The organism is Succinispira mobilis DSM 6222 (assembly GCF_000384135.1).
GTDB lineage: Bacteria > Bacillota > Negativicutes > Acidaminococcales > Succinispiraceae > Succinispira > Succinispira mobilis.
Genome location: NZ_KB913028.1, coordinates 767,022 through 1,228,394 on the forward strand (window position 1 = coordinate 767,022; position 461,373 = coordinate 1,228,394).

The 461,373-nt window shown below is 35.3% G+C and carries 434 protein-coding genes, 5 tRNA genes, 2 pseudogenes, 7 riboswitches and 6 other annotated features (2 of these 454 running past the window's edge); of the genes and pseudogenes, 358 read left to right on the forward strand and 83 right to left on the reverse strand.

The genetic code is table 11. The features are described 5' to 3' along the window. From SUCMO_RS0103635 to rpmA, 23 genes are all read left to right on the forward strand, one after another. Positions 1–1,453: the 3' portion of an MBL fold metallo-hydrolase RNA specificity domain-containing protein gene (locus SUCMO_RS0103635; protein ID WP_019879128.1), read on the forward strand. The gene continues 155 nt to the left of window position 1, outside the view; the window shows 1,453 of its 1,608 coding nt (coding positions 156–1,608); the start codon falls outside the window, past its left edge; its stop codon occupies positions 1,451–1,453. A 121-nt stretch (positions 1,454–1,574) separates the two neighbouring features. Next, positions 1,575–3,377, forward strand: a complete 1,803-nt coding sequence (typA, locus tag SUCMO_RS0103640; RefSeq protein WP_019879129.1) for a translational GTPase TypA — start codon at positions 1,575–1,577, stop codon at positions 3,375–3,377. A gap of 92 nt (positions 3,378–3,469) precedes the next feature. After that, positions 3,470–3,874: a cell division protein SepF gene (gene sepF, locus SUCMO_RS0103645; protein WP_019879130.1), complete on the forward strand. Its 405-nt coding sequence runs from the start codon at positions 3,470–3,472 to the stop codon at positions 3,872–3,874. Between the two features lie 279 nt (positions 3,875–4,153). Continuing rightward, positions 4,154–5,737 carry a sodium:proton antiporter gene (locus SUCMO_RS0103650; RefSeq protein ID WP_019879132.1) on the forward strand — a complete coding sequence of 528 codons (1,584 nt, stop codon included), beginning with the start codon at positions 4,154–4,156 and terminating at the stop codon, positions 5,735–5,737. A gap of 117 nt (positions 5,738–5,854) precedes the next feature. Continuing rightward, positions 5,855–6,346, forward strand: coding sequence for a hypothetical protein (locus SUCMO_RS0103655; RefSeq protein ID WP_019879133.1), 492 nt, complete (start codon positions 5,855–5,857; stop codon positions 6,344–6,346). A gap of 15 nt (positions 6,347–6,361) precedes the next feature. Continuing rightward, a complete protein-coding gene (locus SUCMO_RS0103660; protein WP_019879135.1) occupies positions 6,362–6,646 on the forward strand; it encodes a hypothetical protein in 285 nt (94 codons plus the stop codon). 28 nt (positions 6,647–6,674) lie between these two features. Continuing rightward, positions 6,675–7,049, forward strand: coding sequence for a SoxR reducing system RseC family protein (locus SUCMO_RS0103665; RefSeq protein ID WP_019879137.1), 375 nt, complete (start codon positions 6,675–6,677; stop codon positions 7,047–7,049). Between the two features lie 14 nt (positions 7,050–7,063). Continuing rightward, entirely contained in the window at positions 7,064–7,642 is a 579-nt protein-coding gene (locus tag SUCMO_RS0103670) for a Maf family protein (protein ID WP_019879138.1), read from the forward strand. 21 nt (positions 7,643–7,663) lie between these two features. After that, positions 7,664–8,347: a RadC family protein gene (gene radC / locus SUCMO_RS0103675; RefSeq protein WP_019879139.1), complete on the forward strand. Its 684-nt coding sequence runs from the start codon at positions 7,664–7,666 to the stop codon at positions 8,345–8,347. 13 nt (positions 8,348–8,360) lie between these two features. Continuing rightward, positions 8,361–9,404, forward strand: coding sequence for a rod shape-determining protein (locus SUCMO_RS0103680; protein WP_019879140.1), 1,044 nt, complete (start codon positions 8,361–8,363; stop codon positions 9,402–9,404). Between the two features lie 8 nt (positions 9,405–9,412). Next, positions 9,413–10,285 (forward strand): rod shape-determining protein MreC, encoded by an 873-nt coding sequence (mreC, locus tag SUCMO_RS0103685; protein ID WP_019879141.1) that lies wholly within the window; start codon positions 9,413–9,415, stop codon positions 10,283–10,285. Continuing rightward, the gene (gene mreD / locus SUCMO_RS0103690; RefSeq protein WP_019879142.1) at positions 10,282–10,773 is read left to right on the forward strand and encodes a rod shape-determining protein MreD; all 492 of its coding nucleotides are present in this window, start codon (positions 10,282–10,284) and stop codon (positions 10,771–10,773) included. Before mreC ends, mreD begins: the two co-directional genes overlap by 4 nt. A 29-nt stretch (positions 10,774–10,802) precedes the next feature. Next, the gene (gene mrdA, locus SUCMO_RS0103695) at positions 10,803–12,587 is read left to right on the forward strand and encodes a penicillin-binding protein 2 (RefSeq protein ID WP_019879143.1); all 1,785 of its coding nucleotides are present in this window, start codon (positions 10,803–10,805) and stop codon (positions 12,585–12,587) included. A gap of 5 nt (positions 12,588–12,592) precedes the next feature. Further along, positions 12,593–13,279, forward strand: coding sequence for a septum site-determining protein MinC (gene minC, locus SUCMO_RS10940; protein WP_019879144.1), 687 nt, complete (start codon positions 12,593–12,595; stop codon positions 13,277–13,279). Positions 13,280–13,323: 44 nt separating this feature from the next. Next, positions 13,324–14,115: a septum site-determining protein MinD gene (minD, locus tag SUCMO_RS0103705; RefSeq protein ID WP_019879145.1), complete on the forward strand. Its 792-nt coding sequence runs from the start codon at positions 13,324–13,326 to the stop codon at positions 14,113–14,115. A 21-nt stretch (positions 14,116–14,136) separates the two neighbouring features. Continuing rightward, the gene (gene minE, locus SUCMO_RS0103710) at positions 14,137–14,406 is read left to right on the forward strand and encodes a cell division topological specificity factor MinE (RefSeq protein WP_019879146.1); all 270 of its coding nucleotides are present in this window, start codon (positions 14,137–14,139) and stop codon (positions 14,404–14,406) included. Between the two features lie 14 nt (positions 14,407–14,420). Further along, positions 14,421–15,527: a rod shape-determining protein RodA gene (rodA, locus tag SUCMO_RS0103715; protein ID WP_019879147.1), complete on the forward strand. Its 1,107-nt coding sequence runs from the start codon at positions 14,421–14,423 to the stop codon at positions 15,525–15,527. Between the two features lie 10 nt (positions 15,528–15,537). After that, on the forward strand, positions 15,538–17,415 hold the full coding sequence (locus SUCMO_RS0103720; RefSeq protein WP_019879148.1) for a TIGR03960 family B12-binding radical SAM protein: 1,878 nt from the start codon (positions 15,538–15,540) through the stop codon (positions 17,413–17,415). Next, a complete protein-coding gene (locus SUCMO_RS0103725; RefSeq protein WP_019879149.1) occupies positions 17,405–18,106 on the forward strand; it encodes a TIGR03936 family radical SAM-associated protein in 702 nt (233 codons plus the stop codon). The genes SUCMO_RS0103720 and SUCMO_RS0103725 overlap by 11 nt, the downstream gene beginning before the upstream one ends. A 10-nt stretch (positions 18,107–18,116) precedes the next feature. Continuing rightward, entirely contained in the window at positions 18,117–19,523 is a 1,407-nt protein-coding gene (locus SUCMO_RS0103730; protein ID WP_019879152.1) for an Rne/Rng family ribonuclease, read from the forward strand. Positions 19,524–19,671: 148 nt separating this feature from the next. Further along, complete coding sequence (rplU, locus tag SUCMO_RS0103735) at positions 19,672–19,983, forward strand: 50S ribosomal protein L21 (RefSeq protein WP_019879153.1); 312 nt, start codon at positions 19,672–19,674, stop codon at positions 19,981–19,983. Then, positions 19,983–20,306 carry a ribosomal-processing cysteine protease Prp gene (locus tag SUCMO_RS0103740; RefSeq protein WP_019879154.1) on the forward strand — a complete coding sequence of 108 codons (324 nt, stop codon included), beginning with the start codon at positions 19,983–19,985 and terminating at the stop codon, positions 20,304–20,306. The genes rplU and SUCMO_RS0103740 overlap by 1 nt, the downstream gene beginning before the upstream one ends. A 6-nt stretch (positions 20,307–20,312) precedes the next feature. After that, entirely contained in the window at positions 20,313–20,603 is a 291-nt protein-coding gene (gene rpmA / locus SUCMO_RS0103745) for a 50S ribosomal protein L27 (protein ID WP_019879155.1), read from the forward strand. Positions 20,604–20,694: 91 nt separating this feature from the next. On the opposite strand, the gene SUCMO_RS0103750 is transcribed toward rpmA, so the two are convergent. Beyond that, positions 20,695–21,747: a nicotinate phosphoribosyltransferase gene (locus SUCMO_RS0103750; RefSeq protein ID WP_019879156.1), complete on the reverse strand. Its 1,053-nt coding sequence runs from the start codon at positions 21,745–21,747 to the stop codon at positions 20,695–20,697. A 132-nt stretch (positions 21,748–21,879) separates the two neighbouring features. Between SUCMO_RS0103750 and SUCMO_RS0103755 the strand changes: the two genes are divergently transcribed. The 67 genes from SUCMO_RS0103755 to htpX all read left to right on the forward strand — a co-directional run bounded on the left by SUCMO_RS0103755 (position 21,880) and on the right by htpX (position 85,286). Beyond that, complete coding sequence (locus SUCMO_RS0103755) at positions 21,880–22,980, forward strand: MGDG synthase family glycosyltransferase (RefSeq protein ID WP_019879158.1); 1,101 nt, start codon at positions 21,880–21,882, stop codon at positions 22,978–22,980. Between the two features lie 82 nt (positions 22,981–23,062). Beyond that, the gene (gene dprA / locus SUCMO_RS0103760) at positions 23,063–24,205 is read left to right on the forward strand and encodes a DNA-processing protein DprA (RefSeq protein ID WP_019879159.1); all 1,143 of its coding nucleotides are present in this window, start codon (positions 23,063–23,065) and stop codon (positions 24,203–24,205) included. 14 nt (positions 24,206–24,219) lie between these two features. Continuing rightward, positions 24,220–26,295: a type I DNA topoisomerase gene (gene topA, locus SUCMO_RS10305; protein WP_019879161.1), complete on the forward strand. Its 2,076-nt coding sequence runs from the start codon at positions 24,220–24,222 to the stop codon at positions 26,293–26,295. Beyond that, positions 26,292–27,614 carry a methylenetetrahydrofolate--tRNA-(uracil(54)-C(5))-methyltransferase (FADH(2)-oxidizing) TrmFO gene (trmFO, locus tag SUCMO_RS0103770; RefSeq protein ID WP_019879162.1) on the forward strand — a complete coding sequence of 441 codons (1,323 nt, stop codon included), beginning with the start codon at positions 26,292–26,294 and terminating at the stop codon, positions 27,612–27,614. The genes topA and trmFO overlap by 4 nt, the downstream gene beginning before the upstream one ends. A 268-nt stretch (positions 27,615–27,882) precedes the next feature. After that, positions 27,883–28,656, forward strand: coding sequence for a GTP-sensing pleiotropic transcriptional regulator CodY (codY, locus tag SUCMO_RS0103775; RefSeq protein ID WP_019879164.1), 774 nt, complete (start codon positions 27,883–27,885; stop codon positions 28,654–28,656). Positions 28,657–28,854: 198 nt separating this feature from the next. Further along, the gene (flgB, locus tag SUCMO_RS0103780) at positions 28,855–29,307 is read left to right on the forward strand and encodes a flagellar basal body rod protein FlgB (RefSeq protein WP_019879165.1); all 453 of its coding nucleotides are present in this window, start codon (positions 28,855–28,857) and stop codon (positions 29,305–29,307) included. Positions 29,308–29,309: 2 nt separating this feature from the next. After that, the gene (gene flgC / locus SUCMO_RS0103785; RefSeq protein WP_019879166.1) at positions 29,310–29,768 is read left to right on the forward strand and encodes a flagellar basal body rod protein FlgC; all 459 of its coding nucleotides are present in this window, start codon (positions 29,310–29,312) and stop codon (positions 29,766–29,768) included. Positions 29,769–29,782: 14 nt separating this feature from the next. Then, positions 29,783–30,079, forward strand: a complete 297-nt coding sequence (fliE, locus tag SUCMO_RS0103790) for a flagellar hook-basal body complex protein FliE (protein WP_019879168.1) — start codon at positions 29,783–29,785, stop codon at positions 30,077–30,079. Between the two features lie 46 nt (positions 30,080–30,125). Beyond that, positions 30,126–31,799: a flagellar basal-body MS-ring/collar protein FliF gene (gene fliF / locus SUCMO_RS0103795; protein ID WP_019879169.1), complete on the forward strand. Its 1,674-nt coding sequence runs from the start codon at positions 30,126–30,128 to the stop codon at positions 31,797–31,799. Between the two features lie 40 nt (positions 31,800–31,839). After that, the gene (gene fliG / locus SUCMO_RS0103800; RefSeq protein WP_019879170.1) at positions 31,840–32,856 is read left to right on the forward strand and encodes a flagellar motor switch protein FliG; all 1,017 of its coding nucleotides are present in this window, start codon (positions 31,840–31,842) and stop codon (positions 32,854–32,856) included. Further along, positions 32,849–33,814, forward strand: coding sequence for a FliH/SctL family protein (locus SUCMO_RS10945; protein WP_019879171.1), 966 nt, complete (start codon positions 32,849–32,851; stop codon positions 33,812–33,814). Before fliG ends, SUCMO_RS10945 begins: the two co-directional genes overlap by 8 nt. After that, entirely contained in the window at positions 33,807–35,114 is a 1,308-nt protein-coding gene (gene fliI, locus SUCMO_RS0103810; RefSeq protein ID WP_019879172.1) for a flagellar protein export ATPase FliI, read from the forward strand. The genes SUCMO_RS10945 and fliI overlap by 8 nt, the downstream gene beginning before the upstream one ends. 8 nt (positions 35,115–35,122) lie before the next feature. Then, the gene (gene fliJ / locus SUCMO_RS0103815) at positions 35,123–35,566 is read left to right on the forward strand and encodes a flagellar export protein FliJ (protein ID WP_019879173.1); all 444 of its coding nucleotides are present in this window, start codon (positions 35,123–35,125) and stop codon (positions 35,564–35,566) included. A gap of 12 nt (positions 35,567–35,578) precedes the next feature. Then, positions 35,579–36,103 (forward strand): lytic transglycosylase domain-containing protein, encoded by a 525-nt coding sequence (locus tag SUCMO_RS0103820; protein WP_019879175.1) that lies wholly within the window; start codon positions 35,579–35,581, stop codon positions 36,101–36,103. A gap of 52 nt (positions 36,104–36,155) precedes the next feature. Then, entirely contained in the window at positions 36,156–36,923 is a 768-nt protein-coding gene (locus SUCMO_RS0103825; RefSeq protein ID WP_211209225.1) for a MotE family protein, read from the forward strand. A gap of 27 nt (positions 36,924–36,950) precedes the next feature. Further along, on the forward strand, positions 36,951–38,561 hold the full coding sequence (locus SUCMO_RS0103830) for a flagellar hook-length control protein FliK (RefSeq protein WP_019879180.1): 1,611 nt from the start codon (positions 36,951–36,953) through the stop codon (positions 38,559–38,561). 13 nt (positions 38,562–38,574) lie between these two features. Beyond that, positions 38,575–39,003, forward strand: coding sequence for a flagellar hook assembly protein FlgD (gene flgD / locus SUCMO_RS0103835; RefSeq protein ID WP_019879181.1), 429 nt, complete (start codon positions 38,575–38,577; stop codon positions 39,001–39,003). A 12-nt stretch (positions 39,004–39,015) separates the two neighbouring features. Continuing rightward, the gene (locus tag SUCMO_RS0103840) at positions 39,016–39,405 is read left to right on the forward strand and encodes a TIGR02530 family flagellar biosynthesis protein (protein WP_019879182.1); all 390 of its coding nucleotides are present in this window, start codon (positions 39,016–39,018) and stop codon (positions 39,403–39,405) included. An 87-nt stretch (positions 39,406–39,492) separates the two neighbouring features. Next, a complete protein-coding gene (locus SUCMO_RS0103845) occupies positions 39,493–41,124 on the forward strand; it encodes a flagellar hook protein FlgE (protein WP_019879183.1) in 1,632 nt (543 codons plus the stop codon). Between the two features lie 125 nt (positions 41,125–41,249). After that, positions 41,250–41,447, forward strand: a complete 198-nt coding sequence (locus SUCMO_RS0103850; RefSeq protein ID WP_019879184.1) for a flagellar FlbD family protein — start codon at positions 41,250–41,252, stop codon at positions 41,445–41,447. 105 nt (positions 41,448–41,552) lie between these two features. Further along, positions 41,553–42,059: a flagellar basal body-associated FliL family protein gene (locus SUCMO_RS0103855; protein ID WP_019879185.1), complete on the forward strand. Its 507-nt coding sequence runs from the start codon at positions 41,553–41,555 to the stop codon at positions 42,057–42,059. Positions 42,060–42,092: 33 nt separating this feature from the next. Then, positions 42,093–43,097, forward strand: coding sequence for a flagellar motor switch protein FliM (gene fliM / locus SUCMO_RS0103860; protein WP_019879187.1), 1,005 nt, complete (start codon positions 42,093–42,095; stop codon positions 43,095–43,097). Next, positions 43,090–44,337 (forward strand): flagellar motor switch phosphatase FliY, encoded by a 1,248-nt coding sequence (fliY, locus tag SUCMO_RS0103865; RefSeq protein WP_019879188.1) that lies wholly within the window; start codon positions 43,090–43,092, stop codon positions 44,335–44,337. The genes fliM and fliY overlap by 8 nt, the downstream gene beginning before the upstream one ends. A gap of 36 nt (positions 44,338–44,373) precedes the next feature. Then, complete coding sequence (locus SUCMO_RS0103870) at positions 44,374–44,736, forward strand: response regulator (protein WP_019879190.1); 363 nt, start codon at positions 44,374–44,376, stop codon at positions 44,734–44,736. 3 nt (positions 44,737–44,739) lie between these two features. Further along, positions 44,740–45,267, forward strand: a complete 528-nt coding sequence (locus tag SUCMO_RS0103875) for a flagellar biosynthetic protein FliO (protein WP_019879191.1) — start codon at positions 44,740–44,742, stop codon at positions 45,265–45,267. 3 nt (positions 45,268–45,270) lie between these two features. Continuing rightward, positions 45,271–46,041: a flagellar type III secretion system pore protein FliP gene (fliP, locus tag SUCMO_RS0103880; RefSeq protein ID WP_019879193.1), complete on the forward strand. Its 771-nt coding sequence runs from the start codon at positions 45,271–45,273 to the stop codon at positions 46,039–46,041. A gap of 9 nt (positions 46,042–46,050) precedes the next feature. Further along, a complete protein-coding gene (gene fliQ, locus SUCMO_RS0103885) occupies positions 46,051–46,320 on the forward strand; it encodes a flagellar biosynthesis protein FliQ (protein ID WP_019879194.1) in 270 nt (89 codons plus the stop codon). A gap of 14 nt (positions 46,321–46,334) precedes the next feature. Then, the gene (gene fliR / locus SUCMO_RS0103890; protein ID WP_019879195.1) at positions 46,335–47,120 is read left to right on the forward strand and encodes a flagellar biosynthetic protein FliR; all 786 of its coding nucleotides are present in this window, start codon (positions 46,335–46,337) and stop codon (positions 47,118–47,120) included. Beyond that, complete coding sequence (flhB, locus tag SUCMO_RS0103895) at positions 47,089–48,201, forward strand: flagellar biosynthesis protein FlhB (protein WP_211209226.1); 1,113 nt, start codon at positions 47,089–47,091, stop codon at positions 48,199–48,201. Before fliR ends, flhB begins: the two co-directional genes overlap by 32 nt. Before the next feature lie 21 nt (positions 48,202–48,222). Continuing rightward, positions 48,223–50,292, forward strand: a complete 2,070-nt coding sequence (gene flhA / locus SUCMO_RS0103900) for a flagellar biosynthesis protein FlhA (RefSeq protein WP_019879197.1) — start codon at positions 48,223–48,225, stop codon at positions 50,290–50,292. 1 nt (position 50,293) lies between these two features. Further along, the gene (gene flhF / locus SUCMO_RS10315; protein WP_019879198.1) at positions 50,294–51,433 is read left to right on the forward strand and encodes a flagellar biosynthesis GTPase FlhF; all 1,140 of its coding nucleotides are present in this window, start codon (positions 50,294–50,296) and stop codon (positions 51,431–51,433) included. A 4-nt stretch (positions 51,434–51,437) separates the two neighbouring features. Beyond that, positions 51,438–52,301 carry a P-loop NTPase gene (locus SUCMO_RS10320; protein WP_019879199.1) on the forward strand — a complete coding sequence of 288 codons (864 nt, stop codon included), beginning with the start codon at positions 51,438–51,440 and terminating at the stop codon, positions 52,299–52,301. A gap of 23 nt (positions 52,302–52,324) precedes the next feature. After that, positions 52,325–52,987: a flagellar brake protein gene (locus tag SUCMO_RS0103915; protein WP_019879200.1), complete on the forward strand. Its 663-nt coding sequence runs from the start codon at positions 52,325–52,327 to the stop codon at positions 52,985–52,987. A gap of 12 nt (positions 52,988–52,999) precedes the next feature. Continuing rightward, positions 53,000–54,082, forward strand: a complete 1,083-nt coding sequence (locus SUCMO_RS0103920) for a protein-glutamate methylesterase/protein-glutamine glutaminase (protein ID WP_019879201.1) — start codon at positions 53,000–53,002, stop codon at positions 54,080–54,082. Positions 54,083–54,104: 22 nt separating this feature from the next. Further along, complete coding sequence (locus SUCMO_RS0103925; protein WP_019879203.1) at positions 54,105–56,165, forward strand: chemotaxis protein CheA; 2,061 nt, start codon at positions 54,105–54,107, stop codon at positions 56,163–56,165. Positions 56,166–56,183: 18 nt separating this feature from the next. After that, complete coding sequence (locus SUCMO_RS0103930) at positions 56,184–56,648, forward strand: chemotaxis protein CheW (protein ID WP_019879205.1); 465 nt, start codon at positions 56,184–56,186, stop codon at positions 56,646–56,648. 46 nt (positions 56,649–56,694) lie between these two features. Beyond that, on the forward strand, positions 56,695–57,333 hold the full coding sequence (locus SUCMO_RS0103935; RefSeq protein ID WP_019879207.1) for a chemotaxis protein CheC: 639 nt from the start codon (positions 56,695–56,697) through the stop codon (positions 57,331–57,333). Further along, positions 57,317–57,805: a chemotaxis protein CheD gene (locus SUCMO_RS0103940; protein WP_019879208.1), complete on the forward strand. Its 489-nt coding sequence runs from the start codon at positions 57,317–57,319 to the stop codon at positions 57,803–57,805. Before SUCMO_RS0103935 ends, SUCMO_RS0103940 begins: the two co-directional genes overlap by 17 nt. Position 57,806: 1 nt before the next feature. Continuing rightward, positions 57,807–58,169: a hypothetical protein gene (locus tag SUCMO_RS0103945; RefSeq protein WP_019879209.1), complete on the forward strand. Its 363-nt coding sequence runs from the start codon at positions 57,807–57,809 to the stop codon at positions 58,167–58,169. A gap of 21 nt (positions 58,170–58,190) precedes the next feature. Continuing rightward, positions 58,191–58,919: a FliA/WhiG family RNA polymerase sigma factor gene (locus SUCMO_RS0103950; protein WP_019879210.1), complete on the forward strand. Its 729-nt coding sequence runs from the start codon at positions 58,191–58,193 to the stop codon at positions 58,917–58,919. Between the two features lie 108 nt (positions 58,920–59,027). Then, entirely contained in the window at positions 59,028–60,632 is a 1,605-nt protein-coding gene (locus SUCMO_RS0103955; protein WP_019879211.1) for a flagellar assembly protein A, read from the forward strand. A 30-nt stretch (positions 60,633–60,662) separates the two neighbouring features. After that, positions 60,663–60,989, forward strand: a complete 327-nt coding sequence (locus tag SUCMO_RS0103960; protein WP_019879212.1) for a hypothetical protein — start codon at positions 60,663–60,665, stop codon at positions 60,987–60,989. 15 nt (positions 60,990–61,004) lie between these two features. Further along, entirely contained in the window at positions 61,005–61,544 is a 540-nt protein-coding gene (locus SUCMO_RS0103965; protein ID WP_019879213.1) for a hypothetical protein, read from the forward strand. A 150-nt stretch (positions 61,545–61,694) separates the two neighbouring features. After that, positions 61,695–62,417, forward strand: a complete 723-nt coding sequence (gene rpsB, locus SUCMO_RS0103970; RefSeq protein WP_019879214.1) for a 30S ribosomal protein S2 — start codon at positions 61,695–61,697, stop codon at positions 62,415–62,417. Between the two features lie 48 nt (positions 62,418–62,465). Then, positions 62,466–63,110: a translation elongation factor Ts gene (gene tsf, locus SUCMO_RS0103975; RefSeq protein ID WP_019879216.1), complete on the forward strand. Its 645-nt coding sequence runs from the start codon at positions 62,466–62,468 to the stop codon at positions 63,108–63,110. 112 nt (positions 63,111–63,222) lie between these two features. After that, positions 63,223–63,939, forward strand: a complete 717-nt coding sequence (gene pyrH, locus SUCMO_RS0103980) for a UMP kinase (RefSeq protein WP_019879217.1) — start codon at positions 63,223–63,225, stop codon at positions 63,937–63,939. Between the two features lies 1 nt (position 63,940). Then, positions 63,941–64,501, forward strand: coding sequence for a ribosome recycling factor (gene frr, locus SUCMO_RS0103985; RefSeq protein WP_019879218.1), 561 nt, complete (start codon positions 63,941–63,943; stop codon positions 64,499–64,501). Positions 64,502–64,504: 3 nt separating this feature from the next. Continuing rightward, a complete protein-coding gene (locus SUCMO_RS0103990) occupies positions 64,505–64,735 on the forward strand; it encodes a hypothetical protein (RefSeq protein WP_019879219.1) in 231 nt (76 codons plus the stop codon). Next, entirely contained in the window at positions 64,725–64,895 is a 171-nt protein-coding gene (locus SUCMO_RS0103995) for a DUF362 domain-containing protein (RefSeq protein WP_019879220.1), read from the forward strand. Before SUCMO_RS0103990 ends, SUCMO_RS0103995 begins: the two co-directional genes overlap by 11 nt. 76 nt (positions 64,896–64,971) lie before the next feature. Beyond that, entirely contained in the window at positions 64,972–65,772 is an 801-nt protein-coding gene (locus SUCMO_RS0104000; protein WP_019879221.1) for an undecaprenyl pyrophosphate synthase, read from the forward strand. A 23-nt stretch (positions 65,773–65,795) separates the two neighbouring features. Beyond that, entirely contained in the window at positions 65,796–66,614 is an 819-nt protein-coding gene (locus SUCMO_RS0104005) for a phosphatidate cytidylyltransferase (RefSeq protein ID WP_019879222.1), read from the forward strand. A 30-nt stretch (positions 66,615–66,644) separates the two neighbouring features. Beyond that, on the forward strand, positions 66,645–67,802 hold the full coding sequence (locus tag SUCMO_RS0104010; protein ID WP_019879223.1) for a 1-deoxy-D-xylulose-5-phosphate reductoisomerase: 1,158 nt from the start codon (positions 66,645–66,647) through the stop codon (positions 67,800–67,802). 13 nt (positions 67,803–67,815) lie between these two features. After that, complete coding sequence (gene rseP, locus SUCMO_RS0104015; RefSeq protein ID WP_019879224.1) at positions 67,816–68,850, forward strand: RIP metalloprotease RseP; 1,035 nt, start codon at positions 67,816–67,818, stop codon at positions 68,848–68,850. Between the two features lie 2 nt (positions 68,851–68,852). Beyond that, complete coding sequence (gene ispG / locus SUCMO_RS0104020) at positions 68,853–69,929, forward strand: flavodoxin-dependent (E)-4-hydroxy-3-methylbut-2-enyl-diphosphate synthase (RefSeq protein WP_033297094.1); 1,077 nt, start codon at positions 68,853–68,855, stop codon at positions 69,927–69,929. A gap of 5 nt (positions 69,930–69,934) precedes the next feature. After that, complete coding sequence (locus SUCMO_RS0104025; protein WP_019879226.1) at positions 69,935–71,638, forward strand: proline--tRNA ligase; 1,704 nt, start codon at positions 69,935–69,937, stop codon at positions 71,636–71,638. A gap of 291 nt (positions 71,639–71,929) precedes the next feature. Then, complete coding sequence (locus SUCMO_RS0104030; protein ID WP_019879227.1) at positions 71,930–72,466, forward strand: glutathione peroxidase; 537 nt, start codon at positions 71,930–71,932, stop codon at positions 72,464–72,466. Between the two features lie 14 nt (positions 72,467–72,480). Beyond that, the gene (locus SUCMO_RS0104035) at positions 72,481–73,422 is read left to right on the forward strand and encodes an NAD(P)/FAD-dependent oxidoreductase (RefSeq protein ID WP_019879228.1); all 942 of its coding nucleotides are present in this window, start codon (positions 72,481–72,483) and stop codon (positions 73,420–73,422) included. Between the two features lie 16 nt (positions 73,423–73,438). Continuing rightward, positions 73,439–73,666, forward strand: coding sequence for a glutaredoxin domain-containing protein (locus SUCMO_RS0104040; protein WP_019879229.1), 228 nt, complete (start codon positions 73,439–73,441; stop codon positions 73,664–73,666). A gap of 115 nt (positions 73,667–73,781) precedes the next feature. Continuing rightward, positions 73,782–75,113, forward strand: a complete 1,332-nt coding sequence (miaB, locus tag SUCMO_RS0104045; RefSeq protein WP_019879230.1) for a tRNA (N6-isopentenyl adenosine(37)-C2)-methylthiotransferase MiaB — start codon at positions 73,782–73,784, stop codon at positions 75,111–75,113. Beyond that, positions 75,107–77,680, forward strand: a complete 2,574-nt coding sequence (gene mutS, locus SUCMO_RS0104050) for a DNA mismatch repair protein MutS (RefSeq protein WP_019879231.1) — start codon at positions 75,107–75,109, stop codon at positions 77,678–77,680. The genes miaB and mutS overlap by 7 nt, the downstream gene beginning before the upstream one ends. Positions 77,681–77,712: 32 nt before the next feature. Next, on the forward strand, positions 77,713–79,707 hold the full coding sequence (gene mutL, locus SUCMO_RS0104055; RefSeq protein WP_019879232.1) for a DNA mismatch repair endonuclease MutL: 1,995 nt from the start codon (positions 77,713–77,715) through the stop codon (positions 79,705–79,707). A gap of 2 nt (positions 79,708–79,709) precedes the next feature. Continuing rightward, positions 79,710–80,480, forward strand: coding sequence for a class I SAM-dependent methyltransferase (locus SUCMO_RS0104060; RefSeq protein ID WP_019879233.1), 771 nt, complete (start codon positions 79,710–79,712; stop codon positions 80,478–80,480). A 3-nt stretch (positions 80,481–80,483) separates the two neighbouring features. Continuing rightward, positions 80,484–81,419, forward strand: coding sequence for a tRNA (adenosine(37)-N6)-dimethylallyltransferase MiaA (gene miaA / locus SUCMO_RS0104065; RefSeq protein ID WP_019879234.1), 936 nt, complete (start codon positions 80,484–80,486; stop codon positions 81,417–81,419). Continuing rightward, positions 81,406–82,587, forward strand: coding sequence for a divergent polysaccharide deacetylase family protein (locus tag SUCMO_RS10950; RefSeq protein WP_019879235.1), 1,182 nt, complete (start codon positions 81,406–81,408; stop codon positions 82,585–82,587). The genes miaA and SUCMO_RS10950 overlap by 14 nt, the downstream gene beginning before the upstream one ends. A gap of 23 nt (positions 82,588–82,610) precedes the next feature. Next, a complete protein-coding gene (locus SUCMO_RS0104075) occupies positions 82,611–83,852 on the forward strand; it encodes an aspartate aminotransferase family protein (RefSeq protein WP_019879236.1) in 1,242 nt (413 codons plus the stop codon). A 15-nt stretch (positions 83,853–83,867) separates the two neighbouring features. Then, positions 83,868–84,302, forward strand: a complete 435-nt coding sequence (locus SUCMO_RS0104080) for a type II toxin-antitoxin system RatA family toxin (RefSeq protein WP_019879237.1) — start codon at positions 83,868–83,870, stop codon at positions 84,300–84,302. A gap of 99 nt (positions 84,303–84,401) precedes the next feature. Then, the gene (gene htpX, locus SUCMO_RS0104085) at positions 84,402–85,286 is read left to right on the forward strand and encodes a zinc metalloprotease HtpX (RefSeq protein ID WP_019879238.1); all 885 of its coding nucleotides are present in this window, start codon (positions 84,402–84,404) and stop codon (positions 85,284–85,286) included. 75 nt (positions 85,287–85,361) lie between these two features. On the opposite strand, the gene fusA is transcribed toward htpX, so the two are convergent. Beyond that, the gene (gene fusA, locus SUCMO_RS0104090) at positions 85,362–87,425 is read right to left on the reverse strand and encodes an elongation factor G (RefSeq protein WP_019879240.1); all 2,064 of its coding nucleotides are present in this window, start codon (positions 87,423–87,425) and stop codon (positions 85,362–85,364) included. 178 nt (positions 87,426–87,603) lie between these two features. Between fusA and SUCMO_RS0104095 the strand changes: the two genes are divergently transcribed. The 23 genes from SUCMO_RS0104095 (at position 87,604) to SUCMO_RS0104210 (ending at position 117,989) form a co-directional block, all read left to right on the forward strand. Beyond that, complete coding sequence (locus SUCMO_RS0104095) at positions 87,604–88,641, forward strand: threonine aldolase family protein (protein WP_019879241.1); 1,038 nt, start codon at positions 87,604–87,606, stop codon at positions 88,639–88,641. A 13-nt stretch (positions 88,642–88,654) separates the two neighbouring features. Next, positions 88,655–90,004, forward strand: a complete 1,350-nt coding sequence (locus SUCMO_RS0104100) for a TrkH family potassium uptake protein (RefSeq protein ID WP_033297097.1) — start codon at positions 88,655–88,657, stop codon at positions 90,002–90,004. 11 nt (positions 90,005–90,015) lie between these two features. Next, complete coding sequence (locus SUCMO_RS0104105) at positions 90,016–90,675, forward strand: potassium channel family protein (RefSeq protein WP_019879243.1); 660 nt, start codon at positions 90,016–90,018, stop codon at positions 90,673–90,675. Then, on the forward strand, positions 90,672–91,466 hold the full coding sequence (locus tag SUCMO_RS0104110) for a TrmH family RNA methyltransferase (protein WP_019879244.1): 795 nt from the start codon (positions 90,672–90,674) through the stop codon (positions 91,464–91,466). Before SUCMO_RS0104105 ends, SUCMO_RS0104110 begins: the two co-directional genes overlap by 4 nt. Positions 91,467–91,657: 191 nt before the next feature. Further along, entirely contained in the window at positions 91,658–92,701 is a 1,044-nt protein-coding gene (pheS, locus tag SUCMO_RS0104115) for a phenylalanine--tRNA ligase subunit alpha (RefSeq protein WP_019879245.1), read from the forward strand. A gap of 2 nt (positions 92,702–92,703) precedes the next feature. Then, a complete protein-coding gene (pheT, locus tag SUCMO_RS0104120; protein ID WP_019879246.1) occupies positions 92,704–95,136 on the forward strand; it encodes a phenylalanine--tRNA ligase subunit beta in 2,433 nt (810 codons plus the stop codon). Between the two features lie 96 nt (positions 95,137–95,232). Further along, complete coding sequence (locus tag SUCMO_RS0104125; protein ID WP_019879247.1) at positions 95,233–96,366, forward strand: efflux RND transporter periplasmic adaptor subunit; 1,134 nt, start codon at positions 95,233–95,235, stop codon at positions 96,364–96,366. Positions 96,367–96,369: 3 nt separating this feature from the next. After that, complete coding sequence (locus SUCMO_RS0104130) at positions 96,370–99,423, forward strand: efflux RND transporter permease subunit (protein ID WP_019879248.1); 3,054 nt, start codon at positions 96,370–96,372, stop codon at positions 99,421–99,423. A gap of 22 nt (positions 99,424–99,445) precedes the next feature. Next, positions 99,446–100,261 (forward strand): ATP-dependent sacrificial sulfur transferase LarE, encoded by an 816-nt coding sequence (larE, locus tag SUCMO_RS0104135; RefSeq protein ID WP_019879251.1) that lies wholly within the window; start codon positions 99,446–99,448, stop codon positions 100,259–100,261. A gap of 5 nt (positions 100,262–100,266) precedes the next feature. After that, entirely contained in the window at positions 100,267–101,016 is a 750-nt protein-coding gene (gene larB, locus SUCMO_RS0104140) for a nickel pincer cofactor biosynthesis protein LarB (RefSeq protein ID WP_019879252.1), read from the forward strand. Positions 101,017–101,026: 10 nt separating this feature from the next. After that, the gene (gene larC, locus SUCMO_RS0104145; protein WP_019879253.1) at positions 101,027–102,331 is read left to right on the forward strand and encodes a nickel pincer cofactor biosynthesis protein LarC; all 1,305 of its coding nucleotides are present in this window, start codon (positions 101,027–101,029) and stop codon (positions 102,329–102,331) included. A gap of 107 nt (positions 102,332–102,438) precedes the next feature. Then, positions 102,439–102,867, forward strand: coding sequence for a universal stress protein (locus SUCMO_RS0104150; RefSeq protein ID WP_019879254.1), 429 nt, complete (start codon positions 102,439–102,441; stop codon positions 102,865–102,867). A gap of 296 nt (positions 102,868–103,163) precedes the next feature. Next, positions 103,164–104,819: a ribonuclease J gene (locus SUCMO_RS0104155; RefSeq protein ID WP_211209254.1), complete on the forward strand. Its 1,656-nt coding sequence runs from the start codon at positions 103,164–103,166 to the stop codon at positions 104,817–104,819. A gap of 170 nt (positions 104,820–104,989) precedes the next feature. After that, positions 104,990–105,766 carry a helix-turn-helix domain-containing protein gene (locus tag SUCMO_RS0104160; RefSeq protein WP_019879256.1) on the forward strand — a complete coding sequence of 259 codons (777 nt, stop codon included), beginning with the start codon at positions 104,990–104,992 and terminating at the stop codon, positions 105,764–105,766. A gap of 57 nt (positions 105,767–105,823) precedes the next feature. After that, on the forward strand, positions 105,824–107,692 hold the full coding sequence (locus SUCMO_RS0104165) for a YgiQ family radical SAM protein (RefSeq protein WP_019879257.1): 1,869 nt from the start codon (positions 105,824–105,826) through the stop codon (positions 107,690–107,692). 232 nt (positions 107,693–107,924) lie between these two features. Next, positions 107,925–109,274: a 30S ribosomal protein S12 methylthiotransferase RimO gene (gene rimO / locus SUCMO_RS0104170; protein ID WP_019879258.1), complete on the forward strand. Its 1,350-nt coding sequence runs from the start codon at positions 107,925–107,927 to the stop codon at positions 109,272–109,274. 14 nt (positions 109,275–109,288) lie between these two features. After that, the gene (locus tag SUCMO_RS0104175) at positions 109,289–110,536 is read left to right on the forward strand and encodes a competence/damage-inducible protein A (RefSeq protein ID WP_019879259.1); all 1,248 of its coding nucleotides are present in this window, start codon (positions 109,289–109,291) and stop codon (positions 110,534–110,536) included. 10 nt (positions 110,537–110,546) lie between these two features. After that, complete coding sequence (locus SUCMO_RS0104180; protein ID WP_019879260.1) at positions 110,547–112,136, forward strand: DEAD/DEAH box helicase; 1,590 nt, start codon at positions 110,547–110,549, stop codon at positions 112,134–112,136. 28 nt (positions 112,137–112,164) lie between these two features. Next, positions 112,165–113,976 carry a GTPase HflX gene (hflX, locus tag SUCMO_RS0104185; protein ID WP_019879262.1) on the forward strand — a complete coding sequence of 604 codons (1,812 nt, stop codon included), beginning with the start codon at positions 112,165–112,167 and terminating at the stop codon, positions 113,974–113,976. A 33-nt stretch (positions 113,977–114,009) separates the two neighbouring features. Continuing rightward, positions 114,010–115,233, forward strand: a complete 1,224-nt coding sequence (locus SUCMO_RS0104190; RefSeq protein ID WP_019879263.1) for a methionine gamma-lyase family protein — start codon at positions 114,010–114,012, stop codon at positions 115,231–115,233. 342 nt (positions 115,234–115,575) lie between these two features. Beyond that, positions 115,576–116,034, forward strand: coding sequence for a PRC-barrel domain-containing protein (locus tag SUCMO_RS0104200; protein WP_028953861.1), 459 nt, complete (start codon positions 115,576–115,578; stop codon positions 116,032–116,034). A 29-nt stretch (positions 116,035–116,063) separates the two neighbouring features. Continuing rightward, positions 116,064–116,981, forward strand: a complete 918-nt coding sequence (locus SUCMO_RS10955) for a PRC-barrel domain-containing protein (protein WP_019879268.1) — start codon at positions 116,064–116,066, stop codon at positions 116,979–116,981. Positions 116,982–116,984: 3 nt separating this feature from the next. Then, positions 116,985–117,989, forward strand: a complete 1,005-nt coding sequence (locus tag SUCMO_RS0104210) for a peptidoglycan binding domain-containing protein (protein ID WP_019879269.1) — start codon at positions 116,985–116,987, stop codon at positions 117,987–117,989. Here SUCMO_RS0104210 and pap read toward each other — a convergent pair whose 3' ends face one another. From pap to SUCMO_RS0104225, 3 genes are read right to left on the reverse strand one after another with little or no spacing between them, the layout of a single operon-like run. Beyond that, the gene (gene pap, locus SUCMO_RS0104215; RefSeq protein ID WP_019879271.1) at positions 117,990–119,483 is read right to left on the reverse strand and encodes a polyphosphate:AMP phosphotransferase; all 1,494 of its coding nucleotides are present in this window, start codon (positions 119,481–119,483) and stop codon (positions 117,990–117,992) included. A gap of 31 nt (positions 119,484–119,514) precedes the next feature. Next, on the reverse strand, positions 119,515–119,994 hold the full coding sequence (locus SUCMO_RS0104220) for a metallophosphoesterase family protein (protein WP_019879272.1): 480 nt from the start codon (positions 119,992–119,994) through the stop codon (positions 119,515–119,517). Further along, positions 119,972–120,580: an XTP/dITP diphosphatase gene (locus tag SUCMO_RS0104225; RefSeq protein WP_019879273.1), complete on the reverse strand. Its 609-nt coding sequence runs from the start codon at positions 120,578–120,580 to the stop codon at positions 119,972–119,974. Before SUCMO_RS0104225 ends, SUCMO_RS0104220 begins: the two co-directional genes overlap by 23 nt. 154 nt (positions 120,581–120,734) lie before the next feature. Between SUCMO_RS0104225 and SUCMO_RS0104230 the strand changes: the two genes are divergently transcribed. The 8 genes from SUCMO_RS0104230 to mnmA all read left to right on the forward strand — a co-directional run bounded on the left by SUCMO_RS0104230 (position 120,735) and on the right by mnmA (position 129,142). Further along, positions 120,735–121,964 (forward strand): mechanosensitive ion channel family protein, encoded by a 1,230-nt coding sequence (locus tag SUCMO_RS0104230; protein WP_019879274.1) that lies wholly within the window; start codon positions 120,735–120,737, stop codon positions 121,962–121,964. Positions 121,965–122,090: 126 nt separating this feature from the next. Continuing rightward, the gene (gene rpsO, locus SUCMO_RS0104235) at positions 122,091–122,357 is read left to right on the forward strand and encodes a 30S ribosomal protein S15 (RefSeq protein ID WP_019879275.1); all 267 of its coding nucleotides are present in this window, start codon (positions 122,091–122,093) and stop codon (positions 122,355–122,357) included. Between the two features lie 157 nt (positions 122,358–122,514). Then, positions 122,515–124,599, forward strand: coding sequence for a polyribonucleotide nucleotidyltransferase (gene pnp, locus SUCMO_RS0104240; RefSeq protein WP_019879276.1), 2,085 nt, complete (start codon positions 122,515–122,517; stop codon positions 124,597–124,599). Positions 124,600–124,604: 5 nt separating this feature from the next. Beyond that, positions 124,605–125,054: a dCTP deaminase/dUTPase family protein gene (locus SUCMO_RS0104245; RefSeq protein WP_028953864.1), complete on the forward strand. Its 450-nt coding sequence runs from the start codon at positions 124,605–124,607 to the stop codon at positions 125,052–125,054. Positions 125,055–125,127: 73 nt separating this feature from the next. Further along, positions 125,128–126,330 (forward strand): MFS transporter, encoded by a 1,203-nt coding sequence (locus SUCMO_RS0104250; RefSeq protein WP_019879278.1) that lies wholly within the window; start codon positions 125,128–125,130, stop codon positions 126,328–126,330. A 62-nt stretch (positions 126,331–126,392) separates the two neighbouring features. Continuing rightward, entirely contained in the window at positions 126,393–126,830 is a 438-nt protein-coding gene (locus tag SUCMO_RS0104255) for an RrF2 family transcriptional regulator (RefSeq protein ID WP_019879279.1), read from the forward strand. A gap of 301 nt (positions 126,831–127,131) precedes the next feature. Continuing rightward, positions 127,132–128,061: a cysteine synthase A gene (gene cysK, locus SUCMO_RS0104260; protein ID WP_019879280.1), complete on the forward strand. Its 930-nt coding sequence runs from the start codon at positions 127,132–127,134 to the stop codon at positions 128,059–128,061. A gap of 4 nt (positions 128,062–128,065) precedes the next feature. Continuing rightward, positions 128,066–129,142 (forward strand): tRNA 2-thiouridine(34) synthase MnmA, encoded by a 1,077-nt coding sequence (gene mnmA, locus SUCMO_RS0104265; RefSeq protein WP_019879282.1) that lies wholly within the window; start codon positions 128,066–128,068, stop codon positions 129,140–129,142. Between the two features lie 224 nt (positions 129,143–129,366). Here the strand turns inward: mnmA and SUCMO_RS0104270 are convergent, their stop codons facing one another. The 9 genes from SUCMO_RS0104270 to ppaX all read right to left on the reverse strand — a co-directional run bounded on the left by SUCMO_RS0104270 (position 129,367) and on the right by ppaX (position 138,008). After that, positions 129,367–130,158 (reverse strand): C39 family peptidase, encoded by a 792-nt coding sequence (locus SUCMO_RS0104270; protein ID WP_019879283.1) that lies wholly within the window; start codon positions 130,156–130,158, stop codon positions 129,367–129,369. 91 nt (positions 130,159–130,249) lie between these two features. Then, the gene (locus SUCMO_RS0104275; protein ID WP_019879284.1) at positions 130,250–131,716 is read right to left on the reverse strand and encodes a DNA recombination protein RmuC; all 1,467 of its coding nucleotides are present in this window, start codon (positions 131,714–131,716) and stop codon (positions 130,250–130,252) included. Positions 131,717–131,773: 57 nt separating this feature from the next. Beyond that, positions 131,774–132,220 carry a C-GCAxxG-C-C family protein gene (locus tag SUCMO_RS0104280; protein ID WP_019879285.1) on the reverse strand — a complete coding sequence of 149 codons (447 nt, stop codon included), beginning with the start codon at positions 132,218–132,220 and terminating at the stop codon, positions 131,774–131,776. Between the two features lie 26 nt (positions 132,221–132,246). Continuing rightward, positions 132,247–133,521, reverse strand: a complete 1,275-nt coding sequence (locus SUCMO_RS0104285; RefSeq protein ID WP_019879286.1) for an amidohydrolase — start codon at positions 133,519–133,521, stop codon at positions 132,247–132,249. A 3-nt stretch (positions 133,522–133,524) separates the two neighbouring features. Continuing rightward, complete coding sequence (locus SUCMO_RS0104290; RefSeq protein ID WP_019879287.1) at positions 133,525–134,175, reverse strand: class II aldolase/adducin family protein; 651 nt, start codon at positions 134,173–134,175, stop codon at positions 133,525–133,527. A 9-nt stretch (positions 134,176–134,184) separates the two neighbouring features. Next, positions 134,185–135,429: an adenosylhomocysteinase gene (locus SUCMO_RS0104295; RefSeq protein WP_019879288.1), complete on the reverse strand. Its 1,245-nt coding sequence runs from the start codon at positions 135,427–135,429 to the stop codon at positions 134,185–134,187. Positions 135,430–135,490: 61 nt separating this feature from the next. Then, positions 135,491–136,534, reverse strand: a complete 1,044-nt coding sequence (gene mtnA / locus SUCMO_RS0104300) for an S-methyl-5-thioribose-1-phosphate isomerase (protein ID WP_019879289.1) — start codon at positions 136,532–136,534, stop codon at positions 135,491–135,493. Beyond that, positions 136,534–137,325, reverse strand: a complete 792-nt coding sequence (mtnP, locus tag SUCMO_RS0104305) for an S-methyl-5'-thioadenosine phosphorylase (RefSeq protein WP_019879290.1) — start codon at positions 137,323–137,325, stop codon at positions 136,534–136,536. Before mtnP ends, mtnA begins: the two co-directional genes overlap by 1 nt. A 2-nt stretch (positions 137,326–137,327) precedes the next feature. Continuing rightward, the gene (ppaX, locus tag SUCMO_RS0104310; RefSeq protein WP_083938690.1) at positions 137,328–138,008 is read right to left on the reverse strand and encodes a pyrophosphatase PpaX; all 681 of its coding nucleotides are present in this window, start codon (positions 138,006–138,008) and stop codon (positions 137,328–137,330) included. 171 nt (positions 138,009–138,179) lie between these two features. On the opposite strand from ppaX, the gene SUCMO_RS0104315 reads away from it, so the two are divergent. From SUCMO_RS0104315 to thrB, 3 genes are read left to right on the forward strand one after another with little or no spacing between them, the layout of a single operon-like run. Further along, positions 138,180–138,623, forward strand: a complete 444-nt coding sequence (locus SUCMO_RS0104315; protein ID WP_019879292.1) for an ACT domain-containing protein — start codon at positions 138,180–138,182, stop codon at positions 138,621–138,623. 11 nt (positions 138,624–138,634) lie between these two features. Further along, a complete protein-coding gene (locus SUCMO_RS0104320; RefSeq protein ID WP_019879293.1) occupies positions 138,635–139,942 on the forward strand; it encodes a homoserine dehydrogenase in 1,308 nt (435 codons plus the stop codon). 5 nt (positions 139,943–139,947) lie between these two features. Continuing rightward, entirely contained in the window at positions 139,948–140,862 is a 915-nt protein-coding gene (thrB, locus tag SUCMO_RS0104325; protein ID WP_019879295.1) for a homoserine kinase, read from the forward strand. A gap of 130 nt (positions 140,863–140,992) precedes the next feature. On the opposite strand, the gene SUCMO_RS0104330 is transcribed toward thrB, so the two are convergent. The 3 genes from SUCMO_RS0104330 to SUCMO_RS0104340 form a co-directional block, all read right to left on the reverse strand. After that, a complete protein-coding gene (locus SUCMO_RS0104330) occupies positions 140,993–141,340 on the reverse strand; it encodes a DUF190 domain-containing protein (protein ID WP_019879296.1) in 348 nt (115 codons plus the stop codon). An 83-nt stretch (positions 141,341–141,423) separates the two neighbouring features. Then, entirely contained in the window at positions 141,424–142,341 is a 918-nt protein-coding gene (locus SUCMO_RS0104335) for a carbohydrate kinase family protein (RefSeq protein ID WP_019879297.1), read from the reverse strand. A gap of 21 nt (positions 142,342–142,362) precedes the next feature. Further along, entirely contained in the window at positions 142,363–142,857 is a 495-nt protein-coding gene (locus SUCMO_RS0104340) for a YajQ family cyclic di-GMP-binding protein (protein ID WP_019879298.1), read from the reverse strand. Between the two features lie 183 nt (positions 142,858–143,040). Between SUCMO_RS0104340 and SUCMO_RS0104345 the strand changes: the two genes are divergently transcribed. Genes SUCMO_RS0104345 through SUCMO_RS0104415 form a run of 15 tightly spaced genes read left to right on the forward strand, consistent with a single transcriptional unit; the run spans position 143,041 to position 156,020 of the window. Next, positions 143,041–143,661 carry a site-2 protease family protein gene (locus tag SUCMO_RS0104345; protein WP_019879299.1) on the forward strand — a complete coding sequence of 207 codons (621 nt, stop codon included), beginning with the start codon at positions 143,041–143,043 and terminating at the stop codon, positions 143,659–143,661. 35 nt (positions 143,662–143,696) lie between these two features. Beyond that, positions 143,697–144,680, forward strand: a complete 984-nt coding sequence (trpS, locus tag SUCMO_RS0104350; protein ID WP_019879301.1) for a tryptophan--tRNA ligase — start codon at positions 143,697–143,699, stop codon at positions 144,678–144,680. A 1-nt stretch (position 144,681) separates the two neighbouring features. Continuing rightward, positions 144,682–145,416, forward strand: a complete 735-nt coding sequence (locus SUCMO_RS0104355; protein ID WP_019879303.1) for a segregation and condensation protein A — start codon at positions 144,682–144,684, stop codon at positions 145,414–145,416. Beyond that, on the forward strand, positions 145,410–145,964 hold the full coding sequence (scpB, locus tag SUCMO_RS0104360; protein ID WP_019879304.1) for an SMC-Scp complex subunit ScpB: 555 nt from the start codon (positions 145,410–145,412) through the stop codon (positions 145,962–145,964). Before SUCMO_RS0104355 ends, scpB begins: the two co-directional genes overlap by 7 nt. Positions 145,965–146,016: 52 nt before the next feature. Next, positions 146,017–146,748: a pseudouridine synthase gene (locus SUCMO_RS0104365; RefSeq protein WP_019879306.1), complete on the forward strand. Its 732-nt coding sequence runs from the start codon at positions 146,017–146,019 to the stop codon at positions 146,746–146,748. Further along, a complete protein-coding gene (locus SUCMO_RS0104370) occupies positions 146,741–147,973 on the forward strand; it encodes a BaiN/RdsA family NAD(P)/FAD-dependent oxidoreductase (protein WP_019879307.1) in 1,233 nt (410 codons plus the stop codon). Before SUCMO_RS0104365 ends, SUCMO_RS0104370 begins: the two co-directional genes overlap by 8 nt. Before the next feature lie 40 nt (positions 147,974–148,013). Further along, entirely contained in the window at positions 148,014–148,691 is a 678-nt protein-coding gene (gene cmk, locus SUCMO_RS0104375) for a (d)CMP kinase (protein WP_019879308.1), read from the forward strand. After that, entirely contained in the window at positions 148,681–149,271 is a 591-nt protein-coding gene (locus tag SUCMO_RS0104380) for a lysophospholipid acyltransferase family protein (RefSeq protein WP_019879309.1), read from the forward strand. Before cmk ends, SUCMO_RS0104380 begins: the two co-directional genes overlap by 11 nt. A gap of 21 nt (positions 149,272–149,292) precedes the next feature. After that, positions 149,293–150,129: a 4-hydroxy-3-methylbut-2-enyl diphosphate reductase gene (gene ispH, locus SUCMO_RS0104385; protein WP_019879310.1), complete on the forward strand. Its 837-nt coding sequence runs from the start codon at positions 149,293–149,295 to the stop codon at positions 150,127–150,129. A 4-nt stretch (positions 150,130–150,133) separates the two neighbouring features. Beyond that, the gene (gene fni, locus SUCMO_RS0104390; RefSeq protein ID WP_019879311.1) at positions 150,134–151,210 is read left to right on the forward strand and encodes a type 2 isopentenyl-diphosphate Delta-isomerase; all 1,077 of its coding nucleotides are present in this window, start codon (positions 150,134–150,136) and stop codon (positions 151,208–151,210) included. Next, a complete protein-coding gene (locus SUCMO_RS0104395) occupies positions 151,198–152,511 on the forward strand; it encodes a DUF512 domain-containing protein (RefSeq protein WP_019879312.1) in 1,314 nt (437 codons plus the stop codon). The genes fni and SUCMO_RS0104395 overlap by 13 nt, the downstream gene beginning before the upstream one ends. 1 nt (position 152,512) lies before the next feature. Then, complete coding sequence (locus tag SUCMO_RS0104400) at positions 152,513–153,022, forward strand: cob(I)yrinic acid a,c-diamide adenosyltransferase (RefSeq protein ID WP_019879313.1); 510 nt, start codon at positions 152,513–152,515, stop codon at positions 153,020–153,022. Positions 153,023–153,054: 32 nt separating this feature from the next. Next, complete coding sequence (gene der, locus SUCMO_RS0104405; protein ID WP_019879314.1) at positions 153,055–154,383, forward strand: ribosome biogenesis GTPase Der; 1,329 nt, start codon at positions 153,055–153,057, stop codon at positions 154,381–154,383. 6 nt (positions 154,384–154,389) lie between these two features. Further along, on the forward strand, positions 154,390–154,998 hold the full coding sequence (gene plsY, locus SUCMO_RS0104410) for a glycerol-3-phosphate 1-O-acyltransferase PlsY (protein WP_019879315.1): 609 nt from the start codon (positions 154,390–154,392) through the stop codon (positions 154,996–154,998). A gap of 11 nt (positions 154,999–155,009) precedes the next feature. Continuing rightward, entirely contained in the window at positions 155,010–156,020 is a 1,011-nt protein-coding gene (locus tag SUCMO_RS0104415) for an NAD(P)H-dependent glycerol-3-phosphate dehydrogenase (RefSeq protein WP_019879316.1), read from the forward strand. Positions 156,021–156,090: 70 nt separating this feature from the next. Here SUCMO_RS0104415 and dapA read toward each other — a convergent pair whose 3' ends face one another. The 4 genes from dapA to dapB form a co-directional block, all read right to left on the reverse strand. After that, positions 156,091–156,975 (reverse strand): 4-hydroxy-tetrahydrodipicolinate synthase, encoded by an 885-nt coding sequence (gene dapA, locus SUCMO_RS0104420; protein ID WP_019879317.1) that lies wholly within the window; start codon positions 156,973–156,975, stop codon positions 156,091–156,093. Between the two features lie 34 nt (positions 156,976–157,009). Next, positions 157,010–158,230: an aspartate kinase gene (dapG, locus tag SUCMO_RS0104425; protein WP_028953871.1), complete on the reverse strand. Its 1,221-nt coding sequence runs from the start codon at positions 158,228–158,230 to the stop codon at positions 157,010–157,012. A gap of 95 nt (positions 158,231–158,325) precedes the next feature. After that, complete coding sequence (locus SUCMO_RS0104430) at positions 158,326–159,357, reverse strand: aspartate-semialdehyde dehydrogenase (RefSeq protein ID WP_019879320.1); 1,032 nt, start codon at positions 159,355–159,357, stop codon at positions 158,326–158,328. 27 nt (positions 159,358–159,384) lie between these two features. After that, entirely contained in the window at positions 159,385–160,176 is a 792-nt protein-coding gene (dapB, locus tag SUCMO_RS0104435; protein ID WP_019879321.1) for a 4-hydroxy-tetrahydrodipicolinate reductase, read from the reverse strand. An 88-nt stretch (positions 160,177–160,264) separates the two neighbouring features. Further along, a riboswitch (Lysine riboswitch) is annotated at positions 160,265–160,433 on the reverse strand. Between the two features lie 251 nt (positions 160,434–160,684). On the opposite strand from dapB, the gene SUCMO_RS0104440 reads away from it, so the two are divergent. Continuing rightward, positions 160,685–161,887 carry an MFS transporter gene (locus tag SUCMO_RS0104440; protein ID WP_156819244.1) on the forward strand — a complete coding sequence of 401 codons (1,203 nt, stop codon included), beginning with the start codon at positions 160,685–160,687 and terminating at the stop codon, positions 161,885–161,887. Between the two features lie 409 nt (positions 161,888–162,296). Here the strand turns inward: SUCMO_RS0104440 and ybaK are convergent, their stop codons facing one another. The 3 genes from ybaK to tkt all read right to left on the reverse strand — a co-directional run bounded on the left by ybaK (position 162,297) and on the right by tkt (position 165,849). Further along, positions 162,297–162,773, reverse strand: a complete 477-nt coding sequence (gene ybaK, locus SUCMO_RS0104445; RefSeq protein WP_019879323.1) for a Cys-tRNA(Pro) deacylase — start codon at positions 162,771–162,773, stop codon at positions 162,297–162,299. 11 nt (positions 162,774–162,784) lie between these two features. After that, positions 162,785–163,585, reverse strand: coding sequence for a bifunctional hydroxymethylpyrimidine kinase/phosphomethylpyrimidine kinase (gene thiD / locus SUCMO_RS0104450; RefSeq protein WP_019879324.1), 801 nt, complete (start codon positions 163,583–163,585; stop codon positions 162,785–162,787). 275 nt (positions 163,586–163,860) lie between these two features. Continuing rightward, entirely contained in the window at positions 163,861–165,849 is a 1,989-nt protein-coding gene (gene tkt, locus SUCMO_RS0104455; protein WP_019879326.1) for a transketolase, read from the reverse strand. Between the two features lie 219 nt (positions 165,850–166,068). Between tkt and SUCMO_RS10960 the strand changes: the two genes are divergently transcribed. Then, positions 166,069–166,998, forward strand: coding sequence for a copper amine oxidase N-terminal domain-containing protein (locus tag SUCMO_RS10960; RefSeq protein ID WP_019879327.1), 930 nt, complete (start codon positions 166,069–166,071; stop codon positions 166,996–166,998). A gap of 80 nt (positions 166,999–167,078) precedes the next feature. Here SUCMO_RS10960 and SUCMO_RS0104465 read toward each other — a convergent pair whose 3' ends face one another. Continuing rightward, positions 167,079–167,450 carry a CoA-binding protein gene (locus SUCMO_RS0104465; protein ID WP_019879328.1) on the reverse strand — a complete coding sequence of 124 codons (372 nt, stop codon included), beginning with the start codon at positions 167,448–167,450 and terminating at the stop codon, positions 167,079–167,081. A gap of 369 nt (positions 167,451–167,819) precedes the next feature. On the opposite strand from SUCMO_RS0104465, the gene SUCMO_RS0104470 reads away from it, so the two are divergent. Further along, positions 167,820–168,806, forward strand: coding sequence for a DUF3089 domain-containing protein (locus tag SUCMO_RS0104470; RefSeq protein WP_019879329.1), 987 nt, complete (start codon positions 167,820–167,822; stop codon positions 168,804–168,806). A 133-nt stretch (positions 168,807–168,939) separates the two neighbouring features. Here the strand turns inward: SUCMO_RS0104470 and nth are convergent, their stop codons facing one another. From nth to SUCMO_RS0104485, 3 genes are all read right to left on the reverse strand, one after another. Next, positions 168,940–169,578: an endonuclease III gene (gene nth, locus SUCMO_RS0104475; RefSeq protein WP_019879330.1), complete on the reverse strand. Its 639-nt coding sequence runs from the start codon at positions 169,576–169,578 to the stop codon at positions 168,940–168,942. Between the two features lie 2 nt (positions 169,579–169,580). After that, on the reverse strand, positions 169,581–170,945 hold the full coding sequence (locus SUCMO_RS0104480; RefSeq protein ID WP_019879331.1) for a PFL family protein: 1,365 nt from the start codon (positions 170,943–170,945) through the stop codon (positions 169,581–169,583). A gap of 131 nt (positions 170,946–171,076) precedes the next feature. Then, positions 171,077–171,346 (reverse strand): ACT domain-containing protein, encoded by a 270-nt coding sequence (locus SUCMO_RS0104485; RefSeq protein WP_019879332.1) that lies wholly within the window; start codon positions 171,344–171,346, stop codon positions 171,077–171,079. 352 nt (positions 171,347–171,698) lie between these two features. Between SUCMO_RS0104485 and SUCMO_RS0104490 the strand changes: the two genes are divergently transcribed. The 12 genes from SUCMO_RS0104490 (at position 171,699) to SUCMO_RS0104545 (ending at position 188,254) form a co-directional block, all read left to right on the forward strand. Beyond that, the gene (locus tag SUCMO_RS0104490; protein WP_019879333.1) at positions 171,699–172,478 is read left to right on the forward strand and encodes a ribonuclease HII; all 780 of its coding nucleotides are present in this window, start codon (positions 171,699–171,701) and stop codon (positions 172,476–172,478) included. Continuing rightward, positions 172,478–174,436 (forward strand): hypothetical protein, encoded by a 1,959-nt coding sequence (locus SUCMO_RS0104495; protein ID WP_019879334.1) that lies wholly within the window; start codon positions 172,478–172,480, stop codon positions 174,434–174,436. The genes SUCMO_RS0104490 and SUCMO_RS0104495 overlap by 1 nt, the downstream gene beginning before the upstream one ends. Before the next feature lie 5 nt (positions 174,437–174,441). Beyond that, a complete protein-coding gene (locus SUCMO_RS0104500) occupies positions 174,442–174,747 on the forward strand; it encodes an EscU/YscU/HrcU family type III secretion system export apparatus switch protein (RefSeq protein WP_019879335.1) in 306 nt (101 codons plus the stop codon). A gap of 5 nt (positions 174,748–174,752) precedes the next feature. After that, positions 174,753–175,115: a YraN family protein gene (locus SUCMO_RS0104505; protein WP_028953873.1), complete on the forward strand. Its 363-nt coding sequence runs from the start codon at positions 174,753–174,755 to the stop codon at positions 175,113–175,115. Positions 175,116–175,140: 25 nt separating this feature from the next. Then, positions 175,141–176,661, forward strand: a complete 1,521-nt coding sequence (locus SUCMO_RS0104510; RefSeq protein ID WP_019879337.1) for a YifB family Mg chelatase-like AAA ATPase — start codon at positions 175,141–175,143, stop codon at positions 176,659–176,661. A 28-nt stretch (positions 176,662–176,689) separates the two neighbouring features. Beyond that, the gene (locus SUCMO_RS0104515) at positions 176,690–179,620 is read left to right on the forward strand and encodes an insulinase family protein (protein ID WP_019879338.1); all 2,931 of its coding nucleotides are present in this window, start codon (positions 176,690–176,692) and stop codon (positions 179,618–179,620) included. Positions 179,621–179,659: 39 nt separating this feature from the next. Continuing rightward, complete coding sequence (locus tag SUCMO_RS0104520; protein ID WP_019879339.1) at positions 179,660–183,055, forward strand: DNA polymerase III subunit alpha; 3,396 nt, start codon at positions 179,660–179,662, stop codon at positions 183,053–183,055. Positions 183,056–183,141: 86 nt separating this feature from the next. Next, the gene (locus SUCMO_RS0104525) at positions 183,142–183,939 is read left to right on the forward strand and encodes an electron transfer flavoprotein subunit beta/FixA family protein (RefSeq protein WP_019879340.1); all 798 of its coding nucleotides are present in this window, start codon (positions 183,142–183,144) and stop codon (positions 183,937–183,939) included. A gap of 21 nt (positions 183,940–183,960) precedes the next feature. Next, the gene (locus tag SUCMO_RS0104530) at positions 183,961–185,169 is read left to right on the forward strand and encodes an electron transfer flavoprotein subunit alpha (RefSeq protein ID WP_019879342.1); all 1,209 of its coding nucleotides are present in this window, start codon (positions 183,961–183,963) and stop codon (positions 185,167–185,169) included. Positions 185,170–185,189: 20 nt separating this feature from the next. Further along, positions 185,190–185,390: a hypothetical protein gene (locus SUCMO_RS0104535; protein ID WP_019879343.1), complete on the forward strand. Its 201-nt coding sequence runs from the start codon at positions 185,190–185,192 to the stop codon at positions 185,388–185,390. A gap of 32 nt (positions 185,391–185,422) precedes the next feature. Then, positions 185,423–187,177 (forward strand): pyruvate kinase, encoded by a 1,755-nt coding sequence (gene pyk, locus SUCMO_RS0104540; RefSeq protein WP_019879344.1) that lies wholly within the window; start codon positions 185,423–185,425, stop codon positions 187,175–187,177. Positions 187,178–187,207: 30 nt separating this feature from the next. Further along, positions 187,208–188,254, forward strand: coding sequence for an ABC transporter substrate-binding protein (locus tag SUCMO_RS0104545; RefSeq protein WP_019879345.1), 1,047 nt, complete (start codon positions 187,208–187,210; stop codon positions 188,252–188,254). Positions 188,255–188,407: 153 nt separating this feature from the next. On the opposite strand, the gene SUCMO_RS0104550 is transcribed toward SUCMO_RS0104545, so the two are convergent. Further along, a complete protein-coding gene (locus tag SUCMO_RS0104550) occupies positions 188,408–189,580 on the reverse strand; it encodes a pyridoxal phosphate-dependent aminotransferase (protein WP_019879346.1) in 1,173 nt (390 codons plus the stop codon). A gap of 64 nt (positions 189,581–189,644) precedes the next feature. Continuing rightward, positions 189,645–189,843 (reverse strand) — a binding site (T-box leader). Between the two features lie 386 nt (positions 189,844–190,229). Between SUCMO_RS0104550 and SUCMO_RS0104555 the strand changes: the two genes are divergently transcribed. Further along, entirely contained in the window at positions 190,230–191,027 is a 798-nt protein-coding gene (locus SUCMO_RS0104555) for a metallophosphoesterase (RefSeq protein WP_169336615.1), read from the forward strand. Positions 191,028–191,104: 77 nt separating this feature from the next. Here SUCMO_RS0104555 and SUCMO_RS0104560 read toward each other — a convergent pair whose 3' ends face one another. Continuing rightward, positions 191,105–192,019, reverse strand: a complete 915-nt coding sequence (locus SUCMO_RS0104560) for a chemotaxis protein (protein WP_019879348.1) — start codon at positions 192,017–192,019, stop codon at positions 191,105–191,107. Positions 192,020–192,242: 223 nt separating this feature from the next. Here SUCMO_RS0104560 and guaB point away from each other — a divergent pair, with 223 nt between their 5' ends. From guaB to SUCMO_RS0104675, 23 genes are all read left to right on the forward strand, one after another. Further along, positions 192,243–193,706 carry an IMP dehydrogenase gene (guaB, locus tag SUCMO_RS0104565; protein ID WP_019879349.1) on the forward strand — a complete coding sequence of 488 codons (1,464 nt, stop codon included), beginning with the start codon at positions 192,243–192,245 and terminating at the stop codon, positions 193,704–193,706. A gap of 24 nt (positions 193,707–193,730) precedes the next feature. Continuing rightward, positions 193,731–194,510 carry an enoyl-CoA hydratase/isomerase family protein gene (locus SUCMO_RS0104570; RefSeq protein ID WP_019879351.1) on the forward strand — a complete coding sequence of 260 codons (780 nt, stop codon included), beginning with the start codon at positions 193,731–193,733 and terminating at the stop codon, positions 194,508–194,510. A 334-nt stretch (positions 194,511–194,844) separates the two neighbouring features. After that, positions 194,845–198,354 (forward strand): pyruvate:ferredoxin (flavodoxin) oxidoreductase, encoded by a 3,510-nt coding sequence (gene nifJ, locus SUCMO_RS0104575; protein WP_019879352.1) that lies wholly within the window; start codon positions 194,845–194,847, stop codon positions 198,352–198,354. Between the two features lie 152 nt (positions 198,355–198,506). Further along, a complete protein-coding gene (locus tag SUCMO_RS0104580) occupies positions 198,507–200,117 on the forward strand; it encodes a Na/Pi cotransporter family protein (protein WP_019879354.1) in 1,611 nt (536 codons plus the stop codon). A gap of 99 nt (positions 200,118–200,216) precedes the next feature. Beyond that, a complete protein-coding gene (gene tig / locus SUCMO_RS0104585; RefSeq protein ID WP_019879355.1) occupies positions 200,217–201,503 on the forward strand; it encodes a trigger factor in 1,287 nt (428 codons plus the stop codon). Between the two features lie 114 nt (positions 201,504–201,617). Next, complete coding sequence (gene clpP / locus SUCMO_RS0104590) at positions 201,618–202,220, forward strand: ATP-dependent Clp endopeptidase proteolytic subunit ClpP (RefSeq protein ID WP_019879356.1); 603 nt, start codon at positions 201,618–201,620, stop codon at positions 202,218–202,220. Positions 202,221–202,237: 17 nt separating this feature from the next. Then, positions 202,238–203,515 (forward strand): ATP-dependent Clp protease ATP-binding subunit ClpX, encoded by a 1,278-nt coding sequence (clpX, locus tag SUCMO_RS0104595; RefSeq protein WP_019879357.1) that lies wholly within the window; start codon positions 202,238–202,240, stop codon positions 203,513–203,515. Between the two features lie 101 nt (positions 203,516–203,616). Next, positions 203,617–205,941 (forward strand): endopeptidase La, encoded by a 2,325-nt coding sequence (gene lon / locus SUCMO_RS0104600; RefSeq protein ID WP_019879358.1) that lies wholly within the window; start codon positions 203,617–203,619, stop codon positions 205,939–205,941. Continuing rightward, a complete protein-coding gene (gene yihA / locus SUCMO_RS0104605) occupies positions 205,942–206,568 on the forward strand; it encodes a ribosome biogenesis GTP-binding protein YihA/YsxC (protein ID WP_019879359.1) in 627 nt (208 codons plus the stop codon). A gap of 20 nt (positions 206,569–206,588) precedes the next feature. Continuing rightward, positions 206,589–207,635: an AbrB family transcriptional regulator gene (locus tag SUCMO_RS0104610; RefSeq protein WP_019879360.1), complete on the forward strand. Its 1,047-nt coding sequence runs from the start codon at positions 206,589–206,591 to the stop codon at positions 207,633–207,635. 40 nt (positions 207,636–207,675) lie between these two features. Next, positions 207,676–207,901, forward strand: a binding site (T-box leader). 51 nt (positions 207,902–207,952) lie between these two features. Continuing rightward, positions 207,953–210,622, forward strand: coding sequence for a valine--tRNA ligase (locus SUCMO_RS0104615; protein WP_019879361.1), 2,670 nt, complete (start codon positions 207,953–207,955; stop codon positions 210,620–210,622). 78 nt (positions 210,623–210,700) lie between these two features. After that, positions 210,701–211,978: a bifunctional folylpolyglutamate synthase/dihydrofolate synthase gene (locus tag SUCMO_RS0104620; protein WP_019879362.1), complete on the forward strand. Its 1,278-nt coding sequence runs from the start codon at positions 210,701–210,703 to the stop codon at positions 211,976–211,978. 38 nt (positions 211,979–212,016) lie between these two features. Further along, positions 212,017–213,234: an O-antigen ligase family protein gene (locus tag SUCMO_RS0104625; protein ID WP_019879363.1), complete on the forward strand. Its 1,218-nt coding sequence runs from the start codon at positions 212,017–212,019 to the stop codon at positions 213,232–213,234. A gap of 51 nt (positions 213,235–213,285) precedes the next feature. After that, positions 213,286–213,654 carry a DRTGG domain-containing protein gene (locus SUCMO_RS0104630; RefSeq protein WP_019879364.1) on the forward strand — a complete coding sequence of 123 codons (369 nt, stop codon included), beginning with the start codon at positions 213,286–213,288 and terminating at the stop codon, positions 213,652–213,654. Continuing rightward, positions 213,651–214,079: an ATP-binding protein gene (locus SUCMO_RS0104635; protein WP_019879365.1), complete on the forward strand. Its 429-nt coding sequence runs from the start codon at positions 213,651–213,653 to the stop codon at positions 214,077–214,079. Before SUCMO_RS0104630 ends, SUCMO_RS0104635 begins: the two co-directional genes overlap by 4 nt. 21 nt (positions 214,080–214,100) lie before the next feature. After that, a complete protein-coding gene (locus SUCMO_RS0104640) occupies positions 214,101–215,420 on the forward strand; it encodes a [Fe-Fe] hydrogenase large subunit C-terminal domain-containing protein (RefSeq protein WP_019879366.1) in 1,320 nt (439 codons plus the stop codon). A gap of 6 nt (positions 215,421–215,426) precedes the next feature. After that, positions 215,427–215,774 carry a hypothetical protein gene (locus SUCMO_RS0104645; protein WP_019879367.1) on the forward strand — a complete coding sequence of 116 codons (348 nt, stop codon included), beginning with the start codon at positions 215,427–215,429 and terminating at the stop codon, positions 215,772–215,774. Continuing rightward, the gene (locus SUCMO_RS10340; protein WP_019879368.1) at positions 215,764–216,534 is read left to right on the forward strand and encodes a PHP domain-containing protein; all 771 of its coding nucleotides are present in this window, start codon (positions 215,764–215,766) and stop codon (positions 216,532–216,534) included. The genes SUCMO_RS0104645 and SUCMO_RS10340 overlap by 11 nt, the downstream gene beginning before the upstream one ends. A gap of 17 nt (positions 216,535–216,551) precedes the next feature. Further along, positions 216,552–217,046, forward strand: coding sequence for an NADH-quinone oxidoreductase subunit NuoE (gene nuoE / locus SUCMO_RS0104655; protein ID WP_019879369.1), 495 nt, complete (start codon positions 216,552–216,554; stop codon positions 217,044–217,046). A 4-nt stretch (positions 217,047–217,050) separates the two neighbouring features. After that, complete coding sequence (locus SUCMO_RS0104660; RefSeq protein ID WP_019879370.1) at positions 217,051–217,608, forward strand: ATP-binding protein; 558 nt, start codon at positions 217,051–217,053, stop codon at positions 217,606–217,608. Further along, complete coding sequence (locus SUCMO_RS0104665; protein ID WP_019879371.1) at positions 217,609–217,968, forward strand: (2Fe-2S) ferredoxin domain-containing protein; 360 nt, start codon at positions 217,609–217,611, stop codon at positions 217,966–217,968. It abuts the gene before it with no gap. Positions 217,969–217,990: 22 nt separating this feature from the next. Then, a complete protein-coding gene (gene nuoF / locus SUCMO_RS0104670) occupies positions 217,991–219,781 on the forward strand; it encodes an NADH-quinone oxidoreductase subunit NuoF (protein WP_019879373.1) in 1,791 nt (596 codons plus the stop codon). Between the two features lie 13 nt (positions 219,782–219,794). After that, the gene (locus tag SUCMO_RS0104675; RefSeq protein ID WP_019879374.1) at positions 219,795–221,519 is read left to right on the forward strand and encodes an NADH-dependent [FeFe] hydrogenase, group A6; all 1,725 of its coding nucleotides are present in this window, start codon (positions 219,795–219,797) and stop codon (positions 221,517–221,519) included. A gap of 87 nt (positions 221,520–221,606) precedes the next feature. Here the strand turns inward: SUCMO_RS0104675 and pckA are convergent, their stop codons facing one another. After that, positions 221,607–223,148 carry a phosphoenolpyruvate carboxykinase (ATP) gene (gene pckA, locus SUCMO_RS0104680; protein WP_019879376.1) on the reverse strand — a complete coding sequence of 514 codons (1,542 nt, stop codon included), beginning with the start codon at positions 223,146–223,148 and terminating at the stop codon, positions 221,607–221,609. Positions 223,149–223,331: 183 nt separating this feature from the next. Between pckA and SUCMO_RS0104685 the strand changes: the two genes are divergently transcribed. Together SUCMO_RS0104685 and SUCMO_RS0104690 are read left to right on the forward strand one after the other, a co-directional pair. Further along, complete coding sequence (locus SUCMO_RS0104685; RefSeq protein WP_019879377.1) at positions 223,332–224,534, forward strand: HD domain-containing protein; 1,203 nt, start codon at positions 223,332–223,334, stop codon at positions 224,532–224,534. Positions 224,535–224,728: 194 nt separating this feature from the next. Then, positions 224,729–225,964, forward strand: a complete 1,236-nt coding sequence (locus SUCMO_RS0104690) for a Glu/Leu/Phe/Val family dehydrogenase (RefSeq protein WP_019879378.1) — start codon at positions 224,729–224,731, stop codon at positions 225,962–225,964. Between the two features lie 58 nt (positions 225,965–226,022). Here SUCMO_RS0104690 and SUCMO_RS0104695 read toward each other — a convergent pair whose 3' ends face one another. After that, on the reverse strand, positions 226,023–226,223 hold the full coding sequence (locus SUCMO_RS0104695; protein WP_156819247.1) for an alpha/beta hydrolase: 201 nt from the start codon (positions 226,221–226,223) through the stop codon (positions 226,023–226,025). A 178-nt stretch (positions 226,224–226,401) separates the two neighbouring features. Continuing rightward, on the reverse strand, positions 226,402–226,611 hold the full coding sequence (locus tag SUCMO_RS0104700) for a PucR family transcriptional regulator ligand-binding domain-containing protein (RefSeq protein ID WP_019879381.1): 210 nt from the start codon (positions 226,609–226,611) through the stop codon (positions 226,402–226,404). A gap of 310 nt (positions 226,612–226,921) precedes the next feature. On the opposite strand from SUCMO_RS0104700, the gene SUCMO_RS0104710 reads away from it, so the two are divergent. The 7 genes from SUCMO_RS0104710 (at position 226,922) to SUCMO_RS0104745 (ending at position 234,507) form a co-directional block, all read left to right on the forward strand. After that, positions 226,922–227,611, forward strand: a complete 690-nt coding sequence (locus tag SUCMO_RS0104710) for an NAD(+)/NADH kinase (RefSeq protein WP_019879383.1) — start codon at positions 226,922–226,924, stop codon at positions 227,609–227,611. Between the two features lie 176 nt (positions 227,612–227,787). Next, positions 227,788–228,573 carry a (S)-ureidoglycine aminohydrolase gene (gene allE, locus SUCMO_RS0104715; protein ID WP_019879384.1) on the forward strand — a complete coding sequence of 262 codons (786 nt, stop codon included), beginning with the start codon at positions 227,788–227,790 and terminating at the stop codon, positions 228,571–228,573. 49 nt (positions 228,574–228,622) lie between these two features. After that, positions 228,623–229,564, forward strand: coding sequence for a carbamate kinase (gene arcC, locus SUCMO_RS0104720; RefSeq protein WP_019879385.1), 942 nt, complete (start codon positions 228,623–228,625; stop codon positions 229,562–229,564). Between the two features lie 60 nt (positions 229,565–229,624). Continuing rightward, a complete protein-coding gene (locus SUCMO_RS0104725; protein WP_019879386.1) occupies positions 229,625–230,857 on the forward strand; it encodes a pyridoxal-phosphate-dependent aminotransferase family protein in 1,233 nt (410 codons plus the stop codon). A 27-nt stretch (positions 230,858–230,884) separates the two neighbouring features. Beyond that, positions 230,885–231,721: a sulfide/dihydroorotate dehydrogenase-like FAD/NAD-binding protein gene (locus SUCMO_RS0104730; RefSeq protein WP_019879387.1), complete on the forward strand. Its 837-nt coding sequence runs from the start codon at positions 230,885–230,887 to the stop codon at positions 231,719–231,721. Position 231,722: 1 nt separating this feature from the next. After that, entirely contained in the window at positions 231,723–233,117 is a 1,395-nt protein-coding gene (gltA, locus tag SUCMO_RS0104735; RefSeq protein WP_019879388.1) for an NADPH-dependent glutamate synthase, read from the forward strand. Between the two features lie 245 nt (positions 233,118–233,362). Further along, positions 233,363–234,507, forward strand: a protein-coding gene (locus tag SUCMO_RS0104745; RefSeq protein ID WP_156819248.1) for an IS3 family transposase whose coding sequence is annotated in 2 segments (ribosomal slippage) — positions 233,363–233,630 and positions 233,630–234,507 — 1,146 coding nt in all. Because the reading frame shifts where the segments join, the coding sequence is not laid out codon by codon here. Between the two features lie 283 nt (positions 234,508–234,790). Here SUCMO_RS0104745 and SUCMO_RS0104750 read toward each other — a convergent pair. The 4 genes from SUCMO_RS0104750 to SUCMO_RS0104765 all read right to left on the reverse strand — a co-directional run bounded on the left by SUCMO_RS0104750 (position 234,791) and on the right by SUCMO_RS0104765 (position 241,252). Continuing rightward, the gene (locus tag SUCMO_RS0104750) at positions 234,791–235,243 is read right to left on the reverse strand and encodes a YbaK/EbsC family protein (RefSeq protein ID WP_019879391.1); all 453 of its coding nucleotides are present in this window, start codon (positions 235,241–235,243) and stop codon (positions 234,791–234,793) included. A gap of 71 nt (positions 235,244–235,314) precedes the next feature. Further along, on the reverse strand, positions 235,315–239,064 hold the full coding sequence (locus SUCMO_RS0104755) for a phosphoribosylformylglycinamidine synthase (RefSeq protein WP_019879392.1): 3,750 nt from the start codon (positions 239,062–239,064) through the stop codon (positions 235,315–235,317). 80 nt (positions 239,065–239,144) lie between these two features. Continuing rightward, a complete protein-coding gene (locus SUCMO_RS0104760) occupies positions 239,145–240,344 on the reverse strand; it encodes a GNAT family N-acetyltransferase (protein WP_019879393.1) in 1,200 nt (399 codons plus the stop codon). 2 nt (positions 240,345–240,346) lie between these two features. Continuing rightward, complete coding sequence (locus tag SUCMO_RS0104765) at positions 240,347–241,252, reverse strand: DUF2156 domain-containing protein (RefSeq protein ID WP_028953881.1); 906 nt, start codon at positions 241,250–241,252, stop codon at positions 240,347–240,349. Between the two features lie 307 nt (positions 241,253–241,559). Beyond that, positions 241,560–241,771 (forward strand) — a binding site (T-box leader). A gap of 74 nt (positions 241,772–241,845) precedes the next feature. Between SUCMO_RS0104765 and serA the strand changes: the two genes are divergently transcribed. The 23 genes from serA (at position 241,846) to SUCMO_RS0104880 (ending at position 267,619) form a co-directional block, all read left to right on the forward strand. Further along, positions 241,846–243,420, forward strand: coding sequence for a phosphoglycerate dehydrogenase (gene serA, locus SUCMO_RS0104770; RefSeq protein ID WP_019879395.1), 1,575 nt, complete (start codon positions 241,846–241,848; stop codon positions 243,418–243,420). A 21-nt stretch (positions 243,421–243,441) separates the two neighbouring features. After that, complete coding sequence (locus SUCMO_RS0104775; RefSeq protein ID WP_019879396.1) at positions 243,442–244,821, forward strand: NAD(P)/FAD-dependent oxidoreductase; 1,380 nt, start codon at positions 243,442–243,444, stop codon at positions 244,819–244,821. Positions 244,822–244,902: 81 nt separating this feature from the next. Beyond that, positions 244,903–246,000, forward strand: a complete 1,098-nt coding sequence (locus tag SUCMO_RS0104780) for a BMP family ABC transporter substrate-binding protein (protein WP_019879397.1) — start codon at positions 244,903–244,905, stop codon at positions 245,998–246,000. 45 nt (positions 246,001–246,045) lie between these two features. Beyond that, positions 246,046–247,140 carry a BMP family ABC transporter substrate-binding protein gene (locus tag SUCMO_RS0104785; RefSeq protein ID WP_019879398.1) on the forward strand — a complete coding sequence of 365 codons (1,095 nt, stop codon included), beginning with the start codon at positions 246,046–246,048 and terminating at the stop codon, positions 247,138–247,140. Positions 247,141–247,307: 167 nt separating this feature from the next. Beyond that, complete coding sequence (locus SUCMO_RS0104790; RefSeq protein WP_019879399.1) at positions 247,308–248,837, forward strand: ABC transporter ATP-binding protein; 1,530 nt, start codon at positions 247,308–247,310, stop codon at positions 248,835–248,837. Positions 248,838–248,839: 2 nt separating this feature from the next. After that, positions 248,840–249,919 carry an ABC transporter permease gene (locus SUCMO_RS0104795; protein WP_019879400.1) on the forward strand — a complete coding sequence of 360 codons (1,080 nt, stop codon included), beginning with the start codon at positions 248,840–248,842 and terminating at the stop codon, positions 249,917–249,919. Beyond that, positions 249,912–250,841: an ABC transporter permease gene (locus tag SUCMO_RS0104800; RefSeq protein ID WP_019879401.1), complete on the forward strand. Its 930-nt coding sequence runs from the start codon at positions 249,912–249,914 to the stop codon at positions 250,839–250,841. Before SUCMO_RS0104795 ends, SUCMO_RS0104800 begins: the two co-directional genes overlap by 8 nt. Positions 250,842–250,876: 35 nt before the next feature. Then, complete coding sequence (locus SUCMO_RS0104805) at positions 250,877–251,197, forward strand: hypothetical protein (protein WP_156819249.1); 321 nt, start codon at positions 250,877–250,879, stop codon at positions 251,195–251,197. A gap of 61 nt (positions 251,198–251,258) precedes the next feature. Beyond that, complete coding sequence (locus SUCMO_RS0104810) at positions 251,259–251,696, forward strand: universal stress protein (protein WP_019879403.1); 438 nt, start codon at positions 251,259–251,261, stop codon at positions 251,694–251,696. A 100-nt stretch (positions 251,697–251,796) separates the two neighbouring features. Beyond that, positions 251,797–251,993: a binding site (T-box leader), on the forward strand. A 55-nt stretch (positions 251,994–252,048) separates the two neighbouring features. Continuing rightward, positions 252,049–252,609: an acetolactate synthase small subunit gene (ilvN, locus tag SUCMO_RS0104815; protein ID WP_019879406.1), complete on the forward strand. Its 561-nt coding sequence runs from the start codon at positions 252,049–252,051 to the stop codon at positions 252,607–252,609. 42 nt (positions 252,610–252,651) lie between these two features. Beyond that, entirely contained in the window at positions 252,652–253,644 is a 993-nt protein-coding gene (gene ilvC, locus SUCMO_RS0104820) for a ketol-acid reductoisomerase (protein ID WP_019879407.1), read from the forward strand. Positions 253,645–253,769: 125 nt separating this feature from the next. Then, on the forward strand, positions 253,770–255,296 hold the full coding sequence (locus SUCMO_RS0104825) for a 2-isopropylmalate synthase (protein ID WP_019879408.1): 1,527 nt from the start codon (positions 253,770–253,772) through the stop codon (positions 255,294–255,296). A 16-nt stretch (positions 255,297–255,312) separates the two neighbouring features. Next, on the forward strand, positions 255,313–256,575 hold the full coding sequence (gene leuC / locus SUCMO_RS0104830) for a 3-isopropylmalate dehydratase large subunit (RefSeq protein WP_019879409.1): 1,263 nt from the start codon (positions 255,313–255,315) through the stop codon (positions 256,573–256,575). Position 256,576: 1 nt separating this feature from the next. After that, entirely contained in the window at positions 256,577–257,053 is a 477-nt protein-coding gene (locus tag SUCMO_RS0104835; RefSeq protein WP_019879410.1) for a 3-isopropylmalate dehydratase small subunit, read from the forward strand. Further along, on the forward strand, positions 257,053–258,132 hold the full coding sequence (leuB, locus tag SUCMO_RS0104840; RefSeq protein WP_019879411.1) for a 3-isopropylmalate dehydrogenase: 1,080 nt from the start codon (positions 257,053–257,055) through the stop codon (positions 258,130–258,132). The genes SUCMO_RS0104835 and leuB overlap by 1 nt, the downstream gene beginning before the upstream one ends. A 20-nt stretch (positions 258,133–258,152) precedes the next feature. Beyond that, on the forward strand, positions 258,153–259,796 hold the full coding sequence (gene ilvB / locus SUCMO_RS0104845) for a biosynthetic-type acetolactate synthase large subunit (RefSeq protein WP_019879412.1): 1,644 nt from the start codon (positions 258,153–258,155) through the stop codon (positions 259,794–259,796). A gap of 185 nt (positions 259,797–259,981) precedes the next feature. Continuing rightward, a complete protein-coding gene (locus SUCMO_RS0104850) occupies positions 259,982–261,022 on the forward strand; it encodes a DUF808 domain-containing protein (RefSeq protein WP_019879413.1) in 1,041 nt (346 codons plus the stop codon). Positions 261,023–261,168: 146 nt separating this feature from the next. Further along, positions 261,169–261,537 carry a NifB/NifX family molybdenum-iron cluster-binding protein gene (locus tag SUCMO_RS0104855; protein WP_019879415.1) on the forward strand — a complete coding sequence of 123 codons (369 nt, stop codon included), beginning with the start codon at positions 261,169–261,171 and terminating at the stop codon, positions 261,535–261,537. Between the two features lies 1 nt (position 261,538). Then, entirely contained in the window at positions 261,539–262,405 is an 867-nt protein-coding gene (locus tag SUCMO_RS0104860) for a 4Fe-4S binding protein (RefSeq protein WP_019879416.1), read from the forward strand. Continuing rightward, complete coding sequence (locus tag SUCMO_RS0104865; RefSeq protein ID WP_028953883.1) at positions 262,383–263,246, forward strand: nucleotide-binding protein; 864 nt, start codon at positions 262,383–262,385, stop codon at positions 263,244–263,246. The genes SUCMO_RS0104860 and SUCMO_RS0104865 overlap by 23 nt, the downstream gene beginning before the upstream one ends. Before the next feature lie 188 nt (positions 263,247–263,434). Next, positions 263,435–265,474, forward strand: coding sequence for a sensor domain-containing protein (locus SUCMO_RS0104870; RefSeq protein ID WP_019879418.1), 2,040 nt, complete (start codon positions 263,435–263,437; stop codon positions 265,472–265,474). 35 nt (positions 265,475–265,509) lie between these two features. After that, the gene (gene mscL, locus SUCMO_RS0104875) at positions 265,510–265,935 is read left to right on the forward strand and encodes a large conductance mechanosensitive channel protein MscL (protein ID WP_019879419.1); all 426 of its coding nucleotides are present in this window, start codon (positions 265,510–265,512) and stop codon (positions 265,933–265,935) included. A 130-nt stretch (positions 265,936–266,065) separates the two neighbouring features. Further along, complete coding sequence (locus tag SUCMO_RS0104880) at positions 266,066–267,619, forward strand: ClC family H(+)/Cl(-) exchange transporter (protein ID WP_019879420.1); 1,554 nt, start codon at positions 266,066–266,068, stop codon at positions 267,617–267,619. 297 nt (positions 267,620–267,916) lie between these two features. Here the strand turns inward: SUCMO_RS0104880 and panD are convergent, their stop codons facing one another. Genes panD through SUCMO_RS0104900 form a run of 4 tightly spaced genes read right to left on the reverse strand, consistent with a single transcriptional unit; the run spans position 267,917 to position 270,853 of the window. Beyond that, positions 267,917–268,300 (reverse strand): aspartate 1-decarboxylase, encoded by a 384-nt coding sequence (gene panD / locus SUCMO_RS0104885; RefSeq protein ID WP_019879421.1) that lies wholly within the window; start codon positions 268,298–268,300, stop codon positions 267,917–267,919. Position 268,301: 1 nt separating this feature from the next. After that, positions 268,302–269,153, reverse strand: a complete 852-nt coding sequence (panC, locus tag SUCMO_RS0104890) for a pantoate--beta-alanine ligase (protein ID WP_019879423.1) — start codon at positions 269,151–269,153, stop codon at positions 268,302–268,304. Positions 269,154–269,165: 12 nt separating this feature from the next. Next, complete coding sequence (panB, locus tag SUCMO_RS0104895) at positions 269,166–269,999, reverse strand: 3-methyl-2-oxobutanoate hydroxymethyltransferase (protein ID WP_019879424.1); 834 nt, start codon at positions 269,997–269,999, stop codon at positions 269,166–269,168. 11 nt (positions 270,000–270,010) lie between these two features. After that, on the reverse strand, positions 270,011–270,853 hold the full coding sequence (locus SUCMO_RS0104900) for a Rossmann-like and DUF2520 domain-containing protein (protein WP_019879425.1): 843 nt from the start codon (positions 270,851–270,853) through the stop codon (positions 270,011–270,013). A 356-nt stretch (positions 270,854–271,209) separates the two neighbouring features. Further along, positions 271,210–271,357, forward strand: a riboswitch (cobalamin riboswitch). A gap of 227 nt (positions 271,358–271,584) precedes the next feature. On the opposite strand from SUCMO_RS0104900, the gene SUCMO_RS0104905 reads away from it, so the two are divergent. Continuing rightward, a complete protein-coding gene (locus SUCMO_RS0104905) occupies positions 271,585–272,094 on the forward strand; it encodes a hypothetical protein (protein WP_019879426.1) in 510 nt (169 codons plus the stop codon). A 57-nt stretch (positions 272,095–272,151) separates the two neighbouring features. Here the strand turns inward: SUCMO_RS0104905 and SUCMO_RS0104910 are convergent, their stop codons facing one another. From SUCMO_RS0104910 to SUCMO_RS10345, 3 genes are all read right to left on the reverse strand, one after another. Further along, the gene (locus SUCMO_RS0104910) at positions 272,152–272,550 is read right to left on the reverse strand and encodes a hypothetical protein (RefSeq protein WP_019879427.1); all 399 of its coding nucleotides are present in this window, start codon (positions 272,548–272,550) and stop codon (positions 272,152–272,154) included. A gap of 66 nt (positions 272,551–272,616) precedes the next feature. Further along, entirely contained in the window at positions 272,617–273,804 is a 1,188-nt protein-coding gene (locus SUCMO_RS0104915; RefSeq protein ID WP_019879428.1) for an aminotransferase-like domain-containing protein, read from the reverse strand. An 80-nt stretch (positions 273,805–273,884) separates the two neighbouring features. Continuing rightward, positions 273,885–275,591, reverse strand: a complete 1,707-nt coding sequence (locus SUCMO_RS10345; protein WP_019879430.1) for a Na+/H+ antiporter NhaC family protein — start codon at positions 275,589–275,591, stop codon at positions 273,885–273,887. A gap of 149 nt (positions 275,592–275,740) precedes the next feature. Beyond that, positions 275,741–275,953: a binding site (T-box leader), on the forward strand. A gap of 60 nt (positions 275,954–276,013) precedes the next feature. Between SUCMO_RS10345 and leuS the strand changes: the two genes are divergently transcribed. Then, a complete protein-coding gene (gene leuS / locus SUCMO_RS0104925) occupies positions 276,014–278,500 on the forward strand; it encodes a leucine--tRNA ligase (protein ID WP_019879432.1) in 2,487 nt (828 codons plus the stop codon). 184 nt (positions 278,501–278,684) lie between these two features. Further along, entirely contained in the window at positions 278,685–279,113 is a 429-nt protein-coding gene (locus SUCMO_RS0104935) for a 2-thiouracil desulfurase family protein (protein WP_019879435.1), read from the forward strand. An 81-nt stretch (positions 279,114–279,194) separates the two neighbouring features. Here SUCMO_RS0104935 and rpsT read toward each other — a convergent pair whose 3' ends face one another. Further along, on the reverse strand, positions 279,195–279,461 hold the full coding sequence (rpsT, locus tag SUCMO_RS0104940) for a 30S ribosomal protein S20 (RefSeq protein WP_019879437.1): 267 nt from the start codon (positions 279,459–279,461) through the stop codon (positions 279,195–279,197). Between the two features lie 164 nt (positions 279,462–279,625). Here rpsT and SUCMO_RS0104945 point away from each other — a divergent pair, with 164 nt between their 5' ends. The 3 genes from SUCMO_RS0104945 to SUCMO_RS0104955 all read left to right on the forward strand — a co-directional run bounded on the left by SUCMO_RS0104945 (position 279,626) and on the right by SUCMO_RS0104955 (position 281,293). Beyond that, positions 279,626–280,324, forward strand: a complete 699-nt coding sequence (locus SUCMO_RS0104945; protein ID WP_019879439.1) for a metallophosphoesterase — start codon at positions 279,626–279,628, stop codon at positions 280,322–280,324. A gap of 29 nt (positions 280,325–280,353) precedes the next feature. Continuing rightward, positions 280,354–281,157 carry a prolipoprotein diacylglyceryl transferase gene (gene lgt, locus SUCMO_RS0104950; RefSeq protein WP_019879440.1) on the forward strand — a complete coding sequence of 268 codons (804 nt, stop codon included), beginning with the start codon at positions 280,354–280,356 and terminating at the stop codon, positions 281,155–281,157. Positions 281,158–281,216: 59 nt separating this feature from the next. Next, positions 281,217–281,293: transfer RNA gene (locus SUCMO_RS0104955), tRNA-Pro, on the forward strand. Positions 281,294–281,574: 281 nt separating this feature from the next. Here SUCMO_RS0104955 and SUCMO_RS0104960 read toward each other — a convergent pair. From SUCMO_RS0104960 to SUCMO_RS0104970, 3 genes are all read right to left on the reverse strand, one after another. After that, positions 281,575–282,006 (reverse strand): flavodoxin, encoded by a 432-nt coding sequence (locus SUCMO_RS0104960; protein WP_019879442.1) that lies wholly within the window; start codon positions 282,004–282,006, stop codon positions 281,575–281,577. Between the two features lie 16 nt (positions 282,007–282,022). After that, positions 282,023–282,580 carry a DUF3793 family protein gene (locus tag SUCMO_RS0104965; protein ID WP_019879444.1) on the reverse strand — a complete coding sequence of 186 codons (558 nt, stop codon included), beginning with the start codon at positions 282,578–282,580 and terminating at the stop codon, positions 282,023–282,025. A gap of 146 nt (positions 282,581–282,726) precedes the next feature. Continuing rightward, positions 282,727–283,107 carry a metal-dependent transcriptional regulator gene (locus SUCMO_RS0104970; RefSeq protein WP_019879445.1) on the reverse strand — a complete coding sequence of 127 codons (381 nt, stop codon included), beginning with the start codon at positions 283,105–283,107 and terminating at the stop codon, positions 282,727–282,729. A gap of 185 nt (positions 283,108–283,292) precedes the next feature. On the opposite strand from SUCMO_RS0104970, the gene SUCMO_RS0104975 reads away from it, so the two are divergent. The 5 genes from SUCMO_RS0104975 (at position 283,293) to SUCMO_RS0104995 (ending at position 286,460) form a co-directional block, all read left to right on the forward strand. Continuing rightward, positions 283,293–283,502, forward strand: a complete 210-nt coding sequence (locus SUCMO_RS0104975; RefSeq protein WP_019879446.1) for a FeoA family protein — start codon at positions 283,293–283,295, stop codon at positions 283,500–283,502. A gap of 11 nt (positions 283,503–283,513) precedes the next feature. Continuing rightward, positions 283,514–283,741 (forward strand): FeoA family protein, encoded by a 228-nt coding sequence (locus tag SUCMO_RS0104980; RefSeq protein WP_019879447.1) that lies wholly within the window; start codon positions 283,514–283,516, stop codon positions 283,739–283,741. Positions 283,742–283,819: 78 nt separating this feature from the next. Beyond that, entirely contained in the window at positions 283,820–285,964 is a 2,145-nt protein-coding gene (feoB, locus tag SUCMO_RS0104985; RefSeq protein WP_019879448.1) for a ferrous iron transport protein B, read from the forward strand. A gap of 16 nt (positions 285,965–285,980) precedes the next feature. Beyond that, a complete protein-coding gene (locus SUCMO_RS11180) occupies positions 285,981–286,121 on the forward strand; it encodes a FeoB-associated Cys-rich membrane protein (protein ID WP_019879449.1) in 141 nt (46 codons plus the stop codon). 6 nt (positions 286,122–286,127) lie between these two features. Next, positions 286,128–286,460 carry a DUF2325 domain-containing protein gene (locus SUCMO_RS0104995; RefSeq protein WP_019879450.1) on the forward strand — a complete coding sequence of 111 codons (333 nt, stop codon included), beginning with the start codon at positions 286,128–286,130 and terminating at the stop codon, positions 286,458–286,460. Positions 286,461–286,519: 59 nt separating this feature from the next. Here SUCMO_RS0104995 and SUCMO_RS0105000 read toward each other — a convergent pair whose 3' ends face one another. From SUCMO_RS0105000 to SUCMO_RS0105015, 4 genes are read right to left on the reverse strand one after another with little or no spacing between them, the layout of a single operon-like run. Beyond that, on the reverse strand, positions 286,520–287,644 hold the full coding sequence (locus SUCMO_RS0105000; RefSeq protein ID WP_019879451.1) for an ABC transporter permease: 1,125 nt from the start codon (positions 287,642–287,644) through the stop codon (positions 286,520–286,522). Continuing rightward, on the reverse strand, positions 287,637–288,539 hold the full coding sequence (locus SUCMO_RS0105005) for an ABC transporter ATP-binding protein (RefSeq protein ID WP_019879452.1): 903 nt from the start codon (positions 288,537–288,539) through the stop codon (positions 287,637–287,639). Before SUCMO_RS0105005 ends, SUCMO_RS0105000 begins: the two co-directional genes overlap by 8 nt. Continuing rightward, positions 288,539–289,447: an ABC transporter ATP-binding protein gene (locus tag SUCMO_RS0105010; protein ID WP_019879453.1), complete on the reverse strand. Its 909-nt coding sequence runs from the start codon at positions 289,445–289,447 to the stop codon at positions 288,539–288,541. Before SUCMO_RS0105010 ends, SUCMO_RS0105005 begins: the two co-directional genes overlap by 1 nt. Then, a complete protein-coding gene (locus tag SUCMO_RS0105015) occupies positions 289,444–290,322 on the reverse strand; it encodes an HlyD family secretion protein (protein ID WP_169336616.1) in 879 nt (292 codons plus the stop codon). Before SUCMO_RS0105015 ends, SUCMO_RS0105010 begins: the two co-directional genes overlap by 4 nt. Before the next feature lie 303 nt (positions 290,323–290,625). On the opposite strand from SUCMO_RS0105015, the gene SUCMO_RS10350 reads away from it, so the two are divergent. The 4 genes from SUCMO_RS10350 (at position 290,626) to thiC (ending at position 293,817) form a co-directional block, all read left to right on the forward strand. After that, positions 290,626–290,937, forward strand: a complete 312-nt coding sequence (locus SUCMO_RS10350) for a DUF1904 family protein (RefSeq protein ID WP_019879457.1) — start codon at positions 290,626–290,628, stop codon at positions 290,935–290,937. 33 nt (positions 290,938–290,970) lie between these two features. Beyond that, positions 290,971–291,795, forward strand: a complete 825-nt coding sequence (locus SUCMO_RS0105025) for a pyridoxamine kinase (RefSeq protein ID WP_028953886.1) — start codon at positions 290,971–290,973, stop codon at positions 291,793–291,795. A gap of 32 nt (positions 291,796–291,827) precedes the next feature. Next, positions 291,828–292,346 (forward strand): ECF transporter S component, encoded by a 519-nt coding sequence (locus SUCMO_RS0105030; protein ID WP_019879459.1) that lies wholly within the window; start codon positions 291,828–291,830, stop codon positions 292,344–292,346. Continuing rightward, positions 292,347–292,443, forward strand: a riboswitch (TPP riboswitch). 78 nt (positions 292,444–292,521) lie between these two features. Then, a complete protein-coding gene (thiC, locus tag SUCMO_RS0105035; RefSeq protein WP_019879460.1) occupies positions 292,522–293,817 on the forward strand; it encodes a phosphomethylpyrimidine synthase ThiC in 1,296 nt (431 codons plus the stop codon). Between the two features lie 72 nt (positions 293,818–293,889). Here thiC and SUCMO_RS10355 read toward each other — a convergent pair whose 3' ends face one another. After that, positions 293,890–295,554 carry an HD domain-containing phosphohydrolase gene (locus SUCMO_RS10355; protein WP_169336617.1) on the reverse strand — a complete coding sequence of 555 codons (1,665 nt, stop codon included), beginning with the start codon at positions 295,552–295,554 and terminating at the stop codon, positions 293,890–293,892. Between the two features lie 167 nt (positions 295,555–295,721). After that, on the reverse strand, positions 295,722–297,284 hold the full coding sequence (locus SUCMO_RS10360; protein ID WP_019879462.1) for a DUF4127 family protein: 1,563 nt from the start codon (positions 297,282–297,284) through the stop codon (positions 295,722–295,724). 208 nt (positions 297,285–297,492) lie between these two features. On the opposite strand from SUCMO_RS10360, the gene rpsU reads away from it, so the two are divergent. From rpsU to SUCMO_RS0105070, 5 genes are all read left to right on the forward strand, one after another. Then, positions 297,493–297,669, forward strand: a complete 177-nt coding sequence (gene rpsU / locus SUCMO_RS0105050; RefSeq protein WP_019879464.1) for a 30S ribosomal protein S21 — start codon at positions 297,493–297,495, stop codon at positions 297,667–297,669. A 21-nt stretch (positions 297,670–297,690) separates the two neighbouring features. Next, complete coding sequence (locus SUCMO_RS0105055; protein ID WP_019879465.1) at positions 297,691–298,140, forward strand: GatB/YqeY domain-containing protein; 450 nt, start codon at positions 297,691–297,693, stop codon at positions 298,138–298,140. A 152-nt stretch (positions 298,141–298,292) separates the two neighbouring features. Further along, positions 298,293–299,573, forward strand: coding sequence for an NfeD family protein (locus SUCMO_RS0105060; RefSeq protein ID WP_019879466.1), 1,281 nt, complete (start codon positions 298,293–298,295; stop codon positions 299,571–299,573). A 15-nt stretch (positions 299,574–299,588) separates the two neighbouring features. Beyond that, positions 299,589–300,578 carry a flotillin-like protein FloA gene (gene floA / locus SUCMO_RS10365; RefSeq protein WP_019879467.1) on the forward strand — a complete coding sequence of 330 codons (990 nt, stop codon included), beginning with the start codon at positions 299,589–299,591 and terminating at the stop codon, positions 300,576–300,578. Between the two features lie 12 nt (positions 300,579–300,590). After that, on the forward strand, positions 300,591–301,043 hold the full coding sequence (locus tag SUCMO_RS0105070) for a hypothetical protein (RefSeq protein WP_019879468.1): 453 nt from the start codon (positions 300,591–300,593) through the stop codon (positions 301,041–301,043). 98 nt (positions 301,044–301,141) lie between these two features. Here SUCMO_RS0105070 and SUCMO_RS0105075 read toward each other — a convergent pair whose 3' ends face one another. Then, on the reverse strand, positions 301,142–302,842 hold the full coding sequence (locus SUCMO_RS0105075; RefSeq protein WP_019879469.1) for a DUF4127 family protein: 1,701 nt from the start codon (positions 302,840–302,842) through the stop codon (positions 301,142–301,144). Between the two features lie 43 nt (positions 302,843–302,885). Between SUCMO_RS0105075 and rsmD the strand changes: the two genes are divergently transcribed. Genes rsmD through SUCMO_RS0105090 form a run of 3 tightly spaced genes read left to right on the forward strand, consistent with a single transcriptional unit; the run spans position 302,886 to position 304,529 of the window. Then, positions 302,886–303,449 carry a 16S rRNA (guanine(966)-N(2))-methyltransferase RsmD gene (rsmD, locus tag SUCMO_RS0105080; protein ID WP_019879471.1) on the forward strand — a complete coding sequence of 188 codons (564 nt, stop codon included), beginning with the start codon at positions 302,886–302,888 and terminating at the stop codon, positions 303,447–303,449. 4 nt (positions 303,450–303,453) lie between these two features. After that, entirely contained in the window at positions 303,454–303,945 is a 492-nt protein-coding gene (gene coaD, locus SUCMO_RS0105085; RefSeq protein ID WP_019879472.1) for a pantetheine-phosphate adenylyltransferase, read from the forward strand. A gap of 23 nt (positions 303,946–303,968) precedes the next feature. After that, on the forward strand, positions 303,969–304,529 hold the full coding sequence (locus tag SUCMO_RS0105090) for a hypothetical protein (protein ID WP_019879473.1): 561 nt from the start codon (positions 303,969–303,971) through the stop codon (positions 304,527–304,529). A 23-nt stretch (positions 304,530–304,552) separates the two neighbouring features. Here the strand turns inward: SUCMO_RS0105090 and SUCMO_RS0105095 are convergent, their stop codons facing one another. Further along, positions 304,553–305,758, reverse strand: a complete 1,206-nt coding sequence (locus SUCMO_RS0105095; RefSeq protein WP_019879474.1) for a tRNA(Met) cytidine acetate ligase — start codon at positions 305,756–305,758, stop codon at positions 304,553–304,555. A gap of 212 nt (positions 305,759–305,970) precedes the next feature. On the opposite strand from SUCMO_RS0105095, the gene SUCMO_RS0105100 reads away from it, so the two are divergent. From SUCMO_RS0105100 to SUCMO_RS0105240, 29 genes are all read left to right on the forward strand, one after another. Beyond that, positions 305,971–307,179, forward strand: a complete 1,209-nt coding sequence (locus SUCMO_RS0105100) for an acetate/propionate family kinase (RefSeq protein ID WP_019879475.1) — start codon at positions 305,971–305,973, stop codon at positions 307,177–307,179. Between the two features lie 76 nt (positions 307,180–307,255). Next, the gene (locus tag SUCMO_RS10965; RefSeq protein ID WP_019879476.1) at positions 307,256–307,756 is read left to right on the forward strand and encodes a YceD family protein; all 501 of its coding nucleotides are present in this window, start codon (positions 307,256–307,258) and stop codon (positions 307,754–307,756) included. A 38-nt stretch (positions 307,757–307,794) separates the two neighbouring features. After that, complete coding sequence (gene rpmF / locus SUCMO_RS0105110) at positions 307,795–307,974, forward strand: 50S ribosomal protein L32 (RefSeq protein WP_019879477.1); 180 nt, start codon at positions 307,795–307,797, stop codon at positions 307,972–307,974. Between the two features lie 129 nt (positions 307,975–308,103). Continuing rightward, positions 308,104–308,679: a transcription factor FapR gene (gene fapR / locus SUCMO_RS0105115; protein ID WP_019879478.1), complete on the forward strand. Its 576-nt coding sequence runs from the start codon at positions 308,104–308,106 to the stop codon at positions 308,677–308,679. Beyond that, on the forward strand, positions 308,676–309,686 hold the full coding sequence (gene plsX, locus SUCMO_RS0105120; RefSeq protein WP_019879479.1) for a phosphate acyltransferase PlsX: 1,011 nt from the start codon (positions 308,676–308,678) through the stop codon (positions 309,684–309,686). Before fapR ends, plsX begins: the two co-directional genes overlap by 4 nt. After that, on the forward strand, positions 309,686–310,684 hold the full coding sequence (locus SUCMO_RS0105125; protein WP_019879480.1) for a beta-ketoacyl-ACP synthase III: 999 nt from the start codon (positions 309,686–309,688) through the stop codon (positions 310,682–310,684). Before plsX ends, SUCMO_RS0105125 begins: the two co-directional genes overlap by 1 nt. Positions 310,685–310,695: 11 nt before the next feature. Next, on the forward strand, positions 310,696–311,643 hold the full coding sequence (gene fabK, locus SUCMO_RS0105130) for an enoyl-[acyl-carrier-protein] reductase FabK (protein ID WP_019879481.1): 948 nt from the start codon (positions 310,696–310,698) through the stop codon (positions 311,641–311,643). A gap of 21 nt (positions 311,644–311,664) precedes the next feature. Next, positions 311,665–312,603, forward strand: coding sequence for an ACP S-malonyltransferase (gene fabD / locus SUCMO_RS0105135; RefSeq protein ID WP_019879482.1), 939 nt, complete (start codon positions 311,665–311,667; stop codon positions 312,601–312,603). Positions 312,604–312,607: 4 nt separating this feature from the next. Further along, positions 312,608–313,348 (forward strand): 3-oxoacyl-[acyl-carrier-protein] reductase, encoded by a 741-nt coding sequence (gene fabG / locus SUCMO_RS0105140; RefSeq protein WP_028953887.1) that lies wholly within the window; start codon positions 312,608–312,610, stop codon positions 313,346–313,348. Between the two features lie 46 nt (positions 313,349–313,394). Then, a complete protein-coding gene (locus tag SUCMO_RS0105145; protein ID WP_028953888.1) occupies positions 313,395–313,628 on the forward strand; it encodes an acyl carrier protein in 234 nt (77 codons plus the stop codon). A gap of 80 nt (positions 313,629–313,708) precedes the next feature. Continuing rightward, positions 313,709–314,668: a nitronate monooxygenase gene (locus SUCMO_RS0105150; protein WP_019879485.1), complete on the forward strand. Its 960-nt coding sequence runs from the start codon at positions 313,709–313,711 to the stop codon at positions 314,666–314,668. A gap of 5 nt (positions 314,669–314,673) precedes the next feature. Beyond that, a complete protein-coding gene (fabF, locus tag SUCMO_RS0105155) occupies positions 314,674–315,915 on the forward strand; it encodes a beta-ketoacyl-ACP synthase II (protein ID WP_019879487.1) in 1,242 nt (413 codons plus the stop codon). 11 nt (positions 315,916–315,926) lie between these two features. Continuing rightward, positions 315,927–316,634: a ribonuclease III gene (rnc, locus tag SUCMO_RS0105160; RefSeq protein ID WP_019879488.1), complete on the forward strand. Its 708-nt coding sequence runs from the start codon at positions 315,927–315,929 to the stop codon at positions 316,632–316,634. Between the two features lie 93 nt (positions 316,635–316,727). Next, positions 316,728–317,738 (forward strand): elongator complex protein 3, encoded by a 1,011-nt coding sequence (locus tag SUCMO_RS0105165; protein ID WP_019879489.1) that lies wholly within the window; start codon positions 316,728–316,730, stop codon positions 317,736–317,738. Positions 317,739–317,810: 72 nt separating this feature from the next. After that, a complete protein-coding gene (smc, locus tag SUCMO_RS0105170) occupies positions 317,811–321,374 on the forward strand; it encodes a chromosome segregation protein SMC (protein ID WP_019879490.1) in 3,564 nt (1,187 codons plus the stop codon). Next, the gene (ftsY, locus tag SUCMO_RS0105175) at positions 321,371–322,282 is read left to right on the forward strand and encodes a signal recognition particle-docking protein FtsY (protein WP_019879491.1); all 912 of its coding nucleotides are present in this window, start codon (positions 321,371–321,373) and stop codon (positions 322,280–322,282) included. The genes smc and ftsY overlap by 4 nt, the downstream gene beginning before the upstream one ends. Positions 322,283–322,352: 70 nt before the next feature. After that, positions 322,353–322,697, forward strand: a complete 345-nt coding sequence (gene ylxM, locus SUCMO_RS0105180; RefSeq protein ID WP_019879492.1) for a YlxM family DNA-binding protein — start codon at positions 322,353–322,355, stop codon at positions 322,695–322,697. 1 nt (position 322,698) lies between these two features. Further along, positions 322,699–324,042 carry a signal recognition particle protein gene (gene ffh, locus SUCMO_RS0105185; RefSeq protein ID WP_019879493.1) on the forward strand — a complete coding sequence of 448 codons (1,344 nt, stop codon included), beginning with the start codon at positions 322,699–322,701 and terminating at the stop codon, positions 324,040–324,042. Positions 324,043–324,084: 42 nt separating this feature from the next. After that, complete coding sequence (rpsP, locus tag SUCMO_RS0105190; RefSeq protein ID WP_019879494.1) at positions 324,085–324,366, forward strand: 30S ribosomal protein S16; 282 nt, start codon at positions 324,085–324,087, stop codon at positions 324,364–324,366. Positions 324,367–324,370: 4 nt separating this feature from the next. Further along, complete coding sequence (locus tag SUCMO_RS0105195; protein ID WP_019879495.1) at positions 324,371–324,598, forward strand: KH domain-containing protein; 228 nt, start codon at positions 324,371–324,373, stop codon at positions 324,596–324,598. A gap of 19 nt (positions 324,599–324,617) precedes the next feature. Beyond that, positions 324,618–325,025 carry a YlqD family protein gene (locus SUCMO_RS0105200; RefSeq protein ID WP_019879496.1) on the forward strand — a complete coding sequence of 136 codons (408 nt, stop codon included), beginning with the start codon at positions 324,618–324,620 and terminating at the stop codon, positions 325,023–325,025. Between the two features lie 8 nt (positions 325,026–325,033). After that, positions 325,034–325,531, forward strand: coding sequence for a ribosome maturation factor RimM (gene rimM, locus SUCMO_RS0105205; RefSeq protein ID WP_019879497.1), 498 nt, complete (start codon positions 325,034–325,036; stop codon positions 325,529–325,531). 2 nt (positions 325,532–325,533) lie between these two features. Then, positions 325,534–326,283, forward strand: a complete 750-nt coding sequence (trmD, locus tag SUCMO_RS0105210; protein WP_028953889.1) for a tRNA (guanosine(37)-N1)-methyltransferase TrmD — start codon at positions 325,534–325,536, stop codon at positions 326,281–326,283. Beyond that, a complete protein-coding gene (locus tag SUCMO_RS0105215; protein ID WP_019879500.1) occupies positions 326,276–326,845 on the forward strand; it encodes an RNA methyltransferase in 570 nt (189 codons plus the stop codon). The genes trmD and SUCMO_RS0105215 overlap by 8 nt, the downstream gene beginning before the upstream one ends. A 104-nt stretch (positions 326,846–326,949) precedes the next feature. Next, the gene (rplS, locus tag SUCMO_RS0105220; protein WP_019879501.1) at positions 326,950–327,291 is read left to right on the forward strand and encodes a 50S ribosomal protein L19; all 342 of its coding nucleotides are present in this window, start codon (positions 326,950–326,952) and stop codon (positions 327,289–327,291) included. Positions 327,292–327,352: 61 nt separating this feature from the next. Then, the gene (gene lepB / locus SUCMO_RS0105225) at positions 327,353–327,895 is read left to right on the forward strand and encodes a signal peptidase I (protein WP_019879503.1); all 543 of its coding nucleotides are present in this window, start codon (positions 327,353–327,355) and stop codon (positions 327,893–327,895) included. 15 nt (positions 327,896–327,910) lie between these two features. Beyond that, a complete protein-coding gene (gene ylqF, locus SUCMO_RS0105230; protein ID WP_019879506.1) occupies positions 327,911–328,762 on the forward strand; it encodes a ribosome biogenesis GTPase YlqF in 852 nt (283 codons plus the stop codon). 237 nt (positions 328,763–328,999) lie between these two features. Continuing rightward, positions 329,000–330,220, forward strand: coding sequence for a [FeFe] hydrogenase H-cluster maturation GTPase HydF (gene hydF / locus SUCMO_RS0105235; protein ID WP_019879507.1), 1,221 nt, complete (start codon positions 329,000–329,002; stop codon positions 330,218–330,220). Continuing rightward, a complete protein-coding gene (locus SUCMO_RS0105240; RefSeq protein ID WP_019879508.1) occupies positions 330,220–331,239 on the forward strand; it encodes a glutamate cyclase domain-containing protein in 1,020 nt (339 codons plus the stop codon). Before hydF ends, SUCMO_RS0105240 begins: the two co-directional genes overlap by 1 nt. Before the next feature lie 64 nt (positions 331,240–331,303). Here SUCMO_RS0105240 and SUCMO_RS10375 read toward each other — a convergent pair whose 3' ends face one another. Beyond that, the gene (locus SUCMO_RS10375; protein ID WP_019879509.1) at positions 331,304–331,924 is read right to left on the reverse strand and encodes a DNA-3-methyladenine glycosylase family protein; all 621 of its coding nucleotides are present in this window, start codon (positions 331,922–331,924) and stop codon (positions 331,304–331,306) included. Between the two features lie 185 nt (positions 331,925–332,109). Between SUCMO_RS10375 and SUCMO_RS0105250 the strand changes: the two genes are divergently transcribed. The 25 genes from SUCMO_RS0105250 to SUCMO_RS0105375 all read left to right on the forward strand — a co-directional run bounded on the left by SUCMO_RS0105250 (position 332,110) and on the right by SUCMO_RS0105375 (position 353,446). After that, a complete protein-coding gene (locus SUCMO_RS0105250) occupies positions 332,110–333,192 on the forward strand; it encodes an efflux RND transporter periplasmic adaptor subunit (protein ID WP_019879510.1) in 1,083 nt (360 codons plus the stop codon). A gap of 11 nt (positions 333,193–333,203) precedes the next feature. Then, positions 333,204–333,878, forward strand: a complete 675-nt coding sequence (locus SUCMO_RS0105255; RefSeq protein WP_019879511.1) for an ABC transporter ATP-binding protein — start codon at positions 333,204–333,206, stop codon at positions 333,876–333,878. Between the two features lie 15 nt (positions 333,879–333,893). After that, positions 333,894–335,108: an ABC transporter permease gene (locus SUCMO_RS0105260; protein WP_019879512.1), complete on the forward strand. Its 1,215-nt coding sequence runs from the start codon at positions 333,894–333,896 to the stop codon at positions 335,106–335,108. A gap of 151 nt (positions 335,109–335,259) precedes the next feature. Then, positions 335,260–335,868: a nicotinate-nucleotide adenylyltransferase gene (nadD, locus tag SUCMO_RS0105270; RefSeq protein ID WP_019879514.1), complete on the forward strand. Its 609-nt coding sequence runs from the start codon at positions 335,260–335,262 to the stop codon at positions 335,866–335,868. Next, complete coding sequence (gene yqeK / locus SUCMO_RS0105275; RefSeq protein ID WP_019879517.1) at positions 335,865–336,452, forward strand: bis(5'-nucleosyl)-tetraphosphatase (symmetrical) YqeK; 588 nt, start codon at positions 335,865–335,867, stop codon at positions 336,450–336,452. Before nadD ends, yqeK begins: the two co-directional genes overlap by 4 nt. 17 nt (positions 336,453–336,469) lie before the next feature. Continuing rightward, positions 336,470–337,456 (forward strand): LCP family protein, encoded by a 987-nt coding sequence (locus tag SUCMO_RS0105280; protein WP_019879518.1) that lies wholly within the window; start codon positions 336,470–336,472, stop codon positions 337,454–337,456. 23 nt (positions 337,457–337,479) lie between these two features. Further along, positions 337,480–337,830, forward strand: a complete 351-nt coding sequence (gene rsfS / locus SUCMO_RS0105285; protein WP_019879519.1) for a ribosome silencing factor — start codon at positions 337,480–337,482, stop codon at positions 337,828–337,830. Between the two features lie 2 nt (positions 337,831–337,832). Beyond that, positions 337,833–338,699: a CvfB family protein gene (locus SUCMO_RS0105290; protein ID WP_019879520.1), complete on the forward strand. Its 867-nt coding sequence runs from the start codon at positions 337,833–337,835 to the stop codon at positions 338,697–338,699. Between the two features lie 30 nt (positions 338,700–338,729). Next, positions 338,730–338,805 (forward strand) — tRNA-Ala (locus SUCMO_RS0105295). Between the two features lie 178 nt (positions 338,806–338,983). Next, complete coding sequence (locus SUCMO_RS0105300; protein ID WP_019879521.1) at positions 338,984–340,690, forward strand: methyl-accepting chemotaxis protein; 1,707 nt, start codon at positions 338,984–338,986, stop codon at positions 340,688–340,690. A 270-nt stretch (positions 340,691–340,960) separates the two neighbouring features. Continuing rightward, positions 340,961–341,836 (forward strand): pyridoxal 5'-phosphate synthase lyase subunit PdxS, encoded by an 876-nt coding sequence (pdxS, locus tag SUCMO_RS0105305; protein ID WP_019879522.1) that lies wholly within the window; start codon positions 340,961–340,963, stop codon positions 341,834–341,836. Between the two features lies 1 nt (position 341,837). Next, positions 341,838–342,443: a pyridoxal 5'-phosphate synthase glutaminase subunit PdxT gene (pdxT, locus tag SUCMO_RS0105310; RefSeq protein ID WP_019879523.1), complete on the forward strand. Its 606-nt coding sequence runs from the start codon at positions 341,838–341,840 to the stop codon at positions 342,441–342,443. A 165-nt stretch (positions 342,444–342,608) separates the two neighbouring features. Next, complete coding sequence (locus SUCMO_RS0105315) at positions 342,609–343,532, forward strand: GntR family transcriptional regulator (protein WP_169336618.1); 924 nt, start codon at positions 342,609–342,611, stop codon at positions 343,530–343,532. An 18-nt stretch (positions 343,533–343,550) separates the two neighbouring features. After that, the gene (gene glmS / locus SUCMO_RS0105320) at positions 343,551–343,985 is read left to right on the forward strand and encodes a methylaspartate mutase subunit S (RefSeq protein ID WP_019879525.1); all 435 of its coding nucleotides are present in this window, start codon (positions 343,551–343,553) and stop codon (positions 343,983–343,985) included. Further along, positions 343,978–345,366 carry a methylaspartate mutase accessory protein GlmL gene (glmL, locus tag SUCMO_RS0105325; protein ID WP_019879526.1) on the forward strand — a complete coding sequence of 463 codons (1,389 nt, stop codon included), beginning with the start codon at positions 343,978–343,980 and terminating at the stop codon, positions 345,364–345,366. Before glmS ends, glmL begins: the two co-directional genes overlap by 8 nt. A gap of 32 nt (positions 345,367–345,398) precedes the next feature. Further along, entirely contained in the window at positions 345,399–346,850 is a 1,452-nt protein-coding gene (locus tag SUCMO_RS0105330) for a methylaspartate mutase subunit E (protein WP_019879527.1), read from the forward strand. A gap of 73 nt (positions 346,851–346,923) precedes the next feature. After that, a complete protein-coding gene (locus SUCMO_RS0105335) occupies positions 346,924–348,165 on the forward strand; it encodes a methylaspartate ammonia-lyase (RefSeq protein ID WP_019879528.1) in 1,242 nt (413 codons plus the stop codon). 1 nt (position 348,166) lies between these two features. Beyond that, positions 348,167–349,084: a hypothetical protein gene (locus tag SUCMO_RS0105340; RefSeq protein WP_019879529.1), complete on the forward strand. Its 918-nt coding sequence runs from the start codon at positions 348,167–348,169 to the stop codon at positions 349,082–349,084. A 52-nt stretch (positions 349,085–349,136) separates the two neighbouring features. Beyond that, entirely contained in the window at positions 349,137–350,141 is a 1,005-nt protein-coding gene (gene citC / locus SUCMO_RS10805) for a [citrate (pro-3S)-lyase] ligase (protein ID WP_019879531.1), read from the forward strand. 137 nt (positions 350,142–350,278) lie between these two features. Beyond that, positions 350,279–351,505 (forward strand): NAD(P)-dependent malic enzyme, encoded by a 1,227-nt coding sequence (locus tag SUCMO_RS0105350; protein ID WP_019879532.1) that lies wholly within the window; start codon positions 350,279–350,281, stop codon positions 351,503–351,505. A 78-nt stretch (positions 351,506–351,583) separates the two neighbouring features. Further along, positions 351,584–352,429: a fumarate hydratase gene (locus SUCMO_RS0105355; RefSeq protein ID WP_019879533.1), complete on the forward strand. Its 846-nt coding sequence runs from the start codon at positions 351,584–351,586 to the stop codon at positions 352,427–352,429. Positions 352,430–352,443: 14 nt separating this feature from the next. Next, on the forward strand, positions 352,444–353,004 hold the full coding sequence (locus tag SUCMO_RS0105360; protein WP_019879534.1) for a Fe-S-containing hydro-lyase: 561 nt from the start codon (positions 352,444–352,446) through the stop codon (positions 353,002–353,004). 188 nt (positions 353,005–353,192) lie between these two features. Continuing rightward, positions 353,193–353,269 (forward strand) — tRNA-Pro (locus SUCMO_RS0105365). A gap of 12 nt (positions 353,270–353,281) precedes the next feature. Beyond that, positions 353,282–353,355, forward strand: a tRNA-Gly gene (locus SUCMO_RS0105370). Positions 353,356–353,369: 14 nt separating this feature from the next. Then, positions 353,370–353,446 (forward strand) — tRNA-Arg (locus tag SUCMO_RS0105375). A 204-nt stretch (positions 353,447–353,650) separates the two neighbouring features. Here the strand turns inward: SUCMO_RS0105375 and SUCMO_RS11755 are convergent. Together SUCMO_RS11755 and SUCMO_RS10390 are read right to left on the reverse strand one after the other, a co-directional pair. Next, positions 353,651–353,929 (reverse strand): transposase, encoded by a 279-nt coding sequence (locus SUCMO_RS11755; protein ID WP_019879536.1) that lies wholly within the window; start codon positions 353,927–353,929, stop codon positions 353,651–353,653. Further along, positions 353,893–354,609: an ISL3 family transposase gene (locus tag SUCMO_RS10390; protein ID WP_019879537.1), complete on the reverse strand. Its 717-nt coding sequence runs from the start codon at positions 354,607–354,609 to the stop codon at positions 353,893–353,895. Before SUCMO_RS10390 ends, SUCMO_RS11755 begins: the two co-directional genes overlap by 37 nt. A gap of 179 nt (positions 354,610–354,788) precedes the next feature. On the opposite strand from SUCMO_RS10390, the gene SUCMO_RS10395 reads away from it, so the two are divergent. Then, on the forward strand, positions 354,789–356,522 hold the full coding sequence (locus SUCMO_RS10395; RefSeq protein ID WP_211209228.1) for an EAL domain-containing protein: 1,734 nt from the start codon (positions 354,789–354,791) through the stop codon (positions 356,520–356,522). 46 nt (positions 356,523–356,568) lie between these two features. Here the strand turns inward: SUCMO_RS10395 and SUCMO_RS0105400 are convergent, their stop codons facing one another. Beyond that, a complete protein-coding gene (locus tag SUCMO_RS0105400) occupies positions 356,569–356,898 on the reverse strand; it encodes a branched-chain amino acid transporter permease (RefSeq protein WP_019879539.1) in 330 nt (109 codons plus the stop codon). Next, on the reverse strand, positions 356,885–357,625 hold the full coding sequence (locus tag SUCMO_RS0105405) for an AzlC family ABC transporter permease (protein ID WP_019879540.1): 741 nt from the start codon (positions 357,623–357,625) through the stop codon (positions 356,885–356,887). Before SUCMO_RS0105405 ends, SUCMO_RS0105400 begins: the two co-directional genes overlap by 14 nt. A 125-nt stretch (positions 357,626–357,750) precedes the next feature. Here SUCMO_RS0105405 and SUCMO_RS0105410 point away from each other — a divergent pair, with 125 nt between their 5' ends. Continuing rightward, positions 357,751–359,148 (forward strand): aminotransferase-like domain-containing protein, encoded by a 1,398-nt coding sequence (locus tag SUCMO_RS0105410; RefSeq protein WP_019879541.1) that lies wholly within the window; start codon positions 357,751–357,753, stop codon positions 359,146–359,148. Positions 359,149–359,229: 81 nt separating this feature from the next. Here SUCMO_RS0105410 and SUCMO_RS0105415 read toward each other — a convergent pair whose 3' ends face one another. Further along, a complete protein-coding gene (locus SUCMO_RS0105415) occupies positions 359,230–361,386 on the reverse strand; it encodes a type IA DNA topoisomerase (RefSeq protein WP_019879542.1) in 2,157 nt (718 codons plus the stop codon). 560 nt (positions 361,387–361,946) lie between these two features. On the opposite strand from SUCMO_RS0105415, the gene SUCMO_RS0105420 reads away from it, so the two are divergent. The 3 genes from SUCMO_RS0105420 (at position 361,947) to SUCMO_RS10970 (ending at position 365,764) form a co-directional block, all read left to right on the forward strand. Then, positions 361,947–363,752, forward strand: a complete 1,806-nt coding sequence (locus SUCMO_RS0105420) for a methyl-accepting chemotaxis protein (protein WP_019879544.1) — start codon at positions 361,947–361,949, stop codon at positions 363,750–363,752. 192 nt (positions 363,753–363,944) lie between these two features. Further along, entirely contained in the window at positions 363,945–364,826 is an 882-nt protein-coding gene (locus SUCMO_RS10810) for a cache domain-containing protein (protein WP_019879545.1), read from the forward strand. Then, positions 364,814–365,764 (forward strand): GGDEF domain-containing protein, encoded by a 951-nt coding sequence (locus SUCMO_RS10970; protein ID WP_019879547.1) that lies wholly within the window; start codon positions 364,814–364,816, stop codon positions 365,762–365,764. Before SUCMO_RS10810 ends, SUCMO_RS10970 begins: the two co-directional genes overlap by 13 nt. Before the next feature lie 50 nt (positions 365,765–365,814). Here the strand turns inward: SUCMO_RS10970 and SUCMO_RS10405 are convergent, their stop codons facing one another. After that, positions 365,815–367,392, reverse strand: coding sequence for a sensor domain-containing diguanylate cyclase (locus SUCMO_RS10405; protein ID WP_019879548.1), 1,578 nt, complete (start codon positions 367,390–367,392; stop codon positions 365,815–365,817). Between the two features lie 106 nt (positions 367,393–367,498). Between SUCMO_RS10405 and SUCMO_RS0105440 the strand changes: the two genes are divergently transcribed. From SUCMO_RS0105440 to SUCMO_RS0105470, 7 genes and pseudogenes are all read left to right on the forward strand, one after another. Further along, positions 367,499–368,665, forward strand: a complete 1,167-nt coding sequence (locus SUCMO_RS0105440) for an iron-containing alcohol dehydrogenase (RefSeq protein ID WP_019879549.1) — start codon at positions 367,499–367,501, stop codon at positions 368,663–368,665. 125 nt (positions 368,666–368,790) lie between these two features. Next, positions 368,791–370,342: pseudogene (locus SUCMO_RS10815) on the forward strand (AbgT family transporter). A 57-nt stretch (positions 370,343–370,399) separates the two neighbouring features. Beyond that, positions 370,400–371,656, forward strand: a complete 1,257-nt coding sequence (gene pepT / locus SUCMO_RS0105450; protein WP_019879551.1) for a peptidase T — start codon at positions 370,400–370,402, stop codon at positions 371,654–371,656. Positions 371,657–371,752: 96 nt separating this feature from the next. After that, positions 371,753–371,953, forward strand: coding sequence for a hypothetical protein (locus SUCMO_RS0105455; protein WP_019879552.1), 201 nt, complete (start codon positions 371,753–371,755; stop codon positions 371,951–371,953). Positions 371,954–372,559: 606 nt separating this feature from the next. Next, positions 372,560–372,988: a helix-turn-helix domain-containing protein gene (locus SUCMO_RS0105460; protein ID WP_019879553.1), complete on the forward strand. Its 429-nt coding sequence runs from the start codon at positions 372,560–372,562 to the stop codon at positions 372,986–372,988. Positions 372,989–373,178: 190 nt separating this feature from the next. Further along, positions 373,179–373,865, forward strand: coding sequence for a replication initiation protein (locus tag SUCMO_RS0105465; RefSeq protein ID WP_019879554.1), 687 nt, complete (start codon positions 373,179–373,181; stop codon positions 373,863–373,865). A 26-nt stretch (positions 373,866–373,891) separates the two neighbouring features. Then, positions 373,892–375,421: a sodium:proton antiporter gene (locus tag SUCMO_RS0105470; RefSeq protein ID WP_019879555.1), complete on the forward strand. Its 1,530-nt coding sequence runs from the start codon at positions 373,892–373,894 to the stop codon at positions 375,419–375,421. A gap of 77 nt (positions 375,422–375,498) precedes the next feature. Here SUCMO_RS0105470 and SUCMO_RS10415 read toward each other — a convergent pair whose 3' ends face one another. From SUCMO_RS10415 to SUCMO_RS0105490, 4 genes are all read right to left on the reverse strand, one after another. Next, the gene (locus SUCMO_RS10415; RefSeq protein ID WP_156819252.1) at positions 375,499–376,170 is read right to left on the reverse strand and encodes an EAL domain-containing protein; all 672 of its coding nucleotides are present in this window, start codon (positions 376,168–376,170) and stop codon (positions 375,499–375,501) included. 6 nt (positions 376,171–376,176) lie between these two features. After that, on the reverse strand, positions 376,177–377,580 hold the full coding sequence (locus SUCMO_RS0105480) for a cache domain-containing protein (RefSeq protein ID WP_169336632.1): 1,404 nt from the start codon (positions 377,578–377,580) through the stop codon (positions 376,177–376,179). Between the two features lie 76 nt (positions 377,581–377,656). Then, positions 377,657–378,982, reverse strand: coding sequence for a nucleotide sugar dehydrogenase (locus tag SUCMO_RS0105485; RefSeq protein WP_019879558.1), 1,326 nt, complete (start codon positions 378,980–378,982; stop codon positions 377,657–377,659). A 156-nt stretch (positions 378,983–379,138) separates the two neighbouring features. Beyond that, positions 379,139–381,067 (reverse strand): TonB-dependent receptor plug domain-containing protein, encoded by a 1,929-nt coding sequence (locus SUCMO_RS0105490; RefSeq protein WP_019879559.1) that lies wholly within the window; start codon positions 381,065–381,067, stop codon positions 379,139–379,141. Positions 381,068–381,207: 140 nt separating this feature from the next. Beyond that, positions 381,208–381,347: riboswitch (cobalamin riboswitch) on the reverse strand. A gap of 82 nt (positions 381,348–381,429) precedes the next feature. On the opposite strand from SUCMO_RS0105490, the gene SUCMO_RS0105500 reads away from it, so the two are divergent. The 16 genes from SUCMO_RS0105500 to SUCMO_RS0105575 all read left to right on the forward strand — a co-directional run bounded on the left by SUCMO_RS0105500 (position 381,430) and on the right by SUCMO_RS0105575 (position 403,424). Then, positions 381,430–382,266 (forward strand): MerR family transcriptional regulator, encoded by an 837-nt coding sequence (locus SUCMO_RS0105500; protein WP_019879561.1) that lies wholly within the window; start codon positions 381,430–381,432, stop codon positions 382,264–382,266. Between the two features lie 81 nt (positions 382,267–382,347). Next, complete coding sequence (locus SUCMO_RS0105505; protein ID WP_019879563.1) at positions 382,348–382,677, forward strand: hypothetical protein; 330 nt, start codon at positions 382,348–382,350, stop codon at positions 382,675–382,677. Between the two features lie 28 nt (positions 382,678–382,705). Further along, positions 382,706–382,844: riboswitch (adenosylcobalamin (AdoCbl) riboswitch) on the forward strand. An 82-nt stretch (positions 382,845–382,926) separates the two neighbouring features. Then, positions 382,927–384,018, forward strand: a complete 1,092-nt coding sequence (locus tag SUCMO_RS0105510) for an adenosylcobinamide amidohydrolase (protein WP_019879565.1) — start codon at positions 382,927–382,929, stop codon at positions 384,016–384,018. Positions 384,019–384,032: 14 nt separating this feature from the next. Next, a complete protein-coding gene (gene cobN, locus SUCMO_RS0105515) occupies positions 384,033–387,746 on the forward strand; it encodes a cobaltochelatase subunit CobN (protein WP_019879566.1) in 3,714 nt (1,237 codons plus the stop codon). Further along, entirely contained in the window at positions 387,736–388,752 is a 1,017-nt protein-coding gene (locus tag SUCMO_RS0105520; protein WP_019879567.1) for an ABC transporter substrate-binding protein, read from the forward strand. The genes cobN and SUCMO_RS0105520 overlap by 11 nt, the downstream gene beginning before the upstream one ends. 76 nt (positions 388,753–388,828) lie before the next feature. After that, a riboswitch (cobalamin riboswitch) is annotated at positions 388,829–388,983 on the forward strand. Positions 388,984–389,149: 166 nt separating this feature from the next. After that, positions 389,150–391,093, forward strand: coding sequence for a TonB-dependent receptor plug domain-containing protein (locus tag SUCMO_RS0105525; protein WP_019879568.1), 1,944 nt, complete (start codon positions 389,150–389,152; stop codon positions 391,091–391,093). A gap of 102 nt (positions 391,094–391,195) precedes the next feature. Continuing rightward, positions 391,196–393,109 carry a TonB-dependent receptor plug domain-containing protein gene (locus SUCMO_RS0105530; protein WP_019879569.1) on the forward strand — a complete coding sequence of 638 codons (1,914 nt, stop codon included), beginning with the start codon at positions 391,196–391,198 and terminating at the stop codon, positions 393,107–393,109. A gap of 67 nt (positions 393,110–393,176) precedes the next feature. Further along, positions 393,177–393,959: a carbon-nitrogen hydrolase family protein gene (locus SUCMO_RS0105535; RefSeq protein WP_019879570.1), complete on the forward strand. Its 783-nt coding sequence runs from the start codon at positions 393,177–393,179 to the stop codon at positions 393,957–393,959. A 4-nt stretch (positions 393,960–393,963) separates the two neighbouring features. Next, positions 393,964–394,989, forward strand: a complete 1,026-nt coding sequence (locus SUCMO_RS0105540) for a magnesium chelatase ATPase subunit I (RefSeq protein ID WP_019879571.1) — start codon at positions 393,964–393,966, stop codon at positions 394,987–394,989. Between the two features lie 15 nt (positions 394,990–395,004). Continuing rightward, positions 395,005–396,951: a VWA domain-containing protein gene (locus SUCMO_RS0105545; protein WP_019879572.1), complete on the forward strand. Its 1,947-nt coding sequence runs from the start codon at positions 395,005–395,007 to the stop codon at positions 396,949–396,951. Between the two features lie 22 nt (positions 396,952–396,973). After that, positions 396,974–397,786, forward strand: a complete 813-nt coding sequence (nifH, locus tag SUCMO_RS0105550) for a nitrogenase iron protein (protein ID WP_019879573.1) — start codon at positions 396,974–396,976, stop codon at positions 397,784–397,786. Beyond that, complete coding sequence (locus tag SUCMO_RS0105555; RefSeq protein WP_019879574.1) at positions 397,776–399,074, forward strand: nitrogenase component 1; 1,299 nt, start codon at positions 397,776–397,778, stop codon at positions 399,072–399,074. Before nifH ends, SUCMO_RS0105555 begins: the two co-directional genes overlap by 11 nt. Next, positions 399,067–400,353, forward strand: a complete 1,287-nt coding sequence (locus SUCMO_RS0105560) for a nitrogenase component 1 (protein WP_019879576.1) — start codon at positions 399,067–399,069, stop codon at positions 400,351–400,353. The genes SUCMO_RS0105555 and SUCMO_RS0105560 overlap by 8 nt, the downstream gene beginning before the upstream one ends. A gap of 2 nt (positions 400,354–400,355) precedes the next feature. Next, positions 400,356–401,309, forward strand: coding sequence for an ABC transporter substrate-binding protein (locus tag SUCMO_RS0105565; protein WP_019879577.1), 954 nt, complete (start codon positions 400,356–400,358; stop codon positions 401,307–401,309). A gap of 15 nt (positions 401,310–401,324) precedes the next feature. Then, the gene (locus SUCMO_RS0105570) at positions 401,325–402,359 is read left to right on the forward strand and encodes a FecCD family ABC transporter permease (protein WP_019879578.1); all 1,035 of its coding nucleotides are present in this window, start codon (positions 401,325–401,327) and stop codon (positions 402,357–402,359) included. Between the two features lie 15 nt (positions 402,360–402,374). Continuing rightward, positions 402,375–403,424, forward strand: coding sequence for a radical SAM/SPASM domain-containing protein (locus tag SUCMO_RS0105575; RefSeq protein ID WP_019879579.1), 1,050 nt, complete (start codon positions 402,375–402,377; stop codon positions 403,422–403,424). A gap of 46 nt (positions 403,425–403,470) precedes the next feature. On the opposite strand, the gene SUCMO_RS0105580 is transcribed toward SUCMO_RS0105575, so the two are convergent. Together SUCMO_RS0105580 and SUCMO_RS0105585 are read right to left on the reverse strand one after the other, a co-directional pair. Next, positions 403,471–404,307: an ABC transporter ATP-binding protein gene (locus SUCMO_RS0105580; RefSeq protein ID WP_019879580.1), complete on the reverse strand. Its 837-nt coding sequence runs from the start codon at positions 404,305–404,307 to the stop codon at positions 403,471–403,473. Positions 404,308–404,323: 16 nt separating this feature from the next. Further along, positions 404,324–405,262 carry a TIM barrel protein gene (locus SUCMO_RS0105585; protein ID WP_019879581.1) on the reverse strand — a complete coding sequence of 313 codons (939 nt, stop codon included), beginning with the start codon at positions 405,260–405,262 and terminating at the stop codon, positions 404,324–404,326. Positions 405,263–405,633: 371 nt separating this feature from the next. Between SUCMO_RS0105585 and SUCMO_RS0105590 the strand changes: the two genes are divergently transcribed. After that, positions 405,634–406,860: an EAL and HDOD domain-containing protein gene (locus tag SUCMO_RS0105590; RefSeq protein ID WP_019879582.1), complete on the forward strand. Its 1,227-nt coding sequence runs from the start codon at positions 405,634–405,636 to the stop codon at positions 406,858–406,860. A 60-nt stretch (positions 406,861–406,920) separates the two neighbouring features. On the opposite strand, the gene SUCMO_RS0105595 is transcribed toward SUCMO_RS0105590, so the two are convergent. After that, entirely contained in the window at positions 406,921–407,187 is a 267-nt protein-coding gene (locus SUCMO_RS0105595; protein ID WP_019879583.1) for a hypothetical protein, read from the reverse strand. Positions 407,188–407,360: 173 nt separating this feature from the next. Beyond that, positions 407,361–407,535, forward strand: a riboswitch (cobalamin riboswitch). A gap of 180 nt (positions 407,536–407,715) precedes the next feature. Here SUCMO_RS0105595 and SUCMO_RS0105600 point away from each other — a divergent pair. Genes SUCMO_RS0105600 through SUCMO_RS0105640 form a run of 9 tightly spaced genes read left to right on the forward strand, consistent with a single transcriptional unit; the run spans position 407,716 to position 416,701 of the window. Further along, positions 407,716–408,336: a MotA/TolQ/ExbB proton channel family protein gene (locus SUCMO_RS0105600; protein WP_019879584.1), complete on the forward strand. Its 621-nt coding sequence runs from the start codon at positions 407,716–407,718 to the stop codon at positions 408,334–408,336. A 2-nt stretch (positions 408,337–408,338) separates the two neighbouring features. Beyond that, positions 408,339–408,746 (forward strand): ExbD/TolR family protein, encoded by a 408-nt coding sequence (locus SUCMO_RS0105605; RefSeq protein WP_019879586.1) that lies wholly within the window; start codon positions 408,339–408,341, stop codon positions 408,744–408,746. Positions 408,747–408,756: 10 nt separating this feature from the next. Then, positions 408,757–409,521 carry an energy transducer TonB gene (locus SUCMO_RS10975; RefSeq protein WP_019879587.1) on the forward strand — a complete coding sequence of 255 codons (765 nt, stop codon included), beginning with the start codon at positions 408,757–408,759 and terminating at the stop codon, positions 409,519–409,521. A gap of 13 nt (positions 409,522–409,534) precedes the next feature. Continuing rightward, complete coding sequence (locus tag SUCMO_RS0105615) at positions 409,535–410,374, forward strand: ABC transporter ATP-binding protein (protein WP_019879588.1); 840 nt, start codon at positions 409,535–409,537, stop codon at positions 410,372–410,374. Beyond that, positions 410,367–411,122 carry an ABC transporter permease gene (locus SUCMO_RS0105620; protein ID WP_019879589.1) on the forward strand — a complete coding sequence of 252 codons (756 nt, stop codon included), beginning with the start codon at positions 410,367–410,369 and terminating at the stop codon, positions 411,120–411,122. The genes SUCMO_RS0105615 and SUCMO_RS0105620 overlap by 8 nt, the downstream gene beginning before the upstream one ends. A 21-nt stretch (positions 411,123–411,143) precedes the next feature. Further along, entirely contained in the window at positions 411,144–412,787 is a 1,644-nt protein-coding gene (locus tag SUCMO_RS0105625; protein WP_019879590.1) for a hypothetical protein, read from the forward strand. Positions 412,788–412,792: 5 nt separating this feature from the next. Next, complete coding sequence (locus SUCMO_RS0105630) at positions 412,793–414,436, forward strand: ABC transporter ATP-binding protein (RefSeq protein ID WP_019879591.1); 1,644 nt, start codon at positions 412,793–412,795, stop codon at positions 414,434–414,436. Beyond that, positions 414,426–415,301: an energy-coupling factor transporter transmembrane component T family protein gene (locus SUCMO_RS0105635; protein ID WP_019879592.1), complete on the forward strand. Its 876-nt coding sequence runs from the start codon at positions 414,426–414,428 to the stop codon at positions 415,299–415,301. The genes SUCMO_RS0105630 and SUCMO_RS0105635 overlap by 11 nt, the downstream gene beginning before the upstream one ends. Beyond that, a complete protein-coding gene (locus SUCMO_RS0105640) occupies positions 415,298–416,701 on the forward strand; it encodes an outer membrane protein assembly factor BamB family protein (protein ID WP_156819254.1) in 1,404 nt (467 codons plus the stop codon). The genes SUCMO_RS0105635 and SUCMO_RS0105640 overlap by 4 nt, the downstream gene beginning before the upstream one ends. A 61-nt stretch (positions 416,702–416,762) precedes the next feature. Here SUCMO_RS0105640 and SUCMO_RS0105645 read toward each other — a convergent pair whose 3' ends face one another. Together SUCMO_RS0105645 and SUCMO_RS0105650 are read right to left on the reverse strand one after the other, a co-directional pair. Continuing rightward, the gene (locus SUCMO_RS0105645; RefSeq protein WP_019879594.1) at positions 416,763–418,142 is read right to left on the reverse strand and encodes an amidohydrolase family protein; all 1,380 of its coding nucleotides are present in this window, start codon (positions 418,140–418,142) and stop codon (positions 416,763–416,765) included. A gap of 74 nt (positions 418,143–418,216) precedes the next feature. Beyond that, positions 418,217–419,425, reverse strand: coding sequence for an exo-beta-N-acetylmuramidase NamZ family protein (locus SUCMO_RS0105650; protein ID WP_019879595.1), 1,209 nt, complete (start codon positions 419,423–419,425; stop codon positions 418,217–418,219). A 166-nt stretch (positions 419,426–419,591) separates the two neighbouring features. Here SUCMO_RS0105650 and SUCMO_RS0105655 point away from each other — a divergent pair, with 166 nt between their 5' ends. The 15 genes from SUCMO_RS0105655 (at position 419,592) to SUCMO_RS0105725 (ending at position 435,824) form a co-directional block, all read left to right on the forward strand. After that, positions 419,592–420,608, forward strand: a complete 1,017-nt coding sequence (locus SUCMO_RS0105655) for an ABC transporter ATP-binding protein (RefSeq protein ID WP_019879597.1) — start codon at positions 419,592–419,594, stop codon at positions 420,606–420,608. Next, entirely contained in the window at positions 420,605–421,462 is an 858-nt protein-coding gene (locus SUCMO_RS0105660; protein ID WP_019879598.1) for an ABC transporter permease, read from the forward strand. Before SUCMO_RS0105655 ends, SUCMO_RS0105660 begins: the two co-directional genes overlap by 4 nt. After that, the gene (locus SUCMO_RS0105665) at positions 421,443–422,243 is read left to right on the forward strand and encodes an ABC transporter permease (RefSeq protein ID WP_019879599.1); all 801 of its coding nucleotides are present in this window, start codon (positions 421,443–421,445) and stop codon (positions 422,241–422,243) included. The genes SUCMO_RS0105660 and SUCMO_RS0105665 overlap by 20 nt, the downstream gene beginning before the upstream one ends. A 60-nt stretch (positions 422,244–422,303) precedes the next feature. Further along, on the forward strand, positions 422,304–423,377 hold the full coding sequence (locus SUCMO_RS0105670; RefSeq protein ID WP_019879600.1) for an extracellular solute-binding protein: 1,074 nt from the start codon (positions 422,304–422,306) through the stop codon (positions 423,375–423,377). Between the two features lie 112 nt (positions 423,378–423,489). Beyond that, positions 423,490–424,155 (forward strand): MgtC/SapB family protein, encoded by a 666-nt coding sequence (locus SUCMO_RS0105675; protein WP_019879601.1) that lies wholly within the window; start codon positions 423,490–423,492, stop codon positions 424,153–424,155. 3 nt (positions 424,156–424,158) lie between these two features. Further along, entirely contained in the window at positions 424,159–427,830 is a 3,672-nt protein-coding gene (locus tag SUCMO_RS0105680) for a PolC-type DNA polymerase III (RefSeq protein WP_019879602.1), read from the forward strand. A 146-nt stretch (positions 427,831–427,976) separates the two neighbouring features. Next, positions 427,977–428,435, forward strand: coding sequence for a ribosome maturation factor RimP (locus tag SUCMO_RS0105685; RefSeq protein ID WP_028953902.1), 459 nt, complete (start codon positions 427,977–427,979; stop codon positions 428,433–428,435). 30 nt (positions 428,436–428,465) lie between these two features. Further along, positions 428,466–429,530 carry a transcription termination factor NusA gene (gene nusA / locus SUCMO_RS0105690; RefSeq protein ID WP_019879604.1) on the forward strand — a complete coding sequence of 355 codons (1,065 nt, stop codon included), beginning with the start codon at positions 428,466–428,468 and terminating at the stop codon, positions 429,528–429,530. Then, positions 429,520–429,798, forward strand: a complete 279-nt coding sequence (gene rnpM / locus SUCMO_RS0105695; protein ID WP_019879605.1) for an RNase P modulator RnpM — start codon at positions 429,520–429,522, stop codon at positions 429,796–429,798. Before nusA ends, rnpM begins: the two co-directional genes overlap by 11 nt. Further along, a complete protein-coding gene (locus SUCMO_RS0105700) occupies positions 429,785–430,093 on the forward strand; it encodes a L7Ae/L30e/S12e/Gadd45 family ribosomal protein (protein ID WP_019879608.1) in 309 nt (102 codons plus the stop codon). The genes rnpM and SUCMO_RS0105700 overlap by 14 nt, the downstream gene beginning before the upstream one ends. Positions 430,094–430,114: 21 nt before the next feature. Beyond that, complete coding sequence (infB, locus tag SUCMO_RS0105705) at positions 430,115–432,658, forward strand: translation initiation factor IF-2 (RefSeq protein WP_019879609.1); 2,544 nt, start codon at positions 430,115–430,117, stop codon at positions 432,656–432,658. A 22-nt stretch (positions 432,659–432,680) separates the two neighbouring features. After that, complete coding sequence (gene rbfA, locus SUCMO_RS0105710) at positions 432,681–433,034, forward strand: 30S ribosome-binding factor RbfA (RefSeq protein ID WP_019879610.1); 354 nt, start codon at positions 432,681–432,683, stop codon at positions 433,032–433,034. 1 nt (position 433,035) lies between these two features. Beyond that, on the forward strand, positions 433,036–434,001 hold the full coding sequence (locus SUCMO_RS0105715) for a DHH family phosphoesterase (protein WP_019879611.1): 966 nt from the start codon (positions 433,036–433,038) through the stop codon (positions 433,999–434,001). Further along, a complete protein-coding gene (gene truB / locus SUCMO_RS0105720; protein ID WP_019879612.1) occupies positions 433,994–434,881 on the forward strand; it encodes a tRNA pseudouridine(55) synthase TruB in 888 nt (295 codons plus the stop codon). The genes SUCMO_RS0105715 and truB overlap by 8 nt, the downstream gene beginning before the upstream one ends. Next, a complete protein-coding gene (locus SUCMO_RS0105725; protein WP_019879613.1) occupies positions 434,865–435,824 on the forward strand; it encodes a bifunctional riboflavin kinase/FAD synthetase in 960 nt (319 codons plus the stop codon). The genes truB and SUCMO_RS0105725 overlap by 17 nt, the downstream gene beginning before the upstream one ends. 57 nt (positions 435,825–435,881) lie before the next feature. On the opposite strand, the gene nrdD is transcribed toward SUCMO_RS0105725, so the two are convergent. The 4 genes from nrdD to SUCMO_RS0105745 form a co-directional block, all read right to left on the reverse strand. Then, a complete protein-coding gene (gene nrdD, locus SUCMO_RS11190) occupies positions 435,882–436,160 on the reverse strand; it encodes an anaerobic ribonucleoside-triphosphate reductase (RefSeq protein WP_019879614.1) in 279 nt (92 codons plus the stop codon). A 171-nt stretch (positions 436,161–436,331) separates the two neighbouring features. After that, the gene (locus SUCMO_RS0105735; protein WP_019879616.1) at positions 436,332–436,694 is read right to left on the reverse strand and encodes a hypothetical protein; all 363 of its coding nucleotides are present in this window, start codon (positions 436,692–436,694) and stop codon (positions 436,332–436,334) included. A 1-nt stretch (position 436,695) separates the two neighbouring features. Continuing rightward, positions 436,696–437,202 carry a hypothetical protein gene (locus SUCMO_RS0105740; protein WP_156819256.1) on the reverse strand — a complete coding sequence of 169 codons (507 nt, stop codon included), beginning with the start codon at positions 437,200–437,202 and terminating at the stop codon, positions 436,696–436,698. A gap of 110 nt (positions 437,203–437,312) precedes the next feature. After that, complete coding sequence (locus SUCMO_RS0105745) at positions 437,313–437,660, reverse strand: DnaA N-terminal domain-containing protein (RefSeq protein ID WP_019879619.1); 348 nt, start codon at positions 437,658–437,660, stop codon at positions 437,313–437,315. A gap of 195 nt (positions 437,661–437,855) precedes the next feature. On the opposite strand from SUCMO_RS0105745, the gene SUCMO_RS10425 reads away from it, so the two are divergent. The 7 genes and pseudogenes from SUCMO_RS10425 to SUCMO_RS0105780 all read left to right on the forward strand — a co-directional run bounded on the left by SUCMO_RS10425 (position 437,856) and on the right by SUCMO_RS0105780 (position 445,675). After that, the gene (locus tag SUCMO_RS10425) at positions 437,856–439,202 is read left to right on the forward strand and encodes a hemolysin family protein (protein ID WP_051084557.1); all 1,347 of its coding nucleotides are present in this window, start codon (positions 437,856–437,858) and stop codon (positions 439,200–439,202) included. Between the two features lie 8 nt (positions 439,203–439,210). Continuing rightward, positions 439,211–439,403, forward strand: a binding site (T-box leader). A 58-nt stretch (positions 439,404–439,461) separates the two neighbouring features. After that, a complete protein-coding gene (tyrS, locus tag SUCMO_RS0105755; RefSeq protein ID WP_019879621.1) occupies positions 439,462–440,682 on the forward strand; it encodes a tyrosine--tRNA ligase in 1,221 nt (406 codons plus the stop codon). 421 nt (positions 440,683–441,103) lie between these two features. Continuing rightward, positions 441,104–442,317 (forward strand): annotated as a pseudogene (locus SUCMO_RS11695) (NRAMP family divalent metal transporter). Positions 442,318–442,330: 13 nt separating this feature from the next. Continuing rightward, a complete protein-coding gene (locus SUCMO_RS0105765; RefSeq protein ID WP_019879624.1) occupies positions 442,331–443,119 on the forward strand; it encodes a putative hydro-lyase in 789 nt (262 codons plus the stop codon). A gap of 19 nt (positions 443,120–443,138) precedes the next feature. Next, positions 443,139–443,885, forward strand: coding sequence for a 5-oxoprolinase subunit PxpB (pxpB, locus tag SUCMO_RS0105770; protein WP_019879625.1), 747 nt, complete (start codon positions 443,139–443,141; stop codon positions 443,883–443,885). Next, positions 443,878–444,921 carry a 5-oxoprolinase subunit C family protein gene (locus SUCMO_RS0105775; protein WP_019879626.1) on the forward strand — a complete coding sequence of 348 codons (1,044 nt, stop codon included), beginning with the start codon at positions 443,878–443,880 and terminating at the stop codon, positions 444,919–444,921. Before pxpB ends, SUCMO_RS0105775 begins: the two co-directional genes overlap by 8 nt. Further along, a complete protein-coding gene (locus SUCMO_RS0105780) occupies positions 444,908–445,675 on the forward strand; it encodes a LamB/YcsF family protein (RefSeq protein ID WP_019879627.1) in 768 nt (255 codons plus the stop codon). The genes SUCMO_RS0105775 and SUCMO_RS0105780 overlap by 14 nt, the downstream gene beginning before the upstream one ends. Positions 445,676–445,796: 121 nt before the next feature. Here the strand turns inward: SUCMO_RS0105780 and SUCMO_RS10985 are convergent, their stop codons facing one another. Continuing rightward, entirely contained in the window at positions 445,797–446,873 is a 1,077-nt protein-coding gene (locus tag SUCMO_RS10985; protein ID WP_019879628.1) for an acyltransferase, read from the reverse strand. Positions 446,874–446,885: 12 nt separating this feature from the next. Further along, the gene (locus SUCMO_RS10440; RefSeq protein WP_169336619.1) at positions 446,886–448,190 is read right to left on the reverse strand and encodes a putative bifunctional diguanylate cyclase/phosphodiesterase; all 1,305 of its coding nucleotides are present in this window, start codon (positions 448,188–448,190) and stop codon (positions 446,886–446,888) included. A 372-nt stretch (positions 448,191–448,562) separates the two neighbouring features. Between SUCMO_RS10440 and dat the strand changes: the two genes are divergently transcribed. The 3 genes from dat to SUCMO_RS0105805 are packed head-to-tail and all read left to right on the forward strand — an operon-like array spanning position 448,563 to position 450,518. Beyond that, the gene (gene dat / locus SUCMO_RS0105795; protein WP_019879630.1) at positions 448,563–449,426 is read left to right on the forward strand and encodes a D-amino-acid transaminase; all 864 of its coding nucleotides are present in this window, start codon (positions 448,563–448,565) and stop codon (positions 449,424–449,426) included. Then, positions 449,392–449,943, forward strand: a complete 552-nt coding sequence (locus SUCMO_RS0105800) for a hypothetical protein (RefSeq protein WP_156819257.1) — start codon at positions 449,392–449,394, stop codon at positions 449,941–449,943. Before dat ends, SUCMO_RS0105800 begins: the two co-directional genes overlap by 35 nt. Before the next feature lie 20 nt (positions 449,944–449,963). Further along, positions 449,964–450,518 carry a gamma carbonic anhydrase family protein gene (locus SUCMO_RS0105805; protein ID WP_019879633.1) on the forward strand — a complete coding sequence of 185 codons (555 nt, stop codon included), beginning with the start codon at positions 449,964–449,966 and terminating at the stop codon, positions 450,516–450,518. Positions 450,519–450,597: 79 nt separating this feature from the next. On the opposite strand, the gene pduL is transcribed toward SUCMO_RS0105805, so the two are convergent. The 5 genes from pduL to SUCMO_RS0105830 form a co-directional block, all read right to left on the reverse strand. Beyond that, positions 450,598–451,173: a phosphate propanoyltransferase gene (gene pduL / locus SUCMO_RS0105810; protein ID WP_019879634.1), complete on the reverse strand. Its 576-nt coding sequence runs from the start codon at positions 451,171–451,173 to the stop codon at positions 450,598–450,600. A 237-nt stretch (positions 451,174–451,410) separates the two neighbouring features. Next, the gene (locus SUCMO_RS0105815) at positions 451,411–453,006 is read right to left on the reverse strand and encodes an ArnT family glycosyltransferase (protein ID WP_019879635.1); all 1,596 of its coding nucleotides are present in this window, start codon (positions 453,004–453,006) and stop codon (positions 451,411–451,413) included. Positions 453,007–453,011: 5 nt separating this feature from the next. Further along, a complete protein-coding gene (locus SUCMO_RS0105820) occupies positions 453,012–453,950 on the reverse strand; it encodes an NAD-dependent epimerase/dehydratase family protein (protein ID WP_019879636.1) in 939 nt (312 codons plus the stop codon). Further along, the gene (locus tag SUCMO_RS0105825) at positions 453,947–454,972 is read right to left on the reverse strand and encodes a lysylphosphatidylglycerol synthase transmembrane domain-containing protein (protein WP_019879637.1); all 1,026 of its coding nucleotides are present in this window, start codon (positions 454,970–454,972) and stop codon (positions 453,947–453,949) included. Before SUCMO_RS0105825 ends, SUCMO_RS0105820 begins: the two co-directional genes overlap by 4 nt. A gap of 2 nt (positions 454,973–454,974) precedes the next feature. Continuing rightward, positions 454,975–455,826, reverse strand: a complete 852-nt coding sequence (locus SUCMO_RS0105830; RefSeq protein WP_019879638.1) for a ChbG/HpnK family deacetylase — start codon at positions 455,824–455,826, stop codon at positions 454,975–454,977. A 196-nt stretch (positions 455,827–456,022) separates the two neighbouring features. Between SUCMO_RS0105830 and SUCMO_RS0105835 the strand changes: the two genes are divergently transcribed. The 8 genes from SUCMO_RS0105835 to SUCMO_RS0105870 all read left to right on the forward strand — a co-directional run. Next, entirely contained in the window at positions 456,023–456,391 is a 369-nt protein-coding gene (locus SUCMO_RS0105835; RefSeq protein ID WP_019879639.1) for a methylglyoxal synthase, read from the forward strand. A gap of 1 nt (position 456,392) precedes the next feature. Further along, complete coding sequence (gene lspA, locus SUCMO_RS0105840; protein ID WP_019879641.1) at positions 456,393–456,836, forward strand: signal peptidase II; 444 nt, start codon at positions 456,393–456,395, stop codon at positions 456,834–456,836. Further along, positions 456,809–457,765 (forward strand): RluA family pseudouridine synthase, encoded by a 957-nt coding sequence (locus SUCMO_RS0105845; protein WP_019879642.1) that lies wholly within the window; start codon positions 456,809–456,811, stop codon positions 457,763–457,765. Before lspA ends, SUCMO_RS0105845 begins: the two co-directional genes overlap by 28 nt. A gap of 14 nt (positions 457,766–457,779) precedes the next feature. Next, the gene (pyrR, locus tag SUCMO_RS0105850) at positions 457,780–458,319 is read left to right on the forward strand and encodes a bifunctional pyr operon transcriptional regulator/uracil phosphoribosyltransferase PyrR (protein ID WP_019879643.1); all 540 of its coding nucleotides are present in this window, start codon (positions 457,780–457,782) and stop codon (positions 458,317–458,319) included. A 55-nt stretch (positions 458,320–458,374) separates the two neighbouring features. Then, positions 458,375–459,139, forward strand: a complete 765-nt coding sequence (gene udp / locus SUCMO_RS0105855; protein ID WP_156819297.1) for a uridine phosphorylase — start codon at positions 458,375–458,377, stop codon at positions 459,137–459,139. 114 nt (positions 459,140–459,253) lie between these two features. Then, positions 459,254–459,514 carry a stage V sporulation protein S gene (locus tag SUCMO_RS0105860; protein WP_028953908.1) on the forward strand — a complete coding sequence of 87 codons (261 nt, stop codon included), beginning with the start codon at positions 459,254–459,256 and terminating at the stop codon, positions 459,512–459,514. Positions 459,515–459,594: 80 nt separating this feature from the next. After that, on the forward strand, positions 459,595–461,073 hold the full coding sequence (locus SUCMO_RS10445) for a leucyl aminopeptidase (protein WP_019879646.1): 1,479 nt from the start codon (positions 459,595–459,597) through the stop codon (positions 461,071–461,073). Next, positions 461,067–461,373: the 5' end (the start) of a PHP domain-containing protein gene (locus SUCMO_RS0105870; RefSeq protein ID WP_019879647.1), read on the forward strand. Its footprint extends 536 nt past the window's final position; the window shows 307 of its 843 coding nt (coding positions 1–307); the start codon lies at positions 461,067–461,069; its stop codon lies beyond the right edge, outside the window. Before SUCMO_RS10445 ends, SUCMO_RS0105870 begins: the two co-directional genes overlap by 7 nt.

The window sequence follows — 461,373 nt, forward strand, 5'->3', positions numbered from 1 at the left end:
TGAATTAACAGCTGTGATTTTAACTCACGCCCATATAGATCATAGTGGTTTAATACCTAAATTAATTAAAAATGGCTATAATGGCAAAGTGTTTTGTACTAAGGTTACAAAAGAACTTTGTGGAATTTTATTGCCGGATAGTGCGCATATTCAAGAGTCAGATGCGGAAATTGCCATGCGAAAAAATAAGCGTTCCGGCAAAGAAACACCACAGCCGCTATATACTATAGATGATGCCTATACAGCTTTAAAATATTTCCAAGAAGTCCCTTTGTATGACAAAATAAAAATTAGTGAAGATGTTGCGGTGCGTTATCGTTCGGCTGGACACATTATGGGGGCAGCGATGGTTGAAGTTTATGTTAAAGAGGCTGATAAAGAGATTAAACTCCTATTCTCTGGGGACTTAGGACAGCCGAAACAGCCGATCGTGCGCGAACCAGATGAAATTCGTAATACGGATTATTTGATAGTCGAGTCGACTTATGGGGACCGGGAGCATTTTGAATATGATAAGGAAGCTGAACTGGCTAAAATCATCAATGAAACATATGCGCGGGGGGGCAATCTAATAATCCCAGCTTTTGCGGTAGGCAGGACACAAACTTTATTATATTATTTTCAAAAACTCATCCAAGAAAATAAGATTCCGGAAATGCCGATTATTATTGATAGCCCTTTGGCAATCAAGGCTACGGATATAATTTTACGCAATCCGCAAGAATTTGATGAAGAAGCCTGTGATATTTATCGCAATCAAAATCAAAAACTGATTAATATTAAAACGTTAAGATTTGTTGAAACAAGTGAAGAATCGAAAGCTTTAAATAGTTTAGACACGCCGGCGATTATTATTTCGGCTAGTGGCATGGCAGATGCCGGTAGAATTTTACATCACTTGAAACACAATTTATGGCGGCCAGAGTGTAGTGTTTTATTTGCTGGATTCCAAGCTCGGGGTAGTTTGGGACGCTTGATTTTAGATGGTGCCAAAGTAGTTAAAATCATGGGGGAAAGAATCAGCGTAAAGGCTAAAATATATAATTTGCGTGGTTTTTCGGCACATGCTGATCGAGAACAAATTTTTGAATGGTTAGAAGGATTGGAATGTCGCCCGAGTGGTGTTTTTGTTGTACATGGCGAGTCAGATGTAGCAGATGTATTTGCTAATGATTTGCGTAAAGTTCTGGGGGCCGCTACTTATGTGCCACAATATGGTGATATAGCCTTAATTGATGGCTACAATTGGAAAATTAAGGAATCAGAAATCATTACTAAAGTACCGGCTATTCAAGAATTGCGCCAAGAATTACGGGGGATGGAAAAAAATTATTATGAATACAGAATGCGCTTAGAACAGTTGTTAAACCGCGATGAGAGCAAATTGAAAGAAATAAGACGGCGTTTGCAAAAAATAAATAAATATATGGAAGAAAATCTTAACGGTTTGTAAATATTTCTTTTGACATATGGAATATTAGAATATATAATATATGAACGTGAATGTATCTAGAAAAGGATGCACTATTTGGTGGCGTCCTTTTCTTTTGTTTAACTTAGGAGGAGAAATTTTAATGCAAAGAACAGACCTACGTAATATCGCTATAATCGCTCATGTTGACCACGGTAAGACCACTTTAGTAGATGCAATGTTAAGACAGAGCGGGGTTTTTCGTGCTAATGAAAACGTTGCGGAAAGAGTTATGGATTCTAATGATTTGGAGCGTGAAAGAGGTATTACGATTTTAGCTAAGAATACTTCAGTTATGTATAACGATGTTAAAATAAACATCTTAGACACTCCAGGTCATGCTGATTTTGGTGGTGAAGTTGAGCGTGTCTTAAATATGGTTGACGGGGTCGTGTTGTTAGTTGACGCCTTTGAAGGACCAATGCCGCAAACGAAGTATGTGTTGCGCAAAGCTTTAGAACAAAAGTTAAAACCAATAGTTGTTGTAAATAAAATTGATCGCCCAGATCAACGGGTGGAAGAAGTAGTTGATGAAGTTTTAGATTTGTTTATTGAGTTAGGTGCAAATGAGGAGCAAATTGAATTTCCAGTAGTTTATGCTTCAGCACGTAGCGGGATTGCTAAATTAAAAATGGAAGATGAAAGTACAGATATCAGTCCATTGTTTAAAGTTATTTTAGAACATATGCCTGCACCTCAAGGTGATGAAGAGGCACCACTGCAAATTATGGTTAATAATTTGGATTATGATGATTATGTAGGTAGAATTGTAATTGGTAGAATAATTAGAGGTACAATTAGTACTGGACAACAAGTAGCTGTAGTAGGCGAAGAACGCGAATATAAAACTAAAATTGGGAGATTATATACTTACCAAGGGTTAAAACGTGCAGAAACAGCTAACGCCAAATATGGTGAGATTGTTGCTTTAATTGGCTTATCAGACGTAAATATTGGCGATACTATTACACATCCGGATTTTCCCGAAGCTTTAGTCGGCACAAAAATTGATGAACCAACACTGTCAATGATTTTCAGTGTAAACAATAGTCCTTTTGCAGGCCGAGAAGGAGAATTTATTACCAGCAGACACTTACGCGATCGCTTATTTAAAGAAGTGAAAACTAATGTAAGTATGCGGTTAGAAGAAACTGAAAGTCCAGATTCCTTTATTGTTTCTGGTCGAGGCGAGTTACACTTATCGATTTTGATTGAGACTATGCGTCGTGAAGGTTATGAGCTACAAGTTGGTAAGCCAAAAGTAATTATGCATGACATCGATGGTGTTAAAAACGAACCAATGGAATATTTAACAATTGATGTACCACAAGAATTTATGGGTTCAGTTATGGAAGGGCTAGGCCTAAGAAGGGCTGAACTAGTTAATATGACAGAATTTGCAGGTTACTTAAGGATGGAATTTGTGGTTCCAGCAAGAGGCTTGATTGGTTTTAGAAATCAATTTTTGACAGATACGAAGGGTAACGGAACTATGCATCATGTATTCCATGGTTACGCTCCTTATAAAGGGGATATACCTGGTAGAACTCGTGGCGCCTTAGTTGCTTTTGAAAATGGCGAAACAACGCCTTATGGAATTAGTAATGTGCAAGAACGGGGCGTGGTGTTTGTATCTCCAGTTCAAGCTATTTACGAAGGACAAATTATTGGCGAAAATAGTCGCGAACAGGATATGGACGTAAATCCATGTAAAAAGAAGCATGTAACTAATATGCGTTCTAGTAGCGCAGATGATGCTGTAAGACTAGTGCCACCAAGACTACATTCTTTAGAGCAGGCCTTAGAGCATATTAATGAAGATGAACTAGTAGAAGTAACACCTAAAAGCATTAGAATGCGGAAAAAGATTCTTGATCGCGTACAAAGAAGTCGGATGCGTAAATAAATGTGCCAATGGTCCTGCCTTGCTGGGAACTAAAAAAATTGATATAATAATGTTAATATTATGTGGATAAACCTTTAGAAGGGGGTCTTAATGTGTTAGCTGAAATGGTATCAGCGGTGAAAAGCAAGTTTTTGACTGAGGAACATGATGAATTCGAGCAAGAAGATTTTCCAGAAATAATAAAAGAAGAAATTATTAAACCAACCCCCAAGGTTAGCAAGTTAGCAATTTTAACTGTTTGCCCAAGTGGTTTTGAAGAAGCAAAAGCTTTAGTTAAAGAGTTGGTTCAAGGAAAAGCGCTGTTGTTTTCTTTTAGTAAACTGAATAATGAAGACAAACAACGTACGTTTGATTTTCTAAATGGGGTGGCTTATGTAATAAACGCCAATGTGGAAAAGGTTACAAGAGAAACGATCCTTTATTCACCAGCGAATGCTAAGGTTGAACGTTTGACTAAGTTAAGCAGTTTAGAGAAAAAAGGTTTTCAAATAATTTAGATAAGAATAAAATAACCTATTGAAAGATAGGTTATTTTTATTTTATAATTAAAAGGATTTTCTAATTGTTTATAGAATATATAAAGTAATGGTATTGGCTATGTGCAGAAAAATTCAGAGGAAGATTAGAAAGAAGGTGACGATGTACTTAAAAGCAGTTTAAAAGTATCAAAATTAATGGATAGTTATTAGATAGTTATTAGACTTTCTAGTTTTTGCTGTCTCATAGGAAATTGGTTTCTGGTTTTATACCAAGGACGGTGTGGGAGGAATGCTGAAATGAAAAATAGGGTTTACAAGTTATTTAGTTTAGGTGGAAGCTGGGCAGTTCTAGCTTTGTTGGTGATAGTATTTTTTACTCCAAATAATGTTGAAGCTGCGGCAGAAACACATTCTTCATTTGTATTTCCTTTGTGGAGTGTAATACCTTTTGTAGGTATGCTATTGTCTATTGCGGTATGTCCGCTAGTAAATGCTCATTGGTGGGAAGAAAATATGGGCAAGGTTAGTTTGTTTTGGGCCGCTCTATTTACAATTCCTTCAGGGATCTTTTGGGGATTTGGTCAAGCTGCATACGAATTTATACATATTATGTTAGTTGATTACGTGCCGTTTTTAACCCTAGTTGCGGGCTTGTTTGTTGTGGCAGGTGGAATTAATGTTAGTGGACGTTTACCAAATACACCACTTTCTAATACAATAATGTTATTTATTGGCACTTTTTTAGCTAGTATTGTTGGAACTACGGGAGCTACAATGCTGGTTATTAGACCACTAATTAATGCTAATAGTGATAGACGTATGAAAATGCATACAATAATTTTCTTGATTTTCCTAGTAAGTAATATTGGCGGGGCCTTGACACCAGTCGGCGATCCTCCGCTATTTTTAGGGTTTTTACATGGGGTGCCTTTTTTTTGGACGTTAAAATTAATTGGCCCATGGTTAGTCAATATTTTCTTGCTGTTGACAGTATATTTTGCTTTAGATGCATTTTTTTATACACGACATAAATTACATATTAGTGAAGAAAGAGTTGCGGGTAGTGTAACTGGCCCAGCAAAATGGAATGAAATTACAGCTAAAGAACAAGTAGCGGAAATTTTTAGTGTACATGTACATAATGACGAGATGCATGGCGAAAAAACTATTCCCAAAATAAAAATTCTTGGACTACATAACTTGATTTTTTTAGCGGGCATTTTAGCAGCAGTTATTTTAAGTGGTACGCTGGCACATCATCCAATGTTTTATGATACTGCCAATAGTTGCTTAAAAGGTATAACTGTTATGCAGCATGCGGGACATGATTTTAATATAGCTTATATAAATATCGCAAGAGATGTAACAATTTTATTGATGGCATTGTGTTCTTTAAAGTTTACGTCGAAAGAAATTAGAACAAATAATAAATTTACTTGGATGCCAGTACAAGAGGTAGGCTTACTATTTGCCGGCATTTTCGCCACTATAGTTCCAGCTTTGCAAATTTTGCAAGTACGTGGTAATGAGCTTGGTGTTAATACTCCGGTAGAGTTTTTTTGGGCAACTGGAATACTTTCGAGTTTTCTTGATAATGCTCCTACTTATTTGGTGTTTACGAGTATGGCTGGGCAAATGGGTGCCACAACGGGTGTTATTACTGACTTGGGCATACTCAATGAACAGGTTTTAATGGCCATCTCCTGTGGAGCGGTGTTCATGGGTGCGAATACTTATATAGGCAATGCGCCTAATTTTATGACAAAGTCAATTGCTGAAGAAAATGGGATAAGGATGCCAAGCTTCTTTGGTTATATGCTTTGGTCGGGTGCGATTTTAATTCCGTTGTTTTTATTAAATACAGTATTGTTTTTCCGGTAGTTTTGTATAAAAAAGCTATTAATATTAAAGGAAATTTGCTATAATAAAGGTTGCGAAGAGGCAGAAAGTATCTTCTGCCTCTTTAAATTTATAAAAACTAGTATAGGAGGTTGTAATTTGGAAATTTATCGGGAAGTATCCAGAGAAGATTCGGAAAGAAACTTTTATCGCTATGGCGCTCTATTAGTAATATTAGCATTATTTGCCTGGGAAGCCTATCAGTCTAGTTTAGGGAAGATTAGTTTATTAGGCTGGTCTTATGCAACAATATTTTTAGGCTTATGGGTCTGGCGCTGTATATTTACATACACATATATACTTACAGATACAGAATTTATTGTATTAAGCCATGGATTAGGATTTACGCGTAAATATGTGAACAAATTAGAGCTTACAGAAAGTTATACTAATAAATATGTAAAAAGCTTTTTTAAGAAAACGAAGTTGCGACATTATATTCATCGCTATTCTTCAGTGGACGACGAAACAATGCGTTTGATTGTATTTAATGAAAATGGCTCGTTAAGAGGAGTTTTGTTTAAAGTAAGTGATAGATTTATCAAAGAATTGAGAAAAAAAATGCCTGAGAAATTTTTACCTTTAGAATAACTGGTGGAGGACTTTATGACAGACAGAGAAAGTATGGTTGTTTTAGAAAGATTAATTCAAATAATAGGTGTTTCTTTCGCGTATATTTATTTAGTTGCAAGACTTATTGGGCAAGAGAACAAAAACACCTGGTTTAAAAAAAGGACTCGCTCTAGTTTTTTTACAAGAAGAGGTTTTATGGGGGATTACATTAATTTTGGTTATCCAGTTAGTTGGCAAGGGATTTTGGTTTTTCTTGCCATATATGGTGCCATTTTTTCTTTTGGATACTGGTATTTGTTTGTTTTACCATTGATTTAAATAAGCAAGGAAATTGAGAGGGTTAATAGTGAAAGAGCAAATTGGGACAGTTATTGAAGTATATAGTACGCAAGCCAAGGTAAAAATGGGAGATAACCAACAACGAATAATTGATGCTTGGAATAGTGTGGGTGCTAAGGTTGGCAATAAAGTAAATGTAGAAGAGCGGGAAGTAAATATCCGCAAGTTGCAACTTATAACTTTTGGGTTGCCGATATTAGCGTTTTTAGCAGGATTTCTTTTTGGGGGGAATTTAGCAAATTATTTTGACCAAAATGTTTGGTTGGGCCGAGGAATTGGCGGTGTTGTTTGGTCAATTATTTCACTTTTTTACATAATTCCTTTAAGGAAAAATTTGAGTGGGAAAGATAATTATTGGATTGTCAGCAAAATAATTAATTAGCGAGGTGAATATATATGGAGTTTATTTTAGCTTCAGCCTCGCCTAGACGCAAAGACTTATTAGAGCAAATTGGTATTAAAGCACAAATACTTCCGAGTGAATTTCAAGAAGCTTCTAGCGGCGAAGACGTTTATCAGTTGTTGGAAACTAATACTTTAGGTAAACTAAACGATGTTGAGGGAAAAGTGTTGAATACTGATAAAGTTATCATTGCTGCGGATACGGTTGTGGTGCTTGATGGTAGAATTCTAGGGAAACCGGCTGATTTACATGAGGCAGTTAGTATGTTAGAATCTTTATCTGGCCGAGAACATAGTGTTTTGACTGGTTTGGCAATAAGTTACGCAGGTAAAAGAAACTATCAATTTCTAGAAACTAAGGTGAAATTTAAAACTTTAACTAAGGACGAAATTTATAGTTACGTGAACACTGGTGAAGGTTTGGATAAAGCGGGTGGCTATGCTGTTCAAGGGTTAGGGGCGGTTTTTGTTGAAAAGATTAAGGGGTGTTATAACAATGTTGTTGGTTTACCATTGAATTTATTATATTCAATGCTGAATTGTTGGCAAATTAAGACTCCAAAATTGAAGTAGACACTTTAAAGAGGTGTGGATATGGCTAATTATAAAATTAAAGATTTGCCTAATGAAGATCGGCCTCGTGAAAAATTATTGAAAAATGGGGCGCAGTATTTGACAGAGGTGGAATTATTAGCGATTTTAATTAGAAGTGGCACAAGAGAAAAATCTGCTTTAGATTTAGCTAAGGACTTACTGAAACAATTTGACAACATTGTTAATTTGGCAAAAGCTGATGTTTATGCTCTGGCTAAAACTAAAGGAATTGGTCTAGTAAAAGCCGTTAGTATTGAGGCAGCCTTAGAACTTGGTAAAAGAGTTATGGGCGCAAAAGTATTTCCGCTTGAAAGCATTACTTCACCGATAGATATAGCGAAAATACTTACGCCATTGTTAAGGTATGAAAATAAAGAGCAATTTTATGTATTACTCTTAAACATAAAAAATAAACTAATTGGTTTAGAAAAAGTTTCCGAAGGTACTTTAAATGCGACTATCGCTGAACCACGGGAGGTTTTTCTAAAAGCGATAACAAGAAATGCAGCTTCGATTATAGTAGCACACAATCATCCGTCTGGTGATAGCTATCCGAGTCAAGAGGATCGGAAAACGACAGAAAGAATGTGCACTGCAGGAGAAGTCTTGGGGATAAAGGTTTTGGATCATATTATTATAGGTAATGGCAATTACTATAGTTTTAAAGAGAAATCATTAATTTAGGGGGAAAAAAGGAATGTTTGGTTTGTTTAGCTCGCTGTCAAAGGATATGGGTATAGATTTGGGAACGGCAAATATTTTAGTGCATGTAAAAGGAAAAGGTATCGTTATTAATGAACCTTCAGTGGTAGCGATACAAAAAGATAATAACAAAGTTATGGCAGTGGGAGAAGAAGCTAAAAATATGTTAGGCAGAACTCCAGGTAATATTGTTGCAATTCGTCCTTTGAAAGATGGCGTTATTGCTGATTTTGATGTAACTCAAGAAATGTTGAAATATTTTATTCGTAAAGTTTTGGGTGGTAAGAGCTTGATACAACCTAGAATTGTTGTAGGTGTACCAGCAGGTGTAACTGAAGTTGAAAAAAGAGCTGTAATTGATGCTACAATGCAAGCAGGAGCACGGGAAGCGTTTATTATCGAAGAACCGATGGCTGCCGCTATTGGAGCTGGATTACCTGTGCATGAACCTACAGGCAGTATGATAGTTGATATTGGTGGCGGTACTACTGATGTGGCTGTAATTTCTTTGGGGGGCATAGTTAATAGCTGTTCTGTAAGAATTGGTGGCGATAAAATTGATGAAGCAATTGTGCAATATATTCGCAAACAATATAGCCTGCTAATTGGGGAACGTACTGCTGAAGAAATAAAAATTAATATTGGATCGGCAGTTGTAGTTGGTGCTGAAGAAGAATATAGTATTCGCGGTCGTGACTTATTAACAGGATTGCCTAAAAATATTAATGTAACTTCTAAACAAATTCAAGAAGCAATTAATGAACCGGTTACTGCAATAGTTGAAACAGTAAAAAGTACTTTAGAAAAAACTCCGCCAGAACTAGCCTCTGACATAATGGATAGAGGGATAATGTTAGCAGGTGGTGGAGCACTATTGAAAAATTTAGATAAATTAATTAGCAAAGAAACAGGGGTGCCTGTATTTATTGCAGATGAAGCGCTTTCTTGTGTTGCCATAGGCACAGGCAAAGTTGCTGAGAATGTGGATTTTCTAAAACAAGCAGAAATGGGTAGACGCAGAAGTAGCAGACTTAGGTGAGGTCAGATATGAGACTAATAGATAAGCATAAAAATTTTATATATGCACTAGTGATAATAGTGTTGTGTTTCTTTGTGGCGCGTAATGATTCTAGGTCGCTGTTAAATATTTTATTTTTAAACGTCTTAACACCAGTACAAGAAAAAGTTACTGATGGTGGAAGTTGGTTGGTTGGGCGCAAGGATTATTATTTTAATTTAGCCCATATTTATCAAGAAAATAATCGTTTAAAAAAAGAAGTTGAAGAATTACAAGCTGCTAATTATTCTACGGTAGAAGTTTGGGCAGAAAATAAGCGTTTACGGGAATTGCTCGCTTATCGGGAAGAAAATCGCCAGTTCACCTTAATTACTGCTAAGGTAATAGGGAGAGCTCCAGGCAGAATTAAAAACGAGTTTATTATTAACCGTGGTCGAGTTGATGGTATTAAAGAAAATATGCCAGTTGTTACCGCTGATGGTTTGATTGGTAGTATTGCTATGTTGTATGATAATTCAGCAAAAGTCAATCTGATTTCGCATCCCCAAAGTTCCGTGGGTGGACTAGTTCAACGAGTTGCTTCGAGAGCAGTGGGAATTGTTGGTGGGGAAGTAATAGATGGGCAGTATTTAAAAGTTAGTAAGTTATCGCGTGATGCAGATGTCATTGTCGGCGACAAAATTATTACTTCAGGTTTTGGTGGGATTTACCCAAAAGGCCTGCTGATAGGTGAAGTTTTGAAGGTGGAAAATGCAGATGGCGGTTTGCTAAAATATGCTATAATTAAACCGAGTGTTAATTATGATAAGTTAGAAGAGGTTATGATAATTACCAATGTTAATACTTTACCAGAAGTTGTAGGCAATAACTTGTTAAATAAGCCAATCGGAGAGAAAAAATGAAAAGAGAATTAGCCGTGTTATTTACGACAATACTAATTTTATTTATCCAAATAACTGTATGGCCGATGACTTTTTTTGCTAAAAGTGAAATTGTTTTGCCGTTGGTATATATTATAACTTTAAGTATGGTGTTTCCTTTAAAAACTAGCTTATTTAATGCTTTTATTGTTGGCGCAGTTCAAGATAACTTGTCTGGTGGGATGTTTGTTTTTCATTTGTTAACTACTTTAGTGTTGTCTTATATTATAATTCAAATTAGAGAAAAAACTTTCCGTGATAATGTTTATTTGTCTATCTTTTTAACTGCTGCTTTTTTGGTGGCATATAATGTGATTTATATAGTTTGGTCGTTGCTGGCTGGCTATGTTGTTTATAGTTGGATAAATATTTTAACTGATATGTTAGTTGGTGTGTTTGCTAGTTCAATAGTTGCTTATCCGTTACATATTCTGTGCAAAAAACTATATCAACAAACTGATTTCAGCTAAAGTCGATAGGTTGTTCTTGGAGGATACTTATGCTTAGTAAAAAATATACCTACAAATTTGAATTTATGGGTATGCTTATCGGAATTTTATTTCTAGTTTTAATCATGCGCTTAGTATATATGCAAGTTTTTGAAGGTGATTCATATAAACGGAAGGCTGATGGAAATAGAATTAGAATAACTTCAATTATGGCTCCAAGAGGTATTTTTTATGACCGCAAGGGAGATGTTTTGGCTACAAATCGGCCTGGATTTACAGTTTCCTTAGTGGTGACGAAAGGCAAAATCAATCAAGATAACTTAGGGAAATTAAGTAAAATACTTAATGTTTCAAGTGAAGAAATATTAAATAAAGTTTCTAAAAACACTGAGTTAAATCGAGTTGTTATAAAAACAGATGTTTCAGCAGAAATAGTTACAATGCTGGAAGAACGAAAGAGAGAATTTCCAGATGTTTTAATAGAAGTTCAACCTATAAGAATTTATTCACACAATCAATTGGCAGCACACATAATTGGTTATGTAGGTGATATAAATGAAACTGAGTTGGAAAAACTTAAGGAAAAAGGTTATGTAGCTGGTAGCGTATTAGGTAAGATGGGTTTAGAAAAAAAATATGATGAATATCTGCGTGGGAAAGATGGTGCTAACCGAGTCGAAGTTGATGTTTCCGGTAATGTGGTAGATAATCTAGGCAAAGAGGAACCAGTTCCAGGTTACAATGTTCAATTGACGATAGATGCAGAATTGCAAAAGGCTGCTGAGCAGGCTTTAGATGCGCAAATGGAATATTTACGCAAATATGGTGGTAGTCCTAATGCTTATGCAGGCGCATTAGTTGCTTTGGATCCGAACACTGGTGCAATTTTGGCTATGGTGAGTAGACCAACTTTTAATCCAAATTTGTTTTCTACGGGAATTTCCTATAAAGATTGGCGCGAGATAAATGAAAATCCATTCCATCCTATGGATAATAAGGCTATAAGTGGTGAATATCCGCCAGGGTCGACTTTTAAAATTGTTACTGCGGCAACTGCCTTAGAAACGGGAAAAGTAACGCCAGAAGAGTTATATTATGATCGTGGTTATCATCCGTTAGTTCCTGAAAAAGGCAATGATGAAGGCAAAGCTTTAGGCTCGATAAACTTAAAAACAGCGTTAGCTAAATCAGATAATGTATATTTTTATGAGATGGGTTTGCGGACAGGGATTGATAAGTTAGAGGAATATTCGAGGAAATTCGGCTTTGGTTCATTAACAGGAATAAATTTAGATGGCGAATCAGAAGGTTTAGTTGCTAGTCGTGATTATAAACGTCGAGTTTTTGATGAGGACTGGTATTTAGCAGAAACTTTTGATGCGACAATTGGACAAGGTTTCCAACTAGCCACGCCTATACAACTAGCCATAGCAACAGCAAGTGTTGCTAATGGCGGCATAAGATATCGTCCATACTTAATTGAGAAAATCTTAGATCAGAATGGAAAAGTAATTAAGGAATTTAAAAAAGAAAAAATAGCAGATATCGGTGTTAGTAAAAGTAATTTAGCCGCGATTAACTTAGGTTTGCGTGGTGTAGCTCAAGAAGGTGGTACTGGACAGCAGTTGAAAGATTTCCCAATACCAATAGCCGGGAAAACAGGAACAGCAGAAAACCCGCATGGCAAAAATCATGGTGTTTTTGTTGGCTATGCACCATTTGACAATCCTAGCATTGTTGTGGCAATTATTATTGATCAAGGTGGTTACGCAAGTATGTCCGTAGTACCAGTTGCTAGAAAAGTTTTTGCGGCAGCATTTGGGATAAAGGAGTAGATGTTATGCAGGAAAAATTGACTTTAAAGGGCAAAAAAAATGGTTTGGAACTGCATGTGCAAGATGACCTAGATTTTGAAGAATTATTAACTTTAGTTGAGAAAAAATTAAAAGCAACGGGAGATTTTTTGAAGAAGTCTCCTGTTGAAATGAATATTTCACTTATAGGTAAAGTGATTTTAAAAGATGAGCAAAAAGAAATACTAAAAGCTCTTATGGAAAAATATTCTTTAACATATGTTGAAACAGAACTTATTGCTAAACCAACAAAAATAACTTCGGAGAAAATGACAATTGATATTGAAGAAAATAAACAAAAAGTTTGTGAGAGCAATATTTCATTTGTAAATGGTGAAGTTGCAGAGGAACAGTGTTTGATAGTATATAAAACATTGCGTGGCGGGCAGCATGTTAGTTATTGTGGTTCCGTTGTAATAATTGGCGATGTGAATCCAGGTGCAACAGTATTGGCCGAAGGGAATATTACGATTAGTGGCGTGAGCCGAGGATTTTTACATGCAGGCGCTTTAGGTGATGCTGAGGCTGTAATTACAGCAAGCAAGATAATCGGTGGTCAATTACGTATTTCTGAATACATAGCTGTGGGCGGACAAGATATAACAAATAGCTCCAAAGTACTAGAGCGTGCAAAAGTGGTAGATGGTAATATAGTTATATACAATTTAGTATAAGCAATAAATTACAACAAAAATATTGAAGTAAGGAGCTAAAGCATATGGGTGAAGTTATTGTTATAACATCAGGTAAAGGTGGCGTAGGCAAGACTACTACTACAGCGAATCTAGGTGCAGGGTTAGCAATGCAAGATAAGAGTGTTGTGTTGATTGATACTGATATCGGTTTAAGAAACCTAGATGTGGTTATGGGTTTGGAAAACAGAATAGTTTTTGATTTAGTCGATGTGGTTGAAGGACGTTGTCAATTAAAAAAAGCATTAATAAAAGATCGCCGTTATGAAAAGTTGTTTTTGCTACCGGCATCACAAACAAAAGATAAAAATAGCGTAAACCCAGAGCAAATGGTAGAATTATGTGCTGAACTCAAAAAAGAATTTGACTATGTTTTGATTGATTGTCCAGCCGGGATTGAAAGTGGCTTTAAAAATGCGATTGCTGGAGCCGACAAGGCAATAATTGTAACAATGCCAGAAGTTTCGTCAGTACGGGATGCAGACCGCATAATTGGTCTATTAGAATCAGCTGGTTTGTCCAATCCACGGTTAATCGTAAATAGAATTAGGACTAATATGGTAAAACGGGGCGATATGCTAGATATTCGTGATATAGAAGATATTTTGGCGATAAAATTAATTGGCATGATTCCAGATGACGAACAGGTTATAATTTCTACTAATAAAGGTGAGCCAGTGGTAGTAGCAGAAGATTCAATAGCAGCAAGAGCTTATAACAACATTGTTGGTAGAATGTTGGGACAGGAAATTCCGTTTATAAACTTGAATCATCAAGAAAGTTTTTTTGAAAAGATTAAAAATATTTTTAGAAAATGAATTTAGGGATGGTGCTGTAACATGATGGATTTAATACAAAAGTTTTTCTCTTCTAATAGTCGTGATAAAGCTGGGTCTAAAAATATTGCGAAGGAAAGATTGCAATTTGTTTTAGTACAAGATAAATTAGAAATCTCACCAAGAAATCTTGAAAAAATAAAAGACGAATTAATTGCAGTACTTTCCAAGTATGTAGAAATAGATCGGGAATATATTGATATTACTTTGAATAAAATTGATACATCAACAGCTATAATTGCTAATATTCCTGTTAAAAAGAAAAAAGGTTAGTTTGTGGGGAAAAAATGATAAATAATAAGTTATTAAGAAACCTCGATTGTACTTTAATCGGGGTTACTGTTTTATTAAATATTATTAGCATAATAATGATTGGGAGCGCAACACACGTAAATAGCATTGCCGAGGATCGTTATTGGTATATGCAAAGACAAGGAATATTTTTTTTGGTTAATGTGCTAATTGTATTTTTTACTTTAAAATTTGATTACCGTAATTTGTTACAAGCTAGTAAAGTTATATATATTTTTAATTTATTGATGTTAGTAGCGGTGCTAGTTGTAGGTCATTCAGCTTTAGGGGCTCAAAGATGGATTCAAATTGGGCCAGTAAGTTTACAACCCAGTGAATTTTCTAAAATAATTATGATCGTTACCTTTGCCGCTTTTCTCGAAGAGCGCAAAGGCAAATTGAAAAAACTAGTAGATATAGCTCCAGTATTATTGTTTGTAATAATTCCAGCGATAATAGTGATGAAACAACCTGACTTAGGTACTTCGCTAGTTTTTTTTGCGATTATGTTAGGGATGGTTTATGTAGCCGGAATTAATACTAGGTTTTTATTGTCATCTATGGGGATTTGCGTACTGTTGTTACCTGTTTTTTGGCAAGTTTTAAAAGAATATCAAAAATCTAGAATAAAAGTTTTTTTAAATCCCGAAATGGATCCACTTGGCTCTGGGTACCATGTTATCCAATCAAAAATAGCAATTGGTTCAGGGTTAATTACAGGAAAAGGACTATTTCAAGGGACGCAAAGTCAATTAAGTTTTTTACCGGAAAACCATACAGACTTTATTTTTGCTGTAATAGGTGAAGAGTTAGGTTTAATTGGTTGTCTGTTTGTATTATTGCTGTATGCGATATTGATATATCGAGGTTTGAAAATTGCAATGAATGCTCAAGATGATTTTGGAGCCTTGATTGCAGTGGGAATTGTTTCAATGTTTATTTTTCATTTGTTTGTAAATATTGGGATGACAATTGGGATAATGCCAGTGACAGGAGTACCCCTGCCTTTTATGAGCTATGGGGTAAGTGCTTTGACAACTAACATGCTGTCAGTAGGATTGCTGTTGAATATAAATATGCGTAAACAAAAACTAATGTTCTAGGAGAAGTGTAATGAAAAAAAACAAAACGGCAATACCAGAAAAATTCTTGCACCAGGTTTTAAAACCAGCACGTTATACTGGGGGAGAATTTGGCAATATATATAAAGATGAACAAAATATACCAGTTAAGTTTGCTTTGGCTTTTCCTGATATTTATGATGTCGGAATGAGTTATTTAGGTTTTAAAATTTTGTATCATTTACTAAATCAACAGGAGTATATTTGGGCAGAAAGAGTTTATACGCCTTGGGTAGATATGCAAAAAATAATGCAGGCTGAGCAATTAACTCTAGGGAGTATAGAAAGTAAACGAGCTTTAAATGAGTTTGATTTTGTTGGTTTTACTTTGCAATATGAGATGTCTTATACTAATATTGTGAAAATGCTCCAGTTGGGTAAGATAGATTTATTAGCAAAAGAGCGAGATGAAAACCAACCGTTTATTGTGGGCGGCGGGCCTTGTGTTTATAATTGTGAACCACTAGCTGATTTTTTCGATATTTTTATTATTGGCGAAGGTGAAGAAGTGCTTATTGAACTTTGTGCAGCCTATAGAAATTGGAAATTAGCGGGGAAGGTTGGCGGCAAAAATGAATTTTTACGTTTAGCTGCCCAAATTTCAGGTATTTATATTCCGAATTTTTACGATATAACTTATCAAGCTGATGGGCAAATTGCAGCTGTAAAACCCAATATGCCAGAGGCACCAGCTATAGTTTATAAGCGTGTTGTTCAAGATTTAGATAAGGTTGATTATTTTACTAAACCAATTATTCCGTTTACAGACATTGTACATAATCGGATTATGTTGGAAATTTTCCGAGGGTGTACACGGGGTTGTAGGTTTTGTCATGCCGGCATGGTGTATCGCCCAGTAAGGGAACGCAGTAAGGAACGCTTAAAAGATTTGGCGAGAAAACTTGTTGCCAATACAGGTTACGATGAAATGTCGCTTGTATCTTTAAGTACAGCAGACTACTCATGTTTGCAGCCTTTAATTGAAGAATTTATTGAAGAATTTCGTTCGGAACAAGTAAGTGTTTCTTTGCCTTCTTTGCGCATTGATAGTTTTTCAGTTGATTTAGCAAAAAAAGTCCAAACAGTAAGGCGCAGTAGCTTGACTTTTGCACCAGAAGCTGGAAGTCAGCGGATGCGCGATGTTATTAACAAAGGTGTGACAAAAGAAGATCTTTTAAATGCTGTTAAAAGTGCCTTTGAATCAGGTTGGTCACATGTTAAATTATACTTTATGATTGGCTTACCTACGGAAACAGACGAAGATATAAAAGCTATAGCAGAACTTGCTTATAGTGTATTAGCATGTTATAAGGAAGTTACGGGTAAGGGGGGCGCGAAAGTTACGGTAAGTGTTTCTAATTTCGTGCCTAAACCACACACTCCTTTTCAATGGGTAGTACAAACTTCAGAAGAAGAATTAAAAAGAAAACAATACTTACTTAAAGAAATTTTGCAACAAAATAAAAATATTAATTTTCAATATCATGATAGTAAAGTTAGTAGATTAGAAGGAGTTTTTGCACGTGGGGATCGGCGCTTGGGCAAAGTACTTGCGAGAGCTGTAGCCTTAGGAGCGGAGTTTGATGGCTGGTCGGATAAATTTAATTATCAAGCTTGGGTGGAGGCTTTTGCTTTAGAGGGCGTGGATATGGCTTTTTATATTGATCGTCAACGTGATTTTTCAGAAGTTTTTCCATGGGATCATATTCAACCTGCGGTGCAAAAAAGCTTTTTAATAAGTGAGTACCAAAAAGCTTTGGCAGAACAATTAACAACAGATTGTCGTCGGGGAATTTGTACTGGCTGTGGAGTCTGTCCTAAATTAGGAGTTCATATCGTAGATGGGCAGGTGCAAGAGAATGAAAATTAGACTGTTAATTACTAAGGATCGAGAAATTTCATTTATTTCACATTTGGAATATGTGAAAACTATCGAAAGAGCAATAAAAAGAGCTAAAATTCCAGTGGCTTATTCCGAAGGATTTAATCCGCACATGAAGATTTCCTTAGCATCAGCTTTAGGGGTGGGGGTTAGTAGTAATTGTGAGGCTTGTGAAATTGAACTAAAACAGCTTGAGGCTCCAGAAGTATTAGTGAGTAGACTTAAAGATTGTTTGCCCAGAGGAATAAAAATAGTGGCAGTGGACATGGTGCCCAAAAAAACAGCGAAATTAATGGCTACGGCTCGAGCAGCAGATTATTTAGTGACTTTGCCGCTAGTGAAAGAGTTATCAATAACGGAATTGAATGCTATTGAACAAGCTTATGGAGATACGTTAGAGATAAAATTTCAAAAAAAATTGCCGAAAAACAAAGGTGTCAAAACAATAGATCTCAAAGATTTTGTAGGTGCAATTAGTTTGCAGCAAGAAAACCAAAATTTATTGATAAAGTTCAGTTGTTTAATAACGCCCACAGGAAGTCTAAAAGCTATGGAAATTTCCCAAGTGCTCGTTGAACACTTTGCATTACCTGTTTCCTTGGAAGATATTCATATTTTAAGAGAGCGACTATACACTTTTGATGAAATGGGTGTAGCAAAATCATTGATAGGCAATTGAGGATAATGCTATGCAAAAAAAAATTATAATTAGTGCTAATGCGGAGCAAACTTGTGTGGCTTTATGTGAAGATGATGTGCTGGTTGAATATACAATGGAAGGGACCTATTCCGAAAGTTTAGTAGGCTGTGTGTTTAAAGGTCAAATAAAACAAGTTAAACGTGGTATTAATGCTGCGTTCCTAGATATTGGTATTGGAAAAAATGTTTTTATGACGATGGAACCAAACTCACAGATAACAGAAGGGCAGATAATAATTGTACAAGTAGTTAAAGATGCTACGGGTGATAAAGGTGCTGTTGTTAGTCAAAAAATTTCTCTAGCAGGTAGATATGTTGTCTTAATGCCGTTAGTAAATTATATTGGCATATCTAAGAATATAACAGATAAAGAAAAACGCTTATCTTTGGAAAAATTGGCAAAAACAACAAGAACTTTAGATATAGGCTTAATAATGCGAACTAATTGTCAAGAGGCAAGTATGGAAGAAATAGCCTTGGATATTAAGCAAGCGATTTCTTTGTGGCAAGGAATACAAGCTAAATATAAAATTTTGCCAGTCGGTAGCATTTTATATCGAGAACTATCCTTACCAGTTAGAGTAATCAGAGATTATTTGCAAGTGGAAATTTCGGAAGTAATTGTTGATAATGAAGCCATATACCGTATTATTCAAGAATTGGCTAATGACATAGACCAGCAGCTAATAAAAAAAATAAAACTGTATCGCAATAAAATAGATATATTTAAGTTTTATGGTTTAAATCAAGAAATTAATAATTTACTAAATCGTAGGGTCGATTTGGCTAATGGTAGTTACTTAATTTTTGACTATACCGAAGCCCTAACGGTGGTAGATGTAAACAGTGGTAAATTTACTGGCCAAAATAAAATGGGCGACAGTTATTTGCAAGCAAATTTATTAGCAGCGCAAGAAATTGCTAGGCAAATAAGACTTAGAGATATTACGGGTATAATCATTATAGATTTTATTGATATGCAAAAGGAAAAAGAACGCGAACAAATTAGTCAGGTTTTGAAAAATAAATTTATCTTAGATAGGCGTAAGCCAAAAGTTATAGGCTTTACAGAATTAGGCTTGATGCAGATTACCAGAAAAAAGATGCGAAAAAATATGTATAACTTGTTGATGTCGGATTGTAATTATTGCCATGGTAGTGGTAAATTGAAATCAGTAGAGCATGTTTCCTTGGAAATTTATCGCAGCCTAATAAGTTTAAGTAAAGAAAAATTAAGCAACAGGAAAATAGTTTTGCAAGTTCATCCAATTTTAGGGGATTTTTTTAGTAAAAAATACTTGGCAAATGTAGAACATAACCTTAATTTAAAAATTAAGGTTAAACTAGTGGAGTCTATGCACCGGGAATTATTTTCGATTTTGTTGGATAAAGCTTAGCACAACTTGACAATAAGTATTACATATGATATCATTTCATAGATTAAAATTATATCTATAATTTTATCCCAAACCGCACGGAGAGGTTCAGGTTAAATTACGTAGGTAATACCGTATTCGGCGAGTAACATATGAGGGAGGTGTAATTATGTACGCAATTATTAAAACTGGTGGTAAACAATACCGTGTTAGCGAAGGAGATACTCTAGTTGTAGAAAAATTATTGGCTGGCGAAGGCGAGCAAGTAGTTTTTGAAGAGATTCTTTCAGTAGTTAATGGCGAAGATATGAAATTTGGTACTCCATTTGTAGCTAACGCTAAAGTAACAGCTAAAGTTGTTGAACATGGCAAAGGTGAAAAGATTTTAGTTTTCAAATACAAAGCTAAATCTAACTACCGTAAACGTCAAGGTCATCGTCAACCTTTTACAAAAGTTGTTATTGAGAAAATCGAAGCCTAATGACAAATATTGATATTGTACGTAATAAGCAGAAACGGATTATTGAGTTTTCTGTACAAGGACACTCAAATTATGCTAATTATGGCGAAGATATTGTTTGTGCTGGAATTTCAGCACTGACTCAGGCGGCCTTGTTGGGCTTGGTAGAGCATCTTAAACTCGCTGTAGTGCACGAGGTTAAACCGGGTCTTTTAAAGGTAACTTTGACGGAGCAACTGCTAGATGAACGCTCCGATGCAATATTAGAAACGATGGTGCTAGGTTTAAGGCAGATAGCACAAGCGTACAAAAAACATGTGCGCATTAAAGAGAGCGGGAGGTGAAATACTGTGTTTAAATTTAATTTACAATTATTTGCATCTAAAAAAGGTGTTGGTAGTACTAAAAATGGTCGTGATAGCCATTCAAAACGTTTAGGCGTGAAAAGACATTCTGGCGAAACTGTAACTGCAGGTAGCATTTTAGTTCGTCAACGTGGAACAAAATTTCACCCAGGTCATAATGTTGGCATAGGTAAAGATGATACATTATTTGCGAAAATACCTGGTCGCGTGGCTATAGAACGTAAAGGTCGCAGTGATCGTCAAATCAGTGTATATCCTGTAGAAGTGGCCATCTAAAACAATTAAATAAAAGCTGTTTCCTTTGCTTAGCTTAGGAAACAGCTTTTTTGCATAATAATTTATTTTAAAAGCAATTTATTGTGCCGATTTACTTAACTTGTTCCAAACGTGGATTAGGTAAAAATTTTCTACCCTGTTTAGAAGCTGGTTTACCATCAACCAAAACAATATCGGCAGTGAAATTTATATTTCCATCAAAGAAACTACTACCAATAGCGTAAGTGTCTACGGGAACTTTAGCTTGCTCGAATTCAGCTATTTTAGTAGCATTAAAGCCGCCAGAAACCATGATTTTTACATGCTTAAAGCCTTCTTGATCAAGTGCTTGGCGTACGTTGTGGACTAATTGCGGACAAACACCTGTCGGATTAAACATGCCCATGTTTTCTAATACAGATTTGTCTACCATATTCCCGGAGGTATCAAGACGAACTCCGAATAATTTATCGCCGAAACGTCTTGCAGCTTCGAGTGAAGTCTGAACACAATCATTATCGAAGTCAACTAGAGCAACACGTTTAATATCAGCGGGCATATATTTGTCAAAAGCTTCCGTTGCAGCAAGGGTATCTTTATTGTAAGTGGCAATTAGCGCATGGGGAATTGTACCCACACCTTGCAGGTTAATGTAGGCTCCGTTTGCATCAGTTGAAACTGCGTTTACACCACCGATGTAGGCTGCATAACCATCACGCTCTTGCACGCTATAGTGATCATAACGCGAAGAAAAGAAAAGAACTGGCTTGTTGTTAGCAGCTCGCACACAAGCATCAACATTAGTAGCGATGCGCGTTTGGCGTGCGAGTGCACCTAGGTAAATAGTCTCTAAATGAACAAAGTCTTGATAGCGCCCCTCAATGGTCATAACTGTTTCCCAGGGTTGCACGTGATCACCATCATATAAAGCGCTTATTTTTAAATTATCAGGATTATAGGCGCAACGTTTTAAAATAGCAATACTTTCTTCAATGCCACAAAGACAAACTTGATCGCGTTGAAAAACCTGCATTAGTACCTGGGGATTTTTATTATCTGAATTTAAAATATCAGCAGTGCGCAAAAAATATTTATCAGTATAAAATCCAGACTTGATTTTTTCCACTGGTAAATCGAAGGTGTTAATGTCTAATCTTTTTTTCATGATCTTCTCCTTAGTCATTAGCTTAAAATAATATTACATAAAAAAATTTCTTAGGGTAGTTACTTTAATGCTAATTATGATACAATAAATGACAGTGCTTTTGCAAGCATTTTAAGTAAAAGGATGATTATAATGCTGAAAAAACAAGAAAAATTTAAAATACTGTTATTAAGTTTACCAATTGGTAGTGGGCATACGATTGCGGCACAAGCTCTAGCTAAGGAGTTAGAAAAATATAATGTAGAGACTAAACATTTAAATGTTTTTGAGTATATCCCCAAGTTTTTAACAGCAATATTTATGCAAGCTTATTTATTAAGTTTGCGTATATCACCGCAAATTTATTCATTTCTCTATAAATGGGGCAATAAGGATAATAAAAGTACTTTTTCAAGAGACCTTCTTAATGCATATATTGCTAGGAGAGCTTATCGAGATATTTGTCACTGGCAACCGGATTTAATTATTGCTACGCATGCGACTGCGGCAGGGATTGTTGCACAAATGAAACAGCAACGACAACTAAAAGCTCCGCTTATTGGAGTGGTTACTGATTACACTATGCATAATTGGTGGTACTATCCAGAAGTGGCAGAGTATTATCTGCCCGATATTAACCTAGATAAAATAATGTTTTCAGAAAACCAACGAATTTTTAAGTTTGGAATTCCTTTGCGACAAGAATTCAGTCAGCCTGCTGCTAATAATAAAAAATTATTATTAGCTAAGTGGCAGATTAAAACTAACGATAAGCTCTGTTTGTTATTAGGCGGCGGCGAAGGATTATTGCCAATGTTGGAAATAATCAAGGCACTAAAAGCTAAGAAAAATTTAACTTTTATAGCCGTTACGGGAAATAACGAAACTTTATATCACCAAATACAGAATATAAAAGATGTAAAAATTTATAATTATCGCTTTGTGGAAAAAATTGTAGAGTTAATAGAGTTAGCAGATGTAGTAATTTCTAAAGCTGGTGGATTAAGCTCCACAGAGATAATAAGTAGACAAGTACCTTATATTATATATAAGCCCTTACCTGGACAAGAGAGAAAAAACGCTGAGTACTTACAAGAAATGTATGGTGCTGAGATTGTAGAACAAGAGGAAAATTTGAGTGAAAAAGTCAATTGCTTATTGTGCGGCGTACGGAGACAAGCCAAAAAAGAGTTGAATTTGACAAGTACTAGGCTTATTTGTAGCAAGATACTGCAACACTTTTGCAAAAACTAATTATAAAAACTTGTATTTCAAAGCTTTTTATAGTATCCTAAAAGCCGAATTGATAAAATCCTTGTTTTAGAGGTGAATTATCTTGGAAAAATATTATTTGGCTACATTGAAACTGGTAAAAGGCCTAGGTGATCGTAAAATTTTACGCTTATTGGAAATTTTTCAAACAGCAACAAGAATTTGGCAGTTATTGCCTAGAGAATTAGAACAAACGAAATTGTTGACTACAGTAGGCTTACAACATTTACAGCAATTGAAAAAGGAAAATATTCCAGAACGGTTACGTGAAATTTGCGTAAGGCAAAATATAAAAATCATCACATACCGAGAAACTGAATATCCAGAAAGCTTGCGACAACTCTGTGATTGTCCAATATTGTTGTATACAAAGGGGCAGGGTAATTTAACCGCTACTTATAACTTAGCTGTGGTTGGGCCGCGCGAAGCTAGTCTCTATGGTAAGCAGGTTGTGGAGTATTTATTGCAAGCGTTAAGTAAAACCACGCAACAAGTACAGATAATAAGTGGAGGCGCACGTGGTATTGACACCAAAGCACATCTTGGTGCTTTAGAATATGGTTTACCAACGATCGCTGTTTTTGGTTGTGGTTTAGATCAAGCCTATCCGCCAGAAAATAGCAGGTTATTTGAGCAGATTCAAACAACTGGGTTGATTGTATCTGAATATCCCCCGGGTAGTAAAGCTAGTAAATTCACTTTCCCAGCTCGAAATAGAATTATTTGTGGTTTGAGTCGTGGCGTGGTGCTAGCAGAAGCCCCAGAACGTAGTGGAGCTCTGATTACGGCAGAGCTAGCTTTGGAAAACGGACGCGAAGTTTATTGCGTGCCAGGTAGTATTTTTTCGAAAAATACTGTAGGGGTGCATAATTTAATAAAGCAAGGTGCTAAATTGATAACTAACATAGAGGATATTTTGATTGATTTTCAAGATGATTTTAAAGTTGGAAATAGACCTAAAAATATCTTTTCTGGTAGCGATCAATATCAACAAATATCATTAAAAGAAGCTACTAATGGCCTTGAATTAGACGAAAAGCAAAAAAATGTTTATAATAGCCTAGACTATCAGATCGAACTAAGTGCAGAAGACCTTTTATGTAAATTGCAAATTGAACTTAGCGAACTTAACTTAGTGCTGTTGCAGTTAGAGATGTATGGCTTAGCAGTGAGAAATGAATATAATAAAAAATACTTACGAAAATAGAGGAGTGTTGTGGTTTGGGAAAAACGTTATTAATTGTTGAATCCCCAGCAAAATCTAAAACTATAGAAAAATTTTTGGGTAAAAATTATGCAGTAGCAGCTTCGATGGGACATCTTCGAGATTTGCCGAAAAGTCAATTTGGTGTTGATGTAGAAAACGATTATACGCCTAAGTACATTAATATTCGTGGCAAAGGGGATTTGATAAAAAAATTGAAAACCCAAGCGAAACAAGCTGATAAAATTTTTCTAGCAACTGACCCTGATCGCGAAGGCGAGGCAATTGCGTGGCATTTAGCTCATATTTTTAACATTGATACTGAACAAATTTGTCGGGTGGAATTTAACGAAATTACCAAAAATGCTATTCAGCAAGCTATAAAACAACCTAAAAAAATAGATTTAGATAAAGTAAATGCTCAACAAACTAGAAGAATTTTAGATAGAATTGTAGGTTACAAATTAAGTCCACTGTTGTGGCGTAAAGTTAAAAGAGGACTAAGTGCGGGTCGCGTTCAGTCGGTGGCTGTTAAAATAATTTGTGAGCGCGAGCAAGAATATCTGAACTTCAAACCACAAGAATACTGGACTTTTACAGTTAGTTTGAGTAAAAATGATAAAAGTAAAGAGTTTACTGCGGAACTAGTTAAAATTAAAGATAAAAAGCTTCATATTGATAATCAAGGTGCAGCAGAAAAAATAGTTGCCGAATTAAAAAATATTGATAAATACCTTGTGGAAAATATTGAAAAAAAAGAAAAACGTAGGAAACCAGCGGCTCCTTTCACTACTAGTTCTTTGCAACAAGAGGCAGTTCGCAAACTAGGGTTTACTACTAAAAAAACTATGATGTTAGCGCAACAATTGTATGAAGGTTTGGCAATAGGGAAAAGTGGGCATATGGGTTTAATAACTTATATGCGTACTGATTCTACGCGCATTTCTTTACAAGCTCAAGCTGAAGCTAAAGAATATATTACTAGTGTTTTTGGAGCAGAGTACTATCCCTCAAAAGCTAATGTTTATGTGGGCAAGAGTGCCGCTCAAGATGCACACGAAGCAATACGTCCTAGTGATGTTACAAAAACACCAGATTTAATTGAAAACTATTTAACTAAAGACCAATATAAATTATATAAATTAATTTGGCAAAGATTTTTGGCAAGCCAAATGGCACCAGCTATATCGGATAGCACGGCTTTGACAATTAGAGCGCAAGATTATTTATTTAAAAGTAATGGTTCCAAACTTAAATTTATGGGATTTTTGGTATTAGATAGCAAACGTGATTTGGATAAGGATGTTATTTTGCCAGAACTAGAAGTGGAAGATTTATTGAAATTGCGCAGTGTGCCAGAACCAGTGCAACATTTTACCGAACCGCCACCTAGATACAACGAAGCAACACTGGTTAAAGAGTTAGAAGAATTGGGTGTAGGTAGGCCTAGTACGTATTCACCTACAATTCAAACAATTATAGATCGTGGGTATGTAAGACGTGAAGATAAAAAAATAGTACCAACTGAGTTGGGTATTTTGGTGATGGATCTATTGAAAACTTACTTTAAAGACATCGTGGATGTAAATTTTTCGGCTAAACTAGAGGAAAACCTAGATAATATTGCCGAAGGAAAAGCGGATTTAATTCATGTACTAGATGAGTTCTATCGCCCTTTTGCGGAAAAACTCGAATACGCTGAGCAAGAGATTGGCAAAGTTGAAATTCAACCAATTGTTTCGGATGTACAGTGTGAAAAATGTGGCAAGATGATGGTTGTTAAGCAAAGTCGCTATGGTTCTTTCTTAGCTTGTCCTGGTTATCCTGAGTGCAAGAATACCAAACCGATTATCAACTACATTGATGTTCCTTGTCCGTTGTGTCAAGAACGAGTTGGTGAATTTAAAACGAAAAAAGGACGAAGGTTTTACAAGTGTACTAGTCAAACAGGTTGTGAATTCATGAGTTGGAATAAACCAAGTGGGGAAAAGTGTCCAGATTGTGGTAGTTATATGACTGAAAAAATTGATAAAGCGCGGCGGACAGTAGTAGTCTGTGCTAATGATAAGTGTAATAAGGAGATTATTAAATGAATTTAGAAACAAATAGCCAGCCGGCTGTAAATGTAATAGGTGCTGGCTTAGCTGGTTGTGAGGCTACTTGGCAATTGATCAAGAGAAATATTCCTGTAAAGTTATATGAAATGCGACCGCTAAAAAACACTCCAGCACATCAAACCGCATATTTTGCAGAATTGGTTTGTAGTAATTCACTTCGGGCTGATAATGTAGAAAATGCAGTGGGCTTACTAAAAGAAGAAATGCGGTTGCTAGATTCGCTAATTATGAAATTTGCAAATTCACATAAACTACCGGCTGGCGGAGCTTTAGCCGTGGATCGGGAAGGATTTTCCAAAGCGATAACCGAGTTTCTTTACAAACATCCCCTAGTGCAAGTAATAAACGAAGAAATTAAAGATTTAAACAGTTTGGAAGGAATAGTAATTGTAGCCACTGGCCCATTAACTTCGGAAATATTAGCAAATAATATTAAGCAAATAACTGCTAGTGAGTACTTATATTTTTATGACGCAGCGGCACCAATAGTAACAGTAGATTCACTGGATATGAATAAAGTATTTCGCGCTTCGCGCTATGATAAAGGTGAAGCTGATTATCTAAATTGTCCGATGAGCGAAGCCGAATATAACAGATTTTGGCAGGAATTGGTAAAGGCAGAAGTTGTTAAACCCAAAGACTTTGAAAAAGAAATATTTTTTGAAGGTTGTATGCCCATTGAAGTTATGGCCGCGCGGGGTGAACACACTATGCGGTTTGGTCCATTAAAACCAGTAGGTCTAGTTGATCCTAGAACTAATGTTGAATCGTATGCAGTAGTCCAATTAAGGCAAGACAATGCCATTGCGACAATGTATAACTTAGTTGGTTTTCAGACACACTTGAAATGGCCTGAACAAAAACGAGTTTTTGGCTTGATTCCAGGCCTGGAAAATGCAGAATTTGTACGTTATGGGGTTATGCACCGTAATACTTTTATTAATTCGCCACAGTTACTTACTGATAAATTTTCCTTGCGCACGCAGCCTAATATTTTTTTTGCAGGACAAATTACTGGAGTTGAGGGTTATGTTGAATCGGCAGCATCTGGGTTGATGGTAGGCATAAATGCAGCCCGCTTGTATAATAACCAGCCTTTACTTGAATTTCCCCGAGAAAGTGCACATGGCTCTTTAGCGAATTATATTAGCTGTGCGGAACACAAGAATTTTCAACCGATGAATATAAACTTTTCTTTAATTCCTAGCTTACAAGAAAGAATTAAAAATAAGAAGTTGAAAAATGCCAAAATAGCAGAAATTGCCTTAAATAGCATTAAAAATATAGAATTGTGAAAAAACTTACTGGATTGAGATTTTTTACTATTGACTAAATAATAAAAAAATTATATTATAATATAGTATATAGCGTGTAAATATATCAAAGTTTTTGCTTAATTAAAAATGCTTTGAATATTACAAGCGCTAGCTTGTTAATGTATAATTTGCAGAAATGGACGTAGATGCTAACTATTCTTTAATATAATTTAAAGAGTAGTTAGTTGCTTTATTTAATTTATAAAAAAATTCAATACATTACAAAATTTTAGGATAGGAGAATTATATGACAGCATTATTAGAAAAAACACGTAAAATTAATCGTTTGTTACAAAAGTCTGAAAAAGTTGATTATGCAGAAGTTTCACACGTGATGAGTGAAGTAATGGGAGGCAATGTTTACATTGTATCTAGACAAGGCAAAATTTTAGGACATTCTCTATTAGACGATTTTGAATGTAAGTTAATGTTAGAAAAGGTAATAAAAAAAGAAGTTTTTCCTGAAAGATATGTAGAGTGGTTAATGCGAATTACGGAAACATACCCCAATGTGCTTTTAAAAGACCATATGTGTGCTTTTGAAGAGGGAACTAAATGCATTTTCTCTGGTAAATTCACGACGATTGTACCTGTTTATGGTAGTGGTGAACGAATTGGAACATTAATTTTAGCTAAATTTAGTTCAGAGTTCAATGATTCCGATTTATTATTGTCAGAATATGGTGCGACAGTAATCGGGATGGAGATCCTTCGTGACCGCACAGAAAAAATTGAAGAAGAGGCCCGTAAAAAAGCAACTGTGCAAATTGCTTTAGCGACTTTATCGTATTCAGAACTAGAAGCGATTGTACATATTTTGGGTGAGTTAAATGGGACTGAAGGCTTATTAGTTGCTAGTAAAATAGCAGATCGAGTAGGCATAACTCGGAGTGTTATCGTGAATGCGCTACGCAAATTTGAAAGTGCGGGAGTTATTGAATCTAAGTCTCTAGGCATGAAAGGTACTTATATCCGTATTTTAAATGACTTGTTGTTGGATGAATTGAAAAAATTAAGATAATAATAAAAATATGAAACTAGGATACTAGACTAATAATTAAAAATTAGCCTAGTATCTTTTTTTTATATCGACATAGCGCAAGTTTACAGACAAAAAGGCTTTTACAATATCAATTTATGTTATATAATATGTGTTATATAATGACAGATGTAAAAACAAAACCATGTAGTTTATAAAAATAGAGATAGGAGCGTATTTATGAATTTTTTAGACAAACAGAAAACTTTTGTTGTTCTTGATAAATCTCTGCAAGCCTCAGCATTAAGACATAAAGTTATTGCTAATAATATTGCGAATATAAATACACCGCTCTTTAAAAGAAGTGAAGTTAGTTTTGAAAATCAATTGGCAGAAGCCTTGGCTGAAGAAGCGCCTGTTGATTCTAAACACAAAAAAGAATTACCGTTGAAAACAACAAACCCCAAACATTTTACAAACATCAGTGCAACGAGACCGAAACTTACTTTAGATGAGGTAGTTGCTCAAAAAGTGGAAATTCCTGATGAAAGTATGCGTAATGACCAAAACAATGTAGATATTGACCGCGAAACTGCAGACATTGCAAAAAACAGTATTTATTATCAGGCTGTAGCCGCACGTTTGAGTAGCTATACGAGTACTTTAAAGCAAGTTATTGAAGGGAGAAAATAAGAATGGGTATGTTTAATGCTATTGATATCGCCGCTTCAGGAATGACAGCAGAGCGATTACGCTTAGATGTTGTTTCAAATAATTTGGCAAATGTAAATACAACAAGAACAGAAAATGGCACGCCTTATAGACGTCAAATAGTTGTGTTTGAACCGCGCGAAGATTTCGAAAGTGTGTTGCAAACTAATATAAATAAAGACAATAGCCAAGGGGCTAGAATTGATCAAGTTGGACAAGGGGTTCGAGCAAGGGCAATTATTGAAGATCAATCCCCGTTTAGAGCTGTTTACGAACCAGGACATCCAGATGCTGATGCGCAAGGTTACGTAATGATGCCGAATGTAAATGCAGTAGCCGAGATGATTGATATGCTTAGTGCTTCAAAAGCTTATGAGGCAAATGTAGCAGCTGTTAATGCGGCTAAAAGTATGGCTTTAAAAGCTCTAGATATCGGTAAATAAAGGAGCGGAAAAAAATGCGAATTAATGAAAATGTACAAACAATGCTAACTTCTGCTAGCAAAAGTGCCTTGACTCCAGAAAATGATAGTCCCGTTAATTTTTCTAATCTCTTAAAAGAAGCTGTTTATAAAGTGAATGAAACCCAGGTTCAATCGCAACAGGCGACCATGAAATTGGCTACGGGTGAAATTGAAGATATTTCTCAAGTCACAATTGCCGCGGAAAAAGCTGCAATTAACTTGCAACTAGCAATACAGGTGAGAAATAAGGCTTTGGATGCGTATCAAGAAATTATGAGGATGCAAATGTAGCAGGAGCGTTTTATCGTTCTGTTAGTTTATTGAAAGGATTGATAAGATGGCTGAATGGAAAGCGCAATTGCAGGCGGTTTGGCAAAAATTAAGCAAAACTCAACGATATGCAATTATGGGAGGAGCCTTAGCGGTATTTATAGCGATATTAGGTTGGAGCTATTGGTTAGGCGGTAAGGCGGAATATCAACCTCTGTACACAAATTTAGAAACAAAAGATGCAGGCGAAATAGTTAACAAGCTTAAAGAGCAAAAAGTTGACAATAAAATTAGTGATAACGGTAGTACGATTTTAGTGCCAGCGAAAGATGTTTATGCTTTGCGCCTATCTTTGGCAGCGCAAGGATTGCCTAGAGGCAAAAAAGGGTTTGAAGTCTTTGACCAAACAAAGTTTGGTACAACTGAATTTCAGAATAAAATGAATTATCTACAGGCTATGCAAGGTGAGATGGCCAGAACAATTGAAGAACTTAAAGAAGTTGAGTCCGCACGAGTGCACATAGTTATGCCTGAGGATAGTCTTTACAAAAAAAATGAAAAACCAGCAACTGCATCGATTATGTTAAAGTTGAAACCTGATGCTGAGTTGGATAAAAATCAAGTTAAAGGAATCGTTAATCTTGTAGCCCATAGTGTGCAAGGATTAAAACCAGAAAATATTACAGTAGTAGATAATTTTGCCAAAGTTCTAAATGTCTACGATGAAGAAGAGCAAAAAAATCAAGATAGCAAAAACAATAAGGCTTTTGCCTTAGATAAGTTTTTAATGACCAAAAAGATTCAAGATCAATTACAATATAACGTGCAATCATTATTAGATCAATCTTTAGGCCAAAATCGTGCAGCGGCACGAGTAACGGTGGAATTGGATTTTGATAAACGCTTAATAGATAAGCAAGTTTTTGCTCCAGTAGTAGAAGAAAAAGGTATTTTAAGAAGTTCACAAGATATTACCGAAAATTATCAGGGCACTGGCAAACCTCCGGCGGGTGGTCCAGCAGGCACAACTAGTAATATTCCAGGGTATCCAGCGGCGACAAACCAACAAACCCAGTCTAACTATGAGAAGAAAGATTCTACAAAAAATTATGAAATAAATGAAACCAAGGAAAAAATAGTCGTTGATCCAGGGGCAATTAAAAGGATTACCGTAGCGGTATTTATTGATGAAACTTTGACGCAAGCGCAACAAGAAGGTATTTCAAGAGTAGTTGCTTCTGCTTCAGGGATAAATCTTAATCGTGGTGACTTAGTTTCTGTAGAGCGAATTCCTTTCAATACTGATTTAGCGGAACAGAAAAAAGCTGAACAAGCTAAAGCTGAACAAGAACGCTATATTTACTATGGCTTAGGTGCGTTAGCGCTATTGATTGTTATTGTGGGAATGGTTATCTGGTATTTGCGTAAAAAGAGTGCCGAAGAAAGAGAACGTATTTTACAAGAACAAAGTTTCGCAGAACGGATGGAAAAAGAACGTTTGGCTACAGAGCGGATGATTGCTGAGAAGAAAATGTTAGCAGACTACGAAAAAGAACGTGCTGCGATGATTAGATCAGCTGAAGGTAAAGGTAGTGATGATGGTATGGATAGCTTTACCGGAGAAGAATTGAGCGAGGAAGAAAAATTCTTCAAAGAACAACAAGTTTTGGTGGAAAGTTTTGCTAAAGAAAATCCTGAAGAATTTGCTCAATTATTACAAGCTTGGTTGTCTGAGGAGTAATAGAATCGCGTTTTAAGAATAACAATTTTGAGGTGGTAAAATGTACGCATCATCGTCTTTATTAAGTGGAAAAAAGAAAGCGGCGATTTTATTAATAAGTTTAGGGCAAGAAACAGCTGCCAATATTTTTAAAAAATTAAAAGAAGAAGAATTAGAAGTTATAACTTTAGAAATAGCAAACCAAAAAAAAGTTACCCCCGAACAAAAACAGTTAGTAATATCTGAGTTTTACCAAATGTGTAAAGCGAAAGAATATATTAGCGAGGGTGGTTTAGACTATGCTCGTACAGTCCTAGAAAAAGCAGTAGGTCTAGAGAGTGCGCTTAGTGTTATCAATAAGCTAACTTCTAGCTTGCAAATCAGACCATTTGACTGTGTGCGCAATACTGATCCATCACAATTGTTAAATTTAATTCAAAATGAACATCCACAAACAATTGCGTTAGTTTTAGCTTATTTACGACCTGAACAGGCCGCAGCCATTTTATCGGCACTGCCTAATGATGTTCAGTATGATGTAGCAAGACGTATAGCTACTATGGATCGAACTTCGCCAGATATAATTCGTGATGTTGAAAAAGTTCTTGAACGTAAAATTAGTTCTTCTTTGGGAAATCAAGACTTCACTATTGCTGGTGGGGTAGAGGCAATTGTAGAGTTGTTAAACAGATCAGACAGAACTACAGAGCGCTCTATTATTGAAAATTTAGAATCACAAGATCCGGAATTGGCAGAAGAAATTCGCAAGTTGATGTTTGTATTTGAAGATATTATTCTCCTTGATGATCGCTCTCTACAAATGGTATTGCGTGAGGTAGAAAACAAAGATTTGAGTTTAGCTTTGAAGGGTGTGCCTAATGAAGTCGCTAATAAAATTTTCAAAAACATGTCCAAACGGGCAGCCGATATGTTGCGGGAAGAAATTGAATTTATGGGACCAGTTAGAATTCGTGATGTAGAAGAAGCGCAACAAAAAATTGTTAATATTATTCGCAAACTAGAAGATTCAGGCGAAATTATAGTTTCTCGTGGTAAAGGAGACGAAGTAATTGCGTAAGCTGATAAAATCTAACTGTACCCAAGAACAGCAACCTTTTTTGATAGTGCACAAACTGGATTCAGAATCTAAAGTTTTGTCTAAAACTAAACAGCAAGATTTAAAGGAAGAAAAAGAGAGTAATAATCAAGTTGCTAAGGATACTGAAGTTAGTCTAGAGGCTTTAGCAAAGCAGATAAGTGATAAACAACAGCTTTTGGAAAAACTAGAACAGGATTTAACAGATAAAGCAAATTGTAGTGAGGCTGTGTTAGAAAATGCACGGCGAGAAGCTGAAGAATTAATAGTTCAAGCTAAACTACAAGCTGGGGAGATTTTACTAGAAGCCAGAAAACAAAGCGACCAAATTGTCAAAGAATTTGAAGAGCAAGGGTTAGAGCAGGGAAAACTAACTGGCTATCAAGAAGGTTTTCAGCAAGGATTTGCCGAGGGGAAAGCCGAAGCACAACAAGAAGGCTTTAAACTAGGTTTAGAAGAAGGGCAGGCGCAAGGATTTATTGAAATTCAGACGCAAATGCAGACTACTTTGCTAGAAGCAGAAAACAAGGCGAAACAATTAGTAGCAGATGCTCAGACAGAAGCAGAGCAGACTATTACTGGCTGTGCCGATAAAGTTCAGACAACTATTTGGTTAGTGGCAGAGAAAATTTTGCATAAACAATTAACTTTAAAACCTGAATATGTTTTGGCCATAGTAAAGGCAGCCTTGGAAAAAGTTAGTAGCCAAGCGATGATAAAAATTTCGGTGGCACCGGTTAATAAAGAGTTAGTAGCGCAGCAAGTGCCGCAGTTAAAGCAATTATTTGAAGCGAACACTACCATGGAAGTTTTTGCTGATGAAAGCTTGAACAAGGCAGATGTTTTGATAGAAACTAATAATGGATTGGTAGATGCGAGGTTGGAAACACAAATGTCTCTTTTGAAAATGTGTGTTGAGGAGATTTTTACAAATGTTTGATGTGGACGCTTTGCAAGAAAAACTAAAACAATGTAATACAATTTTACTAAAGGGTAAAGTAACACAAGTAATTGGCTTGGTAATCGAATCTATTGGTCCAACGGTTATTTTGGGTGAATTGTGTTATATCAAAAGTCGCGAACAAAATATCATTAAAGCGGAAGTTGTAGGCTTTAAAGAAGGCAAAGTTTTGTTAATGCCATTAGGGGTTTTAGCTGGAATAGGACCAGGCTGTGAAGTTATTGCTTCCGAACAAACCTTATCGGTTAAAGTTGGCGAAAGTTTATTAGGCAGAATACTAGATGGTTTAGGAAATCCGATGGATGGTTTAGGTCCGCTTAATGAATCATTAAGTTATCCTTTAGAAAATATGCCCCCACCGCCTCTTACTAGAGCTAGAATTCGCGATAAACTTTCCGTAGGCGTAAGAGCTATTGATGGCTTGCTAACTTTTGGTTCAGGACAAAGGATAGGAATTATGGCTGGTAGTGGAGTAGGGAAAAGTACCTTACTTGGCATGATTGCTCGCAATACGGAGGCAGATATTAACGTCATTGCGCTAATTGGTGAGCGTGGTCGAGAAGTTCGGGAGTTTATTGAACGAGATTTAGGTGAAGAAGGGCTAAAAAGATCTGTAGTAGTAGTAGCAACTTCAGACCAACCAGCCTTAGTTCGTTTAAAAGGCGCACTTACGGCTACAGCAATTGCTGAATATTTTCGCGATCAAGGCAAACGAGTGGTATTGATGATGGACTCAGTTACACGTTTTGCTATGGCACAACGTGAAGTTGGCTTAACTGTAGGCGAACCGCCAGCAACTAGAGGATATACACCTTCTGTTTTTGCAATGCTACCTAAGTTACTAGAACGCACAGGTCCTAGCGACGTAGGCAGTATTACTGGTATTTACACGGTGCTAGTTGAAGGTGATGATATGAATGAGCCAATTGCGGATACAGTGCGGGGGATTCTTGATGGACACATTGTTTTATCGAGACATATCGCAGCGCAAAACCATTATCCAGCGATTGACATTTTAGCCAGCGTAAGTCGGGTAATGTTAGAAATTGTTGAAAAAAATCATTGGGATGCAGCTCAACAGTTGCGAAAAGTATTGGCGACTTATAAAGAAGCAGAAGACTTGATTAATATTGGTGCCTATGTAAATGGTAGTAATGCAAATATTGATATGGCCATTGCCAAAATTGAAAGTGCTAGAAAATTTTTGCAACAAGGCGTCTATGAAGTAGATAATTTTGACAGCACAATTACTCAACTATGTGCAGGATTTGCAAAGTAGGTTAGCTTATGAAAAAATTTGTTTTTAAACTAGAAGCTTTACTAAAGATTCGCAAACGGCAGGAAGATCAAGCACAGACAGAACTAACAAAAGAACGACGAATTTTGCAACAAGAAAAAATAAAGTTATTTGATTTGCAAGATTTGCGGGTAAATGCGCAAGCAGAATTTGAAGAACAAAAAAGTAAATATAAAATTTATATTCAAGATTTACTAATTTGGAATGAGTATCTTTCTCAAATTGATAAGCGTATTGAGCAGCAAACGGCCCTAATCAAAAATCAAGAGGATATCGTAAAAAAAGCGCTTAAAATATTAGAAGAAGCTATAAAGAAGCGTAAAGTTGTAGAAATGCTAAAAGAAAAGCGGTTGCAACAATATAATTTAGAACTTATTGCGCAAGAACAGATTGTTCTAGATGAGTTATCACTATCGATATTTACTAGAGCTTAAGTGGGGTGTACAATGAAGATAGGTAATGTTACGCAGGTTTTAAATAGAATAAATGAAATAGAAGCAAAATTTAACTTTAGCTCGGAAAACGACGATAAATCTTTTGAAAAGACTTTGCAAAAAGAGTTGCAACCAACAAAAGCAACTCAGAATCATGATAATAAAAAAACTCAAGATGTAAAAGCAATTTTGCAGGAAACTGCCCAAAGATATGGTGTTGACCCAACATTAGTGGATAATTTAGCCAAAACGGAATCCAACTACCAAACTGATGTTGTCTCAAGTGCAGGGGCTATTGGTGTGATGCAGTTAATGCCTGAAACTGCTCAAGAGTTGGGTGTGAAAAATGCTTATGACCCGCGCGAGAATATTGAAGGTGGCGTCAAGTACCTGAAAACGCTATTAAATAAATATAATAATACTGAACAGGCAATAGCAGCTTATAATGCGGGTATGGGTGCAGTAGATAAATATGGCGGAGTCCCGCCTTATGAAGAAACTAAAGAGTATGTTGCTAAAGTTTTAAATAAAAATTAGCGAGTAAAGCTTTGGGGAAGGATGTATAAATTTGCTTAATAAAATAAAAGAAATGTTTACCAGAAAAAAGGTAACAGCATCAGAAAACAAGCCGAATTCTGCTAAACAAGAAAATAAGCCTAATTTAAAGCAACGTGTTGCTGGCACCGGCTCAGCGTTCTTAAATTCAATGAAAAAAATTAGTATATACATCTTGTTATTGGCTGTTTTAGCTTTAGCAGCGACTTATGTATTATTAAAATATAAGTTGATAACACCTGAAGAGCTGGTGAAACTTACTAACATGCAAGATAATCCGAATGCTCAAATGGTAGTTGAAAAACTAGATGAGCACTTTAAACCAGTTGTCGAAGAGACTAAAGAAGAACCAAAGCCAGAAGATAAAAAAGATAGTAAAACCGAATTGAAGCCAGAAACAGCTGTAGTTGTTAAACCAACTGATGCTAAAGCTAAAGACAGTATTGATATAGCTGAAAAAAATAAAAAAATAATAGCTGAATTAGAAAAACAAGAGCAGGAACGACTATTAGAAGAGAAAAAGAGAATATCGAAGTTGGCGAGAATGTATGAAAGCCTGAAGCCCAAAGAGGCTGCAGATATTATAAATAAAATAGATGATAATACCGCGGTACAAATTCTTTTGAAAATGGAAGAAGAAACAGCCGCTAAAGTATTAGCTAACATGCCGTCCTTAAAAGCGGCAACCTTGTCTAAAGTTTTGATAAAGTATCGGGCAGAAAAACCGAAAACGATAACTTTACCAAACACTACTGATACTAATCAGCTAACAGCAAATGAACAAAATGCTGTTAGTAATTAGATATATTAAGAAAAAGGAGGTGAGTAAATGAGTGAAGCTTTAAATTTATTGGCGAAAAATACCCCAAAAACAGCTCCTGATAACTTCAAGTTAGAAAGTCGCAAAACTAATCGCGAGAGTAATTTTAGCTTAAAGAAAAACGAAAACACTTTTAGCAAGGTTTTATCAAGTAAATCCCAAAAAATTTCTGAATCAGAAGCTCTTCCAGAAGTTGATAATAGCAAAGCTTTAGAGCAACTTAATTTTTTGGCTAATTTAAATATGCATAAACAAGTTAGCGAAGACACTTCTACATCAGAACAGAATTTTGATGAGGAGAAAGCAGAATTACTAGCAACGTTTGCTGATATTGTGTTAGTTAAACCAGAAAAAATAGAAATTGCTCCGACGGAATCAATGCTAGCTATTCCGGGCGCACAGATGCCTAGTGTGAATAATCTGATGGCTGATGAAGTTGTGGATAATACTAAAGCCCTGCCAGAAAATTTGCCAATTAGCGTTATTAGCAGTGTAATTAGTGAAGATTTGCTACAAGAAATTGCACCAAAGGCAGTGCCCGCGAAGCAGGCAGTAGAGTCAACAGAAAACATGATTACGGTCGAACAGCGTTTAAACCTTGAAAAAACAATTACGACTGAAACTAGCAAACCTGAAACAACTGTAAATGATTTAAAGTTAGATACAGGTGTTGATTCTGTTGAAAAAACGAAAAACGGTTCTGGAATTACGAAGCTAGACGCTTCTATAGAAGATCCGGATACTGCTAAGTTAGACACAACAATCGTAAAGCCTAACTTGACCAAGGTTCCAAATCTAGCAGAAACCACAAAGGCAGACCTTGATAGCACCCAGAAATTGGAACAGGTGATTTTAAACAAGTTGGATACTACTACAAAACTTGCAATAAAGCCACCCGTAGATGCCAGTTTGCTACAACAAAAAATAATTTTAGAACAACAACCTGCAGAGTTTAAAGTGGCAGAATCCGAGACGGAATTGCCGCAAACAACTGCCGCACCAGTAGTTGAGACTTTAGCAATTGGGGCACAAACAGCTAATAACAATACCGGTTCTAATTTGGATTTTGCTCAAAGTAGTGTCGGTGGTACTATGGAAAAAAACACAGAAATTAGCAGTGCTACAAGCGATTTTAAAACTAGTCTAGAAACAGCACTTCCTAACAGTTCAGTAGAACTTACAGAAGATAAACTACGAACAGCAAGGCAGTTGGTAGAAAACGTACGTCTATTACAAAAAGCTGGAAACACAGAGATGATGATTAGGTTAAAACCAGAGCATTTAGGTGAAATGGTTTTAAAAATCAGTATTGTAAATGGTAGTGTTAATGCGAATTTCCATACTAACAACGCAGAAGCTCGGGGAATTCTAGAAGCCGCAATGCCACAACTGCGACAAGAATTAAGTCATAGTGGTTTTAAGGTGCATGATGTAGGTGTATATGCAGGTTTAGGTGAGTTTATGTCTAAAAAAGATGGACAAGATTCTTTAGCTTATAACCAAAAACAAAAACCAACTAACTTACAAAAAATCAATAATTCCAAACTAACCGAAACAGAGTTGCAGCAGTTGCAAGAACAAGGATTGACCGTTAATGAAGGGATTGACTATAAAATATAATGAGGTGTAAAAGATGGCAGTAACAAGTGTAGATAATAATTTAACCACGTATGAAAACAAAGTTACTGGAAAAACCAATACTGGCAGTACCATGGGGAAAGATCAGTTTTTAAAATTACTAGTAACGCAATTGCGCTATCAAGATCCAACTAATCCGATGGAAGACAAAGAGTTTGTTGCGCAAATGGCACAATTTTCTTCCTTAGAACAAATGCAAAACTTAAATAGTTCAATGCAGTTAAATCAAGCAATGTCCGTAATTGATAAAAAAATTACTTGGCAAGAGTCAGATGGGAACTACTATGCTGGGGTTGTAAGTTCTGTAAGAATGAAAGATAATAAACCATATTTAATGATTGATGATGTAGCGATTGATATGGAAAAAGTTGTGAAAATTGAACCGAAACCGGCAACAGCTACAGAAAACACAACGACTGATTAGTGTGATACAATAATGAACGATTTAAAATTAAACATTCTTTGTTCTCAAGTTGCTACAGTTGCTAATAAACAGAGTAATAACCAAAATACAAAAGCAACTTCTGTAGCTAAAGAACAAGTATTTAGTGAAGTTTTAAAAAATCAAATCCAGCAAGTTAAATTTTCCAATCATGCTACACAAAGAATGAATTACCGGAATATCAAGTTAGACGCAGCGCAAAATTTGCGGTTAGAAGAAGCGGTGTCAAAAGCAGCAGATAAGGGTCTGAAAGACAGCTTAATTTTGTTAGACAATAATGCTTTTATCGTAAATATCCCCAATAAGACAGTGGTGACGGTAGTAGATCAAACTAATCTAAAAGATAACGTATTTACTAATATTGATGGCGCAGTTATTATCTAGGCTGGACCTAATTAGGAAGCTTAAACTATTGAACGACAGAGATAGTTGCATAACTGCAAACCACATAAATTTTGGAGGTAATAAATTATGATGAGCTCACTTTTCTCGGCGGTGTCGGGGATGAAAAACCATCAAACACGGATGGACGTAATTGGTAATAACATTGCCAATGTTAATACATATGGATTTAAAGCAGGGCGGGTAACTTTTCAAGACCAGTTAAGTCAAACCTTGCAAGGGGCTTCAATGCCGCAAAATAATGGTCGTGGCGGAACAAACCCAATGCAAAAAGGTCTGGGTGTGGGTATTGCCAGTATTGATACCTTGTTTACGGACGGTAGTTACCAATCAACTGGTAAAGCCACAGATTTATCTATTCAAGGCGATGGCTTTTTTATCTTGAGTGATGGGGCCACGCAATACTATACGCGTGCTGGTAACTTTGACTTTGATACTGATGGCAACTATGTAGTGCCAGGTACAGGTCTTAAAGTAATGGGCTGGATGGCTGATGCTAATGGGGCGATTGCCTTAGCTTCAGAACCAGCTGCATTGAAGGTTCCGGTAGGTAAAATTACACCAGCACAAATTTCCACGAATATTGTGCATGCCAAGAATCTTTCGGCAGATTCTAAACCGGGAGCAACTAATTCAGCGAGCATTGATATTTATGATTCGCAAGGGATTGCCCATAAAGCAAAAACTACTTATAGCAAATTAAGTGATAACACCTGGCTGTCTTATACAGCAGTTTCAGATATTATGACAGATGCTGCACATGCGCCAACTGGTACTATGCAATTGATAACTTTTAATAGTGATGGTACATTGCAAAGCACAAAAACTGTTTTAGATGCAAGTATAACTGGTGCGGTAAATGCTACAATACCAGTAGATGCAGCTTTGGATACTGAAGTATATGGTTCAGCTGTGGCCATGGTTAATGGCATTCCTACAACTATTGGGATAAAAATGAAAAAAACAGCTATGGCAGATCCAGGGGATCCATTAGCTGTACCACCAGTTCCGCCTACCACGCCTAAATGGCAGATTGATTATACGGTAAATGGTAAGGCTGCGGCAGGTGGAGAAATAGAAGAAGGCAATGCGTTTCCAGCAGTTACGATTTCAGGAACTCCGCCTACTACAGTTACACTAACTGGTAATCTTAATGCAGGAGCCGCTGGATCAATAGCCTCAGTTGTTCCAACTTATTCTGTTAGTGCTAACTTAGATCCAATTAAATTTACCCCGCTTGGAGGGGTTCAAGCACCAATGAGTATCACTATCGATTTAAGCACGGTAAGTCAATTTGGTGGCGATACTTCTTTACAAGCCACAGACCAAGATGGTAACGCCGCTGGTTCCTTAAATGGAGTATCTATTGATACCAATGGGATGATAATTGGTAAGTTTACTAATGGAAAATCAGAAATTTTAGGACGAGTAGCTTTGGCAAACTTCAACAATCCTGCTGGGTTAGAAAAGGCTGGAACTAGCCTTTATGCTCGCTCTAACAACTCTGGAACACCACAAATTAATGGTGCTGGAATTGGTGGCTTAGGCATGTTGAATGCTAGCAATTTAGAAATGTCCAACGTAGATTTATCAGAAGAATTCAGTAATATGATTATTACGCAACGTGGTTTCCAATCTAATGCGCGGGTAATCACAACCTCTGATGAAATGTTGCAAGAATTGACCAACTTAAAACGTTAATTAAAGCTTATAGTCTAAAGGTGGGCGTTGTGCTCACCTTTAGCTTAAAGAAAATAAAATTATTTTACTTATAGATGGTAGCTTAACTACTTATAAGTAAAATAATTTTAGAAAGGAGTGGTAGAATGATTAAATTAACTAAATTTCAATCCAAAGGAGTGGAATTTATTTTAAATGCCGAACTAATCGAGACAATCGAGGAGACTCCAGATACAGTTATTACTTTAGTTAATGGTAAAAAAATCATCGTGGAAGAGAATATGCGTGAAATTGTCGCGCGCACCATGGAATATAAGAGAGCCTTAGGACGTTTTGTCAGATAGCAGTGAATAATTTTCATTGAAGTTAGTAAGTAAAATTTGTTATAATGAAGTGAAGAACTATTTTTAATTTAATAAATAAAATATTCGGATTGGGTGGTGTTGTAAATGGCAGATACTCCGGAAAATGAAATAGTAGAACAACCAGCTAAAAGTAATAAAAAATCAATGATTTTAATAGTAGTAGCAATTGTAGTTGGAGTCTTCATAGCGGCAGGGATGTCATATTTCGTAGCGATGCATTTTTTAGCTAATAGCCCTAAACAGTCAGAATCAACTGTGCGGCGCGTAAATGATGCACCAGGAACTTTTGTGAAAATTGGGGACCCCAAAGAAGGAATTATTGTAAATATTGGCGGACTAAATAGCGGAAGATATTTAAAAATTAACATGACAGTGGAGATTGAGCCAGCGAAAGAGAAAAGTAAAACTGCCGATCCGCAAGAAATAAGAATTCAAGATACTGTAGTTCAGTTTTTAAGAGCGAGAAAAATAGAAGAGTTTGATCCGACAAAACAAGATCAATTAAAAGCTGAGGTTAAAAAAGCTGTAGAAGCCGTAATTGGCGTAAATAAAGTTTATGATGTCTATATAACCAATTTCGTTTTACAATAAAATTCTGATAAAACCAAGTCAGGAGGGGATTTATTGGCCAGTGCAGATGTTTTATCACAATCAGAAATAGACGAATTACTTGCGGCACTGTCTACAGGCACGGTTTCAGCAGAAGAAATTGCTATAGAAGAAAGCAAAAAGAAAATTAAAACATATAATTTCAGACGTCCCGACAAATTTTCGAAAGATCAAATTCGGACTTTATATATGTTGCATGAAAATTTTGCCCGCCTGTTGAATACGTACTTATCTGCGCATTTGCGCACAATGGTGCACGTAAATGTTGTTTCCGTGGATCAGCTAACTTATGAAGAGTTTATCCGTTCAATGGCCTCACCCACAGTGATTAGTGTTTTTCAAATGCGACCTTTGCAAGGAAGTGCTTTGTTAGAAATTAATCATGAAATAGCTTTTGCAATCATTGATAGATTAGCGGGTGGTTCAGGTAGTCCTTTGAATAAAAATCGCGCTCTAACAGATATTGAGCAGACAATTATTTCACGAATAACCAATAAAGCTTTAGATAGTTTTAAAGAAGCGTGGAAACAAGTTATTGATATAACCCCGAAACTAGATACCATAGAAACTAATCCCCAATTTACTCAAATAGTGCCTCCTAATGATATGGTGGTTATTATTGCTTTTCAGGCCAAAATCATGAACACTGAAGGGACAATAACCTTTGCGATTCCTTATTTAGTTTTAGAGCCAATTATGTCGAAGCTGACAACTACTTTTTGGGTTTCAGCAGCAACTGGTAGACAAGAACGAATTCGTCAAGATGAACTTATTCAAAAGAGAATTGAGAGAACTAAAATTCCCCTTAGTGTAAACTTGGGCCATACCAACATCACGGTGCGTGAATTGATGGGACTAGTCGTTGGCGATGTCTTGGTTTTAGACAAAAAACATTCTAGCGATTTAGATATAGTAGTTGGCAAAAGAGAAAAATTCAAATGTAAACCAGGATTAGTAAATAACAAGCTTGCCGTACAAATTACATCAGTAGCAAGTGAAGAGGAGGATGGCAATGGCTGACGGGGTTCTATCCCAAGAGGAAATAAATGCATTATTAAACGGCAATTCTGGGGCTGATAATAGTGAGCAAACTGTAGATAATACGGAATTGGAATTCCAAGAAATACCCAATGTTTTGTCAGATTTGGAAAAAGATGTTTTAGGTGAAGTTGGGAACATCTGTATGGGAAACGCAGCGACAACCTTATCAATTTTATTGAATAATAAAGTTGATATAACGACACCGCGGGTAACTGTAGCTAATATTCAGCAGATAAAATCTGCTTACCCGATGCCGTATTTGGTAATCGAAGTAGCCTATACACATGGTCTTAATGGTACTAATATCTTAGCGATAAAAGAACATGAAGCTATGATTATTGCAGATTTAATGATGGGTGGTGATGGACTTAATCCGCCAACAGAAACTACAGAATTATATATGAGTGCTGTTTCTGAGGCGATGAACCAAATGATGGGAGCTATATCCACATCAATGTCGACAATGTTGGCAAAGAAAATTGATATTTCTCCACCTAAATGCGAAATTGTAGACTTTTCGCATACTGGGGAAATAACTAAATCTGTGGGAATGCAAGATCCGGTAGCTAAGATTTCTTTTAGTTTAAAAATTGGCGATTTGATTAATTCAGAGATTATGCAAATTGTAACAATTGATGTCGCTAAAGCAATGGTTGCAGATATGATGAACCCTACTGAGGCGACACCAGAACCCAAAAAAGAAACTGCACCTGTGATTCCACCCCAAACTCCCCCAACAAATATGCAACAACCTATGATGCAACAGCCCATGATGGATCAACAACAAATGATGCAACAACCGATGATGCAACAGCAAATGATGTATCAACAACCAATGATGCAGCAACCAATGATGTATCAACAACCCATGATGTATCAACAGCCGATGATGCAGCAACAAGCCGCGGTTCAACCAGTGCAATTTACTCCATTACAACCTCAATTTATGGGTGCTTTAGATGGAAATATGAATTTGCTAATGGATGTATCTTTGCAAGTAACGGTTGAATTAGGAAGAACAAAAAAACTGATTAAAGATGTTTTGGAGTTGTCGCCAGGTTCGATAATCGAGTTGGACAAATTGGCCGGTGAGCCTGTAGATGTATATATCAATACCAAACTTATTGCTAAAGGTGAAGTTGTAGTTATTGATGAGAATTTTGGTGTTCGGATTACCGAGATTGTTAATAAGACAGATCGGTTAAATACATTACAATAAAAAATAATTTTAAGTAGAAGAAAAGGAGAATTTTTAATGGGACGTATTTTAGTTGTTGACGATGCCGCTTTTATGAGAATGATGATCAAAGATATTTTGTCGAAAAATGGCTTTGAAGTAGTAGGTGAAGCTGAGAATGGACAAATTGCTGTAGAAAAATATAAAGAGTTGAAACCAGATTTAGTAACAATGGATATTACTATGCCAGAATTAGATGGCATTGGAGCAGTAAAAGAGATTAAGAAAATTAATCCAGCGGCAGTAATTGTGATGTGTAGTGCTATGGGACAGCAATCAATGGTTATTGAAGCTATTCAAGCTGGAGCGAGAGATTTTATTGTTAAACCTTTCCAAGCTGATCGGGTAGTTGAAGCTATAAAAAAAGCCTTAGGTCAGTAGTACATGAAAAGGTTTGTTTTTCTGACAAGTGCAATTTTGACCTTTGGCAGGCAAGCAGCGGTGATGGCTCAAGAAAAAACAGGCTATTTGCAATACAAAGAGCCATCACCGATAGTTTCTACCACAAGTACAGTTACAGTTATTGGTTATATAATTAGCTTGGTACTTGTATTGGTCGTAGTCGCTTATTTAGCGTTTTACGCTTCGAAATTACTGGGGAAGAACTATACTAAAAATAGAGTGTTAACCAGTGAAAAAATTATTGCCACATTGCCATTAGGCATAAATAAAAACTTATGTTTAGTGGAGTTAGGAAAGAAAGTTTTAGTTTTGTCTATTACCGAACAGAATATAAATTTTGTTAAAGAGATAACTGATTTACAAGAGATTGAAGACTTAAAGCAAGAATTTAAGAATTCGCAAGTAGCTGAATCAGTTTTTTTAAATGATGATATTCTCAAAGTACAACAAATAAAAGAAAAGCTTACTAAAAAACTGCTGGAGTTTAGAAATGGTAAAAGGGAGAAATAAGTTGTGAAGCATAGAAAAATTATTTTAGCTTGCTTGTTGTTTTTTACGAGTATTTTAGTTTTACAAACAGGCACAGTAAATGCGGCACCATTTATTCCTTTACCAGGTAGTGTGAATATTGATGTCAAGCAGGCGCAAACGCCAGAAGAGTTGGTTTTGAGTTTACAATTGTTAATAGGCTTAACAGTGTTTACTTTGGCGCCATCGATATTGATTTTAATGACATCTTTTACGCGAATTGTAGTTGTTTTGTCATTTTTGCGTAGCGCTATGGGAACTCAACAAATGCCGCCCACACAAGTTTTGCTTGGCTTGGCGATGTTTTTAACAGTGTTTACGATGAGTCCATATTTTAAAGAGATAAATAATTCTGCATTGCAGCCTTACTTAGAAAGTAAAATAACACAAGAACAAGCGTTAGATGCTGGAGTTAAGCCTCTAAGAGATTTTATGTTTAAGCAAACAAGAGAAAATGATTTAGCCTTATTTGTGGAGTTGTCACAAGATGCCCGCCCTAATTCACCAGAAGATGTTCCAACTTTTACACTAATTCCAGCTTTTGTAATTAGTGAATTAAAAACAGCCTTTCAAATTGGATTTTTGATATATGTGCCGTTTATTGTAATTGATATGGTTGTAGCGAGTACATTGATGTCTATGGGGATGATGATGGTACCTCCTGTGATGATTTCTTTACCGTTTAAACTATTATTATTTATTTTGGTTGATGGTTGGCATTTGATTATTCAATCTTTGGTAGCGAGCTTTAGATAGGAGTTTATTATGAATTCAGATTTAGCGATTGAAATTGGCAGAGACGCATTAGTTGTTTTAATGTTGGTTTCCGCACCAATGTTGTTGTTAGGCATGTTAGTTGGGGTAATCATGAGTATTTTTCAAGCTGCTACACAAATTCAAGAACAAACATTGGCTTTTGTACCTAAAATAATAGCTGTGTTTGTTTCTATAGTAGTTTTTGGTCCATGGATGCTAGGTATGTTGGTAACTTTTATTCATGACCTATTTAAGCAAATACCCTTGATGATACGTTAGCGAGAAGATGAATTATGCAAATGATTGAGTTTATGTACATTAATTTAGCGGTAGCTATTTTAATTTTTGCTCGAATAAATGGGATTTTTGTAACAGCCCCTTTTTTTGGGAGCAGAAATATTTCTGCTAAACTGAGAATTGGTTTGAGTTTGCTTTTGACGATATTAATCTTACCCAGTGTTTTAAAATTGAATATAGCTAGTAATTATCAAGAAGCAAATTTATTATATTTTTCACTAGTTGTAGGTGAATTTCTTGTTGGACTAATTATTGGGTTTGTAGCCAATATATTTTTTAGTGTAGCTCAAATGGCAGGACAGGTTCTAGATATGCAAATTGGTTTTGGGATGGTAAATGTTCTAGACCCTCAATCGGGACAACAGATGCCTGTAATTGGTAATTTTTTAAATATTTTAGCGGTGTTAGTTTTCCTAACTACGAATGCGCATCATTTTTTATTAATATCTTTAAATGATTCGTTTTCGGTAATTTCTCTAGGAGCACCGAATTTTCAAGCTGGTATCTTAGCTTTTGCTTTAGAAGTATTTAAAAAAACTTTTGTAATAGCATTTAAATTTTGTTTGCCGATTGCTACAGTAATTTTGTTAACGGATATTGCGTTAGGCATGTTGTCGAAAACTATGCCCCAGATGAATATATTTATTGTGGGAATGCCTGCAAAGATTATTTTGGGTATATTTATGCTCAGTGCTATATTACCTACGTATATTTACGTTTTAAAGGTTGGATTTGATGAAATATATAAAGATGTTCAGAACATCATACGTATTTTGGCCTAAAAAACAATTGAACACTTTTGATTTACAGTTGTTTAGTGGTGAAAAAACAGAAGAACCTACTTCTAAACGTCAAAGTGAAGCGAGAAAAAAAGGACAAGTTGCTAAAAGTGCAGAAGTAAATGCAGTATGTCTTTTCATAACGGCCTTTACTGTTTTGCAGGTATATGGTGCTAGCATATATAGCGAACTTGTTGGAATAATGCATTATATGTTCACGGAATTTTTTCGACAACCTTTTACGATAGAAGCCATACACGGACTGTTTTTGCTGCTGTGTATGGTTTTTTTAAAAACTTTAATGCCAGTTATGGCGGCTATTTTCGTAGTTATGATTGTTGTTAATGTTGCCCAAGTAGGTTGGGCTTTTAATACAGAAAGCTTGATGCCGAATTTTGAAAAACTAAACCCCATTAGTGGTATTCAAAAACTTTTATCGCCTAAGGTTTTGGTAGAATTATTGAAGGCAATAATAAAAGTTATCATAGTCATATACTATTTATACAAGTTTATTGCCCAGGAAATAGATTCCTTGCCAGCGATGGTTTTATCAGATTTAAAATTAGATGTTGGTTACAGCATAGATTTATTGGTGCGATTGGTGTATGATATTTGTAAAGTGATGTTGGTATTTGCCTTGTTTGATTATGGTTACCAATGGTGGAATCATAAACAAAGTTTAAAAATGAGTAAACAAGAGATTAAAGAAGAAATGAAACAGACTGAAGGTAATCCGCAGATTAAAAGCAAAATAAAGCAAAAGCAACGTGAGATGGCAATGCAACGCATGATGTCTGAAGTTCCTAAAGCGAATGTAATTGTTACCAATCCAACGCATTTTGCAGTTGCCCTAAAATATGAAAACGATATGCCAGCCCCATTAGTGGTTGCAAAAGGTAAAGATTTAGTGGCCTTTAAGATAAGAGAAATTGCTAAGAGTAATAATGTAGCTATCGTAGAGAATAAACCTCTAGCAAGAATAATTTATCAAACTGTGGAAATAGGTGATATTATTCCCCCTGAACTTTATCAAGCAGTTGCTGAGGTTTTGGCATATGTATATAAACTTAAAGGTCGCAAATAAGCGCCTAGAGGAGAGTTTTTTTTGGAACAAATAGGTAGCAATTCATGGATTGATAAAGTTAATAAGTATAGTGATATTGTAGTTACAATAGCAATTATAACGATTGTTGTAATGATGATAATTCCTTTGCCGCCGTTTATTTTGGATTTATTGTTAACTTTAAATATAACGGTGGGTTTGATAATTCTAATGATTGCGATTTACAATGTCGAAACTTTGGAATTTTCAGTTTTCCCGTCCTTGCTGTTGGTTACTACTTTATTTAGATTAGCATTGAATGTTTCGGGAACTCGCTTAATTTTATTAGAAGGTTATGCGGGTGAGGTAATACGAGCTTTTGGCGAGTTCGTTATTGGTGGTAATCCTGTGGTTGGATTTATTATCTTTATTATTTTGATAATTATTCAGTTTATGGTAATTACGAAGGGGTCGGAGCGGGTTTCAGAGGTTGCAGCACGCTTTACCCTAGATGCAATGCCTGGTAAACAGATGAGTATTGATGCTGACTTAAATTCAGGTTTAATTGATGAGCAACAAGCTAAAGATCGGCGTCTGAAAATTCAACGTGAAGCTGATTTCTATGGCGCAATGGATGGTGCCAGTAAGTTTGTTAAAGGAGATGCTATTGCGGCAATAATGATCATTGTTATCAATATTGTGGGTGGTTTTGTCATTGGGATGTTACAAAAAAACATGTCTGCTTTAGACGCTCTACAAAACTATACACTTTTGACAGTAGGTGAGGGTTTGGTAAATCAAATACCTGCTTTGTTGATTTCAACTTCTACGGGTATAGTTGTTACTCGCGCCGCTTCTGACTCGGATTTAGGACACGATATTACTGCGCAATTATTAAAAAATCCGCGAATTTATTATATAGCTTCAGCGGTTTTGATAACATTTTCTTTAATTCCTGGGTTGCCAGGGGTACCATTTTTCTCACTAGGAATTATTGCCGGTCTAATAGCTTATACTTTAAGTAAAACTATGGAAACTGCGGTTGAAGAAGAATTGAGTCGACAAGAAGAACAAGAAGAAGAAGAAATCAAAAAACCTGAAAATGTTGTAGGCCTATTACAAGTTGATCCTATGGAATTAGAAATTGGTTATAGCCTAATTCCGATGGTTGATTCTAGCCAAGGTGGAGACTTGTTAGATAGAATTGTTATGATTAGAAGACAGTGTGCTTTAGAATTGGGATTGGTAGTGCCAACAATACGGATCCGCGATAATATTCAACTTAAACCTAATGTATACTCGATAAAGTTAAAGGGTGTTGAGATAGCGTCGGGAGAGTTGTTGTTAGACCATTATTTAGCGATGAATTCGGGGATGGTAGATGAAGAAATAAGCGGCATAGCGACAACAGAACCGGCTTTCGGATTACCAGCCTTATGGGTGCCGGAAAACATGCGTGAGCACGCAGAAATTGTTGGCTACACAGTAGTAGATCCCATATCAGTTCTGGCAACACATCTAACAGAGATTATAAAACGACATGCTGCAGAAATTTTGGGCAGACAAGATGTACAAACCTTAATTGATTCAATTAAGCCAACTTATCCAGCAGTTGTCGAGGAATTGATTCCTAATTTATTATCTTTAGGTGATTTACAAAAGATTTTAGCTAATCTTTTGAAAGAAAGAGTTTCGATCCGCGACTTAGTAACTATTTTTGAGACTCTAGCTGATTACGCGGTAATGGGTAGAGACATTGAAATGTTGACAGAATATGTTAGACATGCTTTATCCAGGCAGATATCACAACAGTATGTTCAAGATGGGGTATTAACTTGTATAACCTTTGATTTGCAGTTAGAAAATGCAATCCATCAAGCCGTACAAAAAACAGAACAAGGCTCGTATGTTTCTTTAGATCCCAAAAGTATGCAAGCTTTAGTTGCAGCACTAAACAAAGAATTAAACAAGTTGGCAGAAACGGGATATCAACCAGTAGTGTTGGTAAATCCAGCGGTGCGATTGTATGTTCGAAAAATTACGGAACGTGTTGCACCTAATTTAGCGGTATTGTCTTATGCCGAGATTGATTCCAAGGTAGAAGTTCAAGCGTTAGGAACGGTGAGAATTTAGTATGAAAGTAAAAGTTTTTACAGCGGCGAATATTCAAGATGCAATGCGTAAAGTGAAGGAAACTCTCGGTGTAGATGCGATTATATTACATACTCGCAAAATAAAACAGGGTGGAGTAATGGGATTATTTGCCAAAGAAACAGTAGAAATTGTTGCGGCGGTAGAAGATGTTTATGTAGCGCCTAAAAAAAACAATCAACCCGTTAAAAATCTTAACAAAGACTTAGCGCTTAGCTATATAGAAAAAAGCACTCAAGAGCGAGATTCACTAGTTAAAGATATTGCTGATATAAAAAATATATTACGAGATGTAGTTCAAAATACTAATAGGCTTAATAGTAATTGTGAAGATATAAGCGAAAATAGTAATAATAAAATTAATTTTTTAGAAAAATATTTACAAGAAAAAGGATTAATACCCACTCTTGTTGAATACTTAATCAAGAATAGTTCTTTAACGGAAAACATTGATTTGGAAGATGCCAAAAAATTGTTTGCTTTTAAATTAGCTGATTTAGTAAAAACTGCCGAGATTGAAAAACAAAATGTAACTGGACCAGTTAAGATTGCACTTATAGGTCCTACGGGTATAGGTAAAACGACTACTTTGGCAAAATTGGCAGCAATGAGTATTTTTGAAGCTAATTTAAACGTAGGACTTTTGACTGCGGATACCTACCGGATAGCTGCGGTCGAGCAGTTGCGAACCTATGCTAATATTTTAAATATTCCTTTGGAAGTAGTATACAACTTAAAGGATATTGGCTTGGCCGTACAAGGATTCCAAGATAAGGATATTATTTATATTGATACAGCAGGTAGAAGTCAGTACAATAAGCAGCAAATTAGTGAGTTGAAGCAAGCTTTACAGGAAAATACAGATATAACTCCTTGTTTGGTTATAAGTGCCAATATTACTTTTAAAGAAGCTGTACAAATAATTAATAATTTCAGTGTTAATAATTTAGAAAATGTTATTTTCACTAAGTTAGACGAAACGTTTGACACCAGCATAATATTCAATGTTGCCTATACTTATCCGAATTTAAAAGTTGCTTATATTACTAATGGACAAAATGTTCCAGAAGATATAACTGTGATAGATTCCTTGATACTCGCAAGAAATTTTCTAAAGGATTGATAAAATGGATCAAGCAAGTTCATTACGTAAGTTGATTTTTCAAAACCAGCAAAACAATGGTGCTAGTACCAAAATTATTACTGTTAGCAGTGGCAAAGGTGGAGTAGGTAAGAGCACTTTTACTGTAAATTTTGCTTTAGAGTTAGCGAGAACAGGGAAAAAAGTTTTAATTGTAGATGCTGATATTGGAATGGCCAATATTGATATTATGTTGGGGTGTATGACTAAAAAAGATAGCTTACTAGATCTGATCAACCCAGATACAACGGTCGAGGATATAGTTTTAGCGGTTTCAGAAAATTTGTCGCTGTTATCGGGTGGCTCTGATATTGCCAAATTTGCCAACTTACAGGAAAATGAAGTTCAGCTAATTCTAGATAAAATAGCAACATATAGTGAAAATTTTGATGTAATTCTTTTTGACACTGGAGCAGGAATAAGCGACAATGTTTTAAATTTTTTAATGATTGCCGATGAAATTTTTATTATTACGACACCTGAACTTACTGCTTTAACAGATGCATATGTACTAATAAAAGCAATATCATATAGATTGACGGAGCCTAAGCTTTCAGTAGTAATTAATAGAGCTCTAAGTGTTCAAGAAGCAAAAGATATTTTTCAGCGTTTAAATTCGATAAGCGGTAATTTTTTAAATTTAAATTTAAATTTATTGGGTTTTATTTATGAAGATGTTGCGGTTAGTAAGTCCATTCGTAATCAAGAACCAATAATGCTTAAAGAAAAAGAAGCTAACATTGTGCAGTGTTTCAGAGAGATAACTAAGAATTATCTCTGCTTGCCACTTTCTAATAGCGGCAAAAAGCATAGTCTTAAAAATTTTTTTGAAAAACTTTTCAGGCGATAGTTTAATAAAGGGGGTAAAAACACATGGATGAAATTTTTTATATAAATCAAAGAATAGAAGTAGCGAGACTGGGCAGTGATGATTTTTACTCTACTCGCTTGGAAGATATTACAAAAGATACATTTGTGGTGGCAGCTCCTCTGCAAAGAGGAATGTTGAGTGTTTATGAAGGTGAAGAGTTGCAAGGGGTTGTGTTGACTAAAGATAAACAGCTCTATGGTTTTCGTTTGAAAATTATAAAGCGCGTACGGGACCGACTATCTTACTGGATTACGAGTATTCCTTATTTTATAAAAAAAATTCAGCGTCGTAACTTTTTCCGTTTGGGAATTGTTTTTCCGATTGACGTTTATCTATATGATTTTAAGGCTAATGCTTATAAAGATGAACCAGAACGATGTTTTACAACCGATCTTAGTGCTGGGGGTCTGGCTTTTGTTTTAAAAAATGGTAGAGTTAGAGTAGGCGATAAACTGAAAGTTGCATTTAAGTTGGATTTAATTGAAGCAGTGATGTATTTAGAAGCTAGCGTTGTGCGCGCTGATAAAAAGATAAATGAGGAAGATAACAGTATTATGTATGCAGTAGGTTTAAAGTTTCGTGACATAACGGAACCAATGCAAGATAAGATTGTAAGGTATGTAAATGCAGTTCTGATAGATAGAAGAAAAAGGGGCGTTCAGTAAGGAGGGGCGAAAATGATAAGAATCTTAATTGTTGATGATTCGGCGTTTATGCGTAAAGTTATTACCGACTTATTTAATGAGGCTAAAGATTTTCAAGTAGTTGGTACTGCTAAAAATGGTAAAGAGGCTGTTGAATTAGTTGAAAAACTAAATCCGGATTTAGTGACAATGGATGTGGAAATGCCGATAATGAATGGCTTAGACGCTTTAGAACAGATTATGCAAAAACATCCCGTCCCAGTGGTGATGTTTAGTAGTTTGACGCATGAGGGAGCAGATGCAACGATTAAGGCTTTATCATTAGGGGCAGTTGATTTTGTAGCGAAAACAGGTGGTTCGATTTCTAGCGTGGATGGTATAAAAAATGAAGTGCGTGAAATTTGCCGCAATGCAGCAAAAGCTAATTTAAAAAGGTTTTCAAAACTTAGCTCATATAACTTTTTAAAAGAAAAAACACAAGTTACGACAATGCCTAAAAATATTATGACAACAAAAGTGGTTACACCCTTGAAGACAGGGAATAATAAATATAAAATAGTAGCTATAGGGACTTCAACTGGTGGACCGAGAGCTTTACAGGAAATTATTACTAAATTACCCGAAAATTATCCTTACCCAGTAGTAATAGTTCAACACATGCCAGTTGGTTTTACGAAATCATTGGCAAACCGACTAGATTTTATTTCTAAGATTAAAGTAAAAGAAGCCGAACAAGATGATAGACTGGTGCCGGGGACAGTATATATAGCTCCAGGGGGATATCATATGCGCTTTATTACGAAAGCTAATGATGTTTTTGTTAACTTGACGAAAGATGAATTAGTTAACGGGCATCGCCCCGCAGTAGATCCGATGTTTGAGTCTGTAAGTGCGGTTTACGGAAGTGCGGTTATTGCTGTTATTTTGACAGGAATGGGTGGTGATGGTGCGCAAGGTATGCAGCTGATAAAAAATAAAGGTGGATATAATATTGCAGAGTCGCAAAATACAGCGGTAGTTTTTGGAATGCCTAAGGTAGCTATAGAAAAAGGTGTTGTAGATCGGGTCGTTGATTTGGGAGACATAGCAAAAGAGCTGATTTCGTTTACTATTTAACAAAATAGAGGGGTGTTTAGATATGGATTTAGATCAATATATGGGTATGTTTATGGATGAAGCAAAGGAACATTTACAAGTTTTAAATGAATGTTTGTTGCGATTAGAAGCTAACCCCAATGAAAAATCAAGCCTGGATGAAATTTTCAGAAGTGCACACACCTTAAAAGGGATGTCAGCAACAATGGGCTTTCATAGTGTAGCTGAACTAACACATGAAATGGAAGATGTATTAGATAAGTTGCGTAAAGATACGCTGGAAGTTAACGAAGATATTGTTAATATTTTGTTTGCTTGCGTAGATTCTTTAGAAAAAATGGTGGAAGATATTTCTAATAGTGGTGGTGCTGAGTTCGATATTAAACCAATGATTGCAAGACTACAAAATATTTCACAAGGAAAATCAGGGATTGTGTCTGCGCCTAAAATTCAAGAAGCTAAACCTAAGACTGTGGTAGTTGAAGAATCGGCTTCGGATTTAAATATTGATTTCGGATTAGAAGAGCAGGAAGAACATGCTATTTATACAGCGCAAGAAGAAGGGCTGAATGTATTTGCTTTGGAAGTGGTTTTGGTAGAAGGCTGTATCTTGAAAGCAGCTAGAACATATATGGTAATGACGCAATTAGAAAACAATGGGGATGTTATTAAAACAATTCCTAGTGTTCAAGATTTAGAAAATGAAAACTTTGAACATAGTTTTGCGGTGTTATTTGTAACGACTAAATCTTTAGAAGAGATAATTAAGAAGATAAAAGAAATTTCTGAGATTGCAGAAGTTAATGGCAGTAACTATGTGCTTGCAGAACAGGAAAATGTTTTAGGGCATATTGAAAATACACCGCCAGAAGTTACTCAAAAAGCGGAAAAAACAGAAACTAAAGAAAATGGTGGGAATACCAATGTCGATAAAAATAACGACAAGAAGTCTAAGGGTTCACAATCAGTACGGGTTGATATTGAAAGATTGGACGATTTATTAAACCTTGTGGGTGAGTTAGTTATTAATAAAACGCGCTTAGCTCAAATAGGGTTAAATAATAAACTAACAGAGTTAGTAGAGACAATCGAACAAATGGAACGGGTTACTACCGATTTACAAAATGTTGTAATGAAAGTACGGATGGTACCGGTAAGTCAAGTGTTCAATCGTTTTCCACGAATGGTGCGAGATTTGGCTCGAGAAATACATAAAGACATAAATCTGGTTATTACCGGTGAAGAGACAGAGTTAGATCGAACTGTAATTGATGAAATAGGTGATCCGTTGGTACATTTGCTTAGAAATTCCATTGACCATGGAATTGAGTTGCCAGAAGAACGTGAAGCGGCTGGGAAATCGCCTACTGGACAGGTTAGTTTAATTGCACGTTATGAGGGTAATAATGTAATTATTGAAGTTGTTGACGATGGACATGGAATAGATGCGAATAGAATTAGACGCAAAGCAGTGGAAAAAAATGTCTTAACCCAACAAGAGGTAGATAAGCTAGATGATAATGAAGCACTACGATTGATTTTTTTACCAGGATTTTCAACTGCGGAGAAAGTTACAGATATCTCAGGGCGTGGGGTTGGCATGGATGCAGTGCGTAATAAAATTGAATCCTTAGGTGGAAATATTGACTTAGAAACTACTTTAGGTAAGGGCAGTAAATTTAAAATTCGCTTACCACTAACTTTGGCAATCACGCAAGCTTTGATGATTGGCGTTGCTGAGGAAATTTATGCAATTCCATTAGGCGCAATTGATAGTACAATTAATATTACCGAAGAAAGTATTAAAACCGTAAGGAATAAAGAAGTTATTTTGCTAAGAGGGGAAATTATTCCGATTGTGCGTTTAGACAAAGCCTTAAATATACCGCGCACAGAAGCTTTTGAACAAGAAGAAATTTTTGTAGTTATTGTTCACGTGGGCACTCAAAAAATTGGTATTATTGTTGACGGCTTAATTGGACAACAAGAGATTGTAATTAAGTCTTTGGGCAAACTAATGAACGGAATTAAAATCATTGCTGGTGCAACAATTTTAGGTAATGGTAGAGTTTCTTTGATTATTGATGTAGCTTCTTTAGCTTAAAATTTGGAGGTGAATTATATGCAAGACAATATGCACGATATGGATAGTGAATATAATTTAAATGAAATTCAGTTGGTAGTATTTAAGTTGGCTTCAGAGTTTTATGCGGTTGATATTTTAAAAGTCAAAGAGATAAAATTAATGACTAATATAACTAGAGTGCCACATTCACCAGATTACTATAAAGGGGTAATAAATTTAAGAGGGAGCGTTTTTCCTGTAATTGATCTAAAAAAACGCCTGAATTTACCCGATAACGAATATACTGATGAAACTAGAATTATCATGGTAAGAATTGAAGACACTTTTGTGGGCATTATAGTTGATTCTGTTGTGGAAGTGACAACAGTTGATGAAAAAGTTATTGAACCTATACAAACGGGCAATAGCGAAGTAAACAATAAATATTTATCAGGCGTTGCAAAGCACAATGAAGAATTGCTGATTTTGCTAAATATTGAAGCGATAGCGGAAATTGAGTAAATAAGCAATCAATTTGCCTAGCAAATGTTAGGAAGGGGATAGACTTTTGGGGGATGTCAATCAATTATCAGCAAAACGGCTCGATACTTTGGGAGAAATCGTGAATATTGGTTCGGGAAATGCAGCTACGGCAATGTCACAACTATTAAATAAAAAAGTTGAAATGAGCCTACCGCATGTTGAGGTTTGCCCGCTTACCGAAATAGGCGAGATTTATGGGAATTCAGAGAGTATTGTCGTGGCAGTATATTTCCGATTGTTTGGAGAAATTCCTGGAGGAATACTGTTTGTTTTGCCAGTAGAAAGTACAGATTATTTGGTTAAGTTATTGATTGCGGGTTATGATAGTTTGTCAGAATATGCAGATGATGAGCTTGTAAAATCTTCGGCAATTATGGAGATTGGAAATATTTTGACAGGTGCGTACCTAAATGCTATACATATGATGACGGATAAAAGCTTACATCCGTCTACTCCTTCTTATGCGGTAGATATGTTTGGCGCAATATTAAGTAGTTTATTGTTTGATATTGGTAATGATAGTGATTACGCCTTGTTAATGGATACCTCTTTCACTGTAGGCGAAGAAGATATCAAGAGTAATTTGTTTTTAATTCCTGATGCAGGAGCATTAGATAGTCTATTTCAAGCGATTGAGGTGAAATATTGTGCCAGAATTGATTAAAGTTGGAATGGCAGACTATCAAGTTTCTAAAGCAGGTACGGGTGGAATAATAACTTATGGACTAGGTTCATGCGTAGCTATTGCGATGTATGACACAAGTACAAAAATTGGTGGCTTAGCACATATTATGTTGCCAGATAGTACTCAGGCGAGAAGTGTAGAAAATTTAGCGAAATTTGCAGATACTGCGATTAAGTTGATGTTAGAAGACATGTTGAAGCTTGGGGCTAATAAATCAAGATTATGGGCTAAAATTGCGGGTGGTTCACAAATGTTCTCCTTTGACAAAATGAGTGAAGTTATGAAAATTGGTGAACGCAATGCGGTAAGTACGCGCAATGTTTTGAAAGAATTAGGTGTAAAAATAATTGCGGACGATACTGGTGGCAACTATGGCCGTACCGTGGAACTTTGTCTGGATAATGGTATATTTAAAATACGGACAATGAATAAGGGAGAAAAGGAAATATAAAATGCTATTACAAAAGTATAGAGTGATGTTGCCGACTGTACTTGCTAGCGTAGCAATTATATTGACTGTGGGGTTTGCTGTACTGTTTGGAAACATAAAATTATCAACAGTTTTGTTGCGGGCAACAATTTCTGGAATTTTATTTACAGGATTTGGCATGGCTTTAGTTAAAATTTTTGAACCACATATCGTAAAGTATCTTGAAGCCTTAAAACCTGAAAATACTGATGAACAGATGGAGTTGCAAGATCAGCAAAATACTGTAACTGGCAATCAAGTTAATATTATTTCTGAGGCAGATGAACAAGATTTTCAACCTTTAAGTGCTGGAGATTTTGAAAGCATTAATGTTAAGGAAAAATAAAAATCATCGGAGATACTATAAATGAGTGGTAAAACTGAGGGTTTATGGCTAGAGTTTATTAAAACTCGAGATTCGAAATTGAGAGATAAGTTGATTGAAATATATATGCCATTGGTTAAGATTATTGCCAATAAACTGAGTATTTCTCTGCCAGCCTATGTTGACCGAGATGATTGTATCAGTGATGGGTATATTGGTTTAATTCAAGCGGTGGATCGCTTTGATCCTAGCTTAGGGTATAAATTTGAAACTTTTGCTAGTATTAGAATCAAAGGTGCAATTATTGATTCTTTGCGGGCAAAAGATTGGCTGCCGACGATAGTAAGGCAAAAAGTAAAAAAATATCATCAAACTGTTTTTGATTTAGAGTGCAAATTAGGTCGCAGTGTGAGCGAACAAGAAGTAGCTAAAGCCTTGGATATCTCTAATGAAGAATTTACATCTTTGTTAAAACAAGTACAAGTTGCTAATGTTTTGTCGTTAGAAGAGTTCTCGCGTATTTGTGATTTGCAGATTGACAATATTTCTGAGCGCTTAGAACGACAAGAATTAGTAAAGGACTTAGCTAAGGTAATTGAAACTTTATCAGAAAAAGAAAAACTTGTAATTTCATTATATTATTATGAAGAGCTAACTTTGAAAGAAATTAGTTATATTATGAAATTATCTGAAGCGAGGATTTCGCAAATTCATACTAAAGCAGTGTTTACTATTCGGGGGAAGTTACTAAATTTGTTAGATAAGCAATAATTTTTTAGACGGTTTTATGGAGATAAATATATTTTAGTATTTAAGAAAGGGGATATATGCAAAACTTGCAAGTGAATTTAGTGAGTATTTGCATAATACAAAGCGGCTATGAATAAAGAAATAATTAGCATAGAAGATCAAGAAGCTGTTATTGAAGTGTACTTTGAAGAAGATGGTGCTTATGTAAAACTTAATGCGGCAATAAATAATAAAGGTGCCGCATATAATAAAGTTATTGAACTTTTGCAGGAGAAAAATTTTAAAGACGTAGAGCTTGATAAATTGCTGAATTTACTAGATGCTAGTGATGCTCAAGAAAAAACTTTAATTGCGACAAATCCCATAATCCCCGAACCCAAACTAATAATAAATGTTTCTCCAGACAGACTAACAGCTTATCTAACTATTATCGTCGAAAAGGGTGCGCGGTCAGTAACCAAAGAGGATATTGCTGTAGCTTTGGAAAAAGCAAAAATTAGCTATGGAATTGTTCAAGAACTAGTAAATGAACCAGATAAAATTCCTTTAGGTGAACAAGTTTTAATTGCTCAAGGACAGGCTGGGTCTAAGCCCAAAGATGCGGAATTGAAGATTTACTTTAATACAGATGAACTAGGCCGACCTAAAAAACTTGAAGATGGTCGGGTGGATTATCGTGATTTGAATTTGTTTATTCAAGTTAAACAAGATGAAGTTTTAGCTGAAAAAATACCGGCCGAATTAGGTGTAGAATCAATAGATGTGCGTGGTGCAGTATCTAAGGTTGCAAATCCAAAAGACTTTATGCTAAAAGCTGGTAGCAATGTAAGAATTGAAAATAATAAAGTGTTGGCAAACTGTGCAGGACAGGTTATTTATAAAAATAATGTGTTTAGTGTAGTGCAACATATCGAAATAAAAAGTGATATTGGGCCAGCTACTGGCAATATCACTGTTGATGTTAATGTTACTATTAAAGGAAGTGTTTTGACAGGTTATTTTGTGAAAACTATCGGCGATGTTTTGGTTGAAGGTGGGGTTCAAGGCGGTTCAGTACAAGCAAATAATCTAGTAGTAATGCGGGGAATTCAAGGTAGCGGAGACAATAAGATAATATCTAGTGGCAATATAACTACGCTGTTTGTGGAGAATGCGGATATTCAAGTAAGTGGTGATTTATTGGTATATGATAGTGTTTTAAATAGTAATATCAAAGCGGGGGGAAGCATTTTAATAGGTGAACGGGGTAAAGGTATTGTTTCAGGTGGCAATATCATGGCAGGAGAAACAGTAGCTGCGAAGGTTATTGGCAATGTTTTTGCAACTGTTTCGAATATTGAAGTTGGCAATAATCCTCTACTAAAAATGGAATATGAAGAATTGAAAAAGCAATTGAATATAGATCAAGTAGAGTTAGATAAAATACAAAAAACATTGAAATTTTTGCAAGATATTGATGTTAGCAGTTTACCTAAAGAAAAACGCGAGACATTTTTTAAATTGACGCGGAATCAATTTAAACTTTTAGGCGAAATTGAAAAGTCAAAAAGTCGAATAATTGAAATTGAGGCAACACTAAATAATTCTAAAAAGGGTAGTATAAAGGTACAAAATATGTTGTATCCTGGAGTAAAAATTATTGTTGGCACAACGATTTTTAAAGTTAATGAGCCCTTAACTTACGTTACTTTAAGAGAGCAAGAAAAAGAAATTAGTATATCTCCTTATAGCTAGAACTATCAATAGTAAAAGGCTGGTGATGAGATGAATATAAGGCCCATAGATTTGCAAATATTAGTTACTCAGGCAACAGAAATTGCTAAAGTGCAAGCGCAAGATAACAGCCAGTTAGCAAACCAACAACTAGCATTTAATGACCAACTTCATAAAGAAATGGAAGCTAAACGCAAAAAAGTTGGGGGCACAGAAAAAACTGAAGGTAAAGTAATTGTTGCTGATGCAAAGACCCCTGAGTCTAATATTGGGAAGAAAAATGTCAAGAAAAAAAATAAAAAAGAAGCAACAAAAAAACAGGAAAAAAAGCAAAGTGCAGATGGCTTAAGAGGGACGAATATTGACATATCTTCTTAAAGCTAGGAGAGAAAAATGTATTGGTTATTTGGTTTAATTTTAGGGGTTTGTGTAATCATAATTTTTGTTTATAAAAGACGAGCAAGGAATGCTAGCCTATTAGTTAATTATGAACAACGGATTAAGCAATTGGAAATTAATTTCCAAGAAGTTTCACAGGCGGCCGTAGAGAATATGGAAGTAAGTACGGCAGAGTTGACGGAACTGTTAGATAGTGCTAACCTCGCCCTTAGTGAATTGCGTTTGGAAATTCAGAAGGCTGAAAAAATAATATATCAAGCAAGAATAGCTGGGGAAAATAAAAATTCTCTGGGAGAAAAGCTGGAAAAACAATCAACTTTGGATACTTTAGAGCAAACAGCCGAACCAACAACCGCTTTTGCTAATATTTTAGCAAAAGAAAATATCTCAGAAGATATTTTTCAACAAGAGCCACGATATCAAAAAATTAGCAATTTATTGGCGACAGGGGTATCTGAACAAGAAATTGCTCAAACCTTGGGTGTTGGATATGCAGAGATTAACTTAGTAAAATATTTAAAAGAAAAAACCTAGATGTTTCAAAATTAACACTTGAAGCATCTAGGTTTTTATGCTAAAATTAGGTTTAGTGTAAAATACACACGCAAAAGGATTGACAAGCTGTGCTGTGAAGTTTCTTGTTGAGTTGAGTTTTGCGGAGGGAAAAAACAGGAGGGTTTTAAAATGGCAATTATTTCCATGAAACAATTATTAGAAGCAGGGGTTCATTTCGGTCATCAAACAAGACGTTGGAACCCAAAAATGAAAACTTATATTTTTACTGAGCGTAATGGTATTTATATCATTGACCTACAAAAAACAGTAAAAAAAGTAGAAGAAGCATACAACTTTGTGCGCGATGTAGCGATGAGTGGTGAAAAAATTCTATTTGTTGGTACTAAAAAACAAGCTCAAGAGGCAATGAAAGAAGAAGCACTTCGTTCAAATATGTTTTTCGTAAATGAAAGATGGTTGGGCGGGATGTTGACAAACTTCCAAACTATTCAAAAACGAATTGATCGTTTACGCGACCTAGAAAGAATGGAAGCAGATGGTACTTTTGACGTATTGCCTAAAAAAGAAGTATTGTCTTTGCGTCATGAAATGGATCGTCTAGATAAATTCTTAGGCGGTATTAAAGATATGAAAGGTCTTCCAGGCGCATTGTTTGTTGTAGACCCACGTAAAGAGCGCATTGCTATACTTGAAGCACGCAAACTAGGAATTCCAGTTGTAGCTATTATCGATACTAACTGTGATCCTGATGAAGTTGATTATCCAATTCCAGGTAATGATGATGCAATTCGTGCGGTAAAATTAATTGCTGCAAAAATGTGCGATGCTATTTTAGAAGGTAGACAAGGCGAACAACTAGAAGAAGCTGTTACTGAAGAAATTTCTGAGTAATTTTCGAATATATAAATAAACGCATAAAACTCTAAGGAGGATTTTTTGATGATTACAAGTGCTATGGTAAAAGAATTGCGTGAACGCTCTGGGGCGGGCATGATGGATTGTAAAAAAGCATTGACTGAAACAAACGGCGATGTTGAAAAAGCAATTGACTTTTTAAGAGAAAAAGGCTTGGCTGCGGCTGCTAAAAAAGCTAGTCGTGTTGCGGCTGAAGGTATCGTAGAAGCTTACATTCACGGAGCAGGTCGCATTGGTGTACTTTTAGAAGTAAACTGCGAAACAGACTTTGTTGCTAAAACTGAAGGTTTTAGAGGTTTAGCTAGAGATATTGCTATGCAAGTTGCTGCTAATAATCCACTTTATGTTGCTCGTGAAGAAGTAGCTGAAGAATTATTGCAACACGAACGTGATGTACTTCGTGCACAAGCTTTAAATGAAGGCAAACCAGAAAAAATCGTAGATAAAATGGTAGAAGGACGTATTGAAAAATACTATAAAGAAGTTTGCTTGTTGGAGCAACCATTTATTAAAAATCCAGATATCACAGTGAAAGAATTGATTACTGAAAGTATTGCTAAAATTGGTGAAAACATTAACGTACGTCGTTTTGTTAGATTCCAACTTGGTGATGGTATCGAAAAGCAAGAAAATGATTTTGCAGCAGAAGTAATGTCTTTCGTAAAATAAGATAAATTATGTATTAAACAAACAAGAGAACACGGTTGTGTTCTCTTGTTTGCTAAGCAGGGATAATATATAATATACTTGGTCACTTAAATGTGCAGAAAGAGGTGATAGGATGAATGAATTTAAAAGAGTTGTTATAAAGTTGAGTGGAGAAGCTTTAGCTGGCGATAAAGGTTATGGCATTGATCCTGTGGTTGTAGAAAATATTGCTAAAGAGATTAAAAAAATTAGTGAGTTAGGTTTAGAAATAGCGATAGTTAATGGTGGCGGCAATATTTGGCGTGGTTTATCTGGGAGTGCTAAAGGAATGGATAGGGCAACGGCCGATTATATGGGTATGTTAGCTACTGTTATCAATTCTTTGGCCTTACAAGATGCTTTAGAAAATCAAGGTGTAAATACTCGAGTGCAGACGGCAATTGAAATGCGTCAAGTTGCAGAACCGTATATTAGAAGAAAAGCAATTAGACATATGGAAAAAGGCCGAGTAGTTATTTTTGCTTCAGGTACAGGAAATCCTTATTTTTCAACAGACACAACAGCGGCTTTACGGGCAGCTGAAATTGAAGCAGATGCTATCTTAATGGGTAAGCAAAATGTTGATGGAGTATATGATTCTGATCCTAAAATTAATGCTGCGGCAATTAAATTTGATTGTTTACAATACATCGAAGTTATTCAACGTGGCTTAGGTATTATGGATTCTACAGCAATTAGCTTGTGCATGGATAATAATATTCCGATTATTGTTTTTAATATTGATGATCCTGAAAACATTTATCGCGTGGCCAAAGGGGAAAAAATTGGCACGATTGTAGGAGGAAAATAGAATGAGTGTAGCAGAAATTAGAACTAACCATGAAAATAAAATGAAAAAAGCATTAGATGTTTTAAAACATGATTTAGCGAGTGTTAGAGCTGGTAGAGCCAATCCATCTATTTTAGAAAAAGTAATGGTTGACTATTATGGTACTCCTACTGCAGTAAATCAACTTGCTAATGTCACTGTGCCTGAACCAAGAATGATTGTAATTCAACCTTGGGAAAAAAACTTGTTGAAAGATATTGAAAAAGCAATTATGAAATCTGATTTAGGTTTAAACCCTAATAACGATGGTTCGGTAATTCGTTTGAATATTCCACAGTTAACAGAACAAAGAAGACAAGAAATAGTAAAAAGCGTTAGTAAAAAAGTAGAAGATTCTAAAGTTGCGATAAGAAATATTCGCAGAGATGCAAATGATTGCATTAAAAAGTTAGAAAAAGACAAAGAAATAGCTCAAGATGAAAGCAAAAAAGCACAAGAAGATATGCAAAAATTAACGGATAAATATATAAAAATAGCTGATGAAATTTATCAATTAAAAGAAAAAGAAATAGTAGAGGTTTAACTTTTGAATGAGATAATTGATTTATTAGGCTATCCGTTAGAAGACGCTCTAGCTCTATTGGAAAAAAAACAGTTACAATATATTCTAGTTGAAACCAAGTCCCCTTTTGTGTATAATGAAGGTGACTTTATAGAGAGAAAGTTTGTTGTGAAACAAGAACTCTCGGAGGAAGTGTGTACCCTTTACTTTGTAAATAAACGTTGTTTGAAGGGAGGTGTAGAAGATGGCTTATAAAATTACAGAAGAGTGTGTTGCTTGCGGTTCTTGTGCAGCAACTTGTCCAGTAGGAGCTATTGCCGAAGGTTCTCCAATTTATGTAATCAGTGAAGAAGCGTGTGTTGAATGTGGTGCGTGCGCGTCTGTTTGTCCAGTAAGCGCAATCGTTGCTCCTTAATATGCTAATTAGCATAAGACCCCCTCTGTGTTTTATAGAGGGGGGTTTTTATTAGTACAGATGATGTGGAGGTTTTATGTTAAAGAGATTTTTTTCACGTAAGCCAAAAGAAACAATAATTTTGGATAATAAAATCGATCTGAACAATGAATATTCGGCGATGAAAATCGCCTTAGATAGATTGCCGCAACATGTTGCCATAATTATGGATGGCAATGGTCGCTGGGCTAAACAACAAGGTAAACCTAGAACTTATGGACATTATGTTGGCGCTGAAACTTTGCGTAAAATTGTTAAAATTGCGCAGAAACTAAATATAAAGGCTTTGACCGCTTATGCGTTCTCTACAGAAAATTGGAAAAGACCGCAGTTAGAAGTTGATATTTTAATGGGATTGTTGGATAAATATCTGACAGAAGAGATTGAGGAATTTAATCGCAATAATATAAAAGTTGTTTTTAGTGGTAACATTACAGGCTTGTCCAGCAAATTACAAGCTAAGGTTCAAAATACCTTACGAGATACAGCTGAAAATACGGGCTTGGTTTTAAATTTAGCAATAAATTACGGCGGTCGCGCGGAGATATTAGCTGCCGTAAAAAAAGTTGTAGTGGATACACAGGCTGGGCAACTAGATATTAATAATTTGACAGAAGAAAAATTTGCTAAATATTTATATACAGAAAATTTGCCAGACGTTGACCTATTAATTAGACCAGGTGGTGATATGCGCATAAGTAATTTTTTGCTTTGGCAAATTGCTTATGCGGAAATTTGGTTAACAGATAAGTATTGGCCAGAGTTTACAGCGGAATTGTTTATACAAGCAATTCAAGATTTTCAAAAACGCGATCGCCGCTTTGGCGGTCTAAAATAAATTTAGAATAGCAGGTGAAAAAAGTGCTTAAACGTATTTTAACAGCGCTGATCGGAATTCCAATTGTAGCAGGAGCGATTGTACAAGGGGGAGCACTTTTTGCTTTATTAGCAATGATTTTGTCGATGGGTGCTTGGATAGAATTAAAAAAGATGTTGGAAAAAAATGAAATTAAGCTCTTGCCAGTAGGTTTAGGTGCGAATATGATCGTTTTATTTGTAACTTGGCAATTTGGGTTGCAAGGGTTAGCCGCTGGGATTACAGTAACTTTCCTTAGTTTGTTTGTGGCCACTTTATCTTTACATAAAGATCCTGCTTGGTTTGAAAAAATCAATTATACTTTTTGGGGATTTTTTTATACGGGAGTTTTGCCGGCCCATTTTATTTTATTAAGAGAATTTTTGCCGAATTTTATTTTGACAACTAGTTATGGTAATTATACTTTTGGCGAATTAGTGTTATGGTTGGTGCTATTGGGAACTTGGGCTAGCGATACCTTTGCTTATTTTTTCGGGATAACTTTGGGCAAACATAAAATGTGTCCAACTATTAGTCCCAAAAAATCTTGGGAAGGCGCAGTTGCAGGTTTTATTGGTTGTTTAGCAACTATTGTTTATTTGGGAAATAATTTTTTGCAAATGCAGTACCAATTGTTAATTGCTATTGGCTTAATAGTGGCTTTTTTTGCGCCTATTGGTGATTTACTGGAATCTGTTTTAAAACGTAAGTTGCAGGTAAAAGACTCAGGTAATTTTTTCCCAGGACATGGTGGAATTTTAGACCGTTTGGATAGTTTAATTATTGTTTTGCCGTTGATATATTATTTGGTTTTGTTAGCATAAATTGCAATAGTTTAATAGGGATGTGTAAAATTGAAAAAATTAGCGATATTGGGAAGCACAGGTTCTATTGGTCGACAAAGTTTAGAAGTGGTTAGAGCCAATAAAGAATTATTTAGCATAACAGCTTTAGCAGCGGGTTCAAATGTAAATCTGCTGGAAGAACAAATGGCGGAATTCTGCCCTAGGAAGGTAGTGATAGCTGATAAACAGGTTGGTGAACAATTTAGAGCTAATTATTCAGGTAATTGCCAAATATTAATCGGGGAAGAATATTTAGAGGAGCTGGCTACCGAACCAGAAGTAGATGTAGTGCTTACTTCAGTTGTTGGTTTTACTGGTTTAAAACCAACACTTGCAGCGATAAAAGCTGGCAAAACAATTGCTTTAGCTAACAAGGAAACTCTAGTAGCAGCAGGTGAATTAGTTACCAACTTAGCTAAAAAACATCAAGTAGCTATTTTGCCAGTCGATAGTGAGCATAGTGCTATTTTACAAAGTATGCAGGGACAAGATTTGACGGCAATACATAGAATTATTCTTACAGCTTCAGGGGGGCCTTTTAGGACTAAAACGGCGCAAGAACTTGAAAAAGTTACGATTGCGGATTGTCTAAAACATCCTAATTGGAGCATGGGGCGTAAAATCACGGTAGATTCTGCGAGTTTGGCAAATAAAGGGCTAGAGGTTATTGAAGCAAGGTGGTTATTTGCTTTAGATTATGATAAAATTGATGTTGTTGTTCATCCTCAAAGTATTGTTCATTCTATGGTTGAGTATGTTGATGGTGCAGTGATAGCCCAACTTGGAATTCCGGATATGAAATTGCCCATTCAATATGCCCTTACTTATCCTAAAAGATTGGTTGCTGGATTTGGGCGCTTGGATTTTTTGAAGTATAGCAATTTAACCTTTGAAGAGCCTAATCTAGGATTATTTCCTTGTTTAGATTTAGCTTATCAAGCTGGGAAAGCCGATGGCGTTATGCCTTGCGTATTCAACGCTGCCAATGAAATAGCTGTAGAGAACTTTTTAGCGGGGAAAATAAATTTTGTGCAAATACCTCGAGTGATCGAAGCTGTATTATCACAACAAGAGAATATTCACGATTATACATTTACAGATATTTTGCAAGTTGATGCAACTAGTCGAAAACTGGCAACTGAATATATAAAAAAATCTAGATTATAGAGTGGAGGTTAATTTGATTACATTATTAGCAACAATTTTTGTTTTTGGATTATTGGTTTTTGTTCATGAATTAGGGCATTTTTTAGCAGCTAAGGCCACGGGCATGAAGGTTGAGGAATTTGCTATTGGTTTTGGTCCAGTCCTATATCAACAACGTGATGGAGAAACATTATATTCCCTACGATTAATTCCGTTGGGGGGGTTTAATAAAATAGAAGGCATGAGTGAAGAAGAGGCAACGGACGAACGTTCTTTTGCTAATAAACCGATTTTAGCAAGAATGTTTGTAATTGCAGCTGGTTCAGCTATGAATTTTATTTTACCGATTCTATTACTTTTTGTGGTATTTATGTCGAGTGGTTACGAAAAGCCATTAGAACAACCGATAATTGGGAAAGTTGTACAAAATGCTCCAGCGGCACAAGCGGGATTGCAAGCCGGAGATAAAGTTATAAGAATTAATGAGAAAAGTATTAATAGTTGGCAAGAATTGGTACTGAGTTTAAACACAAATCCTAGCAATAAGAGCTTGGAGTTTACAGTTGTTAGTCAAGGTCAAGAACGTACTGTGAAATTATTGCCTAAGTATGATGAGAAAAGTAGACGAAATCTTATTGGGATTATGCAAGCTACAGAGCTAATTAAGCCTGGTATTGGTGAGGCGGCTGTAATGTCAGTAGAAAGAACTTACAAAGTGGCTATCGGCATGGTAGACGGGTTATTTAGTATGTTAAGAGGTAAAACAGAAGCAGAATTAGCAGGCCCAATTGGGGTTGCCCAGATGGCTGGTGATATTGCTCGCCTTGGGATTATTCCTTTACTAACATTTGCAGCCTTGTTGAGTATTAATTTGGGTGTAATAAATTTATTGCCCATTCCAGTACTAGATGGTGGTCATTTAGTAAATCTTTTAATTGAAGCCGTAAGAGGAAAAGCGCTTAGTGGCAAAGTATTGTATATTACACAAATGATTGGATTTGCTATTTTAATGGCGATAATGCTGTTAGCAACTTCTAAAGATATCGGTAAATTTAACATATTTGGTTAGGAATGATAAGTGTGGAAAGAAAAAAGACCAAGAAAATTAAAATAGGCACGGTTGAAATAGGTGGTAACTCCTTAATTAGTGTACAGTCGATGACCAATACGAAAACTCATGATGTTGGAGCGACTGTTCAGCAAATTCGAGAATTGCAAGCGGCTGGTTGTGATTTGGTGCGGATGGCGATTCCAGATCAACAAGCCTGTGCTGCTATTGGGGCGATCAAGGCTCAAGTAAATGTGCCCTTGATTGCGGATATTCACTTTGATTATCGATTAGCTTTAGGTGCGATTGAACAAGGTATTGATGCTTTAAGATTAAATCCTGGGAATATTAGTGAAACAGAAAAAGTAAAGCAGGTTGTACTGGCGGCAAAAACAGCAAAAATTCCGATTAGAATTGGGGTTAATGCTGGATCGTTACCAAAAGATTTATTGGGAAAATATGGACATCCTACAGCAGAGGCGATGGTCGAAGCGGCTACCCGCCATATTAAAATTTTACAGGCTTATGATTTTGAAGATATAAAAGTATCTTTAAAGGCTCATGATGTGCAGCTTACTTTAGCGGCTTATAGAAAAATGGCAGAGACTTATGACTATCCTTTGCATTTGGGGATAACGGAAGCGGGAACCATTAATTCTGGGATTATTAAATCGGCGGTGGGAATTGGTGCTTTGTTAGCAGAGGGAATCGGTGATACTTTGCGTGTGTCTTTAACTGGCAACCCCGTACATGAAGTGCGCGTTGCTAGAGAAATTTTAAAGGCTTTAGATTTACGTGACTATGGACCGACGCTTATTTCTTGTCCCACTTGTGGGCGAACTAATATTAACTTAGAAAAATTAGCTTTGCAAGTTGAACAGCGCTTAGCTGGAATTAGTGAACCGATAAAGGTTGCTGTAATGGGCTGCATAGTGAATGGTCCAGGTGAAGCACGCGAAGCTGATATTGGTATTGCGGGTGGAATTGCTGAAGGGTTGATTTTTAAAAAAGGTGAGGTTTTGAGAAAAGTACCCGAAGCTCAATTAATCGGCGAGTTGTTTAAAGAAATAGATATTTTGATTGCAGAAAGGAAGATTTAATAAATATGTTAGCAAGTAATTTATATGCGCCAACTTTACGAGAGGTTCCAGCAGAGGCAGAAATTATCAGTCATAAACTAATGTTACGGGCTGGATTTATGCGTAAGTCAGCTACTGGAATTTATACCTACTTGCCTTTGGCTTGGAAAGTTCTTAAAAAAATTGAGAATATTGTACGCGAGGAAATGGATAATGCAGGCGGTCAAGAATTATTGATGCCGATTATTCAGCCCGCAGAGATGTGGCAAGAAAGTGGACGTTGGAACGTATATGGTGATGAAATGTTTCGCCTACAAGATCGTCATGGTCGTTTTTTTTGCTTAGGGCCAACGCACGAAGAGATGATTACGACTTTAGTACGCGGCGAAGTTCGTTCTTATCGCCAATTACCAGTGCGCTTGTATCAAATTCAAAATAAATATCGCGATGAGCGTCGGCCACGTTTTGGCTTGATGCGTGGCCGAGAATTTATCATGAAAGATTTATACTCTTTTGATAAAGATGAGGCTGGCTTAGATATTAGTTACAAAAGCATGTATGATGCCTATACACGTATTTTCACGCGCTGTAATTTGAAATTCAGACCGGTAGAGGCAGATTCAGGAGCAATCGGTGGTAGTGGCTCACATGAGTTTATGGCTTTAGCAGATAGTGGTGAAGCGGAAATAGTTTATTGTCCAAGTTGTGACTATGCAGGAAATGTTGAAAAAGCTGAGCTAAAACCAATAGTGTTGGCAGAAGAAGCTTTGGCAGAGTTGGAAATTGTAGATACTCCAGATGCGAAAACTATTGCCGCAGTATGTGAATACTTAAATGCTCCAGTCGAAAAATCAGTTAAGGCTGTAGTTTATAATAGTGATAAAGGTCTAGTTATTGTTTTGGTACGTGGTGATCATGAAGTTAATGAAATCAAAGTGCAAAATCATCTTGGCGCATTATTTTTAGAAATGGCCAATGAAGAAGCTATTCAAGCTGCGGGAACGGTAGCAGGCTTTATTGGTGGAGTTGGTAAAAAACAAGCTTATGTTTTATTAGATAGCACTGTGGCGAAGATGTATAATGTTATTTGTGGAGCAGATCAACTTGATAAGCATTATATAAATGCTAATATTGCCCGTGATTTCACCTATGATGCGATTGCTGATGTGCGCTTAATTCAAGAAAATGATCCATGTCCAATTTGTGGTGAAGCTGTTAAAAAAGCACGAGGAATTGAAGTTGGACAAGTATTTAAATTGTTTACGAAATACAGTAAAGCCTTAAAAGCAACTTTCTTAAATGAAAATGGTAAAGAATTACCAATGGTAATGGGTTGTTATGGAATCGGAGTTACACGTACGATGTCAGCGGTAATTGAACAAAGCTATGATGAAGACGGAATTATTTGGCCAGTAGCAATTGCGCCTTATCATGTAGTTATTATTCCGGCGAATACGAAAGATGAAAAAGTAATGGAAGTAGCTCAAGAAGTTTATGCACAATTGCAACAAGGCAAAGTTGAAGTAGTATTAGATGATCGTAATGAGCGAGCCGGAGTTAAATTTAAAGATGCAGACTTAATTGGTTATCCATTGCGGATTACAGTAGGTGCAAAAACTTTAGAACAAGGTTGTGTAGAAGCACGTATTAGAAAAAATGGTTCTGTAGTGAATTTGGAAGTTGGTAAAGCTTATTTACCAGCAGTTCAAGAAATATTAAAAAATTTATAATTAGTTTGTTTATCGCATAACAGCTACCATTATTTGGCTGCTGTGTAATTGTGGATTGCGAATAATAATATAGAAACAGATTTAGGCTGGATTAAGACGTAAAAATTCTTAATCCAGCTTTAATTTTTTCGCATAAAAAAATAATTGTGGAAAATAAATCTTAATAAATTTTTATTATTGCTAATTAAGATTGACTAATTTATAATATTGGTGTATAAAGAATTATAAGCATAAGTTGCAAGCAAAAAAAGAAAGGATAGCAAGTTAGCTCTTGCTATAGAGGTGAAGGTTATGAGTGTACATGATTTCACAGTTAAAAAGAAAAATGGTGAAGAAATTTGTTTGCGTGAGTATAAAGATAAAGTTTTATTGATTGTGAATACAGCGAGTAAATGTGGGTTTACCTCACAGTATGCTGAATTAGAAAAACTATATAAACAATACCAAGAGCGGGGCTTAGTAATATTAGGGTTTCCCTCTAACCAATTTGCTAGTCAAGAACCAGGAACAGACGAGGAAATCCAAAATTTTTGTCAGGTTAATTATGGGGTAACTTTTCCTATATTAGCTAAATCAGAAGTTCGCGGCGCAAATGCACAACCACTTTACAAATATTTAGTTGAACAACAAGGCTTTGCAGGTTTAGAATTTTTAGGCGAGAAGTTAAGTGGATTTTTAAAAAGCAATTTACCGGAATTTTTAGTAGGTGATGAAGTGAAGTGGAATTTTACTAAATTTTTGATAGATAAACAAGGAAAGGTTATCAAGCGCTATGAATCCATGGTTAATCCGTTGGATATTGCGCCTGATATTGAAAAATTATTATAAATGAGGTAGAGGTTATGCAAAAACCGATTAAAGAACTGGAATTATTAATTATTGGCGCAGGCGCAGCAGGTTTAAGTGCAGGTATTTATGCGGCTATGCTAAAAGTTGATACTTTAATTTTAGAAGATCAGTTAATTGGCGGGCAAATTTTAGATGCTTATAGCGTTGAGAATTATCCGGGTTTTATTAATACCACGGGTGCGGAACTAATGGAAATAATGCATCAGCAGGCTGAAAAACAAGGGGCGAAAGTGGATGAGTTTGACACGATTTTAAGTGTAAAACTAACTGATACAGATAAAATTATTGAAACAGATAGTTTTATTTATAAACCTAAAGCTGTGATTATTGCAGCGGGGATGAAAAGAAGAACCTTACCTTTGCCTGAAGAAACCAAGTTTAAAAGTAAAGGTGTGCATTATTGTGAACTTTGTGATGGCCATTTATATGAGGGCAAAAAAATCATGGTTGTGGGCGGGGGACGTGCAGGCGTGGGGGCAGCGATATCATTAACGCGCTATGCAAGTGAGGTATTGTTGATACATCATGGTCCAAGTCTGCAGGCAGAAGCTAAGGTGCAAGATGAGCTTTTGGCGAATGCTAAAATTAAAGTTTTGTATAATATGCAAGTTGTAACCTTGCAAGGTGAACAAAATCTGGAGCGAGTAGTTTTAGAAAATGTTAATACCAAAGAGCAAACAACCATAGAAGTCCCAGGAATGTTTGTCTTTATTGGTTGGATTCCCAGAACAGATATGTACGCCCCATATATAGAATTAGATTCTTATGGGAATATAGTAGCTGGAGAGGATTGCCAAACAAAAGTCGCGGGTGTTTTTGCGGCTGGCGATGTTCGGAGTAAAAAAATCCGTCAACTTACAACAGCGGTTAGTGATGGTACCGTAGCGGCAATTAATGCTGAAGAATATCTGAAAAATTTAAAATATAGTAGATGAGAGAGAGGTTTTAGTGATGCTAAAAGTTTATTCAATTGAAGAATGTACTTGGTGTGCGAAAGTAAAACGCTATTTACAACAAAAAGGTGTAGAGTATTTAGAAATTAATGTCGAAGAAAACGAGCAGGCTTTTAAAGAAATGCTAAGAATTTCAGGGCAACAGACAGTTCCCGTATTAGAAAAAGACGGTCAAGTTGTTGTTGGTTTTGATAAGAAACAAATTGATGAATTACTTCAAGCCTAGAGCGTAAAGAGCCACATAATCGTGGCTCTTTATTTGTTATGATGATAATTTTACTATCTAGAGTAGATATTGTATAATGTAAAGATAATATTTTTTTATAAGGCAAGGTGTGTAGATGGGAAAAAATAAATTTTATCATATATTAAATTTTGGCTGTCAAATGAATGAAAGTGATACAGAACACTATGCGGCACAACTAATAACGTTAGGCTATGAACAAGCGCCAACTATTGAAATTGCTGATGTTATTGTTTTTAATACATGTTGCGTACGAGAAAGTGCAGAACAAAAAATTCTTGGTAAAATTGGTGAAATTAAACATTTAAAAAATAAAAACAAAGAATTAGTTTTAGTTATTGCAGGTTGTATGGCCCAAAAAGAGGGGAAAAATTTAATAAAAAAATTCCCCTATATTGATTGTGTTATAGGGACTCATTATGTAAATAGTTTTTTAGAAATCATACAGGCTTTTTTGGAAAATCGCAAAAAGTTGATTTTGTTAGAACAAAATGCTGATGCTAAAACTGAATTTAGCGGTATAAGTGCGCGTAAAAGTAGTTTTGCGGCTTGGATTCCAATTATGTATGGTTGCAATAATTTCTGCACTTATTGTATTGTACCGCATGTGCGAGGCAGAGAACGTAGCCGAAGTTTTGCGGAAATTGAGCAAGAAATTAAAGAGGCGGTTGCAAAGGGCTTTAAAGAGTTTACTTTGTTAGGACAGAATGTTAATTCTTACGGCAAGGAATTCCCCGGAGAAGACAATTTTGCTAAATTATTGGAAATCGTTGATGCCATCCCAGGAGTAGAACGAATTCGTTATATGACTAGTCATCCGCGAGATATGAATGAAGCGGTAATAAAAACTATTGCGAACAGTAAACATATTTGTGACCATTTCCACTTACCTTTACAAGCAGGTAGTGATAAAATTTTAAAGCGAATGAATCGTGGTTATACAGCTGCCGAGTATTTGAAACTAGTGGAATTGGTAAGGCATTATGTACCCCAAGCCACTTTGACTACGGATTTAATTGTAGGCTTTCCAGGCGAAACAGAAGCTGATTTTCAAGCTACTTTAGATACTGTGAAAGCAGCTGGCTATGACGCTGCCTATACATTTTTATATTCGCGTCGTTCAGGAACTCCAGCGAGTGAATATAGTGAACAGGTGCCACTTCCAGTTAAAAAAGAACGGTTTAATAAACTGTTAGCGATGCAAAACGAAATTTGTTTGGCTAAAAATGAAGCTTATGTAGGTAAAGTAGTGGAGGTCTTGTGTGAAGGTTCAAGTAAAACAGATGCTACAGTATTGACGGGCAGAACTACCGGTAATAAAATCGTTTTATGGCCTAAAATTAAAGAGAATATTGCAATAGGTGATCTTATACAGGTTAAAATTACCCAAGCTCAAACTTGGTTACTAAAAGGTGAGCAAATATGTTAGAAAATCCAACACCAATGATAGCGCAATACTTGAGTGTGAAAGCAAAACATCCTCAAGAGATTCTGTTTTTTCGTTTGGGGGATTTCTATGAAATGTTTTTTGATGATGCCGTTTTGGCATCGAGAGAGTTAGAAATTGCGCTTACAGCTCGTGACGGTGGGAATAAAAATAAAATCCCAATGTGTGGGGTTCCTTACCATGCGGCAAATAATTATATTGCCAAACTTATAGATAAAGGTTATAAGGTTGCAATTTGTGAACAGGTTGAAGATCCTAAAATGACTAAAGGGTTGGTAAAACGCGAAGTTATTAAAGTTGTTACCCCAGGCAGTTTTTTTAATGAAAATTTAGAACAAGGGAGTAATAGCTATATAGTACAAGTAGTGCGCTATGAGTTAGAAGCTGCTTTAGCAGTAGTTGATGTATTCACTGGAGAATTTAAGTACCAATACTTGGGCAGGTTAGAAAATGATAGCTTGCTATTGGATAGTTTAGCTCGTTTAAATCCAGTAGAATTAATTTTAGAAACAATTACTCCAGCAAATGATGTTATGCTAGAATTTTTGCAGAGTCGTTTTCCAAAATGCCTGCTAACTTACTACAAACCTGATGTTGCCGAACAACTGTTAGAAAAACATTTTGAACAACGACCAGCTCAAATTGTTGCAGTAAAAGCCATAGAAAACTTACTAGCTTATGTACAATATATTTTAAAAATAGATTGTAAGCATATTAATAAACTAGAAGAAATTGTTCAAGAAGAATACATGCGTTTGGACACAGCAACATTGCGAAATCTAGAATTGTTGCGCAATACAAACGACTATGGCAGTAAAAATTCTTTGTTTTGGGCATTAAATGCAACTCGGACCAGTATGGGGGCCCGTAAACTACGAAAAAGCATTGAATTTCCGCTCCTAAATATAAACACGATCAGAACTAGGCAAGAAGCTGTAGGCGTACTAATCAAAGAAACTTTGCGGCGAGATACAATTGCTGAGCTGTTAGATAACTGTTGTGATATTGAACGGCTTTTATCCAAAGTAGAGTTAAACACGATAAACCCACGAGATTTAGTTAATTTAAAGCAGACTTTAATAAAATTACCGAGTTTAAAAGTAGAACTGAGCAATTTAACAGCAAGCGGACTTTTACAAAAATTAGGTTTAGAATTGGCTTTGCAAAGTGAATTAGGCGTTTTATTAGAACAGGCTTTGGTAGAAAACCCACCCCTGATTATAAAAGATGGTGGGGTGTTTAAGAGTGGCTACAGTCAAGACTTAGATGAACTGCGAGAGTTATCACAAGATAGTGATACTTGGTTGAAAAACTTTGAGCAACAACAACGAGAGCTTACAGGAATTAAAAATCTAAAAGTAGGCTATAGTAAAATTTTTGGGTACTATCTTGAAGTTAGTAAGGGAAATGTAGGTGCAGTACCAGCTAATTTTATCCGTAAGCAAACCCTAGTTAATGGGGAACGATATATTGTTGCCGAATTAAAAGAATTTGAAGATAAAATTTTAGGCTCTAAAGAAAAAGTATATCAATTGGAATTGCTTTTGTTTGAAAACTTACGTTTACAAGTAGCTAAAAACATTAAGGAGTTACAGTTGTTGGCACAGCAATTAGCTTTATTAGATTTAGTTTTAAGTTTTGCTACTGTAGCGGACCGCTATAACTATATTTGTCCACAAGTTGTTAGCGGCGACCAGCTTAAAATTGTAGAAGGTAGGCATCCAGTAGTCGAAAGACTACTAAAAAAAGAATTGTTTGTACCTAACAATACAGATTTTGCCGGCGCAAGGATACAGATAATTACTGGACCGAACATGGCTGGGAAGTCTACATATATGCGCCAAGTTGCTTTATTGTGTATTATGGCTCAAGTTGGCAGCTTTATTCCAGCAAGCCAAGCAACTATCTCTCCAATTGAGCAGGTCTTTACTAGAGTTGGTGCCAGTGATGATTTAGCAACTGGACAAAGTACGTTTATGGTAGAGATGCAAGAAGTTGCTGGAATTTTGGCAAGAGCTAATAAAAAAAGTTTAATTATCTTAGATGAAGTTGGCCGTGGGACAAGTACTTATGATGGGATTAGTATTGCTCATGCTGTGGTAGAATATATTGCACAAAAGATAAAAGCAAAAACCTTATTTGCTACACACTATCACGAATTAATTGAGCTTGAAACTTGTCTAACTGAAGTAAAGAATTTTAGCGTGGCAATTCGTGAGCGTGGCCGCGAAATAGTTTTTTTAAGAAGGATTGTAAGGGGCGGTTCTGATAAGAGTTATGGTGTACATGTAGCTCAATTAGCAGGATTGCCTAGCTCAGTGTTGCTTAGAGCAACCGCACTAGTAGATTTTTATGCTAAGGATAATAATATATGTCAACCAGAGAAAACGCCTAGTGTTGCGAAAAAATCTGTAGATAATCATTCAACAGGCGACTTATTTAATGATGTTTTGTTACAAGAAGTTTTAGAGTTGGATTTACCAAGCATAACGCCATTAGAAGCGTTGAATTTTTTGTATAAATTCCAAGCAGAACTAAAAAAAACATGATTTAGATATTAACTAAAGAGGTGGTGATAAAGATGGCGAAAATTAAAATTTTAGATAAAAATGTGGCCAATCAAATAGCGGCAGGCGAAGTAGTAGAACGGCCCGCTTCGGTTATAAAAGAGTTAGTGGAAAATTCTTTGGATGCTGGGGCGACAGTAATAGATGTTGAAATTATCCAAGGCGGGATAGAGTATTTACGAGTTACTGATAATGGGCAAGGAATGTCGGCTGAAGATGCCTTGCTGGCTATTGAAAGGCATGCAACAAGTAAGATAAACCTTGCAGAGGATTTGGCTAAAATTCATACATTAGGTTTTCGAGGTGAAGCCTTGCCAAGTATTGCTTCGGTTTCAGAATTTAAGCTTTTGACACGTACTAAAGAAGATGAGCTGGCAATTATTGTACAAGTTGCAGGTGGTTCGGTAAAAGAGCTAGAAAAAACAGGAGCAAACTTAGGAACGACGGTATTTGTGGAAAACTTATTCTATAATTTGCCCGCAAGGCGTAAATTTTTAAAAACAGTTAGTACGGAAGCAAGATATATAAATGAAGTTATAACCAAATTAGCTTTATCAAGGCCAGATGTAAAGTTTACTTTGAAAAATAATGAGCGACTAGTTTTAAAAACACCGGGTAGTGGACAGTTGCAGGACTGTATTCAGGCTCTATATGGTAGTGAAGTGGCGGAAGCTTTGTTAACTGTGAATTTGCAAGCTGCGGGCATTGTGGTTACGGGATTCGTTAGTCGACCTAGTTTTACTAAAAGTAGTAGAATTTTGCAATTAGCTTTTGTCAATAAACGTAGTATTACTAGCAAGCTTGTATATCGTGCTATTGATGCGGCTTATCAATCTAAAATAGCTCGAGGAACACATCCCTTTGCACTTTTAAACATTACAATTGATACTGAACAGGTTGATGTTAATGTGCATCCTCAAAAACAAGAAGTAAAGTTTAGCGATGATAGTTTTGTTTATCGGCATCTTTATCGTGCCATTTTAAATGCTTTAGAATATCCATTAGAGGAATTAGTTTTGCAAGAAAAACAAGGAACTCAAAATATCGAGGCAATAAGCAATGCCGCAGAAGTTTCCAAGGATAATTCTCCAAGACTGGTAAGTTTTTGCCAAGAAAAGAATTATATTTATCCTAAACAGCAAGAAACAGGTGAAATTTGGCGGGCTGCTCATTCGGAAATAGAGGCAACAATTAGAAATAATGTTGCCACAAAGCAACAAGAGCGGTCGCAAATTATTACTGAAGTAGAACGTAGCTCAGTAGCGACAACAACAGTAGTGCCTAATATAGCGCTAGAAAGCATGAAAACTATAAATGAAAAATCTTTCTTCAATGAGGAACTTTCAGAATTAAAAACTGGATTTGATCCAATTACGGGCGAGGTAGCTTCAGTTGTTGTTCCTCTTCAAGATGCTAGTTCATTGTTTGAGGATAAAAAGTTTTCTAAATTGCAAGCTCTAGGACAAGTTTTAAACAAATATATTTTAGCAGAACAAGGGGATAAACTAGTAATTATAGATCAACATGCGGCGCATGAAAGAATAATTTATGATAAATTGGTTCAGCAAGAACAAGCTAATTATGTACAGGAGCTTTTGGTACCGGAGTATATCAAGTTATTGCGTTCGGAAGAACAGTTAATTCAAGAAAATTTGGCACATTTTCTACAAATTGGTCTGCAATTAGAGTTTGTAGGACAGCAGACAGTGCGTGTTGCTAGTGTGCCTGCTGCAATTAATAGTGAAAATTTTAGAGAGTTTTTTAATTATTTGTTACAAACTTTGTTAGAATATAAAAAGCCAACTTTAGCTGATTTCAGACAAGCCGTGGCACACTCGGTTGCTTGCAAAGCAGCAATAAAAGCGGGTAAAAATTTAGATTTAGGACAGATGCAGCTTTTGTTAGAAGAATTATTGGCAACTACCCATCCTTTTACATGTCCTCATGGGCGGCCAATTATGATCGAATTTACAGATCATGAATTAAATAAAATGTTTAAGCGGAGTTGAAGATGAAGGTAGCCATAACTGTAAGTAATAAGGCGGGCTGGGCTCAATGTGAATTAGCCAAGCAATATGCCCGGCAACTGGAAGTTGCTTATTTAGCTCGAAAACCAATAACTGCAATGTTGGAAGAAAATGAGTTACAAGCGATCTTAGTTCTAGAAAATTCTGGGTGGAAATTAAAAACCACAGAGCAAGAATTTTTTTTTCACCCGAGTATGGCTAAGTTAAGGATCGAAAATCTATTGAAAGGCGGAACCGATAATTTATTGGAAGCAATGCAACTACAAACCGGCATGAAGATTTTAGATGCTACGTTGGGCTTAGCAAGCGATGCTTTAGTTTGTGCATATGCATTGGGAAATCAGGGGACGATTACCGGAATAGAAGCTTCTAAGTGGATAAGTTTTATTGTGACGCAAGGATTAAAAGATTATTCAACTATAGGTCTGTTAGAAAACGCAGCACAGCGTATCAAGGTTCACTGCCAAGATCATTTGAGTTATTTGGTGTCGCAGGCTGATGCCAGTTATGATATTGTTTATTTTGACCCGATGTTTGAACACCCTGTGCATGGTTCGAGTAACATGCAACCTTTGCGCGAATTCGCTTGTAGCCAAGAATTAACTTTATTAGCTATAGAGCAGGCACTGCGTGTAGCTAGGCGACGTGTTGTTATTAAAGAAAACAAATATAATAGTTTATTTGCTAAATTACCGCTAACAAGGGTGTGTGGTGGTAGATATAGTAAAATAAAGTATGCTGTTATTGAGGTATAGAACATGAAAAAAAAAGTGATTGTTTTATTGGGGCCCACGGCTACTGGTAAAAGTGATTTGGGAATTGAATTAGCCCAATTATTAGATGGAGAAATAATTTCGGGAGATAGTGTCTTGGTCTATCAGGGCTTAAATATTGGCAGTGCTAAACCAGCTAGAGAAGAAATGGCGGGTATTCAACATCATATGATTGATATTTTAACAGCAAAAGAGAGTTTTGATGTTTTGACCTTTAAAAAAAAGGTTGAAGAATTAATAGTTTCTATCAATGCCAAAGGGAAAATGCCGATTTTAGTTGGGGGGACAGGACTTTATCTTAAAGCAGTTCTAGAGGATTATTCTTTTTTGAATGTGCAAGAAAATGTACAACTAAGAAAAGAATTAGAAGAATTTGCGAGCCAGTATGGGAATAAAGCATTACATCTGCGTTTGGCAGAATTAGATAAGGCAATGGCCGAAAAACTACATTATAATGATTGTTTTCGTGTTATTCGCGCAATTGAAATAGCGTTAGCGGGAGAAAATAAAGAACAGGCTAGTTCAACTGGACAAATTCGACCTGATTATCAGGCTTGGGTATATGGTTTGAATATGGAGCGGAGCAAATTATACGCGCGAATTAATTTGCGTGTAGATAAAATGTTAGAAGCTGGCTTAATTGCGGAGGTAAAAAATTTGTTGGCGGATGGAGTTTCTAGCCAGTCACAGGCTTTACAGGCAATTGGTTATAAACAAGTTGTGGAATATCTTCAAGGTGAAGTGGATTATGATACTTGCGAATACAATATTAAACAGGCTACGCGTCGCTTTGCGAAACGACAAATTACTTGGTTTAAGAAAATGTCATATATAAAATGGTTAGAAGTTACGGAAAAAACAAAAATGGAAGACGTAGCCAAATTCATTGCACAGGAGGTAGGCAGTTATGAAGAAGTATAGGTGGGGTAATATAACAATTTTTGCTATAGCCATATTAGTAGTTAGTGCCTTAGCAAGTTGGTATTTTTTTGCTAATAAAACTAAATCTGATGCAGGAAAAGAACAACCTCAAACTAAACAAGTAGTATTGAATAAAAGTGACTATAAAGAAGAAAGTAAACAAGCCTTACGCTTGCTAGATAAATTTTTTGCACAACATGAAAATTGGGCAGTTGAAGAACAGTCACGGTTAGAAAGTAAACAACATGGTAGCAGTGGTTTAACTAGAAGTATGGAAATTCGTTTGACCGAAAAAGACAATCTAGAGGTAGTGCTAGAAAAACTAAAAGGTTTTGCAGAAAAAAATAACTTGAAAATGCAAGCACAAAAGGAAGAGAAAACTACTAGTGCTAACAAAGCCATTAGTTTAGAGATTGGGTTTGAAACGGCTCAGGGAGTATTTGTAACTGATAAATTACTTTTTTTGTCAGCAAATAAAGAAAAGAGTAAAAAGAAAGAAAGCGCTGGCAATGGTCGTTTAGCTCTAATAATTGATGATGCAGGCTATTCATTGGAACCTTTAGAAAAAATGTTACAAATAGAGGTACCATTAACTTTTGCGATTTTACCATATCGACCCTATTCAGAGGATAGTTTAAGATTGATTAAGGCTTCGGGGCAACAAGCAATTTTACATTTGCCGATGCAACCCTTAAATCAAGCAGCACAATCAGAAAAAAGCACGATAACAGTAGATATGACAGAAAATGAAATTATCGCCACTACTAAAGCTGCTTTAGATAGTTTACCAGGTGTTATTGGTGTAAATAATCATCAAGGTTCGCGAGCTACGGCTGATGAACGGGTGGTGAAAGCAGTATTAAGTGTGTTAAGTAATCGGGATTTGTTTTTTGTAGATAGTTATACCCAACCAAAAACTATCGCTTATAAAGTAGCTACACAAATGGGCGTTCCCAATGCAAGGAACATGGCTTTTTTAGATGGTGAAGCTGATGTTAGCTATATTAAGGGGCGGATGTTGCAGGCCGCAAAAGCTGCCTTGAATGATGGAACGCATATTGCGATTTGTCATGTGCGCCCCGCTACAGCTACGGCGCTACTGGCAACTATTGAAGAAATTAAAAGTATGGGTGTAAAATTAGTTTATGTATCTGATTTAGTAAATTAAAATAATTACTAGGGAGTGGAAGCATGTCAACTGAACAAGTTATTAGTAAATATGAAAAATATATAAATCCAGCGATGGCGAAATTATTTAGATTTATGGGTTTAAATAGTGTTGAAAATAGGGCTCAAGGCTGTTATGTATATGATGAGCAAGATAAAGAGTATATTGATTGCTTAGGTGGTTATGGGGTCTTTGCCTTAGGTCATTGTCACCCTCAAGTTGTAAAAGCTGTTCAAGAACAGGTAGGAAGGATACCTCTATCGAGCAAAGTTCTGTTCAATCGTCAATTAGCAGATTTAGCCGAAAAATTAGCGGAAATAACTCCAGGAGACTTGCAATATTCTTTTATTGTAAATAGTGGTACAGAAGCTGTAGAAGCGATGTTGAAAGTAGCAAAATTGGCTACTGGTAAAGGTAAGTTTCTATGTATGACAAATTCATTTCATGGCAAAAGTTTAGGTTCATTATCAGCCACTGGACGGGAGTTATTTCGCGAACCATTTAAACCCTTGTTAAATGGTTTTGAACACATTCCTTTTGGGGATATTAAGGCTTTAGAACAAAAACTTGATTCTAGCTATGCTGGAGTGATTTTAGAACCGATTCAAGGAGAAGGTGGAATTATTTTACCGCCAGCAGGATATTTGCAAAAAATTCGCGAACTTTGTGATCAGCATGGTGTATTGATGTTAGTAGATGAAGTGCAAACAGGAATGGGGCGTACTGGTAAATATTTTGCAGTTGAGCACGAAGCTGTAGTGCCAGATATTATTGCATTGGCAAAAGCACTAGGTGGCGGAGTTATGCCGATTGGAGCAATAGTGGCGCGAGAAAAAGTTTGGCAGGGCTTAATTGAATCACCATTTTTACATACTACAACTTTTGGTGGTAATCAATTAGCTTGCACAGCTGCTTTAGCTACAATAGAAGTTATTGAAAAAGAAGGGCTGCTGGCGTTAGCACGTGATAATGGCGCATATTTTTTGGCAGGATTGAGGGCTATCCAAGATAAATACCCCGCAGTAATTACTCAAGTCCGTGGTTTAGGAATGATGCTGGGGCTAGAGCTTAGTAAAGAGGGCGTGGGCGGTTTGCTTTTATCGTTATTAATCGATGATGGAATTTTGATTGCTTACACCCTAAATAATCCCAAAGTAATTAGGCTAGAACCAGCCTTGAACATGCCTAGAGAATTGATTGATATTGTATTGGCAAAAATAGCGTGTGCAGTAGCTACTGCCAATGAAGCAATAGAAGATTTATAGAAAAGAGGGAAAAAAATGCCAAGTGTATTAGTAAGTAAAAAAGTTAGTGGCAAGATAGACGATATTTATCAGCTAATCAGTGATATGCCTAGTTATCCACGATTCATGCCGGATTTGCTTAGTGTAACTTTGCTGTCCAGGGAATTAAATAAAACGACAACCCATTGGATTTCTAATGTTGATGGGCGGAAGATTGAGTGGACTGAAGAAGATTTATTTTATCCGCAACAGTATCGGATTGAGTATCAGCAAATAAAAGGCGATTTAAAAAAGTTTACTGGTTACTGGCAGTTAGCAGAAACAACGGAAGGGGTAGAAATTAGTTTATTTGTAGATTTTGAATTTGGGATCCCTATGATTGCCGGCTTATTAAATCCGCTATTAAAGAAGAAAGTCCGCGAAAACAGTGAAAATATGTTAACTGCAATTGAACAAGAACTTTGCAAATAATTTCACAAAAAATTTACAAATTTATACTTGTATTTTGGCGAAAATTCCGCTAGTATGAATGATATAAAACAAACATTAGTTTATGTTTAGGAGGGGTATATGAGTTCTTTAAAAACGGCTGCTTTATTGGCCTTGATGACAGCCCTATTGGTAGCAGTAGGTGGGGCTTTTGCTGGTCGAGGCGGCATGATGATTATGTTAATTATTTCTTTAGGGATAAATTTTGTAAGTTACTGGTTTAGTGACAAAATAGTTTTAAAAATGTATAATGCTCAAGAAGTTAGTATGCAACAAGCACCAGAATTAGTTGGTTTAGTTGCGAAATTAGCAAGAAAAGCAAATATGCCTATGCCTAGGGTATATGTAATTGATATGGATGCACCTAATGCTTTTGCAACAGGCAGAAATCCAGAGAATGCTGCAGTAGCGGCAACAAGAGGAATTCTGAGAATGTTGACTTTAGAAGAATTAGAGGGCGTTATGGCTCATGAGTTAGCGCACGTGAAAAATCGTGACACCTTAATTAGTACGATCGCGGCTAGTTTAGCTGGGGTGATTACAATGATTGCTGATATGGTACGTTGGGGTGCGATTTTCGGAATGGGACGTAGCAATGATGATGATGGTGAAGGGGCAGGCGGATTAGTTGGCTCCTTAGCAATGATGATAGTGGCGCCATTGGCGGCAATGCTAATTCAAATGGGTATTTCTCGTTCGCGTGAATATTTGGCAGATCGAACTGGGGGAGAATTGTCAGGTAATCCGTTGGCATTGGCTAGTGCTCTTAGCAAAATGGAGATGTTTGCACGGGGTACTTATCAGCCGGATACTAACGCTACGCCAGCAACGGCACATATGTTTATTGTAAATCCACTAGCGGGCAAAGGGCAATGGTTAATGAGTCTTTTTAGTACACATCCGACTACTGCCAGCCGAATTGAAGAATTAAAAAAACAAGCTGAATTAATGCGGTATCGCAAATAGTTAAAAAAAGCGCACTTGCTTGAAAGTTTTTTAGGAAACTTTAGCAAGTGCGCTTTTTATAGTATAATTATATAATCATTCGGATTTACTACTGTTTTTAATTAATTCTTCTGCTATTTTATGTGGCACTTCTTCATAATGAGAAAAATGCATATCGAATTGGCCACGGCCTTGAGTAAGTGAACGAAGTTGCACAGCATAATCTAGCATTTCTGCATAAGGAACTTGCGCAATAACTTTTCCTTGTCCTTTCTCACCAGGTGTCATACCTGCAATTCTACCACGGCGACTATTAAAGTCTCCGATTACATCCCCCATGTAATTATCAGGCATAGCTACTTCAACTTCATAAATTGGCTCTAAAATAACAGGTTTGGCTTGCAGGGCAGCTTTTTTGAAAGCACCACTACTAGCTATTTTAAAGGCCATTTCAGAAGAGTCCACTGTATGATAAGAACCATCTAGTAGGGTAACTTTAACATCTACGACTTGATTACCTGCTAGCACGCCAGACTGCATAGCTTCTTGGACGCCTTTTTCTACAGCGGGGATATACTGTCTAGGTACGGCCCCACCAAAAATGGCATCTACAAACTCTAACCCTTTTCCAGGTTCAATAGGTTCGATTTTAATTTTCACATGTCCATATTGTCCATGTCCGCCACTTTGTTTTTTGTGCTTGTTTTCGACTTCAGCAACACCACGGATGGTTTCGCGATAGCTGATTTTAGGTAGATGGGTATTAGCTTCTACACCAAATTTGCGTTTCATCTTTTCTAAAATTATATCAAGATGTTGGTCGCCGATACCGCTAATGAGTTTTTCTTTACTGCCGGCTAATTTATAGGAAATAAAGGTTGGATCTTCATCCATTAGACGGGTGATGGCAGTCCCGATTTTATCTTCATCGTTTTTATTTTTTGCTTCGATGGCTAAAGTATACATTGGCTTAGGAAAAGAAATACTTTCAAATTGGAGCGGTTGCTCTTTTTGGCAAATTGTATCACCAGTTGAAGTATCTTGTAATTTGGCAACAACGCCGATATCACCCGCCACAATTTTAGTTAAAGGAAGCTGTTGTTTGCCACGTAAACTAAAAATGTTGCCAACGCGTTCTGTCTTATCTTTATTAATATTATAGATTGTACTGTCCGGAGTGATACTGCCAGAAAAAACTTTCAAAAAGCTTAAACGGCCGACAAATGGATCAGTGGTAGTTTTAAAAACTAAAGCAGCCAAAGAACTATTGGGATTGAGGGTAATAGGATTGTTGGTACGTTTATCTGTAACTTGTATCGTTTTTTCACTAGCGTTAGGTGTGTAATCAGTGATAGAATCTAAGAGACGTCCAATGGCAATATTTTTGCTAGTAGAACCACAAAATACAGGGAAAATACGAGCGTTTTTTACGCCATCAACTAAACCAAGCATTATTTCTTCTTCACTTAGTTCTTCACCATCAAAATATTTGGTTAGAATTTCATCATTAACCTCAGCGGCAGCTTCGATGATTGCTTCGCGAGAAATAGTGGCGATATCTAACAGTTCTTCAGGAATTTCTTCTTCTATATAAATATTCCCTTGGGCAATATACGCTTTCATTTTAACTATATCGACAATGCCGCGAAAATTTTGTTCCGAACCAATTGGGATTTGCAAAGGAATTACTCTTTTGGAAAAATTTGCTTGCATAGTGTCGACAATTTTTTCAAAGTTAGCATTTTCACGATCCATTTTGTTTACAAAAATAATTCTAGGTAGGTTTAGTTCTTCAGCATAGTTCCAAACTTTTTCAGTGCCGACTTCTACACCAGAATAAGCACATACTACCACTAAAGCACTGTCTACAGCATGAAGACAGCCTTTGACTTCAGCCACGAAATCTGCATAACCAGGTGTGTCAATGAAGTTTATTTTGTTGTCTTTCCATTCAACCGGAGCTAAAGCAGAGCTAATTGTAACTTTACGTTTAATTTCTTCTGGTTCGTAATCGGTAGTCATAGAACCATCCTCGATTTTCCCCATTCTTGTTATTGCGCCGGAACGGAACAGTAAAGCCTCGGCAACCGAAGTTTTACCCGAACCGCTGTGACCGACAATGCCCACGCTGCGTATTTTGTTACTAGTGTAATCTTTCATCATAAGATCCCCCTTGTTTCAAAAATGTGGTACGTTAACTCTTTGTGTTAATAATTCGATAAATTTATGCATAATCCTGCTGCTGTTTACAAAAAATTATAAAATAATTAGAAAAATTTTATTTTGCCTGATAACATATTATATTAGAAAAATATTACGGAAAAGGAATGTGATAATAGTGTACAGTTTTAAAAACGATTATAGCGAGGGGGCACATCCTCAAATTTTAAACCAAATTTTAAAAATAAACGCCGAACAAAATATTGGTTATGGACAAGACCAATATAGTGAGTTGGCTAAAGAATTGATAAAAAATATAATTGCTAAAAAAGATGCAGCGATTCATTTTCTTGTAGGCGGAACTCAAACTAACCTTACGGTTATGGCGGCGTTTTTACGTCCTTATGAAGCCGTAATAGCTCCACATACTGGGCATATTTTGGTTCATGAAACAGGAGCGATTGAATCAACAGGTCATAAGATTATTAGCGTTGCCACTACAGAAGGAAAATTGACAACAGAACAAATATTAGCAGTATTAAAGGAACATACAGATGAACATATGGTTAAACCTAAGATGGTATATATTTCTCAACCAACTGAAATCGGTACAATATATTCTTATGCGGAACTAAATAAAATAAGTGAATTATGTAAGCAAAAAAACTTGTATTTTTACATCGACGGTGCTAGACTAGGTTCGGCGTTGATGTCGGAAAAAAACGATGTGAATTTAGCGCAAATAGCTCAATTAACGGACGCATTTTATATTGGGGGCACGAAAAATGGAGCATTATTTGGCGAGGCTTTAGTAATTTGTCGACAAAAACTACAAACAGATTTTCGCTATCACATTAAACAACGCGGTGCTATGTTGGCTAAAGGTCAGTTTTTAGGGGTGCAGTTTTGGGAAATGTTTAAAGCTGGACTTTATTATCAATTAGCAGAGCATGCTAATAAAATGGCAAAACTTTTAAAAATGGCCTTGCAAGACTTAGAATGTGAATTTTTAGTGAATACGGATACAAATCAAATTTTTCCAATCTTGAGTAAACGGGTTATTGCTAGTCTAGAAAAAAAATACAGCTTTTATATCTGGCAAGAAATAAGTGAAGATTGTGCAGCTGTTCGCTTAGTAACATCATGGGCGACCAGTGAAAGTGTTGTACAAGAGTTTGTTGCAGATTTAAAGCAATTATTGAGTGGCGCGGTATAAACAATAGGAGGCAATGGTTTTGGAAGCTTTATTAAGAAAATTTAGTTGGCATTTTTCTAATTATCAAATTGTAGTTTTAAGTTTTGCAATCTTGATTTTTACAGGGGCACTACTGCTAATGTTACCCTGGGCAAGCACTAACGATGAAAGTTTAAGTTTTTTAAATGCGCTGTTTACAGCTACTTCGGCTGTTTGTGTAACAGGCTTGGTTGTAGTAGACACTGGTACACACTTTACGATATTTGGACAGATGGTAATTATTATTCTTATTCAGTTAGGGGCTATTGGCGTTATGACCGGGGCAACAATGACAATTGTTGCTTTGGGCAGAAGAGTGAATTTAAAACAACGTTTATTAATGCAAGAAAGTCTCAATCAAGATGGGTTATCAGGAATGGTAAGATTAACACAAATTATTATAAAATATACTTTTTTAATCGAATTTTTAGCTGGGATAATCTTAGCGCTAAGATTTTATCAAGATTATGGTCTAAAAGGAATTTATTTTGGCTTTTGGCATGCAATATCGGCCTTTTGTAATGCCGGTTTTGATTTACTTGGTGGTTATAGTAGTCTTACCAGTTATAGTGGCGATATTATCATAAATTTGACAATTGCAAGTTTAATAATTTTAGGTGGTTTAGGTTTTACGGTAATGGTAGATGTTGTTGAGAAAAAAAACTGGCAAAGGTTACTAGTGCATACCAAGGTGGTTATTTTTACCACGGTGTTGTTAATTATAGTAGGTAGTGTTGGTATTTATATATTGGAAAAAGATAATGTGGACACTTTGGGGGGCTTGAGCCTACAAGCCAAACTGCTAGCTAGCTTTTTCCAAGCTGTATCGCCGCGTACGGCAGGATTTAACACGATTGATTTGACGGCTTTAAATAGTTCGACGATATTTTTAATTATCTCCTTAATGTTTGTAGGTGGGTCCCCTGCTTCAACTGCAGGGGGGATAAAGACCACGACTTTTTATATTTTAATTATGTCTGTTTGGAGTATGATTCGAGGCAAGTCCGAAACTACTATTTTTTATCGTAGCATTAGTCAAAATGCAATACATAAAGCTTATGTTGTGTTTACGCTATCAGGCATTTTAGTGATTTCGGTTACTTTTTTGCTGAATATTTTTGAAGGCAATAATTTTTTATATTTGTTTTTTGAAACTATTTCGGCATTTGCAACCGTGGGGTTATCTTGTGGATTAACGCCTGCATTAACAGATAATAGCAAGATTGCATTAATTATTACAATGTTTGCTGGACGGGTGGGTCCGTTAACTTTAGCTTATGCACTTTTGCATAAAAACAAAGAGGCGGCGATTAGATATCCCGAAGGCAAAGTAATTATAGGGTAGAGGTGAGTATTTTGAAAAATAAAAAACAATACGCGGTAATTGGCTTAGGGAAATTTGGCGGTAGTGTAGCTAGAACTTTAAATGAATTAGGCCACGAGGTTTTGGGTATTGATATTGATGAAGAAAAAGTGCAAGCTTATAGTAATATTTTAACGCATGTCGTTATTATGGATGCTCGCGATGAAGAAAGTTTATATTCTTTGGGGCTTAGAAACTTTGATGCTGTAGTTGTGGCAATTGGCGAAGGTGTAGAAACTAATTTATTTACGACATTAATTTTAAAAGAATTTGGTGTAGCTAAAATTGTAGTTATGGCTAATAACCATTTACATGGACGCATGTTGGAAAAAATTGGCGCAGATAAGATAATTTATCCGGATATCGACATGGGACAACGAGTGGCGCATAATATTGCTTCAAGTAGCATTTTAGATTTTGTGGAATTAGATGATAATTTGAGCGTGGTAGAATTTCATGCCCCCCGCTTTATAGTGGGGCATACTTTGGCACAAACCCGCTTAAGAGATGAATATGAAGTCAATGTAGTAGCCCTGAAAAATAAAAATGGCATTCAAGTACCACCCTCGCCGCACGCCATAATTAATGCTGACGATGTATTAATTTTAGTTGGTAAAAATGATGGAATTAGACGTTTGGAGGCCTTGGTATGATCGAAATACAAAGCCTGCAAAATACAGTAGTTAAAGATTGTGTTAATTTAGCTTTAAAAAAATATCGTCAGCAACAAGGATTGTTTATTGTAGAGGGCTGGAAACTTATAGACGAGGTTTTAGATAGTGGCTGGCAGATTAAAGATATTTTTATCGAAAAGACTGCCCTTGCTAATTTAGCATCTGTAAAAATTAATCAATTGCAACAAGCTTGTGAGAATTTTTATAAAATTAATGAAGAGATTTTAAAGAAAATATCAGATGTACAAACTGCTCAGGGGATTTTAGCAACTGTATATATGCCCAAACCACAACTGGATTTGGAAAAATTGGCGAGCCAAAATGGGTTAATCTTGGTGTTGGAGACAATTCAAGATCCTGGCAACTTAGGAACGTTAATTAGAACAGCAGTGGCAACAGGTGTTCAGGCGATAGTACTAGTGGAAAATTGCGCGGACCTTTATGCGCCTAAAGTTGTTAGAGGGAGTATGGGCGGTATTTTTCGTGTCCCGATTATCGGAATGTCTCGGCTGGAAGTTTTGGAGCGATTAAAGGCTAGTAATTATAAAATTTTAGTTACTAGTTTAGAGGCCGCCCAAAATGTTTATGAAATAGAATTGCCAGTTAGAATGGCCTTAGTTTTAGGGAATGAAGCAAATGGGGTTAGTGAAGTTTTTTTGCAAGCGAGTGACTTGAAAATAGTCTTGCCACAGCTAGGAAAGATAGAATCCTTAAATGTAGCTATCGCAGGCAGTGTCTTGATGTATGAGTATTTAAGGCAAAATAAGTAGAAAATATACGCTATTTTGCTTGATAGATAGCTTTTTTTAATGTTATAATTAACAAGTGTTAGATAATAGTGTTAAGAATAATATTAGTATGTAACTTGTTGAAATAAAATACTGCCTTAGTTGTTTGAAACATTAGTACAAAACAGCCTAAGGTAGTTTTTGTATTATTTTTTAGGGGGATTGTTTGAAAAATGGAGCAACAAATAAAGGCTTTGCAAATAGAAGCGACAGAAAAATTTGCCGCGGCTAACAGCTTAGAGCAATTAAATGATTTTAAAGTACAATATTTGGGTAAAAAAGGGTCGCTGACTAGTATTTTGCGGGGGATGGGTAATTTATCAGCCGAAGAAAGACCGCGGATGGGACAATTAGTTAATGATGTCCGCAAAGTTCTGGAAGATTTATTTGAAACAGTAAGTGCGAAATTAAGCCAGCAAGAACTGGAAAATAGATTAAGTAGTGAAAAAATTGATATAACTTTACCAGGGAGAGTCAATAAAATTGGTCATATTCATCCAATAAACTTAACTATGCGCCGTATTAAAGATGTGTTTTTGAAGATGGGTTTTAGTATTTATGAAGGGCCAGAAGTTGAAAGTGATTATTATAATTTTGAAGCTTTAAATTTGCCCAAAGATCATCCAGCGCGAGATATGCAAGATTCTTTCTATATAACTCCGGAATTTTTATTGCGTACCCATACTTCGCCAATGCAAGCTAGAACTATGGAAGTAAATTCCAAAGAGAATAAGCCTATTAGAATGATTGCACCTGGCAAGGTATATCGTCGTGATTATGATGCCACACATTCACCAATGTTTCATCAAGTAGAAGGATTAGTAGTGGGTGAAGATATTAGCTTAGCGGATCTGAAAGGTACTTTAGAATTATTTTTGAAAGAAATTTTTTCCGAAGATGTAAAAGTACGCTTAAGACCAAGCTTTTTCCCTTTTACAGAACCAAGTGCGGAAGTTGATATTTCTTGTGTGATTTGCAAAGGTGCTGGTTGCAGAGTTTGTAAATCATCAGGTTGGTTAGAAATTTTAGGTTCGGGTATGGTACACCCACGCGTTTTAGAAATGAGTGGTTATGATAGTAGTAAAGTTAGCGGCTTTGCTTTTGGCATGGGTGTAGAACGGATTGCAATGTTATTATATGGAATTGATGACTTAAGACTGTTTTTTGAAAATGATTTGCGTTTTATAAGACAGTTTGCTTTAAGGGGGATTAAATAACAATGAATGTTTCCTTCAATTGGTTAAAATATTATATAGATATAGATTTGACAGCAGAAGAATTAGCGGAAAAAATGACGCTAGCAGGGATAGCGGTAGAAAATATTCACTATTTAGGTCAAGGGTTAGAAGGCGTAGTTACAGGTAAAGTTGTGGAAATTTACAAACATCCGGAAGCCGATAAACTTTGGATTTGTAAAATCGATGTTGGACAAGCGGAATTGGCTAATATTGTTACTGGTGCCGATAATGTGCGCCAAAATTCTGTAGTTCCAGTAGCTGTAGTCGGTGCTTGCTTACCTAATGGTATGAAGATGAAAAAAGCAAAACTCCGTGGAGTTGCTTCGGAAGGAATGCTTTGTTCGGCGGGGGAATTAAATTTAGACGCTAAAACTTTATTGCCAGAACAGCGTGAAGGTATTTTCTTATTACCAGCAGATACGCCAGTTGGTGTAGATATTAAACAAGTTTTAGGCTTGGATGATGTGATTTTAGAGTTTGAATTAACTGCTAACCGAGCGGATTGCTTTGGAGTGATCGGGATTGCGCGTGAGGTAGCTGCGTTAACTGGTAAAGCTTTGAAAAACATTCCCTTGGCCGCTACGACGGATAAAATTGTTACTAAAAATCAAGGTTTGGAAATTGAAATTCAAAACAAACAACTTTGCAAGCGTTTTTCTGGACGAGTGCTTAAAGGGGTTAAATTAGATAATTCACCTAGTTGGCTACAAAAATGTTTACGTTCAGTAGGGTTGCGTCCAATAAATAATATTGTTGATGTTACTAATTTTGTGATGTTAGAACTTTGTCAACCAATGCATGCTTATGATTATAGTAAAATTGCCGGGAAAAAATTAGTGGCACGCTTAGCTAAAGCTGGGGAGCAATTACAAACTTTAGATGAGCAAGAAAGGAATTTGCAGTCTGAAATGTTGGTGATTGCTGACATAGAAAAAGTGCTAGGAATTGCCGGCGTAATGGGTGGTTTAGAGAGTGAAGTGGGCTCAACTACAAAAGATATAGTTTTGGAAGCGGCTTATTTTAACGGTACAAGTGTGAGGAAAACTAGCCGAGCTTTAGGATTGCGCAGTGAAGCCTCATCACGATTTGAGCGCGGCACCGATTTAGAAACTACTATTTTGGCTATTGCACGCGCAACTCAATTGTTGCAAGATATTACCACGGTTGAAGCTGTTGAAGATATTGTAGATTGTTATCCAGAAGTAAAAGAAGCAGTGGTGCTAACTGTCTCAGTAGCTAAAATTAATGCTCGACTAGGGACAGATTTGTCGGCGACAAAAATGCGTGAAATTCTTATAGCTTTAGGTTTTGGCGTAGAGATTATCTCAGAAGAACTGAAAATTACAGTGCCTAGTTGGAGATTTGATGTAACTAGTATGGTTGATATCAGCGAAGAAATTGCCCGCGTTATTGGTTTTGACAATATTAAAGCGACTGTGCCTAAAGGTGAGTTAATGAGTGCGGAACAAACCTTGGTAACCAAGTTAGCAGAAGACTTGCGCAATATTATGGTGGCTAATGGGTTAGATGAAGTAATTAATTATAGTTTTATTCATCCTAGTGCTTTTGATAAACTTAATTTAGCTAAGACAGATTTAAAACGCACGGCTATTGAAATAACTAATCCAATTACAGATGAGTTTAAGATTTTACGTACGACTTTATTAGCTAGTATTTTGCAAACAGTAAATTATAATATTGCCAGACGAAATGAAGATTTAGCTATTTTTGAAATTGGCAATATTTATTTGCCTGAGCAATTACCTTTGGTAAAATTACCGCAAGAGAGACCTGTGCTAGCAGGAGCTATGACGGGGAAAAGATTTGCGAGTCATTGGCAAGAAAGCAAAGCGGACTTTGATTTTTATGACGCGAAAGGCTTAGTAACAGATTTAATGCATAAGTTTGCAGTTAGAGACTATCAGCTGGTGCCAAGCAGTTTAGCTAGCCTGCATCCAGGTAAAAGTGCAGATATTATTGTGGCAGGTCAGTGTGTAGGCAGTTTTGGTCAAGTACATCCAGTGGTGGAAGAGAATTATTCACTTAATAAACCTGTTTATATATTTGAATTAGATTTAACAGTATTATTTGCAACTTATGAAAATAGTGCTAGCTATTGTGCTTTACCTAAATACCCATATATTAGTCGCGACCTAGCGGTACTAGTTCCAGAGGAAATTTTAATGGCTGATTTAGAGCAATTGATTTTAGCTGCGGGTGGAAAGTATCTACAAGATTTAAAATTATTTGATGTATATCAAGGCAAACAAGTTGCCGCAGGCTTCAAAAGTATGGCTTTTACGTTAACTTTTCAAGCTACGGATAGAACTTTGACAGATAAAGAAGTGGAAGAATTTACTAAGCAAATTCTAGAAAGCTTGCAAGAAAAATTTAATTTAAAACTAAGATCTTAAACAAGAGAAAAGAGTTGTCTTAAAATATTTAAGCAACTCTTTTTTTATAGACATAAGCTAATCGGAAAATAGCAAGAAATGGAGCGAAGGTAGTATATGCAAATTTTTAAAGAGAATAAACGCAACATTCTTATCTTAGTGGCAATTTTACTAGTAATAGGAATTGGGTATCGAATTTATGACAACATTCAAACAAATCGGCAACGTGCTAATAAAATTTCTAGTGGGCAAACTTTAGCTGTGCAAACAGAAATAGTTAAAAAAGGAAGTATTTTGCCAATCTTAAAATTTTCTGGGAGCCTAGAACCAATTTGGCAGGCGGATATCTCATCCAAAGTTGCTAGTAGGATTGATAAAATTTTAGTTTATGAAGGCGATCAAGTTGCTAGTGGACAAATTTTGATAAAACTTGATGCTTCCGAGTTTGTTGCTCAAGTAGAACAAGCTCGCGGTACAGTATATGAATCGCAGGCTAGTTTAGAGCAAGCTCAAACAGATTTGTTGAGAGCGGAGCAACTGTTGCAAAATGGAGCAGTATCTAAACAAGAGCGAGATACTGCTAATTATAAAAAAAATATGGCTATAGGCAAACTAGAATCTGTGCGTGGTAATTTAGGTGCTTTGCAAATCAAATTGGATAATACAGTAATTACTGCCCCACGTAGCGGAGTTATTGCTAAAAAATACGTTCAAGAGGGCACTTTTGCAAATATTAGTATGCCAATTATTAATTTGGCAGATACTACAAGTTTGTTGGCAAAAATAAACATTGGCGAAGCAGAAATTGTAAATGTGCATTTAGGGCAAGAAGCGGTGTTGAAAATAAATGCTTATGGGGAACGTGAATTTATTGGCAAGGTTACACGAATTTCACCAGTTGCTAGTTTACCAGCACGTAGTTTCAGTGCGGAAATAACTATTGATAATAGTAAAAATGAACTAAAGGCAGGAATGTTTGCGAATGCCTTTATTACTACTAAGTTGCGCGAAAATGTTGTAGTTATTCCTCAAAGTGCGATAGTTATGAGGGAAGATCAACAAACCGTATATGTGGTTAACAAAGACAATGTGTTAGAACAAAAGCTAATTAAAGCTGGTTATACTGGTGAGGGTAAAATTGAGGTGTTAGCTGGGATTAATGAAGGGGATACGATTGTTGTAGCTGGACAAAACAAGTTGCATGAGGGTGTAAAGGTGCGCTTAGATAAAAAAGAGGACGGCAAGGTGTAGAAGATGATAAAGGTATTTATTAAGCGACCAGTTTTTACGACAATGTTTATCATGCTATTAGTGGTGTTTGGGATAAATTCTTATCCGAAAATCGGTGTAGACTTATCTCCTGATGTGGAGTTGCCTTTTGTAAATGTGACAGTTACTTATACTGGCGCATCTCCAGAAGAAATGGAAACCTTGATTACTAAGCCGATCGAATCTGCAGTAAGTTCTGTGGCCGGGATTAAAAATATTTCCTCCATGGCACGCGAAGGATTTTCTCAAACGATTATTGAATTTGAATTAGGCATAGATCCGCGACAAGCCTCAAGCGAAGTCCGCGAAAAAGTGGCTGGTGTGAGAAAAAGATTGCCGGATGAAGTAGATGAACCAGTTGTACAACGGCAAGATATTTCGGCACAGGCAATTTTAATGTTTACTTTTTCATCGGATATTCGGGATCGAGGTACTATTCGCAAGATTGTAGAAGATGTGGTCCAAGAGCAAGTTCAAAGAGTGGATGGTGTATCAGAAGCCAGTATTATTGGGGCTAGCGCTCGTGAGATTCGCTTGTTGGTAAATCCTAGAAAATTAGAGGCTTATAAGATTAGCTATCAAAATTTACTGAGCATTGCTAATACTGAAAACGTGAATACACCTGGCGGTAAAGTAGATGAAAAGGGTAGAGAATTAACGGTTAGAACTATTGGTAAATATAAAAACGTTGAAGATATCAAAAATATTGTAGTAGCTAATTATGATGGTAAGTTAGTACGCATGGGTGATGTAGTTGAAGTAGATGATGGTTGGGAAAGAGAAACTACTTATGCACGTGTAAATGGTCAACCTAGTGTGATGATGACCGTGCGGAAACAATCAGGCACAAATACAGTAGATGTTTCTGAAAGAGTTATGCAAGAAGTAGCTAAAATATCAGAGCGGGAGTTACCTAAAGATATAAAAGTCGAAATAATTCGAGAGCAGTCAAAATATATTCGTGACAATGTGGATGATGTATGGAATGCAATTTTATTTGGTGGATTTTTAGCAGTTTTAATTACTTATCTTTTTTTAGGCGATTTTAAGGCTACTGTTATTGGGGCTTTAGCAATACCTAGTTCCATTATTTCTACTTTTTTCTTAATGAAGTACATGAATTTTAGTTTAAACAATATGTCTTTGATGGCCTTGAGTTTGGCCGTAGGTATTTTGATTGATGATGCTATTGTATTGATTGAAAACATTTTTCGTCACTTAAGAATGGGCAAAGATAAATTCACGGCGGCCTATGAAGCCACTAAGGAAATTTCTCTAGCTATGTTAGCGACGACAATGTCACTGTTAGCAGTTTTTGTGCCGATAGGTAGTATGGGAGAGACGATAGGTCAATTTTTTAAACAATTTGGCTTGACGGTTGCTTTCTCAGTAGCGATATCAACCTTAGTAGCATTTACTTTAACGCCGATGTTGGCAGCACATTGGTTAGAAAGCAAGAAATATACCTTGGCAAGGCCGCGAATTGTGGACAAAGTGATTACTTATTTTGAACAGGGTTTCCAAGAATTTTTAGGTGCTTATGTGCAAATTTTAAATTGGTGTTTGCAAAGGCCGAAAAAAATAATTTTAATAGCTACCTTGTCGTTGTTATTTAATTTTGCGTTAACACCATTTTTGGGGAAAGAATTACAACCGACCTATGATTCGGGCGAATTTAGTGTTAATATAAAGGCTCCGCCAGGGACGTCTTTAGAAAAAATGAAAGAGCTTACAGCACCAATAGAAAAGCAAATTTTGACTATTCCAGAAGTAAAACTTGCAGGACTTTGGATTGGTGGTGGCAGAAGACCTGTTTATGAAGGTAGTTTTAATGTTAAGCTGGTAGAAACTACTGAAAGACAGCGAAGCATGATGCAAATTATGGATGAACTGCGGATGCAACTTAGAAAAAATACTGATTTGAAAATTTCGGTAGTATCTAATCAAGGTGGAGGACGTGGTGATTCACGACCAGTTCAAATTGGCTTGCGAGGATCTGAATTAGAAAAACTTAATGAATATGCTTTGATTTTGGTCAATGAATTAAAAAGTATTCCAGGAACTTCTGATGTTGATGTATCTAGTGCAGATAGTGAACCTGAAATAGCTATTAAGTTAGATAAACAACGGAGTGCTGATGCGGGAATTAATAATTCACAGGTGGGCGAGGTCGTCCAAACTGCGTTTTTAGGTAAGACAACTAAAAATAAATTTACAATAGGTGATAGTGACTATAATATTAGGTTACTTTTAACTGAAAAAAGTCGTTTAAATATCAACGATGTAGCTAATTTGCGAATATCTTCAAGCAAAGGTGATTTTGTACGGCTAGGGGATATAGCGGAAGTGAAAATGTCTTCAGGACCAACGCAGATTGATCGTGAAGGGCGACAACGCCAAGTTATTGTCTATGCTAATACTGTGGGGGTATCACCAGGTGAGGTAATAGAGAAAGTTGATAAAGAGATTATGCCAAAACTAAATATGCCTTTAGGCTATAAATATGCCTTTATTGGGCAAGCAGAAACTATGCAAAGGGCATTTGTTGAAGTTATAAAAGCTCTAGTTTTGGCAGTTATTATTATTTATATGGTTTTAGCAGCTCAATTTGAAAGCTTTATCCATCCACTAGTAATAATGGTTTCTTTGCCGTTTGCGATAATTGGGGCAATACTAGGCTTGTTGCTTTCTGGACAAACCTTGAATATGATTTCGACTATTGGCTTTGTAATGTTGATGGGTTTAGTTACCAAAAATGCGATTTTATTGGTTGATTATACTAATCAAGCCCGCGAAGAGGGCAAGAGTATTAAAGAAGCATTGGTTGAAGCGGGCTCGTTGAGACTACGTCCAATTTTAATGACCACTTTATCCACAATTTTAGGAATGCTACCCATAGCCTTGGGAATTGGGGCTGGGGCAGAATTGCGGCAATCTATGGGCGTGGTATTAGTGGGCGGTTTAATTACTTCAACAATGTTAACCTTAATTGTGGTGCCGTTAGTATATTTAGTAATAGCAGAGTGGCGGAAAAACTAATTCAGAAAAAGCGAGGGTGAAAATGGAGTTAAAAACTAAATTAGAAAAACTTAAGACTGTTTTAGCGGAATATACAAATTTAGTGGTAATGTTTTCTGGAGGAATTGACAGTAGCCTGCTATTATATGTTTGTCAAAAATTTTTCCCAGATAAATTAAGGGCGATTACAATCTTGTCGGCCACCTTAAGTGCCGAAGAAAGAATACGCATTGAGCAAATCGCCTCTGAAATTGGTGTGGAACACCACTATTTAGTTAGCAGAGAATTAGAAAATAGAGAGTTTGCGCTTAATGATGCGAAACGCTGTTATTATTGCAAAAAAATTCGTCTTGAACAATTACAACAATGGGTTAAAAATTTCCCCAATACTATTTTTTTAGATGGTTCTAATACCGATGATTTGCAAGATTATCGTCCTGGGATGTTAGCAGTACAAGAATTCCCGGGTTTGTTAATTAGTCCTTTTTTATTAGCTGGTTTTGACAAGCAAGACATTCGCCAGCTAGCGAAACAAATGGGGATTAAATACTGGGATTTGCCTAGTTCAGCTTGTCTGGCCTCTCGTTTAGCTTATGGCTTGGAAATAACAGTGGAAAGACTTCGGCAGGTGGAACAAATAGAAAAGTATTTGGCAACAGTACTTACAGGTGCTATTAGAGTGCGACACCATGGTGATTTGGCCAGAATTGAATTAAATCCAGAAAATTTTTCCAGCGCACTAGAAGAAAATTTGCGCAAGCAAATTGTTAAATATTGTAAAGAAGCGGGTTTTAGTTACGTTACGCTAGATTTACAAGGCTATCAGTTGGGCAGTATGAATAGAGTTATTGAGAGGTAGAGAAATTGGATGACAAAATTAAGGAACTTTTATTAGCTTATAAAGCGCAAGCAATAAGTACGAGTGCTGTGGTACAGGAAATCAAAAACTTGACTTGTGGTGATTTGGGATTTGCCAATATCGATTACAATCGGGCCTCTAGACAGGGATTTCCTGAGGTTGTATATTGCGAAGGTAAAACTTCTGAACAGATTGCTCTAATAATGGAAAAATTAAGTCTAATTAGTAAGAATATTTTAGGTACAAGAGCTACCCGTGATAATTATCTCCAAGTGTTAAAGAAAGTACCGCATGCTAAATTTAATGAAGTGGCTCGTACGATAACAGTTGAAGAACAAATAGTTATAAAAAGACCTGAAAAAAAGATTTTAGTTATTAGTGCGGGTACTAGTGATATGCCTATTGCAGAAGAAGCTGTAATTACAGCGGAGATAATGGGCAATAAAGTTGAAAGGTTATATGATGTCGGTGTAGCAGGAATTCAGCGCTTATTAGGGCGGTTAGATAAATTAAATGAAGCTAATGTTTTAATTGTAGTGGCTGGAATGGAGGGGGCCTTAGCCAGTGTTGTGGGTGGTTTAGTGAATAAACCGGTAATTGCCGTACCTACTAGTGTGGGTTATGGGGCAAACTTTCAAGGGTTGTCTGCACTTTTAGGAATGTTAAATAGCTGTTCAGCGGGAGTTGCAGTAGTTAATATTGACAATGGCTTTGGCGCAGGTCGTTTGGCAAGCATCATTAATAATCTTGAGTAGGGGGAGTGTAATGCGGGTATTATTTTTAGATACATTTAGTGGAATTAGCGGAAATATGTTACTAGGTTTATTAATAGATTTAGGGGCAGATCAACAATATATTTTGTCAGAACTAAATAAGCTTAATATTGGTGAATACAAAATTATTATTGAGCGTGTTAATAAATTAGGAATAGATAGTACTTATGTAGACGTACAGTGCAAAGAGTTTGATGAACAGCATAGCCATGAACATGGATTAGTTGGTACATTAATTCATAAACTGCAAAATATATTGGGAAAACCTACAACAGGTCATGTGCATAGTCATGGTGGTGTAACGCATAGTCATGGGCCAGAGGCACAACGTAATTTAGACAGTATTATGGAGATTATTAATAATTCTGAATTAGCCGCAACTATAAAATTTCAGGCAGAAAAGGTTTTTACTGAATTGGCAAAAGCTGAAGCTAAGGTGCATGGGAAAAGTATCCAAGAGGTTCATTTTCACGAAGTAGGTGCAGTGGATACTATTATTGATATTGTGGGTTGCTTGTTAGCTTTGGAAAATCTTAAAGTAGAAAAGATCATGGCAAATCGTTTACAAACAGGACGGGGCTTTGTAAAATGTGCACATGGGTTAATGCCGATTCCTGCACCTGCTACAGCGGAGCTGATTAAGAATATCCCTAATTATGCGGGTGAAATAGATAAAGAATTAGTAACACCTACTGGTGCTGCGTTGCTAAAAGTTCTGGTTACTGAATATCAGCCAGATGTTGCTAGCTTGGAATGGGAAAGAATTGGGTATGGTGCGGGGACTTGGGATTTGTCAATTCCTAATGTGGTAAGGGGTTATTTAGGTGAAAAATCAATGTTGCAAGAAAGTGCTTTACCCACAGTTGGAGATTTGCTAGTAATACAAACCAATATTGATGATATGAATCCGGAATATTATGAGTATATACTAAATAAATTGCTGGAAAATGGGTGTCAAGATGTTTGGTTGACAGCCATAATAATGAAAAAAAATCGTCCGGCTAATGTTTTGAACATTCTTTGTCAACAGAACTTATTTGATAAAATTGTAGCGATTGTTTTACGTGAAACTACTAGTATTGGCTTACGTTATTATCCTGTGCAAAGAGTTGTAGCGGAGCGAGAAATCCAGGCAGTTGTTCTAAAATCAGGAAGTGTCGTAGCTGTAAAATGTGCATACTTTCAAGGCGAGCTAATAAATAGAGCTCCCGAGTATGAAAGTTGCTTAGAGGTAGCTAAAAGAGAAAGTCGTCCTTTAAAGGATATTTATCAAGAAGCGCTGGAATGTTTAAAATAATACTGCAAAAAAAATTTCTAAGGTGTATAATTTAAGTAAGCTTAAATATAGCAAGCCAAGAGAGTTGTATATTTATTGATATTAAAATAAAGTTGGGAGGGATAGTTATGTTCCGGAAAATTTTAGTACCTGTTGATGGTTCGGATTGTTCATGGAAAGGGTTGGCTTATGCAGAAGAAATTGCTGAAAAGTTTTCTAGTCAGTTACTTGTTTTAAACGTAGAGCAAGTATACAATGCTAATTTATTAGCATTGCCAATGGACAATGTTTATATGGATCAAATGCTATCAGAAAATGGCGAGAATTTAATTCTTAAAAATGCACAAGAGAAAATTGAAAAATACACAGGAAAAGTACAGTTCATCTCTGAAAAAGGCCATCCCGCTGAACAAATTTTAATTGTGGCGGCAAAAATGCAGTGTGATTTGATAGTTATAGGTAGTAGGGGTTTAAGTGGAATTGCAGAATTTTTGTTGGGAAGTGTTAGTACTAGAATTTCAGAATACTCACAAATTCCAGTTTTAATTGTGAAATAAAAATTTTATATAAAGCTTATAGATAATAGAGTTAGAATTACTAAAGCAATTTGGTAATTCTAATTTTTTTGTCTAGAAATAATAAATATTTAAAGGATTGGCACATGCCTTGCATTAATTCTGCCTAACAGGTATAATTACAATAGAAGAAATGAGCGGGGTATCATTATTTTTGAAGATGGTTACATGGAACGTCTTTATGTAACTTTTATTTTGTTTAGTGACTATTATATTTTGTTCTTTTTTCATATAAAAAAATATTTATATATAAAATGGAGGGTTATTCGTTGCAAAAGATGAAAAGTAAATTACAAATTATTCCTTTAGGAGGCCTAGGGGAAATAGGGAAGAACATGACAGTTATTCGCTATGAAGATGATATCATTTTAGTGGATGCTGGGTTGATGTTTCCAGACGATGATATGTTAGGGGTTGACTTAGTTATTCCTGACATGTCATATCTGTTTGAAAATCGTGATAATATTCGGGCAGTTTTTTTAACTCATGGGCATGAGGATCATATTGGTGCATTGCCATATCTATTAAAAAATCTTGATTTGCCAGTTTATGGTACTGCTTTGACATTAGGGATTCTTCAAAGTCGTTTGAAAGAAGCTAATGTTAGTGCGAAAAATCTTTTTGAAATAAAACCAGGGGATAAAATTAAGGCGGGAGTTTTTAAAGTTGGGTTTTTAAGGGTTAATCATAGTATTGCTGACGCTGTAGCTTTAGCAATTGATACTCCACATGGGATGGTAGTTCATACAGGCGATTTTAAATTTGATCAAACTCCAGTAGATGGTCAAGTTACCGAATTTCATAAATTTGCAGAATTAGGCGATAAAGGTGTTTTAGCACTTTTGTGTGACAGCACTAATGCCGAACGCCCTGGCTATACTTTGAGTGAAAAAAGTGTCGGAGCAGCTTTTGATGAAATTTTCCGCAATGCCAAAAATAGAATTGTTGTAGCTAGTTTTTCTTCAAATGTACACAGAATCCAACAAGTTATTGATGGTGCGGTAAAATATAAGCGCAAAGTTGCGGTTATTGGTAGAAGTATGATTAACGTAGTTGGGATTGCTTCTGAATTAGATTATTTAAAAATACCTGAAGGGGTACTAATTGATATTGATGAGGTAAACAATTACCCAGCGAATCAGATAGCAATAGTAACGACAGGTAGCCAAGGGGAACCAATGTCAGCCTTGACGCGTATGGCGATGTCTGATCATCGTAAAGTTACAATTGTAAAGGGAGATACTGTTGTTATTTCGGCAACACCAATTCCAGGGAATGAAAAGCTGGTAGCACGCACCGTTGATTTTTTATTTAAATTAGGTGCTGAGGTTATTTATGAAAAATCTGAAGGTATTCATGTATCTGGACACGCTAGCCGTGAAGAATTAAAAATGATGCATAATTTGGTACGTCCTAAGTTCTTTATTCCAGTACACGGCGAATACCGTCATCTTATTCATCATGCTAAATTGGCAAATGAAGTAGGTTTACCGAAAGAAAATATTTTCGTAATGGAAAATGGTGATGTCGTGGAACTTACGGCTACTGAAGGCGCAATTGCCGGTAAGGTTGCAGCGGGCCGAGTATTAGTTGATGGACTAGGTGTAGGCGATGTGGGGAATATTGTTTTGCGGGATCGTCGACAATTATCGCAAGACGGAATATTGATTATTGTTGTTACTATTGATCGGAGTCGTGGTGCGGTGGTTGCTGGGCCAGACATTGTGTCGCGGGGGTTTGTCTATGTGCGTGAAGCTGAAGGTTTGATGGAAGATGCTAAAGACCGTGTGCAACAAGCCTTAGATAAGTGTGCACAAAATGGAGTTTCTGATTGGTCAAGTATTAAATTTTCAGTGCGAGATTCTTTAGGAAGATTTTTATATGAACGTACACGTAGAAGACCAATGATTTTGCCAATCATAATGGAAATATAAAGATAAAATTAATCCAGTTAGCCCCTGAAGTTAGCTTATTGTTTGCGTACTAACTTTGGGGGTGTTCTATAGCAAAAAAAGTTTTGTTTTCTCAAGCATTATAGTATATAATATAAAACTGACTACTTTGGTTTTTGTAAAGCATGTAAATATCAAGGAGGGGGTTAAATTTGCCTAAGGTTGGGAGTAAATTACGGGAAACACGGGAAGCAAAAAATTTAACTTTAAAAGATGTAGAACAAGCAACTAATATACGTAGAAAATATTTGGAAGCTTTAGAAGCTGGTGAATATGAAGTTTTACCTGGAGAAGTCTATGTCAAAGGGTTTATTAGAAATTATTCAGAGTGTTTGGGCTTAAATCCAGAAGAACTTTTGGCGTTATATAAAAATGAAAATTCGCCATTGAAGATAGAAGAGCAAATTGATAATTCCCGAAGTGAGATAAAAGAAAAAAAACAAAATGAGGGCTCTTTCAAAGCAAAAATTCATCAAGAACGGCAGAACAATTATTTAGTATATTTTGTGGTTGTGGTGGTGCTGGCACTAGGAATTTACTTTGGCTTAGAGATGTTTAGTCCTAAAGAAAAATCGCAGTTAGCAACGCAAGCAGAAACGATAGTTTTGGAAAAAAAAACTGAGCAAGTTTTGAGTAAACCGGTTCAAGAACAAAAAACAGTTACATCAACAGCAACAAAAAACCAAGGGTTAACCTTGGAAGTTCAAGCAAGCAGACGCTGTTGGGTGTTTGTTGTTGCTGATGGCAAAAAGATTTATGAAGGTATACTTGAAAAGGATGCCAAAATTAGTTGGCAGGCTCGTGAGAAATTGAGTGTTAAATTAGGCGACGCAACGGCTTTGAAGTTGGAACTAAACAAAAAAGCAGTTGCTTTAAAGGCTAAAGATGGGGAAGTCATCGAGAAAGAATTTACAGTAAAAGATATATAGTTAACTGAACTTTGGCGGGTATATACCCGCCACTGAGTATTTATAAAGGAGATATGAATGTTAAAAAATTTTTTACCCATTACTAAGCAAGATATGGCCGAACGCGGTTGGGAGCAGTTGGATTTTATTTTTGTCAGTGGGGATGCCTATGTAGACCATCCTTCATTTGCACCAGCTGTTATTTGTCGCGTGCTAGAAGCACAGGGATATAAGGTTGGTTTAATTTGTCAACCTGATTGGCGCGATACCAAAGATTTTAAACGACTAGGTCGCCCACGCTTGGGATTTTTAGTGGCGGCTGGTAATTTAGATAGCATGTTAAGCCGTTATACAGCTGCAAAACGTGAACGTAAGACAGATTTATATACTCCAGGTGGGGCAGTTGGTAAACGCCCAGACCGGGCAACAATAGTCTATTGTAATCGAGTGCGAGAAGCTTATAAAAAAGTACCAATTATTATTGGGGGAATAGAGGCAAGCTTACGGCGATTTACACATTATGATTATTGGGAAAATAAATTACGCCGTTCTGTTTTGGTAGACAGCAAGGCGGATTTATTGATTTATGGAATGGGCGAAAAACAAATTGTGGCTGTAGCAGATTATTTGGCAGGTGGAATTCCTGTAGAAGAAATCCAGTTTGTAGAAGGAACGGCCTATTTGGCTACTAGTATTCAACACTTAGAAGGAATGGAACAGGTTCATATTGCTAGCCATGAACAGTTGTTGACAGATAAAAAACTGTTTGCTAAGGCTTACAAAATGCAATATGATGAGCAAGACCCAATTCGAGGACGCATGGTTATTCAAAGAACTGCCGATTGTTATGTGGTTCAAAATCCTCCTGCCCAACCTTTGACTACTGCTGAAATGGACGCAATTTATGCTTTACCATATATGAAAACTTATCATCCGAGCTATGAAGCATTAGGTGGAGTACCGGCGATAGAGGAAGTTAAATTTAGTATTGTTAGTCAGCGAGGGTGTTTTGGTAGTTGTTCTTTTTGTGCAATACATTCGCATCAAGGACGTATTATTCAAAGCAGGAGCCATGAATCGATTATTCAAGAAGCCACAGAGCTTACAGAAATGGAAGATTTTAAAGGGTACATACATGATTTGGGAGGGCCTACTGCTAATTTCAGACATCCATCTTGTAGCAAACAGTTAAGTAAGGGAACTTGTAAAAATAGACAATGCTTACATCCAACACCCTGTAAAATGCTAGATACTAGTCATGAGGACTATATTCAACTTTTAAGAAAAGTTCGGGCGTTACCAGGTATAAAAAAAGTATTTATACGTTCAGGTATTAGATATGACTATTTACTACTAGAAAAAACTGGAGTGTTTTTGCATGAACTTTGTGCTAATCACGTAAGTGGGCAATTGAAAATTGCTCCAGAGCATATTGTACCGCATGTTTTAGAAGCTATGCAGAAACCAGGAAAAGAAGTCTATTTAGAATTTATGGATAAATTTACTAAAAAAAATGAAAAGTTGGGTCTTAAACAGTATTTAGTGCCTTATTTGATTTCTAGTCATCCAGGTTCGCGCTTAGAAGATGCGATAGCTCTAGCTGAATTTTTACTAGCAATTGGTCATTATCCAGAACAAGTACAGGATTTTATTCCAACCCCAGGTAGTTTATCGACGGCTATGTATTATTCAGAATATAATCCATTAGAAAATACTGAAATTTATGTTGCTAAAGAACAAAAGGAAAAAGCAATGCAAAGAGCATTGTTGCAGTATAAAAATCCTAAAAATCGAGAGTTAGTATTACAGGCTCTACAAAAGGCTGGTCGACTTGATTTAATTGGTAATGGCCCTAAGTGTTTGATAAAAGGTAGAGAACGAGGACAAAGTCCAAGAAGTAATTATGTCAAAAAAAATAATAAACCACCAATTAAAAAGGGTAACTAATTAAGGTTATACAATGCAGGTGCAGGTAGAGCCAAAATAGTCTTAAGTTTAGTTTAAGACTGGCTTACCTGCACTTGCTTTCTCAAAAAGAAAATTTACACAATATTGTACTTGTTATTGCATAAATGCGATGTTAGTGTTAAGATAATAAAATAGGTAAAATGTAAGTAGAACTACCTAAAAATTATGCAAAAGTAATTTTTTAAAGTTTAAATTGTAGTGAGGGAAAGAAATGAGTTTGAAAGTTGGGCTAGTTAGCCTAGGGTGCCCCAAAAATTTAGTAGATTCCGAGAATATGCTTGGATTTATTAATGCTTCTAAATATGAAATTACACCACATCCAGAAGATGCGGATGTAATTATTATTAATACATGTGCTTTTATTGAGTCCGCGAAGGAAGAATCAATTACGACTATTCTTCAAATGGCTCAATACAAGCAAGAAAAATGCAAGGCTATTATAGTTGCTGGCTGTATGGTTGAGCGTTATGCAGAAAGTTTATTGGAAGAAATTCCTGAAATTGATGCAGTGGTCGGGGTGAATGATTGGCAAAAAATAATTGAGGTTATTGAGCAACTGGATTTAGCAGTAGAAAAGCAGGCGCAAATTGTTTGTACAAATAGTGAACAATTAGCGTTATATAGTTCTGCAATGCCAAGATTATTGACTACACCTAAGCATTTTGCGTATGTAAAAATAGCAGAAGGCTGCGACAATGCTTGTTCTTATTGTATTATTCCACGTATTCGCGGGGAATATCGAAGTCGAGATAAAGCAGATATTTTAAAAGAAGTTACTAGTTTAGTAGAAAAAGGCGTCAGGGAAGTAATTTTAATTGCTCAAGACGTAACCCGTTATGGTGAAGATCTTTATGGTAAATTAACTTTGCCAGAGCTATTGTCTGATTTAAATGCTATTGAAGAATTGAAATGGATTAGGTTAATGTATTTATACCCACAGTCTTTTACAGATGAGTTAATTGAAACTATGGCTAATTTGCCAAAGGTGCTGAAATATATTGATATTCCGTTGCAACATATTTCCAATAAAGTTCTTGCCGATATGAATAGACAGGACAGTAAGGAAAGTATTAGTTGTTTAATAGATAAGATTCGAGCAAAAATCCCAAATGTTTGTATACGCACGGCATTTATTGTTGGGTTTCCAGGGGAAACAGAACAGGATTTTTTAGAGTTGTGCGATTTTGTTGAAACATATAATTTCGATAATGTAGGTATATTTACCTATTCGCAAGAAGAAGATACAGTAGCTGCGGAAATGCCTAATCAGGTGGATGATTTTGTAAAACAAGAGCGTTACCACCAATTAATGAGTATTCAAGCGAAAATTTCTGAATTCAAAAATCAAACTTTAGAAACAGCTGAAATAGAAGTTGTGATTGAAGGATTTGATTTAGAAGACAAAACTGTAGCGCTAGCTAGATCATATCGCGAAGCTCCAGAAATTGACGGTTGTGTGTACGTGGAGAATGCCTCAGGATATCAAGTTGGTGATTTCTTACAAGTTGAGGTTTTACAAGGTTTTACTTATGAGATTGTAGCAGAACCAAAAGTAAAATAAAGAGGGTTTGGAAAATGATTGTTGAAATTGTTAGTACGGGAACAGAGTTATTATTAGGCGAAATTTTAGATAGTAATGCCCAATTTTTATCTACACGTCTAAATGAGCTAGGCTTTAGTGTGCTCTATCGGACTACTGTAGGCGATAATCATGAAAGAATGGCGTCTGTATTAAAAACAGCGTTACAGCGGGCGGATATCGTAATAACAACTGGTGGCTTAGGGCCAACTCAAGGTGATATTACTAAAGAAGTTACTGCTAAAATCTTCGATTTACCAATGGTGTTAGATGAAGCAAGTTTAGAACACATTAATCAATTTTTTGCAAAGCGTGATATTTGTATGCCGACAAGCAATAAAAAACAAGCGGAGTTTGCTTTAGGTGCCGAAATTATTCCTAATAATTTTGGTACAGCACCAGGAATGAGCATTAAGCAAGCGGATAAAATGATTATAAACTTACCTGGACCACCTGCGGAACTTCAAGGGATTTTTGAAGAGCAAGTAGTGCCATATTTATTTAAGAACTTTGGTTATCAAGGTATAATATATTCAAAAACTCTAAAAATGTTTGGGATGGGTGAATCAAGTGTGGCTAATAGTTTGGAAAAAATTATTAGTACTCAAGATAATCCTACTATTGCAATATATGCTCGTAATAGTGATGTTTTAGTAAGACTTACAGCTAAGGCTCAGGATGAGCAGCATGCACAAAATTTACTAGAACAAACAGAACAACAGGTGCGTGCTTGTTTAGGTGAATTTATATATGGAGTGAATGCAGAAGAATTGCAGGCCGTAGTTGCCCAAGAACTCCTTACTAAACAGCAAACAATTAGTCTGGCGGAGTCATGTACTGGTGGATTAGTTACAGCAATGCTTACGGAAATTCCAGGCTGTTCTAACTTTTTAAAAGGTTCGATAGTTTGTTATTCCAATGAAAGCAAAATTAGAGAATTGCAAGTTGAGCCAATAAGCTTGCAAACTCATGGTGCAGTTAGTGAACAAGTTGCTAAGCAAATGGCTATTGGAGTTCGTAAACTTATGCAAACTGATATTGGAGTGGGCATAACGGGAATTGCTGGCCCTGATGGCGGTAGCGACTTAAAACCAGTGGGGCTGGTATATGTAGCGATTGCTACTGAAAATAAAGTAGTATGTCAGCGCTATATATTCACAGGTAGTAGAAATGTAGTAAGGCATCGTGTAGCCAAAACTGCGTTAATGAATGTATTTAAAATTATAAAACATAAAGAATTTTAGGAGGAATATAATGACAGGACAACAAAACAGCTTTTTCGGGGATTTATCATTAGACAAAAAAATAGTAACAGCTTTAACAGCTATGGGGTTTGAAGAACCATCACCAATTCAAAGTCAAACCATTCCCTTGGTGCTTTCTGGTACGGATGTAATAGGACAAGCACAAACAGGAACAGGTAAAACTGCAGCATTTGGTATTCCGATTATTCAAAATATCGTGGACAACCGTCAATTGCAAGCTTTAATTATGACACCTACGCGGGAGTTGGCAATTCAAGTATCGGAAGAGCTAAGTAAAATTGGTAAATTCCGCAAAATTAAGGCTTTACCAGTTTATGGTGGCCAGCCAATCGATCGTCAAATCAGAAGTTTGCGTTCTGGAGTACAAGTAGTAATTGGTACACCAGGAAGATTACTAGATCATATTCGCAGAAACACAATAAAACTTGACCATGTAAAATTCCTAGTATTAGATGAAGCTGATGAAATGCTAGATATGGGCTTTGTAGAAGATATGGAAACAATAATGCAATCTATTCCTAAAGAACGTCAAACTTTATTGTTTTCGGCTACAATGCCAAAACCAATTATGAATTTATCTGCTAAATATATGAATAAACCTAAAGTTGTTGCTGTAAGCAAAGAAGAACTAACAGTACCATTGATCGAACAGTGCTACTATGAAACTTATGATAAAGTTGATGGTTTATGCCGTTTGCTAGATGTAGAAGTTACAGGAAAACTAATTATTTTCTGTCGTACTAAAAAAGGCGTAGATGATTTAGTTATTGCTTTGGCAACGCGTGGTTATTTAGCTGAAGGTTTACATGGTGATTTGAGTCAAAATCAACGTGACCGGGTAATGAAAAAATTCCGTGAAGGGAAAACTGATGTCTTAATTGCTACAGATGTAGCAGCAAGAGGTTTAGATATTGACAACATTACTCATGTAGTTAATTATGATATACCTCAAGACCCAGAAAGCTATGTGCATAGAATTGGTCGTACAGGCCGTGCAGGTAACAAGGGTGTGGCAATGACCTTTATTACTCCAAGAGAATTTAGACAACTGAAATTAATTGAACGAGTTGCAAAAACTAGAATTATTCGTAAAACTTTACCAACTAATGCAAGTGTATTTGAAAAACAAAAAGATTCATTAATTGCGAGAATGTATGCAGTTTTAGAACAAGCAAAGTATAGTGATTATCATCCAATTGTAACAGCCTTGCAAGAAGAATTTTCTTTGGAAGATATCGCTGCAGCGGCAATAAAATATATGCATGAAGGTAACAAAGCTCTAGAAGTTCAAGCAGAGCCAGTGAAAAAATCATTTAGTAATACTGGTGCCAAAGCTGGGATGGTAAGATTGTTTATGAATATTGGTCGTAGCCAAAAGATATCTCCAGAAGATGTGGTAAAAACTTTTGCAAGCGAAGCTGATATTCCGGGAAATGTTATTGGCTTAATAAATATTTATGATAAGTTTACTTTTGTAGAAGTACCTGAAGATATAGCGGAAAAAGTTATTAACGCAATGCATAGAAATAGTATCAAGGGCTATAAAGTAAATATCGAGCCAGCTAAAGCTAGAGATTAAAATACAAGGCTTTAAAGGTGGTGTCCACATGGCGGATATAAATGGAAATACCAAAGGTATAAAAAAAACAGTACTAGAAGATTTAGAAAAGTTATATGAACTGCAAGTTCCAACTACTCAAATTGCTACAGTGGAGCTGATAGAAAAACTTAGAACTTTAACTAAAATATGTGGACGAGAAATAGTTGTATACATAAACAGGCGTGGTGTGATTATCGATGTGGCTGTAGGTGATGCTAGTACGGCAATCTTAAGCAAAATCGATAGTCGGCGTTCTGTGCAAAGATTAAGTGGGGTGCGGTGTTTACACACCCACCCTAGTTCTAAAAGCGACCTAAGCGAACTAGATATATCTTCTTTAAAGAGATTACGTTTAGATTGTATGGTCGCAATTTCTTTAGAGGCAACTAATTATTTAAGTATAGCTTTTATTGGAGAAGTTACCGCTGACAATGATTATGAAGTTGTTTCTTACAATGGAGTGGATTTGGAAGATTTTTGTGAATTGAATTTTTCACAATTAATGGAGCGTATAGACAAGACGCTAAGTTTTAATGCGGTAGCAGGATATGCTGTAGAAAAAAATCATGAAGTAGCAATATTAGTCGGCTTAGAAAATTCTAGGCCAGATAAAATATGGAAAGTTCAAGATTCTTTGGCCGAACTAAAACAATTAGCAGATACTGCTGGGGCAAAGGTTGTAGATAGCCTTTGGCAAAAACGCGAAAGACCAGATTCGGCATATTATGTAGGTAAGGGAAAGTTGCAAGAGATACAACAGATTTGCCAACAAAAAAATGCAGATATGGTCATTTTTGATGATGAACTGTCACCAGCACAGCAACGTAATATTGAGATGTTCTTAGGTTTGAAAATCGTGGATCGCACAGCACTAATTTTAGATATTTTTGCACAACGAGCGCGAACACATGAAGGAAAGTTACAAGTTGCTTTAGCACAAATGCAATATAATCTACCTAGAATTATGGGCCAAGGTTTAGTACTTTCACGGTTAGGTGGTGGAATTGGTACCAGAGGACCGGGAGAAACAAAGTTAGAAACTGATCGAAGGTATATTCGCAATAGAATTCATGATATCAAAAAAGAATTAGAACAAGTGAAAAAGGTTCGCCAATTACATCGAAAACAAAGAGAAGATACGGGCATTAGACAAGTATCGTTAGTAGGATACACAAATGCAGGTAAATCTACTTTACTAAATAGTTTGACGGCTACAGATTCGCAAGTGTATGTAGCCAATAAATTATTTGCTACCTTAGATCCTACGACACGAAGTTTGCAACTGGAAAATCAACAGGAAGTTTTACTTACTGACACGGTGGGTTTCATTCAAAAATTACCGCATCAATTAGTGGCAGCGTTTCGGGCCACTTTAGAAGAAGTTTTGTGGGCTGATTTATTGGTTCATGTGGTTGATGTTAGCCATCCGCTTTACAAAGAACAGATTGCATCAGTGAACGCAGTGCTTGAGGAAATTGGTGTGACCGATAAAAAGTCAATTATAGTTTATAATAAAATTGATTTAATAACTGACACAGGCGTACTACAAGAATTAGTTAAACAAGAAAATACTTTATTAATTTCTGCTAAAGCGGCCGCAGGGTTTGTAGAATTAAAGCAACTAATTGCTAATAATTTAAACATGTTATTTAAAAAAGTTTCGTTATTAGTTCCCTACACTGAAACAGCTATTGTGTCAAAAATACATGATCTAGCCGAAGTTCTCAGTATAGAATATTTAGAGCAAGGCGTGGCCTTGACAGTTAGTATTGCCGAAGAAAAGCTCCCACAAGTAAGAAATTATTTGGTGCAGACTTAATAAACAAAGATAATCAAAGAAAATGGTGATGATTTGGAAACTATTATAAAAAATGCCCAAGTACAAGTAGGTAAGTATGCAGCAACTTTAGAAGATATCAGTATGTTTAATACAGCAAAAGTTTTAGCGGCCTTTAAAAAATATAAAGTGGCAGACTATTATTTTAAAGCAACTACGGGATATGCTTACTCTGATGCGGGTAGAGAAAACTTAGATTTGATTTATGCGGAAATTTTTGGGGCTGAAGCGGCACTAGTTAGAACCCAGTTTGTTTCAGGTACACACGCTTTAGCAGTTGCTTTATTGGGGGTTTTGCAAGCTGGTGATGAGTTGATTTCGGCAACAGGAACTCCTTATGATACAATGCAGACTGTTATTGGTTATAAAAAGGACATTCCGGGTTCGCTTGTGTCTCTAGGAATTACATATAAGCAGGTTGAGATGCACGATACTGGTGTGGATTTGGAGGCTTTAGGTAAAGCAATTACGCCTAAAACAAAATTGATTTTAATCCAACGTTCGCGTGGGTATTCGGCTCGCCCTAGTTTAACAGTAGCAAAGATTGAGGAAATTTGTACTTTTGTTAAAACAATAAATCCTGAGATAATATGTTTTGTGGATAATTGTTATGGTGAATTTACAGAAAAACTAGAACCAACACAGGTGGGGGCAGATCTTATTGCTGGCTCTTTGATAAAAAATGCCGGCGGAGGATTGGCTCCTACTGGTGGTTATATTATAGGTAAAAGTAAATTGGTGGAACTGGCCTCTTATCGTTTGACAGCACCAGGATTAGGAGCAGAGATGGGGGCAAGTTTAGGTGATAGTACCAGGCTTTTATACCAAGGTTTATTTTTAGCGCCGCATGTAGTTATGCAAGCTATTAAGGGCGCTGTTTTTGCTGCCGAAGTTTTTCTAAACCTAGGTTATGAAGTATATCCTTTACCGGAAGAGCCAAGGAGCGATATAATTCAAGCGATAACTTTTAATAATAAAGAAAAACTAGTAGCTTTTTGTCAAGCGATACAAAGTTACTCGCCCGTGGATGCACACGCTCTACCAATAGGTGGAGATTTGCCGGGCTACGAGGATAGCATAATCATGGCAGCCGGAACTTTTGTCCAAGGCGCTTCGATAGAACTAAGTGCAGATGCTCCTTTACGGGAACCATATCGAGCTTATTTGCAAGGTGGGCTCACTTATGAGCATGTTTTTTTAGCAGTTAGTTCAGCAGCGCGAGATATTGGTAGAGTATAGTAGCGATGATGTTTTGGGGATATAAAAGCATAGTTATTATTTTGCTTAATATAGGATTATTTTTTTGTATAAATAAAATTTTCCACAAACTAAATAGATGGGTGTATTGTTTGACAATAATTATAGGTTTGGGTATAGGGGTGGCAATTGACTATATATTGTTCCGAAATATTGACAATTTACTGGCTGTATGCCCTTTGTTGGTAATTTGGGGAATTGCCACTTTTTTGTTAGCTAATTATATTTTTAAGCGCTGATGAGAATAGTTTCTTGCATAGTTAATGTATTATTTGGTATCATATATTTAGTAAAGATAAAATTGTAATTAGGGGTGTAAGTTTGATGAAGAAGGATACCGACATGATTGGGTTGAGCGTTTTAAGCGTTCAAGAAGGTTCGGAAATAGGCACAGTTGAGAGATTATTAGTGGATAAAAAATCATTTTCTGTGGTAGCTTTAGCATTAAGTACTGACAAGTGGTATGAGGATTATAGAGTACTTAATTTTAAAGATATTATTGGTATGAGTGAAGAACTGTTGACGATTGAACAAGCAAATATCGCACAAATTTGTACTGCATACCCTGCATTTGAAACATTACTAGCAAATACTGTAGAATTAGTTGATAGTAGAATTGTAAGTAAAACTGGTAAAGTTTTAGGTGAAGTAGTTAGTTATACTCTTGATGACACAGGACGTATTGCTGAAATTGATATGTTAGATACGGCAGATGAATTAACTACTGTAGCTGGGGACAAAATCTTTTCTATAAATAATAATATACTCATCATCAACGATTAAAAAGAGCTAAGAGAAAGGAAGTAAGACTAGTGAAAAGAGTAACAGATTTTTTTGATTTGGCTGTTCTAGAAATAACTAATGCTAGTGAATTTGCTCGAGTTGATAAACTCGTAGTAGATAGAATAGCTTTCAAATTGGTTGGTTTTGCGGTAGAAGATACATGTTGGTATCAAGGGAAAAAATATTTAGCATTTGATAAATTAATTGGGATTCATGAAGATGTTTTAACAGTAAATTCACAAGCTGATGTAGTGCAACTTAAAGAAGAGCAATATAATGAACTTGCAGCTACAGATGTAGAAGTTTTTTTAAGTAGAGTAATAACTCGTAAAGGTAGTTTTATAGGCTATGTTGAGGATTTCTACATTGATGATCAAGGTAATATTATTGCCTATGAAATATCTAAAGAAGACAGCCAAGAATATATGTTGGTGGATAAAAAGCAAGTTTGTTCTTTGGGTAAAGATATTTTAGTTTTAGTGGAAGATTTTGAATTTACGGTACTTACTGTACCAGAAGACGCTGAGCAACAAGAACTTAATTATTCTACGCCGGCAGAAGAACTTGAAGAGGAAAGTTTTGAACCTAACTTACCCTTAGAATTACAGCCAGTTGATGGACATGAAGCGGAAGAACAAATATCTTTACAAGATGCAACTAATGCTATTGATGAAGTTGTTGAAGAAGAGGAAGAAGATGTTGCGCCAGAAGTTCAGTTCACGGCTCCTAAAGCTAAAGAAATAGCTGCTACGGAAGAGCAAGCGCCGGCAGCAAAAATAGAAGATAAGCAAAAACAATTTATTTTAGGCAAAACATCTTCTAAGACAATAGTTACAGATAATGGTGTAGTTATTATAGAAGAAGGCAATATGATAACCGAAGAAACAATTCAAAGAGCAAAGCTTGCTGGCAAATTTATGGAATTGCTCATGAATTTACAACACTAAAATATGCAATGCGGGAAGCGTAAATTTTACGGTTTTGTTGCTTTAATTACACTTGTTACAATTTTTTTTGTAGCAAGTGTTTCTTTTGATATTGGAGAACAGATTGTAGAAAATATAAGAATTCAAAATGTTGCCGTAGGCAAATTAACTAGAACGCAAGCTTTGCAAGAGTTGAAACAGCAAATACGAAAGCCAGTGTTAAAGTTAAGTTATAAAAATAAGAACTATTATATTACACCAGAAGATATTGCCTACGGGTATGATTATCAAGCTAGCATAGAACAAGTTTATCAGGTAGGGCGAATTCCTCAAGAAAATATATACCAACGCTATGTGGATATTTATTACACTAGACAGTATGGGCGAAGTTATCAATTAGTTTGTACATATGATAAAGAATTGTTGCATACTAAAATTCAAGAAATCATAAGAGAAATTCAAATTCAACCGCAAGATGCTAAGCTAATTGGCAGTACCCAACAAAATAATTTGCAAGTAGAACAAATAGGTGTTTTAGTAGAAGCCTACGGCTTATACTATCAGATTTTGGAAGCTTTACACAAAGGGCAAGATTGTGAAATTAGAATTGAAACACTTAATTTTTTGCCAGGGCGATATGCACAAGATTTAGTGAAATTTAAAAAAATGTTAGGGCGACAAAGTTTTTCTAGTGATGAAGCAGACTTAGCTTTGATAGATTGTTTAGATGGAATTGTTTGGAAGAAAAACACTAGTATTTCTTGGCAACAGCAGTTAAATAGAATTGAAAAAAGCACCAACTATAGTATCCCAAAAGGCAACTCGCAGCTGATGCTAGAGGGATTTTATCAACTAAGTCAACAATTACAACTGTTTTCGGAACGAATATCATTAGATGAAGCAGGAAAGCTCATTGTGCAAAAAGGTAATCTAGATTTAATTATTAGAAATAACAGTAACCAAGATATTTATATAAGTTGCTATAAGGAAAGAAATAAAATTTATTTAGAGTTTTGGGGAGAAAATTAATTATTTTTTCCCTAATTTTTTTTCTATTTGGCTAATTACAGTCTTAATAACTTGAATACGCGCAGAGTATTTGCAATTACCAGCAACTATTACCCAAGGGGCCACTTTAGTATTAGTTTGAGCAAACATATCGTTAGCAGCTTCTTGATATAAATCCCATTTTTCGCGATTGCGCCAATCTTCTTCTGTTAACTTCCACTCTTTCTTGGGATCGACTTCACGTTCTTTGAAGCGTTTATACTGTTCGTCTTTATCGATATGTATCCAAAATTTACAAACAATTGCTTCATCATGAACTAACTGTGCCTCCATTTTATTTATTTCGGAGTAAGCTCGCCGCCATTCTTGTTCAGTTGCAAACTTCTCTACTCTTTCAACTAAAACACGCCCATACCAGCTGCGGTCAAAAATAGCAATATGTCCTTTGCGAGGCATACTACGCCAAAAACGAGCTAAATAGTTAACCGATTTTTCGGCAGAGGTGGGGGCGGCTATAGGAATAACATAATAAATTCGAGGATCAAGGGGCATTGTTAAACGTCTAATTGCTCCGCCTTTGCCAGCTGCATCCCAGCCCTCAAAAGCTAAAACAACTGGAATTTGTTTGCGGTATAATTCAAACTGCAAGTCCTTAAGCTGCTCTTGTAATGCTGATAACTTATCTTCATAATCAATCTTAAGCATTCTTGTTTTTAAATCAATATTGGCAAAGCTGTCTTTTTTTTGCGTGAAAGTGTCATTAAGTATTGGTTTATCAAAAAGTAGATGAGGCGTAAAAGTTGTTATATTTAAACGTTCGGAGAGGAGATTAATCAAATAATCAAATGTTTTTAATTTGGCGTAGTTTAAATCATCTGCTTCGACAATAATCCAGGGAGCAACATTAGTGTTAGTTTGACGAATCATATCTTGATAGGCTTCGAAAAAATGATCATAATTTTCAATTTCCATAGCATCATAGTCTGTAATTTCGAAAATATGTTGAATTTTTTTACTTAAGGTGCGGACACGTTTTTTTAGGTGTTTTTCTGAAACATTTAAAAAAAACTTGATGATAGTCGCATTGTCATAGATTAAGCTGTTTTCAAAGTCATTGATATCTGTGTATTTAACGCTAGCTTCATAAACAGGAACATCATTTTTAAAGTTTTCCATAACAGTACGATGATACCAACTACGTTCAAATAAAGCAAATTGTCCTTTAGCGGGGAGATTTAACCAATATTGCCAAAAAAAAGGTCTTAAAAAAGCATCGGATGAACTATTATAGCCAGAGCATAGTTTGAAACCGCGTGGATCAAGAGCTTGTAAGATAGAATTAATAACTTCTCCCTTGCCCGAACCAAACCAACCTTCAATGACGATTATTGTTGGTATTTGCCGTTCTTGTAATTCGCGTTGTAGTTCAGCTAGTTTTTCGTAACGGGCTTTTAGTAATTTAGTAAACTCTTTTTTTTCGACAGAAAGTTCTACATCCAATGACTTTAATAGCATAGTGCACCTTCTTATTTTAATAAATTTCTAGCTAGAGCGAATGAAACTCAACTTGTGCTTCGAGTTGGGATAAGTCTAAAATAGCAAAACTCTTATAACTACCATTACGGGGCCGACTAATGCTACCAGGATTTAAAAATAAGATATTGGCTTCTTTATGTACATAGGGTGTGTGCGTGTGCCCGAAAATTACAATATTGGCGTCAACGAGTTGGGCTTGCTCCAATAATAATTCAATATTTTGATTATTGTCAAGATAACGATGTCCATGTGTTAACCAAATATTATAGCCGGATAACTCTAAAAACAAATCAGGTTTATAAGCTTGGCGGTTATAATCACTATTACCATAAACTGCATAGACTGGCAGGGCTGTTTCGTGTCGAATAAAATCAGCATCTTGAGCAAAGTCGCCGGCGTGTAAATAGCCTTGAACTGGTATTTGCAAATCTAATAACTGGTGCAGATTTTGCATTTCTCCATGGGAATCACTTAGAACTAGATAACGCATAATAACTCTCCAAATCTTTGACAAGTCTTTGCAAAGCGCGTGCACGATGACTAATAGAGTTTTTTTCAGAAGCGCTAGCTGTAGCTAAACTTTTATTTAAGTCTAGTGAATAAAAAATTGGATCATAACCAAAGCCATTTGTGCCCTGAGGCTCAGTTAGCAAATTACCTTTGCATTCCCCTTGGGCAGTAAATAATAATTCCCCTTGGGCGTTAACTAGTGCTAATGCACAGATAAATTGACAAGCCCGATTATCTACATCTTGCATATTAGCTAGCAGTAATTTAATATTATCTAAATCTGAGGCTTTAGGGCCGGCATAACGGGCAGAATAAACGCCAGGGGCACCAGCTAAAGCCTCGACGGCAATACCAGAATCATCCGCCAAACATGGTTTATGATAGTGTTTAGCATAATACTGTGCTTTTAATGTAGCATTAGCGAGAAAAGTATTGCCAGTTTCTTCAGGTTCAACAACCGCAGGCAATTCTTGGAGCGAAATAATTTTACAGGGGAAATTTATAAACAACTCCTGAAATTCGAGCACTTTCCCAGAGTTTTTGGAAGCAATAATAATTTCTTGCATTATACACCTCGTTCATTGGTTAATTTGTTAACTTATATGAGTATTATAGAAAAAATATATTGCGATTACAAGGGAAATCTCAGGAAAACTCTTAACTTGTTGAATTGAATTGTGTATACTGATAAGCAGAGAGAAGTTATAAGTGAGGTACAAAATGCTACAAAGTATGATTCATCGTGTATTAGCAGAATATGGTGTGCAAAAGCAAAATATCGTTGAAGTAGGCACATGGGTAATAATTATCGGTAGTTTAGTACTAAGTGTGATTTTATATAATATTTTCCGCCAATTATTAAAAAGATTAGCCTTGCGAATAAGTTTGGCTAATAGAAAATATTCTTGGTTAAAAGTTTTTGTGGAAAAAAGGGTTTTTGATTGGCTAGCACATATTTTGCCAGTTTATATATTATTTGTTTTAGGTGAAATTTTTGCTAAATATGAAGATAAGATTTTTTTGTTAGGTAAGGTATATTTTAGTGTAATGGTAGCAGTTATTACGGCTAGAGTTCTAGATGCTTTAGCGGCTTTATATAATAAGGCGCATGAAGGGCAGGCGAATATTCGCCCGATTAACAGTTATGTAGACTTGTTAAAAATTATTGTGTATTCTTTTTCGGGCTTATTAATTATTGCAATTTTGTTCAAGCAATCTTTACTAACAATATTAAGTGGTATTGGAGCCTTAACAGCAGTGTTTCTCTTGGTGTTTAGAGATACCTTACTAGGATTAGTTGCTAGTGTGCAAATTTCAACTTATAATTTGGTGCAAATTGGTGACTGGATAGAATTACAAAAATATGGAATTGATGGTAAGGTAGAGGATATTAACTTAAACACTATGAAAATCAGAAACTTTGATAATAGCGTATCTGTACTACCAACGCATATGGTGATTTCAGAATCTTTCCGAAACTGGCGCGGTATGGAAGAATCAGGCGGGCGACGAATTAAACGGCATGTGCTAATAGATGTAGATAGTATTAAGACTATTCATGATTTTGATTGGAATTTAATTGTAAAAAATTCTGCGTCTGTTTTGCAAGAACAAGATCGCCGCCTCACTAACGTCGGAATTTTACAAGCTTATTTACAACGTTATTTACAAGCACATCCGCAAGTGAGCAATAACCTAAATATTGTGGTTAGACAGCTACAACCAAACGATTTTGGTTTGCCCATTGAAATCTATTGTTACAGCCTAGAGAAAGATTTATTACCTTACGAAGCAATTCAATCGGAGATAATGGAAGAGATATTTACCATTTTACCAATTTTAAATTTACGTATGTACCAACGTCCCTCTACTTATGGGCAACGTCAATTAGCAACGAATGAATATCACAACTTGCTTCAAGAAGATTTTTTAAACTTAAAACGTCCCTAACTTGCTATTTACAAAATAGCTTTAATATGTTAAACTATCTTAGTGATTACCGCTACATGGTTTATCGTAACTCCGACGATTTACTCTGTATTGGTGGACAATTAATTGTAAAAGGAGGTTGCTAACATGTTAACAAATACTGAAAAACAAGAATTAATTCTTGCTTATCGTGTGAACGAGTTCGATACTGGTTCTCCAGAAGTTCAAATTGCTATTTTAACTGCAAAGATTAAATATCTTACTGAGCATTTGAAAGAGCATAAAAAAGATCATCATTCACGTCGTGGCTTATTAAAAATGGTAGGACAACGTAGAGGCCTACTTAATTATGTAGCTGGCAAAGATATTGAACGTTACCGTAACTTGATTGCAAGATTAGGTATCCGTAAATAAAATAAGAATTATTAAAAAGCGGGCGATTGCCCCGCTTTTTCTATATATATTCGCTTTTTTTGTGAAAAAAAAGTAGCCTTAGCATGAAATTAATAATGCCAAGGAAGCCTAAATTGTGATATAGTATAGTGTGAGAAAAAATATAGGGGGAAAATATATGAGTAATGTATTTACTAAACAGTTTCATGGGAAAACTGTTGTAATTGAGTCTGGAAAATTAGCAAAACAAGCTAATGGCTCAGTAATGGTTAGATGTGGAGAAACAGCGGTATTGGTAGCAGTAACAGGTTCAACACAACCACGAGATGGCGTGGATTTTTTTCCGTTAACAGTAGATTTTGAAGAAAAAATGTATGCCGTTGGTAAAATACCAGGTGGCTTTATAAAAAGAGAAGGTCGTCCAAGTGAAGCAGCAATTTTAACTAGCCGCTTAATTGATCGTCCAATTCGTCCGATGTTTCCAGATGGTTATAGAAATGATGTTCAAATCGTTGCTACAGCAATGTCCGTAGAGCAAGATTTCCAACCAGATACTTTGGCAATGCTAGGTGCTTCTTGTGCGCTTTGTATTTCAGATATTCCTTTTAATGGTCCAATTGCTGGGGTGCGTGTAGGCTTAATTGAGGGTAAATATATCATTAATCCAACTGTAAGTGAGCAAGAGGTAAGTGAATTAAATTTAGTGGTAGCAGGTACAAGCGAAGCAATTTTAATGGTAGAAGCAGGCGCTAAAGAAATTAGCGAAGCAGTAATGTTAGAGGCGATTTTATTTGGTCATGAAGCTATTAAAGAATTAGTAGCTTTCCAAGTAGAAATAGCTGCGCAAATTGGTAAGGCAAAACGCGAATTAGTAGTTTATGCTCCACCAGAAGCAATTTTAAATGAAATTACCGAATTTGCTTTAGAAAAAGTGCAAAACGTTTTGCAGATTCATGAAAAATTAGAACGTGAAGAAGCTTTAGAAGCTTTACGTGCTGAAGTAAATCAACTATTTATCGAAAAATATCCAGATAACAAAAAAGACATTAGCTATGTTTTCCAAAAATTAGTTAAGAAAACAGTCCGTAAAATGATAACTGTGGATAAAATTCGTCCTGATGGTCGTGCGGTGGATGAAATTCGCCCGATTTCTTGTGAAGTAGGTATTTTAGCTAGAGCACATGGTTCAGGTCTATTTACGCGTGGGCAAACACAAGTACTTACTGTAACCACTTTAGGGCCTTTGGGCGATGGACAAATTTTAGATGGATTAGGCTTAGAAGATTCTAAACGCTATATGCATCATTATAATTTTCCACCTTATAGTGTAGGCGAAGCTCGACCTTTACGTTCCCCAGGTAGACGGGAAATTGGTCATGGCGCTTTAGCAGAACGGGCTTTAGTACCAGTAATTCCAACTGAAGCTGAATTTCCTTACGCTTTGCGGTTAGTATCGGAAGTATTAGAGTCTAACGGTTCATCTTCTATGGGTAGTGTGTGCGGTAGCACGTTGTCTTTAATGCAAGCTGGTGTGCCGATTAAAGCGCCAGTATCTGGTGTGGCTATGGGACTTGTAAAAGATGGTGAATATTTCACGATTTTAACAGATATTCAAGGGATGGAAGATGCTTTAGGTGATATGGACTTTAAAGTTGCGGGAACTGCAAAAGGTATTACCGCAATTCAAATGGATATAAAAATAGATGGTATTAATAAAGAAATTTTTGAGCAAGCATTAGAACAAGCTAAACGTGGTAGGGCTTTTATTTTAGATAAGATGATGCAAGCGATTAATACGCCAAATGAAGAGTTATCTAAATATGCACCAAGAATTATTACTTTGCAAATTAAACCTGATAAAATCCGCGATGTTATTGGGCCTGGCGGCAAAGTAATTAAAAGCATTATCGATCAAACTGGTGTAAAAATTGACATTGAAGATGATGGTAAGGTCTTTATTGCAGCGGTTGATGAAACAGCAGCGCAAAAAGCCATAAAAATTATTGAACAACTTACAGCTGAAGTCGAAGTTGGCAAAGCTTATTTGGGTAAAGTAACACGCCTGATGCAATTTGGCGCATTTGTAGAAATTTTACCAGGTAAAGAAGGTCTTGTACATATTTCACAATTAGCTTTAGAGCGGGTTAATAAAGTGGAAGATGTTGTTTCAGTAGGCGATGAAATTATCGTAAAAGTTACTGAAGTAGATAGACAAGGCCGAGTTAACTTATCTAGAAAAGAAATTTTACAAGAAAAAGCCTAATGTTGATGCGGGTACGTGGTTTTGAAGTTGTAAGCAGTTTTGTGGGCCAGGACATTGTGATGCCTGCTCGCAAAACTCAATATTCAGCAGGCTATGACATTAGTGCTTTAGGTGATTATGTGATTGAGCCAAAAGCATGTGTTAAAATTGCAACTGGTCTTAAAGTCTGTATGTTGCCAGATGAATTTTTGGGTTTGCATATTCGCTCTAGTTTAGCAATTAAACAGGAATTAATGCTAGTAAATAGTCAAGGAATTATTGATTGTGATTACTATAATAATCCTGATAATGAAGGCCATATTATTATTGTTTTAAGGAATCTTGGTCAACACCAAGTAGTTATTCGTAATGGTGAACGGATTGCGCAAGGGATTTTTTATAAATATCTTTGTGTAGATAACGAAGTTGCTCCACAGGCAGTACGCAGTGGTGGCACAGGCAGTACGGGTAAGTAATAGAATGCAAGGCAGCGAAGCCTTGCATTTTTCTATCTAAAATACTTGCCGGGGTTAGAACTAGGGGGAAAATATGAATTTAACTAGCAATAAAGAAAATAAACAAAAATATTTTGGCAAAAAAATATTTTTGATATATTTAGCATTAGTGGGGACTTTTGCCCCTATTTCAACGGATATATATTTACCCTCATTAGGGAAAATGGTAACATATTTCAATCAGCCAATTAGCACGGTTAATTTGACCTTGAGTATGTTTTTTGTTTTTTACAGTATTGGTATTTTACTATGGGGTCCATTAAGTGACAAGTTTGGGCGCAAAAAGATCTTGCTTACAGGACTTGTCAGCTATACGCTAGCTAGCCTAGTCTGTATTTTTTCAGAAAATATTTGGCAGTTAATTGGCGGGCGGATTTTTCAAGCGCTGGGCGGGGCGGCCTCAGTAGCGGTGGTTAGTGCCATAATTAAAGATGTGTACTTAGCTAAAGAACGTGAAACTGCTTTAGCTACTGTGCAGTCGATTGCTGTATTAGCGCCCATGGTAGCACCACTTTTGGGCGCGGCGATTTTAAATTTTTTCCCAGAGTGGCAGGTGGTATTTATAGTTTTGGCCGCGGCAGGCTTGATTGCCACCATCAGCACTTTGTTTTTCACGGAAACACATGGCGGTAATAGTGAGTTTACAATTGCTAGTGCCCTATGGGATATTAAAGTAGCTTTAAGCAAATTTAAGCTTGCGGCCTTACTTTTAATTTTCTCTTTACCACTTATTCCTTTTTTAAGTTATATTGTAAGCGCATCTTATATTTATATGATGTTTTTTAATTTAAGTGCGACACAATTTAGTTTGTTTTTTGCGGCTAATGCAGCAATAACTATTGTCTCACCCATTATCTATATTAAAGTGCTCAGAAAATATTTTCAAATTAGAAATTTAGTTGCGGCCTGTTTTGCTACGATGATTATTTCTGGGTTGTGTATGTATTTCTGGGGTAGTAATAATGAATGGTTATTTCTCGCAACAATCATTCCGAACACTTTAGCAGGATCGGTATTGCGCCCCCCTGGAGCAAATATTATGCTCGGAAAACATGAAAACGCCGGTACAACTTCCTCACTAATGGGTTTTTCGGCCATGTTTTTAGGCGGAGTTGGCACTTTGTTGGTGTCATTAGGTTGGACAAATATTATTAGTTTCCTGGGAATTTTATTTGCGATTGTCGGCTGTGTGGCTTTGATAATGTGGCTATGTTTATATGAGCGTGTAATAGATTAAGATGCTGCTTATTTGCTTAAATATCAGGCATGTGGTATATTTTTGTAGAGGTGATGGGGAAGATGAAAATTTCTACAAAGGGTAGATATGCTTTGCGCTTAATGATTGATTTAGCACAATATAACACAGGTGAATATATAACTTTAAAAGATATTTCACGTCGCCAAGATATCTCGATTAAGTATTTAGAGCAAATTGTTAGTTTGCTTAGTAAAGCGGGACTGTTAAATAGTGTCCGTGGCCCTCAAGGGGGATATAAATTGCGCAAATTAGCCCAAGAGTATACAGTGGGCGATATTTTGCGGGTGACCGAAGGTAGCCTAGCCCCAGTTGCTTGTTTAGATACAGCTGAAGCTGACTGTAATCGCTTGGTGGCTTGTGTAACAAGAGAGTTTTGGCAGGGGCTAGAACAAGTGGTTAACAACTATGTAGACAGTATAACACTAGCTGATCTAGCACAGCGTAGTAAAGAAAAAGCAGGCTATGATTTTAATATTTAAATAACGTTGGCGGCAAGTTTAAGGTTGATAGCCTGAACTTGCCGTTTGTAATTGTAAAAATAATGTTTTCACTAATCGAGAAATATTACAAGGGTTGCTTTTTCAAAGTCGGCTATCGGATTATGTAGAAATTTTCGCCCCTTACACAATACACAATAAAGCTCAAAGATCTTCTCAAACTTTTTTAGCTAAACAGAAGAGTGGGCTGAAAATAGCTTGACAAACTAAATAGTTAGTTGTAAAATAAAAACATAGTAAACAGATAGGAAATATATGTTAAATAAAAACAGGAGTGATAATCATGAAAATAGCTAAAAGCATTACTGAATTAATCGGTCATACACCACTACTAGAGTTAAGCAATTACCAAGCGCAACATCAACTGGGAGCTAGAATTTTGGCTAAACTAGAATACTTTAATCCCGCAGGTAGTGTTAAGGATCGGATTGCCAAAGCCATGATAGAAACGGCAGAAGCCGCAGGTATTTTAAGCAAGGATTCGGTAATTATCGAACCTACAAGTGGCAATACTGGCATTGGGTTGGCTGCGATTGCCTCTAGTCAGGGTTATCGGATTATTTTAACAATGCCAGAGACAATGAGTATTGAACGCCGTAAATTATTAAAAGCTTATGGGGCCGAATTAGTGTTAACCGAAGGAGCTAAAGGCATGAAAGGCGCAATTGAAAAAGCGCAGGAGCTTGCGGCAACAATTCCTCATAGTTTTATTCCTAGCCAATTTACCAATAAAGCTAATCCTACAGTGCACCAAGCTACTACTGGTGTAGAAATTTGGGAAGATACCGCAGGCGAAGTGGATATTTTTGTCGCTGGGGTCGGTACAGGTGGCACGGTATCAGGAGTTGGGGCCTATTTAAAAAGTCAAAATCCAGCAATTAAAATAGTTGCTGTAGAACCAAAAGATTCGCCCGTGTTATCAGGTGGAGCTGCGGGCCCGCATAAAATTCAAGGTATTGGCGCAGGTTTTATTCCCGATACTTTAGATACTAAAATTTATGAGCAAATAATCACGGTAGAAAATGAAACAGCTTTTGCAACGGCGCGTACAGTTGCGAAAACTGAAGGGATATTAATCGGGATATCAGCGGGAGCAGCAGTAGCGGCGGCGACTCAATTAGCTAGCTTGCCAGAAAATGCAGGTAAAACTATTGTAGTGCTACTAGCGGACAATGGGGAGCGCTATTTATCCACTCCGTTGTTTGAAGGTTAAATAAATGCAAACAAAAAAAGTAATGGTAGCAATGAGTGGCGGTGTAGATAGCTCGGTCGCCGCTTATTTAATAAAACAGCAGGCTTTAGAAACTATTGGCGCAACTTTAAAACTATTTAATAATGTTGATGTTGCTGTGGATACGGCAAAAACCTGTTGCTCCTTGCGTGATGTAGAAGATGCCCGTGCGGTGGCAACACGTTTAGATATTCCCTACTATGTGTTAAATTTTGTGGACTATTTTAAAAATGATGTTATAGAGCGATTTATTGCCAGCTATCAAGCGGCTCAAACGCCTAATCCTTGTATAGACTGTAATCGTTATATAAAATTTGAAAAAATGTTAATGCGGGCCAGGGAAATTGGCTTTGACTATTTAGCAACGGGTCATTATGCTCAAATTGAACAACCACAGGCAACAGGCCGCTATTTGCTCAAAAAGGCTCGGGATATCAGCAAAGACCAAACCTATTTTCTCTATTGCTTGACGCAGGCACAATTAGCACAAACTATTTTTCCGCTAGGACAATTAAGCAAACAAGAAGTACGACAAATTGCCAGTGCGCAAAATTTTGTAACTGCTCAAAAACAAGAAAGTCAAGATATTTGTTTTGTGAAAAATAGTAGTTATGTGGATTTTATTAAGCGGTATACTGGTGAAGAACCGCCTAAAGGAGAAATTGTTGATAAACAAGGCAAAGTTTTAGGCGAGCATCAAGGCTTATATGCCTATACTATTGGCCAGCGCAAAAAAATTGGCTTAGCCCTACCGACGCCACACTATGTATGTGCCAAAGATATGGATAGTAACCGTCTAATTATTGGCTCTAAAGCGGAACTCATGCAAAAAACTTTAATTGCTAAAGATGTAAACTTAATAAGTTGTGCGACTATTCAAGGTAGAGTTAAAGTTTTAGCCAAAGCCCGCTACAATCAAACAGAACAACCAGCTTGGTTAGAGCAAATTGATCAAGATAGCTATCTAGTAGAATTCGAGCAAGCCCAAGCCGCAATAACACCTGGACAAGCCGTAGTATTTTATCAAGGGGAATACGTGTTAGGTGGGGGAACAATTTGTTAGTTAACTAATGCTACTGTGAAGCGACTATGGAATAACTAGGGAATTTAGTTAGCGGTTAAATTTGTAACTAAGAGTAGTTTAAATAAGAAGAATTAGAAAATAAAACAACCTAAAAGCAGGGAAGAATAGAGTCCAGCTTTTAGGTTGTTTTGTTTTTTAATTTTGGGCAAAGCAATTATACACAAAATAGCGGCAATGCTTAAAGCGTGTTATTGAAAAGAGGCTTATTTTTTGGGAGAGACGGCTAGCCATTGTTGGGTTCGTTGCTCAATCGGTAACATATTGATATCAAACCAAATATAAAAGAATTTTTCAAAAGGTTGAACTACATAACCATCTTGTTGGTGATCAGCCACATCATAACTATCAGCCATAATTAGAACATCATCATGAGTATGGGCGGTGTTCATGGTATCATAACCAATAATTACACGCCAATGTCCGCCCCAATCAATATTTTCCACGAGAATTGGCGTGTTGTTTTGCAAATGTTGTAAAATAAAGTTTTTAAATTCAGTTGGTTCTAAGAAACTGGGTTTAGCAGCACCCGCAAAAGTTTGACTAGATTCTACCTGCCAACCGATACTTGAGAAAAAATTGGCCATGTTAGCAGTGCTAGTGCCTATTTCGCCACGTTCGTTACGCTCATTTAAACAATTCATTAGGCCAGCCAATTGCAATTCGTGATAATTTGTATTGCCAAAATGCTGTAAAACTGTCAGAGCTGCCGCAGGGCCACAAGTAGTTTCTGTAGTTTGTTGGTAAGTTTTGTAGTTGCTAAGAATTGTTAGCCCCTGCTTATTGGAGCGAAGTTTAAAAAAATCTAAAGAATTAAAGTAGCGAGATTTTGGCACATTACCAATATCTTTATAGCTAGAGGCGCCAGCTTGATCCAGGATATAACCGGAAGGATAAGGTATTAAATGCTGATTAGTCTTGGCAAATGCAACTGTTTGTAGGCTAAATAAGAAAATGGCCGTTAGAATTGCAATTTGAAATTTGCGCCCAAAAAACATAATAGCATCACTCCTTGTTTTTACAGAAGTTTAATAAAATAAAAGGTATAATAAAAAATACATATTAAAATGTATTAGTACTAAAATATTGCTAGTTTTCATCATAAACTAAAAGAGCTGTTTTGTCACTATCAGAGATTGACTCAACTTTTTTTAGTTTGTTAGATATAACTTTTGAGCGAGTAGTTACAAAATCAAGAGAAGTTGAAGCATCATCAATTTTTTTTCTAACCTTATCTAATGCTTCACCATATTTACTCCATTCATTTTTTATAGAATCTAGTAGTATCCAAACCTCACTAGAACGTTTTTGTATAGCAAGAGTTCGAAATCCCATTTGCAGGCTATTTAAAATAGACCATAAAGTTGTTGGACCAGCAATTACAACTCGGAAGTCTCTCTGAACCATATCTGTAAGACCAGGGATGCGAATCACTTCCGCAAATAAACCTTCTATTGGTAAAAACATTATAGCAAAATCAGTTGTTTTTGGAGGGGAAATGTATTTGGTAAAAATAGATTTTGCACAATCTTTAATACGACGTTCTAGTTGCTTTGAATATAAGTCTATTAGAGAAATATCTCCATTTTCTTGAGCAGATAGTAGATTTTGATAATCTTCTAAAGGAAACTTTGCATCTATTGGCAATACAATATGATTATTATCCTCGTAAGTTTGATTAGGTAATTTTATTGCAAAGTCAACTCGTTCATTGTTTTGCTTTATTGAGAAGTTTTTAAAATATTGATTACTAGGTAATACTTGCTCTAATAGTGATTCTAATTGCACTTCCCCCCAAGTACCTCTAGTTTTAATATTAGATAAAACTTTTTTTAAATCACCTACGCCTATTGCTAAAGACTGCATCTCGCCAATACCTTTATGAAGTAATGCTAATCTTTCACTTACTTGCTTAAAAGATTCCCCTAAACGTTTTTCTAAAGTTCCTTGTAATTTTTCATCTACTGTTTTCCGCATTTCTTCTAACTGTTTGTTATTATCATTTTGTATATTTTGCAATTTTAATTCAACAGCATTGCGAAGCGATTCAAGATTTTGAGTGGTGCTTTGTTGCATTCTATTCATACTATCTGATATAGATACTAGTTGTTCTTTTTGTTTTAAAGAAATTTCTTTTAATGAATTAATGGTCGTTGCGTGTATAGAGGTTAAGCTAGAAGTAACTTCTCCGCGGAGTTCTTTGGAATTTAAACTGGAATTTGTTAAAAGTTGATTTAATTTTTCGAAAACCATTTTGTTTAATTCGCTGTTGGATTTACTTTGAAGTTCGAGATTGCTATGTTGAACTTTTGAAAGTTCTTGCATTTGATGTTCAATGGCACATGTCAATTCTCTACTCATAGAACGAATTTCATCTCGGTTTTTTAAGGCATCATCCTTATTGGTTCTCTCTAATCTTTCAATGTAGGATAACAAAGTTGTTATTTGATTCATCATGGAAATAATATCATTATTTTTGTAAGTTTTTTTGAATTGCAAATACAGTATAATAAGTAAAAGTAATATAATTATTAGGATAGAATAAGTATATATCATAAAAACCTCCTAAATAAAACAACCTCTCAAAAGTAAATTTGCGAGGTTGTTTGCTATTTATAGTTCAATTAATTGGTTTTCAGCTAAAAACTCTGCTAAGAGGATGGCACTTTCTTTGGTAATTACTAAGCAATTTTTCAAATGTTCGCGCGTGCCAAACTCATAAGTCATAAGTTCTTTGCAGGATGTAGAATGGAAATGTTCGGAAAACCGCTGGTGTAGCTCATTGCTAAGTTTATAAATGCCTGGTAAAGTTTTTTCGCGACAATCAGCTCGGCCGACCAAATAACTCAAAACCATGACACTGCCAGAAAGTGCGCCACAAAAGTCACGAGCTTTACCAATGCCCGCGCCAAAACATGAGGCCAGGCGAATACTCTCCGGGGGAATATTGGTTAATTTACTAGTATTAAAAGCGTGGAGTATAGATTCAGCGCAGTTGTTACCTTCTTTAAAAGCGGCAACAGCATAAGCGCCAATATCTTCAAGGGCGATTTTGCTCATAAGATTACCTCCTTGTAAGGCAGTTTTTATTTCACTAAATCAAGACCACGTTTGGATACTTCAGCAATTACTTGTGCTTCGTCAATAGTGGTAAGTTTACCGTCGGCAACTAGGACTTGGCCGTCTACTAGTACGGTATGAACATCGCTGGAGTTGGCCGAGTAGACTAACAGGGAATTACGGTCATGTTTCGGAGCCCAAGTAAGTTTGTTCATATCATATAAGACGATATCGGCTTTGTAGCCCACAGCTAATTTGCCTACTTTATCTAAGCCTAGAGCTTGTGCGCCGCAACTTGTACCCATTTCTAAGGCGGTTTGCGCAGGAATTACTTTGGGATTATCTTCGCGTACTTTATGTAAAAGTGCCGCGAGACGAACTTCTTCTAAAAGATCTAGATTGTTATTGCTAGACGCGCCATCCGTACCGAGGCCGACAATTAGGCCAGCTTCTAACATTTGTTGAACTGGGGCGATACCACTAGCTAGTTTTAAATTACTTTGGGGGTTGTGGGCAACACGGACATTTTTCGCTTTCATAAGCTGAATATCTTCTGGGGTAACATGTACGCAATGTGCCGCTAAAACACCTAAGTCTAGCAAGCCTAAACTATCCATGTGGGCAATCGGGGTTTTACCGAATTTTTCAATGCAAGTATCGACTTCGAATTTTGTTTCTGATAAGTGGATATGAATTTCAGCTTTAATTTCTTTTGCTACTTCGATAACTTGTTTTAAATAATCAGGTGGGCAAGTGTAAGGGGCATGAGGCCCAAGCATCGTGGTGATGCGCCCATTAGCAGCGCCGTTCCATTTTAGGCAGAATTCTTTAGCTTCTAACAAAGACTTATCCGAGTTAGGTGCAACACCGGCTAACCCTCTAGAAAGGCAAGCGCGAATACCACTGGTTTCTACGGCTTTAGCAACTTCATCCATGAAAAAATACATATCGGCAAAGCAAGTAGTACCAGATTTGAGCATTTCGCCAATGCTCAACAGCGTTCCCCAGTAAACATCTTCGGCAGTTAAATTAGCTTCGGCTGGCCAAATTTTATTTTCCAGCCAATCCATTAAAAACATGTCATCAGCATAGCTTCTAAACAAAGTCATAGCCGCATGGGTATGAGTGTTTACTAGACCAGGGGTGGCAAATTTATTACTACCATCAATTACAACATCAAAATCAAGTTCTGAGGGAAGATTAGGCGTAATTGCTGTGATAATATTGTCGCTAATTGTAATGTGGCGGTTTACATATTGCTCATTTTCATAAAGTTCAACATTTTTAATGAGTGTATTCAAGGTTTAACCCTCCTGTAATTTTCGATATTTGGCTAAGTAGAAATTGCGCATAATCGCGATATCTTCTGGCGGTAAAATAACTCCACCCCCAAGTTGTTGGGCTAAGATAAAAATTTGCGCAGCTTTTTCGACAATTTCCGCAGCCAATAGGGCCTCATTTAAAGAAATACCACAGGTAACTACACCGTGGTTAGCCAGTAAGACGGCACTTTTATCGGCTAGGGCTGTAACTAGATTATTTGCTAGTTCAGCTGTACCAGGCAAAGCATAAGTGGCAACAGCGACATCGCCACCCACAATTTGAATCAAGTCTTCAATAATAGCGGGGATCGGGCGACGCGCTGCGGCGCAGGCACTGGCATATAGACTATGGGTGTGGACAACAGCTTGTAGTTGGGGGTGTTGGTTGTATACCGCTAAATGGCAAGCGAGTTCAGAAGAAGGGGGACGATTCCCACTGAGTATTTGACCTTTTAAGTCCACCACCACTAAGTCCTCGATAGTTAAGAGGTTATAATTACTCCCCGAAGGAGTAATTATAACCTGATTATTTAAGCGTACACTAAGATTACCCCAAGTACCAGCTACGAGATTTTTCGCAACTAGGAACTTGCCTGCGGCAAGTAGTTCTTGTTTTAATTTAGTTAACAGCATGGTTTTGGCCTACGCTTTGTTTAAGTATTCGATTTGAGCTGTAGTTAGAGAGTCAATGCTTAAACCGCGTGAAGCTAATTTTAAAGCAGCAACTTGAGTATTTAAATCTTCTGGTAAAGTGTAGAGATGATTTTCTAATTTACCTTTATTGTCTTGAACATAAAGCATTGCTAACACTTGCATAGCGAAAGATAAGTCCATGATTTCAGTTGGATGACCATCGCCAGCCGCTAAATTTACTAAACGTCCTTCACCAATTAGGTTGAGTTTACGACCGTCAGCCATAGTATAAGCCATAATGTTTTTCCTTGCTTCATATGGTTCAACTACGGACATAGCTTTTAAATCTACGACATTTACTTCTAAATCGAAATGACCAGCATTAGATAAAATTGCGCCATCTTTCATTACGGCAAAATGTTCTTTGGTAATAACATCGCAACAACCAGTAACAGTTACAAAAATATCGCCAACTTTAGCGGCATCATTCATGCTCATAACTTGGTAGCCATCAAACATTGCTTCTACGGCTTTAATTGGGTTAATTTCAGTTACGATAACATTGGCACCCAAGCCTTTAGCGCGCATTGCTACGCCTTTACCACACCAGCCATAGCCAGCAACTACCACATTTTTTCCAGCGATAACTAAGTTGGTAGAGTGCATAATTGCTTCTAAAGAAGATTGGCCAGTACCATAACGATTATCGAAAAGATATTTACAGTAAGCATCATTTACGGCAATCATTGGGAAATTTAATTTGTTTTGGCTATCTAAAGCTTTAAGGCGATGTACACCTGTAGTTGTTTCTTCTGAGCCACCGATGATGTTTTTCGCTAAATTAGCTCGTTCACCGTGTAATAAAGAAACTAGGTCGCCGCCGTCATCGATAATTAAATCTGGTTCAATATCAAGGGCGCGATGGAGAAATTCATCATATTCCGTAGCAGTACAGTTGTGAGTCGCAAATACATGAATGCCACTTTCTACGAGAGCTGCAGCAATATCGTCTTGAGTGGAAAGGGGATTACTACCGGTTATCGCTACTTCAGCACCAGCATTTTTCAATACTTGCGCTAGGTAGGCAGTTTTAGCTTCTAAGTGAATGGTTACTACCATTTTTTTACCAGCAAAAGGTTTGCTTTGTGACAAACGCGCATCTAGGTCTTTAAGTACGGGCATGTATTCTTTTACCCAAGCGATTTTTTGGTGTCCTGTTTTAGCTAGATTAATATCACGGATCATACTTTTCATTGATTATTAGCTCCTTCGTTTATAAATAATTTATATCTTAACCTTAAAAAGTGGTTAGAAATTAAAGTTGATGTTGCTTTCGAAAGGCGAGAATTTTAGCAGCCGTAGGTTGCTGAATAACTCCGTACTCGGTAATGATGCCTTGAATATAGGCCGCTGGAGTTACATCAAAAGCTGGGTTAAAAACTGGCATAGCCGGTGGCGTAGTTGCCACACCTTGAATACTTTGAACTTCTAGGGCACTACGTTCTTCAATTGGAATTGCTTCGCCATCTACTAAAGAAAAATCAAAAGTCGAGATGGGAGCAGCAATATACAACGGAATTTGGTGTTCTTTAGCGAGTACAGCTAAAGAATAAGTACCGATTTTATTGGCCGTATCGCCATTTTGGGCAATGCGATCAGCACCGACAACGATAGCTTGGATCATTTTGTTTTTCATAACCCAACCAGCCATATTATCAGTTATCACAGTTACGGGCACGCCAGCTTGTTGTAATTCAAAACTAGTTAAACGTGCGCCTTGTAAAAGCGGACGTGTTTCATCAGCATAAACCATGCCAATTTTATGTTGTTGATGGGCGACTTTTATTACACCTAAAGCTGTACCAATGCCGCAAGTTGCCAGAGCGCCTGCATTGCAGTGGGTTAGGATGTTTATTTGTTCGGTAAATAACGCCGCACCATATTCACCAATTTTTTGATTGGCTTGAACATCATCTTGATAAATGCTAAGAGCCGTTTGCTCTAGGGCAGTTATCAGCTCAGCTACTGTTTGACAAGTAGCTGTTAGCGCAAAAGTTTTTTCTAAGGCCCAAAACAAATTAACTGCTGTAGGCCGAGCTGCCGCAATTTCTTGTTGGCAGTTTTTTAGTTGGTTGACAAATTCCGAATAAGAAAGTTGCTGTGCGCTTAGCTCTAAGGCTGCTAAAACTAAAGCAAAAGCCGCAGCCGCGCCGATAGCTGGCGCACCTCTTACTTCTAGGCGTTTGATAGCCAAGGCTACACGTTGATAATCAGTACAGGTAATATATTCTTCAATTAGCGGCAATTTAGTCTGATCTAATAAAATCAACTGCTTTGCCGTCCAAGACATGGTTTTCATTAAACTTTAAAGCCTCCTATTTCTGTGGCAGCTTGGAAGCAATTGCAAGTACAATCAGAATTACGCGCGGCAACAATTGACAGGCGTAATAAATTTTGTAGTTCTAATTTTTTTACTTCCATTATATCGACAACTTCTTTAAAGGTAAGATTGTTTTTCGTAATGCCAGCGGCATAGTTGGTAATTAAACAAATTGTGGCGTAACACATTTCGGCTTCTTTAGCTAAAACACATTCGGGAACATTGGTCATGCCCACAACTGTGCCACCTAAATGCTGAAATACTTTTATTTCGGCTTTGCTTTCATAGCGTGGCCCTTCAGCACAAACGTAAATGCCAGTTTTAACCATCGGCAATTGTAAAGTTTGAGCTGCGGTCAAAATATCTTCGCGCAGACAAGGGCAATAAGGGTGATTCATATCTACATGCAATACTTTACCCTCTTGACCGTCGAAAAAAGTTGTGGGTCGGCTTTTGGTAAAATCTAAAAAGTCATCAACTAAAACAAAGTCGCCAGGGGCGATATGTGGATCTAAAGAGCCGACTGCGGCGGTGGCAATTATTTTAGTTACGCCTAATTTTTTTAAGGCCCAGATATTGGCGCGATAATTTACTAAGTGTGGCGGTACGGTGTGTCCGCCACCATGTCTAGTTAAAAATACTACCGCTTGGCCTTCGAGATTACCTTGAACATATTCTACCGAGCCATAAGGTGTTGAGATTTGAGCTGTTGTAAGATCTTCAAGCAGTTCTGGGTTATAAACACCGCTCCCACCAATTATTGCTAACATGATTACTCCCCCTTAATAATTTTTAATAAATCGGGCATGTTGTGGATAATATAGTCAGGTTGTGCTTGGCTAGTTAGTGTGCCACTAGGGTAAAGTAAGCTCCAAGCAACTCCCACAGCAGGTACACCTGCATTATGAGCTGCTTGTAAATCTTGTACACTATCGCCAACCATAAGACATTCGTGCGCGGCTAAATTAAGCGCTGCTAGTCCATTTAGTACCGGTTCGGGATGGGGTTTGTGATGTTGACATTTATCCATGCCGATTATATCTTCCACATAAGTATGTAAATTAAAAATTTCTAGACCTCGTTTGGCTGTGTGAGTCATTTTAGATGTAACAATGGCGCATTTAATGCCTAGTTGGCTTAGTTCGTGTAGAGTTTCTTGGACTTTAGGAAAGGGCTTAATTAGTTTATCATGCATTGTTTCATTATAATGGCGATAAACTTGAATTAATTCTTCCCGTTTTTCGGGTGAATAGGCATACATACTATCGCGCAAAGTCATCCCCCAATAACTGAGAATTTCTTCCTGGCTAGTAGTTCGACCCAAAACCTTTTCGATAGTGTAATGGAAAGAATCAATAATTAAACCAGTAGTATCAACTAACGTACCGTCTAAGTCAAAAAGAATTCCTTTTATTGCCAATATTGTCACCTCAACTTGATTATTTACAGACACTAACTCTTATTTTACCATAAAGTAGGCTAAACGTGCGTATTTTTTGTATTTTTTCTTAGGATAAATTTGTTAACTAACCAAAAAAGATATTGAAATATGTCCTAAAAAAAGGTATAATGTCTATTGAGTAAAGAAAATTATCTGCATGAGTTGCACTAGGAGGAGTATTTTATGACAGAAAAATCTACTTTTTATTTAGTTAAAGAGGAAATTTTACCAGAAGCGATAAAAAAGACTATTAAAGTTAAAGAAGTGCTAAAGCGTGGTGAGGTAAAAACTATTAACGAAGCAGTGGAAAAGATGGGTCTAAGTCGTAGTGCTTATTATAAGTATAAAGATTTTGTATTTCCATTTTATGAAGCAAGTCGCGAAAAAATAATAAGCTTATCTATTCTCTTAGAGCATAAAGCTGGTGTACTATCTCGCGTTTTAAATACGATTGCTAATGATGGTGGCAGTATTTTAACTATAAACCAAGGAATACCATTGCAAGGAGTAGCTAATACGACTTTATCGATTGAAACTAAAGATTTGTTAGTGGATATGGAAGCCTTGCTTGATAAGTTGCGGATGATTGACGGCGTAAAAAGATTAGAGGTTTTGGGACAAGTTTAAAGAGAAAAGGGATGATAAATTTGAGTAAGGTAATTCACATTGCGTTAATTGGCGCTGGAACTGTAGGTTCTGGTGTTTTAGAAGTATTGGAAAAAAATGGTGAAGACATTTCTAAAAAAATCGGCATAAGTTTAAATGTTAAAAAAGTTTTAGAAACTAACGCAACAATAATAGCCGGTTTGCAAGGTAAATATGCCATTGCTCAAGATTTAGAAGAAATCATCAATGATCCTGAAATTCAAATAGTAGTAGAGTTAATTGGGCGTGAAGAACCAGCACATACTTTTATTCGCAAGATTTTAGCGAGTAAAAAGCATGTTGTAACGGCAAATAAAGATGTAATTGCCAAATATGGCGAGGAGCTTTTTGCAATAGCGGAAGAAAACCAAGTAGCTTTGATGTTTGAAGCCAGCGTAGGTGGAGGTATTCCGATTATTCGTCCGCTGAAACAGTGTTTGGCAGCTAACAAAATCACTAAAGTTATGGGCATTGTCAATGGTACAACTAACTACATGTTGACTAAAATGACTGAAGAAAAATTAGACTTTCCCGTAGTGTTAAAAGAAGCACAAGATCAGGGTTATGCAGAATCAGATCCGACGGCTGATGTAGGTGGTTTTGATGCGGGCAGAAAAATTGCGATTTTAGCTTCTATTGCTTTTAATACTCGTTTTGGGCTAGATCAAGTGAGTATTGAAGGGATTGAAACAATTGGGAGTCGTGATATTGAGTATGCAGCAGAGTTTGGCTATGTGGTGAAACTGTTAGCAATTGCTGAAGCTTGTGAAAAGGGAATAAATTTGCGGGTCCATCCGACATTTTTATCCAAAACACATCCTTTGTCTAATGTTGGCAATGTATTTAATGCCATTTTTGTAAGTGGCGACGCTGTAGGCGATGTAATGTTTTATGGTCGCGGGGCGGGAAAAACGCCAACGGCCAGTGCGGTATGTGCTGATATAATGGATATTGCTAAAAACATTGTTTTAGAAAACAAAAGTTTCATGACTTGTGGTTGCTATGACCATAAACCAGTTTGTAGTGTTGATGAAATGCAATTTCCGTTTTATATTCGCTTGTTAGTGGCTGATCGCCCTGGGGCATTGTCGGCTATTTCTGCGGCTTTTGGTTCACAACAAGTGAGCCTGCGTTCTGTATTACAAAAACGCCAAGTAAATGGTAATGCTGAATTAGTTGTGGTTACTCATAAAGTTCAAGAAAACAATTTGCGCATGGCAATTCAGACTTTAGAGGTAATGCCGATTGTAAGCGAAATATGTAATGTAATTCGCGTAGAAGATGATGATTTTGAGGAATAGAAATTATGGCAAATGAAATTAAAATACGTGTGCCAGCGACAACGGCTAATTGTGGCGCAGGCTTTGATTGCTTAGGTATTGCTTGTACTTATTATAATTTGTTTACTTTTGAGGTTACGCAAGAGGCAGAAATTAAGGTACAGGCAACTGGTGAAGGGGCAGAGTTTTTCTCACCTACGGCAACTAATTTAGCAATTGACAGCTTGCTCTATGTTTTTAAAAAGTATAATTTACCAGCACCACTGGGTATAAGCCTAAAAATGCATAATAATATTCCGCTTTCGCGCGGTTTAGGCAGTAGCTCTAGTGCGATTGTGGCGGGTGTTATAGCAGGTAATTATTTTGCTAAACTTAATTTGGATAAAGAAGAATTATTGGTATTAGCAAATGATATTGAAGGTCACCCGGATAATGTGGCGCCAGCTTTGCTTGGCGGCATTACTCTAAGTTACATACAAAAAGAGCGGGCCTATGCTTTGCAGGTAGAACCTAAGCAGGCTTTTAAATTAGTGGCAATTGTTCCTGAACTTAAACTAGCCACGGTAAAAGCGCGGGCAGTTTTGCCAGAACATGTTAGCATGCAAGATGCAATTTTTAATTTGTCACGAGCAGCTTTGTTTGTATTAAGCATTCAAAGTGGAGAGTTGGATAAATTAGAACATGCCTTAAATGATTGTTTACATCAACCTTATCGACAACAATTAATCCCCGGCATGCGGGAAGTTTTTACTGTTGCCAAAGAAAACGGTGCTTATGGGGCTGTTATTAGTGGGGCAGGATCAACTTTGATGGCGTTTTGCCCCTTAGATGCTGACTGTGAACGTATTGGAGAAAGTATGCAAGCGGTGTTTAAAGAGAAAAATATTAACTCGGTATATCACGTTTTTGATGTGGATATGCAAGGCGCTGTAATAATTTAATTTAAAATCAACGAGGATAGACTCAAGTTATGTAACTTGAGCCTGTCCTCGTTGATTTTAGTAAATAGGGAATTAAAAGAGTGAGTCCCTTAGTAAGGGGCTCACTCTTAAGAAAGCTATAATAAAAAGTTTAAGCTTTACCTTTTATATTATCAGCGCGGGCATATTTTAAAACTTGAACATCTTCCATAATGACAATGCCTTTATTTACGTATTCTTCGATAAAAGGCAATAGCTTTTCAATATATTCGAGACTATCAATAATTTCGATGCATAACGGTGCTACGGGATTAATGCTGTCAAGTAGACTTCTTTTTTTTAAACGTGTGTTAGCACCGAATCCGTCCACACACCGAGAGACAGTAGCCCCAGCTAAATCTAGAGCATGAGCTTTTCTAAGTAAAACTTTATATAGCGGTTCGTCCTCAATATAAACAGAATCACTGATATAAATTGTTAATCGTTTTAAAGTTTGCATAACAATCCCTCCTTTATATCCTTATTATTAAGTATTCGATAAAAACTATTTTTATCCTGTTAAAATAAGAAAAAAAGAAAAAATTATGCCTTTAAATCGTGAACTGGAAGCTGTCCGCAAGTATTTTCTTGATTAGAGATTATCAGCGAGGCAAGTTTCGCGCCAGCAGCAGTAGCTTCAGGCAAACTTTTGCCGCGGATTAGATAAGCCGTAACCGCTGAAAAAAAAGCATCGCCTGCGCCAGTACAATCAATCATTTGGGCCGGATATATGGGTTGAAACCCAGTGTTGCCCTCTATGTCTACATAGACAGAACCGTGCTCACCTAAGGTGATTACAGCTTGAGGCACACCGAACTCAGTTTTAAATTTTTTTACTAGTTGTTGCGCACTAGCAAGATCATCAGGTTGGAAGCTGGTGTTTAAAAGTTTAGCAGCTTCAATATCGTTGCAAACAAAACACTGCATATATTTGAATAAATCGTAGTTTTGGCTAATTACAGATAAATTTCCTGGTAAGGCATAAAGGTTTAGTTTGCTGCTTCGAACACTTTCGGCGATTAAATTGGCAATATCTGCATTTAAGTCAATATCCATAGCAATATTATTGATGCTGTGTGTGAGCTCGTAAAGCTTATTTTTGACCTGCTGCTCTAAGAGTTTCAAGTTGGGGAGGTGGGAAACAGAACCTAAGAGGTTACCGTTTTTGTCAAGCAAAGCTAGCCACATGCCAATAGCATCGCGTTCGAATTTTCCAACATAATCCAGGGAAACATGATTAGTTAACAAGCGTTTACTAATCATCTCAGAGATACTATCTTGGTTTAAGGTTGTTAAAAAATATGTAGGAATACCTAAACAAGCTAAATTTTCCGCCACGTTGTGGGCTACACCACCTGGCACAATTTCAATATTGCCCTGGTTGCGACCAGCAGGATCATAGGCGCTTTGCACCCAGCCTTTATAATCAATAAAAATATTTCCTAAAACTGCGGTTTTCAAATAATTGCCCCCTTAAGTACTTTAACGCATATTAATAAATTGCAAATCGATATCAAAGTCTTTACTTTTAACAGCTTGAATAACGGCTTGAAGATCATCGCGTTTAGCACCAGTTACGCGGATTTTATCGTCCATTATTTGAGCTTGCACCTTTAACTTTAGAGTTTTAATAAAAGCAAGAACATCTTTAGCTTTTTCTTTACTTAGACCTTTTTCAATTTTAATGGTTTGTCGCACTGTGCCACGTGAGGCTGGTTCAATTTTGCCAGGATTTAGGCATTTTAATGGCACATTACGTTTAGCCATACGAACTCTTAGCATATCTAAAATTGTTTCGAGCTTATAGTCATCTTCACCTGTAAGTTTAATTTCATTTTCGTTTTCTAAAGTAATGGAAGCATTAGAGCCCTTAAAGTCGTAACGCTGCGAAATCTCTTTACTAGTTTGATTTACGGCATTATCCATTTCCTGCATGTCAACTTCTGAAACTATATCAAAAGAATTATCTTTAGCCATATAGAGTTTATACCTCCTTAAATTTGTATATAGCTATGATAACATAAGACTTATCTTAGCTCAATAGTAGCAAGTGTTTTGCAATTAAAGCAAAATAAGGTATAATATATTGTATGTGTATTCTTAAATTGACAATACTTTGTTAACTTGTTCAATTTAATAATTTGGGAGGAAAAAATTTTTATGTTTGGTTTAGATACAGATATGATATATCGAATTCCAGCCTTGCTTGTAGCGCTGACAATTCATGAATATGCGCACGCACAAGCAGCCGACTCTTTAGGTGATAGTACGCCTAGAGTTTATGGTAGACTTACTTTAAATCCATTGGCACATCTAGATCCTATTGGATTGTTATTGTTGTTGTTTGCTGGTTTTGGTTGGGCACGACCAGTGGCAATAAATCCTAGTAATTTTAGAAATATTAAAAGTGGAATAAAAATAGTTGCCTTCGCAGGCCCGGGTTCTAATTTTTTCGTAGCTTTTATGGCCATTTTATTTACTGCTGTATTAGGTAAAGTTGGGGTTTTAAGCGTGGGGGTATTTACTTTTTTGATGTGGCTTAAGGTGTATAATGTTTGGTTTGCCTTGTTTAACTTAATCCCAATACCACCTTTAGATGGTTCAAAACTTTTGGCGAGTTATTTATCACCAAAACAGTTATATCAATATCAAAAAATTCAACCTTATAGCATGTATATTTTGTTGGCGTTAGTTTTTACAGGTGTTGTGGGGATGATTATTAGGCCTTTTGCACAAGTGATTTTAGGGTTAATGAGTGGGTTGGTTGGCTTAGTTTTTTAATATGCGATTTTGAGCAAAGACAGGAGAGATATAATATGCAAAGAATATTTAGCGGTATGCAACCTTCAGGTAGATTTCATTTGGGAAATTACATGGGGGCGCTAGATAATTGGATAAAATTACAAAAGGATTATGAGTGTTTTTTTTCGATTGTAGATTTACATGCTTTAACTTCATCATTCGAAGACACTAGTAAAATTCAAAATAATGTAATGGAAATGGCAATAGATTGGTTGAGTGCAGGTTTGGACCCAGAGAAAAATGTAATTTTCGTACAATCACATGTACCAGAACATGCGGAGTTACATTTATTGTTGTCGATGATGACACCTCTATCTTGGCTAGAAAGGGTGCCTACTTATAAAGATAAATTACAGCAATTAGGTGAAATGGGTAAAGAGATTAATACTTATGGATTTTTAGGGTATCCGGTGTTAATGACTGCGGATATTATTTTATATAAGGCGCAATTAGTACCAGTAGGAGAGGATCAAGCCCCACATTTGGAATTGGCACGCGAGATAACACGTCGCTTTAATAATTTGTATGCACCGGTGTTCCCTGAAGCAAAGGCTTTACTATCCAAAGCACCAGTACTTCCAGGGATTGACGGGCGTAAAATGAGTAAATCCTATGGCAATGAAATTCCTTTTGGTTCTAGCCCTGATGAGCTACGAGCAAAAGTTCGGCAAATGATCACCGATCCAGCAAGAATTAAAAAGACGGATTGTGGACATCCTGATGTTTGTGTGGTGTATAAATTTTACGATGTGTTTTCTTATCCAGATACGCAGACTGTGCGTAATGAATGTGAAAACGCTTGTATTGGTTGTGTAGATTGCAAAAAACGTTTAGCGGAACATATGGTAAATGTTTTATCAGAAACGCATCATCGTCGTATGCATTTTATTAATAAGCAAGATTATATAAAAGAAGTACTAGAGCACGGCGCAAAACGCGCAAGAGTTGTAGCACAACAAACCATGCAAGAAGTTAAACAGGCGATGAAGATGTGGTAATATGGCTGATTATCAAATAAAATTGCCTAGTTTTGAAGGACCACTAGAATTGTTATTACACTTATTAGAAAAAAACAAGCTTGATATCTATGATATTCCTATCGCGGCTATTACTGGACAATATTTACAATACTTGCAAAACATGCGAGATTTCGACATTGAAATAGCCAGTGAATTTATAGGCATGGCAACTTTTTTATTGCAAATAAAGACGAAAATGCTTTTGCCACAAAATAAGAGCCTGGAAAATTCTGAAGATGAAAACCAGGAACTGGTGGATCCGCGTGATTTGTTAGTAGATAAATTAGTTGAATATAAGCGCTTTCAACAATGTGCTCAACAGCTTAATGAGTTGCTACAAAAACGTAATAAATTAGCGAGTCGCAAAGAAAGTAATTTAATTTTAAAAACGACGCGCCTGCAAGATTGTCAAGTGGAAAAATTATTCAATAGCTTGCAAAACTTGTTGGATTTTACAAAACAAACTGAAATAGTTCGCTATATAGATGTTGCCGAATTGAGCATTAAGGATGCGATCCGTACTTTAGTAAAAAAACTAAAAGAAAGTAAAACTGCATTGGCTTTTTCTGAGTTGTTAGTAACTGAAGGTCGCGAGCAAATAGTTGTTTATTTTTTGGCAGTTTTGGAGTTGTTAAAGCAAAATAAATTAGTGGTTATTCAAGAGGATATTTTTGCCCCTATATTAATCTGTTTAAAGGAAGATGCTAGATGTTAGAACAGAATAATAGTCAGATACTAATACAAAAGCTAGAGGCGTTATTATTTTCTTTTGCAAAACCTTTGGGAAGAGAAAGGTTAGTAGCAATTTTAAACTTGGAAAATGAAGCAGAATTGGAATATTTGGTACAATTACTCAATGAAAAATATCAACAAACGCAAAGCAGTTTACTCGTAATTGCTTGTGCTAATTGTTATCAACTTTGTGTAAAAGCCGATTTTCATGAATTGCTTAAAGGTTTGGTGCTGATACAGGAAGTTAAACTAAGCAACCCAGCCTTGGAAACGCTGGCGATTATTGCCTATAAACAGCCTGTTACAAAGGCTGAAATTGAGGATATTCGCGGTGTAAATGTAGATAAGGTATTGCAAACTTTGTTTGAATATGATTTGATAAAAGAAGCTGGCCGTAAACCTGTTATTGGTAGACCAATAATATATGAGACTGGTGAGCAATTTTTGGTTAAGTTTGGCTTAAATTCACTAGATGATTTACCCGAAATGCCAACGGAATTATTTAATAAATTAGCAATAAACAATGAGTAAGTATTTTGAAAAGTATTTGCGCAATTAAGAGAAAAAGAAGGTAAAGATAGTTATGCAAGAAAGATTACAAAAATTTCTGGCGCGTTCGGGAGTAGCCTCACGGCGTGAAGCAGAAAAAATGATGTTGGCGGGTAAAGTTAAGGTTAATGGACAAATTATAACAGAACTTGGTTTTAAAATAGACCCCAAACAAGATAAAGTTTATATAGATAACCAGGCAATTAGACCTGAAAAACTAGTATATTTGTTATTTAACAAACCTAAGGGTGTCGTTACTACTTTGGTAGATCCTGAAGGCCGCAAAACTATAGCAGATTACTTAACTGGAATTAAAGAACGAGTTTATCCAGTAGGTCGCTTGGATTACAATACAGAAGGCTTGTTATTGTTGACAAATGACGGAACTTTAGCACAAGGTTTGATGCATCCCAAACACCATGTTAATAAGACTTATTTAGTGACGGTTGTAGGTATCGCATTAGAAGAACAATTAGATAAATTGAGAATTGGCGTAGAACTGGAAGATGGCTTAACTGCACCAGCGATAGTCCAGTTGGTCGAATATCAACATGAAAAAAACCTTACTGTGTTTACAATTACAATACATGAGGGTAAAAATCGTCAAGTTAGAAGAATGTGTGATTGTATTGGACATCCAGTGCGTCAGCTAACAAGAACTAAAATTGCGAATCTCAACTTAAGTGGTTTAGGACGGGGCAAATTCAGAATTTTAAATGAGCAAGAAGTGAAGGCTCTTTATAAGGCGGCAAAACTAGATGGTTGATGTAGTTATTATTGGAGCAGGTGCTGCGGGATTATTTGCGGCAGTAAGTGCAATAAATAAAGGTTATAAGGTGTTAGTTTTAGAAAAAATGGCATATGCTGGTAAAAAATTATTGATTACAGGCAAGGGTCGTTGTAATTTAACAAATATGTGTGAGTTTGATGAATTTTTGAAAAATATTGCGCACAATCCTAAATTTTTCATGAGTAGTTTTCGACGCTTTTCTAATTACGATCTATTAGAATGGTTTAATGCTCAGGGTTTAGAAACAAAGATTGAGCGTGGGTTAAGAGCGTTTCCAATTTCAGATAATGCTAGAGATGTGCGTGATACTTTAGTTAGTTATATAACTAAAAACAAGGGTGAAATTTTATATAATGCGGCAGTTAAACAATTGCTAATTGAAGATGGACAAGTTGTTGGAGTTAAACTATTTTCAGGAAAAGAATACTTTACAAATAATGTGATTGTTGCAACTGGTGGCAATAGTTATCAAACTACAGGTTCGGATGGCTATGGTTATAAGTTAGCTGCCCAAGTTGGACATAACATTGTACCAGCCTTGCCAGCTCTAGTGCCTTTAGAATGTGACTTGACATATATTAAGGAACTACAAGGTTTATCTTTGAAAAATGTTGCAGCAAAGTTGAAAGTTAATGGTAAAGTTGTAGCAGGTGAATTTGGCGAAATGTTATTTGCACATTTTGGCTTAACTGGACCGATGATTTTAACTTTAAGCGGTCTTGCTAGTAATTATTTACAAGATAAAAATAATGTTGTGGAAATTGTAATTGATTTAAAACCTGCATTAGATTTGCAAACACTTGAAAATAGAATTCAGCGGGAATTAAAGGAAAATAGTAAGAAACAAATGGCTAGTATTCTGCGCAGTTTAATGCCGGCAAGTTTGATACCAGTGGTGTTAGATGTGGCCTTTGTTACTGGCGATACGGTTGCAAGTCAACTGCCTAAAGCAGCTCGACAAAGACTGATTGAGACAATCAAGGGTTTGAGTTTTAATGTTACGGGCACAAGACCATTTGCAGAGGCTATTGTCACTGCTGGAGGAGTATCAACTAAAGAAATTAACCCTAAAAGTATGCAGTCAAAATTAATTAAAGGTTTATATTTTGCGGGTGAAGTAATTGATTTAGATGCTTATACAGGGGGATTTAATCTGCAAATTGCCTTTTCTACCGGTTATGTGGCGGGATTATTAGAATAGGTTTGTAGTTAATTTTAAATGTTAGTGAGGTCTCGGATTAATGCAAGAAAAATTTATTGTTGCCATTGATGGACCTGCAGGTGCAGGAAAAAGTACAGTAGCAAAGATATTGGCAGAGAAATTGTCTTATATTTATATTGATACTGGTGCTATGTACAGGGCAATTGCTTGGAAATGTTTGCAAGTTAGTGAAAAACCTACCCAAGAAACAATCGAAGAGCTTGTCCAAAATACATGTGTGAAATTTGTACCTAATAAAAACGGAACTAGTGTTTACGTAGATGATATTGATGTTACTGAAGCAATTCGGACACCAGAAGTAAGCGCTAATGTTAGTGCTATTGCCCAAAATGAAATGGTTAGAAAAGTTTTGACGGCAATGCAACAAGAGATGGGTAAATCTGGTGGAGTAGTTATGGATGGACGTGATATCGGCACGTGTGTTTTCCCGGAAGCTAAATATAAAATTTATTTAACCGCAACTGTTCAGGAACGGGCAGAAAGACGGTACAAAGAGTTGATTGCCAAAGGTTATAATTGTGAACTTGCAAAATTGCAGGAAGAAATTGCCGCGAGAGATCATTCGGATATGACGCGAGCAATTTCTCCTTTAACTAAAGCCCTAGATGCCATTGAAATTGATTCGTCTACTTTGACTATTCAAGAAACTGTTGATTTGCTCTACGGGATTTGCGTAGGGGGGAATGATGTTGTATAGATTAGTTAAATCAATTTTGGCCCCTTTAATGCAAATTTGGCTAAGGATAGATGTAATTGGTTTAGAAAATATCCCCAATACTGGAAGCGTAGTTTTAGCTAGCAATCATGTTAGTTTGCTTGATCCACCCTTGATAGGTTCTTTAGTAGATAGAAAAGTCCATTTTATGGCTAAAGATGAATTGTTTAAAAACTGTATAACTAATTATGTTTTTACCAAATTGGGAGCTTTTCCTGTAAAACGAGGTTGCGCAGATCGCAATGCTATTAAGAAAGCTTTGGATATTTTGGCAGAAAATAAGATTTTAGCAATATTTCCAGAGGGTACAAGGAGTAAAAATGGTAGTTTATCTCCCTTAGAGGCAGGTGCAATGATGATTGCTGTAAAATCTAAAAGCACGGTTGTGCCAGTGGCGATAAAAGGGCCAGAAAAACTTTCTTTTACAAATCTTTTTCCCAAGGTTAAGATTATCTTTGGGAAACCACTTATGATAAATACGGAAGATAACTGTAAAGAGCGAATGACGGAATTGACTAAATGTTTGAGTGAAAGCATTAGTGAGCAATTGAAAAAAATGTAGGTTTTGAATGAGGTGAGTTTTATGCAGATAATTTTGGCAGAAGAATATGGTTTTTGTTATGGAGTGAGACGTGCTGTGGCAATAGCTGAAAAAGCTAGTGAGCTAGAAGGTGTTGTTAATACCTTGGGTAGTTTAATTCATAATCCTCAAGTTGTGGCTGCTTTGCAAGAACAAGGTATTGGCAAAATTGAATCAATAACGGATGTACCAGAAAATTCTACCTTAATTATTCGCTCTCATGGTACTACACCGCTCGTACATGCTTTTGCTACAGAAAAAAAATGTACCTTACTTGATGCTACCTGTCCTAATGTAAAAAAAGCACAATTGGTAGCACAAGATTTTCAAAAACAAGGCTATCAAGTTTTGATTATCGGTGAAAAAAAGCACCCAGAAGTGCAAAGTATCGCCAGTTGGTCGGAAAAATCAATTATAATAGAAGAGTTTTCAGAAATAGCTAGTTTAGATAGAGAATTGACTTATGGTGTTTTATGTCAAACAACATTTGAACAGGAAAAATTTAAAGAATTTTTAAATTTAATGGAGAAAGAAAAAATTTCTTATTTGGTTAAACCAACTATTTGCTTAGCCACTAAAAGGCGCCAAGACGCAGCAATTAAATTGGCAAAAACAGTTGATGCTATGTTGGTAATTGGTGGCTTGAATAGTGCGAATACAAGACATTTATATGAGATTGTTAAAGGATTGGTACCAGCTTGGCATATTGAGGATATTGCGGAAATTGTACCAGAGATGTTTGAAGAGATAGAGGTGTTAGGCATAACGGCAGGGGCTTCTACGCCTAATTGGTATATAGATAAAATTATTGCAAAAATAAAGGAATTTAAAGGATTATAAAATAATGTTGCGTGAATCAAGAAAACTACAACATATTCAACAAGCTTTGAAATTACAGTCGGAAGAGATTGCTTGTAGCCTATTATCTGAAATTAAATTAATTCATAACTGTTTGCCAGAACTAGATTTAGCAGATGTAGTTTTGGCAACTAGATTTTTAAACAAGAAAATAGCTTATCCTGTAGTAATAAATGCTTTAACGGGTGGTTCACAGGATGTAGTTGAATATAATAGAAAGTTGGCCATAATTGCGGAACAACTTCAAATTCCAATTGCTGTGGGTTCGCAATTTTCGGCAATTGAAAATATAGCAATGCGTAAAAGTTTTGCCATAGTGCGGGAGTTGAATCCAAACGGAATTGTCATTGCTAATATCGGAGCACATGCAAATTTAAAACAAGCTGAAGAAGTAGTAGCAATGATAAATGCAGATGCCTTGCAAATTCACTTAAATCCTGCACAGGAATTGATTATGCAAGAAGGTGATCGAAGTTTTCGTGGCTATTTGAGAAATATTGAAACTATTGTAGGCAGTTTAAAAGTTCCTGTTATTGTAAAAGAAACAGGGTGCGGAATTTATGCAGAACAATTGTCACAACTTTTAACAATTGGTGTTGAATATTTTGATGTTGGTGGTTGTGGAGGTACTAATTTTCTGGCAATAGAGGCTGGACGTCGTAACGTACAACTGGAAAAAGAATTATTGACTTGGGGAATTCCCACTGCGGTAAGTCTTGCGCAGGCCAGTACAATGCTTGCTTCTAGGCAAGTTTTGATTGCTACTGGTGGAATAAAAACAAGTATGGACATTGTGCGCTGCTTAGCAATGGGAGCGGATTTGACAGGTATGGCAATGTATTTTTTAAATAGTATTGTCCAAAATAAAGATATCGAAGATGTGCTTACTGAATTTAGGCAGTTAATGGAAGAAGTAAGAACAATAATGCTGTTAACTGGAGCAAAAACATCGCTAGAGTTGCGTTGCAAGCAACTTCATATCAGTGGTGATTTGCGTGCATGGTTGCAGACGACTAATATTGATTTAGCTAAATTTACACAACAAAGAAGGTGTGGACAATAGAAATAAAAATAACTAACATAAAAAAAAATACACCGGCTGCTTATTCAGATATTAGTGCAGGTGATATATTAGTTAGTGTAAATGGAGTAGCTAATTATTCAGATATAATTCAGCTAAGAAATGCTTTTACAGAAGAAAAATTAGAACTGGAGTTTATCCCAGCTAAAAATAATAAAGTAAAAAGAATAATTATTGAAAAAGAAATTGATGAAGATTTGGGCTTAGAATTTGAGAGCGCAGTTTTTGATGGAGTACGAGAATGTCACAATAATTGCGAATTTTGCTTTGTAAGACAAATGCCAGCAGGAATGCGTGAAAGTTTATATGTTAAAGATGATGATTACCGGTTATCTTTTTTATACGGTAATTTTGTCACCTTATCTAATTTAACTGAGTTAGATAAACAACGCATCGTTGGGGAGCATTTAAGTCCTTTGTATATTTCCGTTCATGCTACAGCGGGCGAAGTTCGCAAACAAATGATGCATAATAAATATGCTGACCAGATCTTGGCACAGTTAGCATATCTAAAGGAACATGCGATTCAATTTCACACTCAAATTGTGCTTTGTCCAGGGAAAAATGATGGTGCTGTATTGGAAAAAACATTAGCTGAATTAATTTCTTTAGCGCCTGCAACTTTGTCAGTTGCAATAGTTCCTGTAGGTTTGACTAAATATCGCGATAATTTGCCAGACCTTAGACAATTTACAGCTATAGAATGTAAAGCGGTAATAAAAGCGGTTGAGAATTTCCAAAAAAAATGCATTGAAAAATTTGGACGTAGTTTTGTTTATTTAGCAGATGAATTTTACATTAATGCCGCTTGGTCAATTCCAAAAGCAGAAAATTATGATGGGTTTCCCCAATTAGAAAATGGTATTGGTTTGACAAGATGCTTTTTGGATAGTTGGCAGCAAGAACAAGCTGCAAGTGATAAATTACAAAACTATCTCTTAATTACAGGAAAATCAGCTTATAAAGTTATAAATCCCTTAATTAAATTTTTTAACCAAGAACATAATACTGAAAACATTGTCTATGCTCAAAATAATAATTTTTTTGGCGATGACATAACTGTAACAGGTTTGCTTACGGCACAAGATTTATCGTTAGCTGTGCAAAGTCATAGTGATTATGACAATATAATTATTCCCGCGGTTACATTAAGAAAAGGGGAAGATGTGTTCTTGGATAATGTTACTTTGAAAGACTTTAGAAAAAAATTCCCAGAAAAGAATATATATATACTAGAAACTGGTGCGCAGTTAAAAGAATTGTTGTGTAAGGGAGTGAATTAAGATGTTACAAGTATATACTGGTGATGGTAAGGGGAAGACTACTGCCGCATTGGGCTTGTGCTTACGCGCTGTTGGACATAATTTTAAAGTTGCAGTAGTACAATTTCTAAAAGATGATCCTGAATATGGAGAGTTTAAAGCTAAAGAATTGTTGCCGAATTTTGAATTGTATCAAGTAGGCAGAAATGATTTTGTGAATTTTAAAAATCCCGATCAAATTGATTTAGATTTGGCAGATAAGGGATGGGAAAAAGCAAAAAAGATGCTTTTATCAGGGGAATATGATATTATTGTCCTAGATGAATTTACCTTGGTTTTGAAATACAACTTAATTGAAACGACAGCATTTTATCAATTACTAGATAAATTTTCTGGTAAAACCGAGATTGTTGTAACAGGTAGATATGCACCAGTAGAATTAATTGAACGTGCTGATTTAGTAACAGAAATGACAAATATTAAGCATTATTTTGATAGCGGTGTAGAATCGCGGATAGGTATTGACCACTAAAATGTTGTCAATATGAGGAGGAGTTTTAAAATATGAGTAAACCCATTGTAGCTTTTGTAGGTAGACCGAATGTTGGCAAGTCCACTTTGTTTAATGCGATAGCTAATAAACAAATATCAATTGTTGAAGATACTCCAGGTGTAACTCGTGATAGATTATATGCTACTGCTGAGTGGCTAAATCAGGAATTCATGATGATTGATACAGGAGGCATTGAAACTAGTAGCCAAGATCAATTTATTATTTCAATTCGGGAGCAAGCGCAAATTGCTATGCAAGAAGCAGATGTAATTGTATTTGTGGTAGATGCACGTACGGGCATGACTAGTGATGATGAAGATATTGCTAAGATTTTACGGCAAACTAAAAAGCCTGTAGTATTGGCTGTTAATAAAGTTGATTCGCCTAAACAAGAGATGGAAATGTATGAATTCTACAATTTAGGCTTAGGTGATGTAATGCCGATTTCGGCAAGTAATCGTTATAATTTAGGGGATTTATTAGATGCAGTAGTAGATGGATTTCCTAAGCTAGATACAGATGCTAGCGGTGATGAAGAAGATGAAATCAAGGTGGCTTTAATTGGTCGTCCGAATGTAGGCAAATCTTCTGTTTTTAATGCTGTAATTGGCAAACAACGCTCGATTGTTAGTGACGTAGCGGGTACAACTCGCGATGCGATTGATACTAAAATTGAACGCGAAGGTGTGAACTATGTATTTATTGATACGGCTGGTATGAGACGTAAAGCTCGTGTCGATGAGCCAGTGGAAAAATATAGTGTAATTCGCTCTTTGCGAGCCATAGATCGTAGTGATGTAGTGTTGATGGTTTTAGATGCTAGTGAAGGTATTTTAGAGCAAGATAAGAAAATTGCGGGCTATGCACATGAAGCTGGTAAAGCTACGGTATTTGTTGTTAATAAATGGGATTTATATGAAAAAGATAATACCTCTACGCTGCGTTTTACTGAGGAAATTAGAAATGAGTTTGCTTTCTTGCAATATGCGCCTGTGGTTTTTGTTTCAGCTTTAACTAAACAAAGAATTCATCGATTACCAGAAGTAATTCACTATGTAGCTGAACAGCATGCAATGCGTGTGGCAACTGGGGTACTAAATCAAGTAATACAAGAAGCTATATCAATTAATCCGCCACCAAGCGATAAGGGCGTTAAACTTAAAATTTTATATGTAACTCAAGTTAAAACTAAACCACCTACATTTGTCTTTTTTGTTAATCAACCAAATCTCATGCATTTTTCTTATCAACGATATATGGAGAATAAGCTGCGGGATGCCTTTGGTTTTGAAGGCACGCCTTTACATATTATTGTTAGAGGCAAAGAATCTGAGGAGTAGGTGTTTATGGATTATATAATAGCAGCAGTGCTGGCCTATTTTTTAGGTTCTTTTCCTACGGGTTTTTTGACAGGTAAATGGTTGTGTGGTATTGATATTCGTCAATATGGAAGTAAAAATATTGGGACAACTAATATGTTTCGTACGCTAGGCGTATATCCAGCTAGTATTGTTTTGATAGTTGATATTTTGAAAGGTGTACTTTCGGTAGCATTTGCTATGTACTTGACACCGAATATTGGAGTACATTTATTAGCCGCGGCCTTAGCAATAATTGGGCATAATTATTCTTGTTGGCTAGGTTTCAAAGGTGGGCGAGGAGTGGCAACCTCTTTGGGGATTTTATTAACCTTAATGCCGCTTACTTCTTTGTTGGTATTTGCTGTTTGGGCACTAATTGTGTTTATTACTCGCTATGTTTCTTTGGGATCTATTATCGGAGCAGCATTAACACCAATATTAGCTTACTACTTTGAATATGATTTAAAAATTCAGTTGTTTTCGGGATTTATGGCTTTGTTAGTAATTGTAGGACATAAGGATAATATAAAACGCCTGCTTACAGGGACTGAAAATAAGATTAAATCTGGAAATATGAATAATATTAAGAAATAGAAGGTGAACTAATGCCGAAAAAAATATTGGTAATCGGGGCAGGTAGTTGGGGTACGACCTTAAGTAAACTTTTAGCGGAAAAAAAGCTAGATGTAACACTTTGGGTGCGTGAATTAGAACTTTTAGAAAAGTTGCAAAAAACTAATCGCAATGAATATTATTTGCCGCAAATTTTATTGCCAACTAATATAAAGTACACCAATGATTTGTCGTTAGCCAAGCAAGCAGATATAATTGTTTTAGTAACACCTTCGCATGTAGTTCGAGAAATATGTAAACAATTAGCAAAAATTGGTGTTAATAATAAAATAATAGTTTCTTGTGCTAAGGGGTTAGAAGAGGGAACTTTCTGTCGTATGACAGAAATTATAGCCCAAGAACTACCTGAAAATAAAATTGCAGCTCTTTCTGGACCAAATCATGCAGAAAACGTCAGCGAAAAGCAACCTACAGCAACTGTTATCGCTTGCGCTGATGAGCAGGTTGCTAGAAAGTTGCAACGGATTTTTTCGACAACATATTTTAGACCATATACAAACACTGATGTAATTGGTGTGGAATTAGCAGGGGCTTTTAAAAATATTATCGCTTTGGCAAGTGGTGTATTAGCAGGCTTGGGTTTTGGTGACAATACTTTAGCGGGGTTAATGACGCGAGGTTTAGCGGAAATATCGCGGCTCGGGATTGCCTTAGGTGCACAAGCGCATACTTTTGCAGGTTTGGCAGGAGTAGGTGATTTGATTGCTACTTGCGTAAGCAAGCATAGTCGTAATCGTTGGGCTGGAGAGCAATTGGGCAAAGGTCGCTCTTTAGAAGATATTTTACAGGAAACTAAAATGGTAGTAGAGGGTGTTAGAGCAACGCAAATAGCCTATAAATTGGCGCAAGTGCATAAAATTGATATGCCGATTACTAGTAAACTTTATGAAGTACTTTATGAAAAGAAAAAAGCTCGAACGGCAATTAAAGAATTAATGAAACGCGATCATACTAAAGAAGAACAGTTTGTCGAGATTATATAAAAAAGAAGCATTGACACTTTTTACGGTGCAATGCTTCTTTTTTATAATTACTTGCATTTGTTTTTAAATATTAAATTTTGTTGTAAGTTTTTAAAATATCAATTAAAGTAGTTAATTCGGCTGCACTCATTGGTGTTAAAGGTAAGCGTAATTTTCCACCTTGATTATTTAAAGTTGTCAAACAGGCAGCAGCTTTAACAGGGATTGGATTAGTTACCATAAACATAGCTTTTATTAGACGATGCATATGTACTTGCAGTTTGGCAGCTTTAGTAATATCTTTTGCTAAAAAAGCTTGAATCATTTCTTGCATTTCATTACCAGCGATATTGCCAACTACACTAATAACGCCATGAGCACCAATAGCCATCATGGGAATAGTAAGTTCATCGTCGCCACTGTATATAATGAAATCTTCTGGAACCACTGACATAAGTTCGATAACTTGTTCAAGATTACCACAGGCTTCTTTTAAAGCCACTACATTAGGAAGTTCATTAGCTAGCTTAGCTACAGTAGCTGGGGCAATATTACTACTTGTGCGTCCTGGGACATTATATAGGACAACTGGTAGTTCGGTAGCTGTGGCTACTGCTTTAAAGTGTTCGTAGAAACCTTGTTGAGTTGGTTTGTTGTAGTACGGGCCAACGAGCATTACACCATCAATGCCAGTACTTGCCGCTTGTTTAGTTAAATTAATGGAACTTTGAGTATCATTTGAACCAGTACCACCAATTATTTTAGCGCGGCCATTTACTCTTTGGGCTACAACTCTGAATAACTCCAGTTTTTCGTCAGCACTTAAAGTAGCGGCTTCTCCAGTGGAGCCTGCGACTACTAGGGCATCAGAACCATTGTTGATAAGATTTTCTGCAAAATCTGCTGCTAATTGATAATTGATACTTCCATCATCATTCATAGGGGTAATCATTGCCGTTATTAATCGACCGAACATAAAAATACACTCCTTGTTTTTTGGCTTTGGGAAACTATTTTGCTAAATTAAAAGCATCGTGTAAGGCCTTAACAGTATCATGTAAATATTCTTGCTCTACGACAGCGGAAATTGTATTAGTAGAATCAACAGTTTGGAGAATTGTTATCCCTTGATTAGCAATAGCACTAACAAAAGTAGCCATCACCCCAGGTACATCTTTCATACCGCCACCTACTACAGAAATTTTTGCGCAGTTGTCGCGGAAACTAGGATCAAAACCAGCTTCCTTGAGAACAGACATGGAACGGTCTAAATCGCTGGAGTTTACCGTAAAGAGAATTTCTCCAGGATGAACATTTAGACAGTCAACATTTATATGATTGCGCGCAAGTTCAGAAAAAATACGGATACTTACAGTGTTGTCTTCGCGATTCGTATCAATTCTTATTTGCGCTATGTCCTTTAAAAAACTTATTCCACTAGCCACCCGATCATCTAAAATAATATCGCTGGTTTCTACACGAGTATTATTAGTAATTAAAGTACCAGGAGCGTCAGAAAAAGTAGAACGGACCACTAATTGGATATTTTTTTGCATAGCAATTTCTACTGCGCGTGGATGAATAACCTTAGCACCTTGATGGGCTAATTGGCATATTTCTCCATAGCTAATGCAATCAAGCACTTTAGCTTCTTTTACAATGCGTGGATCAGTGGTCATTATTCCGTCAACATCAGTATAAATTTCCACTACCTCAGCATTTAAAGCTGCTCCTAGAGCCGCAGCTGTAGTATCACTGCCACCACGTCCAATAGTTGTAATATTAAGCATATCCGCAGTAACGCCTTGGAAACCGCAAACTACGGGTATGTAGCCTTCATTTAGAAGTTTGATTAGATTTCTGGTTTCAACTCGAATAATACGTGCTGCTGAAAAATTATCATCAGTGATTATTCCAGCTTGGCCGCCAGTTAGCAAAACTGCTTTTAAGCCCTCTTTTTGCATGGCCGCAGACATTACAGAGGCAGATATGATTTCGCCACAACACATTATTGCATCAAGCTCGCGCTTGCCAATAGTTGGATTTTCTGCTTTAGCTACATTAATCAAGGTATCTGTTGCATAAGTGTCACCACTTCTGCCCATAGCAGATACAACTACTATGCTACTATAACCTTTATCTAAGGCATTTTTAATTTTGCCAATAACAGCAGTGCGGGCTTCTTTTGTGGCTACAGAAGTTCCACCAAATTTTTGAACAATAATGCGCATCTTAAACATTACCTACCTTCATTAAATATTGTTTTAGTTATAGACTGAAAATAATAATCTCAATACATTATACTATAAAACTAAAAAATTATCTGTTAAATTAAACCACGTTCAATCATTACTTCAGCGATTTGCAAGGTGTTCAAAGCCGCGCCTTTGCGAATTTGATCACCTACCACCCACATGTTGTAGGTATTAGCTAAAGACTCATCTTTACGAATTCGGCCGACATAAACATCATCTAAATTTGAAGTGTATAGTGGCATGGGGTAAAGCATTTCTTGGGGATTATCTTGCACAGTAACTCCAGGAAATGAGCTTAAAGCTGCTTTGATTTGAGGTATTTCCAGAGATTTTTCTAATTCAACATTAATCGACTCAGAATGACTCCGATAAACCGGCACACGAATTGTCGTAGCGGTAATTGCCATTTGTTGATCATCAAAAATTTTCTTGGTTTCTAGAACCATTTTCATTTCTTCTTTAGTATAATCATTATCTAAAAATACGTCAATTTGTGGAATTAAATTAAAGGCAATCGGGTAATGTTTATCTAAGCTAGCGCTAGGTAAAATATTGGCAACCATTTCTTCGCCTTTAACGTGAGCAGCCACTTGGTTGTCTAATTCATCAATACCTTCTTTACCAGCACCAGAAACTGCTTGATAAGTTGACACAACAATTCTCTTGATTTTAGCTAAATCATAAATTGGTTTTAGCGCCATACACATAATGATTGTTGAACAGTTAGGGTTAGCAATTATCCCTTTGTGTTTACAAATAGCATCAGGATTAACTTCAGCTACAACTAGAGGAACTTCGGGATCCATGCGGAAGGAACTAGAATTATCAATGACAACTGCACCAGCATTTACAGCATAAGGCGCAAATTCTTTACTGATCGAGCCACCTGCAAATAGGGCAATATCAATATTTGTAAAGGAATCTTTAGTGGCTTCTTCTACGGTGTAGTCTTTGCCCATAAAATTAATCACTTTACCCGCAGAACGTTTTGAGGCTAAAAGTCGTAATTCGTTGAAAGGGAAATTTCGTTCTTCGATTAAAGTTAAAAATTCTTGGCCGACAGCTCCAGTAGCACCTAAGATTGCAACATTATATTTTTTCATAAGTAATTCGCTCCTTCTATCTTAAAGTTATAATAATTTATCTAAACCATAAACCAAACCGCGCTGACTTACAATTTTTTCACAAGCAAGCACGACGCCAGGCATAAAACTTTCACGGGAAATAGAATCATGACGAATAGTTAAAGTTTCGCCCAAGCCACCAAAGATAACTTCTTGATGAGCAACGTAACCTTGTAAACGTACGCTATGAATATGGATACCTTCATATTCGGCACCCCGTGCTCCGATTAAAAGTTCCTTTTCACCTTCAGCACCTTGCTTTAGATAACCACCGCGAGCTTCAGCCATTTTCTTTGCGGTAAGGATAGCTGTTCCCGATGGGGCATCTAATTTTTGATCATGATGTAATTCGATAATTTCGGCTTTAGGTAAGTATTTTATGGCTTCAGCCGCATAACGCATCATTAAAATTGCACCAATAGAAAAATTCGGCGCAATTAAAACTGCCGTGTCATTAGCTTTAGCTAATTGGTCTAATTCTTGCAAATCAGCTTCACTAAAACCTGTCGTTCCAACTACTGCAAAAATCCCTTTGCTTAGAACAAGGCGTAAATTTGTCATTACTACATCGGGTCGAGTAAAATCAACTACTACTCGAGGCTTAGCTGCTTCTAAAGCTTTGCTTAGCTCGGTGTGCATAGGTAAAGCTAATTCGGCACCGATTATTTGACCTAGAGTTTGTGTTGTAGGATTAATATCTACGGCAGCACAAAGTTCTAGAGTTTTAGAATTGTGTACTGCTTTTAAAGTTTCGCGCCCCATTCTTCCAAGCGCACCAGTTACTAGTGTTTTAATCATAATCTCACCTCATGAAAATTTTGCAAATAAAAAAACAGCCCTAAGCTTACTCAAAGGACTGTTTTGTAAATTGCTTTACAATAACGTTCTCAGAGATAGCCCTCCACCTTATTCAAGGTGACAGTCGGTCAGCTATTCGCCAACAAACCAGATTATAAGTTTTAGCAAAATATAACCTTCGGCAGTCGCCCTTTGGCTTAGATCATCGACGCTACTCTCCCTAAGTTACTAATGCTACCCGCACCTCTACTCTCGTAGTATTAAATTAAAGAAATTATACTATAAAATAGTCTCAAGTGTCAAATAAAATAGAAAAAAATAATTGCAAAATAATTGGGATTGTAATATTTTTGGAAGCAATTTGTAAAATTTATAGACAAATTAAAGGTGTTTGTACTTATTGTAAGAGACAGAACTTACTTCGTACTATACAAACAGACAGAAAAAGTTTATAATTGTTTGCATAAATAGAGTAATATAGGGAGATGAATACTTTTTGGCTAGGTTTTTGAAAAAAATAAGTTTTTTGGCGCAGTGGCAAAAAAATTTATTTGTCCTGTGGTTTGGAGTTTTACTGGCTTGTGCTAGCTATACAATGATTATACCTTTTCTACCAATGTATTTAATTAACGAGCTAGGAGTAGAAACAGAAAGGGTTAATTTTTGGTCAGGCTTAATTTTTTCGATAGCCTTTTTGGGTGGAGCAGTTATGGCTCCGTATTGGGGAGCACAAGCAGATAAAAAAGGAAAAATGAGTATGATTATTCGGGCTGGATTTTCTTTGGCTTTTGTTTATGCGTTAGCCGCTGTAGTGCGGAATGAATATGAATTATTAATCGTGAGGGCGGCTCAAGGAATTGTTAGTGGTTTTGTTCCAGCTTCTATGTCTTTAGTTGCGAACTCTTTGCCAAGAGATAAAACTGGTTGGGGTTTAGGTTTAATGCAAACCGCAATTTCGACTGGTTCAATATTAGGTCCTCTTTTTGGAGGCTTACTAGCAAACTATTTTACTATGCGTTGGTCATTTGTTATTGCAGGAATGAATATTTTTTTAGCGACTTTGGCAGTTAAATTTTTTGTGCGCGAAGAGCGGCAAATTTTAAATCAGGGACATGAATCATTTAAAAAAGATTTTGCTATTGCTTATGAAAATAAACCACTGCTGCATACTTTGCTGTTATTTAGTGTCGTGCAAGGTTGTATTATGATGTTACAACCGTTATTGACACTTTATATTGGCAAACTACAAGGAAGTATGCAAGGGGCGATGGTTGCTTCGGGTATAATATTTTCGCTAATAGGTGTGGCAGGGATAGTTGCAGCACCATATTGGGGTGGGCTTGGGCAGAAAAAAGGGTTCGGAAAAACTTTGTTTTTAGTATTATTTGGAGCAGGCATTGCCGTAGGCTTGCAAACAATTATTAATAATCTTTGGCTGTTTGGCTTAGGTCAATTTATTTTCGGCTTGTTTTTAGCTGGAACATCGCCAACGATGAATGCTAATCTAGTTAATTTTTCTGAAGTTGATTTTCGAGGTCGTGCTTTTGGGTTGGCAACAAGTTTTCATCAACTGGGTTCGATGTTAGGTCCGATAATTGGAGGAGCTTTAGGTTCATGGATACCAACTAATTATATTTTTTTAGTTACCAGTGCAATCTTATTAGTTGCAAGTTTTACTGTGAGAAAGCGTGTGGAGTTTAGAGAAAAATAAGAGTAGTTTGAGATGAAAAATATTTTTATAAATTAATAAAGCGTGTGGTTTGAAAAAATTTGATTTCTCAAAAATATGTTGTGGGTGCAGAAAGTTTCTGCATGGCACAGCATATTTTTTTACAGATGAATTATCATTTTAAGTGCAACACAAAAAAGAGCGTGATATGGAAAATCCTTGATGATAAAGCGAAAGCCTTAAGTCCACGGGAGGATTTTCATTATCACGCTCACAACAGATAACCATAGATGAAATTATTTGCCAAGATGCCTAGATTCAGCTAGGAGTAATGCCAATTTAATTAGACGCTCTAGTTAATTCAATTTATAAAAAGAATTGCTAAATTAGTTAGATATTCACCGCGAGCCAAGCTTAAATTTAATTAAGTCTAGGTCTAAAGTTTAAATGGCTATTGAATAATATCAGCCACTTGTATGTGCAAATAATTGATTAAATCTTGGGGATTAAGTTTAATTTGCAAGCCGCGTTGCCCCGCACTTACTACAATTTCAGGAAAATTTAAAGCAGTTTGCTGCATAAAAGTTGAATGCCTTTTTTTTATGGCCAGCGGTGAGCAACCACCTCGGACATAGCCAGTTTGATTTAACAACTCTTTTAGCTCAAGCATTTCTACTTTTTTGTTTTTGGCAACTTTAGCTAATTTTTTTAAGTCTAGTTCTTGGTCGCCAGGAATGCAGGCGATAATAAGTTCTTTTTTTTCATTTAAAATTGCTAAAGTCTTGAAAACAATTTCAAGCGGTTGCTGAATTTTTTGGGCGACATAATCGGCAGCTAGGTTATGTTCATCGACTGGATAGCAAAGTACGGTATAATTTATTGTGGCTTTGTCTAGTTCGCGCATGGCATTAGTTTTTTTATATTTCATAGAGTCACCTTCTATAGCCAGCCAGCTAATTTATATAAATCAACAAAGTGATGGGTTGGGCCACAACCTTTGCCTAGGGCTAGCGAATATTCAATTGCTTTACTAATATAAGCTTTACTATTAGTTACGGCTTGTATTAGCGGAACATTATTAGCTAAATTACTAGCTAAGGCACTAGAGAGTGTACAACCAGTGCCGTGGGTATTTTTAGTAGCTTGACGTTCCGCGGTAAACCAAGTGCTGGTGGTACCATCAAAAAGCAAATCATCAGCGCTACTTTCTAAGTGTCCGCCTTTTACTAGCACATTTTTAGCACCTAAATTAATTATATGCTTAGCGGCTAATAGCATATCTGCTTTGGTTTTTACGGGAAAACCAACAATTACCTCTGCTTCTGGTAAATTCGGCGTAACTAGGGTAGCTAAAGGAATAAGTTTTTGGCAAAGCGCTTTACAAGCAGATGGTTCTAATAATAAGTAGCCGCTTTTAGAGACCATTACAGGGTCAACTACGATATATTCTGGTTGATAATAACGTAATCTGTCAGCAATACATTCAATGATCGGAGTTTCTGAAACCATGCCTATTTTTACGGCATGAACAGGAATATCTTCGAAAATGGCATCGATTTGTTCTTTAACCATAGTAGCAGTGATGTTTTCTACTGCACGGACTCCTTGAGTATTTTGCGCAGTAATGGCGGTAATAACGCTCATGCCAAAAGTGCCGTGAGCAGCAAAAGTCTTTAGATCGGCTTGTATACCAGCGCCACCGCTACTGTCTGAACCAGCAATAGTAAGCAGATTTTTCATAAATAACCTCCTGCAATAAATAGAGTTTTGTTAAGTTAAATTAAAACCGCAAAAGTGAACTTTTTAATGATATAATGTTTCCGCTAAAAAATAAAAAAACGAAATGTCACTGTCCTGTGTAGAAGTTCACAGTAATGATGCTAAAAATAATGCAAGAATTAAGGTTGTCTCAGATAACACAAAAGCAATTTATTGTGACTTGTGTAGGAATTTGTTTAAGATATTAAGATAGTCGAGCAGAAATAATTTCCACTCGACTATCAATACTGATAATATTATTTTTTCAAGATTTTTTTGGCTAGCTCAGCTACTGCTTGTGCTGTAAAACCAAATTTAGCATAAACCTTATCGCCAGGGCCAGACGCCCCGAAGGTATCGATGCCGAGAATATGTTCGTGATTTTTGGTATATTTGCTCCAACCTAGGGTAACCCCAGCTTCAATAGCCATAGTTGGTATGTGGTTTGGAATTACTGTTGATTTGTAAGCAGCAGTTTGTTGTTCAAAATATTCCCAACAAGGCATTGAAACTACTTGGGCTTTTATACCAGTTGTTTTTAAGAGTTCTGCACCAGCTAAAGCTAGATGAACCTCTGAGCCGCTTGCTAAAATTGTAATATCGGGATTAAGTTCTTCACCTAATTTATAAGCACCTTTAGCAACCCCACTAGCAATTTGCGTTTGATAAGCAGCTAATACTGGCAATTTTTGACGAGTTAAAAGTAAAGATACAGGTCGTTTATTGCTTACGGCTAAGTGCCAAGCTGCTGCTGTTTCTAAAGCATCCGCAGGTCGTAGGACATCTAAATTAGGAATAATGCGCAAGCTCATAGCATGTTCAATTGGTTGATGGGTTGGACCATCTTCACCAACAGCAATGCTATCGTGAGTTAAAACAAAAATAGAGTGAATACCCATAAGTGCTGCTAAACGCAAAGCTGGACGCATAAAGTCGACAAATACTAGGAAAGTTGCGCCATAAGGGATAAAACCGCCATGTAAAGCAATTCCATTTAAAATTGTGCCAGTAGCATGTTCCCGAACCCCAAAATGTAGATTGCGACCAGTACGGTCTTGGGCAGAAAAATCACCTAGACCTTTAAGTAAGGTTTTATTAGAAGGGCCAAGATCGGCAGATCCACCAATCAGAGCTGGAATATTTTTAGCTAAAAGTTGGAGAATTTCCCCAGAAGCATCACGAGTGGCGCTACTAGTTTTATCAATAAATAATTGGCTTAAGCTAGTTGCCAAATTAGCTGGTAATTTACCTTGTAGTTGTTCTTGAAGCTCTTGAGCTTGCGTAGGATATTGTTTGGCATATTTATCAAACAGTTCTTGCCAAGTTTGTTCTTGCTCAGCATGAACTTTAAGGCGTTCAGCAAAATATTCTTGTACTTCACTTGGAATATAAAATGGGGTAAGATCCGCAACGCCTAGAGCTTGCTTAGTGGTAATGATCGCGTCTTTACCTAGGGGTTCACCATGCGCTGCCGGACTATCTTGTTTAGGACTGGCAAAACCGATATGCGTTTTGACAATGATTAAGCTAGGTTTAGCAGTTTCTTGTTTAGCCAGTTCAATGCAATTTATTAAAGCTACAAGATCTTCGCTGTCATTAACACGAAGTACTTGCCAACCGTAGGCTTCAAAACGAGCTTGAACATTTTCGGTAAAAGCAATATCAGTAGTACCTTCAATAGTGATGTTATTATCATCGTAAAGATAAATTAATTTACCAAGTTGCATAGTTCCGGCTAAAGAAGCGGCTTCAGCACTAACGCCTTCCATTAAGTCACCATCAGAAACTAAAGCATAAGTGTAGTGGTCAATAATTGGGAAATCAGGTTGATTGAATTTAGCGGCTAAAGCTGTTTCAGCAATGGCCATACCTACCCCCATGGCAAAACCATGCCCAAGAGGACCAGTTGTTGCTTCCACTCCAGGCGTGTGACCATATTCAGGGTGACCAGGAGTTTTAGAATCTAATTGACGGAAAGCTTTAACTTCCTCTAGGGGTAAATCATAGCCAGTTAGATGTAAAAGAGAGTATAAAAGAGCTGAACCATGACCTGCAGAAAGAATAAAGCGGTCGCGATTTACCCAATTAGGATTTTTAGGGTTGTGTTGCATAACTTTATCCCATAAAGTATAGGCTAAGGGCGCTGTACCTAAAGGTAGGCCGGGATGCCCTGAGTTTGCTTGTTCCACTGCATCGATAGAAAGAGTACGTATCGTAGTTATCGCTTTTTTGTCGATAGTATTCATTAAAAAAAATTCCTCCATCAGTATATAAATTTATAATACGCTAAAAACTTGATTATATCTAATTAATTATAAGATTTTAGGGGCAGTGTGTCAAACTTTAAAGCAAGAAAATGTAGGTAAAAGTGATAAATACTTAACAAATAACAGGGTGATTTGCATTATTTTGGGGTTGATGATAAAATTCGAGCAGGAAACATTTTACAAACAGGAGGTAAAGGTATGTTGAAAAAAATAATGTTTTTATGTTTGAGCTTGTTTTTCCTAATGGGTGTAGCTAGTGCACAGCAATTTTCTGAAGGAAAGTCGACTAGAAATGTGCTCCAAACAACTGGTAAAATTAAACAGCTAAATGAAATTGGCGTAAATTTATTGGGCGAAGGAGATTTTAAAGAAGTAGTTTTAAAGTTGGATGATAAAACTTATATTGTAGATGGAATTTCGGGGAAACTGGTTACTGAAAAAAATTTAAAAAAAGGGTTGGCAATTACGGGCTATTACTCGCCGATGACAACAAGAAGTATCCCTCCACAATCAAAAGCTTTTGCTGTGGTTATTGGGGATACGAATGATCGGGCAATATATTTACAGGTAGAGCAAGTATTAAAAGTGCCAAATGGTGTAAGAGTACTATGTACTAATGGCGATCGTTTAGTAACAATAACGAGTGATGTTTTAGTGAACGCTAAGAACATTAAAGTTGGCGATGAGCTTTTAGTTTGGTATCGCATGATGACAATGAGTTTACCGGGACAAGCTACGGCAACTAAGGCTGTAAAACTGAATACACAGGCAAATTGTATTATAAAATTACATGAACTTGCTGGCGTTATTGCTGTAAATGGTCAAGAAATTCAGTTAGCGTCAGATGATCTTTTGAAACAAGAACGGACAGTATTGGTTCCATTAAGAGCAGTAGCTGAAAAACTAGGTTATAAAGTAGAATGGTTAGCAGAAAAGCAGCAAGTAGAATTGCACAAAGGCTGGCAAACTGTAACTTTAAAGGCACAAGTAACTGACTATCAACTTAACAATCAAATGCTTAAGCTAGATGCTGCTCCTCAATTTAACAATGGCAAAATTTTGGTGCCCATGGAATTTTTTAGTGAAGTTTTGGCTTATACAACTGAGATTTTAAGTACACATATTTAGAACTTTTAAAGAAAAACTGCATAATAAAAAGGACAATTCCCGCTCATAATGAGCTAGAATTGTCCTTTGAGTTTTATTGATTAAAGGGCGACGAGAACGCAGTTTTGGATTATTTCAATTTCCAATTCTTTGGCTAAAGCTAATACAGCTTTGCTATCAGCACCAGGTTGAAACCAGGCTATTTTGATACCTAAGGTTTTCATATCTTGTAGAACTTGTAAAGCTGCAGCTTCTGGAACTACAAAATTAACAATTTCGACGGTAGTCGGCAAAGCTGCTAAGTTAGGATAACATTTGTCACCTAGAACTTCTTCTAGGCCAGGATTTACCGCGTAAACCTCATAACCACAGTTTTTTAATTTTCGATAAACCTTACAGCCAAATTTGTTAGTATTGGAAGTAGCACCGACTACTGCCCATTTTTTTAAGCTTAAAGCCGTATCTGTATTCATAAGAAAAACCCCTTTAATTTATTATTTATTGTGATAATCATAAGCGAAGATATCGGAAACTGTCAAGTAAATGTGAGAATATTAAGCTAAGTTAGGCTGATTAATGACTAAAGGTTGAAAAGTTTATAATTATTGACTTAAGCTTGGGAAGCAAATAAAATAATAGCTGAAAATAAATATATACAAAGTCTAGAGTGTAAAAATTAAACAATAAGCAAAAGGCTGTACAAATAGAAAAAACTGTGCTTTTGACTTATTTTTAGAGAGGTGTTTTTAGTAATAATAGTTTTGCTGCATGCAAAAAATAAAATAAATCATGTAAATAATTGCAGAATGTTGTTTATAAATTATTATATGAGGAGTAGAGTAATGTTTAAGAAAAATTTATTTCGGCTAATGGCAACAACTTTTATAATGCTCTTATTGTTGGTTACAGTTTCGGGGCAGAGTTTTGCGGCTGTAGATTATCAAAACGCTGCTAATTGGGCAGTGATGTGTGAAGCTAACATGCGTAATAAAGACGTTGATGTGTTTTTTGTCGCCCCGACAGTGCATTCAGAAATGAAAAACATGTCCATGGATAATTTAACGGCTAAAGCTAATTTTTTAAGTGCCGTAAAGCAAGAACAAGGTATATTTGCAGCAACGGCGAATTTTTATGCGCCGTATTATCGGCAAATAGGAATGCCCGTTTATATTGCTACACCTGAAGAAAGAGCTATTTATACACAAGTTGCTTTTTCAGACATTAAGGCAGCCTTTCGTTACTATATGGATAATTTTAATGAGGGTAGGCCATTTATTTTAGCAGGTTTTAGTCAAGGGGCACAGTTAGTGCTAGAGTTACTAAAAAATGATGTTATTACGTCCAGAGAACAACAACGTTTGATTGCAACCTACGCTATTGGTTGGCGAATTACTCCAGAAGATTTGCTAAAGTATTCGCAACTTAAAATGGCTAGAGGGGAGACAGATACTGGGGTAATTGTTTCATGGAATACCGAAGCGCCAGAGGTAACTTATTCACTATTAGTTCCACAAAAAACTTTGGGAATTAATCCGCTAAATTGGCAAACTACTTCGGCAAAAGCAGGACGAGCTGAAAATAAAGGTGCAGTTTTTATAGATGGCACTGGTAAAGTAATAGAGGAAATTCCTAAATTTACAGGTGCATATCTAGATTCTAAACGTGGTACTTTAAAAGTGACCAATGTGGATAGGGCCAAATATGACTTTGCCTATCCTGTATTAAGTAATGGTGTATATCATATTTATGATTTTCAATTTTTTTATCGTAATTATCAGGAAAATGTTGCTAAACGGACGGCAACTTTTATGAGCAAAAAAGCAATATAATTTAAATTTGCTTAAAATATAAAAATGACCAGCACACTTTTGCTATGAATTGCCCCCTGAAAGTTAGAGCTAAAAATCTAACGATTGGGGGGCAGTTCATTTCCACTAATAGTTGCTGGTCACTTAATTTTAATTATGCGGTTGTTTTATCATCACTGGTACATAAGCTTTGCAAAGGACAAAGCTGACAAAGGGGTTTACGGGCTTTGCAAAGTTTACGACCATGCCAAATTAACCAGTGGTGGGCTGCTGACCAATTTTTTTTCGGAATTGTTTTTTGTAATTCTTGCTCGACCGCCATCACATCATCACTTTTGGCAAGACCAAGGCGCCGCGAAGTTCTGAAAACATGCGTATCTACAGCAATTGCTGGCACACCAAAAGCTTGACTTAACATAACATTAGCTGTTTTACGGCCGACACCTGGTAAAAGCACGAGCTCTTCAAATTTATTAGGAACTTGACCTTGGTGTTTTTCAACTAAGATAGCGCAAGTGGCTAAAAGATTTTTAGCTTTACTGCGAAATAGACCACAATCATGAATAAGCTCCATAAGTTTCGCTTCTGTTAGCTGCTCTAACCAGATAGCAGGGGTAGAATATTTAGGAAATAGTCGCTTAGTAATGATATTGACACGCTCATCAGTACATTGGGCTGATAAAATCACTGCAACTAGTAGTTCAAAATTATTACTATGTGTTAGGGCGGTACCTAGACCTTGATAAGTTGTAGCTAGAATTTGGAGAATCTTTTTTTGCTTTACTGTAGCCATTTTTAGTTAGTTAAGCTACGAACTGGAGCAGGAATTCTTCCACCGCGCGCAATAAATTTATCAGCGCTAAATTTATTAACTGGTAAAATAGGACAATAACCTAAGAGACCTCCAAATTCAACTATTTCGCCAGCTCCTTTTCCTGGAACAGGAATTAAGCGTACAGCAGTAGTTTTGTTGTTAATCATACCAATTGCCGCTTCATCAGCAATTATTGCCGAGATAGTTTGAGCGCTGGTATCACCAGGGATGGCAATCATATCTAAGCCTACAGAACAAACGCATGTCATAGCCTCTAATTTTTCTAAAGTTAAGCTACCACAGCTAACAGCTTTTATCATACCAGCATCTTCACTGACGGGGATGAAAGCTCCACTTAAACCGCCGACATAGCTAGAAGCCATTAGACCGCCTTTTTTCACAGCATCATTGAGCATTGCTAGAGCGGCAGTAGTACCTGGTGCTCCGCAACTTTCCAAACCAATTTCTTCTAAAATATAAGCTACGCTATCACCAACAGCTGGAGTTGGCGCAAGTGATAGATCGATAATTCCAAATTGGGTATTTAATCGTTTGGCTGCTTCTTGAGCGACTAATTGACCTACACGAGTTATTTTAAAGGCCGTTTTTTTAATTGTTTCAGCGACTACACCCATATCTTGACCACGTACTGCTTCTAGAGCGTGTTTTACAACACCAGGGCCAGAAACGCCAACGTTGATAACTGTTTCAGGTTCGGTTACACCATGAAAAGCTCCGGCCATAAAGGGGTTATCAGGCACAGAATTGCAAAAAACAACTAATTTAGCGCAAGCAATAGCATCACGGGTTTTTGTAAGTTCGGCTGCTTGTTTAATAATTTGCCCCATTTTAGCTACGGCATCCATATTAATACCTGATTTAGTAGAGCCGATACTTACGGAAGAACAGACAATATCTGTAGTTGCTAGAGCTTCAGGAATTGAGTTGATTAGAGCAATATCAGCATCGGTATAGCCTTTTTCTACTAGTGCGGAAAAACCACCAATAAAATTAACCCCTACGGCCTTAGCTGCTCGATCAAGAGCATGGGCTAGAGGTGTAAAGTCTTTAGCATTACAGCTAGCACCGATAATAGATATCGGCGTAACGGAAATACGTTTATTAATAATCGGTACACCAAACTCACGCTCTAAGTCTTCGCCAGTGCGGACTAAGTGTTGGGCGCGGCTAGTGATTTTATCATAAATTTTATTAGCCGTGGTTTTAATATCTAAACTGCTACAATCGCAAAGGTTAATTCCCATGGTAATTGTACGGACATCGAGATTATGCTCAGTAATCATGCGATTAGTATCAAGAATATCTTGCATTGAAAAATTCCACATTTCTAGAAAACTCCTTTAGTTTTTATTATGACAGTTACTAGCAAGTTATAGAATTTGCTTAGTAGTTTTGTTTGGACAAGGTTATTAAAGCTTTGGATAAAATAAATGCAATTGTTGAGGGATAAATTTAATTAAATTCTATGCATAATTTGGAAGATGTCTTCGTGTTGTACTTTTATTTCAACACCATACTCACTGCCTTTTTCTTTTAAAATAGCTTGGAAAGCTTGCAAGTCAGTAGTAGCGTTACTCATGTCAGCAATCATAACCATATTAAAATAGCCATCTAAAATATTTTGGTTGATATTTAAGATATTTACTTGATTTTCAGCGAGCACCCCACTCACCATTGCTATGATTCCTACGCGGTCTTTACCAACAATACTTAAAACTATACGCATTTAAAATTGACCTCCTTAATAAAATGTAATAAAAAGCGATATACCAATTATGATATAATTTATAAAATTATATCATAATAAAGGATAATAACAATAGTTTTCAGGATAAATAATGATAAAAAAAGAAAAAAACCTAATTAAAATAAAAAACTATGCTAAGCAATGTGCATTTGAGAAAAACAGAGTTGTTTATTTTCTTTGGGAGTGGAGTTTATGTTAAACTTAAGGTAAGCTTTTTAGCAAGTTTAAAAGCTGAATTTCAGGGAGCAAACAGCTTTTTTATGTTATTTAGGCTAAGAAATTTGAGGCTTAATAATTAATTTGCTACAATTGGAAAATGCGAGGATGAAAAATGAAAATATTAGAAATTAAAGAATTGTTAGCGCAAGATAACGTCAATATAGAAATTTTAACAACGTTAGCCACTGATGAGCGAAAAAATGTGCAGAATTTATTAAAGAGTTATTATAAGCGCCAAGAGAAAATTAAAAAGACGACATTGCGCCAGCAAGAATTGCTAAAATTTGAACGTTGCTATTATCAGCAAGGTGTAAAATATATTGCGGGGGTTGATGAGGCTGGGCGGGGACCAATTGCTGGACCCTTGGTTGTAGCTAGTGTTATTTTGCCAGAAAAATGTGATTTACCTGGGGTTGATGATTCTAAGAAGTTAACTGCCAATAAGCGTGAGTTATTATGTAAAGCGATTTATCAGCAAGCATTGGCAGTTAATGTTCAGGTAATTAGCCCAAAAGTTATTGATGAATTAAATATTTACCAAGCCACGTTAAAAGGTATGCAAGATAGCTTGCAAGCACTAGTTATCAAACCCGAGGTTGCTCTAATTGATGCCATGCCGCTAAAAATTCCGGAAATTATAATAGAGAGTATTATTAAAGGGGACAGTTTAAGTTTAAGTATTGCGGCGGCCTCTATTGTGGCTAAGACAACTAGAGATAAGTTAATGCTAGATTTGCACAAATTGTACCCAGTATATGGTTTAGATAAACACAAAGGTTATCCCACTAGAGAACATGTTCAAGCGGTAGAAAAATATGGAGTTGCAGAGTTTTATCGCCAAAGTTATGAGCCAATAAAAAGCATTGTAGCAAAAAAAGGGAGTGATAAATAGTGCAGATAAATGCTAATACAACTATTTTACCTACCAATATAACCTCTCAAGATTTAAAAAAAGGTTTAGAGTCTGGAAAAATTCAAGAAGTCGAAGGAAAAACGGCAGAAACTGTAGCTAATACAACTACAAATAATCTGAGTAAAGCAGGCATAGAAATGTTGACGAAAAGTTCTACTGAAACAGTGCATACGGCGGAAAATGCTGTGCGCGTCACTACTTCTGAGGGTACACAGGGACTTTTAAAGTCCTTAGAGCAATTAGTTAATTTAGAAAAATATAAGTTGCCAGAAGCTAGTAAAGAACTAATAACGGCTTTTATTAAGTCGCACACCGCAAGTAGTGAAATAAAAGATGGTTTGAGTTTAGCCATTCAATCACAAAAAGATTTGGCTAAAACATTATTAAATTTGTCGAGTGGGATTTTGACTGATTTGTTTTCTACAGAAGATTTAGCAGATACTAATGCAAATACGCAAAAACAAGTTCTGAAAAAATTTGCCCAACGCATTGAAAGCTTTTTAAAACAAGCGGAATTACCAGCTAAAGCGGAGTTGCCAGACATAGATTTAACAAAAAATCCAGAACAAAGTAGTGCTAAAGATGCTACGGTAACTACTCTGCCCAAAGAGCAACTGCCAACTTTATCAGAAAATGCTTTGTCGACAACTAAAGAAAAATTGCCAACAGAGTCTGGGAAAACTAGTTTACCGGCAGAGCAAGCCAGTAAGTTAGGGGAAGAACAACAAAAAAATCTAAAAACTGCTTTAGAGAATTTGGGGCAGAAGACAGATAGCAATAAAACTTTAGGAACGGAAAAACCTGCTCAAATATTAAATGAGTCTACTTTAAAGTTAGCTAACGAACAAAATCCCAAAAATCCGCCTAAAGCTATGGAGGCAGGCTCTGACGAGAAGGCTAGTTCCTTAACTTCTAAAAATCCAGAAGCGATATTAAAAGGCGAAGTTGTACTACCAAGTAAGTCGGCTGAGACGACAATTGCCAAAGATAAACTCTTCGAAGCAACAATTGGTAAAAATACTACGGAAACGAAAGAAAACTTTGTGGCTAAAGAAAGCTCAGCAAAAGAGTTGTTAATGGCTAAAGATGCGCAGACCACAGGCAATTTAACAAATACTAGGCAGGCGGCGGCCGATAAATATGAATTATTGCAACCTAAACTTAATAATAATTCTAATTTGGGGCAAAATAATAATGGTCAGACGCAAACTGTTACTAATTTAGTAAAAAAACTGGTTTTATTGGAAGAAACATTAAAACAAAGTAATGTTTTAAAAAATGACACTTTAGAAAAATTTTTAACCGGCAAGGCTGTTTTATCAGCAAGTGAACAAAATGAAATTGGCAGTAAGCTGAAAGAATTTTTACCGCGATTGTTAAGTCCTAAGGAAGGGCAAAGTGTGGAAAATCTAATTAAGGATATTATGAGTAAAAATAAGTTGCCAAATACTGAAGCTGGTGAAAATGCAGCGTTAACTAAACTTCTAGAAAATGCCAGTAAGCTTAATAATATTCAAAAACAAGTAGGGAATTTAACGGAGAATATTAAAGAAATGGCTAGTAGTTTAGTGAAAAATCTTAATGTTGGTTCGGAACAAACTAATAAAAGCTTACAAGGATCATTTGTGTTATTAATGAATTTAGCCGAAGACCAGCCGGCTAAACCAGTGTATGTCCACTTGTATCATGAGCGTGAGGGAAAGGCGGACAATAAACAAGAATTGCAAACACAAACTTGGTTAAAAGTTAGCTTAGACTATGAGTATTCTGGTTTGGTGACCGCGATATTTCATTTGTGGCAGGGAAATGTTTTAGATATTAAAGTTAATTTCCCCGAAGTAGAAGCGGCAGATTGCTTTAATTCTTTTGTTCCAGAAATTATTGAAAATATTAGTTCGAGTAAATTGCAATTAAATAATATAACTTTGGCAAGGTAGAGAGAATGGAAGAAAAAAGCAAAAAAAATGAACGAGTCCAAGCAGTAGCTTTACGTTATGAAGCTGAAACAGAAGGTGCGCCTAAAGTAGTTGCTAAAGGTATTGGGATTACAGCAGAAAACATTATAACTTTGGCACAACAACAAGCGATTCCAATTTACAAAAATAAACCATTGACTCAAATGTTGATGGTCTTAGAATTAGAGCAAGAAATCCCACCGGAATTGTATCAGGCGGTTGCGGAAGTTTTATCGTATGTTTACAAAACCGAACAAATTTTGGCTATGAAAAAAAGAATGCAAGGCAAGTGATCGAGTTGAATAATAAACAATTAGGAGCTCAAGGTGAAACTTGGGCTCTAGAATATTTTTTAGCGTCAGGTTACAGTTTAATAGAAAAAAATTATCGGATAAAAGCAGGAGAAATTGATTTGATTGTGGAAAATCAAGAGTGGGTAGTTTTTGTAGAAGTAAAAACGCGGCGTAATTTGCGATATGGTCGGGGCTTAGAAAGTGTAATTAACGCGAAGCAAACAATCATTAGAAAAGTGGCCGAGTACTTTTTAGCTTATAACTTTCCCAAAACTAATTTAAAGCGAATTCGTTTTGATGTTGTGGATATTTTAGTAGATGCTAATTATAAAATGGTTAAATGCGAGCATCTTCAAAATGCATTTTGATTAAAGAAAAGAGGCGAATTGTCTGATGTATACGTTTGTATATGGTGAGACTACTTTAGGATTAGAGGGCGTTTTAGTAACTGTCGAAATTGATATTTCCAATGGTTTACCGGCATTTGAGATAGTTGGACTAGCAAATATCGCCGTCAAAGAAGCGCGAGAACGTGTGCGCGCGGCGATTAAAAATAGTGGTTTTGATTTTCCAATTGCGCGGATTACGGTAAATTTAGCTCCAGCAGATTTGAAAAAAGAAGGTTCGGGTTTAGATTTAGCGATAGCTATTGGAATTCTCAAGGCGAGTGGGCAAATTACGCAAGAGCACTTGGCCAACAAAATTTTTCTGGGAGAGTTAGCTTTAAACGGGATGATTCGGGCAACTAATGGTGTGTTGTGTATGGCGATGCATGCTCAAACTCAAAAAATAGAAGAAATATACTTGGCGGGAGCTTGTGCGGCAGAGGCTTGTTTAGTTTCCGAGTTGCAAGTTTATGCGCCGGAGAATTTGAAGCAACTAGTAGAACACTTAAACCAAGTAGCAATTTTGCCAAAGGTGGAGAAATTAACTAGCAGTAGCAAAGTAAAGTCAGCTAGGTTAGATTTTGCAGATGTGCGGGGACAAATTATGGCTAAACGGGCTTTAGAAATTGCGGCCGCAGGCGGTCATAATTTGTTATTAGTTGGGCCACCAGGATCAGGTAAAACAATGCTGGCGAAACGTTTGCCGAGTATTTTGCCAGAATTATCGGAGCAAGAAGCGTTAGAAGTAACTAAAATTTATAGCGTAGCGGGCTTAATTCGTGATAATCAAGGCTTAATAAAAGAGCGGCCTTTTCGTAGTCCACACCATACTATTTCTATTGGCGGGTTGATAGGGGGCGGTAAAATTCCTAAACCTGGGGAAGTAACCTTGAGTCATAATGGAGTTTTATTTTTAGATGAAATTTTAGAATTTCCCAAGGCGGCGTTAGAAGTTTTGCGGCAACCGCTAGAAGACCGTCAGGTCAATATAGCTAGGGTGCAAGCGAGTATTGTCTACCCAGCAAACTTTTTGCTTTTAGGCTCGGCTAATCCTTGTCCCTGTGGGTTTTGTGGTTATGAAACTAGTACGCAAGTTTGTCGATGTCGGCCGCATGAAATTGAAGCTTATCAGAAGAAAATTTCTGGCCCTTTGTTAGAGCGCTTGGATCTACAGGTTAATGTGCCGCGCGTTGACTATCAAGATTTACAAGGTGTAGCGGGTGAAAGTTCAGATAGTATTCAAACACGAGTCCAATTGGCTAGAAGTAAACAATTACAACGGTTTTCTGGGCAAAAAATATATACAAATGCGCAAATGAGTGCCTCGCAAGTTCGAACTTATTGTCAACTTGATACAACTGGTAAAAAATTATTGCAACAAGTTTTTACCAGTCTTAACCTAAGTGCGCGCAGTTATGATAAAATATTAAAGGTAGCGCGAACAATTGCCGATTTGGCAGAGCAAGAAAACATTCAAGCGTTACATATTGCTGAGGCTATTCAACTGAGGACAAATGTAATAAAATAAAGATATTTACAGTAGAAGGAGAGAAAAAATGGATTTAAAAATTGGAGAAGTATATCAAGGTTTTATCTTGATTCATAGTGAACAACTACAAGAGGTTAATTCGCAAGCCTATATGTTTAAGCATTTAAAAAGTGGGGCGCGTTTGTTATATTTAGCAAATGATGATGACAATAAAGTTTTTTCTATCAGTTTTAGAACTCCGGCCAGTGATGATACTGGTGTAGCACATATTTTAGAGCATTCGGTGTTATGTGGTTCAAAAAAATTCCCACTAAAAGAGCCTTTTGTAGAATTAGTTAAAGGATCTTTAAATACTTTTTTAAATGCAATGACATTCCCGGATAAAACAATGTATCCAGTAGCCAGTATGAATGATAAAGATTTTCATAACTTAATGGATGTTTATTTAGATGCAGTATTTAATCCACGTATTTATGAAAACAAATATTTGTTAAAACAAGAGGGCTGGCACTATTCACTGCCCAAGTTAGAAGATGAGCTAATCTATAAAGGGGTAGTTTACAATGAAATGAAAGGCGTATATTCATCGCCTGAATCAGTATTGGAACAAGCAAGTCAAGCTTCTTTATTTCCTGACACAACCTACCGCTATGAGTCTGGGGGGCATCCTGAGGCAATTCCTCAGTTAACACAGGCTGATTTTGAAAAATTCCATTCCTTGTATTATCACCCAGCTAATAGTTATATTTATTTATATGGGAAACTAGATATTATAGAGCGTTTGAAATTTATTGATCAAGAATATTTACAAAGTTATGAAGAAATAACAGTGGATTCGGCAATACAACTGCAAGAGCCGTTTAATAAAACTAAAATTACTAAAGTTGAATATCCTTTATCTGAAGGTGAAGATACAAAAGGGCGGAGTTTCTTTAGCCTGGCTTTTGTAGTAGGCGAATCTCATGAAATGGAAAAATATTTAGCCCTAAATATTTTAGACATAATTTTGGTAAATATGCCAGGCTCACCTTTAAAACAAGCTATTTTAGATCGGGAAATTGCTCAAGATGTGGAAAGTAGTACAACAAGTAGTATTAAGCAAAATGTGTTTTCTATTGTAGCTAGTGGCACGGATGCTGATAAGCAAGAAGAATTTGTTAAAACTATTTATGCTAGCTTGCAAGAACTAGCAACTAAAGGAATTGATAAAAAGCTGTTAGAATCAGCGTTAAATATTATTGAGTTTAAATTAAGAGAGGCAGATTTTGGCAATTACCCAAAAGGTCTAATTTATAATATTCGGGTAATGGATACCTGGCTATATGATCAATGTCCGTTAGAAGCATTAAAATATGAAGGTTTGATTGAAAAAATGCGGGAGAACATAAAAGGTCGCTATTTTGAAAACTTCATTGAAACTTATTTGATGGATAATACCCATCGCTCCTTGACGGTATTGACGCCTTGCATAGGTTTGGAAATTGAGCGTGGCAAAGCACTAAAAACTAAGTTAGAAGCAATTAAAGCCCAAGCAACTGCAGCAGAATTAGAACAATTAGTTGTAGAAACAGCTCAATTACAGGCCATGCAAGAATATATTGATCCGCCAGAGGCGTTAGAGAAAATTCCTTTGTTAAAATTAAGTGATATTAAAGCCGAAGCCGAAAAAAGTAACTACAGTGTTACTACTACAAATAAGGTGAATTATTTGTATCAACCAGCTTTTACAAACAAAATTGCTTACATTGAAGGACATTTATCAGCCAATGAATTGCCAGAAGAATTAATTAGCTATTTATATTTGTTAAGTGATTTATTAGGACAATTATCCACTAAAAAATATAATTATTTTGATTTAGCTCAAGAAATTGCTTTACACACTGGCGGGATTAGTTTTAGTGCGAATGTGTTGGCAAGTGAAGAAAATGCGGATGAGTTTGTGGTAAAACTAAGTTGTAATGCTAAAGTTTTACTAAATAAGATGAATAAATTACAAGAATTGATTAGTGAAATTTTATTAGATACTGATTTTACGGATAAAAAAAGGTTGCGTGAGGTTATTAATGAAAGCAAAACCTCCATAGAAGTTGGACTATCAAGTCAAGGGCACACAATTGCAATGAGCAGGCTAGCGGCTTATTTTTCTAAGGCAGCGGCGTTTAGTGAACAAGGTTCTTTAAACTACTATTATTTCATTCGCAATTTAAGTGAAAACTTTGAGACTAAGGCGGAGCAGATAATTAATGACTTACAGACAGTTCTTAAATATGTTGTCAAAGCGCCTAAAGCATTATGGGGTTATTCTTGCGAAACTAGTCACCAAGCACAAGTACTTGCTGAATTACAAGTGCTTAATTCTAAATTGCCACAAACAGAATATCCAGAGGTGGATTACAAGTTGCCAGTTCCAGCTAAAAATGAAGGTATATATACTCCAGGTATGGTGCAATATGTAGCTATGGGCGGTGATTTCAAGAAAAAAGGCTTTAAATATCATGGTAGTATGCGGGTAGTTGAAACTGTTTTGCGGTATGAATATCTTTGGACTAATATTCGGGTTAAAGGTGGCGCTTATGGGGCCATGATTACCTTAAAACGAAACGGGGTATGGCAATTTGTTTCTTATCGCGATCCTAATTTGTTAAATACGATAGAAGTTTATAAGCAAATGGCCGATTATTTGGCAAACTTAGAATTATCCGAGCGAGAAGTTTTAAAATACATAATTGGAACAATGAGTAAAGTAGACATGCCAATGTCTAATGCTGGCAAGTTAACACGAAGTATCACCCGCTATTTATTGGGTTTGTCGGATGAGATAGTTCAACAATCTCGAACACAGATTTTGGCAACAAAATTGCAGGATTTACGTGATACAGCGCAAATTATTGCTAGTATTATGCAGGATAATAATCTTTGCGTAGTAGGTAGTGAAAGTAAAATAAAAGAGGCCAGTAGCCTATTTAATAAAATTTTTGCAGCTACATCTCAAGAATAATTCGGAGCTTAAGTAGCGATTAACAATAGGAGACAAACAATGGGAAATTTTGTACACCTACACAACCATACGGAGTTTAGCTTGTTAGATGGGGCTAGTAGGATTAAAAAATTAATTGCTCAGGCTAAGCAGCAAAATATGCCAGCGATAGCAATAACTGATCATGGGGTAATGTATGGTGTAATTGATTTTTATAAGGAAGCAAAAAAACAAGGAATAAAACCGATAATAGGGTGTGAGGTATACATAAGTTCAACCTCGCGTTTGGATAAGGGTGTTGGTGAGAAGGAGAATTCTTATCATTTAATTTTATTAGCAGAAAACAATATTGGTTATCGAAATCTATTAAAACTAGTTTCCATCGGTCATTTAGAAGGATTTTATTATCGCCCGCGGATTGATAAAGAGGTTTTAAAAAAATATAGTGCAGGTTTAATTTGTTTGAGTGCTTGTATTGCAGGGGAAATCCCGCGTTATATTTTGGAGGGCAATCTTGAAAAAGCTGCGCAAACAGTACAAGAATATGTAGATATTTTTGGTAAAAACAACTTTTTTTTAGAAGTGCAAAACCATGGGTTACCCGAGGAACTAGAGGTAAATAGGCATTTAATAAATTTGGCAACGCGGTTTGAACTTAAGCGGGTAGCTACGAACGATATTCACTATGTGAAGCGTGAAGATAGTGAAGCACAAGATATTTTATTGTGCGTACAAACAGGTAAACGAGTTGCAGATGTGGAACGGATGAAGTTTCCCAATAATGAATTCTATTTAAAAACTTATCAAGAAATGCAAAATTTATTTCCAGATGATCTAGAAGTTTTGGAAACGTCAGTAGAAATAGCCAAACGTTGCCAAGTTGATATTCAATTTGGCAAGTTGCTATTACCTGAGTTTGAATTGCCTGATGGACAGACAGCAGAAGCTTATTTGAAAAACTTATGTCAAAAAGGCCTGCAAGAACGCTACCCTCAAGCTGGGAAAGTAGAATTTGAGCGCTTGGAATATGAGTTGCGCGTAATTAAGGATATGGGCTATGAATCATACTTTTTAATTGTTTGGGATTTTATAAATTTTGCTAGGCAAAACAAAATTCTGGTAGGCCCAGGTAGGGGTTCGGCAGCGGGAAGTATTGTGGCTTATTTGCTAGGGATTACTAATATTGATCCGTTAGCTTATGATTTACTTTTTGAACGTTTTTTAAATCCAGAACGGGTAAGTATGCCTGATATTGATATTGACTTTTGCTATGAGCGGCGTCAAGAAGTGTTTGAGTATATTGTCAATAAATATCATTCGGATCATGTAGCACAGATTATTACTTTCGGGACTATGGCGGCAAAAGGTGCAATCCGTGATGTAGGTAGAGTATTAGATATTGCCTATAACGATGTAGATAAAATTGCTAAATTAATTCCTAACGAGTTGGGAATTACAATTGATAAGGCTTTGCAAATGAGCAAAGAGCTAAAAGAAATTTATCACGATGACATGCAAATGCGTAAATTGCTTGATTTAGCGCGGGCGGTAGAAGGAACCCCTAGACATGCTTCAACGCATGCTGCAGGGTTGGTTATTGCTCCACGGAACATTGATGAGTTTGTACCGTTACAATATTCATCGGAGGGTTTTGTAACTACGCAGTATGATAAAGATCGTTCGGAAGATATCGGCTTGCTAAAAATGGATTTGCTGGGTTTAAGGACTTTAACCGTGATTCAAGATGCCTTGCAAATGATCAAAAAAAACAAGGGCATTGATTTAGATATAGATAAAATTCCTTTAGTTGATAAAAAAACTGCCCAATTATTACAAAGCGGTGATACTGCAGGCGTATTTCAAATGGAGTCAGCAGGAATGACACAATTGGTAAAAGATTTAGCTCCCGAGGGGTTTACTGATTTGATTCCGTTAGTTGCTTTATATCGACCTGGTCCATTAGGTACAGGGATGGCTACAGATTTTATTAATGCCCGACATGGCAAACAGCCAATAAAATCTATTCATGAGAGTGTGGATTTTATTGTAAAAGATACTTTTGGAGTTATTCTTTATCAAGAACAAGTTATGCAAATTGCTTCGGCGATGGCTGGATTTACTCTTGGGCAAGCAGATATTTTACGACGAGCTATGGGTAAGAAAAAACCAGAAGAACTCAATAGCTTAAAATCAACATTTATTCAAGGGGCTGTAGTTAAAGGCATTGAGGCCGCAAAAGCAACAGAAGTCTTTGAATTGTTGGAACATTTTGCTGGCTATGGTTTTAATAAGTCGCATTCAGCGGCCTATGCTCTGATTGCTTACCAAACAGCTTATCTTAAGGCCCACTATCCAGCTGAATTTATGGCGGCAATGTTGACTAGTGTTATGGGGCAAAATGACAAAGTTGGTTATTATATTGAGGTGTGCCGTAATTTAGGGATTAGTGTTCAACCTCCTAGCATCAATAATAGTGAAAGTGGCTTTAGTGTAAAGGATAATAACATATTGTTTGGTTTAGCAGGAATCAAAAATATTGGTGAAAATGCTGTACATAATATTTTAGCGGCTCGTGAAGCAGGTGCTTTTAAAAACCTGCTAGATTTGTGTGAACGCTTAGATCCTAGAATAGTAAATAAAAGAGCTTTGGAAAGTTTAATAAAATGTGGTGCTTTTGATGAGTTTGCTTTAAAAAGAGCCCAATTACTAGCGGTTTTAGAACAAGCAGTAGATGTGGCTAACAAAAAAAATAAAGATCGTTTGTCGGGGCAAATTGGTTTATTTGAGGAGTTTGCGGAAGCACAGCATGATTTAAATTATCCTAATCTAGAGGAATTACCACAAGAACAAATTTTAGCGTTAGAAAAAGAAATTATTGGTTATTATGTAACTGGACATCCATTAGATAAATATCGTGAAAAATTAGCAAGTTTTGTGGAAATTAGGAAAATACAAGAAGAAATTTTTCGTGAAAATCAATTTATTGAAGTTGCGGGGATGATAAACACTTGTAAAAGAACGCTTACCAAGCGTGGGGATCATATGGCAATTGCTTCTTTAGAGGATTTTACGGGTGCAATAGAGGTTGTTGTTTTCCCGAAAATTTTTGATATGGTTAATCGGTTAATATATAGTGGCAGCTTAGTAGCTATAAAAGGTAGAATTGCGATACAAGATGATACTGCTAAAATTATGGTTACGGATGTATCGGAATTGGGCAGGCATAATAATGGGATAGTGCTTTTAATTGATCAAGAGCATGAACAAGCTACTATCTTGGAAAAATTAAAAAATGTGTTACTAGATAGTGTGGGTAAAGATACAGTATATCTGCATTTTACAGCTTCTAATCGCAAGATAAAATGTACGGAACAATATTCTGTGAATAGTTCTTTAGAGTTTACGATTAAGGAGATTGAAGATATTTTAGGTGCTAATACAATAAAAAGACTGTGAAATATTGCAGGGAACTGGTATCAATGATAAAATATAATGTAAGTTTTCTGAAAGAATATCAAGCTGGTGGGGGGTAATTATTTACAATGAATATAGTTGTTTGTATTAAGCAGGTTCCAGATACTACTGAAGTAAAAATAGATCCAATAACTAATACTTTAGTTCGGGCAGGGGTACCTAGTATTGCCAATCCTTATGATTTATATGCTTTAGAATTGGCGCTTAAGTTAAAAGACGAGAATTCTGAGATACAGGTTATTGCAATGTCCATGGGACCAGCTCAAGCAACCGAAGTATTGAAAGAGGCAATTTGCATGGGGGCCGATAGGGGCGTTTTGTTAAGTGACAGAGCTTTTGCTGGTGCGGATACTTTGGCGACTAGTTATGCTTTAGCGGCAGCAATAAAAAAGATCGGTAATGTAGGGATAGTTTTATGTGGTAAGCAAGCTATTGATGGCGATACTGCGCAAGTAGGACCAGAAATTGCCGAAAATTTATCCATTCCACAAGTTACTTATGTGCAAGATATAAAATTGAATGAAGGCGAAGCAATTTTAACTAGAAACTGTGAGGACTACTTGCAAAAAATAAAAGTCCAAGGTAGTTTTCTGGCGACGGTGGAAAAACATGGTTGCGAGCCACGCTTGGGCAGTATTCGTGGAAAACTTAATGCTTTGCACGCGGAAATAGAAGTGCTTACGGTTAAAGATGTAGAGGTTGAAGAGCATTGCCTTGGCTTAAATGGCTCGCCAACGCAAGTAAGTAAAATTTTCACACCGAAAATAAGCAGGATGAAAAATGAAATTATTCAGGACCAAGCACCAGAGATTGCTGTAGATATGCTACTAGAAAAACTCATAAGTGCGAAAATTATTTCAAATTAAAATGAGGATGGGGTGTAAAATATGGCAATAGTAGTGCAAAAAGAGAATTGTATTGGTTGTGGGGCTTGTATTAGCATCTGTCCAGTTGGAGCTATAGAATTTGAGGCAAATGGTAAAGCAGAAATTGGTGAAAATTGTATTGCTTGTGGAGCTTGTATTAGCGAATGTCCAGTAAAGTGTATTATTAGAGAACAAGTTAATAATAGATTAATAATAGATTTAGATAGCTATAAAAATATTTGGGTATATATAGAATGTGAAAAAAATCGACCTAAAAATGTCGCCTATGAACTACTTGGTGTAGCTAGAAGATTAGCGGATGCTTCAGGGGAAGAATGCGTAGCAATAGTTATAGGGGGATTATCCCAAAAATATTTGCAAGACTTAATTGCCAATGGTGCAGATAAGGTTTATTACTTAGAAAACAATAATTACTTAGAATATAATACTGAAATTTATACACAAGTTGTTACGGATTTAGTGAAAGAGCATAAACCTAATGCTTTACTTATTGGGGCTACTGTAAATGGGCGGGATTTAGCGCCGAGAATAGCAGGAAGGCTAAAAACTGGGCTGTGTGCCGATTGTACAGCTATCGATAATTCGGCAGAAGAAGCGAAGCTAATTGAGTGGACTCGACCTGCTTTTGGCGGTAATATCATGGCGACAATTGTCTGCCCAGAACATCGTCCACAAATGGGGAGTGTACGTCCTAAAGTGTTTCCTGTTTCACGTGCGGATTATAGTCGTAAGGGCGAGATAATTCTAATCAAGGAGCCTAATTTGCAGGATAACTTAGTGAAAATTTTGGAAACAATAGTAGATATTAGCGCCGAGCGTGTCAATATTCAGGATGCTGAAATTATTTGTGCAGGCGGCAGAGGGATGGGCAATAAGGAAACATTTGAACAACTCTATACCTTGGCGGATTTATTAGGGGGTGTTGTGGCTGGTTCAAGGGCGGTAGTGGAGTCAGGGTGGTTGGAACATCATGCGCAAGTTGGACAGTCAGGGGTTACTGTAGGCCCGAAAGTTTATTTTGCTTTTGGTATATCTGGGGCAATTCAGCATTTAGCTGGTATAAATGCTTGTGATATGATTATCGCGATAAATAAAGATGCCAATGCACCAATTTTTAAAGCGGCGGATTATGGAATAGTTGGCGATGTTCAGAAAATATTACCAATTCTTATTGAAAAAATTAGGGCAATCAAAGTTGAGCAAGAATAAATTTATTTGGAGAGGGTTCTATGTGGCAAGTTGTATATATTGCACCCAACAGTATGGAAGCTAAAAAAATTAAGCAATTACTCGAACAAGAAGGCTTTTTAGTTGAAATTCAGGCTACTACACAAAAAGCTAAAAATACAGGAATAGGAAGTTTCGAGATAAAGATTCTACATTCAGAGATCTTAGAGGCAATAGAAGTGCTACATGCAAATGGCTATTAGGAAAAAATAAAAATATAAAAGGGGCATGAAATATGAAAAAAACAAAAATTATTTGCACCTTAGGTCCAGCTACAGATAAAATCGAAATTGTGGAAGCTCTAATTGCAAACGGAATGAATGTGGCGCGATTTAACTTTTCGCATGGTAAACATAGTGAACATGCAGAAAGAATTAGCTTAGCTAGGGCGGCTGGAAATAAACTTGGTCAACAAATTGCTTTATTAGCAGATACCAAAGGACCAGAAATGCGTTTAGGTATGTTTAAAGAAAGTAGTGTGGAGCTAAGAGAAGGTGAAAAATTCACTTTGACCACTAAACAGGATGTTTTAGGCGACCAATACCGAGCTAGTGTTAATTACGTTAATTTAGCGCAAGAAATTAACGTGGGTACAGAAATTTTGTTGGCTGATGGCTTAATCAATTTGAAAGTACTAACTATTGAAGATACGGAGATCCATACTGTTGTGCAAAATACTGGTAGCATTAGTTCGAGAAAGAGGGTTGCTGTGCCAGGAGCAATCTTGAACTTGCCATTTTTATCAGAGCAAGATGTACAAGATATTCTATTTGCCATAGAACATGAGATGGACTATATAGCAGCATCTTTTGTGCAAAAAGCAGCAGATGTTTTAGCGATACGAAAAGTTTTAGAGGAAAACAACTCTAATATTGGCATTATTTCTAAAATAGAAAATTCATTAGGTGTAGAGAATATTGAAGAAATTATAAGTGTCTCTGATGGAATAATGGTAGCTAGAGGCGATTTAGGCGTAGAAATTCCAGCCGAAGAAGTTCCTTTAGTTCAAAAAAGTATTATTGCTAAATGTAATAAACTGGCAAAACCAGTAATTACAGCAACTCAAATGTTAGAAAGCATGGTAAAAAACCCTCGGCCAACGCGAGCTGAGGCTAGCGATGTTGCTAATGCGATTTTAGATGGTTCTGATGCAATTATGTTAAGTGGGGAAACGGCTTCGGGCGATTATCCTGTCGAAGCGGTTAAGACTATGGCCACGATTGCTAAACGCACAGAAACAGCACTAGAGTATGAGCAAATAATGAGAAGAACGATTTTAACAGTTGAAAAAACAACCACTGAAGCTGTAAGCCAAGCAACGGCACAAATTGCTCATAATTTAGGTGCTACAGCTATTTTGACGGCTACGGAATCGGGGTATACTCCGCGAATGATTTCTAAATATCGCCCAAGAGCAAAAATTGTAGCTGTTACTCCTTTAGTAGCGGTTGCTAGAAAAATGCAACTTTATTGGGGGGTATACCCAGTAGTTGGCAAGAGCAATGCTAATACTGATCAAATGGTCGAACAAACAATTAGTTTGGCTTTGAAAAATGATTTTGTTAAGGAAGGCGATTTGACAGTTATAACGGCAGGTGTTCCAGTTGGAATTGTAGGTAGTACGAATATGATTAGAGTTCATATTGTCGGGAATGTTATTTTACAAGGTACAGGGATTGGTCGAAAAGTTGCACATGGCAAAGTATGCATAATAAATGAGCCAGAAGATTTTGCTAGCAAGTTTGTAGCAGGGGATATTTTGGTTGTTAAGAGTCTAATGGATGATTATGCAAAATTTGCAGTTAAAGCAAGCGCAATAATTGCGGAAGAAGATGGGTTAACTTCGGCGGCAGCTATTGTTGGCGTTAGTTTTGGAATAACTACGATAGTGGGTGTAAACGGAGCTGTGGAACAATTAGAAGACGGTGCAATTATTACTGTGGACCCAGAGCGAGGACGTTTATATCAAGGACATATAAATGCTAAGTAATTAGTATTAAGAGAGGATGCGGGTAAAATTATGACAAAAAGACAAATGCTGTTAGTTGGCTTAATCATAATGTTTTCAGCGCTTTTAATAGGTTGTGGCGGAAAAAAAGAAAAACAGGTGTTGAATTTATATAGTTGGGCAGATAATTTTAATCCAACGGTAATAGCTGATTTTGAGCAAAAATATAATTGCAAGGTTAACTACGATGTTTTTGCAAACAATGAAGAAATGCTAGCTAAAATTCAAGCTGGTGGTTCGCAATATGATTTAATTCAACCATCTGACTATATGGTTCAAACAATGATTAAGCTGAATTTGTTGGAAGAATTGCGGAAAGATAATTTGCCGAATCTTAAAAATATGACAACATATTTTAAAACTCCACCTTATGATCCACAGGGGAAATATTCTGTGGTTTATGCTTGGGGTGTTACAGGAATTGCATATAATAAAAAATATGTAAAACAGACGCCAGAGAGCTGGAGTACTTTGTGGAATACAGAATATAAAGGTAAAGTTATAATGCTGAATGATTCGCGCGAAGTAATAGGTATGGGTTTAAAGAAAAATGGCTACTCTAATAGTTCTAAAAACGACGCTGAAATAGAAATGGCAGTAAATGATTTAAAAAGAGCAACTCCTAATGTTTTGGCTTTTGATACGGATACAATTAAACAAAAGTTTATTGCTGAGGAAGGTTGGATTGGAACAATGTGGTCAGGTGATGCTGTATTTGTAAATAAAGATAATAAAGATATAGCTTTTATTGTTCCGAAAGAAGGGACGACTATTTGGGCAGATACTTTTGCAATACCTAAAGGCGCAAAGAACCGTGATTTAGCCGAAAAATTTATCAACTATATGTATGACACCAAGGTCAGTGTAAAGAACTATGAGGAAATTGGTTATATTAACCCAAGTGAAGTAGCTTTCAAAATGCATTCAGAAGCTTATAGAAATAACCCAATTATTAAAGAAGCTTTAAAAGCAGTAGCTTCTAGTGAATGGTTAGCAGATATTGGTGATAAGGTAACTACTTATGATCGTTATTGGACGGAAATCAGAACTGGTAAATAAATAGGGAACGCTCTTTCTCTAGCAAAAATATTGGCAAAGAGAAAGAGCGTTTTATGTTGATTTAAATAATTTTACAAATAATATTTATAGTAAAATTATTTGGGGTATTTAGATAAAGCAAAAGAGATATGTTGAATTTTTAAAATATCAGATTTATTTACTGACAAATTCATCAATTCTTGTAAGAGCTAGTTTGAGATTTTCCGTAGTGTTGCAATAAGCACAGCGAATATATCCTTCACCACAAGCACCAAAAGAATTTCCAGGAATAACAGCAACTTCTTTTTGCAACAACAATTGTTCAGAAAAATCCATGCTACTTAGATTGGTTTTCTTTATGGAGGGGAAGATATAGAATGCGCCTTGAGGCTCTAAACAACTGAGACCGATTTTTTGAAAGCCGTGGTACATAAGTAAACGACGTTCATTGTAAACTTCGATCATTTGCTGACGCTCTTTTTTTGCGTTTTTGATTGCTTCTATTGCGGCAATCTGAGCTGTTATGGGAGCACATAAAATGGTATATTGATGTATCCCTACCATAGCTTCAATAACCTCATAAGGCGCAACTACAAAGCCGATGCGTAAACCAGTCATTGCGTAGGCTTTGGAAAAACCATTGAGTAAGATGGTACGTTCTTTCATACCTGGCAAGCTGGCGAAAGAAACATGCTGTCCGTTGTAAGTTAGATGCGCATACAGTTCATCGGAAATAACTATTAAGTTGTGTTTTTGAGCAAAATTTGCGATTGCGGTTAATTCTTGCATGTTCATCGTAGAGCCAGTGGGATTAGTGGGATAACCGATCAATAGAACTTTGGTTTTGGACGTGACTGCGCGCTCTAAATCTTCGATTTTTACAACGAAATTATTATCAGCGTAAGTTGGAACTGCTACGGGGGTTGCTCCGGCTAAGAGAACACAAGCTTTGTTTGCAACGTAACAAGGTTCTGGGAGCAGAACTTCATCGCCAGCAGAAACTAAAGTACGCATTGCTAAATCTAATCCTTCGCTTACCCCAACTGTAACTAAGATTTCTTTTTCGGGATTATAGCTTATGCCGAAAGAGTCTTCAAGATCGCTAGCAATAGCACGTCTAAGATTAATATCACCATAGCTAGAGGTATAGTTTGTTTGTCCTTTGACAAAAGTTTCAATACACTTATCTCTAATGTTTTCCGGTGTTGCAAAATCCGGCTCCCCCACACCCAAAGAGATTACATTTTTATTAACATTAATAATTTCTAAAAATTTTTTCAAGCCTGAAGTAGGTAAAGATTTTACTGCTGGAGAAAATAACATAGACCAATTTGGTGTTGTAGACATAAAGATACCGCCTTTCCGATATTGATATAAATTTTGAGCTGAAAATAAAAAAGCGTCCTACAAAATGTAGGACGCGAAAATGCGTGGTACCACCATACTTCGTTAAATAAAAAATTTAACCTCAAATGCTGATAACGGCAGCAACCGATGTGTTCTTCGCACATTGCTCAGGGGTGGCTTTCTTTGTTGCTTTTTACCATTTCTCACTTACATGGCTCACTTTGAAAAAAATCACAAATACTTCTTCCCATCATTGCGTAACTGTATTAAAATGTAATAATAAAGTATCATGTAATAATAGTTTTGTCAACAACTTTTTGGAGGGATTATGGGTATATTAATTTTTTTGTTACTATATTTACTAGTGCATATATTTTTAAGCGGACAATTATTAAAATTGTTCTTAATCAAAAATAAGATGAAGAAAATTATATTTTACGTTTGTTATTTTTTTGTTGCTTTTTCCTATTTATGGTCAAGAAATTTACCACAATTTATATCAGGTCAGATTGTAGATAAGGTTGCGTTAGTTGGTGGATTAGTTATAGCGAATACATACTATACTGTCTTACTGATTTTATTTTACAAAATTATCTTACGGTTTTATAAATGTGAGTGCGTGCTAACGGTTTCAAAAACAAAAAAAGCAATGGTACTTATTTGTTGTTTGCTGGCAATTAATATTTACGGAATATATAATGCTCAGCGGCAAGTTGTTACGGAATATGTATTGTTTAGTGATAAACTTGGGCAATTAAAAGAAATAAAAATTGTAATGGTAAGTGATATTCATTTGGGCAAGGTTACAGAGCAAGAATTCAGTAGGCAATTAGTGGCGAAGATAAATTCGCTCCAGCCAGATTTAGTTCTTTTAGTCGGTGATATTATTGATTCAGATTTAGAGAGTGTGCAAAGAAAAGAACAACTATTACCGTTTAAAAATATTAAAGCACAGCTAGGTATTTATGGGGTAATGGGAAATCACGAATATATAAGTGGTAATTCGAAAGCTGTTTTACAGCTTTTACAAGCAAATAATATTCAAATTTTGATTGATGAAAAAATTCGATTGAATGAAACTGGGATAGTGTTATTTGGTTTGGATGATGAAAGTCGAGAAAAATTTAAAAATAAAAATTCTATAATTGTCTTAGATAAATTAAATGTTTCAGATTACAATATTGTAATGGATCATCAGCCGAAAAGAATTAAACGCATTAGCGAAATAGTAGGTGTTGATTTATTGCTTAGCGGCCATACACACCGCGGTCAATATTTTCCTAATAATTATATAACACAAAGTATTTATTTAAATGATTGGGGACTAAAAGAAATAAATAAACTTACGAGCATTGTTTCTTGTGGTTATGGAAATTGGTCAGCGCCGTTAAGATTAGGTAGTAAGCCAGAAATAGTAGTAATGAAAATAATAAATAGCACTAAATAAAATCACTAAACAAGGACTAAAAACCAGCACTGCCTATTTTTATAGGTAAGTGCTGGTTTTTTATTAAGCTTGCATATTTAAAGGATGTTTTTATCAATTGTAGCAATAAGACGATCAATTTCAGGTTTGGATACTTGGTCAGTAGCACCAATTCCTTCACCTTTGCGACGATTTTCCTCATTTATTAAAGATGAGAAAATAATGATTGGCAATTTTTTTAAGCCCGCGTGTTCTCTAATTCGTTTTATGAGATGATGACCATCCATTTGTGGCATTTCGATATCAGTTATAATCAACTGAATTTGAGTGGCGATATCTTCACTCTCGGCTTTTAATTCTAATAGCTTGTTCCAAGCTGCCAAACCGTTATTTTCATAAATTATATTTTTATAGCCGGCTGAATGCAAAGTTTCAATAATAAGTTCTTTTAAAAGCGGTGAATCCTCAGCCAAGAGAATCGTTTTATTAGCACGATGTGATTCTTCGCTTACCGTTGGAGTTTTAACTTCATGGAAATTTCTATTAATTTCAGGATTTGTTTCAGCAATGATTCTTTCAAAATCAAGTAGAATAACCATTTTATCATCTAATTTAATTATCCCAACAACTAAGTGGGAATTTGCTATTTCAGGAGCTGGCTCCATTTTAGTCCAAGAAATTCTATGAATTCTAAATACATCATCGACTAGAAACCCTGCACGGTAATTGTTTAGTTCACTAATAATTATTCGTTTTGGATCAGTATTGGTCATTCCTAAACAAGTTGCGAGATTAATTAGAGGAATAACTTTACCACGTAAAGTGAATACTCCGTCTACAAAAGGATGCGCGCTAGGAATTTGAGTTATATCTACTAAATTAATTACTTCGCGTACTTTAGCGACATTAATGCCATATGTAGTGTTGCCAATGGAAAATTCAACTATTTCAAATTCATTGGTGCCGGTTTCCAGTAAAATTTGGCTTTTTGATTGGTTGTCGTAATTACTCATTCAAATCATCCTTTCGATTAAATTACATCTAATCAATATATATAAGTTAATTATATATTATAATATTGGGAAATACTAGGGCTAGCTAATTAAATAGTCAGGAAAAAAATATAAATTTTTGTTACATTTGTTATTATTTTTTAAAAAAGTACTGGATTTACCTTTAAAGTTATGGTATCATAGATAAAATAATTTCAAGGTACTATTAAAGGGGGCTTATCCAGTGCGAGATGACAAGTTTTTAAAAGAAGGATTAACATTTGATGATGTATTATTAATTCCAGCAGAGTCAAATGTATTGCCTAGAGATGTAAGTGTTAAAACCAGATTAACCAATAAAATCAATTTAAACATTCCGATTATTAGTTCTGGCATGGACACGGTTACTGAAGCTAAGATGGCAATAGCTATAGCTAGAGAAGGTGGCTTGGGCGTAATCCATAAAAATATGAGTATTGCGGAACAAGCTCACGAGATAGACAAAGTTAAACGCTCTGAACATGGAATAATTGTAGATCCGATTTTTTTATCGCCTAGTAATATTTTGCAAGATGCTGTTACATTGATGGAAAGATATCATATTTCAGGAGTTCCAGTTACCGAAGATGGTGTTCTTGTAGGGATATTGACTAATCGCGACTTGCGTTTTGAAACTGATTTATCGAGAACAATTGGTCAATGTATGACTAAAGAGGAATTAATAACTGCTCCAATAGGTACATCGTTGGAAGAAGCTAAAGAATTATTGAGAAAACATCGTATTGAAAAACTACCATTGGTTGATGAAAATGGATTACTTAAAGGTTTGATAACCATAAAAGATATTGAAAAAAATAAAAAATACCCTAATGCTGCAAAAGATGTAAAAGGTAGATTATTGGTAGCGGCAGCTGTGGGTGTAGGCGCAGATATGATGGAGCGAGTTTCTGCATTGGTGGCCGCTCATGTTGACGCAATTGTTGTAGATACAGCACATGGACATTCTCAAGGCGTTTTAGATTCTGTAAAAAGAATAAAAGGGGCTTATCCAGAATTAGATGTTATTGCGGGCAATGTTGCCACTGGAGAGGCTACTGAGGCTTTAATTAAAAGTGGAGCAGATGCTATAAAAGTAGGCATTGGACCAGGATCTATCTGTACAACTAGAGTAATAGCAGGAATTGGGGTACCGCAAATCACGGCTATATATGATTGTGCTAAAGTAGCACGAGAGTATAATGTACCTATAATAGCGGATGGTGGTATAAAATATTCCGGAGATATTGCTAAGGCAATAGCTGCTGGAGCTCAAGTTGTTATGGTGGGCGGCTTGTTAGCTGGAACAGAAGAAAGCCCAGGAGAAACTATAATATACCAAGGTCGTTCTTATAAAGTTTATCGTGGTATGGGTTCTTTGGGTGCGATGGAAAAAGGTAGTAAGGATCGTTACTTCCAAGATACAACTAGCAACGTTGATAAATTAGTACCAGAGGGAATTGAAGGTCGTGTGCCTTATAAAGGGTATGTTTCAGAAACATTGTATCAGTTAGTTGGTGGCTTAAGGGCTGGCATGGGCTACTGCGGTGTAGGTAGCATAGAAGATATGATTGTAAAAACTAAATTTATAAAAATGACTGGTGCGGGATTAAAAGAAAGTCATCCTCATGATGTAATTATTACAAAAGAATCACCTAACTATAGTTTATAATAATTTAAAAAGAAGGTGCCTTTTATGGCTGGAGAGATCTTATTTGAAATAATAGATGAAAAAATAGCCTTAATTACCTTAAATAGAATGGCAAGCCTAAACTCATTGAATGGTAGTTTAGTTCAAGAGTTTAACAAGGTATTAGATGAATGTGCGAACAACAAAAAAATACGTAGTGTTATTTTAACTGGTGCGGGAAAGGGTTTCTGTGCTGGAGGCGATTTAAGTTATTTAGAAAGTTTGCAAGAAGAAAAACAAATAAGTTCATTTATTGCTGATGTGGGCTTATTAGCTGAAAAAATTTATCGTTTGTCTAAGCCAGTTGTTGCCATGGTTAATGGTGTAGCTGCTGGAGCTGGTTTTAATTTGGCGTTAGCGTGTGACTTGATTTATGCTGCTGATACGGCGCGTTTTTCCCAAAGTTTTGCAAAAGTAGGACTAATTCCAGATTGTGGGGGGTTATATTTCTTGCAAAAGCAAATCGGACCTTATAAAGCTAAACAATTGATGTTTACTGCGGAGCTTATAGATTGTGAGCAGGGATACAAACTGGGATTTATTAATAAAGTCTGTAAAGCAGAGTTTTTGTATCGAGAGACGCTAGAATTAGCTAAGAAATTGTCTAACGGAGCTCCTTTAGCTATAGGTTTGATAAAACAGTATCTTAATGAAGATGGTAAAACTTTAGAAGAAATTCTTGAAATAGAAAAAGAGCAACAGACTATTTGTTTAAAAACAGCCGATTTTGGAGAGGGTGTAAGTGCTTTCAAAGAAAAAAGAGAACCTGTTTTTATAGGAAAATAAAGATACTAATGCCACTAGTAGCAAATTAAATGCTACTAGTGGCATTAGTGGTATATAAGGAAAAATATATATATGTTATTAAATTGCAAGAATTGCTTTCAAAAAATATTTATAGTATAATGGCATTAGTATTGTATACACAAAATACATAATACAAAATCTGCAAATCCAAAGAACTTTGCTTAATTAGAACAAATTTAATGACAAATATCTAGTAATGAAGTATAATTATTTACACTAATTAGTGCAGATAATTAGTTTGGATTGTTGAGAAGATTGGTCTCTTAAGTGTTCAAAGTAGGATAATTTTTTTATAACAATTGGAGGGATTACAATGGCAAAAAAATGGAAAACTATGGATGGTAATACAGCTGCGGCGCATATATCTTATGCTTTTACAGATGTTGCGGCAATTTACCCGATAACACCATCTTCACCAATGGCGGAAAGTGTAGACGAGTGGGTTGCAGAAGGGCGAAAAAATATTTTCGGACAAACCGTGAAGGTAATGGAAATGCAGTCTGAAGCTGGTGCAGCTGGTGCAGTACATGGTTCTTTACAAGCTGGAGCTTTAACGACGACTTATACGGCTTCACAAGGTTTGTTATTAATGATTCCTAATATGTATAAAATTGCTGGAGAATTGCTTCCGGGAGTGTTTCACGTTTCGGCTAGAGCACTGGCAGCTAGTTCTTTAAGTATTTTTGGTGATCATCAAGATGTTATGGCGGCGCGTCAAACAGGGTTTGCCATTTTATCTGAAAGCAGTGTCCAAGAAGTTATGGATTTAAGTGCAGTAGCACATTTAGCGGCAATTCGTGGCCGTGTTCCATTTTTAAACTTTTTTGATGGGTTTAGAACGTCACATGAAGTACAAAAAATAGAAGTTTTAGATTATGAAGATTTGGGTAAATTACTGGATTGTGAGAAAGTATCTGAATTTAGAAGACGAGCTTTAAATCCAGATCATCCTGTAACTAGAGGAACTGCGCAAAATCCAGATATTTATTTCCAAAGTCGGGAATCGGTAAATAAATTTTACTTGCAATTACCAGAAATTGTTGAAGGCTATATGCAAGAGATTAATAAATTAACTGGACGTGATTATCGTTTATTCAATTATTATGGCGCGGCTGATGCTGAAAGAGTAATCATAGCTATGGGGTCTGTTTGTGAAACAATTCAATCAACAGTAGATTATTTAAATGCGCAAGGACAAAAAGTAGGACTGTTGAATGTGCGCTTGTATAGACCATTCTCTATCGAACATTTCTTGAAAGAAATGCCTAAAACTGTTAGAAAAATTGCAGTTTTAGATAGAACAAAAGAGCCAGGTAGCTTTGGAGAACCATTGTATCTTGATGTGCGTGCAGCATATTATGCAAGTACTAATCAACCAATAATTGTTGGTGGCAGATATGGTCTTGGTTCTAAAGAGGTCCGTCCTTCAGAGATTTTAGCAGTTTTTGAAAACTTGAATGCTAAAGAAATTAAAAACAATTTTACTGTAGGAATTGTAGATGATGTAACTTTAACTTCTTTAGAAGTAAAAGAAGATATTGATACTACTCCGGCAGGAACTACTGCTTGTAAGTTTTGGGGATTGGGTTCTGATGGTACTGTTGGTGCTAATAAAAGCGCAATTAAGATTATTGGTGACCATACAGATATGTATGCGCAAGGTTATTTCTCTTATGATTCTAAGAAGTCTGGCGGGATTACTGTATCGCATTTGCGCTTCGGGAAAACTCCAATTAAAGCACCGTATTTAGTTGATAAAGCTGATTTTGTAGCCTGTCATAATCAGGCTTATGTATACAAATACAATGTGTTATCGGGATTGAAAAAACAAGGTACTTTCCTATTAAATTGCATTTGGAATGCAGAAGAACTAGAAGAAAATTTACCAGCTAAAATGAAACGCTATATTTATGAAAAGAAAATAAAATTCTACACTTTAGACGCAGTTAAAATAGCTCAAGAAATAGGTCTTGGTGGCAGAATTAATATGATTATGCAAGCGGCATTCTTCAAATTAGCGAATATTATACCTGTAGAAGATGCGGTAAAATACTTAAAGGATGCAGTTATTGATTCTTATGGTCTAAAAGGACAAAATGTTTTAGATATGAACTTTGCTGCAATTGATAAGGGCGTACAAGCAATTGTAGCTGTAGATGTTCCTGAAAATTGGAAAGATGCTGTAGATCCAGCACATGAGTTTGCGGCACGCCCTGAATTTATCGAAAAAGTTGTAGAACCAATAAACAAACAAGAGGGAGACTCTTTGCCAGTTAGTACCTTTGTTGGTCGAGAAGATGGCACTTTCCCTTGTGGTACTGCAGCATATGAAAAACGTGGTATTGCTATCAATATTCCTGAATGGCAAATTGATAAATGTATTCAATGTAATCAATGTGCATATGTTTGTCCACATGCGGTAATTCGTCCAGTGTTGTTGTCTGAAGAAGAAGTTACAGCTGCACCAGAAGGATTTGTGAGCAAACCAGCAGTTGGTGCCAAAGGATTAAACTTTAGATTAGCGATCTCTCCACTTGATTGTACTGGTTGTGGAAATTGCGCTCAAGTTTGTCCAGCAAAAGAAAAAGCTTTAATTATGAAACCATTATCTACACAAGGTGCTCAAGAAGCTCTTTGGTATCATGCAATGAGCATTCCAGTAAAAGCAAACCCAATGAATAAAAATACTGTAAAAGGTTCGCAATTTGAACAACCTCTACTAGAATTCTCGGGTGCTTGTGCAGGATGTGGCGAGACTCCTTATGCTAGATTAATTACGCAACTTTTTGGCGACAGAATGATGATTGCTAATGCTACGGGGTGTTCTTCAATATGGGGAGCAAGTGCGCCGGCGACACCTTATACCACTAACGCATTAGGACAAGGTCCATCATGGGCAAATTCTTTATTTGAAGATAATGCAGAGTATGGTCTTGGAATGTATTTGGGTGTAAAACAAGTACGAGAAGCCCTATTAGCTAAGATGCAAAAAGCTTTGACGATGAATATTAGTTCAGAATTAAAAGCGTCTTTACAAGATAATGTTGATAATATTGATAATGGCGAAGGCACTCGTGCTAGAGTTGCTAAATTAATTGCCGCTTTAGAAGCGGAAAAAGCAGGTAATGCTTTATTAGAAGAAATTTATCATGACCGTGATTATTTAGTAAAACGCTCTCATTGGATATTTGGTGGTGATGGTTGGGCTTATGATATTGGATTTGGCGGTCTAGATCATGTTCTTGCTTCAGGAGAAGACGTAAATGTTTTAGTATTTGATACTGAAGTTTACTCTAATACCGGAGGACAGTCTTCTAAATCAACTCCTACTGCAGCTATTGCTAAATTTGCTGCAAGTGGAAAGAAAACTAAGAAGAAAGATTTAGGCATGATGGCCATGACTTATGGTTATGTTTATGTTGCACAAATAGCCATGGGCGCAGATAAAAATCAAACTTTAAAAGCTATAGCTGAAGCTGAAGCTTATCCAGGGCCTTCATTAATTATTGCGTATTCTCCATGTATTAACCATGGCTTGAAGAATGGTATGGGCGCAAGTCAAGAGCAAACAAGATTAGCTGTAGAGTCAGGTTATTGGGATATGTACAGATATAATCCAATGCTTAAACAAGAGGGTAAAAATCCGTTTACCCTAGATTCTAAAGAACCTACGGGAGATTTTAGAAAATATTTGATGAGCGAAGTGCGGTACTCTTCATTAACCAAACAATTCCCAGAAATTGCTGATAAATTGTTTGAAAAAACAGAAGCAGACGCTAAAGAAAGACGTAATAATTACAAAAAGTTGGCAGAACAACAATAAAACAAGAATAGTGTAAATGCTTGCTGGAGGCTATTCCAATAAAAAAATTTTGGAATAGCTCCAGTTTTTTTTTCGGGAAAATTACTGCGAAAGTTTTATAATTATGTTAAAATATTTAGGGTGACAATGAATTCAAATTTGATGGAGGTTATATGCAAACTCATATTTTTGCTTTTTTAGGTGGCTTAGCATTATTTATTTACGGAATGAAGTTAATGGGGGAAGGATTACAAAAAGCTGCAGGCGATAAAATGCAGCGTTTTTTGAGTGTTTTAACCGGAGTGACAGTTGTTGGTGTGTTGGTAGGGACGATAGTTACAGCTGTTATCCAATCTAGTAGTGCAACTACCGTAATGACAGTTGGGCTTGTAAATGCTGGCTTGCTAACTTTAAAACAAGCTTTCAGTATTATTATGGGAGCCAATATTGGTACGACGATGACGGCTCAGTTAATCGCGTTTAAACTAACCCATTATGTGAAACTAATTTTAGCATTAGGCTTTGCCCTTAATTTTATAGCTAAAAACAAAAAGCATAAATATATTGGGCAGGTTATTCTTGGTTTTGGTATTTTGATGTTGGGGATGGAAATGATGGGAGATGCAGTTCTGCCATTGAAAGACTATCCTGGTTTTGTGGAGTTTATTAAAAACTTTAACCATCAACCTTTACTAGGGGTTTTAGTCGGAATTGTTATGACGGTGGTTATTCAATCTAGCAGTGCTACTATTGGGATCTTGATGGCTATGGCTTCCCAGGGATTGGTACCTTTAGAAGGCGCAATACCTGTTTTATTAGGAGATAATATTGGAACCTGTATTACGGCGATATTAGCAGCAATTGGTACAAATATTACAGCAAGACGTACAGCTTTGGCGCATGTAATGTTTAATGTAGTAGGTGCTTTTGTATTTATTTTATTTATGGACTACTTTATAAAATTTGTTTTGACAGTTTCACCAACAGGTGATTATGCTCGACAAATTGCTAATGCACACACGGCATTTAATGTACTTAATGCGTTAATTTTTATTCCTTTTTCAGCAAAGTTTGTTGAGGGAATTTGTCACTTATTACCGGGGGAGGAAAAAATTGTTTCGCGCAAACCTCTTTTTTTAGATGAAAATATGCTAGATACTCCACCAATAGCAGTATCATTAGCATCTAAAGAGATAGTGCGTATGGCTAATTTAGCTAAGGATAATTTGAGTATGGCAATGCAAGCTTTATTTGAACGTGATGAAAAAAAAGCACAGTATGTTTATGAACATGAACCAGTAATTGATTCTTTAGAAGAAGAAGTTACTTTATATTTAACCAAAATGTCCGAAGTAGTTATGAGCCAAGAACTTTCAGGTCGCCATACAGCGATGTTACATGCTTGTAATGATATTGAGAGAATTGGAGATCACGCAGAAAGTTTAGCAAAACAAGCAAGTTTATTGATTGAAGAAAATAAATCAGTGTTCTCAGAAGCAGCTTTACAAGAGATGCGGGAGTTAACTGTATTGGTAGAAAAGTGTTATGATTTTGCTATTTCAGCTATGGAATTAGATGATGAAGAAATGGCGAGAAAATCTTTGGAAGTATCAGATGAAGTGAGAGAGTTGCATCGTAAAATTCGCAAAAATCATATTCATCGTGTAAATGAAAAACAATGTAATCCAGTAGCAGGATTTATGTTGATAGAAATGTTGGTAAATTTAAAAAGAATAAGTGATCACTCCCGCAATTTGGCGCAACTTGTCTTGGGGATATTTTAGTTGCTTACTTGTAAAGAATATGTAGATATGTTAAGATATACTGAGTGATTTTTAAAAATTAGTCTTTGATGAAGAGATTTAAGGGGGATTTTTTGAAAAATGAGTAGTGTGATGGAAAGAATAGAAAATAACCAAGTGGTTATTACTTTTACCGTGGAAAAAGAAGAAGTGGCAGTAGCTTTTGACAAAGCATTTAAAACTGTTGCTAATAAAATTAATGTGCCAGGTTTCCGTAAAGGTAAAGCACCTCGTAGTATTTTAGAAAAAAAAGTTGGAAAAGGGCCTATAATTGAAGAAGCGTTTGATTTAGTGGCAAACAAAAAATATGGTGAGGCACTAAAAGAACATAATTTATACCCAATTGATAACCCTGAAGTTACAGAAATGAATTTTGAAGAAGGTTCTGAAGCTTCTTTTAAAATTAAAGTTACAGTAAAACCAGAAGCAGAAATGGGTGATTATAAAGGTTTAGTGGTAGATAAAAAGGTAGTAGAAATTACTGATGAGGAAGTTTCTAAAGCTTTAGCAGATTTGCAAAATTCTCATGCAACAATGAACATTGTAACAGAAGGAAAAACTGAAAAAGGCGATGTTGTAATGATTGACTTTGCTGGTTCAATAGATGGAGTTCCTTTTAATGGTGGTGAGGGTAAAAGTTATCCACTAGAATTAGGATCAGGTAGTTTTATTCCTGGTTTTGAAGAGCAATTAATTGGTTTTGAAACAGGTAGCGAGACTGTTGTTAAAGTTACTTTCCCTGCTGATTATGGTTTGCCAGAACTAGCAGATAAGGCAGCGGAGTTTAAGGTTACTATTCATGAAATTAAACGTAAACAATTACCAGAACTAAATGATGACTTTGCTAAAGAAGTTTCTTTTGATAATTTAGAAGCTCTAAAAGCAGATACTTTGAAAAAATTACAAGAAACAGCAAAGCAAAATGCTGAAAATGAATATAAAGATACTTTAGTAAAAACTGCAGTAGATAATGCTAAAGTTGAAGTACCTAAAGTAATGATAGATGCTAAAGTTGATAATATGTTGGCAGAATTTGCAATGAGCTTGGAACAACGTGGCTGGAAACTTGAGCAATATCTACAGTACATGGGCAAATCTATAGAAGAATTCAAAGAAATGCGCAGAGAAGCAGCAGCAGAACAAGTTAAAACTGAAATAGTTTTGGATACGATTGCGAAATTGGAAGATATAGCGGTAACTGCAGAAGAAATCGAAGCGGAAATGCAAGTACTAGCAAGCATTCACAATGCTAAATACGAAGATGTTAAGAAAGTTATTGAAGGACAAGGTAATATTGGTATGTTAATTACTAATATTATGAGACGTAAATCAGCGGAATTAATAATTAATGCTGCAAAAGCTGAGTAATTGAATTAATTAAGATGGCATAAGATTTTCAGATGAGAGGTGCTCTTGTCTGAAAATCTTCTTGCTAATTAGCAACTTATTTTGTAGACTATAAATTGAAGGTGGTGTTTAAAAATGAATTACGTGCCAATGGTAGTTGAACAATCAAGTCGTGGCGAAAGAGCTTACGATATTTACTCTAGACTATTAAAAGATAGAATAATTTTTTTAAGTGGACCAGTTAATGATGCAATGGCTAATGTAGTAATAGCACAAATGTTGTTTTTAGAGTCTGAAGATCCAGAAAAGGATATTCATGTATATATTAATAGTCCTGGCGGAAGCGTAACTGCAGGCTTGGCTATTTACGATACTATGCAATATATCAAGCCAGATGTTTCTACAATTTGTATTGGTATGGCCGCGAGCATGGCGGCAATTTTGCTCACAGCTGGAGCAAAAGGCAAAAGGTTTGCGTTACCTTATTCGCGAATTATGATTCATCAGCCATTAGGTGGAGCCCAAGGTCAAGCAACTGATATTGAAATTCAAGCTCGTGAAATATTAAGATTGCGCGAGGTTGCTAATGAAATCTTGGTTAGACATACAGGACAGCCCTTAGAAAAAATTCAAGTAGATACAGAACGTGATTACTTTATGTCTAGTACACAAGCTTGTGAGTATGGTATGATAGACAAGGTAGTTACTCGGGAAGCTGTAGAAAAAAAGAGTGTTTAGTTTAGGGGGCTGATTTGATGGTTAAAGGTAAAGATAAAGAAAACTCACGTATTAGATGCTCGTTTTGTGGAAAATATGAAAGCCAAGTAAAGAAGATATTTTCTGGTGCTGGGGTTAATATTTGTGATGAATGTGTAGAACTGTGCAATGCTCACATGCGTGATGATGATTATTCTTTAATAGAAGAAAGTAAAAAAATCGATTCGAGCTTACCAAAGCCGAAAGAAATAAAGGCTATTTTAGATGAGTATGTTATTGGCCAGGAATTAGCAAAAAGAACTTTGGCTGTAGCAGTATATAATCACTATAAACGGGTGTTTTTCAATAAAGAAGAAAACGATGATATTGAATTGCAAAAATCTAATATTATTATGTTAGGACCAACTGGTTCAGGTAAAACTTTGTTAGCCCAAACTTTAGCAAAAATTCTTGATGTTCCGTTTGCCATAGCAGATGCTACTAGTTTAACAGAAGCTGGATATGTAGGTGAAGATGTAGAAAATATCTTACTGAAATTAATTCAAGCAGCAGACTGGGATATAGAGAGAGCACAGTATGGGATAATATATATAGATGAAATTGATAAAATAAGTAAAAAATCTGAAAATCCGTCTATAACAAGAGACGTATCTGGCGAAGGTGTTCAACAGGCACTTTTGAAGATTTTAGAAAGTACTGTAGCTAGTGTGCCTCCACAAGGCGGTAGAAAGCACCCACATCAAGAGTTTTTACAAATAGACACTACGAATATTTTATTTATTTGTGGTGGTGCTTTCTCGGGAATTGAAAAGACAGTAGCAAATCGAATTGGAAAACAAGGAATTGGGTTTGGGGCTGAGGTTATTGCTCACAAAAAGGATAATCAAGATGAATTAATGAAAAAGGTTGAGCCAGAGGATTTAATTAAATATGGCTTGATCCCAGAATTTGTCGGTCGGTTGCCAGCAGTTGTCGTTTTAGAAGAGCTTTCAGAAGAAGGTTTAGTTTCAGTGCTCGAAGAACCAAAAAACGCGCTTGTAAAACAATACAAAAAATTATTAGCAATGGATAATGTGGAATTGGAGTTTACTCAAGAAGCTCTAGTTGCAATTGCTAAAGAGGCTTTAAAGCGAAAAACAGGTGCTCGTGGTTTGCGGGCAATTATTGAAGATATAATGCGGGATATCATGTTTGAATTACCAACAATGGAGAATGTTGAGAAATGCATAATAACAGATAAAGTCGTGCAAAAACAAGAAGAAGTCATTGTTGTTAAAGCGAATGCCAATTCCTTTAAAGAAATTAGTTTTCAATAAAAGCATTTTAAAAGGAAAAAGAGCCTTGCTCTTTTTCCTTTTACTTTTTAATAAAAATTTTGCTATAATAAGGTATGAAAATTTTTAAGTGAGGAGAAGTTATGACAGATAAACCTAAAAATATTTTGCCTGTATTGCCTTTGCGAGGGGTACTGGTTTTTCCTTATATGATGGCTAATTTAGATGTAGGGCGCACTCATTCTATGAAGTCTTTAGAACGTGCAGCCTTAGAGAATAATAGAATTATTTTGGCAACTCAAAAGTCTTTTCTGGATGAAAACCCTATAAAATCAGGGATATACACCACAGGTGTTCTAGCAGAAATCAAACAGTTCGTAAAGATGCCGAACAATACAATGAGAGTTTTGGTAGAAGGTCTAAACCGAGTAAAGCTTGGAGAAATATTTGAGTTAGATGCTTGCTATTTTACAGATTATCAGGAATTTGAGCCGAGCATTAGAGATGTTTTAGAAGTAGAAGCATTAAGAAAATTAACTTTAGAGTATTTTGAAAAATGGGGTAGTGTAAATAATAAAGTTTCACCAGAGGTTTTTATTACAGCCAAAGCGATTGAGGAGCCACAAAGATTTTTTGATTTTATTGTAGGCAATTTATTTATTGACATCAAACAAAAACAAGAATTGCTGGAAGAAGAATGTTTGGATATTGCCTTTAACAAAGTATTAGTTATTTTGACGCGCGAGATTGATTTGTTAGAAATTGCTAAAAAAATATCGCAACAAGTAAAAAAACAAGTTGATAAAAATCAAAAAGAATATTATTTAAAAGAACAGTTAAAAGCAATTAATAAAGAACTAAGCGCTGGGGATGAAAGTTTTTCAGAAGTTCGGGAAGAATATAAGAAAAAAATGCGTAAGCTTGTATTTCCTAAAGAAGTGTTAGAAAGAATTAATAAAGAATTGGCAAGATTAGAAAAAATGCCTGCAGTAAATATGGAAGGCGCAGTAATTAGGAACTACTTAGACACGCTTATTAATGTTCCTTGGGATAACGAGAGTATTGATCTTTTGGATATTGAAATTTCTGAAAGAACTTTAGCTGAGGATCACTATGGCTTAGAGAAGGTAAAAGAGCGAATTATAGAATTTTTGGCTGTGAAAATTTTAACTAAAAGTCTTAAAGGACCGATTTTGTGTTTAGCAGGACCGCCAGGAGTTGGCAAAACTTCTTTAGCAAAGTCTATAGCTAAAGCTATGAATAGAAAATTTGTGCGCATGTCATTAGGTGGAGTACGCGATGAAGCCGAAATTAGAGGACATCGGCGTACATATATAGGCGCAATGCCTGGAAGAATAGTTCAAGGCTTGATTAATTGCAAAACAAAAAATCCTGTGTTTTTATTAGATGAGATTGATAAAATGAGTAGTGATTTTCGTGGTGATCCAACCGCAGCGATGTTGGAAGTCTTAGATGCAGAACAAAATAATACTTTTCAAGATCATTATGTAGATTTACCTTTAGATTTATCTAAAGTGTTTTGGATTGTTACAGCTAATGATATTGGCAATATACCAAGGCCATTACTAGATAGAATGGAAGTAATTAATTTATCAAGTTACACGCAAGAAGAAAAAGTTGCAATTGCTGAAAAATATTTATTGCCTAGAAAAATAGAAGAACATGGACTAACAACTCAACAATTAATATTAAAAGGCAACGTTTTAGAAAGAATAATTAGGGACTATACTAGAGAAGCCGGAGTTCGTAGTTTAGAGCGATCTATCGCTAAAATTTGCAGAAAAGTTGCCCGCGAGGTCGCACTTAATTCAGAGGCGAAATGCATTATTACGGTGAGCAACCTAAAAAAATATTTAAGTAAACCCTTATATAATAATAAAGACCGAATTAGAGTAAGCCAACCAGGGCTTGTTAACGGTTTGGCTTGGACTAATTTTGGAGGAGAAGTTTTAAATGTAGAAGTTCTAGCTACAGCTGGAAAAGGAGAATTATTACTTACTGGTCAATTAGGCGATGTGATGGTTGAATCTGCGAAAGCAGCCTATTCTTATTTAAAAGCAAATAGTAAAAAATTGAATTTAAATAAAGATTTCCCCAGTAAAATAGACATACATGTACATTTCCCAGCGGGAGCGACGCCAAAAGATGGCCCTTCAGCAGGAATTACTATGGCCGTAGCACTGATATCAGCTTTGAAAAATCAAGCAGTAGATCAAGAAATTGCAATGACTGGAGAAATAACATTATTAGGACGTGTATTAGCAGTAGGGGGTGTAAAAGAAAAAGTCTTAGCTGCATATAGGTATGGTATAGTTAAAGTTTTTTTGCCTAAGGCTAATATAGATGACTTGGATGAAATTCCTAGGAAAATAAAAAAGCAAATAAAATTTATAGCAGTTGAAAATGTATTTGAAGTTATAAGTGAAATATTTGGAGGTGAGAGCTAATTGAATTTTACATGGGATATAATTAAGGCGAAGTTCATTACTTCAGCTGTTAGAGGCGATCAATATCCAACAGATGATCTGCGTGAGGTTGCTTTTGTGGGCCGATCAAATGTAGGAAAGTCGTCTTTGATAAATTCTTTGTGTCGACAAAACAAACTGGCTAAAACTAGTAGTTCACCAGGAAAAACACAAACAATAAATTTTTATGAATTACAAGCTAAGGCGGTATTCAATGGCGAAGATGTGCGTCGTGAATTTTATTTGGTAGATTTGCCTGGCTATGGGTTTGCAAAAGCATCCCGTGATGCTAAAACGCAGTGGTCCGGCTTTATTAGGACGTATTTAACTAGTTCGGATCGTTTAAAACTGGTTTGCCAGTTAATAGATATTAGACATCCCCTAATGGAAAGTGATTTAGTGTGTTTTCACTGGCTTATTTCATCTGGATTACCAGTGCAAGTAGTTTTGACTAAATCTGATAAACTATCTAAACAAAGTGTAGTAGCTCAACATGGAGCTTTAGCTAAAGCATTGGGCTTGGATAAAGATTCCGTAATAGTATATTCTGCAGTTCAAAATACTGGGCGCTTAGAGCTTATCGATAAATTATCAAAAGCTTTTGTGTAAAGATAAAATTGAGGGATTTTATGCGTAATTTTGTGATAATGTTTTTAGCTTCGGTTTTTTTGGCGCTATTATTACAAGGGATAGGTATGCCTATCCCTTACTTGCTAGCACCTTTGTTGTTGACTGTTTTTTGTAATATTAAAGGCTATAAATTTAAATGGCAAATTAAGTGGCGGAACTTAGCTTTGATACCTATAGGTTATGGATTAGGTCGACAAATTGAATGGGCGACTTGTCAAAAAATATTTAATGAATTATGTGGTATCGGAGCAAGTACTTTTTTTCTAACTACTATTAGTGTGATAATGGCTGTTATTATTAGTCGTAAGACAAGAATTGGTATAGAAAGTAGTTTAATCGGTAATATGCCAGGTGGATTAACGCAAATGTTACTTTTGAGTGAAGAGTTATCAGGTGTTGATGCAAATGTTGTTACAATCATGCAAACAGTAAGATTAATTTCTACGATTGTGGTGATACCTTTTATAGTACTAAATTCTTTGTCGAATACTCACGATTTTAGTAGTTTAATTCAAGGTAATGTGCCTAATTTTTTATCTTTTCCAGAGGCTGTTTTTATGATTGCTACAGTTTTGTTTGGCGTTTTTTTAGCGAGGTTAATAAAAATTCCTACTCCCTATATGTTGGGCGCGCTTTTAATAACGGCTGTATTAAATATAGTTTGGCAACCAGTGCCGGAAATTGATCGAACGATATTAAAGGGAGCGCAAATTTTTGTGGGAATTCAGATGGGACAAGCGGTAGAATTGCCAAAAATAAAAGAATTGCGCCAACATTTACCAATAATAATTAGCTCTTCGGTTGTTGTAATTATAGCTAGCTTTGGCTTAGGCTATTTGTTGAGATTTTATTATGGTTATGATTTAGCTACTGCATTTTTAGCAACTGCTCCAGGCGGAATAACAGAAATGAGTATTACGGGACTTAACATTGGAGCAGATGTTTCTATAATTTTGGCATATCAACTTTTTCGGTTAATATTCATGAGCGCCCTAATGCCAGTGTTATTAAAGGGTTATTTTAATTACAGACATACAACAGCTTGACAATAGTGTCTGCTATTGGTAGAATTAGGACATATTTATAAGATAAGTGATGATTAGAACAAGTAGCTGATAACTAAGGCTTTTTAGAGAGAATACGCTAGGCTGGGACGTATTTAAGTTTTTTGTCAGTGAAGTAATCTAGGAGCTGGCAATGTGAAGGCGAAAGTTGTGTAGCTTTGCTCGTAAATAGTGCGTTAAACTATTTGAGAGTCTGCTTTGCAGAAATTTTGGTGGTACCGCGGAAGTTATAAGCTTTCGTCCTAAATTTATTTGGGATGAAGGCTTTTATTTTTTTATAATTTTAGGAGGAATTTTAAGTGAGTGCAGAAATTAATGAAACCAACATCTCTAAGGTTTATGAGCCTGAACAAGTTGAAAAAAAGTGGTACAAATTTTGGGAAGAAAACAAGTTGTTTCATCAAGAAGTTGATAGCAATAAAAAGCCATATAGCATTGTAATACCACCACCAAATGTGACTGGACAATTGCATATGGGGCATGCTTTAGATAATACTTTGCAGGATATTTTAATTAGGTTTCGGCGGATGCAAGGCTATAATACTCTTTGGATGCCAGGAACGGATCATGCAGGGATAGCTACGCAAATTAAAGTTGAAGAAGAATTACGCAAATCAGAACAGCTAACTAGATATGATTTGGGAAGAGAGAATTTTATTGAGCGGGTATGGGCTTGGAAAGAACAGTATGGCAATAGAATTATTAATCAACTAAAATCCTTGGGAGCTTCATGTGATTGGTCGCGAGAACGATTTACAATGGATGAAGGTTGCTCTAAAGCGGTAAGAGAAGTTTTTGTAAGTTTGTATGAGCAGGGGTTAATTTATCAAGGCTCCAGAATCACTAATTGGTGTGTACGGTGTAACACTGCTTTGAGTGACATAGAAGTTGAACATGAAGAACAAGCTGCAAAACTTTGGCATGTGCGTTATAAGGTTGTAGGTGAAAATAATGAGTATGTGACAATTGCAACCACTAGGCCGGAAACAATTTTAGGTGATACAGCAGTAGCTGTTAATCCTGAAGATGAACGATATCGCCAGGTTATAGGTAAGAAATTACTAGTTCCAATTGTAAATCGTGAAATACCTATTATTGAAGATAGCTATGTTGATCCTAGCTTTGGAACTGGTGCTGTAAAGGTTACGCCTGCGCATGACCCTAATGATTTCGATATGGGCGAGCGACATAAATTAGAACACATTGTTGTTATTGCTCCAGATGGTAAAATGACGGAAATTGCTGGCAAATATCAAGGTCAAGATCGTTATGAGTGCAGAAAAAACTTAATTGCGGATATTGAAGCACAAGGGGATTTGGTTAAAATAATTGAACATCAAAACTCTGTGGGTCACTGTCAGCGTTGCAATACAGTAGTTGAACCACTAGTGTCCAAACAATGGTTTGTAAAGATGCAACCTTTAGTTGCAGAACCTTTGGCTTGTGTGCAAGAAGGTGAAATCAAGTTTGTTCCTGAAAGATTTAGTAAAACATATACTAGTTGGTTAGAAAATATTCGTGACTGGTGCATTTCGCGTCAAATTTGGTGGGGTCATAGAATTCCAGCTTGGTATTGTTCAGAATGTGGGGAAACAATTGTTTCGAGGGTTGATATAACAAGTTGTCCTAAATGTTCTGCTAAAACAGTAAAACAAGATGAAGATGTTTTAGATACTTGGTTTAGTTCTGCATTATGGCCTTTTTCTACTATGGGCTGGCCGGAGAATACTCCTGAGTTAAAACAGTTTTATCCTACAAGTGTCTTAGTTACAGGCTATGATATTATATTTTTTTGGGTAGCCAGAATGGTTGTAATGGGAAGGAAGTTTATGGAAGAAATCCCGTTTAAACATGTTTTTATTCATGGGTTAGTGCGTGATAGTCAAGGAAGAAAAATGAGTAAATCTTTAGGTAATGGGATTGATCCGCTAGAGGTAATTGAAAAATATGGTGCAGACACTTTGAGATTTACATTAATAACAGGAAATACTCCCGGCAATGATATGCGCTTTTATTGGGAGCGAGTGGAATCTAGCCGTAATTTTGCTAATAAAATTTGGAATGCTTCTCGCTTTACCTTAATGAATATACAAGACTATGAGTATCAGCCGCAACTTAGTTTACAATACACTTTGGCAGATAGCTGGATATTGTCGCGCTTAAATACTGTGATAGAAGAGACTACAAGGCTACTTGAAAATTTCGAATTAGGTGAAGCTGGGAAAAAGATATACGACTTTATCTGGAGTGAATTTTGTGATTGGTATATTGAGTTAGCGAAAGCGCGGCTTTATAACAAAGAAGATTTGACTGCTCGTTATACGGCACAAACAGTTTTAAAAGAAGTTTTAGGAAAGTCAATGCAATTGTTACATCCTTTTATGCCTTTTATTACCGAAGAAATTTGGCAGTATGTGGCTAAAGAAAATATTAGTATAATGATTTCTGAATGGCCTGAAGTTAATAAAGAACTTATTGTAACTAAAGCTGAAGCAGATATGAATATAATTATGGATAGCATTAAAGCCATTAGAAATATTAGAGCGGAAATGAATATTCCCTTAGGTAAAAAAAATATGGTGATTATCCAGTCTGCAAATCAAGATATTTATAATTTATTAGAAGCAAATCAAGAATATTTTAAGTCTTTAGCGAGCGTGGAGGAATTGGAATTAAGCTTTATAAATGAAACTAAACCACAAGACTCCGTTTCTGCAATTTTGAATTCAGTAGAAATATATTTACCTCTTAAGGGATTATTAGATGTAGAAAAAGAAGTACAGCGGCTAAATAAAGAACTGGAAAATATGCAGAAGGAAGTATCACGTTTGGTTGGCAAACTCAATAATGCAGCCTTTTTGGCAAAAGCACCAGAAGATATTGTTGAAAAAGAGCAAGAAAAATTAAAAGAATATCAAGAAAAATATGCAGCAATAGAAGAGCGAATTAATTATTTTAAAAATTTATAGGTTGAGAGAGCCATGGCAAATCTCTAATTATAGAGCGGGACTTAGTGCCCGCCTAAATTTTCATAAGGAGAGTTTTTTATGAAAAATAGAAACTATGAAGGGGCTTTAAATAAACTACACAGTTTAGGAGTTTTTGGAATTAAACCAGGTTTGGAAAGAATAAAAATATTACTTAAAAAAATAGGAAACCCCGAGCAGCAAATTAAATGCATTCATATTACAGGAACTAATGGTAAAGGTTCCGTAAGCGCTATGTTAGAAGGTATGCTAGTTGCAAGCGGTTATAAAGTGGGAAAATTTACATCACCGCATTTGGTAAGCTATAACGAAAGAATGGTAGTTCAAAAACAACAAATAGCAGATCGAGAATTTGCAGATTTAGTTTATGAAATTTGTCATTGTGCAACGGACATGACTAAAGATATGCAACCAACTCAATTTGAAGTGTTAACTGCCATGGCTTTTTTGTATTTCGCTAGACAAAAGGTAGACTTAGCTATTATCGAAGTCGGAATGGGCGGTCTGCTAGATTCAACCAATGTGATTACACCCATATGTTCTATAATTACAAATGTCAGCTTAGATCATATGGATAAATGTGGCGATAGTATTGAAAAAATAGCTGTTCATAAGGCGGGAATTATAAAGAAGAACATACCGGTAATTACTGCGGCAACCGCAGAAGCCTTAGATATAATACGAGAAACTGCAAGTAAGTATCAAGCACCACTTTATATTGCCGGCAAAGATTTTTATTGTCAAGAAATAAGTAAAAGCTTATTAGGCCAAAAAATAAAATATTTTGCAGGGAAAGAAGCAGTGGAGTTTGAGATAAAATTATTAGGCAAACATCAATTAACTAACTCTGCTGTGGCTATAACTGCATTTAAACTAATAACCAAAGGACAAAAAATGCAAGCTATTGCTTCTGGGCTGAAAGAAACAATTTGGAGTGGGAGAGCAGAAATAATAAGTCAAGATCCAGTAATTATTTTGGATGGGGCACATAATCCTGCAGGCGCAATTGCTTTACGGGAATTATTAGATGATGAACTTTTACGTGCCAAAAGAAAATGCTTTATTTTGGGTTTTATGCAAGATAAATTAATAATAGAAATCGTAAATATTTTATGCAAAAAAGAAGACACAATTATAGTTGTTAATGCTGCCCCTGATTTGTCTAGAGCCGCAAGCCCCGAGCAATTGAAGCAACTTATCCAGGCTCCTACGATACTAATGCATGATTATCAGCAAGCAATATTAAAAGCAAAAGAAGTAGTTGGCAAAGAAGGTCTTGTTTGTATTGCTGGTTCGTTATATTTAGTTGGCAATATCAAGAAAACTTTGCTACAATGAGGATGTAAACTTAAATAAAAACGGGATTAAAGGTGAATATGTTACAAAATTTTTATAAAAAAACACAACTATCAGAATACATTACATGGTTATTGTATTGTATTGCTTTTTTGTTGCCATTTGCAGTAGAAATAACTACGGTTTTAATTTATATAGCGGCAGGTTTGGCTTTGTATGAGCGAATTAAAAGAAAAAAAATATTTGCAAGTTTATGTAAACACAACTACCTTTTTTGGGCGTGGGCAGTGATTGCAGGACTGTCGGTGGTTAAATCTGTGAATGTTTCTGCTAGTTTTTATAATTATCAAGTATTGATAACGCAATACTTGAGCGTGTATTTTTTGGGATATTTCTATATTGATAATAAAGACAAGCTTAAAAAATTGTTTTTGTGCTTTGGGGCAGCGACAGTACTAGTTTCTAGTTATGGGATTTTTCAATATATACAGGGTATTAGTTTGATGGAGCGTTTAGAATGGATAGATGTTGAACAATTTCCTGAATTAAAGACTAGAGTTTTTTCAACTTTATCTAATCCTAACATTTTAGCTGCTTATTTGTGTATGTCGATTTGTTTATCAATAGGGTTGATCTTAAATCGCCCCACAAAAATGAGAGAAAAGATGTTTTTATACTTAAGTATTCTTTTGAGCTTAATTTGTTTGCTATTGACATTTTCGCGCGGCGCATGGTTATCCTTATTTGTTGTTATTGTTATTTTAGGAATGCTTATAAACAAGAGAATTCTGATTGTTTTTTTAGTGCTAACAGCAATTGGAACTTTCTTTATGCAGGACTTAATTGTTGACAGACTTATGTCGGTATTAAATCCTACTGACACATCTTCATCTTTAAGAATTGCTTTTTGGGAAAGTACTGTAGCGATGATAATTGATAATCCTTTATTAGGAGTTGGTTGGGCTGGTTACCAGTATGCCTACCCAGAATATGATTTTTTTATAAATGACTCTAATGTAGTAATCTATCATGCACATAATATGTATTTGAATATGCCTGGAGAGATTGGAATTACAGGTGGGCTGATTTATATAGCCATGTTTTTTTATTTAATCAAAATACTGCATGAAAAGTATACAGTATTGTCTAGGGATAAAGGATACTTTTTATCTGTTATTAGTTGTACATTTGTGTTATTATTAATTGGGATAACTGATTATCCGTTATTTAATTTACAGATTTCTTCTATTTTTTGGTTAATTTCAGGTAGTTCTTTAGCTGCGTTAACAAGAACATAATATGCATCTAGTGTTTTCGGAAAAGTGATACATTTTAAAGGGGTGTTTTGTTTGTTAAATTTAAGAAAAATACAAGAGATTTTGTCAGCAGAGGTTTTAATAGGAGCCGAATTGATGGAAACAGAAATACATTCCGCTTGTGGCGCTGATTTAATGAGTGATGTTTTAGCTTTTACCAAAGAAAACACCTTGCTTTTGACCGGGATGGTTAACTGTCAGGTTATTAGGACCGCAGAAATTAGTGATTTAAGTGCAATTATCTTCGTGCGTGGCAAAGTACCAAGAGAAGAGGTTTTAGAAGCAGCTCGTGATATAAAAATCCCGATTTTAATAACTAAATATCCAATGTATGAAGCTTGTGGGAAACTATTTGCAGCAGGTTTAGCTGGGTGTTCACGAAAAGAGGACAGTATTATATGAGTGAACAGAGTTTTTGTGTAAAGTTTAATTTAGTTAGTGGGGATTTTGAAAGAGCAGGCGAAGCCTCAAGTAAAATAAAAAAAATGTTACAGCAAATTGGAGTGTCTTCAGAAATCATCAGACGCATTGCCATAGGTACTTATGAAGGCGAAATGAATATAATTATTCATTCTAATGGCGGAGAAATTCAGGCAGAATTTTATTCAGATTATACAGAAATAACTGTATCTGACTATGGACCAGGGATAGCAGATATTAGTTTAGCGTTGCAAGAAGGATATTCCACTGCACCTAATTATGTAAGAGAAATGGGTTTTGGAGCTGGAATGGGCTTGCCCAATATGAAACGTTGTGCAGATGATTTTAATATAAAGTCTGACTTAGGCGTGGGAACAGAAATAAAAATGAAATTTATTCATAAATGATATTTAGAGTGGTGAATTTTTGTGCAAAAAGAAAGAATGCATTCTGTGGTTTTGAATCCCAAACTCTGTAAGGGTTGTGTAAACTGTATTAAACACTGTCCGACAGAAGCAATACGTATACGTTCCGGTAAGGCTATAATTATCGAAGAAAAGTGTATTGATTGTGGAGAATGTATTCGACATTGCCCAAGTCATGCGCAATTAGTAACAACTGATACTTTAGCCGAATTTAAAAACTATAAAGTGAATATTGCGATTGTGCCACCAGCTTTATACGCACAATTTCCACCGGATTTGCCACTTGAGGAAATTATACAAGGTTGCTTAAATATTGGCTTTACTGATGTTTACGACATGTCACGAAGTTATGAATACGTTTCATTGGCAATCGAAAAATATCTTACGGAAACAGCTAACTTAAGAAAACCGCTTATTTCAACGCATTGTCCAGTGGTAACGAGATTGATTCAAATGAAGTTTCCTGAACTCATTAAGCAATTACTTCCACTAATGCCAGTAGTAGAAATTGCTGCTATTCAAGCTAGAGCCAAATTTACTCAGGAACTAAATTTGCGAGCAGAAGATATTGGCATTTGGTTTATTTCTTCTTGTCCGGCCATGGTTACTATGGCTAAAGAATGTAAAAATGAGATAAATGGTGTGATTAGTGTAGCGAAAATTTACGGGGAAATATTGAAAATTTTATCGGATTGCAAGCAAACTAAAGAAAAAGTAACATCTAGTTCTTATGGTTGGGGTTGTTGTGTAGCTGGAGGAAGTGTGAGAGCTACAGGGATAGTGAATTCTTTAGTTGTTGATGGCATTCATGACGTTTTTGATGTTTTGGAACAAGTTAGTATCAATAAAATGCCAGATGTTGACTATATTGAATGTTCTTCATGTGCTGGCGGTTGTGTTGGCGGTGTTTTAAATGCTGAAAACAAGTTTGTAGCAGAAAAAAATATTAAATTAAAAATTCGTCACCAGAGAGATACAGAGGAAAAAAACCGTGAATTAGTACTAAAAAGCAGTATTAAACAAGAAAAATTAAGTGTAGATATTAATAAAAATGAAAATCTACAGGCCAAAACAGTTATGAAGTTAGATGAAAACATCATTTTAGCTATGAAAAAACTACAAGACATAGAGAAGATTTTATCGGAATTGCCCGGACTTGATTGCGGTTCTTGTGGAGCACCAAGTTGTCAGAGTTTAGCAGAAGATATTGTACAGGGCAAGGCTTGTGAGTCTGATTGTGTTTTTAAATTAAGAACTAGAGTAGAAACTTTAGCTGGGGAAATGAAAGAATTGTCTAATAAAATAAATGTAAATAAGGGGTGATAAAAGATGCTTTTAGCAACTGTCATAGAAAACTTACAACTACAACAGGTCACTAATTTACCGATTATAGATACCGAAATTGCTGCTGGCTATGTTTCTGATTTATTAAGCAATGTTATGGGACAAACAGCGGAAAATTATTTGTGGGTAACAATGCAAGGACATCCTAATATTGCCGCAATTGGCTCCTTACTATCTTTAGCAGCAATAATAGTTGCAGGTAATGCTAGTATTGATGAAGAAACTTTGAAACGCGCTAATGAAAATCAAGTTTTAATTTTCAAAACAGAGCTTAGTAGTTTCGAGATTGTGGGCAGGCTATATCAATTAGGTATTAAAGGTCATGTTAAGTAAATATTTAGCTGATCTACATGTGCACTCTGCTTTGTCGCCTTGTGCTGAAAAAGAGATGACAATTAAAAACATTTTAGAGCTAGCAAGGGATATGGGCCTTCAAATTTTGGCAATCAGCGATCACAATAGCTCGGCAAATGTATTTTCAGCTATACAGCTGGCAAAACAATATGGGATAATGTTAATACCTGCAATGGAAGTTGAATCACGCGAAGAGGCACATATATTAACTTTATTCCCTAACTATAAAAGTATAGAAGCTTGGCAAAGTATTATCGATACTAAAATGTCAGGCTTAGAAAATGATATAAGAAGATTTGGTCGACAAATAATTTTTGATCAAAACGATCAAATTGTTGGTGAAGAGTCAAGAATGTTGTTGGGGCCAGTTAAATTATCTGCTCAGGAAATTGTTGAGTTTGTTGGCAATTTGGGCGGGATTTGTATACCGGCCCATATAGATAGACCAGCTTTTAGCTTGCTAGGACAACTAGGCTTTATAACCAAAAATCAAGGTTATTTGGCAGTGGAGGTTTCTACTAGAGGGTTTGATAGAGCTATTCAAGGCGAATTTAGAGCTTTAACAGAAAACTTAGATTTTATATGTAATTCTGATGCACATAACTTAAAACAATTCTTGGAACAAGGCAAAACAGAGTTTTATCTACAAGAACTGAGTTTTCAAGAGTTTAAACAAGCTTTACAAGCCCAAAATGGCAGATATACTAAAGCTTTAAAAAGTATTTTCAATGAAAATTAATATGAGGAGTGGGGTTAATGCAAGAAAAACATCAATGTTGTTGTGCCAATGGCAAAGAGGTTAGTATGCCGCAATTAGACGAGATTTTAGAAAAATACGCGGGGAAGAAAGGTGCTTTAATACCAGTACTGCAACAAGCCCAAAATGTCTATGGATATTTATCGAAAGAAGTTTTAGAGTACATAGCGAAAAAATTAGAAGTCCCAACTAGTCAAATTTATGGCGTGGTAACATTTTATTCACAATTTCATTTAAATCCGCGTGGTAAAAATATTATTCGGGTGTGTCAAGGCACTGCCTGTCATGTCCGTGGGGCTAAAATGATTTTGGAAAAACTTGAAGATGTTTTAGAAATAAAAGCAGGTCAGACTACCAAAGATTTAAAATATACTTTGGAAACTGTGGCTTGTATTGGTGCTTGTGGCTTAGCTCCAGTTATTATGATTAATGATGACACACATGGACGCTTAACTCCTGATAGTGTTGAAAAAATATTAAAGAATTACGAGTAAAAAAATGCGTGATTTATGTATGCATATTTTAGATTTGGTGCAAAATTGTGTGGAAGCTGCAAGCACAGAAGTCCAAATAATTGTGAAAGAAGATTTAACGCAAAACTTATTGCAAATTCAAGTAATTGATAATGGTAAGGGAATACCTAAAAAGGTTTTGGTGGATTTAACAAATCCGTTTACGACATCTAGAATAACTAGAAAAGTAGGTTTAGGCACATCTCTCTTAGATATGATTTGTAAGCAATCTGGCGGAAAACTCAAAATAACTTCACAAGTTGGTGTTGGAACTAAAGTAATTGCGGATTTTAAACATGATCATTTAGATCGACCACCTTTGGGGGATTTGGTAGATACTATTAAGGTGATACTGGTTGCTTACTATCAAGTAGTTGATTTTCGTTTTGAATATCAGTATGGTGGAGAAAAGTTTACCTTTAACAGTCAAGAGGTTAAAAATGTCTTAGGCAGTGATAGTCAGCTATTGGCGCATAAAGAAGTAATAAACTGGATTGACGAATATTTGAATAGTAATATAAATATAATTAAGGGGGCTAAATAAATGAAAACTCTGGAAGATTTACGTAAATTAAGAGAAAAAGTGCAAGCTGAAACTAATCTTAGATATAGTGCTACCACCAAAGTTGTAGTAGGTATGGGAACTTGTGGTATTGCTGCTGGCGCTAGAGAAGTAATGCTTAAATTTATTGAAAAAATTGCTGAATTAAATATAGAAGATGTTGTCGTACAACAAACAGGGTGTGTAGGAATTTGTGAAAAAGAAGTTATTGTTGATATTATTCGCACTGGGGAACCTAAAATAACTTATGCCCGTGTTACTCCAGCTGATGTAGAAAATATTTTAAAAGAACATGTTATTGCAAATAGAATTGTTGAAAGTCTTGTTTTTGCCAAAGAATAGTAACATTTGAGGAGTTGAAAGTATGAAAAACATAAGAGCTCATGTATTAATTTGTGCCGGTACTGGATGTGTATCTTCAGGCTCTAAAAAAGTTGAGGCTAAATTTATTGAGCAGCTAGCTGCAAAAGGTTTAGCAGAGGAGATAAAGGTAGTAGAAACAGGTTGTCATGGTTTTTGCGAAATGGGACCATTGGTTATAATATATCCAGATTCAACTTTTTATTGCCGCGTAACGCCAGAAGATGTTCCTGTAATTATCGAAGAACATTTGTTAAAAGGAAGAGTAGTAAGCCGATTGCTATATAGAGAACCTCTTTCTCATGAAAATATTCAAAGTTATAGTGATATAAATTTTTATAAAAAACAAATGCGTTTTGCCTTAGCTAATTGCGGGCACATTAATCCGGAAGATATAAACGAATATATTGCTACTGGTGGCTATGAAGCTCTTGGAAAGGCATTAACTCAAATGACTTCGGAACAAGTAGTGGAAGAAGTGAAGTTAGCAGGGTTACGTGGCCGTGGTGGCGGTGGGTTCCCTACTGGCTTAAAGTGGCAGTTTGCTAAACAATCCCCAGGTGACAAAAAGTATGTGATTTGTAATGCAGACGAGGGTGATCCAGGTGCATTTATGGATCGAAGCCTTTTAGAAGGCGATCCGCATAGAATTATTGAAGGTATGGCAATTTGCGGTTATGCTATTGGTGCTGATGAAGGTTATATTTATGTGCGGGCGGAATACCCCTTAGCAATAAAACGCTTAAAAGTGGCTATCGCGCAAGCTGAAGAATTAGGATTATTAGGTGAAAATATTTTTGGCAGTAATTTTAATTTTCAACTGCATATAAAAGAAGGCGCAGGTGCGTTCGTATGTGGAGAAGAAACAGCTCTAATTGCATCAATTGAAGGCAAACGCGGAATGCCAAGGCCTAGACCTCCTTTCCCTGCTGTGATGGGCTTATGGGCTAAACCTACTAATATCAATAATGTTGAAACATTTGCCAATGTCGCTGACATTATTGTTAAAGGCGCTAGCTGGTATGCTAGTATCGGTACGGAAAAATCAAAAGGTACTAAAGTATTTGCTTTGACTGGAAAGATTAATAATACTGGTCTAGCAGAAGTACCAATGGGCATTACAATGCGTGAAATTATTTATGATATCGGTGGGGGCATAAATAATAATAAAAAATTTAAGGCTGTGCAAATCGGAGGCCCGTCAGGTGGTTGTTTACCAGAACACATGTTAGATTTGCCTGTAGATTACGATTCTCTTATTCAAGCTGGGGCAATGATGGGTTCTGGTGGGCTAGTAGTAATGGATGAAGATACTTGTATGGTAGATGTAGCGAAATTTTTCTTGAATTTCACACAAACCGAATCATGCGGTAAATGTACTCCTTGCCGTGAAGGTACAAAACGAATGTTAGAGATTTTAATTAGAATAACAGAAGGTGAAGGCAAGGAAGGCGATATCGAGCTATTAGAAGATTTGGCCTATGCGATAAAAGATACAGCGCTATGTGGTTTGGGGCAAACTGCGCCTAACCCAGTTTTAAGTACACTGAAATATTTCCGCCATGAATACGAGGCTCATATTAAAGAAAAACGTTGCCCAGCTGGGGTATGCGCTAAACTTTCTGCTTATGTGATAACCGAGAAGTGCAAAGGCTGTGGACTTTGTAAAAAAGTCTGTCCAGTATCGGCAATAACTGGGAATATTAAAGAACAACATTTAATCAACTCTGACATTTGTATTAAATGTGGAGCTTGTGTAAGTAGATGTCCATTTAAGGCAATCGTGAAAGGTTAATGGAGGTGCATTTATGAATAGTAAAGTTAATATTACAATAGATGGTAAAATAGTTAGTGTATCAAAAGATAAATCTCTGTTAAAAGCCTGTCAGCAAGCAGGCGTAAATGTGCCAAGTCTTTGTTATCATCCAGAACTAAGAACAGAAGGTTCTTGTAGAGTATGTATGGTGGAAGTAGAAGGGCAAAGGACATTAGTACCTTCTTGCGTTTTTCCTGTTACCGAAGGTATGCAAGTTAGAACTAATACACAACGTGTTTTAAAGGCAAGAAAAACAGTTGTGGAATTATTATTAGCAAATCATCCTCAAGATTGTTTAACTTGTCAAAGAAATGGAAATTGTGAATTACAAAAAATAGCTGCTGATTTGAATTTGCGTAAAATAAGATTTGAAGGTGAGAAAAAATCATATCCATTGGATAATAATAATCCTTCACTAGTTAGAGATATGGAAAAATGCATTTTGTGTGGTCGTTGTGTAAGAATGTGCGCGGAAAAGCAGGGTATGCATATTTATGGTTTTATTAATCGTGGGTTTGATACTACAGTTGCACCACCATTTTCTTTGGGGTTAGATAAAGTTGATTGTACATATTGCGGACAATGTGCTACTGTTTGTCCTACGGCTGCTATTGTGGAAAAAGATGATACAGAGGCAGTTTTAAAAGTATTAAATGACCCAACGAAGCATGTTGTGGTACAAACTGCACCAGCAACACGTGTAGCCTTAGGTGAAGATTTAGGTTTAGAAAGAGGAGCTATTGTAACTGGTAAAATGGTTGCAGCCTTAAAACATCTTGGTTTTGACAAGGTATTTGATACGAATTTTTCAGCCGATTTAACAATTATGGAAGAAGGCGCAGAATTTATTCACCGCTTAAATAATGGCGGACTACTACCGATGTTCACTTCTTGTAGCCCTGCTTGGGTTAATTGCGTAGAGCTACAATACCCTGATTTGATGGGGCATTTATCTACAGCGAAATCTCCACAACAAATGTTTGGAGCAATGGTAAAAAGTTACTATGCTGAAGTAGCCGGAATAGATCCTAAAAATATTGTGTCCGTATCAATTATGCCTTGCACCGCAAAAAAAGCAGAAGCCAAAAGGCCAGAAATGAGTGCAGATGGTTATCAAGATGTAGATTTTGTTTTGACGACAAGGGAATTAGCACGAATGATTAAAGAAAGTGCAATTGATTTTAATTCTTTGGCAGAACAAGAATATGATGCACCGATGGGATTATCTTCAGGAGCTGGTGTTATCTTTGGAACTACGGGTGGCGTTATGGAGGCAGCTTTACGTACTGTAGTAGAAAAATTAACAGGCAAGCCTCTAGAACGGATTGTCTTTAATGAAGTACGTGGGCAAAAGCTTATTCGTGAAGCAACTTTGGATGTAGCTGGAACTGCGGTGAAAATAGCGGTAGTCGACACGCTAAAAGAAGTTAAAAAAATGCTTGAGAAAGTTAGAGCTGGTACGGCTGATTATCATATTATCGAAGTAATGTCTTGTCCAGATGGGTGTATTGGCGGTGGAGGCCAACCTTATTACAAAGGAAAAGATGTTAGGACTAAGCGCCAGCAAGCTATTTATGATTGTGATGCTGATTGCACAATTAGAAAGTCTCATGAAAATCCAGCGATTGTAGAAATTTATGAAAAATTCTTAGGTGAACCTCTATCAGAAAAATCTCATAAATATTTACATGTGCATCATTACCAACAAAAACGCTAAATAACTATAAAAACAGGACTACCAATGTATAACATGGTAGTCCTGTTAATCTTTATTTGACTTATAATTTGCTAAATGGTTTTTAGTTTAAATATGTGGCCCGAATTTAGTCAATTCAGGATTATTGGTTGCATATTTTTGGAAATTTTTGTGAAACATATTAGCTAAATTTTTGGCAGTTTCCAAATAAGCTTCTTTATTTGCCCAAGTATTTTCTGGATTTAGTATCTCAGATTTAACGCCAGGACAAGATGTTGGAATTTGCAAATTAAAAACATTATGGTTTTCATAATTAACACTATCTAAAGCGCCTGATAGTGCGGCAGAAACAATACTGCGAGTATCAGCAATACTAATTCTTTTGCCAGTACCATATTTTCCACCTTGCCAGCCAGTATTTATTAGATATACACTAGTTTGATGTTTGTTGATTTTATCTTTTAATAGATTTGCATAAGTTATAGGGTGTAAAGGTAAGAATGGTGAACCAAAACATGCTGAGAAAGTAGCTTGTGGTTCGGTAATACCACGTTCAGTACCAGCAAGTTTACTAGTATAGCCTGACATAAAATAATACATAGCTTGTTCAGGAGATAATTTAGCTACCGGCGGTAATACACCAAAGGCATCTGCAGTCAAAAACACAACCGTTGTAGGGATGTTTCCAATCCCAGGATAAATACTGTTAGGAATAGAGTGCACAGAATAAGCTGCGCGTGTATTTTCAGTTAGTTCATCAGAATCGAAATCGATATGACGATTTTCATCTAAAACAACATTTTCTACAATTGTACCAAACTTTATTGCATCCCAAATTTGTGGTTCATTTTCTTTTGAGAGATTGATGCATTTAGCGTAACAACCACCTTCAATATTGAAAATTCCATCATCTGTCCAGGCATGTTCATCATCACCAATCAAATTTCTGTTTGGATCTGCGGATAAAGTTGTTTTTCCTGTGCCTGAAAGACCAAAAAATAGTGCTACATCACCCTTTTTACCTTGGTTTGCTGAGCAATGCATGGAAAGAATATTTTGTTTTGGTAAAAGGTAATTGATCACAGAAAAAATTGATTTTTTCATTTCCCCAGCATAATAAGTACCGCCAATAATAACAATTTTTTTGGCAAAATTAATTACTACAAATGCTTCGGAATTAGTTCCATCTTGTTCAGGAATCGCTTTGCAACCAGGTGCAACTAAAACAGTGAAACCTTCTTTGTCAATGCTAGGCCAATTGGTATCGTGCTTACGTAAAAACAATTGTTGGACAAAAATATTTTGCCAAGCAAATTCGTTAACGAACTTTACTGGCAGCGTATGCTTTTGATCGGCACCAGCATAGCCTTCAAAAATGAAAATATCTTCACCCTTGTTTTGTAAATAAGCAGTAATTTTTTTGTAAAGTTTATTGAAATTTTCTTCGGATATAGGGGCATTATTATCCCACCAAATTTCATGTTCGTTGCTAGCATCTTTTACAATAAACTTATCGTTAGGTGAACGACCAGTATATTTTCCGGTAGTTACACGCAACGCACCAGTAGATGTAAAAATTCCTTCGCCACGAGTGGTTGAGATTTCGTATAATTTGCTAATTGGTAAATTGATATTCTTAGTATTGAACAAAAGAAATGCCCCCTTCAGGTGTTAAGTATATTACATTATTCTTGGAAATAATGTATAAAGTATAACATATATATATCTATTAGTATACGTTTTTTAAATGTATTTCTTATGTATTTTGCTAAAAGAAATTACAAAGATTATAATAGATATCAAGAACATAAGTAAAAGATAGGCGGTGTTTACATGTATAATATAAAATTAGTAAAAATGATTTTTGATGCAGCAAATATTCAACGCTGGAATGATCATAATCGAACGCAATATTTTACGGAATTAGATAAGCAGGCCCATAAAATGATTATTGCATATGTGTTAGCGAAACATGAAGAAGATGCTGGATTGAATGTTAATTGGCAAAAAATTATTGAAGGGGGAATTTTTGAATTTTTGCATCGTATTATTTTGACTGATATTAAGCCGCCGGTTTTTCATCTCTTGCAAAAGGAATCGAAATTGCAGATGGATACCTGGGTTTTAGAACAGCTAGAACCATTAATAAAAGATATACCTTATGGGTTTAAGGACAAATTTGCACAATATCTGGCAGCTGGGACTAAAGATGTTTTTGAAAAGAAAATTTTGCAAGCAAGTCACTATTTAGCAACAAAATGGGAGTTTAAATTTATCTATAATCTAAATACAGCTTTATATGGAATTGAAGAAACTAAAAAAGCTATAGATTTGGAAATAGAAGAATACTATGATTTAAAAAGTGTGCAGAAGTTAGTCCTTTATAAAAAAGAATATGATTTTATTGATTTAGTTGGACAATTGCGTTTTCAAAAACGCTGGGCACAAACTCCTAGAATTCCTGAAACCTCTGTTTTAGGTCACATGCTTATTGTGGCTATATTAAGTTATTTTTTCTCTCTAGAGTTGCAAGTATGTGACAAAAGATTACGGAATAATTTTTATGCAGGCTTATTTCATGATTTGCCCGAAGTTTTGACACGGGATATTATATCTCCCGTAAAAAGATCTATAGAAGGTTTAGATTTATTAATTAAAAATATCGAAGAAAAATATATGCAAGAGAAGATATATAATTTATTGCCAGTAAATTGGCATAGTGAAATAAAGTATTATACTGAAAATGAATTTAAAAATAAAATAATTAATAATAGCGGTGAAATTGAATATTTAAGCGTTGAGATGTTGGCACAGTATAATAAAAATATTTACAATCCGCTAGACGGGGAAATGCTGAAATTTTGCGACAATTTATCGGCGTTGTTAGAAGTTTTAGTGTCGCGTCAGCATGGTGTAACTTCCCAAAAACTTGAAGATGCGATAGACACAATTAGCAGGCAGTATACAAATCGCAAAATTGAGCATGTGAACTTACAGGAATTAATTGAAAATTTTACTATTGAACTAAAAAACTAAAAAAATAAAAAAACTATATACAAAATACAAAAACTGCTATATACTAAAAACAAGTAGAGATAAATTACACAATGTATACAATATTGTGTTTTTGGTGGTTCCAAGCTATTAAAAGTGATTTATAGAAAGATAATGTGCTTGAGAGGCAAGGCCTCAAATATAAATAATAAAGGGTATTTTAAGGAGGAAATAATATGAGTATTTTTGAAATGGCGAAGATTCCTTTGCAAAAGGCAATCGAAAAAATGGATTTGGATGCTGGTGTTAAAAAATTAATGGAACAACCAGAAAGATCGATGGAAGTCAGTATTCCCGTTAAAATGGATGATGGCAGAACTGAGGTTTTCACTGGTTACCGTGCACAACATAGTACTGCTGTAGGTCCAGCTAAAGGTGGGATTCGTTTTCACCCAGATGTATGCTTAGATGAAGTTAAAACATTGAGTTTTTGGATGACTTGCAAATGTTCTGTAGTTGGATTGCCTTATGGTGGCGGTAAAGGTGGAATTACCGTAGATCCAAGTAAATTGTCCGAAGGTGAACTAGAAAGACTTTCGCGTGGTTATATTCAAAAAATTGCTGCTATTATTGGTGAAAAACTAGATGTGCCAGCACCAGATGTTAATACTAATGGTAAAATAATGGCTTGGATGGTAGATGAGTACGAAAAAATTGTTGGACATGCAGCACCGGGAGTTATTACAGGCAAACCTATTATTGTAGGTGGTTCATTAGGAAGGACTGAGGCTACAGGTCGTGGCGTAATGCTTTCAGTTCGTGAAGCTTGTAAAAAACTAAATATTGATATTAAACAAGCGACTTGTGCAGTGCAAGGTTTTGGTAATGTGGGAAGTTGGGCTGCAAAACTTATTTATGATTTGGGCGCAAAAATTGTAGCAATAAGTGATGTACACGGGGCAATTTACTGTGAAGCTGGTTTAAATCCCTATGAAGCGGCCGAGTATCTGGCTAAACACAAAGTTTTAAGTGGCTACCCAGGCTCGAAAGATATTAGCAATGCGGAACTATTAACTGCTGATGTTACTATTTTGGTTCCAGCGGCCTTAGAAATGCAAATTACTAAAGAGAATGCAGAACAAATAAAGGCAAAAATTATATCCGAAGGAGCGAATGGGCCGACAACTCCAGATGCAGATGATATTTTAGCAGCAAAAGGTGTTGTGATTATTCCGGATATTTTAGCAAATGCTGGTGGGGTAACTGTTAGTTACTTTGAATGGGTACAAAATTTGAGTGGCTATTATTGGTCAGAAGAAGAAGTAAATGATCGTCAAGAAAAGTTATTAGTTAAAGCTTTTGAAGATGTTTACACAACGGCTAAACAGTATAATACGACTATGCGGATTGCTGCTTATATTGTGGCGTTAAGAAAATTGAAAGATGCTATAAAAGCACGTGGTTGGTGCTAAAAAATAAAAAAACAGAACTTGGATTAAAGTTTTAATCCAAGTTCTGTTTTTTTGTTTTTTAAACTAAAGAATTTAGCCAGTCAATTATTTCTTTATATACATTTTGTGCGAGCAGATTTGGTTGAGAACGATCAAAATCATGTTCCGCCAAATATAGTGTTAATAGCTTAGCATTAGGTAATTTTTTGCTTAATTGTTTTGATAATCGATAGGGAATATCAGGATCGAGCGTAGCACTTACTAAAAATGTTGGGGGCATATTTAAGAAAGATGCATTTGACAAAAAAGTGTCGCAATTATTATTAATGTTAAGATATTCCAATTAAGGAAGCGTCAATTACAGGCAATTTGTTGTAATGCTTACTTGGTGAACTAAAACTTGAATCGTCGAGACTGGCATATCCATACATACTAATTAAGGCTTGGGGAATTAATCACTACCACCCGTTATACGGGTGGTAGTGATTGTTTAAATTTTGTAATGCAAAAAAACTGCTAAGTAAAACTTCGCCAGCTCTACCCCAGTTGGCTATATCAGTAGCTTCTAAGATATTAACACTTGTGATTTCCTTGTAAGTACCATTTTTGCCGGCTATTAAACTGGCTTTATACATAGATTTCAAGCCGAGAATTTCTTGTACGGTCATAAATCCTCCCGAGTTATCCTTAAAGGATAAAAAAAATGTGTATTTTATAAAAATATGCCAATGTTAATGAAAAATAACAATGATATAATAACACTTAGAATATTAACATAAGAAAATGGAGTTGGCAAATAATGCAGAAGATTTTTATTTTTCCAAACTTCAAAAAAAGCAAGTAAAAAACATTTTAGAGAAGTTGCTCGAATTTTTTTCACGAGAAAAAATTAAAGTGGTTTTACCTGATAGTTGAGCAAGCTTTTATAATACTCTTGCTTTTAGTACGGAAAAACAACAAGGGTTTCAAAATGTTAGATTGGCTATTGCTTTAGGTGGTGATGGTACAATTTTACATTTATTAAAAGAGATTGGGCAATATGAAATTCCAATTTGTGGTATTAATATGGGGCAAGTTGGTTTTTTAGCGGAATTGAAAATTTCAGATTTGGACGATGTTTTAATTAGACTTTGTCAGTCAAAATATCTTATTGAACAAAGAAAAATGCTTAAACTTGAAGTGTGGAAGTCTGGAAAAGTGTGTTGGGTTGCTCATGCTCTAAATGATATTGTTTTAGCACGTAATCAAAATTCTCAAATGTTGAGAGTCAATGTTGCGTTTAGTAGTAGCGAGCAGATAAAGTATCCCGTAGATGGTTTGATATTTTCTACAGCTACTGGTTCTACAGCATATTCTCTTTCTGCGGGAGGTCCAATTGTACATCCTAATTTAGAAGCAACGGTAATAACACCTATTTGTGCTTATGCTATGTACACTAAACCTTTGGTAATTAGTACAAAAGAAAATCTTTTAGTGCAACTGGCTAATAATAGTGGAAGTGGAAGTTTGAGTACTGATGGGATATCTTTAGGGAAAATTAATCGCCAATATACTTTGAAAATAGTAGAGAGTGAATATCAAGCACGGTTTATTAGATTTAATGAAGCAAACTATTATCCGACTTGGCAAGAACGCTTGCGACGCGGTGAAGCTAGTACTAATTTTTAAAACTGATTTTTATCCAAATAGTATAAAAAACAATTGTTTTTTATGATTTTATGCCAATGACAAGGCAAAAATTGAATGCTAAAATATAATCAAATTGTGATTTAACAGAATTTTTACATAAGTAAAAAAAACAACAATATTTTAGTAAGGTTGTTGTTAACGAAAGGATGAAGAAAATGAGTTACCTTAATAATGTTATTGGATATCGTAAAGATTTATTGAGCAATCGGTCAATTGTTAAAAGAGGAAATTATGCAGTTCTTGAACCAGATGGACTTGTGAAAAATGTTATTTATGGTTTTGAAAATTGTGATATTACAATTTTAGCTTCGCCTAAACTTGGGGCTAGTTTTGTAGATTATTTAGTGAACATTAACCCTGAAGGAAAAAATGAAATAGGTTTTGGCTATGAAGGGGTAGAAACTTTATTTTATTTACTAGAAGGTAGTTTAGTAATTGAAGTTGCGGGGAAGAAACAAGAATTGGTAACGGGAGGGTATGTATATTGCCCGCCTGGGGTGAAATTATATTTTTGGAATAAGAGCGAGAAACCAGCTAAAGCTTTTATGTATAAGCGTAATTATTGTAAACTGGAAAATTTAGAACCTTATGTAGTGGTTGGTAACACTGAAAACTTAGAATGGGTTGAATACGAAGGCATGCAAGATGTTTTAATTAAAGATTTTTTACCGAAAGATTTAGCGTTTGATTGTAATTTTCATATTTTGAGTTTTAAACCAGGCGCATCACATGGTTATTTGGAAACGCATGTGCAGGAGCATGGAGCATATTGTTTAAGTGGACAAGGTATGTATAATCTTGATAATGAGTGGATTCCAGTTAAAAAAGGTGATTATATTTTTATGGGCGCGTATTGTCTTCAAGCTTGTTATGCAGTAGGTCGCGAAGAAAATTTTGCCTACGTATATTCTAAAGATTGCAATCGGGATGCGGAACTTTAATTAACAAATATAATTAGCAGATAGAGATAGAGATAGAAGGAGAAAGAAGATGAGCGAACAATTAGTAATAGCGTTAGGTGGTAATGCCCTAGGAAGTACTCCAACAGAACAGAAACAAGCGGTGCTAGAAGCGGCAAAGCATATAGCTAAGCTGGTTAAAGAAGGATATAAAATTGTAATTGTGCATGGCAATGGACCGCAAGTAGGCATGATAAATCTAGCCTTTGAGTTAGCGGGCAAAGAAAATAAAAATATATCAATTATGCCTTTTGCAGAGTGCTGTGCGATGAGTCAAGGTTATATTGGGTTTCATCTGCAAAATGCGTTGCAGAATACTTTTTATGAAAATGGCTTAAGTACACATGTGTCGACGGCAATAACCCAGGTTATTGTGGAACGTGAAGATCAAGCCTTTCAAAACTTAACTAAACCTGTGGGCATATTTTATACAGAAGCTGAGGCGGCACTAATTAGCAAAGAATTAGGCTATACTTTTGTAGAAGATTCAGGGCGAGGATATCGGCGGGTGGTAGCTTCGCCTGAGCCAGTAGATATCAAAGAGAAAGGTACAATTCGTTGTTTAATGGAAAATGGGGATGTAGTTGTAGCTTGCGGCGGCGGCGGAATCCCGGTATATCGTGAAAACGGTCTAATGCACAGCATCGATGCGGTTGTCGACAAAGATAAGGCAGCCGCTAAGTTAGCAGAGGTTATTAATGCCGATACTTTTATTGTTTTAACAGCTGTGCCCAAAGTAGCAATTAATTTTGGGACACCACAACAAAAATGGTTAGAAACTATTTCTATTGCGGAAGCAAAACAATATATGTTAGAAGGGCATTTCGCACCCGGTTCGATGTTGCCAAAGGTGGAAGCAGCAGTTAAATTTGCGGCAAGTCGACCAGGCAGAAAAGCAATTATTACTTCTTTGGAGATGGCTTATGAAGGAGTAACTGGAAAAAATGGAACAATAATTACTCAAGATATATGAGTGTTAGAATGAATATGCTATAATCCTGTATAGTATCAAATTTTAGAGAGGAGTGCGAAGATGTATAAAGAGTTAAATGTATCTTTAAGAACTATTATGACCCCAGGTCCGGTAGAAGCTGAACCGCGAGTGTTAAAAGCAATGACTACCGCGATATTAGGGCAGTTTGACCCAGAATTTACAAATATCATGAATAACACGATGGAGATGCTCCGCGAAGTATTTCAAACAAAAAATAAGTGGGCGTTTCCAATAGATGGGACATCTCGTGCTGGCTTAGAAGCTGTTTTAGCAAGTGTTATCGAACCAGGTGATGTAGTTTTAGTACCAATATATGGTCGATTTGGACATTTATTGGTAGAAATTGCCCAAAGATATGGAGCAAAAGTAGTTACATTAGAAACTGATTGGGGACAGGTTTTTAGTTCGCAGACAGTAGTAAAGGCTATTAAGGAGGTAAAACCTAAAATAGTCGCTATGGTGCATGGCGAAACTTCTACGGCTTGTATGCAGCCGCTTGCAGAAATTGGCAAAGTATGTCGGCAGCAAGATTCGCTCTTCATTGTTGATGCTGTAGCTACTTTAGGTGGGGCGATGCTTAAAGTTGATGAATGGTTTATAGATGCCTGTATAGCCGGAACACAAAAATGTTTATCAGTACCTGCGGGGATGGCGCCAATTACTTTTAATGAGCGCGTAGAAAAAATAATTTTGCAACGCAAAAGAGTTGAGCAAGGTCTGGCTGATACTACAGCTGAGAAGCAGGATCTAGGCTGTTATATTCGAACTAATTATTTTGATTTAAGTCAATTGATGGATTATTGGAGCCCAGTGCGCTTAAATCATCATACGGAAGCGACGACTATGTTATATGGCTTATATGAAGGGTTGCGCTTGGTTTTAGCAGAGGGACTGGAGGCAAGATTTGCCCGCCATAAAAAACATGAACAAGCATTAATAGCAGGTTTAGAGGCTATGGGTTTAGAAATTTATGGTGATAAAGAATGTAAAATGCCTGTGGTTACAGCGATAAAAATTCCTGAACATGTTGATGGAGAAGCTGTAAGAGCAATGCTACTTAATGATTTTGAAATCGAAATTGCCAGCTCCTTTGGGCCACTTAAGGGGAAAATTTGGCGAATTGGAACTATGGGTTATAGTTGCAGAAAGAAAAATATTTTACATGTTTTAGCGGCCTTAGAGGCAGTATTAATCAGACAAAAGGCCAAAATAACAATTGGTGAAGCCGTGCAAGCAGCATTAAATAAGTATCAACAATTAGAAAATCAATAACAATAAATTTTCTGAAGGAGTACTGATATGTATAAAATAGTGAGACGTGAAGAATTAAATCCTACCGTTACCAGTATTGATGTATTGGCACCGCTTATAGCCAAGAAAGCTGAGCCTGGACAGTTTATAATTTTTCGAGTAGATGAAGATGGTGAACGAGTTCCATTGACCATTGCTGATTTTGATCGTCAAGCAGGTACAGTGCGGGTAATTTTTCAAATAGTTGGAAAATCTACAGCCAAGTTAAATGCTTTGCAAGAAGGCGACTGTATTTGTGATTTTGTAGGTCCATTAGGCGTGGCTTCGCATACTGAAGGTTTGAAAAAAGTCGCAATTGTTGGTGGTGGAGTAGGTTGTGCAATTGCTTTTCCCGTAGCGAAAAAAATATTTTCGCAAGGCGCTGAAGTTGATGTTATTGCGGGGTTTAGAAATAAGGATTTAGTTATTTTAGAAGAAGAGTTTAGCAACAATAGTACAAGAATGTTTTTGCTTACAGATGATGGTAGTGCAGGTGAAAAAGGTTTTGTAACTAGTCGCTTAGAAAAACTTTTGCAAGCCGGCGAACAGTATGATGAGGTTATTGCGATAGGGCCTTTAGTAATGATGCGAGCTGTGGCGGAATTAACTAAAAAATACTTTATAAAAACGACTGTAAGTATGAATCCGATTATGATTGATGGAACAGGGATGTGTGGTGGTTGTCGTTTAACAGTAGGCGGAGAAGTTAAATTTGCTTGTGTAGACGGGCCAGATTTTGATGGGCATCAAGTTGATTTTGATGAGGCTATAGCTCGAGCTTCTACTTATAGGGAACAGGAATGTGCTCCAGGACATGAATGTAACCTGTTAAAGGAGGGCAAATAATATGGCTAATATGAGTTTGCAAGCAGTGGCAATGCCCTTTCAAGATCCCTTAGAAAGAAGTAAAAATTACCAAGAAGTTGCGCTAGGCTATTCCGAAGAACAAGCAATGGAAGAAGCTGCGCGGTGCTTAAAATGTAAACATAAACCTTGTGTACAGGGCTGTCCAGTTAGTGTTAATATCCCAGGATTTATTAGTAAAATTCAAGAACAAGACTACCTAGCCGCTTATCAAATTTTGCGGGAAAATAATTCTTTACCAGCTGTATGTGGTCGGGTCTGTCCACAAGAAACGCAATGTCAAGCTAAATGTGTCCGTGGATTAAAAGGCGAGCCTGTTGCCATTGGCCGTTTAGAAAGATTTGTAGCTGATTGGTATATTGCTAATAATAAGGGACAAGCGGAAACTCCAGTAAGTAACGGAAAAAAAGTTGCGGTAGTAGGTGCTGGACCAGCAGGACTAACTTGTGCTGGTGATTTAGCTAGTTTAGGTTATGAAGTTACAATATTTGAAGCCTTACATGTTCCTGGTGGGGTAATGGTATATGGTATTCCTGAATTTAGACTACCGAAAGCCATTGTAAAGGCAGAAATAGAAAATCTTAAACAATTAGGTGTGCAGGTATTAACTAATGTAGTTATTGGTAAAACAATTTCTATAGATGAGTTATTGGAAGATGAAGGGTTTAGTGCGGTATTTGTAGGCAGTGGCGCAGGATTACCGAGTTTCATGAATATTCCTGGGGAGAATTTAAAAGGCGTATATTCGGCTAATGAGTTTTTAACGCGGATAAATTTAATGAAAGCTTATCAAGAAAACTCAGCTACACCAATTCAAAAAGTTAAAAATGTGGCTGTAATTGGTGGAGGTAATGTAGCTATGGATGCGGCGCGTTGTGCTAAGCGTCTTGGGGCGGAAAATGTTTATATAGTATATAGACGTTCTGAAAAAGAGATGCCTGCTCGACATGAAGAAATTGAACATGCTAAAGAAGAAGGAATAATTTTGAAAGTCTTAAATAATCCTATTGCTATTAAAGGTGATAAACAGGGGTGGGTAACAGCTTTAGAGTGTGTAGAGATGCAACTTGGTGAGCCAGATGCTTCCGGTAGATGTCGCCCGATTGAAAAAGTTGGCTCCGAGCATTTATTAGAGGTTGATTGCGTAATAATGTCAATAGGAACGAATCCTAATCCGCTTATTATTAGTACCACTAAAGGTTTAGAGGCTAATAAATGGGGTTGCATAGTGGCTGAAGAACAAACTGGTAAAACTAGTAAAGAAGCGGTATATGCTGGTGGCGATGCAGTCACCGGAGCGGCTACTGTTATTTTAGCTATGGGTGCAGGCAAAGCGGCAGCCAAAGCGATTAATGAGTATTTGCATAATAATAGTTAAAAATAAACGGCTTTTATAATCTTGAGTTGGGTACTAATTACCGACAAGAGTACTCCTTGTATTTGGTGATTATTTAGAATTAAATTTATTAAAAGATTTGCAAAAAGTTGTTTAGTAAAATTTTAACTAACTGAGAATATTTCTGAAATCACAAATACAGGGAGGAATGAGATGGTATAATAAAATTGTAACAGCACCACTGATATTTATGATAAAATAATTCATAAGAAAGTGAGGCTATTACAATGGCAGGAATAAAAAAAACTTATACACCAGAATTCAAGAAAAAAATGGTGAAATTAGTCCTTGAAGAAGGACGTCAAATGAAAAGTGTAAATCAAGAATACAATCTAGGTGAAGGTAGTTTGCGTAAATGGATTCGTGACTACAGTGAAGAATGCGAAACAAATCCAGAATTAAATAATGAAAAAGAGCAAATGGCGGAAATCTTAAAGTTACGTAAAGAATTAGCTGAAGCCAAAAAGGAAAATGACTTCTTAAAAAAAGCCGCCGCATTCTTCGCAAAGGAACTAGATTAGAAAAATACAAATTCATTGATATTTATAATGAGAAGTTTGGTGTACGATGGTTATTATCAAAGTTCAAAATAAAACCTAATGCTTATTATAATTATAAAAAGAATAGAAAAGCTGATTATTATGCCAACAAGTCCAGTATTCAATCTACCATAGAAGATATCTATCACGAGTATGCAGGTAGACCTGGTTATCGAATGCTGAGGATTTTTCTCAATAGAAAAAATATTAATATTAGTAATCTAACCGTTCATAAATACATGAAGGAACTAAGCCTTAATTCTATTGTTATACGCAAAAAACCAAAATATAAAAAAGGTGATTGCCATAAAAAATTTGACAATCTAGTGAAACAAAATTTTACAGTGGATGCCCCTAATAAAGTGTGGTGTACTGATTTTACCTACATGTGGCTTGAAGATGGAACAAAACGTTATAATTGTACTATCATTGATTTATTCGATCGTTCTCCTGTTGCTACGCTAAATAGTAATCGTATTAATGCTGAATTGGCAATTGAAACTCTTAAAATAGCATTAAACCATAATAAAATAAAAGACGGATTTATCCTGCATTCAGACCAAGGTACACAGTTTACTTCTAGAGATTTTACTGATTTTTGCTCTTTACAAAATATCACACAAAGTATGAGTAAAGCAGGGTGTCCTTATAATAATGCACCAATGGGAAGTTTTTATGGAACGTTCAAAGCAGACTTCATAAATCATAATAGTTTTGAGAGTGATGAGGCTTTAAATGAGGCAACTTACAATTATATTTGGGTGTATTATAATCATGTTAGACTGCATTCATCAAATGGATACTTGACACCGTTTGAAAAAAGATTTAGTTAAAGTTGAAAATATCAGTGTTTGCGTTACAATTTGGCTTGACCATCTCAAATCGTCAAAGAAATATATGATTATCTAGTAAGCGATACAGTGCATTTTAATCGTTATGAAGGTAAAAGTGCCTTTGCCTCTGACACTTTAGACTAGTAAAATGTTGTTATTTATTTTGGCCTCCTCTTAGTAAAAATATATATAAACACAAAAGTTCTCCGCCTAAATTATAGGTAGAGAACTTTTTGTGCTTTATCTATTTAAAATTACTTTTTACACCAAAAGTATAAAATTTTTATTCGATAATATCAATCCAAGTAGCATTGGTTAAGGCTTGTATTTCGGCGGGCTTCATTTTAATAGCAGAATTAGCAGTTCCAGCTGCGGGATAAACATAAGCAAAGTTGGTAAGGCTTTTATCTAAAAATATCGCAACATCTTCAGGTAAAGCAAAAGGACAAACGCCGCCTACGGGATGTCCAGTTACCGCTAAAGTTTCTTCAGGTTTGAGCATTTTAGCTTTGCAGGCAAAATAAGCTTTGAATTTTTTATTATCAATGCGGGCTTTGCCAGAAGTTACAATTACAATATTTTTATCTTTGGTTTTAAAAGCTAAAGTTTTAGCTATTAACTCTGGTGGTTCAGAGAGGGCGGCAGCCGCTAAATCAACGGTGGCGCTGCTTTGATTTAGGTAGATAACCTGTCCAGAAAAATTTTTCTCTTGCAAATACTTTTCTACTTTACTCATAATTTCAGCTCCGTCTTTATAAATTTATAAAACTCCTGCTGTTTAAAGAGCAGGAGTTTTATAGTTAGGTTTTAGTTGAAATAATTTACACCTGCTTGGAAAATCAATTGATCTTTATGACCGTGAATGTTTTTCATAATATTTTTGCCAAGGCGTTCAGAATGTCCCATTTTTCCCAATACTCTACCATCAGGGCTAGTAATACCTTCGATAGCATACAAAGAACCATTAGGATTAAAGGCTTTATCCATAGTTGGCTGACCTTGTAAGTCAACGTATTGTGTAGCTACTTGGCCATTTTTAAATAACTGAGCGATTTCAGCTTCGCTAGCATAAAATTTACCTTCGCCGTGCGATAGAGCAATAGAATGAATATCATTTGGTTGGACAAGTGATAGCCATGGTGAAAGATTAGAAGTTATTTTGGTGCTTGCAACAGTAGAAATATGGCGACCAATATTGTTGTAAGTTAAAGTAGGAGAGTTGCCATGCATAGGTAAGATTTTGCCGTAAGGTACAAGGCCTAATTTAATCAAGGCTTGAAAACCGTTGCAAATACCTAAAATTAAACCTTGACGATTGTCGAGCAAGTCGGTTACCGCCTCATTTAAATAGTTATTTCTAAATAGAGCTGCAATGAATTTTCCTGAACCATCTGGTTCGTCACCAGCGCTAAAACCACCAGGGAACATAAGAATTTGGGAGTTGTTAATAGTTTTAGCTAAATATTGCACACTTTCATTGAGACTAGCAATACTATAATTGCGTATTACCACAGTTTCCACTGTAGCTCCAGCTAATTCGAAAGCACGTTTGCTATCGTATTCACAATTTGTTCCAGGGAAAACGGGGATAACAACACGAGGTTTGGCAATATTTCCTGGATAACAAAGGGGCACAGCTTGAGTATAGATATTATCAATAACGGCGGTTTCTAACGCAGCCTTGGTAGTTGGGAAAATTGGCTCAAGTGTTTGTTGCCAATTTTCTTTAGCAATGGCTAGAGATATGGTCGTATTATTAATTAAAATATCCGGAGTATTAAGGGTATTACCTAACACCAGATACTCAATATCTTCAAAAAAGTTTAGGCTATCATTAGCCACTTCTAAAACTAAGCCGCCGATATTAGGCACAAATAAACTATTTAGGTCCAGGACTTCTTTATTAAAAGCAAAACCTAAGTTGTTACCAAAACACATTTTGCTAATAGTTGCGGCAATTCCCCCTAAACCGACTGTAGCGCTGGCAAGAACTTTATCTGCCAATATAGCCTTGTGTACACAGTCAAGTTGCTCTTTGTATAGTTTAAAATCAACTACTTCAGCTTCATCGCGAGGACAAGATAGGAAAATAACGCTACTGTTAGCAGTCTTAAATTCATTGGTCACAACTTTATTAGCGTCGGCAGTACCTACTGCAAAAGAGATTAAGGTTGGAGGAACGTTTTTATCCATAAATGTTCCAGACATACTGTCTTTACCACCGATGGCAGGTGTAGCTAACTTTTCTTGCACTAAATAGGCCCCTAATAAAGCCGCAAAAGGTTTGCCCCAAGAGCTTTCATCGGTTAATTTTTCGAAGTATTCTTGTAAAGTTAAGCGAATTTTATCAGGGTTAGCACCTAGAGCAACGGCACGAGCAATACTTTCTATTGCGGCATACATGCCCCCATGGAAAGGACTCCATTTTGCCAAATCAGGATTATAACCACAAGTCATAATGCTAGCAGTTTTCACTTCACCTTTTAAGGCTGGAATTTTAGCTACCATTCCTTCTGCTGGAGTTAATTGGGTTTGACCACCGAAAGGCATGACCACAGTATTCGCACCTATTGTACTATCAAAGCGTTCCACTAATCCTTTTTGGCTGCATACATTTAAATCACGCAGATTAGCCAACCAGGATTCAGTAAGATTAGTTGGATCGGCTTGGAAATTTTGTTCAAAGTAGTTAGTTTCAGTAGGTGGTTTTACAATAATATTAGTTTTTTGAGCTACACCATTAGTATTTAAAAAATCACGACAAAGATTAACAATATTTTGACCGCGCCAGTTCATAACCAAACGGTTAGTGTTTGTAACTTTAGCAACTATTGTCGCCTCTAGATTTTCTGCATGGGCGAAATTTATAAAAGCTTCAGCATTATTAGCAGCAACAACAACAGCCATACGTTCTTGCGATTCTGAAATTGCCAATTCTGTGCCATCTAAACCAGCATATTTTTTGGGAACCATATCTAAATTTATTTCTAAGGAATCAGTTAATTCACCGATAGCAACAGAAACACCGCCAGCACCAAAATCGTTACATCGTTTAATTAACTGTGTTACTTTAGAGTTCCTAAACAGCCTTTGAATTTTGCGCTCGGTAGGTGCATTACCTTTTTGTACTTCGGCGCCACAAGTTGTTAAAGAATCAAGATCATGTTCTTTAGATGAACCTGTTGCGCCACCACAACCGTCGCGCCCTGTTTGACCGCCTAGTAAAACTACTAAATCGCCTTCCACTGGTGTTTGGCGAATTACAGCACTTTTAGGTGCAGCACCAATTACAGCTCCGACTTCCATACGTTTGGCGACGAAATCAGGATGATAATATTCGCGTACATAGCCAGTAGCTAGACCAATCTGATTTCCGTAAGAACTATACCCGCTAGCGGCGCCGATAGTTATTTTGCGTTGTGGTAATTTCCCCGGCAAAGTTTCACTAATTGGGGCTAAAGGATTGGCCGCACCGGTGATTCTCATAGCTTGATACACGTAGGCTCTGCCAGAAAGTGGATCGCGAATAGCACCGCCTAAGCAAGTAGCAGCGCCACCAAATGGTTCGATTTCAGTGGGATGGTTATGAGTTTCATTTTTAAACATTACCAACCAATCTTCAACTGTATCATCAATTTTCACGGGTACGACAATGCTACAAGCATTTATTTCATCAGAAACATCTAGATCATCTAGTTGACCTTTACTGCGCAAACTTTTCATGCCCATTACAGCGATGTCCATTAAAGTTATTTTACGGTCACTTAGCGCACCATAGACTTGCTCGCGACTGGCTTGGTATTTATCGAAAGCCTCTTGTACACCGCGGTTATATTTATGAGTTATAATATCAATATCTTCAATTTGTGTGTTAAAAGTGGTATGACGACAATGGTCAGACCAGTAAGTGTCGAGAACACGTATTTCGGTGATTGTTGGGTCGCGTTGCTCAGAAAGAAAATATTGCTGGCAAAAAGCCACGTCTTCTAGGCTCATAGCTAAAGAATAAGAATTTTTAAATTCTTGGAGCTGCTCTTTAGACATTTTGGTAAAACCTTGGAGGCTAAGGACATTTTCGGGTTCAGCATGGATTATTTCCAAACTTTCTGGCTTGGTTGAAATAGCTTCGCGTGCTTCTACGGGATTTATGCAGTATTTTTTTATTTGAAGAAGTTGTTCTTCTGTAATATTTCCATAAAGCAAATAAACTTTAGCGTAATTAACCAGAGGTGGATTTTTTTGCGTAAGAATTTGAATACATTGTGCTGCAGAATCAGCGCGTTGATCATATTGACCAGGTAGGTATTCAACAATGAAAAAAGTTTCAGTATCTATAGGAAGTTCTTCGTCGTAAACATCGTCTACTGGAGGTTCAGAGAGGACAATACTTTTAGCTAACTGATATTCTTCCGTATTAATACCAGAAATATCATAGCGATTAATTAATCTTAAGTTTGTTAAAGTTGTAATCCCAAGAGTATTTTGTAAATCAACCAAGAGACTTTTTGCTTCAACAGCAAAAGCTGGTTTTTTCTCTACAAAAATGCGTTTTACCATTAAGTACCGTTATATAAGTTTATATAACGGCTTTCACCTGCCTTTCATATCTGAAAATTTATAAGAGAATCTCTAGTAATTTAGAATTCTTCATTAATATAATTTGTTTTAGGTGGGAATAATAACTGCAGAATAGCTACATATTTTGGATTAGTAGCTTTAATTAAATCTTGTCTAATTAAGCTGTCAACTGGATAAGCGCCCAAGTAAAGTTGAGTGAAGGTGCTGATCGACATTTGGATTTGAAATTCGGCTAATTCAGATTTCTCAACAAAAAGTTTATTGTTAGGCAGAGTTTTTAGAGAAAAAACTGCATTATTTTCTTTAACAAAAGAATCTTCGATTTTGATTGCCAGTTTAATTGCAATGTTTGGCTCTATAATACAGTTAAGATTAACTAAAGCTTCTTGAACATTGATAATTCTAGCCATCATAAAAGGTGCCAATTGCGGAAAATTAAAGTCATCAGCTTGCTTTATATCTAAATTTAGATAAGCCAGATTATCAGGTGTTGCCCGCCATTTGCATAATTTAGTTTGGGTACGATGTTGGTAAACAAAGTTTAAAAACGTATTTTGACAAGTTGCATCTGCGGTCATTAATTCAGAAATAGTAAAAGCTTCGGAATCAAAATGGTAAAGCAGATATCCTAGCGGCTGTTTGTTTTTATAAGCAATCAACAAATGGCCGCCTTCGAGAAAATGAACTTTAAGCAGATTTTGGAAATCTAAGTTACTTCTGAGAATGTAGCCATTATAATTAGCTAAACTTGAGGTGTAGATTTCTTGCAAATCTTGAATAGCACAACTTGCCAAGTCAAACAGTTTAAGTTCAATGGTATTGTCTTTTTGGAAAAAACTTAACTGCTCTAGTGTTAGATTATAGCGTAAATGATTATGGCAAAAAGCAAAACCATAATGAGTATAAAGTTTGGCAACTATTGGTTTTAGTAAAACGATATAGATATTTTCTGTTTGCAACTTTCTAAAAGTGTAGGCTAATAGTTGGGAAAATGTTCCTAAACCACGAGCTTCAGGCGCAGTAGTTACACCAACAATATAGCGGGTTGTAACAGGATTATTGTTGATTTGCATTTGATAAGGATTTGCACAAAGCATTGTTAGCAATTTATCTTGAGCAAAATAACCAATAATATTATGCGCTGTAACATATTCATTAAAGTACCATTGAAAAAAAGGAGTATCTTTTTTTTCAAAAGAATAATCCCATAAGTGTTGCGCTTGAATAAGGTCAGTATTGTTTAGCAAACGCACTTGCATGATTAAATCCCCTTTAGTTTTGCAGAATATTTTTCTACCATAAATACAGGATTGTAAGATTCTTTAGCTTTACGCAGGCCTTCAAGACCCATATCTTCTTCACGATTAATATATTTAATGCTTTGCCAAGCATTGTTGCAAAAATCTTGATTAATTTTAGCGTAAAGACCGCGAATTGCGGGATTAGCTTTTTCTACATGAATTATAGCAACGTCTTTATTTATCGCTTCACCATAAGTAAAAGCTTCCATTTGCCCATCAATAAAAATAGTCCCTCCTTGAATTTCTAAGGCTTCTAGATTATTTAGTGATTGATTGATAGCACTCATTTCACAACGAATACTGTGATCACTAGAAATTCCTTTGGCGAGAAACCATTTTCCTAGAAATTCTTTGCATTGAGGGATCAAATCTGTAGTTAAAGGCAAATATTGATAGTCGGGATATAATTTTAGAAAAGCATTAATATGATTTTTTTTAGAATGATACTTGCGACCCGCTAACTTTGCTAAATCTTCACGATTATAGACATAGTCGAAATTATCACGATCGGAAGTTAATTCAAAATTATCCCAAAAACTTTTACTAATATCATTTAGAGCGTCTTGGTAAATTCCACGAATTTCACAGGCGGGATTAGCTTTTATTTGAGCTAAGATTAAATCTAAGGCAATATCGATATTGGCGCCATTTTTGGGAAAAGGCGGTAGAAAAAAATCGATTTCATCACGGCGGACCTTGATTATTAGACAGTTTTCGATTTCTAACCATTTTATATGGTAGCATTTACGCCAAGCAAACATATTAGCAAAGGCGCACTCTGAACCAAAGTAAATTTTGTAATTGAAATATTCATCAAAAACAGGTTTGTCTGTAAGTTCTATATCTTTAAATAAAATAAAAATCACTCCCAATTTGTATATACACTATATAAAAAACAATAATGTTTGCAAAATATTATACCATAATAAGCCGATTAATGCTAATAACTTAGAAGCAAAATATCAGGTGAAAAAGGAAGAAATTTAGAAGAATATAAACAGCTTATTTGAAAAAATACAGAGGAAAACGGAGTAACTACTGGATATTTGAATTTTTAATAATCGCTAAACAAAATTGAATGAAAAACAATTTTGCGAATATAATATTCGGATTTAGGCTTGACATTTTAGCTAAATGTTATTAAAATTAAGCTGTAGTTTTAAAAACAGAATATTTAATTCAATGATGGAGAAAAGTAGATGCTAAATTACTTTAAAGAGAGTCAGTGTAAGGTGGAAACTGATAAGTAATAGTATCGAATCCGCTCTGGAGATGATAAGTGTTGCAACTTATCCGCAGAAAAAGCGTTAATATTTCATGAGGCTAATATAATACAAAATATTAGTGAAAAAGGTGGCACCACGGATTTTTATCCCGTCCTTAGTTATAACTAAGGACGGGATTTTTTATTATTTATATAATGGTAAATTAAAGCTAAATAAAGAGAGGAGTTAAAAAAATGAAAATCATAGTAACAGAAAAAATCGCGGATAAAGGTATTGAGGTTTTAAAACAAGCTAAGGACGTTCAAGTTGATGTAAGATTTGATATTGAAAGAGCGGAGCTTTTGAAGATTATTCCCGAATACGATGCAATTGTAGTAAGAAGTGTGACTAAGATAAACGAAGAGTTCTATCAGCATGCGACTAATCTTAAAGTAGTAGGTCGTGCTGGTAATGGGGTAGATAATATTGATGTTGAAGGGGCTACTAAACGTGGTATAATAGCGGTAAATACTCCAGAATCAAATATTGTTTCGGCAGCAGAACACAGCATTGGCTTGTTATTATCTTCAGCTCGTAATATAACTATGGCTCATGAGCGGATTACCAGTAAAGTTTGGGATCGTAATGGCTTAAAAGGTTCAGAACTACTAGGTAAAACAGTGGGAATTATTGGCTTGGGTAGAATAGGTGGCTTAGTGGCGACTAGATTAAAAGCTTTTGATATGAAAATAATTGCTTACGACCCTTATATTGGCGAAGCTCGTTTCCAAAAATATGGAGCAGAAAGATGTGGTACTTTAGATGAATTACTAGCTAAAGCAGATTTTATTACTGTTCATACTCCGAAGACAGAAGAAACTTTTAATATGATTAGTGATGAACAGTTTAAAAAAGTCAAAAAAGGTGTTCGGGTTGTAAACTGTGCACGCGGTGGAATTATCAATGAAGATGCACTCGCAAAAGCTTTAAAAGCAGGAATAGTAGGTAGTGCTGGTATAGATGTTTTGGTAGATGAACCTAATCCAACGTCACCATTGATTGGTATGGACCATTGTGTGCTTACACCTCATATTGGGGCAGATACAGTTGAAGCGCAAGATAATGTAGGTAAAACCATAGCAGAAGAAGTTTTAGCAGCTTTAAGAGGGGAAATAGTGCCAAATGCGGTTAATCTACCAACCTTACAACCACAAGAATTAGGTGTAATGAAAAACTACTTGCAATTGGGTGAATTTTTAGGGAAAATATATTATCAATTAGAAAAAGAAGCTATTGATAAAGTTGAAATTATATATCAAGGGCTAGATAAGATTGAAACATCAATGTTATCTAGAGCTATTTTAAAAGGCTTGTTCCAACCAATTTTGAAAGAGCGTGTTAACTATGTAAATGCACTTTTGACGGCCGAAGCTCGTGGTGTGGATGTGATTGAAAGTATTAATAAGACTGCTGACAAGCATCAAAATCTAATTAAATTAAATATTTGTAGTGCAGAAAAAATATTTACGGTAAGCGGTACAGTATTTGATAAAACGGAAATTAGAATTTTAGAAATAGATGGTTATAAATTTGATTTAACACCTACGCCATTTATGCTAGTTGCTAAAAATGAGGATAAGCCAGGAATGATCGGTCAAATTGGGACACTTCTAGGTGCGAGTAAGGTAAATATTGCCACAATGCAAGTTAGTCGTGCCGAGGATTCAGCAATGATGTTTATGACTGTTGATTCTAATGTAAATAAAGCTACATTGGATCTGTTAAGAGGTTTAGAAGGAATTATTAAGGTAGATTTGGTGAGACTGTAAAATTTAGGAGGAAATAGTTTGATGTATGATGTAGGAATAATTGGTGGTGGCCCCGCGGCAATTTTTGCAGCTTATGAATTTGTTTTGAAATACCCCAAGATTAAGATAATTATGCTTGAGGAAGGGCATGATATTAGAAAACGCAGTTGTCCTATAGCTTTAAAAAAAGTTGAGCAGTGTATTAGTTGTAATCCCTGCAATATCATGCGCGGTTTTGGCGGTGCAGGAGCATTTTCAGATGGTAAATATAACTTCACCACTGAATTTGGTGGTTGGCTTAATGAATATTTATCAAAGGACGAAGTAATTGAACTAATCGATTATGTCGATCAACTAAATTTAGAACAAGGTGCTCCAGCTGAATATTTTACTACAAAGAATTCTACTATTTCTCGAAAAGCGCTAGGTCATGATCTACACTTATTAAACGCAAAAGTAAGACATCTAGGGACAGAAAATAATCTTAGAATTTTAGAACATATTTCAGATATTCTGAAAGAAAAAATCACTTTAATTTGTGATACCAAGGTAGAAACAATTAAAGTTGGCGAGAGTAGTTTTGAATTGTTGACAAATAGCTCTGAATTAGAATCTGTAAACTGCAAGTATTTGATTGCCGCGCCAGGGAGAGCTGGTGCGGAATGGTTTAGTCAACAATGTATAAAACTTGGTTTGAACTTGATAAACAATCAAGTTGATGTTGGGGTAAGAGTAGAAGTGCCAGCAGAAGTTTTTGCACATATTACGGACGAAGTTTACGAAGCTAAATTGGTATATCGCACAAAACAGTATGGCGATTTGGTCAGAACTTTCTGTATGAATCCTAATGGTTACGTAGTTGCAGAAAATACAGATGGAATTATTACGGTTAATGGACATAGTTATCGAGATGTAAGTTTACATAGTAAAAATACTAACTTTGCTCTGTTAGTAAGTAATACGTTTACGGAACCATTTAAAGAACCATTACAATATGGTAAGAAGATAGCTTCGTTTTCCAATATGCTTGGTGGGGGAGTACTGGTGCAAAGATTCGGTGATTTGATAAAAGGTCGTAGAACTGATGAAAAACGTATGAGCAAAAGTTTTACTAAAGCTACACTAAAAGCAACTCCTGGTGACTTGAGTTTAGTATTGCCTAAAAGGCATTTGGATAATATTATTGAAATGATTTATGCGTTAGATAATATTGCCCCAGGCATGGCTAATGATGATACATTGCTATATGGTGTGGAAGTTAAATTTTATAGTTCACGCTTGGAATTAAGCAATAAGTTAGAAACTAAAATTCCAAATATGTTTGCTATTGGTGATGGAGCTGGAGTGACACGTGGATTGTCTCAAGCTAGTGCTAGTGGTGTATATGTGGCACGAGAGATAGCAAAGAGAATTTCCCAATAAAATTATGTAACATATTGTACAAACTAAACGAATAGTATATTATATTAATATGTAAATTTTATGTAGGGAGTAGATGTGCAGATGAAAAAATGGGCCAAGGGTTTAGCGTTTGTATTATTAGCAAGCAGTTTGTTAATGGCTGGTTGCGGCGCTAAAAAAGAAGAAAAACCTAAAGTAGCGGAAAAAACGAAAGTTGCTTTTGTTTTAGTAAGCCCAGCTAAAGATGGTGGTTGGTCGGAATCACATGAAAATGGCAGAATTTATTTAGAAAAAAACTTGCCTAACGTAGAAACGACAGTTGTAGCTTCTGTTCCAGAAGGGGCAGATTCAGAACGAGTTATTAGTCAGTTGGCTAGCCAAGGAAATAAAGTTATTTTCACTACTAGTTTTGGGTATATGGATCCAACTTTAAATGTAGCCAAAAAATTTCCTGACGTAGTATTTATGCATGCTAGTGGCTTTAAATCTGAAAAAAATATGGGTAATTATTTTGGGAGAATTTATGAAGCACGCTATTTGACAGGAATGGTTGCAGGAAAAGAAACACAAAGTAATGTAATTGGCTATGTGGCTGCTTTCCCAATTCCAGAAGTGGTGCGAGGCATAAATGCTTTTACCCTAGGTGTCAAAGCAGTGAATCCGAATGCCAAGGTAAAAGTAATTTGGACTAATACTTGGTATGATCCAGCGAAAGAAAAACAAGCAGCACTAAGTTTAATTGATGCAGGTGCCGATATAATAACTCAACATCAAAATACTACTGGACCACAGCAAGCGGCGCAAGAACGTGGCAAATTTGGTATTGGTTATAATCTAGATATGAGTGCCGTAGCTCCTAAAGCAGTATTAACATCAGCAATTTGGAATTGGGGTCCTTTTTATAAAAAAGTTGTTGAAGGTGTGCAAAATGGAACTTGGAAAATGGAAAACTATTGGGGTGGGATGAAAGATGGTGTTGTAGATATTGCACCTTACGGTCCAATGGTCAAAGAGGATACAAGGAAAATAGTAGATGCGGCTAAACAAGGAATTAAAGATGGGAAATTAATGATTTTTAAAGGACCATTAAAAGATCAAGAAGGTAATTTAAAAATAGCAGACGGTCAAGTAATGGCAGATAAAGAGTTATTGAGCTTTGACTGGTTTGTTGAAGGTGTAGAAGGAAATATTGCTAAATAAAATAATTATAGAAATATAAAAATAAATTTAGGAGTGTTAGAAAACATGAAAAAATTGTTCAAAGGATTTTTAGTGGCTACGTTGCTAGGTAGTATGTTGCTAGCAGGCTGTGGTGGCGAAAAAAAAGCAGATACTAAACAAGAAAAAACAAAAGTTGCTTTTGTTTATATTGGCTCAGCTAAAGATGGTGGCTGGTCAGAATCGCATGATAATGGCAGAAAATATTTATTAGAAAAAGTTCCAAATGTTGAAACAACAGTGGTGGAATCAGTTCCTGCTGGAGCCGATTCAGAACGAGTTATTAACCAATTGGCAGGTCAAGGTAACAAAATAATTTTCACAACTAGCTTTGGGTTTATGGATCCGACCTTAAACGTAGCTAAGAAATATCCTGACATTGTTTTTATGCATGCAAGTGGCTATAAAACCGATAAAAACATGGGAAATTATTTTGGAAGAATTTATGAAGCCCGTTATTTGACAGGGATGGTAGCTGGGAAGGAAACAAAATCAAATGTAATTGGTTATGTAGCTGCGTTCCCGATACCAGAAGTAGTGCGAGGCATAAATGCATTTACATTGGGAGTAAAAGCTGTAAATCCTAATGCCACGGTAAAAGTAATTTGGACCAATACTTGGTATGATCCAGCGAAAGAAAAACAGGCAGGTCTCAGTTTGATAGACTCTGGAGCAGATATTATTACACAACATCAAGATACAATGGGAGCACAACAAGCCGCTCAAGAACGTGGCAAGTATAGCATTGGTTATAATTTAGATATGGGTAAGGTTCTTCCTAAAACTGTATTAACATCAGCGATTTGGAACTGGGGTCCTTTTTATAAACAGTTGGTTGAAAATGTTCAAAAAGGAACATGGAAAACAGGTGCGTATTGGGGTTCTATGAAGGATGGAGTAGTAGATATTGCTCCTTATGGTTCAATGGTACAAGAAGATACTAAAAAAGTGGTGGATTCTGCAAAAGCACAACTGAAAGACGGGAAATTAATAGTATTTAAAGGGCCAATAAAAGATCAAAAAGGGAACGTTAAAGTTGCTGCTGGAGAAACGATGGCTGATAAAGACCTATTAAGTTTTGATTGGTTTGTTGAAGGCGTAGAAGGTACAGTTAAAAATTAATCCATAAATAAAATATAATTTAGGGCGGGACTTGTGCCCGCCTTTTAATATTTAAAAATGTAAACTAACTCTATTTATTAGCAACTAAATGATGTATAATAGTGTAATCAAAAAACTAATAAGTATAGCTTTAATAAATAAAACCATAAAATAACTGGAGGGAATATATGTCAACGCCTTTGGTAGAGATGCGAAATATAACCAAAATATTTCCAGGTGTAGTAGCTAATGATAAGGTTAATTTGATTGTAAAGCAAGGCCAAATACATGCTCTTTTGGGCGAGAATGGTTCAGGGAAAAGCACGTTAATGAGTATACTCTGTGGTTTATATAATCCAACAGAGGGGGAAATATTAATAAACGGTATGGCTGAGAATTTCTCTAGTCCTAAAGATGCAATAAAATGTGGAATTGGAATGATTCACCAACATTTTAAACTTATTGATTCGTTTACGGTGTTAGAAAATATATTATTGGGGAAAAAAGATGCTGGTTTATTGCTTTCACAAAAACAGGTAGAAGCAGATATCATTTTTTTGGCCCGAAAATATGGTTTTAAAATTAATCCCCAGGCTTATATTTGGCAATTATCTGTTGGAGAAAAACAACAAGTTGAAATTTTACGGACTTTGTACTATGGTTCTAGAATTTTAATTATGGATGAACCAACAGCAGTGCTAACACCACAGGAAACACAAGAATTGTTTTCAAATTTGCAAAAAATGGCTCAAGATGGATGTGCGATTATTTTCATTGCGCATAAACTTAATGAGGTAATGCAACTATCAGATTGCGTAACAGTTTTACGTTCAGGCAAAGTAACTGGTTATTTAGAAAAAGAACAATTAGATCGTGAAAAACTTGCTAAAATGATGGTTGGCAGAGAAATTGCCAATAAATATCAGAAAAATGAAGCACCTTTAGGGGATACTATCCTAGAGTTGCGTAACATAAAAGCGCTCAATGATATGGGTAATTTTGGTTTAAAGAAATTGGATTTAAAAATTCGAGCTGGAGAAGTATATTGCATTGCAGGTGTATCTGGGAATGGTCAAAAAGAATTAGCTGAGGTTATTGCCGGAATTCGGCCTATCTATTCAGGTAAAATTTTTATAGAAAATCAAGAATTAGATAAAGTTACGCCAAGAATTATGCTAGATAAAGGCGTAAGCTATGTTCCAGAAGATCGGTTGGGAATGGGTTTAATTCCTGATATGAATAGTTGTGAGAATATTATTTTGAAAAATTATGAGCAAGAAAAATTTTCGGGAGGGTTTTTACTCAAAACCGAGGTTATTGAGCAAGAAGCTAAAACGATAGTTAGAGACTATGATGTAAAGCAATCGTCTATATATCAACCTGTAAAAATGATGTCAGGTGGTAATTTGCAAAAATTACTTTTGGCAAGAGAAATTAAAACTAATCCGAAAATAATGGTAGTGTCTTATCCATCTAGAGGCTTAGATATAGGAGCAATTGAGGCAGTGCATAAGTTATTATTGGCGCTTAAAGAAAAAAACACAGCACTAATAATTATATCTGAAGATCTAGAAGAAATTGCAAAGTTGGCAGATACTGTAGGGGTTATTTTCGAAGGGAAAATATTAGGGGAGTTTGCGGCACAAGATATGGACATTGAAAAAATAGGCTTGTTAATGGCAGGAATCATCTCAGAAAAACAGGAGGTTCCGGTATAAATATGCAATTTAAATTAGAAAAACGCTTAGAAAAATCTAAAACATTACAAATTTTGTTGCCAATAATAGCTAGTATTTTGGCACTGGTATTTTGTGCAATATTTCTATTTTTGACGGATAAAAACCCTATAGATGTTTACAATGCCATGTTTGTAGGGGCTTTAAGTACTCAATACGGCATATCTGAAATTATTGTAAAGTTGATTCCACTAACAATTTGCGCTTTAGGGATTGCGGTTGCGTTTAGAATGCAGCTTTGGAATATTGGAGCTGAAGGGCAATTCTATATGGGAGCTTTAGGTGCTGGATTTGTGGCTTTGAACTTTACGGAATTACCAGCAATTATAATGTTGCCGGCCATGGTACTCGCTAGTATGTTTACAGGTGCAGTTTGGGGTGGAATAGCAGGTTTTTTACGTAATAAATGGCAAGTTAATGAAATAATTTCTACATTAATGCTAAATTATATTGCAATTTTATCTTTGAATTATTTGGTGTATGGCGCTTGGAAAGATCCTAAGGGGATGAATTTTCCCGTTTCAGCACCTTTTGTAGATGCAGCGATATTACCAACTTTTGGAACAACAAGGGTACATTATGGAATATTTTTTGTAGTTGTTTTTACGGCCCTTCTTTATTTTTTATTTAAAAATTCAAGATGGGGTTATAAAACAAAAGTAATTGGCTTAAATCCTGTAGCGGCAAATTATGCCGGGATAGATATTCCCAAAAATATTTTCGCGATTATGTGTATAAGTGGAGCTTTGAGTGGTTTAGCGGGAATGCTAGAGGTAAGTGGAATTGTTGGTAAAATGCAGTCAGGTATTAGCCCAGGATATGGTTATACTGCTATAATTATTGCTTGGTTAGCAGGGTTGCATCCAATAACGATAGTAGGAGTGGCATTTTTATTTTCCGTAATTCAGGTAGGTGGTTTCATGGTACAAACTATGGGTATCAATAGTTCTATTGCAACAATGATTCAGGGCGCAATCTTATTTTTTGTAATTGGTGCGGATATTTTTAATAATTATAAATTAGTTCGAATATCTTCAAACAAAGGAGGACAAAAAGATGGATAGTGCGTTACTAATAGCTATTTTAGCAGCATCCATTACTGCTGGGACTCCTATACTATTTGCTGCTTTAGGGGAGCTAATCACAGAGCGAGCGGGTATTTTAAATCTTGGAGTAGAAGGGATAATGCTTGTTGGTGCCGTGGCTGGGTTTATCAGTGCCTATGTTACAGCTGATCCATGGGTCGGAATTATAGCAGCAATGATTTTGGGGATGCTAATGGCCCTAATACACGCATTCTTAACAATTACACTTCGTGCTAATCAAGTAGTCAGCGGTTTGGCGATTACTTTATTTGGGACGGGGTTGAGTGGATATATTGGAAAGAACTATGTTGGCTTAACTTTACCTAAGGCTTTTACAGCTCAGACTATCCCCTTTTTATCAGATATTCCTTTTATTGGAGAGGTTTTTTTTAAACACGATCCTTTAGTTTATTTAAGTTACATACTAGTGATATTTTTTCATTTTTATTTATACTATACTACTCCAGGCTTGAAATTACGTGCTTTAGGTGAAAACCCAGGAGCAACAGATGCAATGGGGATAAATGTATTTTTTTTAAGATATTGTTATGTGCTTTTAGGTGGGGGCTTGTGTGGTTTAGCAGGCGCATATTTGTCTTTGGCTTATGCTCCAAGTTGGTTAGAAAATATGACTGCCGGTCGAGGCTGGATTGCAGTTGCTTTGGTTATTTTTGCATTATGGAATCCTTGGCGGGCTTTACTAGGGTCGTATTTGTTTGGCGGCATTGATGCTTTGGGATTTCATCTGCAAGTTCTCGGGGTTCCAATATCAGTATTTTTGTTAAATATGTTGCCGTATATTTTCACAATAATTGTTTTAATATTGGTTTTAGTCTATAAAAAAGGGAAAATATCGGCGCCTAGTTCATTAGGTGTAGCTTATAATCGTGAAGAAAGGTAAAAAAGAAAATGCAATTTTTTTTATTTCTAATTTTTATGTCTTTTGTTTCGTTTGCATTAGCATATATAACCTATGCATTTTTGGTGAAATTATTAGGCAACAGTAGCGATCTTAGCCGTTACAGTCAATTATTGGTGATTCCTATTGTTGTTATAGGCTATGACCTTTTACTGGTTACCTCACCTTATCGGTATTGGCTAGGAAGTTTACCGATTATAATAATGCTAGCTATATTATTTCATTTTTATGTAATAAAGGGTGGAACGATGTCCACTCCAAATACTCCTCGTGAAGAATATCAAGGTAATCGTAGCATGAAAAGAGCTAAAAAATTCGCTAAAAGAAAAGGAATTTAAAAATTTTCGTAGAATTATAAAGATAATAGTATTAATAGATATTAAAATAGGGGTGATACATATGTTTAAAAAAATATTAATTCCTGTAGATGGTTCTGAGGCTTCTTGGAATGCCTTAGAATATGCTAAACAGTTAGCAGAGAAATTTTCTGGCGATTTAGTTATTGTGAATGTAGTACAACCCTATTATAGTGCAAGTTTAGTAGCAATGCCTTTAGACAATGTATTTGCAGGACAAAATGACAATGCTCTACAAAATGGTGAAATGGTCTTGCAGATAGCTAAAGAAAAAATGGCTAATTTTGTAGGTGATTATGAGTGTCGCTTAGAAAAGGGACATCCATCGGAAAGAATTTTAGCTATTGCAGGCGAACATTCTTGCGACTCGATAGTTATTGGCAGTCGAGGCCTTAGTGGTGTTGCTGAATTTTTCTTGGGCAGTGTTAGCTCCAAAGTGTCTGAACATGCAAAAGTACCCGTTGTAATAGTAAAAAGCTAATGTAAAAAAATAATAAAAAAAAATATTAACAAAAAGCATTGACAAATATTCAATAAGTTAATATAATGTAAAACAAGGTTGTTACCAAAATAATAATATAGTAAAAACTTTGAATGGGATTAAAACTTTATCGATATTAGAACAGAGAGCTGATGGTTTGGTGTGAATCAGTCTAATAGATATAAGTGAAACTCACCCCAGGAGTTCCTAAATAGGCGTTGCTAGCGTTAATAGTAGCTTTTGGCACTAAGTTAAAAACTAGGGTGGTACCGCGACATTGTTTTGTTCGCCCCTATCTATGTACGTTGTATGTAGATAGGGGTTTTTATTTTGCAAAAAAGGAGAGAGACGCATGGAACAAAATCATATACTTTCTATACTGGTTAGAAATCAACCCGGCGTATTAATGCGTGTAGCGGGAATGTTTTCAAGGCGAGGCTTCAATATTGACAGTTTAGCAGTAGGTATCACTCAAGTCAGTGAATTATCAAGAATAACGATTTCTATGCGTAGTGACGAAGCTACTCTCGAACAGGTGCAAAAACAACTGGCAAAGCTTGTAGAGGTTGAGAAGGTTAAAGTTCTTCCCAAAGATAGTATGACTGCTAGAAATATGGCCCTAATAAAAGTAGCTAGCGGAGAAAAGCGTTTGGAAATTTTGAAATTAGCTGACGTGTTTCGCGCGAATGTTATTGATGTTACAGGAACAATTTTAATTTTAGAAATTACTGGATCTGAAGACAAATTACGAGCTTTTTATGAAGTTATGGACCCATATGGAATTTTAGAGATGGTTCAAACTGGGACAATTGCTTTAGAACGAGGGGAACAAACTATCCGTATTGAGGAATCAAAATATGTTTGGCCACAACCAGATAATGAAAAAATTCGAGATGTTTGCATGGTTATCTAATAACCTGAAATAAAAATTATGATACACAGAGGAGTTAGGAAAATGACAAAAATGTACTATTGTAAAGACGCTAATCTTGGAATGCTTAAAGGGAAAACGGTAGCGATAATTGGCTATGGTAGTCAAGGCCATGCGCATGCCTTGAATTTAAAAGAGAGTGGCATTAATGTAATTGTTGGTTTATATGAAGGTAGCTCTTCGGCGAAAAAAGCTCAAGAGGCTGGTTTAACAGTTATGAATACCAGTGATGCTAGTAAGGCTGCTGATATTATCATGATACTAATTCCAGATGAAAAGCAAGCTGCTGTGTATAGTGCAGATATTTTCCCTAATTTAAAAGCTGGGAAAGCATTAGCTTTCGCGCATGGTTTTAATATTCATTTTTCACAAATAAAACCACCAAGTGATATCGATGTATTTATGGTAGCCCCTAAGGGACCTGGTCATTTAGTAAGACGCGTATATCAAGAAGGTAAAGGCGTTCCTTGTTTAATGGCAGTTTATCAAGATGCAACTGGTAATGCCCAAGATGTGGCTTTAGCATATGCTGCAGGTATTGGTGGAACTCGTGCAGGTGTTCTGGAAACTACTTTTGAAGAAGAAACCGAAACTGATTTGTTTGGAGAACAAGCAGTATTATGTGGCGGTTGCACGGCACTAATCAAGGCGGGATTTGAAACTTTGGTAGAAGCTGGTTATAAACCAGAAGTTGCGTATTTTGAATGTATGCATGAGCTGAAATTAATTGTAGATTTGCTATATGAAGGTGGTATGGCTGCAATGCGTTATTCAGTAAGTGATACAGCAGAATACGGGGATTATTGTGTTGGTAAACGGATCATTACTGAAGAAACTAAAAAAGAAATGAAAAAAGTTTTGACCGAAATTCAAGATGGTACTTTTGCAAGAAATTGGATCCTTGAAAATCAATCAAATAGAGCAGGGTTTTCCGCGACTCGTCGTCGGGAATCTAGACATCAAATAGAGCAAGTTGGTGCAGAACTTCGTAGCATGATGTCTTGGATTAAAAAATAGTAAAAATTTTAAGAGACAAAAATAACTAAAAAATAAACCCCTAAAACAGTATTGCGCTAGGGGTTTATTTATAAGAAAACGAAAACAGAAAATTGCGTATTTTCAAAAAAGGAGGCTTGGTTTTAATGAAAAAAATTCAAATTTTAGATACAACTCTTAGAGATGGCGAGCAAACACCTGGAGTAGCTTTGGGGGCTAGTGAAAAACTAGAAATCGCCCAATGTCTTGCAAAATTAAAAGTAGATGCGATTGAAGCAGGTTTTCCCGTAGCTTCAGCCGGTGATTTTAAAGCAGTTAGCGCTGTAGCAGAAAAAATAAAGGGTTGTGTAATTAGCGCTTTAGCTCGGGCCAGTGAGCATGATATTGACATTGCACGTGATGCTCTAAAAAAAGCAGAGCAAGCAAGAATACACACTTTTATTGCGACCAGTGATATTCATATGCAACATAAGTTGAAAATGACACCAGAAGAAGTGCTCCAGGCTACGAAAAAAGCTGTCTGTTATGCACGTAACTTTGTTGAGCAAATTGAATTTTCTGCTGAAGATGCTTCGCGCTCTGATTGGGATTTTTTATGTCGAGTTTATGAAACCGCTATTGCGGCTGGGGCGACAATTATAAATGTACCAGATACGGTTGGTTATGCAACACCAGAAGAGTTTGGCGGTATGATTAAATATTTGCATGAAAACATTAGTAATATGGATAAAGCTATTATTAGTGTGCATTGCCATAATGATTTAGGGTTGGCAGTTGCTAATTCTTTAGCAGCCATCAGAAATGGTGCGACTCAAATAGAATGTACGATTAATGGTCTAGGGGAGCGCGCAGGAAATACCGCTTTAGAAGAATTGGTAATGGCTCTTAGAACTAAGCAAAGTGCATATCAAGCAGAGTGTAATATTGATAGTAAACAAATTTATCGAGCCAGTAGATTAGTAAGTACTTTAGCGGGAGTAGTAGTACAACCTAATAAAGCGGTTGTTGGTGATAATGCATTTGCACATGAATCAGGAATTCATCAACATGGAGTTTTGAATAATCCGCTTACCTATGAGATTATGAGTCCCGAAAGTATTGGAATTAGCAGAAACTCTATTGTATTGGGCAAACATTCCGGTAAACATGCATTTGAAGAAAAATTAGTTTCTTTGGGCTATGAGCTATCTAGTGAAGAGATTAATAAATTGTTTATTCGTTTTAAAGATTTAGCAGATAAGAAAAAAGTGATTTTTGACCGAGATATTGAAGCCTTAGTTGCTGAAAAAGCTTCATTTAAACCAGAATGGTTTAGATTATTGTATCATCAAGTAAATAGTTCTAATAAAGCAAGAGCTACCGCTGTGGTAAGTTTAGAAAGCAGTTCGGGTGAATTGGAGGCAGTTAGTTTTGGTGATGGTCCAATTGATGCCGTATTTAAAGCGGTAGAAAAAGCAACGGGCCTGAAAATAACTTTAAAAGATTTTCAATTGAAAGCGGTAACTAGTGGGATGGATGCGTTAGGTGAAGCAACAATTTGGATTGAACACGAAGGTAAAGTTTTTAGCGGACGTGGGTTAAGCACCGATGTTATCGAAGCTAGCGTGCGTGGCTACGTTAGCGCAATAAATGGAATGCTTTCTGTGTGTGGGATGCCTGACAAAGAAGAATAGATGGGGTGATTTGTAAATGGGAATGACAATGACACAAAAAATATTAGCAAAACATGCGGGCGTAGAAAGTGTAGTTACGGGAGATCTAATAGTTTGTAATATTGATTTGGCGCTAGCTAATGATATTACAGCTCCGCCAGCGATTTTAGAGTTTGATAAAATTGGCAAGCCGGTATTTGACAAAAATAAAATAGCTTTAGTTCCGGATCATTTTGCGCCTAATAAAGATATAAAATCGGCTACGATGGCTAAAGCAATGCGCGAATTTGCCTATCAACATCAAATAAAAAATTATTTTGAAGTTGGCAGAATGGGCATAGAACATGTGATTTTGCCAGAGAAGGGTTTGGTAGCGCCAGGAGAAGTTATAATTGGGGCAGATTCACATACTTGTACTTATGGAGCTGTAGGAGCTTTTGCCACTGGAGTAGGCTCAACCGATTTGGGTGCGAGCATGGCCACTGGTAATACTTGGTTTAAAGTTCCCAGTGCCATACAAGTTAATATAACTGGTAAACCTAATGCTTTAGTAAAAGGCAAAGATGTTATTTTGACTTTAATAGGAATGATTGGTGTAGATGGAGCTCGATATGAGTCGTTAGAATTTGTGGGTTCAGGCATACAATACTTGGATATGTCGGATCGGTTGACTATTTGCAACATGGCTATTGAAGCTGGAGCAAAAAATGGGATATTTCCTGTTGACGAACAAACTATCGCTTATTTGAAAAATAAAGTTACAAGAGAATACTACCCTGTACAGGCTGATGCTGATGCTGAATATTCGCGGGTAGTAGAAATAAATTTAAGTGAATTAAAGCCCGTAGTAGCCTTGCCACATTTGCCAGAGAATATTAAAGCAGCTGAAGATTTGGGACATATTAAAATAAATCAAGCAGTTATTGGCTCTTGTACAAATGGTAGATTGGAAGATCTAGCACAGGCAGCTAAAATAATGAAAGGGAAAAGTGTACACCCCGAGGTGCGGGCTATAATAATTCCTGGAAGTCAAGAAGTGTACTTAGAAGCGATGCGCTTAGGCTATATAGAAACCTTTATTGAAAGTGGAGCGGTAGTTAGTACTCCGACATGCGGACCTTGTTTAGGGGGTTATATGGGCATTTTAGCAGCAGGAGAACGAGCTATTGCGACAACAAATAGAAATTTTCGCGGGCGGATGGGTCATGTAGATAGCGAAGTTTATTTAAGTGGTCCATACGTAGCCGCGGCAAGTGCGATAGCCGGCTATATTACCACACCAACTGAGGAGGGAGTTTAAGATGGCAAAAGTATGGCGATACCAAGATCATATAGATACAGATGTAATTATTCCAGCACGATATTTAAATATCAGCAATCCAGAAGAGTTAGCAGAGCATGCTATGGAAGATATTGATACTACTTTTGCAGGCAATGTGCAAGTGGGCGATATTATCGTGGCCGGGAAAAATTTTGGCTGTGGTTCTAGTAGAGAACATGCGCCTTTAGTTTTGAAAGTCAAAGGTGTGCAATGTGTAATTGCCGAAGATTTTGCTAGGATTTTTTATCGCAATGCTATAAATATTGGCTTACCAGTTATAGAGATGCCTACAGCTGATTTTGCTAGTGGGGATGAGTTGGAAGTTAATTTAGCTGCGGGTTGGATAAAAAATAAAAGCAAGAATTTGGAGTATCAGATTAAACCCCTACCAGAGTTTATTCAAAAAATTGTACAAGCTGGGGGCTTAGTAGAACATATTAAAGGAAGTGCGAATTAATGAACAAAGAATACAAAATTGTTTTAATAAATGGCGACGGAATAGGCGAAGAAATTGTAGCGGCAGCAAAAGTAGTATTAGAAAAAGTTGCGAATAAATATCAAGTTAAATTTGATTTCACCAGAGCTTTAGCTGGAGGGGAAGCAATTGATGCGGTGGGTGTCCCTTTGCCAGATACGACTATCGAAGCATGTAAAAAGGCGGATGCAGTTTTGCTAGGAGCTGTGGGTGGCCCTAAATGGGATCATGTTGCGCCCAAACTTCGTCCAGAGCAAGCCATTTTAGGCTTGCGCAAAGCGCTAAGTTTGTATGTTAATTTGCGGCCTATAAAAGTATTTGATGCGCTTTTAGAATTTTCGCCATTAAAACCAGAAAATGTTGCGGATACAGATTTGTTAATTGTACGAGAATTAAATGGTGGAATATACTATGGTGAAAAAAAAGAGGCCTATATTGATACTGATGGCGTAGAAAAAGCTTCAGATTTAGAAATATATAGTCGACCAGAAATTGAGCGGTTGATGAATTTTACAAAAAATATTGCTAAACTAAGAAATAAAAAAGTTACTTCGGTAGATAAAGCCAATGTTTTAGCCTCATCTAGATTGTGGCGCAAGATTACAAATGATATAATAGGCCAAGACTCGGAATTAGAATTAGAACATTTATATGTAGATAATTGTGCAATGCAAATGGTTTTGAAGCCAAAACAATTTGATGTTGTTGTAACTAATAATATTTTTGGTGATATATTAAGTGATGAGGCGGCAGTAATTGCTGGTTCAATCGGGATGCTACCTTCGGCAAGTTTAGGTGATGGTACGGCATTATATGAGCCAATACACGGATCGGCACCAGATATTGCTGGGCAAAATATTGCTAATCCATTGGGCACAATTTTATCAGCAGCAATGATGCTAAAATATTCACTTAATATGTCCGAAGCTGCTGAAGATATTGAGCAGGCGGTTAAATGTTTTCTACAAGCTGGCTATCGTACAGCTGATTTATATCGCCCAGGCTTGAAAAAAGTTGGCACAAATGAAGTTGGCGAACTTATAAGTCAATACATAAAATAGAATTAAAAGAGGTAATGGTTATGCAAAAAATTGGCGCAGAAGTAATTTTAGAATGTTTAATAGAACAACAGGTAGAAAAAGTATTTGGTTACCCAGGTGGGGCCATACTACCGTTTTATGATGCCCTATTAAAATATCCACAAATAGAACATATTTTAACAGTACACGAACAAGGAGCAGCTCATGCGGCTGATGCTTATGCCCGCGTTTCTGGAAAAGTAGGCGTCTGTGTGGCTACCAGTGGTCCTGGGGCAACAAATCTAATTACAGGCATTGCCAATGCTTTTTTGGATTCTGTGCCAATGATTGTTATAACCGGTCAAGTACCTACACAGATGATTGGCGGTGATGTTTTTCAAGAAGTTGATATTACCGGCATAAGTATGCCGATAACCAAACATAATTTTTTGATAAAACATCCTAATCAGCTAGCTGATACGATACGTTTAGCTTTTAATATTGCTCAAAGTGGTAGACCAGGACCAGTTTTGATCGATATTCCTCGTGATGTGCAGACGTCATTTATGGATTACCAGCAACAACAGCCAATTGAAATTAAAGTTGTTCAACCAGACTTAGTTAAGCTAGAAACTGCACTAGGTATTATTCAAGCAGCTAAGCGTCCCGTAGTCCTAATAGGCGGTGGCGTAATAAATGCTGGAGCTAAAAATATTTTACAAAAACTCATAGAAAAAACTAAGTTACCAGTAGTTAGTTCTTTGATGGGCTTAAGTGGTATTGATGGCGATAATCCGTGCTTTTTAGGAATGAGTGGTTTACATGGACAAGAAGCAGCTAACCGGGCGGTTGCGGCTTCAGATGTTTTATTGGCAGTTGGGTGTCGCTTTAATGATCGAGTTACTGGTAATAAACATATCTATGCGCAAGATAAGCAAGTTATTCATTTTGATATTGATTATGCGGAAGTAGATAAAAACATAAATACCTGTCTGGGAATTATAGGGGATTTAGCAGCTTCTTTAACTTATTTAAATGATAATCTTGAGTATCAGCCGAAGGAAATTTGGTGGGAATGTATTCGGAATTGGGAAGCTACAAAAACACAACAAGTAAATAGTACGCAATTATATTTTATGTTGTTGTCCGAAATTATTTACGACAAAAATATTATTGTTTGTACAGACGTAGGCCAACATCAAATGTGGGCAGCTCAGAATATAAAACTCAAAGGGGAGAGAACATTTATTACCTCCGGAGGGTTAGGCAGTATGGGCTTTGGAATACCAGCGGCTATGGGAGCAGCGTTTGCCAAACCAGAAAAGCCAACAATTTGTATTTCTGGTGACGGTGGCTTTAAAATGACAAGCCACGAACTATATACAATTGCACGTTATAATTTGCCAGTAATAAGTATAGTTATGAATAATCAAGCTTTGGGGATGATTAAGCAACTGCAAACAGTACAATTTGAAGAGCGCTTTTCACAATGTTGCTTGCCAGCAAAGTTTAATTATCAAAAGTATGCCGAAGCTTTTGGGATTAGCGGTTATCAGGTTAAAAATCACCAAGAATTTGAGCAAGTGTTAAAGAATGCTCTACAAGAAGCAAAACCTTGTATTATAGAAGTTGTGCTATCAACTCAAGATATGGTGATGCCGATGGTAAAGCCAGGCTTAGCAATTAATGAATTTGTAAAATTTTAATAATGATACAAAAAAGTTCTTCAGAACCCTGTAGATATTGAGTGGGGCAATCTGAAGAACTTTTTAACTTCTAGATGATAGTTTGAATCAAAAACTTCTTTTCAAAAAACAGTTGTTTGCAAAGTAGATTTTTTTGTGTATAATCAAAAAGGCAAGCAAAAATAAAGAAAATATACGAGGTGTACATGGCAGGCGGAAGTTTTTTAGCTTTACTAGATGATATAACAACGGTATTAGATGATGTGGCAACTATGACTAAGGTTGCAGCAAAAAAAACAGCAGGAGTGGTCGGGGATGATTTAGCTTTAAATGCACAGCAAGTTACAGGGGTGAATGCCGAAAGAGAATTACCGATAGTATGGGCTGTAGCTAAAGGCTCTTTTTGGAATAAAGTTAAAATAATACCGCTGGCATTAGGCTTAAGCACAATTTCAACAGTTTTGGTGACAGGTGCCCTAATGATAGGCGGAACTTATTTGTGCTATGAGGGTGCAGAGAAAATTTTTGAAAAATTCATGCACTCGAAAAATGAGAAAACAACAAACATACAATCTGTAAGCGAGGAAAGTACTAACCTCTCGGAAGCAGATAAAATACAAGGTGCAATTAAAACTGATTTTATTTTAAGTGGAGAAATTATGGTAATTTCATTAGGCTCAGCAGCAACACTTAATTTTTGGGGGCAAGTCGGAGTATTATCAACTATTGGTTTGTTAATGACAGTAGGGGTATATGGTTTAGTAGCTGCAATAGTAAAAGCAGATGATATTGGCTATTTTTTAATGCAATTAAAAAAAGACAATTTTAGCGAAAAATTTGCAGCTTTAAAAACTGAACGAGAAAAAGCAGAACAAACTTTTTTGAGAAAAACTTGGCAAACTATCTGCCAAATTGCAACTCAAATTATAACAATGTTTTTCTATAATAATTTAGGAATAAAAATTCTTAACTATATTGGCAAAACTACGGTAATTTTAATGCCGCGTTTTATGAAATTTTTGACAGTATTAGGTACTTTAGCGATGTTTATGGTTGGTGGGGGAATTTTCACCCATGCCTTACATGATTGGGCGGTAATGAATTATATTTTTAAGGTTATTGAAAATACAGGCGTCTTAGTTGCGGTGGCTAATGTTTTAGTAGATGCAATAGTGGGTTTAGTAATCGGAGCTTTAACAGTAGGAATAATGGAATTTGGTAAAAAAATATTTTTTGTAAATAAGTAAAAATAACTGGTCAAAACAGATGGAAAATACAACTGTTTTGACCAGTTTTCTTTTTAAAACATTATTGACATATGTTCATAACGTAGTATAATTAAATTATAAAAAACATATGTCAATAATGTTTTAAATAAAGGGAGTGTATAATAATGAAAATAGCAATTCCGGCAACTGCAAACAATATCGATTCTGAGGTGTGTCCATCATTTGGTCGCACAGAATTTTTTTTTATTTATAATACTAACGATCAATCAAAATTTTTTTTAGATAATAGTGCTGCAACCAGTCAAGGTGGCGCAGGGATAAAGGCGGCACAAATTTTGGTAGATGAGCACGTTGATGTGCTCATAACTCCACGTTGTGGTGAAAATGCAGCGAGTGTGTTACTTGAGGCTAATATTGCGATATACAAAGCGGCTGGGAATAATCTTAAAGACAATATTAGTGCTTGTGAACAAGGTAAACTAGAAATGCTAAACGAGATACATCCAGGATTACATAACCATGGAGGAAAGTAGTATGAAGCTTGCTGTATTAAGTGGCAAAGGTGGTACAGGAAAGACCTTAGTTGCAGTTAATTTGGCAAATGTTGCTACTGAAGCTATTTATTTAGATTGTGATGTAGAAGAACCAAATGGACATTTGTTTTTTAAAAGTTCACAAGTGCAAACCCAAGAAGTAAAAGTAAAAATACCGCAAATTAAGCAAGAGCTGTGTAGTGGCTGTAGGCGATGTGTAAATTTTTGTAAATTTAATGCGTTGGCATTTATAGGTAAAAAAGTAAAAGTATTTGAAAGCATTTGTCATTCTTGTGGGGGCTGTAGTTTGTTTTGTCCTAGTCAAGCGATAATAGAGGTTGATAAGACTATTGGGCGAATAGAAACAGGCAAATATAAAAATGTAGAAGTCAATTCGGGATTTTTAAATATCGGTGAGGCTTCAGGGGTGCCAATAATTAAACAGCTATTACGTAAAAATCTGAAAAAAAATAAGGTAGTAATTATTGATTGTCCGCCGGGTAGCGCTTGTGTAGTTATGGAAAGTATTCGCGAGGCAGATTACTGCATTTTAGTTGCTGAGCCAACAATTTTTGGGGTACATAATCTGGCTATGGTTCATGAACTTGTAGAGGTTTTTCAGAAGAAGTTTGCAGTGGTACTGAATAAATGCTTAGTAGGTATAAATCCCGCCGAAGAGTATTGTGTACAAAATAATTTAAAAATATTGGCTAAAATTCCTTTTGATAAAATTTTAGGAAAAGCTAATTCAGAAGGTGAAATTATTAGTAATGACAATAGTAGCTACCAAGAACTGTTTAAAAATCTCTTAAATAGCATAAAACAGGAGGTGGGAAGGCTTGAAGATGAAAGAACTATTAGTTCTTAGTGGTAAGGGCGGAACTGGTAAAACTACTATTGCTACTGCATTTATAAAGTTAGGTAGAATTAGAGCCTATGCCGATTGTGATGTTGATGCACCGAATTTACATTTAGTTGTAAAGCCGAAAACTCCAAAAAATGAACAAAATTACTACGGCATGGCTAAAGGGGTAATTAATCCGATTGCTTGTACTAATTGTGGCTTGTGTATGGAAAATTGTCGCTTCGAAGCAATTGCTTTGCGTGAGAAAAAATATATTATAGATGCTGTTGCTTGTGAGGGGTGCGGCGTGTGTGAATTAATTTGCCCGACAGGTGCTATAGAATTAAAGTTATTTAAGGCAGGCGATTTGATTTTATATAAAGGCGAAGAAGTGTTTTCGACAGCTAAACTAAAAATGGGAAGCGGAACATCGGGGTTATTAGTGACAGAGGTGAAAAATAACTTAAAAAATCATGCAAGTGCTGTTCCTTTGGCAATAATTGATGGTTCTCCAGGTATCGGTTGTCCGGTTATCGCCTCTATAAGTGGCGTTGATTTAGTTCTTATAGTTGCCGAACCCTCCATATCTGGAATTAGTGATATGAAAAGAATTATTGAAACGGCTAGAAAATTTCAGACTAAAGTAGTTGTTTGTATTAATAAATATGATACCAACATTAAAAAAACAGAGGAAATAGAAAAAATTTGTTTACAAGAAAAAATTGCTGTTGTTGGTAAAATACCATTTGATTCAAATGTGGTCTTAACTTTAAATCAAGGGAGATGTATTAGTGAAATTGATTGTGTTGCTACAAAAGCTATTATAAAAATTTATGATTATATAATTAAAAATTTGTGCAACTAAGTTGATAATTGCTAAATTAAATAATTTAGGCGATATGTGCTTTATGGCGAGGTGGATTATCCACTTCGTTTTTTTATTTTCAAAGAAAAGAAAATTGTAAAAGTAGTTGAAATTGTATTATAATTAAATGAGACTTAACAGGGCAGATATTTTGAACAGAAATTTAGTCAATTGAGAGGAATACTAATATGAAAAGAAAAAGTATAGCGGAATTTGAAGCCCTATTAAATGATGAAATTCAAGAACCTAAATTTAATCCATGGTATATTGTTGGAACATATACTATGTTTGGTTTTATTTGGATCTTGTTTTCAGATCAGATTTTAATTTATTTAGTTAAAGATACTGAACTTCTGTTGAAGATACAGATGTTCAAAGGCTGGTTTTATGTTTTTGTTACGGCTAGTTTGCTCTATATATTGGTAAAGAAAGAACATTTTAAGTTTGCCTATTTAATAAAAAAAATAATTGGTAAAAATCAAGATTTAACTGGTTATTCGGAAGAGTTAATTGCTACTGAAGAAGAACTGCAAGAAAAAATAATTTATTTAAAAGAGACTTTGGACGATTTACAAGAACACAAGCAATATATTGAAGATATATTTGACAATAGTAATACGGCGATTATATTGTGGGATTTTAGTGGTTTAATTATTGATGTTAATCAGCATTTCTTGAAAATCTCAGGCTATAAAAAGGAAGAACTTATTGGCAAAAAATGGATAGAAATAATTGCTGAAAACAACGATAACGAGAAAAACTTGGACATGATTTCCGAATTGAAAAATAAGGGGTTTGTCAAAAATTTTCAAAATAGAATTTTGGCTACCAATAAAACAATGTTAGAAATGATTTGGAATAGTTCACTCGTAACTAATCCTAAAACGAAAAAATTAATTATTGTATCTTTTGGTAGTGATATAACTGCTGAAAAAGAAAATGAACGATTAATTTATAACTTAGCTTACCATGACCAGCTAACAGGACTGAAAAACAGGGTTATGTTTGAGAAAGAGTTAGAGGAATGTATTGCGGATAAAGATTCCTTTAATCTTTATTATTTAGACTTTGATGATTTTAAATTACTAAATGATATTCACGGTCATAGAATTGGCGATGCTTTTTTAAAGGTATATGCCCAGCAACTTGAAAAGAATTTTAGTGATAATAAGGTTTATCGCTGGTCGGGAGATGAATTTATTATTATAGAACATGTGAATTCAGAAACTCAAATAGCGAAAACTGCAATGTCTATATTAGAGTTTAGTAATAAAAAGTGGGAAATTGAATATCTAGAGTATTTGCCATCGATTAGTATTGGCGTAACAACTTATCCAGAAGATGGAATAGAGACTTATGAATTACTTAAAAATATTGATATGGCTTTGCATCGAGCAAAGCAAGATGGGAAAAAGCGCTATTTTAAGTATAATAAAAATCTTCAGATGGAGTTAGAACGTTTAATGAAAATCGAGGAAAAAATAAACCAGGCTTTGTTAAGAGATGATTTTGTAATATATTTTCAACCTATATACAATTTACAGAACAAAAAAATAATAAAGATAGAGGCTTTACTAAGATGGAATTCCTCGGAATTACAATTAACAACATCAGAGCTTATAGCTGTTGCTGAAAAAACAGGGCAGATAATAGAAATTGATCGCTGGGTATTACGTAACGTATTCAAATTTGCATATGAAAATTTGCGGGAAATCCCTTGTGGAGTTTCGATAAATATCTCGGTTCAGTCATTGAATTCGGGAGTGATAATTAAATTTCTTCAGGAAGCTTTATGTGAATTTCCAATAAACCCAGCTCAAATAGCTTTAGAAATTACAGAGCATTCTCTTATAGACAATTTTGAAAATTCACAAAATCTTATTCGGAATTTGAAAACTTTAGGGTTTAATATTTCTTTAGATGATTTTGGAACGCGTTATTCTTCACTGAATTATTTAAGTAAAATGGCTTTTGATTGTTTGAAAATAGACAAGTCTTACGTAGACAATATTGCTACAGTTGATAAAGATAGTCTAATAATCGAACAAATAATTAAATTAGCAGCTAAACTAGGCATTAAAACTGTAGCAGAAGGTATCGAAACAGAAATGCAAGAACGGATTTTACAGAAACTAGGTTGTGATTATGGTCAAGGTTATTATTTCGCGCGTCCTATGGATAAAACTGATATTTTATCAATGGTTACTCGGGATATAGAGTTTTTATAACTAGCTATGTTTGCTAGAAAATGGAGGAATGAAAAATGTTGAAAGAGTTTAAAAAATTTGCAATGCGGGGTAATGTTATAGATTTAGCTGTTGGTATCATAATAGGTGCTGCATTTGGGAAAATAGTTTCTTCTTTTGTTAATGACATTCTTATGCCACTTATGGGGGTATTGCTTGGTAAAGTTGATTTTTCTAATCTTTTTATTAATTTGTCGGGAAAAAATTATAGTACAATCGCCGCTGCAAAAGCTGCTGGCGCTGCAACTTTAAATTATGGTCTATTCATTAATGCTGTGGTTGATTTTGTGATTATTGCTTTTGCTATATTTTTGCTAATCAAACAAATAAATAAATTATCACCTAAAGCCAAAGAGCCTGTTTTACAAAAAGAGTGTCCTTACTGTTTATCAATGATTAATATTAATGCCCAAAAGTGCCCGCACTGTACTTCTGAATTATAAAAAATAGATCTACTAGTTTAAAATACAAAGAGCTAATAGGAGTTTTATTAGCTCCTTGTATTTTTTTTACAATAGTTGTATTATATACAATGTCGGTTTAAGTGCTTAATGTTAAAGAGGTTTTGATGAAATGACTAATAATTATAAGAGTGTTTTAAATTCTAAATTTAAAAGCTTTTCAGGAGTTGTAAAAAGTAGCGTAATAGGAACTACTGTAGGTATTGTAGTTGTTGCATATCGTTTGATGCTAATTTGGGCAGAAGAAATATCAATAAGTATATATGCATATGTGAATGAACATATAAGTTATTTACCAGTGCTTTTTTTAGTTTTAACAATAAGTGGTTATTTTGTAGGTAACCTTGTTGCTAAATTTAAAATGATTGCTGGAAGTGGCATTCCTCAAGTAAAAGGAATTATAATGGGGTATTTTAAAGATTGTTGGTATACAACTTTACTGAGCAAATTTATAGGCGGAAGTATTTCGATTTTAGCAGGTCTATCTTTAGGACGCGAAGGACCGTCTATTCAGTTAGGGGCTTGTGTAGCTCAGGGTCTTAGTTATAATTTTGCTAAAACAAGAGCAGAGCGGAAAATATTGATTGCTAGTGGTGCTAGTGCGGGTTTAGCAGCAGCATTTAATGCTCCTTTAGCAGGGGTAATGTTTGTTATGGAAGAGATTTTTAAGTATTTTTCCCCAACAATCTTACTAACGACGATAATATCAGCCGTAGCAGCAGATGTAGTGTCGAAAAGTATTTTTGGTTTGGAGCCTGTTTTTCATTTTGATATCAAAGATAGTGTAGCGTTGACGGATTATTGGCTACTAATTTTATTAGGATTAATTCTAGGTGTTTCTGGATATATCTATAATTATTTACTAATAAAAATAAAAAGAGGTTACTCTAGTTTATATTTTTTAAATACTAAAACGAAACCCATTATCCCATTTATTTTAGCTGGAGTTTTAGGTCTATGTTTTCCGATAGTTTTAGGTGGGGGACATAAGGTTATTGCTTGTTTGAGTTTAGATACTTCTATTGGTTTATTAGCTAGCATATTAATGATAAAGTTTGTTTTTTCGATGTTAAGCTTTGCTTCAGGAGCTCCAGGCGGCATTTTCTTTCCTCTACTTATTATGGGTGCCCTAATTGGGGCAATATTTGGCAATATAGCAATTTTCATTTTTGGTTACGATCAGACTTTGTTTTATAATTTTGTAATATTAGCGATGGCTGGGTTATTTACAGCTATTGTAAGAGCTCCGATTACAGGTGTTATTTTATTGATGGAGATGACAGGGTCCTTTAAACATTTGCTATCTTTAACAATAGTTTCTATAGTGGCATATATAGTAGCAGATTATTTAAAAAGTAAGCCTATTTATGATTCTTTATTAGAGCTACAGGTTGCAGAAATTGATAAATCGAAAGATATGCGAGAAGCAAATGCAAAAGTTAGTATAGAAATAGTTGTGCATCATGGTTCTAAAGGAGCAAATAGATTAGTTAAGGATATATTATTTATTGATAGATGTCTTTTAGTAGCAGTGCGCAGAGAATCTAATGAAATTATCCCGAATGGAAATACTAAAATACTGGCTGAAGACTATTTATTGTTTTTGACAGATTTAAATAATGAAACGGCAGTAAGAGAGTTTTTAAAAAAACAGTTTAGTAATTAAATTAGCCAGCTTATTGAATAAGCTGAAATAATTCATTGATTTAATATTTAATTTTCTACAAATCTGAAAAATTAAATTCAATTGTCTATAATATGATTTAAAAAAATTAAATGAAATATCTCATTTAAATAATAGGTAAGAGGGAAAGCTATTTAGAAAGAGAAAAGCAGATTCTATATACTTAAAAGTATGCAGAAGCTGCTTTTTACTAGTTTTTTAGTAAAATAAAATGTTAGAAACAATTGTCGCACGCTGTGAAGGAGTGCTTTGAATTATAAATAAAATAGTATTATCAGTTTAACCGATTTCTCCTGCTTGCTCGGTCCCACGAGTACAGATAAGTTTGTTTGTAGCATCTACCATAGCAACTTTAGGCTGAAAAGTTGTGGCTTGTTCTTCACTCATTAGCGCATAGGCAATTATTATTACTGTGTCACCTACATGAACTAAACGTGCGGCAGCACCGTTTAAGCAAATTACGCCTGAATTTCGTTCACCGGCAATAACATATGTTTCTAAACGATTACCATTATTGTTATTAACTATTTGTACTTTTTCTCCAGGAAGTATCCCAGAAGCTTCGAGAAGGGTTTGGTCAATAGTAACACTGCCCATGTAGTTTAAATTTGCCTCAGTTACTGTGGCACGATGAATTTTACCTTTGAAAATAGTAAGTAGCATATTAAGCCTCCAAAATTATATTATCGATTAATCGAGTTTTTCCAAAATACACAGCTACAGCTAAGAGATTGCTTGCTTGCATTGGATTTGTGCAGCAGGTTAAATCTGGTAATTGCCAAATTTCCACATAATCTACTGTGGCCAGTTTTTCCGTGGCGATGTTATTCAACACAAGGGTTAAGATTTTTTCTGGATTACGTTCACCTTGAGAAAATGCGCTTTGAGCTAATTGTAGGCTAGTAGATAAAACTAAGGCGGCAGCTCTTTCAGAAGTTGATAAATAAATATTTCTAGAACTTAGGGCTAAACCATCGCTTTCACGAATGATAGGTAAAACTATGAGTTCTAAATCAAACATTAGATCGCGCACCATTTTTTTTAGAACTTGAACTTGCTGTGCATCTTTTTGTCCAAAATAAGCGCGAGTAGGTTTAATAATATTAAAAAGTTTGCTAACTACAGTAGTGACGCCGCGAAAATGGATAGGACGTGATTTTCCACATAAAACTTTAGTGATATCACCAGTTACTTCTACCCAAGTTGGCTCACCGTCAGGATAGAGCTCAGCAACATCAGGATAAAAAATAATTTGCGCCCCATGTGCTGAGGCCAGTTGTTTATCTGCCTCAAAGGTTCGAGGATATTTAGCAAGATCTTCATTAGGCGCAAATTGAGTAGGATTGACAAAAATGCTCACAACAGTTATGTCGTCTCTAGCGCTTGAAGCCGCAATTAAAGAGGCATGTCCAGCATGGAGAGCACCCATGGTTGGCACTAAGCCGATACTTTTTCCACTAGTACGAGCTTGGGTTAAAATAGCTCGTATTTCATTAATCTTTGTGCAAACTTTCATAAAAAACCTCTTTTAATATAATTTTTCTAAAACTTCATCTTGCATACTAAAAGTATGTTCGGTAGCAGGAAAAGTTCTAGTTTGAACATCATTAATATATTCTTGAGTAGCTGTGAAAATTTCTTGTTGTAAATTTCGATATTTTTTTACAAATTTAGGGGTGAATTCAGTATTTAAGCCTAGAAGGTCATTACAAACTAAAACTTGACCATCACAATTATTCCCAGCACCAATGCCAATAGTAGGGATGTTAACACTTTCAGTTATTTTTAGAGCTAATTGGTGAGGAATACACTCTAAGACTAGAGCAAATACGCCTGCGGTTGCTAAAGCCTGTGCGTCTTGAAGTATTTTTTGCGCAGCGCTTAAGGTTTTGCCTTGGACTTTAAAGCCACCTAATTGATTTACAGATTGGGGAGTTAAGCCTAAATGTCCAATTACGGGAATGCCACTTTGAACGAGTTTTTCAATCGTGGCCGTGATTTCTGCACCGCCTTCAAGTTTAACGGCGTGTGCGCCAGCTTCTTTGACTAACCGTCCAGCGTTTATTAGAGCTTGTTCTGTGCTCACTTGATAACTCATAAACGGCATATCGGCAACCACCAACGTGCGACTACAAGCTCTAGTAACAGCCTTGGTATGATGAATCATATCTTCCATTGTAACTGGTAAAGTGGAAGAATAGCCAAGGATAACATTACCTAGTGAATCACCGACTAGAATCATATCGATGCCAGCTTGGTCGAAAATTTTAGCAAAAGCATAATCATAGGCGGTTATCATAGTTAAGGGCTTTATTCCTTTAGAATTTTTTATTGTGCTAGTTGTAACAATTGAATTAGACATTAATAATCTCCTTAAATTTTATTGTTTAATAAATTTCTGAGCTCTAGGTAGTTATTGTCAGTAATTGTACCATTTGCCTTAGCTATATCTAAGGTTTTTAAACCGAGTAAACAATACAGATGTTGATATTTATCTGGTAAAACTTCTAGGTGTTGGGAAATAGTACTACTATCACCGCGACTTAGAGGCCCAGTTAAAGCTGAGGCTGTGTTTTTAGCTCTTTCAATATTGTGGACAGTGCTTTGAAGCAGTCCAAATAAAGCTTCGCGAGGAATAGACCATTTCATAAAAATGTCTTCAGCGATACAAGTTAAACTAACTAAGTAGTTTGATAAAATGCAAGCCGCTGCGTGATAGAGAGGTTTGTCATTTGCCGGTACATGTATAGGGACAGCGTTTAAGGTGTGAGCTAGTTTGGTTGCGATATTTAAGCTACTTTGTTCACCATCAATAGCGACATAAGTATTTTCTAAGCTAGTAGTATTTTCAGTAAAAGCCTGCAGAGGATGAAAGCAGCCAATATTACTTGTATGAAGAGGCTGTAAGGCATCTAGATTTTGGCTACCGCTACAGTGAAAAAAATATTGATTTTTGTTGTTATAATTTAATGTAGCAATTTTTTGGGCTAGAGTGGTTATTAAGTTATCAGGAACTGTTAAAAAGATAATATCTGCCTCGAATAATAAAGTTTCTAGATTATCATAATACCTTAGTTGAAGCGCTTGTACGATATTTTTACCTTTGTCGCATTCTTTATCAAAAACACCAACCAAATTCCAAGTTGTATTTTTTAAGGCCTTTGCTAGAGTTTGTCCTAGTTTTCCAAAACCGATTATTGCGATTTTTTGGTTCATTAAATTTTCTCCTTAGAAATTAAAAATAAAAAAACGCCTCTCTAGAAAGAGAGGCGTGAATAATCACAGGAAAAAGAAACACTAAGATAAGTGTGCTTTATTGTGCCGTCTCGGTCTAGTCTGATCCAAGCGGTATTAAAATTTTCAAATAGAATACTAGCTAGTATGTAAACTTCTAAAAAGATAGCCTCACACAAGTAAGATAATAGCATAAAAAAAAAATGAAGGCAAGTAGCAGTAATAAAAAAATATTGGGAGTAGAGTACTGCTTTGTAATTGTTTTTTAATACTTCTAAAATTAAAATCACTTGTTTGATAAAATAACTTATGGTATAATTTTGCGTATTATATGAAAATTAAATAAAAAAATAAACAGGAGCTAGAGATTTTAGCTAGAGAAAATTGGTGCAAAGCCAATGCGGTCCCGCCACTGTAAAGTTTTAAGTTTAAATAGCAGAAAAAACTTAAAACAGAGTCAGAACTAACTGTTTATTAAAACCTTGACTTGCGAGCGACAGGAAAAGAGGGTTTTTTAGTGCACATAAAAACTAAAACTCCCCTTTATAGCAAGGGGAGTTTTTTTCTGTCTAAAAATTGAGGAAGGTGGTGATGTTTTTATTATCAACAAGATTTAGTGGAGCTAGAAATAAAAGTTTTATTTTTGAGAATTTTATCTTAGCTAAATTCAAGTCAGCAAAATGATACATTTAATTAGATTAGGGGTGTTGATTATGAAGAAAATATTGTTGTTAGGCGTATTATTGTTAGTATTAAGCTTAGGTAAAACAGTATCTGCAGCTACGGGTGTAGTTAATGGCGAAGGCTTAGATTGGGAAATGTCGATTTTACCCAAACCTACTCTAGAAGAAATTGAAAAAGAACGTTGGCAGCCAATTTTAGAAAATGATATAGGAATTTACACTTATGCTAATGACAGTATCGTTAAAGAGCATAAATTGGTGAGCGTATTAGTTAAAACGGTGTTTACGAATAAAGAAGTTCTAGAGCGTTTAAATAAGCAATATGCAAGTAAATTAGCAGGTGAAGATATAATAACCTATTGTCAGTTAACGATAAAATTTGATGTTGCGAAAAAAATGTATCTGGTGGAAAAAACGGAGATTTTTGCTGGACAAAATAATTTGATTGCTAGTAAAGAAGTAGTAGGCAATAACCGTCAATTTGCCACAGTTCCTAAAAATAGTTTTGCGGAAGCCATGTTAGAAATATTGTTAAAATAGCAAAAATCACGTTTTCAGGAGAAGCTATCTAAAAGAAGTTCTCCGAAAACGTGGTTTTTATTTTAACTGTGCAATTAAATCTTGAATTTCTGGTTCAAGGTAGACTGAATCTAGAAGCTCTTGCGCCCAAGGTAGAACTGGAGCAAGTTTTTGCACTTGTGCAATAGCCAAAGCTTTAACTATCGGGGTGTCATTCCAAATTGTAGTGCTAAGAAAGTGTAGTTGACTCGGATTGTGTTTGGGTGGGTGTTGTAATAAGGTTAGGCAATCTTCACAGATAAACAAGCAATGGTCGATATTTACAGTTTGCTTAGTTATAATTGCTTCATAAATAATCAGTTTTTTACCAGCGCTATTACAAAATTCGCATTTGGATTTGGCTCTACGTGTTAGTTCTCTACCCAATGCATTAAGTTGCGCTAAGTGCTCTTGGTTACGTTCAAAGCCTTTAGACATTAAAGATCATCTCCAAATTATAGACGCCGAACAGCAAAAAAATCTGTTCGGCGTAAATTTTATTTGTTAATTAACAAAGTTTTTCAAAACGGTAGCAAGACGTTTAATGCCTTCGATAATGCGTTCTTCTGGCATGTTTGAGTAGTTGATCCGCATGCAGTTGAACTGTGGTGTGCTAGGGTAGAAAGAATCGCCTGGAACAAAAGCTACATTTTCAGCCACACATTCTAAAAATACATCTCTTGAATTTATATGTTTAGGCATAGTAACCCACAAAAACAATCCGCCATTAGGGCGAGTATAAGAAATTTGCGGGGGCATATATTCATCCATGGCCTGTAAAATAGTATCACGACGTCTGCGGTATAAATTGCACAAATTAGCAATATGCGCGTCAAAATCATAACTATCCATATAGGCATCGACAATTCTTTGGTCTAGGGTACTAGTGTGTAAATCGGCACTTTGTTTAATTGTGATATAATTCTCAATTAAGCTATCAAAGCCTGCTACCCAACCAATGCGTAATCCCGGACAAAATGTTTTGGAAAAAGTTCCTAGAAACACCACTTGCTTATTTTTATCTAAAGACATTAAAGAAGGTAAAATCTCTCCCTCATACCGTAATTCGCCATAAGGATTGTCTTCGATAATTGGCAGGTTATGTCTGTTGCATATTTCTACAATTTTAATACGGCGTTCAAGGCTCCAAGTTATGCCGGTAGGATTTTGAAAATCCGGAATAGCATAGAGAAATTTTACTTTAGTGTTGTTAGCTAAAATTTCTTCTAAAGATTCAGGAATAAGACCTTGTTCATCAGTGGCAACTTCAATAAATTTAGGCGAATAGGCTTTGAAAGCGTTAATAGCTCCTAGATAAGAAGGGCTTTCGCACAAAACGATATCGCCTTCATCAAGAAATAATTTTCCAGTGAAATCTAACCCTTGTTGTGACCCAGTTGTAATTAAAATATTGTCAGCAACCACATTTGTATTTAATTTATTGTTCATGCGCGCGGCAATTTTTTTTCTTAATGGTGCCCAGCCTTCAGTTGTGGCATACTGCAGTACTTGAATTCCATCTTTGGCGATTATTTCTTGAGTTAATTTGGCTATTTCTTGAGTAGGAAATAGTTCGGGTGCTGGAAGTCCACCAGCAAAGGATATTACTTCTGGTTTTTGTGTTAATTTTAAAATCTCGCGTATTTCAGAAGCTTGCATATGCTTAATTCTGTTTGCAAATTCACATGACATTTTCAAATCCCCCTATAAAATTGTTAAAGTATGTGTTTAATTCTATCATAGAGGACTTTTTTGGTCAAATAAAAAGTCACTTAGACTTTTTTACCCCAGAAGTATAAAGTACTGATTACAGCAATAATAGCAATTGGCAGAGTAATGTAAATTGATACACCAAAGCCTACTGGCAAAAAGCCGAAAATTACAGAAATAACTGCTACCGTTAGGGCGTAGGGCAATTGAGTTTTGACATGGGCAAGGTGATCAGAACCAGCACCCATAGATGATAAAATCGTAGTATCAGATATTGGTGAACAGTGATCACCAAAAATTGCTCCTGTTAACACAGCGCCAACATTAGCAATCATGTAGCCATAATCAGGATTTAAAGCAAAAGCAAGTGGAATTGCAAGCGGCATAATAATACCCATGGTTCCATAGGCAGTTCCAGTGGAGAAAGAAATTATTGAACCGAGAATAAAAATAATAGAAGGTAGAAGGTAAGCTGGTAAATTAGAAGAAAGAATGCTTACTAGATAACTAGCTGTTCCCATTTCTTTTATTACAGAGCTTAAAGACCATGCCAGCAGTAAAATTACGCCTGTTATACAAAGCCCAGAAACACCAGTTACCCAAGTGTTGACAGCTTCATTTAATGTAAAACATTTTTGGTACAGGCCTATGGCGAAGGCTACAATACAAGCAACTAAAGCGGCTTGAAACAAAACAATGCTTGCGTCAGAAGCTCCAAAAGCTTCTTGTAAGGAGCTTAGTGAATAAGGTTGTGCTTCAATAGCTGCGACTAAAGCTTTGTTTTCACCAGCTAATATAGCGGCAGTACCATTTGTATAAAAACCAATAAAAGCAGAAACTATTAAGACAGCAATAGGGATTATGGCACTATAGATACTTATTTTTGCTTCAGGATTTGGCTTGATTTTATCATTGTCTTCACTAGACATAGGGGTATCACCATCAGCAATAACTTTGCCTGTGGTTAAGGCTCTTGTTTCAGCTACATGCATAGAGGCAAAATCTCTTAACATTATTGCTGACGAAAACACAAAAACCATGATTAAGATATTATAGAAACGATAAGGGATGGTATCTACGAAAATTGCATATGCATTAATTGGTTGGTTAATCACGGCATATGCATCACGAATTAGACTAAGTTCATAACCAATCCAAGTTGAAATTAGGGCTACGCCAGCAATAGGGGCCGCTGTAGCATCAACAATAAAGGCTAACTTCTCACGTGAAATTTTAAATTTATCAAATACAGGTCGCATTATAGGACCGATTATTAGCGAATTTGCATAATCATCAAAAAATACTAGAATTCCAAGAAACCAAGTGATGATTTGAGTACTTCTACGACCAGATGCCTTGGCCGCCAGATATTCAGCAACAGCTTTAGCACCGCCCATTTTTGTTATAAGAGCTATTAAACCACCGATAGTTAAACATTGAAGAATAATGCCAGCATTCCAAGAATCACTCATTGCACCGAGAATATAAGCAATGACTTTTGAAAAAGCTTCTATTAAAGAAGGAATTAAACTATTGTTTTGTAATGTTAAAATGAGAGCACCAGAGAAAATACCTGTAAATAAAGAAAATACCACGTTTTTAGTAATAAAAGCCAAAACGATAGACACCAGAGGTGGTGTAATAGTCCAAATACCTAAAGTCTCAGCATTTTTGGCGGCTGCATCTACTTCTTGAGCATGAGCAACCACAAAATTAGACAGCAAAATAAGACTGAAAATAGGGGCAATTTTAAAGAATTTTTTATACATTGAGAAACCCATCCTTTTAAAAAATTTACACTCTATGATACCAAATTCCAGAATGTCTAGTCAACAAGGTATACTTGCATATATAGTATACAAGGAGAATACAATTGACAAAACAGGGCTTTTTAAGTATAATACATGGTATTGAACTGTAAAATCTGAGGACTTAGAGTAGTAGGTGAGAAGTAGCTTTTAGAAAGTTAGCGGTTGATGCAAGCTAATACTACCAAAACTGAACTCGCTAAGGAAGAGCTAATATGAAAGAAAGTAGTTTTAGCCGTTAGCTAGCGTTAATAGCAATTGAGAGGATGGTTGTTTGCAACTGTCAATCAGGGTGGTACCGCGATATAAAAATCGTCCCTGGCACATAGCCATGGGATTTTTTCTTTTTAAGAGAACTTATACATAAAGTAGGAGGAGAAGTAATGTTAGTAGACAGATATGATCCCAAAAGTATTGAGGAAAAGTGGCAAAAATTTTGGGAAAAAAGCAATGCTTTTGATACGGTGATTAATAGGCAAAAACCAGAATACTATGTTTTGGAAATGTTCCCATATCCATCTGGTAATTTGCATATGGGGCATGTGCGCAACTATTCAATTGGTGATGTGGTGGCAAGATTTAAAAGCATGCAAGGCTATAATGTGTTGCATCCTATGGGTTGGGATGCATTTGGAATGCCTGCCGAAAATGCAGCGATTAAACATGGAATTCATCCTGCTAAGTGGACGATGGAAAACATTGATAATATGCGTAAACAGCAAAAAGAATTAGGGTTATCATATGATTGGGATCGCGAAGTTGCGACTTGTAAAGATGATTACTATCGCTGGACACAGGAATTATTTTTATTGTTTTATAAAAGAGGTTTAGCAACACGCAAAAAAGCGGCTGTAAATTGGTGCAATGAATGTAATACAGTGCTAGCAAATGAACAAGTAATTGATGGTTGTTGCTGGCGTTGTGATAGTGAAGTTGTAAAAAAAGATTTAGAACAATGGTTTTTTAAAATAACTGATTATGCAGATAGATTGTTAGAGGATCTAAAAGAATTAAACGGTTGGCCAGAGCGGGTACGAACAATGCAAGAAAATTGGATTGGACGTAGTGAAGGTTTAGAATTTGCTTTTGATGTACCTAGTATTCAAGATAAAATTTCGGTATATACAACAAGACATGACACTGTTTATGGTGTATCTTATGTGGTTTTGGCTCCAGAACATCCGTTGGTGGAAAAATTAATTGCTGGAAAAACACAGGCAAATGAAGTGCGTACTTTTGTAGAGCGTGTGAAAAATCAAACGGAATTGCAAAGAACTGCTAGTGATATGGAAAAAGAGGGTATTTTTACTGGTGAATATGCGGTTCACCCATTGACAGGCCAACAAATTCCAATATGGGTAGCTAACTATGTATTATTTGAATATGGTACTGGAGCTGTAATGGGTGTGCCAGCACATGATCAAAGGGATTGGTTATTTGCAACGAAATACAATTTAGCTAAAAAATTGGTTATAAATTCTCCTGCGGCTGATTTGGATATTGCAACTATGCAAGCAGCTTACGAAGAAGATGGGATTATGGTTAATTCCGATATTTGTAATGGTTTAAGCAACGAGCAAGGCAAAAAAGTTATTGCAGATAAAATGGAAGAATTATCTATAGGCAGTAAAAAAGTTAATTATCGTTTACGCGATTGGCTAGTTAGTCGTCAAAGATATTGGGGTGCTCCAATTCCAATGGTATATTGTCAAGACTGTGGGACTGTACCTGTTCCTAGCGAACAACTACCAGTTTTATTACCAGAGAATGTAAATTTTGCTAATGTTGCTGTATCACCATTAGCACAGGTAGAAGATTTTGTTAACTGCACTTGTCCTACTTGTGGTAAACCAGCAAGACGAGAAACAGATACGATGGATACTTTTATTTGTTCTTCTTGGTATTATATGCGCTATACAGATCCTCATAACGACAAACAGCCTTTTGCTTGGGATAAGGTGAACTACTGGATGCCAGTTGACCAATATATTGGTGGGATAGAACATGCGATTTTGCATCTATTGTATTCAAGGTTCTTCACTAAAGTTTTAAAAGATGCAGGCTTGGTTAATGTTAATGAACCTTTTAAAAATTTATTAACTCAAGGTATGGTAATAAAAGATGGCGCTAAAATGTCAAAATCAAAAGGTAATGTTGTTTCTCCAGAAGAAATAATTGCTAAATATGGTGCAGATACAGCAAGATTATTTATCTTATTTGCAGCGCCGCCAGAGAGAGATTTAGAATGGAGTGAACAGGGGGTAGATGGTTCATTTAGATTTATTAATCGCTTATGGAGAATAGTAGAACATTATCAAGCTGATTTGAATAAAGGACAATGTAGTTATAACCCAGAAGAGTTGACAGCTAATGAGAAAAAGTTGCGTTATAAGGCACATCATACAGTCAAACGTGTAACAGACGACATAACATTAAGATTTAACTTTAACACAGCAATAAGTGCGATAATGGAACTAGTAAATGCCTTGTACTTACATAAAGAACAGAATGAAACTATTAATGCAGGTTTGATTCATGAAGTTATATCACAGCTTATTAGATTGTTAGCACCATTTATTCCACATGTTACAGAAGAACTTTGGAATGGAACTATTGATTCTGATAGTAGTGTACATAAACAAAATTGGCCAGAGTATGCAGAAGATGCATTAGAGGTTTCTGAGGTAGAAATAGTAATACAATTCAATGGTAAATTAAAAGAAAAAATTGTGATGGATGCTCAGCTTGATGCAAAACAATTGGAAGAAGCGGTATTAGCTTTGGAAAAAGTTCGTAATTTACTTGCGGGAAAGACGATTATAAAAATAATTAGCGTTCCTAAAAAATTAGTTAATATAGTAGTTAAATAAAAAAAGTAGCCAAGTTAACAATTTTCATTAGAAATGAATAAGTTAACTTGGCTACAGAATCTTTAAAGGCAATTAAAAGTATTTTTACATAAGTAGAAAACATTAACTCAAAACCGCTATCAATACTATAAATAAAAATGGACCACAGAGAGCATGTTCATTATACAAGGAGGATATATGCTATATGTATATAATAAGCGCTTGTCTAGTAGGAGTACGGTGTAGATATAATGGTGTTATAACTATCAATGAAAAGCTACTTAAATTAGTTCAAGCTGGAAAAGCTTTGGCTATTTGTCCAGAACAATTAGCAGGTTTGAGTACGCCCCGTCTTCCTTGCGAGATAATTAAAAATAAAAATGGAATTTTAAGAGTTGTAAATTCTCAAAAAGAGGATTTAACCAAAGAATTTCAATTAGGAGCACAAAAAACTTTACAAATTGCACAAATAGTGGGTGCTAATACAGCGATATTAAAAGCACGGAGCCCTTCCTGCGGTAAAGGACAAATTTATAGTGGTAACTTTAATGGAGAACTTATAGCTGGGGATGGTTTTACGACCTTGCTTTTACAAAAAAATGGCATTAAAGTATATACGGAAGAAGAATTCTAGCAAAATAAATAGAACCCAAAAGCATTAAGCTTTGGGTTCGAAAAAAAAAACAACCAACTTTTAGTGGTTGTTTCTAAAATCTTAAGCATTAACTTTGTTTAAACGTTTAGCTAAACGAGATTTTTTGCGAGCAGCAGCATTTTTATGGATAATGCCTTTGCGAGCAGCTTTATCAACTGCACCAACTAAATTAACAAATAATTCTTGAGCTGCAGGTTGTTCGCCAGCCTCTATAGCTTCTACAACTTTACGAGTGCTTGTACGAAGTGTACTTTTAATTTGAAAGTTGTGTGATTTTCTTAGCGCATCAGTTTTTACACTACGGATTGATGATTTAATGTTTGGCAATTACTTCACCTCCCTAACTAGTTTATCTAGTGTATTTTAGCATATATTTAGTTAATAAGCAAGAGTATATTCAAAAATTGAAAAGCAAAAATAACTGGAAAAGTTGACAAGCTTTTCGTAATACATTAACATTTATTTTAGCAAATAATAGTAGGAGAATATATATGAGAATTTTTGCAATTGGCGATTTGCATCTATCGGGAAACCCGCCGACTAAGCCGATGGATATTTTTGATTTGGCCTGGCATAATCACTGGCAAAAGATTAAGACTGATTGGAGCGAAAAAGTAGGTGAAAGTGATGTAGTACTATTAGCTGGAGATATATCTTGGGCAATGAATATTTTAGAAGTTAAGATGGATTTGGAAGAACTAATTACTTTGCCTGGAAGAAAAATTATGATTAGAGGTAATCATGATTATTGGTGGAGTACTGTTACAAAATTGAATAATACTTTTGCAAATAAGTTAGAATTCTTGCAAAATAATTTTTTTCAATATGAGAACTGGGCAATTTGTGGTAGTCGTGGCTGGGAGTTGCCCAACGAGTATTACACGGAAAAAGATGAACAAATTTTTGCGAGAGAATTATTAAGGATAGAAAATTCCCTAATGCAAGCTGAAAAAATTGGCTTAGTGAACAAAATATTGTTATTACATTATCCGCCACTTTTAAAGGGACAAGAAGTTTCTGAAATTAGCAAACTCTGTTGTAAATACAATGTAAAACAATGTATTTATGGACACTTACATGGTGAAGATGCTTTTAAACTGGCTTTTGAAGGCGAACTAGACGGAACAAATTACCAACTAGTTTCAGCAGATTATTTGGATTTTAAATTAAAAAAAATAACAGCTATTTAAATTAAGAGTTGTTGGGAAAGTAGGTAGTTATGCATCAATATTTATTTTTTATTGGCGATTTTCCTATAAGAGCGTATGGATTGATTTTATGTTTAAGTATTTTTTTAGGTTCAGGGGTTGCTTATTTTTTAGCAAAGCAAGATGGAAGATGGCATGAGCATATTTTTGATATGGGATTGTATTGTGGTTTGGCCGGGATTATTGGTGCTAGACTTTGGGATGTATTCTTTTTTGATTGGGAGTATTATCAAGACCATTTACTGGAAATTCCGTTTGTATGGCAAGGGGGAATGGCAATTCAAGGTGGGGTATTTTTGGGTGCTGTAGTAGGTATTTGGTATACCAAAAAGCATAAAATTGATACTTGGGCTTTAGCTGATATTATAGCTCCTGCAATAATTTTAGGGCAAGCAATTGGCCGTTCGGCTAATTTACTTAACGGAGATGCTTTTGGAGCGCCTACTGGTAGTGATTTTGGGATACTATATCCAGAAGGGACTTTAGCAAGAAAAGTTTATGGGGACGCTCCTTTGTGGCCAGCAGAAATCTGGGAATGTCAATTAGATATAGTAATTTTTGCACTGTTGCTTATATTTAGGACAACTAGACATGCTAAAGGGCAAGTTTTTGCCTTATACGCTTGTTTATACTCTTTGGCTAGATTTTTCTTAGAATATTTGCGAGGTGATTATACGGAGATAGTTTTTGCTGGGTTAAAGTCTGCACAAATTACCAGCTTAACATTTGCTTTAGTTTCCTTAGTAATATTTATAATTGTAGGTTGGAAAGAAAAACAGAGTTTGGCTGTAAAAAAAAGCAAAGTAAAAAAATAATTTAAAATTTATAAAAGTTGCTAGTAATTGTATTATATGTTATAATGTCAAAGTAAATTCGGGGCGTAGCTCAGTTTGGTAGAGCGCTATCTTGGGGTGGTAGAGGCCGTGGGTTCAAGTCCCGCCGTTCCGACCAGTTAATTAATTATAATAAAAGTTAACTAGCTTAAGTTAACTTAGAAAGCTGCTTGTTTTTTTGCTAATAGCTAAAGAAATAAGTAGCTTTTATATTTTACAGATAAATAAGCAATTGATAAAAATAGATAGTGAAAATTGGAAAAACTAGCATGCTTAGTTAAAGGCAGATTTATATTTTAAAAATAATGTTTGTATAATTAACTTTTTAGGGTAAAAGAAACCCAAGAAAACGAAAAACATCTGCCTATGGCAGATGTTTTTCTGAGAGAGGTATTATATTTAGAAAGAGGCAAGAGCAGCGCCAAGATTTTGGCATTGCTCAGTACCTTGTTCATCAGGGGATTCATTTACAATTAGACCTTCTTGATTATATAAAATAGCATTGCTATCTATAACTTCCTGTTGCCAAGTTTGCATCCATTCACCAGTTCCCCAACCGTAAGAACCAAATAGGGCAATTTTTTTACCCGCTAGATGCGGTAACAATTCATCAAAAAATGGTTGAAATTCCATTTCTTCTAAAACTTCAGCTCCCATGGCTGGACAACCTAAAGCAAGTACGTCATAAGTTAAAGCTGTTGCACTAGCTATTTCATCAACAGAAAATAAGTCAACTTCAGCACCAGCAGTTTTAGCACCAGCTAAAATCTGTTCCGCCATCAACTTCGTGTTGCCAGTTTGGCTCCAATAAATTATTGCAATTTTATTCATAAAAATCTCTCCTATTCTAAGCAGTTTTAAATAAATCCACCAGTGAAAACCCTTTTTCTAGCTTTTTGCAGATTGCTGTAGTACAGCGACTATAGCGATTAAATAAGTTGATAGTTTCTTGCTCGTTATCATAAACTTTCCAATAACCGCTGGCTTTGTAATTTTTTCCCTTGTGTGTTAAAAAGCCAATAACATCTGAAAGTGGATAACCTAAAAATACGCCTACTTCATGAGGAAAAGAACTACTAGAAGTAATTCTTTCGGCAAGTGTTGCTAAAATTAAATCTAAACTAGCATCAGCAGGATAACCACTGTCTAGTAGATAATTTAATACTTGCTTAGTTTGTAAATGCCTTAGTAATAAACTTTTGCGATAAACTAAAACTAAGATTCTCTTTGGGCATTGACAAAGAATTTTAAAATAAATTTGCTTAGAATTTAATTCAGAATTTAATTTATTGAGAATATTAAAAACCTGCTCTTTATCTTTGCGACAAAAAGAAACTAAATTACTCGGCTTGATTCCTGCCAAAGCTGGGCTACAATGAAATGCCAAAACTTGTTCAACAGACAAACGTCTCACCTTCCTCTTGGAGTTAGGATTACCTAACTAAACGGCAAAAAAATATTTCGGCTAGCAAGAACTAACTGAGTTAAAGATTAACAAAAAAAACAATAAATGTCAAGACTATATTTTTACAGCCATTGACATTTATTGTTTTAGCTTTTAATACCATGATCCAACTTTAAATGAACTTTGATTTTGTCAAAGGATTCGTCACTGAGATCATGCTCAATTCTACAGGCATCTTCAAGTGCGGTGTGTTCATTAACGCCGATGGAAATTAGCCATTTAGTTAGAATTACATGGCGCTCATAAGTTTTTTCGGCTACCGTTTGCCCTTTAGGCGTTAAGGTTATAAAACCTTGTTTGTCAACGGTGATGTAGCCGTTTTCGCGAAACTGTTTCATAGCGTTGCTAACACTGGGTTTAGAAAATTTCATTTCATTTACAATATCTATAGAACGAACGAGACCGATTCGTCTTTGAAGAATTAGTATTGTTTCTAAATAATTTTCTGCAGATTCTTGTATTTTCACAATAAAAACCCCCTTATTGATAATGGTATCAAAAACAACTAATTAAGGCAAGAAAAATATTCCTTAATCATTGACAAGCTAGAATTAAAGTGGTAAGCTATGAATAACTTGGGTTAGCAAAAGCTAACTTTTTTTAAAATTTGAAAGTTAGGCAAAACTAATGAAATATGAAGGAGTGATTCATCATGCCATTGACTATGGTTAAAATTGGACAGACAAACAGCATAAAAAGAATTTCTGGACGGGATGAGCCAAGAAAGTTTTTGGCTAGTTTAGGTATTATCGAAGGATCAGAAGTTACAGTAGTAGCTGAATTTGCAGGCAATGTAATTTTAAGTATTCGTGATACGAGAATTGCTTTAGATAAATGCATGGCGAATAGAATTATGGTATAAGGGGTGGCAAAATGGACACGTTAAAACAAGTGAAAACAGGAGAAACCGTTCTAGTCTGTAAATTACATGGTGAAGGCGCTGTGAAACGTCGTATTATGGATATGGGTATTACTAAAGGGGTAGAAATAATGGTGCGTAAAGTTGCACCATTAGGTGATCCTATAGAAATTAATGTACGAGGTTATGAGTTAAGCTTGCGGAAAGCAGATGCTGAAATGATTGAAGTTAAGTATCTTTAAATCTGGGGCAGCCAAACTGGCTGCAAATTTTTTCATGGAGAGGTTAGCTTAAGCTAACAAATTGAGGGGGAGATTATATTGGGAATTAAAATTGCTCTTGCAGGTAATCCAAACTGTGGGAAAACTACAATGTTTAATGAGTTGACAGGAAGTGCACAATATGTTGGTAACTGGCCTGGAGTAACGGTAGAGAAAAAAGTTGGCAAATTAAAAGGCCATAAAGATGTAGAAATTGTCGATTTGCCTGGTATATATTCGTTATCACCATATACTCTAGAAGAAGTAGTGGCTAGAGATTTTTTGTTGCAAGACAAACCAGAAGCAATTATTAATATTGTTGATGGAACTAATTTAGAAAGAAATTTATACCTTACAACACAATTGTTAGAAATTGGTGTGCCCGTAGTTATTGCTTTAAATATGGCGGATGTGCTCCATAAACAAGGCGATATTGTTAATGTGAAAATGCTTTCGGAAAAATTGGGTTGTGAAATCATCGAAACAGCTGCACTAAAGGGTGATGGCTGTTTAGAAGTAGCCGAGAAAGCTATAAAAATAGCTGAAGAAAAACGAAATGTAAAAGCTAAACATTATTTTTCCAAGTCAGTTGAGTTAGCGTTGACAAAAATACAAGATATTTTGGCCACAGAAGGAATTCAGGGCAATAAAAGATGGTTAGCAATTAAAATTTTTGAACGCGATGCCAAGGTTTTACAACAAATTAATTTTAGTGAACGTTTAGGCGAAGAGTTAGAAGAAGTTATTTGTGCTTTGGAAAATGAAATGGATGATGATAGCGAAAGTATCATGACCAATGAACGTTATCAATATATTTCTCAAGTTTTGACAGTTTTTATAAAAAAAGCAAATACAACTAAAATTACAGTTTCTGACAAAATCGATCAAATTGTAACCAATAGAGTTTTGGCGTTGCCGATTTTTGCTGCAATTATGTTTTTGGTTTATTATTTATCAGTATCTACAGTTGGGACAATGATGACAGATTGGACGAATGATGTACTTTTTGGTGAGATAATTCCACCTGCGGTAGAAGAATTTTTAGTGGGCGCTGGTACTGCGGAATGGCTTAATTCATTGATTCTAGACGGAATTATTGGTGGGGTTGGTGCAGTTCTTGGATTTTTGCCACAAATGATGGTTTTATTTTTACTACTAGGAATTTTAGAAGATTGTGGCTACATGGCACGTATTGCTTTTATTATGGATAGAGTATTTAGACGTTTTGGCCTATCGGGAAAATCATTTATTCCAATGTTAATTGGGACTGGTTGCAGTGTTCCAGGAATTATGGCTTCAAGAACAATTGAAAATGAACGCGATCGAAAAATGACAATTATTACAACGAGCTTTATTCCTTGTGGAGCAAAATTGCCGATTATCGCTTTGATAGCAGGGGCTTTATTTGAAGAATCACCTTGGGTGGCTCCGTCAGCTTATTTTATTGGGATTTTAGCAGTGATTATTTCCGGGATAATTTTAAAGAAAACGGATAGTTTTGCTGGAGAGCCAGCACCTTTTGTAATGGAATTACCACCTTATCATTTGCCAAGTGCTATAAGTGTACTTTTACACATGTGGAGCAGAGCCAGATCATTTATTGTAAAAGCTGGGACAATAATTTTCTTGTCAAGTGGAGTTATTTGGTTTTTAAGTAGCTTTAATGGAGCTTTTGAAATGGTTGAAATAGGGGAATCAATTTTGGCAACTTTAGGTCAAGCAGTTGCACCGATATTTGCACCTTTAGGCTTTGGCACTTGGGAGGCTACGGTGGCTACAGTTACTGGGTTGATTGCGAAAGAAAATGTTGTAGCTACTTTTGGGATTTTATTTGGTTTTGCTGAAGTGGCGGAAGATGGCACGGAAATTTGGCCGTTATTACAACAATCATTTACTGTCATATCAGCTTACTCGTTCTTGGTTTTCAATTTGTTGTGTGCACCATGCTTTGCTGCAATTGGGACAATCAGAAGAGAAATGGGCAATATGAAATGGACAATGTTTGCAATAAGCTATCAAACGCTATTTGCTTATGTTATGGCCTTTATCGTTTATCAAATCGGAACTTATTTTACGGATGGACAACTTTCAATATTAACGGCTGTAGCAATCGCTTTTGTAGCAGGAATCTTATATTTATTGTTTAAACCGTACAGACAAAGTGAGAAAAATCTTAAACTAGCGAAAAGAGCAGTAAATGCTTAGAAAGAAGGTGTTATAAATGGGAACAGTTATTGTGGGAACAATTGTTTTAAGTGCATTTGTTGGTGTAGGTTATTATCTATATAGTCAAAAACATAAGGCTGGTTCTTGTTGCAGTGGTTGCTCGGGTTGTCCATCAACAAGTAATTGTCAGAAGTAGGCACTTATGAGCATTGTAATTATTGGTGGACATGAGCGGATGGCTTGTAAGTATAAAGAAATTTGCAAACAATATAGTTGTAAAGCAAAGGTCTTTACTGAAATGCCTGCTAATTTAAAAAGTACGATGGGAAATCCAGATGTAGTAGTGTTGTTTACAAGTACTGTATCTCATAATATGGTGCAAAAAGCAATTGCTAAAGGTGAAAAAACTGGTGCTAAAATAGTTCGCTCACATAGTAGTAGTGCTTGTGCATTAAAGGGTATATTAGCTGAGTGTGTACAAAGGAATTGCTCAATCTGTGGTAAAAATTGTGCTAATTGTAAAAACAAAAAATAACAAGAGAAGGCCGTGTTTAAAAAACGAGGCCTTCTCTTATACTTTTTTAACACTTTGTATCAAGCAAGAGTTCTTTTAAAACGCTTAATACTGATGGTCAAAGTAATGATTGTAAAAAATAATAAAGAAAAAAAGGGAAACCAAAGATGCTGAAAAGAATTTCCTTTTAATAATATACCACGAATAATTTCTAAATAGAAAGTCATCGGGAATAAATAGCCTAAATAATAAAAGAAGATATGCATTGATACCCGTGGAACAACAAACCCTGATAACAATACACTGGGTACAAGAACGAAAAAAGCCATTTGCATAGCCTGCATTTGATTTTGGGCAATGGTGGAAATCATAATACCTAAGCCCAATGAAGCTAATAAGAAAGATAAAGTCATAATATAAAGTAAGATCATACTGCCTTTGACGGGGATATCAAATAAATATAGACCTATTGATAATGTTAGGGCTACCTGGATGAAACCAACCAAAATATAAGGTATTATCTTACCAATTATTAATTCATAGGTTTTCAAAGGTGTAACCAATAATTGCTCTAAGGTTCCGAATTCTCTTTCTCTCACTAAGGCGATAGAAGTAAGCATAACCATTGTCATTGTAACGACAATACCAATTATTCCGGGAACCATATAGTAAGGACTAACAAAATCAGGGTTGTACCATGGGCGGATTCTAATATCATAAGCTGGTTGATAAATTTGCCCAGTCGCCATGCGGAGCTTTTTTATTAAAATTTTTTGGGAATTAACTTGACCTACGAGTTGAGCGGTACTAATAGCTGAATTAGCGGTCATATTATCGCTGGCATCAACTAGGACTTGAATGGAAGCGCTACGTCCATGCTTGACATTTTCTGAAAAATCAGGAGGGAAAATTATTCCGACCTTTGCTTGACCAGAATCTATTATTTCTGTTACTTCTTGGAAATTATGAGCTATAAATTTTATGTCGTAGTAACTGGTTGAGCTAAAGGAATTAAGCATATCACGACTTTCATGGGTTAAAGATTGATCGAAAACCACTGTTGGTAAGTGTTTAACATCTGTGTTGATTCCATAGCCGAAAATTAACAGTTGAATTATTGGTAAAATAATTAACATAGCTAAAGTCATTCGATCGCGACTCATTTGCAGAAATTCTTTTATTAGCAATGCTCTTAGTCTAGTCATTATTTTTTTTCCTTTCTTGCTTAATTAAATAAACAAAAACATCTTCAAGGGAAGGTGTTATTTCGTTAACAGGAAAGTTATCGATGAAAGTAGGGATTTTTTCTGGACTGCTTAAGATACGTAATTGTTTGCCACGAACATATATTTCGGGATAATTTTCTGTGCGGAGTTTTTCTTGTAAACTAAGAGGTTCGGGGACAGAAATTTGCCAAAGTTTATAAGGAATTAGATTTTTCAACTCTTTAGGACTCCCACTGGCAATTGTAATTCCTTGATGAATAAAAGTTATGTTGTCACAATGTTCAGCTTCATCCATAAAATGTGTGGTGATAAGAATTGTTGTTCCCATTTCTATTAAAGAGTGAATTATATCCCAAAACATTCTACGTGAATTGGGATCAACACCGCTGGTTGGTTCATCTAGAAATAAAATATCAGGTTTGTGTAAAATTGCACAACCTAAAGCTAGACGTTGACGCCAACCACCAGCGAGAGCACTAGTTAGTTCATTTTTAAAAGATTCTACTTGCGCTAAATTAATAATTTCTCTAATTCTTTGCTCAATAATATCTTTTGGCAAACTATAAAGACCGGCATAAAAATTTAAGTTTTCCATAACTGTTAAATCGGGGTGTAAACTGAATTTTTGCGACATATAGCCAATTTTGCTTTTGAGGAAAGGGAGGTTTTTTGTTAAAGATTTACCAAAAATTTCAATGCTACCAGAAGTTGGCGTAAGCACGCCGCATAACATGCGAATAGTTGTAGATTTGCCAGAACCATTGGAACCTAAAAATCCATAAATACTGCCCTTGGTAATCTTTAAATTTAGATTATCTACAGCTGTAAAATCTGAAAATTTTTTTGTTAAAGCTTTGGTTTCTAAAACATACATTAATTTATACTCCTCGTCTTTTGTGTTAAGCTTATAAAAACATCTTCTAGATTTGGGGCTATTGGTTTTAGACAAACAATTTGACAATTATTTTCTTTACAGGCTAAATGAATTTCTTCAATAGTAGAATCAGAATTATTGGAAACGGCGATATGGTAATCTTGTCCGAAAATAGAAATATCAATAATGTTGTTAATAGTAGATAAATTGGGGAAAACACCAATTATTTGTAAAGCTAATAATTGGTTAGGATAGTTTTTTACAAGGTTATCTGGAGTATCACACTCAATTATTTTCCCATTATCAATAAAGGCAATTCTATGGCAAAATTCTGCTTCGTCCATGTAGGGAGTGGAGACTATGATTGTTGTCCCTTGGCGATTTATGTAATGCAAAAGTTGCCAAAATTCTCGCCTGGAAACAGGGTCTACCCCTGTAGTAGGTTCATCAAGAAAAATAATTTCAGGGTTATGAATTAAGGCACTTGCAAGAGCAAGTTTTTGTTTCATTCCGCCAGAAAGTTTTTCGGCAAATCTATCTTTATATTCATACAGACTAGTGAATTCCAAGATTTCTTTCGTTTGATTTTGGATGTTTTTTTGTTTTAGACCATAACAACTTGCTATGAGATTAATGTTTTCTAAAACAGTAAGATTGTTGTATAAACTGAAAGTTTGCGGCACGTAAGCTATTTTTTCTTTTATGCTATTTTCAAGATTGTTTTTTGCAAATTTTACAAAACCACTTTCTGGTTTTAATAAATCTAAAATTATTCTCAGCAATGTTGTTTTACCAGCCCCGTCGGCACCAACTAATCCAAAAATTTCTTGTTTTTTTATAAAGAGATTTATATCACTTAAAACTTTTTTTTGGGAAAAATTCTTATTCAAATTTTTAATTTCGATCATTGGAAAATCACATCCGCAGGCATGCCGGGTTTCAACTTTTCGTCTGTGTTATCAAGCTTTACCTTCACGGCAAACACCATATTTGCGCGTTCATTCTTGGTAATACTTTGTCGAGGAGTAAATTCGGCTTTATCAGAGATTTCCTTGACTATTGCTTGAAAACTTTCTTTCGGAAAAGAGTCAACATTTACAAGAACTTTTTGCCCTAGATAAATTTTACCTAGTTCGTTTGAGGCAATATATACTTTTATCCAGCAATCTTGGAGATTAGCGATTGTTAAAACTGGCGAACCAGCAGTAACATACTCGTTGTTTTCAAAATTACGACTAAGAACAACCCCGTCAAGGTTACTTGTTAAAATAGAGTCTGCAAGAACACTTTTATTTGCAGCCAGGATTGCTTTTAGTTTTTCTGTCTCAGCTTTTTGAGCAGTGATTTGTTCAGGTCGAGCACCTTCCTGCAAAAGCTCTAATTGGGCACGAGCGTTGTTTGCATTATTTAAAGCGACATCATAATTTTTTTGGATAAGGTCTAATTGTTGCTTAGAAATAGCACGTTGCTCATAGAGTTGTCGATATCTTATCAAATCAGTAGTAGCTACTTCTAATACAGCCAAATTACTATTTAATACAGAACTACTAGCTTTTATCTCTTGTGGACGGGGGCCGTTAAGTAAATCTTGTAGTTTAGCTTCACTTTGCTGTAACGCATAACGATCGGCCTTTAATTGTTCGGTTAAATCTTGACGTTCAATTTCAAATAGTATATCAGTAGTTTTAACTCTAGAACCAGTATCGATACTTAAGTTGCGAATATAACCACTTAGGCGTGGAGTTACCTCTAACTTGGTAATTTCGACTGTACCAGTAGCCATAAGCGAGGCGCTGTCATTGTAGGTTGATTTAAAAAAAATAAAAAGTAAAATGCTACAAGCACAAAAAAAGATAATTATAATAGTTTTTTTTGTTGGCATAGAATAACACCCTTTCATATAAGGATATAGGCACAATTTTTTGATTTCTTTAAATAAATAATATACCTTATATGGTATATTTGCAACACTAGAACATATATTGTTAAGCTGAAAAAATAAGCTACTTGAAATGCTTGACAAGTTTTCGTTTAGATAATAAAATAGCTAAACGTATGATGAGAAATAAAAAAGGGGGGTGTAAGTGTGCCACAGATAATAGTTAAAAATGTGAAAAAAGACGAATTAGAAAGTATTGCCGATTTAATGTTGTTTAATTTATCAAAAATAATTGGTTGTGAGCTAGATACACTCAGCTTGGAGTTAATAGAGAGTGCTTTCATAAATGTTAAGTACCCAATAATTCAAATTAATTGGTTTGCAAGACCAAAGAACATACAAGATGCGGTAGCTGAGGAAATTGATGGCTTTTTAAGAAGGTTAGGTTATAAACAACGAGATGTTTTTTTTATCGTTTTAGAGAAAGAAAGATACTACGACAATGGAGTTCATTATTAAAAAATAATTGGATATAAATATTAGGAGATTTGTATGATAATACCAAAGGTAGTTGCTGTGCATGATTTATCATGTTATGGAAGGTGTTCATTGAGCGTTATAATACCAATATTGTCAAATTTGCAAGTGCAAGTATGCCCTTTGCCGACAACAATTTTGAGTTCGCATTTAGGGGGATATAAAAATATTGCGGCAGTAGATTTAACTGACAAACTGGAGGAAATAGACAGGAATTGGCAAAATGAAGGACTGGAGTTTGATTGTTTATACTCTGGCTATCTAGCATCGCCAGAGCAAATTGAAATTGTTGATACCATTTTTAAGAAAGCTAAGGGTAATGTTCTAAAAGTAATTGATCCAGTAATGGGTGATCACGGCAAGTTGTATTCTAAATATACGGAAGAAATGCAGTTGGAAATGAGAAAATTTATTTTAAATGCCGATATAATTACTCCAAATTATACGGAAGCTTGTTTTTTATTGGGAGAACCATATCAAGAAGTACAAGAAAATTTAGAAACCATTTATGAATATTTGTTGCGTTTAGCGGCATGGGGAATTAAAAACGTAATAATAACGGGAGTTAATTTAGCTAGTGGACAAATCGCCAATGTAGGATATAATAGTGATGAGGAGATATTTTTCGTGAACAAATCTCCGAAAATTCCTGTTCATTACCCAGGTACTGGCGATGTATTTACAAGTGTTTTACTTGGTTATTTATTATTAGGCAATGATATTAGCATAGCGTTGCAGAAAGCGACAGATTTTGTTTATAAATGTATTGAAAAAACATATGAACAGCAAACTCCTATACGTGAAGGGATACTATTGGAAGCATTAATAATGGAAATTTAAGTGCAATTATAACCAGAAGAAGAGGAATAAATATGTTAAGAACAAAAGACATTGTGTTAATTGGAATGCTAGCAGGTGTATGTGTTGTAGCAACTTTTATAAAGGTTCCTTTTGGAACAGGGGCAATGGTACATTTGGGTACGGCCTTTATTTTTACTTGCGCAAGCCTTTTTGGAGGATTATATGCTGGTTTGGCGGCAGCTATAGGTACGGCAATGTTTGATTTGTTAATGGGGTTTTCACCTTATACGCTTTGGTCTTTTTTTATAAAAGGTGGAGCTGGATTTATTGCAGGTTATATAATAAAAGGTGTTTATCCTTGGAATATTCGTTATAAAAATGGTTTAATTTTAAAAATTATGGCTTATCTAACTGCTTCAATCTGGACACTGTTTGGGTATATTCTTGCTTGGTGGCAGGTTATTGGAAGTCTTAATGTAGCTTTAGCAAATGTGCCAGCTAGCTTAATGAGCAGTACCGTAGGGATTATTGTCGCCTTGTTTTTGGTGCCAGTATTAGAAAGAGTGTTACCTAAAAATTTATATAAATAATGATTTAACTAGGGGTGCTTTATGCTGAGAGAGTAATTACTCAACCCTTGAACCTGATGTGGTTAGGACCACCGTAGGGAAGTTAGCAATGATTTAAGTTTAACTTAGAGTCTAGCACCCTACTTTTTGTGAGTGGGGTGTTTTTTATTTTATATTTTATTAAAGGAGTGAGATTATGACGCAATTGCAAGCTGCCAAAAAAGGAATTATTACTAAGGAATTGAGCTATGTTGCTGAACAAGAAGGAATTAAAGTTGAAAACCTATTGTCTCTAGTGGCTAAAGGGAAGGTAGTTATACCGGCAAATATTAATCACAGTAATTTAAGAGCAAGTGGGATAGGTGAAGGGTTAAAGACAAAAGTAAATGTTAATTTAGGGATATCTAATGATTGTGCCGATTGGGACTTGGAATTGGAAAAAGCTAAGGTGGCTATAACAATGCAGGCAAATGCGATTATGGATCTAAGTTGTTATGGTAAAACGCAAGTTTTCAGAAAAAAACTATTAGAAATTTCTCCGGTGCCAATAGGTACAGTCCCTATGTATGATGCTATAGGTTTATTAGATAAGGATTTGCAAGATATAACGACAGATGAATTTTTTCAAGTAGTAGAGACACATGCTCAAGATGGTGTTGATTTCATGACAATTCATTGTGGGATAAATAAGGCTACTGCTCAAAAAGTAAAAGATAATAAGCGATTGACTAATATAGTTTCGCGGGGAGGGTCTATATTATTTGCTTGGATGGAATTAAATGATCGCGAAAACCCTTTTTTTGCTGAATATGATCGATTGCTTGATATTTGCGCAAAGTATGATGTGACTTTAAGTTTGGGGGATGCTTGTAGACCAGGAAGCATAGCTGATTCTACAGATGCCGCTCAAATAGAAGAATTAATTGTTTTGGGAGAATTAACTAAACGTGCATGGGAAAAAGGCGTTCAAGTGATGATAGAAGGCCCAGGACACATGGCTTTAAATGAAGTGGCACCAAATATGCTTATTGCCAAAAAATTATGTCACGGAGCTCCCTTGTACGTTTTAGGACCAATAGTGACTGATGTTGCTCCCGGATATGATCATATTACAAGTGCGATAGGCGGGGCTATAGCTGCTAGCAGTGGAGCTGATTTTTTATGTTTTGTTACGCCAGCAGAACATTTACGTTTACCTGACTTGCAAGATATGAAGGATGGAATTGTAGCTGCGAGAATTGCCGCTCATGCTGGTGATATTGCGAAAAATTTGCCAAATGCTAGAAACTGGGATAATGAGATGAGTAAGGCACGTGCGGATGTGGATTTTGAAAAAATGATTCAACTGGCGATGGATCCGGAAAAAGCCAAACGATATCGTGAAAGTTCTTTGCCAGGACATAAAGATACTTGTACAATGTGTGGGAAAATGTGTCCGATGCGCAATATGAAAAAAGTTTTAGGTGGAGAAAAATTAAATTTGCATAAATAAAACTAGAAAAACAGAAATAACCCTACTAAAGCAATTGTAGTAGGGTTATTTCTGTTTTTTGAACGGATAAAATTAATTATGCGGCTTGTCAGACCACTCTTCTCGAATTTTATTAATTTCAAGATTGTTTTCTAAGAATAAATCAACTAAATGGGGATCGAAGATTTTCCCGCGTTCGTTAACTAAGTAAATTAATGCATCTTCAGGAAGCCAAGCTTTTTTGTAAGGACGGTTGCTACAAAGCGCGTCATATACATCAGCAATAGCAGTAATGCGAGCAAAAATACTGATCTCATCACTTTTTTTTCCGTTGGGATAACCCGTGCCATCCCAACGTTCGTGATGTTCTAAAGCAACTAGGGAAGCATATTTCAGCATTTGTCTTTCCGCATTTTTAAAAATATCATATCCGATTTGTGTATGTGTTTTCATGATTTCAAATTCTTTAGGACTGAGTTTTGCTGGTTTTTGCAAGATTGCTTCAGAAATTGCTATTTTACCAACATCGTGCATTGGAGAAACTATTGTCAAAGCTTGCAGTTCTTCGTTGCTTAATCCATAGGCCTTGCCCAATACGGCAGAAATTTTGGCAACTCGACGCACGTGATTGGCTGTTTCATGAGAACGTGTTTCGATTACATCGCCTAAACGAGAAATTAAATCCTTTTGAGTTTCGATTATTTCGGTGCTTAAGTGGCTGATTTCTTGATTCTTTTTGTTAATATTTTGTTTTTGATTTATTATTATCAACAATAAGATTATTAAAAGTAATAGTACGCTAATTATACTTGAAAAAAACAGTATAATTTCTTTATTTTTTTGGAAATAAGTTTCAGGCTTATTAATAAATAGCGCATTGTTAGGAGTGTAATTAATATTATATTTTTGCATAATATTATAATCAAAAATATAATGTTGGTTTTCGCCATTATCATAAATAATTGTTGGCAGATTTTTGCCAGCCCACAAATCTAGGACAGTTTGGGCGGCACTTTCACCATATTTACTAGAAGAAGCTAAGTATCCGCCGATTACTCCTGAACCAAGATAAAACTCCCAGAGGCTATAAACCGGGTTTTTTGAATTCTTGAGAATAAATCTAGGAACCTCATCATAAAGAAAATTTCTGCCATCAGGAGAAGTAGAATAAAGAATAAAGAAAAAAATATTATGCTCATCAGCAGAATTTACAATATCACGCAGAGTCTCTGGAGTTTCTTGAAAATAATGATTGTGTTTTAGCGCTGGATAATTAGCACCAATAAGCTTGACAATATCGCGTTTTACTTCTCTACTTGTCGTGGTATTATCATAAATAAAATTTAAGGTAGAGATATTTTTTCCCATATTTTGTTTTAAAGCAAGATCAATTGTTTTTTCATAATTTGGTCGTTCTTCAATTAAAATTAAACCAGGGATACCATCAGGATATATATTAATAGAATTGATACCAGTGGCGACGACATGTTTTGTGGGACCCCAAATTTTTTGCCCATATATTTGATAAAAATTTAAGGCATCATCATCGCAGAGAATTATGGCATCAAAGTGTTCTTGTTTATATTTTTCGGCGAAAACTATAAACAGTGAATGGAAATACTCAGGGGTGAAGAACTTCTTTGTATCGAGAAATTCGTAGTTTATGCTTATATTCGCAGATGAGTTTTTGAAAATCTTTAAAATTCCTTCTTCTAAAGCACGTGTATGAATATAGTCACGATTATAAGATTGTATCACAAGTACTTTGCGGTCATAAATTTTTAAAGAGGTAGAGTTAGCAGCAACAAGGTAACTTGAACAAGTGCAGATAATGCTTGCAAATGTCAAAATCAGAAAAAAAACTAACACGATTTTTCTAAACCTATTGCCGAACATAACAATACACCTCAATTTCAAATATAAATTTAAGCTAGCGGTTGGACATTAATTTCAAATAATCTTTGCCAAGGTAGAGCGGTTTTAAATTTAAAGTTTTGAAAAATGGAATAATCTTTGGTTTTGTAAATAAGATCGTCAGAAATCACAGAATTTATTTTGGTGGTTTCTGAACCTAAGTTATACTGTTCGTGAGGGGTGTTTTTAAAAAATCGGTTGACTATTTTGGGTCTAACATTTGCTTGGTAAAGCCAGTCATCGACTAAGCGAATTTTTAAGAGCAGATTTTTCTGTTCGCTGCTCATATGATTGGCTAGTATTCCTTGGGCCAGAGCATAGCCAATGGAGTTATCGGCGGTATTCCACCCAGAATAGGCATTTAAATTTTGACACAGCTGTGCTCGGTTTAGCTCGAAAATAAAGGAATTATCTGCACCATTGGCAAAGGCAACATCAGCAATAGCGACTTTCTTTTGTAGCGTCATAAAATATTTAGTTTTATCGACCAATTTAAGTGTTGGTAATGAAGCAACTAGTGTATTTTTGAGGTTGGAAGCATCTAAAGTTACTCCATCAAAAGGTGTGTTAATTACTAAAACTAGATCTGCTTCTTCGAGAGCAAAGGTCTGCTGCGCATTAACAAGATTTATTTGATCTTCGACAGAAGAATAAAGATGTTGATCGGAATATGCTGGCAAAGTAGTTGCACCAGCACCATCAGTATACTGAACAAAAACTGCTGGCGAAAACTTTTTGTTTTGATTTATTGCGCGGGTTATTAACATTAGACCGAGTTGATCTACGCCAGCTATAATTTTAAAATTAGCGGGAATATTTTGCGGTAAGGTTTTTAGCAATTGTTTAGCTTCGAAGTGTGTTTGCGAATAAGGTGCATTGTCATCTTTACCAATAGTATAAAAATGAAAAGCTTTATTTGTATATAAATCTAGCAAATAGTTATGTATGGTCAGATTTTTTTTTCGCCGCGAGAACCAGTCACTAAGAAATTCTTCTGGAATTATAAGTAAAAGATTATTCTTTTCGGCTATTTCTAGTGCTGTTAGAGCTAGAGTAGTTTCTTTATCAAGTAATGCAGTTAGGCGAAAAATATCAGGACCATAGTATTCATAATAAGGTGGCTCAATGAATTTATTGCTTTTACGCGGTGTGCGCATTAAAGTGGAAAAAGCGTATATTTTTAAATTTGGATTAGTTTGTCTAATAATATTTAACGCTTGGGCTCTTTTCAGTAAAACATTTAAAGGTTCGTTATGAGTTCTAGAAGCAACTAATCCGCCATAAATAAGACTATCTGTTGAGATTACAGCATAATCTGCACGAGTACAGTTTTTTATTAACCAATGCATTAGTTCATCGGGGTTGCCTAAGTGATTATTATTTGCCAACAATGTCTCGGGAGGGATAATTAAATTTTCACCCGCAAAGTTAATTGTTTGGACAACATAGTCTAGAGAAACTGGTCGGTTATCTAGTGGGATATATATAATTTTTTTGTTTGTTTCGGCAAAAACTACATTGGAACAACTGAAAAAGGTATAAAAAAATAGGGCGAAAAAAATTTTTTTTAACAATTACAACACTCCCGCTCGTATATCATGTATAATAGTATAATGCAAATGGAAATAAAAATAAATCTCTAAATTTGCGCAAAGGGTTATTTTATTGAAAAATCTTTTCCAAGGGAACTTATCTTGACAAAAACGCTTTTGTCAGTGTATAATTATGGGGTGTATAAAAGGATACACTTCCCTAAGGATCATGTGGAGGGAGGGAGATCAGATGGCAGAGATTAAAGTTGGTAAAAATGAGACGCTAGACAGTGCGCTTCGTCGTTTTAAACGCGCTACACAAAAGGCTGGTGTTCTTTCTGAAGTTAGAAAGCGTGAACACTACGAAAAACCAAGCGTTAAACGTAAGAAAAAATCCGAAGCGGCAAGAAAGCGTAAGACAAAATAAAGCTGACAAGGAATGAGTTTAATGTCTATAAAAGTTCGTTTAACAGAAGATATGAAGCAAGCGATGCGTGACCGTGAGGCAGGCAAGTTTAGGCTTTCAGTGATTCGTATGGTTTTATCGAGCATTAAGAATGTAGAAATTAACGAACGGCGTGAGCTTTCAGAAGATGATATGTTAGGTATTTTGAGTAAAGAAGTTAAAATGCGACGTGATTCTTATGAAGAGTTTAAAAAAGCTGGTAGAGACGATTTGGCGGAACCAGCTTTGGCAGAAATAGAAATATTGACTGCTTATTTGCCGGAACAACTTACAGCTGAACAGTTGCGTGAAATTATTCAAGAAGCGATTACAAGCACTGGTGCGTCTACGCAAAAAGAAATGGGTAAAGTTATGGCTGCGATTATGCCAAAAACTAAAGGACGAGCAGATGGTAAGTTGGTAAATCAAATAGTTCGTGAGCTTTTAAGTTAGTTTCTGGGGAGGAAGTGAGATGCTTCCTCCTTTTTTTATTACTTGACTATGCTTAACTGGAATAGTAGAATGACTAATAATAAATGATGTTTGAGTTTTTATTATTGAAGTAACTGTTAGCTAAATATAGAAAAATGTAAGGAGGTAATATCTTGCGTTTAGGAATATGTGTGTTGCTAATAATTATGAATTTATTTGGGGGGGGAGGACTTAAGTCTGAAGCTGCTGAAAAAAATATAGTTGTTTTCAATATTGAAGGAGAGATTGACCCTAGTAGCGTGGCTGTTTTAAAAAAAGCTTATGACAAAGCAGAACAACTTCAAGCAAGTTTAATTATTATGCAAATGGATACATTTGGTGGGCGGGTTGATTCTGCAACACAAATGCGTGATATCATAATTGAAAGTAAAATACCTACAGTGTGTTTAATAAAAAATAGAGCTTGGTCGGCAGGCGCGTTAATAGCGCTTGCACATAATAAAATTGCAATGACAAGTAGTGCTAGTATCGGCGCTGCTGAACCGATTCCTAATACTGAAAAAAACATCTCTGCTTTGAAGGCGGAATTTGCAAGCACCGCAAAACATAGCAAACGTAATGAAGCAATAGCGGAGGCAATGGTTGATAAAAGTTTAGGCTATGGAAACTATGCGAAACCGGGACAAATTTTGTCTTTGACGCAAGAGCAAGCGTTGCGAGAAAAATTTGCAGATTTTGGAGCGGATGACATTGATGCGGTTGTAAAAGAATTAAAGATTGAGCAAGGGAACAAAGTAATTGTTGAAAAAACATATAGGGAAAGTTTGATTGGGTTTTTTGATAATCCTGCAGTTAAATCAATTTTAATTACAGTAATAATATTGGGTTTGATAACGGAAATTAAAACGGCGGGAACTGGGATTGCTGGATTAATGGCAATTATTGCTGGAATTGCTGTTTTTGGAAGTAGCATAGTTACTACTTCAGGTGGAATGTTGCCTGCGTTAGTTTTTTTGGCAGGCGTAGCCTTGTTAATTTTAGAGGTTTTTATTCCTGGATTTGGAATTAGTGGAATGTTAGGAATAGTATTTTTAATGGGGAGTTTCTTTTTGGTTTTAGGTGGTGGCACTGAAGCTGTGAGATGGCTGTTATTAAGTCTAGGTTTGGCTGTTGCTGGAGTGTATGTCTTAAGTAAATATATAACTAGTACCAGTATCTACAATAGGCTTATTTTAAAAGAAGGAAATGCAGATTTAGGTGTAACCAAAAAAAATGTCAATGAGAATTTATTGCGACAAGTAGGAGTAACAATAACTCAAATGCGCCCAACTGGGAAAATTAAAATTGAAGAAAAACAATATGATGCATTAACTAGTGGGGAGTTTTTAGAAGTAGGTGAGTCCATTGTAATTGTTAAGATTCAAGGTGGTCAAATATATGTTGAAAAACAGTAAGAGGAGGATTTTGTTATGGCAGAATTGTTTGGTGGAGGCTTCATTATAGTTTTAATTGTAATAGGTATTAGCCTGTTTTTAAATTTGGTACCAATCGGGCTTTGGATTTCGGCTTTAGCTGCTGGTGTGAATGTTGGCATATTTAACTTGGTGGGGATGCGTTTGCGCAGAGTTTCTCCTTCGAAAATAGTAATGCCTTTGATTAAGGCTAATAAGGCCGGTTTGCCAGTTAGTGTTAACCAATTAGAAGCACATTACTTAGCTGGTGGGGATGTTGATAAAGTTGTTGATGCTCTGATTGCGGCACATAGAGCCGATATTCCTTTAACATTTGAACGGGCTTGTGCTATCGATTTGGCAGGCAGAAATGTTTTAGAAGCCGTGCAAATGAGTGTTAATCCTAAAGTGATTGAAACACCGGTTGTTTCGGCAGTGGCAAAAAACGGAATAGAATTACGAGTTAAAGCACGAGTAACGGTTAGAGCTAACATCGATCGCTTGGTAGGTGGCGCTGGTGAAGGTACAATAATTGCTCGGGTTGGAGAAGGGATTGTAACTAGTGTCGGTTCAGCACTTGATCATAAGGCAGTATTGGAAAATCCAGATCATATATCTCGAACTGTTTTAGCAAAAGGGTTAGATTCGGGGACAGCTTTTGAAATATTGTCGATAGATATTGCGGATGTTGATGTAGGTAGAAATATTGGAGCAGAGTTAATGACTGATCAGGCAGAAGCTGATAAACGCATTGCTCAAGCTCGCGCAGAAGAACGCAGAGCGATGGCTGTTGCCAAAGAACAAGAAATGCGTGCTTATACGCAAGAGATGCAAGCTAAAGTAGTTGAAGCGCAAGCAAAAGTGCCACTCGCTCTTTCAGTGGCCTTAGAAAAAGGTAATTTAGGTGTTATGGATTATTATCAAATGAATAATATAATTGCGGATACTGATATGCGTAAGAATATTGCAGGGTTAGAAGAGTTTGACAAAAACAACGACCCTAAATAAGGGGGGATATATATGGATGGCTTTGGTGTAGTTTTACTGCTACTGGCAATATTTGTCCTTCCAGAGATTAATAATATATTTAAAAAAAAGAAAAAATACCAATATCCAGATGAGACTCAATCGCAACAAGACGACACGTTGGCTGGAACAGAAAAACAAAAGCGGGAATTAAATATTAATTGGGATGAAATATTTGGTATTGAGGAACCCATACAGTTAGAAACTAAAACGCTAGATAAAGAGGAAGCGGTACCGGAGATAGTGCCAGTTACTGAAGAAATTTCTAGAGTTCGGGTTAAAGAAAAAGATCAGCAAACAAATCACGAACATGAAAAACAGACTAAAATAACTGCAAGGCAAGCTTTGCAAGGAATGATTATGGCAGAAATCATTTCGAAACCGCGAGCAATGCGTCCAGTAGAAAAATTAGGTTTCTATTCCAATAGAAAAAATAAAATTAGCTGAGATTTAAAAAGAGCCACTAGAAATTGATAGTCAAATTTCAGGTTTAGTTTAAAAATCTAAACAGAAGTATCGACTACAAGCTGAGTGGCTCTTTTAGTTTATTTTTTGGCGTTAGAGTTATTTGTTTTGGAAATAGTAGTTTCTAGCTTTAAATTGATTTCAAAGGTTCTATCCCAAGGTAAATTTACAGTAGTTTTAACAGAATTAAAGAAGAAACATGTGTTTTCTAGTTGATAAAAAGGATATCTAGAAAAATTTTGGTATAGTAGATTATTTGCCAAAAACTGAACTTTGTTTTGGATTAAACTTTCGGTATAGTGTTTATTGCTATTTAATTTATAATTATCAATCCCGAATAATTTTAAATTTTTATTGGTTTGGGGTAAAATTATTTTGAGGTAGCCCCAATCCTCAATTATGCGTGATAAAGTAAAATTGGAATTGAGATAGTAAAGTTGAAGATGTTCGGAAACTGGTAAATGTTTTTTGCGAGTCGTAAAGATGCTGGCTTGACTAACGGCAGTACCGATAGAATTACTAGTGGTATTCCAACCGGCATAAGCTATCAATTTGCTAAGCGGGACATTATTCTTGATTAAACTATCAAGTAGAGTTTCTTGGGCCTCAAAATTTTCACTCAAATCTACTAGAGCAATATTTTTATTGCTTGCTAATAATTCGTTTAAATTCTGACTAATTTTGGTTAAACTAAAAAAATCTGAGTTTTTTTGATCACCGCAATGGATAAATAAAATAAAGTCGGCAGTGTTTTTATCATTGACTACATTGCCTTTTATAATTTTAATTTTTTCTCTGGCTGTTTCATCTACAGAACTCGGCATGTAAGGCATAATTTTATTTTTGGTTTGTGCGTCTGAATATTGAATATAAATTTTAGGTGATGTTGAATATATTTCATTTGTATATTGAGCGATGAAAAGCTGAGCAATTTCATCGGCTCCTCTGGTTGTATAGGCGTTTGTTTTTTGGTTAGAATTTAAATGCTCAAGGTATAGTTCTGCCTTGTGCCGATTGGTGTTAGGCAAGCCAAATGCTTCGCCATCGTCTTGCCCGACTATGATTTTTTGTACTAAATCGTTTTGGATAGCTTTAAACAGATTTTTGTTGAAACTATCATTGGTGAGGTAGATATTGTTATATTTATTTACTAATTTTTCAGGAAGACGTAATTGTATTTTTTGCAACTCTTGAAAATCCAAGGGGTTTTCAAAGGTGTTAACTTTATCTTTTAAAATAGCGTATTGCATCATATGATATTGCCAAGTTTTAGTATCATCATTTTCTGAAATTAAGAGGCGTGGAATTATAGTGAAGGCGGCTAAAGATGTGTTTGGACTTTTGCTTTTCAAAATTTCTAATAATTCAATAAAGGTTTGTTCGCGCCCCTCTAAACTATGAACATCACGTGAAGCGATTAGTCCTCCGTGCATAAGCATGTCTGTTGAAAGAATTGCAAAATCTGGAGAGGATGCTATACTATTGTATAGCCATTGTCGCAAGGCGTTGCTTTGGGCTGGTGTTTGATAATCGTCTAGTAAATATTTAGGTGGCACGGTTAAATTGATGCCTGCAATTTTTGCTAAATTTTGTGTGAATTCTTTGCAGGGCGGGCGGCTATCTAGCGGGATTAGAAGTCCAGTATAATTGCTATTCTTAGAAATTACGGGTGTATTTATCTTATCGGTTTTAATTATTAAGGGAGCTGCTCCTAACAAATAAACAACTAATAATATCTGAGTTGATAATAAAAATAGAGTAAATAAAAGTTTTTTTAACATGTCTAACTCCTAAAAAATATATGGTTTAATTACGAGGTGGGAAATGCGCATTATAACTGGCAAAATCAAGGGGATGAATTTATTTTCACCTCAAAATATGAATATCCGTCCTACGGCGGATCGAGTTAAAGAATCCGTTTTTAATATTTTGGGGAATAATTTTTGGGACAGCATAGTTCTTGATTTATTTGCTGGCAGTGGGAATTTGGGTTTGGAGTCATGGAGCCGTGGGGCGGAAGCAGTTCATTTTGTAGAATGTAATCCACAAAGCTTAGCTTTGCTTAATAAAAATATTCAAAAGGCCAAAGTTCAAGACTATGTAAAAGTTTATCGCAATGATGCTATAAGGTCAATTGCTTATTTTGCCAGTCAAGAAATAAAATTTGACTATATATTTGCAGATCCACCTTATAACAAAGATTTTGTAACAAAGATTTTGGTGCAAATAGATGAATTTGATATTGTAAAAGAAAATGGAATTATTATAATTGAGCATAGTACTCAAGAACTGATTGACTTAACAAGCTTGAATAAGTTATCATTAGTGAGAAAAGAACGTTATGGTGATACCGTGGTTTCCTTTTTGAAAAAAACTATTGGGAGGTAGTATTTTGCGTATAGCGATTTGTCCAGGAAGTTTTGATCCTGTAACTAATGGTCATATTGATATTTTTAAACGGGCGAGTTTGATGTTTGATGAGGTAATTGTTGGAGTTTTTTTTAATCCTAATAAGGGAAACCCAATGTTTACGGTTGAACAGCGAGTGGCAATGTTGAAAGAGGCAACAAAGGATATCCCAAATATTAGAATTGAAGCTTTTTCGGGCTTGCTAAATGAATATGTCAAAAATGAAGGAGCTCAGGTAATAGTTAGAGGACTACGAACTTTATCTGATTTTGAATATGAGTTTCAGCGCGCGTTGCTGATAAAGAAAATAGATGAAAGTATTGAAACGGTTTTTATGATGACTAGTGTAGAACATTCTTATTTAAGTTCTTCGGGGATGCGCGAATTGTTGAATTTTGGTGGAGATATTGCGCAGTTTGTACCTTGTAGTGTTAAAAAGATGATTTACACTTACCTAAATGATAAAAAACAATAAACTGGCGAACGGGGTGGTTAAAGATGAGTTTAGAGGATGTCTTAAATGAACTGGAAAATCTCATTATTGATGCACAGAGAGTTCCTTTTAGCAGTAAAAGACTTATTGAAGAAGATGAGTTGGCAGATATTGTAGATGCCTTGAAAAGTGTAATTCCGGAAGAAATAAAGAAAGCTAAAAGTCTTTTGGTAGAACGAAACAAAATGTTGGCTGATGCGAAACTGGAATCCGAGGATATCATTGAAAAGACGAAGGATTATGCACGCACATTGGTTAAAGATCAAGAGATCTATTTAATGGCTAAAAAAGAAGCGGAAGAATTAATAGAAAATACGAATTCCCAAGCAGAAGAGATTCTCTTGCAGGCAAGAGAAGAAGCGATGCAAATTGTTGCTAATGCAAAAGAAGAAGCGGAAGAGCGCTTATTATCGGCGGAAGCACATAGTGATAAAATGAAAAACGAAGCGCGAGAATATGTATTCGAAATGTTAGAATATATGCAAAAAACTACAGAACTAGCAAGAGAGAATAATCAACAAATTCTAGAAGCGTTGGCTGCGACACAAGAAAAATATATAAAATAAAACAAGAGGCTTAGCCTCTTGTTTTATTTTATATATTTTGGCGTTGTTAAAAAATCTAGATTATGTATACCATTGTTTTCAGGATAAAGCAGTTGATAAATGTTTGTGGCGGCAATATCTGTTTTCAAATTAGCGCATTTGGCTAATTCAGCAGGAATATTTTTAAAGTTTTTTCCTAATTTAGTTATTATAGGCAGAGACGCGTTATTTTTAATTTTATTTAGGAATGTTACTCCGGTTTTATCAAAAGCCAAAGGGCGAATATAAGTAGGATTAGCGGTTTTTTCTAGCCCGATAAGAATTTGCGTTAAAAGTCGATTAATGCGGCTTTGTGGGTAACGCTTGTTAGTTAGTGCTGCTAAAAGGCTAGGATAATCATTGTAGATTTCAGAGTATTTACAAATGCTGTATTCAAGACCCTCGCTGACATCGCTATGTTGGCGTATGTATTCTAAAGAAGTGGTGCGTAATTTATAAATTAATAAATTGGAAAAAATATTTTCTGCATAAATTAGCTGTTTATTAGTACTTAGTTGTTTTAGCATCTCAAAGGAGTTTTTGGGCATTGTGCTAGCAAGAAGTGGCGTTAACCCATTTCCTTTTAATTCTTCTCTAATAGCGGTTGCACTAGCGATAGAAGAATGGATAGAAATTTCGCGGTATTGAGAAACTTCTCTTGGGATTAGTAAGGGTTTTATGTTGCTGTTTAAATTTTTTAAGGCTTTTAAGTACTCTATAGCCAAAATGTTATTTGCTTGTCGGACGGTGTCGATAGGTAAATATTGTGACATTATATTATCTACCGCTTGAGGATAAGACAGGCCTTTTTTCATTAATTGTTTTAGATTTTCTCTGAAATTGTTTGAACTAAACAAAGATGCTGCAGTTTTTAAGTCATCTAAATTTTTCGTTTCCGCTCCAAAAGCTAAATAGTCCACTTTTTTTAAAGCAGTTAATAAAAAAACTCCGCCAAATGCAAAAGTTTCAGCGCTACGACAAGCGAAATTGAAGGGAAGCTCTAAAACTAAGTTGACACCATTGCTGATAGCTAATTCAGCACGATGCCACTTGTCGAATAAAGCGATTTGACCACGTTGCAAGAAGAAACCGCTCATAACAACAACAATGTTACAATTAGGAAAAAGATTGCGAATTTTTCTTATTTGCAAAGCGTGTCCATTATGAAATGGGTTGTATTCTGTAATAATTCCGATAGTTTTATTATCCATAAAGTAAAATATCGCCTCCGGTCTAAGTTAGTTGAGGTTTGAAACTTATAAAAATAAGCTAATAGGGATATACTAAAATAAATATTTGCAATTTACTAAACTAACTGTTAAAATTTTCTATGGGAATATACAGTTTTCTTTTTTGGAATTATAGTATCTTGATTATTGATAACTGCAGTCCCGTGATTTAATTATAAACTAGGAGGCGGAAAATGAAAATATTTGTAGTAAATTGTGGTAGTTCTTCTCTTAAATATCAGTTAATAAACATGGTGGATGAAAGTGTTCTAGCTAAAGGGTTGGTAGAGAGAATTGGCATCGATGGATCTACGTTAAAACATGTTCCAACCGGCAAGGAAAGTGTCACTTTAAATGAAGTTATTGCTAACCATTCCGTTGGAATAAAAATGGTTTTAGATATTTTAACGGATTCAAATCACGGTGTAATCGAATCGCTAGAAGAAATAGCTGCGATTGGTCACAGAGTAGTTCATGGTGGCGAAAAATTTTCGGATTCTGTTCTAATTGGTTTAGACGTATTGAAAAATATCGAACTTTGTTCGGTTATGGCGCCTTTGCATAATCCTGCGAATTTGCTTGGGATTGAGGCTTGTGAGAAACTTATGCCTAGTACACCACAGGTTGCTGTTTTTGATACAGCATTTCATCAGACTATGCCTAAACAAGCATATTTATATGGGTTGCCATATGAACTATATGAAAAATATGCTTTAAGACGTTATGGATTTCATGGTACATCGCATAAATATGTTGCGCAGCGGGCTGCAGATATCATGGATGAACATATGACTAATCTGCGTATTATAACTTGTCATTTAGGTAATGGTGCTAGTATTGCTGCGGTAAAATATGGTAAATGTATTGATACAAGTATGGGCTATACTCCTTTAGAAGGATTGGTTATGGGAACACGTTCGGGGGAGATAGATCCAGCAATTATCCCATTTCTGATGGAAAAAGAAAAGCTAAATGCTAAGGAAATAGATGAATATCTTAATAAAAAATCAGGAATTTTAGGTATCACGGGACTTTCAAGTGATTTTCGAGATGTTGAACAAGCGGCTGAAGAAGGAAATGAAAGAGCTCAACTGGCTATAGATATATTTGCCTATAAGGTTAAAAAATACATAGGTGGCTATGTAGCGGCAATGGGTGGGGTTGATGCTATTGTATTTACAGCAGGATTAGGCGAAAATTCAGCATTTATGCGCGATAAAATTTGTAATGGTCTTGAATATTTAGGAACAAGGATCGATAAAGAACGGAATATGGTGCGCGGTAAAGAACAAGAAATAAGCGTAAAAAGAGCCCCAGTGAAGATATTTGTAATTCCTACAAATGAAGAATTGGTTATAGCAAGAGACACGGCAAATGTCTGCAAGGAATTAATTAAATTTTAATATAGCTGTATTGTAAACTTCTCGGCTTGACAAAACTAATAAGTATGTATATAATTGATACGATTGGTGGTACTAAATGAAAGTAAATATAGCGAAAATAAAAAAACAAAATGGTTTACAGGAAGAAATTTTTGTAAAAGTTTTGCCTAAAGAGTTGTGCATAACTAAGCAGGACGCTTTAATTAAAGGTGATATTGCTCTGGATTTTAGAATTGCCAATGTGGGTGATGTAATATTTGTTGAAGGAACTGCCAAAGCTGTTTTTATAAGAGTCTGTGGTAGATGTATGAACGAATATGAATTGATTTGTACAGGTGATTTTAAAGAAAAGTTTTATCCTAGAGATACAGAAGGCATCGGCGAAGAAGAGTTAACTTTTGATGATGATCTTATTGATATCACCTATATCGCTAGGGAAAGTTTGTTGTTAGCAGAGCCAATTCAGTCTGTTTGCAAAGAAGACTGCTTAGGATTGTGTTTATCTTGTGGTATAAATAAGAATGAACAATCTTGCTCTTGTGAGGATACTTATATTGATCCTCGCTTGCGAGCTTTACAACAGCTTTTAAAAAAGTAATTTAGTTTAGTCTATTAGCTTGAGGAGGTGTGATTTAAATGGCAGTACCAAAGAGAAAAATGTCCAAAGCTCGTCGTGATAAACGTCGTGCAAACTGGAAACTAACAGCTCCAGGCTTAGTAGAATGTCCACAGTGTCATGAGCCTAAAATGCCACATCGAGTTTGTGCGGCTTGCGGAACTTATAAAGGCGTACAAGTTATTAAGGTTGCAGAGTAAAATATTAAGATTTTCAATAACAAGACTTTTATAGTCTTGTTATTTTTTTTTCTTGCTTTTTTTATTTATTCTTAGTATAATACCCTATGGGTAGATTTTAGTACCTGATAATAAAGCTAGGTGAGAAAGATGGAAAAAAGAAAAGCGAAACGCCATGAAAAATTAAAAGAATATTTAACTGAAAATGCTTTTTTTACTGATGAACAGCTAGCGGAAAAGTTAGGTGTTAGTGTTCAAACAATTAGGCTAGATAGAATTCGCTTAAATATTCCTGAATTACGAGAACGAATGAAGAGTATGGCTAGAAATGCTAGCACTAAGTTAAAGGCTATTGCCAGTAATGACATTGTTGGCGATTTAATAGATTTGGATTTAGGAATAAGTGGAGTTTCTGTTTTGACTATTACTAGTGATATGGTAAATAATAATATGGGTATAGCTCGTGGAAACTATATGTTTGCTCAAGCAAATAGTTTAGCATTAGCTCTTGTGGATGCTCCAGCAGCTTTGACGGGAGTTGCGAATATAAAATATAAAAAACCAGTATATCTAGGCGAACGTTTAATAGCTAAGGCAAAAATCAATCGCATACGTGGTAACAAGTATTTTGTGGCCGTGAACATTAGAAATGATGAAAGTGAAGTTTTTCGTGCTAAATTTATCATTGTTTCATTGGAAAAAGACGAGGAGCGTGGGCTTAAATGAGGATTGCAGTAGATGTGATGGGCACTGATTATGGCCCAGAGCAGATAATATTAGGGGCGACACAGGCCGCTGATGAATACAATTGCACGGTATTGTTAGTTGGTAATGAACGAGAAATAGAGAATATTTTACATAAAAATAAAAAAAATATATCAGATAAGATTCAAATTAGACAAGCAAGTCAAGTTATAGAAATGTGTGAGCACCCAGGAAGCGCAGTTCGTAAAAAGAAAGATGCGTCGATTGTCGTAGCAACAAAATTACTAAAAGATGGTGAGTGTGATGCTGTTGTTTCCGCAGGAAGCACAGGAGCAGCGGTTGCCGCGGCATTATTCGGGTTAGGTAGGATAAGTGGAATTGAAAGACCAACAATAGCTACGCCGATTCCTAATATATCAGGTACAACAGTTGTTTTAGATTCGGGAGCTAATGTTGATTCTAAACCGCAACACTTAAATCAAAGTGCGTTGATGGGTTCTATTTATGCTGAACAGGTTTTGGGGATTAATAATCCTAGAGTAGGTTTATTAAATATAGGCGAAGAAGAAACTAAAGGTAACGAACAAGCTACTAGTACTTATCCATTGTTAATGAATAATAAATTTATCAACTTTATTGGCAATGTTGAGGGGCGAGATATAAGCAAAGGTACTGTTGATGTGGTTGTTTGTGATGGTTTTGTTGGAAATATAGTTTTGAAATTTGCAGAAGGGCTATCGAAATCAATAATGGCTTTAATAAAAGATGCCATTAAAAATTCTGGAATTTTAGGCAAAATTGCTGCCTTATTTGTACTGCCAGCATTTAAAGGATTAAAGAAAAAATTAGATCCTTCGGAGTACGGTGGCGCGCCCTTACTAGGAGTTAATGGTGAATTTATAATTTGTCATGGTAGTTCTAGAGCAAAAGCTATAAAAAATGCTGTGAGAGTGGCTATGGAATTTAAACGCAATGGCGTAATTAATTGTATAAAAGAAAAGTTACAAGCAGAGGAGGTTCGATATTAATGTCAAAAATATATGCGGCGGGAATTTTAGGGATAGGTTGTTATGTGCCAGAGAAGATTTTAACTAATCATGATTTAGAAAAAATGGTGGATACAAGTAATGAGTGGATTATAGAACGAACTGGGATAAAAACTAGACATATCGCTGCTCCGGAGCAGGCAACTTCTGATTTAGCAACTATTGCCGCTCAACGAGCTTTGCAGTCAGCAAATGTTAAAGCTGAAGATTTAGATTTGATAATTGTGGCAACGGCTTCTCCAGATATGGCCTTTCCTTCAACAGCGTGCCTAGTGCAAGAAAATATAAAAGCTACTAAAGCGGCAGCATTTGATCTTTCAGCAGGATGTTCAGGATTTGTGTATAGTTTGACCGTGGCAAGTCAAATGATTGTATCTGGTTTATACAAAAATATTTTAATCATTGGTGCTGAAGCGCTTTCAAAAATTATGAACTGGAAAGATCGCAATACTTGTATTTTATTTGGTGATGGCGCTGGTGCAGCAGTTATTGGTAGAGTTGAAGATGGTTATGGAACTTTAGGTTTTAACTTAGGGGCCGATGGTTCTGGTGGACACACTCTTTGTCAGCCAGCAGGTGGTTCTAGAATTCCTGCTAGCTTGGAGACTGTAGAGAAAGATATGCACTATATTCATATGAGTGGTAATGAAGTATTTAAATTTGCAATTAAAGTCATGGGCGAGGCTGCAAATGCGGCTTTACAAGCTGCAAATATTAGCGCAAATGAAGTAGATTTATTTGTACCACACCAAGCTAATATTCGTATTATAAACTCAGCGGCGAAACGCTTAGGATTGTCTATGGACAAAGTGGTAGTTAACTTAGAAAAATATGGTAATACATCAGCTGCATCAATACCAATTGCTCTTTGTGAGGCTTTAGAGCAAGGTAGAATTAAAAAAGGTGATAATGTAGCTTTAGTTGGGTTTGGTGCTGGACTTACATGGGCAGCTTGTGTTTTAAAATGGAGCATGGAATAAGGGGAGTTTAAATGACAACAGAAAATTCGATTTGTTCAGTGTTAGGGATAAAATATCCAATTTTGCAGGGTGGTATGGCTTGGGTAGCTACGGCAGAACTTGCAGCCGCAGTTTCTAATGCCGGTGGACTAGGAATAATTGGTGCTGGACATATGCCAGCAGAAGCTCTAAAAGTTGAAGTACTTAAAGCAAAACAACTTACTAAAAAACCTTTTGGTGTAAATGTTATGTTAATGTCTCCACATGTTAAAGAAGTCATTAATTTATTGTTAGAAGAAAAAGTAGCAGTGATAACAACAGGGGCAGGAAATCCAGGGGAATATATACCTGCATTTAAGGCCATTGGAACAAAAGTAATTCCAGTAGTAGCATCAGTTGCTTTGGCTAAGCGTCTTGCTAGATTGGGAGTAGATGCACTAATTGCTGAAGGTACAGAAAGTGGTGGACATGTTGGCGAACTAACAACAATGTGCTTATTACCGCAAATTGTTGATGCTGTAGATATCCCCGTGATTGCGGCAGGTGGTATTGCTGATGGTCGTGGTATGGCTGCTGCACTTGCCTTGGGTGCTCAAGCGGTACAAATAGGTACTCGCTTTGTGGTTTCCAATGAATGTACAGCGCATGAAGAGTATAAAAAAGCGATAATAAAAGCGAAAGATAGATCAGCAGTAATGACTGGTGCAAGCACTGGACATCCAGTAAGGGTGTTGGAAAATCAATTGGCACGAGAATTTATGACTATGGAGCGTAATGGCGCGACAGTAGAAGAACTAGATGCATTTGGGGCAGGAAAACTAAAGCTTGCAGCGCGTGATGGTGAAGTTCGCTTAGGCAGTGTTATGGCTGGACAATGTTCGGGTATGTTAAATGAAATTAAGCCAGTTGCAGAAATCATTGAAGATTTGATGACTGGGTTAGTTAATACTATAGATAGACTAAAAAAAATACACTTTTAGATTGTGTAAGGAGGAAATTACATGATAGGTTTTATTTTTCCAGGACAAGGTTCACAAGTTGTAGGAATGTGTAAAGATGTTTGTAATTCTTTCCCCGTTGCTAAAAAAACTTTTATGGAAGCGGATGAAGCGTTGGGCTTTTCTATTTCCAAAATGTGTTTTGAAGGACCTGAAGATGATTTGAGATTGACTTACAATACTCAACCAGCAATATTAACAGTAAGCGTAGCTTTGACACGTGTTTTGGCTGAACAAGGTATTAAACCAGAAATAGTTGCGGGACATAGTTTAGGCGAATACTCAGCTCTTGTAGCAGCAGAAGCCATGGATTTTATGGATGCGGTGCGAGTAGTACGCAAACGTGGCCAGTTCATGCAAGAAGCGGTTCCAGTGGGGCAAGGTAGCATGGCGGCAATTATGGGGTTGGAAGACGAACAAATAATTGCAATTTGTAATCAAGTCGAACAAGACGGTGGCATAGTTCAAGCTGTTAATTTTAATTGCCCAGGTCAAGTTGTAATTGCAGGTGAAACTGCATCTGTTGACAAAGCTGTGGAATTATTAAAAGCAGCTGGAGCTCGCAGAGCCGTATTGTTACCAGTAAGTGCTCCTTTTCACAGCACATTAATGAAACCAGCAGGAGAACGATTAAAAGAGGTACTTGATGGTATCACAATTAAAAATGCTATTATCCCAGTGGTTGCCAATGTAACTGCTGATAAAGTACAAGATGCTAGTGAGATTAAAAGACTGTTAGTGGAACAAGCGGCAAAGCCAGTTCGTTGGGTTGAAAGTATACAAAAAATGCAAGCAGAAAATGTAAGCGTATTTGCTGAAGTAGGCCCAGGAAAAGTTTTGACAGGTTTTTCTAAAAAAATAGCAAAAACTATTCCAGTAGTAAATGTGGAAGATTTAGTTAGTTTAGAAAAAACACTTGAACATTTTAAAGGAGGCCTGTAAAATGATTTTAGAGAACAAAGTTGCTTTAATTACAGGAGCATCAAGAGGTATTGGTCGTGAAGTTGCGATTGAAATGGCAAAAGCTGGCGCAGATATTATAATAAATTATATTGGCGATAAAGCCTTAGCTGAAGAAGTACAAACACAGGTGCAATCTTTAGGGCGCAAGGCAATTATATTAGAGGCTGATGTTTCTAATTTACAAGCTATCGAACAGATGTTAGAACAGGCAGTAGCAGAGTTTTCGCGTGTTGATATTTTGGTAAATAATGCAGGCATTACTAAAGATAATCTTTTGGCAAGAATGAAAGAAGAAGATTGGGATGCAGTTTTAAATATTAACCTAAAAGGAATATTTAATTGCACAAAATCAACCTTAAAATATATGATGAAACAAAAATATGGTAGAATAGTTAATGTTAGCTCGGTGGTTGGCGTTATGGGAAATGCAGGGCAAGCAAATTATGCAGCTTCTAAAGCAGGGGCTATTGGTTTTACAAAATCTATAGCGAAAGAAGTTGCTAGCCGCAATATTACTGTAAATGCGGTTGCACCTGGATTTATTGAAACAGATATGACTGCTAAATTACCAGAAAAGGTAAAAGAAGAAATGAGCAATAGCATTCCAGCGAAAAAATTCGGTTTACCAGCTGATGTTGCTAAAGCAATTATTTTCTTAGCTTCTGATAATGCAAGTTATATTACAGGACAAACTTTACATATTGATGGCGGTATGGTAATGTAATATAGTGCTTTATTATAGCTCTTTTTATTGAAAGGAGGTGAACGGGATGGACGTTTTTGAAAAGGTACAAGAAATTACGGTTGAGCAATTAGGCGTTGATGCAGCAGAAGTTACTATAGACTCTACATTCGTAGATGATTTAGGTGCTGATTCACTAGATATCGTAGAATTAATCATGGCTTTTGAAGAAGAGTTTGAGATTGAGATTCCAGATGAACTTGCTGAAAAAATTCGTACTGTTAAAGATGCAGTGGATTTAATCAAAGAAAAAAAAGGCTAGTTGTAATTTTAATGGGAAGTTAGGCAAATGATTGAGCTATATGCTTGGTCATTTGCCTAAAATGAATGGAGGAGTGTTTGTTGAAACTGCCAGCGCTTAAAATAGGCCATTTAGTAGCTGAAGTACCAATTGTACAAGGTGGTATGGCCATTCGCCTTTCTACTGCTCGTTTAGCGGCTGCAGTTGCTCTGGAAGGTGGAATAGGGATAATTGCTGCATCCGGCATGACTTTTGATGAATTGAGAAGAGAAATACGTTTAGCTCGAGAATTAACAAATAATAAAGGCATTATAGGAATTAATGCTATGGTAGCAGCAAGGGAGTTCTTAGGATTAGTTAAGACTGCAATTGATGAGGGTATAGATTTGGTTATTGCTGGAGCAGGGTTTTCAAGGGATATTTTTGCTTTAGGTAAAGAAGCGAATGTTCCAATTGTGCCAATTGTATCTTCTGTAAAATTAGCTAAAATATCTCAATCTTTAGGAGCTTCAGCGATAGTGGTTGAAGGTAAGGAAGCAGGGGGACATCTTGGAACAGATTTACCAATGCTTGAGATATTTCCAGATATAAAAAAAGCTGTAAATATTCCTGTAATTGTTGCAGGAGGAATTGTAGATGGGAAAGATGTTGCACGGGCGATTTCTTTAGGTGCAGATGGTGTACAAATGGGTAGCAGATTTGCAGCTAGCGTGGAATCAAATGGAGCACCAAATTTGAAGGCAATGTATCTTAATGTAAAAGAAGAAGATATTGTATTAATAGATAGTCCTGTAGGGTATAAAGGCAGAGCGGTAAGAAATCCGTTTGCACAATTATCTCTAGAGGGAAATACCCCGAGACCAACAGAATGCAGATCCTGTTTGAAACATTGCGAACAGAATTTTTGTATTATTAATGCTCTGATTAGAGCGCAACAAGGTGATGTAGAAACAGGTTTAGTATTTAGTGGCGAAAGTATGACACGTATAAATGAAATTTTATCTGTAAAAGAAATTTTTGCCAGAATTAAAAAAGAAGCCGAAGAATACAATAGGGAGTGATATAAGTGAGCAAGCGCGTAGTTATAACTGGAGTTGGAGCGGTAACTCCAATCGGAATAGGTAAAGATGAGTTTTGGAATAATTTAATAGCAGGAAAATCCGGTATTGGATTGATTACTCGTTTCGATACGACTGATTTTACCAGTAAAATAGCTGGTGAAGTTAAAGATTTTGATTACACTCAATATGTAGATAAAAAAGAAGGCAAGAGAATGGATCGCTTTGTTCATTATGCAATAGCTGCTAGTAAAATGGCCATTGCAGATGCTGAGTTAGACTTAGACAAAGTAGATAGAGACCGCATTGGTACTTGTATAGGCACAGGTATTGGTGGTGTGGAAACTTTACATGATCAATATAAGGCATTATTCGATAAAGGTCCTAATCGTGTTAGTCCGTTTTTTGTGCCAATGATGATTGCTAATATGGCTGCTGGACAAGCTTCTATAACATTAGGTTTGAATGGACCAAGTACATCTATTGTCACAGCTTGTGCAAGTGGTACAAATTGCATTGGTGATGCTTTTAAAACAATTCAAAGAGGGGATGCGGAAGTAATGCTTGCTGGAGGAACAGAAGCAGCTATTTCTCCGATTGCAGTTGCTGGATTTTGCTCTATGAAAGCTCTTTCTACTAGAAATGACGCACCAGAGCAGGCATCAAGACCATTTGATAAAGAACGTGACGGCTTTGTTATGGGTGAAGGATCCGGCATTGTTGTCTTAGAAAGTTTGGAACATGCACTTGCCCGCAATGCGACTATTTATGCCGAAGTGGTTGGCTATGGTACTAATGCAGATGCTTATCACATGACAGCACCTGCTCCAGAAGGTGCTAAAGCTTCAGAGTGCATGAAATTAGCGTTGAAAGATGCAGGTGTAGCACCAGAAGCGGTGGATTATATTAATGCGCACGGGACATCAACGCCGATGAATGATAAGAACGAAACATTAGCTATCAAAAGTTTGTTTGGTGAACATGCTAAAAAACTAGCAATCAGTTCAATCAAATCAATGACAGGTCATTTGCTGGGGGCAGCAGGTGGAATAGAGGTTATAGCTACTGCGTTGACAATAAAGAATTCTGTTATTCCGCCAACAATTAATTACACAACACCTGAAGATGGCATGGATCTAGATTATGTTCCAAATACATCAAGAAAAGCTGAAGTTAATATGGCACTATCTAACTCTTTTGGCTTTGGTGGGCATAATGCGGCTATCTTATTAAAGAAATACACTATCTAGTAGGTGTTTGAATGCACATTCAAAGAAAAAAAGAATTATTAAACTTGTGTGCCACATTAGGGGAAAAGATTAATAATTTGAGTTTGCTAAATACTGCACTTACACATTCCTCATATGCCTATGAAAATCGTAACCATGGGATGACTATGGATAACGAGAGAATTGAATTTCTAGGAGATTCTGTATTAGGCTTGATAGTGAGTACTTTCTTGTATAAGAATTTTCCTGAAATGAACGAAGGGGAAATGACGAAGATAAGGGCGAGGTATGTCTGTGAACATGCGTTAGCTAATTATGCGCGCAAGATATATTTAGGTAAATATATCTTGTTAGGTAAAGGCGAGTTAATGAATGGCGGCAGAGATAGGAACTCTATTTTAGCAGATACATTTGAATCTGTTATAGGTGCCTACTACCTTGATGTAGGCTTTGAATGTACAAGAAAAGTTGTTTTGGATTTAATTTCTGACGAAATGTTAAATTGTGACTTAGCAGATAGTTTTGTTGACTATAAAACTCAGTTACAGGAGCTTGTGCAACGTGATGCTGATAATGTTATTAAATATTATGTTGTTAATGAAATTGGCCCAGATCATAACAAACAGTATGATGTAGTTGTTAAAATAAATGATGCAACATATGGTGGGGGTTTGGGAAAAAACAAAAAAGAAGCTGAGCAATTAGCTGCAAAACAAGCTTTAGAAAAATTAAAAAAATAAATTAAAAACTATCTCGGAAATATGTGCTATATTAAAAACTTGTTTATAGCTTATATTAATTCGGGATAGTTTTTCTTAATTAAAGGAGAAAAAATGTATATTGTACCTGTTTTTATTCCTCATGCAGGGTGCCGACATGAATGCACTTTTTGTAATCAGAAAATAATTAGTGGTCAAAGTAGATTTGATTTTAAAAGTGTAGAATTGCAAATAGAAAGATTTATTTCATTATTGCCTCAAGGTAGTGATAAGCAAGTAGCTTTTTATGGTGGCTCTTTTACAGCTTTAGATCAGGAACTCCAAATTCGCTTGCTACAGCATGTGAAAAAACGCCAGGATAAAGATCATATAAAAAGTATTCGTGTGTCTACAAGGCCAGATTGCATAGATACTGAGGGATTGAAAACTCTAAAAGAATATGGAGTAGAAATTATTGAATTAGGAATTCAAGCTATGGATAACAAAGTTCTTGAATTGGCAAAACGTGGGCATGGTAAAGAAATTGTTTTAAATGCAGTCGAGTTAATAAAAAAAGCTGAAATAAAAGTTGGCGTGCAACTGATGGTGGGTATGCAAGGACAAGACTGGAAGAGTATAATATCTAGCACTAACTTAGTTTTAACTTTGAAACCAGATATGGCCAGAATATATTCTTTAATGGTTTTAAAAGGTACAGAATTAGAAAAAATGTATATTAAAAACGAATTCGCACCTAAATCTTTGCAAGAGACTATTGCTCAGGCAAGTTATATTTTGCAAAAACTAAAGGAAAACAATATTCCTGTGATTAGAATAGGCCTGCAAGCTGAAGAATGCTTGCAAGAAAATATTATTGCCGGAGAATATCACCCAGCTTTTGGGGAGATGGTTAGCCAACACTACTATCAAATGCTTGTTGCAAAATTTTGTGATGATTTGCCTGGGAAAATTAGAATAACAGTGAAAGCTGAATATCCAACTAAATTAACTTCAAAAATCATTGGAATACGACAATATAACAAAAAATTTTTTGCAAAGGCCTACCCAAATATAACAATAAATTGGTGCGAAAATAACGAACTTGTAGATTTAAAATTAAGTTTTGAACAACCTAGGCAATTATAAAAAAATGTTATGTTTATGATATAATAAACAATAGTGCCGATTCGAAAAATCTCAAAATGGTTGGTGATACATTTGTATTTAAAGTCTTTAGAAGCAGTAGGATTTAAATCATTTGCCGAGAAAGTAACTGTTAATTTTCAGAAAGGCGTTATTGCCGTTGTTGGACCTAACGGAAGCGGGAAAAGTAACATTACCGATGCAATAAGATGGGTTTTAGGAGAACAGAGTACAAAATATTTACGTGCCTCGGCAATGCAAGATGTGATTTTTTCAGGAACACAACTTCGCAAACCAGCAAATTTGGCTCAAGTTTCTTTGGTGTTTGACAATTCGGATCACAGTTTACCTATTGATTATCAAGAAGTTGAAATAACTAGACGACTTTATCGTAGTGGTGAAAGTGAATATTATATAAATAAAAAAGGCTGCAGATTAAAAGATGTCCATAATCTTTTTTTGGATACTGGTGTAGGCAAAGGGTCATTATTTGTCATTGGGCAAAATAAAGTTGATGAAATTCTTAATGGGCGAGCTGATGAAAAAAGAATTTTAATTGAAGATATTGCAGGGATAATAAAGTATAAGTTGAAAAAACAAGAAAGTATCCAAAGACTAGATAAAGTACAAGAAAATTTATTGAGAATTTGTGATATTAAGCTTGAAAATGAAAACAATATTGAAGTTTTAGCAAGAGAAGCCGAAAAAACAAGGCAGTATAATGATTTATATGTTAGTTTGAAGCATAATAGCATTCAAGAATATCTTTATAATTATGAAAGTTTGCAAAATTCCATTGGCGAGTTAGAAAAAAAATATCGAGAACAGGATATAAATAAAGAGCGAAATATTTTAGATATAAACAATTTAGAGGAAAATCAAGCTAAGAATAATAAAACCTTAGAGGAGTTAGATAATTATTATTCTGAAATGCAAACCAAACTTACCAGTTTATCTACCACTTGTGAAAAAATATTAGGCAGTAGTTCGGTTTTGCGAGAACGACAAAATCAATTAAAAAATAAAATTGTTGAATTAGACTTACAACAAGAAAAATTAATAGCTGATTATAATCACCACAATAATATCAATTTGGTGAATTTGCAAAAAGATAAAAACGTCAAAGAACAAGATTTGATTGGTTTAAATAATACTTATGCCAATTATCGCAGCGAATATGAGCGAATTAATGATATATACAATGATAAGATGGTTGCTTATAAAAATTTTCAAGAGACACTAAGTAACAGTCTTAATGAATATCTAGATAAAAAAAATCATATATTGTATTTGCAAAAAAATATAGAACAAATACAGGCGCGTATTATCAGACAAGCACAGGAAGCTGATGACAGTGAAAAATTACAGCAAGCTGCAGAGTTAGAACTGGCAGAACATACAAATAATTTAAGAAATACTGAATTGCAAAAAGTGAAATTAAATAAAGATATTGCTGAAAACCTAGAAAATAAGCAAAAACTACAAAATGAAATTGCAGTATTGCTTCAGAAAAAGGCAGATATTGAAGTGCAATTGCAAAAAATAAAAAACCAAAATACGGTGTTAGAGAGACTGCATGCTGCTTATCAAGGATTTGCTGTTGGGGCCAGAAGTATTTTATCGGCACAAAAATCATGGCGGAGCGGAATAATTGGTGCTGTAGCAGAAATTTTAACAGTTCCGAAAGAATATATTCTAGCAATTGAGACTGCTTTGGGAAGTAGTATGCAAAATATTATTACACAAGATGATAAAGTTGCAAAAGTAGCAGTTGAATATTTAAAAGAAAACAAATTAGGGCGAGTAACCTTTTTACCATTAAATACTTTAAGTCCGCAAAAATTTATTGATTCTCAAGCTTTAACTGAAAAAGGTGTTCTTGGTACAGCAGAAAGTCTAGTAGCTTGTAAGCCAGAATTAAAGATAGTTGCTAATTTTTTATTGGGAAGAATTTTAGTAGTTGACAATATTGATAATGCTTTAAATATTGCGCGTAAATACAATTTTAAGCATCGTTTAGTTACAATAAGTGGCGAAGTAATAAATATTGGTGGCTCTTTAACAGGAGGAAGTTTTAAAAATAGTGAACCGAGTTTTTTAGCACGGGAAGAAGAAATAAAAACTAATAAAAATAATATACTTAAATTAGAAAAAGAGTATAAATTATTGGCTGGGGAATTTGAAAATAAAAATTCGCTTTTTAAAGAGCTAGAGATTAAAGTTCAATTTGCTACGGATGAAGCTCAACAAATGGCGGTTAAATCTTCTAAACAGCAAGCTCAAGTAGAATATTTAAAAGAAAAAGTAGAAAATTTAAAGCTAGAAGTAGCAAGTTGTAATAAAAATGTAGAGAGAGAAAAAATAGAACTACAAGAATTAGAAGCGCAACTAGTTCAAGTAGAGGTTCTACTTACGAACTTAGAAAACAGCAAAGATTTAGGTAGAGAAGACTTAACACAGCAGGAACTAGAAATAAATAGTTTGCAAGTAAAGCGGGAAAATTGTTTAAAAGCCATAAATGAATTGGAATTGCAAAAAAACAGTTTACAACAGGAAATTAAATATTTACAAGAAAAAATTTTATATACACAAGAAGATCTGGAAAAGATAACAACAGAACGAAGTGAAGTGGTAAGATTAATTCAAGAAAATCAGCTCGCAGAAGCGTCGCTCTTAAAGGAATTAACTGAAATTGATGAGCGACAAAAACAAGCGGAAATGGATATCGTAGAGCAGAAAAGAAAAAATTCAGCGATAGCTATACAACGCGAGAGTTTGCTGTCTAAGCAAATTGAAATACAGACAGCATTGCGGGAAAAGAATTTATTGCAAAGTAGTTTAGAACGGGCAGCAAGTAAAGCCGAAATGAATTTAAACGAAAAACGAATGCTTATAGATAATTTGAATAATAATTTACAGGAAAAGTTTTCGCTTGATCTAGAGCAAGCAAAAATGCTACGTGAAGAAGGCATAAACATTAAAGTTTGCAAAAAAAATATTCAAAATATCCAAGAGGCTATTAAAGGTTTGGGATTAGTAAATCCTAAAGCCATTGAAGATTACCAGCTTGCTGCAGAAAAACTAGAATTTATGAACAAGCAATATCAAGATTTACTAGAAAGCAAAGATAATTTAGAAATAATAATCCAAGACATTGATAAAGCGATGACGGAGAAATTTAAGGTGGCGTTCAAAGAACTTAATGAAGAATTTGGCAAAACCTATAAAAATTTATTTGCAGGTGGAAGCGCGCGTCTGGAATTATTAGAGGCAGATGATTGGCTGAATTCTGGCGTAGAGATTTTTGTCCAACCAGTTGGAAAAAAACAACAAGCTTTATCTTTATTATCAGGAGGAGAAAGGTCATTAACTGTAATAGCTCTTCTTTTTGCGATACTTTCATTGAGAAAAACATCTTTTTGTGTTTTAGATGAAATAGATGCACCACTAGATGAAGCGAATTTACACAGATTCAATAGATATTTGCAAGAATACGGTATTAACACTCAATTTATAATCGTAACTCATCGTAAACCTAGTATGCAAATAGCAAATACTATTTATGGAGTAACAATGCAAGAACCAGGAATATCAAAAGTTTTATCAGTCCAAATTAAAGATATGGAGGTAGGAGAATGAGTTTTTTTGAAAGATTGAAAGATGGCTTAAGCAAGACAAGAAAAAATTTCACGGAAAAAATTGAAGCTCTTGTTAGTAGCTCTTTGAAAATTGATGAGGACTTTTTAGAAGAGTTAGAGGCGGTATTAATAACTGCTGATGTTGGTAATAAAGTAGTGCAAAAGCTGTTATTAGAAATAAAAATTGCAACTAAAGACAAGATAATAACGCAACCAGAACAAGTAATTCCATTTCTGCAAGAAAAAATTTCAGAAATATTAGCTAAAGACTTGCAAGGGACACGTATATCTGGTAAACCAACTGTAATTTTGGTAGTAGGTGTAAATGGAGTAGGAAAAACCACTACGATTGGGAAATTAGGTAATTATTATAATTTATTAGGATATAAAGTAATGTTTGCGGCGGCAGATACTTTTAGAGCGGCTGCAAGTGAACAATTAGAAATATGGGCAGAACGAGCTAATGCAACCATAATAAAACAAGGTGAGGGAGCGGATCCAGCGGCAGTTGTGTTTGATGCTTTACAGGCTGCTAAAGCTCGAAATGTCGATGTGCTATTCATCGATACAGCTGGTAGATTACATAATAAAGATAACTTGATGAAAGAATTAGAAAAAATACACCGTGTAATAAAACGCGAACTTCCAGATGCTCCGCATGAAACATTTTTAGTTTTAGATGCTACAACAGGTCAAAATGCTTTGAATCAAGCAGATGTTTTTACTAAAGTAGCAAATGTCACGGGGATTGTTTTAACAAAGTTAGATGGAACAGCAAAAGGTGGAATTGTTTTAGGCATAAAAGAACAGGCAAATATTCCCGTAAAATGGATTGGTGTGGGCGAAAAATTACATGATTTTAGACCTTTTAGTCCAGAAGAATTTGCAAAAGCGCTCTTTGACAAGTGAAAGGACTTGACAAAAACAATGCAAGCAATTATAATGTGTAAAGGCATTATGCTTGACGGGTGGTGAACTAGTGTTAGAGGCAAGATTTAAAGTAATAATGTTATATGATTTTTATGGTGCTCTATTGACAAATCGTCAGCAAGAGTATATACAGGCGCATTATTTAGAAGATTGTTCGATAACCGAGATAGCAGAAGAGCATAAAGTTTCAAGGCAAGCTGTACATGATGCAATTAAAAGAGCTGAAACGGTAATGTCTGATTTTGATAAGAAATTAAATTTATTAGCACGCTGGGAAAAAGAACGTCAGCTCTTAAAAGAAGTATTAACTGAATTAGAAAAAAATAGAGAATTGATAAATATAGATGATTGTAGAAAAATTGTGCGAAAAATTTTAGCGGACGGAGGTGTGTGAGGTGTTATTTGAAGGATTAGCTGATAGATTGCAAGAAGCATTTAAAAAATTAAAAGGCAAAGGCAAGATAACGGAAGAACATGTAAATGAAGCGTTGCGTGAAGTGCGAATGGCTTTGCTAGAAGCAGACGTAAATTTTAAAGTTGTTAAAGACTTTATTGCCAAAGTAAAAGCTAAAGCTATTGGTCAAGAAGTACTAAATAGTTTAACACCAGCACAGCAAGTCGTAAAAATTGTTAATGAAGAACTTACCGATTTGATGGGCGGAACACAAAGTAAATTGACAGTTGCGGCTAAACCGCCCACTATAATAATGCTTGTAGGCTTACAAGGGGCAGGGAAAACTACTACCGCAGGTAAGTTAGCCAATCATTTGAAAAAGCAAAACAAAAAACCTTTGATGGTAGCGGCAGATATTTATCGCCCCGCAGCGATCAAGCAATTGCAAGTTTTAGGCGAGCAACTAAGTATCCCGGTTTTTACAATGCCAGAGGGAAATAGTCCAATTGAAATTGCCCGCCAGGCTATTGATAAAGCAGTTTCCTTGTTTTGTGATACAGTTATTATTGACACAGCTGGTCGATTACACATTAATCAAGAATTAATGGCGGAGTTGGACGGAATTAAAAATGTAGTTCAACCACAGGAAATATTGTTAGTTGTAGATGCTATGACTGGTCAAGATGCGGTTACTGTTGCGGAAAGCTTTAATGCAACACTAGATGTAACTGGTTTGATTTTAACTAAGTTAGATGGTGATGCTAGAGGTGGGGCGGCTTTATCTATTAAAGCAGTTACCGGAAAGCCGATAAAATTTGTAGGTATGGGTGAAAAACTAGATGCTTTGGAACCTTTTCATCCAGAACGCATGGCTTCTAGAATTTTAGGAATGGGCGATATCTTAAGTTTAATTGAAAAAGCCCAATCAACAATTGATATGGATCAAGCCGCGGAAATGGAAAAAAAATTGCTAAAGGAAGAATTCACTTTAGAACAATTTTTAGACCAATTACAGATGATTAAGAAAATGGGTTCGATTGAGTCTATTTTGAACATGATTCCTGGCATGGGAAACATTAAAAAATTGCAAAATGTAGAGATAAATGATAAAGAAATTCTTCATGTCGAAGCTATAATTCGTTCAATGACCAAAAAAGAACGGCGTAATCCGAATATCTTAAATGGAAGTAGACGAAAGAGAATAGCCTTAGGTAGTGGCACGCGTGTTCAAGATGTAAATAAACTACTTAAACAATTTGAAGAAAGCAAAAAAATGATGAAACAAATGCAAGGAATGCAAAAATTAGCTAAAAAAGGTGGTTTCAAACTACCTTTCATGAAATAAATTATTGACTGAACAACCAATTTTTAAGGAGGTGAATTTAAAATGGCAGTAAAAATTCGTTTAAATCGTATGGGGTCTAAGAAAAATCCTTTTTACCGTGTAATCGTAGCTGATTCACGTTCTCCACGTGATGGTCGCTTTATCGAAAGCATTGGTTATTATGATGCTACAAAACAACCAGCTATCGTAAAAATTGATGAAGAGAAAGCGCTTGCTTGGTTAGCTAAAGGAGCTCAACCTACTGATACTGTGAAATCTTTATTTAGCAAAGATGGTATCATGAAAAAATGGGATGAAGTAAAACGCTCAAAGAAAGAGGCTTAAAATCATGAAGGAATTGGTAGAATTAATTGCCAAATCCCTTGTGAGTAATCCTGATGCGGTGAGCATTGAAGAGGAAGTGAATGGTACAACCACAACACTTCGTCTTCATGTTGCCCCAGAGGATATGGGTAAGGTGATTGGCAAACAAGGAAGAATTGCAAAAGCAATTCGCAGTGTTATGAAAGCAGCCGCAACTAGAAAGAATATAAAGGTGATTGTGGATATCATCTAATTTAAGGATGGATATGACTATGCAAAGTATGATGGTTAGATTGCCAATTAATATTAAGGCTAAAGTTACAGAAAAATTGAAACGTGAACTTACTAACGAGTTTACGGCAAATTTGAAAAATGTTGAATACGAGCTAGAGCAAATCGAATTTCATGGTAAGCGTATGTTAGCTGAACAAGCAAAGCAAGATGCCCAAGGATTGCCAGCGTTGCGTGAACAAATAGAAGCTGAACGGGCAAAGCGCTTAGAAGCAAAAAATGAGTTAGAAACAAAGATTGCTGCAACGGAAAAGTTAGAGCTAGGTGCTGAAATTATGCGCGGCAATATGGAAAGAGTTTATGAATTAAAAGTTGGCGACGTTTTAGATGAGATAATTGGTGCAGAAATTTTACTAGAAGATGGTAAAGTTATTGCGTTTAGGGAATAAGAAAACCTATGAATAAGAACAAAATTATTATAGGAAAGATATTAGCCCCGCACGGTGTGCGGGGTGAAGTTCGTATTAAGCCATTAACCGAGTTGCCAGAGAGATTTTTGACTCTTTTGGAATTGAATATTGAAGAATATGGACAACTTAAAGTAGAGCAAGCCAGATTTCATAAACAATTTGTTTTAGTAAAATTAGCTGGGATTGAAGATATGAATGCCGCTGAAAAACTACGTGGTCACAATATAGTAATGGATAAAGCTGATTTAGGTAATTTACCAGAAGGTAGGTACTATGCTTTTGAGATTGAAGGACTAGAAGTTTATGATACGGAAAATAATTTTTTGGGCAAAATAATTGAAGTATTGCAAACAGGAAGCAATGATGTTTATATTGTGAAAAATAATGAAGGTAAAGAATTGTTGATCCCTGCTTTGAAAAAAGTTGTAAAAAATATTGATTTGTCAGAAGGGAAAATGTTAGTTTCTCTTTTAGCTTGGGAATAAAAATGAAAATAATTTTTTTAACATTATTTCCAGAGTTGATTTTGGCAAATACACAATATAGCATTTTGCAAAAAGCAATTGAGAAAAAAATGCTTACCATAGAAACCGTAAATCCTCGGGAATATGCAGAGGATAAACATCGGCTAGTTGATGACACTCCTTTTGGTGGTGGCAGTGGAATGTTACTTAAACCAGAACCGTGGATTAGAGCGATTTGTTTAGCTAAAGCAGCAAATCCTTCAGCTAAGGTAATTGCAATGGTTCCTGAAGGTGAAATTTTATCTACAAAACTAGCTATTGACATGGCCACGTCTGGACAGGATTTAATTTTTGTTTGTGGACACTATGAAGGGTTTGACGCTCGAATTTATGAGTTTGTTGATGGATTTTTATCAATAGGAGACTATATTCTTACAGGTGGCGAATTGGCAGCGTTAGTAACACTAGATGCTTTGATGCGTTTTATTCCTGGGGTTTTAGGTAAACTTGATAGTGCCTATCAAGATAGTTTTGCTAATGGTTTATTAGAACATCCTCATTATACAAGGCCAGTTGAATTTCAAGGGCTGATTGTACCCGAAGTTTTGCGTTCGGGTAATCATAAACAAATTAATGTTTGGCGTCGCAAAAAATCTTTGGAAAAAACTTTTTTATTGCGTAAAGATTTATTGAAAAAGAGTGAATTGCAAAGAGATGATGGCGTATTATTGTTAGAGATAATTGACGAGGTTATAAAAAAAGAAAATGACTAGTGTATATTTAGGCTTGGTGCATTATCCAGTTTATAATCGTAATATGGAAGTTGTTACAAGTTCTGTGACTAATTTTGATATTCATGATATAGCTAGAACATGTAATACCTATGCAATTAAAAATTATTTTATAATACATCCTTCTACAAACCAACAAGAGATAATTAACGAAATTTTGAATTATTGGAATGTTGGTTATGGTAAAGAGTGCAATCCAGATAGAAATCAAGCACTTAGTATTGTCAAACTTGTTAATGATATTACGGAGTGTGTGTCTAATATTCAAAAAGAGACAGGTCAGCTACCGATAATTATGACAACTGATGCTCGTACATATTCAAATACGATATCTTATAAACTGGCTAGAGAAGAATTATTGGTTCAAGAACAGCCGATATTATTGCTTTTTGGCACAGGTTGGGGAATGCAGGATAGTGTTATGCAAGCGTTTGATTATATTTTGGAACCAATATATGGGGTTGGAGAATATAATCACCTTTGCGTTCGCTCAGCAGTAGCTATTATACTTGATAGGCTACTAGGCAGTCCTTGGTGGAAATGATAAAAATAAATCTTGAAAAAAGAAAAAGCATATGCTATAATGCTTAAGTGTATAACTAGTGGTCCGCTATTAATTTATGAACGCTAGATGATTAGGAGGAAAATATGAATATTATTGAAGTTTTAGAAAAAGAACAATTGAGAACAGATGTTCCAGATTTCCGTGCAGGCGATACTGTTAAAGTTTTCGTTAAAGTTGTAGAGGGAACTCGTGAACGTATTCAGTTGTTTGAAGGTGTAGTTATTGCTCGTACTGGTGGCGGTGTACGTGAAACATTTACTGTTAGACGTATTGCTTCAGGTGTTGGCGTAGAAAGAGTGTTCCCACTACATTCCCCACGTTTAGATAAGATAGTTGTTTCTCGTCGTGGTATTGTTCGTCGTGCGAAGCTTTATTATTTGCGCAATCTTACTGGTAAAGCAGCTAGAATTAGAGAAAGACGCTAATTTTAAAAAAAATTTGCAAGAGACTGCTTAGCAGTCTCTTTATTTTTTGGGAGGAATGGTTATGAAAACTAAAAATTCTAGCAGTTTAACTTGGCAAGAAGAGTTAAAAGACTGGATTATATCTATTATAATTGCTGTTATTTTAGCATTTTTTATTAGAACGTTTGTGGTAGAGCCATATTTAGTTGATGGTTCTTCAATGAATCCTACTTTGCAAAACAGTGAACGTTTGTTGGTTAATAAAGCGGCCTACCTTTTTTCGGAACCAACAAAAGATGATATCGTGATTTTTAAATTTCCTTTTGATCAATCACGCGACTTTATTAAAAGAGTAATAGCAGTTCCCGGTGATACTATAGAAATTAAATCTGGAAATGTATATTTGAATGGTCAATTGCTGAAGGAAAATTATATTTTGGAAAAAACTAAGGGTGACTATAAAAAAGTAATAGTACCGCAAAAGCATGTATTTGTTATGGGTGATAATAGAAATAATTCAGAGGATAGTAGATTTTCACGAGTAGGTTTTGTTCCCTACGAGCTAATAAAAGGAAAAGGGATGCTTGTTTTTTGGCCATTTGAAGTTTTTAGAAAATTACCGTAAGCAGGTGAGGTGAATATGGAATTTAAAATACAATGGTTTCCCGGTCATATGACTAAAGCAAAGCGTATGATGGAAAAACAAATAAAATTAGTAGATATAGTTATTGAAATGTTAGATGCACGAATACCATATTCGAGCTCTAATCCGATTTTAATGGATATTATTGGTAATAAACCGAAAATAATTGTTTTTAACAAAGTTGACTTAGCTGATATCGGCAGATTAGACGCATATGCTCAAAAGTTAAAAAATAAAGGTATTCCACTAGTTTATCTCAATAGTGTAATTGGCGGTGACTATAAGAAGCTCTTAACTACCATTAGAACTGTTGCGCAACCAATGCTAGAAAAATGGCTAAAAAAAGGTGTTAAAAATAAAGCTGTTCGAGTGATGATTGTGGGTATTCCTAATGTGGGAAAATCATCCTTAATTAATCGCTTATTGGGAAAATCAAAAGTTAAAACTGGTGATAAACCTGGAGTAACTAGAGGAGAACAATGGATTAATATTGGAAATAACATTGAATTGTTAGATACACCAGGGATTTTGTGGCCCAAATTTGAGGAACCGGAAATTGGATTTTCCTTAGCAGTTACGGGCGCAATAAAAGATGAAGTGTTCGATAATCAACAAGCAGTAGAAATATTATTGAGTAGATTGTTGGAAAATTATCCTGAAGCACTTAAAGAACGTTATGATATAGAAATAGACAGCGAATTATCGATAGCAGAAATATTATTGGTTATTGCTCAAAAAAGAGGTTGCCTAAGGAGTGGTGGTGTTCCGGATATCAGCAAGGTTATTAACATAGTTTTGCGTGAGTATCGGGATGGGAAAATTGGGAGATTCGTTATAGATAATGTATAATTCGTAAAAAAATTTTTTAGCGTAACAATTGGTATAATAAATTACACAAATAAACTGGAATTAGATTCTAAAAGATCTAATTCCAGTTTTGCTTTTATAATGATTAGTAACAAAATTTAATTTAAATAAGTTTTTGCGAATTTCTAACATTTATATATAATACAAATTGATTTTTAGCAATTTATGTTGTAACATTAGTTCAAGTGAATATTTATTAGAAAAATAGGAAGTGATAAAATGCTAGATACTCCAAAAGGAAATAGATTACATATTGCTATTTTTGGGAAGACAAATTCAGGTAAATCAAGCTTGATAAACTCCATAACTGGACAAGAAATTGCAATAGTTTCAGATATTGCTGGGACAACTACGGATCCAGTGAGTAAGGCTATGGAAATTTTACCAATCGGCCCAGTTTTAATAATTGACACAGCTGGATTAGATGATAATACAGAACTAGGCTCCTTGCGAGTAAAGAAGTCATATGAAGTTCTAGCAAAAGCAGACATTGTCCTTTTGGTTGTAGATGCACATTATAATAAATTATCAAAAGCAGAAGAACAGTTAATAAAAGAATTAAAAGCAAAAAAAATTCCTTATCTGATTGTTCTAAATAAAATAGATGCGCAACAACAATTAGATTTTGAAAATTTTATTCAAGCAGTCGGGGTAGATCGAGTAGTATTTGTCAGTGCAAAAGAAAATGTTGGAATCGAAGGTCTGAAAGAAGTTATTGTAAATATTGCTCAAGAAAAAGAAGAGGATATTGGTTTATTAGAAGAACTTGTAAAAGCAAAGGATTTAGTTGTATTGGTTACACCAATAGACTCAGCAGCACCTCAAGGGCGGTTAATATTGCCGCAAGTACAGGTTTTGCGGGATATTCTTGATCGTGATGCGATGGCGGTTGTAGTTAAGGAACAGCAATTAGAGCAGGTTTTGAAAACTATCGTAGAACCGCCTAAATTAGTAATTACGGATTCACAGGTTTTTAATTATGTTGATTCGATATTACCAAAAGATTGGCCTTTGACCTCTTTTTCAATTTTGTTTGCTAGGCAAAAAGGAAACTTAGATGTGTTGATAAAGGGCGCAGAAGCGATAGAAGCGTTAAAAGAAGGTGATAGAATTTTAATTGCCGAAGCTTGTACGCACTATCGAACACACGAGGATATCGGGACAATTAAAATTCCACATATGTTGGAGAAACATTGCCAAAAGAATTTTAATTTTGAACATGTTATTGGCTATAACTTTAATGAAAATTTGAACAACTACGCACTAATAATTCATTGTGGCGCTTGCATGTTAAATAGAGCAAATATGTTAACGAGATTAAAAAGAGCTCAATTAGCAGGAGTACCGATGGTAAACTATGGCCTGTTAATCGCTTATTTAAACGGGATTTTAGCACGGAGCATAGAACCTTTCATGAAGACAACTAAGAGAGGTGTGTAATGTCAAAAAAAATTTGCTTAGGAAGAACAATCGATACCATTACTAATTTAGATATTTCAGGGCGTGGTAGTATTGGAGATTTATATGAACTAGCATTAGCTGAAAATAAAAATGAACCTTTAAGTTTTAGTGCGGCAGAAAAAATTTTAGCTACAATTAAGCCTAAAGATAAAGTATTTTTGACTACTGGCTGGATTGATCAACCTCAAGTAGCACCGGGTTACGGTGAAACAGATGGTCCTTTAGGTACATTGGTTTTAGCAAGAGCCATAAGGAAAGCTTGCAAAGCCTGTATTATAATTTTTACAGATGAACAGCTAGTGGCTGGTTTAAAAATATTGGCTCAAGCAGCAGGTTTTCATTGTGTAGAGCCAGATATTTTAGAAGCTTCGATTGTTACAGATAAATTAATGACCTTGAGTATTTTACCGTTTCCTGTTGAAGAGAAGCTGGCTCGAACTCAAGCCCAAGAATTATTAGATAAATATAAGCCCACTTGTCTGATTGCGATAGAGCGGGGCGGGATGAACGAGGCAGGTAAAATTCACAATATGCTAGGTTGTGATACTAGTGTTACACAAGCAAAACTAGACTATTTATTTATTGAAGCTGGAGCAAAAGAAATATTAACCATAGCTGTGGGTGATGGTGGCAATGAAATAGGTATGGGCAATATTAAAGCTGGAATTAAACAAAAGATAAAAAATGGCGATTGTTGTCAATGCTTTTGTGGTTTAGGAATATCACCTAGTACTCGTGTTGACTTATTAGTGACTGCTACAATTTCAAATTGGGGATGCTATGGGATTGTAGCCAACTTAGCAGCTCAAACAGGTAGAGTTGAGTTATTACATCAAGTACAACTAGAAAAACAACTTTTACAAACTGCGATGTTGGCAGGCTTTCATGATGCGATGTTTGGTTCTTTGGCATTGAGTGTCGACAATTGTGATGAACGAGTCCATTATTCCTTAATAACTCTCTTAAATGAAGCCGTAAAAAAATATCTTAATATTTAAAAAACACCTAAAACAGCACAAATATGTGTATGTTTTAGGTGTTTTTTCTGGGAGATATTTGATGTTATTTATTTTCTGCGTAAAATTGCCATAAATACCAACAAGCTAGAGAGCGCCAAGGTTCCCATAATTTAGCTATTTCATTATAAGCACTTTTTTTAGCTTTAGGATCAATTTTATATAATATTTGCATTGCTTTTTTTAGACCGAAATCATCTAGCGGCAGAAGATTGGGACGATTCAAAGCTAAAATTAGAAACATTTCAGCAGTCCAACGCCCGAACCCTTTTACAGAAATTAGTTTATTGATTATTTCAGAATCTTTAAGTTCAGAAAATTTATCTAACTCGATAGTTTTGTTTTCAATGTTTGTAGCTAGTTCAAGAATATATTCGGCTTTAGGCAAGGAAATCCCTAAGGAAATAAATACGTCAATAGGAGTTGCCAAAACTTCCTTTGGATTTAGGTGGGATGTTTTGTAGTGATTTTTAACGTTAGTAAATAGTGTATTGGCAACATCAGGGGATAACTGTTGTGAAATAATTCCTTTAATTAGCATTGCAAAGTATAAATTGCTGTCAATAGGTTTTAAAGTACAAGCCCCATATTTATTAATTAAATTTTTTAAAATTGGATCTGTTTCTTTTAAAAAATCTTCTCCAATTTGCCATTCTTTGTTTTGCATAAATACCTCCAATTAATATCTTTAGACATTTATTATTATAACTTGCATATATATATTAAATCAAGTTTATAAATTAAGTTACAAAGAGTTCACCGAATTGTCACTATTATTTTTCTGAAAAAGAGGTAATTATAACGGCATTATGATATAATTTATGCAGTAATTCAAGAAAAGGTGTGATGTATATGCAATATATAGCTAAGTATAAGTGGATAATTATTTGTTTAGGACTGTTAATACTAGTAGGGGGCGGTGGCTATAAATATTGGCAAAGTAAAGCTGCTAAAGAGCCATTGCAAAATTTAAGGACTGCAAAAGTCGAAGTTGGCAGTGTCCGCTCTTTAATTTCAGCTACAGGAACAATAAATCCCGTGAATACTGTAGATATAAGTTCTAAAATAACTGGTCGGATTGTTGATGTTAAAGTTAAGGAAAATGATATAGTTCAGGCTGGTCAAACATTAGTTTTATTAGATGATGCTCAAGCAAAAAGTGATTTAAGTCAAACTCAAACCAAATTGAATAATTTGCAATTGAATTATGAAAGAAATTTGCAACTATATCGAGATGGAGCTATTGCTAAATCAACTTTAGATACTGTTGAAACAGAGTATTTAGTTGCCCTAGCCGCTTATGAGAAAAATTTAGACAATTTAGCCGATACTGTAATAAAGGCTCCAATTACAGGTGAAGTTATTGGCAAGCCTATCCCGGCAGGTCAAACTGTAGCGCCAGGGATTTCTACACCGATGGTATTAATGACAATTGCAGATATGTCCAAGATGCAAATTGAAACTTTAGTGGATGAATCTGATATTGGCAAGGTGAAGATAGGTCAGGCGGTTGAATTTACAGTTGATTCCTATGATCAAACTATTTTTAAGGGACAGGTAAGATTAATATCAAAGAAAGCAGTTACACAGCAAAATGTCATCTACTATACAGTCTATGTTGAAGTTGAAAATACAAAAAATAAGTTAATTCCAGGGATGACTGCCAGAACAAATATTTTGCTAGCAGAAAGTAAAAATGCGTTGATTGTGCCATTAAATGCTATAAAGGATTATAAAGGCGAAAAATATGTTCAAGTTTATAAGAAAGAAAATGGTGTAGAACGTGTAGAGGAAGTAAAAGTAGTAGTTGGTTTGACAGGTGAAAATGGTGTAGAGATAAAATCAGGCTTAAAAAAAGAAGATGTAGTTGTAATTCGTTCTTCCAAAAATAAAGATTCGAGTAATATCCAAGCAAGACCACCAGTAAGATTTTAGGTGGTGTTAATATGAAAAATAAAAGAGTTATTAATTTAAAGAACATTAACAAACAGTACGTCTTGCCAACGATGGTATTAAACACTTTAATAGATATAAACTTAGAAATTTACGAAGGCGAGTTTGCTGCTATCATGGGCCCTTCTGGCTCGGGCAAATCTACTTTGATGAATATTTTAGGATGTTTAGATCGACCAACAACAGGAGAGTATTACTTATATGATCGAGAAGTTGCGCAACTATCAGATGATGAGTTAGCGGAAGTTCGTAATAAAAAAATAGGATTTGTGTTCCAAAGCTTTAATCTTTTGCCGAGAATGTCTGCTTTAGAAAATGTAGCTTTACCCTTGGTTTATGCGAATATCTCATCAAAAGAAAGACGAGAAAAAGCGATAAGTATGCTAGATAAAGTTGGCTTGCAAGATAGGATGCAACATAAGCCTAATGAATTGTCTGGTGGTCAAAGGCAAAGAGTTGCCATAGCTAGAGCTTTGATAAACAATCCCGCGATTATAATGGCCGATGAACCTACAGGTAATTTGGATAGTAAATCTAGTGAAGATATTATGGAAATTTTTGCGCAACTCAATGAACAAGGAAAAACTATTATTGTGGTAACACACGAACAAGAAATTGCACTGAAAACTAAAAGAATAATTACAGTGCGCGATGGTCGAATTGTATGAAGAAGGTGATGGTAAATGTTTTTAGCTAGTGTGAAAATAGCAATAGACGGATTAAAAGCTAATAAACTAAGATCCTTTTTAACGATGCTAGGAATAATAATAGGTGTTGGTGCAGTTATTGCTATGGTGTCAATTGGGTTTGGGGTGCGAGATAAAATACAGAAATCTATTGCGAGTTTAGGTAGTAACTTAATAATTGTTTTGCCAGGTGGTGTTACTCAATCGGGAGCTCGAATATATAGCGGTTCAGGAACCAAACTTACTTTAGAAGATTCACAAGCAATTGCGAAATATATAGATAATGTTAGCTATGTAGCGCCTTCAGTTAGTAAACAATATCAGCTGGTTTACAATAATCAAAATTGGATTTCGAATGTAGAAGGAACAACGCCAGAATTTTTGTCAGTAAGAAATTTTGAGTTACAGTCGGGTAATTTTTTTAGCAGTAAAGATATCGATAGTAAAGCAAAAGTTGCAGTTTTAGGAAAAACAGTAGCAGATAACTTGTTTATTGAGAGCGATCCTATTGGGGCAACAATTAGAATCAACAAAGCTCAGTTTAAAGTCATTGGAGTTTTAGAATCCAAAGGGCAATCGTCAGTTGGTTCAGACCAAGATGACTTGGTAGTTATTCCAATTACAACAGCACAACAAAGAATGATGGGGATAAATTACATATCGCGAATAAACATTCAAGCCAAAACAGAAGATGTAGTTGATTTTGTCCAAGAAGATGTAACCTCACTACTACGAGCTAGACATCGGATACAGGGTAATGCAGAAAACGATTTTACCGTTCGCAGCCTAGCTTCTGTTATGCAGACAGCCACGGAAACAACTAATAATATAACTTTGCTCCTTGGAAATATTGCGGGAATCAGTTTATTGGTGGGCGGAATTGGAATTATGAACATAATGCTGGTCTCGGTAACAGAACGAACTAGAGAAATAGGCATAAGAAAAGCCTTAGGAGCAACATATAACAATATTTTATTGCAGTTTTTAATTGAAGCTATGGTTATAAGCCTTATAGGCGGCTCGATTGGAATTGCTCTAGGGGTTATGATTTCCGGTGTAATATCTAATTACTTAGGTTTTGAAATGTTAATTTCTTGGATGGCGGTTATTATAGCTTTTTGTTTTTCGGTATTCATAGGTTTGTTTTTCGGAATATATCCAGCTAGAAAAGCGGCACTTTTGAATCCAATCGAGGCATTAAGGTATGAATAGTGATTTTTGGACTGCTTTTATTAAATATTGCCGTGAAGCTAAAAATATTTGGGATTTTTTTGATTTGTGCTTTACAATAATTTTTATTACATTTACGATATTTGTTTGCTGGTATATAATGAAAAATATATTAATTTAAGGAATTTGCGATATGAAAAAAAGAAGAATTGGTTTGTTGGGTGGAACATTTGATCCAATTCACTTAGGGCATTTGCTTACAGCAGATTTTGTTCTAAAAGCATTGGATTTAGAACAAATAATTTTTATTCCGGCGAATCATCCTCCACATAAAACTAACTTGCAAGTTACACCAGCACAAGACCGATATATAATGACAATATTAGCTACAACGCATAATCCTAGATTTAGAGTATCAGATATGGAAATAAAAAGAGAAGGGCTATCGTATACGATTGATACAATAAAAGAATTTGTCAAAGAGTATGGAGAGCAGGTTGAATTCTATTTTATTTTAGGGGCCGATGCAATCGCTGATTTAGAAAAGTGGGAGAAATTTGAAGACTTGTTGAAACTATGTTTTTTCGTGGCGGCTACTAGACCAGGATTCATGGATAAAGTATTAGAAGCAAAAAAAAGATTTGGCAATCTAGGTGAAAATAAAATTATTTGGTTAGACACTCCAGAATTGAATATCTCTTCTACAGATATCAGAGAAAGGGTTAAACAAAATTTGCCAATAAAATATATTGTACCTGATGTTGTAGAAAACTACATATATAAGGAGGGTCTATATAAATGAGCGAACAAGATTTTGCCACAAAATTTAAAATAAGCAAAAATATTTTAAAAAATAGTATTGCGCCAAAACGGTACGAACACAGTTTGAAAGTTGTAGAGCTTGCCGAACAACTTGCTAAGCATTATGAATTACGTTTAGAAAGCTGTTTGATAGCGGCATTACTGCATGACTGTGGTCGAGAAATTTTGATAGAAAATAGCATTGATTTTGCAAATAAAAATAATATAAAAATAGATAGAGTTGAAAGGTTGCAACCAGTGCTGTTACATGCTAAAATAGGAAGGCTACTAGCTAATAAAAAGTATGCAGTTTCAGATAATGAAATTTTACTAGCTATTAAACAACATACTACAGCTGCTAAGAATATGAGCAGACTGGCGATGGCTATTTATATTGCCGACATGTTGGAAGAAACACGGGATTTTTCTGGAGTTAAGCAGTTGCGTGAACAAATTGGGCAGATTTCTCTAGAACAATTGATGTTAGAATGCTTGAAAGTTAATTTTAATTATTTGTTTAAAACAAAATTGCTTATTCATCCGAAAAGTGTTAAAGCATATAATTCAATACGAGCTACCTTGTAGAAAGGATTTTTAGCCAAATGAATGAAGATAATCAAGAAAATTGTAAAGTGAAACGAAAAAAAAAGAAGATTCGGTGGGGCAGAGTTATAACCTTCTTGTTGCTATTTATTTTTGTTATTGGCGTGGGTGGTTATGCGGGAATGTTTCTATATAATTTTTTTGTGGTTAATAATCAACCAGTGCCGATTACAACTCCAGACAAATTAGATATTTCGCAAGAGCTGTTGGCTGAAAGAACAAATATTTTGCTTTTAGGGATTGATGACGGCGACAATGAATTTCCTGATGCGCCGAAAAGAACGGATGCTATGCTGGTGGCAAGCATAAACCCAGAGAAAAAACAAATAAGCATTTTATCCATTCCACGGGATACTATGGTTAAAATACCTAATCGCGCAGGTTTTGATAAAGCTAATCATGCTTACGCATATGGAGGAGCTACATTAGCAAGAAAGACTATTGCTAATGTATTAGGCATTCCAATTCATTATTATGTGAAAATCGACTGGCTAGCATTTATAAAAATCATTGATGTTTTGGGTGGGGTTGATTTATATGTTGAAAAAAACATGTACTATAAAGACCCTTATGCTGATTTAGAGATTGATTTGAAGGAAGGTTATCAATTTTTAAATGGGGAACAGGCTGGAAAATATGTTAGATTTCGCACTGATGAATTAGGGGATATAGGTAGGGTGCAAAGACAACAACGGTTTTTGAAAGCTCTAGCAGAACAACATTTGAATATAGAAACAATAAGTAAAATTCCTGATATAGTACAGATTTTAGATAAGTATATTGAAACTGACATGTCATTGGTCGTTTTGGCAAAAGTTATCAACAATGTAAAAAGCATCGATAAAGCGGCAATGAAAACCGAAATGCTTCCAGGTGATTTCGCAACTATTAATGGACATAGTTACTGGAAAATAGATGAGAAAACTTTGAACAGTTCTTTAAAAAATTTAGAATTGGATTATAATAAAGCAGGATTAAAAAAATAATAAAAGTGTAAAGGAGAAAATATATGATCGCAAAAGAAATAGCTGCAAAAATTTTTAAGGCAGCTGAAGATAAAAAAGCAAAAGATATTTTGGTATTAGATATGGCTGGAATTAATGAGGTGACAGATTACTTTATTATTTGTAGTGCTAACAGCAATACACAAGTTCGAGCAATTGCCGATAATATTGATGAAGAATTATCTAAAAATGGCTATTTCCCTAAAACAAAAGAAGGTTATGCAGATGCAAGTTGGGTATTAATGGATTTTGGTTATTGTGTAGTCCATATATTTTTAGATGAAGAAAGAACTTATTATAATTTAGAAAAGTTATGGGCAAATGCGTCAGTAGTAGAGTTTGAGGTTGGGAAATAACTATGGACACAGAAGTTAAATTTCAAGCCGGCGAGGTGTATGAGCTTAAAGCTGTAAGGGAAAGTGAGCTAGGATTGTTTCTAGATGCACAAACCGGCAATACCAGTGACGATATATTGTTGCATAAAGCTCAACAAACGGCACCAGTTAAAATCGGTGACCTTATAAAAGTTTATTTATATATTGACCCTCGAAAAAGATTGACAGCCAGTATGAAATTACCGAAAGTTAAGCAAGGTCAAGTAGCAAGAGTGGAAGTAATTAATAAAAGCAAAGATGGAGCTTTTGTGGACATTGGCGCTGAGCGTGGTGTTTTTTTACCTTTTTCACAGATGTATGGCCGAGTAGAAGTGGGACAAAAAATATGGATAAAATTATATCGCGATAAAACTGGACGTCAAGCAGTTACTATGAAAGTAGAAGAAGATTTAAAACGTTTGTCCAAACCAGTTGCACCAACAGTAAAAAAAGGTGATATCATCGTAGGTAGTATTTATAATATGCTCGATGATGGCTATTTGTTGTTTACACCTGAACAGTATATTGCCTATCTGCATAAAGAAGAGACTAATGGACAAGTTTTGAATTATGGACAAGAAATCCAAGCGAGAATTACCTTTATTCGCGAGGATGGTAGGGTAAATGTTTCTTTAAAAGCATTAAAACAAGTAGCAATGAACGAAGATTCTGAGAGAATATTAGAATTTTTAAATTCCAGAAATGGTAGTATGCCTTATTCTGATGTTACTGATGCGGAAATTATTAAAGAGAAATTCGGAATTAGTAAAGGCGCTTTTAAGCGAGCTTTAGGTAAATTATTAAAAGAAGGTAAAATCAAACAAGAAGATGGTTGGACACTATTGCAATAAATGATCAATATAGTGTATAATGTATCTTATGGGGGTATAGCTCAGCTGGGAGAGCGCTTGCATGGCATGCAAGAGGTCATCGGTTCAAGCCCGATTATCTCCACCAAACATAACTAGTAATCACACAGTTCTATGAAGAATTGTGTGATTTTATTTTTCGTAAAAATTATTGAAATAATATGACAATTGAACTATAATAAAACTAATAAAATATCAGAAGGGTTGTTCTTTATAAAGGTGCCCCTGGGTTCAAAATATTAGCAATTTTAGGGAGGCGTAAACGAATGTTTACTAGGCTAAAAGTAGCTCAAAAAATAGTTATTTATGGATTTTTAATGTTGTTAGTGATTATTATCGTCGGTGGAACTAGTATATTTTATATGAAAAATATAGCTGATAGTTCAAGCAAAATGTATGGTAAAAATTTAGTTTCCGTAGATGTTTTGCATGATATTCGAACAAATTCTAGAGCAATTCAATCAAGAACAGTCCAACTTCTGCTAGTTCAAGATAATAGTTCTAAGCAGGCACTTATTACTGATATTAAACGTCGAGCCGAAATAATAAAAAAAGATATTGAAAAATTTGAAGCAACAGGTTTGGATAGTTTTGAAAAAACAAATCTAGAAAAATTTTTAAAACAAGAACAGGTATATGCCCCGATTCGTCAACAAATTATCCAACTTTCTAGTGATAATAAATATAATGAAGCCTATGGGTTGTTTTTGCAAAAAAATTCTGAATGGGAAGAAATGCAAACAGCAATTAGAGATTTGGTAGAGTATAATATAAATAAGGCTAAGTCGCAAAAAGAAACAGACGATAAAAATACTCAACAAGCGTTGTATATAATAATTACACTAATATTATTTGCTGCAGTTGTAGCTATTTTGTTAGGAACTTACATTGCCAAATTAATTACTAATCCCCTAAAGCAAGTTTTAACAAGTGTAAACAAGATTGCTAAAGGTGATTTATCAGTTGATAGATTGCAGTTAACTGGGAAAGATGAAATTGTTGAATTAGCTCAAGCCTTTAATGTAATGACAGATAATTTGCGAAACTTGATAACACAAGTTTCGCATTCGGCAGAACAACTAGCAGCTTCCTCAGAGGAATTAACTGCTAGTGCAGAGCAATCTGCTTTGGCAGCAAATCAAGTTGCTACTTCTATAACCGATGTTGCTGAAGGAGCCCAGGAACAGATGAAGGCTACTAAAAATACGGCTCATGTTGTAGATGAACTATTTAGTAAAATTCAAACTACGGCAAAAGCCTCGGAACTTATCTCGCAGCAAGCTGAGAATGCGGCTAATGAGGCAAGTAATGGTTCTAAAGCTGTTACCGGTGCGATTAAGCAGATGGATAGCATTGCCAAGACGGTTAATTCTTCTGCGGAAGTAGTAGGACTATTGGGGGAAAGATCACATGAAATAGGGCAAATTGTGGAAACAATAGCTTCGATCGCAGCACAAACTAATTTGCTTGCTTTAAATGCCGCAATTGAAGCAGCAAGAGCAGGTGAACAAGGAAGAGGCTTTGCGGTGGTAGCTGAGGAAGTTCGTAAATTAGCAGAGCAATCTCAAACTGCGGCAAAGCAAATTGCTGATTTAATAAAGGATATTCAAATGGAGACTCAAAGAGCTGTGGATGCTATGCAATTAGGTACAACGGAAGTAAAAGAAGGTTCGGATGTAATAAATAGTACGGGGGTAGTTTTTGAGGAAATAGTATCAATTGTGGAGAAACTTTTTAAACAGGTAAAAGGGGTATCGGCGGCAACCGAAGAAATGGCAGTTTTCAGTAAAAAAATTGTGGAAGCTTTTGGATCAATAGACAAATTAAGCCAAAAAACTTCTAGTGAAGCAGAAAATGTTTCGGCCGCAACTCAAGAGCAAAGTGCTTCTATGGAAGAAATAGCTTCTTCGAGCAATGCTTTAGCCAAATTAGCAGAGGAGTTGCAACAGGCTACCAATACTTTTAAATTATGAATTAAAAATAAAGAAAAATAATAAAAAAAATGGTTATTTTTGATCTGACCCCAAAAAAGTTAGACAAATAATAACTAGGCAACATTTAAGGAATGTGTTCTGTATTGGGCAGAGCTCATTCCTTTTAAATTGTCCTTAATTTTTTTGTTATTTGAAAATCATATAAAACTGTACACTTTGGTTTAGGTGAAACTGTATATTGTAAAAATGACAAGAAAACAATAGAATTAATTCATGGTCGACCGAATATATAAAAGCGAGGTAAAGATAATGAATAGTGAGCAAGTACAATTAAATAGAAATTTAGCGCAGATGCTTAAAGGTGGGGTTATCATGGATGTAACCACGCCTGAGCAAGCTAAAATTGCTGAAGCCGCTGGTGCGTGTGCTGTTATGGCTTTGGAGAGAATTCCGGCTGATATACGTGCGGTAGGTGGAGTGTCACGCATGAGTGACCCGAAAATGATTAAGGGCATTCAAGAGGCTGTTAGCATACCGGTAATGGCTAAATGCAGAATAGGACATTTTGTTGAAGCACAAATATTACAAGCATTAGATATTGATTATATTGACGAAAGTGAAGTACTTAGTCCGGCAGATGATAAGTACCACATTAATAAAGCTGAATTTAAAGTACCTTTTGTGTGTGGTGCTAAAAATCTAGGTGAAGCACTTAGGCGAATTCAAGAAGGTGCAACAATGATTCGAACTAAAGGTGAACCAGGCACGGGGGATATTATCCAAGCAGTTAGACATATGCGGAGTATTAATAATGAAATTAGCATACTAAAAGGTTTAAGGACGGACGAGTTGTATGATGCTGCGAAAAATTTGCAAGTTCCATTTGAGTTAGTAAAATATGTACACCAAGAAGGCCGATTACCAGTAGTAAATTTTGCAGCAGGTGGAGTAGCTACGCCGGCCGATGCAGCTTTAATGGTGCAATTAGGAGCAGACGGAGTATTTGTTGGCAGTGGAATTTTTAAATCGGGTGATCCAATTAAAAGAGCGCAAGCTATAGTCAAAGCTGTAACCAACTATCAAGATGCTACATTACTTGCAGAATTATCTACTGATTTAGGAGAAGCTATGGTAGGTATTAATGAAAATGAAATTACTTTATTAATGGCTGAAAGAGGAAAATAAAGTGCCTATCAAGATAGCAGTTCTAGCCGTGCAAGGAGCGTTTATCGAACATGTTCAAGTTTTAAAAGCCCTTGGCGCAGAAACAGTAGAAATTAGGAGTGCGAAAGATGCGCAACAAGAATTTGATGGTTTAATTTTACCTGGGGGCGAGAGTACTGCCCAAGCTAAATTGTTGCATGATTTAAATATTTACAGAATCCTTGATCAAAAAATTAAAATGGGCTTGCCAGTCTATGGAACTTGTGCGGGTATGATTTTGCTCGCCGAAAAATTAGAAAACGATACTCGCAAACACTTTGGTGCCATTAAAATTATAGTAAAGCGAAATGCCTTTGGCAGACAATCAGGCAGTTTTGTAGCAAAAGCAGATTTTGCCACAAAAGGGCAGATTACCATGCCATTCATTAGAGCTCCATATATTGTTAGCTGGGGCTCTGGAGTAGAGGTTTTAGCCAAAGTGAAAAATTTAGTGGTAGCGGCGCGCGAAAATAATGTTTTAGTAACAGCTTTTCATCCTGAAGTAACAAAAGAACTAGTTGTTCATGATTATTTCCTACAAATGATAAGAAATAAGATCGAAATTAATAAATTCTGTAAAGAAGCATGATTATACTTTCCCTTAATTTATAGACAAGAAAGATTTACTTGTAGTCTATGATTAAGGGAATTTTTTTGTGGTGTTTACTCTTGCCAAAATAGTTAGTATGTGTGATAATATTTATATAAGTTATTTGGATTAATGGATTAGTCCAATCGAGGATGGTTGATGATAATGCTTATAAAAGATATAAATTTGCCATTGTACCTTCAAGTTAAAAACTATATTGAAACTAAAATTTCAGAAAAAGAGTTTTTGCCAGGACAAAAATTGCCAACCGAAAGAGCTCTTGCGAAACAATTAGCGGTTAGTCGCAATACTGTAAGTGAAGCATATAAAGAATTGGCATTAGAAGGGATTTTAGTATGTAAAACGGGTCGGGGAACTTTTTTAGCAGGTGAAAATGCTCCTATAAGCGCAGGAAAAACGCGCATGGATAGACTTGGTAATGTAATAGCTGCGGCTCTAGATCGATCTTTAAAGATGGGTTTTACAACGCAGGATTTTATGAGTTTAACTCAAATAAAGATTCGAGAAATTGAGCTGATTAATAGTAGAAAGCGAATTTTAGTATTAGATCAAATGTCAGATTTAGCCTATGCTTATTCCAAACAACTGGAGCAGTTTTTAGGCTGTTTAGTTGAGTATAATACCCTTGAAGGATTAAATAATATGTCAGAGAATTTGTTAAAAAATTATACTAATATTATTGTGCCGCGAAATATTTTTAAAGAGTTTAAAACACAATATCCACGAATTGCCAACAAAAACAATGTTAAAATTGTGGATTGTCAATTAAATTTAAAGGATATTTTAGCGATAGCTAAAATAGATATAGATAAAAGCATTATGGTGGTAGCAGAGGATAATAATTTCCAAAGGTTAGTAGAAGAAGTATTTACAAGTATTGGTATTAATAGCAGATTAATCGCATTTCAAAATATTAATACTTTAAATAATATAAATAATTATGATGTTTACGTAACTTCAAGTCGCTTAGAAGAACAGGCGCACAGAAAGTTACAAGGTAAACGTGTAATTGTTTTAAACAAAGAAATTGATCAAGGGTCTTTACAAACAATAGTAAATAATTTCTAAAAGGAGAGTAATTTAAGAATGAACACAAACAAACCAAAAATCATCCTAGGAGTAATTGGGGCAGACTGTCATGCCGTAGGGAACAAAATCTTAAATTATGCATTTAACAATGCAGGTTTTGAAGTTGTTAATTTAGGGGTATTGGTTCCACAACAAGATTTTGTTAATGCGGCTGTAGAAACAAATGCAGTAGCAATTTTAGTAGCTTCTTTGTATGGACATGGCGAGATTGATTGTCGCGGTTTGAGAAATAAATGTATAGAAGCAGGTATTGGTGAAATTTTATTATATGTAGGGGGCAATCTTGTTGTTGGGAAGACTGACTTGAATGCAACTAATGAAAAATTCTTAAATATGGGTTATGATAGAGTCTATGCTCCAGGAACTTTGCCAGATGAGGTTGTTAATGATTTGAAAAATGATCTTAGAGAGAAGGGAATAAACGTTGAGTAATTTAAACAACGTTCTTTTGATCGATTTCGGTAGTACCTATACTAAAATTACTGCGGTAGATATGCAAGAACGCTGTTTATTGGGAACAGCTACAGGATATACTACGGTTAGCACAGATATTATGCAGGGTCTAAATCAGGCTTTGCACGACTTAGAAAACAATATTGGCAAAGTAGAATTTGATCAAGTTTTAGGTTGTTCTAGTGCTGCAGGCGGTTTAAAAATGGTTGCTATCGGATTAATTGAAGAGTTAACTGCAGAGGCAGCAAAAAGAGCTGCTCTGGGGGCTGGTGCAAAAGTTCTAGGGGTGTTTTGTGGTGAACTAAGTTCTTTAGAAGTGAAAAAAATTGCAGAACTACAGCCAGATATTATTTTGTTGGCTGGTGGGACTGATGGTGGTAATAAAGCAGTAATTTTGCATAATGCGCAACTTTTAACCAAGCTTACAGCGGATATTCCTTTTGTAGTTGCTGGCAATAAATCAGTGGTAGATCAAGTTGCGGAAATATTAGCAGTAAATAAAAGCGAAGTAATTATTAGTGAAAATGTAATGCCGAAGGTTAATGTTTTAAATATTAATCCAGCGAGAGAAGCAATAAGAAGTATTTTTTTAAAGCGAATTATTCATGCTAAAGGAATTGATAAAGCCAACGTATTTGTCAATAAATTATTGATGCCTACGCCAGAAGCAGTATTAGTTGCGGCAGAATTATTAAGTGCTGGAACTAATGAGCAAGCTGGCATCGGTGAACTACTACTAGTTGATATAGGTGGCGCAACTACAGATGTGTATTCAATGGCAGTTGGAAATCCAACAGGGTCGAATGTAGTTATGCGTGGTTTACCAGAACCTTATGCGAAACGCACTGTAGAAGGCGATTTAGGGATGCGCTATAGTGCACAAGCAGTTGTTGATGCAGTGGGGCTGGAAAAAATAGCTAATAGTGCTAAAGTTAGCATTGCGGAATTGCAAAACTATATTGAGTATATTAGCAAAGAAATTCATGTTTTACCAAAAACAGCGGCAGAAAAAAGAATGGAAATAGCCTTAGCTTTCGCTTGTACGCGTGAAGCTGTAAATCGCCATGTAGGGCAATTAGAGCAAGTATTTATGTTAACTGGCAAAGGCTATGTGCAAGTTGGTAAGGATTTAAGTAAAATTCAGACGGTAATTGGCACTGGTGGAGTTTTGCTGAAAAATTCAGAACCGAAAGAAATACTTAAAGGCGCGCTATATACAGAACAAGAAAGTATGTTATTAAAACCTCAGCACGCAAAGTTATTGTTAGATAATGAGTATATTTTAGCTTCAATGGGTTTGCTAGCTCAACTTGATAAAAATATAGCTCTAGAAATTATGAAAAATACAATAGTAAAATAAGTTGAATTGAAAAATATGAGGAGATGTGTATCATGGAATTAAAAAACAAAAAGTTAACAAACGATGAGTTTTATACGATACGAAAAGAAATTTTAAATCATTGGCCAACAGGTGCAGAAGTTGATTTTGAGGAAGCTGTTGCTTACCACAAACAAATTCCGGATAGTCGTCAATTTGCTAAAGTGTTGCTAAAAGCTAAAAAAGATAAAGTTACTTTGACACAACCACGTGCGGGAGTAGCACTTATCGAAGAACACATTACTTTGTTAAACTTTTTGAAAACGGAAGGCGAGGCAGATCTTTTACCAACAACTATTGATAGTTATACTCGCCAAAATCAATATGCAGAAGCAGAAAATGGTATAAAAGAAAGCAAGGAAGCTGGACGCTCGCTTTTAAATGGTTTTCCAGCAGTAAATCATGGTGTAAAAGGTGTACGTCAAGTTGTTGAAAATGTTAAAGCACCATTGCAAGTTCGTCACGGCACACCAGATGCAAGACTACTAACTGAAATAGCCTTAGCTGGCGGATTTACTTCGTATGAAGGTGGCGGTATTAGTTATAATATTCCTTATGCTAAAAGTGTTTCTTTGGAAAAAACTATTACTGACTGGCAATACTGTGACCGGGTAATCGGGATGTATGCTGAAGCAGGTATTGAAATAAATCGCGAACCATACGGTCCATTAACAGGAACTCTAGTGCCTCCTTGTGTATCGCATGCAGTGGCTATTATTGAAGCTATTTTAGCAGCAGAACAAGGGGTTAAAAGTTTAACTCTTGGCTATGGTCAATGTGGTAATTTAATTCAAGACATTGCTGCAATAAAATCCTTAGAAGAGCTAGCTGAAGAGTATCTACAAGCAAATGGATATAATGATTGTACAATTACAACAGTTTTCCATCAATGGATGGGTGGTTTCCCACAAGACGAAGCGAAAGCATTTGCCGTAATTTCTTGGGGCGCAGCAGCGGCAGCTTTATCTCAAGCAACTAAAGTAATTGTAAAAACTCCACATGAAGCATTAGGCATTCCAACTAAAGAAGCAAACGCAGCAGGGTTGCGTGCGACAAAACAATTAATCAATATGCTAAGTGACCAACCATTTGGAATGACTCGCGAAGTTGCAGCAGAAGTTGAAATAATTAAAGCCGAAACAAGATGTATTTTAAATCGTGTAAAAGAATTAGGCAAAGGTGATTTTGTAGTTGGAACAGTAGCTGCTTTCCAAACGGGCGTATTAGATATTCCATTTGCCCCTAGTGAAAGAACACTTAATAAAATGTTACCAGCGCGCGATAATAATGGCGCAGTACGGTTCTTTGATGTAGGTAATTTACCATTTAATAAAGATTTACTCGATTTCCACAATCAAAAAATTCAAGAACGTGGTCAAGCTGAAGGGCGTACACCAAGTTTCCAAATGGTAATTGATGATATATATGCAGTATCAAAAGGTCGTTTAGTAGGTAGACCTAACTAGTTTTCTCATTAAGCTGTCGATGGATTATTAATAAATTATTAACAAAGACAATTATGAAAGAAGGAATAGGAAAATGAAAATTAAAGACATAGTATGCGCAAAAGGAATGACAGGGTTTTACTTTGATGATCAAAGAGCAATTAAACAAGGAGCTCAACACGACGGCTTCAATTATGTGGGCGAAAGTGTAACTCCAGGTTTTACAGCTATCCGTCAACCAGGCGAATGTGTTTCTGTGATGTTTGTATTAGAAGATGGACAAGTAGCTTATGGTGATTGTGCAGCAGTTCAATACAGCGGAGCGGGTGGACGCGATCCTTTGTTTTTAGCGGAAGAATTTATTCCTGTGATTAATGAAAGCATTAAACCATTATTAGTAGGTCAAGAATTAGATTCTTTTAAACGTTTAGCGAATATTATAGATACTTTAACTGTAGCGGGTAGTGATAAACTTATTCATACCGCATTAAGATATGGGATAACTCAAGGTATTTTAGATGCAGTAGCTAAAGCACAAGGAAAATTAATGTGTGAAGTTGTAGCTAGTGAATACGGTACAGAAGTAAGCACTAAAGAAATCGCGATTTTTACACAATCTGGTGATGACCGTTATAATAATGTTGATAAAATGATAATTAAACAAGCTGCAGTTTTGCCACATGCTCTAATTAACAATGTAAAAGAAAAATTAGGCGAAAACGGCGAGTTGTTACTTGAATATGTAACTTGGTTGAAAAATAGAATTGTTAGTATGAGCAAACGTGCCGAATATCCAGTGTTGCATATTGATGTTTATGGAACAATTGGTTTAGCATTTAATAATGATGTTGAAAAAATGGCGAATTATTTAGCGCAACTAGAAAAAGCTGCTAGTCCTTTGAAACTTAGAATTGAAGGACCGATGGATGTAGAAGATCGTGAATTGCAAATTGAAGCTTTGGCGACATTAACCAAAAAACTTCATGCAGATAATATCAAAGTAGAACTAGTAGCAGACGAGTGGTGCAACACTTTAGAAGATATTAAACTATTTGCGGATGCTGGTGCTGGAGATATGATTCAAATAAAAACTCCAGACTTAGGCGGCATCAATAATATCGTAGAAGCAGTGTTATATTGTAAAGCTAAAGGGGTAGGTGCTTACCAAGGTGGGACTTGTAATGAAACAGATCGCTCAGCACAAGTATGTGTACATTTAGCCATGGCGACTAGTCCAGACCAAATTTTAGCGAAACCAGGTATGGGTGTAGATGAAGGTTATATGATCGTTTATAATGAAATGCAAAGAATTTTAGCTTTAAGAGCGAGCAAATAAAATGGGACTGTATCTAACCGACCAACTTATGTATGCCAGTTATTTTGCCCCGCGCGGAAGACAAAGGATGTTTTTACTAGGTCAACAACTTAGCCAAAGATATCTATCGCCTAATGATTTACTAATTGGAATAATTGGCGAATCTGGAGCCGGGAAATCTTCAATGATTAAAGGAATGTTTCCTGGATTAGAATTAACTAACGATGATGACGGCGTAAATATTCGCCCCTTACCACTTCTGAAAGATGAAAAAAGCAGTTTTTTTAATCCGCATACTTATCATGTTGATATGCGTTTTGAGCTTGCTTTTACACAAATTTATGAACTGGCAGAAGCGATAAAGCGGAAAATCAAACAGGGTAAAAGAGTAATAGTGGAACATTTTGAGTTGCTTTATCCAGCGCTATTTAGAAATGCGGATATTTTAATTGGGGTTGGTGCAGAAGTAATGTTGGTTAAACCAACATTGTTTGGTCCGGATCCTAATTTGCTGGCGAGTCTAGTTAAAAAGAATTTGAAATACCGCAAAATGGCACATTCTGCTGAAGATGTTACAGAGGAAGTGCTCCGCATCGAATATAATATTGATTTAGAATATGGACATCGTGATGTGCGCAAGGGATTTGTGTTAGAGTTAAAAGAAAAGCCTGAGATAAATTTGCGGGAACTAGAAGAAAAGGTTAAAAAATATATGCAAGAAGGTTTAGGAATTTCTTATGTAGATGATTCACATATAAAAATAGGGAATAATGTTAGTATTTGTACTGGTCCCAGATTACATGTGAAAAATACTAGTGAGATTGAAAACTTTAGACTTTCTAAGGACTTTATTTATGATGACAAGAGCAAGACTTATTTATTGGTTGGATTAGTTGGAAGTGAAGATGAACCTCTATACGGATTGAGTTACACAATTTAATAAATGACGGACGGATAATTCCGTCCGTCATTGTTATAAAGGTGGAGATATTATGCTAAACTGTCAATTGATTACACTTAATACTAAAAAAAACTATGAAAAAAAAGCAGTTGAAAATTTTTTGCAAAAATTTTCTTTGAGTTTTGACGAAACCGTCGATTATACGGTAGGACTATATTTAGAAGAAAAATTAATTGGGGTAGGCTCCACAAAAGAAAATATTATTAGAAATTTGGCAATAGAAGATCAGTATCAAGGCGAAGGATTATTAGCTAAATTGGTGCAACACTTGTTAGATTATTTATTTGCTCAAAAAATATATTCAGTAAGTGTTTTTACGAAAACCAGTAATATACAACTTTTTGAAAATCTGGGGTTTAAATTGTTAGCAAGAGTAGAACAAGCAAGTATGCTTGAATATAGTATTGACGAAAATAATCTAACTAATTTTTTGGTGAAAATGACTGAATTTGCACAAATATTACCTAAAGGATCAAGAGCAGGTATTGTGATGAATGCTAATCCTTTTACTTTAGGGCATCTGTATTTAGTAGAATTGGCAAGTCGCGAAAATGACGTAGTAATAGTAATGGTTGTAGAAGAGGACAAGGCTAAATTTTCTTTTAGTGAAAGAATTGAATTGGTAAGACAAGGAACTGCTCACTTAAATAATGTATGGGTAATTCCAAGTGGTAAATATGTTGTGTCTTCCAAAACTTTTCCAGCATATTTTACTAAAGGCATGGAAACTATTGAGGCTCAAACGAGACTAGATGCGACATTGTTCGCAGAGAAAATTGCACCTTGTCTAAAGATAAACATTAGATATGTTGGCGAAGAACCATATTGCCCGATTACAAATCATTACAATAAGGTTTTACAGGAAATTTTACCTAAAAATAATGTCGTGGTAAAAATCGTTTCTCGCAAAGAAGTCGAAACGCTTGGATATATTAGTGCTTCAAAAGTGCGTGATTTTTTAGAAAAAAAAGAATTTGCTAAATTAAAAACATTAGTGCCGAAAAGCACTTGGGAATATTTACAAAAATATAAATAAAAAATATTAATTGACAAAATGTATACAAAATAAATTGAGAAATACCTCTTTGAAGCAATTTAGCCTCTTGCAATTATTCTATTTTTTCAATACAATGATAAGGTAGTAAATATATATAGTATTGGGGGAATTTAAGAATGACTTTAAGAGAAGAAACATTAAAAATGCACAAAGATAATAATGGTAAATTAGCCGTATGTAGTAAGGTTCCAATGAATAATAGATATGATTTAAGTCTTGCCTACACTCCAGGTGTAGCCGAACCATGTAAAGATATCAAAGAAGATAAAAATCTTTCTTTTGACTATACTTGCCGTGGGAACATGATTGCAGTAGTAACTGATGGTACTCGCGTACTTGGATTAGGTGATATAGGCCCAGAAGCAGCGATGCCAGTAATGGAAGGAAAAGCAGTTCTATTTAAAACTTTTGGCGATGTTGATGCTGTGCCAATTTGCTTAGACACTAAAGACCCTGATGAATTTATTCGTACCGTAAGATTATTGCAACCAAACTATTCTGGAATTAACTTAGAGGATATATCTTCACCTAAGTGTTATGATATTGAAGATAAATTAAAAGAAATTATGGACATTCCTGTTTTTCATGATGACCAACATGGTACGGCAATAGCAGTATTAGCTGGAGTCATGGGTGGTTTAAGATTAGTTAAAAAAGATATTAAAACAGCAAAAATAGTTGTAAATGGTTGTGGAGCTGCTGGAACAGCAATCGGTAAGCTTTTTGTAAATATGGGTGCGGAAAATGTAACGATGGTTGATATGTTCGGAACCTTATATGAAGGAATTGATGTTCAATTAAATCGTGTACAGCAAGAGTTGGCTAAAACTACAAATAAAGCTAAATTCAAAGGCAATCTAGCGGATGCTGCTAAAGGGGCAGATGTATTGGTAGGCGTATCTGCACCTAATGTATTCACTAAAGAAATTTTAGAAACAATGAATACTGATGCAATTGTATTTGCGTGTGCTAATCCTGTGCCAGAAGTAAGCTATGAACTTGCTAAAGAAGCAGGAATCAGAGTTGCTGGAACTGGCCGTTCTGATGCACCAAATCAAATAAACAATGTAATTGTATTCCCAGGCGTATTCCGGGGGGCAATTGATGTGCGGGCAACTAGAATTACTGAAGAAATGAAAGTTGCGGCAGTAATGGCAATTACCAACTTGATAGCAGATGAAGATTTAAAAGAAGACTTTGTGTTGCCAGATGCCTTTGATCCTCGTGTTGCTCCAGCTGTAGCGGCTGCAGTAGCAAAAGTTGCTATTGAAACAGGTTATGCGCGCGTAAATGTAGATCCAGAAGTAGTAAGAGCAAACGCTGCAAAAAGAATCGGCAGATAAGATAATAGAAACAAGCGCAAAGACGGCTTAGGCCGTCTTGTGCGTTAATTTAGAAGATAAAATATGAGGTGAAAAGATATGCGTGAAATTTTAGCAAGTGAAATAACTAAAGCGGTAGAAAAATTATCGATAGATGCAAGTTATTATTTAACTGAAGATGTTTTATGTGGTCTTAAAAAAGCAGCGGTGACGGAAGAATCTCCTCTAGGAAAAGAAATTATTGAAACAATTGTAGAAAATGCAGTTTTAGCAAAGGAAAATGATGTGCCAATCTGTCAAGATACTGGAATGGCCGTAATTTTTGTTAAACTTGGACAAGATGTTCATGTTATTGGTGGCGATATTTATCAGGCAATTAATGCTGGAGTTGCTAGTGGTTATACGAAAGGTTATTTGCGTAAATCAGTAGTAAATGATCCAGTATTTGCAAGAATTAATACAAAAGACAATACTCCAGCAGTGGTACATTTGCAAATTGTGCCAGGAGATAAAATTGATATAACTTTAGCCCCAAAAGGTTTTGGCAGTGAAAATATGGGGGCACTAAAAATGTGCAAACCATCTGAAGGCGTCGAAGGGGTTATAGATTTTGTAGTGGAAACAGTTAAAAAAGCTGGACCTAATCCCTGTCCGCCGATTGTAGTTGGCGTAGGTATTGGCGGTACTATGGAAAAAGCGACAATGTTGGCGAAAGAGTCTTTGATAAGACCATTAGGGAAAAGTAATTCCGATGAAAAATATGCGCAGTTAGAAAAAGAAATTTTGGCAAAAGTTAATGCTAGTGGTATTGGTCCTCAAGGTTTAGGGGGGAGAAATACAGCTTTAGCAGTACATATAGAATACTACCCAACACATATTGCGGGCATGCCTGTAGCAGTGAACATCAACTGTCATGCATCTAGACATGCACATGTAGAGATATAGGAGGGTTAATAATTATGGAAAATACAATTAAAAAAATTACAGCCCCAATGGACAAAGAAACAGTACGTTCCTTAAAAGCTGGTGATAGTGTGAGAATTACTGGCACTATCTATACTTCACGTGATGCTGCTCACAAACGTATGGTAGAAGCCCTAGAAGCTGGGCAAGGGTTGCCTATAGACGTAACTGGTCAAATTATTTATTATGTAGGGCCTACACCAGCGAAGCCAGGTCAAGTTATTGGTTCGGCTGGACCAACAACAAGTGGCAGAATGGATAAATATGCGCCAGTTTTGATTGAGCAAGGCTTGGCGGGGATGATAGGTAAGGGCCTACGTTCTGCGGAAGTTGTTGAGGCAATGAAAAAACATGGTGCTGTATATTTTGCTGCAATTGGTGGTGCAGCAGCTGTTATTGCAAAAACGATAAAATCATATGAGGTATTGGCTTATGATGATTTAGGGGCAGAAGCTTTAGCTAAATTGACGGTGGAAGATTTTCCTGCGATTGTCGTAATAGATTCTCAAGGAAATGATTTTTATAAACAAGGTATTGAAAAATACAAACAAGATTAGTTAACTTAAACGTAGAATACAATTATAAAATAATTGCATTCTACGTTTTTATAGTTTTAAAATTAAAGTAAATAAAGCTCAGATTTAATATCTTGTTAGTTGAGAAATAAAGTGTATAAAATAAATAGTGTCTGCATAAAAAAGTATTGACAAAGTTTAACTAAAGATATATAATTACATATGTGATTCGGGGCGTGGCTCAGCTTGGTAGAGCACCTGTCTTGGGAACAGGGGGTCGCAGGTTCAAATCCTGCCGCTCCGACCAGTAATTACATAAGCGGGTGTAGCTCAATGGTAGAGTTCTAGCCTTCCAAGCTAGCTGCGTGGGTTCGATCCCCATCACCCGCTCCATTTTTTTTCTTCGAGTCCCAGTAGCTCAGTTGGATAGAGCAACGGCCTTCTAAGCCGTGGGTCGGGAGTTCGAATCTCTCCTGGGACACCATGATATTACAGCCTGTACTGCGAATGTACAGGCTTTTTTTATTGGGTGGGTGCAAAAAGCCGTGTATCATTGGGTGCAGAGTGGGTGCAGACGAGGGTAAAAATAAATCTCAAAGATATTTTGTTCTATGTCAGATGTTTTTGTGTGAATAATAAAGAAGCATATTTAGACTGGATTGAGAATGAAAAAGTTCTTAATCCAGTTTTAACTTTTTGAAGAAGCAATGAATAATAATCTATTGCGGAAACGATTGAAATTTTTAAGACTAAAAGAAACACGTGTTAGTACTTTAGCACTATTGTTACAACCTTCAGTATAACCATTAGTGAAGCTAGTATTTAAAGCAGCAATAATTTCGTTTTTCCAAGAATAAATGGTATCGACAAGTTTACTAAATTTATCAATTCCTGACTGTTTAGCTTTTTCGTACCAGATTAAAAGGTTTTTTAAAATATCTTTGCTACTAATAGCATTATGAAACAATTCTTATTAGGAAAACAAGTTTTAGCTAAACGTCTAAATAAAGTGCTCATATCCATGACAATATAAGCAACTTTATCTCGCTCTGCTTTTGAGAAACTCATAAAATATTGATATAAATCTTCAACTTTTCTATTGTGCAAAATATCAAGAGTTTGTTTTTTGGCAACGTCCGTAATAATACACTGATATTTTTCATGATCTGTATTTCCTTTGAATTCGTCAATAGCAAGGACTTTAGGTAGTTGGGCTTTAGGATAACTAATTAAATTTGCCTTACGTATAACAGTAGTATTTGAGCAACCTAATTCAGAAGCAATACTTGTATAAGAGCGCATTTCGGCTAACTTAGATATGATGTGTTGTGTGAATCTATCAGTCATGCGCTGATATTTTGTTATAAAATTATTGTTTTCATAAAAAGCTTTATTGCAAGAAGAACAAAAATAGCGACGTTTTCTTAAAAGCAGATAGGTTTTTTGCATAAATGCAGGCAAATCCTTAATTTTTTGGAATCTATAATTGTTAATTCTAGTAGTTATTGAAGCACAATAAGGGCAGATATGTGGCTTTTTAGGCAATTCTATGAAAATTAAAGTTTCATTTAAATTTCTTTGAACTTTTGTTATAATGACATCTTCCAGTCCGAGTAATTTTTGTGTATAATTATCTGTACTGAGCATGATTTGAAAATCCTCCTTTGATTTGTTTCGCAACTTTATCATAAAGGATTTTTCAATATCACAACATATTTTTTTATAAAAAATATGTTGTGATATGCAGAAATTTTCCACACACCACAACATATATTATAGAGCCTTTTTTGGATATCACTGATGCAAAAGGAGTTTTTATAACTAATTTGGCTCAAGAAAGTATTAATCAGCGTAAAAAGTCTAGTGTTTTCTCTGACTTACAAGATAAATCAGAAGCTTTTCAAAAGGAATATATAGCTGAAGTTTCCGGAAAACGCTATATAGCTAATATGAAAAGAGTTCCGGAAACAAAATGGGCAATTATTGTTTCTCAAGATTATGACGTAGCTTTTGCAATCCTTTATAAAATCCAGCTTTTATTTTTAATTATTACAACCATGATTGTTGTAGGTGTTTTTATCTTTACTCGTAAAAAAATGGATCAAATTGTAAGTGCTTTTCTTAGTCTTAACCAGCGTTTTTCCGAAATTGCAAATGGAAGGTTTCAAATTAGAGCAGAGAAAAGTAGCTTTTTGGAATTAAACCAAATGGCGGATTCCTTTAACTATATGGCAGCCTGTTTACAGGAACGTGATGCTAGGCTTAATGAAATGGTTCGTTTGGATACATTAACAGGTTTGGCCAATCGATTTTGCTTTATTCAGTGGCTCAATGAAGCTACTAGTACAAAAAATACAGAACAATTTGCTTTAGTTTTTTTAGATTTGGATAACTTTAAAGGTATAAATGATACCTATGGACATTGGATAGGCGATCAGGTTCTTAGAGAATTAGCCGTCAAACTACAAAAGGTAACCACTGAAAAGATTTGTTTGGCTCGTTTTGGTGGTGATGAATTTGTTTTTTTATGTAAAGATTGGAACAAGACTAAGGGCATAACTTGGTTAGAAAATTTAAAGGGGCTATTAGCAGAACCGACTAAAGTTGAAGAGTATAATTTTTCTTTTGAGGCAAGCATTGGCGTAGCAATATTTCCTGATGATAGTAAAAGTGTTGATGAATTGTTGAAATATGCAGATTTAGCTATGTATCAAGCAAAATATCAAGGGAAAAATAATTTTAAATTTTATCACCATAATATGATGGCTAAGTTACGTCGCAAAAATGAGCTAGAAGAGGCATTAAAAAATCCGCAACTGTTTAATGAGTTGTTTTTGAACTATCAGCCGTTATATTTGAGGGAGACGAAAGAATTACGAGGATTTGAAGCTTTGTTACGTTGGCAGTCTGCTAAACTAGGGCTGGTTTCACCAGCAGAATTTATCCCGATTGCTGAGGAAACAGGGCGGATTTTAGAAATTGGTAGTTGGGTTTTAAAAACAGCTATTGCAAAACTTGCAGAAATAAATCTTGAAAAATCTGATAAATCTTTGATTATGTCCGTTAATATTTCGGCCTTGCAACTAAAAGAATTTAATTTTGCTAAGTTTGTAGCCAAGGAGCTAGAAAGTTGTATTGTACAGCCAGCGCAGTTAGAACTCGAAATAACGGAAAGTGCGGTTATTGATTCTTACGGAGAAGCTATAGCTGTATTAAATGAAATTAGAGCTTTGGGTATTAGGGTTGCGCTGGATGATTTTGGTACGGGGTATTCTTCTTTATCATATTTACATCATTTACCAATAGATACGATTAAAATTGATCGTTCCTTAGTTGCAGATATTGCAAATAATAACAGAACACAGGATATGTTTGAAGGAATAGTGAGTTTATCTAAAAAACTGGGTTTGGATATTGTCGCAGAAGGCATAGAAACTCAAGAACAGATAGAAATTTTAAATAAATTGCGAATTGACTTTTTCCAAGGATATTTTTTGAAAAAACCAATCCATGAAAAGGAGATTCGTGAATTTTACTTAAATTTATTTGCTGATGAATAAAAACTGGAACTTATCTCCAATTAGAGATAAGTTCCAGTTTTAACTTTTAGAATATAAATTTATTTTGGACTAAGATATAAAAGATAGTGCCAGTAGCTATTGAAAATAGCATATGTCTAAATTTTAAATGAATTAGAATTATAATTATTGTAGAAGATATTTCTGGTAAGGCGTGGTTAGAGCTAGTAAAGTTTAAATCTTTCAGGCAATAAATAACCAACATTCCCAAAACAGCTGCCGGCAATTGATGACCCAGATATTGTAGATAACCAGGAATTTGTTTGCCCGCGGGGAAAAATAAAAAAGGTAAAAATCTAGTTAACATTGTGCCTGAAATCACTGCAACTATGGTGAAAAGTTCTTCAATAAAAGTCATTGCAAATCACCTCTTTAGGGGGAATTTTATTTTTAATAAGAGTAAGAACAAGCACCATTATAAGCATTGCTGGAAGCATAAAATTATTTACTCCCCAAAAGATTATACAAATTATGGGAAAGATAATGCCGATCATTGAACTAAGATATTTTTTTTCGGTTAAGAGTTGTTCAATAAAAATAACTATAAAAAGTGCAGTCATAACAAAAGAAAGTCCAGGAATTTGAAGTGTGAAAAATGAGCCCAGAAAACCGCCTAATGCAGAGCCTAGAAACCAATAAAAGTGATTTAAAATAGTAACATAAAGCATATAAGAATTTTTATCCGTTTTGCTAGAAATATTTGATGTATAGTTAATAGAAAAAGACTCATCACACATTCCAAAAATAAGATAAGATTTTCGCCAACCGTTAAGTCTGTTATAGGGTTCAAGCATTGCTAGTCCGTAAAATAAATGGCGAGCATTAACCATTAGGGTAAGTAAAAAAGCCCCAAGAGGATCAAAGGTGCTTAACAAAAGGTTGACAGTTAAAAATTCCATTGAACCAGCAAAAATCAAAGTTGACATTAAAGCAGGATATAGCGGGTTGAAACCTGCTGAAGTCATGTAAATACCATAGGCCATTCCAAGAAATAAGAAGCCTGCAAAAATAGGAACTGTGTTGATAAAAGCTAATTTAAAGGCGGCTTTCTCAGAAGTAGAAAAATTTCTAAATAAAATATTCATTTGCGCATAATCACTCCTATATATTTATAAAAAATCGACAATGCTTAATTTGATGACAATTTTACCATTGCGAATACATATAATCAATGATAAAATTGTATGTATTACAATTTAGAAGGTGAATTATGCCAATAAACTCTTTTGAAAATTACCCAATGTCTTGGAAACCAGAAAAATCTCGGTTAAAAAAACCCTACTATTTAGCGATTGCAGAAGCCCTAAGCCACGATATTGCATTAGGAATATTATTACCAAATACTAAATTACCGCCCCAAAGAGAATTGGCAGATTTTTTAGATTTGAATTTTACGACAATAACACGTGCCTATAAAAATTGTGAGTTAAGAGGTGTTATTTATACTATTCGAGGAAGTGGGACTTTTGTTTCGCCAAATGCAGCTCGTACAGTAACAATTTCTGCGGACAATTACACTGGAAATAGTATAGATTTAGCCTTTGTTGCGTCTTTTGAAGAGTGTAATGAACTTATAGCGTCACAACTGCCTAATTTGCTTAAAAATCGCTATTTGCCTGAGCTACTAAACTATAATGAACCAACGGGTATGCGACATCAAAAATTAGCAGGAATTTCTTGGATGCGAGAATTTGGTATAGAAGCTACAATTGATACTATGGCAATAGTATCGGGGGCTCAAAATGCGTTGTTGATCACGCTGTTGGCCTTATTTGAACCAGGCAGCAAGATTGCAGTTGATATCTACACATATCCTAATTTTATTGAATTGGCCAAACTACTACATATTCAATTAGTTGCTATTCCAGGTGATGATGAGGGAATGTTAGCAGAACAGCTGGATAATCAATGTGAATTGCAAAACATAAAAGGGGCATTTTTTATGCCTTCATGCGCAAACCCCACGACTATAGTAATAAGTAATCAGCGTAGAAAAGATTTGTGTGCGGTTATAAAAAAAAACAATTTAGTAGTTATTGAAGATGATAGTTACTCTTTTCTTTTTGAACGGCGAGAACACCTGGAGAATCCAGCGTTTTTCACAAGATTACCAGAAACTACTGTATATATATGTGGCACTTCCAAGTCAATTTGTTCAGGGCTTAGGGTTGCATATATTGTTTTTCCAAAAAAAATAGCAGATAAAATTTTTCAAGCTATCTTCAACTCAAATGTGAAAACGTCTTCATTTACAGCAGAAATAATAACACAGTTAATTTTAACAGGTGAAGCTGGAAAAATAGTTTTAGCGAAAAAAAACTTAGCTAGAGAAGCGAATTGCTTGTTTTTTAAGTATTTTTCATTGCCAAATGAACAGCAAGCTCAACTTAGTTTTTTTAGATGGTTACCAATTGCAAATTATGATAATATAGGTGAGCTGGAAAATTTGTTTTTACGAAATGGTATTCGTGTTTTTCATTCGAGCATATTTTTATCATCAAGAAAAAGTGAGCAACAATTTTTACGGGTAGCTTTATCTGGAACTAGTTCATTGTTACAACTTGAAAAAGGGTTGAAAATATTGCAGCAAATAGTTCAATTGCGATAAAAAATCTAAAAAATAATAAAGAAAACACTCTAATTGTTTTCAAAATGAGATAATGCAAAACAATTAGAGTGTTTTTTCATACTAACTTTCAATAAATTCGATTTTCCAATTGTAGCGGTTATTTGTTTGATCTTTAACATAATAAAAATAGGCTGAGAAAATATGCCCTTTTTTACTTTTTAAGCCACGAAAACCAACTCGCCCATTTTCTAAAAGTAATTTAATCATTTCTGGAGATATTTGCTTACCAAATCCATTTATATATTTGTCATTTTTCCAAATAGTAAACTTACAACCATTTTTCCAATTGCTGCAACTAAAACTCTGAGCAGTTTCAATAATTGGGTTGTTGCATTCTGGGCATAACCCTAGAACTATCGAATCAGGACTAATATTGATTATAGCACCAAAAGTAGGGGTGGTTTTAATTTTTTCTACCGACATTTGAACAAAATTAGTAATCATTGTAATAAAATTGATTTTTGAAAATTTTTGTCTTTCAATATCTGCAAGTGTTTTTTCTAATTTACCAGTATATTCTAAATCGAAGAGCTCGGGAACTGGAAATTTTTCCACTAGCATTGTTCCGAGTTCAGTACAAACTAAGTTTTTACCTTTGGCTTTAATATAACCGACGTCTTTAAGTTTTTTGATTGTTTCTGCTCGAGTTGCTGGTGTACCGATACTGAACCCACTTAAAATAGAGAGCATCATTTCTTCGGCTTCATCCTGTTCATAACTTTTACCACAAGTTTCCATAACTCTTAGCAAAGTCTTTTCAGTGTGTGCCTTGGGAGCCTTCCTCTTGACTTCAGTGATTCTGGTATTTTCTACTTCAACTATTTCATTTTCCATTACTTGCGGCAATAAAACTTCTTTTGCGGTTATTTTTTCAATCTTTTTCCAACCTTCTACCAATTGAACCTTGCCTTTGCTGGTCAAAATTCCAGGTAGCGGGTTATCTAATAGCTGGATAGTTAAGATAGTTTCTTCGTTTTCTGCAAGAGGCATAAATTGTGCAAGAAAACGATTTTTTATTTCCTGATACACAATAATTTCATCTTTACTTAGGTTGTTAGGCGAAATATAAGTAGGAATAATAGCAGAGTGACTTTCAACTTTGCTACTATCGAAAACTCTTTTATGGGTGTGAAAAACAATTTCTGTGGCTAGGGGATGATTTTTTTTATGCGTTTCTAAAACTTTTTTAGTTTTTTCAATTAAACTATCATCTAAAACTTGACTAGCAGTACGTGGGTAAGTTATAGCTTTTTTTTCATATAAATCCTGAGCAACCTTGAGAACTTTATCAGAAGTCCAATCCTTATATTTACTAGTTATGGTACCCTGCAAATTAGAAAGGTTAAAAAGGTAGGGCGGGTATTCTTTTTTTCGCTCAACCGATTTCGTGATTATAGTTGCTCTTTGGTTTATAATTTTAGAACATAAATCTTCCAAGAATTCTTTAGTTTCAAATTTTTCACTATTATTTTCATAGTAAACAGCTTCAAAGCTTGTATTATTGGAAGTTTGCAAATCAACTAATAACTTGTAGTATCTAGATTCCTTAAAATTGACAATTTCTTTATCTCGATCATAAATAATTTTCAAAGTGGGCAATAAAACTCGCCCAATATTGAGCATTTTTATATTTTTATCTGCTTGATATTTAACTGTAGCTACTGCTGTAAGATTTATCCCGATTAACCAATCAGCCCATTGACGGCCTAAGCCAGCATCTTGCAAATTTTGCATTTCGCTATTAGGTTTTAAACAATTTAGACCACGTAGAACTTCATTACTGGTCCATTCCGTTAGAAGTAGTCTTTCTACAGGTTTATCTGTTTTTAAATATAAAATTAGTTCGTCAAAAATTATTTGCCCCTCTCTGTCATCATCAGTTGCGGCAATAATACTAATAATATCTTTTCGGGCAATCAAATTATTAATAATCATTAGCTGTTTTTGTGCACCACTATCACATTGGTCTTTATTATTATTAGAGCTTTTAATTTTATATTTAAAAACCTCTGGAATATAGGGGAAGTATTCTAAACGCCAACTAGTTAAGTTTGGCTCATAATCTTTAACATCATACAATTGCAACAGATGTCCAAAAGCCCAACTTATTACATAATTATTGCCCTCTATATACCCATCTTTACGAAGAGTTGCGCCCACAGCTTCTGCAATATTACGTGCAACAGAAGGTTTTTCGGCTATAATTAGTTTTTTCAAAATACGACCTCTTTTCAGTGTTTATTATGTTTTTAATTATAACATTAAATTTTGGATTGGATAAGTTTTACTCAAGTTTAAATATAAGAAAGATTTATTTATGGTGGTCTATTAAAACCTAATTGTTAAGAGACTAAGCTTAGATTTTTAAAGAATTTAATAAAAAATCACAAAAAAGATATATTAATAATATTAGTTGTGGTATAATTCAAACATTGATAGGTAATTAGTCATAGCTAATTAGGATTTTAGCCTGTTTAATTAAAATTTAAATTTTAAAAGAATAATAAGGAACAGGGTAACATTTTGCGGTATAGTTTAGATATAGGCAGGCTTTTGTTTGCGTATATCTTTTTATTGTGCCCACAATATATAGTATATAGATTAGCGGCTGAATTTTTTATGCTATATAGGTAAAAAAGACCTTGGTTTTTTGAAAAGTAAATAATAAGAAGTTTTATTAAACAGCAGGCATCATTCCTGATCTTTGGCTAAAAGCCTAAGGCCGCTTACTAATTCTAATAGATGTGGCACAAAACTGGAAATTTAATTAAAGTGATGTGCAAAAATATTTAGGCAAATTATTAGGCAAAACTGCTATAAATTATAGCAATTTTTGTTCAGAAAAAAGTGGTTCTGAGCGCAATTTAAAAAGAAATGAGGGAAATGATGCAATGAAAATGACAGTTGGGAAAAAAATTATGGGTGGATTTATTTTTGTTATTTTAGTTACAGCTATAATGAGTGCGTATACTTATTTAAAGACGGATGACATTAGTAAAGATTATCAAAACGTAATGAATCTAAATATTGAAAAAATTGTTCTATCAGAAGAATTGGCCACAGAGATTGCCGAAGAGGCTGCTACTGTAAGACGCTTTAATTTAACTAAAGATCTGGCAGCTAAGGATAAGTTTGAAAAGTTAAAAATAACTTCAGATCAAAAAATAACTAAAATGGAAAAAATGTTTGTAACAGAGAAAGCCCAAACTTTAATTAAAAAGATAAAAGATAACAAAGCTACTTATGAAGATTTTGCAGTAAAAGCTATGGCTGCACAAGTGGCAGGAGATCAAGTGCAACTAAATAGCTTTATTGTACAAGGGGCTAAACCTTACGATATTGCAGCTGATGGGACAAAAGAATTAGTAGAAATGATTAAAGTTTTTGTTGCCAATGAACAAAAGAAAATTGCAGATGAAGTTTCAAGTGTGCAAAACACAATATTAACTATAAACTTACTTATTTTTGCAATTGCAATTGCTGTGAGTTTTGTAATTAGCCGTGGCATCTCAACTATTGCACAACAACTGGTTAAAGCAGCACATCAAATTGCTAATGGGGAAATAACTAGTGAAGATGTAACAACAACAGCTACTGATGAAATGGGGCAGATGGCTAGAGCTTTTTCGCAAATGAAAGATAATTTAAGAAATTTAATTAAAGAAGTTGCTAAATCTGCAGAGTATGTTAGCGCTTCGTCTGAAGAATTGACTGCCAGTGCAAATCAGTCTGCTTTAGCAGCTAACCAAATTGCTGGTGCTATTGATAATATTGCCCAAGGGACAGCTACGCAAATGGAGGCGATAGATAATACTTCTGTTGTTGTAGAACAATTGTCCGCAAGTGTGCAACAAGTTGCTGCAAATGCCAATGAAGTAGCAGTTTTATCTAACAAAACTGCAGATGCAGCACATAATGGTGGCGGTGCGATTGAAAATGCAGTTAAGCAAATGCATCAAATAGAAGTTGCGGTGGGTATTTCAGCGCAAATGGTAAGTACCTTGGGTGAACGTTCAAAAGAAATAGGCCAAATTGTGGATACTATTGCAGGAATAGCTGGTCAAACTAATTTACTGGCGCTTAATGCGGCAATCGAAGCTGCTCGAGCTGGTGAACAGGGACGAGGATTTGCAGTGGTTGCCGAAGAAGTTCGAAAATTAGCGGAACAATCACAAGAAGCGGCGAAACAAATAGCAGAATTAATTGGTGGTATTCAAAATGATACTAAACAAGCGGTATTAGCTATGGACGATGGGACTAGAGAAGTCCAAGTAGGTTCGGAAGTGGTCATTAATGCCGGTGCAGCTTTTAAAGAAATTGAAAAAAATATTCAGCTAGTGTCGAAACAAGTTCAAGAAATATCAGCGGTAATGCAACAGATGGCTGGTGGTAGTGAACAAATTGTAGGCGCAGTCAATGATATAGATGAAACGAGTAAAAAATCTGTAAGTGCTACACAAAATGTTTCGGCAGCTACTGAAGAACAATCAGCTTCAGTTGAAGAGATTGCGGCAGCGAGTCAAGCGTTGGCTAAATTAGCAGAAGACTTACGTATGGCTGTGAGTGTTTTTAAAATTTCTTAAATGAAAAATTTGATATTTTAACATTAGTAATGAGTGTGTGAAATATAAAAAAATTAAAAATATTTGCACATAAAGGTAGTGAATATAGTACAATTGTTATGTAATATATTTCTTGTGAAATTAAGCAGCGCCTTTCCAATTTGGATTTAGGCAAAATGTAGCCAGACAGTCAATTAAAATGGAGTGATGTAAATGAAGTTATTATTAACAGAAACATCAATAATGAACAGAATCCGCATTCAGTTTACCATTTCTACATTGCTTACTATTATCTGTATTGGAATAGTTGTTTTTTATAATTGGCGAATGTCGATAAATGAAACAATTTATAAGTTGCAGGAAGAATCTAGCAAGAATATTGAATTTGCTGTAGAGTACTATATTCAAAAACCTATGTCAATTAATCGAATTAGTCAAAGTTTAATTGAAAATAATCTTATTCAAATTAATGATAAATTGGAGCGACAGAAATTTTTCCCGAATATCTTGCTTGCCGCGGATACCAATATATACAGCGTTAGCTATGGGACAGGAACTGGAGAATATTTTGGTGCTAGACGTGTTGCTGAAAACAAAATTCAGTATATACTTGTAGACGCTAGTACCCAGGGGCATTCACAATATTTTAATTTAGATGATAAACTGGAGGTTCAGAAATTAAGTTTTACCTTAGGTAAATTTGATCCGCGGAGTCGAGATTGGTATCAGAAAGCTAAACTAAAAAAGATGACAACTTTTTCTAATATTTACAAACACTTTGTATTAGAAGACTTAGCATTGACTGCTGCTTATCCGGTTTATTCCCCCGCGGGGCAATTACAAGGTGTTTTTGGTGCACACATAGCTTTGTCAAAAATTAGTGAATATCTAGAGAAAATTTCTCAAGATATAGGTGCAATAGCTTATATCGTAGAAAGTGATTCTGATGAACTAGTTGCTAATTCTGTAAAAAAAGTTAATTTTTCAAAAAATGAACAAGGTAACTTTAGAAGAATAAATATTTCTCAGATTTTAGTATTAGGGCCTACCGTGACTATAAGGAACAAGGGATACAATATTCTTTGCTCGACATAGCTGGAGATAAGTTAAACTTTAAAATAATGCCTTTTTCTTATCAAGGTCTAAACTGGTTAATAATAACTTTAATTCCCGAATCGCCTTATATTAAATACATTTATTCAAGCATGTTTTACGCTAGTATACTTACGGCTTTGATTGTTTTTGTAGCAATTAGCATTTGGACTCGAAGTATCAAGCACTCACTACAACCAGTATACTATTTGATGGATATTTCTGAAAATTTTTCTCATTGTGATCTTACGCAAAGAGCAAAAATTCGCAAAACAGATGAAGTTGGTAAATTAGCATGTGCGTTTAATAATATGGCTGAAGAAATCTGTTTGTTGATTAATAATCTAGAATCTAAGGTGCGGGAACGGACTTTAGAACTAGAAAAAGCCAATACAGAGCTTAATACAGCAAAAGCGGAAATAGAAATCGCGGCACAATTAGACTTTTTAACAGGTTTATATAATAGACGATTTATGTTGGCAAAATTAGAAGAGTATGTTTCAAATGAAAAATTCAAAGATAACAGTTTAGCGGTATTATTAATAGATGTAGATTTTTTTAAAAAAGTAAATGACACCTATGGCCATGATGTAGGTGATATGGGTTTGAAAGTAATATCTCAAAAACTTCAAGAAACAATTAGAGTAGGGGATATAGTGGCACGCTGGGGCGGCGAAGAATTTTTGATTTTCGCTAATAATTCTAATCGTGTCGGCGCTGAAAAATTAGCGGAACGCTTAAGAAGTGAAATTCAAGGAACAAAAATAGAGTATCAGAACAAGGAAATATTTGTGACAATTTCTTTAGGTATAGCACTAAATAGTTTTGATATACAAAATAATGTAACTCTATTAATAAGAAGAGCAGATGAAGCTTTGTACTTAGCTAAAAGTAAAGGTCGAAATCGCTTTGAGATGTGGACAAATACAATAGAAAAATAATAAAAAACAAAACCTTCGAGTTGCATCTAGCAATTAGAAGGTTTTGTTTCTTATTTGTTATTTTCACCATAAATTGCATAGCAATTTTTACCTTGTTTTTTAGCTTTATAAAGGGCTTGGTCGCTTTTTTTCAAAACTACATCAATACAGTAATTATTAGAATTACTAAAAGCAATCCCTATACTAGCTGATAAGCACCTTGTTGGTTCAAAAGGCGCAAAGATTTTTGTTACTTCATGGAGAAAAAAATCAGCACGAGCCTTAATTGTTTCTTGAGTGAATGTTTCATCTAAAATTACGACAAACTCATCCCCGCCTATTCGGACTAGCGTTTCTGTAGGAAAGAATGTTTTTAACAGATCGCTGAATTGACAAAGAATTTTATCGCCGAATAAATGCCCGTAGGTGTCATTAACATTTTTAAAATTGTCCAAGTCGATATATAGTAAATTTAATTTTCGAGTATCTGTTGTATTAGTTATTTCATGTAGATAATGACGAACATAGAGCCCAGTAAGCTGATCAGTATAAGCTAGTTGACGCAATTGATTTTCAAAACTTTTCTCTAAAGTTACATCACGATAGATATGTATATTACCGATATTATCTTTAAAAAAATTAAAAAGAGGATGAGTTTGTAAATCAAGAATAATTTCTGTATTATCTTTATAAAGATGAATATTTTTATGGGCATCAAAAAAGAGACTTTCGAAATTAGAATCTTGGATAAGGGCATTAAAGTCGTATATTTTCCCTAAAAAAGTTTTATGATCAATACCGAATATTTCTCGAAATTTTTTGTTGACACTAAGTACGTGGTGCTCATTGTCCTCAATCAAAACAGCAAAAGGCATGCTATTTAAAATCAATTCTAATTCTGTATTGATGTTTTTCAATTCAGTTATATCATAGGCGCAGCCTAGAGTCCCTACCAAGTTGTCTTTTTCATCAAATATAGGAGCCTTATACGTAGTAAATTGGCGCATTCCTTTTTTACTAAAAACTTTTTCATCAAATGCTTGAGGTTTTTTAGAGTCAATAATGACTAAATCAGTATCTAAACAAACGTAATCACTTCTCTCATATACTTCTTTGGGAATATCCCAGATATAATAGTGGTTTTTACCTTCAATATCAGTTTTTGCCTTACCTACTAAATCACAAAAAGCATCGTTGACTTTCAAATGAATTCCAGCGAGATTTTTAAACCAGACAAGACTAGGTATATTATTTATTAAAGTATCTAAGTAAGTATTTGTTTGATGTAACTCTCTGTTGGTTTTAAGAGAATCAAGGAAAGTCTTAAATTGAGGTTTAAATAGCTTGGAATTAGCAAAATTGAACCAAATATTATAGATATGCGAAGTGCAAAATTCTAACTTTTGAGGCAAAGCCCCTTGCTTAATGAGGAAAATAGTAGGAATTGTAGTTACAGAAAAATCTAAAGTTAATTCTTCAGCAAAATTAGTATCTAAGATAAGGTAGTCTATTGAGCAGGAAGTTTCATACGTTCTTGCGGTATTGAATTTTATGGGAATTGAAGAAAATTCAATAGCCAATTTAGTAAGTGTTTGTTCGATTTCGGAGTCGGAACTTAATATAAGAATGTTAATTTGGTAATTATACAAAAAGAACTCCCCTCCTTAAGAAAATCTATATTCTTTTATTATATCAATAAATATAGAAATGTAAAATATGTTATAATAACTTAGAAAGAAATTAACGGAGGTTAATATGCAAAATTTTATTTATGACATTGATACTAAAATATATTTCGGTAAAAATCAACTGGATAATCTAATAATTGAGTTAAATAATCTAGGTGCAAAAAAACCGCTTATAGTATATGGTGGAGGTAGCATCAAAGCAAATGGTATTTATAAAAAAATAATTATGCTTTTGAAATCAGCAGGATTATTATGGGAGGAATTAGCTGGTGTTCAGCCGAATCCTAGAGTTGAAACCGTTGAAGAAGGAATAAAAATTTGTCGTGAAAAAAACTGTGATATTATTTTAGCTGTTGGCGGGGGTTCGAGCATTGATACAGCTAAATTAATTGCAACGGCAGTTTTTTATCCAGCTGAAGCATGGGATATTGTCAAGGCGCCGAATAAAATAGTTGACGCCTTACCAATTATCACAGTTGTAACAATGGCGGCAACTGGTAGTGAGATGAATACTATTGCAGTTATTTCCAATATGAAAACGAAAGAAAAAATCGGTACTCGACATCCATTAATGCGGCCTAAAGTATCTTTTTTAGATCCAACCTATACTTTTACAGTCTCAAGATATCAAACTGCTGCTGGAGTTGTAGATATCATGTCGCATGTTTTAGAAAATTATTTTAGTAGGTATCGAGCTAGTTTTATTCAAGATAAGATGTGTGAAGGATTATTACAAGCTTGTATAAAATATGGACCGATTGCCTTACAAACTCCTAATAATTATGAAGCACGAGCTAATTTGATGTGGGCGGCTAGTTGGGCAATAAACGGTTCTTTATCACTTGGCAAAGCAGATCCATGGTCATGTCATAGCATTGAACATCAATTATCAGCTTATTATGATATAACACATGGTGTAGGGTTAGCGATTATTATTCCACATTGGATGGAATATGTTCTTAAAGAAGAAACATTGGATAAATTTTATGAGTACGGCACCAATGTTTGGAATATTGATGCTGGCTTAGATAAGGAAAGCGTTGCTAGATTGGCAATAGCAAAAACTCGACAGTTTTTTTCAGCGTTAGGAATGCCTGAGAAACTGCACGAGCTAGATGTTTCTGAAACTTACTTCGAAGAAATGTCGGAAAAAGCTGCAACTTTGGCTTTGAAAACTGCATATGTTGCTTTAAGCAGCGAGGATATAAATAAAATATACAGAGCTGCATTATAATATTTATCTTTTACAGCAAAGAAATCTTTAACAGGAATGTTAAGGATTTCTTTTGATTTGGGGTTGAAAAATTACAAGTCAATTGTTGCATAAATGTGTTATAATTATACTTGCTTTAAAAAAATATTAGGAGGCCAAATAATGATCAAAGAAAAAGAAAAAAAGCAACAGGCGGAATACTGGGATTTATTGAACGCGTAGGCAATAAAATACCAGATATTACGATTTTATTTATTATTGCTTTTTTAGTGGTATGCGTAGTATCTGCAATCTTGTCATGTGTTCAATTCGCATATATTCATCCAGCTACAGGGAAAACCATTCAAATAACAAATATGCTTAGTGGGGCAGCAATGGTTGATTTGTTAAGTAAAATGGTAAATAATTATGCCAGTTTTCCACCTTTAGGAATGGTGATAGTTGCAACATTAGGTATTGGTGTTGCAGAAGGATCAGGTTATATTAATACAGGCTTAAAAAAACTATTATCTATAACACCAAAGTTCTTAATAACACCGACAGTAATCTTTGTGGGGATGTTGAGTCATTTAGCCCCAGATTCAGGTTATGTAATTATTATTCCGATTGCGGCAGCAATGTTTTATGCAGCCGGGAAACACCCCTTAGCAGGGATAGGAGCTTCTTTTGCGGGAATAGCAGGAGCATTTGCAGCAAACTATACTCCTTCAGCAATTGACCCTGTTATTCAAGGTTTTACTCAAAGTGCGGCACGTATCATTGATCCTAGTTATGAAGTAAATGTTTTGTGCAATTATTTCTACTCATTTGGGGCAACGTTTTTTGTTATAGCTAGCTGTTGGTATACAACAGAAAAAATTGTTGAGCCATGGTTGAAAAAAGCTTGTCCGCTAGACAAAGATATTATTGAGGAAAATGATGCTCGCGCTGAAATTAGTTCACAAGAAAATAAAGCATTTATTATTGCCACAGGATTTATTTTTTTGATGCTTTTAGGTTTAGGGTTAGCACTTATACCAGAAAACTCGCTATTAAGAGATCCGTCTGGTAACATTGCTAGTTTTAAAGCACCAATAATGCAATCTATAGTATCAATTATTTTTGTCTTAGCAGCAGGTACGGTGATTGTTTACGGAATTGTTTCGGGAAATTTTAAATCGCCACGTGATTTTACCAAGGCTATGGAAGATATTGCTAAAACGTTAGTTCAACTAATTGTATTTTATTTCTTTGCGGCGCAATTTTTATATGCTTTTGGCAAGTCTAATATAGGCGCGTTAATTGCTGTTTCGGGAGCAGAATTTCTTAAAGCTCTTGCGTTACCACCACAAGTTACAATTTTCGGAATAATAATGCTAGTTGCGTTTTTAAATTTGATTATAACTTCTGCTTCAGCTAAATGGGCGATTTTAGCTCCGATCTTTGTACCAATGCTTATGGCTGTAGGTATTGCCCCAGAGCTTACTCAAGTTGCTTTTAGAGTTAGTGACTCGGCCGTAAACGTTGTAACGCCAATGTTTGCCTTTTATCCTTTATTGTCAAAAATATGTTAAATCAGCAGGTATCGGGACACTAAGTTCGATGATGTTACCTTACACAATAACACTAATGATTGTGCTGACAGTTATGCTATACTTATTTTGGTGGTTTGATATTCCATTAGGTTTTCAAGCGGATTATTTATACCCACGTCGCTAAAAATCTTTAAAAAGTTATGTTCCTAAATTTAATATCATTATAAAGGAAGTGTTTTTTATGAGACAAAGATTAGTTGACAGATTCTTCCGTTATGTAGCTGTTAGTAGTCAAAGTAAGACAGGAGTATTAGAAGTTCCTAGTACACCAGGGCAACGCGAACTTGCTGAAGTTTTAAAAAAAGATTTAGCAGAATTAGGCTTAGTAGACTTATCTTTAAGTGACACATCAGTATTAATTGGCAGACTACCAGCAAATTTACCAGAAGAGTTTAAAGGGGAATTACCCAAGGTTGGTTTTATAGCTCATCTTGATACAGTTGATGTTAATTTAAGTCCCAATATAAAACCTCAGATAATTAAAAATTATGCTGGAGAAGATATTTGCTTAAATAAAGATCAGGCAATATTCATAAGAGTAGCAGAACATCCTGAATTAAAAAAATACATTGGACAAGATATTATTTGCAGTGATGGTACTAGTGTTTTAGGAGCAGATAATAAGGCAGCGATAGCTACCATGCTTACGACCTTAGAGATCTTACAAGCAGACAAAACGCTTTATCATGGTGAGCTGTATTTTGTATTTGTTCCAGATGAGGAAGTTGGTTTAAAGGGCGCAAAAACTATTGATTTTTCAAAACTTCCTATTGATTTTGCCTATACAATTGATTGTTGTGAACTTGGAGAAGTTGTTTATGAAACTTTTAATGCTGGAAGTGCAATTATTAATATAAAGGGGATAAGTGCACATCCGATGTCAGCAAAGGGGGTACTTCTAAATCCAACTTTAGTAGCAGTTGACTTGATAAATTGTTTCAATCGATTAGAAACACCTGAAAATACTGATGGAACTGATGGATATATTTGGGTACAAGCAATGGAGTCCAATCAAAGCTTAGCCAAAGTTACTTTAAATATTCGTGATCATAATAAATTACGTTATGAAAATAGAAAAAAATACATACAAGAAGTAATAGAATTTATTAAATTAAGGTATCCTCGAGCTAAAATTGAATATACTTTAACTGATGTATATGGTAATATTCGCGATGCAATTACGGATGAAAATAAAAATTGTGTTGATTATATTTACCAAGCGATGAAAAATTTGCAAATTGAACCAAAAACAATTGCAATGCGCGGTGGAACAGATGGTTCATACATTTCAACTCAAGGGATACCTACACCTAATTTTTTCACCGGTGCTCATAATTTTCATTCTAATAGTGAGTTTTTGCCAATAGATTCTTTTGAAAAATCTTGTGCAATGATGTTAGAAATTGTTAAATTGATTTATACTAATAAAAACAAATGAAGTTGATTTTAAAATAAAAATTTCATCGAATATAAACCATTATGATATAATTACTTTAAAAACCAGCTTAATACAATGTAAAGGAGAATATTAACTATGAAAAAAGTTACGTTTACCTTTGTTGGGCAAGATTCGGAGATTATGGCAGAAAAGTTATATAACTGGTATGTGGACGGTGGCTTAGAAGATTTATTAGTAGATACTTTGACTGAAGAAGGTCCGGCAAGCGTAGAAACCTTAGAAATTGATAATGCAGAACGAGAAATTATATTAAGTTGTACCTATAAAAATATGTAATGGCTAAAACCAAAAGGTAATTCTAGAAAAAAATAGCAGGAATATGAATAAAAAACTAAGAAGGTAATAGGATTAAAAGCTTATTACCTTTTTAGTTTTTGTTTTTGTAGTAGACAAATATTGTACATTACAATTGTTATAATAAAAAAATATGGACTTTTTGTAAAAGAATATGGCAGTTTTTTTATATCTTTATTTGTAAAAATATTTAATTATTGCTCTTATAGGACAACATAACCAATAAAATTATTTATACAATATAAGTATTAATAGTTAAATGATTTTTCGATAAAAAAAATGCTTAATAATGGGATGGTAATAAATATTAATAATAAAGCAAGAATAATTTTTTCTGAACTAAATTCCGAAGTTTCTAGATTTAATTCTCGATATAAAACACAACAGCAGCATAGTAAAAATAAGTAAATTATACATAAGATAGTCTCTATTTTTATCACATCCTTGAGGTTTAGTGAGATACAAGTACATTCTAAAGGATAAGAAGGAAAAAAGGTTGTTCTAATAGGAGAAAGCTAAGAAGTTTTGGAATTTTAACAGAATGAATTATTTGAAAAGTTTATTTGAATATTAAATGGGAGTAACAATATGAAAAATAAAGATAGGTATAAATTAATTCAAGAGTTGAAAAACACTTCCTGCATAAAACATTTTATTGCTAAAAATAACAAAGAGTTTAAAAAAGAAAATTTCTCGGAATACTTAGATAGAATTTTAAAGGAAAAAAATCTAACTAAAGCACATGTTATCAGAAAGTCGGGTTTAGAACAAAGTTATGCGTATCATATTTTTTCAGGGGACAGAAATCCATCTAGAAAGAAAGTTCTAGCATTAGCTATTGCTTTAGAATTAGATATAGCTAAAACACAATATTTGCTAAAATTAGCTAATGTAGGCGAGTTATATATTCGTAGTCAGTGGGATTGTGTTATTTTACATGCATTGAACAAAAATTTAAATGTTATAGAAACAAATCAATTACTGGAAGAGTTAGAGGAGACGGAATTTTTGGAATAAACAATAGGTGCTTAATTGAATAAATATTATAAATACAAATAACAGAACTGCTATTTAATATAATGGTTCTGTTATTTGTGTTTAAGATAACTATAATGATAAAATAAAAAAAAAAAATAAAAAACTAGGATTTACAAAAAACTAGTTTTCGTGTTATATTTTAATTAGTATATTATGAGGACGTGATTTTTTGGCTGTTAAAAGTAATTTATTTCTGGATTTTTTTAATAAAGCTTATTTTGCTCAATCTTTAAAATTAATAGAAGCTAAATATAAATTAGATTTGCTTGAACAAAAAATTATTGAACAAATAATTTTAAAAATGGAAAGCAATGATGAGAAATTTGTAAAATTTGAAAATCATAATTTATTGCAAATTTGTGGACTGGAAGAAATTAAAGGTCAACAAAAAATAAAGGATGCCTGTAGACGTTTATTGAGTAGAGTTTTAAGTCTTAAAGATAAAAATAATGAAACAAGACAAACACACTGGGTGCAGTCAATAGTTTATCAAGAAAAACATATTATTATCGAATTGAATTGCTATTTAAAACCATTTTTACTTCAATTGAAAAGTATTTTGATATATCTTAATAGTAAAGAATTAATGAAAATGAAAAGCCAATATTCGGGTGGGATTTATATCTTTTTAAAATATTATTATGAAATAAATCGGGCGAATAAAATACGTTTTACTTTAATAGAGCTTATAGAATTATTAGGTTGTAGCTATAAAAAATATTTTGATTTTAGAGTTAATGTTTTAGATATGCTGGAAAGGGATATAAATAAAAATACTGATATGCAAATAAGATATTTTCCTGAAAAAATAGGACGTAAGGTAGAATATATAAATTTCGAATTCAGTATAAACTAAAAAATTAAATAAGTGGAGGATGAAAAATGGAGAAATTTTCTAAAAAAGTTGTTAAAGACAGGATTTTAAAGGTATTAGGCATATTAAGTATTATTTTTTTTATACCTAGTATCTCGTTCGCAGCTGGTGATATTCAAAGTGTTTCCTTCCCTTTGTGGAGTATAATTCCTTTTGTCGGTATTTTGCTATCAATAGCAATTTGTCCAATTGTAAATATGCATTGGTGGGAAGACAATATGGGGAAGATTAGTTTATTTTGGACGTTGCTGTTTGTAATTCCTTCAGGCCTGCTGTTTGGGTTAGAACAAGCTTGGTATGAATTTCTGCATATTATGATAGTTGACTACATTCCGTTTATTATTTTAGTTGCGGGACTTTTTGTTGTAGCTGGAGGGATAAATGTTGCAGGAACATTGCCAAATACTCCTTTATCGAATTCTTTGATAATTTTTTTAGGGACTTGTTTATCAAGCATTGTCGGTACAACAGGAGCTACAATGCTTGTAATTCGTCCTTTGATAAGTGCAAATATTAATAGAAAAATGAAAGTTCACACGATAATTTTTCTGCTTTTTTTAGTTAGTAATATTGGCGGTTCGTTGACACCAGTAGGAGATCCACCCTTGTTTTTAGGATTTCTCCATGGCGTACCTTTTTTTTGGACTTTAAATTTGTTTAAACCTTGGATTTTTAATGTTACTCTTTTATTAATAACTTATTTTATGTTAGACAGTTTTTTTTATCGCAGAGAAAACAAAGAGTTATACTATAAAAGAAAAAAAATGTCGAGTTTAAATTTCTTCAAAGGATTTTTTAGCTTAGAAAGTCCAAGTGAGAGCGTGGGCGAAAAAATAAAGATTCACGGCCTTCATAATTTAGTGTTTTTGGGTGGTATTTTATTAGCGGTCATTCTTAGTGGAGCATTAGCTCATAATCCGTTATTTTTTGATGTAGCGGCAAATAGTGCTAAGGGAATAAGTTTAATGAACTATCAAGGGCATGAATTTAAACTTGGTTATTTAAATTTGTTGCGTGATGTTGTTATTATTTTTATGGCTGTATTGTCTTTAAAATTTACTAGTAAAGAAATAAGAGCCGCGAATAAATTTAATTGGCATCCAGTTCAAGAGGTAGCCTTATTGTTTGCAGGGATATTTGCCACAATAGTTCCAGCTTTAAAAATTCTCCAGGAGCGAGGTGGAGAACTCGGTGTAAGTTCGCCTGCACAGTTTTTCTGGATTACGGGAATTTTATCGAGTTTCCTTGACAATGCTCCTACATACCTTGTTTTTGTAAGCATTGCCGGACAAATGGGGGAGACTATAGGTATCATAACAGACTTAGGTATAATAAATGAACACGTTCTTTTAGCAATTTCTTGTGGGGCTGTTTTTATGGGCGCCAATACTTATATTGGCAATGCGCCTAATTTCATGACTAAATCGATTGCTGAAGAAAATGGAATAAAAATGCCCAGCTTTTTTGGATACATGCTTTGGTCAGGAGTAGTGCTAATCCCATTATTTTTGCTTAATACGGTGTTGTTTTTCAGTTGATACATTTTAGTAAAAATAATTAAGATGCTCGCCATAAATCTGTTTAGATCTATGGCGGGCATCTTGCGTAAAAGCTGTTATTGATATTTTTTGAGAAAATCTAATAAGCTATCAGATTTTAGGGGTTTAGAGAACATAAACCCTTGAGCTTCAAAACAATTATTTACTTTTAAGAAGTCTAGTTGTGCGTCAGTTTCAATGCCTTCGGCAATTACCTTAATTCTAAGGTTATTAGCTAAGTCGATAATTACTTTAGCTATTACACCACTGTCTTTTTCAGGAATGTCTTTTATAAAGGAACGATCTATCTTAATTTTATCAACAGCAAAGCGCTTCAGATAAGAAAGAGAAGAGTAACCCGTACCAAAGTCATCAATAGCAATTTTTACACCCATTCCTTTAAGTTCGTCAAGAATTAACTCACATTCTTGGTGATTATCCATTAAAATTCCTTCAGTGATTTCTAGTTCTAGAAGGTTTGCGGGTAATTTAGTTTCCTCTAGCACTGAGTTAATGAGGGTAATAATATAGGGATTTTTAAATTGCAAACGAGAGATATTTACTGCGACAGGAGTTTCAAAACCTTGCTCTAAAAGAAACATTGCAAATTTGCAAGCAGTAATTAATACCCATTCGCCGATAGGTATAATTAAGTTTGATTTTTCAATTAGTGGGATAAAAAGATTTGGTGGAATTACAACATTAGAATTACTAGGTTGCCAACGAATTAGCGCTTCTAAACCAATTATTTTATTTTACAATCTATCAAATAAACAAATAATTATCCCATTATTATTTTGAAAAGAAACTTCTTTTACAATTTGTCCGGTTTTTAAAAGTTCTTGCAGTAAGTGAGCTTTGCTAGATAAAATTTTATCAATAATGTTGACTTTATCGAAGTCATCTTTGGGAGTAATATTTAATTCTTCAAAAGCATTGTTCTTGTATAAACAAGTATAGCTTTCATCTAAAATAAATATTGCTTCACGAGTTCCTGAAAGTAATTTCAAAATCATTTCCAAGCGTATTTGGATCATCGTTCTAATACTTATTTCTTCTGATAAAGCTAAGTTGCGCTCATCAATTTCTAAAACATGATTAGAAATTTTCTGCGACATGAACTTTAAACTGCGAGCAAGATTTCCTATCTCATCTTGACGCAAGAGCAATTCATTTGGCAAAGTTATCGATAAATCATTTTTGGTAAAATTTTCTAAGGCATTAGAAATAATAACAATAGGTTTAGCAATGGTTTTTTCTAAGTAAACTAGGAGGATAGAAATAAGGATTAATACTAAAAATAAAACCAGGATATTTGTAAAAAGGAAACTTTTTAAAGGCGCATAGACTTGGGATTCGGGAATAATGGCGGCTACAATTAAATCTGAATTTTCGATAGGAAGATAAGCTAGATACTTATCCTCACCTTGATAAGTATACTCAATTAAGCCGCTTTTTCCTGAAAGAATAGTGGAAGAATTTTTTTCCAGTAAATCAGAAATGTTTACCTCATTCCAATTTTGAGAAAAATCATATTGGGGATGATAGATAATTGAACCGTCCTTTCTAAGTAAAACAGCGTAACCCTTATCGCCAATTTTATAATTTGACATTATCTTATAAATATCATCGAGCATTAAGTCTAAGCCTGCAACACCAACTTGGATACCATCTTTAAGTAATGGAATAGAAATTGTAAGTACTACTTTTTTGGTTACAATGTCGATATAAGGACTGGTAATTGTAGCACGATTGAGGTTTTTACTCTGTTTATACCAATTTCTTTCGCTAAGGACATAATCAGCAGGGGGAGCATATTCGTAGATATTAGTAATTAAATCATTGCTTTTTAGGACACCAATATAAACTAAAGCAATATTATTGTCGTTTTGTCTTATTTGTTGGAGGCGATTGTTGATTTTAGGATAAAGTGGGTCGGTGAATTTGGCAGTTCTATCATTTAATCGAGACGCAATTGTCGCAAAATCAGGGCTTTTCTGCATTTGCTCTACAATGATTTGGTAAGTGTTCATGAATAATTGAACTTCTGTAGCGATTTGTTTGGCATCCTTTAAAAGGGAGTCTTTATTAGTTTGTTCAAAATACTGTTTATTTTTAAGGTTGAAAAAACTGGCATAAATTATGAAAATTAATATAATTTATGCCAGCAACGAAAAATATTTTTCGAATAATACTTGTCTTAAATAAATGCATTATCTTGACCTCCAATAGAAATTAAAGGTTCCAATAACGATAGCCTTTTTGGGATATCGCGTACTTATCTAATATACTCTTTACATCGATAATAATTTTTTCTTCTTGCGGTAATTGAGAATTAAAATATGAAGCAATCTTATCTAACGATAAATTTTTGAATTCTTGATGGGCAACTGCAAAAATCAGACAATCGGCGTCATGAATATCTTCAAGGGTATCAAGTTTTAGACCATATTCAGAAGCTGTTTCATCAACATCAGCCCAAGGGTCAATAATAATTGGGTTGATACCATATTCTTGTAAGCGGGTGATTACGTCAGTTACTTTTGAATTACGAATATCGGGACAATTTTCTTTAAAGGTTATTCCCAAAATATATACTTTACTTTGAATAACTTTCTTATTGGCAAGGACTAGTTCTTTAATTACAGCATCAGCAATGAATTGCCCCATCCCGTCATTTATTTTTCTGCCAGCTAGAATTATTTGGGAATGATAGCCTAGTTTTGCTGCTTGATAGATAAAATAATAAGGGTCAATTCCGATACAATGACCACCAACTAGGCCAGGATAGAATTTCAAAGCATTCCATTTGGTATTCATAGCTTTTATAACTTCATTTGTGTCAATTTTCATTTTATCAAAAACCATTGCTAATTCATTCATAAAGGCAATATTAATATCTCGCTGACTGTTTTCAACTACTTTAGCAGCTTCTGCAACTTTAACACTTTCCGCACGATATACTCCAACTTCAATAATTAGTTCATAGACTTTAGCTACGATATCGAGGGTGGAGCTATCTAGACCAGCAACAATTTTAACTATGTTTTCTAGTCTATTTACTTTATCACCAGGATTAATTCGTTCCGGAGAATAGCCAACTAGAAAATCTTGCCCGCATTTTAGACCAGATTCACGTTCAAGGATAGGAATACATATATCTTCGGTAACTCCTGGATAAACAGTGGATTCGTACACAACTACAGAGCCTTTAGATAGATTCCTGCCGAGAATAACACTGGCATTTTCTACTGGACAAAGGTCAGGTGTTTTGTCAATGTTAATTGGTGTAGGAACAGCAATAATATGGAAATTAGCCTCACGCAAACTAATTGCAGCATCTGTAAAGAATATCTTGCTATGTTTTAAGGCTTCAGAACCAACTTCAAAAGTTGGATCAAGTCCTTGTCGGTATAAATCAATTTTTTCGGAATTTAAATCAAAACCAATTACTGCAATATCTTTCTTGTCGAATGCTACAGCTAAAGGCATTCCTACATATCCTAGACCGATAACTGATAATTTAGCTTGTTTAGTTAATAATTTTGTATATAAATCCATAATGGCACACTCCCAACTACAAATATCTGAAAATATCTCTGTATTAAAAGTATTATATCATAATAGTGGAAAAATTTCGTCGATTTTTTCTAAGTTAACTAAAAATTGCCTTGAAAATAATTTTCAAGGCAATTCGTTATCAACATTGTTCCTAAGTTAGAATTTATACTCAACGCCTACTTGGATATTGCGTCCTTGCGCAGAGTACCAACTGCCATCTGGATTCATGTCATACATTTGGTCGGTATAAAATTTATCGAAAAGATTATTAATTTTTATAAAAGTATTGATATTTTTATTAGCTTTATAGTTAAATGCTAGATCATATAACCAAAAACTTTGCAAATTACTAGCAGTTTTAGTGGCGTTAACTTTACGCCCAGGACGATTTAAAATTCCCTTGGCACTTAAAACTGCATTAAATTTATCTTGGTTATAGTCTAAACTGATATTCCAGGCTCCAGTTGGAATATAGCCATCGCGGTTGGCATAAGTTTTGGCGGTTTCAGTCCCTGTAGTTGTATGTGTATAGCCAACCATTAAATCTAGATGTTTGCTTAATTCCTGACTGAGGTCAACACTCCAACCACGAGATTTTTCTTCCCCAGTATTGTAATATTTTACAGTTGTATTATTAAAGGCTAACATATTATCAGCTTTGCGTTCATAGGCATTAAAGTTTACGGTAGTAGTATCGCTAAATTTATGTTTTACGCCAAACTCAATATTATCACCTTTTTCAGGGGTTAGCCCTTTGCCGCCATATTTTGAATATATTTGAAATTGATTAGGCGCGACAAAAAATTCTTTAAAGCTTAGATAATAATTAGTTTTTTCATTTTGCAAATAGCCTAGAGTCAAACTTTTGGCGGTATTACTGCCGTATTCGGAATGATTATGATAGCGAATACCTGGAGTTAATGTCCAATTTTGAGCAAAGCGCCATTCGTCTTGGAGATAGAAAGCCCGATTAGTTAGTTTAATTCCTTGGTAGGCATCAGTGGTACCATAAGAGGTCGAAGAATACCTATTTACACGATCTTGATAATAATCAAAGCCAGCAACTACAGTATGATCTTTACTAGTATGGGTAAGTTGTTCACTAAAACCGCGTGTTTCTAAATCCATTAACCAGACTGAACCCGGATTTAAATAATTGTCATTTAAGAAATTTACATTGCGGTACAAAGAGACTTGATTTGAAAGATTTTTGCTAAATTTATTTTGATAACTCATACTTAGTTTATTATTATCTTTTTTGCCGAAATTTTTTGTAGTGGCTTTTAGCCCACCGGTTGAAGGGCGAATGTAATCGGACTTGTATTTTTGGTAATTAAAAGTTAAAGTAGAATCATCTTTAAATTTTTTGCCCAGCTTCAGATCGTAAGTATCTGTATCTACATCTTGGATAATTTTATTACCACGGCCATCTTTATAGTCGCCTAACTCATTTTTTTGAGCTGCAACTGTCCAAAAATAGTCATTAGCGTTACCTTGATTCATAATTTTATAAGTGCGTTTGTTGGCACTACCTAAAATTGTTGATAAAGAAGTAGTGCTCGAATCTTTACTAGCTTTGCGGGTGATAATATTAATTACCCCGCCGACAGCATCGGCTCCATATAGCGTAGATGCTGAACCCTTGAGCACCTCAATGCGCTCAATAGTATCCATATTGGAGAGTTCTGAAGGAGAAAAAACGCTTGAAACAGAACCATTGACATTAACGCGCATGCCATCAACCAAAACCACAATTTTATCAGAACCATTAATGTAGAGTCGGTTAGAGGTGTAATTATCACCGCTAGCACTATAATTTTGCAAGTTTACGCCAGGGACTGTTTTTAGAGCATCACCTAAATCGGTATAATGATTTTTTTCTAAATCTTCGCGGCTGATTACACTGATGTTGGCTTGAGTTTTAAAAACTTCAGTGGGCAGCTTATTGGCCGTAACAACTATTTGCTCTAGAGCAAATTCAGGTAGTTCTGAGGACGTGTTGTTAGCTAGGGCACAGGGGGTTGAGAAAATAAGACTTGATAAAATAAGGACCGATAAATGTTTGCTTACAGATGTTTTTTTCATTAAAAATTAGCACCTCTCCTAAAAATTTTAATTTCTGGCAAAATAAAAAAGCCTTTCTTAACTAAAAGAAAGGCTATATAATAAACAGCAATGCAAAAAATATGCAGTACTTTTACCAGCACCCATCTCTCGTAGGTTATTTGCTAGGAATTTGATAGGTAGTTATTCTGACTTAGATTAAGCGCAAATTGCTTGGCTTATCATTACAGTGGCGGGACCGTGCTAGAATTTCACTAGCTTATCTATTAAATCTTGCGATACCGTATCAATTATATTAAACTGTTAAATAGCTTTGTTTGTAATTTGCAACAGACAAGGTGAGTATAAACTATATACTAATAGTAGAGTAAAGGAGTTTTTTTGTGAATAAGAAAACAGAAATGTATTTTACCATAGGCGAATTCGCGAATCTTTTTGGCGTGTCTAAACAAACTTTATTTTATTATGAGCGCAATAAAATTTTCGAACCTGATTTAGTAGAAGAAAATGGCTATCGTTACTATTCTTTACATAAATATTATATTTTTGAAGTTATCATAACTTTGCGTAAATTGGGGTTACCACTTCAAGAAATATCTGATTATGTTAAAAATCGCGATCTTGATGCTCTACAAGCAATTTTTAAAAAAAAATTAAGTGAATTTGAAGAAGAAGTTCAGATTTTACTTAAAAATAAAAAAAATCTGCAGACTAAAATAAGTCGTCTTGAACAAGTAAAACAAATTAGAATAGATAAAATAACTTTAGAAAATGTGCCGAAAGAGTATTTGATTGTGGACGATTTTCGTAAAAACACTGTGTCTTTAAAAGAAAAAATAGGTTTAGTAGCTAAACACAATCTTCCCTTTGCAACTAGTAGAATTTTAAATGAATATTTAATGGGTTATATTCTAGAAAAAGAACAATTGCTTAATAATAGTTACACAAATATAAATAAAATTTTTACGCGAATTAGTGAGCCCACGGAGTACCAAAACATTACAATTAAGCCTGCGGGTTTATATGCTACGATATTTACACCGGATTGCTGTCATGCAAATTATGGTAAAGCAATAAAAAAGCTTAAAGAATTTATCGAACTTAATAAATTGCAAATTGTGGGAGAAGGCTATATTAGCCAACTGAGAAATCATTGGTCGACAGCTAATCCGCAAGAATATGTAGCTCAGATTGCTTTGCAAGTTGATTATTTAGATTAAAATAAAGGCTTGACTCTATATGCGGTATATACTCTAGAATGATAACTGGGTTAACCTAAAAATTTATAATGAGGTGATTATATGCATACTAATAAAGAAACTGGACATCCCAAATATGAACTGCCTGATAATCCACACGCTAAGCACCGCTATGCTAGTGCAATGAAACATGTTGAAGCGGCAAAAGCTGCTGGAAAAACAAGTGAAGAAATTCATGAAATATTCCACAAAATTATGGCTTTTGATCCAATGAACATTGAATCTATTCCTACAGATGAGGCTCACAAAAAATATCGTTCAGCAGTTATTCATGCCAAAAAAGCCATGGAAAGTGGTAAAAGTTCTGAAGAAGTACATAAAATATTCCAAGATGTTTTAGCTAGCACAGGAACTGGGCATTGCAAACACTAAAATTTCGTAGTACAATTAAGGTCAGAATACAATAACATATAAAGCTTAATTTGGAGAAGTATGGTGCAAAGCCATCGCGATCCCGTCACTGTAAGATAATTATTATCGAAGCCAGAGACCATTTTAAGTTTATTCTCTTTTGACCTACGAGCGATAGGATAGAGTTAATGTTTGCATAAATTTATAACATTAGTGTCTTTCTGCTTTGCAGGAAGACACTTTTATTTTTAAAATTTTGAGGTGGATATTTTGAAATTAGTAGAGCTAAGCACAGGTGATATTGCATATAGATACGAAAAGAGCATAGTCTTATTTTTTGCAGGTAAACGTAAAGTTCTAAGTACTTCCCTTTATAATGGTGGCTATCGTGAAGAATTAGTTGCAGTTTTTAATCATGATGGGACAATTGGTGCGGGAATTGGTTTTAAAATGTTAGCAGACTCTTATGATGAACACATGCGGCTTATAGCCCAAAAAATTGGCTTGGATCCTAATAAGGTATCCGGAATGGGCACTGCTGCGAACATGGATAATGTGGCTATTTCCATGCTTAAATATGAGGATTTGACGGTTACAGCGATAGTAACAGGCGGAATCGAGATAAATGGTGGGCGGGTAGGTGACCCCTCTGATTTTTATAAACCAACTGAAAAGCCTGCTAAATTGGGCACAATAAATATTATGTTGGTAATTGATGCCGATATGCCAGCTGGCGCTATAGCCAGAGCTTTAGTTACATGTACCGAAGCTAAAACTGCGGCAATTCAAGAATTGCTAGCAGGAAGCAACTATTCTTATGGTTTGGCCACTGGTTCAGGTACAGATCAAACGATAGTGGTTGCCAATTCGATGAGCGCTTTGTATATGGAAAGTGCGGGCAAACATTCTAAATTAGGAGAACTAATTGGAAAAACAGTAATTCAAGCAGTTAAAGAAGCTCTTAGTAAGCAAAGTGGTTTAAATCCGAAAAATCAACATGATGTTTTCAAACGTTTAAAACGTTTCCAAATTAATACCGAATCTTTGTGGCAACAATATTTGCAAATTGTAGCCACCCCTGTTATCAAACCGCAGTTTCTAGAAATTTGTGAAATTTATGCTAAAAAAGAGAGCCTCGTTGTACCGATATCTTTATTAGCACACTTATTAGATCAATTTAACTGGGGCTTGCTTAACGCTACAGAATGTGATTTATGGTTAAATAAAATATTAATGCAGATTGCGACTGAATTTCAAATTGAACTAAAGCTCGAGCAAGCTAGTAACTTAAAAGATTTTTTAACTAAAATTGAAGCAGCTTTATTGCAACTATTAATTGATAAATTAGCAGTAGAACAGTAGGGGAGTAAGAAATTATGAAGAAAATTTTATTTTTAACTAATATAGAACGGCAAATTTGGTTTTGGCAACAAGCAGTAGCCTTGCTTGATTTAAACAAAGTTGCCACAGAATTTAGCCAATGCCAAATTAGTGAGAGTACTCCTTGGGGAAAAGAATGGTTAGCGCTGATAGAAAAACAAGACTTAGTTTTAATAAAATGGATGGGAACTGGCTTAGATTGCAGCTTTTTAAGAAATTTGTCAGCTTTTATGCAACAAGTGAAAATTAAGCATCTTTTTTTAGTAGCTGATGCCGGTCAAGATAATTTAAGTTTGGGACTTAGCAAGGAACAGGAAAATAAAATTTATAAATACTTTAATTATGGGGGCATAAATAATTTTGAAAACTGTTTGTTATGGTTAACCAGTGAAATCTTAGGCGAAAAACAGTTCTATTATGAACCGAAACTTTTGCCTTGGAATGGCATCTATCACTATGCAAGCGAAAATATTTATGAAGACTTAGCCAGCTATCAAGCAAAGTACTGCAGACCCAATAGGGCTACTATTGGTTTAATCTTTTATCGGGATGAATGGATTTTAGGAGATTTATCTTATCAAACGGAAATTATTAAAGCGTTAGAAGCACGAAACTTAAATGTAATTGCTGTTTTCAGTAATGGACAAGCTAACCCCGATATTGATTCAGAAGGTTTGCGCGAGGCTTTTGCTAAATATTTTTATCAAGATACAAAACCGATTATTGACGTACTTATAAATTGTATAAAATTTTCCTTGACAACAACACGAGCTTTAGACTTAGCTGTTCTAGAAAATTTAAATGTGCCGATTTTACAAGCCTATACGTTGGCTAATAATAAGGTTGACTGGGAGAAAAGTTGTGAAGGTATGACGCCGATGGAAATCTCAATCAGTATTAGCTTGCCAGAGTTTGACGGAGTTATTCACTCCATTCCAGTGGCTACTAATGAGAGAACGGACGAAGGTCGTTCCCGTTATATATGTTTACCCGAGCGAATTGAGTTATTAGCACGTAAAGTTGAAAAATGGACAAATTTGAAGTATAAGAAGAATAGTGCTAAAAAAGTTGCTATTGTTTTTCATAATTATCCAGCTTCAAATTCTAATATTGGCAGTGCCGCTGGCTTAGACTCGCCTGAAAGTGTGCGTTTACTATTAAAAGAGTTGGCAAGACAAGGGTATGAAGTGGACTGGATTCCAGAAAATAGTCAAGAATTTATGAAAATACTAACCGCTAATGCAACTAATGATCGCCGCTATATTTCAGAGCGACAAATTGCCGATGCATATGGTCATCTAACTACTGCAGCCTATTTAGATTTTTTCAAAAAACTTGATGAGAAAACAAAGGCGCAACTTACTCTAGATTGGCAAGAAGCGCCTGGGGATGTCTTTAATTATGACGGGCAGTTATTAATTCCTGGGACTATTAATGGAAATGTTTTTATAACAGTGCAGCCACCGCGGGGGTTTGAAGAAGATTCCGGTAAATTAATTCATTCGCCTGACTGTGCACCAACACATCATTATATTGGGTTTTATCATTGGCTACGTGATATTTGGCAAGCTGATGCAGTTATTCATGTCGGTACGCATGGTACCTTAGAATGGTTACCAGGTAAAGGTGCGGGTTTGTCTAAAGCTTGTTATCCAGATATCTCTATTGGAGATATGCCTAATATTTACCATTATTGGATTACGGTGGTTGGTGAAGGGGTCCAAGCTAAACGTCGTAGTGCCGCTTGCCTAATTAGCTATTTGAGTCCACCAATGACAACTTCTGGGACTTATGAAGAATTAGAAGAACTAGAAAAAACTTTAGATGAATATTGTCACTTTAAAATTACTCAACCTGAAAATATTGCTACTTTGCAAGATCTAGTTCGAGAAAAAGCTAGTGCGGCAAATTTAGCCGAAGAAATATTAGAAAGTGACTGTTCGCATTTCGACGATTATGTGGGGAAATTACATAGCTATGTTACGGATATAAAAAATATGCAAATGCGCTGTGGTCTACATATTTTAGGCGAAGCACCACAGTCAGATGAACTAACAGAATATATTTTTTCTTTAACGCGCCTAGAAAATGGCGATATTGCAGCTCTAACAAAAACTTTAGCTACTATTTACGGATTTGATTATTATACTTTGTTAGAAAATAGTAGTGTTATGTGTGCTAAGCGCAACAAAACGTATGGAGTGCTTATTGACGAAATATTTTTGCTAGCGAGACGTTTTGTTGAATATTTGGCAAAACAAGAGTTTATTTTGAGAAGTTGTGAGGAAATTTTCGCTTGGCCTGAATTGAAAAACTGTAATAATTTTGCTAAATCAGAGCTGGAAAAGTTAGCTGGATATATTTGCGAGACAATTTATCCTAATTTGGTAAAAACAAAACAGGAAATTGACAATACCTTACGGGCTTTACAGGCTGAATATATTCAACCGAGTCCAGCTGGAGCACCTAGTAGTGGCGGTGCAGATTTGTTGCCAACTGGTAGAAATTTTTACGGTGTTGACCCTAGAACCTTGCCGACACCTGCTGCTTGGGAAATAGGTAAAAATCTCTCAGAACAGGTAATAGAACGCTATATTGTAGAGGAAGGGACTTATCCGGAGAGTGTGGGCATAATTTTGTGGGCAGGCGCAAATATGCGTAGTCATGGTCAATGCATTGCCGAATTTTTACATTTGATGGGTGTGCGGCCAATATGGCAAAAAGGAAGTTTGCGCGTTATCGATCTAGAGGTAATTTCTTTAGACCAATTACAAAGACCGCGGGTAGATGTAACTGGTCGGGTAAGTGGCTTATTCCGAGATAGTATGCCGGGGGCAATTAATTGGCTAGATAGAGCTGTTAAGTTAGTAGCTGATTTAGATGAGCCACTAGAAATGAACTTTATTCGTAAACACATGTTGCTGGATACGCAAGAATTAATTAATGAGGGCGTAGCTGCGGATTTAGCTTGGCAACAAGCCGGATATAGAATTTTTGGTGATCCACCAGGAGCCTATGGTGCAGGCGTAGGCCAACTTTTAGAGTCAAAGAACTGGACAACAATTGATGACTTAGCAAATGTATATGTCAGATTTTCGGCACATGCTTATGGCAATGATGTCCGCGGTAGCTATCAGCCACAATTATTTAAAAAACGCATGTCCCAGTTAGATGTTACTATCAAAAATGGTGATAATCGGGAATCACATATGCTGAACTCAGATGATTATAATGCTTATCAAGGGGGCATGATTGCTACAGTTCGTTCTTTAAGCGGCAAAAAGCCACGGTCTTATTGTGGTGATAGTACTGACCGTAGTAAAGTTGAAATGCGTAGTTTACAAGAAGAAATGAAAAGAATTTTCCGTGGTGAAGCCGTAAATCCTAAATTTATTCAGGGTATGAAAAAACATGGATATAAAGGGGCTCAAGATATGGCTAACTACCTAGCCCATAGTTATCAATGGGATGCCACCAGTGGGATAATGGAAGATTGGATGTATGAAAAGTATGCGGCTAAATACGCATTTGATAAAGAAATCCAAGATTGGATGCGCGATGTAAATCCTTGGGCGTTACAACGGCTAACGGAAATATTATTAGAGGCCGAACAACGTGGCTTGTGGAACGCAAAACCAGAAACAAAGGCGGAATTGCAAAAAATTTATCTATCTTTAGAAGGAGAACTTGAGGAACGTAATGATGGATAGAAAACAGAAAAAATTTGTGAGATTTTTGTTTATAACTTTTTTAGCTATAATTTTAACTTTCATTTTAACTGCTTGCAAAACAAGTTCAGAGAAAGAACAAAAAGTTGCTAATTTTAACTATCAGGTGACAGATGTCCAAGGAACAGTGGTGAAGTTTGAGAAAAAACCAGAAAGAATTTTGACTTTGGCAATGGGCACAGATGGAATTGTTTTAGGTTTAGTACCACCAACTAGATTAGTTGGCGTAAATCATCTGTTAGATGATCCTAATAGTTCTAACATCGTAGCTAAAGCGAAACAAATCCCAACTAAGATTAAAAATCCTACAGCCGAACAAATCTATGCTTTGAAGCCAGATGTAGTTATTGTCCCGAACTGGGGAAAGGCTGAGATTGTAGATAATTTACGCGATTTAGGTTTAAAGGTAGTGGTTTGTAAAGGGGCAAGTACCATCGAAGAAGTTCAAGAAAATGTACTCTTAATTGCACGTACTTTGGGTGAGGAAGCAAAAGGGTTAAAACTTGTTGAGAAAATGAAAGCAAAATTGCAAGAAATAGATGCTAAAGTAATTAAAATTTCACCTGCACAAAGAAAAAAAGTCGTTTTGATTTCTTTGATGGCTTCATATGGCGGAATAGGTAGCTCGTTTGATGCCATTTGTACGCGGGCTGGAGTAATAAACGGTGTTGCTGAAGCGGGGATTAAAAATGGTCAAATTTTAGGTAAAGAGCGCTTGGTAGAAGTAAATCCTGATTTTTTAATTTTGCCAGTGTATAATGATCATGGTAATTTTGATATTAATAAACATAATAATGAATTTCTCCTAGATCCGTCCTTACAAACTCTGACAGCAGTTAAAGAGCGGAAACTGTATTACCCGCGCGAAGGTTACATCTACAACGTTTCTCAAGATATAGTTTTTGGTGTCCAAGAATTAGCTTACGCCGCTTATGGAGAAAGTTTTACCCAGCCTGCTGATTGTCATCTTTCTGTAGCGGAAGAATAAAAAATATGCCAGTTGCTATTGCTAGTTAAACTTGACTGTATACTAGGTATATAGTTTATAATCAAAATAATTTTGGAAAACTTAATATCAAGTAGGCGCCATAAGGCTTAATTGGGAAATCGGTGTAAATCCGATGCGGTCCCGCCACTGTAATGCGGTTAAATAATTTTGACAAGCTGTCTAATTAAATTAACCCTAAGTCAGCAAAACTACCTACTTTTTACCATATCCCTACGAGCGATAGGGAGGTAGGTGCAATGTATTTGTATTGCTAGACCTCTGTATCACTTAGGTGGGGGTCTAGTTTTTTTGTGTTTTTGTTGCCAGTTATGACTCTGCAAGATGAGATAAATGGGAACTTAACAAATATAAAATGATTTCGAAAGGAAGTTTATTAATGGCTTATTTAAGACGAGGTAAAATCAAATTAACGCAAGGATTATTTTTAAGTGCTCTTATTCTTAGTAGTATTTGTTCCGGTAAAGTGCAGGCGGCTGAGGTTGATCAATTAGAAACTTTTGCTCTAGATCAAATTGTGGTTACGGCAACTCGAAGCGAAAAACGTGATGTAGATGTCGCTGCTTCCACTACGATTTTGACGGCAAAAGACTTGCAAAATACAGGTGCAAGCAATATTCAAACAGCTCTTGCCAAAGTTCCAGGTCTTGCATATAAAACTTTTGGACCAGGTGGCTCTGCATTTGGGACAATGTCCAATGAAATAACTATTCGTGGGGTTAGTAATGGTACGTTAGTTATGATTAATGGCTCGCCGATTAATCTGCGGGGCAAATATTATTTAGATTCTATTCCTGTGGAAAATGTTGAGCGCGTAGAAATTATCAAAGGTGGCGGCGCAGTACTTTATGGTAGCGAAGCCATGGGTGGCGTAATTAACATTATTATGAAAAAAGAATTTGCAAATAGCATTACAGCTGGCGTAGGTAATTATGGACAGCAAAAATACGATTTAACGTTGAACGCAGATAAACTAAATGTCGGCTATAATTTAGAAAAATGGGGTAATGTAAACACCATTTCTAAAAATACAGACAAAGGTAATAAACACACAGATGCTACTGGTTCAGAAAAAAACAGTATTTTAATGGAATATAACTTCAATGATAAATTACAACTGATGTACAATTATTTAGAGACAGAGGCTAGCTATGATACTTGGTTTGATGGTGCTTATAAATCAGTTCCAGCAACGGGTAGTTTGCAACAAAATCGTAAATATGGCACAAAACAAAATGTTGTTCAACTAAATTATACAGATGATAATTTTAAAGCAAAAGCTTATTATAATCAAAATAAACTTACTGCCGACGGCTTTACGAAATATGACACTTCAGGGAATTTAAAGAACACTATTTACGATACTGATGAAAAAAATAGAACTTATGGAGTAGATTTACAAAAAAATTGGGATTTAAATACTAGAACCAAAACAATTTTAGGATTTACTTACCAAAACGAATTTTATACAGATTACAGTACTAAAAAATATGATCGCAATAATTTAGCTTTTTACGGACAATGGGAACAAAAGTTAAGCGACTTAAATACTTTAAGCTTAAGTGCTCGTGAAACTTGGACAACTGGCGCGCCAGGAGATCAAAACTATAATAATTTTAGTGCTCAAGGCCAGTTGAGTCATAAACTAGCAGAAAATGAAAATCTTTATGCTAGTGTAGGTCAGTCCTTTATCATGCCAACTTTCGCTCAAATGTATGGCTCAAGTGATACAGCAATTCCTAATCCTGGTTTAAAAGAGCAGACTGGCGTTAATTATGAAATGGGTTGGAAAAAAATCTCTGGCGACCATAGTTGGAAAATGGCTGTTTATCACATTGACATTACAGATAATATAAGTGCGAAGTGGAATAAAACTAAAAGCAACTATACCTATAGTAATGAAGACTTTATTAATACTGGTTTAGAACTTACAGCGGATATTCATGATCAAAATGGTTGGAGCTATAATTGGGGCATAAACTTAAGTAACCCTAAAGCCAAACAAGAGGGCTCAGATTGGGATAGAAAATATGGTAAATTACAAGTAACTGGTGGCGTGACTTATGCGAAAGATAAGTGGAGAAGCAGTTTGACAGGAAGCTATATGGGTAAACGGGTGGCAGCACCAAGTTCAGAAAAATCTAGCGCCTTAAAACCATACTTTTTAACTAGTTTAACCACAACTTATATTTGCGATAAAAATAGTGAAATCACTTTAAGCTTAGAAAACATTTTTGATAGAAAAGACATTTTAAATCATTCTGGTTCAGAGTATTATGCTACACCGTTTAACTTCTTATTGAGTTACAATTATAAGTTCTAAATAAAAGTGAACAAGTTACTTAACCTAAAGAAGATTTATTAAAAAACAAGCTAGTATCTTAAACTTTAAGATACTAGCCGTTAATAAGAGGAGCGAAGAACGATGCGAAACAAGAAAAAAACCTTGCTACTAGCTGTAGCTTGTTGCAGTGTTTTTTATACAAGTCAAGTGTCTTTAGCAGCAGAAAGGCAAGAACTAGAAACTTTTGCCTTAGATCAAATTGTGGTTACGGCAACGCGGAGCGAGAAAAAATTGGTTGATACGCCTGCAAATGTTACGGTAATTACAGCTGAGGAAATCACGCGCAAAGGTTATCAATCAGTTACGGAAGCTTTAGAAAATGTACCTGGAGCAATTGTCACTAGTAATGGTTTTGTGGGCTCAGAACAACATGTGTTATTAAATGGTGAAGAACGGGTGCTTTTTTTAGTAAATGGCCGACGGATGAACCTTGATCGTGGTGGCGGGCATGGCCGACAAGCTTTTGATTTACGTTCTTTACCGAATATAGGCGCTATTGAAAAAATTGAAGTTGTAAAAGGTGCTAGCACTACTTTATATGGAACGGATGCCGTAGGTGGGATTATTAATATTATTACCAAAAAAGGTGCGGCGCAAGTAGCAAGTTTAGATGTAAGCAGTGGTTCTTGGGGAACAGAAAATTATAAATTAGCTGTAGGTGGCAAAACTAATGCCGGCTTAGGTTACTATGTAACGTTAAAAAAATCAGAACAAGATTATGTTAAATTTAAAAAAGTTAAAAATAATCAAGAAATTAAGTGGGCGAATACTAGTTATGAATCAACCGCAGCTACAATTCGCTTAGATAAACAATTTGATGCCGATAAAGCAGCAACTTTAACTTTTGAGCACAGTATTGCAGATGCAGGTCAGCCTTATAATCCGCCAGGTTTTTCAGGGTTCAAAGCTACAGATACATCCACGATTTTAGATAACAATGTGATGGCTAAATACGAATGGGGCTTAAGTGGCGATAATAAAGGTTTTGTGCAAGTATTCCGCAACCATAATGTTGGTAATACCTATAGCTCTACTAGTCACAGTACTTATACTGAAGAAAAAGATGGTTTAGCATTGCAACAAGCTTGGCAAACTAGTACAAGCAATCAAATTATAGCGGGGTTTGATGCCAATAATTCTAAAGTAAATAACACTAGCTCTTTTGTAGAAGAAAAAGAAATTAAAACAAAAGCTTTTTATTTGCATGATACTTGGAACTTTACAGATAGCTGGCAATTAAACGCTGGGGTGCGTTATGATAAACATAATTATTTCGGACATGAAACTACAGCTAGTTTGGCTTTAAACAAAAAATTTACTGATACTAGTAACGCTTACATTTCTTGGAATCAAATTTTCAATGCCCCTAATGGCAATGATTTATTTTATAATAGCTCTTGGGCAAAAGGTAATTTAAATCTTAAACCAGAAACTGGGGATGTAATTTCTCTAGGCTACAATGTTCAAGCATCTGCTAGTACTAACATCAGTATGAGTTATTTTAAAAGCGAAATTAAAGATGCTATAGATTGGTATGATGCAGGTACTTATTGGACCGTTAAGAATGTTAATAAACAAAAGAAAGATGGTTTCGAATTATCAGTAAATCATAAGCTTTCAGAAAAGTGGACAACTTGGGCAGCCTATTCTTATGTAAATGTTAAAAATAGTAAGTCCGATGCTCCTTTTGAACGAGATTTAACTGTTCGACCTAATAACTATAAAATAGGTTTGCGTTACAATCAAGAAAAATTAAATATTGAACTATTAGGGCGAATTTCTTCTGGCTTAAGTAATAAGCAATATGCCGAAGAAAATTATTTAACTTTTGATTTAAGCGCTCAATATAAATTTAATAAAAACTCAAAAGCTTATTTGAAAGTATATAATCTAAATAATGTAGCTTATAGTGAAAAAGCTGGTATTGCCAATGGAGAATATAGTTTTCCAATGCCAGGTAGATCAATTTTAGTCGGCATGGAATACGCATTTTAGCAAAATGGTGGACTGGGAGTTTTCTCAGTCCATCTTCAATTCAAGACTTAGTAATTGGAGTTAAAACATGAAAATAGGTTTATTACATTTAAATCTGAGTTTAGGCTCAGAAGCTAAAAACTTAAAAATTTTGGCACAAGCAATTGAACTAGCTAGTAAAAAAGGTGCGAAGTGGCTGATAACTCCTGAAACAGCAGTACAGGGCTATTATTTTTATCGGCAAAACCCTAATAGCAAAATTGAACCACAACCTTCAGCTAAGTTAGAACAAATCCAGACGATTGTAAAACAATATCAATTAACTTTATTTTTAGGCACTAGCGAATATGTTAAAGAACAAGCATGTAATTTTAATACCTGTTTAGTTTTTGGCAATAATGGCGATGTAATCGGGCGACATAGAAAGTTAATTTCACATGCTACTGGGGCAGAAGCTTGGGCTACGAGAGCTAGTTGTTTAGAACCGATTTCTGTGTCACAACAGTTTAAAGTAGGTGCTTTAGTGTGTGCTGATGCATGGTATCCAGAACACGGAAAAATTTTGCGTGACAAAGGGGCGAAAATTTTAGTTAATATAGCTGCCTGGCCGCCGACAGAAACTTGTGGCAATCCGTTAACAGCTTGGCAACGTTGTTCTTTAGAAGCTGAATTACCCTTAATTTTATGTAACCAGACCGGAGAAAATCCTTGGATGAATATGACTCAGGCGCAGAGTGTTGTTATTGAAAATGGGGAAGTTAAACTAACTCATTCGGGGGAAGAAAAAATATTGCTTTTTGATTGGGATTTTGAAAAAAATTGTCTGATTTCAACAGCTTATGAAAAAATAGAATTTAAATATAAGGGGTAAGAAAATGAAAAGAAAAGTAGTATATCCATTTACGGCGATTGTAGGTCAAGAAGATATGAAACTATCGTTAATTTTAAATGTAATAAACCCATCTTTAGGTGGGGTATTGATTAAGGGTGAAAAGGGTACTGCGAAATCTACTGCAGTAAGAGCGTTAGCTGAGCTTTTGCCAGCGATGCCAATGGTAGATGGTTGTAAATTTAATTGCGATCCTAGTGCTGTGAATAATTATTGTGAAGCCTGTAATGAGCAAGTGAAAAACAGCCAAAGTTTGGCACAAAAAAATGCTAAAATGCGTGTGGTAGAATTGCCAGTAAGTGCGACAGAAGATCGAGTTGTGGGAACTTTGGATATTGAGCATGCAATTAAACATGGAGAGAAAAAATTTGAGGCAGGAATTTTAGCACAAGCGAATCGCAATATTCTCTATGTAGATGAAATAAATTTGCTTGATGACCATGTAGTAGATGTGTTGCTAGATGCAGCAGCTATGGGTATTAATACCGTAGAACGTGAAGGTATCTCTTATTCGCATCCTGCTAGGTTTGTACTAGTAGGAACAATGAATCCAGAAGAAGGTGACATTCGCCCCCAACTCCTGGACCGTTTTGGGCTTTCGGTAGTAGTTGTAGGCGAGCATGAACCACAACAGCGAGTTGAAGTAATAAAACGTCGCTTGGCTTATGAAGAAGATCCAGAGGTGTTTGCGCTAGAATATCAAACAGAACAAGAAGCTTTGGCGGCTAAAATAATGCAAGCTAGAGTAGTATTACCCCAAGTTCAAATTCCAGAACCTTTATTATTTAATGTAGCTAAACTAGTAGTTGAATTGGGTGTAGATGGACATCGAGCTGATATCACGGTAATTAAAGCAGCATTAACTTTAGCTGCTTTTGCCGGTCGCAAAGTCGTAGAATTAACCGATATCAAAGATGCCGCAAAATTAGTATTACCACATAGAATGCGTAGAAGACCTTTTGAAGATAGCGTTTTAGACTGGAGCAAAGTGGAAGCCTTGTTGGATAATTAAAAGGAGCGAATACTAATGAGTATAAATAAAAAGTTTTCTTTTAGTGCAATTGTTGGTCAAGAACTAGCTAAAAAAGCTTTGCTAATAGCGCTTATTAATCCTAAAGCAGGAGGCTTAATTATTTCAGGTAAAAAAGGAACGGCTAAAACTACGTTAGTGCGTTCTATAGCACAACTAGCAAGGCAAAACTTGATAGAAGTGCCTTTAAATGCTACTGAAGATATGATCTTTGGTAGCATAGATTTAGAAGTTGCGCTTGCTAAAGGACAGAAAAAATTTTTGCCAGGAATTTTAGCTAGAGCAAATAAGCACTTAATTTATGTAGATGAGTTAAATCTATTAAGACCAGAGTTGCTGACAGCTATTTTAGATACCAATATTCGCGGGGAAAATATAGTGGAGCGTGACGGTTTATCTTATACGCATACGACAAATTATGTGTTTTTAGGAACTATGAATCCAGAAGAAGGCGTTCTTTCAGCTCAAACTCTAGATAGAGTAGGTATGTATATAAATATCGATAATGAATTAGACATCGAAAACCGCGTAGAAATTATTAAGCGAGCCTTGGCTTATAGCAACAATCCGCTAGGTTTTAATGATAATTACCAAGAGGCTGATCAGAAAGTTTTAAGAACAATAGAAAAAGCTAAAGAAATATTATCTGAGATTAAAATTTCTGAAGCAATTGTACAATTAACTGCGCAATTTTGTGCTCAAGCTTACTGTGCAGGTCATCGTGGTGAGCTATATTTACTAGAAGTTGCTAAAACTATAGTAGCTTTAGCCGAGCGAAATTATATTTTACCAAAAGATCTAGAGGAAGCCGCGGTACTAGTGTTAGCACATCGCATGCGTAAACCACCAGAAAATCAAGATGAACCCCAAGACCAAGATGAACCCCAAGACCAAGACGAACCTCAAGATCAAGATGAACCTCAAGACCAAGATGAACCTCAAGACCAAGATGAACCTCAAGACCAAGATGAATCTCAAGACCAAGATGAACCGCAAAATCAAGATGAACCTCAAAATCAAGATGAACCGCAAAATCAAGATGAACCGCAAAATCAAGATGAACCTCAAGAGCAAGATGAACCCCAAGATCAAGATAATACAGCAGACATTGATAAATTGTTTAATATGCCTAAAATTGAATTAGATATAGCCACAGACCGCAAACTTAGGCGGGGTAGTGGCAAAAGAAGCTTAACAAAAACTGATTTAAAGCAAGGGCGTTACGTTCGTTCAATTATACCCAAAAATAAATTTCTTGATTTAGCTTTTGATGCTACACTCAGAGCAGCAGCACCTTTTCAAAAAAGCAGAGCTTTAAATAAAGTAAGTGGCTGTTTTTTTGATATCAGAAAAGAAGATTTGCGCCAAAAAGTGCGCGAGAAAAGAGTTGGCAATACTTTTTTATTTTTAGTAGATGCAAGTGGTTCAATGGGAGCAAAAGAGCGAATGCGAGCAGTTAAAGGGGCTATTTTTTATATGCTACAAGAAGCCTATCAAAAGCGGGATCGTGTAGGCATGATAGCTTTTAGACGAGATAAAGCTGAAATTCTTTTGCCAATTACACGGAGTGTAGATTTAGCACAAAAATGCCTCCAAACTATGCCAACTGGAGGAAAAACGCCCTTAGCAGCTGGTTTAAATGCGGCGAGTGAAATGCTGTATTTACAAAATAAGCGTGATAGTGATTTAGAACCAGTACTAATTTTAATTACCGATGGACGTGCTAATTCGGCGGGTGAAAATATTAATCCGGTAGAAGCAGCAATTCAAGCTGCTAAGTATCTTGCAGAGCAACAAGTTAAAACCTTAGTTATTGACACCGAGACAGATTTTATAAAAGTAGGAATAACAAGAAAAATTGCTCAAGAAATGGGCGCTACTTATTATCAAATTAACAAATTATCACAAGAGAGTGTGTTGAAAATAGTCCGAAACATACTTTAATATTAGGTGTAAGGAGGCAACAATGAAAAAAATAGCTATATATGGCAAAGGCGGAATTGGTAAATCTACAACTTCAGCGAATCTTTCGGCTGCTTTTAGTGAAATGGGTCATAAAGTTTGCCAAATAGGGTGTGATCCTAAAAACGATTCTACAAGATTGCTTTTGGGTCGTATTTGTCGGGAAACAGTGTTAGATATGGTACGCGAAAGTGAAGATGGAGAAGTAACTGCGGCACAGATTATTCATACAGGTTTCAATGGTATTCAATGTGTAGAAGCAGGTGGACCTGAGCCAGGTGTGGGTTGTGCTGGACGAGGTATAATTGTAGCTTTGGAAAAAATTCGCGCTTTGGGAGCGATTGCTGAGGAGCAACTAGTAATTTATGATGTATTAGGTGATGTAGTTTGTGGTGGCTTTGCCGTGCCAATTCGCGAAGGTTATGCTACAGATATTTATATAGTTTCTTCAGGTGAGCTAATGTCACTATATGCGGCTAATAATATCGCCAAAGGTATTCAAAAATTCGCTAAACGTGGTAAAGTACGCTTGGGTGGTATTATTGGCAATGGACGCAACACGGAAAATGAACTTGAAGTTTTAACAGAATTTGCAACCAAAATCAACTCAAAATTAATTATGTATATTCCTAGAGACAAGGTTGTTAATCAGGCAGAGGTGCAAAGAAAAACTGTTATTGAATGGGCTCCAGAATCGAATCAAGCGGATATATATCGCACTTTGGCCAAAAAAATGGATACCAATGAGGACTTAAGAATACCAGAACCCCTTTCGTTTGAAGAATTAGAAGAGTTGGTTTATAAGTATGGCAATTAAAACAAAACGCTATATTAATAAAGCAATAAGCTGTAGCTGTAGCATGCCAGGTGTTTGGCGTGCTACTAGCTATATACAAGGTGGACTAGTTGTTTTTCATAGTCCTAAGGCCTGTTCACATATTACCCAAGTTATGGATAACAGTGCTTTTTTTCGTTCTAAAGCTAGAGATGAGTATTATGAAACTTTGCAACCAGTACCACTTATTTGTAGTAATTTAACGGATGATAATTCTATTTTTGGTGGGGAAAAAAAACTTAAGCAGTGTTTAGAAGCAGTTATGAGCAAATATCAGCCTAAATTTATTGTGATAGCAAATTCTTGTGTGGCAGGTGTAATTGGTGATGATATTGAGAGTATTGCCAGCACTATACAAGAAAAATATCAAGTTCCAGTATTAGCAATTCCGTGTTTTGGTTTTTTAGATGGTGAATATTATGCTGGATATTATCAAACAACTAGTCAGTTGATAAAAAAGTTTATACCTAAATCAGAAATTAAACAAAAAGACAGTGTGGTGCTAATTGGTGATAATGGTGGTCCAAACGGCGAATATGCTCGTGAAGTTAAAAGTGTTTTACATAAATTGGGTATTGCGGTTATTGGACAATTTCCTACATTTATGACTTTAGAGGCACTCCCGGAAATTGCAAAAGCTGAATATAGTATTGTTTTAGGTGGGCGAGGTTATACGCATAAATGGCTTTTGAAAATTGCTACAGATTTAAAGCAGCAATTAGCAATTCCCTATTATGCACAGATATACCCCATTGGTTGGAAAAACACTAAACAGTGGATTCAGAATATGGGCGTACTGTTTAAAAAAACATCTATGGCCCAAGCCATTATTGCACAAGAAGAAATTAAACTTATGCAAGTTATAGATAGTTTAGCGGTGAAATTAATAGATAAACAGGCCGTATTATGTATTGGTCGCATGAGTAGCTATTTTTCACCTAATTGGATTTTAGAGTTATTGGCTTTGCTAAAGTTAGAGCTAAAGAGTATTGTATTGTTGGATGGCTATACAGAAAAAGAAAAAAAGTCAATGCAATTGTTGCTTAAACAAGAAACTACAGTACCGATAATATCTTTTGAGCAAGTTGCGAATCTTTCTGATTTAGCAGATTTGATTTTGACAACCCATGAATTGCAAGATGATAAACATAAACAAATAATTTTACCCATGTTACCTGTTATTGGCGTTAGTGGGGAAATTGATTTTATTAATAAAATTTCTCAAATTATTTCGCGACGGGGTATTAAAGGAGGGGTTGTTTATGGGTGAAAAATGGGAAAATATTTGTAGCAGTGTTAATACTTGTGCTTTAAACGGAGCCAGTAACTTTTTTGCCGGGATCCCTAAAGCTCATATTATAAGTAATGGTCCATTATGGTGTTATTTCTATGCATTACGCTATTTGGAAAAAAGTCATTTAGATTTAGATAATCGTTTTCAATGTGCGCAACTAGATAATAATGCAGTAGTTTATGGCACGGAAGCTTGCTTGCTAAAAGCTATAAATTTAGTTGATTCGATGTCTGAACCTGAACTTTTGGCTTTAGAAAACAGCTGTGCGATAAGTTTAATTGGCGATGATTTAGCAGGAATTGCCCGTAAGGCAAACTTAAAGTATCCAGTGATAGATTTAGATACTGGAGGTTTAATAGGAGGATTTAATGAGGGCTATGTTTTAGCAAGTAAACGTTTATTTGAAAAAATAGGATTAAATAAAAATCTAGTTAAGAAAAAGAAACAGGTGAATTTGCTCGGCTGCACTTATGGGCATTATAATGCATATAACGATTTACAAGAATTACAAGCTATGTTGATAAAGGGCGGATATACAGTTGGAGCAATTCCTGGTGCGGGGAGCAATTTGGATGCTATTAAAAATATACCTGCAGCCGAGCTAAATCTTGTGGTAAATTCCGAATTAGGCTTAGAGCTAGCTCAATTTTTAGAAATAAACTATCAAATGCCTTATTTAGAAATCGGCATGCCTTACGGAATCGGTGGCAGTATAAACTGTTTGAAAAAAATTAAGCAGTATATAGACACAGACCTAAGTCAGATCATCGCTGAAGCTCAGACTAAAGAAAAGAGTATTTTAGCAGCTATTGGTGAACTAAAAAGTACTTGGGGCGAACTTTGGTTTGATACAGCAATTGTAGCTGGTCCTAGTAATATTGCGTTAAATATAGCGGAAGCACTTCGACTAGAATGGGCGGATATGGATAATTTAATTGTTATTACTCATGATAATAAAACTCGAGAAAAATTGCATACGCAGGCAGATAAGGTTATAAATAGTAGCAGTAATGGCGAAGAAATAGAAGATATTTTTGAAAACATTTCTAATAACTCCCTGTTTTTAGCTAGTAGTATTGAAAAAACTGCAGTAATGCGTCATAATATAACGCCTAAGGTTTTTTGCAACATTACTTATCCAGTCCAAGATGAAATTTTGCTTACCAATAATCCTTTTGTAGGGATCAATGGTGCTGCTTGTATGTTAGAAAAAATTTGGAATCAAAAAATAAATGCGCAACTTTTAGGAAATTAACGATGTTACTAAAAAAAACTATGGTTTTACTATTTTTGTGTATTTGGGGGATTATGAGTTCGGCTTGTGGTGTAACAGATCCAAAAAAAATCACTAATATGGGCTATAAAGTGGTAGATGATACAGGGGTTGTTTTTTATATGCCCAAGCCACCGCAGCGAATAGTGTCTTTAACTTATGGGACTGATGAAATTTTATTTGGCCTAGTTTCACCCCAAAAAATAGTAGCGCTAAGTCGTTGGGCCGATGATACAAAAATAACTTTTTTGCAACCTAAAGAAGCAAGTTTGGTGCAAGGAAGAAGTTTAGAAAGTATGGAAAATATTTTAGGATTTAACCCAGATTTAGTTATTGTTTCGACAGCAACTAACCCAGATTTAGTAAAAAATTTAAGACTTATGGATTTGAAAGTTTATGTGGCTTGTAGTCCGCAAAATTTAGAAGAAATGTCTGCTAAAATACAAGGCATTTCAAAAGTTGTAGCTGAAGAAACCAAAGGACAAATGCTTATTGCTCAGATGCAACAGCGGATTGATAAAGTTGCAACTAAATTGCAACCGCTTTCTCAATCCGACCGAAAAACTGTTATGGCAATGTCTTATATTGGTGCAATTGGCAGATCAGGGAGCTTACTAGATGTGATTTTCCAAAAAGCTAAATTGAGAAATTCTGCAGCTGAACAGGGTTTGAGTAAAGGTAGTTCCTCTTTGTCGAAAGAAAAAATTATTGCGGCAAATCCAGAAATAATTTTACTGCCTACTTGGAGTAGTGAAGCTGTGAATAATCCAGAAAATTATAAAAGTGAATTTCTCAAAGACCCTGCATTGCAAAACATTCAAGCGCTAAGAAATCGCCAAGTGTACATGTTTTCAGATAAATATCGCTATGTTGCCTCGCAGCATATTGCTGAATCAATAGAAAAATTAGCTCAGTTGGCTTATCCAGAACTGTTTTAGTTAGGAGAATGATTTATGAATAATAATTGGCAAAAAAATGCCAAAATAATAATTGCCTTAATTATCGCCTTTGTAGTAGTAGCATGTATGTCTTTAATATGGGGGCAATTTGATATACCCTTAGCTAATGCTTTAGCAATAATATTTAGTGAAATTGGTTTTAAGGATTTATTACAAGTGCCTTTTACACCAGAACAGAAAGCAGTTTTATGGCATATTCGCTTGCCACGAACCTTAGTTGGCTTAATGGTAGGCGCCGCTTTAGCAATTTCAGGCGCAGTTATGCAAGGTTTATTTAGTAACCCTTTAGCAGATCCAGGCATTATTGGCGTATCTAGTGGAGCGGCGACAGGAGCAGTATTTGCTATTGCCTTAGGTTTGACTAGCTTAGGGATGTTTTATATGCCGATGTTTGCTTTTTTAGGTTCAATTTGTGCTGTAGCCATAACAGTTTTTTTAGCAATGCGTAATGGTAAAATACCGGTAATGACCCTGTTGCTGTCGGGAGTTGCCGTCGGGATGTTATTAGGTGCAATGACCTCAGGCTTGTTGACTTTTATGAACGAACAAAAGCTACAGCAATATTTATTTTGGATGGTCGGAGGGCTAGATTATCGCCGCTGGGAACATGTTTACTTAGCGGTAGGGCCAATACTTATAGGTATTATAATTCTTTGCTCTTTAGGCCGACATTTAAATATTTTGGCTTTAGGTGAAGTAGAGGCTAGAGCGGTTGGGATGCCAGTGGTTCCTTTTAGGTTATTTTTATTATTTGTAGCCTCGTTGACAACAGCTACAGCGGTATGTGTAAGTGGCAATATTGGTTTTGTGGGGCTGATAGTACCGCATATGATGAGGATGATGGTCGGACCAGATCATCGAGTTTTATTGCCAGTTACAGCATTAGCTGGTGGGATGTTTTTAGTAGCCTGTGATACTTTAGGGAGAGTTATAATTCCACCAGCTGAAGTGCGGGTAGGGATAATGACTGCCTTACTAGGAACACCTTATTTTTTATATCTTTTGCGCAAAATGCAAAACACTAAATAAAGGATTATGGAGTTAATGAGAAAAAAAATAAAACTGTTAGTTTTAAGCTTAACTGGTGAATGTAATTTTGCTTGCGTGTATTGTTATGCCTCGGAACATCAAAGCCAAAAGATGAGTTTTGAGACAGCAGTAGCGGCGATAAATTTAGCATATCAAGAAGGGGAAGAGCTAGTATTACAACTAAGCGGGGGAGAACCGCTTTTAGCTTTTGAACTTATTGAACAACTTATTACATATATAGAAGCCAAGCAGCTAAAAATAAAAGTACAAATACAGACTAATGCGTCGCTACTTACAGATAAAATAGCTAAATTTCTCTATGCACATAAAGTTGCTATAGGCGTTAGTTTAGATGGGCGCGCGCCAGTGAATAATAAATTGCGTAAGTTAAAAAATGGTTCTGGTGCAACAGCAACAATTTTAGCAGGTATTGAAGTACTGCGTAGAAATAATATTGCTACAGGTATAACATGTGTAGTTACAAGCGAAAATGTAAATGATTTATTAGGTATAATCGAGATGGCTTACTATTTGGGTAATGTTCGAAAAATTGGATTTGATTTATTGCGTGGCCAAGGCCGAGGCGAAATGCTAGCTCCAGCTAGTGCCAGAGAACTAGATATAATATTGCCAAAGGTATATGCACTTACAGAACAGTTACACAAACTTACAGGAATAAAAATAACTATTGCACAGCTAGAGCGGGTAGCTACATTGAATAAAGGAATTGATGAATATTTTGGACATTGTTATGCAATGAATGGGAACGCGATTTTTGTAGATGCTGGCGGCGACATTTATGCGTGTTCATCTTTGGTAGGTAATCAAGATTTTTATTTGGGCAATGTTTATAAGGGACTTTGCACAGAATTACAAGCGCAGGTTGAAGCAAAAATCCGAACTAGCATGAATTTTTGTGAAAGCTGTGCTAGCTTTAAGCTCTGTGGCGGTGGGTGTTTTGCTCGTTGGTATGGAAGCGGTGATAAACAACTATATGAAGCAGAATGTGCTTTAAAAAAGCAGTCGATAAAAAAATTTTTAAGTAAAAAACAATTAAACACATGAAAAAATCGCTTTATACTTTTTTAGTATAGAGCGATTTTTTGTGTGTTTAGCAAACTTGACAACAGATTTTTTTTAATAAACTATTTTTTTGATGTTGTGTAGTCGCAGTTATTTGTGTAGTTATTTCAATCCCACCGGTTACAGGGTTTTTATATAAGCGTAGAGGAACCTTATAGGCTTGGCTTAGATTTTCCTCTGTAATTACATGATCTGGTGTTCCATCAACTACAACTCCACCGTTGGCAACTAACAGTAACCGTGAACAATATTTGTAAGCTAAGTTAAGATCGTGCACAACCATTAAAATTGTTTTGCCCGCGTGTGCTAGAGTTTTGCAAAAGCTAAAAATATCTTCTTGATAAACAATATCTAAGCCTGTAGTAGGTTCGTCTAAAAAAAGCAGTGGCGTTTGTTGGGCGAGAACCTTAGCGAGCAAAATACGTTGTTTTTGTCCTCCAGAAACTTTATCCATGGTAGTATCTTGATATTGAATAATTCCAGTATATTGCATGCAAGATTCAACTATTTCTGCATCTTCAGGACGTTCTTGTTGCCACCATTTTAAATATGGATAGCGCCCAGCGGTAACAATTTCTTTTGCTGTATAACCAAAGGTTATTTCGACATTTTGCTGTAAATAAGCTACTTTTTTAGAAAATTCCCGCGCTGACAATTTTTCCACTTCAATATTATCGATTTTAACAATACCATTTTGAATGGGCAAAAGCCCACGAATTGTTTTTAAAAGCGTAGTTTTCCCAGCGCCATTAGGTCCTATTATGCCAATTATTTCACCTGGATCTACTTTAAAATTAACATTTGTAAGTATTGGTTTACTTTTATAACCAGCCGCTAAGCTAGATACTTCTAAAATTTTATTCATAAACTTAAAACTCCTCTTATTTAAAAGCGTTACGTTGTATTTTAAGGAGACTACTCAATTCTTGAAAATCATTGTAATACAATTCATGAACTAAGTATTGGGGCTGTATTAGGTTAATAATTTTTTTTAGTTCAGAATTTTGACAAGGGCGATGTTGGTCTATTTGGGTTATATGCTTAAATATCGGGGTGTTATTGGGAAATTTTTTTTCAAAACTTTTAACGTAATATCCAGAAAGCGAACAACTTAAATGTACACCTTTTATTTGCTTGCAGGTTTCACCTAGCTGCTCAAGAACACTTAGCGCGTAGGCATAAGCCTCTACTTCATTTTGTAACTCGCAATTAGTATTCAGCAAATGACCTAAGTCGAGCATTATTCCGGTATGAGGATGATTTATTTGCGCTAAAAAACTATCTACTTGTTCTTTATTTGTTAGACGCAAACCAGGCCACCAGAGATTTTCAAATAATACTAAAGTAGTTGCGGGAATAATCTCAGCTATGGAATTAAACAGTTCTGTTGTACAGGCTAAAACTTCAGCATCAGAATAGCGAAAGTTCAAGGTAAATGCTTCTTGATAATCAGCATTTGCCACATGCCATACAAGGTATTCAGGGTTTAAAGCTAAAGCTGCCCTTATGTGATCTTTGATATAAGCAAGCCAAGCTTCAGTAGAAGTGGCGTTCCCAAAGTAACTTATAAGATCTTGTTGACAAGCAAATTGCATTTTCAGAGCTTCAGTATTATTATTCCAAAAATCCATCCAGAACGGCCAATATTTTAAATGTATACCTAAAATTTTATCAAGCGAATTGCAGGGCAAAGCATCATTTTTGTAAAGCATTAATTCAATTCCGTTTAAATTTTCTGCTTGAAGATAAGCATTAATGTCTAATAGAGGTTTAGGATTATGACCATGGGGCAATTCACAATAGTTTATTAGTTCTTTCATATATAATTCCTCTGAAAAAATAAAAACCACCAAACTAAAGATTTAGTAGGTGATTTAATGATGAAATGTTTAAATTACCACCTATCTCTCGTAGGTAAAAGTAATACACAAGATAGGTTTCCTGGCTTTACTAAGCTTTTTTAAGCTTAACAGTGGCGTGACCGCGTCGGCATAACCGAACTTACCTAAATTGAGTCATATTATTAAATTGTATCTGTTCTAGAGTATATTATAATAAATTGTTAATGTCAAATATAGATATGGAAATAAAATAATGTAATTTTTTGTAATTTATAATATAATTATGATTAAGATATTATAAATTAATAAATAATACCGACTCTGGAGAATTCCTTTAAGGAGTTGATAGAATGAATAGCATTCGCGAAATCCATGTAGCAAGACAGCCCATATTTGATCGAAATTTAAAAATATATGCGTATGAATTATTGTTTAGAAGTAATGCTCAGGATAATTTCAATGAAAACAGTGCAGATCAAGCAACGTATGATTTAGTTTCTAATACCTTTTTAGCATTAGGTTTTGAAACCTTAACTAAAGGCAAAAAAGCTTTTATCAATTTTACTGATAACTGTTTAAAAAATGACTTGCCTTTAATGTTACCACAAGACAAAGTAGTAGTAGAACTTTTAGAAAATATTGCACCAGATGATCAAGAAACTTATCAAATTTGTAAAAATTTAAAGGAAAAGGGCTATATGATTGTTTTAGATGATTTTATTATCACGGAAACACTCAATCCATTTGTAGAATTGGCTGATATTATAAAAATTGACTTTAAAACAACTTCACCACAACAGCAAGTGAAATTGATGAGAGCCTGTAAAAATTTAAATATAAACTGGTTAGCCGAAAAGGTAGAGACTTATGCCGAATTTAAAATTGCCGTAGAAATGGGTTATTCATATTTTCAAGGTTATTTTTTTTCCAAGCCTGTAATTGTATCTAGAAAAAGTATTCCTACTAATAAAATTATTTACATGCAAATTTTAAAAGAATTAAACAAAAAGCAAATTGATTTCTATAAACTTGAAGAGTTAATTAAAAATGATGTTTCTTTAACTTTTAAATTACTTAAATTCATTAATTCTTCATTTTTTGGGTTTAGATGTAAAATTAAATCTATAAAGCAGGTACTAGCATTATTAGGGGAAGTTGAATTAGTTAAATGGCTATCAATTATTGCCTTGAAAAATATTGCAGAAGATAAACCAGGTGATTTAGTCGTGGAATCCTTAGTTAGAGCAAAGTTTCTAGAAAAACTAGCACAAGAACTGAAACCAGAATTAATGGCTCCAGCATTTTTAATGGGAATGTTTTCTTATATTGATGTTCTGTTAAACAGTACTATGCAAGAAATACTTGAAGAAATAAATTTAGATAAAAGTATTCGTAATGTATTAATCGGTGAAGACAAAACCAGTATACTATTTTTATTACTAATGTTAGTGGAAAACTATGAAAAAGGTATTTGGGATAAATATTTTTATTATGCTAGTCGCTTAGGTATTAATGGCACTTATATAAGTGCGGTTTATCGAGAAGCGATTTTATGGGGAAATGATTTTGTAATATAGTTCCAATAAACAGAAGCACTAATTTATAAATTAGTGCTTCTGTTTATTGGATATTTATTGTTAAATTATTTGATTAAGATATTCTTCTTTTAGATTTAGGTAAATTGTTTCACCGTATCTTGCTTTAATTTGTTGGTGGATACTTTCGCGCAAATTAGCTTGTTCTTTGGAAAACTCTCCCGGGTAAAAATTGTTTAACATTTTAGTAAAGGCCATAGCTTGACCATAATGGAAACAGACCAAACTGTCAACCTTGTTAGCATAACTATCTGCAATTTGCAAAATGCTCTTTGTCAGTTCACTTTGAAAGCTAATATAAAAAGACATTTTTAAAGCCTCCTTTAAATATAATATTTAGAAGGTAGTTTTGACTAAATAATAGCATATACTTTAAATAAAAACAAGCTAGTACGCCTATTAGAGAGCGACAACGTCAAAATAGTATTATTGACACTTATATTTAACAATGCTATACTGAAGTGTAAATGTGAAACTAAAACTGAATAATATAAATTATAGGTGCCCGTAAGGGCTTAATAGAAAAGTCCGGTAAAAACCGGCACGGTCCCGCCACTGTGATAGGGAGCGACTTTAAAGATACCACTGAGGAAACTTGGGAAGGTTAAAGAAGCGATGAACTAGAGTCAGGAGAACTACCCATAATTAATTACCTTTGTACCTACGAGTGATAGGTGGTAATTGATAAAGGATTTTTTAGGAATTCTTTTAATTTGCATAAACCACAATTAACACCTTCTCGTAATATTAATGAGAAGGTGTTTTATTTTTGTTAGGATATCAAGGCAGGTATTTAGGAGAAGTTCACAAATTAATATGAAATTTTGGGGGATGAACATGAATTCAGTAATGCAAACTTTGGAGTATTTTCACAAAGGTGGACTAGTAATGTATCCATTATTAGTTTGTTCAATGATAGTGATCGCAGTCGCGGTAGAAAGATGGCTTTATTTTAAAAGTGTAGACTCTGGGAATGATTTTTCAGAAAGATTTTGTCAGTATTTGCGCAATAATGAGTGGGAGCAAGCTTTAACACTAGCAAGCAATACTGCAGGAGAAAATGCGAGAATTTTAGTTGCGAGTATGCAACGAGTGGAACAAGGCCAAAAAAATATTACTGCTTTTATGGAAAGTGAAGCATGTATGATAATTGCCCGGTTGCGTTTTAGATTAAGCTACTTGGGCGTTATAGTAACAATGGCGCCATTATTGGGGTTATTAGGAACTATAGTAGGAATGATATCTTCGTTTAGTGTTTTTGATCTTCAAGCTGGACAACCAACAGCAATTACAGCAGGAATTGGCGAGGCACTAATTGCGACGGCTACAGGTATTTGTGTGGCAGTTTTAGCCTTAGTAGCCCATTCTTATTTTGCCCAACGCTTAGATTCAATGATTACTAATATTGAAGAATGTGGGAGTAAGTTAAATGAACAAATAGATAGAGGAGATTTGTAGCTATGAGACTAAGAGATCGCCGAATTATAAAGCCGCCTGAGCTAATGATAATTCCGATGATAGATATAATGTTTTTTTTATTAGTGTTTTTTATGTTGGGAACTATGTATATGATTGAATTAAAAACTATTCCAATAAAATTACCCACAGCAACAAATACTACTTTAGAAGTGAAAAGCACTTTTTCCGTTACCATGAAAGAAGATGGAAGTTTGTGGTTAGAAGATAAGAAAATAGATTTAAGCAACTTACTTATGCAAGCAAAAATTGAAAAAAATAATAATCCTAATTTTGCTATTATAATTAGAGCGGATAAAAATATTGATTATGGCAAGGTAGTAAAACTTTTAGATCAAATAAAAGGGGCAGGAATTACGCGTTTTGGATTAGCTACAGATAGTGGGGTGTGAATAAAAAATTATGAATAAAAGAGCAAATATCGGACTAATTAGCTCGGTTGCTTTTCATGGGCTACTTATCTTAGCATTAGCATTTTCAGGAATATTTTCGAGTTTGCATAAGCAAAGTAAAATGTTAGAAATAACTTTTGTTGATATTGCAGGTGGTGGCGGCGGTGGTGGCAGCTCACCTGTTTATAATCCTAGCCCGGCTAAGCCTTTAACTTCGGAGAGTAGACAAGCAATATCTGAGCGAACTGTAGTGGCAGATTACTCTAAAGATAGTATTAGCTCACCAGAAGTAGCACCTACAACAGAAGTTGTTGATAATGGTTTTGAAAACGCAGAAGCCACAGAAGTTGCTGGGAGTGGTTCAGGTAGCGGTTCAGGCTCAGGTAGTGGCTCTGGTTCAGGTTCAGGTTCAGGCAGTGGTTCAGGTTCAGGTTCAGGCAGTGGTTCAGGTTCGGGCAGTGGCACGGGCACCGGGAGTGGTTCAGGAAATCAAGTTAGTATTCCTCCACGCCTATTACGAAGCTCTAACCCAGCTTATCCTAGTCAAGCGCGACAAGCTGGAATAACTGGACAAGTTGGCTTGCGCATTAGGGTAGATGCAGACGGTGAAGTATCTGATGTGCAAGTTATAGCCTCTTCCGGTAGTGAGGTTTTGGATAATGCAGCGCTCAAAGAAGTTTGGAAATGGCAATTTTCTGCAGCCAAAAATGCTTTTGGCAAGAAAGTAGCTTGCTATGTTACTAGAACAATTAATTTTAGTTTAAATAACCGTTAAACGCGAGGGAAAAATGATTAAACTTCAAGAAGTAAATAAAAAATTTGCTCAAAATATCGCTGTAGACAATTTATCACTTCATATTAGACCAGCGGAGATATTTGGCTTATTAGGCTCTAATGGAGCTGGAAAAACCACAACTATGCGAATTATGACTTTAATTAGTCAAATAAATTCGGGAAAAGTTTATATTGCTAATGAAGATATTTTCCAAAATCCCACTAAAATTAAGCCTTTAATTGGTGTGGTACCGCAACATTTTAGCTTGGAACATGAACTAACAGCGCGGGAAAACTTGATTTTGCATGCCCGCTTATACCATATAAATCCCTCAAAACAACAGGAAATTATTAATAGCACGCTAGAATTTATGGAACTAGAAGATCATGCAGATCGTTTAGTGAAAAACTATTCTGGGGGCATGAAGCGGCGTCTAATGATAGGCGCTGCTTTAATGCATAATCCGAAAATTTTATTTCTTGACGAACCAACTGTAGGCTTAGATGCACAGGTGCGAAGGAAAATTTGGGATAGTATTAGACTGAAAAATAAAGAGGGGATGACCATAGTTTTGACAACACACTATATTGAAGAAGCAGAGGAACTGTGCCAACGGGTGGCAATAATGCAACGCGGTAAGTTGCTAGCACTAGATGAAGTAGAACTATTAAAAAGTAAGTGCGGAAAGTATCTTGTTGAATGGTTCGAAAAAACACAAAGAAAAACTAAATTCTTTCAACATTTAAATGAGGCAAAATTATTTACAAGCAAATTAGACATGGAAAGTAGAATTAAAACCAGTAATCTAGAAGATGTATTCGTGGAATTAACAGGAAGAAAATTAAATGATTAGAGAAATTACCTATGATATTTATACTATTTTGTGGCAAGACTGGATAAGTTTTAAAAAAAGCTTTTTAAAATTTTTATTATCACGCATGATTACACCTATCCTTTATATTGTTGCTTTTGGTTTTGGGCTAGGTAAAAATGTTAATTTAGGAACTGGCAATTATCTTGAATTTATTATTCCGGGGATGATTGCTTTAAACTCAATGAACATTGCTTATAATACAGTAGCTCATCCTTTAGCTATTTCACGCATTTATTATAAGACTTTAGAAAACTTTTTAATTGCGCCAATTAATCCGCGCGCTATTATTATTGGCAAAATTTTAACAGGCGTATTTCGGGCCATTTTATCTAGTAGCATTATTTTGCTTATTGCCTTTGTACTAGATTTGAAATTGATTTTTGGCATAGGATTTTTTGCCGTGTTATTGCTTAATTCAGCAGTTTTTGCAGCTATTGGCTTAGTGGTTGGCTTGAGAGTAATGAGCAGTGAAGAACTAAACAATTTTAGCTCGTATATCTTAATGCCGATGTCTTTTTTATGCGGAACATTTTTTAGTACGGAGGTGTTTCCTGCATATATAAAAAATTTAGTGGGCATTTTGCCTCTTACACCTGCAGCCAATCTTTTGCGTGCTCTAGCACAAGGTGAAAGTTATGATTATAAATTTATTTGCATATTAATAATTTATTTATTAATAACATCTGTGTATGCGCATAAATTGCTTCTGAAAAAAAGCAGAGAATAAAACAGATAAAGGAAAATTTTAATGTTGAAAATCTTAATATTATTAGGAATATTTTTTTTGCAAAATGTAAGCCTTGTTTTTGCCCAAAACATTTCTTTAGAGGCGAAATTTCCTTATTTACTTAGTGAGAATCTAGAAGAAAGCATTGCAACTTATAGCACTAAAGCTTTATATCTAAATATTGAAAATAGAAACAACAAACAAGCAGATATAGTTGAAGTAGAAATTAATATTCCCAAAAACTTAGAAATAGCTAAAGCTGATTGGCAAGTTTTAGAGACTGAAAATAGTTATCTTTTGAAAAAAACATTTAAAATAGAACCGGCTTATGGAAATAATTTTGAGTTATTGTATTTTAAAGCTTTGCCAAACTTACCTTTAGGAGAAAAAAAAATTTATGTAAAGCTTAAGTCGAGTACCGAAGAAATAACTAAAGATATTAGCTTCCAGCATATTCTAGGCGAACTACAAAGTAAAACTAGTGATTCAAAAAAATTAATCAAAGAAAACTGGTATATTCACAATTTTGTTTTGCCTGTAGATAGTAATGGTATTAAAGATGACCGAGTTGATGCGGGAACTATTTATATTAAAGATATTAGTTTGGAAACTTTACGTAATAAGTTTCTCGGTGAAGGTGTCGTAAATTGGAGTAAAGTATATAACCATCCAGCTACCTTTGTATCTTTAGAACTGCGTAACCCTAATATGGATACTAGGTTAGTAAAATTCAGAGCAGAGTTATTAGATAAAAATACTGGAAAAGTATTGCCAGGTTTAACGACAGCTGGACAAGTAAATGAAAATCAAGAAAATTACAATCAAACAGGCGATACAGCAAGTTTAGCTTTACTAGCCTTAACAGGTAAAAAAAATCAAATTTTTACTTTACCTTTATATATTGATTATGCGCAAATTATTCCTGGGGAGTATGTTCTGAAGCTTACTTTAAGTAGCGGACAAGAAGATAAAATTAGAGAAGTTCCGATAAAAATAATTAAAAACAGGGTTTCTGGAATGTACGCCTTAGCCATATCTTGTGCTAGTTTTTTAACTTTGATCTTGCTTATGTATAAATTAAAAACAACTATAGCAAAAATTGCTGCTAAAGGTGCAATTACTATTGCTTTATTTGCGGCAATTAGTTTTGGTTGCATAACTGTGCCGACCACATTTTTAGGCGATTTATTGCAAGTTTTTTTAGGCCCTTTTTCTGGTTTAATAACAGGTTTATTAAGCGGGATTGTTTTATATAGTTTATTAGTGGCATTACTGGTTTTATATAGAGAAGCTGGCGTAGTTGCTTTATTTTTTTTATTGAAATTATTGCTAGCGGCACTATTATTTGGTCGAATAACGCCTTTAGGCCTGCTGATGTGTGCTGTAAACATAGTTTTTATTGAAATTGCTTTGCAAATTACCAATTTTTATAAACCAGCAACAATTAGTAAGCGCCGAATAATTGCGATATCTTTAGCATTAGGAATTACAGATGCGAGTATTACTTATGTTAACTTAGAACAGATGATGTTTTTTTATCGCCTTTATTATGCAAGTTGGTATATAGGTTTGCATATGCTATTTAATGGAATTTTATACAGTAGTATTGGCTCCTATCTAGGTTTTAAATTAGGTGATAAACTGCAGCAGATAATGGGGGAATAGAAATAATGCTCGATTTAAGCAAAATTAGCTATAGATATAAAAATCGCCTGAAATTTACTTTGCGGGACATTGACTTGCAAATTAATCAAGGGGAAATGCTGTTGATAGCTGGTCGTACAGGATGTGGAAAATCAACTCTCTTAAAAGTTATGAACGGCTTATTGAGCAAAGATAGTAAGGGAGAACTTAAAGGCCAGGTTAAGCTAAATTCTGAAAACTTGCACGACATGTCGATTGCTGAAATTGGCTTAAAGATAGGTACAGTTTATCAAACACCAGACGATCAGTTGTTTGCAATGTCGGTAGCAGATGAAGTTGCTTTTATTTTAGAAAATCAAAATTTTTTGGCAGAAGATATAACCAAACAAGTTACTTGGGCTCTAAAGCAAGTAGGGCTTGCAGGTTTAGAAAAACGTAGTATTCATACATTGTCAGGTGGACAACGCCAAAGATTAGCGTTAGCTTCTGTTATTGTTAGTAAGCCTCAAATTTTAATACTCGATGAACCAATTAGTCAAATGAACCCTGCGGGGGTATTAGCGTTTTTAGAGTTATTAAGTGCTTTAAATAAAAAATTAAATATGACGATTATCATTGTTGAGCATCGTGTTCATGAATTAATTAATTATTTTGAACGGATAGTATTTTTAGAAGCAGGCAAAGTTGTATATGATGGAAAATTAAAAACACTGTGGAGTGAAGTAAGCCAGAAAATTTTTTTTGGCTTGCGTGAGCCAGAGTTAATTAGACTGGCAAAAACTTTAAAGTTAGGACGATATTATTTGGATTTAGAAGAGTTAGCAACTGAAATTACCAATAAGTACCAGTTTACTCAAAGCGCCTATGCTCAACAGATAATTTCAACACCCATACCGCCTAGGAATGAAGAACTATTAATGAAAATTAATAATTTACATTACACTTACCCCAACTCTCAAAAAGAAACTTTGCAGGGTGTGAATTTTTATTTAAAACAAGGGGAAGTTGTGGCCTTAATGGGTAGCAATGGTGCTGGGAAAAGTACTATTTTAAATTTAATTGCCGGATTAATTAAAAACTATCAAGGTGAAATTGATATTTTAGGTGGTAGTATCGAAGTCAATAGTTATAAACTAGGTTTTTTAAGACAAGAGCCAGATTTAATGCTGTTAGCTGACACAGTGCGCGAAGAAATTTATTGGAAAAACAAAAAATTGGACAATACTAAATACCTGATGCTTATAAAACAATTAGGGTTAGAAGACTTGACAGATGATTTTCCCCTGGCCTTAAGCAAAGGGCAACGCCTACGGGTAGTGTTGGCTAGTATTTTAGCTCGGGAACCCAAAATTCTTTTACTTGATGAGCCTACTACTGGGCAAGACCAAGAGAGTCTTAATGACATAAAAAAGGTCATTAAACTGTTTAAAGAAATAGGAGGTGTGCTTTTTTGTACTCATGATGTAGAATTGGCTGCGCAAATAGCGGATCGGGTTATTTTATTAAATCAAGGTTGTATTATAAGTCAAGGAGCTAGTAAACAGGTTCTAGTTATGAAAGAAAACTTAAATCAGTGTGGAGTTAGTCAACCACCAATGTTGGAAGTATCTGAAAAATTACAAATACCTCCCTGTATAACTGTCGAGGAGGTCTTTGAATATGTCCGTTAGGCAAATTTGGGAAGGTTGTGATAAGCAAGACAATTATATTGCAAAGCTTTCGGGAGAAACGAAATTATGTGTTCTATTTTTCTTTTCTTTTATGGCAATAATTGTGGATAATCCCCGCAGTTTATTTCTTCTTTTTACTTTCGCACTTAGTTTACATTTTTTTAGTCATTTATCGTTTGTGAAATGGCGACTTTTGGCAATTCTGATTTTATTAGGACTTTGGGGTTCGATGCTAAGTCAAGCATTGTTTTTTGCACAAACACCGCGCACAATTTTAATAACTTTAATTCAACCACAGACACCTTTAATTGGTTCGCTAACTGGTGGAATAAATATCTACCAAGAAGGAATTATTTACGGAGCAGTACAAGGCTTACGGTCCGCTTTAATGTTGACGATGGGTTTACTAGTTTGCTGGAATTCTGACCCGCGTCAATTACTACAAGCCCTGGTTAATTGGGGTTTATCTAGCCAATTAGCTTTTATGCTAGTTACGGCAATAAGATTTTTGCCGGTATTAGCAGCTGAGGCAAATGAAGTACTGACGGCCTTAAAACTAAGAGCTAATTGCAAAAAGAATAGAAACAGTATTTTGTTGCATCTTCCATATATTTTCAAACCCTTAATGGCTAGAACCTTGCGGCGAGCTCAAACTTTGGCGTTATCTGTAACAAGTCGGGGTATTTTTTCTAGGACAGCTCTAGCAAGAGAGATTTGGCCTAAAAGCGAACAAATTCTGTGTTCTCTGTTAGGTTTAATATTAATTTTCTTCTTGTTTGCCAAAGGCGTTTACTATATGAGCGAGCAAGGTATTTATTTTGGAAGTTTAAGAAATATTTATGATTGGACAAAGAATTATTTATGAGGATAATTAAACAAATAAAAAAAATAATGCCTGTTTTATTTTTAGCATTATCGTGGTTAATTCTATTAAATCTAACAAGTGAAAATAAACCTTGGTATATTTTTAGCACCAAAGAAAATAGTGCAATTGCCAGCGTTTCCTTGGGAGATATCGCAGTAGAAAATTATGATCGCATGGGCTTTACCAAAGGCTTGGTAGAATATGTTAAAAGCAATAATACTTGGTTGGTGGGTACGGATAAAGGAGAAATTTTATCGATTAATCAGTCTGGAGAAATTCTATGGAAAAGAGCCTTAGGCACAGCAAAACTAACTTCTCTAGCCGTAAATAATGAGGGTACAATCGCATTTATTGGCGAACAAAGCTCAATGGGCTATATATATGCTGTTGATATTATTTCCGGAGAAATTGTTTGGAAATATGCAAGTTCTGAAGTTATTGGTTCAAAATCTGAACAGCGTTCTTTACCAGGAATTATGCATATTAATGTAGATGAAGAAAAAAATGTATACTTGATTGCGTATCGTTTTTTAATGAATGCAGATAGCAGTCGCGAGTATTTTGCCAGAATAGTTGCTCTAAATCAGCAAGGTCAGGTAAAGTGGAAATATCCAGCTCAAGAAGTTATGGATAGCTGGGCTAACTGGTCTGCTTTAGGCGGTAAAGAGCAAATTGTAGTTTCTACCTCGGCTTATGAACTACGCGACGAGATGAAATATCAAGATAGCCTGTATTTTTTGAGTCAAAATACAGGCGAGTTGTTAGTTAGCCAAAAAATTAAACCTATCGAACCTTTTAGTAATACTGTAATGCGTAGTAGTCCTAATTTTAATGCCAATGGCACTTTGTTAGCAGCAAGTACTAGTGATGGTCGAGGACTACTGTTAAATGATCGGGGTGAAATTTTATGGGAAAGAAATTTATCCAAACCACAATTAATAGATGGTGCTTGGATAAATGCTAGTGCAAGAGATGCTTATATAACAGATACCGGGATAATTTTTACAACTATTAATACGTTTAATCGGGCTAACTGGCAGTTACCAACGCCTGTTGAACATCCTGGCGACAATAGTATTTTTTGCTTTGATGTTAAAGGAGAGTTAAAATATAAGGTGCGATTTTCGGGTATGGTAGAGCAATTAGCCATAAATAAGATGGTCATAGCTTGCGCTATTGGACGAAATGTGCGGACGCATAACTACGGGGTACATGGAGTTGCGGTATTAGATCCTAAAACTGGAGAAAAAACCCATTTTTTTAAAAGTGCCGGCCCGACTCAAGCCGTAGCAATTTCGCAGGATGGAAAAACAATAGCTGCTATTGAAGCTGGGGCCTTGACTCCTGATGGAAAAACAATTGGGGCCTATCGTTTGAATATTTATACTGTAAGTAAATAATAAACAACAAAAAGCTCTTTCTTTATAATGAGCTTTTTGTTGTTTAAAATATCTGTTAAGGCTATTCTATGTTTATCAAGGTTGTCTTAACATTATATTGTTGCAAGTGTTTAAGACCATAAGCTGAAGTAACAATTGTTGAAGATTTTTTCAAGATATAACCACGATACATATTTAAACAGCCATTAACGATAGTTAGATAAGCCGCTTTTTCCTGCGGATCAACGACCGTAATATCAGCATCATAACCTTCTTGGATGCTGCCTTTGTTTTTTAAATACAGCATTTTAGCGGGATTATAGCTTGTTTTTTTATTGAATTCTTTTAGAGTGAAAGCTCCAAGTTCTACTAGGCGTAAACCAGTACTTAAAATTTCATTGCGGGGAATTCCGCCGCCATCAGTGCTAATGCAATCAACGACAAACTCATTATTATCTTTTTTTGCCGTAGCCATCGCTAAGCGAGAAGTTAAAGGATTAACCGGAAAACTAACTGTTGCGTGAGGATTATTTTGCCAGTATTCTATAGCTTTAGTACCACTAGCTAGAATAACGGCATCTGCTGTTAACATATTTATGTTGGCCCAGCCATCAAAGATAGCTTGTTGCATGCCGGTTCTAGATAAAGGATATCCTCCTGCTTTGAGACAATTTTTTGTGACTTCACTAGCGATTTCGTCATTTTCGATAAAAGCAGAAGTACCGTTCATCGCTGAAAGATATGATTCGCTTTTTATGTTAGGGTTAGCCTTCAAGGCTTGGATAAGTAAGTTACTTTCCTCAAGACAATCGTAAATTGCCCCGCGACAATAGCTATTAGCATGTGCAAGATGTAGTCTGTTGTTTGCAGCTAGGCTAATTGCTTCTAAAGCGCCTTTGATGTTAGAGCCAGAATTAGTACTACCCGCATGAAAAGCGATATAGGCATGTTCTTGTTCGCAAATATCGATTGCATCACTAATACTTTGAGGTGTTAAAGGATAGTGCCCACCTAAGATTTTCAAGCCAATACCGCCGCTTTCTCGGGTTTTACGTAACAGCAACTGTAACTCTGCGGCTGAAGGGTTAGAGTTGTTAACCGTTAAATTAGGTTTTATTTGATTTAGACAGGCAATATTTAAGCCTGCACCATTTTGGCTGGCAATTTTAAAAACATCCTCAACTAACCCAGCCATATCCAAGGCTGTAGTTACCCCAGCACGTGCTAACATTGTATGTCCTCTTGCTCCACCATACTCAGAAGCTAAATGTACGTGAGGATCAATAATGCCTGCAAAAACAATTTTCCCAGTTAAATCAAATACCTCAGCTGCTTTACTTGGAGAAATTTCTGGAGCGACAAGTTGGATGAGCCCATCTTTAATGGCAATATCGCAGTAAGACTCAGTATTGGTAGCATAATCTACGAGTTTCCCAGCTTTTAATAAAAGATCATATAGCATTTTTTCACCTTCTTCTTTGTAAATATTAGCAAAAATAAACAAGGTATGCAAATTACTATTGGATAAAATTATGACTATTGGTATAAAAAATACTTGCTGGCAATTTTCCTAAATGTCACTAGCTCCTTATCCCAACGTGCAAAAACTTCTGAATTTGTTTCAGTGTTACTATAAATACTGTTTTCTCCAAGTAAAATATCTATTTTACGGGAAGTTGTATTACGGTTTAGCCAAAATTCATTTGCAGATGATAGTTTTTCTAAAACTTTAATTATTTGAAAACCGGTTTGCGCAGCATTAAAGGTTTGACGATTGGTAATATGGATTTGTGCTCCAGCACAAGTTTGTCCTGAGAATTTGCCAAATTTAGGCATAAAGCTAATCGGACGAAAAAACACCCCTGGTAAAGACAAGGAATTCATTTCTCGTGCAAATTTATAAGGATCAATATTAGGCAAGCCCACGAGCTCAAATGGTAGCGTTGTGCCAATGCCTTCCGAAGCATTAATGCCGCCAAATAAACCTGTGCAAGAATACAATAAAGCAGCATTAAGTGTTGGGATATTTGGTGAAGTCATAACCCAAGGTAAATTAGTTTCATCAAAATATAGTTGACGTTGCCAACCGAGCATAGGAATTACGGTTAAGTCAGCATTAATACCATATTCTTTGTTGAAAAGCAGTGCTAACTCGCCTACGGTCATTCCATGTCTAAGTGGTAAGGGATACAAACCGATAAAAGACTCATTGCCAGACTTTAATATCGGACCTTGCATTATACCGCTAAGTGGGTTAGGTCGATCTAAAACTACGAATTTTTTCTTGTTTTCCTGGGCCGCTTGCATAGCATAAGCCATTGTGGAAACATAAGTATAATGTCTTGTGCCTATGTCTTGAATATCGAAAACTAAAACATCAATGTTTTTTAGCATATCTGGGGTAGGTTTTTTAGTATTGCCATATAAAGTATATATGGGTAAGTTATATTCAAGACTATAACCATTATTTATATTATCACCTGCGGAAATTTGTCCTAAAAAACCATGTTCTGGTGAAAAAATTGCAGTTATATTTGTACATTCCGAAAAGATTTCTACGGATGACTTAAGATTTTTATCAATTCCAGTAGGATTGGTGATTAAACCTATCCTTTGGCCTTGAAAAAGCTCTTTATACTCGCTAATTCGTTCAATACCAAGAATAATATTTGTTTTTTGTGCATTTGCAATATTGATAGAAAAACTTAGAAATAGTATGATAATAGTAGAAATAATTTTCCTCATGCAGTTAATCTCCTTAGATTTCAATTTTATTCTAGCTTTTAAGATTTTTTTTCGAAATAACATCTTTATTTTTTTTGAAAAGATGTTATAATTAATCGATATTATTCCATATTTAGTATAGGGGTAATTTTACTGATAATCAAGGAAAGAGAGTTGTTGGTAAAATATGAAAGAAATGGTTTGTGTTAAAGAAATTTTTAAACAATTTGATTCGAGTGTGATTATCCCTGGCTTGAACTTAACAATCAATGATGGCGAGTTTATTACTTTTTTAGGACCATCTGGTTGTGGAAAAACAACATTATTAAGAATGATTGCAGGGTTAGAACAGCCTACAAGTGGCAGCATATTTCTAGATGGTAAGGATGTTACTAATTTACCACCATATAAAAGAGATGTAAATATGGTTTTTCAACAATATGCTTTGTTTCCACATATGACGGTGGAAGATAATATTAAATTTGGTTTAAAAATGAAAAATGTTGCTAGTGATGAGCAACAAAAAAGAGTTGATCAAGTTATTGCTTTAACCCAACTTGAAGAGTTACGTTATCGCAGACCCAAACAGTTGAGTGGGGGACAACAACAGAGAGTAGCAATAGCTAGAGCAGTTGTAAATAACCCCAAAGTTTTACTGTTAGATGAACCACTTGGAGCTTTAGATTATCAATTGCGCAAAAGTTTGCAACTAGAGTTGAAAAAGTTGCAGAAACGCTTAGGTCTAACATTTATTTATGTAACTCATGATCAAGAAGAAGCTTTAACTATGTCTGACCGAATAGTTGTAATGAACAAAGGGGTTATTGAACAAGACGCAGACCCTAACACGATTTATCATTATCCAGCAACTAAGTTTGTTGCTGAGTTTATTGGTGAAAGCAATTTTCTAACAAGTGCTGAAGGCATAATTGCATTAAGACCAGAAAAAATCTATCTTTCAGATGAAAACGAAGATTTAGAAAGCAACTTACCAAACTATGTCCCACACCCTAAGTCGAAATACTTTGGCAAAATTACTGATATTGTTTTTTATGGAACATTAGATAAAGTTTTCATTCAACTAGATGATAGTAAGGAAGTTGTGGTAGCATATCAATATTTTGATGATGTACGCCGTTGGCAAATCAACGAACGCGTTGGTTTGTGGTGGTATCCGCAAGACGAGGTGAAGCTAACACGATGATTAAGGGAAAACATATGGTTTTGCCAGCCATTTTTTGGTTGTTGATTTTTTTTGCGATTCCTTTGTTTTTTGTAGTGATTGTTTCTTTTATTGGAAGAACGCCTTACGGGCAACTAGTTTTTGAGTTCACCCTAAATAACTATTTAAGATTTTTAGAACCTCTCTACGTAGAAATATTCTTTCAAACAATTTTAGTTGCATTGGTAACTACAGTTGCTACATTTTTATTAGGTTATCCACTAGCTTATACAATTGCACGCTTGACGGGCAAATATCAGCAAATTGGTTTGATTTTAGTTATGATTCCATTTTGGATTAACTTTCTAGTGCGTTCTTATGCTTGGGTTATAATTTTAAGAACGCAAGGAATTTTAAATACGTTTCTATTGCATATAGGAGTAATTGAGCAACCTTTGTCATTATTGTACAACAGTAGTGCAGTAATGTTAGGAATGATATATGCGCTATTGCCATTTATGGTTTTGCCAATTTATGTTTCTATTGAACAACTAGATGGACGCTTATTAGAAGCAGCGTATGATTTAGGTGCCTCACCAGCTAAAACTTTTTTCAATATTACATTGCCACTTACTATGCCGGGCGTTGTGGCTGGTTCAATTTTAGTTTTTATATCTTCACTAGGAATGTTTGTAGTTCCAGATATTATGGGTGGTGCTAAATCAGCTTTGATTGGGAATGTAATTCAAAATCAATTTTTGTCTGCGCGTGATTGGCCATTTGGTTCAGCCCTATCGATTGTTCTTGCAGTTTTATCCTTGGTGCTAATAGTTTTATACAACAAAGCAACGAGCATGCAAAAAGGAGGGAAGAATAATGCGAACTTGGCGGCATAGTGCTTTGATGGCTTATTCTATGGCTATCTTGGCTTTTCTTTATCTCCCAATGCTGATTTTGGCAATGTATTCTTTCAATGCATCGAGAATAAATGCAACTTGGACTGGGTGGACATTAGATTGGTATATGTCATTATTTGAAAATCGCCGTGTTTTAGATGCTTTATTTAATAGTTTAATAATTGCTTTTTTTTCAACAATATTTTCTACTGGCCTAGGAACCATGGCCGCGTTAGCTTTGAAAAAATATAAATTTAAAATGAACACGGCTGTTAATGCTTTGTTGTATATGCCAATTTTAATTCCTGAAATTGTTATGGGCTTATCATTATTAGTTTTATTTGCCCAGTTGCAAATGCCTTTAGGCAAATTCACTTTAATTTTGGCTCATATAACATTTTGTTTGTCTTTTGTAATTATTACGGTAAGTGCTCGCTTAGAAGGTATGAGTAGTGAACTAGAAGAAGCTGCTCAAGACCTTTATGCAACACCTTGGCAAACTTTTAGATATGTAACTTTGCCAATAATAATGCCAGGAATTATTGCAGGGGCGTTAATGGCTTTTACTTTATCGATAGACGATTTTGTAATTAGTTTCTTTGTTGCAGGACCTAATTCAACAACTTTGCCATTATATATTTATGCTATGGTTAAACGAGGCATTACCCCCGAAATAAATGCACTATCGACAATTATGGTTTTATTTACAGTTTTACTTGTGGTAGGAGCACATTTTTTACAAGATGGATTTGCTGCAAGTAAGCATAGTAAAAAAAATTAAAGATTATTTGCTGTATAGCTGATAATAAATAATTAAATTTAAGGGGCTGATAATTGAGTTATGAAAAAAAAGGGTTGTTTTTATTTACTTTTATTGCTTATGTTTGCATTAGTTATTGCAGGATGCGGTGGTAATGTTAAGCAAGACAAGGTTAAAGACTCGAAAAGTAATAAAGTTTTGAATATTTATAGTTGGCCAGATATTTATAGTCCAGAACTGATTGCAGAGTTTGAGAAAAAGTATAATTGTAAGGTTAATTATGATGTGTTTGCTAATAATGAAGAATTACTAGCTAAAATTCAAGCAGGTGGAGCACAATATGATTTAATCCAGCCTTCAGACTATATGGTCGCGACAATGATCAAATTAGGGTTACTAGAAGAGTTAAATAAGGATAAAATGCCCAATGTAAAAGTGCGTAATACACTTTTTAAGAAACCACCTTATGATCCAGAAGGTAAATATTCAGCTGTTTATACTTGGGGGATTACTGGGATAGTTTATAATACTAAATATGTAAAAGAAACGCCTAGTAGTTGGGCAGATTTGTGGAAATCTGAGTATAAGGGTAGAACAATATTATTAAATGATTCTCGTGAAGTTATTGGCATGGGACTTAAGAAAAATGGTTTTTCGAATAGTAGCCAAGACACTAATGAAATTAAATTAGCTGTTGATGACATAAAAAAATTAGCTCCTAATATCCTAGCGTTTGATACTGATACTATAAAACAAAAATTTATAGCTGAAGAAGCTTGGATAGGTACCATGTGGTCGGGAGATGCCATATTTGCTAATCGAGATAACAAGAGCTTAGCTTTTGTTATTCCGAAAGAAAATGCTACAATTTGGGCTGATAATTTAGCGATACCTAAAGGTGCAAAAAATAAAGAGTTAGCAGAAGCCTTTATAAATTTTGTTTTTGATAAAGAGCAGAGCATTAAAAATTACGAAGCTATTGGCTATATAAATCCAGATAAAGATGCGTTAGCATTACATTCTGAAAAATATAGAGATAATCCGATTGTTAAAACTAGTTTGGCTGCTATTGAAAATAGTGAATGGCTAGTGGATGTAGGTGGTCAATTGCCACTTTATGATCGTTCTTGGACAGAAATTAAAACCGGCAAATAAGTTTTTCAGCAAGACTGTCTCAAAAAACTTTGAGACAGTCTTGTTTTTCTTTACCAAGCAAAAAAATATGTGATAGAATTAATGTTAGAATTTTAATATTAAGAGGTGCGATATGCAAAGTGATATGGATATGTTCGTAAGGATAATTACTTCCTGTATTTTAGGAGGTCTTATTGGTTTAGAGCGCGAACGGGGATTAAGGCCAGCAGGTTTTCGTACCCATATTTTGGTATGTACAGGTGCAACTTTAATAACTTTAGTATCTATATATGGCTTTGTTGATTCTACCGGAGTGCGAGATCCGGCTAGAATTGCGGCACAAATAGTAAGCGGTATCGGATTTTTAGGTGCAGGGACAATTTTAAATAAAGGATCATCGGTAAAAGGATTAACAACAGCAGCAAGCCTGTGGATTGTAGCAGGAATAGGTATGGCAACAGGAGCTGGCATGTTAAAATTAGCCGCTGGAACAACATTATTAGTTTTAATTGTCTTGTTATCATTTGCCCACTTAGAGCGAGCTTATAAAATTTTTCGACCGCGCACTAAAGGAATTTTGAAAATCGTTGCTACTAAAGAAGGTTGTAACATTAATACTATTACTTCGCTTATAGAAGAATATGAAGCCACTATTAAAAGCATAGAAGTACACGAGATTTTTTCAGAAAATCTCGTTGTTTTAGAAGTATTGTTAATATCTAGTGAGGAAGATATTAATGATATTTTAACAGAAATCGTAAAAATGCCTTGTGTTGAAAAAATAACTAGGTTGAGCTAAAGGATGGCGGGAAAATTGCAAAATAGTTATTGTGTTTTACCAGATAATAATCTTGCTTTTTGGCAAATTATTGAAGAAATAGATATTCCAGAACGAATAAAAGTAATTTTGCGAAATAGTAAAATTGAAAAAGTGTATATTGATTCGCAAAGAAACGCCTGGAATATCTATACATTAGTGGACGAACTAATTGATGAAATTAATCTAATTATAGTAGAGGATTATATAAAAGCAGGTTGTCAGCTGACTTCAGTTCGAATAAATCAAAAAGTCAGTAACGATGATTTGGAATTAGAAATAAAAGAACATATTGAAAAATATTTTAAAAATTATTGCCAACATAATTTACTTAAGCTAATGTTAGGCGATATTCGAATTAAATATCCGGAAATAGATATATTAGTTCGTGGAAGTTTTACAATAGATATTTTAAAAGAGCAAAAAGCAAACTTAGAAATACAGAATTACCTAAAAAAATTTTTTAAAAACGACTTGTTGATTAACTTTAAACAGCTATTAACTGAAGAAACCCCGAAGACCATAAAAGACGATAAAGAAACTATTAGCATCAGACACACTGCTAATGTTGTCAAAACGAATAGTGATTTAATATTTGGTAAGGTGTTTAAAGGTAATATTCGAGAAATAGCTGAAATTACACAAGAAGAGAGCCGGGTAGTAATTGCTGGCAAAATTAATAATTTGAAAATTTTAGAATTACGAACTAAGCGCATTCTACTTAGCTTTGATATCGTTGATAAAACTGACGGCTTGAGCTGTAAAATATTTTTTAAAGATAAACAGGAATATGAGCAACAAGCGCGAAAAATAAAAGCAGGATTGTTAGTTAAGGCTTTGGGCGACGTGCAACACGATAAATTTGCAAAACAAGAACTAGTAATGACGGTAAAAGGATTACAATTGCTGCCAGAAACTCATCGAATAGACAATAGTATTAAAAAAAGAGTAGAATTACATTTACACACCAAAATGAGTTCTTTAGATGCCTTAGTTTCTATAAAAGATTGCATAAAAACTGCAGCTAAATGGGGTCATAAAGCTATTGCAATAACAGATCATGGTGTTGTGCAGGCTTTCCCAGAGGCTTATGAAGTAGCTGCCAAAGAAAAAATTAAATTGATTTATGGAATGGAAGGTTATTTGTTTGAAGATGATAATCCAGGAAAGTATTGGCATATTATAATTCTAGCTAAAAATGAAATTGGCTTAAGAAACTTATACAGATTGGTATCATTGTCTCATTTAAAGTATTTGTACAAACGTCCAAGAATTCCAAGAAGTATTTTACAAGAATACAGAGAAGGATTAATTTTAGGTTCAGCTTGTGAAGCCGGTGAGTTATATCAAGCATTACTTAAAAATTTAGATAATGATAAGATAGATGCTATAGCTAATTTTTATGACTATCTAGAAATTCAACCAATCGCTAATAATAGTTTTATGATCCGTAAGGGTATTGTTGAGAACGAAGAAAAGCTGTATGAATTAAATAAAGAAATATGTGCTTTGGGTAAAAGGCTAAATAAAAAAGTGGTTGCAACCTGTGATGTGCACTTTTTAAACCCAGAAGATGAAATTTTTCGAAGAATTCTAATGGCTGGACAAGGGTATAGTGATGCTGAGTTTCAACCACCTCTATATTTACGCACGACAGAAGAAATGTTACAAGAATTTGCCTACTTAGGAGAGGAGTTAGCGCAAGAAGTTGTAGTAGAAAATACACAGGCAATAGCTGCGGAAATTGACGATTTCAAGCCGATTCCAGATGAACTATACTCTCCTAAAATAGATGGAGCCGAAGAAGCTGTACGCGATATGTCATATCTTTCGGCGGAAAAACTGTATGCTTATCAAGGAGAACTGCCAGAGATTGTAAAAGAGCGACTAGAGCAAGAATTGAATTCAATAATCAATAATGGTTTTGCGGTTTTATATTTGATAGCGCACAAATTGGTTAAAAAATCTTTGGATGATGGTTATTTAGTAGGTTCGAGAGGTTCGGTTGGATCATCATTTGTTGCTACTATGATGAATATTACTGAAGTAAATCCGCTTTCACCACATTGGCATTGTAGTAAATGTAAATATAGTGAATTTTTAACGGATGGTAGCTATGCTTCGGGGTTTGATTTGCCTGAAAAAAACTGTCCACATTGCCAAATATCTATGATTAGAAATGGTCATGATATTCCTTTTGCGGTTTTTATGGGCTTTCACGGAGATAAAGTTCCTGATATTGATTTAAATTTTTCTGGGGACTATCAGCCTAATGCTCATAAATATACGGAAGAACTATTTGGTCGAGATAATGTATTTCGTGCAGGCACAATATCAACTTTAGCCGATAAAACAGCATATGGTTTTGTGAAGAAATATTATGAAAGCAGTGGAATTCAGGCACGTGAAGCAAAAACTAATGCTTTGGTAAGTGGTTGTACTGGTGTTAAGCGAACCACTGGTCAACATCCTGGGGGGATAATGGTAGTGCCTAGAGATATGGATATTCATTACTTTACGCCCATTCAACGTCCAGCTGATGATAAAGAGTCTAATACTATTACCACTCATTTTGATTATCATTCAATTAGTAGTAGGTTAGTTAAACTTGATATTTTAGGGCATGATGATCCGACTGTCATTAGAATGCTCGAAGACATTACAGGGATAGATGCAATGCAAATTCCAGTAGGGGACGAAGCTACGATGTCTTTATTTTATTCTTGTGAGGCGTTAGGTATTAAAGCAGGTGATATTAATTCTAGTGTAGGTACTTTTGGCATACCTGAGTTTGGAACTAAGTTTGTTCGACAAATGCTGGAAGATATTAAGCCCAATAAATTTAGTCAGCTTGTGCGTGTAAGTGGATTTTCTCACGGAACCGATGTTTGGTTGAATAATGCCCAGGATATAATAAGAAATAAAGTAGCGGATGTTTCAGAGACTATTTCGGCGCGGGATGACATTATGGTATATCTTATTCAAAAAGGGGTAGAAAATAGCCTGGCTTTTAAAATTATGGAGAATGTACGCAAGGGCAAAGGGGTTTCCCCTGAACAAGCAGAAGAAATGCGTCGAAATAATGTTCCGGATTGGTATATTGACTCATGTAATAAGATAAAATATATGTTTCCTAAAGCCCATGCTGTTGCATATGTTTTAATGGCTTATCGGATTGCGTATTGCAAAGTTCATTATCCGCTTGCATTTTATGCAGCATATTTTAGTATTAGGGCAGATGAATTTGATGCGGCTATAATTACTAAAGGCAAAGACGTTATAAAAACCAATATTAGGATAATAGAACAAAAAGGCAATGATGCTACTACTAAAGAGAAGAGTTTGTTGACTATTCTAGAATTAGCTTTAGAGATGTTGGTTAGGGGGTTTAACTTTAAAAAAATTGATTTATATCGCTCTGATTCTAAAAAATTTTTAATTGAAGAAAACAGCTTATTGCCACCTTTATCAGCTTTGCAAGGTGTGGGCAGTAATGCTGCTATAAATATAGTCGCAGCCAGAGAACATGGTGAGTTTTCTTCTAAAGAAGATGTTGCAACCAGAGCAAAAGTTAGTAAAACTGTTATCGAAAAATTAACAGAGCATGGAGCCTTGGATGAATTACCAGATACAAACCAATTGACATTGTTTGCTTAAAGGCAAATTAAAATGCTAGTATCACTTGTAAAGCATTTTTAAAAGTGATATAATTACTATAAGTTTATTAATGATTTTTTCTTGAAAGAGTGGGTTTTTACCCACTCTTTCAGCTTAGATAATTATATTAAGGGGAAGTGATGCTTTTGAAGCGAGAACAGATCGAACAGTTTATTGAAGAATTTGTTCAAGAAAAAATTAAAAACACAGAATTGGAATTAGTAGATGTTGAGTATGTGAGGGAACGAGATTGGTTTTTAAGAGTATATCTCGATAAAGAAGGTGGCTTAGAAATTGAGGATTGTCAATATATAAGTGAATTGCTCACAGAATACTTGGATGTTAAAGATCCAATAAAAGATAAATATTATTTAGAAGTTTCTTCGCCCGGCTTAGATAGACAACTAAAAAAAGCGAGAGATTTTGTAAGACATAAGGGACAAAAAATTGATATCATGTTTTTCAAACCACAAGCAGGTATTAAGAAGCTTGTGGGAATTTTAGGTGATGTGAATGAAGAATTCCTAGAAGTACAAACTGAGGACAAAACAGAAAAACTATCAAGAAGCCTTATTGCTAGTGTAAGACTGCATATAGACTTTTAGAATAATAAAAATAGTAGGGGGAAATTTGTAGTGAATTCAGAATTCATTTTGGCAGTTAGGGAATTAGCAAAAGAAAAAGGTGTTAGCGAGGATATGCTGTTTGAAGCTGTTGAAGCAGCAATACATTCTGCTTATAAAAAGAATTTTGGTGCAGGACAAGCTGTACGTGTAGTTTTAGATAGAGATAACGGCGCTTTAAAAGTTTATTCACGTAAAGAAGTAGCATCTATCGTTTTAGATAAAAATAATCAAATTTCTGAAGAGGAAGCTAAAAACATTGATCCAAGATATCAAGTTGGTGATATTGTAGAACGAGAAATACACTTGAAGGATTTCGGAAGATTGGCCGCTCAAAATGCTAAGCAAGTTGTTGTTCAAAGGATTAGAGAAGCTGAGCGTGGCAAGGTTTTTGAAGAATATCATAATAGAGAAAATGATATTGTAACAGGCGTAGTACAACGTGTTGAACAAAAGACTGTTTACATTGATTTAGGGAAAGCTGAAGCAATTTTAATTCCAAATGAGCAAATTCCTGGAGAAACATTCAAAAATTCGGACCGTATAAAAACATACATAATTGAGGTTAAAAAAACCAGTAAAAATACTCAAATTATGGTTTCGCGTACGCATCCTGGTTTACTAAAAAGATTATTTGAATTAGAAGTCCCAGAAATAAAAGAAGGTGTAGTAGAGATTAAGTCTGTGGCTCGTGAACCAGGGTTACGTTCGAAAGTTTCTGTATATACTCGTGATGAGAATGTAGATCCAGTTGGCTCATGTGTAGGTCACAAAGGGTTGCGCGTTCAAACTATCGTAAATGAATTACGTGGTGAAAAAATTGACATAGTAAAGTATGATCAAGATCCTAAAATCTATATTTCTAATGCTTTAAGTCCAGCAAAAGTATTATTAGTAGATGTCAACGAAGCAGAAAAAGCTTGCAGAGTAGTAGTTCCAGATTACCAATTATCCTTGGCTATTGGCAAGGAAGGACAAAATGCCAGATTAGCGGCCAAATTGACAGGTTGGAAAATTGACATCAAAAGTGAATCACAGGCTCAGGCAGAAGGGGTTGAGCTAAGTTATGAAGCCTAAAAAAATACCGCAACGAATGTGCATTGCTTGCCAAGAGATGAAGAATAAAAAAGAACTTATTCGAGTAGTGCGAATTCCTACTGCTGAAGTTCAAGTTGATCTTTCGGGAAAAAAATCAGGGCGTGGCGCATATGTTTGTCTTAATAAATTGTGCATAGAAAAAGCCAGAAAAGAAAAACGCTTAGAACGTGTTTTAAAAGAAGAAGTTCCAGCAGAGATTTATACACAACTACTGGAACTAACTGAGGTAGAAGATGCAAAAAACTAAAGCTGCACTAGGCCTTGCGCAAAAAGCGGGGAAACTTGCATCTGGAGATACAAGCGTGGACAATGCTATTAAAACCGGTAAGGCAAAATTATTAATTATAGCTACAGATGTAGCGTTTAATACTAAGAAAAATTTAAAACTATTAGCAGAAAGATATTCAATTCCTGCATATGAAATACTTACCAAAGAAGAACTTGGTTCGGCTATTGGTAGAGCTCAACGTGCTTGTATTGCTGTATTAGATGCTAATTTTGTAAAAATGATTGTTAACAGTATTAGTCAAAGAGTTGATTAATATAATTTTGGGGGTGGACGGATGACAAAGCGTAGAGTGTTTGAAGTAGCCAAGGAGCTAAATGTCTCTAATAAGGAAGTACTGGATATTTTAGAAAAGAACAATATACAAGCAAAAAATCATTTGAGCACTATTGAAGATGGGGCTCAAGAAATCGTACAAAAATACTTGAAGGTGAATAAGGAACAAGTAGCAGTTGCAAAAATTTCTAAACCAGCTCAAGAAAATAGAAATAATATCGAAAATAAGCAGCTGGGGAAGAATGATATAATGAACAAAACTATTGCAGAATCCAAAACAATTAACACAAACAAACAACAGGTCCAAGCAGAAGAAAGTAAAAAAGAAGCGGTTTTGCCTACGCAAAATAAAAACGTCGTAAATTCGACTAACATGACGCGTAGCAATTCGCGCCCAAACACAGCGAATAAACAGGGATATCAAGGAACAAACCCTAGACCTAATAGTAGCAATAATACGAATCAAACAACTTCTCAAAATCGAGTTGCGACTAATAATAATGCTAATAGAAGTACTAGTGGCACCTCTACTACGAGACCAAACCAACCGCAACAACGTTCGAATAATAGTAATAGTGCGACTGTGAATAGGTCAACTGGTAATACTGCGGCACCGAAAAAAAATGCCCCAGTCACTGGAACGAGTAATACTAATACTGCTAACAAACCTGGTAATAAAGGTGGAAATAATCGTCAAGGAAGCTATAATAGCCGACCTCAATCTGGTAATCGCAATCAAAACAATCGCAATCAGCACAACAGGAGACCTAATAAAACATCAGAACCAGTGGTTGTTCGGGAAGTTAAAAGACCGGAGAGTATCCAGGTTGCAGAATTTATAACTGTAAAAGATTTAGCCTTAAAAATAAAATGTGAACCGAGTGAAATAATTAAAAAATTATTTATGATGGGCATGATGGTTACTATTAATCAAGATTTAGATTTTGATACAGCAACTCTTGTTGCTAGTGAATATAATATTGAGGTTTTAGAACTTCCACCGGAACAAGATCCAACAGAGGTTCCAGAAGTTGAAGATGAACCTAAATATAGAGTTGCTAGACCACCTGTTGTAACTGTTATGGGACATGTAGACCATGGTAAAACTTCGTTATTAGATGCAATTAGAAAAGCTAATGTTACAGCGCGAGAAGCTGGCGGAATAACACAACATATAGGGGCATATCAAGTTAATTTTAATAATAGAAAGATTGTATTTTTAGATACTCCAGGTCATGAAGCGTTTACAGCAATGAGAGCACGTGGCGCAAAGGTTACTGATATAGCAATTTTGGTAGTTGCTGCTGACGATGGGGTAATGCCACAAACGATTGAAGCGATTAATCATGCTAAATCAGCAGAAGTGCCAATAATTGTTGCAGTAAACAAAATGGATAAAGAAGGTGCTAATCCAGATATTATTAAACAACAATTAGCCAGTCATAATCTTGTTCCAGAAGACTGGGGCGGAGATACGATTATGGTACCAGTATCTGCCAAACAAAAGATGGGTATTTCAGACTTACTAGAAATGGTATTGTTGGTTGCTGATATGCAGGAGCTAAAAGCAAATCCAACAATTCCTGCTGTTGGAACGATAATTGAGGCAGAATTAGATAAAGGACGGGGTCCGGTAGCTACAGTTTTAGTTCAAAATGGTACATTGAATATAGGTGATAGCATTGTCGCTGGAACTGCCTATGGTAAAGTTAGGGCTATGATAAATGAACGTGGCGAAAAAGTAAAAAGAGCTCTTCCTGCTACTCCAGTAGAAGTGTTGGGTTTATCTGATGTCCCATTAGCGGGAGATGTTTTACATGCCACAGATGAAAAAACAGCGCGGTCAGTGGCAGAAAAACGTTTAGCTAAAAAGCGCATAGAAGAAATGCAAAAAAGTCAAAAAGTATCATTAGATGATTTGTTTCAACAAATCCAAGAAGGTAAGTTGAAGCAACTAAATATTTTAGTCAAAGCTGATGTTCAAGGTACTATTGAGGCTTTGAAACAGTCTCTTTCTAGCATCAAAAATGAAGAAGTAAAAGTGGAAATTGTTCATGCAGGTGTAGGTGCTATAAATGAATCCGATGTTATGTTGGCATCAGCCTCTAATGCTTTAATTATTGGCTTTAATGTTCGTCCTGATAATAATGCTAGGAAAGCAGCAGAAACTCAAAGTGTTGATGTTCGCCTGTATAGAGTCATTTATGATGCCATAAATGATGTTGAAGCAGCAATAAAGGGAATGTTAGCGCCTAAATTTGAAGAACAATTGCTAGGTAAAGTTGAAGTTCGACAAGTAATGATAATCAATAAAAACCCAATTGCAGGTTGCTATGTTCAAGAAGGGAAAGTAACTAATTCCGCACAAGTGCGTCTGGTAAGAGATGGAATAGTAATACACGAAGGTAAAATAGATAGTTTAAAACGGTTTAAAGATGATGTAAAAGAAGTTGTTTCAGGCTATGAATGTGGCATAACCCTAGAAAAATTCCGTGATATTAAAGATGGGGATATCTTAGAAATTTTTATCATGAAAGAAGTGTAGAGAAATTTTAGGGAGGTAAATTATGGCGCGCGTAAGAGCTGAAAAAATTCAAGAATTGATAAAGCAAGAAGTAAGTAAAATAATTCTAAATGATTTAAAAAATCCTCATATTGGGTTTGTTACGGTAACGCAAGTTGAAGTTACGAATGATTTGCGGCATGCAAAAATATGGCTAAGTTTATATGGTGGACCAGAGGAGCAAGATAGAACTTTGCAAGCTTTAAATAAATCTTTAGGCTATATACGAAGTGAAATTGGGAAGAGAATTCGTCTTAAATTTGTTCCGGAACTTGCCTTAATGACTGACAATTCGCTTGAGTACAGTAGTCATATTCAGAAAATATTATTGCAGATAAAGGAAAATGAGGCGGAGTAAGATGGTAGAGTGCAGTATAAGCGAAGCGGCTGCTATAATTAGACAGTCTCATAAGTTAGCAATTGTAGCGCATGTAAATCCCGACCCAGACACTCTAGGCAGTGTCTTAGGATTGGGAAGAGCGCTGGAAAAAACTGGTAAAGAAATCATCATGTTAGTTGATGATAAGATTGCCCATAGCTTAAATTTCATGCCTGGAATTGGTGAAATTAAAAGACCGGAAGAAATTAGAGAACAGGCTTTTGACTTGCTTGTAATTTTAGATGCTAGTGATTTAGATAGAATTGGTAATGTTGCCAAAGGGATAACAGCGCCCATATTAAATATTGATCATCATATATCAAATAGTTTATTTGCAGATTATTTAGTATTGGACACAAAAGCAGCAGCTACAGGAGAAATTATCTATCTGTTGTTGCAAGAATTAGAAATCCCTTTAGATATTGAAATCGCCACAAATTTGTATACTGCAATAGCTACAGACTGCGGTTTTTTCCAATATGCAAATACTACATCTAGAACAATGTGCTGTGCGGCAAAATTATTAGAATATGGGATAAAACCCAATGAAATTTCAGATAATTTAGAAGTGAAAACTTTAGAAAGTATTCAATTGCTTTCTAAAGTTTTACAAACTATGGAATTTTATTCTCAAAACAGAATTGCTGTTATTAGTTTACCAAAATTACTATGTCAAGAAGGTGTGGAAACGGAAGGCTTTATTCGTTATCCGCGCTATATTGATGGAGTCGAAGTAGCTGTTTTATTTAAATATGTATCAGACAAAACGACAAGAATAAGTATGCGTTCTAAAAACTTAGATGTTAGTGAAGTGGCGTTATTATTTGGTGGTGGTGGTCACAAACGAGCAGCTGGCTGCACGATTTATGAAGATATAAATACCGCTAAAAATCAGCTGATTAAAAAATTAAATGAAGCAATCGAGGCTGAAGAAAATAATGCTTGATGGAATTTTAAATATATTAAAACCACCAGGGATGACAAGTCATGATGTGGTGAGTTTGGTGCGCAAAACATTGCACACTAAAAAAGTAGGACATGCTGGAACTTTAGATCCGGATGCAGCAGGTGTATTACCTATATTTGTTGGTAAAGCTACACGATTGATTGAGTATGCAACAGAGGCACCAAAAACTTATAGAGTGCACATGCAATTTGGAGTACAAACAGATACTGGGGACGATAGTGGTAATATTATAAAAAAGTCAGAAATTTATTCTTTGAACGAAGAGCTAATAATAAAAGTATTGCAAGAATTCCAAGGAGAACAAGAGCAAATTCCGCCGATGTATTCTGCAATAAAACATGATGGTAAGAAATTATATGAACTTGCTAGAAGTGGCGTAGAAGTAGAGCGTAAACCTAGAAAAATTTTTATAGAGGCAATAAGATTATTAGCTAAAAATGAACAAGGCTTATTTTTAGAAGTTATTTGCTCTAAAGGAACTTATATTAGAACTTTAGTTGAGGATATTGCTCAAAAATTAGATATGTGTGCAACAATGACATTCCTGCTAAGAATGCAAGTTGGTGTATTTAATATACAAGAAGCAATTTCTTTAGAGATATTTTTAGAAAAACAAAAAAGCTGTCTACTTAACGCAGAATTGGCTATTAATCATTTGCCAAAAATTAAATTAACAGAAAAGCAGAGCTTGAGATTTAGCCAAGGAGTTTTAACAACTATTCAGGATTTAGATTTAAAATATAAACAGACAGAACAATTGCGAGTATATACCCATGAAGATGTTTTTTTAGGCATTGGTTGTGTAGATAGCAAGCAAATAAAACCACTAAAAGTATTTACTATTGTTAGATTGGATTGATTGCGAAATGCAAGTAATAAGAAGTTTTGCAGAAATTAAAGATAGTGTTAAGGGTTGTATTTTGGCTTTGGGTACTTTTGATGGAGTTCATTTAGGACATCGTGAAATTATATCTAAAGCTAAAAAGTATGCCAACGAAAAAAAACTAAAAACTATAATTTTTAGTTTTTCTAATCATCCTTTTGTGCATTTAAAACCAGAGCAAGTGCCATATATGCTACTCAATAATGAAGATAAAGAATCTATTATAGAAGAACTAGGTGTTGACGTGTTAATTAATGTTGCATTTGATCAAGAACTAGCTAATCTGGAAGCAAAAGAATTTATAGATTTACTCTACCAATATCTACAGCCATTAAAAATAGTTGTAGGTGAAAATTTCACTTATGGCAAATTTGGTGCTGGTAATGTTATTACTCTTTCGAAGGAGTGCAAGTTACGTAATATTGAGTTAGCAATTCAACCTTTAATTAGAATTGATGATCTATTGGTAAGTAGTACTAATATTCGTCAAGCTATAACTTTAGGCGAAATTTCTCTTGCTAATTTATTATTAGCGCGAACACATTTTATTCAAGGCAAGGTAGTAAAGGGTTCACAAATAGGCAGAACTATAGGTTTTCCAACGGCTAATCTTGAATTGTTAGGTCTAAATTTAGCCATACCAGCTAACGGAGTTTATGTAGCCAAGGTACTTACGGAAAGTAAGCAAGAGTTTTATGCAATTGCAAATATTGGAACTAATCCTACAGTTAAAAGCACTATGGATAAACGCTTAGAAGTTCACATTTTAAATTTTCAGGGTGATATTTATGGAGAGAAATTACGTGTATATTTTTATGAAAAAATACGTTTAGAGCAAAAATTTAATAATTTGCAAGAATTAGCTGAACAACTTTATAGAGATAAAAATTTTGTTCTAAATTATTTTAGTCTAGTATAGAAATAATAAAAAACCAAAACTTTACAAGCGGAAAGCTTAGTAAAGTTTTGGTTTTTTCTATTGCATATGTTTTATACGATCGTGTTCTTCGGCTTTTTTGGCATCATTGAAGTTAGGTAAATTACTTAAGTATCCTGTGATTCGTCGCACCCGATTAATAGTATCATATTTAGGTGTCAATATTACTTCATCTGATTGCGAATTAAGTTGAATTTCAAGTTCTTTAAGCTTGATGGTAGGATTTAATTCTAATTCCTCATTAACATAACTTAAAGCTTCTTCATAACTCATTGTATCAGGGTAAGTAATTTGAATGTTTTTAAAATGTGCTGTCATTATATTCATCCTCTCGTTAATAGCATATTAGTATTATAGAATACTAATTATTAATTGTAAAGAGAAGAATTAATAACAAAAAGCATATTTAGGACTTGAATAACGACGCAACTACTATATATTGTATTTTTCGGCAGGTTTCTAAATTTAAAATAAGAAAAAAATAGGACTTTAAGCAAAAATATCAATCATTTTTCGGTATAAATTAGCAATACGGTTTTCTGAAGAAACGATATTTCTGGGAATAACAAGTTTAGCAATTTGAAAGTCTTTGCCAGCTTCTTTTAATTTTTCTAGGGATTTGAGCATTAGATTGTAGCCAGAGCGAGAAATGGAAACAGTAGCAGCAGGGTTAGCCTGTTCTTTCGCTAAAAGCGTGTTAGCTATTGAGTTTCTATTTACTTGCGCAAGCTGCTGAGCCGAAAGTTTTGTTTTACCACGTTTAAGGCTCTGTGGTTCTGAACTTTTGTTTGATGAATGGTTAGATTTACTAGAATTACCAGCCAGTACATCAATCCCCTTAATAATACTCATACTATTTAAGCTCCTTCATTTGCGTAAGATAGTTGCTTAAAACTGTACGCAGTTCTTCTCTAACTAGATCAGATTTTTTATCAACACTTAGGATGTACTCAATATTTTGTTCTTTGTATGGATGATAAATGAAAATATTAGTTGTTTTATCATAAAGATATACTTCTAGTTTTATATTAGTAAAAACATAGTCATCATCAGAATTAAAAGGCATATAGGTAGTATATTGCTCATATTTATGAATATTAAGAAATACGATAATTTCACAATTTACCTTTTCCGAAATTCTAGTTAGCAGTTCTTTAGAAAGTGGAGCTTTTGCTTTAAGGGGCGAAATAAAGTCAGCTTGTGGTAGAACTTTATAGTTAGGAAATAAGAACCTACGTTTTACTTCTGTACGAAATAATTCAAAATCTTGTGAGCTCTCTTCAGCTGCAACTAAAAATAAAACTGGTCTTTCAGGAAAAGCTGCGTTAATATTACAGGCATTCGAAAAAAAAATTATCAAAAAACAAATTAGAAAAAAGTATACTTTTTTCATGACCAACACTTCACTTTTCATTTAATTTTTTGAAAAAAAGCAATATAAGCTTACTAGAGCTGATATTGCTTAGTTTTTTATAGGCAAACAGTACGAACATATTCCACATTAAAAGCTGCTTGAATTGCAGGCAAATAATTTGCTTCAATAGTAGTTCGTTGCATAGCTGTACTAGTTATTAACATGACGGTAGTTTCATTACGTTTAATTGATTGGATAGTACTAAAGTGTTTCAAAAATGCATCTTCTCCTATCTTCTCTTTTAAACTACTTAAAGCTGGAAATAGATCTGGCTGTTCATTTTTAATACGCTGTTCCAGTGGTGAAAATGGAACAGTAAACACTTTCGCATCTTTAGGACTGTCAACCAAAAATTGTTCATCAGATTCGTCGGGAACGTAAAACCCATTTTTGTGCATACTCATTTATATAAAGCTCCTTTAAATTAAATTATAATCTCCTAAATTATAAGATATTTGTTGCTAAACGTCAAGTTTGGCAGAGTTTATATGATTTATAACTTGCATTATATACAAAATTTATGATAGTATTAATATAAATAAATTTTGAGGTCTTAAGGAGGTGTATCTGTTCTGCAAACTTTTGTAGACAGAGTTTAGTTGGATTATCTAACAATAAGCGTTAATTTAATATTGGTGATTTTTATGGTGGCATTAAATGGATTTTTTGTAGCCGCTGAATTTTCCATGGTTAAAGTACGCGAAAGTAGAATAGAAACATTAGCGCTTACTGGAAATATGCAAGCACGCTTTGCTAAGGCAGTAGTAATGAATTTGGATGCATATTTATCAGCGTGTCAATTAGGGATTACCTTAGCTTCATTAGGATTAGGTTGGATGGGTGAGCCCGCGGTAGCTAAAATTTTAAACTACTTATTCACAAGTTTTGGTTGGTCAATTGAAATATCAAAAAGTATGTCTTTTGCAGTGGCTTTTTCTTTTATAACGGCTATGCACATAGTCTTAGGTGAATTAGCTCCGAAAACATTAGCTATACAAAGAAGTGAATCAGTAGTCCTTTGGACCGCCGTTCCACTAATAATTTTTTATAAATTAATGTACCCATTTATTTGGGTTTTGAATTTTTCGGCAAACAAATTTTTATCTTTTTTTGGTATAAATTTCAAAGAACACCATGATTCAGCCCATTCAGAGGCAGAATTGCGAATAATAATGGAAGAAAGTCATAAGAGTGGTTTGATAGATAACACTGAGTTGATGTTTGTGGACAATATTTTTAATTTTTCTGAGCGCACAGCAAGAGAGATTATGATTCCGCGAACAGATATGGTCTGTCTGTATAAAAATCATTCTTTTGAAGAAAACTTAGCAATTTCTTTAAGCGAAGAACTAACTCGCTATCCAGTTTGCAACCCAGATAAGGATAATATTATTGGTTTTGTTCATATAAAAGATATGCTAGCGGTAGTTGCCAAAAATCAGCCGCGGGAAATTGAACCATTAATTAGAAAGATAATAACTGTTCCTGAAACTATGTCTGTAGCGCAGCTTTTGAAAATTCTACAAAAAAATCGTTCGCAAATTGCATTGTTAATAGATGAGTATGGTGGAACAGCAGGTTTAGTAACCTTAGAGGATATCTTGGAAGAAATAGTTGGTGAAATTCAGGATGAATTTGATGAAGAACGTCCAGAAATAGAGAAAACTGATAAAGGATATTCCGTTGCAGGTTTAGTTTTAGTAGATGATATTAATGAATTATTGAATATACAAATTGACACGAATTTAGCAGACACAATAGGCGGATGGTTTTATACTACTATGGGCGTAAATCCAACAGTAGGCCAAAAAATTGAAGAAGCAGGTTATATTTTCACAGTTATAGATATTGATAATATTAGAATCAGCAGAATTAGAATTGAAAAAAAACCAGTTGAAAAGTTGACAAACTTAAGTTATGCGGATAAAATAAACGTCATGGATTAAATGTTATAATTAAAGCTAAGATATAAGATAAGTAGTATACTTTTAAATTTTAAGAGAGTTCTTGCTTGGTGCGAAAGAATAATTTTAAGTATGCGAATACACTTATGGAGCAGTGCTTTTTAGCATCGGTTAGCACCGTTATCAGCTTTAAAGCGGCTTAGGCAAAAAAGGTGGTACCGCGGGTTAATACTCGTCCTTTCTAGATAATCTAGAAAGGACGTTTTTTTATTATTAAATTATAGATAAAGGTGGTAGAAAAATGTCTGTTTTTGATACTTTAACAGAAAGAGGTTTTATTAAGCAAGTTTCACATGAACAGGAAATTAAAGAGCTGTTAACCAAAGAACAAGTTACATTCTATATAGGCTTTGACCCTACAGCAGATAGTTTGCATGTAGGACACTTTGTTGGTTTAATGGTAATGGCACATATGCAGCGTGCTGGACATCGCCCTATAGCATTATTAGGGGGAGGAACCGGTATGGTAGGAGATCCCAGCGGTAAAGATGATATGCGAAAAATGATGACAGTTGAAACTATTAATCATAATATTGCTTGTTTTAAAAAACAAATGCAAAAATTTATTGACTTTTCCGAAGGTAAAGCATTAATGGTTAATAACGCAGACTGGCTTTTAAGTTTAAACTATATTCAACTTCTACGTGAAGTTGGGGTTCATTTTTCGGTAAATAGAATGCTATCAGCTGAATGTTTTAAACAACGCCTGGAAAGAGGCCTATCATTTTTTGAGTTTAACTATATGATCATGCAATCATATGATTTTTGGGAGCTTTTCCAAAAGCATAATTGTGTTTTACAATTAGGCGGCGACGATCAATGGTCAAATGTTTTAGCTGGTGCTGACTTAATTAGACGCAAAGAAGGAAAACCAGCATTTTGCTTTACTTTTAAACTATTGACTACTAGTGATGGCAGAAAAATGGGCAAAACAGAGAAAGGTGCTTTATGGTTAGATCCAGATAAAACTACACCATATGAATTCTATCAGTACTGGAGAAATATAGCTGATGCAGACGTAGAAAACTGTTTAGCACTACTTACATTTTTACCAATGGAGGAAGTCCGTCGTTTAGGTTCTCTCCAAGATCAAGAAATTAATCAAGCAAAAACCATTTTAGCCTATGAAGTAACAAAATTAGTTCACGGTGAACAAGAAGCTACTGCCGCAAAATTAGCTAGCGAAGCTTTATTTGGTAGTGGGACCAATCTTGATAATGTGCCTACATTTAATGTATCAAAAAAAGAGGTTGAAAATTTATCGCTATTAGATATTCTTTGTGCAAATAAAGTTTTTGCAAGTAAAAGTGAAGGTAGACGTATAATTACCCAAAAAGGATTATACTTAAACGATAATGTTGTGGATAACATTGATTATAAAATAACCATTGATATTCAGACAAACGAAAATATTTTAATTCGTCGCGGAAAGAAAACCTATTATCGGATGCTATTAGTTTAAAATTTCTTGTATAAGAAAAACATTCAGGAAAATATTTCTTGTTGCCTTATTGAACTTTTTGGATAGTTATTTTCTTAAAAAGATACTAATCTAAGAAAAAAGCATTAACAAAAAATTCATTTGTTGTATAATAATTTTAAGAATAAAAAGCAAGGAAGCTTCTATTGGCTATTATGGTCATTAGAAGCTTTTGTTTTTTTGTAAATTTATAAGACAACGGCGTCTTGTTATGCTAATTAATAACAAGACGTCTTTGCTTTATTAATTAGCAAATTGAAAGGAGATAATTAGGTTTGCAAACTATATTTGTATATAGTTTTTGTAATACAGTATATTTTTTGAAAAATTCCTAAAAAAAGAGGAAGTAGATTTTTTATGCAGAATAGTACTATTTAAGAATGGTTAAGGGAGGATTTATATTATGGCAGAACCGGTAATAACTAAAGGAAAGAAATCAAGTTGGTCAGTATTGTTAGGGGCGGCATTTATAATGGCAACATCAGCTATTGGACCCGGTTTTTTAACTCAAACAACAGTATTTACAGCAAAGTTTCAAGAAAATTTCGCATGGGCAATACTAGCTTCGATAATTATAGATATTGGCGCTCAACTAAACGTTTGGCGAGTGATAACTATGAGTAAAATGAGGGGGCAAGACATTGCTAACCAAGTGCTGCCAGGCTTAGGCTATGTAGTCGCCTTCTTAATAGTTTTAGGTGGATTAGCTTTTAATATCGGTAATATTGCTGGAGCAGGTTTGGGTCTAAATGTCTTAGTTGGTGTTTCGGCAGAAACTGGGGCTATAATTTCTGCATTTATTGCGATAGGAATTTTTGCATCTAAAGAAGCAGGAATGGCGATGGACAGAGTTGCCAAATATTTGGGGGGTTAATGATCCTCTTAACTACTTATGTTATGTTTGTATCTAACCCGCCTATCGCCAAAGCAGCAGTTGCTTCAGTTTTTCCGGCTGATTATGGATTATTAATGCTTCCAATGATTACTCTAGTAGGAGGGACAGTAGGGGGATATATTACCTTTGCTGGGGGGCATAGATTGCTGGATGCAGGGATAGTTGGTCAAGAAAATCTTGGAGAAGTTAATAAAAGTTCGATCATCGGGATTGTCATAACAGGTATTATGCGTGTAGTACTGTTTTTAGCAGTTCTAGGTGTTGCTTCATTAGGTGTTAACTTAGCGACAAGTAATCCACCCGCTACAGTATTTCAATCGGCAGCTGGTGATATAGGTTACAAGTTTTTTGGAATTGAATTGTGGGCTTCAGCAATAACTTCAGTAGTTGGCGCTGCTTATACCAGTGTATCTTTTTTACGAAGTTTCTTCAAGGTTATAGATAAATACAATAGTTATTTTATAATGGCCTTTATTGTATTTTCTACAATGGTGTTTGTTACAATTGGGCGTCCAGTAAAAGTTCTTGTTTTAGCTGGTTCTTTAAATGGTTTAATTTTACCAGTTACTTTAGGTGCAATGTTATTAGCATCGCGAAATCCTAAAATTGTTGGAACTTATAAACACCCGATGTGGATGATAGTTTTTGGTATTTTAGCAGTACTGGTTACGGTTTATGCAGGTTCGATTTCAATACAAGGTATGTTAGCTTTGTGGAAATAAGGAGGGAAAGATAATGGATTTAATGAATATGCACCCCAAAGAACTACGTTCTTTAATTCGTCAAAATGAATTGATTTTACCTACTGCTGGTATGGCAAAGGGTTATACTCAAGCTAATTTAGCAATATTGCCTAAAAGTCTAGCTTATGATTTTTTGTTATTTACACAACGTAATCCCAAACCATGTCCAGTTTTAGATGTAACAGAAGTAGGTTCTGCCAAGCCAAGTTTAATAGCTCCAGATGCAGATCTGCGCTATGACATTCCCAAATATCGCATTTATAAACAAGGGGTGCTCGTTGATGAGGTTTTAAATTTAGAAAATTATTGGCGAGCAGATTTAGTTGCATTTTTACTGGGGTGCAGTTTTACCTTTGAAAGTCCTTTGTTAGATGCTAATATTCCAGTAAGACATATTGAAGAAAAATGTAATGTACCAATGTATATAACTAATATCCAATGTAAACCAGCAGGTATTTTTCATGGACCTACGGTGGTCTCTATGCGTCCAATGTCTGAAAAAGATGCGATTCGCGCAATTCAGATTACATCGCGTTTTCCAGCCGTGCATGGCGCTCCTTTGCATGTTGGTGATCCTGAAGTTATTGGGATTAAAGACATTAATAAGCCTGATTTTGGCGATAGCGTTACAATTAAGCCAGGAGAAATTCCCGTATTTTGGGCTTGCGGAGTTACACCACAAGCTGTAGCTATGGCTGTTAAACCAGAGATTATGATTACACATGCACCAGGCTATATGTTTGTTTCTGATTTAAAAGATGAAGGCTTATCGGTTTTCTAAAAATGAGGTGAACTGTCAAATGCAAAATATTAAAATGCTAAATGCAGGCGAGCAAGGCTTAGTCATTGAATTTGGTCAAGCTATTGATGAAAAGATTAATGCTAAAGTTGTCAAATTAACTAAGCTAATCAATGAGACTAAGCTTGAAGGAATAATTGAAGTAGTTCCTACATACCGCTCGCTGTTAGTATACTTTGAGCCGTTGATTTTATCGAGAAAAACTTTAATTGATAAAGTCAACACAATGCTTTCAGAGGTGGATAATCTAACGACTCAACAGAAAGGAAGGATTGTACACATTCCAGTGTGTTATGTGAAAAATGATTTTGCCCCAGACATAGATTTCGTGGCTAAACATAACAATCTTGATGTTGAAGAAGTCATAAATCTACATACAAAACCAGATTATTTAGTTTATATGCTAGGTTTTATGGCTGGTTTTCCCTATTTAGGTGGAATGTCGGAAAAAATAATTACTCCAAGATTAGCTACCCCGAGAACTAAAATTCCAGCTGGATCTGTGGGAATTGCCGATCGGCAAACCGGGATTTATCCCGTAGAAAGCCCAGGTGGCTGGCAACTGATTGGGCGTACACCCGTATTAGTTTATAATCCCCAGTTAGACAATCCCTTTTTGTTCAAAGCAGGAGATTACTTGCGTTTTGAAAGTATTACCGAACGCGAATATGAACTAATTGAAAAATCAGTACTTCAGGGAAGCTATAAACCAGTGTATAGCTTTCTAGGGGGTGAACAAGATGCTTAAAGTACTTAATCCAGGACTACTTACTACAGTGCAAGATTTGGGGCGTTGGGGCTATCAAGCCTTTGGTATGCCTGTAGCTGGAGCAATGGATAGATTAGCCTGTAAAACAGCCAACTATCTATTAGGGAATAGACCGACAGCAGCTGTTTTGGAATTTACGATGATGGGGGGAGAGTATCAATTTTTGACAAATACTTATATTGCTTTAACTGGTGCAAATATGATGCCCATGTTAAACGGGATCCCTGTAAGTATGTGGTCAACGATAAAAATTGCAAGTGGTGATGTTTTGACTTTGACTTATGCTAAAACTGGTTGTCGTTGTTATTTAGCCGTTGCTGGTGGACTCGACTTGCCTCTGGTTTTAGGTAGTAGAGCTACTTACACTAGAGCTAAAGTTGGCGGATTAGAGGGTCGAGCTTTAAAGAAAGCTGACATAATTAATTTTTTGCCCACTGAATTGCCTACGCAAAAGTTATTACAGTTACCCACAGAACTCCAACCAGTGCAACCTAAACAGATAATTTTGAGAGTATTACTTGGCCCTCAAGCGAATGATTTTACTGAGCAAGGCAAAAAAACTTTATTTAGTAATATTTATACTATTAGTAATGAAGCTGATCGCATGGGCTACCGCTTGGAAGGTGAAGTAATTGAACATGCAACTAAACCAGATATTGTATCCGATGCGCTTTGCCAAGGGGCTGTGCAGATTCCAGGGCATGGACGACCTATTATAATGATGGCTGATCGACAAACTACTGGTGGTTATACAAAAATAGGCAGTGTAATTGGTTCAGATTTAAGACTACTAGCTCAAGCTAAACCTGGAGATGAGGTTTCTTTTCAAGAAGTTACCGATAGCGAAGCTGTAGTTGCCTTAGCTGAAGAACAGGAATATTATAAAAAAGTGCAAGATTTTGTTGAAAACACTGCAAACCATGCAAGTACAAAACTTAATCTGACTGTAAATGGGAAAAATTATTTTGTTGAAATTCAAGAAAAATATAGGAGTGATTCTAATGAGCTATGTTGATCTAAATTGTGATATGGGAGAAAGCTTTGGCACCTACAAGTTAGGATATGATGAAGAGGCGATGCCCTATGTTACCTCAATAAATGTGGCTTGTGGTTTTCATGCCTCAGATCCCTTAAATATGCTTAAAACTATTGAATTAGCTAAAAAATTTGATGTAGCTGTGGGGGCACATCCATCATATCCAGATTTAGTAGGTTTTGGTCGTAGAAATATGGACTTAACAGCAGAAGAAATAAAAGCTGATTTGTTCTATCAAATCGGAGCTTTAGATGGAATATGTAGAATTTATGGAGTTAAATTGCAGCATGTAAAAGTTCATGGGGCTTTGTATAACACTGCTGGAAAAAATTTAAAAACAGCTATTGCTATTGCTGAAGCAATAAAAGCTTATGATCCGAATTTATTTATGCTCTGCTTGGCTAATTCAATGATGGTAGAAGCAGCAAAACAGGTGGGAACTAAATATGTCGAAGAATCTTTTGCAGATAGAGCTTATATGGTCGATGGTTCATTAGCTCCAAGAAATCAAAAAGGTGCTGTAATTCATGATGTGTCAGAAGTTGTAGAACGTGTTTTAGTGATGGCAAGAGATAAAACTGTGAAAACTATTGATGGACACGAAATACCTTTAGCAGCTCAAACAATCTGTGTACACGGTGATACCAATGGTGCTGTGGAAATGATAAAATCAATAAGAAAAAAACTTGAGGAAGCGGGTCTTGAGTTTAAGGCTTTTGGGAAAAATTCTTAAGCAAAGTAGCGAAGCTGAGTAAGACGAAAAACAAAAGGGATTGGGTCTATTATTGTAGATCCCAATCCCTTTTAGCTGCTTATATTATTCACACCACAACATTTGACAAAGAACCTAAAAATTACCTATTTGCTATGACTTTAATACCGAAATTATATAAAAACGAACTTATTAAAGAAAGTAAAAGCACTGCTAAATAGGTTGACAGCGCAATCGCTTCGTCAAAGATAATTTTATACTCATAAAGTTTTGTAGTTACTAAATAGAGAAATAATGGATGAATGAAGTAAACAATATTAGACGATTTTGCTAGAAATTTTAAAAATTTTTGCCACGAAACTAAAACAGTATGCTTGATTTCTAAAAAGATAAAGGTAGTAACTATAAAACTGGTTGTAAAGAAAAAACCTGGTAAGCTTAATTGTTGTAGAGTGTTTACCGTTAATTCTAGATTAGCTACTGCAATCATTAGGGAAAACTTATATATTAGTACGCTTAACGATATAGTTAAAAAAAATAAAAAAACTTTAAAATTTCTAGATAGAATTGGCACTATATTTTTATAATTGTTTCCGAAGTATGAACCTAAAATAAAAATAAACAAATAGTGTGGTACCAAAAGATTAAGTCTAAAATTAATTAAAGTTTTTAATAGTTGATTATCAGTAACCGGGGTATAAATCAAAGCTAAGTGATTAAAAGAAATTTGAAAAGTCAATAATATAATAAATCCATAAATAGGCTGGAGATTAATTTTACGTAAAATTATTACCCAAAAAGGCATAGTAGTGTAAAAAATAATAAGCAATAACATAAAGTATAAATGATAGCAAGCATATCCTAGCAATACAGAATGCAAATATCCCAAAATAACAAATAATTTTCTAGTGTTTGTATCGAAGAAAAAAAGATAGTAAAAAAGAGACCATAGAAAGTACGGGACTAGTAAATTTTTTAGTTTTAGCTTTAAAAAGCGGCGGTAATTGAAATTTTCATATAGGTTAAGATTGCTAAATAAGCCAAATCCAGAAATAAAGAAAAATACAGGGATACTATATCGAGAAAAAATTTCCAAAATAAAGAAAAGAAAAGGGGAGAAGTTTGGTGTATTTACGGTGAAAGAGCCCACATGTATTGCTAAAACACCTAACATGCCTAAAATTCTTAAGTAGTCTATGGCAATATTGCGTTTATTCATTTATTGAATCCTTTACAGTATGTTTTTTTTGACCTCTTGTTTATCGTATAATTTTTCAAAATCCTCAATCGTAAGTGGCTTTGAAAAATAATATCCTTGAATCATATCGCAGTTGATTTTTTGCAAAAACTCAACTTGCTCTAGAGTTTCTACTCCTTCAGCAACTACTAAAAGATTAATTTTTTGGGCTAAATCAATTATTGTTTCAATTATTTGTCGACCGTTTTTAGTATTAAAATTTTCATTAAAGAAGGTTCGATCTAGTTTTAAGACATCGATTAATACTACCCCTAACATATTTAGCGAACTGTATCCAGTGCCAAAATCATCTAAAGATATTTTAAATCCTTGTTCATGCAATTGGTAAAACAATGTTTTCATTTTAGTTGCATTTTCAAAAAAAACAGTTTCAGTAAGTTCTAATTCAATTAAAGAAGGTTTTATATTATACTTTTGCACCGTTGAAATTAGCGAAGATAAATAATCGGCATGGTAGAGATGCAAACGCGACTGATTTACAGAGATTGGTAAAATTGGTTGATTGGCTATTCTTCTTGAGGAAAGCCAGCTACAAACCTTATTTAAAACATAATTATCTAATTGAATAATAAAGCCATTTTTTTCAAATAGCGGAATGAACTTATCTGGGGCAATTAAACCTTTGTGCGGATGTTGCCAACGTATAAGGGCTTCGGCGCCTACTATTTTCTTATTTTGCAAATCATATTTAGGTTGGAGATATACTATAAACTCACTATTAATAAGTGATTCTTGCATAATATTTTCTAGTTCTTGATTGTAAACAATTTGTGCGCGAATAGCTTCGTTATAAACAAAATAGAATTTATTCTTAATAGATTTTGCTTTTTCTCTTGCTAACAAAGCATTATCCCCAGCAATATCTAAAGATATAGCTGGGTTTTCTAGAATATATATTCCAGCATACACATTTAAATTGTATAATACATTTTCAGAAAATTTATATGAACGGATTTTTTGAGAAAGAATAGCCAAGCGTTGAATGAGTTGTTCTTTGCTTTCAAATTTCACTAATAAATGAAATATATCCGCAGTAGCTCTGCAGGCTAATTCTTCTGCAGCTAATTCTTTACGGAATATATTTGCAATAAAACGCAGGAGGTTATCACCATGGGCAAATCCCCATTTATCATTTATTATTTTAAACTTATCTAAATCTAAAATTACATAGGCATAGTTATTTGTAGAATTTTCTAAAATTCTTGCAATTTGTTTTTTAAAATAAGACTTGTTAGGTAAATTTGTCAACTCATCATAATAAGCTAGTTGGGCAAGCATTTTTTTAGACCGCTGCTGCAAATAAACAACAACAATAAAAAAACATATAAAAATAAAAATAAGAGCAATGATTAAAAATAAAATATAAGTATCGATTTTAGTATCGATATGCAAAAATTGAATAATAATGAAATTCAAGAGAAATATGCAGGCACACGCGAAAAACAAAAGATTTTTCGTTATTAAAATTTTTTTCATGCGTGGCTCCTTTCTAGTTTTTTAATAAAACACAATTATATTATAGCATTAAAAGGATTATTTGCAATTTTTATAGGTATTTTAAATACGTTATAACTCTATATTTTTTTACTTGTTTGTGATATGCTTAAGAATATACTAATATAGCATATCAATTTTAGGAGGTATTATTTAATGAACGTAGCTTTAATTAACGGCGAAATAGTTGATATTAATCAACCTGTGATAACACTTCAAGATCGAGGTTATAATTTTGGTGACGGAGTGTATGAAGTAACTCCTTTTTACAATAAAAGGTGCTTTACTTTAGTACCACACATGGAAAGATTATTTAATTCAATGAAAAGTTTGCATATACCAGCAACCTATACTATGGAAGAATTGATAGAGTTTCACGAGCGTCTAATTGAAGCTAGTGGCTTAACGCAGGGTTATATTTACTTACAAGTCACTAGAGGTGAAGCTCCAAGAGCGCATCCGTTCCCTGAACAAGTTATTCCCTGCTTAACAATGCATGTACATGAAATTAATGAAAGTCAAATAAAATTACATCAAGAACAAGGTGTTGTATGTATAAGTCAGCCTGATTTAAGATGGCTGAGATGTGACATTAAATCCCTAAATCTTTTGGGAGCCGTATTAGCAAAACAAAAAGCGAAGGAAGCTGGCGTATTTGAATCAATTTTATACCGAGACAGCGAAATAATTACAGAAGGATCTTCATCTAATTTCATGGTTGTTAAAGATGGAATTTTGTGGACACATCCAGCGAATAATTTGGTCTTAAATGGAATTACAAGGCGGGTAATTTTAGAAAAAATTTGTCCAGAGTTAAAACTAAGTTTCGTGGAAAAGGCTTTCGATCTAAATTTCGTAAAAACGGTCGATGAAGCTTTCGTTACTGCTAGCACTATTGGTGCAACGCCAGTCATAAGAGTTGATAAATTTAACATTGGTTCTGGAGATGTGGGCCCAATAACTAAGAATATTCAACGCTCGTTTAATGAGTTCATTAAACTTGAGTGTTTTACAAAGTAAAATAGCGGTGAGTAACACTAGCAATATAACTCGTGGTGCTTTATTATTGGTGGTGGCAGTGATTATTCAGGGTATAAGACTAGTACTACCACTGCCAACTATAGTGAGCATGTTTCTAGTCGGTTCATTAGTGAATTTAGTTTTAATTATTGCAGTAGTTAAAAATAATCTCTCTACAGCTTTTATAATTGCAATTTTGTTGCCTAACATTGCTTATGTTCAAGGACAACTTCTAATACCAATGCTAATACCAGTTGTCATAACAGGTAATATAGCATATATTTGGGGCATTTATAAACTTTTTTCACACAAAAAATATCTTTTTTTAGTTCCAACGTTTAAAGCTGCATTAATGTATTTTTTTACTTTTATATTGCTACAACAAATTCCGTTAACAGATATTGTAAAAAAAACTATTAGTTTTTCTATGGGAATTGCACAATTAGTTACTGGAGTTTTAGGAATTATTTTTTGGATTTTTTTAGAAAAACGTAATTATTTTAGATCTATAAAATAATAAATATGGAGGATAGAACAATGATAAGCGAATATCAAGGAATTTTGCCAACACGTCACCAAAATACCTTTATAGCTGAAGGTGCTCAAGTAATCGGAATGGTAAAAATGGAAGAATATAGTAGCATTTGGTTTAATACTGTTGCTCGAGGCGACGTTAATAAAATTGAAATAGGTAAATATACTAACATACAAGATAATAGTGTTATTCATGTTGCCGATGATTGCGCGGCAATTATTGGCGATTTTGTTACAGTAGGCCACGGAGCGATTATTCATGGTTGTACAATTGAAGACCACTGCTTGATTGGTATGGGAGCAATTGTCTTGAATCATGCAATAATCGGTCGCGGAAGTATTGTAGCGGCAGGAGCTGTTGTTAAAGAAAAAATGATGGTACCTCCCAATTCTTTAGTTGCTGGAGTTCCAGCTAAAGTTGTTAAAACGTTTACAGATGCAAGTCAAATGGAAAGCATTCATGCTCAAGCCGTAAAATATAAAACTTTATGGGCTGAAAGATATGGATTGTTACCTGAAAATGATGGTGAAAAGTATAAAGGCGAAAAAATAGTATAATGTAGTGCCCCCCAATCGTTAGATTTTTAGGTCTAACTTTTGGGGGGCACTACATTATACTCTGCTGTGGGGGTGCTTTTTACTCTTTAATTACAGTTATTAACATGTCATTTTCTGCACAACAGGCATTGCCTTCATCAGTATCAATATGAATCTCATCAGCACAAGCAGTCGACACCCTTGTAAAAACATTTTCAAATATTAAAGCTCTTTCACCAGGAAATTTTAATTTAACAATATCTTTATCTTTAATGCCGTATTTTTCAGCTGTTTCAGGAGCTAAATGCAAATGTCTCGCTGCAATTATTACTCCTTCACTAATTTCAATTTGACCTTGTGGTCCAACTATGGTTACTGGTGAACTGCCGGTTAAATCACCAGAGTTTCTTATCGGTGGATTTAGTCCGATTTTTCGAGCATCTGCAATCGCAAGTTCTACTTGTGTTTGAGGTCTTACAGGACCTATAATTCTAAGATTAGGTAAATTGCCTTTTGGGGTGATTAGAGTAACCTTTTCTTCTGCCGCAAACTGACCAGGTTGAACTAGATATTTCATTGGTGTTAGTTGAGCTCCAGGACCAAATAAAATTTCTAAATGTTCTTGTGTCACATGTAAATGGCGAGCAGATATTCCTAATTTAATTTGAAATTGCATAAAATCGCACCTCGTTTGATTTATTTTTAATTTAGGGAACTGTTTGATGTATACATTATACTATAGGAGTGTTGAAAAATAAAGTTATTGTCTTTGCTAAATTTTATACCGAAAATACTCGATGAAATTATATCATGAAAACTGCTTAATTACAAAAAATACTCAGTATACACAAAAATAGCTGCTTAAAGCATTCTATTTATTTGGCATACTGAGTATTTACTATTTTAGATTAAATTATTGTCTAGATATAACTTTGTTTTTTAGAATTAAAATATCTTGGTTATCTAAGATTATCTCTAATTTATTTTTTTCAACAGACGTAAGTCGATTATACATTAATCTTCTAATTACGAGATTATAAGATTTGTCATTACTTTTTATTAAATTAGATAACATGATGCTGTTTTTAGCATCAGTATTAAAATTTATATTTTTAGTATCAGTAACTTCTTGTCCATAAATATTCGTATAAAAAGCAAATCCTGGTCTTAGAAATTTATCTACGTATACAGGAATATTTTTATTATTAAATTGCGTAGCATAGAAATTTGCCGTACTTTTAACACTTAAAAAATTGGTCATTGCAGGCAATAATGTTTGCATAACTGTAAACATTATGATTAGACCTAAGAAAGTTTGGGTAAAGAGAATTGCTTGAAAATTATTTTTTAATAAAGAATAGATTACTAACAGTAAGGTAACACTTGTAGCCCCTACGATATAATTAGCCCCTAAAGTTAGTTCTGGCAAATAGTTAGGCCCCACAATCCAAACCGCTATAAACAGACCATAGAAAAATAAAGTGCTGAAAATTAAGCTATAATTTTTGTTATAACCATAACGATTATTTAAATATTCAAAGTTCCAAGCAAGGATAATACTAAGTGGAGGGAAGAGTGGAAATATATAAGAAACTAACTTAGTTTTAGCAATACTGAAAAAAACAAAGATAAAAATCCACCATATTTGTAAAAATAATAAAAAAAACTTATCTTGATAATTTTTATTGTTATAAGCATTATAAATACTAGAAATAAAAAAATTTATCCAAGGGAAAAGTCCAATGATTAAAACTGGAAAATAAAAATACCACAAAACTCTGTTAGTATGTTCTGCATTAGTGAAACGGGCAATATTATGTAACCCTAAAAATGTATCGATGAAAATTTGTCCATGAGTTTTATACATAAGAAAATACCATGGGAGAGTAAATAAACAATAAAAGAAAAAACCTAAATAAAAATTCCGAGCTTTAAACAAAGAAAAATTTCTAATAAGGCAAGCGTGGATAAAAATTATTATTCCTGGAAATATGAAGCCCACTGGTCCTTTTGTAAGCGTTGCTAGAGATGCAAAAATAAACATAATTGCATATTTTCTTTCAAAATAAGAAAGTAGAGTAGCTGTGAGAAAGAATAATAAAACCATATCAGTGACGGAGGCTTTAGCTAAATAAAAGAAATTAATACAGGTTGACAAGATAATAGCTGAATTAAAAGCAATATTCTCATTAAAATGTTTTCTCACTTTGAAATATAAAAACAATATTGTTGAAAGAGCAAATAATGATGCTGGAAAACGAGCAGCAAACTCTGAAATTCCGAAAATTTTATAACTGGCAATTACCAGCCAATAATACATTGGGGGTTTGTCAAACCAAAAATCGCCAAAAATTCTGGGAGAAAGATAATCAGCAGCAAGAAACATTTCTTTGGCTGTTTGCGCATATGCTGGTTCATCAGGATCTAAAAGAGGGATATTCGAGATACCCCAAAAAATATTTATAGTAGCAATTAATAATAAAAAAATAAAACGATAATTTATCTGCATAAGTTTCAGTCCTCTTTGTTAGTATTGAAGCCATTTAGTGTCAATGTCAAACCTGATTTTAAGGAAGTAGATAATTCCAAACCAGAATTTAGCAAAAGTGAATTATCAAGAACTGATTTGTAAATATCGCCTGTTTTAGCCGATTCAAATTTTATCTGGGGTTTAGTATTAGCTATAGTTGAAAACATTGCGATTAACTCTAAAAGGCTTGTCTGCTTATTAGTCGAAACATTATAGGTGACTAACGAATGAGGTTTATCAATGCAATGCTTAATAGCTTTAGCAACATCTGCAACATAGATAAAATCTCGTGTTTGTAATCCATCGCCGTAAATAGTTAGAGGTTCGTTTTTAATGATTTTTTTCGCGTAAACGCTGATAACTCCACCTTCACCACTATCGCCTTGACGCGGTCCATAAACATTCGCAAAACGTAATATAGTAGCGTTAATATTCTTTATATTGCTGTATAGAGCTAAATAATTTTCAAAAGTTAGCTTGCTGAGGCCATAAAACGAAGTTGGTTTTGCCAAAAAATTTTCAGCAATCGGTAAAGGCAGTCCATCGCCATAGACTGCTGCACTAGAGGAAAAGATAATATTTTTTACTGCATACTTAAGCATGCAACTAAGAAGGTTAATACCACCACAAATATTTATATCGGCATCAATATCTGGATTATTAATTGAATAGCTAACCATTGTTTGTGCCGCTAAATGTATCACAGTATTAATATTCTTAGTTTTAAAAATATCTTCTAATTTTTTTTCACGAATATCACATTTGAAAAATTCAATATTTGCGGGTAAATTTTCCAATCTACCAGTAGATAAATTATCTACGACTATTATTTTATACTCATTTGGAAAGCTTGATAATAGTTCAACTAGATGGGAACCTATAAAACCAGCCCCGCCTGTAATAAGTATGTTTTTGCTTTTCATATATCTGAAACTCCTTTGTTTTTGATTTTAATAGCTTTTTTCGATATTCTAGCTACTATATCCGGGCCAAAAGTTTTTATCGAAAAATATGCTCCAATAATAAAAGGTAGATACTCAACCATAATTCGCCAAACTATTGCCAAAATACCTACAGTTCCAATTGGTAATAGCGGTTTGAACAGCATAACAAATCCACCTTCAGCAATACCAGCACCGCCAGGAGTTGGTGCAAAGTATAGCAACAGGTTCAAAATTATCATCCGCCCCATAGTTACGAACATATTTATAGTTTCATCCAAACCGTAAAATAAAATAGGCACGACTGCATATATAAATAAGAGGCTTAAGCCAGATTCTAAATAGACACGAAATATACATAGCGGTTTATTGAAAAACAAAAATGTTGCTGTTTTAATTTCTTTGTAGAAAAAATATATTTTTCTTTTCAAACTACGATTTAGTGACTTGGTAAAAAACACTAAAAAATACTCTGGATATTTTGTTCGCATTAATAATACTGAAATAATTGCTAAAATTACTAATGTAGAAGAAAATAGATAAATTGTATTTTTGCTTAAACTGGGGATTAGAGAGTTGTCATAGTGTAGAACAAAAGGAATTGTTGTTATTAAAAACAAGATTGATAGAATAGTTCTAACGAGAACAACTACTGTTGCTTTACCTACAGGAACTCCAGCCTTTTTTAAAAACATAACTTGGGCTATGGCTCCGCCCGTGGCCCCAGGAGTTAAAAGCGCTAAAAAATAATTACTAAATACTACTTGCATTGCTTCTAATGGCGAAATTTGTTGGTCGGTAACTCTTACTAAATGTACAAGTCGAGTTCCATCTAAAATTAGACCGATAGTTAGACTACCTAAGGCAAAAAGTAAGTACTCCCACTTGAATATATTTATTTTTTTTATATTATCTAAATCTATGGTCAAGTAAATGACAAAGAAAGATATTAAAAATATTACTGCTAAAATAAAGGCTAGTTTTTGTAAAAGTTTTTTATTCATATTCACAAATCCTTAAAAGATATTAAGGCAATATTTTTTTCTTTTAATTTTTCTTTTACTTGAGAGCTTAGGAGGGTTTGAAGTTCTAACTCCCAGTTATATTGCCAAGCAAATTTTCTAGTCAAATCTTTGTTGTTATTTCCAGGATGAATCATAATTTCATTGGTCTCGGTCGTTATGTTTTCTAAAATATTTAAAAAATACTTTTCTTGTAAATTACCACCAGCCAACATTCCAAAAAAACTATTAGGTAATGTTAATTGCGCCGCTTCGAACTTTTTTTTACTTAATTTTGCAAATATAGACAAAATTGTTCTTCCTAAAAATCTAGCAAAAGTATAAGGGTAGTTTCCGGTAAAAAAGAAATTTTCATGCGGCAATCGAATTTTAGTTATTTGATTTTTTTGGGCTATTTTTGCAACCACATCATTAATTCCTGGTAAAACATGTAAGTGTTGATGACTGTCTATGTGAGTTAAAATTAAACCATGAGCACGCATAAAGTTTATTTGATTAGATAGTTCTAATTCTATTTCAGAGAGCTTAATTTGCTTTAAAAAAAATTTTTTAGTGAATATTAGGTAATTATCATAAAACCGTTTTGTCTTTGGGTCTAATAAAGAAGGAATAAGCTGCGGATTAGTAATAGGTTTTAATCCTCCAACTAAACATAGGTGAGCACCAATAGACAGTTTAGGGTAATAACTAGCTAAACTAACTGCTGCTTGAAAATAATCGCCCGTAGCCAGAATGCTTGTACTAGTTAAGACTCCCTGGATGTGAGCATTTATTATAGCTTCGTTGATAGCTGGATGCAAAGCAAAATCATCTGCGTTTATGATTAATTTTTTCATTTAAATAACCTTTCTAAACAATTTCAGAAATATAAGGCTTCAATAGTTTTCGGCACATTTTAAACATAAAACATTTTAACACAATAAGCGAAAACGGGCAATTATTTAAAGACCACGTCTGGAAGGAAAAGTTGCAGAACTAACAGCTATTGTGTATAATCAAAAGAAAAGATTTATTCTGCTAAGGAGATTTAATATGAAAGCAATAGCGCTGATTGCCCATGACCGTATGAAAGAAAAAATGTTGGATTTTGTAAAGACTAATCAAGGAATATTAAAAGATTATCAGTTAATTGCCACAGCAACGACAGGAAAGCTGATTAAAGATAATACAGCTTTGGAGGTACACTGCTTTTTATCTGGGCCTATTGGTGGCGATATGCAAATTGGAGCACAAATAGCTTCTGAACAAGTTTCTATGGTTGTATTTTTAAGAGATCCGTTGACTGCTCAACCACATGAGCCTGACATTACTGCTTTGTTAAGAGTTTGCGATGTTCACAATATTCCAGTGGCTACTAATTTAGCGGGGGCAAATATTTTTTTGCAGGCATTGGTGAAATAAGGTGAATATTTCCTTTAATGTCATCACTTTAGCGGTCATAATTCTAGATCAGATAAGTAAGTTACTAATACAAAAACATTTTCAGTTTGAAGGGATAAGCATAGCAGTTATTCCAAATATTTTTCACATAACTTTTATTTATAACAAAGGGGCGGCGTTCGGACTTTTAGAGAACAAACAATGGTTCTTTATTTTAGTGGCAATTGTTTTGATAGTCGCTGCTTACTATCTAAGAAATGAAATAAAAAGATCATCTTTAAATGCTAGATATGGGGTAGCTTTTTTATTAGGTGGAGCAATTGGTAATTTGATAGATCGAATTGTATTAGGTAAGGTCGTGGATTTTTTTGATTTTATTATATGGCCAATATTTAATATCGCTGATATCGCGATTTGTATAGGAGTAGGATTAATATTATGGTCAACTTGGACCGAGAGCGTTTAAATTTAGAAAATGATGTAAATATACTTGTTGAACAAGATTATATAGGAAAGCGCTTAGATGTTTTTTTAGCTGAGAGTACTGGACTAACGAGAGCGAATATTCAACGTTTAATTAAAGCTGAAAAAATTTTCGTCAATAATCATGTATATAAAGCAAATTACAACTTAAAATTAGCCGATAAAATAACTTTATTAGCAATCAAACCGGTACTTACCGATATTTTGCCTGAAGATATTCCTTTAGATATTATTTATCAAGATGAAAGTTTAGCGATTATAAATAAGGCTAAAGGAATGGTTGTACATCCTGCTGCAGGTAACTATACTCATACTCTAGTAAATGCACTTTTGTATCACTGTAAAGATTTATCCGGCATAAATGGTGAATTGCGACCCGGAATAGTTCATCGACTAGATAAAGATACATCTGGGCTGATGGTAGTAGCTAAGAGGGATTTAGCGCACGTAAGCTTAGCAAAACAAATTGAAACTAAGACAGCTATTAGGATTTATTTGGCTTTAGTCTTCGGAAATGTTAAAGCAGATGCAGGTGAAATTAATTTACCAATTGGCAGAGACGAAAAAAACCGAAAAAAAATGGCAATAACTTACAAAAACTCCAAACCTGCCTATACTACTTACAAAGTTTTAGAACGTTTTGGTGATTATACGTTAATATCCTGTAAATTACATACAGGCAGAACACACCAAATTAGAGTTCACTTGAGTCATCTGGGACATCCACTTGTAGGAGATGAAAAATATACAAGTCGCAAAAACAAATTCGGGATAAGTGGACAAATGTTACACTCTGCATTATTGATGCTTAAGCATCCATTGAAAAATGAAAATTTAGTTTGTACTGCTAAGTTACCTACTGAATTTTTAAAAGTACTAAAAATATTAAGAAATAAAAAGGTAACTAAGTAAAAGGAGCGAAAAACATGATAGAGAAAAATGTAATTATGGATAAAGCGGCAATCAAAAGAGCTTTGACAAGAGTGGCACACGAAATTTTGGAAAAAAATAAAGGTGTAGAAGATATTGTTTTATTGGGAATTCGTTCCAGGGGAGTTCCCTTGGCGAGCAGAATTGCAGAATTAATTAAAAATATTGAGGGGAAAGTTATTCCAGTGGGTTCATTAGATATAACCATGTATCGTGATGATCTATCCCGCTTAGACTATCAACCAATTGTTAATGCTACACATATTAATTTTAATATTGATAATAAAAAAGTTATTTTGGTAGATGATGTTCTCTATACTGGTCGAACAACTCGCGCTGCTATGGATGCTGTTATGGATTATGGACGTCCTCAAAATATACAACTAGCCGTTTTAATTGATCGTGGTCATCGTGAATTGCCAATTCGAGCTGATTATATTGGCAAAAATGTGCCTAGTGCTCAGAAAGAGATTATTACTGTCTTTCTTGAAGATATAGATTTAAATGAAGCTGAAAGAGTTGTTATTTCTCAATAAATCATAATATGTGGGAAGTGAGATAGTGCCGGAAATTAAATCTGAAACAGAAATTATGTATCATGTTGGGTTATCTAAAGAGATGCTAAGTGGAGCTAAATACGCTGTACTTCCAGGGGATCCAGGCAGGGTTGAAAAAATTTGTCAAAAATTAGGGCATAAATATATTGCACTCAATTTTAATCGTGAATACAAAAGCATGCTTGTCTATCTAAATGAAGAACCAGTTTTGGTTTGTTCTACAGGAATGGGAGGACCATCGGTAGCTATTTGCTTGGAAGAATTAACTAGTTTAGGTATAAAAAAATTTATTAGAGTGGGTACAACTGGAGCGATTCAAGAGCGGATCAAAATGGGAGATGTTATAATCAATAATGCTGCGATTAGATTAGATGGCACATCAACCCATTATGCGCCCTTAGAGTATCCTGCTATAGCCGATGTACACTTAACACAAGCCTTTATGAATGTGGCTCGCGAACAAGCGATAAATTTCCATGTTGGGATAAGTGTTTCATCGGATAGCTTTTGGCCAGGGCAAGAACGTTATAATAGTTTTACTGGTTATGTTTTACGCAAGTTTCAAGGTAGTTTGCAAGAATGGAAAAACTTGGGTGCATTAAACTACGAGATGGAAACAGCGACGCTCTTCACAGTAGGGCAAGTTTTTGCTGTACAAACTATAGCAATTTGTTTAGTTGTTGCTAAAAGAGATGAAAGCGAGAGTGTGCTGTCTAAGATCCATTGGTCTAATTCAGAAAACCAAATGTATATTTTTTTAAAAAGCGCTTTATTGTACTGTCTAAAAAATAATATTTAAAGGTTAAACTTAAAGCAGGAAAAGTGAAGATTATAGCGAATATGTAAGATAGAGGATAGCAACATCAAATAAATCTATATCTGAAGGAGTGATAATGGTATGCAAGAAGAAAAAATTGATATCCTAAAAGTTTCGTCTAAATCTAATCCTAGTTCAGTAGCTGGAGCTTTGGCCGGAGTGTTAAAGACAAAAAATTCAGTAGAAATTCAAGCTATTGGTGCAGGAGCTTTAAATCAATCTATAAAAGCAGTAGCAATTGCAAGGGGGTTTGTTGCTCCTCATGGCATAGATTTGATTTGTGTGCCTGCTTTTGCAGAAGTGATAATTGATGGCGAAGAGCGTACTGCAATTAAATTGATTGTTGAACCTAGATAAATAAAGCAGCACCCCCCGAAAATATTTTAGGGGGGTTTTTAATATTAAATTACTATTTTTTTATGGAGGTCAAATAAAAAATGAAAATTAATTTAGCGGATAAAATTACAACACAAGACACCATCGCGGTAGGTATATGGAAAAGCATTAGTGGCGATTGCAATTATAATCAAGAGTTACCTAAAGAAATTTTAGATATTGTTAAATATACTTTGAATCATGAGTTAGAGTCTTATAAGGAAACATATCAAAAAATATTTTGCTTGAAAAAAGGGCGTGGTTTTGTAAAAATATTAGTCTGGGGTCTAGGAGAACAGACTGAAGATATCAGTGTTTCTTTAAGAAACGCAGCAGCAAATCTAGTTAGATTTTGTATTAAAGAAAAACTTCAAAATTTAAGTTGTATTTTGCCAAATAATGAATTACTATTTTTTGATTATAACTTTCAAGCGTTATTAGAAGGATTTTATTTAGGAAACTACTGTTTTGATCAGTATAAAAGTAAAAAAGAAATATCTAAATTGCAAACACTCACTATCGCTGCTAAAACTGTTCCAGTTGAAAATTTTTCAACTATTAACAAAACAGCAGAAATTTTAAGTAAAAATGTTATTTTAGCTCGCGATTTGACTAATATGCCGGCAAATGAGTTAAATCCTAAAAAAATTGCTAAATTAGCTGAAAAAATGGTAAAAAAATTGCCGCTAAAAATTAATGTTTTATCAGAAAAAGAATTACAAAAAAACAACCTTAATGCTTTGTTAGCAGTAGCAAGCGGCTCAACCAATAGCCCTTATATGATAGTTTTAAATTATCAAGGAGCCCCTGAAAACAAAGAAGTTTTAGGATTAGTTGGTAAAGGGGTAACTTTTGATAGTGGTGGAATAAGTTTAAAGCCAGCAGAAGGAATGCAAGAAATGAAAGACGATATGGCTGGTGCAGCAACAGTTTTAGGCTCAATCCTAGCTATTGCTGAACTAGGGCTATCATGCAATGTTTTAGCAGTAATCCCTTGTGTCGAAAACATGCCATCAGGAAATGCTTATCGACCTGGCGACATAATTACAGCTATGAATGGAAAAACTATAGAAATTATTAGCACCGATGCTGAAGGTCGGTTGATTTTAGCTGATGCCCTTTGCTATGCTGAAAATTTTGGGGCTACAAAAATAATAGATGTTGCCACTTTAACTGGAGCGTGTATGGTTGCATTAGGGCAGGTATATGCAGGTAGCATTACTAATAGTATGGAATTTCATGATTTGTTATCTACGGCAAGTAAAAAAACAGATGAGAAATTATGGTTGATGCCTAACGATCAAGAATATAAGAAATTACTTAAAAGCGAATTTGCAGATTTGAAAAATAGTGGTGGTAGATTTGCAGGTATGATTAGTGCCGGATTATTTTTGGAGGAATTTGTGAGTAAAAATTGGATTCACATTGATATTGCACCCACGGCAACTGTGCCTGAAAACAATGGCTATATAAGTAAGGGAGCAACTGGTTATGGTGTGCGCTTATTGGTACAATTAGTGCAAGAGGTTTTCAAATGCTAACAGATTTACATATGCATACTAATTGTTCCGATGGTAATTTAGAGCCAGAGGAACTGGTATTGGCGGCTGTCAACAATGGTTTATCAGTTATATCCATAACAGATCATGATGTTGTAAAAGCTTACGATTTAGCCCAAAAATTTATCATGAACCAAAAATTACCTTTAAAAATAATTTCCGGGGTAGAAATTAATACTAATAGCGCTAATAGAGAAGTTCATGTTCTCGGTTATCACATTGATACAACTTCTGGAAAACTGGCAGAAAGACTTAAAATGCTTCAAACCGAAAGAGTTTTAA

What these genes read in the sequence shown, in the direction of transcription:
- typA (WP_019879129.1), top strand. Translation starts at nt 1,575, where the DNA reads ATGCAAAGAACAGACCTACGTAATATCGCTATAATCGCTCATGTTGAC.
- SUCMO_RS0103650 (WP_019879132.1), top strand. Translation starts at nt 4,154, where the DNA reads ATGAAAAATAGGGTTTACAAGTTATTTAGTTTAGGTGGAAGCTGGGCA.
- SUCMO_RS0103660 (WP_019879135.1), top strand. Translation starts at nt 6,362, where the DNA reads ATGACAGACAGAGAAAGTATGGTTGTTTTAGAAAGATTAATTCAAATA.
- SUCMO_RS0103670 (WP_019879138.1), top strand. Translation starts at nt 7,064, where the DNA reads ATGGAGTTTATTTTAGCTTCAGCCTCGCCTAGACGCAAAGACTTATTA.
- radC (WP_019879139.1), top strand. Translation starts at nt 7,664, where the DNA reads ATGGCTAATTATAAAATTAAAGATTTGCCTAATGAAGATCGGCCTCGT.
- SUCMO_RS0103680 (WP_019879140.1), top strand. Translation starts at nt 8,361, where the DNA reads ATGTTTGGTTTGTTTAGCTCGCTGTCAAAGGATATGGGTATAGATTTG.
- mreC (WP_019879141.1), top strand. Translation starts at nt 9,413, where the DNA reads ATGAGACTAATAGATAAGCATAAAAATTTTATATATGCACTAGTGATA.
- mreD (WP_019879142.1), top strand. Translation starts at nt 10,282, where the DNA reads ATGAAAAGAGAATTAGCCGTGTTATTTACGACAATACTAATTTTATTT.
- mrdA (WP_019879143.1), top strand. Translation starts at nt 10,803, where the DNA reads ATGCTTAGTAAAAAATATACCTACAAATTTGAATTTATGGGTATGCTT.
- minC (WP_019879144.1), top strand. Translation starts at nt 12,593, where the DNA reads ATGCAGGAAAAATTGACTTTAAAGGGCAAAAAAAATGGTTTGGAACTG.
- minD (WP_019879145.1), top strand. Translation starts at nt 13,324, where the DNA reads ATGGGTGAAGTTATTGTTATAACATCAGGTAAAGGTGGCGTAGGCAAG.
- minE (WP_019879146.1), top strand. Translation starts at nt 14,137, where the DNA reads ATGATGGATTTAATACAAAAGTTTTTCTCTTCTAATAGTCGTGATAAA.
- rodA (WP_019879147.1), top strand. Translation starts at nt 14,421, where the DNA reads ATGATAAATAATAAGTTATTAAGAAACCTCGATTGTACTTTAATCGGG.
- SUCMO_RS0103720 (WP_019879148.1), top strand. Translation starts at nt 15,538, where the DNA reads ATGAAAAAAAACAAAACGGCAATACCAGAAAAATTCTTGCACCAGGTT.
- SUCMO_RS0103725 (WP_019879149.1), top strand. Translation starts at nt 17,405, where the DNA reads ATGAAAATTAGACTGTTAATTACTAAGGATCGAGAAATTTCATTTATT.
- SUCMO_RS0103730 (WP_019879152.1), top strand. Translation starts at nt 18,117, where the DNA reads ATGCAAAAAAAAATTATAATTAGTGCTAATGCGGAGCAAACTTGTGTG.
- rplU (WP_019879153.1), top strand. Translation starts at nt 19,672, where the DNA reads ATGTACGCAATTATTAAAACTGGTGGTAAACAATACCGTGTTAGCGAA.
- SUCMO_RS0103740 (WP_019879154.1), top strand. Translation starts at nt 19,983, where the DNA reads ATGACAAATATTGATATTGTACGTAATAAGCAGAAACGGATTATTGAG.
- SUCMO_RS0103750 (WP_019879156.1), bottom strand. Translation starts at nt 21,747, where the DNA reads ATGAAAAAAAGATTAGACATTAACACCTTCGATTTACCAGTGGAAAAA.
- SUCMO_RS0103755 (WP_019879158.1), top strand. Translation starts at nt 21,880, where the DNA reads ATGCTGAAAAAACAAGAAAAATTTAAAATACTGTTATTAAGTTTACCA.
- trmFO (WP_019879162.1), top strand. Translation starts at nt 26,292, where the DNA reads ATGAATTTAGAAACAAATAGCCAGCCGGCTGTAAATGTAATAGGTGCT.
- codY (WP_019879164.1), top strand. Translation starts at nt 27,883, where the DNA reads ATGACAGCATTATTAGAAAAAACACGTAAAATTAATCGTTTGTTACAA.
- flgB (WP_019879165.1), top strand. Translation starts at nt 28,855, where the DNA reads ATGAATTTTTTAGACAAACAGAAAACTTTTGTTGTTCTTGATAAATCT.
- flgC (WP_019879166.1), top strand. Translation starts at nt 29,310, where the DNA reads ATGGGTATGTTTAATGCTATTGATATCGCCGCTTCAGGAATGACAGCA.
- fliE (WP_019879168.1), top strand. Translation starts at nt 29,783, where the DNA reads ATGCGAATTAATGAAAATGTACAAACAATGCTAACTTCTGCTAGCAAA.
- fliF (WP_019879169.1), top strand. Translation starts at nt 30,126, where the DNA reads ATGGCTGAATGGAAAGCGCAATTGCAGGCGGTTTGGCAAAAATTAAGC.
- fliG (WP_019879170.1), top strand. Translation starts at nt 31,840, where the DNA reads ATGTACGCATCATCGTCTTTATTAAGTGGAAAAAAGAAAGCGGCGATT.
- fliI (WP_019879172.1), top strand. Translation starts at nt 33,807, where the DNA reads ATGTTTGATGTGGACGCTTTGCAAGAAAAACTAAAACAATGTAATACA.
- fliJ (WP_019879173.1), top strand. Translation starts at nt 35,123, where the DNA reads ATGAAAAAATTTGTTTTTAAACTAGAAGCTTTACTAAAGATTCGCAAA.
- SUCMO_RS0103820 (WP_019879175.1), top strand. Translation starts at nt 35,579, where the DNA reads ATGAAGATAGGTAATGTTACGCAGGTTTTAAATAGAATAAATGAAATA.
- SUCMO_RS0103825 (WP_211209225.1), top strand. Translation starts at nt 36,156, where the DNA reads ATGTTTACCAGAAAAAAGGTAACAGCATCAGAAAACAAGCCGAATTCT.
- SUCMO_RS0103830 (WP_019879180.1), top strand. Translation starts at nt 36,951, where the DNA reads ATGAGTGAAGCTTTAAATTTATTGGCGAAAAATACCCCAAAAACAGCT.
- flgD (WP_019879181.1), top strand. Translation starts at nt 38,575, where the DNA reads ATGGCAGTAACAAGTGTAGATAATAATTTAACCACGTATGAAAACAAA.
- SUCMO_RS0103840 (WP_019879182.1), top strand. Translation starts at nt 39,016, where the DNA reads ATGAACGATTTAAAATTAAACATTCTTTGTTCTCAAGTTGCTACAGTT.
- SUCMO_RS0103845 (WP_019879183.1), top strand. Translation starts at nt 39,493, where the DNA reads ATGATGAGCTCACTTTTCTCGGCGGTGTCGGGGATGAAAAACCATCAA.
- SUCMO_RS0103850 (WP_019879184.1), top strand. Translation starts at nt 41,250, where the DNA reads ATGATTAAATTAACTAAATTTCAATCCAAAGGAGTGGAATTTATTTTA.
- SUCMO_RS0103855 (WP_019879185.1), top strand. Translation starts at nt 41,553, where the DNA reads ATGGCAGATACTCCGGAAAATGAAATAGTAGAACAACCAGCTAAAAGT.
- fliY (WP_019879188.1), top strand. Translation starts at nt 43,090, where the DNA reads ATGGCTGACGGGGTTCTATCCCAAGAGGAAATAAATGCATTATTAAAC.
- SUCMO_RS0103870 (WP_019879190.1), top strand. Translation starts at nt 44,374, where the DNA reads ATGGGACGTATTTTAGTTGTTGACGATGCCGCTTTTATGAGAATGATG.
- SUCMO_RS0103875 (WP_019879191.1), top strand. Translation starts at nt 44,740, where the DNA reads ATGAAAAGGTTTGTTTTTCTGACAAGTGCAATTTTGACCTTTGGCAGG.
- fliQ (WP_019879194.1), top strand. Translation starts at nt 46,051, where the DNA reads ATGAATTCAGATTTAGCGATTGAAATTGGCAGAGACGCATTAGTTGTT.
- fliR (WP_019879195.1), top strand. Translation starts at nt 46,335, where the DNA reads ATGCAAATGATTGAGTTTATGTACATTAATTTAGCGGTAGCTATTTTA.
- flhB (WP_211209226.1), top strand. Translation starts at nt 47,089, where the DNA reads ATGTTCAGAACATCATACGTATTTTGGCCTAAAAAACAATTGAACACT.
- flhF (WP_019879198.1), top strand. Translation starts at nt 50,294, where the DNA reads ATGAAAGTAAAAGTTTTTACAGCGGCGAATATTCAAGATGCAATGCGT.
- SUCMO_RS10320 (WP_019879199.1), top strand. Translation starts at nt 51,438, where the DNA reads ATGGATCAAGCAAGTTCATTACGTAAGTTGATTTTTCAAAACCAGCAA.
- SUCMO_RS0103915 (WP_019879200.1), top strand. Translation starts at nt 52,325, where the DNA reads ATGGATGAAATTTTTTATATAAATCAAAGAATAGAAGTAGCGAGACTG.
- SUCMO_RS0103920 (WP_019879201.1), top strand. Translation starts at nt 53,000, where the DNA reads ATGATAAGAATCTTAATTGTTGATGATTCGGCGTTTATGCGTAAAGTT.
- SUCMO_RS0103925 (WP_019879203.1), top strand. Translation starts at nt 54,105, where the DNA reads ATGGATTTAGATCAATATATGGGTATGTTTATGGATGAAGCAAAGGAA.
- SUCMO_RS0103930 (WP_019879205.1), top strand. Translation starts at nt 56,184, where the DNA reads ATGCAAGACAATATGCACGATATGGATAGTGAATATAATTTAAATGAA.
- SUCMO_RS0103945 (WP_019879209.1), top strand. Translation starts at nt 57,807, where the DNA reads ATGCTATTACAAAAGTATAGAGTGATGTTGCCGACTGTACTTGCTAGC.
- SUCMO_RS0103950 (WP_019879210.1), top strand. Translation starts at nt 58,191, where the DNA reads ATGAGTGGTAAAACTGAGGGTTTATGGCTAGAGTTTATTAAAACTCGA.
- SUCMO_RS0103955 (WP_019879211.1), top strand. Translation starts at nt 59,028, where the DNA reads ATGAATAAAGAAATAATTAGCATAGAAGATCAAGAAGCTGTTATTGAA.
- SUCMO_RS0103960 (WP_019879212.1), top strand. Translation starts at nt 60,663, where the DNA reads ATGAATATAAGGCCCATAGATTTGCAAATATTAGTTACTCAGGCAACA.
- SUCMO_RS0103965 (WP_019879213.1), top strand. Translation starts at nt 61,005, where the DNA reads ATGTATTGGTTATTTGGTTTAATTTTAGGGGTTTGTGTAATCATAATT.
- rpsB (WP_019879214.1), top strand. Translation starts at nt 61,695, where the DNA reads ATGGCAATTATTTCCATGAAACAATTATTAGAAGCAGGGGTTCATTTC.
- tsf (WP_019879216.1), top strand. Translation starts at nt 62,466, where the DNA reads ATGATTACAAGTGCTATGGTAAAAGAATTGCGTGAACGCTCTGGGGCG.
- pyrH (WP_019879217.1), top strand. Translation starts at nt 63,223, where the DNA reads ATGAATGAATTTAAAAGAGTTGTTATAAAGTTGAGTGGAGAAGCTTTA.
- frr (WP_019879218.1), top strand. Translation starts at nt 63,941, where the DNA reads ATGAGTGTAGCAGAAATTAGAACTAACCATGAAAATAAAATGAAAAAA.
- SUCMO_RS0103995 (WP_019879220.1), top strand. Translation starts at nt 64,725, where the DNA reads ATGGCTTATAAAATTACAGAAGAGTGTGTTGCTTGCGGTTCTTGTGCA.
- SUCMO_RS0104000 (WP_019879221.1), top strand. Translation starts at nt 64,972, where the DNA reads ATGTTAAAGAGATTTTTTTCACGTAAGCCAAAAGAAACAATAATTTTG.
- ispG (WP_033297094.1), top strand. Translation starts at nt 68,853, where the DNA reads ATGATAAGTGTGGAAAGAAAAAAGACCAAGAAAATTAAAATAGGCACG.
- SUCMO_RS0104025 (WP_019879226.1), top strand. Translation starts at nt 69,935, where the DNA reads ATGTTAGCAAGTAATTTATATGCGCCAACTTTACGAGAGGTTCCAGCA.
- SUCMO_RS0104030 (WP_019879227.1), top strand. Translation starts at nt 71,930, where the DNA reads ATGAGTGTACATGATTTCACAGTTAAAAAGAAAAATGGTGAAGAAATT.
- SUCMO_RS0104035 (WP_019879228.1), top strand. Translation starts at nt 72,481, where the DNA reads ATGCAAAAACCGATTAAAGAACTGGAATTATTAATTATTGGCGCAGGC.
- SUCMO_RS0104040 (WP_019879229.1), top strand. Translation starts at nt 73,439, where the DNA reads ATGCTAAAAGTTTATTCAATTGAAGAATGTACTTGGTGTGCGAAAGTA.
- miaB (WP_019879230.1), top strand. Translation starts at nt 73,782, where the DNA reads ATGGGAAAAAATAAATTTTATCATATATTAAATTTTGGCTGTCAAATG.
- mutS (WP_019879231.1), top strand. Translation starts at nt 75,107, where the DNA reads ATGTTAGAAAATCCAACACCAATGATAGCGCAATACTTGAGTGTGAAA.
- mutL (WP_019879232.1), top strand. Translation starts at nt 77,713, where the DNA reads ATGGCGAAAATTAAAATTTTAGATAAAAATGTGGCCAATCAAATAGCG.
- SUCMO_RS0104060 (WP_019879233.1), top strand. Translation starts at nt 79,710, where the DNA reads ATGAAGGTAGCCATAACTGTAAGTAATAAGGCGGGCTGGGCTCAATGT.
- miaA (WP_019879234.1), top strand. Translation starts at nt 80,484, where the DNA reads ATGAAAAAAAAAGTGATTGTTTTATTGGGGCCCACGGCTACTGGTAAA.
- SUCMO_RS10950 (WP_019879235.1), top strand. Translation starts at nt 81,406, where the DNA reads ATGAAGAAGTATAGGTGGGGTAATATAACAATTTTTGCTATAGCCATA.
- SUCMO_RS0104075 (WP_019879236.1), top strand. Translation starts at nt 82,611, where the DNA reads ATGTCAACTGAACAAGTTATTAGTAAATATGAAAAATATATAAATCCA.
- SUCMO_RS0104080 (WP_019879237.1), top strand. Translation starts at nt 83,868, where the DNA reads ATGCCAAGTGTATTAGTAAGTAAAAAAGTTAGTGGCAAGATAGACGAT.
- htpX (WP_019879238.1), top strand. Translation starts at nt 84,402, where the DNA reads ATGAGTTCTTTAAAAACGGCTGCTTTATTGGCCTTGATGACAGCCCTA.
- fusA (WP_019879240.1), bottom strand. Translation starts at nt 87,425, where the DNA reads ATGAAAGATTACACTAGTAACAAAATACGCAGCGTGGGCATTGTCGGT.
- SUCMO_RS0104100 (WP_033297097.1), top strand. Translation starts at nt 88,655, where the DNA reads ATGGTTTTGGAAGCTTTATTAAGAAAATTTAGTTGGCATTTTTCTAAT.
- SUCMO_RS0104110 (WP_019879244.1), top strand. Translation starts at nt 90,672, where the DNA reads ATGATCGAAATACAAAGCCTGCAAAATACAGTAGTTAAAGATTGTGTT.
- pheS (WP_019879245.1), top strand. Translation starts at nt 91,658, where the DNA reads ATGGAGCAACAAATAAAGGCTTTGCAAATAGAAGCGACAGAAAAATTT.
- pheT (WP_019879246.1), top strand. Translation starts at nt 92,704, where the DNA reads ATGAATGTTTCCTTCAATTGGTTAAAATATTATATAGATATAGATTTG.
- SUCMO_RS0104125 (WP_019879247.1), top strand. Translation starts at nt 95,233, where the DNA reads ATGCAAATTTTTAAAGAGAATAAACGCAACATTCTTATCTTAGTGGCA.
- SUCMO_RS0104130 (WP_019879248.1), top strand. Translation starts at nt 96,370, where the DNA reads ATGATAAAGGTATTTATTAAGCGACCAGTTTTTACGACAATGTTTATC.
- larE (WP_019879251.1), top strand. Translation starts at nt 99,446, where the DNA reads ATGGAGTTAAAAACTAAATTAGAAAAACTTAAGACTGTTTTAGCGGAA.
- larC (WP_019879253.1), top strand. Translation starts at nt 101,027, where the DNA reads ATGCGGGTATTATTTTTAGATACATTTAGTGGAATTAGCGGAAATATG.
- SUCMO_RS0104150 (WP_019879254.1), top strand. Translation starts at nt 102,439, where the DNA reads ATGTTCCGGAAAATTTTAGTACCTGTTGATGGTTCGGATTGTTCATGG.
- SUCMO_RS0104155 (WP_211209254.1), top strand. Translation starts at nt 103,164, where the DNA reads ATGAAAAGTAAATTACAAATTATTCCTTTAGGAGGCCTAGGGGAAATA.
- SUCMO_RS0104165 (WP_019879257.1), top strand. Translation starts at nt 105,824, where the DNA reads ATGTTAAAAAATTTTTTACCCATTACTAAGCAAGATATGGCCGAACGC.
- rimO (WP_019879258.1), top strand. Translation starts at nt 107,925, where the DNA reads ATGAGTTTGAAAGTTGGGCTAGTTAGCCTAGGGTGCCCCAAAAATTTA.
- SUCMO_RS0104175 (WP_019879259.1), top strand. Translation starts at nt 109,289, where the DNA reads ATGATTGTTGAAATTGTTAGTACGGGAACAGAGTTATTATTAGGCGAA.
- SUCMO_RS0104180 (WP_019879260.1), top strand. Translation starts at nt 110,547, where the DNA reads ATGACAGGACAACAAAACAGCTTTTTCGGGGATTTATCATTAGACAAA.
- hflX (WP_019879262.1), top strand. Translation starts at nt 112,165, where the DNA reads ATGGCGGATATAAATGGAAATACCAAAGGTATAAAAAAAACAGTACTA.
- SUCMO_RS0104200 (WP_028953861.1), top strand. Translation starts at nt 115,576, where the DNA reads ATGAAGAAGGATACCGACATGATTGGGTTGAGCGTTTTAAGCGTTCAA.
- SUCMO_RS0104210 (WP_019879269.1), top strand. Translation starts at nt 116,985, where the DNA reads ATGCAATGCGGGAAGCGTAAATTTTACGGTTTTGTTGCTTTAATTACA.
- pap (WP_019879271.1), bottom strand. Translation starts at nt 119,483, where the DNA reads ATGCTATTAAAGTCATTGGATGTAGAACTTTCTGTCGAAAAAAAAGAG.
- SUCMO_RS0104220 (WP_019879272.1), bottom strand. Translation starts at nt 119,994, where the DNA reads ATGCGTTATCTAGTTCTAAGTGATTCCCATGGAGAAATGCAAAATCTG.
- SUCMO_RS0104225 (WP_019879273.1), bottom strand. Translation starts at nt 120,580, where the DNA reads ATGCAAGAAATTATTATTGCTTCCAAAAACTCTGGGAAAGTGCTCGAA.
- SUCMO_RS0104230 (WP_019879274.1), top strand. Translation starts at nt 120,735, where the DNA reads ATGCTACAAAGTATGATTCATCGTGTATTAGCAGAATATGGTGTGCAA.
- rpsO (WP_019879275.1), top strand. Translation starts at nt 122,091, where the DNA reads ATGTTAACAAATACTGAAAAACAAGAATTAATTCTTGCTTATCGTGTG.
- pnp (WP_019879276.1), top strand. Translation starts at nt 122,515, where the DNA reads ATGAGTAATGTATTTACTAAACAGTTTCATGGGAAAACTGTTGTAATT.
- SUCMO_RS0104245 (WP_028953864.1), top strand. Translation starts at nt 124,605, where the DNA reads ATGCGGGTACGTGGTTTTGAAGTTGTAAGCAGTTTTGTGGGCCAGGAC.
- SUCMO_RS0104250 (WP_019879278.1), top strand. Translation starts at nt 125,128, where the DNA reads ATGAATTTAACTAGCAATAAAGAAAATAAACAAAAATATTTTGGCAAA.
- SUCMO_RS0104255 (WP_019879279.1), top strand. Translation starts at nt 126,393, where the DNA reads ATGAAAATTTCTACAAAGGGTAGATATGCTTTGCGCTTAATGATTGAT.
- cysK (WP_019879280.1), top strand. Translation starts at nt 127,132, where the DNA reads ATGAAAATAGCTAAAAGCATTACTGAATTAATCGGTCATACACCACTA.
- mnmA (WP_019879282.1), top strand. Translation starts at nt 128,066, where the DNA reads ATGCAAACAAAAAAAGTAATGGTAGCAATGAGTGGCGGTGTAGATAGC.
- SUCMO_RS0104270 (WP_019879283.1), bottom strand. Translation starts at nt 130,158, where the DNA reads ATGTTTTTTGGGCGCAAATTTCAAATTGCAATTCTAACGGCCATTTTC.
- SUCMO_RS0104275 (WP_019879284.1), bottom strand. Translation starts at nt 131,716, where the DNA reads ATGATATATACTTATTCTATCCTAATAATTATATTACTTTTACTTATT.
- SUCMO_RS0104280 (WP_019879285.1), bottom strand. Translation starts at nt 132,220, where the DNA reads ATGAGCAAAATCGCCCTTGAAGATATTGGCGCTTATGCTGTTGCCGCT.
- SUCMO_RS0104290 (WP_019879287.1), bottom strand. Translation starts at nt 134,175, where the DNA reads ATGCTGTTAACTAAATTAAAACAAGAACTACTTGCCGCAGGCAAGTTC.
- SUCMO_RS0104295 (WP_019879288.1), bottom strand. Translation starts at nt 135,429, where the DNA reads ATGAAAAGTATGATCCGTGATATTAATCTAGCTAAAACAGGACACCAA.
- mtnA (WP_019879289.1), bottom strand. Translation starts at nt 136,534, where the DNA reads ATGAAAACCATGTCTTGGACGGCAAAGCAGTTGATTTTATTAGATCAG.
- mtnP (WP_019879290.1), bottom strand. Translation starts at nt 137,325, where the DNA reads ATGTTAGCAATAATTGGTGGGAGCGGTGTTTATAACCCAGAACTGCTT.
- SUCMO_RS0104315 (WP_019879292.1), top strand. Translation starts at nt 138,180, where the DNA reads ATGACAGAAAAATCTACTTTTTATTTAGTTAAAGAGGAAATTTTACCA.
- SUCMO_RS0104320 (WP_019879293.1), top strand. Translation starts at nt 138,635, where the DNA reads ATGATAAATTTGAGTAAGGTAATTCACATTGCGTTAATTGGCGCTGGA.
- thrB (WP_019879295.1), top strand. Translation starts at nt 139,948, where the DNA reads ATGGCAAATGAAATTAAAATACGTGTGCCAGCGACAACGGCTAATTGT.
- SUCMO_RS0104330 (WP_019879296.1), bottom strand. Translation starts at nt 141,340, where the DNA reads ATGCAAACTTTAAAACGATTAACAATTTATATCAGTGATTCTGTTTAT.
- SUCMO_RS0104340 (WP_019879298.1), bottom strand. Translation starts at nt 142,857, where the DNA reads ATGGCTAAAGATAATTCTTTTGATATAGTTTCAGAAGTTGACATGCAG.
- SUCMO_RS0104345 (WP_019879299.1), top strand. Translation starts at nt 143,041, where the DNA reads ATGTTTGGTTTAGATACAGATATGATATATCGAATTCCAGCCTTGCTT.
- trpS (WP_019879301.1), top strand. Translation starts at nt 143,697, where the DNA reads ATGCAAAGAATATTTAGCGGTATGCAACCTTCAGGTAGATTTCATTTG.
- SUCMO_RS0104355 (WP_019879303.1), top strand. Translation starts at nt 144,682, where the DNA reads ATGGCTGATTATCAAATAAAATTGCCTAGTTTTGAAGGACCACTAGAA.
- scpB (WP_019879304.1), top strand. Translation starts at nt 145,410, where the DNA reads ATGTTAGAACAGAATAATAGTCAGATACTAATACAAAAGCTAGAGGCG.
- SUCMO_RS0104365 (WP_019879306.1), top strand. Translation starts at nt 146,017, where the DNA reads ATGCAAGAAAGATTACAAAAATTTCTGGCGCGTTCGGGAGTAGCCTCA.
- SUCMO_RS0104370 (WP_019879307.1), top strand. Translation starts at nt 146,741, where the DNA reads ATGGTTGATGTAGTTATTATTGGAGCAGGTGCTGCGGGATTATTTGCG.
- cmk (WP_019879308.1), top strand. Translation starts at nt 148,014, where the DNA reads ATGCAAGAAAAATTTATTGTTGCCATTGATGGACCTGCAGGTGCAGGA.
- SUCMO_RS0104380 (WP_019879309.1), top strand. Translation starts at nt 148,681, where the DNA reads ATGTTGTATAGATTAGTTAAATCAATTTTGGCCCCTTTAATGCAAATT.
- ispH (WP_019879310.1), top strand. Translation starts at nt 149,293, where the DNA reads ATGCAGATAATTTTGGCAGAAGAATATGGTTTTTGTTATGGAGTGAGA.
- fni (WP_019879311.1), top strand. Translation starts at nt 150,134, where the DNA reads ATGTTGCGTGAATCAAGAAAACTACAACATATTCAACAAGCTTTGAAA.
- SUCMO_RS0104400 (WP_019879313.1), top strand. Translation starts at nt 152,513, where the DNA reads ATGTTACAAGTATATACTGGTGATGGTAAGGGGAAGACTACTGCCGCA.
- der (WP_019879314.1), top strand. Translation starts at nt 153,055, where the DNA reads ATGAGTAAACCCATTGTAGCTTTTGTAGGTAGACCGAATGTTGGCAAG.
- plsY (WP_019879315.1), top strand. Translation starts at nt 154,390, where the DNA reads ATGGATTATATAATAGCAGCAGTGCTGGCCTATTTTTTAGGTTCTTTT.
- SUCMO_RS0104415 (WP_019879316.1), top strand. Translation starts at nt 155,010, where the DNA reads ATGCCGAAAAAAATATTGGTAATCGGGGCAGGTAGTTGGGGTACGACC.
- dapA (WP_019879317.1), bottom strand. Translation starts at nt 156,975, where the DNA reads ATGTTCGGTCGATTAATAACGGCAATGATTACCCCTATGAATGATGAT.
- dapG (WP_028953871.1), bottom strand. Translation starts at nt 158,230, where the DNA reads ATGCGCATTATTGTTCAAAAATTTGGTGGAACTTCTGTAGCCACAAAA.
- SUCMO_RS0104430 (WP_019879320.1), bottom strand. Translation starts at nt 159,357, where the DNA reads ATGAAAAAATATAATGTTGCAATCTTAGGTGCTACTGGAGCTGTCGGC.
- dapB (WP_019879321.1), bottom strand. Translation starts at nt 160,176, where the DNA reads ATGATTAAAACACTAGTAACTGGTGCGCTTGGAAGAATGGGGCGCGAA.
- ybaK (WP_019879323.1), bottom strand. Translation starts at nt 162,773, where the DNA reads ATGAAATATAAAAAAACTAATGCCATGCGCGAACTAGACAAAGCCACA.
- thiD (WP_019879324.1), bottom strand. Translation starts at nt 163,585, where the DNA reads ATGAAAAATCTGCTTACTATTGCTGGTTCAGACAGTAGCGGTGGCGCT.
- tkt (WP_019879326.1), bottom strand. Translation starts at nt 165,849, where the DNA reads ATGAATACTATCGACAAAAAAGCGATAACTACGATACGTACTCTTTCT.
- SUCMO_RS10960 (WP_019879327.1), top strand. Translation starts at nt 166,069, where the DNA reads ATGTTGAAAAAAATAATGTTTTTATGTTTGAGCTTGTTTTTCCTAATG.
- SUCMO_RS0104465 (WP_019879328.1), bottom strand. Translation starts at nt 167,450, where the DNA reads ATGAATACAGATACGGCTTTAAGCTTAAAAAAATGGGCAGTAGTCGGT.
- SUCMO_RS0104470 (WP_019879329.1), top strand. Translation starts at nt 167,820, where the DNA reads ATGTTTAAGAAAAATTTATTTCGGCTAATGGCAACAACTTTTATAATG.
- nth (WP_019879330.1), bottom strand. Translation starts at nt 169,578, where the DNA reads ATGGCTACAGTAAAGCAAAAAAAGATTCTCCAAATTCTAGCTACAACT.
- SUCMO_RS0104480 (WP_019879331.1), bottom strand. Translation starts at nt 170,945, where the DNA reads ATGTGGAATTTTTCAATGCAAGATATTCTTGATACTAATCGCATGATT.
- SUCMO_RS0104485 (WP_019879332.1), bottom strand. Translation starts at nt 171,346, where the DNA reads ATGCGTATAGTTTTAAGTATTGTTGGTAAAGACCGCGTAGGAATCATA.
- SUCMO_RS0104490 (WP_019879333.1), top strand. Translation starts at nt 171,699, where the DNA reads ATGAAAATATTAGAAATTAAAGAATTGTTAGCGCAAGATAACGTCAAT.
- SUCMO_RS0104500 (WP_019879335.1), top strand. Translation starts at nt 174,442, where the DNA reads ATGGAAGAAAAAAGCAAAAAAAATGAACGAGTCCAAGCAGTAGCTTTA.
- SUCMO_RS0104510 (WP_019879337.1), top strand. Translation starts at nt 175,141, where the DNA reads ATGTATACGTTTGTATATGGTGAGACTACTTTAGGATTAGAGGGCGTT.
- SUCMO_RS0104515 (WP_019879338.1), top strand. Translation starts at nt 176,690, where the DNA reads ATGGATTTAAAAATTGGAGAAGTATATCAAGGTTTTATCTTGATTCAT.
- SUCMO_RS0104520 (WP_019879339.1), top strand. Translation starts at nt 179,660, where the DNA reads ATGGGAAATTTTGTACACCTACACAACCATACGGAGTTTAGCTTGTTA.
- SUCMO_RS0104525 (WP_019879340.1), top strand. Translation starts at nt 183,142, where the DNA reads ATGAATATAGTTGTTTGTATTAAGCAGGTTCCAGATACTACTGAAGTA.
- SUCMO_RS0104530 (WP_019879342.1), top strand. Translation starts at nt 183,961, where the DNA reads ATGGCAATAGTAGTGCAAAAAGAGAATTGTATTGGTTGTGGGGCTTGT.
- SUCMO_RS0104535 (WP_019879343.1), top strand. Translation starts at nt 185,190, where the DNA reads ATGTGGCAAGTTGTATATATTGCACCCAACAGTATGGAAGCTAAAAAA.
- pyk (WP_019879344.1), top strand. Translation starts at nt 185,423, where the DNA reads ATGAAAAAAACAAAAATTATTTGCACCTTAGGTCCAGCTACAGATAAA.
- SUCMO_RS0104545 (WP_019879345.1), top strand. Translation starts at nt 187,208, where the DNA reads ATGACAAAAAGACAAATGCTGTTAGTTGGCTTAATCATAATGTTTTCA.
- SUCMO_RS0104550 (WP_019879346.1), bottom strand. Translation starts at nt 189,580, where the DNA reads ATGTCTACAACACCAAATTGGTCTATGTTATTTTCTCCAGCAGTAAAA.
- SUCMO_RS0104555 (WP_169336615.1), top strand. Translation starts at nt 190,230, where the DNA reads ATGGTACTTATTTGTTGTTTGCTGGCAATTAATATTTACGGAATATAT.
- SUCMO_RS0104560 (WP_019879348.1), bottom strand. Translation starts at nt 192,019, where the DNA reads ATGAGTAATTACGACAACCAATCAAAAAGCCAAATTTTACTGGAAACC.
- SUCMO_RS0104570 (WP_019879351.1), top strand. Translation starts at nt 193,731, where the DNA reads ATGGCTGGAGAGATCTTATTTGAAATAATAGATGAAAAAATAGCCTTA.
- nifJ (WP_019879352.1), top strand. Translation starts at nt 194,845, where the DNA reads ATGGCAAAAAAATGGAAAACTATGGATGGTAATACAGCTGCGGCGCAT.
- SUCMO_RS0104580 (WP_019879354.1), top strand. Translation starts at nt 198,507, where the DNA reads ATGCAAACTCATATTTTTGCTTTTTTAGGTGGCTTAGCATTATTTATT.
- tig (WP_019879355.1), top strand. Translation starts at nt 200,217, where the DNA reads ATGAGTAGTGTGATGGAAAGAATAGAAAATAACCAAGTGGTTATTACT.
- clpP (WP_019879356.1), top strand. Translation starts at nt 201,618, where the DNA reads ATGAATTACGTGCCAATGGTAGTTGAACAATCAAGTCGTGGCGAAAGA.
- clpX (WP_019879357.1), top strand. Translation starts at nt 202,238, where the DNA reads ATGGTTAAAGGTAAAGATAAAGAAAACTCACGTATTAGATGCTCGTTT.
- lon (WP_019879358.1), top strand. Translation starts at nt 203,617, where the DNA reads ATGACAGATAAACCTAAAAATATTTTGCCTGTATTGCCTTTGCGAGGG.
- SUCMO_RS0104610 (WP_019879360.1), top strand. Translation starts at nt 206,589, where the DNA reads ATGCGTAATTTTGTGATAATGTTTTTAGCTTCGGTTTTTTTGGCGCTA.
- SUCMO_RS0104620 (WP_019879362.1), top strand. Translation starts at nt 210,701, where the DNA reads ATGAAAAATAGAAACTATGAAGGGGCTTTAAATAAACTACACAGTTTA.
- SUCMO_RS0104625 (WP_019879363.1), top strand. Translation starts at nt 212,017, where the DNA reads ATGTTACAAAATTTTTATAAAAAAACACAACTATCAGAATACATTACA.
- SUCMO_RS0104635 (WP_019879365.1), top strand. Translation starts at nt 213,651, where the DNA reads ATGAGTGAACAGAGTTTTTGTGTAAAGTTTAATTTAGTTAGTGGGGAT.
- SUCMO_RS0104645 (WP_019879367.1), top strand. Translation starts at nt 215,427, where the DNA reads ATGCTTTTAGCAACTGTCATAGAAAACTTACAACTACAACAGGTCACT.
- SUCMO_RS10340 (WP_019879368.1), top strand. Translation starts at nt 215,764, where the DNA reads ATGTTAAGTAAATATTTAGCTGATCTACATGTGCACTCTGCTTTGTCG.
- nuoE (WP_019879369.1), top strand. Translation starts at nt 216,552, where the DNA reads ATGCAAGAAAAACATCAATGTTGTTGTGCCAATGGCAAAGAGGTTAGT.
- SUCMO_RS0104660 (WP_019879370.1), top strand. Translation starts at nt 217,051, where the DNA reads ATGCGTGATTTATGTATGCATATTTTAGATTTGGTGCAAAATTGTGTG.
- SUCMO_RS0104665 (WP_019879371.1), top strand. Translation starts at nt 217,609, where the DNA reads ATGAAAACTCTGGAAGATTTACGTAAATTAAGAGAAAAAGTGCAAGCT.
- nuoF (WP_019879373.1), top strand. Translation starts at nt 217,991, where the DNA reads ATGAAAAACATAAGAGCTCATGTATTAATTTGTGCCGGTACTGGATGT.
- SUCMO_RS0104675 (WP_019879374.1), top strand. Translation starts at nt 219,795, where the DNA reads ATGAATAGTAAAGTTAATATTACAATAGATGGTAAAATAGTTAGTGTA.
- SUCMO_RS0104685 (WP_019879377.1), top strand. Translation starts at nt 223,332, where the DNA reads ATGTATAATATAAAATTAGTAAAAATGATTTTTGATGCAGCAAATATT.
- SUCMO_RS0104690 (WP_019879378.1), top strand. Translation starts at nt 224,729, where the DNA reads ATGAGTATTTTTGAAATGGCGAAGATTCCTTTGCAAAAGGCAATCGAA.
- SUCMO_RS0104695 (WP_156819247.1), bottom strand. Translation starts at nt 226,223, where the DNA reads ATGCCCCCAACATTTTTAGTAAGTGCTACGCTCGATCCTGATATTCCC.
- SUCMO_RS0104700 (WP_019879381.1), bottom strand. Translation starts at nt 226,611, where the DNA reads ATGACCGTACAAGAAATTCTCGGCTTGAAATCTATGTATAAAGCCAGT.
- allE (WP_019879384.1), top strand. Translation starts at nt 227,788, where the DNA reads ATGAGTTACCTTAATAATGTTATTGGATATCGTAAAGATTTATTGAGC.
- arcC (WP_019879385.1), top strand. Translation starts at nt 228,623, where the DNA reads ATGAGCGAACAATTAGTAATAGCGTTAGGTGGTAATGCCCTAGGAAGT.
- SUCMO_RS0104725 (WP_019879386.1), top strand. Translation starts at nt 229,625, where the DNA reads ATGTATAAAGAGTTAAATGTATCTTTAAGAACTATTATGACCCCAGGT.
- SUCMO_RS0104730 (WP_019879387.1), top strand. Translation starts at nt 230,885, where the DNA reads ATGTATAAAATAGTGAGACGTGAAGAATTAAATCCTACCGTTACCAGT.
- gltA (WP_019879388.1), top strand. Translation starts at nt 231,723, where the DNA reads ATGGCTAATATGAGTTTGCAAGCAGTGGCAATGCCCTTTCAAGATCCC.
- SUCMO_RS0104750 (WP_019879391.1), bottom strand. Translation starts at nt 235,243, where the DNA reads ATGAGTAAAGTAGAAAAGTATTTGCAAGAGAAAAATTTTTCTGGACAG.
- SUCMO_RS0104755 (WP_019879392.1), bottom strand. Translation starts at nt 239,064, where the DNA reads ATGGTAAAACGCATTTTTGTAGAGAAAAAACCAGCTTTTGCTGTTGAA.
- SUCMO_RS0104760 (WP_019879393.1), bottom strand. Translation starts at nt 240,344, where the DNA reads ATGCAAGTGCGTTTGCTAAACAATACTGACCTTATTCAAGCGCAACAC.
- serA (WP_019879395.1), top strand. Translation starts at nt 241,846, where the DNA reads ATGAAAATCATAGTAACAGAAAAAATCGCGGATAAAGGTATTGAGGTT.
- SUCMO_RS0104775 (WP_019879396.1), top strand. Translation starts at nt 243,442, where the DNA reads ATGTATGATGTAGGAATAATTGGTGGTGGCCCCGCGGCAATTTTTGCA.
- SUCMO_RS0104780 (WP_019879397.1), top strand. Translation starts at nt 244,903, where the DNA reads ATGAAAAAATGGGCCAAGGGTTTAGCGTTTGTATTATTAGCAAGCAGT.
- SUCMO_RS0104785 (WP_019879398.1), top strand. Translation starts at nt 246,046, where the DNA reads ATGAAAAAATTGTTCAAAGGATTTTTAGTGGCTACGTTGCTAGGTAGT.
- SUCMO_RS0104790 (WP_019879399.1), top strand. Translation starts at nt 247,308, where the DNA reads ATGTCAACGCCTTTGGTAGAGATGCGAAATATAACCAAAATATTTCCA.
- SUCMO_RS0104795 (WP_019879400.1), top strand. Translation starts at nt 248,840, where the DNA reads ATGCAATTTAAATTAGAAAAACGCTTAGAAAAATCTAAAACATTACAA.
- SUCMO_RS0104800 (WP_019879401.1), top strand. Translation starts at nt 249,912, where the DNA reads ATGGATAGTGCGTTACTAATAGCTATTTTAGCAGCATCCATTACTGCT.
- SUCMO_RS0104805 (WP_156819249.1), top strand. Translation starts at nt 250,877, where the DNA reads ATGTCTTTTGTTTCGTTTGCATTAGCATATATAACCTATGCATTTTTG.
- SUCMO_RS0104810 (WP_019879403.1), top strand. Translation starts at nt 251,259, where the DNA reads ATGTTTAAAAAAATATTAATTCCTGTAGATGGTTCTGAGGCTTCTTGG.
- ilvN (WP_019879406.1), top strand. Translation starts at nt 252,049, where the DNA reads ATGGAACAAAATCATATACTTTCTATACTGGTTAGAAATCAACCCGGC.
- ilvC (WP_019879407.1), top strand. Translation starts at nt 252,652, where the DNA reads ATGACAAAAATGTACTATTGTAAAGACGCTAATCTTGGAATGCTTAAA.
- SUCMO_RS0104825 (WP_019879408.1), top strand. Translation starts at nt 253,770, where the DNA reads ATGAAAAAAATTCAAATTTTAGATACAACTCTTAGAGATGGCGAGCAA.
- leuC (WP_019879409.1), top strand. Translation starts at nt 255,313, where the DNA reads ATGGGAATGACAATGACACAAAAAATATTAGCAAAACATGCGGGCGTA.
- SUCMO_RS0104835 (WP_019879410.1), top strand. Translation starts at nt 256,577, where the DNA reads ATGGCAAAAGTATGGCGATACCAAGATCATATAGATACAGATGTAATT.
- leuB (WP_019879411.1), top strand. Translation starts at nt 257,053, where the DNA reads ATGAACAAAGAATACAAAATTGTTTTAATAAATGGCGACGGAATAGGC.
- ilvB (WP_019879412.1), top strand. Translation starts at nt 258,153, where the DNA reads ATGCAAAAAATTGGCGCAGAAGTAATTTTAGAATGTTTAATAGAACAA.
- SUCMO_RS0104850 (WP_019879413.1), top strand. Translation starts at nt 259,982, where the DNA reads ATGGCAGGCGGAAGTTTTTTAGCTTTACTAGATGATATAACAACGGTA.
- SUCMO_RS0104855 (WP_019879415.1), top strand. Translation starts at nt 261,169, where the DNA reads ATGAAAATAGCAATTCCGGCAACTGCAAACAATATCGATTCTGAGGTG.
- SUCMO_RS0104860 (WP_019879416.1), top strand. Translation starts at nt 261,539, where the DNA reads ATGAAGCTTGCTGTATTAAGTGGCAAAGGTGGTACAGGAAAGACCTTA.
- SUCMO_RS0104865 (WP_028953883.1), top strand. Translation starts at nt 262,383, where the DNA reads ATGAAAGAACTATTAGTTCTTAGTGGTAAGGGCGGAACTGGTAAAACT.
- SUCMO_RS0104870 (WP_019879418.1), top strand. Translation starts at nt 263,435, where the DNA reads ATGAAAAGAAAAAGTATAGCGGAATTTGAAGCCCTATTAAATGATGAA.
- mscL (WP_019879419.1), top strand. Translation starts at nt 265,510, where the DNA reads ATGTTGAAAGAGTTTAAAAAATTTGCAATGCGGGGTAATGTTATAGAT.
- SUCMO_RS0104880 (WP_019879420.1), top strand. Translation starts at nt 266,066, where the DNA reads ATGACTAATAATTATAAGAGTGTTTTAAATTCTAAATTTAAAAGCTTT.
- panD (WP_019879421.1), bottom strand. Translation starts at nt 268,300, where the DNA reads ATGCTACTTACTATTTTCAAAGGTAAAATTCATCGTGCCACAGTAACT.
- panC (WP_019879423.1), bottom strand. Translation starts at nt 269,153, where the DNA reads ATGAAAGTTTGCACAAAGATTAATGAAATACGAGCTATTTTAACCCAA.
- panB (WP_019879424.1), bottom strand. Translation starts at nt 269,999, where the DNA reads ATGTCTAATTCAATTGTTACAACTAGCACAATAAAAAATTCTAAAGGA.
- SUCMO_RS0104900 (WP_019879425.1), bottom strand. Translation starts at nt 270,853, where the DNA reads ATGAACCAAAAAATCGCAATAATCGGTTTTGGAAAACTAGGACAAACT.
- SUCMO_RS0104905 (WP_019879426.1), top strand. Translation starts at nt 271,585, where the DNA reads ATGAAGAAAATATTGTTGTTAGGCGTATTATTGTTAGTATTAAGCTTA.
- SUCMO_RS0104910 (WP_019879427.1), bottom strand. Translation starts at nt 272,550, where the DNA reads ATGTCTAAAGGCTTTGAACGTAACCAAGAGCACTTAGCGCAACTTAAT.
- SUCMO_RS0104915 (WP_019879428.1), bottom strand. Translation starts at nt 273,804, where the DNA reads ATGTCATGTGAATTTGCAAACAGAATTAAGCATATGCAAGCTTCTGAA.
- SUCMO_RS10345 (WP_019879430.1), bottom strand. Translation starts at nt 275,591, where the DNA reads ATGTATAAAAAATTCTTTAAAATTGCCCCTATTTTCAGTCTTATTTTG.
- leuS (WP_019879432.1), top strand. Translation starts at nt 276,014, where the DNA reads ATGTTAGTAGACAGATATGATCCCAAAAGTATTGAGGAAAAGTGGCAA.
- SUCMO_RS0104935 (WP_019879435.1), top strand. Translation starts at nt 278,685, where the DNA reads ATGTATATAATAAGCGCTTGTCTAGTAGGAGTACGGTGTAGATATAAT.
- SUCMO_RS0104945 (WP_019879439.1), top strand. Translation starts at nt 279,626, where the DNA reads ATGAGAATTTTTGCAATTGGCGATTTGCATCTATCGGGAAACCCGCCG.
- lgt (WP_019879440.1), top strand. Translation starts at nt 280,354, where the DNA reads ATGCATCAATATTTATTTTTTATTGGCGATTTTCCTATAAGAGCGTAT.
- SUCMO_RS0104960 (WP_019879442.1), bottom strand. Translation starts at nt 282,006, where the DNA reads ATGAATAAAATTGCAATAATTTATTGGAGCCAAACTGGCAACACGAAG.
- SUCMO_RS0104975 (WP_019879446.1), top strand. Translation starts at nt 283,293, where the DNA reads ATGCCATTGACTATGGTTAAAATTGGACAGACAAACAGCATAAAAAGA.
- SUCMO_RS0104980 (WP_019879447.1), top strand. Translation starts at nt 283,514, where the DNA reads ATGGACACGTTAAAACAAGTGAAAACAGGAGAAACCGTTCTAGTCTGT.
- SUCMO_RS11180 (WP_019879449.1), top strand. Translation starts at nt 285,981, where the DNA reads ATGGGAACAGTTATTGTGGGAACAATTGTTTTAAGTGCATTTGTTGGT.
- SUCMO_RS0104995 (WP_019879450.1), top strand. Translation starts at nt 286,128, where the DNA reads ATGAGCATTGTAATTATTGGTGGACATGAGCGGATGGCTTGTAAGTAT.
- SUCMO_RS0105000 (WP_019879451.1), bottom strand. Translation starts at nt 287,644, where the DNA reads ATGACTAGACTAAGAGCATTGCTAATAAAAGAATTTCTGCAAATGAGT.
- SUCMO_RS0105005 (WP_019879452.1), bottom strand. Translation starts at nt 288,539, where the DNA reads ATGTATGTTTTAGAAACCAAAGCTTTAACAAAAAAATTTTCAGATTTT.
- SUCMO_RS0105010 (WP_019879453.1), bottom strand. Translation starts at nt 289,447, where the DNA reads ATGATCGAAATTAAAAATTTGAATAAGAATTTTTCCCAAAAAAAAGTT.
- SUCMO_RS0105015 (WP_169336616.1), bottom strand. Translation starts at nt 290,322, where the DNA reads ATGGCTACTGGTACAGTCGAAATTACCAAGTTAGAGGTAACTCCACGC.
- SUCMO_RS0105025 (WP_028953886.1), top strand. Translation starts at nt 290,971, where the DNA reads ATGATAATACCAAAGGTAGTTGCTGTGCATGATTTATCATGTTATGGA.
- SUCMO_RS0105030 (WP_019879459.1), top strand. Translation starts at nt 291,828, where the DNA reads ATGTTAAGAACAAAAGACATTGTGTTAATTGGAATGCTAGCAGGTGTA.
- thiC (WP_019879460.1), top strand. Translation starts at nt 292,522, where the DNA reads ATGACGCAATTGCAAGCTGCCAAAAAAGGAATTATTACTAAGGAATTG.
- rpsU (WP_019879464.1), top strand. Translation starts at nt 297,493, where the DNA reads ATGGCAGAGATTAAAGTTGGTAAAAATGAGACGCTAGACAGTGCGCTT.
- SUCMO_RS0105055 (WP_019879465.1), top strand. Translation starts at nt 297,691, where the DNA reads ATGTCTATAAAAGTTCGTTTAACAGAAGATATGAAGCAAGCGATGCGT.
- floA (WP_019879467.1), top strand. Translation starts at nt 299,589, where the DNA reads ATGGCAGAATTGTTTGGTGGAGGCTTCATTATAGTTTTAATTGTAATA.
- SUCMO_RS0105070 (WP_019879468.1), top strand. Translation starts at nt 300,591, where the DNA reads ATGGATGGCTTTGGTGTAGTTTTACTGCTACTGGCAATATTTGTCCTT.
- SUCMO_RS0105075 (WP_019879469.1), bottom strand. Translation starts at nt 302,842, where the DNA reads ATGTTAAAAAAACTTTTATTTACTCTATTTTTATTATCAACTCAGATA.
- rsmD (WP_019879471.1), top strand. Translation starts at nt 302,886, where the DNA reads ATGCGCATTATAACTGGCAAAATCAAGGGGATGAATTTATTTTCACCT.
- SUCMO_RS0105090 (WP_019879473.1), top strand. Translation starts at nt 303,969, where the DNA reads ATGAGTTTAGAGGATGTCTTAAATGAACTGGAAAATCTCATTATTGAT.
- SUCMO_RS0105095 (WP_019879474.1), bottom strand. Translation starts at nt 305,758, where the DNA reads ATGGATAATAAAACTATCGGAATTATTACAGAATACAACCCATTTCAT.
- SUCMO_RS0105100 (WP_019879475.1), top strand. Translation starts at nt 305,971, where the DNA reads ATGAAAATATTTGTAGTAAATTGTGGTAGTTCTTCTCTTAAATATCAG.
- SUCMO_RS10965 (WP_019879476.1), top strand. Translation starts at nt 307,256, where the DNA reads ATGAAAGTAAATATAGCGAAAATAAAAAAACAAAATGGTTTACAGGAA.
- rpmF (WP_019879477.1), top strand. Translation starts at nt 307,795, where the DNA reads ATGGCAGTACCAAAGAGAAAAATGTCCAAAGCTCGTCGTGATAAACGT.
- fapR (WP_019879478.1), top strand. Translation starts at nt 308,104, where the DNA reads ATGGAAAAAAGAAAAGCGAAACGCCATGAAAAATTAAAAGAATATTTA.
- plsX (WP_019879479.1), top strand. Translation starts at nt 308,676, where the DNA reads ATGAGGATTGCAGTAGATGTGATGGGCACTGATTATGGCCCAGAGCAG.
- SUCMO_RS0105125 (WP_019879480.1), top strand. Translation starts at nt 309,686, where the DNA reads ATGTCAAAAATATATGCGGCGGGAATTTTAGGGATAGGTTGTTATGTG.
- fabK (WP_019879481.1), top strand. Translation starts at nt 310,696, where the DNA reads ATGACAACAGAAAATTCGATTTGTTCAGTGTTAGGGATAAAATATCCA.
- fabD (WP_019879482.1), top strand. Translation starts at nt 311,665, where the DNA reads ATGATAGGTTTTATTTTTCCAGGACAAGGTTCACAAGTTGTAGGAATG.
- SUCMO_RS0105145 (WP_028953888.1), top strand. Translation starts at nt 313,395, where the DNA reads ATGGACGTTTTTGAAAAGGTACAAGAAATTACGGTTGAGCAATTAGGC.
- rnc (WP_019879488.1), top strand. Translation starts at nt 315,927, where the DNA reads ATGCACATTCAAAGAAAAAAAGAATTATTAAACTTGTGTGCCACATTA.
- SUCMO_RS0105165 (WP_019879489.1), top strand. Translation starts at nt 316,728, where the DNA reads ATGTATATTGTACCTGTTTTTATTCCTCATGCAGGGTGCCGACATGAA.
- ftsY (WP_019879491.1), top strand. Translation starts at nt 321,371, where the DNA reads ATGAGTTTTTTTGAAAGATTGAAAGATGGCTTAAGCAAGACAAGAAAA.
- rpsP (WP_019879494.1), top strand. Translation starts at nt 324,085, where the DNA reads ATGGCAGTAAAAATTCGTTTAAATCGTATGGGGTCTAAGAAAAATCCT.
- SUCMO_RS0105195 (WP_019879495.1), top strand. Translation starts at nt 324,371, where the DNA reads ATGAAGGAATTGGTAGAATTAATTGCCAAATCCCTTGTGAGTAATCCT.
- SUCMO_RS0105200 (WP_019879496.1), top strand. Translation starts at nt 324,618, where the DNA reads ATGCAAAGTATGATGGTTAGATTGCCAATTAATATTAAGGCTAAAGTT.
- rimM (WP_019879497.1), top strand. Translation starts at nt 325,034, where the DNA reads ATGAATAAGAACAAAATTATTATAGGAAAGATATTAGCCCCGCACGGT.
- trmD (WP_028953889.1), top strand. Translation starts at nt 325,534, where the DNA reads ATGAAAATAATTTTTTTAACATTATTTCCAGAGTTGATTTTGGCAAAT.
- SUCMO_RS0105215 (WP_019879500.1), top strand. Translation starts at nt 326,276, where the DNA reads ATGACTAGTGTATATTTAGGCTTGGTGCATTATCCAGTTTATAATCGT.
- rplS (WP_019879501.1), top strand. Translation starts at nt 326,950, where the DNA reads ATGAATATTATTGAAGTTTTAGAAAAAGAACAATTGAGAACAGATGTT.
- lepB (WP_019879503.1), top strand. Translation starts at nt 327,353, where the DNA reads ATGAAAACTAAAAATTCTAGCAGTTTAACTTGGCAAGAAGAGTTAAAA.
- ylqF (WP_019879506.1), top strand. Translation starts at nt 327,911, where the DNA reads ATGGAATTTAAAATACAATGGTTTCCCGGTCATATGACTAAAGCAAAG.
- hydF (WP_019879507.1), top strand. Translation starts at nt 329,000, where the DNA reads ATGCTAGATACTCCAAAAGGAAATAGATTACATATTGCTATTTTTGGG.
- SUCMO_RS0105240 (WP_019879508.1), top strand. Translation starts at nt 330,220, where the DNA reads ATGTCAAAAAAAATTTGCTTAGGAAGAACAATCGATACCATTACTAAT.
- SUCMO_RS10375 (WP_019879509.1), bottom strand. Translation starts at nt 331,924, where the DNA reads ATGCAAAACAAAGAATGGCAAATTGGAGAAGATTTTTTAAAAGAAACA.
- SUCMO_RS0105250 (WP_019879510.1), top strand. Translation starts at nt 332,110, where the DNA reads ATGCAATATATAGCTAAGTATAAGTGGATAATTATTTGTTTAGGACTG.
- SUCMO_RS0105255 (WP_019879511.1), top strand. Translation starts at nt 333,204, where the DNA reads ATGAAAAATAAAAGAGTTATTAATTTAAAGAACATTAACAAACAGTAC.
- SUCMO_RS0105260 (WP_019879512.1), top strand. Translation starts at nt 333,894, where the DNA reads ATGTTTTTAGCTAGTGTGAAAATAGCAATAGACGGATTAAAAGCTAAT.
- nadD (WP_019879514.1), top strand. Translation starts at nt 335,260, where the DNA reads ATGAAAAAAAGAAGAATTGGTTTGTTGGGTGGAACATTTGATCCAATT.
- yqeK (WP_019879517.1), top strand. Translation starts at nt 335,865, where the DNA reads ATGAGCGAACAAGATTTTGCCACAAAATTTAAAATAAGCAAAAATATT.
- SUCMO_RS0105280 (WP_019879518.1), top strand. Translation starts at nt 336,470, where the DNA reads ATGAATGAAGATAATCAAGAAAATTGTAAAGTGAAACGAAAAAAAAAG.
- rsfS (WP_019879519.1), top strand. Translation starts at nt 337,480, where the DNA reads ATGATCGCAAAAGAAATAGCTGCAAAAATTTTTAAGGCAGCTGAAGAT.
- SUCMO_RS0105290 (WP_019879520.1), top strand. Translation starts at nt 337,833, where the DNA reads ATGGACACAGAAGTTAAATTTCAAGCCGGCGAGGTGTATGAGCTTAAA.
- SUCMO_RS0105300 (WP_019879521.1), top strand. Translation starts at nt 338,984, where the DNA reads ATGTTTACTAGGCTAAAAGTAGCTCAAAAAATAGTTATTTATGGATTT.
- pdxS (WP_019879522.1), top strand. Translation starts at nt 340,961, where the DNA reads ATGAATAGTGAGCAAGTACAATTAAATAGAAATTTAGCGCAGATGCTT.
- SUCMO_RS0105315 (WP_169336618.1), top strand. Translation starts at nt 342,609, where the DNA reads ATGCTTATAAAAGATATAAATTTGCCATTGTACCTTCAAGTTAAAAAC.
- glmS (WP_019879525.1), top strand. Translation starts at nt 343,551, where the DNA reads ATGAACACAAACAAACCAAAAATCATCCTAGGAGTAATTGGGGCAGAC.
- SUCMO_RS0105330 (WP_019879527.1), top strand. Translation starts at nt 345,399, where the DNA reads ATGGAATTAAAAAACAAAAAGTTAACAAACGATGAGTTTTATACGATA.
- SUCMO_RS0105335 (WP_019879528.1), top strand. Translation starts at nt 346,924, where the DNA reads ATGAAAATTAAAGACATAGTATGCGCAAAAGGAATGACAGGGTTTTAC.
- SUCMO_RS0105340 (WP_019879529.1), top strand. Translation starts at nt 348,167, where the DNA reads ATGGGACTGTATCTAACCGACCAACTTATGTATGCCAGTTATTTTGCC.
- citC (WP_019879531.1), top strand. Translation starts at nt 349,137, where the DNA reads ATGCTAAACTGTCAATTGATTACACTTAATACTAAAAAAAACTATGAA.
- SUCMO_RS0105350 (WP_019879532.1), top strand. Translation starts at nt 350,279, where the DNA reads ATGACTTTAAGAGAAGAAACATTAAAAATGCACAAAGATAATAATGGT.
- SUCMO_RS0105355 (WP_019879533.1), top strand. Translation starts at nt 351,584, where the DNA reads ATGCGTGAAATTTTAGCAAGTGAAATAACTAAAGCGGTAGAAAAATTA.
- SUCMO_RS0105360 (WP_019879534.1), top strand. Translation starts at nt 352,444, where the DNA reads ATGGAAAATACAATTAAAAAAATTACAGCCCCAATGGACAAAGAAACA.
- SUCMO_RS10390 (WP_019879537.1), bottom strand. Translation starts at nt 354,609, where the DNA reads ATGCTCAGTACAGATAATTATACACAAAAATTACTCGGACTGGAAGAT.
- SUCMO_RS0105400 (WP_019879539.1), bottom strand. Translation starts at nt 356,898, where the DNA reads ATGACTTTTATTGAAGAACTTTTCACCATAGTTGCAGTGATTTCAGGC.
- SUCMO_RS0105405 (WP_019879540.1), bottom strand. Translation starts at nt 357,625, where the DNA reads ATGAATATTTTATTTAGAAATTTTTCTACTTCTGAGAAAGCCGCCTTT.
- SUCMO_RS0105410 (WP_019879541.1), top strand. Translation starts at nt 357,751, where the DNA reads ATGCCAATAAACTCTTTTGAAAATTACCCAATGTCTTGGAAACCAGAA.
- SUCMO_RS10810 (WP_019879545.1), top strand. Translation starts at nt 363,945, where the DNA reads ATGAAGTTATTATTAACAGAAACATCAATAATGAACAGAATCCGCATT.
- SUCMO_RS0105440 (WP_019879549.1), top strand. Translation starts at nt 367,499, where the DNA reads ATGCAAAATTTTATTTATGACATTGATACTAAAATATATTTCGGTAAA.
- pepT (WP_019879551.1), top strand. Translation starts at nt 370,400, where the DNA reads ATGAGACAAAGATTAGTTGACAGATTCTTCCGTTATGTAGCTGTTAGT.
- SUCMO_RS0105455 (WP_019879552.1), top strand. Translation starts at nt 371,753, where the DNA reads ATGAAAAAAGTTACGTTTACCTTTGTTGGGCAAGATTCGGAGATTATG.
- SUCMO_RS0105460 (WP_019879553.1), top strand. Translation starts at nt 372,560, where the DNA reads ATGAAAAATAAAGATAGGTATAAATTAATTCAAGAGTTGAAAAACACT.
- SUCMO_RS0105470 (WP_019879555.1), top strand. Translation starts at nt 373,892, where the DNA reads ATGGAGAAATTTTCTAAAAAAGTTGTTAAAGACAGGATTTTAAAGGTA.
- SUCMO_RS0105485 (WP_019879558.1), bottom strand. Translation starts at nt 378,982, where the DNA reads ATGGATTTATATACAAAATTATTAACTAAACAAGCTAAATTATCAGTT.
- SUCMO_RS0105490 (WP_019879559.1), bottom strand. Translation starts at nt 381,067, where the DNA reads ATGAAAAAAACATCTGTAAGCAAACATTTATCGGTCCTTATTTTATCA.
- SUCMO_RS0105505 (WP_019879563.1), top strand. Translation starts at nt 382,348, where the DNA reads ATGCATACTAATAAAGAAACTGGACATCCCAAATATGAACTGCCTGAT.
- cobN (WP_019879566.1), top strand. Translation starts at nt 384,033, where the DNA reads ATGAAGAAAATTTTATTTTTAACTAATATAGAACGGCAAATTTGGTTT.
- SUCMO_RS0105520 (WP_019879567.1), top strand. Translation starts at nt 387,736, where the DNA reads ATGATGGATAGAAAACAGAAAAAATTTGTGAGATTTTTGTTTATAACT.
- SUCMO_RS0105525 (WP_019879568.1), top strand. Translation starts at nt 389,150, where the DNA reads ATGGCTTATTTAAGACGAGGTAAAATCAAATTAACGCAAGGATTATTT.
- SUCMO_RS0105530 (WP_019879569.1), top strand. Translation starts at nt 391,196, where the DNA reads ATGCGAAACAAGAAAAAAACCTTGCTACTAGCTGTAGCTTGTTGCAGT.
- SUCMO_RS0105535 (WP_019879570.1), top strand. Translation starts at nt 393,177, where the DNA reads ATGAAAATAGGTTTATTACATTTAAATCTGAGTTTAGGCTCAGAAGCT.
- SUCMO_RS0105540 (WP_019879571.1), top strand. Translation starts at nt 393,964, where the DNA reads ATGAAAAGAAAAGTAGTATATCCATTTACGGCGATTGTAGGTCAAGAA.
- SUCMO_RS0105545 (WP_019879572.1), top strand. Translation starts at nt 395,005, where the DNA reads ATGAGTATAAATAAAAAGTTTTCTTTTAGTGCAATTGTTGGTCAAGAA.
- nifH (WP_019879573.1), top strand. Translation starts at nt 396,974, where the DNA reads ATGAAAAAAATAGCTATATATGGCAAAGGCGGAATTGGTAAATCTACA.
- SUCMO_RS0105555 (WP_019879574.1), top strand. Translation starts at nt 397,776, where the DNA reads ATGGCAATTAAAACAAAACGCTATATTAATAAAGCAATAAGCTGTAGC.
- SUCMO_RS0105560 (WP_019879576.1), top strand. Translation starts at nt 399,067, where the DNA reads ATGGGTGAAAAATGGGAAAATATTTGTAGCAGTGTTAATACTTGTGCT.
- SUCMO_RS0105565 (WP_019879577.1), top strand. Translation starts at nt 400,356, where the DNA reads ATGTTACTAAAAAAAACTATGGTTTTACTATTTTTGTGTATTTGGGGG.
- SUCMO_RS0105570 (WP_019879578.1), top strand. Translation starts at nt 401,325, where the DNA reads ATGAATAATAATTGGCAAAAAAATGCCAAAATAATAATTGCCTTAATT.
- SUCMO_RS0105575 (WP_019879579.1), top strand. Translation starts at nt 402,375, where the DNA reads ATGAGAAAAAAAATAAAACTGTTAGTTTTAAGCTTAACTGGTGAATGT.
- SUCMO_RS0105580 (WP_019879580.1), bottom strand. Translation starts at nt 404,307, where the DNA reads ATGAATAAAATTTTAGAAGTATCTAGCTTAGCGGCTGGTTATAAAAGT.
- SUCMO_RS0105585 (WP_019879581.1), bottom strand. Translation starts at nt 405,262, where the DNA reads ATGAAAGAACTAATAAACTATTGTGAATTGCCCCATGGTCATAATCCT.
- SUCMO_RS0105590 (WP_019879582.1), top strand. Translation starts at nt 405,634, where the DNA reads ATGAATAGCATTCGCGAAATCCATGTAGCAAGACAGCCCATATTTGAT.
- SUCMO_RS0105595 (WP_019879583.1), bottom strand. Translation starts at nt 407,187, where the DNA reads ATGTCTTTTTATATTAGCTTTCAAAGTGAACTGACAAAGAGCATTTTG.
- SUCMO_RS0105600 (WP_019879584.1), top strand. Translation starts at nt 407,716, where the DNA reads ATGAATTCAGTAATGCAAACTTTGGAGTATTTTCACAAAGGTGGACTA.
- SUCMO_RS0105605 (WP_019879586.1), top strand. Translation starts at nt 408,339, where the DNA reads ATGAGACTAAGAGATCGCCGAATTATAAAGCCGCCTGAGCTAATGATA.
- SUCMO_RS10975 (WP_019879587.1), top strand. Translation starts at nt 408,757, where the DNA reads ATGAATAAAAGAGCAAATATCGGACTAATTAGCTCGGTTGCTTTTCAT.
- SUCMO_RS0105615 (WP_019879588.1), top strand. Translation starts at nt 409,535, where the DNA reads ATGATTAAACTTCAAGAAGTAAATAAAAAATTTGCTCAAAATATCGCT.
- SUCMO_RS0105620 (WP_019879589.1), top strand. Translation starts at nt 410,367, where the DNA reads ATGATTAGAGAAATTACCTATGATATTTATACTATTTTGTGGCAAGAC.
- SUCMO_RS0105625 (WP_019879590.1), top strand. Translation starts at nt 411,144, where the DNA reads ATGTTGAAAATCTTAATATTATTAGGAATATTTTTTTTGCAAAATGTA.
- SUCMO_RS0105630 (WP_019879591.1), top strand. Translation starts at nt 412,793, where the DNA reads ATGCTCGATTTAAGCAAAATTAGCTATAGATATAAAAATCGCCTGAAA.
- SUCMO_RS0105635 (WP_019879592.1), top strand. Translation starts at nt 414,426, where the DNA reads ATGTCCGTTAGGCAAATTTGGGAAGGTTGTGATAAGCAAGACAATTAT.
- SUCMO_RS0105640 (WP_156819254.1), top strand. Translation starts at nt 415,298, where the DNA reads ATGAGGATAATTAAACAAATAAAAAAAATAATGCCTGTTTTATTTTTA.
- SUCMO_RS0105645 (WP_019879594.1), bottom strand. Translation starts at nt 418,142, where the DNA reads ATGCTATATGATCTTTTATTAAAAGCTGGGAAACTCGTAGATTATGCT.
- SUCMO_RS0105650 (WP_019879595.1), bottom strand. Translation starts at nt 419,425, where the DNA reads ATGAGGAAAATTATTTCTACTATTATCATACTATTTCTAAGTTTTTCT.
- SUCMO_RS0105655 (WP_019879597.1), top strand. Translation starts at nt 419,592, where the DNA reads ATGAAAGAAATGGTTTGTGTTAAAGAAATTTTTAAACAATTTGATTCG.
- SUCMO_RS0105660 (WP_019879598.1), top strand. Translation starts at nt 420,605, where the DNA reads ATGATTAAGGGAAAACATATGGTTTTGCCAGCCATTTTTTGGTTGTTG.
- SUCMO_RS0105665 (WP_019879599.1), top strand. Translation starts at nt 421,443, where the DNA reads ATGCGAACTTGGCGGCATAGTGCTTTGATGGCTTATTCTATGGCTATC.
- SUCMO_RS0105670 (WP_019879600.1), top strand. Translation starts at nt 422,304, where the DNA reads ATGAAAAAAAAGGGTTGTTTTTATTTACTTTTATTGCTTATGTTTGCA.
- SUCMO_RS0105675 (WP_019879601.1), top strand. Translation starts at nt 423,490, where the DNA reads ATGCAAAGTGATATGGATATGTTCGTAAGGATAATTACTTCCTGTATT.
- SUCMO_RS0105680 (WP_019879602.1), top strand. Translation starts at nt 424,159, where the DNA reads ATGGCGGGAAAATTGCAAAATAGTTATTGTGTTTTACCAGATAATAAT.
- rnpM (WP_019879605.1), top strand. Translation starts at nt 429,520, where the DNA reads ATGAAGCCTAAAAAAATACCGCAACGAATGTGCATTGCTTGCCAAGAG.
- SUCMO_RS0105700 (WP_019879608.1), top strand. Translation starts at nt 429,785, where the DNA reads ATGCAAAAAACTAAAGCTGCACTAGGCCTTGCGCAAAAAGCGGGGAAA.
- infB (WP_019879609.1), top strand. Translation starts at nt 430,115, where the DNA reads ATGACAAAGCGTAGAGTGTTTGAAGTAGCCAAGGAGCTAAATGTCTCT.
- rbfA (WP_019879610.1), top strand. Translation starts at nt 432,681, where the DNA reads ATGGCGCGCGTAAGAGCTGAAAAAATTCAAGAATTGATAAAGCAAGAA.
- SUCMO_RS0105715 (WP_019879611.1), top strand. Translation starts at nt 433,036, where the DNA reads ATGGTAGAGTGCAGTATAAGCGAAGCGGCTGCTATAATTAGACAGTCT.
- truB (WP_019879612.1), top strand. Translation starts at nt 433,994, where the DNA reads ATGCTTGATGGAATTTTAAATATATTAAAACCACCAGGGATGACAAGT.
- nrdD (WP_019879614.1), bottom strand. Translation starts at nt 436,160, where the DNA reads ATGACAGCACATTTTAAAAACATTCAAATTACTTACCCTGATACAATG.
- SUCMO_RS0105735 (WP_019879616.1), bottom strand. Translation starts at nt 436,694, where the DNA reads ATGAGTATTATTAAGGGGATTGATGTACTGGCTGGTAATTCTAGTAAA.
- SUCMO_RS0105745 (WP_019879619.1), bottom strand. Translation starts at nt 437,660, where the DNA reads ATGAGTATGCACAAAAATGGGTTTTACGTTCCCGACGAATCTGATGAA.
- tyrS (WP_019879621.1), top strand. Translation starts at nt 439,462, where the DNA reads ATGTCTGTTTTTGATACTTTAACAGAAAGAGGTTTTATTAAGCAAGTT.
- SUCMO_RS0105765 (WP_019879624.1), top strand. Translation starts at nt 442,331, where the DNA reads ATGGATTTAATGAATATGCACCCCAAAGAACTACGTTCTTTAATTCGT.
- pxpB (WP_019879625.1), top strand. Translation starts at nt 443,139, where the DNA reads ATGCAAAATATTAAAATGCTAAATGCAGGCGAGCAAGGCTTAGTCATT.
- SUCMO_RS0105775 (WP_019879626.1), top strand. Translation starts at nt 443,878, where the DNA reads ATGCTTAAAGTACTTAATCCAGGACTACTTACTACAGTGCAAGATTTG.
- SUCMO_RS0105780 (WP_019879627.1), top strand. Translation starts at nt 444,908, where the DNA reads ATGAGCTATGTTGATCTAAATTGTGATATGGGAGAAAGCTTTGGCACC.
- SUCMO_RS10985 (WP_019879628.1), bottom strand. Translation starts at nt 446,873, where the DNA reads ATGAATAAACGCAATATTGCCATAGACTACTTAAGAATTTTAGGCATG.
- SUCMO_RS10440 (WP_169336619.1), bottom strand. Translation starts at nt 448,190, where the DNA reads ATGCTTGCCCAACTAGCTTATTATGATGAGTTGACAAATTTACCTAAC.
- dat (WP_019879630.1), top strand. Translation starts at nt 448,563, where the DNA reads ATGAACGTAGCTTTAATTAACGGCGAAATAGTTGATATTAATCAACCT.
- SUCMO_RS0105800 (WP_156819257.1), top strand. Translation starts at nt 449,392, where the DNA reads ATGAGTTCATTAAACTTGAGTGTTTTACAAAGTAAAATAGCGGTGAGT.
- SUCMO_RS0105805 (WP_019879633.1), top strand. Translation starts at nt 449,964, where the DNA reads ATGATAAGCGAATATCAAGGAATTTTGCCAACACGTCACCAAAATACC.
- pduL (WP_019879634.1), bottom strand. Translation starts at nt 451,173, where the DNA reads ATGCAATTTCAAATTAAATTAGGAATATCTGCTCGCCATTTACATGTG.
- SUCMO_RS0105815 (WP_019879635.1), bottom strand. Translation starts at nt 453,006, where the DNA reads ATGCAGATAAATTATCGTTTTATTTTTTTATTATTAATTGCTACTATA.
- SUCMO_RS0105820 (WP_019879636.1), bottom strand. Translation starts at nt 453,950, where the DNA reads ATGAAAAGCAAAAACATACTTATTACAGGCGGGGCTGGTTTTATAGGT.
- SUCMO_RS0105825 (WP_019879637.1), bottom strand. Translation starts at nt 454,972, where the DNA reads ATGAATAAAAAACTTTTACAAAAACTAGCCTTTATTTTAGCAGTAATA.
- SUCMO_RS0105830 (WP_019879638.1), bottom strand. Translation starts at nt 455,826, where the DNA reads ATGAAAAAATTAATCATAAACGCAGATGATTTTGCTTTGCATCCAGCT.
- SUCMO_RS0105835 (WP_019879639.1), top strand. Translation starts at nt 456,023, where the DNA reads ATGAAAGCAATAGCGCTGATTGCCCATGACCGTATGAAAGAAAAAATG.
- SUCMO_RS0105845 (WP_019879642.1), top strand. Translation starts at nt 456,809, where the DNA reads ATGGTCAACTTGGACCGAGAGCGTTTAAATTTAGAAAATGATGTAAAT.
- pyrR (WP_019879643.1), top strand. Translation starts at nt 457,780, where the DNA reads ATGATAGAGAAAAATGTAATTATGGATAAAGCGGCAATCAAAAGAGCT.
- udp (WP_156819297.1), top strand. Translation starts at nt 458,375, where the DNA reads ATGTATCATGTTGGGTTATCTAAAGAGATGCTAAGTGGAGCTAAATAC.
- SUCMO_RS10445 (WP_019879646.1), top strand. Translation starts at nt 459,595, where the DNA reads ATGAAAATTAATTTAGCGGATAAAATTACAACACAAGACACCATCGCG.